Source organism: Cryptosporangium arvum DSM 44712 (assembly GCF_000585375.1).
Taxonomy (GTDB): domain Bacteria; phylum Actinomycetota; class Actinomycetes; order Mycobacteriales; family Cryptosporangiaceae; genus Cryptosporangium; species Cryptosporangium arvum.
Map to the genome: position 1 here is coordinate 7,405,319 of NZ_KK073874.1, position 461,373 is coordinate 7,866,691.

404 protein-coding genes, 2 tRNA genes and 3 pseudogenes (2 of these 409 only partly in view) are annotated in these 461,373 nt (G+C 71.8%); 190 read left to right on the forward strand and 219 right to left on the reverse strand.

Annotated features, from left to right (window positions below):
• Positions 1-1,305: the 3' portion of an aldehyde dehydrogenase family protein gene (locus CRYAR_RS33815; protein ID WP_035857228.1), read on the forward strand. 210 nt of this gene lie to the left of the window's left edge; 1,305 of the gene's 1,515 nt are visible here — the last part of the coding sequence; its start codon lies off the left edge, out of view; it ends in the stop codon at positions 1,303-1,305.
• Here the strand turns inward: CRYAR_RS33815 and CRYAR_RS33820 are convergent.
• Positions 1,295-2,299, reverse strand: a complete 1,005-nt coding sequence (locus tag CRYAR_RS33820) for an LLM class flavin-dependent oxidoreductase (protein WP_211247769.1) — start codon at positions 2,297-2,299, stop codon at positions 1,295-1,297. The two genes, CRYAR_RS33815 and CRYAR_RS33820, sit on opposite strands and share 11 nt — an antisense overlap.
• A gap of 77 nt (positions 2,300-2,376) precedes the next feature.
• Between CRYAR_RS33820 and CRYAR_RS33825 the strand changes: the two genes are divergently transcribed.
• The 3 genes from CRYAR_RS33825 (at position 2,377) to CRYAR_RS33835 (ending at position 6,997) form a co-directional block, all read left to right on the forward strand.
• The gene (locus tag CRYAR_RS33825; RefSeq protein ID WP_035857230.1) at positions 2,377-4,467 is read left to right on the forward strand and encodes a S9 family peptidase; all 2,091 of its coding nucleotides are present in this window, start codon (positions 2,377-2,379) and stop codon (positions 4,465-4,467) included.
• Positions 4,468-4,602: 135 nt separating this feature from the next.
• Positions 4,603-6,201 carry a methyl-accepting chemotaxis protein gene (locus tag CRYAR_RS33830; RefSeq protein WP_211247770.1) on the forward strand — a complete coding sequence of 533 codons (1,599 nt, stop codon included), beginning with the start codon at positions 4,603-4,605 and terminating at the stop codon, positions 6,199-6,201.
• A gap of 79 nt (positions 6,202-6,280) precedes the next feature.
• Positions 6,281-6,997, forward strand: a complete 717-nt coding sequence (locus CRYAR_RS33835; protein ID WP_035857231.1) for an SGNH/GDSL hydrolase family protein — start codon at positions 6,281-6,283, stop codon at positions 6,995-6,997.
• A gap of 286 nt (positions 6,998-7,283) precedes the next feature.
• Here CRYAR_RS33835 and CRYAR_RS33840 read toward each other — a convergent pair whose 3' ends face one another.
• Positions 7,284-8,702: a DUF2252 domain-containing protein gene (locus CRYAR_RS33840; RefSeq protein WP_051571301.1), complete on the reverse strand. Its 1,419-nt coding sequence runs from the start codon at positions 8,700-8,702 to the stop codon at positions 7,284-7,286.
• 88 nt (positions 8,703-8,790) lie between these two features.
• On the opposite strand from CRYAR_RS33840, the gene nucS reads away from it, so the two are divergent.
• The 3 genes from nucS to CRYAR_RS33855 all read left to right on the forward strand — a co-directional run bounded on the left by nucS (position 8,791) and on the right by CRYAR_RS33855 (position 11,177).
• Complete coding sequence (gene nucS / locus CRYAR_RS33845; protein WP_035857232.1) at positions 8,791-9,450, forward strand: endonuclease NucS; 660 nt, start codon at positions 8,791-8,793, stop codon at positions 9,448-9,450.
• 23 nt (positions 9,451-9,473) lie between these two features.
• The gene (locus CRYAR_RS33850; RefSeq protein ID WP_035857233.1) at positions 9,474-10,100 is read left to right on the forward strand and encodes a DUF4126 domain-containing protein; all 627 of its coding nucleotides are present in this window, start codon (positions 9,474-9,476) and stop codon (positions 10,098-10,100) included.
• 93 nt (positions 10,101-10,193) lie between these two features.
• Positions 10,194-11,177 (forward strand): arginase family protein, encoded by a 984-nt coding sequence (locus CRYAR_RS33855; RefSeq protein WP_035857235.1) that lies wholly within the window; start codon positions 10,194-10,196, stop codon positions 11,175-11,177.
• Here CRYAR_RS33855 and CRYAR_RS33860 read toward each other — a convergent pair.
• Positions 11,174-13,186, reverse strand: a complete 2,013-nt coding sequence (locus tag CRYAR_RS33860) for a protein meaA (protein ID WP_035857236.1) — start codon at positions 13,184-13,186, stop codon at positions 11,174-11,176. The genes CRYAR_RS33855 and CRYAR_RS33860 overlap by 4 nt on opposite strands.
• Before the next feature lie 91 nt (positions 13,187-13,277).
• Entirely contained in the window at positions 13,278-13,577 is a 300-nt protein-coding gene (locus CRYAR_RS33865) for an STAS domain-containing protein (protein ID WP_035857238.1), read from the reverse strand.
• 178 nt (positions 13,578-13,755) lie between these two features.
• Between CRYAR_RS33865 and CRYAR_RS33870 the strand changes: the two genes are divergently transcribed.
• A complete protein-coding gene (locus CRYAR_RS33870; protein ID WP_035857240.1) occupies positions 13,756-14,064 on the forward strand; it encodes a hypothetical protein in 309 nt (102 codons plus the stop codon).
• A gap of 4 nt (positions 14,065-14,068) precedes the next feature.
• On the opposite strand, the gene murA is transcribed toward CRYAR_RS33870, so the two are convergent.
• Positions 14,069-15,361 (reverse strand): UDP-N-acetylglucosamine 1-carboxyvinyltransferase, encoded by a 1,293-nt coding sequence (gene murA, locus CRYAR_RS33875; RefSeq protein WP_035857243.1) that lies wholly within the window; start codon positions 15,359-15,361, stop codon positions 14,069-14,071.
• Between the two features lie 72 nt (positions 15,362-15,433).
• Between murA and CRYAR_RS33880 the strand changes: the two genes are divergently transcribed.
• The gene (locus CRYAR_RS33880) at positions 15,434-16,006 is read left to right on the forward strand and encodes a cob(I)yrinic acid a,c-diamide adenosyltransferase (protein WP_035857244.1); all 573 of its coding nucleotides are present in this window, start codon (positions 15,434-15,436) and stop codon (positions 16,004-16,006) included.
• Here the strand turns inward: CRYAR_RS33880 and CRYAR_RS33885 are convergent.
• From CRYAR_RS33885 to argS, 24 genes are all read right to left on the reverse strand, one after another.
• Positions 15,996-16,424: a DUF2550 domain-containing protein gene (locus CRYAR_RS33885; protein ID WP_051571302.1), complete on the reverse strand. Its 429-nt coding sequence runs from the start codon at positions 16,422-16,424 to the stop codon at positions 15,996-15,998. The genes CRYAR_RS33880 and CRYAR_RS33885 overlap by 11 nt on opposite strands.
• Before the next feature lie 28 nt (positions 16,425-16,452).
• Positions 16,453-16,737, reverse strand: a complete 285-nt coding sequence (locus tag CRYAR_RS33890) for a F0F1 ATP synthase subunit epsilon (RefSeq protein ID WP_035857245.1) — start codon at positions 16,735-16,737, stop codon at positions 16,453-16,455.
• A 75-nt stretch (positions 16,738-16,812) separates the two neighbouring features.
• Positions 16,813-18,270: a F0F1 ATP synthase subunit beta gene (atpD, locus tag CRYAR_RS33895; RefSeq protein ID WP_035857246.1), complete on the reverse strand. Its 1,458-nt coding sequence runs from the start codon at positions 18,268-18,270 to the stop codon at positions 16,813-16,815.
• Entirely contained in the window at positions 18,270-19,202 is a 933-nt protein-coding gene (locus CRYAR_RS33900; protein ID WP_035857247.1) for a F0F1 ATP synthase subunit gamma, read from the reverse strand. Before CRYAR_RS33900 ends, atpD begins: the two co-directional genes overlap by 1 nt.
• A gap of 3 nt (positions 19,203-19,205) precedes the next feature.
• On the reverse strand, positions 19,206-20,828 hold the full coding sequence (gene atpA / locus CRYAR_RS33905; protein ID WP_035857248.1) for a F0F1 ATP synthase subunit alpha: 1,623 nt from the start codon (positions 20,826-20,828) through the stop codon (positions 19,206-19,208).
• Between the two features lie 84 nt (positions 20,829-20,912).
• Positions 20,913-21,815 carry a F0F1 ATP synthase subunit delta gene (locus CRYAR_RS33910; RefSeq protein WP_035857249.1) on the reverse strand — a complete coding sequence of 301 codons (903 nt, stop codon included), beginning with the start codon at positions 21,813-21,815 and terminating at the stop codon, positions 20,913-20,915.
• The gene (locus CRYAR_RS33915; RefSeq protein WP_035857250.1) at positions 21,815-22,378 is read right to left on the reverse strand and encodes a F0F1 ATP synthase subunit B; all 564 of its coding nucleotides are present in this window, start codon (positions 22,376-22,378) and stop codon (positions 21,815-21,817) included. The genes CRYAR_RS33910 and CRYAR_RS33915 overlap by 1 nt, the downstream gene beginning before the upstream one ends.
• A gap of 5 nt (positions 22,379-22,383) precedes the next feature.
• Positions 22,384-22,587 (reverse strand): ATP synthase F0 subunit C, encoded by a 204-nt coding sequence (atpE, locus tag CRYAR_RS33920; RefSeq protein ID WP_035857252.1) that lies wholly within the window; start codon positions 22,585-22,587, stop codon positions 22,384-22,386.
• Between the two features lie 72 nt (positions 22,588-22,659).
• Positions 22,660-23,448 (reverse strand): F0F1 ATP synthase subunit A, encoded by a 789-nt coding sequence (atpB, locus tag CRYAR_RS33925; RefSeq protein ID WP_035857253.1) that lies wholly within the window; start codon positions 23,446-23,448, stop codon positions 22,660-22,662.
• The gene (locus tag CRYAR_RS33930; protein ID WP_157018279.1) at positions 23,445-23,876 is read right to left on the reverse strand and encodes an AtpZ/AtpI family protein; all 432 of its coding nucleotides are present in this window, start codon (positions 23,874-23,876) and stop codon (positions 23,445-23,447) included. Before CRYAR_RS33930 ends, atpB begins: the two co-directional genes overlap by 4 nt.
• Positions 23,876-24,355, reverse strand: coding sequence for a hypothetical protein (locus CRYAR_RS47715; protein WP_157018280.1), 480 nt, complete (start codon positions 24,353-24,355; stop codon positions 23,876-23,878). The genes CRYAR_RS33930 and CRYAR_RS47715 overlap by 1 nt, the downstream gene beginning before the upstream one ends.
• A 220-nt stretch (positions 24,356-24,575) precedes the next feature.
• Positions 24,576-25,178 (reverse strand): arsenate reductase/protein-tyrosine-phosphatase family protein, encoded by a 603-nt coding sequence (locus tag CRYAR_RS33940; RefSeq protein ID WP_035857258.1) that lies wholly within the window; start codon positions 25,176-25,178, stop codon positions 24,576-24,578.
• Complete coding sequence (locus CRYAR_RS33945) at positions 25,175-25,870, reverse strand: L-threonylcarbamoyladenylate synthase (protein WP_051571303.1); 696 nt, start codon at positions 25,868-25,870, stop codon at positions 25,175-25,177. The genes CRYAR_RS33940 and CRYAR_RS33945 overlap by 4 nt, the downstream gene beginning before the upstream one ends.
• Entirely contained in the window at positions 25,867-26,730 is an 864-nt protein-coding gene (gene prmC / locus CRYAR_RS33950) for a peptide chain release factor N(5)-glutamine methyltransferase (protein ID WP_211247771.1), read from the reverse strand. Before prmC ends, CRYAR_RS33945 begins: the two co-directional genes overlap by 4 nt.
• Before the next feature lie 9 nt (positions 26,731-26,739).
• The gene (gene mptB / locus CRYAR_RS47720) at positions 26,740-28,164 is read right to left on the reverse strand and encodes a polyprenol phosphomannose-dependent alpha 1,6 mannosyltransferase MptB (RefSeq protein WP_157018281.1); all 1,425 of its coding nucleotides are present in this window, start codon (positions 28,162-28,164) and stop codon (positions 26,740-26,742) included.
• A 74-nt stretch (positions 28,165-28,238) separates the two neighbouring features.
• Positions 28,239-29,315, reverse strand: coding sequence for a peptide chain release factor 1 (prfA, locus tag CRYAR_RS33960; RefSeq protein WP_035857262.1), 1,077 nt, complete (start codon positions 29,313-29,315; stop codon positions 28,239-28,241).
• 90 nt (positions 29,316-29,405) lie between these two features.
• Entirely contained in the window at positions 29,406-29,636 is a 231-nt protein-coding gene (gene rpmE / locus CRYAR_RS33965; RefSeq protein ID WP_035857264.1) for a 50S ribosomal protein L31, read from the reverse strand.
• Between the two features lie 328 nt (positions 29,637-29,964).
• Positions 29,965-30,726 carry a glycoside hydrolase family 16 protein gene (locus CRYAR_RS33970; protein WP_084701308.1) on the reverse strand — a complete coding sequence of 254 codons (762 nt, stop codon included), beginning with the start codon at positions 30,724-30,726 and terminating at the stop codon, positions 29,965-29,967.
• A 79-nt stretch (positions 30,727-30,805) separates the two neighbouring features.
• Positions 30,806-33,130 (reverse strand): transcription termination factor Rho, encoded by a 2,325-nt coding sequence (gene rho / locus CRYAR_RS33975; RefSeq protein WP_035857265.1) that lies wholly within the window; start codon positions 33,128-33,130, stop codon positions 30,806-30,808.
• A gap of 401 nt (positions 33,131-33,531) precedes the next feature.
• Positions 33,532-34,470, reverse strand: a complete 939-nt coding sequence (gene thrB, locus CRYAR_RS33980; RefSeq protein WP_035857267.1) for a homoserine kinase — start codon at positions 34,468-34,470, stop codon at positions 33,532-33,534.
• Positions 34,467-35,552 carry a threonine synthase gene (gene thrC / locus CRYAR_RS33985; protein ID WP_035868833.1) on the reverse strand — a complete coding sequence of 362 codons (1,086 nt, stop codon included), beginning with the start codon at positions 35,550-35,552 and terminating at the stop codon, positions 34,467-34,469. The genes thrB and thrC overlap by 4 nt, the downstream gene beginning before the upstream one ends.
• Complete coding sequence (locus CRYAR_RS33990) at positions 35,552-36,850, reverse strand: homoserine dehydrogenase (RefSeq protein WP_342673884.1); 1,299 nt, start codon at positions 36,848-36,850, stop codon at positions 35,552-35,554. Before CRYAR_RS33990 ends, thrC begins: the two co-directional genes overlap by 1 nt.
• 23 nt (positions 36,851-36,873) lie before the next feature.
• A complete protein-coding gene (lysA, locus tag CRYAR_RS33995; RefSeq protein WP_035857270.1) occupies positions 36,874-38,262 on the reverse strand; it encodes a diaminopimelate decarboxylase in 1,389 nt (462 codons plus the stop codon).
• 173 nt (positions 38,263-38,435) lie between these two features.
• On the reverse strand, positions 38,436-40,091 hold the full coding sequence (gene argS / locus CRYAR_RS34000) for an arginine--tRNA ligase (protein ID WP_035857272.1): 1,656 nt from the start codon (positions 40,089-40,091) through the stop codon (positions 38,436-38,438).
• 191 nt (positions 40,092-40,282) lie between these two features.
• Here argS and CRYAR_RS34005 point away from each other — a divergent pair, with 191 nt between their 5' ends.
• From CRYAR_RS34005 to CRYAR_RS34020, 4 genes are all read left to right on the forward strand, one after another.
• Complete coding sequence (locus CRYAR_RS34005; RefSeq protein WP_084702023.1) at positions 40,283-41,332, forward strand: thioredoxin-like domain-containing protein; 1,050 nt, start codon at positions 40,283-40,285, stop codon at positions 41,330-41,332.
• A gap of 32 nt (positions 41,333-41,364) precedes the next feature.
• Complete coding sequence (locus tag CRYAR_RS34010; protein WP_157018282.1) at positions 41,365-42,132, forward strand: DUF305 domain-containing protein; 768 nt, start codon at positions 41,365-41,367, stop codon at positions 42,130-42,132.
• A gap of 914 nt (positions 42,133-43,046) precedes the next feature.
• Positions 43,047-43,598, forward strand: coding sequence for a thioredoxin-like domain-containing protein (locus tag CRYAR_RS34015; protein ID WP_051571305.1), 552 nt, complete (start codon positions 43,047-43,049; stop codon positions 43,596-43,598).
• 56 nt (positions 43,599-43,654) lie between these two features.
• Positions 43,655-43,726: transfer RNA gene (locus CRYAR_RS34020), tRNA-Arg, on the forward strand.
• Between the two features lie 142 nt (positions 43,727-43,868).
• Here CRYAR_RS34020 and CRYAR_RS34025 read toward each other — a convergent pair.
• On the reverse strand, positions 43,869-44,801 hold the full coding sequence (locus CRYAR_RS34025) for an HNH endonuclease (RefSeq protein WP_051571306.1): 933 nt from the start codon (positions 44,799-44,801) through the stop codon (positions 43,869-43,871).
• A gap of 90 nt (positions 44,802-44,891) precedes the next feature.
• On the opposite strand from CRYAR_RS34025, the gene CRYAR_RS34030 reads away from it, so the two are divergent.
• The 3 genes from CRYAR_RS34030 to CRYAR_RS47725 are packed head-to-tail and all read left to right on the forward strand — an operon-like array spanning position 44,892 to position 48,421.
• Entirely contained in the window at positions 44,892-45,404 is a 513-nt protein-coding gene (locus CRYAR_RS34030) for an SUKH-3 domain-containing protein (protein ID WP_035857274.1), read from the forward strand.
• Between the two features lie 60 nt (positions 45,405-45,464).
• Positions 45,465-46,724, forward strand: a complete 1,260-nt coding sequence (locus CRYAR_RS34035; protein WP_157018283.1) for a type VII secretion protein EccE — start codon at positions 45,465-45,467, stop codon at positions 46,722-46,724.
• Positions 46,721-48,421 (forward strand): hypothetical protein, encoded by a 1,701-nt coding sequence (locus CRYAR_RS47725; RefSeq protein ID WP_157018284.1) that lies wholly within the window; start codon positions 46,721-46,723, stop codon positions 48,419-48,421. The genes CRYAR_RS34035 and CRYAR_RS47725 overlap by 4 nt, the downstream gene beginning before the upstream one ends.
• Positions 48,422-48,469: 48 nt before the next feature.
• Here CRYAR_RS47725 and CRYAR_RS34045 read toward each other — a convergent pair whose 3' ends face one another.
• The 3 genes from CRYAR_RS34045 to CRYAR_RS34055 all read right to left on the reverse strand — a co-directional run bounded on the left by CRYAR_RS34045 (position 48,470) and on the right by CRYAR_RS34055 (position 55,598).
• The gene (locus CRYAR_RS34045; RefSeq protein WP_035857279.1) at positions 48,470-50,536 is read right to left on the reverse strand and encodes a hypothetical protein; all 2,067 of its coding nucleotides are present in this window, start codon (positions 50,534-50,536) and stop codon (positions 48,470-48,472) included.
• Positions 50,537-50,554: 18 nt separating this feature from the next.
• Complete coding sequence (locus tag CRYAR_RS34050) at positions 50,555-51,532, reverse strand: hypothetical protein (RefSeq protein ID WP_035857281.1); 978 nt, start codon at positions 51,530-51,532, stop codon at positions 50,555-50,557.
• A gap of 103 nt (positions 51,533-51,635) precedes the next feature.
• Positions 51,636-55,598, reverse strand: coding sequence for a type VII secretion protein EccC (locus CRYAR_RS34055; RefSeq protein WP_035857282.1), 3,963 nt, complete (start codon positions 55,596-55,598; stop codon positions 51,636-51,638).
• 149 nt (positions 55,599-55,747) lie between these two features.
• Between CRYAR_RS34055 and eccD the strand changes: the two genes are divergently transcribed.
• The 4 genes from eccD to CRYAR_RS34075 all read left to right on the forward strand — a co-directional run bounded on the left by eccD (position 55,748) and on the right by CRYAR_RS34075 (position 59,349).
• Entirely contained in the window at positions 55,748-57,148 is a 1,401-nt protein-coding gene (gene eccD, locus CRYAR_RS34060) for a type VII secretion integral membrane protein EccD (protein ID WP_035857285.1), read from the forward strand.
• 6 nt (positions 57,149-57,154) lie between these two features.
• Complete coding sequence (gene eccB / locus CRYAR_RS34065; protein ID WP_035857286.1) at positions 57,155-58,546, forward strand: type VII secretion protein EccB; 1,392 nt, start codon at positions 57,155-57,157, stop codon at positions 58,544-58,546.
• 134 nt (positions 58,547-58,680) lie between these two features.
• Complete coding sequence (locus CRYAR_RS34070) at positions 58,681-59,025, forward strand: WXG100 family type VII secretion target (RefSeq protein ID WP_169745120.1); 345 nt, start codon at positions 58,681-58,683, stop codon at positions 59,023-59,025.
• A 21-nt stretch (positions 59,026-59,046) separates the two neighbouring features.
• Positions 59,047-59,349, forward strand: coding sequence for a WXG100 family type VII secretion target (locus CRYAR_RS34075; RefSeq protein ID WP_035857290.1), 303 nt, complete (start codon positions 59,047-59,049; stop codon positions 59,347-59,349).
• Between the two features lie 58 nt (positions 59,350-59,407).
• Here the strand turns inward: CRYAR_RS34075 and CRYAR_RS34080 are convergent, their stop codons facing one another.
• Positions 59,408-60,655, reverse strand: a complete 1,248-nt coding sequence (locus tag CRYAR_RS34080) for a S8 family serine peptidase (RefSeq protein ID WP_035857291.1) — start codon at positions 60,653-60,655, stop codon at positions 59,408-59,410.
• Positions 60,652-62,316 (reverse strand): right-handed parallel beta-helix repeat-containing protein, encoded by a 1,665-nt coding sequence (locus CRYAR_RS34085; RefSeq protein ID WP_035857292.1) that lies wholly within the window; start codon positions 62,314-62,316, stop codon positions 60,652-60,654. Before CRYAR_RS34085 ends, CRYAR_RS34080 begins: the two co-directional genes overlap by 4 nt.
• Before the next feature lie 106 nt (positions 62,317-62,422).
• On the opposite strand from CRYAR_RS34085, the gene CRYAR_RS34090 reads away from it, so the two are divergent.
• The 5 genes from CRYAR_RS34090 to CRYAR_RS34110 all read left to right on the forward strand — a co-directional run bounded on the left by CRYAR_RS34090 (position 62,423) and on the right by CRYAR_RS34110 (position 97,655).
• Positions 62,423-63,298, forward strand: coding sequence for an SseB family protein (locus tag CRYAR_RS34090; protein ID WP_035857294.1), 876 nt, complete (start codon positions 62,423-62,425; stop codon positions 63,296-63,298).
• A 16-nt stretch (positions 63,299-63,314) separates the two neighbouring features.
• Positions 63,315-63,884 (forward strand): hypothetical protein, encoded by a 570-nt coding sequence (locus CRYAR_RS34095; RefSeq protein ID WP_035857296.1) that lies wholly within the window; start codon positions 63,315-63,317, stop codon positions 63,882-63,884.
• A 120-nt stretch (positions 63,885-64,004) separates the two neighbouring features.
• The gene (locus tag CRYAR_RS34100) at positions 64,005-64,436 is read left to right on the forward strand and encodes a YbaB/EbfC family nucleoid-associated protein (RefSeq protein WP_035857298.1); all 432 of its coding nucleotides are present in this window, start codon (positions 64,005-64,007) and stop codon (positions 64,434-64,436) included.
• Entirely contained in the window at positions 64,423-64,776 is a 354-nt protein-coding gene (locus tag CRYAR_RS34105) for a hypothetical protein (protein ID WP_035857300.1), read from the forward strand. The genes CRYAR_RS34100 and CRYAR_RS34105 overlap by 14 nt, the downstream gene beginning before the upstream one ends.
• Positions 64,777-64,865: 89 nt before the next feature.
• Positions 64,866-97,655, forward strand: coding sequence for a toxin glutamine deamidase domain-containing protein (locus CRYAR_RS34110; RefSeq protein WP_035857302.1), 32,790 nt, complete (start codon positions 64,866-64,868; stop codon positions 97,653-97,655).
• A gap of 8 nt (positions 97,656-97,663) precedes the next feature.
• Here the strand turns inward: CRYAR_RS34110 and CRYAR_RS34115 are convergent, their stop codons facing one another.
• Positions 97,664-99,022, reverse strand: coding sequence for a PDZ domain-containing protein (locus CRYAR_RS34115; RefSeq protein WP_035857304.1), 1,359 nt, complete (start codon positions 99,020-99,022; stop codon positions 97,664-97,666).
• Positions 99,019-99,636, reverse strand: a complete 618-nt coding sequence (locus CRYAR_RS34120; protein ID WP_035857306.1) for a hypothetical protein — start codon at positions 99,634-99,636, stop codon at positions 99,019-99,021. The genes CRYAR_RS34115 and CRYAR_RS34120 overlap by 4 nt, the downstream gene beginning before the upstream one ends.
• Positions 99,637-99,683: 47 nt before the next feature.
• On the opposite strand from CRYAR_RS34120, the gene CRYAR_RS34125 reads away from it, so the two are divergent.
• Positions 99,684-100,364: a YwqJ-related putative deaminase gene (locus tag CRYAR_RS34125; RefSeq protein WP_035857308.1), complete on the forward strand. Its 681-nt coding sequence runs from the start codon at positions 99,684-99,686 to the stop codon at positions 100,362-100,364.
• Here the strand turns inward: CRYAR_RS34125 and CRYAR_RS34130 are convergent.
• Positions 100,361-100,945: a hypothetical protein gene (locus CRYAR_RS34130; RefSeq protein ID WP_035857310.1), complete on the reverse strand. Its 585-nt coding sequence runs from the start codon at positions 100,943-100,945 to the stop codon at positions 100,361-100,363. The genes CRYAR_RS34125 and CRYAR_RS34130 overlap by 4 nt on opposite strands.
• Before the next feature lie 109 nt (positions 100,946-101,054).
• Between CRYAR_RS34130 and CRYAR_RS34135 the strand changes: the two genes are divergently transcribed.
• The 4 genes from CRYAR_RS34135 to CRYAR_RS34150 all read left to right on the forward strand — a co-directional run bounded on the left by CRYAR_RS34135 (position 101,055) and on the right by CRYAR_RS34150 (position 108,355).
• A complete protein-coding gene (locus CRYAR_RS34135) occupies positions 101,055-105,131 on the forward strand; it encodes a SpoIIE family protein phosphatase (protein WP_035857312.1) in 4,077 nt (1,358 codons plus the stop codon).
• Entirely contained in the window at positions 105,128-105,454 is a 327-nt protein-coding gene (locus CRYAR_RS34140) for an STAS domain-containing protein (protein ID WP_035857315.1), read from the forward strand. The genes CRYAR_RS34135 and CRYAR_RS34140 overlap by 4 nt, the downstream gene beginning before the upstream one ends.
• Before the next feature lie 84 nt (positions 105,455-105,538).
• A complete protein-coding gene (locus CRYAR_RS44025; protein WP_084701318.1) occupies positions 105,539-106,846 on the forward strand; it encodes an N-acetylmuramoyl-L-alanine amidase in 1,308 nt (435 codons plus the stop codon).
• Between the two features lie 141 nt (positions 106,847-106,987).
• Complete coding sequence (locus CRYAR_RS34150; protein ID WP_035857317.1) at positions 106,988-108,355, forward strand: CoA transferase; 1,368 nt, start codon at positions 106,988-106,990, stop codon at positions 108,353-108,355.
• Here CRYAR_RS34150 and CRYAR_RS34155 read toward each other — a convergent pair.
• From CRYAR_RS34155 to CRYAR_RS34165, 3 genes are all read right to left on the reverse strand, one after another.
• Positions 108,352-109,494, reverse strand: coding sequence for a damage-control phosphatase ARMT1 family protein (locus CRYAR_RS34155; RefSeq protein ID WP_035857320.1), 1,143 nt, complete (start codon positions 109,492-109,494; stop codon positions 108,352-108,354). The genes CRYAR_RS34150 and CRYAR_RS34155 overlap by 4 nt on opposite strands.
• A gap of 70 nt (positions 109,495-109,564) precedes the next feature.
• Positions 109,565-110,149, reverse strand: coding sequence for a biotin transporter BioY (locus CRYAR_RS34160; RefSeq protein ID WP_035857322.1), 585 nt, complete (start codon positions 110,147-110,149; stop codon positions 109,565-109,567).
• Between the two features lie 117 nt (positions 110,150-110,266).
• Positions 110,267-112,528 (reverse strand): putative bifunctional diguanylate cyclase/phosphodiesterase, encoded by a 2,262-nt coding sequence (locus CRYAR_RS34165; RefSeq protein WP_051571309.1) that lies wholly within the window; start codon positions 112,526-112,528, stop codon positions 110,267-110,269.
• Positions 112,529-112,751: 223 nt separating this feature from the next.
• Between CRYAR_RS34165 and CRYAR_RS34170 the strand changes: the two genes are divergently transcribed.
• From CRYAR_RS34170 to CRYAR_RS34180, 3 genes are all read left to right on the forward strand, one after another.
• A complete protein-coding gene (locus tag CRYAR_RS34170; protein ID WP_035857323.1) occupies positions 112,752-113,546 on the forward strand; it encodes an FAD binding domain-containing protein in 795 nt (264 codons plus the stop codon).
• Entirely contained in the window at positions 113,543-116,236 is a 2,694-nt protein-coding gene (locus tag CRYAR_RS34175) for a molybdopterin-dependent oxidoreductase (protein ID WP_035857325.1), read from the forward strand. Before CRYAR_RS34170 ends, CRYAR_RS34175 begins: the two co-directional genes overlap by 4 nt.
• Before the next feature lie 68 nt (positions 116,237-116,304).
• Complete coding sequence (locus tag CRYAR_RS34180; RefSeq protein ID WP_035857327.1) at positions 116,305-120,249, forward strand: bifunctional nitrate reductase/sulfite reductase flavoprotein subunit alpha; 3,945 nt, start codon at positions 116,305-116,307, stop codon at positions 120,247-120,249.
• On the opposite strand, the gene CRYAR_RS34185 is transcribed toward CRYAR_RS34180, so the two are convergent.
• Positions 120,203-121,600 carry a DHA2 family efflux MFS transporter permease subunit gene (locus CRYAR_RS34185; protein ID WP_051571310.1) on the reverse strand — a complete coding sequence of 466 codons (1,398 nt, stop codon included), beginning with the start codon at positions 121,598-121,600 and terminating at the stop codon, positions 120,203-120,205. The two genes, CRYAR_RS34180 and CRYAR_RS34185, sit on opposite strands and share 47 nt — an antisense overlap.
• Positions 121,601-121,675: 75 nt before the next feature.
• Between CRYAR_RS34185 and CRYAR_RS34190 the strand changes: the two genes are divergently transcribed.
• The 3 genes from CRYAR_RS34190 to CRYAR_RS34200 are packed head-to-tail and all read left to right on the forward strand — an operon-like array spanning position 121,676 to position 124,573.
• On the forward strand, positions 121,676-122,308 hold the full coding sequence (locus tag CRYAR_RS34190) for a TetR/AcrR family transcriptional regulator (protein WP_035857335.1): 633 nt from the start codon (positions 121,676-121,678) through the stop codon (positions 122,306-122,308).
• Positions 122,309-122,318: 10 nt separating this feature from the next.
• Positions 122,319-123,260, forward strand: coding sequence for an agmatinase (speB, locus tag CRYAR_RS34195; RefSeq protein WP_035857336.1), 942 nt, complete (start codon positions 122,319-122,321; stop codon positions 123,258-123,260).
• A 44-nt stretch (positions 123,261-123,304) separates the two neighbouring features.
• The gene (locus CRYAR_RS34200; protein ID WP_051571311.1) at positions 123,305-124,573 is read left to right on the forward strand and encodes an EAL and HDOD domain-containing protein; all 1,269 of its coding nucleotides are present in this window, start codon (positions 123,305-123,307) and stop codon (positions 124,571-124,573) included.
• A gap of 19 nt (positions 124,574-124,592) precedes the next feature.
• Here the strand turns inward: CRYAR_RS34200 and CRYAR_RS34205 are convergent, their stop codons facing one another.
• From CRYAR_RS34205 to CRYAR_RS34220, 4 genes are all read right to left on the reverse strand, one after another.
• The gene (locus tag CRYAR_RS34205; protein ID WP_035857337.1) at positions 124,593-126,200 is read right to left on the reverse strand and encodes a chemotaxis protein CheW; all 1,608 of its coding nucleotides are present in this window, start codon (positions 126,198-126,200) and stop codon (positions 124,593-124,595) included.
• Positions 126,197-129,232, reverse strand: a complete 3,036-nt coding sequence (locus CRYAR_RS34210) for a PAS domain S-box protein (protein WP_157018287.1) — start codon at positions 129,230-129,232, stop codon at positions 126,197-126,199. Before CRYAR_RS34210 ends, CRYAR_RS34205 begins: the two co-directional genes overlap by 4 nt.
• A 119-nt stretch (positions 129,233-129,351) precedes the next feature.
• Complete coding sequence (locus CRYAR_RS34215; protein WP_035857338.1) at positions 129,352-130,290, reverse strand: cation diffusion facilitator family transporter; 939 nt, start codon at positions 130,288-130,290, stop codon at positions 129,352-129,354.
• 57 nt (positions 130,291-130,347) lie between these two features.
• Positions 130,348-131,268 carry a LysR family transcriptional regulator gene (locus CRYAR_RS34220; RefSeq protein WP_035857339.1) on the reverse strand — a complete coding sequence of 307 codons (921 nt, stop codon included), beginning with the start codon at positions 131,266-131,268 and terminating at the stop codon, positions 130,348-130,350.
• A 71-nt stretch (positions 131,269-131,339) separates the two neighbouring features.
• Here CRYAR_RS34220 and CRYAR_RS34225 point away from each other — a divergent pair, with 71 nt between their 5' ends.
• Positions 131,340-132,281, forward strand: coding sequence for a VOC family protein (locus CRYAR_RS34225; protein ID WP_035857340.1), 942 nt, complete (start codon positions 131,340-131,342; stop codon positions 132,279-132,281).
• Between the two features lie 16 nt (positions 132,282-132,297).
• Here the strand turns inward: CRYAR_RS34225 and CRYAR_RS34230 are convergent, their stop codons facing one another.
• The gene (locus CRYAR_RS34230; RefSeq protein ID WP_035857341.1) at positions 132,298-133,029 is read right to left on the reverse strand and encodes an ABC transporter permease; all 732 of its coding nucleotides are present in this window, start codon (positions 133,027-133,029) and stop codon (positions 132,298-132,300) included.
• Between the two features lie 43 nt (positions 133,030-133,072).
• Positions 133,073-133,768, reverse strand: a pseudogene (locus CRYAR_RS34235) (ABC transporter ATP-binding protein); the annotation flags it as partial.
• Between the two features lie 139 nt (positions 133,769-133,907).
• Here CRYAR_RS34235 and CRYAR_RS34240 point away from each other — a divergent pair.
• Positions 133,908-134,339 (forward strand): MarR family winged helix-turn-helix transcriptional regulator, encoded by a 432-nt coding sequence (locus CRYAR_RS34240; RefSeq protein ID WP_035857343.1) that lies wholly within the window; start codon positions 133,908-133,910, stop codon positions 134,337-134,339.
• Between the two features lie 59 nt (positions 134,340-134,398).
• Positions 134,399-135,526, forward strand: coding sequence for a PucR family transcriptional regulator (locus CRYAR_RS34245; protein WP_035857344.1), 1,128 nt, complete (start codon positions 134,399-134,401; stop codon positions 135,524-135,526).
• Here the strand turns inward: CRYAR_RS34245 and def are convergent.
• Genes def through CRYAR_RS34260 form a run of 3 tightly spaced genes read right to left on the reverse strand, consistent with a single transcriptional unit; the run spans position 135,516 to position 137,187 of the window.
• Positions 135,516-136,073, reverse strand: a complete 558-nt coding sequence (def, locus tag CRYAR_RS34250) for a peptide deformylase (RefSeq protein WP_051571312.1) — start codon at positions 136,071-136,073, stop codon at positions 135,516-135,518. The genes CRYAR_RS34245 and def overlap by 11 nt on opposite strands.
• The gene (locus CRYAR_RS34255; protein WP_051571313.1) at positions 136,070-136,570 is read right to left on the reverse strand and encodes an ArsR/SmtB family transcription factor; all 501 of its coding nucleotides are present in this window, start codon (positions 136,568-136,570) and stop codon (positions 136,070-136,072) included. The genes def and CRYAR_RS34255 overlap by 4 nt, the downstream gene beginning before the upstream one ends.
• Before the next feature lie 26 nt (positions 136,571-136,596).
• A complete protein-coding gene (locus tag CRYAR_RS34260) occupies positions 136,597-137,187 on the reverse strand; it encodes a QsdR family transcriptional regulator (RefSeq protein ID WP_211247772.1) in 591 nt (196 codons plus the stop codon).
• Between the two features lie 148 nt (positions 137,188-137,335).
• On the opposite strand from CRYAR_RS34260, the gene CRYAR_RS48265 reads away from it, so the two are divergent.
• Positions 137,336-138,856: a GGDEF domain-containing protein gene (locus CRYAR_RS48265; protein WP_211247773.1), complete on the forward strand. Its 1,521-nt coding sequence runs from the start codon at positions 137,336-137,338 to the stop codon at positions 138,854-138,856.
• Here CRYAR_RS48265 and CRYAR_RS34270 read toward each other — a convergent pair.
• Positions 138,846-139,949: a lytic polysaccharide monooxygenase gene (locus CRYAR_RS34270; RefSeq protein WP_051571315.1), complete on the reverse strand. Its 1,104-nt coding sequence runs from the start codon at positions 139,947-139,949 to the stop codon at positions 138,846-138,848. The two genes, CRYAR_RS48265 and CRYAR_RS34270, sit on opposite strands and share 11 nt — an antisense overlap.
• A gap of 212 nt (positions 139,950-140,161) precedes the next feature.
• On the opposite strand from CRYAR_RS34270, the gene CRYAR_RS34275 reads away from it, so the two are divergent.
• Positions 140,162-141,682 carry a CYTH and CHAD domain-containing protein gene (locus tag CRYAR_RS34275; protein ID WP_051571316.1) on the forward strand — a complete coding sequence of 507 codons (1,521 nt, stop codon included), beginning with the start codon at positions 140,162-140,164 and terminating at the stop codon, positions 141,680-141,682.
• Between the two features lie 80 nt (positions 141,683-141,762).
• Positions 141,763-143,379 (forward strand): carboxylesterase/lipase family protein, encoded by a 1,617-nt coding sequence (locus CRYAR_RS34280; protein ID WP_035857347.1) that lies wholly within the window; start codon positions 141,763-141,765, stop codon positions 143,377-143,379.
• A gap of 4 nt (positions 143,380-143,383) precedes the next feature.
• Here the strand turns inward: CRYAR_RS34280 and CRYAR_RS34285 are convergent, their stop codons facing one another.
• Positions 143,384-144,310 carry a pirin family protein gene (locus tag CRYAR_RS34285; RefSeq protein ID WP_035857349.1) on the reverse strand — a complete coding sequence of 309 codons (927 nt, stop codon included), beginning with the start codon at positions 144,308-144,310 and terminating at the stop codon, positions 143,384-143,386.
• A 125-nt stretch (positions 144,311-144,435) separates the two neighbouring features.
• On the opposite strand from CRYAR_RS34285, the gene CRYAR_RS34290 reads away from it, so the two are divergent.
• A complete protein-coding gene (locus CRYAR_RS34290; RefSeq protein WP_035857350.1) occupies positions 144,436-145,380 on the forward strand; it encodes an alpha/beta hydrolase in 945 nt (314 codons plus the stop codon).
• Here CRYAR_RS34290 and CRYAR_RS34295 read toward each other — a convergent pair.
• Positions 145,377-145,964, reverse strand: a complete 588-nt coding sequence (locus CRYAR_RS34295; protein WP_035857353.1) for a TMEM165/GDT1 family protein — start codon at positions 145,962-145,964, stop codon at positions 145,377-145,379. The genes CRYAR_RS34290 and CRYAR_RS34295 overlap by 4 nt on opposite strands.
• A 247-nt stretch (positions 145,965-146,211) precedes the next feature.
• Positions 146,212-148,104, reverse strand: a complete 1,893-nt coding sequence (locus CRYAR_RS34300) for an acyltransferase family protein (RefSeq protein WP_035857354.1) — start codon at positions 148,102-148,104, stop codon at positions 146,212-146,214.
• Between the two features lie 456 nt (positions 148,105-148,560).
• On the opposite strand from CRYAR_RS34300, the gene CRYAR_RS34305 reads away from it, so the two are divergent.
• Positions 148,561-149,619 carry an LCP family protein gene (locus CRYAR_RS34305; protein ID WP_051571317.1) on the forward strand — a complete coding sequence of 353 codons (1,059 nt, stop codon included), beginning with the start codon at positions 148,561-148,563 and terminating at the stop codon, positions 149,617-149,619.
• Here the strand turns inward: CRYAR_RS34305 and CRYAR_RS34310 are convergent.
• The 3 genes from CRYAR_RS34310 to CRYAR_RS34320 form a co-directional block, all read right to left on the reverse strand.
• A complete protein-coding gene (locus CRYAR_RS34310) occupies positions 149,612-150,007 on the reverse strand; it encodes an STAS domain-containing protein (protein ID WP_211247774.1) in 396 nt (131 codons plus the stop codon). The two genes, CRYAR_RS34305 and CRYAR_RS34310, sit on opposite strands and share 8 nt — an antisense overlap.
• Positions 150,004-152,826 (reverse strand): SpoIIE family protein phosphatase, encoded by a 2,823-nt coding sequence (locus CRYAR_RS34315; protein WP_169745122.1) that lies wholly within the window; start codon positions 152,824-152,826, stop codon positions 150,004-150,006. Before CRYAR_RS34315 ends, CRYAR_RS34310 begins: the two co-directional genes overlap by 4 nt.
• Before the next feature lie 486 nt (positions 152,827-153,312).
• Positions 153,313-154,110 (reverse strand): alpha/beta fold hydrolase, encoded by a 798-nt coding sequence (locus CRYAR_RS34320; protein WP_035857356.1) that lies wholly within the window; start codon positions 154,108-154,110, stop codon positions 153,313-153,315.
• A 179-nt stretch (positions 154,111-154,289) separates the two neighbouring features.
• On the opposite strand from CRYAR_RS34320, the gene CRYAR_RS34325 reads away from it, so the two are divergent.
• From CRYAR_RS34325 to CRYAR_RS34335, 3 genes are read left to right on the forward strand one after another with little or no spacing between them, the layout of a single operon-like run.
• A complete protein-coding gene (locus CRYAR_RS34325) occupies positions 154,290-155,204 on the forward strand; it encodes an SPFH domain-containing protein (protein ID WP_035857358.1) in 915 nt (304 codons plus the stop codon).
• A 15-nt stretch (positions 155,205-155,219) separates the two neighbouring features.
• Entirely contained in the window at positions 155,220-155,441 is a 222-nt protein-coding gene (locus CRYAR_RS34330; RefSeq protein WP_035857359.1) for a type II toxin-antitoxin system antitoxin, read from the forward strand.
• A 10-nt stretch (positions 155,442-155,451) separates the two neighbouring features.
• Positions 155,452-156,111 carry a GOLPH3/VPS74 family protein gene (locus CRYAR_RS34335; protein WP_035857362.1) on the forward strand — a complete coding sequence of 220 codons (660 nt, stop codon included), beginning with the start codon at positions 155,452-155,454 and terminating at the stop codon, positions 156,109-156,111.
• A gap of 2 nt (positions 156,112-156,113) precedes the next feature.
• Here the strand turns inward: CRYAR_RS34335 and CRYAR_RS34340 are convergent, their stop codons facing one another.
• Both CRYAR_RS34340 and CRYAR_RS34345 read right to left on the reverse strand, forming a co-directional pair.
• Entirely contained in the window at positions 156,114-157,412 is a 1,299-nt protein-coding gene (locus CRYAR_RS34340; RefSeq protein ID WP_084701330.1) for a YibE/F family protein, read from the reverse strand.
• A 1,477-nt stretch (positions 157,413-158,889) separates the two neighbouring features.
• Complete coding sequence (locus CRYAR_RS34345) at positions 158,890-160,254, reverse strand: DUF4331 domain-containing protein (protein ID WP_084701332.1); 1,365 nt, start codon at positions 160,252-160,254, stop codon at positions 158,890-158,892.
• A 182-nt stretch (positions 160,255-160,436) separates the two neighbouring features.
• On the opposite strand from CRYAR_RS34345, the gene CRYAR_RS34350 reads away from it, so the two are divergent.
• The 3 genes from CRYAR_RS34350 (at position 160,437) to meaB (ending at position 165,626) form a co-directional block, all read left to right on the forward strand.
• Positions 160,437-162,260 (forward strand): methylmalonyl-CoA mutase family protein, encoded by a 1,824-nt coding sequence (locus tag CRYAR_RS34350; protein ID WP_035857364.1) that lies wholly within the window; start codon positions 160,437-160,439, stop codon positions 162,258-162,260.
• Positions 162,257-164,449: a methylmalonyl-CoA mutase gene (scpA, locus tag CRYAR_RS34355; RefSeq protein WP_035857366.1), complete on the forward strand. Its 2,193-nt coding sequence runs from the start codon at positions 162,257-162,259 to the stop codon at positions 164,447-164,449. The genes CRYAR_RS34350 and scpA overlap by 4 nt, the downstream gene beginning before the upstream one ends.
• A gap of 163 nt (positions 164,450-164,612) precedes the next feature.
• Complete coding sequence (gene meaB / locus CRYAR_RS34360) at positions 164,613-165,626, forward strand: methylmalonyl Co-A mutase-associated GTPase MeaB (RefSeq protein WP_035857368.1); 1,014 nt, start codon at positions 164,613-164,615, stop codon at positions 165,624-165,626.
• 64 nt (positions 165,627-165,690) lie between these two features.
• Here the strand turns inward: meaB and CRYAR_RS34365 are convergent, their stop codons facing one another.
• The gene (locus tag CRYAR_RS34365) at positions 165,691-166,230 is read right to left on the reverse strand and encodes an SRPBCC family protein (RefSeq protein WP_211247776.1); all 540 of its coding nucleotides are present in this window, start codon (positions 166,228-166,230) and stop codon (positions 165,691-165,693) included.
• Positions 166,231-166,282: 52 nt separating this feature from the next.
• On the opposite strand from CRYAR_RS34365, the gene CRYAR_RS34370 reads away from it, so the two are divergent.
• Positions 166,283-166,864, forward strand: a complete 582-nt coding sequence (locus CRYAR_RS34370) for a TetR/AcrR family transcriptional regulator (protein ID WP_051571320.1) — start codon at positions 166,283-166,285, stop codon at positions 166,862-166,864.
• The gene (locus CRYAR_RS34375; RefSeq protein WP_035857370.1) at positions 166,861-167,256 is read left to right on the forward strand and encodes a PPOX class F420-dependent oxidoreductase; all 396 of its coding nucleotides are present in this window, start codon (positions 166,861-166,863) and stop codon (positions 167,254-167,256) included. Before CRYAR_RS34370 ends, CRYAR_RS34375 begins: the two co-directional genes overlap by 4 nt.
• Here the strand turns inward: CRYAR_RS34375 and CRYAR_RS34380 are convergent.
• The 8 genes from CRYAR_RS34380 to CRYAR_RS34415 form a co-directional block, all read right to left on the reverse strand.
• Positions 167,253-167,783, reverse strand: a complete 531-nt coding sequence (locus tag CRYAR_RS34380) for an excalibur calcium-binding domain-containing protein (RefSeq protein WP_245620559.1) — start codon at positions 167,781-167,783, stop codon at positions 167,253-167,255. The two genes, CRYAR_RS34375 and CRYAR_RS34380, sit on opposite strands and share 4 nt — an antisense overlap.
• A gap of 172 nt (positions 167,784-167,955) precedes the next feature.
• Positions 167,956-168,204 (reverse strand): hypothetical protein, encoded by a 249-nt coding sequence (locus CRYAR_RS34385; protein ID WP_035857371.1) that lies wholly within the window; start codon positions 168,202-168,204, stop codon positions 167,956-167,958.
• A 64-nt stretch (positions 168,205-168,268) separates the two neighbouring features.
• Positions 168,269-169,495 carry a multiple monosaccharide ABC transporter permease gene (gene mmsB, locus CRYAR_RS34390; protein ID WP_084701334.1) on the reverse strand — a complete coding sequence of 409 codons (1,227 nt, stop codon included), beginning with the start codon at positions 169,493-169,495 and terminating at the stop codon, positions 168,269-168,271.
• Positions 169,492-171,030: a multiple monosaccharide ABC transporter ATP-binding protein gene (gene mmsA / locus CRYAR_RS34395; protein WP_035857373.1), complete on the reverse strand. Its 1,539-nt coding sequence runs from the start codon at positions 171,028-171,030 to the stop codon at positions 169,492-169,494. Before mmsA ends, mmsB begins: the two co-directional genes overlap by 4 nt.
• Positions 171,031-171,090: 60 nt before the next feature.
• Positions 171,091-172,218 carry a multiple monosaccharide ABC transporter substrate-binding protein gene (gene chvE, locus CRYAR_RS34400; protein ID WP_035857374.1) on the reverse strand — a complete coding sequence of 376 codons (1,128 nt, stop codon included), beginning with the start codon at positions 172,216-172,218 and terminating at the stop codon, positions 171,091-171,093.
• Between the two features lie 37 nt (positions 172,219-172,255).
• The gene (locus tag CRYAR_RS34405) at positions 172,256-172,909 is read right to left on the reverse strand and encodes an L-ribulose-5-phosphate 4-epimerase (RefSeq protein ID WP_035857375.1); all 654 of its coding nucleotides are present in this window, start codon (positions 172,907-172,909) and stop codon (positions 172,256-172,258) included.
• The gene (araB, locus tag CRYAR_RS34410; RefSeq protein WP_051571323.1) at positions 172,906-174,573 is read right to left on the reverse strand and encodes a ribulokinase; all 1,668 of its coding nucleotides are present in this window, start codon (positions 174,571-174,573) and stop codon (positions 172,906-172,908) included. Before araB ends, CRYAR_RS34405 begins: the two co-directional genes overlap by 4 nt.
• 10 nt (positions 174,574-174,583) lie before the next feature.
• Entirely contained in the window at positions 174,584-175,537 is a 954-nt protein-coding gene (locus tag CRYAR_RS34415) for a LacI family DNA-binding transcriptional regulator (RefSeq protein WP_245620560.1), read from the reverse strand.
• Between the two features lie 394 nt (positions 175,538-175,931).
• Here CRYAR_RS34415 and CRYAR_RS50425 point away from each other — a divergent pair, with 394 nt between their 5' ends.
• From CRYAR_RS50425 to CRYAR_RS34435, 5 genes are all read left to right on the forward strand, one after another.
• The gene (locus CRYAR_RS50425; protein ID WP_281174646.1) at positions 175,932-176,066 is read left to right on the forward strand and encodes a hypothetical protein; all 135 of its coding nucleotides are present in this window, start codon (positions 175,932-175,934) and stop codon (positions 176,064-176,066) included.
• A gap of 248 nt (positions 176,067-176,314) precedes the next feature.
• Complete coding sequence (locus tag CRYAR_RS34420; RefSeq protein ID WP_035857378.1) at positions 176,315-177,325, forward strand: DUF559 domain-containing protein; 1,011 nt, start codon at positions 176,315-176,317, stop codon at positions 177,323-177,325.
• Positions 177,315-177,965, forward strand: a complete 651-nt coding sequence (locus tag CRYAR_RS34425; protein WP_035857379.1) for a hypothetical protein — start codon at positions 177,315-177,317, stop codon at positions 177,963-177,965. The genes CRYAR_RS34420 and CRYAR_RS34425 overlap by 11 nt, the downstream gene beginning before the upstream one ends.
• Positions 177,962-181,072 (forward strand): helicase HerA domain-containing protein, encoded by a 3,111-nt coding sequence (locus tag CRYAR_RS34430; RefSeq protein ID WP_035857380.1) that lies wholly within the window; start codon positions 177,962-177,964, stop codon positions 181,070-181,072. Before CRYAR_RS34425 ends, CRYAR_RS34430 begins: the two co-directional genes overlap by 4 nt.
• Before the next feature lie 182 nt (positions 181,073-181,254).
• On the forward strand, positions 181,255-181,746 hold the full coding sequence (locus CRYAR_RS34435) for a hypothetical protein (protein WP_051571326.1): 492 nt from the start codon (positions 181,255-181,257) through the stop codon (positions 181,744-181,746).
• Between the two features lie 563 nt (positions 181,747-182,309).
• On the opposite strand, the gene CRYAR_RS34440 is transcribed toward CRYAR_RS34435, so the two are convergent.
• Entirely contained in the window at positions 182,310-185,165 is a 2,856-nt protein-coding gene (locus CRYAR_RS34440; RefSeq protein WP_169745123.1) for a YfhO family protein, read from the reverse strand.
• A gap of 151 nt (positions 185,166-185,316) precedes the next feature.
• On the opposite strand from CRYAR_RS34440, the gene CRYAR_RS34445 reads away from it, so the two are divergent.
• The gene (locus tag CRYAR_RS34445) at positions 185,317-186,318 is read left to right on the forward strand and encodes an NAD-dependent epimerase/dehydratase family protein (protein WP_035857382.1); all 1,002 of its coding nucleotides are present in this window, start codon (positions 185,317-185,319) and stop codon (positions 186,316-186,318) included.
• 6 nt (positions 186,319-186,324) lie between these two features.
• On the opposite strand, the gene CRYAR_RS46290 is transcribed toward CRYAR_RS34445, so the two are convergent.
• Positions 186,325-186,552, reverse strand: a complete 228-nt coding sequence (locus CRYAR_RS46290) for a DUF6480 family protein (protein WP_084701340.1) — start codon at positions 186,550-186,552, stop codon at positions 186,325-186,327.
• Positions 186,553-186,664: 112 nt separating this feature from the next.
• Between CRYAR_RS46290 and CRYAR_RS34450 the strand changes: the two genes are divergently transcribed.
• Both CRYAR_RS34450 and CRYAR_RS34455 read left to right on the forward strand, forming a co-directional pair.
• Positions 186,665-187,570, forward strand: a complete 906-nt coding sequence (locus CRYAR_RS34450; RefSeq protein WP_051571327.1) for a Rieske (2Fe-2S) protein — start codon at positions 186,665-186,667, stop codon at positions 187,568-187,570.
• Complete coding sequence (locus CRYAR_RS34455) at positions 187,567-187,755, forward strand: CDGSH iron-sulfur domain-containing protein (protein ID WP_211247777.1); 189 nt, start codon at positions 187,567-187,569, stop codon at positions 187,753-187,755. The genes CRYAR_RS34450 and CRYAR_RS34455 overlap by 4 nt, the downstream gene beginning before the upstream one ends.
• Positions 187,756-187,796: 41 nt before the next feature.
• Here CRYAR_RS34455 and CRYAR_RS34460 read toward each other — a convergent pair whose 3' ends face one another.
• The 3 genes from CRYAR_RS34460 to CRYAR_RS46295 are packed head-to-tail and all read right to left on the reverse strand — an operon-like array spanning position 187,797 to position 190,437.
• Complete coding sequence (locus CRYAR_RS34460; protein WP_035857384.1) at positions 187,797-188,801, reverse strand: iron-containing redox enzyme family protein; 1,005 nt, start codon at positions 188,799-188,801, stop codon at positions 187,797-187,799.
• A gap of 52 nt (positions 188,802-188,853) precedes the next feature.
• A complete protein-coding gene (locus CRYAR_RS34465; RefSeq protein WP_035857385.1) occupies positions 188,854-189,663 on the reverse strand; it encodes an MBL fold metallo-hydrolase in 810 nt (269 codons plus the stop codon).
• Positions 189,664-189,690: 27 nt separating this feature from the next.
• Positions 189,691-190,437, reverse strand: coding sequence for an ATP-binding protein (locus CRYAR_RS46295; RefSeq protein ID WP_084701342.1), 747 nt, complete (start codon positions 190,435-190,437; stop codon positions 189,691-189,693).
• 158 nt (positions 190,438-190,595) lie between these two features.
• On the opposite strand from CRYAR_RS46295, the gene CRYAR_RS34475 reads away from it, so the two are divergent.
• From CRYAR_RS34475 to CRYAR_RS34485, 3 genes are all read left to right on the forward strand, one after another.
• Positions 190,596-191,591, forward strand: a complete 996-nt coding sequence (locus CRYAR_RS34475; protein ID WP_035857386.1) for a chemotaxis protein CheB — start codon at positions 190,596-190,598, stop codon at positions 191,589-191,591.
• 68 nt (positions 191,592-191,659) lie between these two features.
• A complete protein-coding gene (locus CRYAR_RS34480; protein ID WP_035857388.1) occupies positions 191,660-193,528 on the forward strand; it encodes a CheR family methyltransferase in 1,869 nt (622 codons plus the stop codon).
• Positions 193,529-193,581: 53 nt separating this feature from the next.
• The gene (locus CRYAR_RS34485; RefSeq protein WP_051571329.1) at positions 193,582-195,561 is read left to right on the forward strand and encodes an acyltransferase family protein; all 1,980 of its coding nucleotides are present in this window, start codon (positions 193,582-193,584) and stop codon (positions 195,559-195,561) included.
• A gap of 8 nt (positions 195,562-195,569) precedes the next feature.
• Here CRYAR_RS34485 and CRYAR_RS34490 read toward each other — a convergent pair whose 3' ends face one another.
• On the reverse strand, positions 195,570-196,232 hold the full coding sequence (locus CRYAR_RS34490) for a nucleotidyltransferase family protein (RefSeq protein WP_063725807.1): 663 nt from the start codon (positions 196,230-196,232) through the stop codon (positions 195,570-195,572).
• Between the two features lie 179 nt (positions 196,233-196,411).
• On the opposite strand from CRYAR_RS34490, the gene CRYAR_RS34495 reads away from it, so the two are divergent.
• The 5 genes from CRYAR_RS34495 to CRYAR_RS34515 are packed head-to-tail and all read left to right on the forward strand — an operon-like array spanning position 196,412 to position 200,084.
• The gene (locus tag CRYAR_RS34495; RefSeq protein WP_035857389.1) at positions 196,412-197,146 is read left to right on the forward strand and encodes an STAS domain-containing protein; all 735 of its coding nucleotides are present in this window, start codon (positions 196,412-196,414) and stop codon (positions 197,144-197,146) included.
• 46 nt (positions 197,147-197,192) lie between these two features.
• Complete coding sequence (locus tag CRYAR_RS34500; protein WP_035857390.1) at positions 197,193-198,119, forward strand: acyl-CoA/acyl-ACP dehydrogenase; 927 nt, start codon at positions 197,193-197,195, stop codon at positions 198,117-198,119.
• Positions 198,116-198,844: a PIG-L deacetylase family protein gene (locus CRYAR_RS47730; protein ID WP_211247779.1), complete on the forward strand. Its 729-nt coding sequence runs from the start codon at positions 198,116-198,118 to the stop codon at positions 198,842-198,844. The genes CRYAR_RS34500 and CRYAR_RS47730 overlap by 4 nt, the downstream gene beginning before the upstream one ends.
• Positions 198,841-199,443: a class I SAM-dependent methyltransferase gene (locus tag CRYAR_RS47735; protein WP_035857391.1), complete on the forward strand. Its 603-nt coding sequence runs from the start codon at positions 198,841-198,843 to the stop codon at positions 199,441-199,443. Before CRYAR_RS47730 ends, CRYAR_RS47735 begins: the two co-directional genes overlap by 4 nt.
• The gene (locus tag CRYAR_RS34515; protein ID WP_211247780.1) at positions 199,437-200,084 is read left to right on the forward strand and encodes a glycosyltransferase family 2 protein; all 648 of its coding nucleotides are present in this window, start codon (positions 199,437-199,439) and stop codon (positions 200,082-200,084) included. The genes CRYAR_RS47735 and CRYAR_RS34515 overlap by 7 nt, the downstream gene beginning before the upstream one ends.
• Here CRYAR_RS34515 and CRYAR_RS34520 read toward each other — a convergent pair.
• Positions 200,081-200,425 carry a hypothetical protein gene (locus CRYAR_RS34520; RefSeq protein ID WP_157018289.1) on the reverse strand — a complete coding sequence of 115 codons (345 nt, stop codon included), beginning with the start codon at positions 200,423-200,425 and terminating at the stop codon, positions 200,081-200,083. The two genes, CRYAR_RS34515 and CRYAR_RS34520, sit on opposite strands and share 4 nt — an antisense overlap.
• 75 nt (positions 200,426-200,500) lie before the next feature.
• On the opposite strand from CRYAR_RS34520, the gene CRYAR_RS34525 reads away from it, so the two are divergent.
• Positions 200,501-201,502, forward strand: a complete 1,002-nt coding sequence (locus CRYAR_RS34525; protein ID WP_035857393.1) for a Gfo/Idh/MocA family protein — start codon at positions 200,501-200,503, stop codon at positions 201,500-201,502.
• Here CRYAR_RS34525 and CRYAR_RS34530 read toward each other — a convergent pair.
• From CRYAR_RS34530 to CRYAR_RS34550, 5 genes are all read right to left on the reverse strand, one after another.
• Positions 201,499-201,708 carry a hypothetical protein gene (locus CRYAR_RS34530; protein ID WP_035857394.1) on the reverse strand — a complete coding sequence of 70 codons (210 nt, stop codon included), beginning with the start codon at positions 201,706-201,708 and terminating at the stop codon, positions 201,499-201,501. The two genes, CRYAR_RS34525 and CRYAR_RS34530, sit on opposite strands and share 4 nt — an antisense overlap.
• A 160-nt stretch (positions 201,709-201,868) precedes the next feature.
• Positions 201,869-202,141 carry a DUF4235 domain-containing protein gene (locus CRYAR_RS34535; protein WP_035857395.1) on the reverse strand — a complete coding sequence of 91 codons (273 nt, stop codon included), beginning with the start codon at positions 202,139-202,141 and terminating at the stop codon, positions 201,869-201,871.
• Positions 202,138-202,521: a DUF3618 domain-containing protein gene (locus CRYAR_RS34540; RefSeq protein ID WP_035857396.1), complete on the reverse strand. Its 384-nt coding sequence runs from the start codon at positions 202,519-202,521 to the stop codon at positions 202,138-202,140. The genes CRYAR_RS34535 and CRYAR_RS34540 overlap by 4 nt, the downstream gene beginning before the upstream one ends.
• The gene (locus CRYAR_RS34545; RefSeq protein WP_084701344.1) at positions 202,518-202,967 is read right to left on the reverse strand and encodes a phage holin family protein; all 450 of its coding nucleotides are present in this window, start codon (positions 202,965-202,967) and stop codon (positions 202,518-202,520) included. Before CRYAR_RS34545 ends, CRYAR_RS34540 begins: the two co-directional genes overlap by 4 nt.
• 12 nt (positions 202,968-202,979) lie before the next feature.
• Positions 202,980-203,963, reverse strand: a complete 984-nt coding sequence (locus CRYAR_RS34550) for a YihY/virulence factor BrkB family protein (protein ID WP_035857397.1) — start codon at positions 203,961-203,963, stop codon at positions 202,980-202,982.
• Positions 203,964-204,180: 217 nt separating this feature from the next.
• Between CRYAR_RS34550 and CRYAR_RS34555 the strand changes: the two genes are divergently transcribed.
• Positions 204,181-204,600, forward strand: coding sequence for an STAS domain-containing protein (locus CRYAR_RS34555; RefSeq protein ID WP_084701346.1), 420 nt, complete (start codon positions 204,181-204,183; stop codon positions 204,598-204,600).
• Here CRYAR_RS34555 and CRYAR_RS34560 read toward each other — a convergent pair.
• Positions 204,499-205,854 carry a glycosyltransferase gene (locus CRYAR_RS34560; protein ID WP_051571330.1) on the reverse strand — a complete coding sequence of 452 codons (1,356 nt, stop codon included), beginning with the start codon at positions 205,852-205,854 and terminating at the stop codon, positions 204,499-204,501. The two genes, CRYAR_RS34555 and CRYAR_RS34560, sit on opposite strands and share 102 nt — an antisense overlap.
• Before the next feature lie 467 nt (positions 205,855-206,321).
• Here CRYAR_RS34560 and CRYAR_RS34565 point away from each other — a divergent pair, with 467 nt between their 5' ends.
• The 4 genes from CRYAR_RS34565 to CRYAR_RS34580 all read left to right on the forward strand — a co-directional run bounded on the left by CRYAR_RS34565 (position 206,322) and on the right by CRYAR_RS34580 (position 208,930).
• Positions 206,322-206,927: an SRPBCC family protein gene (locus tag CRYAR_RS34565; protein ID WP_084702027.1), complete on the forward strand. Its 606-nt coding sequence runs from the start codon at positions 206,322-206,324 to the stop codon at positions 206,925-206,927.
• A gap of 66 nt (positions 206,928-206,993) precedes the next feature.
• Positions 206,994-207,473 carry an ATP-binding protein gene (locus CRYAR_RS34570; RefSeq protein ID WP_051571331.1) on the forward strand — a complete coding sequence of 160 codons (480 nt, stop codon included), beginning with the start codon at positions 206,994-206,996 and terminating at the stop codon, positions 207,471-207,473.
• Positions 207,470-208,459, forward strand: a complete 990-nt coding sequence (locus tag CRYAR_RS34575) for an RNA polymerase sigma factor SigF (protein WP_245620561.1) — start codon at positions 207,470-207,472, stop codon at positions 208,457-208,459. Before CRYAR_RS34570 ends, CRYAR_RS34575 begins: the two co-directional genes overlap by 4 nt.
• Before the next feature lie 3 nt (positions 208,460-208,462).
• Positions 208,463-208,930 (forward strand): SRPBCC family protein, encoded by a 468-nt coding sequence (locus CRYAR_RS34580; RefSeq protein ID WP_051571332.1) that lies wholly within the window; start codon positions 208,463-208,465, stop codon positions 208,928-208,930.
• Here CRYAR_RS34580 and CRYAR_RS34585 read toward each other — a convergent pair.
• The 4 genes from CRYAR_RS34585 to CRYAR_RS34600 form a co-directional block, all read right to left on the reverse strand.
• On the reverse strand, positions 208,921-210,516 hold the full coding sequence (locus tag CRYAR_RS34585) for a phytoene desaturase family protein (RefSeq protein WP_035857398.1): 1,596 nt from the start codon (positions 210,514-210,516) through the stop codon (positions 208,921-208,923). The genes CRYAR_RS34580 and CRYAR_RS34585 overlap by 10 nt on opposite strands.
• A complete protein-coding gene (locus tag CRYAR_RS34590; protein WP_035857399.1) occupies positions 210,513-211,526 on the reverse strand; it encodes an SDR family oxidoreductase in 1,014 nt (337 codons plus the stop codon). Before CRYAR_RS34590 ends, CRYAR_RS34585 begins: the two co-directional genes overlap by 4 nt.
• 76 nt (positions 211,527-211,602) lie before the next feature.
• A complete protein-coding gene (locus CRYAR_RS34595; RefSeq protein WP_035857401.1) occupies positions 211,603-211,956 on the reverse strand; it encodes a hypothetical protein in 354 nt (117 codons plus the stop codon).
• Between the two features lie 119 nt (positions 211,957-212,075).
• The gene (locus tag CRYAR_RS34600; RefSeq protein ID WP_035857402.1) at positions 212,076-213,620 is read right to left on the reverse strand and encodes a Na+/H+ antiporter; all 1,545 of its coding nucleotides are present in this window, start codon (positions 213,618-213,620) and stop codon (positions 212,076-212,078) included.
• Positions 213,621-213,745: 125 nt separating this feature from the next.
• On the opposite strand from CRYAR_RS34600, the gene glgX reads away from it, so the two are divergent.
• The 3 genes from glgX to treZ are packed head-to-tail and all read left to right on the forward strand — an operon-like array spanning position 213,746 to position 219,853.
• On the forward strand, positions 213,746-215,854 hold the full coding sequence (gene glgX / locus CRYAR_RS34605; protein WP_035857403.1) for a glycogen debranching protein GlgX: 2,109 nt from the start codon (positions 213,746-213,748) through the stop codon (positions 215,852-215,854).
• 1 nt (position 215,855) lies between these two features.
• Positions 215,856-218,120, forward strand: a complete 2,265-nt coding sequence (gene treY / locus CRYAR_RS34610) for a malto-oligosyltrehalose synthase (protein ID WP_211247781.1) — start codon at positions 215,856-215,858, stop codon at positions 218,118-218,120.
• Between the two features lie 11 nt (positions 218,121-218,131).
• Positions 218,132-219,853 (forward strand): malto-oligosyltrehalose trehalohydrolase, encoded by a 1,722-nt coding sequence (gene treZ, locus CRYAR_RS34615; RefSeq protein ID WP_035857405.1) that lies wholly within the window; start codon positions 218,132-218,134, stop codon positions 219,851-219,853.
• A gap of 3 nt (positions 219,854-219,856) precedes the next feature.
• Here the strand turns inward: treZ and CRYAR_RS34620 are convergent, their stop codons facing one another.
• Complete coding sequence (locus CRYAR_RS34620) at positions 219,857-220,939, reverse strand: serine hydrolase domain-containing protein (RefSeq protein ID WP_035857406.1); 1,083 nt, start codon at positions 220,937-220,939, stop codon at positions 219,857-219,859.
• 225 nt (positions 220,940-221,164) lie between these two features.
• On the opposite strand from CRYAR_RS34620, the gene CRYAR_RS34625 reads away from it, so the two are divergent.
• On the forward strand, positions 221,165-221,881 hold the full coding sequence (locus CRYAR_RS34625) for a MarR family transcriptional regulator (RefSeq protein ID WP_035857407.1): 717 nt from the start codon (positions 221,165-221,167) through the stop codon (positions 221,879-221,881).
• A gap of 13 nt (positions 221,882-221,894) precedes the next feature.
• Here the strand turns inward: CRYAR_RS34625 and CRYAR_RS34630 are convergent, their stop codons facing one another.
• Together CRYAR_RS34630 and CRYAR_RS34635 are read right to left on the reverse strand one after the other, a co-directional pair.
• Positions 221,895-222,659, reverse strand: a complete 765-nt coding sequence (locus CRYAR_RS34630) for an ANTAR domain-containing protein (protein WP_035857408.1) — start codon at positions 222,657-222,659, stop codon at positions 221,895-221,897.
• A gap of 28 nt (positions 222,660-222,687) precedes the next feature.
• Positions 222,688-224,193: a potassium/proton antiporter gene (locus CRYAR_RS34635; protein WP_035857409.1), complete on the reverse strand. Its 1,506-nt coding sequence runs from the start codon at positions 224,191-224,193 to the stop codon at positions 222,688-222,690.
• A 115-nt stretch (positions 224,194-224,308) separates the two neighbouring features.
• Between CRYAR_RS34635 and CRYAR_RS34640 the strand changes: the two genes are divergently transcribed.
• Entirely contained in the window at positions 224,309-226,597 is a 2,289-nt protein-coding gene (locus CRYAR_RS34640; RefSeq protein ID WP_084701352.1) for a transglycosylase domain-containing protein, read from the forward strand.
• Here CRYAR_RS34640 and CRYAR_RS34645 read toward each other — a convergent pair.
• The 7 genes from CRYAR_RS34645 to CRYAR_RS34675 all read right to left on the reverse strand — a co-directional run bounded on the left by CRYAR_RS34645 (position 226,583) and on the right by CRYAR_RS34675 (position 233,085).
• Positions 226,583-227,479: a glycoside hydrolase family protein gene (locus CRYAR_RS34645; RefSeq protein WP_211247782.1), complete on the reverse strand. Its 897-nt coding sequence runs from the start codon at positions 227,477-227,479 to the stop codon at positions 226,583-226,585. The two genes, CRYAR_RS34640 and CRYAR_RS34645, sit on opposite strands and share 15 nt — an antisense overlap.
• 1 nt (position 227,480) lies before the next feature.
• Complete coding sequence (locus tag CRYAR_RS34650) at positions 227,481-228,422, reverse strand: sulfotransferase family protein (protein ID WP_035857411.1); 942 nt, start codon at positions 228,420-228,422, stop codon at positions 227,481-227,483.
• Positions 228,419-229,672 carry a sulfate adenylyltransferase subunit 1 gene (locus CRYAR_RS34655; protein WP_035857412.1) on the reverse strand — a complete coding sequence of 418 codons (1,254 nt, stop codon included), beginning with the start codon at positions 229,670-229,672 and terminating at the stop codon, positions 228,419-228,421. Before CRYAR_RS34655 ends, CRYAR_RS34650 begins: the two co-directional genes overlap by 4 nt.
• Positions 229,672-230,655, reverse strand: coding sequence for a sulfate adenylyltransferase subunit CysD (gene cysD / locus CRYAR_RS34660; RefSeq protein ID WP_051571335.1), 984 nt, complete (start codon positions 230,653-230,655; stop codon positions 229,672-229,674). The genes CRYAR_RS34655 and cysD overlap by 1 nt, the downstream gene beginning before the upstream one ends.
• Complete coding sequence (cysC, locus tag CRYAR_RS34665) at positions 230,652-231,197, reverse strand: adenylyl-sulfate kinase (RefSeq protein WP_035857414.1); 546 nt, start codon at positions 231,195-231,197, stop codon at positions 230,652-230,654. Before cysC ends, cysD begins: the two co-directional genes overlap by 4 nt.
• Before the next feature lie 61 nt (positions 231,198-231,258).
• On the reverse strand, positions 231,259-231,591 hold the full coding sequence (locus CRYAR_RS34670; RefSeq protein ID WP_035857415.1) for a hypothetical protein: 333 nt from the start codon (positions 231,589-231,591) through the stop codon (positions 231,259-231,261).
• A gap of 126 nt (positions 231,592-231,717) precedes the next feature.
• The gene (locus tag CRYAR_RS34675) at positions 231,718-233,085 is read right to left on the reverse strand and encodes an FAD-binding oxidoreductase (protein WP_035857416.1); all 1,368 of its coding nucleotides are present in this window, start codon (positions 233,083-233,085) and stop codon (positions 231,718-231,720) included.
• 209 nt (positions 233,086-233,294) lie between these two features.
• Between CRYAR_RS34675 and CRYAR_RS34680 the strand changes: the two genes are divergently transcribed.
• Entirely contained in the window at positions 233,295-233,747 is a 453-nt protein-coding gene (locus CRYAR_RS34680; protein ID WP_169745124.1) for a GNAT family N-acetyltransferase, read from the forward strand.
• A gap of 10 nt (positions 233,748-233,757) precedes the next feature.
• Complete coding sequence (locus CRYAR_RS34685) at positions 233,758-237,201, forward strand: ATP-binding protein (protein WP_035857418.1); 3,444 nt, start codon at positions 233,758-233,760, stop codon at positions 237,199-237,201.
• On the opposite strand, the gene CRYAR_RS34690 is transcribed toward CRYAR_RS34685, so the two are convergent.
• Positions 237,130-238,158: a YihY/virulence factor BrkB family protein gene (locus CRYAR_RS34690; RefSeq protein ID WP_035857419.1), complete on the reverse strand. Its 1,029-nt coding sequence runs from the start codon at positions 238,156-238,158 to the stop codon at positions 237,130-237,132. The genes CRYAR_RS34685 and CRYAR_RS34690 overlap by 72 nt on opposite strands.
• Positions 238,159-238,275: 117 nt before the next feature.
• Here CRYAR_RS34690 and CRYAR_RS34695 point away from each other — a divergent pair, with 117 nt between their 5' ends.
• Positions 238,276-239,271 carry an ABC transporter ATP-binding protein gene (locus CRYAR_RS34695; RefSeq protein WP_084701356.1) on the forward strand — a complete coding sequence of 332 codons (996 nt, stop codon included), beginning with the start codon at positions 238,276-238,278 and terminating at the stop codon, positions 239,269-239,271.
• Positions 239,268-240,050 (forward strand): ABC transporter permease, encoded by a 783-nt coding sequence (locus CRYAR_RS34700; RefSeq protein ID WP_035857420.1) that lies wholly within the window; start codon positions 239,268-239,270, stop codon positions 240,048-240,050. Before CRYAR_RS34695 ends, CRYAR_RS34700 begins: the two co-directional genes overlap by 4 nt.
• Here CRYAR_RS34700 and pdxR read toward each other — a convergent pair.
• Positions 240,032-241,423 (reverse strand): MocR-like pyridoxine biosynthesis transcription factor PdxR, encoded by a 1,392-nt coding sequence (gene pdxR / locus CRYAR_RS34705; RefSeq protein WP_035857421.1) that lies wholly within the window; start codon positions 241,421-241,423, stop codon positions 240,032-240,034. The two genes, CRYAR_RS34700 and pdxR, sit on opposite strands and share 19 nt — an antisense overlap.
• 70 nt (positions 241,424-241,493) lie before the next feature.
• Here pdxR and CRYAR_RS34710 point away from each other — a divergent pair, with 70 nt between their 5' ends.
• A complete protein-coding gene (locus CRYAR_RS34710) occupies positions 241,494-242,474 on the forward strand; it encodes an aldo/keto reductase (protein ID WP_035857422.1) in 981 nt (326 codons plus the stop codon).
• On the opposite strand, the gene CRYAR_RS50430 is transcribed toward CRYAR_RS34710, so the two are convergent.
• Positions 242,467-242,598: a hypothetical protein gene (locus tag CRYAR_RS50430; RefSeq protein WP_281174647.1), complete on the reverse strand. Its 132-nt coding sequence runs from the start codon at positions 242,596-242,598 to the stop codon at positions 242,467-242,469. The genes CRYAR_RS34710 and CRYAR_RS50430 overlap by 8 nt on opposite strands.
• Before the next feature lie 124 nt (positions 242,599-242,722).
• Complete coding sequence (locus CRYAR_RS34715) at positions 242,723-243,730, reverse strand: helix-turn-helix domain-containing protein (RefSeq protein WP_035857423.1); 1,008 nt, start codon at positions 243,728-243,730, stop codon at positions 242,723-242,725.
• Between the two features lie 71 nt (positions 243,731-243,801).
• Here CRYAR_RS34715 and CRYAR_RS34720 point away from each other — a divergent pair, with 71 nt between their 5' ends.
• From CRYAR_RS34720 to CRYAR_RS34745, 6 genes are all read left to right on the forward strand, one after another.
• Positions 243,802-244,818, forward strand: a complete 1,017-nt coding sequence (locus tag CRYAR_RS34720; RefSeq protein ID WP_051572344.1) for a saccharopine dehydrogenase NADP-binding domain-containing protein — start codon at positions 243,802-243,804, stop codon at positions 244,816-244,818.
• The gene (locus CRYAR_RS34725) at positions 244,811-245,014 is read left to right on the forward strand and encodes a DUF3072 domain-containing protein (RefSeq protein WP_035857424.1); all 204 of its coding nucleotides are present in this window, start codon (positions 244,811-244,813) and stop codon (positions 245,012-245,014) included. The genes CRYAR_RS34720 and CRYAR_RS34725 overlap by 8 nt, the downstream gene beginning before the upstream one ends.
• Positions 245,015-245,088: 74 nt before the next feature.
• Positions 245,089-245,817: an ABC transporter ATP-binding protein gene (locus CRYAR_RS34730; RefSeq protein WP_051571336.1), complete on the forward strand. Its 729-nt coding sequence runs from the start codon at positions 245,089-245,091 to the stop codon at positions 245,815-245,817.
• Positions 245,814-247,103, forward strand: coding sequence for an FtsX-like permease family protein (locus tag CRYAR_RS34735; RefSeq protein ID WP_169745125.1), 1,290 nt, complete (start codon positions 245,814-245,816; stop codon positions 247,101-247,103). The genes CRYAR_RS34730 and CRYAR_RS34735 overlap by 4 nt, the downstream gene beginning before the upstream one ends.
• Entirely contained in the window at positions 247,100-248,317 is a 1,218-nt protein-coding gene (locus tag CRYAR_RS34740; RefSeq protein WP_051571339.1) for a sensor histidine kinase, read from the forward strand. Before CRYAR_RS34735 ends, CRYAR_RS34740 begins: the two co-directional genes overlap by 4 nt.
• A 2-nt stretch (positions 248,318-248,319) precedes the next feature.
• Positions 248,320-248,967: a response regulator transcription factor gene (locus CRYAR_RS34745; protein WP_035857426.1), complete on the forward strand. Its 648-nt coding sequence runs from the start codon at positions 248,320-248,322 to the stop codon at positions 248,965-248,967.
• 33 nt (positions 248,968-249,000) lie between these two features.
• Here CRYAR_RS34745 and CRYAR_RS44040 read toward each other — a convergent pair whose 3' ends face one another.
• The 8 genes and pseudogenes from CRYAR_RS44040 to CRYAR_RS44050 all read right to left on the reverse strand — a co-directional run bounded on the left by CRYAR_RS44040 (position 249,001) and on the right by CRYAR_RS44050 (position 259,030).
• Positions 249,001-249,675, reverse strand: a complete 675-nt coding sequence (locus tag CRYAR_RS44040; protein ID WP_051571340.1) for a hypothetical protein — start codon at positions 249,673-249,675, stop codon at positions 249,001-249,003.
• An 84-nt stretch (positions 249,676-249,759) separates the two neighbouring features.
• A complete protein-coding gene (locus tag CRYAR_RS49235; RefSeq protein ID WP_211247783.1) occupies positions 249,760-250,122 on the reverse strand; it encodes a hypothetical protein in 363 nt (120 codons plus the stop codon).
• 5 nt (positions 250,123-250,127) lie between these two features.
• Positions 250,128-253,482: pseudogene (gene cydD / locus CRYAR_RS51030) on the reverse strand (thiol reductant ABC exporter subunit CydD).
• Positions 253,479-254,507, reverse strand: a complete 1,029-nt coding sequence (gene cydB / locus CRYAR_RS34775) for a cytochrome d ubiquinol oxidase subunit II (RefSeq protein WP_035857430.1) — start codon at positions 254,505-254,507, stop codon at positions 253,479-253,481. The pseudogene cydD and the gene cydB overlap by 4 nt, the downstream one beginning before the upstream one ends.
• A gap of 12 nt (positions 254,508-254,519) precedes the next feature.
• Positions 254,520-255,983: a cytochrome ubiquinol oxidase subunit I gene (locus CRYAR_RS34780; RefSeq protein ID WP_035857431.1), complete on the reverse strand. Its 1,464-nt coding sequence runs from the start codon at positions 255,981-255,983 to the stop codon at positions 254,520-254,522.
• A 150-nt stretch (positions 255,984-256,133) separates the two neighbouring features.
• Positions 256,134-256,568 (reverse strand): MarR family winged helix-turn-helix transcriptional regulator, encoded by a 435-nt coding sequence (locus CRYAR_RS34785; RefSeq protein ID WP_035857432.1) that lies wholly within the window; start codon positions 256,566-256,568, stop codon positions 256,134-256,136.
• Positions 256,565-258,277 (reverse strand): MFS transporter, encoded by a 1,713-nt coding sequence (locus tag CRYAR_RS34790; RefSeq protein WP_035857433.1) that lies wholly within the window; start codon positions 258,275-258,277, stop codon positions 256,565-256,567. The genes CRYAR_RS34785 and CRYAR_RS34790 overlap by 4 nt, the downstream gene beginning before the upstream one ends.
• Positions 258,278-258,328: 51 nt before the next feature.
• Positions 258,329-259,030, reverse strand: a complete 702-nt coding sequence (locus CRYAR_RS44050) for a hypothetical protein (protein WP_084701360.1) — start codon at positions 259,028-259,030, stop codon at positions 258,329-258,331.
• Between the two features lie 175 nt (positions 259,031-259,205).
• Between CRYAR_RS44050 and CRYAR_RS34800 the strand changes: the two genes are divergently transcribed.
• From CRYAR_RS34800 to CRYAR_RS34820, 5 genes are all read left to right on the forward strand, one after another.
• On the forward strand, positions 259,206-260,129 hold the full coding sequence (locus CRYAR_RS34800) for an ABC transporter ATP-binding protein (RefSeq protein WP_035857434.1): 924 nt from the start codon (positions 259,206-259,208) through the stop codon (positions 260,127-260,129).
• On the forward strand, positions 260,126-260,917 hold the full coding sequence (locus CRYAR_RS34805; protein WP_035857435.1) for an ABC transporter permease: 792 nt from the start codon (positions 260,126-260,128) through the stop codon (positions 260,915-260,917). Before CRYAR_RS34800 ends, CRYAR_RS34805 begins: the two co-directional genes overlap by 4 nt.
• Before the next feature lie 232 nt (positions 260,918-261,149).
• On the forward strand, positions 261,150-265,019 hold the full coding sequence (locus CRYAR_RS34810) for a multifunctional oxoglutarate decarboxylase/oxoglutarate dehydrogenase thiamine pyrophosphate-binding subunit/dihydrolipoyllysine-residue succinyltransferase subunit (protein ID WP_035857436.1): 3,870 nt from the start codon (positions 261,150-261,152) through the stop codon (positions 265,017-265,019).
• A gap of 2 nt (positions 265,020-265,021) precedes the next feature.
• Entirely contained in the window at positions 265,022-265,201 is a 180-nt protein-coding gene (locus tag CRYAR_RS34815) for a DUF6104 family protein (RefSeq protein ID WP_035857438.1), read from the forward strand.
• A gap of 54 nt (positions 265,202-265,255) precedes the next feature.
• Entirely contained in the window at positions 265,256-265,972 is a 717-nt protein-coding gene (locus CRYAR_RS34820; RefSeq protein ID WP_157018290.1) for a hypothetical protein, read from the forward strand.
• Between the two features lie 42 nt (positions 265,973-266,014).
• On the opposite strand, the gene CRYAR_RS34825 is transcribed toward CRYAR_RS34820, so the two are convergent.
• From CRYAR_RS34825 to CRYAR_RS34835, 3 genes are read right to left on the reverse strand one after another with little or no spacing between them, the layout of a single operon-like run.
• Entirely contained in the window at positions 266,015-266,962 is a 948-nt protein-coding gene (locus tag CRYAR_RS34825; RefSeq protein WP_035857440.1) for a zinc-binding dehydrogenase, read from the reverse strand.
• 28 nt (positions 266,963-266,990) lie between these two features.
• Complete coding sequence (locus tag CRYAR_RS34830; RefSeq protein WP_157018291.1) at positions 266,991-267,593, reverse strand: TetR/AcrR family transcriptional regulator; 603 nt, start codon at positions 267,591-267,593, stop codon at positions 266,991-266,993.
• The gene (locus tag CRYAR_RS34835) at positions 267,583-268,725 is read right to left on the reverse strand and encodes an alkane 1-monooxygenase (protein ID WP_035857441.1); all 1,143 of its coding nucleotides are present in this window, start codon (positions 268,723-268,725) and stop codon (positions 267,583-267,585) included. The genes CRYAR_RS34830 and CRYAR_RS34835 overlap by 11 nt, the downstream gene beginning before the upstream one ends.
• 107 nt (positions 268,726-268,832) lie before the next feature.
• Here CRYAR_RS34835 and CRYAR_RS34840 point away from each other — a divergent pair, with 107 nt between their 5' ends.
• The 3 genes from CRYAR_RS34840 (at position 268,833) to CRYAR_RS51035 (ending at position 271,005) form a co-directional block, all read left to right on the forward strand.
• Entirely contained in the window at positions 268,833-269,105 is a 273-nt protein-coding gene (locus CRYAR_RS34840; RefSeq protein WP_035857442.1) for a hypothetical protein, read from the forward strand.
• Positions 269,106-269,980: 875 nt separating this feature from the next.
• A complete protein-coding gene (locus CRYAR_RS46305; RefSeq protein WP_084701364.1) occupies positions 269,981-270,178 on the forward strand; it encodes a DUF397 domain-containing protein in 198 nt (65 codons plus the stop codon).
• A gap of 626 nt (positions 270,179-270,804) precedes the next feature.
• On the forward strand, positions 270,805-271,005 hold the full coding sequence (locus CRYAR_RS51035) for a DUF397 domain-containing protein (protein WP_084702029.1): 201 nt from the start codon (positions 270,805-270,807) through the stop codon (positions 271,003-271,005).
• A gap of 45 nt (positions 271,006-271,050) precedes the next feature.
• On the opposite strand, the gene CRYAR_RS34845 is transcribed toward CRYAR_RS51035, so the two are convergent.
• Both CRYAR_RS34845 and CRYAR_RS34850 read right to left on the reverse strand, forming a co-directional pair.
• Positions 271,051-272,250: an NAD(P)-dependent malic enzyme gene (locus CRYAR_RS34845; RefSeq protein ID WP_425389404.1), complete on the reverse strand. Its 1,200-nt coding sequence runs from the start codon at positions 272,248-272,250 to the stop codon at positions 271,051-271,053.
• Between the two features lie 199 nt (positions 272,251-272,449).
• Positions 272,450-272,809 (reverse strand): S24 family peptidase, encoded by a 360-nt coding sequence (locus CRYAR_RS34850; RefSeq protein ID WP_035868980.1) that lies wholly within the window; start codon positions 272,807-272,809, stop codon positions 272,450-272,452.
• A 100-nt stretch (positions 272,810-272,909) separates the two neighbouring features.
• On the opposite strand from CRYAR_RS34850, the gene sodN reads away from it, so the two are divergent.
• The 5 genes from sodN to CRYAR_RS34875 all read left to right on the forward strand — a co-directional run bounded on the left by sodN (position 272,910) and on the right by CRYAR_RS34875 (position 276,152).
• Positions 272,910-273,314 carry a superoxide dismutase, Ni gene (sodN, locus tag CRYAR_RS34855; protein WP_035857444.1) on the forward strand — a complete coding sequence of 135 codons (405 nt, stop codon included), beginning with the start codon at positions 272,910-272,912 and terminating at the stop codon, positions 273,312-273,314.
• Positions 273,315-273,394: 80 nt separating this feature from the next.
• Complete coding sequence (locus CRYAR_RS34860) at positions 273,395-273,973, forward strand: histidine phosphatase family protein (RefSeq protein ID WP_035868984.1); 579 nt, start codon at positions 273,395-273,397, stop codon at positions 273,971-273,973.
• The gene (locus tag CRYAR_RS34865) at positions 273,970-274,458 is read left to right on the forward strand and encodes a GNAT family N-acetyltransferase (RefSeq protein ID WP_245620565.1); all 489 of its coding nucleotides are present in this window, start codon (positions 273,970-273,972) and stop codon (positions 274,456-274,458) included. Before CRYAR_RS34860 ends, CRYAR_RS34865 begins: the two co-directional genes overlap by 4 nt.
• Positions 274,459-274,755: 297 nt before the next feature.
• Complete coding sequence (locus CRYAR_RS34870; protein WP_035857447.1) at positions 274,756-275,142, forward strand: ATP-binding protein; 387 nt, start codon at positions 274,756-274,758, stop codon at positions 275,140-275,142.
• Positions 275,139-276,152: a SigB/SigF/SigG family RNA polymerase sigma factor gene (locus CRYAR_RS34875; RefSeq protein ID WP_084701366.1), complete on the forward strand. Its 1,014-nt coding sequence runs from the start codon at positions 275,139-275,141 to the stop codon at positions 276,150-276,152. Before CRYAR_RS34870 ends, CRYAR_RS34875 begins: the two co-directional genes overlap by 4 nt.
• A gap of 55 nt (positions 276,153-276,207) precedes the next feature.
• Here CRYAR_RS34875 and CRYAR_RS34880 read toward each other — a convergent pair whose 3' ends face one another.
• Complete coding sequence (locus CRYAR_RS34880; RefSeq protein ID WP_035857448.1) at positions 276,208-276,633, reverse strand: hypothetical protein; 426 nt, start codon at positions 276,631-276,633, stop codon at positions 276,208-276,210.
• Positions 276,634-276,666: 33 nt separating this feature from the next.
• On the opposite strand from CRYAR_RS34880, the gene CRYAR_RS34885 reads away from it, so the two are divergent.
• Both CRYAR_RS34885 and CRYAR_RS34890 read left to right on the forward strand, forming a co-directional pair.
• Positions 276,667-277,608, forward strand: a complete 942-nt coding sequence (locus tag CRYAR_RS34885; protein ID WP_035857449.1) for a diacylglycerol/lipid kinase family protein — start codon at positions 276,667-276,669, stop codon at positions 277,606-277,608.
• A 544-nt stretch (positions 277,609-278,152) separates the two neighbouring features.
• Positions 278,153-278,401, forward strand: a complete 249-nt coding sequence (locus CRYAR_RS34890) for a WhiB family transcriptional regulator (protein WP_035857451.1) — start codon at positions 278,153-278,155, stop codon at positions 278,399-278,401.
• Between the two features lie 106 nt (positions 278,402-278,507).
• Here the strand turns inward: CRYAR_RS34890 and CRYAR_RS34895 are convergent, their stop codons facing one another.
• Complete coding sequence (locus CRYAR_RS34895) at positions 278,508-279,983, reverse strand: sensor histidine kinase (protein WP_035857452.1); 1,476 nt, start codon at positions 279,981-279,983, stop codon at positions 278,508-278,510.
• Between the two features lie 121 nt (positions 279,984-280,104).
• On the opposite strand from CRYAR_RS34895, the gene CRYAR_RS34900 reads away from it, so the two are divergent.
• The gene (locus tag CRYAR_RS34900; protein ID WP_063725809.1) at positions 280,105-281,286 is read left to right on the forward strand and encodes an aminotransferase class I/II-fold pyridoxal phosphate-dependent enzyme; all 1,182 of its coding nucleotides are present in this window, start codon (positions 280,105-280,107) and stop codon (positions 281,284-281,286) included.
• On the opposite strand, the gene CRYAR_RS34905 is transcribed toward CRYAR_RS34900, so the two are convergent.
• Positions 281,283-281,678, reverse strand: coding sequence for a hypothetical protein (locus CRYAR_RS34905; RefSeq protein ID WP_035857455.1), 396 nt, complete (start codon positions 281,676-281,678; stop codon positions 281,283-281,285). The genes CRYAR_RS34900 and CRYAR_RS34905 overlap by 4 nt on opposite strands.
• A gap of 199 nt (positions 281,679-281,877) precedes the next feature.
• On the reverse strand, positions 281,878-284,283 hold the full coding sequence (locus tag CRYAR_RS34910) for a lysylphosphatidylglycerol synthase transmembrane domain-containing protein (protein ID WP_051571344.1): 2,406 nt from the start codon (positions 284,281-284,283) through the stop codon (positions 281,878-281,880).
• 532 nt (positions 284,284-284,815) lie between these two features.
• Here CRYAR_RS34910 and CRYAR_RS34915 point away from each other — a divergent pair.
• A complete protein-coding gene (locus CRYAR_RS34915) occupies positions 284,816-285,274 on the forward strand; it encodes a hypothetical protein (RefSeq protein WP_035857456.1) in 459 nt (152 codons plus the stop codon).
• A 106-nt stretch (positions 285,275-285,380) separates the two neighbouring features.
• Here the strand turns inward: CRYAR_RS34915 and CRYAR_RS34920 are convergent, their stop codons facing one another.
• The gene (locus CRYAR_RS34920) at positions 285,381-286,244 is read right to left on the reverse strand and encodes a helix-turn-helix domain-containing protein (RefSeq protein WP_035857457.1); all 864 of its coding nucleotides are present in this window, start codon (positions 286,242-286,244) and stop codon (positions 285,381-285,383) included.
• Between the two features lie 108 nt (positions 286,245-286,352).
• Positions 286,353-287,225 (reverse strand): helix-turn-helix domain-containing protein, encoded by an 873-nt coding sequence (locus CRYAR_RS34925; RefSeq protein ID WP_035857458.1) that lies wholly within the window; start codon positions 287,223-287,225, stop codon positions 286,353-286,355.
• A 110-nt stretch (positions 287,226-287,335) separates the two neighbouring features.
• On the opposite strand from CRYAR_RS34925, the gene bioD reads away from it, so the two are divergent.
• From bioD to CRYAR_RS51375, 3 genes are all read left to right on the forward strand, one after another.
• Positions 287,336-288,109, forward strand: a complete 774-nt coding sequence (bioD, locus tag CRYAR_RS34930; protein WP_035868991.1) for an ATP-dependent dethiobiotin synthetase BioD — start codon at positions 287,336-287,338, stop codon at positions 288,107-288,109.
• A gap of 80 nt (positions 288,110-288,189) precedes the next feature.
• Positions 288,190-288,711 (forward strand): GNAT family N-acetyltransferase, encoded by a 522-nt coding sequence (locus CRYAR_RS34935; RefSeq protein ID WP_211247786.1) that lies wholly within the window; start codon positions 288,190-288,192, stop codon positions 288,709-288,711.
• 50 nt (positions 288,712-288,761) lie between these two features.
• Positions 288,762-288,836, forward strand: coding sequence for a 50S ribosomal protein bL37 (locus CRYAR_RS51375; protein WP_376981713.1), 75 nt, complete (start codon positions 288,762-288,764; stop codon positions 288,834-288,836).
• A 71-nt stretch (positions 288,837-288,907) separates the two neighbouring features.
• On the opposite strand, the gene rsrA is transcribed toward CRYAR_RS51375, so the two are convergent.
• Positions 288,908-289,222, reverse strand: coding sequence for a mycothiol system anti-sigma-R factor (gene rsrA, locus CRYAR_RS34940; protein WP_035857460.1), 315 nt, complete (start codon positions 289,220-289,222; stop codon positions 288,908-288,910).
• On the reverse strand, positions 289,219-289,800 hold the full coding sequence (locus CRYAR_RS34945) for a sigma-70 family RNA polymerase sigma factor (RefSeq protein ID WP_035857461.1): 582 nt from the start codon (positions 289,798-289,800) through the stop codon (positions 289,219-289,221). The genes rsrA and CRYAR_RS34945 overlap by 4 nt, the downstream gene beginning before the upstream one ends.
• A gap of 402 nt (positions 289,801-290,202) precedes the next feature.
• On the opposite strand from CRYAR_RS34945, the gene ybaK reads away from it, so the two are divergent.
• Positions 290,203-290,679: a Cys-tRNA(Pro) deacylase gene (gene ybaK / locus CRYAR_RS34950; RefSeq protein WP_035857462.1), complete on the forward strand. Its 477-nt coding sequence runs from the start codon at positions 290,203-290,205 to the stop codon at positions 290,677-290,679.
• On the opposite strand, the gene CRYAR_RS34955 is transcribed toward ybaK, so the two are convergent.
• The 3 genes from CRYAR_RS34955 to CRYAR_RS34965 form a co-directional block, all read right to left on the reverse strand.
• Complete coding sequence (locus CRYAR_RS34955; RefSeq protein ID WP_211248089.1) at positions 290,676-291,413, reverse strand: alpha/beta hydrolase family protein; 738 nt, start codon at positions 291,411-291,413, stop codon at positions 290,676-290,678. The genes ybaK and CRYAR_RS34955 overlap by 4 nt on opposite strands.
• Positions 291,317-291,712 (reverse strand): WhiB family transcriptional regulator, encoded by a 396-nt coding sequence (locus CRYAR_RS46315; RefSeq protein ID WP_084701370.1) that lies wholly within the window; start codon positions 291,710-291,712, stop codon positions 291,317-291,319. Before CRYAR_RS46315 ends, CRYAR_RS34955 begins: the two co-directional genes overlap by 97 nt.
• 172 nt (positions 291,713-291,884) lie before the next feature.
• Complete coding sequence (locus tag CRYAR_RS34965) at positions 291,885-292,601, reverse strand: SOS response-associated peptidase (RefSeq protein ID WP_157018293.1); 717 nt, start codon at positions 292,599-292,601, stop codon at positions 291,885-291,887.
• Between the two features lie 49 nt (positions 292,602-292,650).
• Between CRYAR_RS34965 and aroA the strand changes: the two genes are divergently transcribed.
• The 5 genes from aroA (at position 292,651) to CRYAR_RS34990 (ending at position 297,313) form a co-directional block, all read left to right on the forward strand.
• Positions 292,651-293,922, forward strand: a complete 1,272-nt coding sequence (gene aroA / locus CRYAR_RS34970) for a 3-phosphoshikimate 1-carboxyvinyltransferase (protein ID WP_035857463.1) — start codon at positions 292,651-292,653, stop codon at positions 293,920-293,922.
• A 107-nt stretch (positions 293,923-294,029) separates the two neighbouring features.
• The gene (rsgA, locus tag CRYAR_RS34975) at positions 294,030-294,914 is read left to right on the forward strand and encodes a ribosome small subunit-dependent GTPase A (protein WP_169745128.1); all 885 of its coding nucleotides are present in this window, start codon (positions 294,030-294,032) and stop codon (positions 294,912-294,914) included.
• A 249-nt stretch (positions 294,915-295,163) separates the two neighbouring features.
• On the forward strand, positions 295,164-295,487 hold the full coding sequence (locus CRYAR_RS34980) for a hypothetical protein (protein WP_051571345.1): 324 nt from the start codon (positions 295,164-295,166) through the stop codon (positions 295,485-295,487).
• A 17-nt stretch (positions 295,488-295,504) separates the two neighbouring features.
• The gene (gene hisN / locus CRYAR_RS34985) at positions 295,505-296,305 is read left to right on the forward strand and encodes a histidinol-phosphatase (protein ID WP_035857465.1); all 801 of its coding nucleotides are present in this window, start codon (positions 295,505-295,507) and stop codon (positions 296,303-296,305) included.
• Between the two features lie 96 nt (positions 296,306-296,401).
• Positions 296,402-297,313 carry a hypothetical protein gene (locus CRYAR_RS34990; protein ID WP_211247788.1) on the forward strand — a complete coding sequence of 304 codons (912 nt, stop codon included), beginning with the start codon at positions 296,402-296,404 and terminating at the stop codon, positions 297,311-297,313.
• On the opposite strand, the gene CRYAR_RS46320 is transcribed toward CRYAR_RS34990, so the two are convergent.
• Positions 297,302-298,069 (reverse strand): GntR family transcriptional regulator, encoded by a 768-nt coding sequence (locus CRYAR_RS46320; RefSeq protein ID WP_157018294.1) that lies wholly within the window; start codon positions 298,067-298,069, stop codon positions 297,302-297,304. The two genes, CRYAR_RS34990 and CRYAR_RS46320, sit on opposite strands and share 12 nt — an antisense overlap.
• 155 nt (positions 298,070-298,224) lie before the next feature.
• On the opposite strand from CRYAR_RS46320, the gene CRYAR_RS35000 reads away from it, so the two are divergent.
• Positions 298,225-298,473, forward strand: coding sequence for a hypothetical protein (locus CRYAR_RS35000; protein ID WP_035857467.1), 249 nt, complete (start codon positions 298,225-298,227; stop codon positions 298,471-298,473).
• A gap of 1 nt (position 298,474) precedes the next feature.
• On the opposite strand, the gene CRYAR_RS35005 is transcribed toward CRYAR_RS35000, so the two are convergent.
• Positions 298,475-298,960, reverse strand: coding sequence for a winged helix-turn-helix transcriptional regulator (locus CRYAR_RS35005; protein ID WP_211247789.1), 486 nt, complete (start codon positions 298,958-298,960; stop codon positions 298,475-298,477).
• 157 nt (positions 298,961-299,117) lie between these two features.
• Here CRYAR_RS35005 and CRYAR_RS35010 point away from each other — a divergent pair, with 157 nt between their 5' ends.
• The 4 genes from CRYAR_RS35010 to CRYAR_RS35025 all read left to right on the forward strand — a co-directional run bounded on the left by CRYAR_RS35010 (position 299,118) and on the right by CRYAR_RS35025 (position 301,071).
• Complete coding sequence (locus CRYAR_RS35010; protein ID WP_211247790.1) at positions 299,118-300,014, forward strand: SCO6745 family protein; 897 nt, start codon at positions 299,118-299,120, stop codon at positions 300,012-300,014.
• Positions 300,015-300,027: 13 nt separating this feature from the next.
• Positions 300,028-300,213 (forward strand): antitoxin, encoded by a 186-nt coding sequence (locus CRYAR_RS35015; RefSeq protein ID WP_035857468.1) that lies wholly within the window; start codon positions 300,028-300,030, stop codon positions 300,211-300,213.
• Positions 300,214-300,337: 124 nt separating this feature from the next.
• The gene (locus CRYAR_RS35020; protein WP_035857469.1) at positions 300,338-300,667 is read left to right on the forward strand and encodes a hypothetical protein; all 330 of its coding nucleotides are present in this window, start codon (positions 300,338-300,340) and stop codon (positions 300,665-300,667) included.
• A 200-nt stretch (positions 300,668-300,867) separates the two neighbouring features.
• Complete coding sequence (locus CRYAR_RS35025) at positions 300,868-301,071, forward strand: cold-shock protein (protein ID WP_035857471.1); 204 nt, start codon at positions 300,868-300,870, stop codon at positions 301,069-301,071.
• Between the two features lie 124 nt (positions 301,072-301,195).
• Here the strand turns inward: CRYAR_RS35025 and CRYAR_RS35030 are convergent.
• Positions 301,196-301,272, reverse strand: a tRNA-Met gene (locus CRYAR_RS35030).
• A gap of 105 nt (positions 301,273-301,377) precedes the next feature.
• Between CRYAR_RS35030 and CRYAR_RS35035 the strand changes: the two genes are divergently transcribed.
• Both CRYAR_RS35035 and CRYAR_RS35040 read left to right on the forward strand, forming a co-directional pair.
• Entirely contained in the window at positions 301,378-301,593 is a 216-nt protein-coding gene (locus tag CRYAR_RS35035) for an HVA1 family protein (protein ID WP_035857472.1), read from the forward strand.
• Entirely contained in the window at positions 301,593-302,021 is a 429-nt protein-coding gene (locus tag CRYAR_RS35040) for a hypothetical protein (protein WP_035857473.1), read from the forward strand. Before CRYAR_RS35035 ends, CRYAR_RS35040 begins: the two co-directional genes overlap by 1 nt.
• Before the next feature lie 39 nt (positions 302,022-302,060).
• Here the strand turns inward: CRYAR_RS35040 and CRYAR_RS35045 are convergent, their stop codons facing one another.
• Positions 302,061-305,090 (reverse strand): UPF0182 family membrane protein, encoded by a 3,030-nt coding sequence (locus CRYAR_RS35045; protein ID WP_245620739.1) that lies wholly within the window; start codon positions 305,088-305,090, stop codon positions 302,061-302,063.
• Positions 305,091-305,208: 118 nt separating this feature from the next.
• On the opposite strand from CRYAR_RS35045, the gene CRYAR_RS35050 reads away from it, so the two are divergent.
• Entirely contained in the window at positions 305,209-305,763 is a 555-nt protein-coding gene (locus CRYAR_RS35050; RefSeq protein ID WP_035857474.1) for a PPA1309 family protein, read from the forward strand.
• Here CRYAR_RS35050 and CRYAR_RS35055 read toward each other — a convergent pair.
• Positions 305,760-306,779 carry a PDZ domain-containing protein gene (locus CRYAR_RS35055; RefSeq protein ID WP_169745183.1) on the reverse strand — a complete coding sequence of 340 codons (1,020 nt, stop codon included), beginning with the start codon at positions 306,777-306,779 and terminating at the stop codon, positions 305,760-305,762. The two genes, CRYAR_RS35050 and CRYAR_RS35055, sit on opposite strands and share 4 nt — an antisense overlap.
• 28 nt (positions 306,780-306,807) lie before the next feature.
• Positions 306,808-307,905, reverse strand: a complete 1,098-nt coding sequence (locus CRYAR_RS35060) for an NAD-dependent epimerase/dehydratase family protein (RefSeq protein ID WP_035857475.1) — start codon at positions 307,903-307,905, stop codon at positions 306,808-306,810.
• A gap of 44 nt (positions 307,906-307,949) precedes the next feature.
• On the opposite strand from CRYAR_RS35060, the gene CRYAR_RS35065 reads away from it, so the two are divergent.
• Positions 307,950-309,167 (forward strand): zinc-dependent metalloprotease, encoded by a 1,218-nt coding sequence (locus tag CRYAR_RS35065; protein WP_035869020.1) that lies wholly within the window; start codon positions 307,950-307,952, stop codon positions 309,165-309,167.
• 841 nt (positions 309,168-310,008) lie between these two features.
• Here CRYAR_RS35065 and CRYAR_RS35070 read toward each other — a convergent pair.
• Positions 310,009-310,560, reverse strand: a complete 552-nt coding sequence (locus tag CRYAR_RS35070) for a M48 metallopeptidase family protein (protein ID WP_051571347.1) — start codon at positions 310,558-310,560, stop codon at positions 310,009-310,011.
• 360 nt (positions 310,561-310,920) lie between these two features.
• Here CRYAR_RS35070 and CRYAR_RS48280 point away from each other — a divergent pair, with 360 nt between their 5' ends.
• The 3 genes from CRYAR_RS48280 (at position 310,921) to CRYAR_RS35080 (ending at position 313,584) form a co-directional block, all read left to right on the forward strand.
• Positions 310,921-311,094 (forward strand): DUF5679 domain-containing protein, encoded by a 174-nt coding sequence (locus CRYAR_RS48280; RefSeq protein WP_342673840.1) that lies wholly within the window; start codon positions 310,921-310,923, stop codon positions 311,092-311,094.
• 145 nt (positions 311,095-311,239) lie between these two features.
• Positions 311,240-312,277, forward strand: a complete 1,038-nt coding sequence (locus CRYAR_RS35075) for a hypothetical protein (protein WP_035857476.1) — start codon at positions 311,240-311,242, stop codon at positions 312,275-312,277.
• Positions 312,274-313,584, forward strand: a complete 1,311-nt coding sequence (locus CRYAR_RS35080) for an ABC1 kinase family protein (protein WP_035857478.1) — start codon at positions 312,274-312,276, stop codon at positions 313,582-313,584. Before CRYAR_RS35075 ends, CRYAR_RS35080 begins: the two co-directional genes overlap by 4 nt.
• 300 nt (positions 313,585-313,884) lie before the next feature.
• On the opposite strand, the gene CRYAR_RS35085 is transcribed toward CRYAR_RS35080, so the two are convergent.
• Positions 313,885-314,169: a WhiB family transcriptional regulator gene (locus CRYAR_RS35085; protein WP_051571348.1), complete on the reverse strand. Its 285-nt coding sequence runs from the start codon at positions 314,167-314,169 to the stop codon at positions 313,885-313,887.
• Positions 314,170-314,851: 682 nt separating this feature from the next.
• Positions 314,852-317,014 (reverse strand): ATP-dependent DNA helicase UvrD2, encoded by a 2,163-nt coding sequence (locus CRYAR_RS35095; protein WP_245620569.1) that lies wholly within the window; start codon positions 317,012-317,014, stop codon positions 314,852-314,854.
• 90 nt (positions 317,015-317,104) lie between these two features.
• Between CRYAR_RS35095 and CRYAR_RS35100 the strand changes: the two genes are divergently transcribed.
• On the forward strand, positions 317,105-317,344 hold the full coding sequence (locus tag CRYAR_RS35100; RefSeq protein WP_035857480.1) for a mycoredoxin: 240 nt from the start codon (positions 317,105-317,107) through the stop codon (positions 317,342-317,344).
• On the opposite strand, the gene CRYAR_RS35105 is transcribed toward CRYAR_RS35100, so the two are convergent.
• Positions 317,291-318,667, reverse strand: a complete 1,377-nt coding sequence (locus tag CRYAR_RS35105) for an MFS transporter (RefSeq protein WP_051571349.1) — start codon at positions 318,665-318,667, stop codon at positions 317,291-317,293. The genes CRYAR_RS35100 and CRYAR_RS35105 overlap by 54 nt on opposite strands.
• 116 nt (positions 318,668-318,783) lie before the next feature.
• Here CRYAR_RS35105 and CRYAR_RS35110 point away from each other — a divergent pair, with 116 nt between their 5' ends.
• Positions 318,784-319,416, forward strand: coding sequence for a nucleoside/nucleotide kinase family protein (locus CRYAR_RS35110; RefSeq protein ID WP_211247793.1), 633 nt, complete (start codon positions 318,784-318,786; stop codon positions 319,414-319,416).
• Here the strand turns inward: CRYAR_RS35110 and CRYAR_RS35115 are convergent.
• From CRYAR_RS35115 to CRYAR_RS35130, 4 genes are all read right to left on the reverse strand, one after another.
• Positions 319,413-319,844 carry a hypothetical protein gene (locus CRYAR_RS35115; RefSeq protein ID WP_157018296.1) on the reverse strand — a complete coding sequence of 144 codons (432 nt, stop codon included), beginning with the start codon at positions 319,842-319,844 and terminating at the stop codon, positions 319,413-319,415. The genes CRYAR_RS35110 and CRYAR_RS35115 overlap by 4 nt on opposite strands.
• A gap of 105 nt (positions 319,845-319,949) precedes the next feature.
• Complete coding sequence (gene nudC / locus CRYAR_RS35120; protein ID WP_157018297.1) at positions 319,950-320,990, reverse strand: NAD(+) diphosphatase; 1,041 nt, start codon at positions 320,988-320,990, stop codon at positions 319,950-319,952.
• The gene (locus CRYAR_RS35125; RefSeq protein WP_035857482.1) at positions 320,987-322,330 is read right to left on the reverse strand and encodes a M16 family metallopeptidase; all 1,344 of its coding nucleotides are present in this window, start codon (positions 322,328-322,330) and stop codon (positions 320,987-320,989) included. The genes nudC and CRYAR_RS35125 overlap by 4 nt, the downstream gene beginning before the upstream one ends.
• Positions 322,327-323,652, reverse strand: a complete 1,326-nt coding sequence (locus tag CRYAR_RS35130) for a M16 family metallopeptidase (RefSeq protein ID WP_051571350.1) — start codon at positions 323,650-323,652, stop codon at positions 322,327-322,329. Before CRYAR_RS35130 ends, CRYAR_RS35125 begins: the two co-directional genes overlap by 4 nt.
• Positions 323,653-323,830: 178 nt before the next feature.
• Between CRYAR_RS35130 and CRYAR_RS35135 the strand changes: the two genes are divergently transcribed.
• On the forward strand, positions 323,831-325,672 hold the full coding sequence (locus CRYAR_RS35135; RefSeq protein ID WP_035857483.1) for an AMP-dependent synthetase/ligase: 1,842 nt from the start codon (positions 323,831-323,833) through the stop codon (positions 325,670-325,672).
• On the opposite strand, the gene CRYAR_RS35140 is transcribed toward CRYAR_RS35135, so the two are convergent.
• A complete protein-coding gene (locus CRYAR_RS35140; protein ID WP_051571351.1) occupies positions 325,660-326,589 on the reverse strand; it encodes a hypothetical protein in 930 nt (309 codons plus the stop codon). The two genes, CRYAR_RS35135 and CRYAR_RS35140, sit on opposite strands and share 13 nt — an antisense overlap.
• Before the next feature lie 45 nt (positions 326,590-326,634).
• Complete coding sequence (locus CRYAR_RS35145; protein WP_157018298.1) at positions 326,635-326,883, reverse strand: hypothetical protein; 249 nt, start codon at positions 326,881-326,883, stop codon at positions 326,635-326,637.
• 211 nt (positions 326,884-327,094) lie between these two features.
• Here CRYAR_RS35145 and CRYAR_RS35150 point away from each other — a divergent pair, with 211 nt between their 5' ends.
• A complete protein-coding gene (locus tag CRYAR_RS35150; protein ID WP_035857485.1) occupies positions 327,095-327,811 on the forward strand; it encodes a VOC family protein in 717 nt (238 codons plus the stop codon).
• Positions 327,808-328,653: an alpha/beta fold hydrolase gene (locus CRYAR_RS35155; RefSeq protein WP_035857486.1), complete on the forward strand. Its 846-nt coding sequence runs from the start codon at positions 327,808-327,810 to the stop codon at positions 328,651-328,653. Before CRYAR_RS35150 ends, CRYAR_RS35155 begins: the two co-directional genes overlap by 4 nt.
• On the opposite strand, the gene CRYAR_RS35160 is transcribed toward CRYAR_RS35155, so the two are convergent.
• Positions 328,634-331,831, reverse strand: coding sequence for an ATP-dependent helicase (locus tag CRYAR_RS35160; protein WP_425389405.1), 3,198 nt, complete (start codon positions 331,829-331,831; stop codon positions 328,634-328,636). The two genes, CRYAR_RS35155 and CRYAR_RS35160, sit on opposite strands and share 20 nt — an antisense overlap.
• A gap of 32 nt (positions 331,832-331,863) precedes the next feature.
• Positions 331,864-334,995: an ATP-dependent helicase gene (locus tag CRYAR_RS35165; RefSeq protein WP_211247795.1), complete on the reverse strand. Its 3,132-nt coding sequence runs from the start codon at positions 334,993-334,995 to the stop codon at positions 331,864-331,866.
• 197 nt (positions 334,996-335,192) lie between these two features.
• On the opposite strand from CRYAR_RS35165, the gene CRYAR_RS35170 reads away from it, so the two are divergent.
• From CRYAR_RS35170 to CRYAR_RS35180, 3 genes are read left to right on the forward strand one after another with little or no spacing between them, the layout of a single operon-like run.
• The gene (locus CRYAR_RS35170) at positions 335,193-335,717 is read left to right on the forward strand and encodes a PadR family transcriptional regulator (protein ID WP_035857488.1); all 525 of its coding nucleotides are present in this window, start codon (positions 335,193-335,195) and stop codon (positions 335,715-335,717) included.
• Entirely contained in the window at positions 335,714-336,385 is a 672-nt protein-coding gene (locus CRYAR_RS35175) for an ABC transporter ATP-binding protein (protein ID WP_035857489.1), read from the forward strand. The genes CRYAR_RS35170 and CRYAR_RS35175 overlap by 4 nt, the downstream gene beginning before the upstream one ends.
• The gene (locus CRYAR_RS35180; protein WP_035857490.1) at positions 336,382-338,502 is read left to right on the forward strand and encodes an FtsX-like permease family protein; all 2,121 of its coding nucleotides are present in this window, start codon (positions 336,382-336,384) and stop codon (positions 338,500-338,502) included. Before CRYAR_RS35175 ends, CRYAR_RS35180 begins: the two co-directional genes overlap by 4 nt.
• Here the strand turns inward: CRYAR_RS35180 and CRYAR_RS35185 are convergent.
• The 5 genes from CRYAR_RS35185 to CRYAR_RS35205 form a co-directional block, all read right to left on the reverse strand.
• A complete protein-coding gene (locus tag CRYAR_RS35185; RefSeq protein ID WP_035857491.1) occupies positions 338,471-339,289 on the reverse strand; it encodes an alpha/beta fold hydrolase in 819 nt (272 codons plus the stop codon). The two genes, CRYAR_RS35180 and CRYAR_RS35185, sit on opposite strands and share 32 nt — an antisense overlap.
• The gene (locus CRYAR_RS35190; RefSeq protein WP_035857492.1) at positions 339,286-339,867 is read right to left on the reverse strand and encodes a Clp protease N-terminal domain-containing protein; all 582 of its coding nucleotides are present in this window, start codon (positions 339,865-339,867) and stop codon (positions 339,286-339,288) included. Before CRYAR_RS35190 ends, CRYAR_RS35185 begins: the two co-directional genes overlap by 4 nt.
• 10 nt (positions 339,868-339,877) lie before the next feature.
• Positions 339,878-340,105, reverse strand: a complete 228-nt coding sequence (locus CRYAR_RS35195) for a DNA-directed RNA polymerase sigma-70 factor (RefSeq protein ID WP_035857493.1) — start codon at positions 340,103-340,105, stop codon at positions 339,878-339,880.
• A 61-nt stretch (positions 340,106-340,166) separates the two neighbouring features.
• Positions 340,167-341,609, reverse strand: coding sequence for a pyridoxal phosphate-dependent decarboxylase family protein (locus CRYAR_RS35200; protein WP_035857494.1), 1,443 nt, complete (start codon positions 341,607-341,609; stop codon positions 340,167-340,169).
• Positions 341,606-342,988, reverse strand: coding sequence for an MFS transporter (locus tag CRYAR_RS35205; protein ID WP_211247796.1), 1,383 nt, complete (start codon positions 342,986-342,988; stop codon positions 341,606-341,608). Before CRYAR_RS35205 ends, CRYAR_RS35200 begins: the two co-directional genes overlap by 4 nt.
• A gap of 65 nt (positions 342,989-343,053) precedes the next feature.
• Here CRYAR_RS35205 and CRYAR_RS35210 point away from each other — a divergent pair, with 65 nt between their 5' ends.
• Positions 343,054-343,377 (forward strand): MGMT family protein, encoded by a 324-nt coding sequence (locus CRYAR_RS35210; RefSeq protein WP_211247797.1) that lies wholly within the window; start codon positions 343,054-343,056, stop codon positions 343,375-343,377.
• 51 nt (positions 343,378-343,428) lie between these two features.
• Positions 343,429-344,907, forward strand: a complete 1,479-nt coding sequence (locus CRYAR_RS35215; RefSeq protein WP_035857497.1) for an amino acid permease — start codon at positions 343,429-343,431, stop codon at positions 344,905-344,907.
• A 45-nt stretch (positions 344,908-344,952) separates the two neighbouring features.
• On the opposite strand, the gene moeZ is transcribed toward CRYAR_RS35215, so the two are convergent.
• The 4 genes from moeZ to CRYAR_RS47740 form a co-directional block, all read right to left on the reverse strand.
• The gene (gene moeZ, locus CRYAR_RS35220) at positions 344,953-346,113 is read right to left on the reverse strand and encodes an adenylyltransferase/sulfurtransferase MoeZ (RefSeq protein WP_035857498.1); all 1,161 of its coding nucleotides are present in this window, start codon (positions 346,111-346,113) and stop codon (positions 344,953-344,955) included.
• 69 nt (positions 346,114-346,182) lie between these two features.
• Positions 346,183-347,235: a DUF3152 domain-containing protein gene (locus CRYAR_RS35225; RefSeq protein WP_051571353.1), complete on the reverse strand. Its 1,053-nt coding sequence runs from the start codon at positions 347,233-347,235 to the stop codon at positions 346,183-346,185.
• Positions 347,236-347,262: 27 nt separating this feature from the next.
• Positions 347,263-348,231, reverse strand: a complete 969-nt coding sequence (locus CRYAR_RS35230) for an alpha/beta hydrolase (RefSeq protein ID WP_035857499.1) — start codon at positions 348,229-348,231, stop codon at positions 347,263-347,265.
• Positions 348,232-348,252: 21 nt separating this feature from the next.
• Entirely contained in the window at positions 348,253-351,243 is a 2,991-nt protein-coding gene (locus CRYAR_RS47740) for a hypothetical protein (RefSeq protein ID WP_051571354.1), read from the reverse strand.
• A 213-nt stretch (positions 351,244-351,456) separates the two neighbouring features.
• On the opposite strand from CRYAR_RS47740, the gene CRYAR_RS35240 reads away from it, so the two are divergent.
• Together CRYAR_RS35240 and CRYAR_RS35245 are read left to right on the forward strand one after the other, a co-directional pair.
• Positions 351,457-352,119: a TetR/AcrR family transcriptional regulator gene (locus tag CRYAR_RS35240; protein ID WP_035857500.1), complete on the forward strand. Its 663-nt coding sequence runs from the start codon at positions 351,457-351,459 to the stop codon at positions 352,117-352,119.
• 88 nt (positions 352,120-352,207) lie between these two features.
• A complete protein-coding gene (locus CRYAR_RS35245; RefSeq protein ID WP_035857501.1) occupies positions 352,208-352,435 on the forward strand; it encodes a DUF3107 domain-containing protein in 228 nt (75 codons plus the stop codon).
• Positions 352,436-352,485: 50 nt separating this feature from the next.
• On the opposite strand, the gene CRYAR_RS35250 is transcribed toward CRYAR_RS35245, so the two are convergent.
• On the reverse strand, positions 352,486-353,172 hold the full coding sequence (locus CRYAR_RS35250; RefSeq protein ID WP_211247799.1) for a ferritin-like fold-containing protein: 687 nt from the start codon (positions 353,170-353,172) through the stop codon (positions 352,486-352,488).
• A gap of 394 nt (positions 353,173-353,566) precedes the next feature.
• Here CRYAR_RS35250 and CRYAR_RS35255 point away from each other — a divergent pair, with 394 nt between their 5' ends.
• Complete coding sequence (locus tag CRYAR_RS35255; RefSeq protein ID WP_245620570.1) at positions 353,567-355,345, forward strand: DEAD/DEAH box helicase; 1,779 nt, start codon at positions 353,567-353,569, stop codon at positions 355,343-355,345.
• A 2-nt stretch (positions 355,346-355,347) separates the two neighbouring features.
• Positions 355,348-355,716 carry a hypothetical protein gene (locus CRYAR_RS35260; RefSeq protein WP_157018299.1) on the forward strand — a complete coding sequence of 123 codons (369 nt, stop codon included), beginning with the start codon at positions 355,348-355,350 and terminating at the stop codon, positions 355,714-355,716.
• On the opposite strand, the gene CRYAR_RS35265 is transcribed toward CRYAR_RS35260, so the two are convergent.
• A complete protein-coding gene (locus CRYAR_RS35265) occupies positions 355,713-356,249 on the reverse strand; it encodes a DUF2231 domain-containing protein (RefSeq protein ID WP_035857503.1) in 537 nt (178 codons plus the stop codon). The two genes, CRYAR_RS35260 and CRYAR_RS35265, sit on opposite strands and share 4 nt — an antisense overlap.
• Before the next feature lie 98 nt (positions 356,250-356,347).
• On the opposite strand from CRYAR_RS35265, the gene CRYAR_RS35270 reads away from it, so the two are divergent.
• Positions 356,348-357,214 (forward strand): alpha/beta fold hydrolase, encoded by an 867-nt coding sequence (locus CRYAR_RS35270; protein ID WP_084701378.1) that lies wholly within the window; start codon positions 356,348-356,350, stop codon positions 357,212-357,214.
• Between the two features lie 19 nt (positions 357,215-357,233).
• Complete coding sequence (locus tag CRYAR_RS35275; RefSeq protein ID WP_035857504.1) at positions 357,234-358,085, forward strand: oxygenase MpaB family protein; 852 nt, start codon at positions 357,234-357,236, stop codon at positions 358,083-358,085.
• Here the strand turns inward: CRYAR_RS35275 and CRYAR_RS35280 are convergent.
• The 6 genes from CRYAR_RS35280 to CRYAR_RS35300 form a co-directional block, all read right to left on the reverse strand.
• Entirely contained in the window at positions 358,071-358,913 is an 843-nt protein-coding gene (locus CRYAR_RS35280) for a RecB family exonuclease (RefSeq protein WP_035869076.1), read from the reverse strand. The genes CRYAR_RS35275 and CRYAR_RS35280 overlap by 15 nt on opposite strands.
• A 32-nt stretch (positions 358,914-358,945) precedes the next feature.
• A complete protein-coding gene (locus CRYAR_RS35285) occupies positions 358,946-359,803 on the reverse strand; it encodes a PHP domain-containing protein (protein WP_035857505.1) in 858 nt (285 codons plus the stop codon).
• 32 nt (positions 359,804-359,835) lie between these two features.
• Complete coding sequence (locus CRYAR_RS47745) at positions 359,836-360,336, reverse strand: PH domain-containing protein (protein ID WP_051571356.1); 501 nt, start codon at positions 360,334-360,336, stop codon at positions 359,836-359,838.
• A 312-nt stretch (positions 360,337-360,648) separates the two neighbouring features.
• The gene (locus tag CRYAR_RS48285; protein WP_169745130.1) at positions 360,649-360,801 is read right to left on the reverse strand and encodes a hypothetical protein; all 153 of its coding nucleotides are present in this window, start codon (positions 360,799-360,801) and stop codon (positions 360,649-360,651) included.
• A gap of 86 nt (positions 360,802-360,887) precedes the next feature.
• A complete protein-coding gene (locus tag CRYAR_RS35295; RefSeq protein ID WP_211247800.1) occupies positions 360,888-361,550 on the reverse strand; it encodes a DUF6758 family protein in 663 nt (220 codons plus the stop codon).
• 67 nt (positions 361,551-361,617) lie between these two features.
• Positions 361,618-362,274: a TrmH family RNA methyltransferase gene (locus CRYAR_RS35300; protein ID WP_211247801.1), complete on the reverse strand. Its 657-nt coding sequence runs from the start codon at positions 362,272-362,274 to the stop codon at positions 361,618-361,620.
• Positions 362,275-362,332: 58 nt separating this feature from the next.
• Here CRYAR_RS35300 and CRYAR_RS35305 point away from each other — a divergent pair, with 58 nt between their 5' ends.
• Positions 362,333-363,889, forward strand: coding sequence for a hypothetical protein (locus CRYAR_RS35305; protein ID WP_035857508.1), 1,557 nt, complete (start codon positions 362,333-362,335; stop codon positions 363,887-363,889).
• A gap of 4 nt (positions 363,890-363,893) precedes the next feature.
• Here CRYAR_RS35305 and CRYAR_RS35310 read toward each other — a convergent pair whose 3' ends face one another.
• Positions 363,894-364,397, reverse strand: a complete 504-nt coding sequence (locus CRYAR_RS35310) for a MaoC family dehydratase (protein ID WP_035857509.1) — start codon at positions 364,395-364,397, stop codon at positions 363,894-363,896.
• An 87-nt stretch (positions 364,398-364,484) separates the two neighbouring features.
• Between CRYAR_RS35310 and CRYAR_RS35315 the strand changes: the two genes are divergently transcribed.
• Together CRYAR_RS35315 and CRYAR_RS35320 are read left to right on the forward strand one after the other, a co-directional pair.
• Positions 364,485-364,922: a hypothetical protein gene (locus CRYAR_RS35315; RefSeq protein ID WP_035857511.1), complete on the forward strand. Its 438-nt coding sequence runs from the start codon at positions 364,485-364,487 to the stop codon at positions 364,920-364,922.
• The gene (locus CRYAR_RS35320; RefSeq protein WP_035857512.1) at positions 364,919-365,779 is read left to right on the forward strand and encodes an HTTM domain-containing protein; all 861 of its coding nucleotides are present in this window, start codon (positions 364,919-364,921) and stop codon (positions 365,777-365,779) included. The genes CRYAR_RS35315 and CRYAR_RS35320 overlap by 4 nt, the downstream gene beginning before the upstream one ends.
• Here CRYAR_RS35320 and CRYAR_RS35325 read toward each other — a convergent pair.
• A complete protein-coding gene (locus CRYAR_RS35325; protein WP_035857513.1) occupies positions 365,733-366,116 on the reverse strand; it encodes a thiol-disulfide oxidoreductase DCC family protein in 384 nt (127 codons plus the stop codon). The genes CRYAR_RS35320 and CRYAR_RS35325 overlap by 47 nt on opposite strands.
• A gap of 7 nt (positions 366,117-366,123) precedes the next feature.
• Positions 366,124-367,206 (reverse strand): DUF2332 domain-containing protein, encoded by a 1,083-nt coding sequence (locus CRYAR_RS35330; RefSeq protein ID WP_051571357.1) that lies wholly within the window; start codon positions 367,204-367,206, stop codon positions 366,124-366,126.
• 98 nt (positions 367,207-367,304) lie between these two features.
• On the opposite strand from CRYAR_RS35330, the gene CRYAR_RS35335 reads away from it, so the two are divergent.
• Complete coding sequence (locus CRYAR_RS35335; RefSeq protein ID WP_035869087.1) at positions 367,305-368,345, forward strand: Rv2578c family radical SAM protein; 1,041 nt, start codon at positions 367,305-367,307, stop codon at positions 368,343-368,345.
• A 223-nt stretch (positions 368,346-368,568) separates the two neighbouring features.
• Here the strand turns inward: CRYAR_RS35335 and CRYAR_RS35340 are convergent, their stop codons facing one another.
• On the reverse strand, positions 368,569-369,771 hold the full coding sequence (locus tag CRYAR_RS35340) for an acyl-CoA dehydrogenase family protein (RefSeq protein ID WP_035857514.1): 1,203 nt from the start codon (positions 369,769-369,771) through the stop codon (positions 368,569-368,571).
• Positions 369,772-369,845: 74 nt separating this feature from the next.
• Positions 369,846-370,634: an SDR family NAD(P)-dependent oxidoreductase gene (locus tag CRYAR_RS35345; RefSeq protein WP_035857515.1), complete on the reverse strand. Its 789-nt coding sequence runs from the start codon at positions 370,632-370,634 to the stop codon at positions 369,846-369,848.
• 269 nt (positions 370,635-370,903) lie between these two features.
• Here CRYAR_RS35345 and CRYAR_RS35350 point away from each other — a divergent pair, with 269 nt between their 5' ends.
• Positions 370,904-371,257 carry a DUF4190 domain-containing protein gene (locus CRYAR_RS35350; RefSeq protein ID WP_051571358.1) on the forward strand — a complete coding sequence of 118 codons (354 nt, stop codon included), beginning with the start codon at positions 370,904-370,906 and terminating at the stop codon, positions 371,255-371,257.
• A gap of 33 nt (positions 371,258-371,290) precedes the next feature.
• On the opposite strand, the gene CRYAR_RS35355 is transcribed toward CRYAR_RS35350, so the two are convergent.
• Together CRYAR_RS35355 and CRYAR_RS35360 are read right to left on the reverse strand one after the other, a co-directional pair.
• Entirely contained in the window at positions 371,291-372,253 is a 963-nt protein-coding gene (locus tag CRYAR_RS35355) for an HpcH/HpaI aldolase/citrate lyase family protein (protein WP_035857518.1), read from the reverse strand.
• 26 nt (positions 372,254-372,279) lie between these two features.
• A complete protein-coding gene (locus tag CRYAR_RS35360) occupies positions 372,280-373,218 on the reverse strand; it encodes a DMT family transporter (protein ID WP_211247802.1) in 939 nt (312 codons plus the stop codon).
• Positions 373,219-373,237: 19 nt separating this feature from the next.
• Here CRYAR_RS35360 and CRYAR_RS35365 point away from each other — a divergent pair, with 19 nt between their 5' ends.
• From CRYAR_RS35365 to CRYAR_RS35375, 3 genes are read left to right on the forward strand one after another with little or no spacing between them, the layout of a single operon-like run.
• Positions 373,238-373,708, forward strand: a complete 471-nt coding sequence (locus CRYAR_RS35365; RefSeq protein WP_035857519.1) for a hypothetical protein — start codon at positions 373,238-373,240, stop codon at positions 373,706-373,708.
• 57 nt (positions 373,709-373,765) lie between these two features.
• On the forward strand, positions 373,766-375,016 hold the full coding sequence (locus CRYAR_RS35370; protein WP_035857521.1) for a magnesium transporter MgtE N-terminal domain-containing protein: 1,251 nt from the start codon (positions 373,766-373,768) through the stop codon (positions 375,014-375,016).
• 8 nt (positions 375,017-375,024) lie between these two features.
• Positions 375,025-375,612 (forward strand): DUF1003 domain-containing protein, encoded by a 588-nt coding sequence (locus CRYAR_RS35375; RefSeq protein WP_035857522.1) that lies wholly within the window; start codon positions 375,025-375,027, stop codon positions 375,610-375,612.
• On the opposite strand, the gene CRYAR_RS35380 is transcribed toward CRYAR_RS35375, so the two are convergent.
• Together CRYAR_RS35380 and CRYAR_RS35385 are read right to left on the reverse strand one after the other, a co-directional pair.
• Positions 375,602-375,847 carry an AzlD domain-containing protein gene (locus CRYAR_RS35380; protein WP_425389406.1) on the reverse strand — a complete coding sequence of 82 codons (246 nt, stop codon included), beginning with the start codon at positions 375,845-375,847 and terminating at the stop codon, positions 375,602-375,604. The genes CRYAR_RS35375 and CRYAR_RS35380 overlap by 11 nt on opposite strands.
• A 56-nt stretch (positions 375,848-375,903) precedes the next feature.
• Positions 375,904-376,569 carry an AzlC family ABC transporter permease gene (locus tag CRYAR_RS35385; RefSeq protein WP_035857525.1) on the reverse strand — a complete coding sequence of 222 codons (666 nt, stop codon included), beginning with the start codon at positions 376,567-376,569 and terminating at the stop codon, positions 375,904-375,906.
• A gap of 75 nt (positions 376,570-376,644) precedes the next feature.
• Between CRYAR_RS35385 and CRYAR_RS35390 the strand changes: the two genes are divergently transcribed.
• On the forward strand, positions 376,645-377,793 hold the full coding sequence (locus tag CRYAR_RS35390) for an Mrp/NBP35 family ATP-binding protein (protein WP_035857526.1): 1,149 nt from the start codon (positions 376,645-376,647) through the stop codon (positions 377,791-377,793).
• Positions 377,794-377,844: 51 nt separating this feature from the next.
• On the opposite strand, the gene CRYAR_RS35395 is transcribed toward CRYAR_RS35390, so the two are convergent.
• The 5 genes from CRYAR_RS35395 to sigE form a co-directional block, all read right to left on the reverse strand.
• Positions 377,845-378,255 carry a sec-independent translocase gene (locus tag CRYAR_RS35395; protein WP_035857527.1) on the reverse strand — a complete coding sequence of 137 codons (411 nt, stop codon included), beginning with the start codon at positions 378,253-378,255 and terminating at the stop codon, positions 377,845-377,847.
• 111 nt (positions 378,256-378,366) lie between these two features.
• Entirely contained in the window at positions 378,367-379,710 is a 1,344-nt protein-coding gene (locus CRYAR_RS35400; RefSeq protein WP_035869091.1) for a S1C family serine protease, read from the reverse strand.
• Between the two features lie 254 nt (positions 379,711-379,964).
• Complete coding sequence (locus tag CRYAR_RS35405) at positions 379,965-381,128, reverse strand: sigma-E factor regulatory protein RseB domain-containing protein (protein ID WP_035857528.1); 1,164 nt, start codon at positions 381,126-381,128, stop codon at positions 379,965-379,967.
• Positions 381,125-381,739 (reverse strand): anti-sigma factor family protein, encoded by a 615-nt coding sequence (locus tag CRYAR_RS35410; protein WP_051571360.1) that lies wholly within the window; start codon positions 381,737-381,739, stop codon positions 381,125-381,127. The genes CRYAR_RS35405 and CRYAR_RS35410 overlap by 4 nt, the downstream gene beginning before the upstream one ends.
• The gene (gene sigE / locus CRYAR_RS35415) at positions 381,736-382,311 is read right to left on the reverse strand and encodes an RNA polymerase sigma factor SigE (protein ID WP_035857529.1); all 576 of its coding nucleotides are present in this window, start codon (positions 382,309-382,311) and stop codon (positions 381,736-381,738) included. The genes CRYAR_RS35410 and sigE overlap by 4 nt, the downstream gene beginning before the upstream one ends.
• A gap of 247 nt (positions 382,312-382,558) precedes the next feature.
• On the opposite strand from sigE, the gene CRYAR_RS35420 reads away from it, so the two are divergent.
• The gene (locus CRYAR_RS35420) at positions 382,559-383,203 is read left to right on the forward strand and encodes an O-methyltransferase (RefSeq protein WP_051571361.1); all 645 of its coding nucleotides are present in this window, start codon (positions 382,559-382,561) and stop codon (positions 383,201-383,203) included.
• 11 nt (positions 383,204-383,214) lie between these two features.
• Here CRYAR_RS35420 and glgC read toward each other — a convergent pair whose 3' ends face one another.
• On the reverse strand, positions 383,215-384,429 hold the full coding sequence (gene glgC, locus CRYAR_RS35425) for a glucose-1-phosphate adenylyltransferase (protein ID WP_245620571.1): 1,215 nt from the start codon (positions 384,427-384,429) through the stop codon (positions 383,215-383,217).
• A gap of 125 nt (positions 384,430-384,554) precedes the next feature.
• On the opposite strand from glgC, the gene glgA reads away from it, so the two are divergent.
• Positions 384,555-385,706, forward strand: coding sequence for a glycogen synthase (gene glgA / locus CRYAR_RS35430; protein WP_035857531.1), 1,152 nt, complete (start codon positions 384,555-384,557; stop codon positions 385,704-385,706).
• Here glgA and CRYAR_RS35435 read toward each other — a convergent pair.
• The 5 genes from CRYAR_RS35435 to CRYAR_RS44065 form a co-directional block, all read right to left on the reverse strand.
• Entirely contained in the window at positions 385,703-387,436 is a 1,734-nt protein-coding gene (locus tag CRYAR_RS35435) for a leucyl aminopeptidase (RefSeq protein ID WP_051571362.1), read from the reverse strand. The genes glgA and CRYAR_RS35435 overlap by 4 nt on opposite strands.
• A 162-nt stretch (positions 387,437-387,598) precedes the next feature.
• Positions 387,599-387,766, reverse strand: a complete 168-nt coding sequence (locus CRYAR_RS46335; RefSeq protein WP_157018300.1) for a DUF3117 domain-containing protein — start codon at positions 387,764-387,766, stop codon at positions 387,599-387,601.
• Between the two features lie 254 nt (positions 387,767-388,020).
• On the reverse strand, positions 388,021-388,632 hold the full coding sequence (locus CRYAR_RS35440; RefSeq protein WP_281174648.1) for a DNA-3-methyladenine glycosylase I: 612 nt from the start codon (positions 388,630-388,632) through the stop codon (positions 388,021-388,023).
• Between the two features lie 85 nt (positions 388,633-388,717).
• On the reverse strand, positions 388,718-389,227 hold the full coding sequence (locus CRYAR_RS44060; protein ID WP_051571363.1) for an SRPBCC family protein: 510 nt from the start codon (positions 389,225-389,227) through the stop codon (positions 388,718-388,720).
• Positions 389,224-389,907: a hypothetical protein gene (locus CRYAR_RS44065; RefSeq protein WP_051571364.1), complete on the reverse strand. Its 684-nt coding sequence runs from the start codon at positions 389,905-389,907 to the stop codon at positions 389,224-389,226. The genes CRYAR_RS44060 and CRYAR_RS44065 overlap by 4 nt, the downstream gene beginning before the upstream one ends.
• 68 nt (positions 389,908-389,975) lie before the next feature.
• Here CRYAR_RS44065 and folP point away from each other — a divergent pair, with 68 nt between their 5' ends.
• Positions 389,976-390,839, forward strand: coding sequence for a dihydropteroate synthase (gene folP / locus CRYAR_RS35455; protein ID WP_035857532.1), 864 nt, complete (start codon positions 389,976-389,978; stop codon positions 390,837-390,839).
• On the opposite strand, the gene CRYAR_RS35460 is transcribed toward folP, so the two are convergent.
• Genes CRYAR_RS35460 through dapE form a run of 3 tightly spaced genes read right to left on the reverse strand, consistent with a single transcriptional unit; the run spans position 390,817 to position 393,294 of the window.
• The gene (locus CRYAR_RS35460; RefSeq protein WP_051571365.1) at positions 390,817-391,425 is read right to left on the reverse strand and encodes an LOG family protein; all 609 of its coding nucleotides are present in this window, start codon (positions 391,423-391,425) and stop codon (positions 390,817-390,819) included. The two genes, folP and CRYAR_RS35460, sit on opposite strands and share 23 nt — an antisense overlap.
• Positions 391,425-392,201 (reverse strand): LOG family protein, encoded by a 777-nt coding sequence (locus CRYAR_RS35465; protein WP_035857533.1) that lies wholly within the window; start codon positions 392,199-392,201, stop codon positions 391,425-391,427. The genes CRYAR_RS35460 and CRYAR_RS35465 overlap by 1 nt, the downstream gene beginning before the upstream one ends.
• A 31-nt stretch (positions 392,202-392,232) precedes the next feature.
• Positions 392,233-393,294 (reverse strand): succinyl-diaminopimelate desuccinylase, encoded by a 1,062-nt coding sequence (gene dapE, locus CRYAR_RS35470; RefSeq protein ID WP_035857534.1) that lies wholly within the window; start codon positions 393,292-393,294, stop codon positions 392,233-392,235.
• Positions 393,295-393,327: 33 nt separating this feature from the next.
• Between dapE and dapD the strand changes: the two genes are divergently transcribed.
• The gene (gene dapD / locus CRYAR_RS35475; RefSeq protein WP_245620572.1) at positions 393,328-394,299 is read left to right on the forward strand and encodes a 2,3,4,5-tetrahydropyridine-2,6-dicarboxylate N-succinyltransferase; all 972 of its coding nucleotides are present in this window, start codon (positions 393,328-393,330) and stop codon (positions 394,297-394,299) included.
• 71 nt (positions 394,300-394,370) lie between these two features.
• Here the strand turns inward: dapD and dapC are convergent, their stop codons facing one another.
• Positions 394,371-395,456 carry a succinyldiaminopimelate transaminase gene (dapC, locus tag CRYAR_RS35480; RefSeq protein ID WP_035857535.1) on the reverse strand — a complete coding sequence of 362 codons (1,086 nt, stop codon included), beginning with the start codon at positions 395,454-395,456 and terminating at the stop codon, positions 394,371-394,373.
• Positions 395,453-395,779 carry a ferredoxin gene (gene fdxA, locus CRYAR_RS35485; RefSeq protein WP_035857536.1) on the reverse strand — a complete coding sequence of 109 codons (327 nt, stop codon included), beginning with the start codon at positions 395,777-395,779 and terminating at the stop codon, positions 395,453-395,455. Before fdxA ends, dapC begins: the two co-directional genes overlap by 4 nt.
• 113 nt (positions 395,780-395,892) lie before the next feature.
• Here fdxA and CRYAR_RS35490 point away from each other — a divergent pair, with 113 nt between their 5' ends.
• Positions 395,893-396,837: a GNAT family N-acetyltransferase gene (locus CRYAR_RS35490; protein WP_035857538.1), complete on the forward strand. Its 945-nt coding sequence runs from the start codon at positions 395,893-395,895 to the stop codon at positions 396,835-396,837.
• Here the strand turns inward: CRYAR_RS35490 and CRYAR_RS35495 are convergent.
• From CRYAR_RS35495 to mshB, 3 genes are read right to left on the reverse strand one after another with little or no spacing between them, the layout of a single operon-like run.
• Positions 396,834-397,280 carry a hypothetical protein gene (locus tag CRYAR_RS35495; protein WP_035857539.1) on the reverse strand — a complete coding sequence of 149 codons (447 nt, stop codon included), beginning with the start codon at positions 397,278-397,280 and terminating at the stop codon, positions 396,834-396,836. The two genes, CRYAR_RS35490 and CRYAR_RS35495, sit on opposite strands and share 4 nt — an antisense overlap.
• A 10-nt stretch (positions 397,281-397,290) precedes the next feature.
• Positions 397,291-397,671: a hypothetical protein gene (locus CRYAR_RS35500; RefSeq protein ID WP_035857540.1), complete on the reverse strand. Its 381-nt coding sequence runs from the start codon at positions 397,669-397,671 to the stop codon at positions 397,291-397,293.
• Positions 397,672-398,520, reverse strand: a complete 849-nt coding sequence (gene mshB, locus CRYAR_RS35505; RefSeq protein ID WP_084701390.1) for an N-acetyl-1-D-myo-inositol-2-amino-2-deoxy-alpha-D-glucopyranoside deacetylase — start codon at positions 398,518-398,520, stop codon at positions 397,672-397,674. It abuts the gene before it with no gap.
• Between the two features lie 30 nt (positions 398,521-398,550).
• On the opposite strand from mshB, the gene CRYAR_RS35510 reads away from it, so the two are divergent.
• Positions 398,551-400,635: a S9 family peptidase gene (locus CRYAR_RS35510; protein WP_035869116.1), complete on the forward strand. Its 2,085-nt coding sequence runs from the start codon at positions 398,551-398,553 to the stop codon at positions 400,633-400,635.
• A gap of 51 nt (positions 400,636-400,686) precedes the next feature.
• Here the strand turns inward: CRYAR_RS35510 and CRYAR_RS35515 are convergent, their stop codons facing one another.
• From CRYAR_RS35515 to typA, 6 genes are all read right to left on the reverse strand, one after another.
• Positions 400,687-401,706: an ABC transporter ATP-binding protein gene (locus tag CRYAR_RS35515; protein WP_035857541.1), complete on the reverse strand. Its 1,020-nt coding sequence runs from the start codon at positions 401,704-401,706 to the stop codon at positions 400,687-400,689.
• Positions 401,703-402,776, reverse strand: a complete 1,074-nt coding sequence (locus tag CRYAR_RS35520; protein ID WP_035857542.1) for an ABC transporter ATP-binding protein — start codon at positions 402,774-402,776, stop codon at positions 401,703-401,705. Before CRYAR_RS35520 ends, CRYAR_RS35515 begins: the two co-directional genes overlap by 4 nt.
• Positions 402,773-403,762 (reverse strand): ABC transporter permease, encoded by a 990-nt coding sequence (locus CRYAR_RS35525; protein WP_035857543.1) that lies wholly within the window; start codon positions 403,760-403,762, stop codon positions 402,773-402,775. Before CRYAR_RS35525 ends, CRYAR_RS35520 begins: the two co-directional genes overlap by 4 nt.
• 64 nt (positions 403,763-403,826) lie before the next feature.
• Positions 403,827-405,569 (reverse strand): ABC transporter substrate-binding protein, encoded by a 1,743-nt coding sequence (locus tag CRYAR_RS35530; protein WP_035857544.1) that lies wholly within the window; start codon positions 405,567-405,569, stop codon positions 403,827-403,829.
• Positions 405,570-405,598: 29 nt separating this feature from the next.
• Complete coding sequence (locus tag CRYAR_RS35535) at positions 405,599-406,675, reverse strand: ABC transporter permease (protein ID WP_084701394.1); 1,077 nt, start codon at positions 406,673-406,675, stop codon at positions 405,599-405,601.
• A 313-nt stretch (positions 406,676-406,988) separates the two neighbouring features.
• Complete coding sequence (typA, locus tag CRYAR_RS35540) at positions 406,989-408,881, reverse strand: translational GTPase TypA (RefSeq protein ID WP_245620573.1); 1,893 nt, start codon at positions 408,879-408,881, stop codon at positions 406,989-406,991.
• Between the two features lie 119 nt (positions 408,882-409,000).
• Here typA and CRYAR_RS35545 point away from each other — a divergent pair, with 119 nt between their 5' ends.
• From CRYAR_RS35545 to CRYAR_RS35565, 5 genes are all read left to right on the forward strand, one after another.
• Positions 409,001-409,291, forward strand: coding sequence for a 4a-hydroxytetrahydrobiopterin dehydratase (locus CRYAR_RS35545; protein ID WP_035857546.1), 291 nt, complete (start codon positions 409,001-409,003; stop codon positions 409,289-409,291).
• A gap of 199 nt (positions 409,292-409,490) precedes the next feature.
• Complete coding sequence (locus CRYAR_RS35550) at positions 409,491-409,772, forward strand: hypothetical protein (RefSeq protein WP_035869126.1); 282 nt, start codon at positions 409,491-409,493, stop codon at positions 409,770-409,772.
• Between the two features lie 35 nt (positions 409,773-409,807).
• Positions 409,808-410,629 carry a hypothetical protein gene (locus tag CRYAR_RS35555; protein WP_035857548.1) on the forward strand — a complete coding sequence of 274 codons (822 nt, stop codon included), beginning with the start codon at positions 409,808-409,810 and terminating at the stop codon, positions 410,627-410,629.
• 5 nt (positions 410,630-410,634) lie between these two features.
• Positions 410,635-412,671, forward strand: coding sequence for a fumarate reductase/succinate dehydrogenase flavoprotein subunit (locus CRYAR_RS35560; protein WP_051571368.1), 2,037 nt, complete (start codon positions 410,635-410,637; stop codon positions 412,669-412,671).
• A complete protein-coding gene (locus CRYAR_RS35565) occupies positions 412,671-413,456 on the forward strand; it encodes a succinate dehydrogenase/fumarate reductase iron-sulfur subunit (RefSeq protein WP_035857550.1) in 786 nt (261 codons plus the stop codon). The genes CRYAR_RS35560 and CRYAR_RS35565 overlap by 1 nt, the downstream gene beginning before the upstream one ends.
• On the opposite strand, the gene CRYAR_RS35570 is transcribed toward CRYAR_RS35565, so the two are convergent.
• Positions 413,453-414,016, reverse strand: coding sequence for a riboflavin biosynthesis intermediates N-glycosidase (locus tag CRYAR_RS35570; RefSeq protein ID WP_035857553.1), 564 nt, complete (start codon positions 414,014-414,016; stop codon positions 413,453-413,455). The two genes, CRYAR_RS35565 and CRYAR_RS35570, sit on opposite strands and share 4 nt — an antisense overlap.
• Before the next feature lie 53 nt (positions 414,017-414,069).
• Between CRYAR_RS35570 and CRYAR_RS35575 the strand changes: the two genes are divergently transcribed.
• Positions 414,070-414,816: an endonuclease V gene (locus CRYAR_RS35575; RefSeq protein WP_063725811.1), complete on the forward strand. Its 747-nt coding sequence runs from the start codon at positions 414,070-414,072 to the stop codon at positions 414,814-414,816.
• Between the two features lie 1,160 nt (positions 414,817-415,976).
• Positions 415,977-416,918, forward strand: coding sequence for a CpaE/TadZ family protein (locus tag CRYAR_RS35585; protein ID WP_084701398.1), 942 nt, complete (start codon positions 415,977-415,979; stop codon positions 416,916-416,918).
• Here the strand turns inward: CRYAR_RS35585 and CRYAR_RS35590 are convergent.
• Positions 416,902-417,366: an SRPBCC family protein gene (locus CRYAR_RS35590; RefSeq protein WP_035857557.1), complete on the reverse strand. Its 465-nt coding sequence runs from the start codon at positions 417,364-417,366 to the stop codon at positions 416,902-416,904. The genes CRYAR_RS35585 and CRYAR_RS35590 overlap by 17 nt on opposite strands.
• A 1-nt stretch (position 417,367) precedes the next feature.
• Positions 417,368-417,772: a (deoxy)nucleoside triphosphate pyrophosphohydrolase gene (locus CRYAR_RS35595; RefSeq protein ID WP_035857559.1), complete on the reverse strand. Its 405-nt coding sequence runs from the start codon at positions 417,770-417,772 to the stop codon at positions 417,368-417,370.
• 111 nt (positions 417,773-417,883) lie between these two features.
• On the opposite strand from CRYAR_RS35595, the gene trxA reads away from it, so the two are divergent.
• From trxA to CRYAR_RS35610, 3 genes are all read left to right on the forward strand, one after another.
• Positions 417,884-418,267 (forward strand): thioredoxin, encoded by a 384-nt coding sequence (gene trxA, locus CRYAR_RS35600; protein WP_035857561.1) that lies wholly within the window; start codon positions 417,884-417,886, stop codon positions 418,265-418,267.
• A gap of 175 nt (positions 418,268-418,442) precedes the next feature.
• A complete protein-coding gene (locus CRYAR_RS35605; protein WP_211247804.1) occupies positions 418,443-419,705 on the forward strand; it encodes an EAL domain-containing protein in 1,263 nt (420 codons plus the stop codon).
• An 88-nt stretch (positions 419,706-419,793) separates the two neighbouring features.
• Positions 419,794-419,973 carry a DUF1059 domain-containing protein gene (locus tag CRYAR_RS35610; protein ID WP_035857563.1) on the forward strand — a complete coding sequence of 60 codons (180 nt, stop codon included), beginning with the start codon at positions 419,794-419,796 and terminating at the stop codon, positions 419,971-419,973.
• Here the strand turns inward: CRYAR_RS35610 and CRYAR_RS35615 are convergent.
• The 7 genes from CRYAR_RS35615 to CRYAR_RS35645 all read right to left on the reverse strand — a co-directional run bounded on the left by CRYAR_RS35615 (position 419,957) and on the right by CRYAR_RS35645 (position 425,757).
• Positions 419,957-421,048, reverse strand: a complete 1,092-nt coding sequence (locus CRYAR_RS35615) for a DNA alkylation repair protein (RefSeq protein WP_035857564.1) — start codon at positions 421,046-421,048, stop codon at positions 419,957-419,959. The genes CRYAR_RS35610 and CRYAR_RS35615 overlap by 17 nt on opposite strands.
• Before the next feature lie 76 nt (positions 421,049-421,124).
• Positions 421,125-421,631 carry a GNAT family N-acetyltransferase gene (locus CRYAR_RS35620; RefSeq protein WP_035857566.1) on the reverse strand — a complete coding sequence of 169 codons (507 nt, stop codon included), beginning with the start codon at positions 421,629-421,631 and terminating at the stop codon, positions 421,125-421,127.
• A gap of 4 nt (positions 421,632-421,635) precedes the next feature.
• The gene (locus tag CRYAR_RS35625; RefSeq protein WP_035857568.1) at positions 421,636-422,010 is read right to left on the reverse strand and encodes a VOC family protein; all 375 of its coding nucleotides are present in this window, start codon (positions 422,008-422,010) and stop codon (positions 421,636-421,638) included.
• 49 nt (positions 422,011-422,059) lie between these two features.
• Entirely contained in the window at positions 422,060-422,806 is a 747-nt protein-coding gene (locus CRYAR_RS35630; RefSeq protein ID WP_035857570.1) for a class I SAM-dependent methyltransferase, read from the reverse strand.
• Between the two features lie 46 nt (positions 422,807-422,852).
• Positions 422,853-423,680: a metal-dependent hydrolase gene (locus CRYAR_RS35635; protein ID WP_035857572.1), complete on the reverse strand. Its 828-nt coding sequence runs from the start codon at positions 423,678-423,680 to the stop codon at positions 422,853-422,855.
• A 109-nt stretch (positions 423,681-423,789) separates the two neighbouring features.
• Positions 423,790-424,299, reverse strand: coding sequence for a methylated-DNA--[protein]-cysteine S-methyltransferase (locus tag CRYAR_RS35640; RefSeq protein ID WP_035857574.1), 510 nt, complete (start codon positions 424,297-424,299; stop codon positions 423,790-423,792).
• Between the two features lie 15 nt (positions 424,300-424,314).
• The gene (locus CRYAR_RS35645) at positions 424,315-425,757 is read right to left on the reverse strand and encodes a DNA-3-methyladenine glycosylase 2 family protein (protein ID WP_035857576.1); all 1,443 of its coding nucleotides are present in this window, start codon (positions 425,755-425,757) and stop codon (positions 424,315-424,317) included.
• A 76-nt stretch (positions 425,758-425,833) separates the two neighbouring features.
• On the opposite strand from CRYAR_RS35645, the gene CRYAR_RS35650 reads away from it, so the two are divergent.
• On the forward strand, positions 425,834-426,739 hold the full coding sequence (locus tag CRYAR_RS35650; RefSeq protein WP_035857578.1) for an alpha/beta hydrolase: 906 nt from the start codon (positions 425,834-425,836) through the stop codon (positions 426,737-426,739).
• Positions 426,740-426,863: 124 nt separating this feature from the next.
• Positions 426,864-427,043 (forward strand): hypothetical protein, encoded by a 180-nt coding sequence (locus CRYAR_RS35655; protein ID WP_035857580.1) that lies wholly within the window; start codon positions 426,864-426,866, stop codon positions 427,041-427,043.
• Here CRYAR_RS35655 and CRYAR_RS35660 read toward each other — a convergent pair.
• From CRYAR_RS35660 to CRYAR_RS35675, 4 genes are all read right to left on the reverse strand, one after another.
• Entirely contained in the window at positions 427,019-427,198 is a 180-nt protein-coding gene (locus tag CRYAR_RS35660; RefSeq protein ID WP_035857582.1) for a hypothetical protein, read from the reverse strand. The genes CRYAR_RS35655 and CRYAR_RS35660 overlap by 25 nt on opposite strands.
• 237 nt (positions 427,199-427,435) lie before the next feature.
• A complete protein-coding gene (locus CRYAR_RS35665) occupies positions 427,436-428,263 on the reverse strand; it encodes a 1-aminocyclopropane-1-carboxylate deaminase/D-cysteine desulfhydrase (protein ID WP_035857584.1) in 828 nt (275 codons plus the stop codon).
• Positions 428,263-428,934, reverse strand: a complete 672-nt coding sequence (locus CRYAR_RS35670) for a response regulator (RefSeq protein WP_035857586.1) — start codon at positions 428,932-428,934, stop codon at positions 428,263-428,265. Before CRYAR_RS35670 ends, CRYAR_RS35665 begins: the two co-directional genes overlap by 1 nt.
• Positions 428,931-430,946, reverse strand: coding sequence for a sensor histidine kinase (locus tag CRYAR_RS35675; RefSeq protein WP_169745131.1), 2,016 nt, complete (start codon positions 430,944-430,946; stop codon positions 428,931-428,933). The genes CRYAR_RS35670 and CRYAR_RS35675 overlap by 4 nt, the downstream gene beginning before the upstream one ends.
• A gap of 118 nt (positions 430,947-431,064) precedes the next feature.
• On the opposite strand from CRYAR_RS35675, the gene CRYAR_RS48290 reads away from it, so the two are divergent.
• Positions 431,065-431,973: a type II CAAX endopeptidase family protein gene (locus CRYAR_RS48290; protein ID WP_051571371.1), complete on the forward strand. Its 909-nt coding sequence runs from the start codon at positions 431,065-431,067 to the stop codon at positions 431,971-431,973.
• On the opposite strand, the gene CRYAR_RS44070 is transcribed toward CRYAR_RS48290, so the two are convergent.
• Both CRYAR_RS44070 and CRYAR_RS49915 read right to left on the reverse strand, forming a co-directional pair.
• A complete protein-coding gene (locus CRYAR_RS44070; protein ID WP_245620741.1) occupies positions 431,933-433,402 on the reverse strand; it encodes a sensor histidine kinase in 1,470 nt (489 codons plus the stop codon). The two genes, CRYAR_RS48290 and CRYAR_RS44070, sit on opposite strands and share 41 nt — an antisense overlap.
• The gene (locus CRYAR_RS49915) at positions 433,296-433,802 is read right to left on the reverse strand and encodes a hypothetical protein (RefSeq protein ID WP_245620574.1); all 507 of its coding nucleotides are present in this window, start codon (positions 433,800-433,802) and stop codon (positions 433,296-433,298) included. Before CRYAR_RS49915 ends, CRYAR_RS44070 begins: the two co-directional genes overlap by 107 nt.
• A 459-nt stretch (positions 433,803-434,261) precedes the next feature.
• Between CRYAR_RS49915 and CRYAR_RS51040 the strand changes: the two are divergent.
• A pseudogene (locus CRYAR_RS51040) lies at positions 434,262-434,489 on the forward strand (lysostaphin resistance A-like protein); the annotation flags it as partial.
• A gap of 65 nt (positions 434,490-434,554) precedes the next feature.
• On the opposite strand, the gene CRYAR_RS35700 reads toward CRYAR_RS51040, so the two are convergent.
• A complete protein-coding gene (locus CRYAR_RS35700) occupies positions 434,555-435,433 on the reverse strand; it encodes an MmyB family transcriptional regulator (RefSeq protein ID WP_063725813.1) in 879 nt (292 codons plus the stop codon).
• Between the two features lie 101 nt (positions 435,434-435,534).
• Here CRYAR_RS35700 and CRYAR_RS35705 point away from each other — a divergent pair, with 101 nt between their 5' ends.
• The 4 genes from CRYAR_RS35705 to CRYAR_RS35720 all read left to right on the forward strand — a co-directional run bounded on the left by CRYAR_RS35705 (position 435,535) and on the right by CRYAR_RS35720 (position 441,272).
• Complete coding sequence (locus CRYAR_RS35705; RefSeq protein WP_035857593.1) at positions 435,535-436,122, forward strand: NADPH-dependent FMN reductase; 588 nt, start codon at positions 435,535-435,537, stop codon at positions 436,120-436,122.
• A gap of 11 nt (positions 436,123-436,133) precedes the next feature.
• On the forward strand, positions 436,134-437,207 hold the full coding sequence (ychF, locus tag CRYAR_RS35710; protein WP_035869151.1) for a redox-regulated ATPase YchF: 1,074 nt from the start codon (positions 436,134-436,136) through the stop codon (positions 437,205-437,207).
• 499 nt (positions 437,208-437,706) lie between these two features.
• The gene (locus CRYAR_RS35715) at positions 437,707-439,461 is read left to right on the forward strand and encodes an ABC transporter ATP-binding protein (RefSeq protein WP_035857595.1); all 1,755 of its coding nucleotides are present in this window, start codon (positions 437,707-437,709) and stop codon (positions 439,459-439,461) included.
• Positions 439,458-441,272: an ABC transporter ATP-binding protein gene (locus tag CRYAR_RS35720; RefSeq protein ID WP_035857598.1), complete on the forward strand. Its 1,815-nt coding sequence runs from the start codon at positions 439,458-439,460 to the stop codon at positions 441,270-441,272. The genes CRYAR_RS35715 and CRYAR_RS35720 overlap by 4 nt, the downstream gene beginning before the upstream one ends.
• On the opposite strand, the gene CRYAR_RS35725 is transcribed toward CRYAR_RS35720, so the two are convergent.
• Complete coding sequence (locus CRYAR_RS35725) at positions 441,258-442,064, reverse strand: MurR/RpiR family transcriptional regulator (RefSeq protein ID WP_425389379.1); 807 nt, start codon at positions 442,062-442,064, stop codon at positions 441,258-441,260. The genes CRYAR_RS35720 and CRYAR_RS35725 overlap by 15 nt on opposite strands.
• Positions 442,065-442,255: 191 nt before the next feature.
• Here CRYAR_RS35725 and CRYAR_RS35730 point away from each other — a divergent pair, with 191 nt between their 5' ends.
• A complete protein-coding gene (locus tag CRYAR_RS35730) occupies positions 442,256-443,410 on the forward strand; it encodes a DNA recombination protein RmuC (protein WP_035869154.1) in 1,155 nt (384 codons plus the stop codon).
• Positions 443,411-443,419: 9 nt separating this feature from the next.
• Here CRYAR_RS35730 and CRYAR_RS35735 read toward each other — a convergent pair whose 3' ends face one another.
• From CRYAR_RS35735 to CRYAR_RS35745, 3 genes are all read right to left on the reverse strand, one after another.
• On the reverse strand, positions 443,420-445,003 hold the full coding sequence (locus CRYAR_RS35735; protein ID WP_035857600.1) for a methyl-accepting chemotaxis protein: 1,584 nt from the start codon (positions 445,001-445,003) through the stop codon (positions 443,420-443,422).
• A gap of 67 nt (positions 445,004-445,070) precedes the next feature.
• Positions 445,071-446,042 (reverse strand): 4-hydroxy-3-methylbut-2-enyl diphosphate reductase, encoded by a 972-nt coding sequence (locus CRYAR_RS35740; protein ID WP_035857602.1) that lies wholly within the window; start codon positions 446,040-446,042, stop codon positions 445,071-445,073.
• 112 nt (positions 446,043-446,154) lie between these two features.
• Positions 446,155-446,547: a hypothetical protein gene (locus CRYAR_RS35745; protein WP_157018303.1), complete on the reverse strand. Its 393-nt coding sequence runs from the start codon at positions 446,545-446,547 to the stop codon at positions 446,155-446,157.
• A gap of 194 nt (positions 446,548-446,741) precedes the next feature.
• Here CRYAR_RS35745 and xseA point away from each other — a divergent pair, with 194 nt between their 5' ends.
• The gene (gene xseA / locus CRYAR_RS35750) at positions 446,742-447,986 is read left to right on the forward strand and encodes an exodeoxyribonuclease VII large subunit (RefSeq protein ID WP_051571375.1); all 1,245 of its coding nucleotides are present in this window, start codon (positions 446,742-446,744) and stop codon (positions 447,984-447,986) included.
• A gap of 17 nt (positions 447,987-448,003) precedes the next feature.
• Here the strand turns inward: xseA and CRYAR_RS35755 are convergent, their stop codons facing one another.
• Positions 448,004-448,699 carry a hypothetical protein gene (locus CRYAR_RS35755; protein WP_157018304.1) on the reverse strand — a complete coding sequence of 232 codons (696 nt, stop codon included), beginning with the start codon at positions 448,697-448,699 and terminating at the stop codon, positions 448,004-448,006.
• A 128-nt stretch (positions 448,700-448,827) separates the two neighbouring features.
• Here CRYAR_RS35755 and CRYAR_RS35760 point away from each other — a divergent pair, with 128 nt between their 5' ends.
• The 3 genes from CRYAR_RS35760 (at position 448,828) to CRYAR_RS44075 (ending at position 451,439) form a co-directional block, all read left to right on the forward strand.
• Positions 448,828-449,022: an exodeoxyribonuclease VII small subunit gene (locus CRYAR_RS35760; protein WP_035857609.1), complete on the forward strand. Its 195-nt coding sequence runs from the start codon at positions 448,828-448,830 to the stop codon at positions 449,020-449,022.
• A 106-nt stretch (positions 449,023-449,128) separates the two neighbouring features.
• Positions 449,129-449,836 carry a response regulator transcription factor gene (locus tag CRYAR_RS35765; RefSeq protein WP_035857611.1) on the forward strand — a complete coding sequence of 236 codons (708 nt, stop codon included), beginning with the start codon at positions 449,129-449,131 and terminating at the stop codon, positions 449,834-449,836.
• A gap of 7 nt (positions 449,837-449,843) precedes the next feature.
• The gene (locus tag CRYAR_RS44075) at positions 449,844-451,439 is read left to right on the forward strand and encodes a sensor histidine kinase (protein ID WP_084701402.1); all 1,596 of its coding nucleotides are present in this window, start codon (positions 449,844-449,846) and stop codon (positions 451,437-451,439) included.
• Here the strand turns inward: CRYAR_RS44075 and CRYAR_RS35775 are convergent.
• Positions 451,421-452,059 carry a TetR/AcrR family transcriptional regulator gene (locus CRYAR_RS35775; protein ID WP_035857613.1) on the reverse strand — a complete coding sequence of 213 codons (639 nt, stop codon included), beginning with the start codon at positions 452,057-452,059 and terminating at the stop codon, positions 451,421-451,423. The two genes, CRYAR_RS44075 and CRYAR_RS35775, sit on opposite strands and share 19 nt — an antisense overlap.
• Positions 452,060-452,127: 68 nt before the next feature.
• Here CRYAR_RS35775 and CRYAR_RS35780 point away from each other — a divergent pair, with 68 nt between their 5' ends.
• The 4 genes from CRYAR_RS35780 (at position 452,128) to CRYAR_RS35795 (ending at position 455,322) form a co-directional block, all read left to right on the forward strand.
• Positions 452,128-452,835 (forward strand): ABC transporter ATP-binding protein, encoded by a 708-nt coding sequence (locus tag CRYAR_RS35780; protein ID WP_051571377.1) that lies wholly within the window; start codon positions 452,128-452,130, stop codon positions 452,833-452,835.
• Positions 452,832-453,578, forward strand: a complete 747-nt coding sequence (locus tag CRYAR_RS35785) for an ABC transporter permease (protein ID WP_051571378.1) — start codon at positions 452,832-452,834, stop codon at positions 453,576-453,578. The genes CRYAR_RS35780 and CRYAR_RS35785 overlap by 4 nt, the downstream gene beginning before the upstream one ends.
• Positions 453,579-453,646: 68 nt before the next feature.
• Complete coding sequence (locus tag CRYAR_RS35790; RefSeq protein WP_035857615.1) at positions 453,647-454,534, forward strand: ATP-binding cassette domain-containing protein; 888 nt, start codon at positions 453,647-453,649, stop codon at positions 454,532-454,534.
• On the forward strand, positions 454,531-455,322 hold the full coding sequence (locus tag CRYAR_RS35795) for an ABC transporter permease (protein WP_035857618.1): 792 nt from the start codon (positions 454,531-454,533) through the stop codon (positions 455,320-455,322). Before CRYAR_RS35790 ends, CRYAR_RS35795 begins: the two co-directional genes overlap by 4 nt.
• A gap of 123 nt (positions 455,323-455,445) precedes the next feature.
• Here the strand turns inward: CRYAR_RS35795 and CRYAR_RS35800 are convergent, their stop codons facing one another.
• Together CRYAR_RS35800 and CRYAR_RS35805 are read right to left on the reverse strand one after the other, a co-directional pair.
• Positions 455,446-455,739, reverse strand: coding sequence for a GlsB/YeaQ/YmgE family stress response membrane protein (locus CRYAR_RS35800; RefSeq protein ID WP_035857620.1), 294 nt, complete (start codon positions 455,737-455,739; stop codon positions 455,446-455,448).
• 205 nt (positions 455,740-455,944) lie between these two features.
• On the reverse strand, positions 455,945-456,562 hold the full coding sequence (locus CRYAR_RS35805) for a DUF4245 domain-containing protein (protein ID WP_051571379.1): 618 nt from the start codon (positions 456,560-456,562) through the stop codon (positions 455,945-455,947).
• Between the two features lie 167 nt (positions 456,563-456,729).
• Between CRYAR_RS35805 and glpX the strand changes: the two genes are divergently transcribed.
• Both glpX and CRYAR_RS35815 read left to right on the forward strand, forming a co-directional pair.
• Positions 456,730-457,755: a class II fructose-bisphosphatase gene (glpX, locus tag CRYAR_RS35810; protein ID WP_035857622.1), complete on the forward strand. Its 1,026-nt coding sequence runs from the start codon at positions 456,730-456,732 to the stop codon at positions 457,753-457,755.
• Entirely contained in the window at positions 457,752-458,726 is a 975-nt protein-coding gene (locus CRYAR_RS35815) for a carbohydrate kinase family protein (protein ID WP_035857624.1), read from the forward strand. Before glpX ends, CRYAR_RS35815 begins: the two co-directional genes overlap by 4 nt.
• On the opposite strand, the gene CRYAR_RS35820 is transcribed toward CRYAR_RS35815, so the two are convergent.
• Complete coding sequence (locus CRYAR_RS35820) at positions 458,719-459,417, reverse strand: TetR/AcrR family transcriptional regulator (protein ID WP_035857626.1); 699 nt, start codon at positions 459,415-459,417, stop codon at positions 458,719-458,721. The two genes, CRYAR_RS35815 and CRYAR_RS35820, sit on opposite strands and share 8 nt — an antisense overlap.
• A gap of 65 nt (positions 459,418-459,482) precedes the next feature.
• Here CRYAR_RS35820 and CRYAR_RS35825 point away from each other — a divergent pair, with 65 nt between their 5' ends.
• Both CRYAR_RS35825 and CRYAR_RS35830 read left to right on the forward strand, forming a co-directional pair.
• Entirely contained in the window at positions 459,483-460,937 is a 1,455-nt protein-coding gene (locus tag CRYAR_RS35825) for an MFS transporter (RefSeq protein ID WP_035857628.1), read from the forward strand.
• Positions 460,938-460,946: 9 nt separating this feature from the next.
• Positions 460,947-461,373, forward strand: the 5' end (the start) of a protein-coding gene (locus CRYAR_RS35830; RefSeq protein ID WP_035857630.1) for a serine hydrolase domain-containing protein. 908 nt of this gene lie beyond the right edge of the window; only the first 427 of its 1,335 coding nucleotides appear in the window; the start codon lies at positions 460,947-460,949; its stop codon lies beyond the right edge, outside the window.

A 461,373-nucleotide genomic window follows, 5' to 3' on the forward strand; every position in this document is an offset into this window, starting at 1 on the left:
CTGATCGTCCAGCGCCTCGACGAGATCACCGATCTCATGCACCGCGAGAACGGCAAGCCCACCGACGACGCGATGCTCGAGCTGTTGATCACCGTCCACCACCTGGACTGGGCCGCGAAGAAGGCGGCGAAGGTGCTCGGCCCGCGCCGGGTGCCGTCCGGGATGCTCTCGTCGAACATCGCGGCGTCGCTGGAGTACCAGCCGCTCGGTGTCGTCGGCGTTATCGGGCCGTGGAACTATCCGGTCTTCACGCCGATGGGTTCGATCGCGTACGCGCTGGCCGCGGGCAACGCCGTGGTGTTCAAGCCGAGCGAGTACACCCCTCTGGTCGGCAAGTGGCTGATCGACACGTTCGCCGAGGTCGTGCCCGAGTACCCGGTGTTCACCGGCATCTACGGCGGCGGTGAGACCGGGGCGGCGCTCACCGCGGCCGGCGTCGACAAGATCGCGTTCACCGGCTCCACCGCGACCGGCAAGAAGATCATGGCGGCCGCCGCGAACACGCTGACGCCGGTACTCATCGAGTGCGGCGGCAAGGACCCGCTGCTCGTCGACTCCGACGCCGACCTGGACGCGGCGGCCGAGGCGGCGGTCTGGTCGGGGATGTCCAACGGTGGGCAGACCTGCATCGGCACCGAGCGGGTGTACGTGCACGAGGCCGTGTACGAACCGTTCCTGGCCAAGCTCACGGCCAAGGCGAAGGCCGTCACGCCCGGCGAGGAGGCCGACGCCGCGTACGGCCCGGCGACCATGCCCTCCCAGCTCGACGTCATCCGCCGCCACGTCGACGACGCGCTGGCCCGCGGCGGCACCGCGGTGGTCGGGGGCGCGGAGTCGGTGAGCGGGCCGTTCGTCGGCCCGGTCGTGCTCACCGACGTGCCGGAGGACTCCGCCGCGGTCCAGGAGGAGACGTTCGGCCCGACGCTCACCGTGAGCAAGGTGCGCGACATGGACGAGGCCGTCGAACGGGCGAACGCGACGTCCTACGGGCTCGGGGCCTCGGTGTTCTCCAAGCGCCGCGGCATCGAGCTCGCCCGCCGGATCCGGTCGGGCATGACCGCGGTGAACTCGGTGCTGTCGTTCGCCGGCGTGGCCGCGCTGCCGTTCGGTGGCGTCGGCGACTCCGGGTTCGGCCGCATCCACGGCGAGGACGGGCTGCGCGAGTTCACCCGCCCGAAGTCGATCGCGCGCCAGCGCTACCCGCTGCCGATGTCCATCTACAGTTTCGGCCGCACCGACAAGACGAACGCGCTGCTGATCAAGAGCATGCGCATGCTCTACGGCCGGGGCGCGCCTAAGCGGTGAGGTCGAGCGCCTTCGCCAGGAGTTCGTAGGAGCGGGTGCGGGCCTCGAAGGACGGAGCCGGGGTCGCGACGATCAGCTCGTCGGCCTCGGTCTCCTCGATCAGCGCGCGCAGGTGGTCCGCGACCAGGTCGGGCGTGCCGACGTTCAGGCGGTCGGCCATGCCCTCCCGCGCCGCCGGATAGGACGACGAGGCCGCGAACTCACGCAGCTCGTCGGGCGAGATCGGCCCGGGCCGCCCTGACCGCAGCTTCGCCATGTTCAGCGTCCAGTACGCCGCGAACTCCTCGACCTCGCGCGCGTCCTCGGACGCGAACGCGATCGTCGACACGCTGCTGCGCGGGGCGTCCAGGAACGACGAGGGCCGGAAGTCACGCCGGTAGGCCCGCAGCACCGGACCGGCCAGCTCCGGGTTGATCTGGTGCGCGAAGCTCGCCGCCAGCCCGTTCACGGCCGCGAACCGCGACCCGTAGTCGCTGGAGCCGAGCACCCACAGCTCCGGCTGCCCCGGCACGACCGGCGTCGCCTGCACCCGCCGGAACGGGTGGTCGTCCGGGAACCCGTCGGTGAGGAACGCCAGCAGCTCGCCCATGAGCTGCGGGAAGTCGTTCCCCATCACCTTCTCCTCGGAGCCGCGCAGCGCGAGCGCGGTGAGCCCGTCCGTGCCCGGCGCACGACCCAGCCCCAGGTCGACGCGGCCCGGGAACATCGCCTCGAGCGTCCGGAACGTCTCCGCGACCTTCAGCGGCGCGTGGTTGGGCAGCATGATGCCGCCCGACCCGACCCGCAACGTGCTCGTCGCCGCCCCCACCCGTGCGATCAGCAACTCCGGCGCGGTGCACGCCAGCGTCGGCGAGTTGTGGTGCTCGGAGAACCAGATCCGCTGGTAGCCGAGCCGCTCGACGTCGCGGGCCAGCTGCACGCTCGCGTCGATCGCTTCGGTGGCGGTACCGCCGTAGGGGATTCCGACGAAGTCGAGTACTGAGACAGGCGCCATGCCGGTATCAACCCCACTCATCCGGAGGCATTCCCCGTTTCAGCGAAACGTCGGCCCGACGCAGTACGGTGCTGCGCATGACTACTCCTCCGGTCGCCAAGCGGATCCCGTTCACCCGGAGCTTCCACGGCGACGACGTCGTGGACGACTACGCCTGGCTCGCCGACCGGGAGAACCCGGACACGATCCCGTACCTCACGGCGGAGAACGAGTACACCGAGCAGGCGACGGCCCACCTCGCCGGGCTGCGCGAGACGCTCTTCGACGAGATCAAGCGCCGCACGCAGGAGACGGATCTGTCGGTGCCCAGCCGCAAGGGCGGCTGGTGGCACTACAGCCGCACCGAGGAGGGCAAGCAGTACGGCATCCACTGCCGCCTGCGTGCCGAGCCCGGCCGTTCGGCTCCTCCGGAGACCGTCGAGGGCACCCCGCTGCCCGGCGAGGAGGTCGTGCTCGACGAGAACGCGCTCGCCGGTGACGAGGCGTTCCTCGCGCTGGGCGCGTACGACATCAGCCCCGACGACCGGCTGCTCGCCTACTCCACCGACTTCGCCGGCGACGAGCGCTTCACGCTGCGCATCCGCGATCTGGAGACCGGCAAGGACCTGGCCGACGAGGTGCCGAACACCTCGTACGGCACCGCCTGGTCGGCCGACGCGACCGAGCTGTTCTACCTCACCGTCGACGACGCGTGGCGTCCGCACCGGGTCTGGCGGCACACCGTCGGCACGCCGGCCGAGAACGACACGATGGTGTTCGAGGAGCCCGACGAGCGGTTCTGGGTGGGCGTCGGGCTGGCCCGCAGCGAGGCCTACGTCATCATCCAGGCCAGCAGCAAGACCACGAGCGAGGTGCGCGTCCTCGACGCCACCGCACCCAACGCGGAGCCCCGCCTCATCGCCGCTCGCCGCGACGGGGTCGAGTACTCGGTCGACCACCAGGCCGCCGGGCCGAACCGCCCCGAGCGCTTCCTGGTCCTGCACAACGACGGTGCCGAGAACTTCACGCTCGCGACCGCCCCGATCGACGCTCCGGCCGACTGGGCGCCGCTGATCCCGCACGACCCCGCCGTGCGCCTGGCCGACGTCGACGCGTTCGCCGGCCACGTCGTCGTGCACCTGCGCAAGGACGGCCTCACCGGGCTACGCGTGCTCACCGAGGGCGAGCCCGACCGCGATCTGACGTTCCCGGAAGCCGTCTACACCGTCGAACCGGCCAGCAACCCCGACTACGAGACGACGCTGTTCCGCCTGCACTACACGTCGCTGGTCACGCCCGACTCGGTCTACGACTGCGATCTGGCCACCGGCGAGCTCACCCTGCGCAAGCAGCAGCCGGTGCTCGGCGGGTACGACCCCGAGGACTACGAGCAGTTCCGCGAGTGGGCGACGGCGCCCGACGGAACGAAGGTGCCGATCTCCATCGTCGCCCGGAAAGACACGCCGCGCGACGGGTCGGCGCCCTGCCTGCTCTACGGCTACGGGGCGTACGAGATCAGCATCGACCCCTGGTTCTCGGTCGCGCGGCTCTCGCTGCTGGATCGTGGCTTCGTGTTCGCGGTCGCGCACGTCCGCGGCGGCGGCGAACTCGGCCGGCGCTGGTACGACGACGGCAAGCTGCTGCGCAAGCAGAACACGTTCACCGACTTCATCGCGGCCGCACAGCGGGTCGTCGAGGCCGGGTGGACGTCCACCGAGCGCCTGGTCGCGCGGGGTGGCAGCGCCGGTGGGCTCCTGATGGGCGCGATCGCGAACATGGCACCGGAGGCGTTCCGCGCGATCGTGGCCGACGTGCCGTTCGTCGACGCGTTGACCTCGATCCTCGACCCGTCGTTGCCGCTCACCGTCACCGAGTGGGAGGAGTGGGGCGACCCGCTGCACGACCCGGAGGCCTACGCGTACATCCGCTCGTACGCCCCCTACGACAACGTCGAAGCGCGGCCCTACCCGGCGCTGCTCGTGCTGGCCGGGCTGAACGACACCCGGGTGCTCTACCACGAGCCGGCCAAGTGGGTCGCCAAGCTCCGTGCGGTCGGCGCGAACGACGTGCTGCTGCGCACCGAGATGGGGGCCGGCCACTCGGGGCCGAGCGGCCGGTACGACGCCTGGCGCGAGGCCGCGTTCGCCACCGCGTTCATCATCGACGTCGCCGGAGCCGCCCAGGCGTGACGACCATCGATACCCGGTCCGCCGCTGCTTAACCCCGTTAACGCCGCAAACTCTCAGCTCACTGGTCACCGGGCCGACAGAGAAAAGAGGCGCCCGTCACTCCGGCACGCGCCCTGACCACTCGAGGCGGCGCTCGTGTCTGCGGTGTCCCGGCTGAACCAGGGGTTCCAGAACCTCCGGATGGCAGTGAAGCTGAGTGTGCTCATCGTCGTCGGCGTCGCCTGCGCACTGGCCGTCGGCGCGATCGGGCTACGCTCCCAGGCTCAGCTCTCCGACCAGTCGGAGCGGATCCGCTCGCTGGAAGTGGCCAAGGCCGCGCTCAACCACGTCGACACCCGCAACGCCGAACTGAAGGTCGACGGTTACCGCTCGCTGATCGAGACCGACGACCTGGCGTCGGTGCAGAAGGACACCACTGACGACGCCGCCTCGATCGAGGAGGCGGTCGCCGCCGTCAACGACGCCGGGCTGCCCGCGGACCTGCAGGCCCAGTTCGACGCGATCGGCCCCGACCTGGAGACGTTCACGACCACGGTGAAGACGCTCGTCACGACGGCGGGCACGAACTACGCCGCGGCCCGCGCGAACGAGGGGCAGATCGCCGAGACCAACCACGCCGTCGACGACAAGCTCGAGGTGCTGCACGAGGCCGTCGACAAGGCGATCGTGCAGGAGCGGGCCGACATGGACGCCGCGTCCAGCTCCGCCACCCGCGCGGTGCTGCTCACCGTCCTGGTGGCCCTGGTGCTCCTGCTGCTGTTCGCGGTCCCGATCGTGCGTGGCATCACCCGGCCGGTCGCCCGGATGCGCGCGGTACTCGACGGGCTGGCCAGCGGTGACCTCACCCGCTCGGCCGGCATCACGAGCCGCGACGAGGTCGGGCAGATGGCGGTGTCGCTCGACGCGGCGACCGCGAGCATCCGCGAGGTGCTGGAGGCCGTCGGCGACAACGCGACCGCGCTCACCCGCTCGTCCCAGCAGCTGTCCGAGGCCAGCGCCAGCATCGCCGACGCCGCCGACGACACCAGCGCGCAGACGACGGTGGCCTCGTCGGCCGCCGACGAGGTCGCCCGCAACGTCAACTCGGTGGCCGCCGGCGCGGAGGAGATGGGCGCCGCGATCTCCGAGATCGCCCGCAACACGACCGAGGCCGTCGGCGTGGTCGCCACCGCGGTCAACGAGGCCCGGCAGGCCACCACCACGGTGGAGCGGCTCGGCACGTCGTCGGCGGAGATCGGCGAGGTGCTGGGGCTGATCAGCTCGATCGCCGAGCAGACCAACCTGCTCGCGCTGAACGCGACGATCGAAGCGGCCAGGGCCGGCGAGTCCGGCAAGGGGTTCGCGGTCGTCGCCAACGAGGTCAAGGAACTGGCGCAGGAGACCGCGAAGGCCACCGAGGACATCGGTACCCGGGTCGCGGCGATCCAGGCCGACACGCGCAGCGCGGTCGAGGCGATCAGCCGGGTGGCCGAGGTCATCGAGCGGATCAACGAGTACCAGGAGACGATCGCCAGCGCGGTCGAGGAGCAGAGCGCGACCACTCAGGAGATGACCCGCAGCGTCAGCGAGGCCGCCGGTGGAGCCGACGTGATCGCGACGAACATCGGCTCGATGGCCACCGCGACCGCGGCCACGACCCAGGGCGTGGAACGTGCCCGGGAGGCCGCTTCGGACCTGGCCGCGATGTCCGAGCAACTCCGGTCGATGGTAGGCCGCTTCCGTACTCGTTCCTAGATGGCCCGGTAGGTTCGTTCACCTTCGTCTGGCACACTCCCGTCCGCTGAACGGATGGTGAACGCTAGAGGGAGCACGGATGACGCAACCGGTCGGACGCCTGCACACCGCGATCTCGCGACGGATCCCCCACCTGCCGGATGCGGCCGGACCACTCTCCGGGTCGACCTCGGAGGGCGCCGGGCTCTCCCTTCTGTTCGTCGGCGACTCGTCGGTCGCCGGGGTGGGCGCGGCGCACCACGAGGAGGCGCTCGCGGGGCAGTTCTCGACCGCGCTGGCCGGGCACACCGGGGCACCGGTGGCGTGGCGGGTGCTCGCGCGCAGCGGGGACACCGTGCGGGGCATCACCGAGCTCGTGACGACGCAGGCCGAGACGCTCGACGCCGACCTCGTCGTGCTCTCCGCCGGCACGAACGACGCGCTGCGGCTGCGACGCCCGTCGGCCTGGCGGGCCGACGTCACCGTGCTGGTCGAGGCGCTCCGGGAGCGGTTGGGGCGGCCGGTGCCGGTGCTGCTCGTGGGCCTACCGCCGGTGCACCGGTTCGGGTCGCTGCCGCGGCTGGTGCGCTGGTCGATCGGCGGGTACGCGATGCTGCTCGACCGCCAACTGGCCCGCCTTGGCGCCGAGCACCCCGGCCTGCGCCACCTGTTGCCCGGTCCGTTGCCCACGAACACGGCCCAGTTCTTCGCGGTCGACCGCTTCCACCCGTCGCCCGCCGGCTACCGGGCCTGGGCCCGTCTGCTGGCCGCCTCGGCTGCGCCGCACGTGACCGACCTGGCCCCGGCCCCGGCGTAGCCGCCCTCAGGAGGGCGGCGGTACCGGATCGGGGTTGGGCTGGGGTTCCGGGTCCGGCGGGATCGGGTCCGGGTTCGGCTGGGGCTGCGGGGCCGGGCCCGGCACGGGGCCACCCGGCCCGGGCGGAACCGGCACCGGCGCGGGAGGCGGGGCCGGCACCGGCGGCCCCGGCATGGGCAGCGGCGGCACACGAAGCTGCATTGGTCCGGGCGTTCCGATCACCATGGCCATGTCATGCCCACTCCGCGGAGTCGTCGAACCTGGGCCGCGTCCGAAGGTTCAGGCCTCAGGGCTCTTCGAAGATCGCCGGGAGGCGCCCGGCGCGTACCGCCGCGGCCAGGGCCTCGTGGTCGGCCTCGGTCTGGTCGGCGTACGCGACCGCGAACGCCGCGATCGCCTCGTCGAACCCCATGCCACCCGGCGTCCGGGACGTCGCACCGTCCACGTATCCGGTGAGCAGGCGCGGATCGGCCGACTGGGCGTGCGAACGCGCCAGTACCGCCCCGACGATGCGGGCGTAGTCGTCGAGCTGGTTCGGCTTGAGCAGCGCCGGGTCGATGCTGCCCTTCATGTCCCGGAACTGGCGGACCAGGAACGGCCGCCCGTCGACCGTCGTCCAGCCGAGCAGGATGTCGCTCACCGTCTGCATCCAGCGCTGACCACGCACGATGCGCTCCCCGTTGTGGGCGTACGGCGTCGCGTCGACGTACGGCGCCAGCGCGGACGGGCCGGCCTCCTTCACCTGCAGCACCAGGGCGTCGTCGCCGTTGCCGTGCAGCAGCACGATGTAGCTGCGCCGCCCCACGCTGCCGAGCCCGACGACGCGGTGCGCGATGTCGGTCACCGAGTACCGCGCCAGCAGCGCTTTCAGCTCGTCGTCCAGGCAGCCCTCGGCGTACTCCTCCAGCCCGTCGAGCACCGCCTGCTCGGTGGCCGGGCTGACGTGCGTGAGGATCGGCGGGGCGTCGACGAACCGCCAGTGGTGGGTCTCGGCCCGCTCGGCGAACTTCTCCACGACCCGCTGGCTGGTGTTCTTGCGCGCCTTCTTGCCGATCCGCTTGAACACCTCGCCGAGCTGGTCGACGTCGAAATGATCGATCGTCTTCTCGTCGGTGGTGAGGTAGTAGGCGTCGAGCAGCGGCATCTGCGCGAGCTCGCGCAGGGCCGCCCGGTAGGTGCGGGCGGCGTCGGACGCGGCGACACGCGCCCGGGCCTCGTCCACGCCGGCCTCGCGTCCGGCGACGACCAGGCTGGCCGCCAGGCGCTTGAGGTCCCACTCCCAGGGCCCGACGACGGTCTCGTCGAAGTCGTTCACGTCCATCACCAGGCGACGCTCCGGCGAGGCGTAGAGCCCGAAGTTCGACGCGTGGGCGTCACCGCAGATCCAGGCGTTGATGCCGGAGGTGGGCGTGTTGGCGAGGTCCGCGCCCATCAGCCCGGCGCTCCCCCGCAGGAACGCGAACGGCGAGGCCACCATGCGGCCGACGCGCAGCGCGATCAGGTCGTCCACCCGGCCTTCGTTCGTCGCTTCGACGAACGCGACCGGGTCGGGCCGGTCGGCGCGACGCTCGTACACCGCACACGCGCTGACCGGAGTTTTCTCCCGTAGCGCGACGCCGGCGGCGTGGACTTCGAGCGGATCGGACCAGGTTCCGAAGACGTGACTGAGGAATCTCGGGCCTTCGGCGTCAGGAAGCGCACTCACGAGATCGACGGTAACTCCGATCGCGGTTGGCTCATACACCGATGTCCGGCTTGCGACTCGTTCCCGCTGGGTCCTAGCCTGGTTCGCCGTGCGCCTGGTCATTGCCCGCTGCTCCGTCGACTACATCGGTCGACTCACCGCTCACCTCCCGCCCGCGACACGGCTGCTGCTCGTCAAGTCCGACGGTTCGGTGTCGATCCACGCCGACGACCGGGCCTACAAGCCGCTGAACTGGATGAGCCCGCCGTGCCGGCTGGAGGAACAGCCCGGCGCCTGGACGGTGATCAACAAAGCCGGTGAGCAGCTGCGGATCACGATCGAGGAGGTCCTCCACGACTCCACCCACGATCTCGGCGTCGACCCCGGGCTGGTGAAGGACGGCGTCGAGGCCGATCTGCAGCGACTGCTGGCCGAGCACATCACGACGCTCGGCGAGGGCTACACGCTGATCCGGCGCGAGTACCCGACCGCGATCGGCCCGGTGGACATCCTGTGCCGGGACGCCACCGGGGGCACGGTCGCGGTCGAGATCAAACGGCGGGGCGAGATCGACGGGGTCGAGCAGCTCACCCGCTACCTCGAGCTGCTCAACCGTGATCCGCTGCTCGCACCGGTCGCCGGGGTGTTCGCCGCGCAGCAGATCAAGCCGCAGGCGTCGGTGCTCGCCGCCGACCGCAGCATCCGCTGCGTCACGCTCAACTACGACGCGCTGCGCGGCATCGACGACAGCGACGGCAAGCTGTTCTAGCGCACGAGCCCTACCGTGGACTCGTGTTCGAAATCCTGACCGGCACCGGGCTCGCCGCCTCCTCCGGTCTCAACGCCTACATCCCGCTGCTGACGCTCGGACTGCTCTCGCGGTTCACCGACACCGTGACGCTGCCGGCCGGCTGGCAGTGGCTCGACGGCGGCTGGGCGCTGGTGATCCTCGCCGTCCTGCTGACCGTCGAGATGGTCGCCGACAAGGTGCCGATCGTCGACTCGATGAACGACGTCGTGCAGACCGTCGTGCGTCCCACCGCGGGCGGGCTCGCGTTCGGCGCCACCACCACGTCGGACGCGGTGACGGTGAGCGACCCGGGCAGCTTCTTCTCCGGGGGAGCGTGGGTGCCGGTCGCCGTCGGTGTCGTGCTGGCGCTCGTCGTGCACGCCGGCAAGGCCACCGCGCGACCGGCGGTGAACGCCGCCAGCGGGGGGTTCGGCGCGCCGGTCGTCAGCGTGCTGGAGGACGCCGCCGCCCTGGGCATGTCGCTGCTGGCGCTCCTGGCGCCGATCCTGGTCGTGGTGGCGCTGGCCGCGCTCGTCACGTTCTTCTGGTGGGCGCTCCGGAAGGTCAGGGCACGACGCCGACGGAAGGCCGAGCGTCGCGCTATACATTCTCAGACTTCACTTAGGTAACATTTCGCCCTACCTCATTCCTCCAGGTGTAGCCCGGAGCCGAGGAGACATGTCACGGTCGGACTTCGGGGTACGACCGTCCTGGGGGGCTTGATGGAGATCGACATCATCAGCGTGCCGTTCAGCGCTACCGGCAGAGCCGGCGGCGCGGCGGCCGGACCGGCGGCTGTGCACGCCCAAGGACTCATCGGACGGATCCGGGACGCCCTGCCGGGCGGCTGGACACCGTTCGAGACCACTCCGGTCACGGGCGGCGAGCGGTCGCTGATCCGCAGTTCGGAGACCGGCCTGCTGAACGAGGGCGCGCTGGCCTCGATGATCGACGGGGTCGCCGACGCGGTCTCGGCCAGCCACATCGACGGTCACTTCCCCCTGTTGCTCGGCGGCGACAACCCGATCCTGCTCGGCGGGCTCGTCGCCACCGGCCACCGCGCTGCGGGCGCGGCCGGGCTGCTGGTCCTGTCGGGGCGCGAGTGCGCCTGGCCGCCGGACAAGTCACCGACCGGGCTGGCGTCGGACTGCACGCTCGGGCTGGCGCTGCTCGCGCAGACCAACGCCGTGCTCTCCAACGGCCTCTCCCGGCGGTTGCCGCTGGTGCCGCCGGGCGCGGTCGCCGTGCTCGGCACCCGGGACGCCGCCGAACTGGGCGCGGCCGGCATCCCGTCGCTGTCGGGCAGCATCCTGGTCAAGTCGGACACCGACCTCGACGTCACCGGCGCGTCCGCCCCCGTGCTCGCGCGGCACGTGGCCGAGGCGATCGAGCACATCACCCGCACCACCGACGACTGGTGGCTGCACGTCGACCTCAGCGTGCTCTCCGACCAGGCGCTGCCCGACCCCGCCCGCCCGCTCCCCGGTGGGCTGTCCTGGGAGCAGCTCACCACGATGACCCGCGCCGCGCTGAGCACCCCCGGCCTGGTCGGCTGGAGCGTCACCGGCTACGACGCCGACCACGACCTGGAGCGCGCCAACGCGGCCCACCTCGCCGACCACCTGGTCGGCTCGGTGGGCGCACTGCCGGTGCGGACCGCGCTGCCCGCGGGGTCCGCACTGGACGCGCTCTCCACGCGGCCCTAGACCGTCGTCGAGTGGATCTCTTCGATCACGGTCACGATCTCGGCCATGATCTCGTTGAGGCCGTAGTCCTTGGGGGTGAACACCCGGGCGACGCCGGAGGCCTTCAGCATCTCGGCGTCCTCGGGCGGGATGATGCCGCCGACGATCACCGGCACGTCGTCGAGGCCGGCCGCGCGTAGGCCCTCGATCACCGTCGGCACCGCGAGCGCGTGCGCCCCGGAGAGGATCGACAGGCCGACGACGTGCACGTCCTCGGCGACCGCGGCCGCGACGATCTGCGCCGGCGTCAGCCGGATGCCCTGGTAGATCACCTCGAAGCCGGCGTCGCGGGCCCGCACGGCGATCTGCTCGGCGCCGTTGGAGTGCCCGTCCAGGCCCGGCTTGCCGACGAGCATCCGCAGCGGTCCGCCGAGTCGCTCCCCGGTGGAGCGCACCCGTTCCCGGACCGCGGCGAGCGCGGTGGCGGTCTCGGCGCCCGGGTTCGCGGCGGCCGCGGCCGAGACCCCGGTCGGGGCCCGGTACTCACCGAAGACGTCCCGGAGCACGTTCGCCCACTCCCCGGTCGTGACGCCGGCACGCACGCAGGCGATCGTCGGCTCCATCAGGTTCGTGCCGTTCTTGGCCGCGTCGGCGAGCGCGGCCAGCGTCGCGTCGACCGCGCCCTGGTCACGCGCGGCCTTCCAGGCGGCCAGCTTCTCGCACGCGGCCTGTTCGACCCCGGCGTCGACGGTGAAGATCGCCTTGTCGGTGCCGCCGCCGGCGGTCAGCGGGCTCGGCTCGGTCTCGGTGAATTTGTTGACGCCGATGATCGTGTCCTCGCCGGCTTCGACCCGGGCGCGCCGCTCGGCCAGCGAGCGCACCAGCTCGCCCTTCATGTAGCCGGACTCGATCGCCGCGACCGCACCGCCGATCTCCTGGACACGGGCGATCTCGGCCCGTGCGCCGTCCAGAATCGACGCGACCTTCGCCTCGACGACCGTGGAGCCGTCGAAGATGTCGTCGTACTCGAGCAGGTCGCTCTCGAACGCGAGCACCTGCTGCATCCGCAGCGCCCACTGCTGGTCCCACGGGCGCGGCAGGCCGAGCGCCTCGTTCCAGGCCGGCAGCTGGACGGCCCGGGCCCGCGCGTTGCGCGAGAGCGTCACGCCGAGCATCTCCAGCACGATCCGCTGGACGTTGTTCTCCGGCTGCGCCTCGGTCAGGCCGAGCGAGTTGACCTGGACGCCGTACCGGAACCGGCGGTGCTTCGGGTTCTCCACGCCGTAGCGCTCGCGCGTGATCTCGTCCCAGAGCTGGGCGAACGCGCGGAGCTTGCACGTCTCCTCGACGAACCGCATGCCGGCGTTGACGAAGAACGAGATGCGCGCGACGACGTCGCCCATCCGCTCCGGCGGCACCTGGCCGGCGTCGCGCACCGCGTCGAGCACCGCGATCGCGGTGGACAGGGCGTAGGCGACCTCCTGCACCGGCGTCGCACCGGCCTCCTGCAGGTGGTACGAGCAGATGTTGATCGGGTTCCACTTCGGCAGGTGCACGACCGTGTGGGCGATCATGTCGGTGATCAGCCGCAGGCTGGGCCCGGGCGGGAACACGTACGTGCCCCGGCTCAGGTACTCCTTGATGATGTCGTTCTGGGTGGTGCCGGTGAGGTCCTCGAGCTTCGCGCCCTGCTCCAGAGCGACGGCCTCGTAGAGCGCCAACAGCCACATCGCGGTGGCGTTGATCGTCATCGACGTGTTCATCTTCTCGAGCGGGATGCCGTCGAACAGCGCGTGGGCGTCGCCGAGGTGGGAGATCGGCACGCCGACCTTGCCCACCTCACCCCGGGCCAGCTCGTGGTCGGGGTCGTAGCCGGTCTGCGTCGGCAGGTCGAACGCCACCGAGAGGCCGGTCTGACCCTTGGCCAGGTTGCGTCGGTACAGCGCGTTCGACGCGGCCGCCGAGGAGTGCCCGGCGTAGGTCCGCATCACCCACGGACGGTCGCGATCCGGCGAGGACGGGTACGGCATCGGGCACCTCCGGCGTCGGTGCCGCGAATTCTACTGACGAGTAACCGCGTGTCCGCCATGGCGCGCGCCACAGATTCGCAGGTGAATCGAATCAGGCCCGGATCGGCTCGCGGGCTCCCTCGGCGCGGAGGATGCGGCGCAGACCGAGCGCGCCGAGCAGCCGCGCGACCCGGGGCGGCACGTCACGCAGCAGCAGTTCGCGGCCGGCGCTCGTCGCCCGGCGCTCGACCCCGAGCACCATGGCCAGCCCGATCGCGTCGACGGTCTGGACGCTCGACAGGTCGAGGACCAGCGGGCCGGTACCTGACCGGATCGCCTCGTCCAGCTGCCCCCGCAGCCCGCCGACGGTGGCCGCGTCGAGCCGCGGTCCGGCGACGACCAGCTGGTTCATCCGGCGCCCCCTCTGCCGACCGGCTGCACTAACAGCGCATCACGCTGCATTATCCATTAACGGGCAGCAAATACGGCAAGCGGGGCATAGGACATCAGCTCCACCAAACGGTGAAAGCCCGGTAACTCCGGAAGCATTCCGCGTCGTCAGCGTGGACCGCGGGTGGCACACTGGGGGCGTGACGGGGTTCGTGGCCGTGATGTTCGCGTTCGTAGTGGTGGCGTTCCTGGTCCTGATGCTTCGGTGGACGTACGGAACGGGCAAAGTTTCCGGCCCGGCGCCGGACGGGAAGAGCTCCGACTTCGGCCTGCTCCACGAGGTCGCGGTCGCCGCGTCGGCCGGCGAGGCCAACGCGCTGCGCGCTGTGCTCTCCGACGCCAACATCCGCTCGACCACCAGCGACGCCGGACGCGGGCGCGTCCGGGTGCTGGTGTTCGCCGCGGACCTGCAGAAGGCGCGGGCCCTGGTCGGGCCCGGCACCTACTGACGGCTCAGAACTCCTCGTCCTCCACGGTGACGCGCTCGATCGTCGCGCCGAGACCCCGCATCTGGCTCAGGAAGTCGGGGTAACCGCGGTCGATGTGGAACGCGTCCGCCACCTCGGTGACGCCGTCGGCACGCAGCCCCGCGATGACCAGGCCCACACCCGCGCGGATGTCGGTGGCCCGCACCGGAGCACCCGACAGCCAGTCTTTCCCGCGCACGACCGCGTGGTGGCCGTCGGTGCGCACGTCGGCACCGAGGCGGAGCATCTCGTTGATGAACATGAAGCGCGCGTCGAACACATTCTCGGTGACCATCGACGGACCGTCGGCCACCGCGCCGAGCGTGATCGCCATCGGCAGCATGTCGGTGGCGAAGCCCGGGTAGGGCAGCGTCACGATGTCGACCGCGCGCGGCCGCCGCTCCATCCGGACCCGGAAGCCCTCGGACGGCTCCATCGGGTCGAGGAAGTCGATCTGCGCGCCGGCCTGGTTGAGCTTGTCGAGCGCGATCTCCAGGTGACGCGGCTCGCTCCCCCGCACCGTGACGTCACCTTGGGTGATCGCGGCCGCGAACGCCCAGGTGCCGGACACGATCCGGTCGGGAACCGTGCGGTGGGTGACCGGACGCAGCTCCTCGACGCCCTCGACCTCGAGCGTCGACGTACCGGCGCCGTGGATCTCGGCGCCCATCTCGGTGAGCATCGAGCAGATGTCGACGATGTCGGGCTCACGGGCGGCGTTGTCGATCACCGTCGTGCCCTTGGCCAGCACCGCGGCCATCAGAATGTTCTCGGTGGCACCGACGCTCGGGAAGTCCAGCCAGATGCGCGCGCCGTGCAGCCGGGACGCGCGGGCCACGACGAAGCCGTGCTCGCTGGTGATCTCCGCGCCCATCCGCTCCAGGCCGGCGATGTGGTAATCGAGCCCGCGGGAACCGATCGCGTCACCACCGGGGTGCGGTACCCGCACCTCACCTCGCCGCGCCAGCAGCGGGCCCAGCACGTTTATCGACGCACGCATCCGGCGGACCAGGTTGTAGTCGGCCTCGGTGCCCGGCTGGGCCGGCACGTCGATCGTCAGCGTCTCGTCCTCGAGGGCCGCCTCGCAGCCGAGGCGCCGCAGCACCTCACTCATGATCGTCACGTCGAGGATACGGGGGACGTTCGTGAGCACCGTGCGGCCCTCGACGAGCAATGACGCCGCCATCAGCTTCAGGACGCTGTTCTTGGCACCACTGACCGTGACCTCGCCAACCAGCGGGGTCCCACCTGTCACACGAAATAGCTCCACCGGGCCCATCCTACGGGCCGCGCGGGAGTGCTCCGTGTCATGTCCACAACGGTCTGGCCATCCGGTGGATAACCTCGGGGAATGGCCGTGCACCTCACTCGCATCTATACCAAAACCGGCGATTCCGGGACGACGAACCTCGGCGACATGAGCCGGGTCGCCAAGACGCACCCCCGGATCGGGGCGTACGCCGACGTGAACGAGGCGAACGCGGTCGTCGGGGTGGCGCTCGCGCTCGGTCAACTCGCCGACGAGGTCGCGGAGGTGCTGCGGCCGATCCAGAACGACCTGTTCGACGTCGGCGCCGATCTCGCGACGCCCGTCGCCGAGGCCCCGAAGTACCCCCCGCTGCGGGTGACCGAGGCCCAGGTGGAGCGCCTCGAGGGCTGGTGCGACGAGTTCAACGCCCGGCTGCCCAAACTCGACAGTTTCATCCTGCCCGGCGGCACCCCCGGGGCGGCGCTGCTGCACCAGGCCACGACCGTCGTCCGGCGGGCCGAGCGGTCCACCTGGACGCTGCTCGAGGCCGAGCCGGAGACGACCGGCACGCTGCCGGCGAAGTACCTCAACCGGCTCTCGGACCTGCTGTTCATCCTGTCGCGCATCGCGAACCAGGGAAACGACGTGCTCTGGAGCCCGGGCGCTAGCGCGTAGGGAAGGAACCGGGAGCGGCGGACTCCAACCAGCTCAGGAAGCCGGTGAGCGCGCTGCCGCTCATCGCCAGCTCGACCGGGCCGCTGCGGTCGGTGCACTCGAGCACGACCGAGCCGGTCATCAACGCGAGCGTCTCCTGCTCGCTCGGGTCGCGCCGCCCGATCACCACCAGATCCCGGCGGGTCAGGACGCGGCGCGGCCACGGGGAAACGCTGAACAGCCGGTACCAGCGCAGCTGGTCACCGTTGAACCGGGCGAGCCCGAGGGCCCACCCGCGTCCGAGGCGCGCCCGGTACAGGCGCATCGACAGCTCCACCGCTCCGCTGCGTGCGATCAACACCCGGCGGACGAACAACACGGCCAGCAGGCCGAAGCCCAGCACGAACAGGAGCGCGACGCCTTCGAGCACAGTCGCCATCCGCCGTGCTCCCCCGCGCCCCTGGGCCTCAGTACTGCCCGGCAGGAGCACCCTCGGGGGTGCTCACGGTCTCGGCCAGAACCGACACACCGTCCGAGGTGACCGACAGGAAGCCACCGTGCACCGTCCAGCGGTGCTCACCGTCGGCCGCGCGCACGCGCACCTCGCCCGGGTCGACCAGCTCACCGAGCAGCGGCGTGTGCCCCGGCATGATGGCCAGTTCGCCCTCGGTCGTGCGGGCGATCAGGATCGACGCCTCGCCGGACCAGATCTTCTCTTCGACGGACACGACCTCGACGTGCAGCTCCGCCACGGCAGACTCCTCGTTTGGTTCGGATGCGGGTCCCGGGCCGTTCGGCCCGGGACCCGCGGTAAGACTGGGGACAGCTCACTCCTTGGCGAGCTCGGCCGCCTTCTTCTCCACGTCGTCGATGCCGCCGCACATGAAGAACGCCTGCTCCGGGTACTTGTCCAGGTCACCGGCGGCGATCGCCTTGAACGCCTCGATGGTGTCCTTGATCGGCACCGTCGAGCCGGGGATGCCGGTGAACTGCTCCGCCGCGTAGGTGTTCTGCGACAGGAACCGCTCGATCCGACGGGCCCGGCCGACGAGGAGCTTGTCCTCCTCGGAGAGTTCGTCGATACCGAGGATCGCGATGATGTCCTGGAGCTCCTTGTACCGCTGGAGGATCTCCTTGGTACGGGCCGCCACCCGGTAGTGCTCCTCGCCGACGTAACGCGCGTCGAGGATCCGGGAGGTGGAGTCCAGCGGGTCGATCGCCGGGTAGATGCCCTTGTCGGAGATCGCCCGGGACAGCGTCGTGGTCGCGTCGAGGTGCGCGAACACCGTGTGCGGCGCGGGGTCGGTGATGTCGTCGGCGGGGACGTAGATCGCCTGCATCGAGGTGATCGAGTGACCGCGCGTCGACGTGATGCGCTCCTGCAACTGGCCCATCTCGTCCGCCAGCGTGGGCTGGTAACCCACGGCGGAGGGCATGCGGCCGAGCAGCGTCGAGACCTCGGAACCGGCCTGCGTGAACCGGAAGATGTTGTCGACGAAGAGCAGCACGTCCTGGTTCTGGACGTCGCGGAAGTACTCCGCCATGGTGAGCGCGGCCAGCGCGACGCGGAGACGCGTGCCCGGCGGCTCGTCCATCTGGCCGAAGACCAGCGCGGTCTTCTCCAGAACGCCGCTCTCGTCCATCTCCAGGATCAGGTCGTTGCCCTCGCGGGTGCGCTCACCCACGCCGGCGAAGACCGAGACGCCACCGAAGTTGTTGGCGACACGGATGATCATCTCCTGGATGAGCACCGTCTTGCCCACGCCGGCGCCGCCGAACAGGCCGATCTTTCCACCACGCACGTACGGCGTCAGCAGGTCGATCGCCTTCAGACCGGTCTCGAAGATCTCGGTCTTGCTCTCGAGCTGGTCGAAGGCCGGCGGGTCACGGTGGATCGGCCAGCGCTCGGTGACCTCGAACTGCTCGCCCTCCTTGAGGTTGAGCACCTCGCCGAGCGCGTTGAACACGCGGCCCTTGGTGATGTCGCCGACCGGCACGCTGATCGGAGCACCGGTGTCGATGACCTCGGCTCCCCGGACCAGGCCGTCGGTGGGCTGCATCGAGATCGTCCGGACCACGTTGTCGCCCAGGTGCTGGGCGACCTCGAGGGTCAGGGTCTTCGCGATGCTCTCCACGTCGACCTTCACGTGCAGGGCGTTGTTGAGGTCGGGAATCGAACCCTTGGGGAACTCGACGTCGACAACGGGGCCGCGCACGCTTACGACGCGGCCGCTGGCGGCCTCGGACTGCGTCCCGGCCGTGTTCTCAACAGTGGTGGCAGTCATCAGTCGTCACTTCCTGCAGTGGCGAGAGCGTTGGAGCCACCAACGATCTCACTGATCTCCTGGGTGATCTGGGCCTGGCGTGCCGCGTTGGCTTCGCGGCTGAGGCTCTTGACGAGTTCGCCGGCGTTGTCGCTCGCCGACTTCATCGCCTGCCGGCGCGACGCCGACTCCGAGGCCGCGGACTCCAGCAGAGCCGCGTAGATGCGGGTGTTCAGGTACTTCGGCAGCAGCGCCGAGAGCAGCTGCTCGGGCTCCGGCTCGAACTCGTAGATCGGGCGCGGCCCCTCTGGGTGCGCCTCCTCCGAGACGTCCATCGGCGCGAACCGGTGCGCGACCGGCCGCTGGGTGATCATCGACACCAGGTCGGTGGAGACCAGGTGCAGCTCGTCCACCCCGTGGACGCCGTCCAGGCCGGGCCCGTCCAGCGTGTCGTCGGCGCCGGCCAGGAAGGTCTGCACGAGGAACTCGCCGACCTCCTTGGCGTCGTCGTAGTCCGGCGACTCGGAGAAGCCCGTCCAGGACCGCTCGATGTGCCGGTTCCGGAACCGGAAGTACGCCGCGCCCTTACGGCCGATGACGTACAGAACCGGCTCCTGGCCGTCCGACTGGACCTGAGCGATGAGCTGCTCGGCCCGGCGGATCACGTTGGCGTTGTAGCCACCGGCCAGACCACGGTCACTGGTGATGAGGAGGATCCCCACCCGCTTCACGCGCTCGCGAGCGTTGAGAAGCGGGTGGTCGATCGACGAGGAGTTCGTCGCGAGCGCGGTGAGCACCCGGGTGATCGCCTCGGCGTAGGGGCGCGACGCCTCGACCCGGGCGCGCGCCTTCGCGATCCGCGAAGTAGCGATCAGCTCCTGCGCCTTGGTGATCTTCTTGGTCTGCTGAACCGACTTGATCCGGCGTCGCAGCACCCGAAGCGAGGCGGGCACGGATCAGCCCTCCTGGTCAGTGTGTCGGGTGACGCTTTCGGCCGAGTCCTCGTCCTTCGCCTCGATGACCTGGTCGCTGCTCGCGCCGACCTCGAACTGCTGCTTGAACTCGGTGATCGCGTCGGTCAGCGACTGCGCGGTGTCGTCCTCGAGCTTGCCCGTGGACTCGATCGTGGAGAAGATGTCGGACTTGTTGCGCCGGATGAAGTCGAGGAACTCCGACTCGAACCGGCGGATGTCGGCGACCGGGATGTCGTCGAGCTGACCGGTGGTGCCGGCCCACACCGAGACGACCTGCTCCGGGACCGAGAACGGCGAGTACTGGGGCTGCTTGAGCAGCTCGACCAGACGCGAACCGCGCTCCAGCTGGTTGCGCGACGCCCGGTCCAGGTCGGAACCGAAGGCCGAGAAGGCCTCCAGCTCGCGGTACTGGGCCAGGTCCAGACGCAGACGACCGGCGACCGAACGCATCGCGCGGACCTGCGCCGAACCACCGACCCGCGACACCGAGGTACCGACGTTGATGGCGGGGCGGACACCGGCGTTGAACAGGTCGGTCTCGAGGAAGACCTGGCCGTCGGTGATCGAGATGACGTTGGTCGGGATGAAGGCCGAGATGTCGTTGGCCTTCGTCTCGATGATCGGCAGACCGGTCATCGATCCGCCACCCAGCTCGTCGGAGAGCTTCGCGCAACGCTCGAGCAGCCGCGAGTGCAGGTAGAAGACGTCGCCCGGGTAGGCCTCACGGCCCGGCGGGCGGCGCAGCAGCAGCGACACGGCGCGGTAGGCCTCGGCCTGCTTGGTCAGGTCGTCGAAGATGATCAGGACGTGCTGGCCCTGGTACATCCAGTGCTGGCCGATGGCCGAACCGGTGTAGGGGGCGATGTACTTGAAGCCGGCCGGGTCGGACGCCGGAGCCGCGACGATCGTCGTGTACTCCATCGCGCCGGCCTCTTCGAGCGCGCCGCGCACCGAAGCGATCGTCGAGCCCTTCTGGCCGACCGCGACGTAGATGCACTTGACCTGCTTCTTCGGGTCGCCGCTCTCCCAGTTGGCCTTCTGGTTGATGATCGTGTCGATGGCCACCGCGGTCTTGCCGGTCTGGCGGTCACCGATGATCAGCTGCCGCTGGCCCCGGCCGATCGCGGTCATCGCGTCGATGGCCTTGATGCCGGTCTGCAGCGGCTCCTTCACGGGCTGGCGCTGGACCACCGTGGGGGCCTGCAGCTCCAGGATCCGGCGGCCTTCGGCCTGGATCTCGCCCTTGCCGTCGATCGGGTTGCCCAGCGGGTCGACGACCCGGCCGAGGAAGCCGTCACCGACCGGCGCGGACAGGATCTGCCCGGTGCGACGGACCGTCTGGCCCTCCTCGATACCCGCGAAGTCGCCGAGGATGATGACACCGAGCTCGCGGGGCTCGAGGTTGAGCGCCATCCCGAGGGTGCCGTCCTCGAACTGCAGCAGTTCGTTGGTCATCGTCGAGGGGAGGCCCTCGACGTGGGCGATGCCGTCGCCGGTATCGGCGACCACACCGACCTCCTCGCGGGAGACCTCGGGTGAATAGGAAGAGACGTAACGCTCGATCGCGCCGCGGATCTCCTCGGAGGAGATGGTCAGCTCGGCCATCTGATAGTTCCTCGATCTCGTCTTGTGGTCAGCGACTGAGCTGACCGAGCCTGCACGTCTGGTAGTGGGGGGTGCCGCGGTGCGTCAGTTGGCCAGCGCGCCGCGCGCCTGCTCGAGGCGTCGGGCAACGCTCCCGTCGTACAGGTCGTCACCGACCCGCACCGTCACCCCACCGAGTAGCGAGGGGTCGACCTCGACCTTCAAAGACACCGATCGCCCGTAGATCGCGGCCAGACGCGCAACCAACCGCTCCTCCTGTGCGGGAGTCAACGGCGCGGCTGCTGTCACATACGCTATCTCGCGGTCGCGCCGCGCGGCCGTCAGCTCGACGAGACGCTGCAGCGATGCGTCGAACCCGCGGCCGCCGAGGCCGTGGACGGCGCTCGAGACCAGCCGCACGGTGACCGGGTCGGTGCGGTTCTGCAGCAGCCCCGTCGCCAGCTCCGTGCGCTGCTCGACCGGCGCCGTGGCGTCGGCGAGCAACTGCCCGAGCCGCGGGGTGCCGTCGACGATGCGCGCGAACCGGAACAGCTGGTCCTCGACGTCGGCCAGCGAACCGGTGGCGTCCGCCTCGTCCAGCTCGGCGTCGACCGCCAGCAGCTCGACGGCGTCCACCAGGTCGTGGGCCCTCGACCAGCGGGCCGCGACCGCGGCCCGCAGAATCGTCGCCGCATCCGCGCCGACCCGCTGACCCACGAGCGCGTCGAGCAGACCCGTGCGGGCCTCCTCCGACTTCGTGGAGTCGGCCAGCGCGCGCCGCAGCCCGGGCTCGCGCCCGAGCAGCACGGCGACCGCACGCAGGTCGGCGGCGAGCGCCACCCGGTCGACGCCGGCCGGTGCCGTGGCACCGGCGGCGCTCACCGGACGGGAACCCGCCGGAGAGACACCGCCCGGCGCCGTCTCGGCAGCCGGAGCGGCTCCGCCCCGGGTGATCTCGGCCAGCTGCGACCGGATCCCGGCCAGGGAGTCCCGGCTAGCGCCCTGCATCAGCGCCGCCCTCCCGTGGTGGTGTCCAGGTCGTCCAGGAACCGCTCGACCGTGCCGGTGCGCCGGGCCTCGTCGGCCAGCGACTCACCGACGATGCGGCCGGCCAGGTCGACCGCGATACGGCCGATGTCGGCGCGGATCTCGGTCACCAGACGCTGCCGCTCGGCAGCCAACTGCTCTTCGCCCCGCTCGACGATCCGAGCGGCCTGCTCCTGGGCCTCGGCTCGCATCTCGTCGATGATGCGCGCGCCCTCGGCGCGCGCCTCCTCGCGGATGCGGCCGGCTTCGCCCCGTGCGTCGGCCAGCTGCGCCCGGTACTGCTCGAGCGCGGCCTTGGCCTCGGCCTGGGCTTCTTCGGCCCGCTTGATCCCGCCTTCGATCGCTTCCGATCGCTCCTCGTAGGTCTTCTCGAAGAGGGGGTAGACCTTCTTCGCGAGGAACCAGAAAAGCAGTGCGAAAGCGACGAGTCCGACGATGAGTTCGGACGTGTGCGGGAGGAGCGGATTTACCTCGCCGTCCTCGGACGCGAGGAGAGTCGTCACGATCTCCGTCGTCGCAGACATGGTCGTCAGAGCGCGAACGCGAGACCGATACCGATGATGGCGAGCGCCTCAGCCAGGGCGAAGCCCAGGATCGCGATGCCCTGGAGCGTGCCACGGGCCTCCGGCTGGCGGGCCACACCGGCGATGTAGGCGGCGAAGATCAGGCCGATACCGACGCCCGGGCCGATGGCGGCCAGGCCGTAGCCGACCATGTTCAGGTTGCCTTCCATGCTGCGTTCCCTTTCTCGATGGGTGAATGGCCGCCGCTGCGGGGTGGGTGCGCGGCGAGCGGGAGATTCAGGTCAGTGCTCGGCTTCCATGGCGCCCGCGATGTACAGCGCCGACAGCAGCGCGAACACGTAGGCCTGCAGGATCTGGATGAAGCCTTCGAAGAAGGTCAGGATGATCCCGCCGAGGAAGCCGACCGGGCTCAGGAACGGCAGCGCCCCGGTGCCCTCGGTGAGCATGTACTCGCCACCGAGGATGCAGAGAAGCAGCACCAGGTGGCCGGCGAACATGTTCATCGAAAGACGGAGGGCGAGCGTGAACGGCCGGATGATGAAGGTAGAGAAGAACTCCAGCGGCGCGAGCAGGAAGTAGATCGGCCACGGCACCCCGGGCGGGAAGCACATGTTCTTGAAATAGCCGACGAAGCCCTGCCGACGGATGCCGACGGCGTTGTAGATGATCCAGGAGATCACCGCGAGGAACGCGGGAATCGCGATCTTCGACGAGGCCGGGAACTGCAGCACCGGAATGATGCCGGAGATGTTCAGCACCAGGATGAAGAAGAACACCGTGACGATGTACGGAACGAACTTCTTGCCGTGCTTGGTGCCGATCGAGTCGAGGACGACGCTGTTGCGGATCATCCCGTAGGCCTGCTCACCGGCGAACTGCAGCTTGCCGGGGACGAGCTTCGGGTTGCGTGCGGCGGCGTAGAAGAACGCGGCGACCGCGATCGTGCCGAGCACGATGATCAGCATCGGCTTCGTGAAGAACGTGCCCTCGCCGAAAAGCGGCGGGAACTCGAAGTCACCGGGGCCCGGCGCTTCGAATCCTGGCCCGGCGGCAAGGAGCTGGTTGCTCACGGCTTCTCCTCCTCGGCGGTGGTGTCTGACGGCGGCCCTGACGGTCGCTGAACGCGGTGCGAGCGGGACGGAGCCGAGGCGCGTGGCAGATCAGTTTTGGGCAGATCAGGCTGGGCAGGGGGCATCGGTATCGATGACCCGGATTGCGGCCTACCGTACCGGATGTATGTCAGCCAGATTCCGAGCACCCCCCCGATGATGAATCCGACTCCGATGAGTGCGGGAATGTCCAGCCAACGCGCCGCCGCCCACCCGATGAAGCCCCAAATCGTGACGCCGGAAATGAGGTAGCTCACCACGTGCCACGGGTCGACCGTGGGCACCGCGGAGGCATCCTGCCAGCGCTTACGCTCGCTCTCGGCGGCGTCACTCTCCGGCATGTCAGGGTTGACTTCGGGTGATCGTTTGTCGTGGTCGGCATCGGCCATCATCGGCCACCTCCCACTGTTCGAGTAGCGGACGAATTAGTGACGTCCGAACTCGTCGTTGTTGTTTCTTTAGTGTTCACGTCCGGCGACTCGCCGTCGATTACCTCGGAGGTCGTATTGCGGGCGGCGGCGGCCAGATGACGCCGTAGCGCCAACACATTCCACACCAGTGCACCGGCGATCACGACGAGACCGAGCGCGCGGGCGTCCAACCAGGGTTGGTCTTTGAGTGCGACCAGAGCCACCAGGAGCAGGACGACCCGGAACAAGTAGTTGATGCCGAGTACGAGATAGGCGATACCCGGCGCGAGTTGCGCATCCACCAGGAACGGGAGCCGCCCAGAAGCGAGAAACGCGGCGACCAGACCCAGCCCGACGGCCGCACCGGCCAATGCTTCGGTGCCGCCGAGAAGGAATGCCCCGCCGAGCAGTACGACGACGCCGGCGAGGGCAAGGAATAGCGGCGATGTGCGGGACATGAGGCGGCTCCGGTCGGCGCGGCGCTTCGGTGCGCCGAGTTCGTCGGTCGGGGTCGTCAGGCGGCGTTCAGCGAGCCAAATCGCGTCTCTGACTAGCTCGTGAAACGTATCACGAACGCTCGTACCGTGTTTTCGGGGGGTAGGCCCGGGCACGCCGAAGGACCACCCTCTCGAGTGGCTCGGGCCACCGTACTCCCCCCGCGCCAGCGGCGTGGGGGCACTACGGCCCGGTGAGCCGGTCCGCGATCACGGTGACCGCGTCGTCGATCTGGTCGGCGACGGCCGTGAAGTACTCCGGGGCGCGGCCCCAGGGATCGGGCACCTCGTCGGAGTACCTGGCCCCGTCGCGGAGCCGGTCGGCCGCGGCCACCAGCGCCCGCCCGCGGGTCACCAGGTCACCGGTGGGCAGCTCGCCGTCGGGGACGGCCGCGGCCAGGCGGGCGAACTCGCCCAGGACGAACGTCCGCGCGCTCGCGGCCGGATCCATCTCGGCGACGAACTCCACCTGCTCGATCGTGGCGGTGAGCACGAGATCCGAACCGTGGACCTCGTCGTGGACCTCGGCGTAACCGCCGAGCATCGCCGGGACGAGCATCCGCGCGCGGAACCCCTCCGGGTCTCCCCCGCGGGCCAGCACCTCCGCGGCCGACTGGTGGTGCATCGACTCGCCCTCGTGCCACGCACCGGTGCCGGCGCCGTGCACGACGACGAGGTCGCTGGTGCCCAGCCGCTCCTCGACGCGCAGACGCAGCAGGCGTTCGGCCATCGGCGACCGGCAGATGTTCCCCATGCAGACCATCAGGACGCTGAAGCGGGTGCTCATGCTTCGGTGGCCAGCGCGGCGGCGGGCTCGTCGTCGGGACCGCGGCCGTCCTTGTCCAGCAGGTTCGGCACGACCTCACGCAGCGTCGCCAGGTCGAGCGCGCCCTGGCGCAGCACCCGCGGGACCTCGCCGGTGACGTCGACGATCGTCGACGCGACCGGATCGCCGCATGACCCGGCCTCCAGATAGACCTCGACCAGCCAGCCCAGCTGGTCGCGGGCCTCCTCGGCGGTGGTGGCCGGCGGCTGTCCGGAGACGTTCGCGCTGGACACCGCCATCGGGCCGGTGGCCTCCAGCACCTCGAGCGCGATCGGGTGCAGCGGCATCCGGACTGCGACCGTGCCGTCGGCGTCGCCCAGGTCCCAGGCCAGCGACGACGCCTGCTCAACGATGATCGTCAAACCGCCCGGCCAGAACGCGTCGACCAGCTCGTGCACGGTCGGCGGGACGGCGATCACCAGGCCGTCGAGCGTGCGGCGGTTGCCGACGAGCACCGGCACCGGCATGTCCCGGCCGCGCTGTTTCGCGGTGAGCAGGGAGTCGACCGCGGTCGGCGTGAACGCGTCGGCACCGATGCCGTACACGGTGTCGGTCGGCAGAACGATCAGGTCACCTCGGCGTACGGCGTCGATCGCCGCGGCGATGCCGGCTGTGCGATCGGCCGGGTCGGAGCAGTTGTAGGTCCGGGTCACCCGGCCAGCTTACGGCGGCGCGCGGTGGTGAAGCGGGGACGGTCGGCGAGGTCGGAGTTGTCGGCGACGTCGGTGAACGCCGGGTGGCGCCGGACCAGCGCCGGCAGCGACTCGCCCTGCACGTCGGCGTGCTCGATGCCCAGCACCCCGCCGGGCCGGAGCAGCGCCGCGGCCCGCACCAGCAACCGGCGGACGACGTCCAGACCGTCCGGGCCGCCCCAGAGCGCGGCGGCCGGATCGTGCTCGGCCACCTCCGGGCTGACCGTCGAACCGTCCGGCACGTACGGCGGGTTCGTCACGACGACGTCGACCGTGCCGTCGAGCTCGGCGAGCACGTCGGGCGAGGTGGCGTCGCCGTGGACCAACGTGATCGGCCGGTCGCCGGCGGCGTGGCGGGTCTGGGCGTTGCGCCGGGCCCAGGCCAGTGCCAGCTCCTCGCGCTCCACGCCGTAGACCGTGGCGTCCGGGCACTCGTTCGCCACGGCCAGCGCGATCGCCCCGGAGCCGGTGCACAGGTCGACGACGACCGAGCCCGGCGCGTGGTCGACGGCCCAGCCCGCCAGCAACTCGGTCTCCGGCCGGGGCACGAACACCCCCGGCCCGACCGCCAGCTCCAGGTGGCGGAACCCGGCCAGGCCGGTGAGGTGCTGCAGCGGCACCCGCCGGGCGCGTTCGGCGACGAGTTCGTCGTAGCGGGCGGCCGCGGCCCGGTCGAAGCTCGCCAGCAACAGCCTCCCCCGCGGGACGCCGAGCACGAACGCGGCGAGTTCCTCGGCGTCGAACCGCGGTGACGCCACCCCGGCGTCGGTCAGCCGGCGGACGGCACCGGCCAGCACCGGGCCCAGAGCGAGAGTGTCCACCGCAGAACCCTATGCCGTGTCGGCCGCCACCTCGGCCGGTGCCCACCGGGGTGCGGTCGCCGGGAACACCGTCCGCACCGCGTCGACGACGACCACCGACAGACAGAGCGGGACGGCGAGCACGCTCCACAGCGTGCCGCCGAGCTGGTCGGGCACCGCGCTGAAGCAGAGCGCGGCGCCGAGCACCACCGCCCAGCGGCGGGCGCGGGTTCCGGCGCAGGCCGCGAGCAGTACGCCACCCCAGACCACGTACCAGGCGTGCATCACCGGGCCCGAGCTCGCGAGCACGAGCAGCGCGGCGCCGACGAACGCGCCGGCCCTGCGCCAGTTCGGTTCGGCGCCGGCCCGCCAGAGCAGCGCCGCGATCGCGATCGCCCCGGCCGCCGCGACCACGGACCGGGCCAGCGCCAGCGTGTCGGTGTAGCTCGCGACCCCTCCGGTCACGAGGTACACCACCGATCCGACGAGCGACGCCGGCGCCCAGTAGATACGCACGCGCCCCGGCACGTCCATCGCGCTGAGCCAACCCCAGCCGTGCGGCACCAGGAGCGAGCACCCGAGCACGACGACGCCGATCGTGACCACGGCCGCGACCCGGCGCCGCACCGGGACGGGCTGGCGCACGAGGTGGGCGAGCAGGTAGCCGATCAGCAGGATCCCGGGCAGCTTCACCGAGAACGCGAGCGCGGCGGCCAGCGCGGCCACCACGTACCAGCGCCGCCGCACGGCGTAGATCGTCACCGCGGCCAGCAGGCCGAGCAGGGCGTCGAGGTGCGCACCACCGACCAGGTGCACCACGACCAGCGGGTTCGCCGCGACGAGCGTCAGCGCGAGCGCCCGCTCCTCCGGCGGCGCGAGCCGCGTCACGAGCACCGCGACCGCGACGACCGCGAGCACCACGAGCGCCCGTAAGAGCAGCGCCGCCACCGAGATGTGCCCGGCCGAGAGCGCCGCCGTGCCCTGCAACGCCGCGAGCATGAGCGGCCCGTACGGCGCCGGGGTGTCGCGCCAGACCGGCGAGACCGCGTCCAGCACGTGGCCGGGGCCGAGCAGCGACGGCCCGTACGCGTACGGGTCGAGGCCCTGGCCCACCATCGTGCCCTGGGCGAAGTACGACCAGACGTCCAGGCTGAGCACCGGCGGTGCCACCAGCATCGGCGCGCACCAGCAGGCCGCGATCGTGGCGACCGTCCGGACGTCGACCGCGCGGGCCTCCGCGAGCCGGTAGAGGCGGAGGAAGACGAGCGCGAGCGCCGCGAGGCCGAACAACGCGCACACCGCCCAGCCCACCGGGCTGTGCGTGTCGGGGCGCCAGAGCGCGAGCGGCCCGTCCGGTGGCGTCGCCCCACCGGCGGTGCCCGCCCGCGTGACACCGACCGCGATCGCCACGGACGCTGCCGTTCCACCCCAGGTCAGCCTCGACAGCGTAGTCACGGGTACACCCAGTCAGACCCGTGAGCGTGCGAGGCGGCGTGCGGGTGGCCGCGCGGTGACGCGCGAGAAAAGAGTTACTCGGCTCCGGCCAGGCGGGCCGCGTTGTCGGCCTCGGTGAGCGCGTTGAGCACGCCGTCCAGGTCGCCGTCGAGCACCTGGTCGAGGTTGTAGGCCTTGTAGTTGACCCGGTGGTCGGAGATCCGGTTCTCCGGGAAGTTGTACGTACGCACCCGCTCGGAGCGGTCGACCGTACGCACCTGGGAACGCCGGGCGTCGCTCGCGGCGGCGTCGGCGTCGGCCCGGGCGGCGGCCAGCAGCCGCGCGCGCAGGATCCGCAGCGCCGACTCCTTGTTCTGCAGCTGGGACTTCTCGTTCTGACAGGAGACGACGATGCCGGTCGGGAGGTGCGTGATGCGCACCGCCGAGTCGGTCGTGTTGACGCTCTGCCCGCCCGGACCGGACGACCGGTAGACGTCGATCCGCAGGTCGTTCGGGTCGACCGTGACGTCGACCTCCTCGGCCTCCGGCATGACCAGCACGCCCGCGGCCGACGTGTGGATGCGCCCCGCCGACTCGGTGACCGGCACCCGCTGCACGCGGTGGACGCCGCCCTCGAACTTCAGCCGCGACCAGACACCGCCGTCCGCGCTCGGACGGCTCTTCACCGCGACCGAGACGTCCTTGTATCCGCCCAGGTCGGAGCCGGTGGCGTCGATGATCTCGGTCTTCCAGCCCTCACGCTCGGCGTAGCGGAGGTACATCCGGAGCAGGTCGCCGGCGAAGAGCGCGGACTCCTCGCCGCCCTCCCCTGCCTTGACCTCGAGGATGACGTCCTTGCTGTCGTCGGGGTCGCGCGGCAGCAGCTGCTCACGCAGTTTCGCGTCCAGCGCCGGGAGCCGTTCGGCCAGCTCCTCGGCCTCGGCGGCGAACGCCGGGTCGTCCGCGGCCAGCTCGCGGGCGGTCTCCAGGTCACCCTGCACCGCCTCGATCTCCCGGACGGTGGCCACGACCGGCCCCAGCTCGGCGTACCGGCGTCCGAGCTCGCGCGCGCGGCCCTGGTCGGCGTGGACCGCGGGGTCGGCGAGTTGCTGCTCGAGCGAGGCGTACTCCTCGAGGATCGAGGTCAGCCGGTCGGTGCGGGTGTCGGTCATCAGGTCACTCCGGGCGTCAGGGGCGGACGAGCAATAACGACGACGGCGCCCGCCCACCCCCGGAAGGGGCGGACGGGCGCCGTCGGGACGCTACTTGTCGGACGCGCCGGCAGCCTGGCGCTTGCCGAAGCGGCGCTCGAACCGAGCCACGCGGCCACCGGTGTCGAGGATCTTCTGCTTGCCCGTGTAGAACGGGTGGCACTGCGAGCACACGTCGGCGTTGATCTGGCCGCCGGTAGCGGTGCTGCGCGTGGTGAACGTGCTCCCGCACGAGCAGACGACCTGCGTCTCGACGTACTGCGGGTGGATATCGGGCTTCATGGTTCCTCTTCTCTCGTGGTCGCCGGGTCGCGGCCTCCAGGCGGAGCGCAGCGTGAACCGGAACCGATGAGGTCCAGTGTGTCAGACGTATTGCCGCATCGAAAAACGCGCCCGCACCGGTCCGGCATTCCCGCACAGGTCAGGGACGTGGCCCGCGAGGCCGCAAGCGGCTCCAGAAGCTCCCCCGCCCCCGAAAGCGCCGGCAGCCGCACAACGCGCAGTCGCTGCCCCGCCGGTAGTGGCGATGGGCGTCCTCGTTATGACCGCAGTCACAGATCCGCTCGCGGCTCTCCACCACTCCCCCCTCGCTGGAGGGGAGGTTACCCAGTCAGGGCGCGCGCCGCGCGTACGCCACCACCCAGTCGACCTGGAGATTGACGGTGGCCGGAGTGGTGGAATCCGGGCAACGCTGCCAGGTGTGACCGCAGTACCAGGCCTGGCTCTGCAGCGCGAGCGCCATCGGCTGGTCCGGTACCCGGTCGTCGTGGATAGTGGCCCAGACCTTCCCGTCCAACGTGTACGCGATCCGTCCCGGCGTCCACTCGACGCCGACGACGTGCCACTGGCTGAAGTCGGCCGCGACCGAGTTCTCGATCTGCGAGCCGCCGATCGCGTGCACGGTGCCGTGCAACCGGTCCCGGCCGGCGCCGTTGTCCTCGGCGAAGTCGATCTCCGGCGGCCAACTGTCGTCGACCGGCCAGAGCAGGAACGCGTAGGCGATGCCCCGGCCGCGGTCGGCGCGGAACCGCACCTCGTACTTGCCGTAGGTCTGCTTGAGGCTGCGCTGCGTGGAGATGCCGCCGGTGACCCACCGCTTACGCGCCTTCTGGTACGCGCCGCGGATCGTCAGCACACCGCCGGAGACCGTCACGTGGGCGGGGTCGAACCAGCCGGCCGGGTCGCCCGAGGGCTGGCCGTCGTAGGCGAGCCAGCGGTCGCTCAGCCGGGTGCCGGCGAAGTCGTCGCTCAGGACCCGGCGCCAGCCGGCCAGGTCCCCCGTCGGCATCGCGCTCTCGCGGGCGGGCACCCGACCCGTCCCACACCCCGCGAGCAGGGCACAGACCAGCGCCAGACCCACCCACCGCCCCATGTCGGGAGCCTACCCATAACGGGCAAAAACGCCGCAAGCCGACCCCTTTCGAGGTCGGCTCGCGGCGTTCGGTGATACGTCAGTCGTTCGAGACCGTCGTCTTCTGCACCTGCATCAGGAACTCGATGTTCGTCGAGCTCTTGCGCAGCCGGTCGAGCAGCATCTCGATCGCCTGCTGCGGCTCGAGCGCGTGCAGCACCCGGCGCAGCTTGTGCACGATGACCATCTCCTCCGGCGCCAGCAGGATCTCCTCCTTGCGGGTGCCGGACGCGTCCACGTCGACCGCGGGGAAGACCCGCTTGTCGGCGATCTTGCGGTCGAGCTTGAGCTCGGCGTTACCCGTGCCCTTGAACTCCTCGAAGATGACCGTGTCCATGGTGGAACCGGTCTCCACCAGCGCGGTGGCGAGAATCGTCAGCGAGCCGCCGTTCTCGATGTTGCGCGCCGCGCCGAGGAACCGCTTCGGCGGGTAGAGCGCCGTCGAGTCGACACCACCGGACAGGATCCGGCCCGACGCCGGGGCCGCCAGGTTGTAGGCGCGGCCGAGACGGGTGATCGAGTCGAGCAGCACGACCACGTCGTGACCCAGCTCCACCAGGCGCTTCGCACGCTCGATGGAGAGCTCGGCCACCGTGGTGTGGTCGGACGGCGGGCGGTCGAACGTCGAGGCGATGACCTCGCCCTTCACCGACCGCTGCATGTCGGTGACCTCTTCGGGCCGCTCGTCGACGAGCACGACCATCAGGTAGCACTCGGGGTTGTTCTTCGCGATCGCGTTCGCGATGGCCTGCAGCACCGAGGTCTTGCCGGCCTTCGGCGGGGAGACGATCAGCGCCCGCTGGCCCTTGCCGATCGGCATGACCAGGTCGATGACCCGGGTGGTCATGATGTTCGGCTCGGTCTCCAGGCGGAGCCGCTCCTGCGGGTAGAGCGGCGTCAGCTTGTGGAACTCCGGACGCCGTCGCGCCTCCTCCGGCGGGACACCGTTGACGGTGTCGAGCCGCACCAGCGCGTTGTACTTGTCGCGCCGCTCGCCCTCGCGGGGCTGGCGGACGGCACCGGTGACCGCGTCACCGCGGCGCAGGCCGTTCTTGCGCACCTGCGACATCGAGACGTACACGTCGTTCGGGCCGGTCAGGTACCCCGACGTGCGGACGAACGCGTAGTTGTCGAGGATGTCGACGATGCCGGCGACCGGGATCAGGACGTCGTCGTCGGCGACCTGCGGCTGCTGCTCGTCGCCGCCGAAGCGCTCGGTGCGCTCGGCGCGGCCGCTGCCGCCGCGACGGTTGCGCTCGCGGAAGCGTCCGCGCCGGCGGCGGCCGCCGCCCTCGCCGTCGTCGTCGCCGTCCTGGTCGGCGTTCTGGTTGCGGTCGTTCTGGTTCTGACCGCGGTCGTTCTGGTTCTGGTTACGGTCGTTCTGACCGCGGTCGTTCTGGTTGCGGTCGTTCTGGTTGCGGTCGCGGTTGCGCTGGTTGCGGTCACCGCGGTCGGAACGCTCGCCGCTGTCGTCGCCGCCGCGTCCGCCCTGGCGGTCGCCGTCGGCGGCCGGACGACGGTCGCCGCGGGAGCGCTCGCGACGCTCTCCACCCTGGTTGTCCTCGCGGTCGCCGCGCTGGTTGTCGTCGCGGTCGCCGCGCTGACTGTCCTCGCCGTCGCCGCGCTCGGAACGGTCACCGCGGTCGTTGCGGTCGCCCCGGGCGTTGCGGTCGCCACGGTCGGCACGGTCACCGCGGTCGCGACGGCTGCGCTGGCCGGTGTCCTCGCTGGTCGGGGCCTCGGTGACGTCACCGGTGGGGGCCGGCCGCTCGACGGGGGCCGGCGGCGCGGTCTCGGCCGGCGCGGACGCCTGGGCCGGAGCGGACGCCTGCGGCTCCGCGGTCACGACCGGGGCGGCCGACGCGGCGGGCGCGTCATTGACGGGCGCACCGGCGGCGCGGGTCGCGGCCCGGCGACGGCGGGTGGGAGCGGCGGCAGCCACTGCGGGCTCCGCCTCCACCGGCAGTGCCTGCTGAGATTGGGCGGGCTGCTCGGCGGGCACGTCGGCCGCGGCGGCCCGGGGCGCGGGCACGGTCTTGCGAACGGACGCGGGCTTCTCGGCCTTGGCCTTGGGGGCGGCGGGCGACTCGGCCGGCGTTCCGGTCTGGCGGGCCTCGATCAGGGCCACGAGTTCGCTCTTACGCATGCGGGCGGTGCCCGGAATGCCGAGTTCAGCAGCCATTCGCTGCAGCTCGGGAAGGAGCTTTCCCGACAAACCCCCCGCCCGACGACGAGGCTTGGCCGCCGGGGCGTCGGCCGCGGCGGCACCTGCCCCGTCGGCGGCGGCCGTCGGCGCGGGCGCCAGGGTGCCCGCCGCCGCAGAAGCGTCCTGCGACTGAGGGGCGATATCTGTGGTGTCGCTCAATGGGGGTCCTTCCCTGCGACGGGCGACGGCTGGATTAGCCGTACGGCCGGGTATGGAGCACCGGTCTCACGACCGGTCTTGAGACCACCCGCCAACAGACGGATGGTTCCGGGGACAACCGCGCCTGACCACCTCTGAGGGTGCCGTGGTGGAGCGCTCTCTGGCTCGACCTCAGCGCCGGTTGCGGTCAGGTGCCGCTCCCGCTGCTTCGGTTGGAGTTGCCGGCGGGAGCTCTAAGAAGACACTCGGCCCGGCGTGATCGCGCGCCCGAGGGCGGCTGTGCTGCCTAGCAGCGTAGACGTCCAAGTCCACTCGCAGCAACACATCCCGCCACCGGCGTGTTCCCATCGGCACCTGGGCGGCGTCGAGGAACTTGTGCGGACTAAGTCACACCCGCATCACTACTGGTCACGGCTCCGTTCCCGGATAACCACCGCGCCGGACGTCGAAACGTCCACCGCGGTCACCGCAAAAATAGCCGAACCGGCGACCTTCGTCGCAATCGCCTCCACGTCGTCCGTGGACGGCGTCGGCGCGAACGCCAGCACGGTCGGTCCGGCTCCGCTGACGACGGCCGGAATACCCGCGGCGCGCAGGGCGTCGACGAGCTCGAGGCTCGGGGGCATCGAGGGGCGGCGGTAGTCCTGGTGCAGCCAGTCCCTGGTGGCCGGCAGCAGCAGCTCCGGGGCCGCGGTCAGTGCCCTGACCAGCAGCGCGGCCCGTCCCGCGTTGGCCGCGGCCTCGGCGTGCGGCACTTCGGCCGGCAACAGGCCGCGGCTCGCGGCGGTGTAGCCGCGCGTCGCGGGGACGCAGATCACCGGGTGCACACCGGCCGCCGGTTCCATCCGGGTCGCGTGCGCCCGACCGGTCCCCTCGTCCGTCCACGCGATCGTGACGCCACCCAGCAGACAGGGCGCGACGTTGTCGGGGTGGCCCTCGATCTCGGCGGCCAGCGCGAGCGCGTCCGCGTCGTCCAGGAGCTCGGTGCCGTTCTCGACCAGGCCGCGCGCCGCCACGATGCCGCCGACCACCGCGGCCGACGACGAGCCCAGCCCGCGGGCCTGCGGGATCCGGTTCACGCAGCGCAGACGCAGGCCCGGCGGCTGACCGCCGAGCCGGTCGAACGCGGCCCGGGCCGCACGCACCAGCAGGTGACGCTCGTCGCGCGGCAGGTCCTCGGCGCCCTCACCGGCCAGCTCGACGGTGAGCCCGTGGTCGGCGACCGCCAACTCGATCTCGTCGTAGCGGCTCAGCGCCGCTCCGAGTGCGTCGTAGCCGGGCCCGATGTTCGCCGTCGTCGCCGGTGGCCGCACGACCACCGGCGACGAAACGAAACTCACGCGAGGCCCAGCTCGGCGGCCGCGACGGCGGCGTCGACGGCGACGGTGCGGGGCGCCGGGGCACCCGAGATGGCCCAGTCGGGGTCCTTCAGCCCGTTGCCGGTGACCGTGCAGACGACCCGCTGGCCGCGCTCCAGCGTTCCGGCCTCGGACGCGGCGAGCAGCCCGGCCACCGACGCCGCCGACGCGGGCTCGACGAACACCGCCTCCGAGCGCGCGAGCAGCCGGTACGCCGCCAGGATCTGCCGGTCGGTGACGGCCTCGATGTTGCCGCCCGACTCGTCGCGGGCCGCGACGGCCTTCGTCCAGGACGCCGGGTTGCCGATCCGGATCGCGGTCGCGATCGTCGACGGCTCGCGTACGACCTCACCGGAGACCAGCGGCGCCGCGCCTGCGGCCTGGAAACCACGCATGACCGGCCGCTTCGACGCCCAGCCGTGCCCGTGCGCCTGCACGTAGCCGCGCCAGTACGCGGTGATGTTGCCGGCGTTGCCGACCGGAAGGAAGTGCGCGTCGGGAGCGTCGCCGAGCGCGTCGACGATCTCGAACGACGCGGTCTTCTGCCCCTCGAGCCGGAACTCGTTGGTGGAGTTGACCAGGCTGACCGGGTAGTCCATCGCGAGCTTCGACGCCAGCTGCAGGCAGTCGTCGAAGTTGCCGTCGACCTGCAGCAGCTTCGCGCCGTAGACGAGGGCCTGCGCCATCTTGCCGAGCGCGATCTTGCCCTGCGGCACGAGCACGGCGCAGACCAGGCCGGCGCGCGCCGCGTACGCCGCGGCCGACGCCGAGGTGTTGCCGGTCGACGCGCAGATCACCGCCTTGGCGCCCTCTTCGACGGCCTTGGTGATCGCCAGCGTCATCCCGCGGTCCTTGAACGACCCGGTCGGGTTGGCGCCCTCGATCTTGAGGTAGACCTCGCACCCGGTGCGGTCGGAGAGGATCGGAGCCGGGAAGAGCGGCGTCCCGCCTTCGCGCAGGGTGATCACCGGTGTGTCGTCGGAGACCGGAAGGAACTCCCGGTACTCCTCGATGATGCCGCGCCAGGCCGGTCTCGACCCGCTCCTGGTGGTTCCGGCCGGAATCACTTGACCTCTCCCCCTTCGACCCGCATGACGCTGACGACGTTCCGGACGATCGGCAGCTCGCGCAACGCGTCCACGGTGGCCGCGAGCGCGGCGTCGGTGGCGATGTGCGTCACGATCACGAGCGTCGCGTCGTCGCCACGGCCCTCCTGGCGGACCGTGGAGATGCTCACGTCGTGGCCGGCGAAGGCGGCCGCCACCTCGGAGAGCACACCCGCCTTGTCCGCGACGTCGAGCGAGATGTGGTACCGCGTCCGCGCCTCGGCGACCGTCCGGATACGCAGGTCGGCGTAGGGCGACTCAGCGGTGGTGCGGGCACCGGCCAGCCGGTTGCGCGCCACCGCGACCAGGTCGCCCACCACCGCGCTCGCGGTGGGCGCGCCCCCGGCGCCCCGCCCGTAGAACATGAGCTGACCAGCGGCGTCGGCCTCGACGAACACCGCGTTGAACGCGTCGCCGACCGACGAGAGCGGGTGGGAACGCGGCAGCATCGCCGGGTGCACGCGCACGCTCACCGACTCGCCGCCGCCCTCGTCGAGGTGCCGTTCGGCGATGCAGAGCAGCTTCACCGTCGAGCCCATCGCCTTCGCGCTGGCCACGTCGGCCGCGGTGACCTCGGTGATGCCCTCGCGGTAGACGTCGGCCGCGGTGACCCGGGTGTGGAAGGCCAGCGACGCGAGGATCGCGGCCTTCGCCCCGGCGTCGAACCCTTCCACGTCCGCGGTCGGGTCGGCCTCCGCGTAGCCCAGCTCGGTGGCCTCGTCCAGCGCCTCGTTGAAGCCGGCGCCGGTGGCGTCCATCTGGGAAAGGATGTAGTTGGTCGTGCCGTTGACGATGCCGGTGACCCGGGTGATCCGGTCGCCGTGCAGCGACTCGCGCAGCGGGCGGATGATCGGGATCGCGGCGGCGACCGCGGCCTCGTAGTAGAGGTCGGCTCCGCCGGCCGCGGCGGCGTCCTGGAGCGTCGCGCCGTCCTCGGCCAGCAGCGCCTTGTTCGCGCTCACCACCGACTTGCCGGCCTTCAACGCGGCGACCAGCCAGCTGCGCGCCGGCTCGATGCCCCCGACGACCTCGACGACCAGGTCGACGTCCTCGCGCACCGCCAGCCCGTGCGCGTCCGTGGTGAACAGCGCCGGGTCGATGCCCAGGTCACCGCGGTCGCGACCACTGCGGCGCACGGCGATCCCGGCGATCTCCAGCGGCGCGCCGATGCGCGCGCGCAGGTCGTCGGACTGGGTCAGTAGTAGACGGACGACCTCGCGGCCGACCGTGCCGCAACCGAGGATCGCCACCTTCAGCGGGGTCTTGGCCGGCTCCTTGCTCATCCGACGTCCAGCCGCATGAGGTCGTCCTCCGTCTCCCGGCGGACCAGGACCGTGGCGGCCCCGTCCGCCACCGCGACCACGGGTGGGCGCGGTGTGTGGTTGTAGTTACTCGCCATGCTCCGGCAGTACGCGCCGGTCGCGGCGACGGCCAGCAGATCACCGGGCACCGTGTCGGAGGGTAGCCAGACGTCCTTCACGACGACGTCGCCGCTCTCGCAGTGCCGCCCGACGACACGGGCCAGCATCGGGGGCGCGTCGCTGGCGCGCGAGGCCAGCGCGCACGTGTACTCGGCGTCGTAGAGCGCGGTGCGCAGGTTGTCGCTCATCCCACCGTCGACGCTCACGTAGGTGCGGGTGCCGCTCCCGGTCTCGACCGGCTTGACCGTGCCCACCTCGTAGAGCGTGACGCCGGTCGGGCCGACGATCGCGCGACCGGGCTCGACCGCCAGCCGCGGCACCGGGAGACCGGCGGTCGTGCACTCGGTCTCGACGATGCGACGCAGTTCCTTCGCCACCCCGCCGACGTCCAGCGGGGCGTCCCCGTCGACGTAGGCGATGCCCAGGCCGCCACCGAGGTCCAACTCGGGCAGCTCGACGCCGTGCTCGTCGCGGATCTGCTTGAGCAGCCCGACGAGCCGGTGCGCGGACACCTCGAAGCCGGACGTGTCGAAGATCTGCGAGCCGATGTGGCTGTGCAGGCCGACCAGCTCCAGGCCGGGCTGACGCAGGACGCGCGCCACCGCCTCGGCGGCCTCCCCGCCGGAGAGGGAGAAGCCGAACTTCTGGTCCTCGTGGGCGGTGGCGATGTACTCGTGCGTGTGTGCCTCGACACCGACCGTGACCCGGACCAGCACCTTCACGGTCTTGCCGGCCCGCTGCGCCTCGGCGGCGAGCCGGACGATCTCGACGTAGGAGTCGAGCACGACCCGGCCGACGTTCTCGTCCACCGCGCGCCGGAGCTCGGCGTGCGACTTGTTGTTGCCGTGCAGCGCGATCTTCTCCGGCGGGAAGCCGGCCGACAGGGCGACGGTGAGCTCTCCCCCGGTGCAGACGTCCAGGTGGAGGCCCTCCTCGTTGACCCAGCGGGCCACCCCGCGGCTGAGGAACGCCTTGCCGGCGTAGAACACGTCGCCGCCGGTGAAGGCCTCCGCGTAGCCCCGGGCGCGGGCGCGGAAGTCACCCTCGTCGAGCACGATCGCGGGGGTGCCGTGCTCGGCCGCGAGGTCACGCACGTCGATGCCACCGAGGTGCAGGACGCCGTTCTCGCGGGTGGCCGACCGCGGCCAGATCGCCGGGTCGAGCTCGTTGAGGTCGGTCTTCGGCCCGCCGAGGTGCGCGGCAGGCAGCACCTCGGCGTGCCGGGGCCCGGCGGGGTGCGCTCTCACATCCGCCCCCTCGGGTGCGCGACAGCGGTGACGCTCGGCGTCCGACGACGGCGGTTCACATTCGCCCCCTCGGGTGCGCGGCAGCGGTGACGCTCGGCGTCCGACGACGGCGGTTCACATTCGCCCCCTCGGGTGCGCGGCAGCGGTGACGCTCGGCGTCCGACGACGGCGGTTCACATTCGCTCCGGAGCGGTGACGCCGAGCAGGCCGAGGCCGTTGGCGACGACGGTGCGGGTGGCGACGTTCAGCCAGAGCCGGGTGCGGTTGAGGTCGGTGATCTCCTCGTCTCCCTTCGGGATCACCCGGCACTCGTCGTACCAGCGGTGATAGGTGGCCGCGAGCGACTCCAGGTAGTGGGCGACGCGGTGCGGCTCGCGCAGCTCGGCCGCACCGGCGACGACCCGCGGGAACTCCCCGAGGGCGCCGAGCAACGCGGATTCACGCTCGTGGGTGAGCAGTTCGGGCTTGAACGCATTGTCGTCCAACACGATGCCGACGTCTTTCGCATTTCTGCTGACCGCGGCCGTCCGGGCGGCGACGTACTGCACGTAGAACACCGGGTTGTCGTTCGTGCGCCGGGCCCAGAGGTCCAGGTCGATGTCGATCGTCTGATTGACGCTGGAGCGCGCCAGGGCGTACCGCGACGCGTCGACACCGATCGCGTCGACCAGCTCGGCCATCGTGACGACCGTGCCCGCGCGCTTGGACATCCGGACCGGCTGGCCGTCCTTGACCAGGTTGACCAGCTGCCCGATCAGCACCTGGATGTTGTAGTCCGGGTCGTCGCCCGCGCAGGCCGCGAGGGCCCTGAGCCGCTGGACGTACCCCGCGTGGTCGGCGCCCAGCATGTAGATGCACACCTCGAAGCCCCGGGCGCGCTTGTCGAGGTAGTACGCGGCGTCACCGGCGATGTACGCGGCCTCGCCGTTGCTCTTGATGATCGGACGGTCCTTGTCGTCACCGAAATCGGTGGTGCGCAGCCAGACCGCGCCGTCCTTCTCGTAGATGTGACCATGTTCACGCAGCGTGGCGACCGCGCGCTCGACGGCCCCGGACTCGAACAGCGAGTTCTCGTGGAAATAGACGTCGAAGTCGACGCCGAAGTCGTGCAGGCTGCGCTTCACCTCGTCGAACATGAGGTCGACACCCACGCTCCGGAACACTTCCTGCGGGTCGTCGCTCTCGAGCGCTTGTGGCTCCCGGCTGAGGATCTGGGCCGCGATCTCGGCGATGTAGTCGCCGCCGTAGCCGTCCTCGGGCGTGGGCTCGTTCCTGGCCGCCGCGAGGAGCGACTTGGCGAACCGGTCGATCTGCGCGCCGTGGTCGTTGAAGTAGTACTCGCGGGTGACCTCGGCGCCGGACGCCTCGAGCAGCCGGGCCAGCGAGTCACCGACCGCCGCCCAGCGGACCCCGCCGATGTGTACCGGTCCGGTGGGGTTCGCGGAGACGAATTCGAGGTTGATGCGCGCTTTGTCGAGCGTGTTCGTGCGGCCGTAGCCCTCGCCGGCCCCGATGATCGTGCGGGCCAGCTCGCCCTGCGCCGCGGCGTCGAGCTTGATGTTGAGGAAACCGGGGCCGGCGACGTCGGCAGTGTTGACGCCCGCCGTCGTGGTCAGCGCCTCGGCGAGCCAGCCGGCGAGATCGCGCGGTTTGACCCCGGCCCGCTTGGCTACCTGGAGGGCGACGTTCGTCGCGTAGTCGCCGTGCTCCGGGTTTCGCGGTCGCTCCACCGCCACCGTGTCGGGCAGGACCGCGGAATCGAGTCCGCGGTCGGCGAAGACGGCGCGTACCGCCGCGAGGATCGCGGCTGAAAGGGCATCGGGAGTCACTACGTCATGCTATCGAGCGTCGTAGGACAGCCCCGCCCGCTACCGTGGGGGCGACCGCACGCGTGCCCCAAGGGTCGAGCGCGCGGAACGAGGCGTGACCGATGATCGTTGATCGGTCGAGTTTCGGTGAGCACCCTCCCTGAGGCTTCGTTGGTAGAGCGAGCCCGCGCACGGAAGTCATGAAAGGTCCCATGCCGTCCAACAGCACGCAGCGCAGGTCCGGTTCCGGCAAGCGGCCGCAGCGCGGCAACCCCGGTAAGTCGCCCGCACCGAAGACCGAGCCCACGGCCACCGCTGCCGACGACGACGAGGCGATCACCGATTCTTCGGCCGTCCCCTCGAGCGAGGAATCGAGCGCTTCGGAGGCGACGCCGGCGAAATCGACGCCCGCGAAGGCTGGGGCGGCCAAGGTCGGGGCTTCGAAGGCTGGGGCCGCCAAGGCTGGGACTTCGAAGGCGGCCGGTGCTTCGCGGGCCGGTTCGAAGGCCGCGCCGGGGCGGGGTGGTTCCGGCGGCGGTAAGGGGCCGGGCGGTAAAGGGCCGGGCGGCAAGGGCCCGGCGGGCAAGAGCGGCGGTGGCCGCGGTCGGCAGCCGGTGAAGGTGAAGAGCACCGGGCTGCCCTGGGGCAACATCGTGCTGGGCGGCATCGTCGGCATCGTCGCGCTGAGCATCATCGGCTACGGCGTCTGGTACTCGTGGGACGCCAGCAAGCCGTTCGGTGAGCGCCGGTCGCAGCAGATCGAAGGCCTGCAGAACTACCGGGCCAAGGACGTCAAGTGGCTCACCCAGAACCACGTGACCGGCAAGGTGAAGTACCAGACCAGCCCGCCGGTCGGCGGCAACCACAACGGCTCGTGGGAGAACTGCCAGGGCGACGTCTACGCCAAGCAGATCCCGAGCGAGCACGCGGTGCACAGCCTCGAGCACGGCGCGGTGTGGGTGACGTACAACCCCGACCTGCCGCAGGCGCAGATCGACGAGCTGGCCAAGAAGGTCAAGGGCAAGGACTACATGCTGATGAGTCCGTACCCCGGGCTCGACAAGCCGATCTCCCTGCAGGCCTGGGGCTTCCAGCTCAAGGTCGACAACGCGAGCGACAAGCGGATCGACGAGTTCATCACCCAGTTCCGGCTGAACGCGAGCGTCGAATCCGGCGCCGCCTGCTCCAACGGCCTCACCGTGACCGGTGACACCCCGCAGGAGAACGGCGACGCCGACATGAACCAGAACAGCGGTAGCTGAATCGGAGCGCGGTGGCTCAGGGGAACCGGTTCGTGAGCGCACGTCGTCGGCTCGACGAACTCGAGGCAGACGACCCGTCGGTCGGTGACGAGACCGCCGACGGGTCACCGTCCGTCGGCGATCCCGATTCCGACTCCGACTCCGACGCGGATGCGGCGGACGGGTCGGCGGATTCTGCTGGGGACGGGTCGAGCGGGCGGAAGACGCGGATCTTCCGGGCCGTGATGGTCGGGATCCTGGTGCTGGCCGTCGGGTTCGGCATCGGCGTCTGGGTGGGCTCCCCGCACCGCCCGGCCGACGACTCCGCCGACGCCGGCTTCACCCGCGACATGCTCACCCACCACGCCCAGGCCGTGACGATGGCCTCCCTCGAGTACCGCGTCACCGACGACGCCAACCTGCGGCAGCTCTCGATCGACATCACGCTCACCCAGCAGGCGCAGATCGGCCTGATGATCGGCTGGCTGCGCAACTGGGACCTGAACCCCACCACCACCCAGCCCCAGATGGCCTGGATGCCCGACGGCGGCCGCGCGCTCATCGTCGACGGCCGCATGCCCGGCATGGCCAGCGACACGCAGCTCCAGCAGCTGCGCACGCTCACCGGCACCGAGCGCGATCAGCTGTTCATCAAGCTGATGATCGCCCACCACCTGGGCGGCATCCACATGGCCGATGCCGCTCTGGAGCAGGCGAAGGACGATCAGGTGCTGTACCTGGCGAACCAGATCAAGCGGTCGCAGGAGTCGGAGATCGACGCGCTGCAGCAGGAACAGAAGCGATTGAGCGGCGCGAAATGAGCTGGACCCCGCCGGACGGCTCGACGGTGCCACCCGCGGACGGTTCGCCGCCCGGAGGCCCGGTTTCACGGGTGGAGGGGAAGGGTTCGGTCGAAGGCTCGAACCCGGCCGACAAGGCTGCCTCGCCGGAGAGCGCTGCCTCGCCGGAGAGCGCTACCTCGCCGGAGAGCGCTACCTCGACCGAGGGCGCTACCTCGACCGAGGGCGCTGCCTCGACCGAGAGCGCGGCGTCACCCGACAGCGCGGGCCTGGCCGATAGCGAGGGCCCTGCCGGCAGTGTGGCGCCCGTCGGGGCGGGGTTGGCGGACGGCGCAGGGCCTGGTGACGGTTCTTCCGGCGACCGCGCGGTAGCGGTTTGTGGTGCTCCCGCCGACAGCGCGGCGGCATCCGGCGATGATGCGGCCCGAGGTGGCGCAGGCACGAAGGACGAGGCGTCCGCGGCGGACGGCATGACAGCGTGGTCGGCCCCGGGATCACCGCAGCCCGACTCGCCGCACCCGCCCTCCCCGCAGCCCAGCCCCGGTCAACCGACGCCTGGAGCGCAGCCCGGGTACCCGCCACCGCCAGCGGCCGCAGCGCAGCCCGGGTTCCCAGCCGCGCCCGGCCAGCCGTCGGAGCCCGCACACGGACACGCGCATCCGCCGCCGCCCGCCACTCCGCCGGGTTACGCCCCGGGTCATCCGCCGTCGGGATACCCCTCGGCCGGATACCCATCCGGACCGGGCTACACCGCCGGACCGGGCTACACCGCCGGACTGGGCTACCCGGGCGGACCGGGCTACCCGGGTGGACCGGCCTACACCGCCGGACCGGGATATCCGCCCCAACCGGGATATCCGCAGCCCGGCGGCTACCCCGGCGCCCCGGCTCCGAAGAAGAGCAACGGCAAGCTGATCGCCGGCATCGTCGTCGGTGTGATCGTCGTGCTGGCCCTGTGCGGCGGGGTGGCCGTCACCGGACTCGTCCTCGCACGCAACAGCGTGCAGGACGCTCCCGCCACCACCACCGCGGCGATCGACGGCGTGGTCGACTACCGCGCCAGCGACCCGGGCATGCTCACCCAGCAGCACGTCACGGGCGACGTCACCTACCCGGTCTCCCCACCGGTCGGCGGCGACCACGCCTCCCAGTGGCAGAACTGCCAGGGCGACGTCTACACCGCCCCGATCGGCGATCCCAACGCCGTCCACAGCCTCGAACACGGCGCGGTCTGGATCACCTACCGCCCCGACCTCCCACCCGACCAGGTCGCCACCCTGGCCGCGAAGGTCAAGGGCAACGACTACACGCTGATGAGCCCGTTCCCCGGCCTCGACCAGCCCATCTCCCTGCAGGCCTGGGGCTACCAACTCAAACTCGACAACGCCGACGACGAGCGCATCGACGCCTTCCTCGAGAAGTACCGCATCGAGGCGTCGATCGAGCCCGGAGCCACCTGCGGCAACGGCACCACAGCCACCCGCTGAGCCCGGCCCGATGCACAAGCTCGCCGCGGCGGCTGCTAGGCTTTAGCCGTTCCTGAGCCCCCGTAGCTCAGGGGATAGAGCACCGCCCTCCGGAGGCGGGGGCGCAGGTTCGAATCCTGCCGGGGGCACAGCATTGACCAGACAACACAAGGCCCTGACCAGCGCCGACGCTGACCAGGGCCTTCGTCGTTCGTCCGATTGGCACCGATCGCAGTCCGATAGGCACCGACCGCATCCGGCGCGCGGTGGCTGCCCGACCCGGCGCAGCACTCACCCGGCTGCTGAGCGCTTCGTTCTCGCGTCCACGAGGGTGAGTAGCCAGGGCGGCACCGCGCTCAGGTGGGTTCGGAAGGCGTCCAGGTCGTCGGCGCAGCGGGTCAGTAGGTTTGCGCAGTACGCGGGCGCGTCGTAGGTGTCGTCGTCGCGGGGGTCGTCGGCGTCGGCGAACCAGACCGAGCCGGCGTCCGAGCCGGTCAGCCGGAGTGCCAGCACGCCGCCCTGCACGTAGCCGATCGGCAGGTAGTCGTCGGTGAAACGGTCGGGGAACCAGTGCCGGGCGTAGAGCAGGTCCTGGTGCCGGTCGGTCGTCCCCACGCCGAAGAACGGCTGGTCGACGACGAAACCGTGGTCGGGGTGGACGCCCGGGGTGGTGGGCGAGGAGCCGGTCCGAGCCGAGAGGAGCCGGCGCAGCGCAGGCGGTAACGGGCGCCCGATCCGCCGGACGACGGTCTCCCAGGCGTCGTCGGCCAACGGAGCCGGGACGTCGAACGGGACCGGCACGTGCTGTTCGACCCGGACGCCGCGGTGCGACCGGTCGACCGGCAGGGTCGAGACGCCACCGATCGAGCGGAACGCGCCGTGCGCCGCGGCGGGCACCAGCGCCACCCGGCGGGTGCCGAACTGGTGCGCCCACACCCATCCGGCCGGCGTCAGCGGCGCGTAGCGCGATCGGTCCGGGCCGGAGCGGATCTCGTTCGCGGTGAGCACGTCGGCGATCCGCACCTCGTCGACGGTGAGGCCGGGCTCCGGGGCCGCGAGCTCGACCACCGCGTCCGCCAGCAGGTCCCACTGCGGCAGCCCGGCCAGGTCGTAGACCACGCCGCCGCGATGGCGGATGCGCAGGACCGGCGAATCGAACGGACGGATGCGCGCCGCCCACGCGCTGCCCGGGAGTCGTCGCACCGGAGGCAGATCGGACGACATGACCGGAGAGTAGGACATGGCCACTAGGTTGATTCCAGCGCCGGTTCACCGTCGGCCGGCGCCCGAAGGCCAACGACCGGAAGGACAACGGTGCAGCGGTTCCCCAGCGAGGTCGAGACCGTCCTCCGAGAGGCCGGCTGGAACGACGGCCGCCACGTGCCGGACGTCGCCGCGGAGACCATCCGTGCGGTGATCGGTCGCACCGCCGCGAACGGAGCACGGCACCTCGCGTTCCCGGCCGCGGAACAGGCGCTGCTGGAGTTCGGCGCGCTCTACGTCGACCAGGACGGGCCCGGCGTCGCGCTGCGCCGCCGTCCGTTCGCGATCGACCCGGCGATGGTGCCGCCCTGCGCCGCGACGCTGCAGGCCTTCGGCCGGGCGCTCGGCGTCTCCCTCTTCCCGCTCGGCGTCGAGGGCGACGACGACGCGGTGCTGGCGATCGACGAGTACGGCCGGGTCTTCTCCCTCGACGACGGCGGAGAATGGTTCCTCGGCGAGGACGTGCCCGCGGCACTGACCACTCTGGTCACCGGGGTACAACCGCCGCGCGTGCGCGACGACGGCGCCTGGAACACCGAATCGGACGACGCGGAACCCCGCTAGACACGTCGGGCCGTGCCGTCCGACGGTACGGTGCATCGGGGGACGACAACGGGGAGCAGCATGTCGACTCTGGAAGCGCCGCGCGTCCGGGCGGTCGCTCAGGTGGGTGCGCGGCGGCCGGCGGAACAGAAGCCGGCCGCGTTACGTCGCCGACGTCGGCCGGGCCATCTGGGTCCGGTCCACGTGCTACAGATCGTCGCGCTGGAATCGGCGCTCGTGCTGGCCGTCCTCGGCTGGCGGGCGTCCGGCTGGCCGCGCCCGGTCCTGTACGGGCTCGCGGTCGTCCTGCCGCTGCTGGTCTTCGCCCGCCTCCGCGGTCGATGGCTGGTCGAACTGCTCGTGCTGCGGTCCCGATTCCGTCGACGCCGGGCTACCGCACATCCGTCGGTCAGGGATCGTCGGCTGACCGCCCTGCGTGATCTCGCACCGGACCTCACGGTCGAGACGGTGGAGGGAGCCGGCGGCACCCGGCTCGGGGTCGGGCGCGACGCGGGGGGCTGGTTCGCGGTCGTCGCCCTCACGCCGCCGCGCGGGCTGCGCGGACCGGCCCAGGAGCTGCCGCCGTTCGACCTGCTGGCCCGCTCGCTCGCCGACGCCGAGCAGCCCGGCACCGTCGTGCAGGTGCTCGTGCACACCACGCCCGGCAACTCGGCCGGGGTCGGAGGGCCGTGCGTCGAGTCGTACCAGGAGTTGGTGCGCCCGTTCGGCGGTACCGCCGCCGTGCGTCCGGTGAGCGTCGGGGACCAGTCGTGCTGGGTGGCGGTCCGGATCGACGCCCGCGCCGTCGCTGAAGTGGCGATCGAGAACCCGGAAGCGATCGGCGAGGTGCCCACGGTGCTGGGCGCGCTGGTCCGGCGGGTGGGCAACGTGCTGAAGCGCAACGGGTTCGGCTACCGCGTGCTCGACGGCGACGGGCTGCTCGACGCGCTGGTCCACTCGCTCGCCGTCGAGGTGACACCGGCCGGGACCGACCGCCGGACGGCGCAGGAGACGTGGCGCGGCTGGAGCGCCGCCGGGCTGGAGCACCGCAGTTTCTGGATCCGGTCGTGGCCGAAGCTCGACGCCGCCGCGGGGTTCCTCGCCGAGCTGTACCAGTCGCCGGCGGTGATGACCAGCTTGAGCGTCACGATGGTGCCGGCCCGGAACGGGGCCGAGATCCGGTGTCTGGCCCGGGTCGTGGACCGCCGGGAGGCGATCGGCACGGCCGCTGACGGATTGCGGTCGGCCGCTCGTGCGGTGAGAGCGCGCGTGTTCCCGCTGGACGGCGAGCAGTCGCCGGCGGCGTACGCGACCGCCCCGACGGCGGTGGGGCCGGCATGAGCCAACCCGAGTCCGGCGAGCACCGGTCGTCGGTTCCGCCGGAGAGCCCGGTGACGCCGGCGGCGCCGATGCCGCCCCACCGGCAGCCCTCGCAGCCGGCCGGTCCCGGCACTTCCCCCGGGTGGGGAACCGGTGTACCCGGTGCGGTCGGGCCGGCGTCCGGGCCTCCCGGGCCGGGTGCGCCCCACCTCGCGTCGCGGCCGGTGTCCGCCCCCGGCTATCCGCAGCAGGGTCACGCACCCCGATCCGGCGGAGCCGCTCCGGCCGGGAGTGGGACGCGGCCCGGGCCGGGTGCCCCTCCGGCGCAGGGTGGATACCCGGCCCAGAGCGGATATCCGGCGCAGGGCGGCTACCCCGCGCAGAGCGGCTACCCCGCGCAGAGCGGCTACCCCGCGCCGGGCGGCTACCCGGCGCAGACGCCACCGGCCCGGCCGGGTGCGGTGCGACCTCCGGCCGGATATCCCGGAGTCACGCGGCAGCCCGGGCACCCCGCGGCCACCCAGGCCGCCCCGTCCCCGGTGGCCCCGCCCCAGGCCGTGCAGGCCCGTCCGACCACGGCGCCTCCGTACCCCACGACCGGTCACCCCACTACAAACGCGACACGCTCGGCCACCCCGGGCGGTCCGGCGATCGGCGCGCCCCCACCCGGCCTTTCTGCGCCCGGCACCCCGATGAGCACCGCGCCCGGCGCGCCGAACACAGCCGCCCCGCACGCCGGAACCGCCCCGCACGCCGGAACCGCCCTCCACACCGGAACCGCTCCCCACGCCGGAGCCGCCCCCGCCGGGATCATCGCGCAGCCCGGTGTCCTGGCGCCGTCCGAAGCGGCGGCCCGCTCCGCCGCGGTCGCCGCCGCCGCTGCTGCTGCCGCGCCGCAGCGCCTGGCCGCAGCCGTGCCGAGCGCGCCGCCCGACCCCCCGGACTCCCCCTCCGGCACCGTCTACAGCGCGCCGGTGACCCCCGCGGGCCGGCGCCGTCGCGGGCGCTGGCTGGGGCTCCTGCCCCGGCTCGCGGTCGGGGCGCACGTGGCCAACGCCCCGGCCCTGCGCCGTCTCTCGCCGTCGACGAGCGCGGCCGGGCTCGTCCTCGGCTTCGACGCCGACAACACGGTGGTCACCGCGCGCCTCTTCCAGCCCGAGCCGACCCGGATGGTGCTGGTCGGCGGACTCTGGGCGGCCCGGGTCCTGGTGTTCCGCGCGCTCGCGGTCGGTGCCGCCGTCACGGTGCTCACCGCGCGCCCGGACGCGTGGAACGGCTTCGGGCGATGGGCCGCCGGCTCCGACGACCGGGTGCGCGTCGCGCCGCTCGACACCCCGTTCCACGCGACGTCGTCGGCGTTGGCGCCGGCCCTCGTCGTGCAGGACGGGAACGCGCTCGGGGGCACCGTGCGCGGCACGCTGGGGCCGTGGCAGGCCCAGCTCTCGGTCGTGCCGCAGCTCACCGCGTACGCGTTCCCGGCGATCCGGGAAGCCGGTCTGGTCGCCGTGCAGCGGCTGACCCCGGACGAGGTGACCGCGTCCACGCCGTTGCTCCGGCTGAACCGGGAGTCCGCGGCGCTGGTCAGCGCCTTGCAGGACGACATGCTCGCGCTGTTCGACGACGGCGGGTCGCGGTACGTCTGGACGCAGCCCACCCGCATCGAGCGCGCGCAGTTCGGCAACCCGCAGCGCCAGGACGTCCTCACCACCGTGCGCTGACGATCCCGCCCGCAGGGCCACTGCGGGCGGGATCGCCGGCGGACGGGATCAGCCGGCTCCGGGCAGCGAGGCCCGCTCCTGTGGGCGGTAGCCCTTCTCGTTCGTCCCGGTGGCCAGCACGCCGCCACCCGGCGTTTCCGGCGCGAAGACGTCCTCGTCGCGTACCGGCTGGACATCGACCGGCGTCTCCGCGGCCGGGCCGACCGGGATCGGCTCGACGCCGTGCACGCGGGCCGCGAGGTCGGCCCGCACCAGCGGCCGCTCGTCCTGGTTCGTCGCACCCGGCTCGGGCGCGGTACCCCGGAGCGCGTCCGGGACACCGATCGCGCTGAACGGGGCTTTCCCGGCGTCCGGCTGATTGAGCACCGGGTTCGAGGGCTGCGTCAGCGGCGTGAGACGCAGCGGATCCGACAGACCACCCGGCGTCCGCGACCCCTGCCGGCCGGGCTGGCCCGGCTGACCCGGCGTTCCCGGACGGCCGGGCTGCGGCCGATCGAGCACCGGCCTGGTCGCGCCCGGGGGCAGGTTGCCGGAGCCGGGACGCCCGCCGGGTGCGCCCGGCTGCTGCGTACGCCCGTTGAGCACCGACGGCGTCGCCGGCGTTCGCCGCGCGGCGAACGGTGACGGCGGCAACCCGGACGTACCCGGTCGCTGCACCGGCCCGCCCGGCGCGTTCGGCCGCCGCTGCCCACCGGGCATCGCCGGCAGGTTCGGCTGATTCGACCGGCGACCACCGGACGCGGGAGCGGGCGCACCCGGTTGGTTCGGCCGCCGCTGCCCGCCGGGCATCGCCGGCAGGTTCGGCTGATTCGGCCGGGCGCCGCCGAGCACCGGCTGATTGGGCTGACCGGGCCGGCGCAGTGCTCCGCGCGCCGGCATCGGCGGCAGGCCCGGCTGGTTCGGGACGCCGGGCTTCAGCACGCCGTTCGCCAGCGCCGGAGACAGTGCGGGCGGGGCTACCGGCGGCGTGACCGGAGGGGTGGGCACCCTCACCACCGGCGGTGTCACCACCGGCGGGTTCGGTGGCGTGATGGTCGGCGTCAGCGTCGGGGGAACGATCGGCGCCGGCGGTGCCGGCGCCGGGGGCGGTGTCAGTACCGGCGGTGGCGCGGGTGGCACCGGCGTGACGACGTCGGTCGGTTTCACCGGATCGGCGCCCGGGTCGAACGGCTTGGTCGGTGGCGGCGGCGTGGGCTCGACCGCGCCCGGATTCGGAGCACCGGGAGTACCCGGGGTCATCGGGACGTTGCCGACCGACGGCACACCCGGCTGGTTCCCGATGTCCTTGAACTTGTACGGCGGCGCCACCACCGCGTTGGTCGGCCCCTCGTAGATACCGGGCGTCGTACCGGCGATCCCGTTGTAGGCGTCCCAGTAGGCGTCGGCCATCGCGCGCTCGATGACCTGCGCCTGGTACGTGTACTTCTCGGTCATCGCCGCGACTCTGCGTGTGTAGTCGGCCTGCTGCGGCGTGCCCTCGAGCTCCTCGATGTGCTTGATCTTGTTCCGCGCCATCACGGCGTCCTCGAGGCCTTTGGCTTCGGCGTCGAACTCGTGCCGCAGCGCGGTGATCCGTCCCTGCTCGCGCTGCATGTCGACGGTCAGCTGGGCGAGGATGTTCGCGGTGAGGAACGCCGCCTGGTACCAGTCGCTCAACGACTTCATCGCCGCGCCCGGCCCCATGGCCAGGAACACCTCGGCGCCCGGCGACGTCCAGAAGCCCTGGGCCTGGAGGCCGCGCCGGTTGACCTCCATCATGATCTCGTGCAGCGAGGACGCGACCGCCGACCAGTAGTTGGCCAGGTCGTGAACGGGCCCGGCCTTCTGGGCCATCATCCGTGTGTAGACGGCCTCGACGCTGGACCCGTCGGCGCCGGTGCGACCGAGGTAGTCCTCCTTGTGCTGGTAGTCGTAGGCGCCCTGACCCCGCTGGGTGGGGTTCCCGGTGGGGTTCCACGTCTGGTCGTACTGCTGCAGTTCGGTCAGGCCGGCCGTCGACGTGTCGTACTCGGTGGTGTTCTCGCCCATGTGCCGGCCGACGGTGCGGAGATCGTGGAGACGACTGTTCTCCGCAGAGTCGTAGCCGAACCACGGCTGCTGGTTCTTGTCAGGCATGTTTGGACTCCGCAGTCGTCAGAACGAGGGCGTGCCGCGCTGGTAGCCCTTGGTCCAGTCGACGTCGGTCGTGGCCGGGAACGACTCCACCGCTTCCTGCACCGGACCGCGATCCTCCGGAACCGGCGCGGTGTACGTCGGCTTGTCCAGTTTCACCTCGATCTTGGTGGTCGGGGCGTCCTTGCCCTCGCCGACCCTGATCTCCTTCGTGATGGTCTTCTTGCCGTCGTCCGCGGTGACGGTCCTGGTGGTCGTGGTGACGTCCTGCGCGCGCACCGTGTTGCCCCGCTCGTCGACCGTCTTGCCGCCCGGGCGGACCTCGACCACCAGGCTGGGGGCGACCCGGCCGGTCTTGTCGGCCGTGTAGGTCGTGGTGGTGGTGCTCACGAGCGTGCCGCTCGGCGCGGTGATCGTGGTGACCGAACGCGGAATACCGTCGATCGTCTGCGTACGCACCATCCGGGTGGAGCCGTCCGGGTACATCGTCAGCATGCCCCCGCCGACCGGAATGGACTGACCGCCCGGCGCGTCGGCCTCGGCGTCGATGCCGATGGCGGCCTCGCCCGTGACCCGCTGGTCGAACATCGTCGTGTCACCGACGCCCTCGGGGAGGCCCGGCGGCTCCTTGGCCGTCGGGTCGGCGAACGCGTACCCCATGAGGTTCAGCTTCTCGGCCGACTCCCAGTCGGTCGTGCCGTAGGTGTACGCGCAGACGTTCGCGGCCTGCCCGATCGCGGTGAGCCCCAACCGCACGTCCTCGAGCAGCCGCTCGAAGGCCGCCTGCTGCTTCGCGATGCCGGCCATCATGACCTTGCCCTCGGCGAAGAACCCGGCCGGGCCCGCGTCCTTGAGCCCGGCGAACGCATCGCTCGCGGTCTGGGCCATGGGCGCCAGCTTCATTTTCGCCGGCATGACCGCCGGCCCCGAGTTCGTGATCATCTCGAAAGCCCAGTCGCCGAGCTTGCTCGCATTGACCGATAAATCGTCGCCGGCCATTCCGACCTCCCGCCTGTCCCGCTCCGGCCCCGCGATGTGCGCGACCCCCGTGTGGAGCAACAGATCCAGTGTGAGCCTAGAGGCCCCGGGCTACGCCCGAGAATCATTCCGCCGGAAGATGGGCCAGCTGGACGAGCTGGTTCCCGCCGCGCCTGGTCACCAGCCAGGCCCGTCCCGGCGGCAACGGCTGGGGCCGGAGGGTGCCGAAGAGCGCGCCCTCCTCACGCTGCCCGGACATCATCAGGCCCGGTGACGCCAGCTCCCGGATGCGGCCGACGAACGGGTCGTACATCGCCCGCGACGCGCCGCCGATCCGCCGGGTCACGATCACGTGCAGCCCGATGTCCCGTCCCTGCGCCAGGTACTCCAGCAGCGGCAGCAGCGGGTTGGTCGTCGTCGAGGCGACCAGGTCGTAGTCGTCGATCAGCAGGTAGAGGTCCGGCCCGCTCCACCAGCTCCGGTTACGCAGCTGCTCGGGAGTGACGTCCGGCCCGGGCAACCGGCTCTTCATCACGGTGACGACCTGCTGCACCACGTCGCCGGTGACGGCCGCGGACGTGCCGTACCCGATCAGGTGGTCACCGTCGATCGCACCGAGCAGGCTGCGCCGGTAGTCGAGGACGATGATCCGGGCCTCGGCCGGCGTGTACTTCTCGGTCACCGACCGGGCCAGGCAGCGCAGGAACGTGCTCTTGCCGGACTCGACGTCGCCGAAGAGCAGTAGATGCGGCTCGGCGTCGAAATCCAGCCGGACCGGCTGCAGGTCCGCCTCGGCGATGCCGATCGCCAGCCCGCGCTCGGGATCGGACCCCACCGGCGGCAGGGCGTGGTACGGCAGCAGCGGCGGGAGCAGCCGGACGGCCGGCGCCACGGCTCCCGGCCACTCGTTCCGGATCCGCTGGACGAGTTTGGCCACTCCGTCGCTGACGTTCGACGGGTCGGTCGACCCGTCGATCCGCGGCAGACCGGTGAGGAAGTGCATCGCGTCCGGCGTGAGACCGCGTCCGGTGGCGTCCTTCGGGACGTTGAGCGCGGCGCGCCGGTTGATCTCGGAGTCCGACGGGTCGCCGAGCCGCAGCTCGAGCTTGGCCCCGAACGTGTCGCGCACCGCCGGGCGGAGCTCCATCCACCGGCCGACCGAGGCGAACACGTGGATGCCGTGCCCGAGCCCCCGCTGAGCCAGCTCGGTCACGACCGGCTCCAGGTCCTCGAACTCCGACCGCAGCGTGCCCCACCCGTCCACGACCAGGAACACGTCGCCGAACAGGTCGTCGGCGAAGCGGCCGTCGCGCTTCGCCCGGCGGTAGGTCGCCATCCCGTCGACGCCGTGCGCGGCGAACGTGCGCTCCCGGATGGCCAGCAGCGTGTGCATCTCGGCGATCGTCCGCCGCACCTGATCGACGTCGCGCCGGGACGCGACCCCGCCCACGTGGGGCAGGTCGCGCAGCGCGGTGAGACCGCCGCCACCGAAGTCCAGACCGTAGAACTGCACCTCACGAGGGGTGTGGGTGAGAGCGAGCCCGGCGACGAGCGTCCGGAGCAGGGTGCTCTTCCCCGATCGCGGGGCGCCGGCGACCACGACGTTGCCCGCCGCCCCGCTCAGGTCGATCTCGAGCAGGTCCCGGCGCTGGTCGAACGGGCGGTCGATCAGTCCGGCGACGCCACGCAGCGCCCCGCGCCACTCGCCGGCGGCCACGGTGAGCCCGCGGGCGGAGTCGGAGACCAACGGCGGCAGCAACTGGTCGAGCGTCGGCGGCGCGTCCAGCGGGGGCAGCCACACCTGGTGAGCCGGGGCACCGCGGCCGGCGAGCCGGTCGACGAGCACCCGCAGCAGCGTCTCACCCTGCGGCGCGTCCTCGGCCTCGACCGCCACGTCGGGCTCCGGCTCGATCTGAGCCGGTCCGGCCTGGTAGCGGCTGGTGTAGGCCTGGACGGGATCGGTCATCCGGGCTCGCGCCGAGCGGGTGCGGTTCTCCCCGCGCTGGTACCGGCCGGACACGTAGGCGGCCCGGAACCGGATCAGCCCCTCGGTGCCCGCCTTGATGTATCCGTTGCCGGGCGAGCGGGGCAGCTCGTACGCATCCGGAACGCCGAGCACGGTGCGGCTCTCCATCGACGAGAACGTCCGCAGGCCGATGCGGTACGAGAGGTGCGAGTCCAGGCCGCGCAGCCGGCCTTCCTCCAGCCGCTGCGACGCCAGCAGCAGGTGGACGCCGAGCGACCGCCCGACCCGTCCGATCTGGACGAACATGTCGATGAAGTCGGGCTTGGCGGTGAGCAGCTCGCTGAACTCGTCACAGATGATGAGCAGGCTGGGCAGCGGCACGAGCGGAACGCCGCTCGCTCGGGCCCGCTCGTAGTCGCGCTGCGAGTCGTACTTGCCGGCCGAGCGCAGCAGCTCCTGTCGCCGGATCAGCTCACCCGAGATCGCGTCCTGCATGCGGTCGACGAGCGCGAGTTCGTCGGACAGGTTGGTGATCACCGCGCTGGTGTGCGGCAGCCGGTCCAGCTGGGTGAACGTCGCGCCACCCTTGAAGTCCACGAGGACGAAGTTGAGCGTCTCGGACGAGTGCGTCGCCGCGAGCGCGAGCACCAGCGTCCGCAGGAGTTCGCTCTTGCCCGAGCCGGTCGCGCCCACCAGCAGGCCGTGCGGCCCCATGCCGTCCTGCGCCGACTCCTTGAGGTCCAGCTCGACCGGACGACCGTCGGGGTTGACGCCGATCGTCACCCGCAGCCGGTCCCGGTTCGGCCGGGCCGTCCAGGCCCGTTCGACATCGAAGTCGTAGGGATCGCCGAGCTCGAGCAGCTCGGCCAGGCCGAGCTCGCCGACGAGCGGGGTCTCCGCCACCGACGCCGCGGAGAGCCGCAACGGGGCGAGTTTGCGCACCAGGGCGCCGGTCTCGATCGGGCCGAGCTCGTCGGCCGGGCCGATCGGCGAGGAGCCGTCCATCGTCGTGCTGGAGAGCGTTCCGTCGGCGTCGATGTCCAGCACGATCGTTGACGCGTCGAGGATGCGTGGCGGCAGGTTGCCGATGTCGACGATCGTGACGCCCTCGACGCCGCCCTCGGCCATCAGGTGGTCCGAACCGGCCGTCTCCCCGCCGTCGAGGACGACGACCAGGTGGACGCCGGACGAAGCCGCCACGCTCGGGTTGAACCGGGGCCGATGGGCCAGGACGTCGTCGAGCATGGCTTCCAGCGCGATCACCGAGGGCGTGACCAGCCGGACCGGTCCGACCGCGTCGGTCCGCTTCGGGTGCAGGGCGTGCGGGAGCCACTTGGCCCACTCCCACTGCTCCCGGCGATCCTCGGCGACGCACAGCGCGACCAGCGCCTCGTCGGGGGCGTGGAACGTCGCCACCTGCGCGACGAGCGCGCGCACCATGCCGCGCACGCGCTCCGGCTCGCCGCGGACGTAGACGTGCGAGAAGCCGCGCAGCGCCATCGCGACCGGCAGGTCCGGGACGATCGAGTACGTGGTGACGAAACGACGCAGCGCGCTGGCGCAGAGCGGCTCCAGGTCGTCGACCGGCTGGGTCTCCGGCGGGATGAGCGGCGTGGCGATCTCCTGGGCGCCGCGTCCGATGCGCACCACCCCGAAGTCACCGTCGGAGGAGCGCCGCTCCCAGAGCCGGGCCGACTGCGCCGTGGACCAGAGCGAGTCCGGATCGGGGTGGCGGTAGAACATCGCCTCCTGCTGTTGCCGGATCGTGATCCGGACCGCCGCCCGTAACTGGCTGAGCCGGCGGAGGTACTGCCGGCGAGCGGCGACCATCTCCCGTTTGCTCTGGCCACCGCCCTGGTTGGCGAGCTGCGCGGCGATCATGCCGAGGATCGAGATGCCGTAGAGCCCACCGGCCACATAGGCCAGCGCGCCACCACGTCCGCCGCCGACCATCAGGCCCATCGCCGCCGCACCGGCGCCCATCGGCATGATCATCATGACCCGCTGCCAGCCCTGGTTGTTGGGCTGCGGAGCCTCCGGCGGCGGCTCGAGAACAACCTCGCCGACCGGCAGGTCCGGCGCCGGCTGACGCGGTGGGCGCTTCACGATCACGGTCGCCACGCGATGTCCTCCCTCGCAGCCGATCGGCTCGGCAGCTTCCGCACAGAGTGCACAATAGCCACCACGGTGATCGGCGCGTACCGCATGCAACGGCTGCTACGTTGGCCCCGTTCGCCACGCCATCCGTTCTGCGCCGGAGGTACCACCGCGTGACGGTCCCCCTCGGAACCGCGCTGGCTCGGGTCACGATCAGCACCCCGAAACGCCGGATAGACGTCGCGTTACCCGAAGACCTGGCGGTCGCCGAACTGCTGCCGAGCCTGCTGGCGCACGCCGGCGAGAGCGCGGCCGACGACGGTGAGCGCCACGGCGGCTGGGTGCTGCACACGGCGACCGGTACCCGGTTGGCCGGCGACCGCAACCTGGCCGGCCAGGGCGTGCGCGACGGTGACGTCCTGCACCTGCTGCCCGGGCGCTCCGAGTGGCCGGAACTGGAGTACGACGACGTCGTCGAGGCGATCGCGAGCGGCGCGCGCCGACACGGACGCTCGTGGGGCGCCCCGGCGACGCGCCGGGCCGCGCTCGCCGTCGGAGCGTGCACGCTCTCGCTCGGCGTGCTCGGGATCGCCGCGTCGGGACCACCGTGGCAGCTGCCGGGAGGGCTCGCCCTCGGGGTCGCGCTGCTGCTCGCCATCGTCGGCACCGTGCTGGCCCGGGCCGCGGGCGACGCGCTGGCCGGCGTCGCCGTCGCCGCACCCGGTCTGCTGTACGCGTTCCTCGGTGGGGCGGTGCTGGCCGCGCCCGGCGGTTCGCAGCTGTCCGACCTGGGCGCCCCCGACCTGCTGCTCGGCTCGGTGACGCTCGCCGCCACCGGCCTGATCGGCTATTTCGGCGTCGGCGCCCGGGGACGGGCGCTCGTGGCCGGGATCGCCGCCGGGTTGCTCGGCCTGCTCGGCGGGCTCCTCGGGGTGCTCACCGGGATGTCGACGGGAGGCGTGGCCGCGATCGTGCTGACGACCGGCATCACGCTGCTGCCCGCCTACCCGCTGCTCTCGATGCGGATCGGGAAGCTGCCGATGCCCGCGCTGCCCCAGCGCACCGAGGAACTGCTGCGCGACGACCCGGTGCCCCAGCGGTCCGAGGTGTTCGCGGCCGTCGCCCGGGCCGACGAGGTACTCACCGGCCTGCTGCTCGCGGTCGGGGTGGTGACCGTCGTCTGCGTCGGCGTCCTGCTCGGCTCCGCCGACGGTGGTGCGGCGCTCGTGCTGGTCGTGATCGCGTCGCTGGCGCTGCTGCTCCGGGGACGGCTCTTCCCGACCCCACGGCAGCGCCTCCCCCTGCTCATCGGGGGCTGCATCGGTCTCGCGCTGCTGTTCTCCGCGCTCGCCCTCACCGGCGCGGTGGTGGTGGCGCTGCCGCTCGCCCTGCTGATCGGCGGTGCGGTGCTCGGCGCGGGCCTGCTCTACAGCCGCCGCAACCCCTCGCCCTACGTCGGCCGGTTCGCCGACATCCTCGACGTACTGCTGCTCGTGTCGCTGCTGCCCGTCGCCTGCACGCTCACCGGGTTCTACGGCTACGTGCAGGGGCTGTTCGCCTCGCTGGGGCGGTGAGCCGGCGTGGCCTCCCGCAAGGACCAGCTGCACTCCTACCAGTTCATGCTGCAGCGGGCGATCTCCGCGCTGATCATGCGGGAGACCGACCCGGCACAGTCCCCGCTGCGCCGGGGCGTCGGAGCGGCGTTCATCGGCGTGATGGTGACGGTGATCGTCGCCGCGGCTTTCGGTATCTACGGGCTGCTGACGAAGACCGGCAGCAACCGGTGGCAGTTCGACAACGCGGTCGTGGTCGAGAAGGAGACGGGGGCGACGTTCGTCTACCTGGGCGGTGGCCTGACGCCGACCGTCAACCTGACGAGTGCGCTCCTGATCTCCGGGCAGAGCGCGGCGAAGACGTTCACGGTGCCGCGCAACTCGCTGACCGACGTGCCTCGCGGCCGGCCGGTCGGCATCGTCGGAGCACCGGCCTCGCTCCCGGACACCAAGCACCTGCTCACCGGCGCCTGGGCCGCCTGCCGCCTACCGGCGCAGGACGCCGCCGGGCAGCCGACCGTGGCCACCGCGCTGCTGGTCGGACGGGTGGCCGCCGGTGGGACACCGGTCGGTGACCGCAGCCTCTACGTCCGCGGTCGCACCGCCGACGGCGAGTCCGCCGACTACCTGGTGTGGCACGGGCACCGCTACCGGCTCACCGCGCCGAAAGCGGCGGCGGCGCTGTTCACGAGCGGCACCGCGCCGATCGACGTCGGTGGCGCCTGGCTGAACACGCTTCCGGAGGGTGACCCGATCGGCCGGATCGCGGTCCCGAAGGCCGGGAACTCGTCGACGAAGGTGCCCGGCCGCACGGTCGGTGACGTGGTCGTCGACCGCCGGGATGCGAGCGGGACGTTCTACCTGGTCGTCGACGACGGGCTGGCCCGCCTCACCCCACTGCAGATGGACCTGCTCAAGTCCGAGCGGGCGGTGACGCCGCGCGAGATCCCCCCGGCCGAGATCGCCGCGGTACCCGTCAGCACCCGGCTGGCCTCGTCGTCGCCGACCGCGCAGCGCGCCCCCGAGCGTCGGCCCACCCCGCTCGAGGTGCCGGCCGAGGGCAGCGTCTGCGCCACGTTCGACGCCAGGGGCGGCGCCGCGCCGACGCTCGCGGTGTCCTCGGGCGCGGACGCGGACACCGGAGCGATCGTGACCGCGAAGCAGACCACCGACGGCGCGATGCTGGCCGACCGGGTGAGCGTGCCGCCCGGCCGGGCCGCGATCGTCCGTGACCGGGAGAGCGGGACGTATTCCCTGGTGACCGATCAGGGCAAGCGGTTCCCGGTCGAGTCGGGCGAGGCGTTGGCGGCCCTCGGCTACACCGACGCGGACGCGGTCACGATGCCCCGCGCCCTCCTCGGCCGGCTTCCGACCGGCCCGGCGCTCACCCGCGCGGACGCCGTCACACCGATCGGATGAACGACGAGCAGCGCGAAAGGTGATCCACGAGTTGCCGGAGTTGTCTACGTTAAGTGCGGCGGCGGCCGATGCGGTGGCGGCCGCCTCCCCAATGGAGCGACATTCGCTCGAACATGGAGAGAGGTGATTTCGCAATGGCTCTGCAAGCTCAGTCAAGCACGATGCAGAACGCTGCGAAGAAGGCGGAAAACGTCGGCGAAGGTATCGCGGCCAACCTGGCGAACCTGCTGATGACGATCGAGACGACCGGTGCCGCGTCGATGCGGGGCGACTCGGGCAAGGCGCTGCAAGCGGCGGCTCCGCAGATCGATGCCAACCTGAAGAAGATCCTCAACGCCCTGAACACGATCGCCTCGCACGTCTCGCAAGGCGCGGTGGAGTATTCGGGGCAGGACGGACAGGCTGCGGCCGAGCTCAACAACCTCACGTCGGCCTTCGACATCAACAGCCCCATCATCAGCGCGTTGAACGGCCGCTGAGCCGCCGGAGAGGAGTACGCCATGCCGCTCGAAGCCGATGACATCTTCTACGAGTTCGAAGGTGTTCAGCTGGTCTCCGAGGCCATCGCCTCGTTCTGCAAGCAGATGGACACGAACCTCGCCGAGGTCGACGCCGCGTTCGCGAGCATGACCTGGGAGAGCCCGGACAGCAAGGCCCTGTTCGAGCAGTGCAAGACCCAGTGGCACCAGGGTGCCGACGGGCTGCGCGAGGTCCTGCAGACCCAGCTCGCACCGAAGGTGGGGCAGGCCGGGATCGACATGCACGAGCTCGACAAGAAGGTCGGCGCCCGGTTCCTGGCGTAAGGGCTTTCGAGGAAACGGCCCCGGTGCGGTGCACCGGGGCCGTTTCGCGTGCGTGACGTCAGCGGCGGTCCTCGAACAGCTGACGCGGAGGCTCCGGCACGTCGTCCTCCGGATGTTCCTCCGGGCGCGGAGCGATCCCGGGCCGCCAGCCGCGTCGGCGCCCGAGCGGCAGCGCGATCGCGAACCCGAGGCCGAGCAACGCGACCACACCCAGGCCGGCCGCCGTCGCCGTCTCGATCGCCGTGCTGCGCTGCCGGGCCGCCCGGGCGGCCGCGTCGGGCGGAACCGTGGCCAGGTCGGACGGGGGCGCGACCGGCGTACCGGTCGCCATGATCTCCGAGACCGCCTGCGTCGGGCTCACCACGCCGTGCCCGGCACCCGCGGACATCGGCGTCGCGGTGGCGAGCAGTCGCTTCACGACCTCGGCCGCGCGCATCGACGGCCACCGGCTCCGGACGAGCGCCGCCGTGCCGGCCACGTACGCGGCGGCGTACGCGCTGCCGTCGACCTGGGCGAGGCCACCGCCGGTCTGGGTGGAGAGCATCGCGTCGCCGGGAGCGACCAGATCGATCACGCCGGTGCCACCCAGCAGCTCCGTCACACCGCCGAGCGTTCCGTCGACGTCGATCGGGCCGACGCCGAGCACGTCCTCGTACGCCGCCGGGTACGGGGTGACCGGCCCGTCCGGCGACGGCGGGCCGTCGCCGACGGTGGCGACCACCACGACGTCGGCGGCGACGGCCGCCGCCACCGCGGACTTCACGTCCGGGTCGTCGACGTAGGTGACCACCGGTACGACGAGCACGTCCGGCTTCGCCTCGGTGGCGGCTCGGATCGCGTCGGCGAGCGTCCCCGGGGTGCCGGCCGACCGGTCGGTCTCGTCGTCGGGTGGTGTGATCACCTCGCCGGTGGAGACCCGGTAGGGCACGATCGTCGCCTTCGGCGCCAGGCCGTGGAAGCCGATGTCGGGCACCTGGGCCGCGGCGATCAGACCCGCGACCCGCGTCCCGAAGCCCTCGCAGTCGGTCGACGGCGACGAGTCGTCGGGCAGCAGATCCGCACCGCCGGACACCCGGCCACGCAACTGCGGGTGCTCACCGTCCACCCCGGAGGCGAGCACCGCGACCCGCACCCCGGACCCGGCGGCCACCGGCCAGATGGTCTCCGGCTCGAGCCGCTGCTGCGGCCAGGGCACCCCGGGAAGTGGTTTGCCGGGCTCGGCGCACTGGTCCGCGGCGGCCGCCGGTGAGCCCGGCACCACCAGTGCGGCCAGTACCGCGACCGCCGCCAGGACGCGCGCTCTCATGTGCCGGTGGCGGCGAGCAGATCGTCGATCGTGAGCGTCTGCAGGTCCTGGCGGGTCGGGACGCGGCCCAGTTTGCGGAGCCGGCCGGACTGCGCCTTACGCATGCCCTCGAGCAACTTGCGGGCCTCGCGGGCGTTGCCGAAGTTCGGCCCCCGATCGATGCCGGCGAAGTGCTCGTAGAGCGCGTCCTCGAGGCCCGGCTCCAGCCGGTAGTCGTCGGCGCCGGCGATCCGCTCGCTGATCAGCGTCAACTCGGCCGGGGCGTAGTTGACGAACTCCATCGTCTTCGCGAAACGGGACGCCAGACCGGAGTTCGTGTCGAGGAACGTGGTCATCTCGTTGGTGTAGCCGGCGACGATCACCGCGAGCCGGTCACGGTGGTCCTCCATCAGTTTCACCAACATGTCGATCGCTTCCTGGCCGAAATCGGCGCCGCCGCCGCTCGACCGGGAGAGCGTGTACGCCTCGTCGATGAACAGCACGCCGCCCATCGCCTCGTCGACGACCGCCGCCGTCTTCTCGGCGGTGTGGCCGATGTACTGGCCCACCAGATCGCGGCGGGAGACTTCCTTGAACGTGCCGTCGGGCAGGACGCCGAGGCTCTTGAGCAGCTGCCCGTAGAGCCGGGCCACAGTGGTTTTACCCGTGCCGGGCGCGCCGGTGAAGATCAGGTGGTGGCTGACCGCCCCGACCGACAGCCCGGCCTCGCGCCGCCACGCGTTCACCTGCATCTCGTCGATGAGCGCACGCACCTCGGCCTTGACCCCGTCGAGGCCGACCATCGCGTCGAGCTTCTCGAGCAGCGTGTCGACCTCGGCCTGACGCGCCTCGGCCGCGTCGTCCCGGGCGCCCGCGCCCGGTTCCCGGTTCGCGCTGATCGTGGGGTTCGCGCCCGGCTCGACCTCGATCTCCGGGGTGGCGGTGGCTTCGAACTCGCAGGCCTCGATCGTGCCGCCGCAGCCGGTGCCGATCAGGATGCCGACGCCGCCGGTGTGGTGGATCCGGCAGGAGCGGACCACCGGCTTGCTGTCGTAGACCGCGGCCAGCCCGACGTCGCCGGTCCGGGCGATCTCGCAGCGGTCCAACGTGGGGCGGCCGGCCTGGTAGACGTACACGCCGCGGTAGCCGGTGCCGGTGACCTTGGTGTCGACGATCGTCGGGTCGGCGCCCAACCGGACGATGATGCCGTCGTCGGTGACGTCGGAGACCGTGCACCCGGCGATCCGGCCGGTCGCGTCGGAGAACACGATGCCGTGCTGGCCGGCGGTGATCGTGCAGTTCTCCGCACGCACGTCCGCGCCGTCCTCCGCGGTCAGCGCGGCGCCGTAGCCGGCGGCCAACCGGCAGTCGGAGAGCTCGAGCCGTCCGCCGGTCGCCCGGACCGCCGGCCCGTCGGACGAGCGCAGGATCAGACCCCGCACGGTGACCGTGGCGTTCCGGGCCTCCAGCGCCGGGCGGCCGAGACCGGTCGCGTCGACCGTCACCTCCCCGGCGTCGTCGAGGGCGGTCAGCGTGATCGTCGTGTCCCGCAGGGACACGGCGGCCGCGTACTCACCCGCGTCGAGCGTGATCGTTCCCCCGGGCTCGACGACCTCCAGGGCGTCGGCGAGCGTGGGTAACGCTCCCGGCCGGCGGGAGGAGACGAGAAGTGTGCGCGCCATGGCTCCGTCTGATTCTCGGGTGTCGGCCGCTGAGCACCGTATCCGATGGTGTCGATGCTCTGGCTAGGCTTCCGGCCGGAACTTCCGGCTTTCGAGAGGGCGCGCGGTGACCGAATCGGCGTACGGCGCGGCGGCGTGGCAGCCGGCGAACGAGACCGAACTGCTGATGCACCACGCGCTGCTGCGACAGCACACCCAGCGGTACTTCCAGCTCGCGGCGGGCGCCACGCTCTACCTGCCCGCGACGACCGAACCCGCTCGACGGCTGCACACCCGGGAACGAGACGGGCGTACCCAGCTGCTCGCGTTCACGTCGGCCGAGGGCGTCGCGCGGGTGATCGGCCGGGGCGCCGACACCGTGCTGCGCGTCGGCTACCCGCTGCTGGTGCGGGACTGGCCGGACGAGGCGTGGTGGCTGGCCCTCAACCCGGCCCTGCCGATCGAGGCGGTGCTGCCGGTGACCGCCGTGGGGTCGATCGCGTCCGGCGAGCTCGACGTCGTTCCCCCCACCCCGCCCGAGATGCTCGTGCTGCCCGGCGGCGACCTGGACGACACCCCGGCCGACGAGTTAGAGGAGCAGCTGGCCACGGCGATGGCGACCCGGAACAGCGCGCTCATCCTCGACCTGCTGGTCCTCGCCGACGTGCTGCTGCCCACGCTGCGTCCGGTGTCCGAGCCCGCGTTCGACGACCCGTACTTCCCGTGGGCCGCGATGCCGCTGATCCCGGAACTGCCGGTCGACGGTCCCGCGCTCGGCGTGTTCACCTCGGAGCAGCGGCTGTCCGACGCGACGCTGGGGGCGTCGGTGCCGACCGTGCGCACGTCGCTGCTCGAGCTGGCCGCCGCGTGGCCCGACGCGGAGTACACGATGCTGGTCAACCCGCACACGTCGCTCGAGGTGCGGCTGTCCGGGGAGCAGGTGGCCCTGCTCGCCGAGTGGGTGGAGATCTCCGCGCTCTACTACGAGCGCGTTCCGAGCTGACGGTTAGAGTCGTCCCGTGCCGACCGCGCATCCGCGCCCCCCGCTGGCCCGCACCAGCGACGAGGCCCACGTGTACCTGGACCTGCACCCCTGTGTGTGCGGCGAGCGCGAGTTCCCGCGCTCGACGGCGATCGTCCAACTGGACGACGCCGGTGCACTGGGCAGCCGCTACGACGGCTTGTGCCCGGCCTGCGGCCGCTACCGCGAGTACGTGTTCCGCCTTCCGGCCGACCTTCTGCTGCCGCCACCCGGCGAGGTGCGCTACGGCGACGGCGCACCGTCCGAACTGCTCGATCCGGGCGAGTGGCTCTGGGTCGCCGACCGGCACGCCGGGTCGGTGCCCGCCGACGCATCCGGATTGGACCCGGCTGCGCAGCGTCAGGTGCGGGCCGCGATCTCCGCCGCGGCCGCCGCGATGGACGAGGTGCTCGCGTTCCTCCCCGACGGCGCGGACGCGGTACCCGCCGAGGCGATGCGCACCGATCTGGGCCGCCTGGTCTACGACGACGAGCCCTACCGCTTCGACCGCGACCGGCTCGAGGTGGTGCGTGACACCTACCGCGACCTGCTCGCCGCGGTCTCGTAGTCCACTGTGACGATTTGAACCCCGCGATACGGTCACGTTGTTTACCGTGACAACACGGTCATCACCGTTCCCAGCCGCAGCGCGGTGGCCGGGACGGCAGGAAACACGGGGAGAATTCGGGTGGTAGAGATCCCGCGCGGCGACGAGACGGACTGGTCCGCGATCTCGTCGATGGCCAAGGACCTGCAGGCCGCGATCGGTAACGCCGAACGTGTCCAACGGGAGGCGCTCGCGCTGACCGGCACCGCCTGGTCGCCGGACGGCCTGATCAAGGCCGTGGTGGGCCCCCGTGGCCACCTGCTCGAACTCGACGTCGACGCCCGGGTGTACCGAAACCCGAACTCCAAAGCGTTGTCGGCCGCGATCGTGGCGACGGTCCGCGCGGCCACCGACGACGTCATCTCCAAGAGCGCCGCGATCCTCGAGCGGAGCCTGCCCGCGGACCTGCGGGAGCGGGCGCCGGGCAAGTGGAACGCGTGGAAGCTGGGCCGGATGCACGACGCGGACGTGCGTGAAACGCTGAAGCGGGAGGAAGTCGATGGGTTGGCTTGAGACCGGAGACACCGACGACCTGGCCAGGAAGGGCGGCCGGTTCGACGGCGCGGTCGTCGACAACGGCGCGACGGCGCTGCGCTTGGTGGAGCAGCTCCGGGAGCTGGACGCGCAGCGCATCGCCGGCGGGGAGGTCTTGGACGCACTGCGCGACGGCTATTTCAAGCCGACCAAAGCCGGCGCCGCTTTCAACGTGGCGGTCAACGATCAGGTCGAGAGTCTGACCCGCGACGGCGAGGACATGGGCACGAACGTCATCAGCGCCGCGGTCGACTACAAACTGCAGGACACCGACGCCGCCGCGGACATCCGTCAGGCCGGTGCGAACATCCACACCTGACCGCTAGTCACTGATCACCGACCCCGGGCAGCCGCCACGCGGCTGCCCGATGTCGGTCCGCGCCGCGATCGAACGGGGAGGAACACCCGATGGCGGGGACCTTCCCGGACGCCCTGGACGATCTCCTCAACTGCTTCCGCGAGTTCGAGGAGTGGTTACCGGGCATCCTCGGCGAAGTACTGAAGCTGATCGTCGACATCCCCGACGCCGATCACGACAAGATGTTCGAGATCGCGACGACCCGCGCCCAGCTGACCGAGGTTCTCGCCACTTACCAGGAGCAGGTCGGCACCACCGGCGTCGAGATCCTCAAGCAGTGGAGCGGCGACGACGCCGGCGGCGCCGCGGGCTTCAAGGCCAAGTACGAGCGCCACATGAAGATCTCCGACGCGGCGCTCGCGGGCAACGCCGACCTCGCCGAGCTCATGGCCTCGGCCGCGAGCAACGTCGTCGTCGCGAAGGTCTCGGCGCTGTTCGACCTGTTCGATCTGGCGATGGCGGCGTTCAGCGCGATCATGGCCATGGCCACGGTGGTCGGGGCGCCGGCCCCGGTGAGCCTTCCGGTGGCCTACGCGACGGCGCGGGCCGGCATCACGAAGGCCGCGAAGGAACTCATCGAGAAGATCGCCAAGAAGGGCGCGGAGAAGGAGTTCCGCGACGTCGGCGAGATCCTCGGGGACGCCGCGAAGTCGATGAACCCGTTCGTCCGCCGGCCGGGTAGCCCACCGATCGTCAACTTCACCAAGGACGTCGGGAAGTACCTCGCCGACCGGAACATCCGGAAAGCGGCGAAGGAGGCAGCGGAGAAGGCCGCGAAGGAAGCGGGCGAGAAGCTCGGGAAAGAAGCCGGCCAGAAGGCCGGGAACGAGGCGGGCAAGAAGTCGTTGCTCGACAAGATGGGCGGCCGCCTGGCCGGTGAGAACGCGGCGCGGGCCGCCCGGAAGGCCGCAGGCGGCAAGATCGACCGTTTTGTCGACGCCAACCGCATCGCCCGTAACGCCGCGGACGGAAAAACCGCGCGGATCGCCGCGATCGGCGCAAGGGAAGCGGAGCAGAAGGCGGCCCAGGCGGCCCGAGAAGCGGCCGAGAAGGCGTTCCGGGACCTGAAAACGGGCAAGGGCAAGGCGTTCGCCAGCGAGCTGGGCAAGGCCGGGTTGGAATCGGCCAAGCTCAACGCGCGCGAAGCGCTCAAGGAAGTCGGCACGGGCAAGGTCGTCGCGGCGATCGCGGAACAGAACGCGCGCGCGGACGCCGGGTTGGAGAGCAACTGGGGCCAGGCCCTCAACCCGTTCGGCAGCGAATACGGGCGCATGAACGTGGTCTCCGTGGTGGCCGAGGAGGCCGCGGCCGGATTCATCAAGGAGGCGCTCCCCGGCGCCGGGGACTCCGCACTCGGCGGCAGCCTCAAGGAGGGCATCGCCGCCGGCGCCGCGTCGGTCGGCACGTATCTCCTGGACGACCCGAAGAGCATCACCGACTGGGCTCTCGGTGACGGCAAGGGCCTGGAGAACGCGGCCAGCGAGGCGCTGTCGGAGCTCACGGGCAGGCCGCGGGAGTCGTACGCGAACATCCAGTCCGAGGTGGAGGCGAGCCTCTCGTGGGAGGCCGCCACGGCGGAGGCGAACGCGTCGCCGACGGCCGCCGCGACGACGCTCGATGCGGGTTCGCCGACGTCGGCCGACCCCGCGACGACGACGGCGGGGATGGACGGCGGGTCGCCGACTTCGAACGCGGGGTCATCGAACGCGGGGTCATCGAACGCGGGGACTTCGAACGCGGCGTCTTCGAACGCGGCGGGGACGTCTTCGGGGCAGGGTGGGTCGCAGGGTGGCGGCTCGAGCCGTTCCGGCGGCGGAGGCTCGTCGTCGGGGGCGGGGGGATCGTCGGGTGGGTCATCGTCCGGTGGCTCGTCCTCGTCGGGTGGCTCCTCGGGTGGCTCGTCAGGTGGCTCCTCGGGTGGCTCCGCCGCGAGCTCCTCGGCGGGTGGCTCGTCGGGAGCGGAGGGCTCTTCCTCCGCGGCGAGCCCGACATCGTCCGCGGATTCGTCGGCGGCCGGGACGACGACCGGTGGAGAGGCGGCCCCAGCGGCAGAGGCGGCCCCAGCGGCGGAGGCGGCCCCAGCGGCGGAGGCGGCCCAGTCCACCTCGGACTCGGACTCCCCAGCCCCAGCCGACGTCCGCACCGATGCCGTTGCGGGCGAGGCGAGCGCCCAGCAGTCCACCGCGGATCAGCCGACCACCGACACGGGCGCACCGAGCGACGCCGCCGGCAAGGTCGAGTCGACCACCTCCGACAGCGCTCCCCCCGAAACCGCTCCCCCATCGGACTCGGCGCCTCCGACCGACCCCACGGCCCCAGCCGACCCCATCAGCCCGACCGACACCACACCGTCGAACGACACCGCGCTTCCAACCGAAACCGCGCCCCCAACCGAAACCGCGCCTCCAACCGACGCTGCACCGTCGAACGACACCGCGCCTCCAACCGACGCGGCACCGTCGAACGACACCGCGCCTCCAACGGACACCGCACCGTCGGTCGAGGTGTCGTCGTCGACCGAGATCGCTCCCTCGGCGGAAGCTCAGCCGGCGGCCGAGGGAACGACGTTCGCGGGCGCGGACGCCGCTCCGCCCCCCGACACCGTCACCGCCGACACCATCACCGACTCCGCGCCCGCAGCCGAGGCCGGGTCTAGCGACCAGCGGTCCACGTTCGACTCGGCGCCGGACACCGGGACCGCCGATCAGTCCTCCCCGTTCGACTCCGGACCGGGTGACTCCCGGGACACCACACCGCTCACCGACGCACCGTGGCCGGACGACGCCACCAACAGCACGCCGGACCCCACGACCGGCGACCAACCGGGCGAACCGACCGACGAACGAACCGGCGAACCGACCGGCGAACCGGTCGATCAACCGGTCGACCCCGCCACCGGCCGGACGGACACCACCTCGCCGCCGCGGGACCCGGGGTCGATCCCGCCGCCGGTCGTCGGCGCGGAGACGTCCGACATCTCCATGCTCTCCGCGCAACCACCCACCGCCCCACCGGCCCGGCCGCCCGCGCTCACCCCGCCCGATCTTTCCCACCCGCCCCGCACCCCCGAGGAGCACCGGCACCGCGAGCTGCTCGCCGGGTTCCTGACCCCGGCTTCGCTCCAGGCCCGGGTCGACACCGAACGAGCGGCCGCGGTCGACCTGCTGCTCGCCACGGGCGCCGCCGAACCCGTTCCCGGCGGCCGGTTCGGCCCGACGCGCCGTTCCGACGACCGCTCGGCGGCCACCGTCGAGACGGAGCCCGCTCCCACCGACCCCGACCACACCGACCCGACGCCCCTCGACCCCGAGAACACGCCGCCGGTTGCCCTTACGAACACCACCCACCCGGCCGACGACGCCCCGCTCGAAGTCCGGTCAGAGGACCCGAACGACCCGGTGTCCGAACCGGACCCAACAGCCGAATCAAACCCGGCCACAGAGCCCGACCCGGTCACAGGATCCGACCCGGTCACAGGATCCGACCCAGCCACAGAACCCGACCCGGCCACAGAACCCGACCCGCTCACCCCCGCCGAGCCGGCCGTCCACGACCCCGACACGATTCGCGCCGATCCCTCGGTACTCGCCGGACCGGCCGTCGTCGACGAGTTCGCCGCGGCGGCCGAGGAGCACTTCGCCGAGCTCGCGGGACGCCCGGCTCCGGCCCGCGCTCCGAGGCCCCGCACCGTCGCACGGTGGTCACGCAGCCTCTCCCGGACGCATCCGGAGCTCGCCGCCGCCGTCGCCCGGCAGCAGGAACTGACCGAGGCCATCCAGGCACTCGGCGATCCGAAGCGCCGCCAGCTCGTGACCCGCTGGCGGCGTTACCGCCTGCGCGCGCGGCTCCGCCGGGCGGCCCTGCACCGCTTCGTCCTCGAGGACAGCGTCCGCCGCCTCCACGGGAAGATCGCCGACGCGATCGACACCGGCCGGATCGACCCCGCCACCGCCGAGACACTCCAGACCTTGCTCGACGCCACCGCCCCCACCCCGGCCGACACCACCACACCCGCCCCGGCCGACGCCGACGAACCGACCACCGACACCGACACCGACACCGACACCGACACCGACGAACCACCCACCGACGCCCTCGATCCCCGGCTCGAGCAGCAGATCATCCACGACCTCTACCCCCCGGCATCCGACACCGCCCCCGTCACGCCGGCCCGGACCGGCACGCCGCCGGACCACGATCTCGAGGCCCTGCACGGCACCCCGGACCGGAGCTTCCGCGTCGAGCCGGACCCGGCCGAGGACCCCGCCCGGGCAACGGCCTCCCCGGACGACGCCACCCGCCTCGATCCGGTGGCCCTCCGCGCGGACCCCTCGCTGCTCTCCGATCCGGCCGTCGACGCCGCGATGAAGAGCCGGTCCGCCCGCTACTTCGCCGACCGTGCCGGAGCGCGCGCCCGGGCCCGCAGCGTGTTCGAGGCGCTGGCGCAGCGCAGGCACGAGCTGGAGACGGTTCAGGACGAGGTTCGCGAGCTCGAGGCCGGTCTGCGGGAGCTGCGCGACGTGGAGCTTCCGCGGCTGGAACGGGCCATGGACGACGCCATGGACCGGGCGAACGGGATCCCCGACGGCGACGTGGTGATGGCGCGCTCGCCCGAGCAGTGGGAGGAGGACCGCGACTGGGCTCTCCGCAACGCCGAACGCTGGGCCGGAGCGCTCGTTCACGCGCTGGACCGTGTGAGTCCGCGTCCCTCCGGTGAGGCCAACGCCGGGCAGGCGCGCCGCCTGGCGTGGCGTGCGCGGCAGGAGACGCTCTGGCTGGCCGTCGCCCAGCGCTTCGCGGCCGCCGATCTCCTGGCCGGTGTCTACGAGGCCCGGCACGCGGCCGCCCTGACCCAGCAGGAGTCGGACCGGGCCACCGAGGCCGTCGCCCAGGCGGAGCTGGTCGTCGACGATCTCACCCTCCGGGTCGAGGCCGCGCAGCACCGCGCCGCGCTGGTCAGCGACGCCGTCGGCCTGCTCGAGGCGAGCCTCACGCCACCCCAGGACCCCGCCGCGCCGAGCCGGCCGGACATCGCGTCGATCTGGCGTACGCAGAACGCCGACGCGGCGGACGAACCGATGACCGTCGACGACGTCCTGGCCGCCGACGGCATCGACCCGGCCTTCGCCGCCCAGGTCTACACCGAGCTCCCCCGCAGCGACGACCCGCGCACCGGTCACCTGACCCCCCAGCGGGTCCACCAGTTCCAGCTGATCGCGGCGCTGCTGCACGACGGCCGCATCCCGCTGCGCCCCCGGACCGGGCCGTGGTTCGTCCGCATCAACGCGTTCGGTCAGTCCCTCGACCCGGCCCGGAGGATCAACTGCACGGACGCTCGCCGGGCCGAGTTCTGGACGCACTTCGGCGTTCCGCTGGTGGCCGCACCGACGGTGCGCACCGACTACGTCGACGGCAACCCGGACGACGTCCGTCACCCGGGTGGGCGCCGCTCCACCGACGAGGCGACGACCGGTGCGCGCTACCAGGAGGTCGTCGCGTTCCAGGACGACGACGCTCCCGACTCCCCGGAGTCCGCCCAGGCCCTGCGGGACGCCGAAGCGCGAATCAGGAGCGCTCTCCTCGCCGCCGGTGACGGCGCGTTCGCGATGCTCAGTCCGGCGTGGCGCTCGGGCGGCGGGCATGCCTGGTCGGCCGTGAACGAGGACGGCCGCATCGTCTACCGGGACGCCCAGAACGGCGTTCACGGCGAGACCTTCCCGTTCGAACCGGCCGAGATCCGCTACCTGGACATGCTGCTCGTCGACGCCGAGCGGCGACCCGTGGCGGTCGACGGATTGCCGCTCTCCTACTTCAGCGACGCGTCCCAGCCCCGCCCGCCCGGCTACGAGCAGCTCTCCCCCTCCCACTCCCGGCCGAGCGCGCCCGTGGCCCCGGAGATCGGCTCGCCGCGCGAGGTCGCGGCGAACGGTCCGCTGGACCGGAGCATCCTCGGTCATCCGCTGGTGCGCGCCGATCCGTCGCTGGAGCAGACGCTCCGGCGGGTCGTCGCGCGGCACCTCGACGCCGACCGCGCCGACGCGCAACCGCTCCGCGACCGGCTGACCGCGCAGAAGCGGCAGCTCGACGGCTTGCGAGCGGGTCTTGCCGCCCTGGAAGCCGGCCGTTCCGACGACGAGGCCTCGTTCCGGTCCCAGCTCGACACCGCGCAAACCGCCCACACCGACGCCGTCGCCGCGCTGGACCTCGCCACGCAGAACGTCGCGCGGTACCGCCGGGAATCGACGGAGCTGCGATCGGCGGCCGACCGGATGGCGCCCGACGAAGTGCGCCGGCGGGCCGCGGCGCTCGACGCGTCCCTCGCCGAGTGGGAGCTCGCCGAGCAGCGGTCCGCACAGGCCGTCGACACGGCCACCCGGAGCCTGGACGACGCGCGCTCGGCCTTCCGGCGACACTTCCCCGGCGTCCTCGAGACCACCGAGGCCGTCGCCGCGACCACGGACGCGATCGACGCGACCCGCCGGGCGCTGGCCGAACCCGCGCACCGACTCCTGACCGTGCTCGACCCGGAGACACTCCGCGCCGACCTCTCCGTGCTCACGGAACCGGCCGTCCGCGCCGAGTTGGAGCTGATCTCCGATCGCTACTTCACCACGGCGGCGCAGGCGCACGACCGGCTGCGGGCTCTCGCCGCCGAACTCGCCGCCGACCGGGAGGAACTGGCGGGCCGACGGCACGAACTGATGCAGCACGAGGCCGCGATCCGTTTCTGGACCGACGAGGTGCCCGACATCGAGGCCGCGTTGGACGAGGCGCGTGAGCGTCTCGGCGCGGCGAACACCGCGAAGGATCGGGCGGAGGCCGCGGCCGCCGGCGCGCGCGGCGACGCCCACCGGTTGCGTGAGAACGAGCAGCGCTACCGCCGGCTGGCTCGGTGGTCGCGGCTGGCCAGCGCGTGGATCGTCTCGAGGCTCACCTACCGGGCCCAGACGGCGGAGGCCGCGGCAGCCGACGCCGACCGCGCTGCCCACCGCCACGACCAGGGGGCCGCCGCGGCTCAGGAGGCGGTGGCCGCCGCCCGGAGGAGCCTCGACGAGCTCGTCGACCGGCTCACCGCGGCCGGTCTGTCGGTCGAGCACCACACCGAAGTCCAGCGCGACGTCCTCATCCGCATCAAGCAGCTCGAAGTCGTGATTCCGGCGGCGGAAGCGCGGATCGTCGCCCCGGAGTCCGACGATCGGCGCCACGGTCACTCGCCCGGCGCTCCGATGACCGTCGACGACATCGTCCTCGCCGACGGCGTCGACCCCGCTCTCCGGCAGCGCGCGTACGACACCTTGTACGGCCGGGCGGGGGTGGTTCCGCCGCGGTCGGACCAGCTGCTCCACCTCGGAGCCACGCTCGGCGAGCACGGTCGGCTGCCGGTGCACGCCCGGCCCCGCACGGCGACCGCCGCGCCGGGCCGCGCGCAGGTCGCGGACTGGTGGCAGTGGAACGGCGTCCACGCCGTCGCCGCCCGCACGCCGGCCGAGGACGACACCGGCCGGGCCGCGGTGGAAGAGGCGACCGGAGGCCGGTTCCAGGAGCTCCTTCCGGACCGGGAGCACCCCGAGGATGCTCTGCGGGAGGCCGAGCGGCAGCTCCACGAGACGCTGCGCTCGGCGGGCGCCTCCGCCTACGTCTTCGTCCGCACTCGACCGGGCTCCGGCGACGAGCAGGCGTGGAGCGTGGTCGCCGCCGACGGGGGGATCTGGTACCGCGACCTGCGCAGCGGCGCCGAGACCGACGTCTTCCCGTTCGGACCCGACACCCGGTTCCTCGATCTGCTGGTGACCCGCGGCGCCTCGCCTGTCGTCGTCGACGCGTTGCGCTTCGCCGACGACCGGAGCGCGTCGTCGCACTTCGACGGCCTCGTCCGGGACCGGGAACAGCTGCGTATTCTGCTCGACCTGCTCGGCGACCAGCGCCGTGACCTCGAGTCGATGCGCCGGGACCTGTCGGCGATCACCACCGAGCTGACGACGCGCGAAGCGTCGATGCCCGGCCTCCGCGAACGCCTGGACATCGCGGCCGAGCGCGTCGCCGTCGCCGCGAGGTCCATCGCCGGCCTGGAGCGTCGGATCACCGAGATCACCGTCGCGGACGGGGACCCCGGCGAGCAGATCCGCGCCCTCCGCCGGACCCATCCGCTCGTCGACGCCGCGATGGACGCGGTGGCGGAGCTCGTCCGGGCCGGAGCGGACGTCGAGGAGCTCTCCGACCGGCAGGACCAGGTGCTGGCACGCGCCACGGCCACGAGCCGGGCGATCCGCGAGACCGAACGCCGCCTCCTCACGCTCACCGCCCGCGCACCACGCACCGCGCCAGCCGGAACCGACGTTCCTTTACCGGCTGGAACCGACGTCCGGTCGTGGGCGGACACCCCGGCCGCGCTGCTCCGGCAGCCCGGCGCGCTCACCCACCCGGCGGTCGTCGCCAGGCTCCACGAGGTCAGCGCCCGGTACTTCGCGGACGTGCGGGACCAGCGCCCGCACCGCACCGTGCTCGACGAGCTCGCCGGCCGTGCGGCGGCACTCGCCACGCTCGGCCAGGATCTCCGGCAGCTCGAAGCGTCCACCGACGAGGTCGACGTCCTCCGCGCCGCCGTCCGCGCCGCGGAGGTGGCGGTGCGGGCGGCACACGCCGAGTACCGGAGCGCGACGCGGATCGCGGAGCAGTTCCGCACCACCGCGGGAACGCTCACGCGGGAGGCGGCCGGGCTCCACGTCGCGAACCCGCCCGCTGCTCACGACCTGCGCACGCGGGCGGTCCGGCTCCGCGACCTCGCCGAAGCCTGGGAGCGCAGCGTCACCGCCGACCGTGTCGTCGACCGGGCCGACGACGCCGTGGCCGCGGTCGGGGACCAGCCCGGGCCGCTCGCGGACCGGCTCCGCGTCCTCGTCGAGCGCGCGGACGCCGTGCGCGCCACGGCGACGGCGACCGGAGCGCTGCTCGGCCCGTCACCGACCGACGACGCCGAGGCCGTCAGCCGTGCGCTGCAGACCGTCCTCGCTACGGCCGAGACCGCGATGACCGCCGCGACCGGCCACCTGAACCAGTCGAGAAGTGCGGCCGCGCGGTTCCGGCTCGCCGACGACGCGACGACGGCGACGTCCGAGGAGCGGCTCCGGGCGGCGGTCGAGGCGTGGAACCGGATCAGTGAGGACGCCGCGGCCACCGTCGACCGCGCGGCCCGCCGTCTCGCCGAAGCCCGGGCGGCCGTCCGGGACCACCGGTCGCTGCCCACCGAGCCGGCGGACACCGGCGCGCGCGACGACGACCTCACCGCGTCGGAAACCGAGCCGGGCACGACCCGGTGGGACCTGGCCGGTCGGCCGTTGACCATCGACGACGTGCTCGCCGCGCCCACGGCCGACCTGGACGCGGTCGCGCCGATCCTCGAGCATCTTCTCGGCCCGCAGGATCCGCGCTCCGGGCAGGAGATCGCGCCGCTGGCGCAGTACCTGCTGCTCGTCGGCACGGCGGCCGGGCCCGGCGGCACGATCCCGGTCCACGTGCTCTCGGCGCAGACCCTCGCCCTGATCAATCCCGATCTCGCTCTCGACCCGGCGCGTCGCGTCAACTGCGTGGTCGCCCAGCTGGCGGCGTCGCTCACCTGGAGCGGCGTTCCGATGGTCGCCGGGCCATCGCTGCGCGTCGACACCGGAGACCCGGACGCGCGCCGCACGGTGGAGCGGATCACCGGCGCCCGGCTCCAGGAGCTCGTGCCGTTCGGCTCGCCGTCGGACGACGCACTGCGGGACGGCGAGCGACGCTTCACCGAGGCGCTGCGCTCGACCGGCCCCGGCGCCCAGGGGTTCCTCTACCCCGCATGGCGTGACGGCGGTGGACACGCCTGGAACGTGTTCAACGACGGCGGACGCCTCGTCTACGTCGACGCGCAGACCGGGCAGCGGACCGAGACGTTCCCGTTCCGTGCCGCGCAGCTCGGCTTCCTGGACGGTTTTGTCCTCGACGCCGGCCGCGCTCCCGTGGGGATCGAGGAGGCGCCGCTGTCGTTCTTCGGCGACCGGCACCTGGCCGTACCCGACGCGTACCGCTCCGTCGTCGACGCCGCTCCGGCCGCGTCGACCCCGGTGCCCGGTTCCACCGTCGACGCGCGGGTGGGCTCCGGGCCCGCCGCACCGATCGACGTCGAAGCGCTGCTCGCCGACCCCCGCGCCGCACTGGACGATCCCGAGCTGCCCGAAGCCCTGCACCGGACCGCCGCCGCCCAACTCGCCGGGCTGCCGGTCGACGAACGGGTCGTCGGGGAGACCGCCGGGTATCTGCAGCGCCGGGTGCCGGTTCTGCTCACCGAACTCCAGAAGCAACGGCGGCTCGCGGACGAGGCCGCTGAGCGGGCCGCCCGTCGCGCCGAGCAGAAGCGCGAGCTGACGGCCCGGCTCAGCCCGGACCCGTTGGCCGACGACGACGTTCTCCAGCACACCATCGGCAGCGCGCAACGCGACGAAACCCGGGCGCGCCGGGAAGAGCGCACGGCCGGGGAGCGCGTCGCGGCACTGCGCACCGGGCTCCGCCTGCTGCTCACGGTGCCCGCCGATACGCCGTCGGCCGGCTCCGGATCGACGGATCCGCGAGCCGCGCTCGACCAGCTGCTCGACGCGTTCGCACGGTTCGACACCGAGTCGGGGGTCGCCCCGGGCCACCCCGCGGAGTTCACGTCGGTGGCCGGAAGGATCTCCGAGCTCCGGCCGCTGCTGGAGGAGGCTCGCCGGACCCACGACGAGCAGACCGTCCGGATCGAGCAGCTGACCGCGGAGTACCGAACCGCACGCGACCAGGCGGCCGCGGCGCAGCAGACAGCGGAAGACTCCGGCCGGACGGCCGACGACTACGGCCGGTGGTCCCGGAAGGCTCATTCGGCGGCACTGGGCACCGCGGAGCAGGCGAACAAGATCCGGCTGTTGAACCCGCTGCGAGCCCGCCAACTGGACCTCGAGACCGGTGAGTACAACTGGCTGGTCAGGTTGGACGAGCGGATCTGGGCTTTCTCCCGGGCGGACGAGCTCGAGGCCCGGGTCACCGCGGCCCAGGAGAGCCGGCGGGCCGAGCGGGCCGCGACCGAGCTGGCCGCGGTCGACGCGACGCTCCAGCAGCGTCGAGCCGACCTGACCGGGCACGGTCGGCGGTTGGCGACGGTGCTCGGCGCACTTCACCGGGCTCTCTCGCAGGACGGTCATCCGGCGATCGCCGAACTGGTCGGCGCAGCGCGGGCCGCACTCGACGAGATGGCGACCGCCCTGCTGTCCACGCCGGACACCTCCACCGCCGCTGAGTTCGACGGGATGCTGGCGGAGGCGCGGGCCCGGTCCGCCGCCTCCGCCGAGGCGCTCACGGCAACGGCCAGCGGTTTCGACCTCTCCCGCTGGCAGTCGAACCAGCGGGAGTGGATCCACCGGCGACGTGTGCAGGCGCGTCGTCACCGGCCGCTCGGAGCCGCTGATCCGAAGCCGTCGGAGACCGAGAGCGACGAGCGGGAACTCGACGAGATCACGGCGCTCGTCACCGGCCTGCGCAGCGAGACCCGACCACCGGCGCTCCCGGAGGCCGTCGCCGAGCCTCCGGCCACCGAGGTCGGCCCGGCCGACCTCCAGCGGTCGCTCGACGCCCTACGCGACGCCATGGCTCAGTTCGAGGCCCGACACGACGAGGTCGGTCTGGACAAGTTCGCCGCGTTGACGCCGGCGGTCGCGGCCCTCCGCTCCGCCGTGACGCCCGCGGCGGAGCGAACCGGCAACGAGCGAGTGGTCCAGCTCGTCGCACTGGCGGAGGACTACCGGACCGCGCTGGACCGGGCTCAGCAGGCCCGGCGCACCGCCGACGAACGTCACCGCGAGATCAGCGACGAGCACAACCCCTGGATCGCCCACCTCACCGACGCGGCTGCGGGCCGGCAGGCACGCGTCGACGACGGGTCCGTCAAAGGGCTCGAGGCTCGGCGTCTCCGCTCGGAAGCGCGCGTACTGCAGCGCTTGGTGGACCGGGCCGAGACCGAGCGCAGCCAGGTCATGGAGGACGCGCGGAGCGCCGGGAACACCGCCACCGCCGAGGCCGGCACGGCGGCCGACGCCGCCGCGGTCCTGATCGCACGGCTCACGCCGGACGTGCTCGAGATCATCGGGAACCAGGCCGCGCGACCGGCGACGCCGCGCGACCTCCCTACCCTGCTCGCAGGTCTCGACGCGGCCACGAACGATCCGGCAATCACCGATCCCGAGGTGCGGGAGCTGCTCCGCGACATCCGGAGCACTCAGGACCGGCTGACCGTGCTCGATTCCCGGCCTGCCGACGTCGAGCCGGAGCACCGACGCGACGCCGAGGACGCCCGGCGGCACCTCGCCGCGCTGATCGCCGGTCTCGACCAGCGCGTCCAGCCACCCGCCCGACCGGCCGAGGACCCCGCCGAAGGACTTCCGGAGCTCGACCGGCTCCAGCGGGAACCCACCGCCGCACTGGCCGACGCGACGTTCCTGGCCGCGGTTCACGACGCCGCCCGGCGCTCCCTTCCGGACGCCGAGAGCCGCGGATCCCGGCTGCGTCAGCTGTTCGACGCCGCCGAAGGACTCGACCGGCAGATCGACGCGGCACAGCGGCCGATGTCCGAGGTGCCGGTCGTCCGCGACCGCGCGGAGCAGGTCGTCGCGATGGCCGGGGAAGCCGCCCGCGCCACGGCCGCGGCGAGCGAGACCGCCGCCGCGGTCGAGCGGCTCGACGACACGATCACCGAGCTCCGGTCGGCCGTCGAGCCGGGCCGGACCCCGCCGCGCGAGAAGATCATCGAACTGCGCGGCCAGCTGCTCCGGGCTCGGCAGGCCGCCACCGAGGCCGCCGAGATCCGCGACCGAGCCGTCCGAGAGTGGACGGATGCGCGTGAGCAGCACGACCGTTACCTGCGCACGGCGGAGGAGAGCGCCACCGCCGCGGTCGACGACGCCCGTCAGCGGCTCGACCGGCTCGTGCGCGAGGTCTTCCCCGACTACGTCGGCCCCGCTTCGTCGACGGAGCACGCCGCGACCGAACCCGCCGCCCCCGACGAGCCGGAGCCGCGCCCCCACGAGGACCTGCGCCGGGAAGCGGAGCAGGTCGCCGCTGAGATCAGCCGGCTCGACGCGCTCGCACGCCTCTCCGCACGCGAGGCGATGGAGGCGGCGGCCACGGCCGGCGAACTCCAGGCCACGATCGCGGAGGCCGAGTCCCGGGGTGAGGAGAACGAGGGGGCCGTCCGCGCGCTGGGCCGCGCGACGCGTCGGCAGGCGGAGCAGCAGAAGCGTGAGTCGGCTGCCCGAGCCGGGATCGGGGAACTGCAGCCTCGGCTCGACCGGCTTCGTCGCCTGATGTTCCCCGGCTCGGCCGCCGTCGCCCCGCTCGGCGACGTGCCGGGGGCGGGACCGGACGCGGCCTGGCTGCGTGATCCCGACGTCGTCACGGCGCTGATCACCGCGGCCGAGCGGCACTTCGACGAACTGCGCACCGGACACGAGGGCCTCTCCTCGGTCGTCGACGTGGTCGAACTCCTCCGGCAGTTGCTCGCCGCGCTCCGGGACGAGCTGCGTCCGCTGCACGCCGCGCTGCGCCGGTCGGACGTCACGCTGGCCACGGAATCGACCGCGGTGGCCACCGCGGTCGCGGAGACCGAGCGCGCGCTGCGGACCGCGTCGGAAACCGCCGACCAGCTGGGCGAGGCCGTGGCCGATCGGGACGCGACGAGCGATCTGATGCGCGCCCTCCGCCATCGGGCAACGACCCAGTACGAGGCCGCGGTCGCGGCGAACTACGACCCGACGCTCCTCGACACGGCCTATCGGCTGAATGCCGCCGCGCTCGAGCGGCACCTCGGCGAACGAACGACGATCGACGACCACAGCAGCGAACTCCGGGCGGTGTTGGCCGGCTCCCTCGCCTCGGTGACCGCAGGAAGCGCCGCGGTCCGGGCCCTGCTGACCGCACGGACGACCCACGACGAACTGTCGGGGCGAGTCCGGGCCACCGCGAACGCGATCGCCGCGATCGAGGCGACGTTGAATCGCGTCGGCCGTCTCGTCGGCCGCTCGGCGCTGGCCGACACGACACGCGAGGACACGCTCCCACCGGCGGCTCGGGACGGGCAGCCACTCGGTCGGGCCGCGGCGGAGCGCACCCCCGCTGAGCGTCGGGAACTGGCGGACGACCCGACCGTCGCGCAAGCCCTCGAGAGCGCACGGACCAGCTACCTGAACCAGCGGCTCGTCGTTTCGCGGGCGGCCGAGTACATGCGCGGGCACATGGTCGCGCTCGTCGACGAGCTCCGCGCGCTCGACGCGGACGCCGACCGGGCCGCCGAGGAGCTGGCCCGCGTCGAAGAGCTCGTCGCCGAGTACCGGGGAGCCCACCCGTCCCCCTCCCGCCCGGCCTGGGACGCGCTGATCGCGACGATCGCGCGCGCCGAGGCCGCCCACGACCGGATCCGCCAGGAACGCGAGCTGGTCGAAGACGAACTGAGCATGTTCGGCGAAGCGCTGTCGCCGAGTGCGCACGCCCATCCGGACCTGCGGACCGTACCCGTCAACTGGAGCGAGTTGCACGGGGGCGCGGCGGCGCCGGCGTGGATGCACCTCGGCCTGGAGCTCGCGCTGGCCGACGAGGACGGCACGATTCCCGCGCGCCCGGCGATCGACGAACGATGGTTGTCGTGGATCGACGCCGTCGCCCGGCCGTTCGACCTCACGCGCCAACTCGACGACGGGGCCAGGGCCCGATGGGCGGCCGTGCGGACGCTGTCGGGCGACCCGCAGGTGGCGGCGGGCACGGCACTGGCCCTCGACCGGACCACGCTGCGGTTGCGCCCTCTCGGTGACTCGCGTGCGGCCGACGAGATCCGAACCGGCGGTCGCTACCAGGAGCTCGTGGCGTTCCAGCACCACGGTTCCGCGGGCTCGCCGGAGACCGAGCAGGCGCTGCGGAACGCCGAACAGCGGGTCGCCGAGGCGCTCCTGGCCGCCGGCGACGGCGCGTTCGCGCTGATCGACGCGGTAGGGCGGGACCGCACCGGAACGGCCGCCTGGGCAGCGGTCAACGAGGGCGGCCGAATCCGGTACCTGAACGCCAAGGAGGTCGGATCCGGGAACCCGTGGCTGACCGACGACTTCCCGTTCGACGCCGACCGGACCCTGTTCCTCGACCTGCTCGTCGTCGGTCCCGACGGGGAGCCGGTGCCCGTCGACGGAGCGCCGCTCTCCGCCTTCAGCGACCGGACCCACCCGCTGCCCGACCCCTACGTCGCCGCCACCGCCGCCGCACCGCCGGCGTCCCGGCCGCCCGACTCGCTCGCTCAGCTGGACCCGAGCCGGCTGCTCGCCGATCCGGTCGGTGCTCTCGCCGACCCGGCCCTGATCGCCGTGCTGTCCGAGGCGCTGGGCCGCATCTACCCCGACGAGCGTGACGCGGACCGCGCGCTCCGAGCTCTGCTCGACGAGGCCGGCGCGATCCGGGCCGAGTCGTCCACGACCGCGAGCTCACACGTCGTCACCGACGCCGAACGCCGCCTCATCGACCTGACCGCGCAGCACGCCGACGCCGCGACCATGGTGACCGACGCCGCGGGCGCCATCGCCCGGCTCGAGGAGGCGCCCCGGGGTGCCGGCCACGAGTCCCGGCTGGACGTGCTCCGAGCGGTCGAGAGCCAGCGCGTCGGCGCACGCGATCTGCTCGCCCGGCAACTGGCCGACGCGCGCTCGGCGCTGGAGACGGTCCGCGGCCTCGCTCGCGACGTCGCGACCGGCCGGCTCGAAGCGCTGCGTCACGAGCTCGCCCGGCTGACCGACACGATCGAGGCCGGTGCCGGCCGCCCGGACGCGACCGGGGCCGACCACCGCCGGCCGGCGGCGCCGGTGGACGTGGAACTGCTGCGTACGGACCCCTGGGCTGCCCTGAACGACCAGGCGTTCAGCACGCAGCTGTTCGACCACGCGAGGCGTTTCCTCATCGCACGGTTCGACGAAGACGAAGAGCTGACGCGCTGGCTCGGGCGCGCACGAACCGATCTGGAGCAGATCACCCGTCTCGAGGAGTCCGCCGCCGAGGCGGAAGACCAGGCCGCCACGATCCGGCGCGACGCCGAGTCGGAGGTCGCTTCCGCGGCCAGGCGCAAGGACGACGCCGAGCAGCGCCGGGCGGACCTCGATCGCGGACGCAAGCGGTGGCAACGGCTTCCGGGCTACCGGCGGCGGCGAGCCGCTGCGGCGGCCCGTGACGTCGAGGCGGCCGCAGCGGCCCTCGACCAGAAGGTCGCGAGGCAGCTGGACGAAGAGCAGCACGCTCAAGACGTGCGGCACGGGGCGGTGGAGCAGCGGGCGGAGATCGCACGGTTGCGGGCCGGCGTCGATCAGCTGGTGCGCGCGCTCTCGCCCGGTACCCACGACGATCCCGATCTCGCCGACGCGCCCACGAACTGGCTGCGGATCAACGCGCCCGCCCACGGGGACGACCCGCTCGCCCGTCCGGCGACCGAGTTCCCGATGGACTTCGCGGACGTGCCCGCGCCCGGGGCCGCCGAGCGTCCGCGACCGAGCACGCTGGCCACGAACCATCGGATGCCCACGCTCGGCGAACAGCTCCGGCTGCTCGTCGCCCTCGTCGCGGCCGGCAAGCACCCGCCGGACCTGGGTCGCTGGGTGTCGCTGGGCAACAGCGCCGGCCCGGTGGATCCGGGCCGGCGGGACAACTGCATGGCCGCGTCCCGGACGTTCACCTCGATCTGGTCCGGCGTCTACGAGGTCGCCCCGGCGACCCACGTCTCGGCCACGCTTCACGGGAGCGACCTCGACGTCGGTTCGCCGGGTGAGGCCCGCTCGGTCAACGAGCAGTACTACGGCGGTCGGTACCAGGAGGTCGTGCCGTTCCAGCCCTCGGAAGCCGACGTCCGGGACGGCCTCCAGCGGGTCACCGACACGCTGCTGCGCTCCGGTGACCGCGCGAACGCCAAGCTCGTCGTGCTCTGGCCGGACGGCGGTACCCACGCGTTCGACGCGGTGAACCAGAACGGCCGCGTCTACTGGGTCGACCTGCAGATCGGGACCTTCACCACCGACTTCCCGTACCCCGTCGACCAGGTCAGCTACCTGGACATGCTCCTGCTCGACCCGGAGAGCCGGCCGGCCGCGGTCGACGGGCTACCGCTCTCCCATCTGACGACCAGGTCCCTTCCGGTCCCCGAGGCCTACGCCGACGCGGCCGCGCTGGAGCCGTCCGCTCCCCCGCCCGGCGACGAGGTGCCCACCCTGGTCCGGGGCGAGTCGTCCGGCGACAACGGCCTCTCGGTTCTCCGCGACCGGCGTCTCTCGCCGCAGGACCGGCTGGCTCTGGTCACCGACGCGCTGCTGGCCGACCCCCGGTTCGAGGCCGACGTACGCCGATCGGTCGACGGCTATTACGCCCGGTTGGCCGCGGCCAACCTGGTGGTGCGCGACCACCTGAAGGCGATGAGCTCGCTCTCCGACCGGATCGACCGGCTCGACATCGGTGTCCAGGACGCTCTCACAGCGATCGACTACGGAGTCCGCCGGATCGCCCGCCTGAACACCCAGCAGCAGGAGGCCCTGGACCGGGCGGCCGCCGCCAGGGAGGCCGCCCGGTTCCGGCGCGAACAGGCCCGCGCGCTGGCGGCCACGAGCCGCGACCTCCGTGCCGCGGCCGACGACCTCTCCGCTCAGGCCACCGACACGTGGCAACCCGGCCGGGCGCACCGGCTGGCGGCGCGGAGCCGCCGCTACGCCGACGAGGCCGCGGCGTACGCGAATCGCTCCGCCGAGCTGCGCTTCGCCGCCCTGCGCTCGGAGCACATCGCGCTCGTCCACGGGGAACGAGCGGGCCGGATCGTCACCGCGGCCGACGACGTCCGGGCGGGTCAGCAGGACGACGCCACCCGAGCCGAGGAGCAACGGGCTCGAGCCGAGGAGCTCCGGCAGGACCTCGACCGCTTGGAACGCGTCATGCTCCCGCAGTCGTTCCGGGACGACGATCTGGCCGACATCCGGGCGGACCCGAACCGGACCGACTGGGGCCGGATGAACCTCCCCGGTCTCGACGAGCCGCTCTGGCACCCGGTCGACCACGGCCGCACGGCGCTCACCGAAGCGATCCCGGCGACCCTGGTCGAGGAGATCGCGCTGCGTGTCGAGCTGTTCCGGGCGACCGGCGAACAGGCGCCGGTGAACCCGCCGGTGCTCGAGGGCAACTGGGTGTTCCTCGGGAACGGCCACGGCTACGTCGACAGCGGACGGCGTGAGAACTGCGTCTACACGGTCCTCTCGTTCTGGAACACGCTGCGCGGACGGCCGGAGGTCGCCCCGCGACTGATGCGCGAGGGCTTCACGGAGTTCGACTTCGACGCCCCGATCCAGCCGTACGCGGACCCGACCGTCCAGGACCTCGAGAGCCGGTTCGGCGGCCGGCTGCAGGAGGTGGTGCCGTTCCTGGACGACGTCGACCCCGGCACTCCGGAGGCCGAAGCCGCCCTCGACACCGCGGTGGCGCGGATCACCGCGGCACTACGCGCGGCCGGCGAGAACTCGATCGCGTTCCTCAACCACGCCTACCGGGACAGCAGCCTCGCCCACGCCTGGGTCGCGGTGCACCAGGACGGGAAGATCCTCTTCGTCGACACCCAATCCGGCGTGGTCAGCGAGAAACTCCCGTTCCGGGCGGCCATCGGGTTCCTGGAAATGCTGGTTCTCGACGCCGGCGACCGGCCGTACCCGGTGGACGGACTGCCGCTCTCCCCGTTCAGCATCGGGGACCCTCCTCCGGGCTACGCGCTCGCCACCGCGACCGCGGGACCGCCGTCGGCCGTCCCGGATCGCATGCGGTCCGGCCTCCAGCTCCGCGCGGGCGACCCGCCTGGCGTACCGGACACCGCGGAGGCCACGAAGGCCGAGGTCCGGGCGTACTTCGCGAACAGCGAACGCCTCACCCGGCTTCGCGACGTCCTCGCCGGGCTGCGGGCGGTCCGCGCCCACAGCGCCTACCTGGAGACGAAAGCCGACTCCGGCGCGCTCGACGAGAACCGCCGCGCCTACCGGCGGATAGCCCTCGCCGCCGGGCTCGACCCGGACACCCCCGTCGACGTGAACTCCGACGTCGGCCGGTTGATGCGGCCGGAGGACCCGGCGGCACGCGTGAGCCGGGCGCCGGGCGCGCCCGACCGGGAACCCGTCGAGGCGACCCGCGGGGAGTACTACCGCCCACCGCTTCGGGTGCACCAGTGGGCGGTCGAGGAGGTCGTCCCGAACGAGGGCGGCGAGTTCGAGCGGCACTTCTCGCTCGTCGACCATCCGGACGTGGTCCCGCGGATCAACCCGGGGCACCAGGTCGACGCCACGTTCCGCGCGAACTGCGCCGACGCGGTCATGGCGTTCATCGACACCTGGGTGTACGGCCGGCCCAGGGTCGCCGCGCCCCTCGCCCGGGACGTCTACTCCGACGACACCGGCCACTACGACCTCGACGAGATCAGGGCCCGGGAATCCCGGCGGGTCCAGGACTGGCTGGGGAGCCGGTTCCAGACCGTCGTCGCGAGGGAACCGGGCAACCCCGCCGCCTCCGCCCGTGGCCTCCAGTCCGTCGCCGACGCCGTGCGCCGGGGCGGGCCCGGCACCGCGGCGGTCGTCACGCTCGACTGGAACGCCGGCTCTCATCTGGTCTCGGTGGTGAACGACCACGGCACCGTCCGGTGGATCGATCCGCAGATCGGCGCAGTGGACACCGAACCGATGTACCGGCCGGACCAGGTGGCCGGACTGAGCATGATCCTGATCGCGCCGGACGGGACCGCCGTCGACGTGCCCGGCCTGCCGTTCGCCGAGAACCTGCCGCAGCTGACCGGCGCCCCGGCCACCGGCGGCGCGGAACCCCCCGGCGGCGCGGAAAGCACCGACCCGCCGCAGGCCGCCGCTGATCTGCTCGACACGTTGTCCGATCCGGCGGCCCTCCGCGAATTCGTCGTCGCGAACCGTCGGTACTACGCGCAGCGCGCGAGGCTGCGGCTGAGCGACTGGGACTACTACTCGTTCGCGGCCCGCGTGCAGCCGGAGATCGAACGCCTCTCCACGGCCCTCGCCACCGCACCCACCGGTGACGAGGGCAGCCGCGACGCGGCGCTCGACCGGGCGACCGACGCGGCGCAGGACACCGCGGTCGCCGCTCACGGCGCCGCCACGGCGGACGCACGCGCGCGACGACTGCGGAGCGAGGCGTCCGATCGCGCCGCGACCACCGGCGAACGACCGGGTGACCGAGCGGAGGCCTACCGCGCCGCCGGGGAGGCTCGGCGAGCCGACGATCTCGCGCAGGTGACCGACGTCGCCGCCGCGCGTGCACTGTCCGGGCTGGAGCCGGCGATCCGGGCGGCGGCCGACGCCGCGGTGGACGCGGCGGCCGGCTCCGACCGACCGGTGGAGGCACCGGCGGCGATCCGGGCGCGGATCGACCAGCTGGTCGCTTCGCTGGAGTTCGTGCGCCGGTCGCTCTTTCCGGAGACCGAGGCCGTGCGGCTGCCGGTCCGGCCCGACACCGGTCCGGCCTGGCGCACCGACCCGGAAGCCGTCCGGCAGCGCGAGGCCGAGGCGGTCGCGTACTACCAGGCCGCTGACCGGATCGAGCGCCTGCACGACGTGTTCCGCGAGGCTCACGACCTCAAGCGACGGTGGGTGAACGCCGAACGCCGGCTGGCCCGGCTCACGGCCGAGCGGCAGCCACTCGCCGACCCCGCCGGGGCCGACCCCGCGACCGTGGCCGACCCCGGCCTCGAAGCGGCCCGGGCGGGGGCCGACCAGGCCCGGCGCGCTTATGAGAACGCGACCGAACCCCACGTCGACGCACTGCGCGAGGCCTACTCGGCGCTCTTCCCGGTCGCCGCGCCGCCCACCGACCTGAGCGCCGCCGACCTGCTCGATCGGATCGACCGCGACGCGGACTTCGGTGAGCTGGTGGGGCCCGAGGACCGGTTCGCCCAGTACCTGCGGACGCCGTCGACCGGCGACCGCGTCCCCGCCGGGTTGCTCTCCCTCTTCGGACCGCACAGCTACCGTCCCCCGCTCCGCCAGCAGGACCAGGCGATCAAAGAGGCGCTGCGCACCCCGGACGGCGGGTACCGCAGACACCGCCCGGTCGCCGACGACGGGTCGCCGGACTTCGTGGACTGGGTACCGCTCCTCAACCCGGCCTGGCGGCACGACCCGTACTCCCGGCTGAACTGCGCCGACGCGGTGCGCAAATTCTTCGACGTCTGGGACGGGCGGGAGCCGTCCGTCGCCGCACCCAGCTCGCGCAGCACGATCGTCACCCGGTCCGAGGCCGAGTCGACGCAGGCCTACGGGCGGACCTGGCAGAACGTCGACGAGGCGTGGCTCGGACGCCCGACCCAGCCGGTCGTCACGGTTCCCGGCGGGACCGAAGCCGATCAGCACCGGGCCGCGATCGACGCGGGCGTCCGCACGATCGTGGACGCGGTGGACGCGGAGGGGCCCGGCGCGAGCGCGTACATCGCGCTCTCCTGGACCGAAGGGGGCGCCGGCCACGTCTGGGCCGTGGTCAACCAGGGCGGATCCGTCAAGTGGGTCGATCCGCAGACCGGCCGCGTCGGCGACGGTCCGTTCAACCGGTCGCTGAGCCTCAGCGGGCTCTGGGTGATCCTGCGCGACGCGAACGGCGTGGCGAAGCCCGTACCGGGGTTGCCCGACCCGGGAACCGACCCGGCCGCGCCGTCCCGCGCCGAGGCCCGCGGCGGCCCGACCGGTGGCGCGACCGGTGGCGGGACCGGTGGCGCGGTCCCGGTCGACCGGATTCGCGAGCTGCACCGGGCCACCACCGCACGCAACCCGCGCACCCGGGAGCGGGCCGTCCGGCAACTGGACGAGTTGCTCGGCACCGAGAACCTGGTCGCACCACGCGTCGACCCGGTCACCGGGGCGCCGGTCGGTGGCTCGCCCGGCTTCGCCGACCGGGTGGCGCAGCTGCCGGCCGACGTCCGCACGATCGTCGAGAACCGCCCCCACGACCGGGCGGCGCAGCGCGAGGCGGCTCTGGGCGCCCGGGCGCGCGCGGTCCGGGAGGCGGCGCTCGACCAGGCGCGGACCGGCCGGGACGCGGCGACGCTCGAACGCGAGCGCGCGCAGCTGACCGCCGCACGGCACCGGCTCGACGCGCGGCTGGCCGCCCTCGCGGCCGGGCAGCCGGATCCGGGACCGGCCACGTCGTCGCCGCTCGCGCTCGCGCAGCGCGCCCGGCAGGTCGCGGAGTCGTTCAGCGGACCGGGGACCCCGTTCACCGACGTCCGCGTCGATCCGGCCGGGACGGTGCGGTTGACCGGCGACGACGGCGAGTTCCGGCTGCGGATCGAGACGGGATCCGCGACCGAGCCGGTGCGGATCACCGTGCTGCCCGACGGTCCGACCCGGCCCGTCGACGCGGCCACGGTCACCGACGACGTCCAGCGGGCACTGCGCGACGCGGTGAGCGGGCGGGCGTCGGCGAACGTCCTCGCCGGTGGCGCTGCCGACGGTCCGATCGATCCGGACGCGTTCACGAGCCGTGACCACCAGCGCCTGGCCGCGATCGGTCAGACGCTGGACCGGCTCGACCAGGCGGCCAACCGGCCCGCCGAGGCGGGCCGGTTGCGGGCCCGCGCACGCGCCCAGATCGCCGCGGCCGGGCTGGCTCCGGCACTCGACGAATCACCTCCGCGGCCCGGCGCGGACCTCGATCCGGACGCGGCCGGGTGGCCCCGTCGCCGGGCGGCGATCGATCCCGGCCTGGCTGATCGGATCGCCGCGCTCGACCCGCAGCCGAACGTCGGGCTCGCGGCGCAGACACAGCGGCTCGCGGTGGTGGGTGACGTCGGGCGTCGCCAGCAGCGGAGCGCGGCGGCGCGGGCCGAGGAGTACCTGCGCGAGCTTCGCGACGGCGTCGCACAGGAGCGGGCGGCGGTACGGCAGCGGGAACAGTCGCTGGCCGCGGTGCTCGGTGCGGGCTCGACGCCGACGATCACTCCCCCGACGCTCCGTCCCGCGTCGCCCGGTGCCACCGCCCCGGCGGCGACTCCGACGACCGGTCCGGCCGCGCCGAGCACCACCGTCCCGCCCCTACGGCCCGCCGCCCCCGCCGCAACCGCCACGCCGGGCAGCAGCGCCACGCCGGGCGTCCCCGCCGCACCAGGCGGACCGGGAGGCTCGGGCGGACCGAGTTCGCCCGGCGGACCGAATTCGCCCGGCGGACCGGTTTCGCCCGGCGGACCGGTTTCACCCGGTGGGCCGCCACCGGGTGGGCCGCCGCCCGGCGGATCGGTTCCGCCCGGTGGGCCGCCGCCCGGTGGGCCGCCACCGGGCGGAAACCCGAACAGTGCCTCCCACCCGGACGGCCCGCTGTTCGGCACCGATCCGTCGGACAACCTCCGCAACGCGGCCTGGATCGCGGAGATCGCCGGTGTCGCGGGCATCACCCCCGCCGGCCGGCCCGGCGCCTTCTTCGTGACGACGAACAACGGCCGTCAGCTGCCGCTCGTCCTCTCCGAAGCGGACGATCTCGCGCCCGGTACGGTCCGCGCGGCCTGGGTGCGCCGGGCCGACCCGGCCCAGCCCCCGATCCTCGGCATCGCGCGCCCGGTACGCGGCCGCCGCGTGGAGGTCCAGATCGAGGTCGCCGCCCAGATCGCGGCCTACGTCGCCGTCGCCACCGGAACCGCGGGCCCGACGAACCTTCTCGGCAGCGGCCCGCCCGACGTCCAGCTCCGCGCCGACAACGCCGCTCCTCGGTTCTCGGCGGCCGACCACCAGGCGCTGGCCCGCGTCCGCGGTACGGCCCGCGCCGTCGACGAGGTCCATCCACTGCGTCGCGGCCCGGCCCGGGAACGGTTCCGCCAGACCCTGGTGGACGCCGCGCTCCTCCCCCTCGACCCGGCCACCGGGGCACTCGACCACACCGCGCCCCGCCTGGCCGCCGCGGTCCGGGCCGGTCTGCTCGACCCCGCCCACCTCGACGCCGTCGCCACCGAGGCCGGGACACCACGCACTCCGGTCACCCGGCGGGTGGAGGACGCCGTCGCCCGCGCGGTCACGACGTTCGGCGGCACCGCACAGGCCCGCGGCGGGGCCCTCGTCGACCTCGTGCCCCCGGGCTTCGCCGGGCTCACCGCGCAGGTCGTCGTCGGCGACGCCGGGGACCCACCGGCCACGGTCACGTTCGGCGCCGGAACAGTGCGGGTGACCGTCGCCGCCGACGCCGACCCGACCGCGGCCGCGATCGACGCCGCGACGCAGATCGCCCGGACGATCGGGTCGACCCTGGTCACGACGTCCACCTCGCTCGGAAGGCGACCGGCCACCAGGACACCGGTCTTCGGCAACCACCCCTTGCCCGCCGACGTCGACCGGTCGGACTTCCGGATCGGCGACTACACGGCCCGGGCCCGGTTGACCGAGCTGATCGAGACGGCCAGATCCGGCCACCGCGCACAACGCCGGGAGGCGCTGGCCGAGCTCACCCGGACGGCCGGGCGCCTCGGCCTGCGCCTGGGTGCCCCCGACGCCGCCCGCCGTCGCGCGCTGCTCTCGCGCGGGGCCGCGTCGGCCGCGGCACCCGGCTCGCTCGCGCCGGCCTCCACTCCCGACTCCGGCGGGACCGACGTCGCCGCGGCGCTGGCGGAGCTGATCGACGGCCGCCTGCCCCGTCCCGACCCGGACGCGGTGCTGCGCTCGCTGTTGGCCGGCGCCGAACGCGCGACCGGCGAGTTGCGCGGCCTGGCCGACGCACTCGGCGTGCGGAGCACGCGAATCGACCGGTCGGAGCCGGACATCCTCCTGGTCACGCCGCACGGTGGTGCGCCCGAGCGGGTCCGTCTCGTCTTCGCCGCGGTGCCGAGCGGTGCGGTCGCGGTGGTGGACACCCCGAGCGGCGCCGTGGTGCTCGATCACCGGGCGGCGCCGACCGACGCCGCGATCGGCCTCGCCGGCGCCGTCGCCGAACTGCGCGCGATCCGGGCCGGGGTGGCCGTCGGCCCTCCGGTTCTCCGGACCGGCGTGGAGGCGGCGCGGATCACCGAGGACGACCTGGTCGTCGCCGATCACCGGAGCCGGGCCGAACTGGGCCTGGCGCAGGCCCAGCGGACCGTCCGCGGACGGTCGGTGCCGGCTACCGAAGCACTGCACGCGCTCGCCCGTGAGACCGGCGTGCTGGCCGGGGACGTCCGCCCGCCTGCTCGCTCGGCGGCGGAGATCACCGCGGAGCGCGCCGAGCGCGATCAGATCGCACGTCGCCGCTCGGTCCTGGACGCGGCCACCGAGCGCGCGTTGGCCGTCGTCGGTGGAGCGGAGCCGCCGAACCTCACCCGGGCCCGCCGGCAGATCGAGGACGTCACCCGCCGGCACGCGATCGCCGGTGGTGCGGCGCAGCCCGTCCGGCTCGGCGTCGGCGAGGTGTCGTTGCGGGCCGGTAGCGGGGTGAGCACGCTCACGATCCGAGTCGGCGACCGGGTTCCGGGCGACCCGCGGAACGCGCCGGCCCGGATACGGCCCGCCACCGCCACCTCCGGTCCACTGGTGACCGTTTTCGCGGACGCCGATCCCCTCGCCCTCGATCGGGCGATCGCGCGGGCCACCGCCGTGGAACTCGCCCGGCTCTCGGGACTGCCCACCGACATCACCGTCGACGACGTCGCCGCGGCGGCCGAGCTGGTCGAGCTCGGCCGGCAGGCGTCGGATCCGGGACTCGGACCGCTCCGCCGACGGGCGGCCGCACGCGCGTCGACCCGGCTGCGCACCGAGTCCCGCCTGGACCCGGACCGGCCCGGCGGCGAGCGCCACTACGCGCGGCTCCGCGCCGCGGGCCTGATCCCCGATGCCGACCACCAGCGCCTCGACACGCTCCTCGACCAGGAGGTCGTCCGCCTCCGCCAGGAGACCAGGGAGAGGATGGTGCAGGCGGCCACCGACGCCGGGGCGACCGGGGTGGAACGCATCGGGCACGGCGCCGCCCGCGTCACGCTGCCGGGCGGCGACCAGGTCACGATCGAGGTGGCGATCGACCGGGACCCGGCGGAGGTCCGGGTCCCGGAGCGCGACGTGCTGACCGTGACACGCAGCCGCCCACCGATCTACGTCGGCGAGACGGAGGCGCACACGCTGGCGCTGGCGGCCGAGGTCGCCCGGCATCTCGCCGAGCGACGCGGGCTGCCCGAGGACACCGTGGTTCTGCGTCCCGGCGCGCAGTCCGAACCGGTCCGGCCCGAGGACTACGGCGCTCGCGACGTGATCGCGGTCGCCCGCCTGCGCCGACTGCTCACCGACACCCCGGGGATCGCGCGCCCGCTCGTCGAGGAACTCGGCCTCGGGCACGACACGATCGGCGCCGCCGAGCGTCGGGCATCCCTCCCGGCCGATGTGCGGAGACTCCTCGAGACCCACGACGGCAGGCTCGGCACGCACGAGACGGTCACGACCGGGCTGCTAGCCGCCGAAGCCGCCCTGCTGTTCGCGAATCCCACCATCAAGATTCCGGACGCGCCCGACGAGGCAGCGAAGTACGAGGCAGCCACCATTCAGGTCGAGCGGCTCGCCGACCGGCCGAACGTGCTCCGGGTGATGATCCCCGACGTGCCCCGCCCGGGAGGCCGGACGGAGTCCGTGGTGGCCGAGGTCGCCGTCTACCGCGATCCGAGCGACACCGCCGATCTGGCCGTCTTCCCCCCGGACGCGCGCACGAGAGCCCCGGACGAGCCGCAGAACTTCACCGTCGTCCTCAAGCCGGGAGCGAACGCCACCGACATCACCATGGCGGTGGCCACCGAGGTGACCCGATGGGTACGGGGCCAGGTCACTCCCCCGCGTCCCCGGAACAAGAACTACGACCGGCTGACCCTGCCCCTCGATCCGCGCGCCTGGCGCCCCCGCCACTACGCCGAGATCGCGACCCTCCGGGTGCTGCTGGCGAAGCTCGGGACCGCCCAGCAGCGGACGATCCGCAACGTCCCCCACGAGTCGGTCATCCGCTCTCAGATCCGGGAGGTGTCGCGCGCCCTCGAGCTCGACCGCGGTGTCGCCCGATCGACGTCCCGCCTGACCGTTCTCGTCGCGGAGGGGCAGCTCAGCCCGGAGCAGGCCCGGCTCATGCGCAAAGTCGACCGGCCCAGCTGGCGTCGGGTGGTCCTGCGTTGGGACGACAAACGAACCCAGCGGATGCTCGCGCGCGTCGGCAACTCCCTGGACCAGGTGAGCGACCTTCCCAGCGTCATCGAGGTCGTCTGGAAGCCGGCGCCGTGGGCCGCCGAGAACGACCTCACCGGGACCTACCTCGTCGCCCTCGAGAACGGCCGCACGATCGAGCTGGAGCTCATCGGCGGTGCGCTCGTCGAAACCGAATCGACCGATCAACCCTCCGAGCCGACCGGCCGGCTGGCCACGATCGTCATCAACCAGCGTCGCCCGTCGAACATCCGCCCGGCCGAGTGGATGCGCTGGCTGCTGACGCCACCGGCCGAGCGCGGAGCCTCGCCGCTGCACACCAAGGCCGAGTGGGAACGCGAGACCGAGATCAGCGCCATCCGCCAGCTGGTGGCGCTGGCCGTCCTGCAGCCTCCCGCGGGCCGATCGGCAGCCGAGGCCGCGGCGGACCGCCCCACCGACCGCGTCCTGCACCGAGGTGAGCCGAACCCCGATCCCGACGCGCTGACGCCGGAGGACGAGATCGAGCTCGGGGTGTTCAGCGCCCGGGTCCGGATGCTCGGTGCCGCCTGGACCGAGGCCAGGCAATCGACGTGGAGAGCCGGTGTCACCCCGTTCATCGCCGGCCGGCGGGTCGCCAAGCTGAGCGCCCAGGTGCGGGCCGAGGCCCACCGCCTGGGTCTCGACCCGGGCGCACCCGGTGTCACCGGCCTTCGCGCCCAGCTCACCGAGGACGTCCGCAGGAAACTCGACCAACTCGACGGCGGGCGCGAAACCCGGGCCCCGCAGACCGTCACGTACCGCGCCGTGCGGACGCTGGACACCGTGGCCCGCCTCGGCGGGTTCCGGGTGGAGCGACCGGCGCCCGGCCTGTTCCGCCTCACCGATCCGGGAACCGGGGTCGTGAAGGAGTTCCGGCTCGGCTCCGGCGACCACGCGGGCTTCGGTACCGGAGTCGTCGACCTGGAAATGCCCGGCGACGGGTCCCTCATGCTGGCGTTCTCCCCGTGGCTCGACGACGCCCAGGTCGAGCAGGCCCTGGCCCGCCGGCTCGGCGAACTGATGGCCGACGACCCGGACCGCGCACCGGACGCCGGCCGGACGCTCGAGGTCGCCATGCTGGTCGACCAGCTCCGGCGCACCGACCCGCCGGCCGGCGCGGAGGTCGTCCGGGACCGCCTGGACCGGGTGACCGGCTGGCTCGGACTGGATCGCGACGTGCCCGGCGTCGACGCTCACCGGGAGACGATGTTCCGACGGCATCCGGAGGTGCTCACCGAGTTGGCGGCCGCCGACGGTCTGGGCTCGTACCCGGCCGCGGACTTCGCCGCACTCGCCTCGGAACTGACGGTACTGGCTCCCGCGGCCGGGCTCGTCGTCGCCCGCGACCAGGGCGATCCGCGCCGGGTCGTGGTGCGGCTGCCCGGACGGGCCGACGTGCAGGCGACGCTGCTCCTCGTGGTCGATCAGGCCGGCCCCGGCCGGTTGGCCCGCGGCGATTTCGCGGCCGGGACGTTCCATCTCGACACCCGGGGTGAGGGCGTCGCCCGGCAGGCCGCCGTGGTCCGCGAGCTCGCCCGCATCGCCGCCGAGCTGGAAGGCAGCACCCCGGCCGACGCTCGACCGCGCCTCGTGCCGGGGCCGCTCGACGCCGACGTCCGGCCCGCGGACCTGACTCCGGACGACTGGGCCATCGCGGCCGAGGGCCGGTTCCTCGCCCGCGCATACCGGGCGAGCTCGAAGCGCGCCGATCGGGCCACCCGGCAGTTCATCCGCCGTCGTGTCGACGCGCTGGCTCAGGCCATCGGCGCGCTACCGGACGAGCCGGGAGGCCGGCACCGCATCGCGGCGCTTCCGGCCGAGTTCGGGACGCTGCTGGCGAATCTCCAGTACGGCGAGACCACCGACGAACGGGCCCTGGTCGCCGAGACCGCGCTCACCGGGCTGGCCGAGCGGCTGGGTGTCACGGTCAGCCGGGTCAGCCGCGGCCCGCAGGAAGTCGGCCGCGGCGCCGAGGAGCCCGCACCGCGCTACCTCCTCACGATGCCGGACGGTTCGACGATCCGGCTGCGCATCTTCGTCGACTCGCTCGGCAAGGGTGTCGTGGCCAAGTCGACGCGAGCGGAGGACACCGGGACGGAGACGGTGTGGACGCTGGACGTCTCCGAGAAGCACTCGGCCGCGGAAATCGACGCGGCGGCCACCCGGGCGCTCGCCGACGTGCTCCGCACCCAGATCACCACCGCCGGATCCGACGTGCCCAGCTTCCACCTGGGAACCCCGGATGCGGACGCCCAGAAGCTGGCTCGCGTCCGAAGCGGCGGACGGCCGCAGGCCGGGTTGCTCGCCGCGCTCGAAGAACTACGCGTCCTGGATCGGATCGCGTACCCGTCGGCCGGCGCCGCGGACGACGGACGGACCACTCGTTCCCAGCGACGCGCTCGGCGGGCCGCCCAGGATCTGCTCGTCCGGATCGGTATCGCCGTCGGGGCCGACGATCCGCACGGGCTGCGCGGCCGGATACCCGTCGGCTATCACGAACTCGTCGCACGCCACGACGGCAGTCAGGCCGCGGCCGACCCGGGAGCGGCGCTGGCCGCCGCCCGACGCGCCGTCGAAGACGCCGCGCGCTTCCGCACCCACGACTACGACGCCGGAACCAAGGTGACGCCGGGCGCGGGCAACGACGTCCTGACCGTCCGCTTCGAGACGGGCCAGGAGATCAAGCTGCAGGTCGTCACCGCTCCTCCGCCCGGGGTGGACGCGCTGCGCCCCGGGGAAGCGGCGATCGCGTTCGATCTCCCGGACGGCCCCGGACAGCCGGCCGTCCGGGGCCTGCTGGTGTCGCCGACCGCGCCGCCCGACGCCGTCGCGATGGAGGCGGCCGTGCAGGCCGCGGATCTTCTGCACACGATCGATCCGCCCGTCGATCCACCGCATGCCGACCCGTCGACGGTCGCGCGGTTGCGGGTCCTGCTCGAACGGCAGAGTCATCTGCGTGCCCGGGCCCGGCACCGAGCGACTCCGGACGCGGCCTCGGGCGCGCCGAGGCGGCCGGTGCTGCGTCCGCAGAGCGGTCGTCAGGACGAGTCCCGGCTGCGTTTGCTCCTGGCCCGGGAGGGCTACCTCGCCGACCATCCCGCGGTGACCGCCAATCGTGCCGGGCTTCCCGCGACGCTGCGCGAGGAGCTGGCGGCCCGCGACGGAGCCGCGAGGACGGCGAGCGACCGGCGGGTCCGTGGCACCGTGTCGTCCGGGCTGCGCCGCCTCGCCACGGTGACCGGGGCGCATCGGATCACCGTCGACGACGCGGCGACCGGGCGGCAGCGCGTCACGGTGGTGATCAACGCGGACGACGGGCCCGATGAGCACATCACGTTCGACGTCGCCGCCGCGCCCCTCGACTCCGGAGTGAGCAGCCGCCCGGACCCGAACGACGGGAACGTCCTGCTGTTGTCGGACACCGCGGCGCCTAACCGTCTGCGCGCCGCGCTGGCGCGGGAGGTGGCACGCCGGATCGTCGAAGCGTCCTCCCTGACCCCTGGCGTCCCGGCCGCCGGGGCGACCCCCGTGCTCTGGGAGCCCGGCGCGGACGGGGACCCGGTCATCACGCCCGAGGGGCACGGCGAGATCGCCTACCTGCACACGGTCGCGCTCTCCGCGGGTATGCGCAGCGCGGAGTTCGAGGAGACACTGGCCCGGCTGGGCCTGCACCCGACGCAGCCCGATGCGGTCGATCGCGCACGCGCTCTCGACTCCGGGTTGGTGAAGAAGGCCCGGCGAGGCATCGCGAAGCTGGACGACCCGTGGTCGCGCTCGCGGCGCAACGAGGACGAACTCGGGACACCGCCCGCGGTTCCGGCCGTGGGCTGGTACGTCCTGAAGGCCGCGCTCGGCTCCGCGGGCGTCGGGCTGGCCGGGAGCAGCCTCGCGACGCTCGCCAGTGGCCGTCCGATGGTGGCGGCCCTTACCGGAACGCTCACCGTCGTGACGTCGCTCGGCGGTGGGTGGGGGGAATGGCGGTTGATCCGCAGCACCCAGCGGAACGCGGAGATCAAGGCGATCGCCGGGCGGAAGAAGGCGGCGACGGAGTCCCGCGCGCGGCTCCGGAGCTATCAGGGGCTGCTCGACGACCTCAACGACCGGCTCGGGCCACTGAGTACGGTGAGCGTGCCGGCGGCACCCCGGCCCGGGGAGGTCTACGGGAACCGCCTCCTGGATCCCAACGCGGTACCGCTTCCGCCGCGCCCGGCGCAGAGCGCCCTGTTGACGGCTCGGCTGCTGCTGCGCAAGTTCGCCGTCACACCGCTGGTCTCCGCGGGTATCGGCACCTGGTTGATCGTGGAGGCCGGCGTCGCGCTGTCGCCCTGGGTCATCAGTGCCGGAGTCGTCGCGGGCGTCGGCACCGCGGTGGGCGACTGGCTGCGCCGGCGCAAGGAGGAAGAGGAGGCGAACCGCGACGCCGACCGGCAACGCGACCGGGATTACGAGCACAGCCGCCACGTCGTGGCCGAGGAGCAGCGCGTCCTCGACGAGTTGCAGTTCAAGGCCGCACTCCTTCTCGAGGAGCGGGCGCGGCTCGCTCGACAGGCCGGGGTCCCGGACTCCGACCCACCGCCGAGCCGGCTGCCGGTGGTCGGCGCGACACCGGCGCCGGAGGGGGGCCGGGTGTCCTGGTCCTGGAAGCGGGAGATGCCCGGATTCATCCCGCACCTGATCAAGTCCGCATCGACCGTCGGGCTCGGCGCCGGGGCCGCTGCCGTCGGAACCGTGCTGGCCGGTAAGTACTTCAACATTCCGATCTCGTGGGACGTCGTCGAGGTCGGCCTGTACGGCGGCGCCGCGGGCACGCTCGTCGGCGGTTCCTCCGAGTCGCGCATGATGTACCACGCGGACCAGCGCAAAGCTCGCAAGGAGCGGGACCAGGCGAACCTCAACCTCCGGGTCAAGGTCAAGCGCCTGGAACAGATCGAGGCGATCGTCACCGATCTCCGGCACGCCCAGTGGCTGGGGAAGCAGATCGGCGAAGGCTGGCAGGAGCCGCTGTTCGACCGGGAGATGCTGCCCCGCATCGAGCCGAGCCCGGTTCCCCCCAAGGACGTCCCCGTGCTGACGTTCAAGCAGTTCGTCAATCGGGAGTATTTCGAAGCCTACGGATGGCCGGGGTACGTCTACCTCGGGGCGAGCATGGTCATCGGCGCGGCGAGCAAACTCTTCCTGCCGTCGCTCTACACCGCGAACGCGGCGACGACGGCACCCGGCACCGCGGCACCCGGCACCGCGGCACCCGGGACGGCGACGGGCGCCCAAGCAGCGAGCCAAGGCGCTCTGATGCAGCAGGGCCTCGCCGGCCAATCGGCCCGCGGTGCCGTCACCGCGATCACGGGCAGCTGGAGCGATCGTTATGCCGACACCCACGCCGACTACCGCGCCGCCGCACGCAAAGCCCCCTACGAGAGGCGGGAAGCCGAGGTCGACGCGGCGATCGTCGCGGCCGAGCGCAACATCGCCGCCACGCTCCTGGACCTGGATCTGGAGCAGGAGGCGTTGGAGCGGGTGATGTCACGACGGCGGCCGGGCGGCAACGGCCCGAACCCGCTCGCCGGTCCCACGGCCAACCCCGACCAGCCCTGACCCCTCGCCTACGGCGCGACGTCCAGGTAGGCGACGCCGGCCTCGACGAGGTCACGGATCGCGTGGAAGCCCCGCGCGGTCAGCAACTCGGAGGGGTCGGTGAGCGTCGGGTCGGCCACGCCGAGACGCTGGAAATGATCGGCCTGCGCGACGAGCGTGTCCCAGAGCGTCGGCCACTGCCCGGCCGTGCGCCAGAGCAGTGAACTGTCGATGCCGGACCGCGCCGCCCATCGCCCGGGTACGCCGTAGGTGAAGACGCGGGAGTCGTCTTCGGGGGTGCCGAGACCGTGCAGCAGCGGGAAAACCCGATAGCTCCGCGCGAACTCCTCGGCCTGCGCGGTGCCCGGGTGCACCTCGACCACGACGGCCCGGTCGATCAGGTCGTCGAGCGGGACGGCCGCGTCGGCGACCCCCTGCTCGACCGCCGCCGCGACCACGGCGCCGCGTGTCCACAGCCGCCGGGGATCGGCGCCGCGGACGATCTCCCACAGTCGGGCCCCGGTCGCGTCGAGCCGATGGTCCGTCGCTCCGATCCGGACGACGCGCGTGACGAACACGCCGTCGTCGGGACGGTGGAACGGGCCGCCGTCGTGCCCGACCGCGAACAGCCAGCCCGCGGCCCCCGGATGTCCCGGGTCGGTCTTCCAACGCGGTACCCCGGCCGTCGGCGAGTCCGGCCGCCCCGGAACGTAGGGCAGTTCCAGGACCTCTTCCGGCTCCTGCGCCACGGCCGGGTCGGCCGGCTCCGCCGCGGGCAGTGACCTCGCGGCCGCTCCGACCAGGTTCACGGACGTCGCCGGCTGGAGCGCGGCGGTCCACCCGGACACGGACACGGCCGCCAGCCGAACGGCCTGCTCCACGAGCGCGTCCAGCGGCACCGGGGCGTCTATCGACATCGGGGCGTCCGGCGGCATCGGGGCGTCCGTCGACTCGCACAGCTCGGCCAGGGATCGGGTCGCGCCGGCCCACCGCCACATCCCGTAGACGAGCGGGCCAAGCTCCGCCCACGCCCCGGACAGCCCGGTCCAGCGTCCGATCCGCTCGCCCGGCAGCCCGACGCGAAAGCGGCCCGCCGCGGCGCCCGGCGCGTTGCCGAGCCCGTGGAGCAGCGGCTCCAGGCGGTACCGCGCCACGAATCCGGCGTTCTCGTCCGGCCCGGTCGGCAGCTCCGCCAGCAGGCCGCGCCGGTGGAGCCGCGAGACCACCTCGGACGGTTCCGGCTGGTCGTCGTGGGTGAGCAGCCAGGTCGTGTGCTCGGCGTCGTCGAGCGACACGAGCTGCGTCCCCAGCCGCACGAGATGCGTCACCGGCTCGCCGTGCAGCGTCCCGTGGTAATGGCCGACCGGGATCAGCGGCGGTCCGCTCATCCCCGTGGTCCCGGTGACGCGCGATGGTCGAGGTAGGCGGCGCCGTGGGCGACCAGGTCCTGCAGCGCACCGAGGACGAAGGACAGCACCTGGTCCGGGTCGGTCTCGGACGCATCGAGGGAGCCGGTGTCGCGCGCGGCCTCGGCCAGTGCCTCGCAGGCCGACCAGAGGTCGGGCCACAGGTGGGCCCACTCCCAGACCTCGATCACCCGCGGGCGGGCCCGCAGCGCCACCGACAGCCCGGGAATGCCGAGGCCGTCGAGCTCCTCGCCGTCCGGGCGACCGAGCCCGATCAGCAGCGGCGCCACGCGGTGGTAGCCGGCGAACTCCCGGGCGCCGTCGGTGCCGGGCGTCACCTCCACGACCAGACCCCGGTCGAGCAGGGCGTCGAGGATCGGTTCCGCGTCCTGGACGCCGACGCCGACGGCGGCCGCGATCACCTCGGACCGGTCCCAGGCACCCTCGTGTTCCGGCAGGCCGTGCGCGAAGCCCCAGACGTCGAGCGGGCCGTCGTCGTCGAGCGGAATCGGCTCCCAGCCCATCCGGACGACGTGATGGCCGGATGGGTGGACCACCCCCTGGTAGTGGCCGATCGGAAGCACGATTGCGTTCATCGGCCTCGATCGTAGGGCGGGTGGCCACTCTGGCTACAGTGGGCACCATGGCGGCTTTGGATCGCACGGATGCCGAGGAACGAGCACGGCAGTGGGTCGAGTCGGTGGCGCCGGGCGCCGAAGCCGTCCTCCACGAGTTCGATCTCGGCTGGGTGATCTCCGCCCGCTTCCCCCCAGCGGTCCCGTACCCCCTCGGGCTCCCGAGCATGGTGCTCGACCGGGAGTCCGGCGAGCTGGTCGTCGGTGGCACGATCCCGCCGGAGGACATCGCCGAGGCGTACCGGCGCGGCTTCCGGCCGCCGGAGCCGCCGGACGGGCCAGGGCCCCGGATGTTCCCGTCGACGATGAGCAAGCTGACGATCGCCGAGCGGTCCTGGGTCGCGCGCAGCCGCCGGTCGGACACCGACCGCATCCTGCACCCGATCGTCTCGACGTTCTTCGACGCGATGCCGCCGGAGTACAAGGAACGCGGCGTCGAGCGCTCGGCCGAGGCCGCGGTCTTCTCCGAGATGCTCATCGCCGAGGAGATCGCGCGCGCCGAGGCCGGCCGTCCCCGGCTGACGCTCGAGGACGCGCGCGAGCTGGTGCAGGGCGCCCGGCTGGAGACCTACCGCATCCGCGAGGACGACGACCCGGCCACCGGTACGGTGCACCGCTCCACGCTGCCGATCCTGCTGTTCCTGGACTTCCTGGGGCTGAGCCCGGCGGCCGCCGAGCCGTCCCGCTAGGCCGCCCGGTCCAGGTAGGCGGCGTTCGGGCCGAGCAGCCCGTGCAACGACTCCAGCGTTGCCGCGAGGATCAGCTCCGGCGTCTCCTCCGCCACCCCGCCGGTGGCCTCGCAGGCCACCCAGAGGTTCGCCCGCAGATGTCCCCACAGGTACAAGTGCGCGAGCGTGGCGCCGAGCCGGACGAGCGGCTCCCCGGGCAGCCCCACCTCGTACGTCTCCGGGTCGTCCGGCCGGTTGCCCAGGCCGAGCATCAGCGGCCGGAGCTGGTGGGTGCGCGCGAACGCGAGGGCCTCCGGCGCCCCCGGCACGACCGAGGCCACCAACCCGTCCTCGATCAGCCCGGCCAGCGCGCCACCCGGGTCCGCCACCCCGACCGCGGCGTCGAGCACCTCGTCCGGGCCCCAGAGCTCGCCCTCCACCCGCTCCGGCGCCCCGTGCGTCAACGCCCACACGAAGAACCGGTCGTGCGGGAGCCGGACCACGTCGGGGCCGACACGCACCCGGTGGAACGGCTCACCGGTGGCCGGATCAGCGGAGACACCCAGCGAGTGCCCGATAGGCAGCAGCATCCGGTCGCTCACGTGAGGCACGATAGCCCAACGCCCCACGCGCCCCTGACCGCCGTCGGAAGCAGCGCAAGGTACCGTGAGGCCGGTCGAGTCCCACCCCGGCGAGAGGGTTTCCGGCCCGATGAGTGGTGACAGATCTCCGGCCGGGCTCGACGTCTTCGCCTCCGACCCCGAGGTCGGCGCCGACCTGGCCCGGGTGGACTGGCGCGCGACGCCGCTCGGCCCGCCCGCCGGGTGGTCGCAGAGCCTGCGCACCGCGGTCAACATCCTGCTCCCCTCCCGGTTTCCGATGTGGATGGCCTGGGGCCCGGAGCTCACGTTCTTCTGCAACGCCGCCTATCGACGCGACACGCTGGGGCGCAAGTACCCGTGGGCGCTCGGCCGCAACTCGAGCGAGGTCTGGCGGGAGATCTGGGGTGACATCGGGCCCCGGATCCGCACCGTGCTCGACACCGGCAAAGCCACCTGGGACGAGGGGCTCCTGCTGTTCCTGGAGCGCTCGGGTTTCCCGGAGGAGACCTACCACACGTTCTCCTACAGCCCGCTGCGCGACGACGACCAGGCGCTGGTCGGGATGCTCTGCGTCGTCAGCGAGGACACCGAGCGCGTCATCGGCGCCCGGCGCATGTCGACGTTGCGCGACCTCGGCTCCGACCCGAGCGTCGTGCGCACCGAACGCGAGACGCTCACGTTCGCCGCCGACCAGCTCCGACGCAACCTGCGTGACCTGCCGTTCTCCGCGATCTACCTGTTCGACCAGGACGGAACCGCGGAGCTCGCCGCCACCTCGGGCATCGAGGCCGGGCACCCGGCCGCGCCGCTCGCGCTGACCGACGGCTCGCCCTGGCCGCTCGACCCGACCCGGCAGGAGCCGACGCTCGTCGACGTGGACAGCGCGTTCTCGGCGACGCTGCCCCGCGGCGACTGGCCGTTGCCGCCGACGAAGGTCCTGCTGGTGCCGCTGCTCCGGCCGGGCGGAACGTCCTACGGCGTCCTGGTCGCCGCGCTCAACCGCTACCGCGACCCCGACGACGCGTCCTACCGCTCGTTCGTCGAGCTGACCGCCACCCACGTGGCCAACGGCCTCGCGAGCGCACGCAGCTACCAGGCCCAGGAGCGTCGCGCCGAGGAACTGGCCGAGCTCGACCGCGCGAAGACCGCGTTCTTCTCCAACATCAGCCACGAGTTCCGCACCCCGCTGACGCTGATCAGCGGCCCGGTGCAGGAGCTGCGTGAGCGCCTGGCCGCCGACGACACCCGCTCCCGCGACGACGTCGAGATGATCCACCGCAACAGCTTGCGGCTGGCGAAGCTGGTCAACACGCTGCTCGACTTCTCGCGCATCGAGGCCGGCCGGATGGAGGCCCGGTTCGAACCGATCGACCTGGCGCTGTTCACCGCGGAGCTCGCCAGCGTGTTCCGGGCGGCGGTGGAGCGCGCCGGCCTGACGCTCGACGTCGACTGTCCCCGGCTCGACCAGCCGGTCCACGTCGACCGGGGAATGTGGGAGAAGGTTGTTCTCAACCTGCTCAGCAACGCGCTGAAGTTCACGTTCGACGGCACGATCCGGGTCGCGGTGACCCAGGACGCGGCCGGGCCGGTCGTGCGGGTCGCCGACACCGGGATCGGCGTTCCGCCGGAGGAGATCCCGCGGCTGTTCGAACGGTTCCACCGCATCCCGATGCCGCGCTCGCGCTCGAACGAGGGCAGCGGCATCGGCCTGGCTCTGGTGCGTGAGCTCGTCGAGCTGCACGGCGGCGAGATCACCGCGGAGAGCGAGCGGGACCGCGGCACGACGTTCACGATCCGCCTGCGGTTCGGGTCCGCGCACCTGCCGGCCGACCAGATCACGGCGACGACCGACGTCGAGCTGCCGGCGAGCACCGCCGAACCGTTCGTCCAGGAGGCCCTGCGGTGGCTCCCCGACGACTCCGCCGCCCTCGGCGACGCGTCCGTCGTCCGGCCGCTGACCGCGGGCGACGCTCCCCGGGCCCGGGTGCTGGTCGCCGACGACAACGCGGACATGCGCGACTACCTGCAGCGGCTGCTGCGCGGCCGGTACGACGTCACGACGGTCGTCGACGGCACCGCCGCCCTCGGTTTCGCCCGCGCGCACACTCCCGACCTGATCGTCAGCGACGTCATGATGCCGGGCCTGGACGGCTTGGAGCTGGTCGCCGCCCTCCGGTCCGACACCCGCACCGCCGGCATCCCGGTCCTGCTGCTGTCGGCGCGGGCCGGGCAGGAAGCCGCGGTCGAGGGCCTCTCCGCGGGCGCGGACGACTACCTGGTCAAGCCGTTCGCGGCCCAGGAACTGCTCGCGCGGGTGCGCACGATCGTCGACCTCGCGAGCCTGCGCAACCATCACGCGCAGTGGCGCGCGGCGCTCGTCGACTCGCTGCAGGAAGGGTTCTTCGTCGCCGACGGCGACGGGGCGGTCGTCGAGGTGAACGCGGCCTTCACCGACATCCTCGGCTACCCGGCCGAGGACCTGCCGTACCCGGCGCCCCAGCCCTGGTGGCCGGACGCGCGCGCCGACCCCGCCGCGTACGAACAGGTCGTTGAGGCCTACCGCCGGGTGGTGGAGGGCCCCTACGGGGCTTTCACGATCCCGCTGCAGCACCGCGACGGTCACCGGCTGTGGGCCGCCGTGTCGATCAACTTCGTCGACGACGACCGCAGCGAGAAGATGATCGTCGGCACGATCCGGAACGTCACCGCGGAACACCGGGCCGCGCAGCGTGACGCCGCGCTGAACGCGATGAACGAGCGGCTCGGGGCGGCCAGGACCGTGCCCGAGGTGTTGCAGGCCGGCGTAGACCAGCTCCGCCAGCAGTGGCGGGCGAAAGCGGTGTTCGCCCGCGGTTCCGGGGTGGCCGCCCAGTCCGGCCCCGGTGACGAACCGCCCGGCCACCTCGACACCGGCTCGCCGGGCATCCGCATCGAGGGGGACCGCGGCCGCCCCACCGGGGCCGGGACGACCGTCGACTCCGCGCTCGGCCCGGTCGCGCTCTGGCTGGTGCTCGATCCGGCTCGGGGGTTCGGCCCCGAGGACGACGCCCTGCTGGGGCTGCTGCGCGGGTCACTGGCCCAGGCACTGCAGCGCGCGTACGCGTTCGACCAGCAGCGCGCCGTCGCCGAAGCGCTCCAGCGCTCGATCCTCGGACCCTCGGTGCTGCCCGGCGGTTTCGCGGTGCGCTACCAGCCGGCCGGGCGTCCGCTCGAGGTCGGCGGGGACTGGTACGACGCGGTCGACCTGCCGGACGGGCGGATCGGCATCATGGTCGGCGACTGCGTGGGCCGGGGACTGGTCGCGGCCACGGTGATGGGGCAGCTGCGCAGCGCCGGGCGCGCGTTGCTGCTGCAGGAAACCGGTCCGGCCGCGGTGCTCACCGCGCTCGACAAGTTCGCCCGGCTGCTGCCGGGAGCCGCGTGCACCACCGCGTTCTGCGGCATCCTCGACGCCGACACCGGCCGGCTCGTCTACAGCAGCGCCGGCCACCCGCCGGGCATCGTGACCCACCCCGACGGGAGCACCGAGCTGCTCGAATCCGGGCGCGGGACGCCGCTGGGCCTGCGGCGCGAGAACGGGCGTACCGACGCCACGATCATGCTCCCGGGCCGGTCGGTGCTGCTGCTCTACACCGACGGGCTGGTCGAACGGCGGCGCCTGTCGATCGACGTCGGCATCCAGCAGGCCGCCGGTACGGTGCGGGACCACCGCACGCTTCCGGTGGAGGAACTCGCCGACCAGGTGATGGACGAGTTGGCCGGCCAGGACGGCACCGCCGACGACGTGGCCCTGCTGCTCTATCGCCACCCGGCACCGCTCGACGTCTCATTCGACGCCCGCGAGCGCGAACTCGCCGGGGTCCGCTCCACGTTCCGGGAGTGGCTCGGTCGCGCCGGGCTGCGGCCGCTCGACGCCCAGAACGTCCTGATCGCCACCGGTGAAGCATGCGCCAACGCCGTCGAACACGGATACCGTGGCGCCGACGGGCGCGTCCGGCTGGTCGCCAGCACCCTGGGCGACGATCTGCGCGTGACCGTGTCCGACGAGGGTAGTTGGAAAGACACCACGGGCACGCCGCACCGCGGTCACGGGCTCCCCCTGATCCGCTCACTGATGGCCGATGTCACCCTGCACACCGGTGCGACCGGCACCACCGTAGAAATGGCCACGAGGATCGCTACATGACTGCCCCCCTGCGCATCACCACCGGCGTCACCGAGGACGGCCGCGCCCGGCTCACCGCCACCGGCGAGATCGACCTGAGCAACGCCGCGGACTTCCGGGACCGCCTGGCGGCCGAGGTGACCCCCGACGGCAGCCGGCTCCTCGTCGACCTGACCGGCGTCGACTACCTCGACAGCGCGGCGCTCGCGGCGCTGTTCGTGCACGCGGACCGGATCGAGGTGCACATCGCGCCGCTGAACGAGTACCTGCTGACGGTGTGCGGCCTCACTCAGCTGACCGACGTGCACGTGATCCGGCCGGAGGATTCCGAGTCCCGCTCATGATTCGCGGCCCGCTGCCGACGAGGTAGACGGGCTGTTTTTTTCCGACGCCCCGACTCCTGATCTCGGACGCGAGGGCGTGAGGTCATGCGGAAGCCCAGGAGAACGAGCCGGCCACTGTTCGCCGGCGGGATGGTGGCCACGGCCGCACTGGCCGCGGGCGTGCTGACACCGGGCACCGGAGCCGCCGCCGACACCGAGCCCGTCGTCACGGCAATCGCGGTCCGCGCGGGCGGGTCCGCGTCGACCGGCGCGAGCGCGCGCGGGTCCGCGTCGGCCGGCGCGGGTGCGGACGGGGTGGTGCGGGTGGCGCGGCGGATGGAGCTGGGTAGTGCGGCCGCGCCGTCCGGTGGGGCGCTGGCGTTGGCGGCGCAGCCCGCGGGGGTACCGCTCGCCGGCGACCACGAGTTCACGCCCGACGGCCGGAACCGGGTCCTGCGGGCCTCGGCCGGCGGTCCGCGGTTCGCCGCGGTCGGCGTGAGCTGGCGCCGCGACGTGCGCCTCGGCGACGTGAGCGTGGCGATCCGCACCCGGCCCCGCGGAACCCCGAAGTGGTCCGCGTGGACCGCGAACGCCTACCACGGCGCGAACAACCGGGCCGGGCGAACCGGCCCCGGCCTGACCTGGACCGGCGACGCCGACGCGGTCGAGGTCGTGCTCACCGGCGTGCGCGGCCGCCCACCGAAGGACGTCACGGTCGACCTGCTCGACCCCGGCCCCGAACGGACGACCTTCCAGGGCCTGCCGGCCGCAGCCGCGCAGCCGACGCGCTACGGCAACGGCGTGGTCGCCGTCCACCGCCGCAGCACCTGGGGCGCCAGCGGATCCTACCTGCGCAAACGTCCCCAGTACGCGGCCGCGGTCCGCGCCGTCGTGCTGCACCACACCGCCACCACGAACGACTACCGGGCCGACGACGTGCCCCGCATCATCCGGTCGATCTACTACTACATGTCGGTCACCGAACGGTACGGCGACATCGGCTACAACGTGCTCGTCGACAAGTTCGGACGCCTCTGGGAGGGCCGCGCCGGTGGCCTCGACAAGCCGGTCATCGGCATCCACGCCGGTGGCTTCAACTCCGGCACCTCGGGCATCGCCGTGATCGGCAGCCACGACACCCAGCCGATCAGCCCGGCCGCACGCGAGGCCATCGCCCGCTACGCGGCGTTCAAGCTGGGCCGGTACGGCATCGACCCGCTCTCGACCCAGCGGCTCACCGGCGGCCCGTCGACCCGCTTCACCCGACGCGCGACCGTGAGCATCCCGGCGATCTCCCCGCACCGTGCCACCAGCCGCACGGCCTGCCCCGGCGACGAGGGCCTCGCCGTCCTGCCGGCCGTCCGCGCCCGGGCGAAGACCTTGATCGGCCGGTACGGGCTGAACGCGGCCTGACGGGGGACTCACCGTCCATGGTGAGCTCATTCGCGCAGTGGACGCTGGACGTGCGTGACGTCGGCCGGATGGCGGAGTTCTGGTCGGGGGCGGCGGCCACGGTGGACTGCCGGCCTCGGAAACCGGGCCTAGTGTCGAGTCGTGGAGAATCAGGCGATCGCGGAGTTCCGGGGTGGGGCGCCGACGGCGTCGGCGCGGCTGCGGATCGAGGGGCCTCCGGAGACGTTGCCGTCGTTGCTGCCGGTGACGGATCTGGCCGTCGCGGCCGTCGCGGCGGCCGGTCTCGCGGCCGCTGACCTGCTCGCCGCGCGGGGCGGTGGGGTCGGTGAGTGCGTGGTGGACCGGCGGGCGGTCGCGGTGGCGTTCACCAGCGAACGCCACCTGCGCCTCGACGGGGCCGAGGTCGGCGGCTGGGCCAGGCTGTCCGGTTTCTTCCGGACGCGAGACGGCTGGGTACGCACGCACGCGAACTATCCGCACCACGAGGAGCGGCTGCTCGCCGCGCTCGGACTGCCGTCCGGTTCCGATCGCGCCGCGGTCGCCGCGCACCTGGCCCGGCGGAACGCCGCGGACGTCGAGGACACGGTCACCGCGGCCGGCGGCCTGGCCGTGGCCGTCCGCTCCCCCGACGCGTGGGCCGCGTCCCTCGCCGGCCGGGCCGCGTCCACCGGCCCGGTAGTGGACGTCGAACCCACGCCCGTCGGAGCGCCGGCCGCCGCCGGCCCAGGGTCGACGCCGGTCGCGGACGGTGGTGCGCCGGCGGCGGGAGTGCGGGTGCTGGACCTGACCCGGGTGATCGCCGGGCCGGTGGCCACGCGGACGCTGGCCTACCTGGGCGCGGACGTGCTCCGGGTCGACCCGCCCGGCCTGCCGGAACTGATCCCGCAGCACCTCGACATGGGCCTGGGCAAGCGCTCGACGCTTCTGGACCTCCGCTCGCCCGCCGACCGCCACACGTTCGACGAACTCCTGGCCGGTGCCGACGTCGTGGTGACCGGCTACCGGTCCGACGCGGTGGACGCGCTCGGGCTCGACCCGGCCCGGTTGCGCGCCGCGCGTCCGGAGTTGGTGGTCGCCGGCCTCACCGCCTGGGGCGCGTCCGGGCCCTGGCGGACGCGGCGGGGCTTCGACAGCCTGGTGCAGGCCGCGACCGGTGTCGCCGCGCTCACCGCGGACGCCGAGGGTGCGCCGGGCGTATTGCCCGCGCAGGCCCTCGACCACGCCACCGGTTACCTGCTGGCCGCCGCGATCCTCCGCGCGCTCGCCCGGCCGGCCACCGGCGCCACGATCCGGGCCTCGCTGGCCCGCACCGCCGCCTGGCTGCTGAACGCGCCGCGCCCGCAGCGCACCGGGGGTGAGGCCGAGCGGAGCGACGCCTGGCTGGCCGAGCTGCCAAGCCCTTACGGCGTCGTACGGCACGCGGTGGCGCCGTTCCGCCTCGACGGACGGCCGGGCGACTGGACCACCGGCCCGGTCACCTGGGGCAGCAGCGAACCCGTCTGGCTCTAGGGCCGCACGTGGATCACCGCGTACTCGCCGGTGAGGCGCCACGCCTTGCCGGTCGCGTCCAGCCGGTTGACGGTCTCCTCACGAAGGCCGACGGCGACGTCGCACTTGAGCGTGCGCAGGGCCGCCACCGGGCTCGGGAAGTGTTCGGTGAGCTCGGCGAACGACGCGGTGGTGGCCCAGTGCCGGTCCCCCACCAGGCGGCGGTAGTTCAGGTCGCCCTTGCTGATCGTGAGCGACGCTCCGGCGAACCGTTGCCGCAGGTCGGTCGGGAGCGCCTGGTAGGTCAGCGGGCCGCAGAAGAACTCGTGCGCGTCGAGTTGGAGCCGCCCGTCGCGCAGGAGACCGGTGAGGCGTTCGCCGACGGCGGCGGCCCGGCCCGGCGCGGCACGGAGCCGGGTGAGCGCGGCCAGCACGTCCGCCGCGGTGGCGTCGGAGACGTAGTAGGGGTGCGGTTTGACGTGCAGCACGACGCCGGTCGCGAGCCCCGCGCCGAGCAGATGGTCGATCAGGATCAGGTCGGGCAGCAACTCGCGGCCGGAGTTGTCGGCGATCAGGTGCACCTCGCCGGCCGGGCGGTCGTGCACGAGCGTGTGCAACTGGGCGCTGTCGTCGGCGATCAGGCCGCCGGTCTCGTGGCCGGCGGTGGGGCCGGCCTGGAAGCTCAGGTCGGCGCGGTTGCCCCACAGCGACGAGGAGACCAGCGCGTCCCAGCCCGGCTCCGCGTCGAGCGCGGCGAGTTCGGCGTCGACCGCCGCCCCGGCCAGCTCACGCGACTTCGTGGGCGCGAACGGGTCGATGCCGCGCCACGGGCCGGGCACGAAGTAGCCGACCGCGTCGAGGACACGGCGGTAGAAGTAGCTCTCGGCCCAGAGGAACGGGGTCTCGCCCCAGGGCAGGTCGCGGTACTCCGGGCGCCACCAGGGCCACGGCTCGTGACGCAGCGCGTCGACGTCGGGCGCGGTGATCGTGCCGGTGGTCGTCTCGGCGAGCAACGCGTCGAGCGCGGCGCGCTGCGACGCCGGGCGCGGCACCTCGGTGGCCACCCGCTCGACGAGCACCGGGTGGCGGTCGTGGAACACGCTCCACGGGAACGACGAGGGATCGCTGCTGTCGATCTCCGGGGCGAGCGTCTCAGTCACGCGACAAACGTAAGCCACGTACAGCCCGCCCCGACGCGCGCAGTCGCAGCGCCGGGGCGGGCAGCCTGCGTTACTTCTCGATGCGGCGGACCAGGGCCCAGGCGCTGGGCAGCACGATCGCGGCCAGGGCCACCTTGACCGCGTCACCGATGAGGAACGGCGTCAGGCCGAGTTCGAGCGCCTTCGCGAAGCTGACGTCGATCGACGCCATCAGCCACGGCACGCCGATCGCGTACACGGCCAGGTTGCCGGCGATCATCAGCGGCACCGCGCGCAGCGGGGTGCGGTCGGCGCCCCGCCGGGCCAGCGCACCGACGACGGCGGCGGCCAACACGTATCCGAGGATGTAACCGAACGACGGCATCGACCAGCCGGACGTCTGCTCGGAGAACCACGGAACGCCCGCCATCCCGGCGAGCAGGTAGACGAGCATGCCCAGCACACCGCGCGCCGGGCCGAGGGCCGCGACCGAGAGCAGCACCGCGAACGTGCCGCCGGTGATCGGCACCGGGGTGAAGGGCAGCGGAACGGCGATCTGGGCGGCGAGCCCGACGAAGAGTGCCGAACCGCCGACGAGAGCGGCGTCCCGAACGATGCCACCGGGGATGACGTCGGCGAGGACGCGGGGGGACCGGGTGACGCTGAGCGTGGACATGAGCCTCCTCCTGAGAACTTCTGTCAGGAGGCTATTTACTCAGGTATCTCGGGTTCCAGGGCGTTCCGCGACGAACGTCACGTCCAGCCATTTGGAGGAAACCTCCAACGAGGTTCGTCATCGACTACCGATGGTGAGCAGCTTCGAGGCCACCTCGTCCGCGTCGAGCGGCTTGGAGAACAGGTACCCCTGGCCTTTCCGGTACCCGAGCGCGGCCAGCTCCGCCGCCTGCTCCTCGGTCTCGACACCCTCGGCCACGGTGCCCAGGTGCAGCGTCTGGCTGAGCCGGACGACGGCCTCGGCGATGGCCGCCCGCTGCGGGCTGCCGTCCAGGCGGCTGACGAACGAGCGGTCGAGCTTGAGGATGTCGACCGGCATCTGGGTGAGGTACTGCAACGACGAATATCCGGTACCGAAGTCGTCGATCGCGATCCGGATCCCGGCCTCGCTCAACCGGCTCAGCGCGGGGATCGCCAGGTCCGGATCGACGAGCGCGCTCTCGGTCACCTCCAGCACCAGGTGTTCCGCGTCCAGGCCGGCGGCGGCGATCGTCTCCAGCACGATGTCGACGACGCGGGGCTGGTCGAGGTCGCGCGCCGACAGGTTCACCGACACGGAGAACTGCTGGTCCTCCGGCACCGAGCGCTGCCACTCGGCGACCTGGCGGCAGGCGTGTCCGAGCACCCAGCGCCCGAGCTCGTGGATGACGCCGGTCCGCTCGGCGATCGGGACGAACTCCGCCGGCGACACCGGCCCCCGGGTGGGGTGCGTCCAACGCATCAGCGCCTCGAACCCCCACAGCGAGCGGTCCTCCAGCAGGACGATCGGCTGGTAGACGACCGACAGCCCGCGCCCGGTCGCGAGCGCGACCCGCAGATCGTCCTCCAGCGCGGCCGCGGCGATCTCGGCCTCGTCGCGGCCCGGGCCCCCGGCCGCGTACGACGACCAGCGGTTGCGTCCCTCCCGCTTGGCCCGGTACATCGCGTGGTCGGCCCGCCGGATCAGCTCGACAGCACCGGCCTCGTCGTCCGCGAGCGCGATCCCGATGCTGGCGCCCACCTGCACCTCGGCCTGCGGGAGGCGCAGTGGGGCGCGGAGCGCACGCAGCATCCGCTCGGCGACCGCGACCGCGTCGCTCTCCCGGTTGATCCCGCCGAGCACGGCGACGAACTCGTCACCGCCGATCCGCGCCACCGTGTCGACGCCGAGCACGTTGCGCTCGAGCAGGCGCGCGACGGTCACCAGCAGGGCGTCGCCGCATTCGTGGCCGTAGGTGTCGTTCACCGGCTTGAAGCCGTCCAGATCGACGAGCAGCACCGCGACCGTCGGCGCGCCCTCGTCACCGGCGGCGGCCATCGTCGCGGCACGCAGCAGCAGCGCTTCGTCGAGCGCGCGGTTGAGCTCGACGCGGTTGGCCAGGCCGGTCAGCGCGTCGTGGGAGGCGTCGAACGCCAGCAGGTCGTGGTAGGCCCGGCGCTCGTGCACGTCCCGGCAGTTGAGCACGACGCCGGCGATCTCGGGGTCGTCGAGCAGGTGGTGGGCGGTGAGCTCGTGCCAGCGCCGGGTGCCGTCGGCGTGCCAGAGGCGCAGCTCGGCGCGGTGGTCGGCGGCGGGACGTCGCACCACGTCGTCGAGGAAGGCCGCGAACGGCTCCCGGTCGAGCGGGTCGACGATCGCGTCGGCCGGGCCGCCGAGCAGATCGGCCGGGCGGTGACCGAGCCGCTGCTCCGCGGCTTCGGAGACGTAGGTGTACAGGCCCGCGGAGTCCACGACCGTGATGACGTCGCTGGTGTTCTGCACCAGCGCCCGGAACCACCGCTCGCTTCGCCGGGCGGCGGCCCGCGAGGTGACGAGCGCCCGCTCGGTCTCCTCCCGCTGTTCGAGCAGCGCGCCGTAACCGCGGATCGCCAGGACCACGATCACCAGGATCAGCGCGCAGAGGAAGTAGGACACCGGCCGGCCGAAGTAGTCGTGGACCAGGCCGCGCTGAATGGCCAGCACCCCCGACGCCATGGCGACGCACGAGCACACCACGGCCAACCGCCAGACCCGCGCCCCGCTCCAGCGCATGTGCAGCGTCGCCAGGACGATTTCGGCGATCATGAAGACCGGTCCCCAGCCGGTGACGAACACGGCGACGCCGAAGAACACCACCATGTGCAGGAACATCCGCACGGCGACCCGCCGCCGGAGGTCACCGCCGGAGAGCCACGTCTGCGCCCTGGTCGTGCTGACGATCAGCAGCGGCGCGGTGAGCGCGAGCAGCACCGGGGTCGGATGACCGCCGTACCGGCCGAGCTCGTTGAGGACGGCGACGACCGACGCCGGCACGACGATCTCACCGAATTCACGCACCAACTGCGCGCGGCGGGGCGCCATCGTGCCGACCTCCCTCCCGCGCGGCTCGCACGACCGCCTGACGGATCATCGGCACGGCGTGCGGGAACCTGTGGGATCGGCCAGGCCGGGTGGGGTGCGCGGACGCCACGTTCGGAGAAAACGCCAGTAGCCGACGATCACCGCCAGTGATGTGATGATCAGCGGAAACAGTCCGACACTTCCACCGTCGGAGGTGCCCAAGCGCGAGGCACGAGGACTGCACGTGGACCTGAACACGATCGACGAGGTGGCCGGCGCGCTCGACGCCGGTGCCTGGCGGCCCGGTGACGGCTGGCTCGCCGGGGGCACCTACCTGTTCTCCGAGCCGCAGCCGCACCTGCGCCGGCTCCGCGACCTCACCACGCTCGGCTGGCCGGCGCTCACCGAGACCACTGACGGGCTGGAGATCGCCGCGACCTGCACGATCGCCGAGCTCGACGCCTACGGTCCCCCGCTCTTCGGCCAGTGCTGCGACGCGTTCCTGGCCAGCTTCAAGATCCAGTACGTGGCCACGGTCGGGGGCAACATCTGCGCCGCGCTGCCGGCCGGGCCGATGACGTCGCTCGTCGCCGCGCTCGACGGCTCGTGCACGATCGAGGCGTGGAGCGGCGAGCGCCGCCGGGTCGCGGCCGTCGACTTCGTCACCGGTGACGGCATTACCGTGCTGAGCCCCGGCGAGTTCCTCCGCTCGGTCTTCCTGCCGCGGTCGGCGCTCGCGGCGCGTTCGGCGTTCCGCCGGGGATCGCTGCACACGCTGGGCCGCTCGGCCGCGCTGGTGATCGGCCGGGTCGACGCCGACGGCACGTTCGTCCTCACGATCACCGCGTCCACCCGGCGGCCGGTCCAGCTCCGCTCGGCGACGGTCCCGTCCGCGGCCGCGTTGCGGTCGAGGTTGAGTGACCTTTTCCGGCCCGACGACCTCTGGCTCGACGACGTCCACGGGTTGGCCGCGTGGCGTCGGCACCTGACCCTGCGTTACGCCGGCGAGGTCCGCGACGAGCTGGCGGCGACCCCGTGATCGTCGACGGCGTCCACCACGACCGGCAACCGCGGCCCGGTCAGTGCCTCCGGACGCACCTGCGCGACCTCGGGCACTTCGGCGTCAAGAAGGGTTGCGACGCCGGTGACTGCGGCGCCTGCACGGTCCACGTCGACGGCGCCCCGGTGCACAGCTGTGTGTACCCGGCGGTGCGCGCGTCGGACAAGACGATCACGACGATCGAAGGGCTGGCCGACGGGGACGAGTTGCACGTCGTCCAGCAGCGCTTCCTGGACGCGCAGGGCTTCCAGTGCGGGTTCTGCACGGCCGGGTTCGTGATGACGACCGCCGCGCTCGACGAGCGGCAGCGCGCGGACCTTCCCCGCGCGTTCAAGGGCAACCTCTGCCGCTGCACCGGCTACCGCGCGATCGAGGACGCGGTGCACGGCGTCCGCCATGCCGTCGAGGCGGGGGTCGGCGGCAACGCTCCCGCACCGGCCGGCCCGCTCGTGGTCACCGGAGCGGCCCGCTACACGTTCGACGTCGACGTCCCGGACCTGCTGCACCTCACGGTGCTGCGCTCCCCGCACGCCCACGCCCGGATCGTGCGCATCGACACGTCGGCGGCCCGGGACGTCCCCGGGGTGCACGCCGTGCTCACCCACGCCGACGCTCCGGCGAAGCGGTACTCCACCGGGCGCCACGAACGCGACCAGGACGATCCGCTCGACACCCGGGTGCTCGACGACGTGGTGCGCTTCCGTGGCCAGCGGGTGGCCGCGGTGGTGGCCGAGTCCGAGGGCGCCGCGGAGGAGGCCTGCCGCCGGATCGTCGTCGAGTACGACGTCCTGGACGCGGTTCTCGACGCCGAGGAGGCGCTGCGGCCGGGAGCGCCGGTGCTCCACGCCGACAAAGGCCCCGGCGACGGTATCGCCCGCGCCGAGGCGAACGTCGCCGGCGAGGTGCACGGCGAGATCGGCGACGTCGAGGCCGCGCTGGCCGCCGCCGACGCGACCTGGACCGGCACGTTCCGGACGCAGCGGGTACAGCACGCGAGCCTGGAGACCCACGGTTCGGTGGCCTGGTTCGACCGGGCCGGACGGCTGGTCGTGCGCTCCAGCAGCCAGGTGCCGTTCCTGACCCGGCGAGCACTCTGCGCGCTCTTCGACCTGCCGCTCGACCGGGTGCGGGTGCTCACCGGCCGGGTCGGCGGCGGGTTCGGCGGCAAACAGGAGATGCTCGCCGAGGATCTCGTGGCGCTGGCCGCGCTCACCACGAAACGCCCGGTCAAGTACGAGTACACCCGCTCCGAGCAGTTCGAGGCCGCGACGACCCGGCACCCGTTCACGACCCGGGTCCGGCTGGGCGCCACCCGCGACGGCACGCTCACCGCGATCGACCTGCGGATCGTGTCGAACACCGGCGCGTACGGCAACCACGGCCCGGGCGTGCTGTTCCACGCGTGCGGCGAGTCGATGGCCGTGTACCGGTGCGACAACAAGAAGGTCGAGGGGTACGCGGCCTACACGAACACGGTGCCGTCGGGCGCGTTCCGCGGGTACGGGCTCGGGCAGGTGCTGTTCGCGGTGGAGTCGGCGCTGGACGAGCTGGCGCGTGAACTCGGTCTCGACCCGGTCGAGTTCCGGGCCCGCAACGTGATCCGGGCCGGGGATCCGCTGGTGACCCCGGCCGGGCACGAGGCGGACCTGACCGTGGCGAGCTACGGCCTCGACCAGTGCCTCGACGTCGTCCGCGCGGCGCGGGCGGCGCCCGGCGAACCGGCTCCGGCGGGCTGGCTCGTCGGCGAGGGCAGCGCGGTGGCGATGATCGCCACCACGCCGCCGAACGGCCACTACTCCGACGCGACGCTCACGCTGCTCGCGGACGGGCACTACGACCTCGCGGTGGGCACGGCCGAGTTCGGCAACGGCAGCACGACCGTGTTCCGGCAGATCGCCGCGGACGTGCTGGGCACGAGCACCGACCGGGTGACGGTCCGGCAGTCCGACACCGACGTCGTCGGTCACGACACCGGGGCGTTCGGCTCCACCGGCACCACCGTGACCGGCAACGCCGTCCTCGCCGCGGCCGGGTCCCTCCGTGCCGTCCTGCTCGCCGCCGCGGCCCGAACAGCCGGCGGCGACGCGCGGCTCGAGGCCGACGCGGTCGTCGGGAACGGCGTCCACGTGACGCTGAAGGATCTGTGGGAGGCGGCGGACCGCGCGGGGCGCCGCCTGCGCGCCGACGGGCACTTCGGGGGGACGCCCCGGTCGGTGGCGTTCAACGCGCAGTGGTTCCGGGTCGCGGTGGACCCGGACACCGGCGAGATCCGGATCCTGCGCAGCGTCCACGCCGCCGACGCGGGCACGGTCATGAACCCGATGCAGTGCCGGGGCCAGATCGAGGGCGGGATCGCCCAGGCCCTCGGCGCCGCGCTGTTCGAGGAGGTCCGGATCGACGCCGACGGCGCCGTGACGAACCCGACGTTCCGTACGTACCACCTCCCGACCTTCGCCGACGTCCCCCGTACCGACGTCCACTTCGTGACCGGCGTCCACGACCCGGTCGGTCCGCTGGGCGCCAAGTCGATGAGCGAGAGCCCGTTCAACCCGGTGGCGCCCGCGCTCGCGAACGCGGTCCGGGACGCGACCGGCGTCCGGTTCACCGCACTCCCGCTGGCGCGCGACGTCGTGTGGCGAACCCTCACCGAGGGCACCGGGGCGCGGTGAGAAAGCTGTAACCAGGCCCGCCGCGACCGCGTCACGTCGACGAAACCGCCGCTTCCCAGACTCGGGACGTGTCGGAACGCGTCAGGACCGTGTGCTCGTACTGCGGCGTCGGCTGCGGAATCGTGCTGGAGATCGGGCGGGACGCCGACGGGCGGCGGCGCGCGCTCACGGCGTCCGGGGACAAGGAACACCCGGCGAACCGGGGCCGGCTCTGCACCAAGGGAGCCACCAGCGCGGATCTGCTGTCGGCCGGAGGCCGGCTGACCACGGCTCACACCCGCCCGGAGCGGCAGGCGGCGCTGGTGGCCGCCCCGGTCGACGAGGCGATCCGCGCGACCGGCCAGCGGCTGCGGCGCATCCTCGACGAGCACGGCCCGGACGCGATCGCGCTCTACGTCTCCGGCCAGATGACGCTGGAGGCGCAGTACCTGGCCACCAAGCTGGCCAAGGGCTACCTGCGCACGAACCAGATCGAGTCGAACTCCCGGCTCTGCATGGCCAGCGCGGCGAGCGGCTACAAGCTCTCGCTCGGCGCCGACGGGCCGCCCGGCTCCTACGCCGACTTCGACGAGGCGGACGTGTTCCTGGTGATCGGCTCGAACATGGCCGACTGCCACCCGATCCTGTTCCTGCGGATGCTCGACCGGCTCAAGCAGGGCGCCAAGCTCATCGTCGTCGATCCGCGGCGCACCGCCACGGCCGCGAAAGCCGACCTGTTCCTGCCGATCGAGCCGGGCACCGACCTGGCCCTGCTGAACGGGTTGCTGCACCTGCTGCCGGTGGACGAGCAGTTCGTGGCCGAGCACACCGAGGGCTGGGAGACGATGCCCGCGATGCTGCGCGACTATCCCCCGGCCCGGGTCGCCGAGATCACCGGCGTTCCGGAGGAGTCGCTGCGCGAGGCGGCGCGGCTGATCGCCGGGGCCGGCCGGCGGTGGGTGAGCTGCTGGACGATGGGGCTCAACCAGAGCACGCACGGCACCTGGAACACGAACGCGCTGATCAACCTGCACCTCGCGACCGGCGCGATCGGCCGCCCGGGAGCGGGTCCGTTCTCGCTCACCGGCCAGCCGAACGCGATGGGTGGCCGGGAGATGGGGTACATGGGCCCCGGCCTGCCCGGGCAGCGGTCGGTGGTCTCGGCGGCCGACCGGGCGTTCGTCGAGGACCGCTGGGGGTTGCCTCCGGAGACGATCCCGGCCTCCGGCGGCGCGGGCACGATCGACCTCTTCCGGCGGATGGCCGACGGTGAGGTGAAGGCCGCCTGGATCATCGGCACCAACCCCGTGGCGTCGGTGGCGAACCGCCGCACGGTGATCGAGGGCCTGGAGGCGGCGGAGTTCGTGGTCACCCAGGACGTGTTCGCGGACACCGAGACGAACGCGTACGCCGACGTCGTGCTCCCGGCGGCGATGTGGGCCGAGGCCGACGGCGTGATGGTGAACTCCGAGCGGAACCTGACGCTCGCCCGGCAGGCCGTCGACGCGCCCGGGGAAGCGCTGCCGGACTGGCTGCTGATCGCCCGGATCGCGACCGCGATGGGGTTCGACGGGTTCGCCCACACCTCCGCGGCCGAGGTGTTCGACGAGCTGACCGCCTTCGCGAACCCGGTGACCGGGTACGACGTACGCGGGGTGACGCACGCGCGGCTGCGCGGTGGGCCGGTGCAGTGGCCCGCTCCGGCCGGTGACGCGGCCGACCGGCACCCGCAGCGGTACCTGACCGACGAGGCGCGGCTGGTGTTCCCCACCGCGAGCGGGCGGGCGGCGTTCTACCCCCGGCCGCACGTGCCACCGGCCGAACTGCCCGACGACGACTACCCGTTCGTGCTGAACACCGGGCGGTTGCCGCACCAGTGGCACACGATGACGAAGACCGGGAAGGTCGAGAAGCTACGCAAGCTGAACCCGGAGCCGTTCGTCGAGATCCACCCCTCGGACGCGGCCGCGCTCGGGGTGCGGGACGCCGACCGGATCGAGGTGGCGTCCCGGCGGGGACGCGCGGTGCTGCCCGCCGTGGTCACCGACCGGGTGCGGCCGGGTACGTGCTTCGCGCCGTTCCACTGGAACGACGTCTTCGGCGAGTACCTGAGCGTCAACGCCGTCACCAACGACGCGGTGGACCCGATCTCGTTCCAGCCGGAGTTCAAGGTGTGCGCGGTGTCGCTCACGGTCGTGGCCGGTCCGGACGCTCCGGCGACGAACCTGTTCGACCTGGGTGACGTGCGGCCGCCGGTGCTCTCGGAGTCCGAACGCCGGTACCTGGCCGGGTTCATGGCCGGGCTGCGGATGTCGCCGCCGGTCGACGGCCAGGTGCCGGTGCTGCCGGAGGGTTCGCTCTTCGCGCCGGAGAACGCGCAGTGGATCAACGGGGCGCTGGCCGGTACGTACTCCCGGGCCGGCGTCGTGGTCGCGGAGTCACCGTCGCCGCCGTTGATGGTGCTGTGGGCTTCGCAGACCGGGAACGCGGAGGAGTTCGCGTCGTCGGTGGCCACGCGGTTGTCGGCGGCCGGGCGGGCGGTCACGGTGGTCGAGATGGCGGACTGTTCGCTCGACGTGCTGCGCCGGGCGTCGGACCTGTTGTTCGTGACCAGCACGTACGGCGACGGTGACGCGCCGGACAACGGCGGGGCGTTCTGGGACGCACTGGCGGCGCCGGACGCTCCCCGGCTGGACGGGCTGCGCTACGCGGTGCTGGCCTTCGGCGACTCCAGCTACGACAACTTCTGCGGGCACGGCCGCCGCCTCGACGCCCGCCTGGCCGAGTTGGGCGCCGACCGGCTGGTCGACCGGGTCGACTGCGAACCCGACTACGAAGGAACGGCCACGACCTGGGCCGACGCCGTCCTGGCCGCCCTCTCCGTCGCCACCGGCCACGGCGACGAGAACGAGGCCGGGCACCGGCCGACCAAGGCGGCGCCGGTGGGGGCCCGGCTGGTGGGCAACCGGCTGCTGAGCGAACCCGGCGCGGTCCGGGAGGTGCGCGAGTTCACGTTCGCCGCGGACGGCCTGGAGTACGACGTCGGCGACGCACTCGGGGTCTGGCCGGTGAACTGCCCGAAGCTCGTCGACGAGTGGCTCACCGCGACCGGCCTCCACCCGGCGACCCCGGTGACCGTGGCCGGGAAGGACCTGGACTTCGAGGACGCGCTCCGCCACCACCTGGAGATCGCCGCGATCACCCCGAAGCTGCTGCGCTTCGTCCTCGACCGGACCCAGAACCGGGAGCTCGGCAAGCTGCTCCGCCCGGAGAACAAGGGCGAGCTGGCCCGCTGGACCTGGGGCCGCCAGGCCGTCGACGTCCTCGCCGACCACCCGGTGGACGCGGCCGCCCAGGAGTGGGCCGACGCCCTGCCGGCCCTGCAGCCCCGCCTCTACTCGATCTCGTCGAGCCCGCTCGAGGACCCGAGCGCGATCCGCACGACGGTGTCCGTGGTCCGCTTCGACAACGAGGCCGGCCGGCAACGCAAGGGGGTGTGTTCCACCTTCCTCGCGGACGCTCCGCCGAACATCAGCGTGCCGGTGTTCGTGCAGCGCTCAGCGCACTTCAAGCCGCCGGCCGATCCGGCGGCACCGGCCGTCATGGTCGGGCCCGGCACCGGGGTCTCGCCGTTCGTCGGGTTCCTGCAGGACCGCCGGGCCCGCGGCGCGACCGGCCCCAACTGGCTGTTCTTCGGTGCTCCGCGCGGCGCCACCGATCACTACTACGCCGACGAGCTGGCTCAGCTGCGCGACGACGGCACGCTGACCCGCCTGGACCTGGCGTTCTCCCGCGACCAGCGGGCGAAGATCTACGTCCAGGACCGGATGCGCGAGCACGGCGCCGCGCTCTGGGCGTGGCTGCGCGACGGTGCGCACTTCTACGTCTGCGGTGACGCCCACCGGATGGCCAAGGACGTCGACGCGGCGTTGCGCGACGTGGTCGCCACGCACGGCGGCCTCTCCCCCGACGAGGCCGCCGCGTACGTCAAGCAGCTGGCAGCGGATCGGCGGTACGTGCGCGACGTGTACTGACCTCGGCGGCGGCCAGCCACGCGGCCGCGAGCACGCCGAGCGTTGACGCGCCGATCAGCCACCAGAACGCGCGGTGGAACGCCGGGCCGGCGCCGTCCGGCAACCCGTTGGCGACCACGACGGCGAAGATCGCGCCGCCGAGCGCGCCACCGACCCGGTTCACGATGTTGACCTGGGCCGCCGCGTCGGGCAGCTGCGCGGGGGTGACCGCGGCGAACGCCGCGGTCACCGCCGGGGTCAGCGCACCGGCCAGGCCCGCTCCGCGGACGAACAGCAGCCCCTGCACGAGCCACTCCCCGGCGTCGAGCGGCAGCAGGGCGAACGGAACCGTGGACACGACCGTCACCAGGCTGCCGGCCAGGCTGACCCAGCCACCGCCGATCCGGTCGGAGAGCCGCCCGGCCAGCGGCAGCGCGATCGTGGTGCCCAGGCTCATCGAGAGCAGGAGCACGCCGGTCCCCAGCGGGTCGGCGCCGCGGCCGAGCTGGAACCACAGCGGGTAGAGCAGGCCGGCGCCGAACAGCGCCGCGCCCGCGAACGCTCCGGTGGCGACCGCGGCCCGGTACGACCGGTGACCGAACAGCCGCAGGTCGAGGATCGGCGTGGCGAGCCGCCGGGAGTGCGCGCCGTAGAGCAGGAGCGACGCGGCCCCGGCCGCCAGCACGGCCAGCGAACCGGGCTGGCGCGTCTCACCGAACCGCGTGCACCCGTACACGACGAGCGGCAGCCCGACGCTGAGCAGCGCCAACCCCACGACGTCGAGCCGCCCCGGATCGGTCCGGGCACCCCGAGGGACGTGTCGCAGCCCCAGCCCCACCCCGGCGATCCCGATCGGCACGTTGAGCAGGAACAGCCACGGCCATGACCACAGGTCGATCACCACGCCGCCGACGACCGGCCCGAGCGCGGGCGCCAGCGTCACCGCGACGCCGAGCGCCGCCATCACCCGGCCGAGCCTGCTCGGCCCCACGGCCTGGCCGATCACGGTCTGACCGGCCGGAATGAGCATGCCGGCGGCGAGGCCCTGGAGCACACGCAGACCGATGAGCCAGCCGATCGTCGGCGCGAGCGCGCACGCCGCCGACGTGAGCGTGAACGCGGCCGCGCAGGCCAGCCAGAGCCGGCCGACGCCGACCCGACGCCCCAGCCAGCCGCAGATCGGCAGCGACGCCGCGAACGCGACCAGGTAGCCGGTCGCGATCCACTGCGCGGTGCCGAGCGTGGTGTCGAGGTCACGGGTGATCGTGTCCAGGCCGACGTTGACGACCGATGCGTCGAGACCGGTCAGGAACGCGCAGGACGCGATGATCGCGCAGACCCGCCAGACGGTCCACGGGATGGGGTCGTTCACGGGCACTCCTCAGCGGCCTGGTCGTAAAGTAATCGTTTTACTTTACAAAGGGTGCCGTCGTCTAGGCTCGTCCGCATGACTGCGCCCGGGCGTCTGCAGGCCGAGAAGCGCGACGCGATCACCCGGGCCGCCCGGATCGTGTTCGGGCGCGACGGGTACGCGCGGGCGGCGGTCGACGCGATCGCCACCGAGGCCGGCGTCTCCACCCGGACGCTCTACAAGCACTTCGCGAGCAAGGACGTGCTGTTCACGTCGGTGCTCGAGGCCAGCGCGACGCAGGTCGCGGACGGGTTCCTGGCGCGGCTGCGTGACGTGCCCGGCGCCGAGCGCGCGGACGACGTGCCCCGGGAGCTCCGCGCGGTGGGCCACGCGCTGGTGCGGCAGGCGATCGACCACCCCGAGCACTTCGCGATGGTGCGTCAGATCGTCGCGGAGTCCACCCATTTCCCGGAGCCGGTGATCACCCTCTGGCAGGAGGCCGGGCCGCGCCGGGTCGAGCGCGAGGTGGCCAGGCGGCTCGTCGCGCTGGACGAGCGGGGCCTGCTCGCGGTGCCCTCGGTCGATCGCGCGGTGATGCACTTCATGGCGCTGACGACGATCGAAGCGAGCCCTCGACCGCTCAAACCGGCCGGGTACCTGGGGGCGGAAGGCACCGAGGAGGCGGTCTCCGCCGCCGTCCAGGTCTTCCTGACCGGTTATCAGCAGTAGCGTTTCGCGCATGCCCTCGCCGATCGGACCCGTCGACAACTCGCTGATCCCGCGGTACGCCGGGCCACCCACGTTCGCCCAGCTCCCGCGGGCCGACCAGGTGCCGAGCGCCGACGTCGCGGTACTGGGCGTCCCGTTCGACTCCGGGGTCAGCTACCGGCCGGGCGCGCGGTTCGGGCCCGCGCACATCCGCGCGGCCAGCAAGCTCCTGCGCCCGTACAACCCGGCGCTCGACGTCGCCCCGTTCGCGGCCCAGCAGGTCGTCGACGCTGGTGACCTGGCCGTCAACCCGTTCGACATCGGCGAGGCGGTGGCCACGATCGAGGCCGCCGCCCGCACCTACGGGAACACCAAGCTGCTGACGCTCGGCGGCGACCACACGATCGCGCTCCCGCTGCTGCGCGCCGTCCGCGCGAAGCACGGTCCGATCGGGGTCGTGCACTTCGACGCCCACCTGGACACCTGGGACACGTACTTCGGCGAGCCCACCACCCACGGCACGCCGTTCCGCCGCGCGTCCGAGGAGGGCCTGCTCGACCGGGAGCGGTGTCTGCACGTCGGCATCCGCGGCCCGCTCTACACCCCCGACGACCTCACCGCCGACGGCGTGCTCGGCTTCCAGGTGATCCGGGCCGACGACTACGAGACGAGCAGCGTCACCGACGTCGTCGCCCGGATGCGCCGCCGCCTGGGCGGCGGACCGGTCTACGTCTCCGTCGACATCGACGTCCTCGACCCGGCGCACGCCCCGGGCACCGGCACCCCGGAGGCCGGCGGGCTCACCAGCCGCGAACTGCTCAACACGCTGCGCGGGCTGGTCGGGCTCGACGTGATCGGCGCGGATCTGGTCGAGGTGGCCCCCGCGTACGACCACGCCGAGATCACCGGCGTCGCCGCGGCGCACGTCGCGTTCGAGCTCTTGTCGGTTCTCGCGCGGAACACCATCAGATAGCGTCCGTAATAGGGTTTTTGTCGTTTTTGTTCTAGCCTGAGCCCATGCTCGTGCGCCCACCGACCGATCTCTCGGCTCCGCTCGTCCACGTGGGGCGCCAGGGGATCTACGACCAGACCGGCGACGTGGTGGCCTACGAGCTGTCGTTCCGCGACGCCGCGGACGCGCCGAGGGCCTCCAGCCGCGGTCCGTACGCGACCAGCCGGGTCATCGTCTCGGCGTTCACCGACTTCGGCCTCGAGCAGCTGGTCGGCGCGAAGGCCTGCTTCATCAACGTGACCAGGGAGTTCCTGGTCGGCGAGCTGCCGATCCCGTTCGACACCGGGCACGCCGCGCTGGAGATCGTGCCGTCGGTCGAGGTCGACGACGAGGTCGTCGAGGGCGCCACGCACCTGGTCGAACGGGGCTTCACGATCGCGCTGAGCGCGTTCGAGTGGGGCAGCGGCCACGAGCGGCTCCTGGACATCGCCAGCTACGTGATGATGGACATGCGCGGAGCCGACCCGGCCCAGGTCGACTCGACGATCCAGCGTTGCCGCGACTACCCGCACCTGCGCCTGATCGCCGAGCGGCTGGAGACCGAGGAGCAGCTCCAGGTCGCGTTCCTGCTCGGGTTCGACCTGTTCCGCGGCAACATCCTCGGTCGTCCCCACGTCCTGTCGACGACCGGCCTCTCCCCGGCCCGGGTGAGCCGGTTGCAGCTGCTCGCCGCGCTGAGCGCGGAGGACGTGAACTACGACGACGTGGTCGACCGGGTCGCGATGGACCCGACGCTGGCCTACCGGCTGCTGCGGGCGACGAACTCGGCCGCGTCCGGGCTCACCGTGAAGGTCTCGTCGGTGCACGAGGCCGCGGTGTTCCTCGGGCTCGACAAGGTCCGCCAGTGGGTGACGCTGATGCTGCTCACCGACGTGTCGGAAGCCACCGAGGACCAGCTCGCGTCGACGATGACGCGGGCACGGCTCTGCCAGACCACCGCCGAGTTCCAGCACCTGCCGGGCAGCGTCGCGTTCACGATCGGCCTGCTGTCGGGCATCGCCGAGCTGACCGGACGCTCGGTGCGGGCCCTCGCCGACGAGCTGCCGCTGGCCGACGAGGTCCGCGAAGCGCTCACCGAGGGCTCCGGCGACCTGGGCGAGATCCTCACCGCGGTGCGGCACTACGAGGAGGGCGCGGTGAGCGAGCTCGCCGCGCTGACCGGACCGGTGGAACCCACCGAGGCCTACCTGTCGGCGATCAGCTGGTCGACGAAGATGCTCGACGACGTGGGCGTGGAGGGCGCGCGGCGCCCGATGCCGAACCCCCCGGCCTGAGCCTCCGGCGGGTAGCCGCTCAGGTCGAGGCGGCGAGCCGTTCGAGGTCGATCTCGGGAAGCATCCGGCCGGCGTCGGCCGTGCCGACCTTGATCAGGCGGCGGCTGAGCGGATCGGTGCCCACCCCGCGCTGCTCGTCCTCGACCTCTTCCCAGATCGATTCCTCGATCGCGTTCAACGACGGCACGATGAACCCGACGTACCCGCCCGCGGCGTCCACGAGCAGCACCCGCGCGGTGACCCGGTCGACCTCCTCGTACCGTCCGAGGAGCGTGGTCAGGCAGATCAGCGGCACCGTGGCCCGCCGGTGCGTGAAGACGCCCTGGATCATCGCGCCCACCGCGTCCAGCGGGATGTAGTCGGTCGGGTACGGCAGGATTTCCTTGATCTGGACGAGCGGGCTGGCCACGTCCACGCCGGCGTTGTACGTCAGCATCTTCTTGACGACCGGCACCACCCGACGGCCTTCCGGCGCGTCATCGGTCTTGACCTCGTCCTGGGCGCGCTTGCGGGCTCTCGCGGCCTCCTCGGCCAGGGCCTCCTCCGACCCCTCCACCGGCATGCCCATGTTGGCGAGGTTGTCCAGGTGGGCGTCGCTACGCAGCGCCTCCCCGTCCAGGACCAGGTTCTGGCCCTTCCCCGGGATCAGAAGCGCACCCTGCACGAAGCGGTTCTGCGCCATCCCCGCGGTCGGCAGCGGCAGCACGTCGGTGGCCGGCACCGACTCGATGTTCGTGACGTCCGAGACGCTCAGCACGACGAGGCCGCGTGACATCGTCAACACGATGCCGCGCTCGGTGTCGTTCTTGGGCAGCTGCCCGAACCCCAGCACCTGCAGCGAGTCGACGACCGGCACCGACTTCCCGCCGAGCGTCACCACGCCGAGGCAGGACTCCCCGACCAGCGGCGACGGGCGGATCACCAGCTTCGGGATCACCGAGTGCACGTGGTTGACGTCGATCGACAACCCGATGTTCGCGCAGCGCAGCAGCATGACGACACGCCGGTTGGTGTCGCCGGCCTTGATGAACCCCGCGTCGGTCGTTTCGGGGCTGGTGGCCGCGGCGGCCAGCGCGCTCTGGTTGCGGGTGCCGGACTCCTTGACCACCGGGACGCCGGGCAGCTCGAAGATCGCGGCCGAGTCGAGCACGGTGACGATGCTGCCGTCGTCGGGCTGCTCGAAACTCTGCTGGAACAGCGGCACGCCCGATCCGCCGACCACCATCTCCATCAGCGCGTCGTTCGGGATCCGGACGACGCCCCGGATCTCGTCCGCGAGCAGGCCGAACATCCGGCCCTCCCGGGCGACGATCACGATGACGTCGGTGCCGGAGTTGTCCTCGATGCCGATCAGCTGGCGCAGGTCGAGCACCGGGATGACCAGGTGGCGCAGGTTCACCGCACCCAGCAGACCCGGCGCGCGGGTCGGCAGCTGGCTGAACTCCGACGGGCACGGGATGACCTCGCGCAGCTCGGAGAGCGGCAGGGCCACCAGCGCCGGCCCGATCGTGAACATCCCGTAGACCGTGGTGTCGGTGCCGGTGACGATTTGGACCAGGCTGCGGTTGTCGGGGACGGACCCCGACAGCAGCTCCTCCGCGGCCGGCCGCTCGGCCAGCAGGGTCACACCGAGACCTCTTCCTGCTTGTTGGCCGAGGTCAGCGCTTCGATGATCTCACCGACGCGGTGGGAAGCGGCCTGCTGCTCCTGCGTCGACGCGGCGATCCGCTGGATCGAGTCGCTGGTCTGCCGGACGCTCTTGAGGATCTCGGTGAACGCCTCCTGCGCCCGGCGGGAGACCGACGAGCCCTGACTGACCCGGTTGGCCGACTCGGCGATCAGCTTGCTGATCTCGCGCGCCGCCTCCGACGAGCGCTCGGCCAGCTTGCGCACCTCACCGGCGACGACCGAGAACCCGACGCCGTGCTCACCGGCCCGCGCGGCCTCGATCGAGGCGTTGAACGCGAGCAGGTTGGTCTGACTGGCGATCTCCCCGATCACGTTCACGATCGACGCGATCTCCTCGGAGGACTTCTCGATCAGGTCGATGGCCTCGATCGACTTGCGCAGCTCCTCGAAGCCGGTCTCGGCGTTCTCCTGCGTCGCACCGGCCATGCCGCTCGCGGTCTGCGCGCTCACCACGATCTCGTCGATCGACTTGGCCAGCGCGGTGACGTTCTCGCTCATCTCCAGCGTCTTGCCCGCCAGCAACTGCTCGAGCAGGACCTGCTCGGTGATGTCGGTGGCGTACTTGACCACCTTCACCGGCTCGCCGCCGAGGTTGAAGATCGGGTTGTACGAGGCCTGGATCCAGACGTCGCGGTTGTACTTGCCGACCCGGTGGAACCGCCCGCTGATGAACTCGCCCTTGCGCAGCCGCAGCCAGAAGTCGCGGTACTCCGGCGACGTGATGTAGTCGGGCGCGCAGAACATGCTGTGGTGCTGGCCCTTGATCTCCCGCGCCGAGTAGCCGATCGTCCGCAGGAAGTTGTCGTTCGCCTCGAGAACGTTGCCTTCGAGGTCGAACTCGATGACCGCCTGCGAGCGGTCGATCGCCTTGACCTTGCCTTCGAACTCGGCGTTGCGCAGCTTCTGCGCGGTGACGTCGATCGCGAACTTGACGACCTTCACCGGCCTGCCGTCGAGGTTGAAGATCGGGTTGTAGGTGGCCTGGATCCAGACCTCCTTGCCGTCCTTACCGATCCGCTTGTACTCGCCGGCCTCGTACTCGCCGCGGCTCAGCCGTTCCCAGAAGTTCGTGTAGGCCTCGCTGCCGGCTTCCTGCGGGTCGATGAACATGCGGTGGTGCCGGCCGATGATCTCGTCCCGGTTGTAGCCGGTGACGTTGAGGAAGTTCTCGTTGGCGGTGAGGATGCGGCCTTCGAGGTCGAACTCGATCACGGCCTGCGCCCGGTCGATCGCCTTGACCTTGCCCTCGTACTCGGCGTTCATCTGCTTCTGCTGCGTGATGTCCGACGCGTACTTGACGACCTTGTAGGGCTTGCCATTGAGGTCGAAGATCGGGTTGTAGCTGGCGTAGAGCCAGATCTCCTTGTCGCCCTTGCCGAAGCGCTTGTACTCGCCGGACTCGAACTCACCCTGGTTGAGCCGCTTCCAGAACGACCGGTACGCGTCGGTGTTGGCGTAGTTCGGGTCGACGAACATCCGGTGGTGCTGGCCGATGATCTCGTCGCGCGTGTAACCGGTGACTTCCAGGAACATTTTGTTCGCGTCGAGGACCCTGCCGTCGAGGTCGAACTCGATGGACGCCCGCGACCGGTTGATCGCGTTGACCTTTCCCTCGAATTCGGCGTTACGCATCTTGTCGGCCGTCTCGTCGATCGCGAACTTCACGACCTTCACCGGCCGGCCTTCGAGGTCGAAGATCGGGTTGTAGGACGCCCGCAGCCAGATCTCCTTGCCGTTCTTGCCGTACCGCTTGTACTCGCCGGCCTCCATATCGCCCTGGCCGAGCTTCTGCCAGAACATCCGGTAGGCACTGCTGCGTGCCGTCTCGTCGTCGACGAACATGCGGTGGTGCTGACCGACGATCTCCTCGAGCGTGTAGCCCGTGGTCTTGAGGAAGTTTTCGTTGGCCGTGATGATCGTGCCGTCCATCTCGAACTCGATGATCGCGCGGGCGCGGCTCATCGCGTTGACCTTGCCCTCGTACTCGGCCGCCACCATCTTCGTGTCGGTGACGTCCATCGCGTACTTGACGATCTTGTACGGCTTGCCTTCGAGGTCGAAGATCGGGTTGTAGGTGGCCCGGATCCAGACCTCGCGTCCGCCGCGGCCGAGCCGCTTGTACTCGCCGGATTCGATCTCGCCCTTGCGCAGCCGCTCCCAGAACTTCGTGTAGTCGGCGCTCTCGGCGTACGCGGGCGGCACGAACATCCGGTGGTTCTGCCCGACGACCTCGGAGAGCGAGTAGCCGGTGAGGTTCAGGAAGTTGTCGTTCGCGGTGAGGATCGTGCCCTCGAGGTCGAACTCGATGACGGCCTGCGACCGGTCGATCGCCGCGTAGCGTCCGCGCAGCTCACCGACCTGCTCGCGGTCCTTGGTGATGTCGTAGGCGGTGACCAGCACCTGATCGGGGTCTTTGCCGGCCGTGGCCTTGGTCGCAACCGCCTTGGTCGGTGCGGCCTTCGCGCCGGCCTTCGCCGCCGTGGCGCCCTCGACCGGCTTCTCCGGCACCGCGGCCGTGGCGGGCGCGGGACCGGTCGTGGCCTTGGCCGCCGACGTGCCCGCCGGCTTCTCCGGCTCGCCGGCCGTCTTCGCGGTGTCCACGCTGATCGGCCCGGCGGCCGGCGGCTCGCCGTTGCCGAGCACCGGCGCGCAGTTCAGCCGGAGCCAGCGAGGCCGGCCGGCGCCGTCGCTGATCTGGATGACCTCTTCGACGAACTCACCGCGACGTCCGGTGCTGAGCAGCTTCTCCACCGCCGCGCTGGAGATCGACCAGAGCACGTCGAGCCGCTGGCCGATCAGCGCCTCGATCGGACGGTCAGCCATGTCGACCACACGCTCGTTCACCGACAACACCGCGCCGGTCTTGGCGTTGACCGTGAGCACCAAGCGTTCTTGGACAAGCAGCGCCAAGGACGCCGCTTTGATCGCGGGAGTCGCGTTCGCGTCGATCAAGCTCGCGGGCTGCGTCACCGTTGCTCCTTCGAAACCACGGGAGAGAAACCACTACGAACGTCGGCACGTGTGCGCCCGGCCTGAGACCAACGCACAACCGACCTGCACCGATATTTTTGGGAACTCGGGCCGGGCGGTTAGTGCGGGGTGGCTTCCCTGGCGACGCCGGGGCGGAGGTCGGCCGGGTCGATCAGCCGCTCCTGCGCGTGGTCGACCTGCAGGGTGGTGTGCCGGATGCCGTAGCGCTCGGCCAGGAGCGCGGCGATCTCCTCGCGCCGGGTGTGGCAGTCCTGGTCCTTGGCCAGCAGCAGGTGCGCGGAGAGGTTCGGGAACCCCGACGTCACCTCCCAGACGTGCAGGTCGTGCACGTCGACCACCCCGTCCACCGCGTGCAGGTCGCCGTCGATCCGGGCGACGTCGAGACCGCGGGGGGCGGCCTCGAGGAAGACGCGCCAGGAGTCACGCAGGAGACCCCATCCGGCCCAGGCCATCGAGATCGCGACCAGGAGCGTGGCGATCGCGTCGGCCCTGGCCCAGCCGGTGAACAGCACGATCGCGCCGGCGACGGCGGTGGCGATGAACGCGAACAAGTCGTTGAGCAGGTGCTGGAAGGCACCCTCGACGTTGAGCGAGCGGCGGTCGGCGCGGGAGATCGCCCAGGTGGCGAGCGCGTTCACGCCGATGCCGACGACCGCGGTGGCGAGCACGAGGCCACCGGCGACGTCGGGCGGGTTGCGGAACCGGTCGATGGCCTCGACCACGAACACCGCCGCCAGCACCCACAGCGTGATGCCGTTGACCTGGGCGGACAGGATCTCGACCCGGCGCAGCCCGAAGGTGAAGTTGCCCTTGGGCGGGCGGGCCGCCAGGCGCATCGCGATCAGCGCGAGGACGATCGCGGCCGCGTCGGTGAGCATGTGCGCCGCGTCGGAGAGCAGCGCGAGCGACTCGGCGATCAGGCCGACGATCACCTCGCCCACCATGAACACGACGATCAGGCTCAGCGCCGTGATCAGCCAGCGCCGGTCGGCGTTCGGGCTGATCGAGTGGTCGTGATGGGCGTGGTCGTGGGCCATGCCTTCAACATATGCGGAGTTCGCTATATAACGCAAAGGTGGCGATGACCACGCCACTCAGTGCAGCTGCGCGGCCGCGTCGGCGAAGAGGCGGCGCAGCCACTGGTGCGCCGGATCGGCCGCGTGCAGCGGGTGCCACCAGGCGGCCTCGACCAGATCGGTGACCTCGATCGGGCACGGCAGGACCCGCACCCCGGCCGCGTCGGCGAGCCGTTCGGCCAGCCGACGCTGCAGCAACGCCACTCGTCGCGTCCCCGAAAGCAGGAACGGAAGCGGCAGGAAACTCTCGATCACCAGATCGACGCGGTGCTCGAAACCGAGCAGCGCGAGCTGCCGGTCGGCGGTGGTGGCCGCGGTCGGGCGGTGGTACTGGGTCACCCAGGGCAGCGAGCGCAGTTCCTCGGCGCTGATCGAGTCGCCGACCGTCGGATGGTCGGCGGACAGGACGCAGACCCAGCCGTCGGAGTAGAGGTCCTGCGAGGGGTAGTCGCTGATGAACCCGTGCGGCAGCAGCAGGAGGTCGTTGCCGCGCAGCGTCGTCTCGGCGTCGTCGATGACGCTCGGCCCGTGCGGTTCCAGGCGCAGCCGGACGCCGGGCGCCCGCTCCTCCAGCAGGTTCGCGACGATCGGCCCGAGCACCATCAGCGCGTAGTCGCTGAGCAGCACGGTGAACTCGCGCTCGGCGGTGAGCGGGTCGAAGTCGGGTTGCGCGCCGAACACCCGTTCCACCGCGGCCACCGCCATCTCGGTGCGGTGCCGCAGCGCCACGCCCAGCGGCGTCAGCTCGTAGCGGTTGCCGTGGCGCACCATCAGCTCGTCACCGAAGTGCCGGCGCAGCCGGGCCAGCGCGGCACTCATCGCGGGCTGGGTGAGCCCGACCCGTGCACCCGCGCGCGTGACGTTCTGCTCCTCGATCAGCGCGTTGAGGGCGACCAGCAGGTTCAGGTCGAGGCCCGCCAGATTGACCCGACCGGGCATCGATGTCACCGATGACCTCCATGCCGATTATCGATTTCCTTCATGTGTGATGTGGCTCGCATAGTAGCGTCATGGAGACGCAGCGCCTGATCACCCACCTGCGGCACGTCGACCTGGCGGTGCCCGACTTCGACCGGCAGGTGACGTTCTACCAGGACCTCTGGGGCCTCACCCGGGTCGCCGACGACAGCGGCGTGGTCTTCCTCGCCGCCGAGGGCTCTCCGGAGCAGTACGTCGTCCGGATCCGGGAGGCGGCCGAGAAGCGGCTGGACCTGGTCGCGTTCGGTGCGGCCACCCCCGCGGACGTCGACGCGCTGGCCGCGTCGCTGGCGGCGAAGGGCATCCGGCTCGTCTCCGAGCCCGGCACGGTCGACACCCCCGGCGGCGGCTACGGCTTCCGGTTCTTCGACATCGACGGCCGCACGGTCGAGATCTCGTCCGACGTCTCCCCGCGGGCGCACCGCAAGATCGAGGAACGCGAGTCGATCCCGGTGCGCCTCTCGCACGTCGTCCTGAACTCGCCGAACGCGTCGGCGACCCGCGACTGGTACACCGAGAACCTGTCGTTCGCGCTCTCGGACACGCTTTCGCACCCGTACATCGGCGACGTCATGTACTTCATGCGATGCAACCCGCAGCACCACAGCCTGGCGATCGCGCAGGGCCCGCACACGTCGCTGCACCACGCCTCGTTCGAGCTCCGGGGCATCGACGAGTACATGTTCGGCACCGGCCGGCTGCTGCGCGCCGGGGTCCAGAAGATCTGGGGTCCTGGCCGGCACATGGCCGGCGACAACACGTTCACCTACTTCTTCGACCCGCACGGCAACACGGTCGAGTACACGACCGAGCTCGAGCTGCTCGACGAGGACAGCTGGCACCCGCACGTCTACGACTTCTCGAAGCCCGAGGTCACCGACCAGTGGGGCACCGCGAACCCGATGAACGAGCTGGTCGCGAAGGAGTCCTTCAACGACCCGGACCGCGGGGTCTTCGTGGCGCCCCCGCTGTAGGGGCGCCACGAAGGTTCTACAGCGCGGCGTCGCGCATGGCCCGGGCGCCCGCGGTCAGGCCGACCGCGGCGGTGAGCACCGCGCCGATCACGCCCCAGAGCACCGCGGAGTCGAAGAACTCACCGGCGAACAACGCCCGCTCGGCCTCGACCAGGTACGTCAACGGGTTGAGGCGGGCGGCCGTCGCGAGCCACCCCGGTGCGTCCTCGACCGGAAGCAGCACCCCCGACAGCAGCACCAGCGGGAACAGCAGGAACTGATGCGCACCCCAGAACGTCTCGGGCTGCTTGCGGGTGAGGATCGCGAGCGCGATCGCCAGCGACCCGAGACCGATCCCGAACACGGCCAGCAGCGCCAACCCCGCCAGCACCGGAAGCGGATGGAGCCGGAAGCCCAGCGGCATCGCGACGAGCACGATCAGCACCGCCTGCGCCAGCAGCGAGAAGCTCTCCTTCAGCGTCTTGCCGACCAGGATCGAGGCCCGGCTCACCGGCGCCACCAGGATCCGCTCCATCGATCCGCTCTGCAGCTCGGCCTGGATGCCCCAGCCGGCGCCCGCAGTGGCGAACAGGCCGGTCATCACCAGGATGCCCGGCACGAACCACTGCCACCCGGTTCCCGGGACGTCGCTCAGCAGCGGCCCGAACAGCAGCAGGAAGACCAGCGGCTGGGCGACCGTGAACACCAGCCCGAGCGGATTGCGCAGCACGGGAGCGATCTCCCGCTCGAAGATGACGCTAGTCGTCACGAAGGCTCCGTCCGGTGAGCTCGAGGAACACGTCGTCGAGAGAGTCCTTGGCGGTCTGTTCCTTCAAGCGGGCCGGATGGTCGTCGGCGATCACCCGGCCGTGGTCGATCACGATCACGCGCTCCGCGAGCGCGTCGGCCTCCGGCAGATAGTGCGTGGTCAGGAACACCGTCGTGGCGAAGTCGTCGCGCAGCCGCCGGATGATCTCGGCGAGGTTCGCACGGTTCTGCGGGTCCAGGCCCGTCGACGGCTCGTCCAGGAACAACAGCGGGGGACGATGGACGAGCCCGATCGCGATGTCCAGGCGCCGTCGCTGCCCGCCGGAGAGCGTGGCCGCGGTGCGGTTCGCGAGCGGTTCGAGGTCGAGGACGGTCAACAGCTCGTCCGCTCGCGTCCTGGCCAGTTTGCGGGTCAGCCCGTAGAGCCGCCCCTGGGTGACCAGCTCGTCGCGCACCCGGAAGTAGTCGCCGGCGCCGTGGCCCTGTCCGATGTAGCCGATCGTGCGCCGGGCTCCGGCCGGGTCCTCGCGGACGTCGTGCCCGGCGACGGTGGCCGTGCCTTCGGTCGGTGGGAGCAGGGTGGTGAGCATGCGGAGCGTCGTCGACTTCCCGGCGCCGTTCGGCCCGAGAAACGCCACCAGCTCCCCGGGACTGACGTCGAAATCGATGCCGCGGACGGCCTCGACGATCTCTCCTCGCCGTAGCCGGAATCTTTTCGTGAGATTCCGTGCGGAGATCATTGTGTTCTCCTCCTGGGCATGCCGAACCAGCCGCTTTGAGGCGGCTAGTGAGGGATTGGGAGGCTTTCCGGCGCCGGAAGCCAGAGAAGCGTAGGCCGAAAAATGACGTAACTGTCAGGGGCCCTGACAGAATGGGTTTGTGCGAGCTCCGGTGGCGTATCTGCTGGCGCACGCCGGCGGCTTGGCCACCCGCTGGTCCGACGCCGCGCTGCGGCCGTTCGACCTGACCACGCGTCAGTACTGGCTGCTCGTCCAGCTCGATCTCGAGCCCGAACTGACCACGACCGAACTGGCCCGCCAGCTCGACGTCACCCGCCAGTCGCTGCACGAGTCGGTCTCCGCCCTGGAGCGGGCCGGCTACCTGGTCCGGGCCCCTGGCGCGAGCGGCCGCACCCGCCGCCTGGCCCTGACCCCCCAGGCCGTGCGAAACCTCCCACGGATCGGCGAGGCCCTCCGGGACGCCGAGGAGTCCTTCTTCGACGGGGTCTCCCCCGCCGCCGTCGAGACCCTCCGCCGCCTGCTCCGAGCCACGCTGGCCCACACCACCGACGACGAGTCCTGGCTCAGCTGAGCGCGGCGAAGGGCTCAACGCGGCTTCCTGGTAGCCCGCGGCGTCGTTACCCTCCGGTCATGAAGGGCTTGCTGCTGCGGTTGTCCGCGCTCGACGCCGACGCCGAGGCAGCGGTTCGGGTGATCGCGTACTTCGACGCGCTCGTCGAGCACCGGGCGACCGCGGCGGCGCTGGTGCGGGCCACCGCGGGGCTCGCCGAGTGCCCGTGCGGCCTGGAACGGCCCGACGGCCCGGTCCTGCGCTACGACGCCGACGGCGAACCGGCCGCCGCGGGCGGAGCGGCGTCCGGCGCGATCGACTTCGGCGGCGGGCGGCTGTGGCTGGAACGGCCGGGCGGCCCGGCGCCGCTCGACGAACTCGTGCTGGAGCGCGCCTCGCTCGCCGCCCGGGTGCTGCTGGTGGCGTCGCCACGGGTGGGCGCGCCCCACCTCGCCGACCCGGCGCTGGTGGAGCTCGTGCTCTCCGGCCGCGAGTCCGCCGCCGACCGCACCCGGGCGCTCCGGCTGCTCGGGTTGGAACCGGGCCGGCCGGTGCGGGTGGTGGCGGTCACCGACGACCGCGGCCGGGACTCCGGCGCCGAGGCGGTCGCGCTCGTCGCGCGGGGCCGGCCGGTGCGGTCGGTGCGGGTCGCGGTCATCGGCGGTGTCGCCGCCGTGCTCCTCCAGCGCCGCGACGGCTCCATCTCCCCCGCCGAGGACCTCCGGACCGCCCTGAGCAGCCGGGTCGCCGAATCCCCTGCCGGGAAGGCCACCGGCGGTGGGATCCGGGTCGGGGTGGGCGGGAACGTCGACGGGCTCGCGGCCGAGACGTCGTGGGCGCAGGCGCGGCTCGCGCTGCGGTTCGCCTCGGCGGCCGGCGGCCCCGTGGACGCGGTCGTCGACCACGACGAGCTCGGCCCGCTGGCCCTCCTGGCCGACATCCCGACCGAACGTCTGCGCGAGCAGCCGGACGTACGTGCCCTGGACGCCCACGCACGCACGGACAGCGGCGCTCTCGACGTCGCCGCCCTGGAGGCGTTCTGCCGGACCGGGTCGCTGCGTCAGGCCGCCACCACCCTCTACCTGCACCACAGCTCGGTGGCGGCCCGCCTCGCCCACGTCGAGGACGCCCTCGGCTGGCACCTCGACGACCCCCGCGACCGCTTCCGTGCCCAGCTGGCCCTGTGGGCGCGCCGACTCAGCCGGTGAGACCCGGTTCCAGGGAGGCGCTGCCGTTCCAGGACGCCGCGCGGATGTCCTTCATCGCCTGCTTGCGGACCCGGCCGCCGAGCCGTTCGACGTAGAGCACGCCGTCGAGGTGGTCGACCTCGTGCTGGAAGCAGCGGGCCAGGTACCCCTCGCCGACCACGTCGACGTCGGCGCCGTCCACGTCGACGCCGGTCACCCGCACCCGGGACGCGCGGGGCGTCGGATAGCGCAGGCCGGGGATCGAGAGGCAGCCCTCCCGGTCCTCCTCCAGCTCGGTGGAGAGCCGCTCGAGCACCGGGTTCACGACGTGGCCGCGCCGGCCCGGGCCGCAGTCGTAGGTGAACACGCGCAGGCCGACCCCCACCTGCGGCCCGGCCAGGCCGGCGCCGGGTGCGGCCTTCATCGACGCGGTCATCTGCTCGATCAGCTCGGCCAGGCCCGCGTCGAACACGGTCACCGGCGCGGCCGGGCGGTGGAGCACCGGCTGGCCGGTGATCACGATCGGCAGCAGCCCGCCGGGGCCGCGCTCGGGTAGCACGACGGTCATGACGACTTCTCCGCTGGGTCGGTAGGGGAAAGAAGTGGGAACACCCGGGAGACCAGGGCGACCGGGCGGGCGTCGGCCGGTCGGTCGGCGTTCTCGCGGTGGGCGTACCGGTCGGCGACCGCACGCACCGCGGCCGCGACCTCGGCCATCTCGGCGGGGGTCAGCCAGAGCACGTGGCTGGCGGCGTCGTCGGCGTGCCAGCGCCTGTCGACGGCGTCCCGGCCGGCGATCCACCGGCGGTAACCCTCGTCTTCCAGTTCACGCAGCAGCGGGGTCAACTCGGGTTCGGCCGGGCGCAGCCGCCACGGCCGGCGACGGCCGGAGCCGCTGCCCGGCAGCACCGGCGCCTCCTCGACGAGACCGGCCCGGGCGAGTTGGCGCAGGTGGAACGAGCACGACCCGGAGCTCTCTCCGAGTTCTCTCGCGGCCTGGTTGGCCGTGACCGGTCCGTTCGCGAGCAGCCCCAGCAGGGCATCGCGAATCGGGTGGTCCTCCATACTTTGCAAAGTACCACTTTGCAAAGCTAGCCCGGCGCCCCCACCAGGACGCGGACGATGGCCAGCGCCGTATCCACCTCGGGGGCGCCGCGGCCGAGCAGGTGCGCGTACATGTGGAAGTCGCAGACCCGCACGATCGCGACGGCGAGCGCGGGCACCGGGAGGGCCGGTGTGAGGCGCCCGGTGGCGCACTCCTGGTTCAGGAGTTCCTCGACCAGCGCCGCCGCCCGGTCCTCGATCGCGCCGGGCGTCGTCGCTAGCCGGATGAAGACCATCGGCTCGCGCTGGGTCAGCGCTTTGAGCCCGGGCGCGGCGAGGACGGCACGCATGAACCGCGCGATCACGTCGACGACGTACTCGGGACCGCCGGTGCTGTCGGCCGACCGGGCGGCCCGCTCGGCGACCCGGAACGTCCGCTCGGTGGCCTCGGCCAGCACGACGCCGAGCAACTCCTCGCGGTTGCCGACCCAGCGGTAGAGGGTGGCACGCCCGATACCCAGCTGGTGCGCGAGCGCGGACATGTCCACGGGCTCGCCGTCGAGGTACGCCCGGCCGGCGAGTGCGACGGCGTCCGCGGGCCCCTTGGCCTGGAGCACGGGCGCGGATCGCTCGGCCACTGGTTCTCCCCGGTCGCTCGGCTCTGCCCGGGCCATCGTAGTGGGACCGGTCACACCGCGGATCGGACTTCCGGTTGGCTCAGGCTGCGCTGACCGGCGCCGATGGGCTGAGGTGGACGCGGAACCCCCGACGACCGCGAGGAGCGACGTGAACGTCCGCGAGGTGATCCGAGGCTGGTCGCTCCTCCACCGCGTCCGCGGGGTCTTCCTTCTGTACGCCGTGTTCTGCGCGATCGGACCCCTCGTGCAGGTCGCCGGCTCGAGCCTGCTGGCACCGGCGCAGCGGACGCTGCTCGACGTCACCCTGGTGGCGTTGGTCGCCTGGTGGACGCTGCGGTGGCGGACCGGCGGGTTCCCCCGGGCGGCCGAACCGGCCGAGTGGGTGGTGGTCGGAGCGACGATCGCGTTCGGCACCGACAACGAAACCGCCGTCAACCTCGTCTTCGGCGCGCTCTGTTTCCGCACGTTCTACGGCAACGCGTGGGACCTGGTCCAGCGCATCGTCTGCGTGGAGGCCGCGATCCTGGTCGCCCCGCTGGTCCGCCGCGAGTTCACCCCGGACTTCCAGGGCCCGGCGCCCGCGCTGGGCGGGGCCGTCGCGGTGCTCTCGCTGCTCATGTTCGTCCTGAAGAACGCACTCGAGCAGCACGAACGGATGGTCGCCAGGGAGCGGATCCTGGCCCAGGGCGCCGCGGCGGTCGTGGCGGCGACCGACCGGCCGACGCTCTACCGGATCGCCACCGGTACCGCGCTCGGCCTGGCCGGCGAGGGCGACGGGGTCCGGACCACGCTGTCGCGCGGCGAGGGCCTGACCACCTGTATCCGCGCGGCGGACGGCGACGGCGTCGACGGTCTGGTCGGGCTCGAGGTGCACTACGACCGCATGCCGCCGCCGCTGCTGGAGCTGTTCCGCGAAGGGCGGCCGATCTACCTGGAAGGCGCCGAGTGCGCGCAGCTGACCGGCGTCACCAACACCGACATCCGGCGGGGCGGGCTATTCCTCGTCCCGCTGCGTACGGCGACCAAGTGGCTCGGCGCGATGTCGATCGGCGCCGACGGTCCGCTGCGGGCCGAGATCCGGGCCAGCATGGTCACCTGGGCGACCCAGGTGGCGTCCTCGCTGGAGACGCTGCAGCTCAACGAGGAGCTCACCCGGCAGGCCTTCCACGATTCACTCACCGGGCTGCCGAACCGGGCGCTCGTGCACGACCGGCTGCGGATGGCGCTCAACACCCGGTCGCAGGCCCGTCTGGTCGCGTTCATGTTGCTCGACCTGGACGGGTTCAAACAGGTCAACGACCAGTACGGACACCAGGCCGGGGACGAGTTGCTGTGCGAGGTCGCGAACCGGCTGGTCGGCTGCGTGCGCCAGAGCGACACGGTCGGAAGGCTCGGCGGCGACGAGTTCGCGGTGATCCTGCCCGGCGTGCACGACCAGGCGGAGGGGCTCAGGATCGCCGACCGGCTGGTCGAGTCGATCCGGACGCCGATCACGGCGGACGGCCACCCGGTCGTCGTCGGCGCGAGCATCGGCGTCGCGTTCGCCGAACACGGCACCGGCGGCGACCTCGACGAGCTGATGCGCGCGGCCGACACGGCGATGTACCAGGTGAAGGGCGCCGGCCGCGGCGGTTACTCGGTCGCGGACACGCCCGCGTTCACGGCCTAGCGACTTCCCAGAGCGCCGGAGCGGAGTCCGGCTCCCAGCCGCGGACCGACCGGTGCGGCTGCGAGCACCGGTAGGTGACCTCGTCGTAGACGACCTGGTCGCCGACCTGGTAGTCGACGCCGACGGTCCACTCCTTGGTCGCGGTGGCCGCGGCGGGGGGCGTGTTCGCCGCGTTCGTGGTGGCGCTGCCCGCGGTGCCACCGAACATCACGTCCGAGCACGCGTAGAGCGCCGCGTCGCTGTCGCGGTCTTCCCAGATCGTGTAGACCAGGTGCCGCCCGGAGCGTGCCGGCAGCGTGACCGGCACGCGGTAGTAGTTGTCGGCCCCGGGCTTGCCGGTCACCTCGGCGAGCGGCTTCTTCTCGAGGCTGTTCCAGGTGAGCGGCTTGGTCGGGTCGTAACCGGCCTTGGTCAGGTAGAAGCGCAGGACCCCGTCGTGTTCGCTGTCCATGCGGTAGGTGAACGTGTCCTTGCCGCGGCTCTTCAGGTTGGTCACCGGCCAGTCGTCCCGGGCCAGGTCGAGACCGCGGTACCGCTCGCGCCCCGCGCTGCACAGCCGGGTGTCGGGGATGACCTCGTGGTGCCGGTCGCCGACGTCGGCGACGCCGATGTCGGTCCCGTCGCCGAGACCGACCGCCGGTTCGTCGCCGTTGGCCGGGCGCACCTTGGCCGCCGCCCGGCACGCGGTGAAGGCCTCGGCGAACCGGTTACCGGGCCGACAGGTGTAACCGCGGCTCGACGGGGTGGTCGTCGTGCCCGCCGCGTCCTCACCCGACGGCCAGATCAGCACCAGCGAGCCGGCGACGACGACCGCGGCCGCCGCCACCGCGCCGGCCGCGATCAGGTGCAGCCGGGTAGGGCGGAATCGCGGCGACGGTGGTTCCTCGGGCGGTGGGGGCGCGTCGGCGTGGTGCCGGCCGGGCCCGACGACCGGTGCGGACGCCGGCGGCGGGGCCGGGGTCGCCACCGCGGCCGCACGCGCGATGAGCTTCGTGAGGTCGTTCGTCAGCTCGGTGGGGCCCCTCGCCGCCCTGCGGTGTGAACCGCGGGCCGACGGCTGGATCGAACTCGTCGACCTCGCTCGCCCGTCCATGGACTCCCGTCCCACCCCACCCAACCGTCGCGGCTGATGCTAGTGCACCGGAACGTCCCCGCGTCGTGCGTCTGATCCCTGCTCACCGACGTTGCCAACTACTGCACTTGGGTTGACGTGTGCGGCGGGCCACCAGTTCACCGATGCGCAGGTGGGTTTGCCGGTTCTGCGAAGGGAATGCCTGGGAGAAGCTGCGCGAAGGAGTAGAAGACGTGACGGAAACTGTGGTGCGCGAGATCGAGCGGAAGTACGAACTGCCGGCGGGGGTGGCGCTGCCGCCCCTCGACGACCTGCCCGGCGTCGAGGTGGACGTGGCCGCCGACGTCTTCGAGCTCGAGGCGGTCTACTTCGACACGTCGGACCTGCGGCTGGCGGCCCATCGGATCACGTTGCGCCGTCGGACCGGCGGCGACGACGCGGGCTGGCACCTCAAGCTGCCGGCCGGTCCCGACGGGCGCGACGAGATCCGCTGGCCGCTCGGGCGTGCGAGCCGGACCGTGCCGACCGAGCTGAAATCCCTCGTCACCGCGTACACCCGGGGTGCCGCGCTGACGCCGGTGGCCCGGATCAAGACCACCCGCACCCGGCGCCGGCTGCGTGACCCCGGCGGGGCGGTGCTGGCCGAGGTGGTCGCCGACGAGGTGGCCGGCCAGACGCTCGGCCAGGAGTCGACCGTCTCGTCGTGGTCGGAACTCGAGGTCGAACTGGCCGGCGGTCGCACCAAGCTGCTCGACACCGTCGAGAAGCGGCTGCGTGCGGCCGGAGTGCACCGCTCCGCGAGCGGATCCAAGCTCGCCCGGGTGCTGGCCGACCGGTTGCCCGACCCGGCAGCGCGGCCCTCCGGGCGTCCGAAGAAGAAGTCCGTGGGTGTCGTCGTCGTCGACCACCTGCGCGAGCAGGTCGCGACGATCCTCGAGTACGACCCGCGGGTACGGCGGGACGAGCCGGACTCGGTGCACAAGATGCGGGTGGCCACCCGCCGCCTGCGTTCGGCGCTGCGCACGTTCAAGTCGGTAGTGGACCGGGACGCCACCCGGCCGGTGGGCGACGAGCTGAAGTGGCTGGCCGGTGTGCTCGGCGGCGCGCGTGACCTGGAGGTGCTGCGCGAGAGCCTGGACCGCAAGATCGACGCGACGCCCGACGAGCTGGTCGTGGGCCCGGTGCGGGCGCGGGTCACCGGGCACCTGGCGCACCAGCAGGCGGAGGCGCGCGAGCGCGTGCTCGAGGCGCTGAACAGCAAACGGTACTTCGCGCTCCTCGACGCGCTCGACGAGCTGGCCGGGAACCCGCCGCTGACACCTGCGGCCGACGACCCGGCGGCCCGGGCGCTGCCGACGACGTTGCGGCGCGGCCACCGGCGGGTCGCGCGTGAGATCGGCGCCGCGGCCACGCTGCCGCCCGGCGAGCGGCGCGACCACCTGCTGCACGAGGCGCGGAAGTCGGCGAAGCGGGCGCGGTACGCGGCCGAGGCGTCCCAGCCGGCGCTGGGCAAGGTCGCGAAGAAGTTCGCGGGGGCGATGGAGGGCGTCCAGGAGGACCTCGGCGCGCACCAGGACAGCGTGGTGGCGCGCCAGGTGCTGCGTCAGCTGGGCATGCAAGCGCACCTGGCCGGGGAGAACGGCTTCACGTTCGGGCTGCTGCACCGGGGTGAGCAGGCGCTTGCCGACGCGGTCGAGGAACGCATCCCCGCGGTGCGTCGGGCCGTCCGCGCCGCCGGTCGGCGGTTGCGGTAAAAAGCCACGAGGTGGAACCGGGCGGTACTTAGCGGTACCGTCCGGGTTCCGGTCGTCCGGCGTTCAGAAAGGCCCCAGAGATGCGGTCGCGCTTCTTCGCTGTTCTGCTCGCGCTCGCCCTGGTGGCCGGTTGCACCAGTGAATCGGACGATCCTCCGGCCGCGAAGTCGGTCGACCTGACCACAAAGGTCGTCACGACGGAGAACGGCTCGCTGCGCGGGGCGAACGAGGCGGGCTACCGGTCGTTCCTCGGCGTCCCGTACGCGGCCCCGCCGGTCGGCAAGCTGCGCTGGATGCCCCCGGCCCCGGCCGCGAAGTGGAGCGGCGAGCGTAACGCCACCGAGGCCGGCGCCGCGTGCACCCAGCAGGGCAGCGTCGTCAGCGGCGGTGACTCCGGCAACGGCAGCACCACTGAGGACTGTCTGTACCTGAACGTCTACACCCCGACCGACGGCACGGCCCGCCGGACGCTGCCGGAGCAGGCCCGGAAGGGCGCGCTGCCGGTGATGGTCTGGATCCACGGCGGGAGTTACATCAACGGGGCGGGGTCGGACTACGGACCGGGGCGCCTGGTCACCGAGGGCGGCGTGATCGTCGTGACGATCAACTACCGTCTCGGCGCGCTCGGCTTCCTGGCACTGCCGGAGCTCAGCCGGGAGCAGCCGCTCGGGTCGGGCAACTACGGGCTGCTCGACCAGCAGGCCGCGCTGCGCTGGGTGCAGAAGAACATCGCGAACTTCGGTGGGGACGCGAAGAACGTCACGCTGTTCGGTGAGTCAGCCGGTGGCGGCAGCGTCTGCTCGCAACTGGTCTCGCCCGAGGCCGAAGGGCTGTTCGTCAAGGCGATCGCGGAGAGCGGCTGCGCGCTGCGCGGGCCGACCCAGTCGGTCGCGGAGACGACCGGGACGACGTTCGCGGCCTCGCTCGGCTGCCGCGGCGCGGCGGTGCTGACCTGCCTGCGCGGCAAGTCCGCGACGGAGATCCGGTCGGCGTCGAACGTCAGCGGCACGAGCCTCACCTACGCGCCGGCGACCGGCGGGCCGGTGCTGCCGTCCGACATCGAGACCGCGTTCAGCCGCGGAACGTTCAAGGACGTGCCACTGCTGCAGGGCACCAACCACGACGAAGGCCGGCTGTTCGTGCTCTCGCTGGGGCTGCAGAACGTCGGACCGGAGCTGTACGCCACCGCGGTGCGCCGCGCGGCCGGGACCCTGGCCCCGCAGATCATCGAGCGCTACCCGCTGTCGAAGTACGGCACGCCGGGTGACGCGCTCGGCGCGATCATCACCGACGCCACGTTCTCCTGCCCGGCGATCCGGACGAACACGTCGGCGGCGAAGCGCACCACCGTGTACGCGTACGAGTTCAACGACCCGAACGCGCCGCTGCCGAAGATCGGCAACTTCCCGCTGAAGGCCGCGCACGCCGCCGAGCTGCCGTACCTGTTCGACCTCGAGCGCCTCGGCGCGCTGCCCCCGACGGCACAGAAGCTCAGCAAGGAGATGGTGGCGTACTGGACGAGCTTCGCAATCGACGGCGACCCGAACACGGACGGAGCGCCGAAGTGGGAGAAGTTCGGGCCGGCGATGCAGGCACTCGTGCCGGAGGGCTCGAAGCCACTGCCGTCGACGTCGTTCACGGCCGACCACAACTGCGACTTCTGGGCCCAGCACCCGAAGCTCGCGCTGCGTTCCTAGCGGCCTAGCGGGTGCGCCCGCGCGGCTTCAGCGGGGTGGTGGGCAGCTCGGGGGCGTGCAGGGGCGGACCGTCGAAGCCGGTGACGGTCCCGAACGCCTCGTGCGTCTCCCACGCGGTGCGGGCGGCCACGATCTCGTCGTGGCCGCGGCCCACGAAGTTCCACCACATGACGATCTGCTCCGCGAACGGCTCGCCGCCGAGCAGCAGGGTGCGCCCGGCACCGGCGAACGTGAGCTCGGTGCGGCCGGTCCCGAGGTAGACGAGCGCACCCGCGGGTACCGCTTCGCCGTCGACGACCGGACCGTCCTCGAACGCCAGCACCGCGTACTCGAAGTCGGGACGCAGCTCGAGCGTGCCCGCGCCCAGGACCTCCGCCCCGACCAGCGGGGTGTACGTGCGTGCGGGCGAGGTGGCGCCTTCCAGTGTTCCCATCAGGACGGTGGCGGTTAGCGCGTCCTTGGCGACGACGGGCAGGTCGGCGTGGTGCGCGAACGCGGGCGCCGTCCGCGCGTCGCTCGCCGGGAGCGCGACCCAGAGCTGAGCGCCGTGCAGCACGGTCGCCGGTGACTCCTCGGAGTGCGAGATCCCGGCGCCGGCCGTCATCAGGTTCAGCTGACCCGGCCGGATCAGCTGCTCGGAGCCGATGCTGTCGCGGTGCAGCACCTCACCGCGCACCAGCCAGCTGACCGTCTGCAGCCCGATGTGCGGGTGCGGCGGCACGCGCATGGTGGCTTCCTCGGGCCCGTAATGGTCGACGAAACACCAGGCGCCGACCATCCGGCGGTGCTTGTGGGGCAGCGTGCGCGACACCGCCATGCCGCGCGGCCCGCCGAGCACGACGTCCCGGCCGATCAGCAGTTCGTGGGTCGGGGCGCCGACGGCTTCGCCACCGCACGTCGCCTCGGCGGGAGCCGGATCGAGGTTGCTCACGCCGCCGAGCGTACGTCGCGGCGTCGGGTTCGGCGGCCGCGACGCCCGACGGTCGTCGGATGACCGGTGGCCTGCGTGGATGTCACGATTTCCGGGCCGTTGCGCCTCAGCGAGGAGGACCTGCCGTGACCTACGCTTTCGACCCCGAACTGGCCGCCGTGATCCCGATGCTGCCGAACGTCGACGCGAGCGACCTCGACGCCGTGCGGGCCTCGACCGAGTCGATGCTGGCGCTGATCGCACCAGTGGGTGACCCGCCGGTCGACGTCCGGGACCTCGAGGTGCCGGGCCCCGACGGTGCGCCGGACGTCCGGCTGCGGATCTTCTCGCCCCGCGGGCGCACCGAGGCGCCGGTCCCGGCGATCTACGACATCCACGGCGGCGGGTTCATCCTCGGCTCGGTGGACATCGACGACCAGGCCAACACGCGGTTCTGCGAGGAGCTCGGCGTCGTCGTGGTGAGCGTGGAGTACCGGCTCGCGCCGGAGGACCCGTTCCCGGCCGGGCTGGAGGACTGCTACGCCGGTCTGGTCTGGGTCCGGGCCCACGCCGACGAGCTGGGGATCGACGCCGCCCGCATCGCGGTGCACGGGATCAGCGCCGGTGGCGGGCTGGCCGCCGCGCTCGCGCTGCTGTGCCGGGACCGCGGCGGGCCGGAGCTCGTGTTCCAGTACCTCGGTGTCCCCGAGGTCGACGACCGGCTGGCGACGCAGAGCATGACCGAGTTCGTCGACACCCCGCTCTGGAACCGGCCGAACGCGATCGTGAGCTGGGACTCCTACCTCGGGGCCGGCCGGCGCGGCGGTACCGGCGTGAGCGAGTACGCGGCCCCGGCACGCGCCACCGACCTGCGCGGCCTGCCCCCGGCGTACGTGTCGGCGATGGAGTTCGACCCGCTGCGCGACGAGAGCGTGGCGTACGCGTTGGCGCTGGTGGCGGCGGGCGTGAGCGTCGAGCTGCACCTGTTCCCGGGCACGTTCCACGGCTCGGGGCTGGTGGCCACGGCCGAGGTGTCGAAGCGGGAGTCGGCGGAGGCGGTGGCCGTGCTCCGCAAGGCGCTGCGGCTCTAGGTCAGCTGCGCGATCGCGTCGATCAGGAGCCAGACGCCGAAGAGGAAGAACAACGCGGCCGCGCCGTACTTGATGACCTTCTCCGGGAGGTGCTTACCGAGCTTGCGGCCGACGAGGATCGCCAGCGCGTCGGCGGCCACCATGCCGACGGTGGAGCCGAGCCAGGTGCCGAACCAGCCGTACTGGGTGGCCAGCGTGATCGTGGCGAGCATCGTCTTGTCACCGAGCTCGGCCAGGAAGAAGGCGACCGAGGCGGCGAAGATCGCCGACTTGGTCGTCTTCTCGGCCTTCGAGCGCTCCTCGTCGGTGAGCGTGTCGCCGCGCAGCGTCCACGCGCCGAACACCAGGAACGCGATCGCCGCGACGAGCGCGATCCAGCCGGTCGGCAGCGTCGCGCCGAGCCCGTACCCGACGGCGACCGACACCGCGTGCACGATCGCGGTGGCGATCGTGATGCCGATCAGCACCGGCAGGGCGCGGAACTTCGTGGCGAACGTCAGCGCCATGAGCTGCGACTTGTCGCCGAGTTCGGCGACGAAGATGACGCCGAAGCTCACGGCCGTAGCCACCAGGAATCCAGTCACGAAACACCTTCCGGTCTTCAGCCGGATCCAGGTGCGCGCACGACCTCGACCCGGCGTTCATCACGCCTGAGTCGAAGGTCTCGCTCGCCCGTGCGGGCCGCGCGGCCGGAAGCGCTGGCGCTTCAGTATGTCGACCGCGACATTGGGAGCTACTCCCCTTCGCACCGACGACGTTATCAGGCCGCCCTCGCCCCACCCACCGCACCGGACGCGACTCCGCTCACATCTCCACCCCCCGGCGGAGTCCTCAGCCGAGCGCGCCGGCGTCCACCGCGCGGTGCAGGATCAGCGGTGCGATCCAGGCGGCGCCGGACGGGGAGAAATGGAGGCCGTCGGGGCGCGGGCGGCGGCCCCCGACCTCGTCGGTGCAGACGCCACCGGGACAGACGAGGTCGGCGACCGAGATGACCGTGACCCGGCCGGGGAACGCGGTGGCCATCGAGCGGCGCAGCGCGTTGTACTGCTCGGCCCCGGGATCACGCAGCTGGTCGCGGCAGGTCTCGGGCGAGTTGCCGAGCCGTCGGCACAGCGAATCGGCCGCCGGGATCGGTTCGATGAGCACGACGTGGGCCCGGCCGGCGGTCAGCCGCCCCAGCGCGACGACGAGCCGGCTCCGCACGTACGCGAGGTGGGCCGCCGACCCCGGGCGGACGACGACCCCGTCGGGCCGGCGCACCGGCTGGTTCTCCCACCGGGAGTGCACCAGGATCAGCGTCGGGTCGAAGTTCGCGACGAGCTCGCGCTGCATCGGAGGGACGACCTCGGGACACCGCCGGCCCGCGCGGTAGGTCGATCCGTCGGGCTCCACCATCAGCAGCCCGGCGACCGAACAGGAACTGACCGCGCTGTCGGCGTAACCCCAGCCCTGCGCGTCCGCGACCTGGCGCAGCCCCGGCGCCAGGCTCCTGGCGACCGAGTCCCCGGCCGTCGCCAGCCGGATCGCCGAGGGCGACGAGGCGGCCGCGAGCAGCTGCGGCTTGGCGCCGGGCTCGGCCGGCTCCCCCACCAGCGGCGGCGCCGCACCCGTCGTGGCCACGACGACGACCGCGAGCGCGCTCGCGACCGCACCCGACGCGACCAGGAACGCTCCGGGCCGCGCGAAGCGGTTGCGGCGCACCGGGAGCTCGATCAGGTGATAGGACGCGAGGGCGAGGACGGCGGTGAGCGCGAGCTTCGCGGCGACGCCTCCCGCACCCGGGAGCGGCTCCAGCCAGCAGAACACCGGCCAGTGCCAGAGATAGAGCGAGTACGAGCGCCGCCCCAGCCACGGCAGCGGCGCCACGCGGAAGAGACGGCCGACGAGCCCGTCCGGAGCGACCGCGACCGCGCCCACCAGCACGGTCGCGACCAGCGCCAGGCCGAATCCCGCGCCGCGGTAGTACCCGGGCGCCTCGTCGCTCACCACCGCGAACGCGACCGCCAGCACGACCGGGGCCGGGAGCGCGAGCCACCCCAGCAGCCGCACCCACCGGTCGCGGCCCGGGCCGAGCAGCACGATCGCCAGCCCGGCACCGGCGAGCAACGCGTGCACACGCGTATCGGTGCCGTAGTACGCCCGCGACGGGTCCGGCGCGTACGAGTACCCCATCCACGCGGCCGAGGCGCACGCCACCACCAGGGCGGTGGCGAGCAGCGCGCGGCGCCGACGCACGAACCCCGCGACCACGATCGGCCAGACCAGGTAGAACTGCTCCTCGACCGCCAGCGACCAGGCGTGACGCAACGGCGACGGCGGAGCGAACGCGTCGACGTACGACTGCCCCGACACCACGAACCGCCAGTTCGCCGCCTGCAACACGGTCCACACGCCGTCGAGGCGCAACGGCCCGAGCCGGTCGGGCGTCATCGTGAACGCCCCGACGACCGCCACCACGGCCACCATCACCAACGCCGCCGGCAACAGGCGACGGGCCCGCCGGGTCAGGAAATCCACCAGGTCGACGCGGCCGTCGGCACCGGCCCGGGTGAGCAGCAACGTCGTGATCAGGAACCCCGAGAGCGCGAAGAACACGTCGACGCCGAGGAACCCGCCGGGCAGCCAGGAGGCTCCGAGGTGGTAGACGAGCACGGCGACCACGGCGACTGCGCGGACACCGTCCAGCCCGGGCTGGTACGAGTAGGAACGGGTGATCGATTTCACACCGGTATCCGCGTCGATTACTGAGAATTCACGCTTCGCTGAGTGATTTACGCTGACTCTTGTAACGTTTTGCCACTTATGCATCGAATTTGAGACTAGTGAGATCACCCGATCCGTGACGTCCCTCGGCACTCATCCGTATCGGTGGTGCGCACCTCGTCCGGACCGCTGCACCCACGCGCGCGGCGGGCAATTGGCGCCGATTACGACTAATTGATTCAGCTATTTACCCGGCGCAATTCCACCGCAATTAAGCACGCCATCGACGAACGGTGTCGCACGGCGCGAAGCCGCTGGCAGACGCCGAGCAAACGGTGATTACCGCCTCCATGGCGGGGTAGTCCTAAATTTGTCGTATCGCGCGCCGACAGTTCCATCGGCGGCTGTATCGGGGTGAACGGCAAGGGGCGAAGCCGAGTGGGCGCAGGCCGGAGGAGCAGCACACCGTGGACCACGGTGGGCTTGATCGTTGGCGTCGCCCTCCTCCTGGTCTCGGTCGGCACGATCGGCGCCGGCTGGGCGATCAGCGAGCGCTACGAGAAGAACATCAAGCGCGCCGACCTGCTCGGCGACGTCCCGATGACCGCACGCACCGACGACACCGGCTCGACGTACGACCCGGCGGAGACCGGCATCGTCGGCCCGCTGAACTTCCTCGTGCTCGGCTCCGACACCCGCACCGCCGACCCGACCGTGCAGGCCGACACCGTCGGCGAGCGGTCGGACACGATCATGGTCATCCACGTCACCGCGGACCTGCAGAGCGCGTACGTGATCTCGATCCCGCGGGACAGCTACGTCGACGTGCCCGCCGGCGGCGCCTGGCAGGGCGGCAAGAACAAGATCAACTCCGCGTTCTCGTTCGGCGGCGCCCCGCTCGCGGCCAAGGCCGTCTACAAGCTGACCGGGCTTCCGCTCGACGGCGCGGTCGTCATCGACTTCAACGGCGTCCGCACGATGGTGAACGCCGTCGGCGGTGTCCGGGTGTGCACCACGTACGCCGTGCGTTCGATCCACACCGAGCGGGTGTGGAAAGCCGGTTGCAACCACATGGGCGGCGACTCCGCCCTGGACTTCATGCGTCAGCGGTACAACGTGCCCGGCAGCGACTTCGGCCGGATCCACAACCAGCAACTGGTGCTCCAGTCGCTGCTGAGCCGGGCGGTGAGCCGCGGCACGCTGACCAACCCCCTGCGTTTCGACGCGTTCCTCCGGGCCGCGACGAGCTCGATCACCGTCGACGACAACATGGACGTGCAGGCACTGGCCCTCGCGCTGCGGCACCTGCGGCCGGAGAACATGACGTTCGCGACGCTGCCGCACACCACCGACTCGCTCTGGACGCCGTACGGCACCGCGGTCGGGGTGGACCAGAAGGCCGCGGCCGACCTGTTCGCCGCGGTCAACGAGGACCGGCTCCCCGAGTGGCAGGAAACGCGGAACGCGCAGACCACGAGCCTGGTTCAGGGCGCTCCCACGCCCGGCGGCGCCCCGACGCCGCTACCGGTCAACTGAGCAGCGTGTCGCGGGCCCGGTCGACCGACGTCTCGACCAGGTCGGAGCGGAACGCGCAGAGCGTCAGCGTGAAGCGGGCGACGCCGTGTTCGGGCGCCACCAGCCGGATCGTGCTCCCCCGGCTCTCGTAGGCGCCGACCAGGCTGTCCAGGAGCCGGACGCCCGCGCTGTCGAGGAACGTCACCGCGGACAGGTCGAGCACGACCGCGGGCAGTTCGATGGTGCGGCGCAGGACCGTCTCGCCCAGCGCCGGCGCGGTGCCGAGGTCGATCTCCCCCACGAACGACACCAGCGCCCCGGGAGGTTCGTCCTCGGCCAGCTCCTGGAACGACACGGTCGCCGCGGCCGGCGGTGCGCTCCGGCCCTCCAGTACTTCGTCCCCCGTCACGGCCCCACCCACCTCACCCGGCGTGACATCGTCACAGTGGTTCCGGTCGTCGCCCGGTCGACCGTCACCTCGTCCATCAGACGCTTCATCAGCATGAGCCCCCGCCCGCGATCCGGCGGCGTCTCCCGAGGCTGCCACAGACCGCCGTCACCGATCGTCACGTCGACCCGCTCGTCGACGATCGACGCCGAAATCGTGACCGTTCCGGTCGCCGCCACCTCCGGGTTGCGGTAGCCGTGCTCGATCGCGTTGCCGATCGCCTCCGAGCAAGCCAGCACGATCGCGAACCCGTCGTGCCGGTCGACGTCGTGGTCGGTGAGCCAAGCCCGCAGCCGGTGACGCACGCCGGTGAGCTCGGCCAGGTCCGCCGGGACCTGCTCCTCGAACGGCGTCGACTCGGCGAGCGACACGGCAAGCAGGCAGACGTCGTCGCGCCCGGCCTCGTCACGCAGCATCGCGTCGGCGATGCCGTGCACGATCGTGGTCGCCGCCGCGTTGCGGTGGCGCTGCATCTCCTCGCGAAGCAGTTCCAGACCGCGCCAGATCAGCCGGCCCCGCCGCTCGACCAGCCCGTCGGTGTAGAGCAGCAGACGCGCGCCCGGCATCAACCGGATCTCCGCCTCCGACCGGCCGGGCTGGCCGGAGTACGCGTCCAGTGGCGTCGACCGGCCGTCCCACAGGTACCGCGCTTCCTCGTCGCCCTGGATGATCAACGGCGGGAAGTGCCCGGCACAGGCGTAGCGGACGTGCCCGGTACGCGGGTTCAGCTCGAGGTAGACGAGCGTCGCCATCCGACCGGCGTCGAACTGGCCGACGAACTTGTCGAGCTGGCCGAGCAGCGCGGAGGGCCCCAGACCGGCCCCGGCCAACGCGCGGATCGCGCTGCGGATCTGGCCCATCGCGCTCGCCGCGGTGAGCCCGCGGCCGACGACGTCACCGACCACGATGCCGATCTTGTCGTCACCGAGCTCGAACGCGTCGTACCAGTCGCCGCCGACCTCGAGGTTCTCCATCGCCGGCCGGTAGTGGGTGGCGATGCGCAGCCCCTGCCGCTTGGGCAGCCCGCCGGAGAGCAGGCTGCGCTGCAGCGTGTACGCCACCTCGCGCTCCTGCTCGTACCGCCGGGCGTTGTCGAGCGCGAGCGCCGCGGTGGCCGCCACCTCGGAGCAGAACGCCACTTCGTCGACGCTGAACGCCCGCTCGTAGCGCCCGAGGACCAGCGCGCCGAGCGTCCGCCCCGACGCGCGGAGCGGGAGCGCGAGCCACCAGTTCGCCGGACGCGGGCCGGACGGAGCGATCGGCTGCCGCTCGGCCAGCAGCTTCGGCCGGGTGCCGCTGACGACCTGCGCGATGAGATCGCCGGCCCGGCCGGGCTCGATGCCGATGAGGTTGCCGGTGGTCTCGGACGCCCCGGCCGCGCGCGACTCGGCCAGCCGCCGGTTGCCCTCGGTCTCCACGAACTCGACGCTCGCGACCTCGGCGAGCTCCCGGGTGACGAGGTCCACGAGCCGTTGCGCCCGGTCGACCAGCCGGACCGTCTCCTCGAGCGACCGGCTGGTGGTAGCCAGGAAGTCCGACCGCGCGGCGGATTTGGTGGCCTCCGCGTGCAGCGCGGCCCGCTCCAGGGCCTGCCCGCCCTGGCGCCCGAGCGCGTGCAGCAGTTCCCGGTCGTCGTCCGAGAGTTGACGGGTCTCGACGCACCCCGCGGCCAGGACGCCGACGCGGTGATCGCCGACGTCGAGCGGGATCACCACGAGCGACCCCGTGTTCGTGCGCTCCATCGCGGCCGCGATCAGCGGGTGCCGGAACCGGATCGACTCGGTCGAGTCGAACAGGATCGGCCCGCGACGGCGCATCGAGAACGTCTCCGGGTCGGGCAGCGGGATCCGGGTCAGCTCGTCGAAGTCGCCGATGTTGACGGCCGCGATCTGCAGCAGGCCGTGCGTGGAGAGCGTGGCCGCGGCGGCCAGCCCGTCGTTGCCGAGCGCCTCGTCCACCTCGGTCGCCTGCGCGACTTCGCGCCGGTCCAGCAGCCACAGCCCCGCCCGGTCGCCGTGGAGCGCGTTGATCGCGGCGTCGACCAGGACACGGCCGACCTCGGCGAGATCACCGGCGGCGGCCAGCTCCGCGGCGACGCCCTGGAGGGTGCGGACGCGTTCCTCCGACCGCTCGGCGCGCCGACGCTGGACCAGCAGCTCCTCCTCGTAGCGGCGCCGGTCGGTCGCTCCGAACACGGTGGTGCGGATCCAGCGCGGTTCCCCGACCGCGTCGCGGTCGAGCACGGCGTTGACCAGCACGGGTAGCCGCTGGCCGGACGGGTCGCGGATGTCGACCGCGATCTCGCGCACGGCGCCCTGCATGAGCAGCAGCGGCGAGTAGTGCGTCTCGTAGTAGATCTGGTCGCCGGGTGCGAGCAGGTCCTGGAACCGGATCCGCCCGACGAGGTCTTCGGCGCGGAAGCCGGTGGACGTCAGGAAGTGCTGGTTGACCTGGGCGATGAGGCCGTGGGGGTCGGTGATGACGAAGCCGCAGGGCGCTTGGTCGAGGGGCCCGCCCCCGTCAGCCCCGCCCGAGTCCCCGTTCCCGCCTCCACCCGGACCACCGTGCTGCCGCCCGCCGTGGTGCCGCCCACCGTGCTGCCGCCCGCCGTGTTGCCGCCCGCCGTCGCCCGGGCTGGCGGCGCCCGGGTTGGCGGCACCCGAGCCGGCGGCACCCGAGCCGGTGGCGCTCGAACCGGAGCCGCTGAGACCCGCGCCGCTCGAGCCCGTCCTGGCCGGGCTCGCGCCGCCGGAGCCGGTGCCGCTGCCGTTTGGGCCCACGCCGCCGCTGGAGCCGGAGCCTCTCGGGCCGGAGGCGTTCAGGCCCGTGCCGTTGAAGCCAGCGCCACTCGGGCCGGCATCGATCGGGCCCGCCTCGTTGGAGCCGGTGCCGCTCAGCCCGGTGCCGCTCGGCGCAACGGCATCGCTCGAGCCCGCGCTGTCGGAGCCGGTGCCGTTCGGCCTGGTGCCACTCGGGGCAACATCGCTCGGATCGGTGCCGTTCGGGGCTGCACCGCTCGGATCAGCGTCGCTCGGCCCGGGGTCGCTCGGGGTGAGGTCGCTCGGGGCGCCGGTCGCCGGGGGGTCGTCCGGCGGATCGGGTGGGGTCGGCGGACCGAGGGGGGCCGGGTCGATGGCGGCTGGGCGGCGGCGACCGCGCGCGCCCGACCGGCGCCGGCCGGTACCCGCGTGCGCCGCTGCCAACTCAGCAGCCGAATTGGACCGCTCCGGCGTCTCCACTCGGCAACCCCTCCGAATTCGTCAGAGTCAGCAGAAACCCTGCATGGCGGCGATCGTCTCGGCCGGTGCGCTCAGGTGCGGGCAGTGGCCCGTGGCCGAGAGCAGCACGTACTCGCTCTCCGGCAAGTGCGCGTGAACGTACTGACCGACGACCTCGGGCGCGATGACGTCCGCCGTGCACTGCAACACCAGCGACCGCACCGGCACCTTCGGCAGATCGGCCCGGTTGTCGCTGAAGAACGTGACCCGTGCGAACTGCCGGGCGATCGAGGGATCGGTGCGGCAGAAGCTGTTGGTCAGCTCGTCACCGAGCTCCGGCCGCTCGCCGTTGCCCATGATCACCGGCGCCATCGCGCTCGACCATCCCAGGTAGTTGCTGTCCATCGAGTCGAGTAAACCGTGCAGGTCCTCACTGCGAAAACCGCCGACGTATCCGCTTGAGTCATCGTCGAGGTAGCGCGGCGACGGCCCGATCATCACGAGGCTCTGGAAGCGGTGCGGCTGCTGGATCGCGGCCAACGCGCCGATCATCGAACTCACCGAGTGCCCGACGAACACGACCGATTCGAGCTCCAGCGCCGCCAGGACGTCGAGCAGGTCCTCCGCGTACCCGCCCAGCGAGTCGTACCGCTCCCGGTCGTAGGCGGCGAGCTCCGACTTGCCGTGCCCGACGTAATCGAACAGCACGATGCGGTACCGGTCGGCGAAGGCCGGCGTCAGGTACCGCCACATCGACTGATCGCAGCCGAAGCCGTGCGCGAACACCATCGCGGGGCCGCCTTCGCGGCCGGCCAGTTGGACGTGGTTCCTGCTCAGGATGCTCATCTCGACTCGCAATCGGTCGGAGCGGCGGAGGGGGTTCGGGGCAGTGAGGGAGGTGCTACCCAGCGTCATCCGTGGGTGACCCTACCGCTCGGGCGCCCCCCGCCGGCCGTTGTCCACACCCTCTTGAAAAAAGTGATATCACTTTGCTAGATTGGAGCTATCGACGGGAGGAGCCAGAGATGACAATCGACCAGCCAGTGGTGGAAATGCCGGCCCCGCAGGTCCGCGAGCGGCGCACCGACGGACTGCCCGGCATTCCGATCGCGCTCGTTCTGCTGATCGTGCTGCTGGGGTCGGCGGCGCCGATCATTTACGGCGCTCAGAACGCCCCCGGCGCCGGGCCGGTCACGCTGATCGTCCTCGGCGTGGTGGTGGCCCTGGCCGCACTGCTCGGCCTCTGCGGCCTCACCGCGGTGGCGCCTGGCGAGGCGCGGGTCGTCCAGCTTCTCGGCCGCTACACCGGCACGATCCGGGCCGACGGGCTGCGCTGGGTCAACCCGATCACCAACCGGCAGAAGGTCTCGACGCGGGTCCGCAACCACGAGACCGAGCTGGCCAAGGTGAACGACGCCGACGGCAACCCGATCCAGATCGCCGCCGTGGTGGTGTGGCAGGTCTCGGACACCGCGAAGGCCGCGTTCGAGGTCGACGACTTCGTCGAGTTCGTCGCGATCCAGAGCGAGACCGCGGTGCGTCACATCGCGAACAGCTACCCGTACGACGCCCCCGAGGACCAGCTCTCCCTCCGCGACAACGCCGACGAGATCACCGGCCGGCTCTCGGCCGAGATCGCGGCCCGCGTCACGGCCGCCGGCGTCGAGGTGATCGAGTCACGCATCACCCGTCTGTCGTACGCGCCGGAGATCGCCCAGGTCATGCTGCAGCGTCAGCAGGCCAACGCCGTGGTCGCCGCCCGCACGCGCATCGTCGAAGGCGCGGTGGGCATGGTGGAACTCGCCTTGAGCCGCCTCGCCGAGCACGACGTCGTCGAGCTGGACGAGGAGCGGAAGGCGACGATGGTGAGCAACCTGTTGGTGGTCCTCTGCGGTGATCGCGGCACGCAGCCGATCGTCAACGCCGGCTCCCTCTACTGATCGAGGGGCTACCCGATGGCCAGCGAGCGCAAGAAAATTCTTCTGCGGCTCGACCCGGCCGTGCACGACGCGCTGGCGCGGTGGGCCTCCGACGAACTGCGCAGCACCAACGCGCAGATCGAGTTCCTCCTGCGCCGGGCGCTCGGGGAAGCCGGCCGGCTTCCCCGCGAAGCGCAACGCATGCGCGGCCCCGGCCGCCCCCGCTCGGACGAGAACGACGAGAACGACGAGTCGTAGGAGGACCCCCATGGAAACCGAGACCTTCCTCCCCGCCAGGCTGTTCCTGCTCGCGTACGACCCGAAGAAGCAGCGCGTCGCGGGCGCCTGGCACCTGGGCGCGGTGCTGCGTGCCGCCGCACTGGCCGAACTGCAGTTCGCCGGGCACGTGGCGGACGAGAACGGCCGCGTCGTCGTGACCCACCACCGGCACCCCGCCCACGGCGACCCGGTGCTCGCCGACGAGTTCCTCCGCACCGTGCTGGAGGAGGTCGCGGCGAGCAACCGGCCGCGCAAGTGGCAGCACTGGATCGGGCGCCGCAACAGCGCCGCGGTCAAGCTGGTGCGTGAGCAGCTCGCCGCCGACCACACGATCAAAGCCGAGCGGCGGCGCGCGCTGGGGCTGATCCCGTACTGGACCGTGGCCCTGCGCGACACCCGCGCCCGCACCCGGTTCGCCGAGTCCGCGCGCCGGGCGCTGCGCGGGGGCGAGCCCCTCGAGCGGCTCGACCGGCGCGACGCCGCGGTGGTGGCGCTGGCCGCCAACGGCGACTTGAGGACCGTCGTCAGCGGCGCCGACCGGCGGAAGTACAAGCCGCGGGTCAAGGCGATGAGCGAGCTGGTCGGCCCGGTCGCCAAGGGCCTGAAGTCAGCTGTCCAGGCGGCTCAGGCGGCCGCCGCCGCGGGCTGACGTCACGCGGGTGCCTCGGCCGGCTCCTCGTCCTCGGCGGGGGGCTCGGCCACGAGCGCGGCCAGCGCGGTGGTGATCGGAACCGACGCCACCAGGCCGATCGTCCCGACCAGCGAGCGCACGATCTCCTGCGCCAACGACTGGCCGGTGACGAGCGAACCGAGGCTCTGCCCGCTGACCGAGATCAGCAACAGCAACGGCAACGACGCCCCGGCGTACGCGAGGACGATCGTGTTCACGGCCGAACCCACGTGCGCCCGCCCCACCCGGATCGCCGCCCGGTACAGGTCGAACCGGCTGCGCGGGGTGCGGGCCAGCTCGGACACGACCTCCGCCTGCGTGATCGTCACGTCGTCGAGCACACCGAGCGAACCGATGATGATGCCGGCCAGCAACAAGCCCCGCATGTCGACGCCACCCTCGACCGTGGCGAGGTAGACGCTCTGTTCGTCGCCGAGGCCGGTCAGCTCGGTGAGAGCGGTGAAGCCGGCGCCGAGCAGGCCGGTGAGCACGAGGCTCGCCAGCGTGCCGAGGATCGCCACCGACGTCCGCACCGACACACCGTGCGTCAGGTAGAGCACCGCGAACATGATCGTGCTCGAACCGACCACCGCGACCAGGAGCGGCGGCGAACCGTCGAGGATGCCCGGGAGCACGAACAGCAACAACACCGCGAAGCTGACGACGAGCCCGCCGATCGCCGCCAGCCCGCGCAGCCGCCCGAACCCGATCACGACCGCGGCCGCGAGCGCCACGAGCAGCCAGAGCGAGCCGGACCGCTGCTTGTCGACGATCGTGTAGCGGGCGGTGGAGTCGCCTTCGCCGCCCGACAGCACGACCAGCACCACGTCGTCGTCGGCGTGGACGACCGGAGCGCCGGGGCCCTGCGGCAGTTCGATCGTGACGGTCTGGCCCGAGCCGACCCCGTCGGTGACCTTGACCGTGGCCGTGCCGCAAGGGCCGGTGAGACCGGCGGCCTCGGCTTCGGCGGTGTCCGGGCAGGACTGCTCGACGACGCCGGTGATCGTGCCGGCGGCACGCTGCTGCTGGCCGCTGTCGCCGGTGCTGCTGCCGTAGTTGATCTGTCCGGGCCAGAGCCAGATCAGGCCGACGATCGTCGCGAGGATGGCCGGCACGAGGATCGCGATGACGGCCTTGCGCGTGCGCGCGGAGACCGGCGTGGTGGCGCTGTGGGTGTGGCTGTGGACGAGCTCGTCCTCTCGGAGCTCGGCTCCACGGGCGCCTCCGCTCTCCCGGTGCCCGTGTCCCGGCGCGCCCGACCCGGCACCGGCCGGCCCCATCCCCGCCGGCGCTGCTCCTGGCTGTCCTAGTCCGGCCCGCCCTGGTCCTGTCTGCCCTGGTCCTGTCTGCCCTGGTCCTGTCGGCTCTGGTCCTGCCTGGCCTGCTCCTGGCTGCCCTAGTCCTGACTGACCTGGTCCTGGCAGGCCCGCCGCCGCTGGTCCGCCGGCTGCGTACCGGCCGGCCGTGTGGTCGCCCCCCGCATACCCGCTGGCGCTGCGCTCATCAACCGCGGGCCCGCCCGCGGTGAGCCCGTCCGCGTACCCACCGGCCGCGTGCCGGCTCGCGTGACCGGGCTGCGCGTGACCGGACTGCGCGTGACCGGGCTCGGTGTAACTGGAGTTGCCACGTTCGGAGGCGGGGGGCGCCTGCTCGGGGCGCCTGGGCTCGGCGTAACCGGAACCGGCGTGGGTGGAAGTGGAGTAGCCAGGGTCGGCGTATCCGGAATCCGAGTAACCGGAACCGGAGCCCGAATGGCCGGGGTCGGCGTAGCCGGAGTTCGAGCGCCCCGCGCCGGAGTGACCGGGATCGGCATGACCGGCGCCGGCGCGGTTCGAGTCGGCATAACCGGGATCGGAATAGCCCGGCCCGTGGCGGCCGGTGTTGGGGTCGGCATAGCCGGCGGCCGACCCAGCGTGATTGGGATCGGCGTACCCCGAACCGGAGTGGCTCGACCCGGTGCGGCCAGCCTCGGGATGACCGGACCCTGAATGCGCCGGGCCCCTACGGCCGGACTCGGAGTAACCGGAACCAGAGCGGTCGGAGCCGTCGTGGCCGGAACCGGCGTAACCAGAGCCCGCGTGGCCGGAACCGGAGTAACCGGAGCCCGCGTGCCCGGAACCGGCGTAACCGGAACCCGCGTGGTCGGAACCGGAGTAGCCGGAACCAGAGCGGTCGGAGCCGACCTGGCTCGAGTCGGGGTAACCGGAGCCCTGATGGGTCGATCCGACATGGCCGGGGTCGGGGTAGCCGGGGGCCGCATGGGGGTAGCCCGGACCAGCGTGCGATTGATCCCACGCGCTGGGAGCGGAGGAAGGCTGGTCCCGTTCGGTGGGGTGGACCGGCACGGAGGCTCGGCCGGCGTTCGGATGGTCGGGCGGCGGCTGACCGGGATTCTGGAAGTTCAGCTGGTCATAGGTGCCCTCGGCGTACTGCGGCGCGTTGTACTGCGGCGACCCGTACTCAGACGGCTGGTACTGCACCCCGCCGCTCCCGTACGGATCTTCGCGCGGCGCGCCCTCGCCGTACGGATCCTCGCGGCGCGGCGCGTCGTCAGGGCGTCCGGGGACTCGGTCCTGGGGTGCGTTCCGGTCGGGTTGACCGTCGCGGTCTGTCCACTCCGGGAACTGGTTGGCCATGGCCGCTTCTCTTCCTGGGGACAGAGCGGTCCGACGCTATCAGAGCCCCATGAGCCCCAGGAGAACAACAGTCCCCCCCACCGCGCGACCGCCCCACAACCCCACGACCAGGAACATCCGGTCAAGACATCCGACGACGACGCCAGAACCACGCCGCACCGAACGCCAGAAGCCCCGCCCCACCCACCGCCGACCCCAGCGGAAGGAGATCGCTCATCCCCGCCCCGGACGCGTCACGAGCCTCATCCCCCACCGACACCGGCACCGGCACCGACGGGTCCACTCCCCCACGATCCACCCGCCCCGACGACTCCGGACCCCGGGAACCCACCCCCGACGACTTCGGCAGCGCCAGATAGGGAAACGCCCCCTCGAACGGCACGTCGTTCGCATCCACCCCGTCCCCCGCATCACCCGTCATCCGCCGCGTGATGTCCACGACGTCGTCGGTCAGCCGCCGTCCGTTCGGGAACCCGGCCCGATCTCCCGCCACCACACCGAGCCGTTTCGGCGACGTCGTCGGCAGGATCGACGTGTTCAGCCGCAGCTGCTCACTCGGAGAAACCCGCGCCGGCCGGTTCAGCCCGGCAACCCCGGTGAGAAACTCACGCGGCACCGCGACCGGCGACCGAGCATCCCCTGACGGCGACGAAGCGTTGAACCGGTCCCGGTCCCGAAGCGGGACGAACACCTCGTTCACCAGCGGCATCCCCAATCGCGACACCTGGACGTACTCCCCCGACGCCTCACGACGCGACGCCGTCGACCAGATCCCGATCACCGGGTCGCCGCCCCGGGTGACGCGCGACACCGGCACCTGGAGCGCGACCGAGTTGACGTTGTACGGCGCGAGCGTGTCGTCGCCGCCGGAAGAACCCTGGAAGACGCGCAGGTCGGCGAAGAACGGATCCTCGGCCTGACCGGCGAACATCGTGACGCCGTGCTGGGAGCGGACCACCCGGTCGCGCAGCGTCCGGTAGTCGGGCATCGACGCCTCGCCCACGTTCGACGGGGCGACCGGCAGCGCCTCCGCGAGCACGTCCACCCCGGTCCGCGACCCGTCCGCGGCCCAGCGGATCTCCTCCAGGCGGTAGGTCTGCCAGAAGTTGAGGTCCGGGTCGTCGAGGCCGGTGACCGGGCCGGTGGTGTAGCCGGACGTGTCCTCGTCGGCGTACTTGCTGGTGAACTGCCAGCGGTAGGTGACGTCGCGGTGGGCGTCGCCGTTGTTGTCGATGGTGATCTCGTAGCGGGCGTCGGTGGCGAACGGGTAGAAGGTCGGTCCGCCGGCCGGCTCCTCGAACGGGATCCAGTTGGCGATGAGCGTGACGCGGTCGGGCCGGTCGGGGCTGACGAACGCGTACAGGTCGGTGTTGTCGTACTGGGGCAGACCCGCGATCCCCGGCGCCTCGCGGTGGCTCGACGCCGACGCGGCGCCGGGGGTCAACACGGTCAGGGCCAGGCCGAGCGCGGCGAGTGTCCGGATCATCAGACGTCCTTCCGTGGGCGAGACGACCGCGACGCCCGCGACGTCGCATCACGGGTTCGCGACCGCTCGTCCCCCGGATGGGGGCGTGTCGTGTAGTTGACAAAACCGATCCAGGCGACTCGCCCCGGTTACCCGGGCCACACTTCGGTCAGGGCTGACCGGAACGGCAATACGATCCCGACATGACGGTGCCGTCGGAGAAACTCGCGCTGGCCGCCGGCTTCGAGCCGGCCGATCGGGAGCGTTGGCACGAGCTCGTGCTGGGTGTCCTGCGCAAGTCACGCGTCGCGGACGACGAGACGCCTCCCGGCGCGGTGGAGGAACTCCTCGCGACGACCACGTACGACGGGATTCGCGTGGCGCCGCTCTACACCGCGGCCGACGCACCGGCCGACCTCGGCGTCCCCGGGTTCCCCCCGTTCGTGCGGGGCAACCGGCGGCGTGACCTGACGGCCGAGAACGGCGAGCGCCCCGGCGGCTGGGACGTCCGCCAGCGGCACGCCGACCCGGACGTGGCCACGACGAAGGCCGCGATCGCCGCGGATCTGGAGAACGGGGTCACGTCGCTGTGGCTCGTGCTCGGCGACGAGGGCATCGCGGTCTCCGCGCTTCCCGACGTGCTGGAGAACGTCCTGCTCGACCTCGCGCCGATCTGCGTGGACGCCGGCGCCGCCACCCGTGAGGCGGCCGACGCTTTCCTCGCTCTGAACCCCACGACGACCGGCAACCTGGGCGCCGACCCCATCGGTCTGGCCGCCCGCACCGGAGCACCGGCCGACCTCGCCGTGCTCACCGACCTCGCACGACGCACCCGGGGCACCGCGATCCGCGCCGGGCTCGTCGACGCGACCCCCTACCACGACGCCGGCGGCTCGGACGCCCAGGAACTCGGCGCCTCGATCGCCACCGGCGTCGCCTACCTGCGTGCGCTCACCGACGCGAGCCTGAACGTCGAGGAAGCCCTCGGGCAGCTCGAATTCCGCTACGCCGCCTCCGCGGACCAGTTCCTCACGATCGCCAAGTTCCGGGCCGCGAGAAGGCTCTGGGCCCGGGTCGCCGAAGTCAGCGGCGTCCCGCACGTGCCGCAGCGCCAGCACGCCGTGACCAGCAGCGCGATGATGGCTGGCCGCGACCCGTGGGTGAACATGCTGCGCACGACCCTCGCCTGCTTCGGCGCGGGCATCGGCGGCGCCGACGCCGTCACGGTCGCGCCGTTCGACGCGGTGCTCGGACTTCCGGACGCGTTCTCCCGGCGCATCGCCCGCAACACCCAGTCGCTGCTCCTGGAGGAGTCCAGCCTCGGTCGGGTGATCGACCCGGCCGGCGGCTCCTGGTACGTCGAGAGCCTCACCGACGAGCTGGCCCGCGCCGCCTGGGACGTGTTCACCGGCATCGAGAAGGCCGGGGGCATCACGGCTGCGCCGATCGCCGACGACATCGCGACGACCTGGGCCGAGCGCCGCACGAACATCGCCCACCGCCGCGACCCCCTCACCGGCGTCAGCGAATACCCGAACCTCACCGAGAACCGGCCGACTCGCACACCCGCGCCGACGGCGAAGCGCGACGGTCTGCCGCAGGTCCGGTACGGCCAGGACTTCGAAGCCCTGCGTGACGCCGCCGACAACGCCGGCACCCGGCCGAAGATCTTCCTGGCCACGCTCGGTCCGCTCGCCGCCTACACCGCGCGGGCGACGTTCGCCGCCAACCTCTTCCAGGCCGGTGGCATCGAGACCGTTCTCGCCGGTCCGAACCTCTCCCCCGAGCAGCTGGCCGAGAGCTTCGCGGCCAGCGGGGCACGGGCCGCCGTGCTCTGCTCCACCGACAAGATCTACGCCGCCGACGGGGAAGCCGTGGCCACCGCGCTCACCGGAGCCGGCGCCGCGCGGGTTTGGCTCGCCGGCAAAAAAGGCACGCTGCCGAACGTCGACAATTATCTTTTCAGTGGTTGTGACGCGGTCGACGTGCTGACGACGACGCTCGACGACCTGGGGGTTACGCGATGACGATCCCGGACTTCTCGAACGTCGAGCTGGGCACGCCCGCCCCCGCGCCGGGCGAGCGGGCCGAGGCCCCGGTCTGGGACACCCCCGAGGGCATTCCGGTCAAGGCGCTCTACACCGCCGAGGACCTCGACGGGCTCGACTTCCTCGACACCTATCCCGGGATCGCCCCGTACCTGCGCGGGCCGTACCCGGCGATGTACGTCACCCAGCCGTGGACGATCCGCCAGTACGCCGGCTTCTCCACCGCGGCGGCGTCCAACGCCTTCTACCGGCGCAACCTGGCCGCCGGTCAGAAGGGCCTCTCGATCGCGTTCGACCTGGCCACGCACCGCGGTTACGACTCCGACCACCCGCGAGTCGGCGGCGACGTCGGGATGGCCGGTGTCGCGATCGACTCGATCTACGACATGCGCCAGCTGTTCGACGGCATTCCGCTCGACCAGATGAGCGTCTCGATGACGATGAACGGCGCCGTGCTGCCGGTGCTCGCGCTCTACATCGTCGCCGCGGAGGAACAGGGTGTCGCGCCGGAGCAGCTCGCCGGCACCATTCAGAACGACATCCTCAAAGAATTCATGGTGCGCAACACCTACATCTATCCGCCGCAGCCGTCGATGCGGATCATCTCCGACATCTTCGCGTACACGTCGCAGCGGATGCCCCGCTTCAACTCGATCTCGATCTCCGGTTACCACATCCAGGAGGCCGGAGCCACGGCCGACCTGGAGCTGGCGTACACGCTCGCCGACGGCGTCGAGTACCTGCGCGCCGGCAAGGAAGCCGGGCTCGGGATCGACAAGTTCGCGCCCCGGCTGAGCTTCTTCTGGGCGATCGGCATGAACTTCTTCATGGAGGTCGCGAAGATGCGGGCGGCGCGCCTGCTCTGGGCGCGGCTCACCCGCGACGCGGGCGCCGTGAACGCCAAGTCCCAGAGCCTGCGCACGCACTCCCAGACCTCCGGCTGGTCGCTCACCGCCCAGGACGTGTTCAACAACGTCGTCCGGACGTGCGTCGAGGCGATGGCGTCGACGCAGGGGCACACGCAGTCGCTGCACACGAACGCGCTCGACGAGGCGCTCGCGCTGCCGACCGACTTCTCCGCGCGCATCGCCCGCAACACCCAGCTGCTGCTGCAGCACGAGTCCGGCACCACGCGGGTCATCGACCCCTGGGGTGGTTCGGCCTATGTGGAGCGTCTGACCCACGACCTGGCCCGGCAGGCCTGGGGACACATCCACGAGGTCGAGGCGGCCGGCGGCATGGCGCGCGCGATCAACGAGGGCATCCCGAAGCTGCGGATCGAGGAAGCGGCCGCCCGCACCCAGGCCCGCATCGACTCCGGCCGCCAGCCGGTCATCGGCGTCAACCGCTACCGACCCGACGCCGACGAGCCGATCGAGGTGCTGCGTGTCGACAACGCCTCGGTGCGCCGGGAGCAGATCAGCAAGCTCGAGAAGCTGCGCGCCGAGCGTGATCCGCAGGCGGTCGAGTCCGCGCTGGCCGCCCTGACCAAGGCCGCCGACGCCGCGCTCAACGGCCATCGCGGCCCGGGCCTGGACGAGAACCTGCTCGCGCTGGCCGTGGACGCCGCCAGGCACAAAGCCACGGTCGGCGAGATCTCCGACGCGCTCGAGAAGGTGTACGGGCGCCACGCGGGTCAGATCCGTACGATTTCCGGCGTGTACCGGGATGAGGCGGGGGGTGCGGGGAACGTGTCCGCGGCCCGGGCCGCCACCGCGTCGTTCGAACAGGCCGAAGGACGTCAGCCGCGGATCCTCGTCGCCAAGATGGGGCAGGACGGGCACGACCGGGGTCAGAAGGTGATCGCGTCCGCGTTCGCCGACCTCGGCTTCGACGTCGACGTGGGTCCGCTCTTCCAGACCCCGGCCGAGGTGGCGCGCCAGGCCGTGGAGGCCGACGTCCACATCGTCGGGGTGAGCACGCTGGCGGCCGGGCACATGACCCTGGTGCCGGCGTTGCGTGAAGAACTCGCTGCGCTCGGCCGGGACGACATCATGATCGTCGTCGGCGGCGTCATCCCGCCTGCGGACGTGGAGCCGCTGGCCGCACTCGGTGCCTCCGCGGTGTTCCTGCCCGGCACCGTGATCGCCGACGCCGCCCTCGGCCTGCTGACCGAACTACGCACCCGCCTCGGCCACCCCGACCCGTCCGAAACCGCCCACCCGTGACGGTTGCTGCCTTCACCACCGCATTTACCGACGCCGCCCCCAGCGAGGTGACGGGGTCGGGCGCGGTGGCCCGGACCGCCGCACCGCAGCCAGAAGTCACGCGAACCACGACCGGCGCGGGGCGGGCGACGCCGACCGTGGACGAATACGCCAGGGCCGGGCGATGACCCGGCCGGCACCGGACGTGGACGAATACGCGCGGGGTGTGCTCGCCGGGGAGCGGGCCTGGATCGCGCGGGCGATCACGCTCGTCGAGTCGCGTCGGGCCGACCATCGCGTCGCCGCCCAGGAGCTGCTCACCCGGCTCACCGCGGCCGTGCAGGCACCGGTCGCCGGTCACGGCCCTGCGGTCCGCCGGGTCGGCATCACCGGCGTGCCCGGCGTCGGCAAATCCACGTTCATCGACGCGCTCGGCGTCACGCTCACCGCCGCCGGCCACCGGGTGGCGGTGCTCGCCGTCGACCCGTCGTCCACCCGCACCGGCGGCAGCATCCTCGGCGACAAGACCCGGATGGCCCGCCTGTCCGTCGACGAGAACGCGTTCGTTCGACCGTCCCCCAGCGCCGGCACGCTGGGCGGGGTCGCGAAGGCCACCCGCGAGGCGATGGTGATCGTCGAAGCCGCCGGCTACGACGTCGTCCTGGTCGAAACCGTCGGCGTCGGCCAGTCCGAGACCACGGTCGCCGAGATGGTCGACTCGTTCCTGCTGCTCACGCTCGCCCGCACCGGCGACCAGCTCCAAGGCATCAAAAAGGGCGTACTGGAACTGGCCGACGTGATCGCGGTGAACAAAGCCGACGGCCCGCACGTCCGGGACGCCCAGAAGGCGGCCCGCGAACTGGCCGGCGCGCTGCGCCTCCTGCACGGCGAACGCGACGGCTGGGACACCCCGGTGCTGACGTGCAGCGCGTCGGAGGGCACCGGGCTGACCGAAGTCTGGGACCAGATCGTGCGCCACCAGGACTCCCGGTCGGCGTCGGGCGCGTTGGAGGCCCGCCGGCGCGAACAACAGGTGCGCTGGGTCTGGACGATGGTGCAGGATCGCCTGCTCGCCTCGTTGCGCGACGATCCGCGGGTGGCCGAGCTGGCCCCGAAGGTCGAGCAACAGGTGGCCGAGGGAACGCTGACCCCGGCCTTGGCCGCCGAGGAAATCCTGGCCGCGTTCAACCGGCGGTGACGGACCGCGCTCCGGGCCGGGCGCGGCGCCCGGCCGAACTCGAGGCTCGTGATCGAAGCGGCGGTCACTCCGTGACGGTGGCCGCCGCGCGGCGGGCACTCCGCCGGGCGGCGGCGGTCGGCACGCGGCCGCGGCTCAGGCGGCGGCGGAGAACCCGCACCCACGGCGACCAGTGCCGCGGCCGGCCCACCGCCCCCGTCGAACTCCGTTCCGCGTTGTCCAGCGCGTCCTCGATCAACGCGTCGTGCAGCCAGCGGATCGCCACCGGCCACAGCAGGTGCATGCGGCCGTGGATCGTCGCGTCGCACTCGTGCACCAGGCGCACCCGGTCGTCGGCGAGGGACTCCACCCGGAACTCGTGGTACCCGCGCACGCCGATGGCCGGATCGAACGCGCAGCGCACCCTCCGCCCCGGTTCGTACTCCACCACCGAGTACCGGATCGAGCTGTGGCCACCGGTCGCGCCCACCGCGAGGGGGCGGTCGAACACCAGCGGGGGCCAGCGCTTCGGCCAGAACTCGTCGTCGGGGGAACCCAGGCCGTCGACGAGCGGGGCGACGGCGTCGGGCGGGACGGGCAGTTCGCGGACGTGGACGTTGCGCACGCTGGCCTCCATACGGTGCCGTACGGCTCTCACCGTACGGTAGCGTACGGGGGTGGGTAAGGACACACGCCTGAGCGCCGACGACTGGGCCGCCGAAGCGCTCACAGTCCTGGGCGAGAAGGGGCTGACCGGCGTCGCGGTCGAGCCGATCGCCGCTCGGCTCGGCGCCACCAAAGGCAGCTTCTACTGGCATTTCGCCAACCGGAACGCGCTGGTGGAGGCCGCGCTCGCCCGCTGGGAGCAGGTCACGGAGGGCATCGTCACCGCGATGGACGAGGAGCCCGACCCCAAGCGCCGGCTCCGGCGCCTGTTCCGTCACGTCGTCACCGGGGCGACGAGCAACGGTGTCGAGCTCGCCCTGCTCGGCACCGCGGACGATCCCCGGGTGGCGCCGGTCCTGCGCCGGGTGACGCAGCGCCGGCTGCGGTACGTCGCCGACACGTTCGCCGCGATCGGCTTCGACGAGCGGGCCGCCCGGCAGCGCGCGGTGCTGGCCTACACCGCCTACCTGGGGCACGTGCAGCTCGCGTCCACCGCGCCGGACGAGCTGGCCGAGCCGATGGCCGACCCGGACTACCTCGACCTGGTGGTGGACGGCCTGGTGCACACCGGGCTCGATAGGCTCGGCGAGTGAGCTTCGACCCCGCTGACCTGCCGCCCGCCGCGCTGGAGTTCCTCACCGTGCGGCATCTCGCCACGCTCACGACGCTGCGGCCCGACGGGTCGCCGCACGTCACGCCGGTCGGGTTCACCTGGGACGCCGACGCGGGCCTGGCGCGCGTGATCTGCTCCGGTCCCTCGCGCAAGGCGCGGAACGCCGCCGAGACCAAACAGGCCGCGTTGTGCCAGGTCGACGGTGGTCGGTGGCTCACGCTGGAGGGCGCGGTGGAGGTCGTCTCCGACCCCGCCCGGGTGGCCGACGCCGAGCGCCGCTACGCCGCCCGCTACCGCCAGCCGCGCGAGAACCCCCTCCGCGTGGTCCTGGAGATCACCGTGACCAGGGTTCTCGGCCGCATCCAGACCTAGTTCTCGCAGCCGATACCGTCGCCGTCCCGGTCCAGATGCTTGGCGTAACCCGGTTCGCCGACGTGGATGGGAGCGGCGCCGGCGTCGCGCACCGCGTCGCAATTCTTGTAGTAGGTGGCATCCGCCGTGGTCGGGGGCGGGTCGGCCCGGCGGGTCGACGGCGCCGCCGGCACCGCGCGCCGGGTCGTCCGCGCCGGTTCGGGCTCGACCACGTCGACCTCGGTGCTCGTCTCCGCGACCGGCGCCCGATCGCCGACGAGCGGCGCCCCCGTCGGGGAAGCAACCGTCGGGGAAGCAACCGCCGGGGATGCCTCCGTCGGGGAAACCGCCGTGGGGGAAGCCGCCGTCGCCGGGGTCGCCGCGACCACCGACACCTTCGGCGCCGGGTCGTCCCCGAACGAACCGATCACCCCGACGACGCCACAGAGCCCACAGAACGCGAGGATCGCGCCCCCGACCCCGAGAAGCACCCAGTGCAACGGCTGCATACCGGTGCGACGGTCGGGAACGTGCGGTGAGTAAGACACCGCGTGATGTTACGAACGGGTAGCGCCCGGCGGCGCCCTCCGCCGGTCCCCCGTCGCCCCGGGTGAACGGCCCAGCCGAACGGCTTGCTTCGGACGCCGCCGGGCACGCCCGGCAAAGCCGCTCAGCCGTTCGGCGCCCGATCCCACCCGTGCGTCGGTAACGCGCCCCCGCTTACTCCAGGGGGCTCGGGTTGGCGGTGGGCGAGAGAACTGCACCGGCGTTGCGCCAGCCGGTCCAGTCACTCGCCACCCGCCCCACCCCTGACCGCGTGTCGCCGAACTCGGCGATGGCGGCGGTCAACGCGAGCGTCGCGTGTACCTGTGCGAGCGCTGCGTGCGCCGTCATCCAGTCCGGTTCCTTGTCGGTGGCCGACTCGGTCGCGTACTTCTGCGCGTGCAGGTAGTGCTCAGGTCCGTTCACCAGATCCCCCGATCAGTGCGTAACACCTAGATCGGAAGATAACCGACGAAAGACCTGTTAAAACTCAGAGCCCGCCGCGACGTCGCTTGTTGTAGAAGTCGAACGCCACCGCCGCCAGCAGCACCAGGCCCTTGATGAGCTGCTGCCAGTCGGTGCCGACACCCAGGATCGACATGCCGTTGTTCAGGATGCCGATGATCAGACCACCGATGATCGCGCCGGGGATCGTGCCGATACCGCCGGTCACGGCCGCGCCGCCGATGAACACCGCGGAGATCGCGTCGAGCTCGAACCCGTTACCCGCGCTGGGGTTGGCCAGGTTGAGGCCGGCGGTGTAGACGAGGCCGGCCAGCGCCGAGATCACGCCCATGTTCACGAACAACCAGAACGTCACCGACTTGGCCTTGACGCCGGACAGCTGGGCGGCGGACAGGTTGCCGCCGATCGCGTAGATGTGCCGTCCGAACACCGACCGGCTCATGACCGCGGTGTACCCGACGACGAGCAGGCCGAGGATCACCAGCACGATCGGCGTGCCGTCGTAGCTGGCCAGCTGCACGGTGACGAGCATGATCAGCGCGACCGCGAACGCCTGCTTGGCGACGAACCACCAGAGCGGCTCGCTCTCGAGGTCGTACTTGCGCCGCTCGCGCCGCTGCCGGAACGCCGACGCCACCAGCGCCAGCGACGCCAGCACGCCGAGGATCATCGTCAGTGGTTCGTACCCGGACGACCCGAACGTCGGCAGGAAGCCCGAGCCGAGGTCACGGAACCCGTCGGGGAACGGCGCGATCTGCTTGTTGTCCAGCACGATCTGGGCCGCGCCGCGGAACGCCAGCATGCCGCCGAGCGTCACGATGAACGCCGGGATGCCGAAGTACGCGACCCAGTAGCCCTGCCAGGCGCCGACCAGTCCGCCCACCACCAGGCAGAGCACCACGGCGAGCGGCCAGGGCAGGTCCCACTTCGTGATCATGACGCCGGCCACGGCGCCGATGAACGCCACGATCGACCCGACCGACAGGTCGATGTGCCCGGCGATGATCACCATCACCATGCCGACGGCCAGGATCAGGATGTAGCTGTTCTGGATGATCAGGTTCGAGATGTTGATCGGCTTCAACGTGATGCCGTCGGTCGTGATCTGGAAGAACACGACGATGGCGATCAACGCGATGAACAGGCCGACCTGGCTGAGCTGCCCGGTCAGGTAGCTCAGCACCCCGGTCGTCGGGGGCTTGGCCGGCTTGGTGTCCACCGGCGGCTTGTCGAGTCCCGATGGCGCACTCATGCGTCCACCTCCCGGTATTTGGTCATGTACTGCATGAGGCCCTCGGCGGTTGCTTCGCTCCGGGGTACGTCAGCAGTGATGTGACCCTCGGAAAGTGTGTAGATCCGATCGCAGATGCCGAGCAGTTCCGGCAGTTCGGACGAGATGACGATGATGCCTTTGCCCTCGTCGGCGAGTCGGTTGATGACGGTGTAGATCTCGTACTTCGCGCCGACGTCGATGCCCCGCGTGGGCTCGTCGAGGATCAGCACCTCGGGGTCGGCGAACATCCACTTCGACAGCACGACTTTCTGCTGGTTGCCGCCGGAGAGCTTGCCGGTCTTCGCGGTGACGTTCGGCGCTTTGATGTTCATGCTCTTGCGGAACCGCTCGGCGACCGTCGACTCCTCGGCGTCGTTCACGAAGCCGAACCGCGCGAGCTTTCCGAGCGCGGAGCCCGAGATGTTGCGCTTGATGTCGTCGATCAGGTTCAAGCCGTAGCGCTTGCGGTCCTCGGTGACGTACGCGATGCCGGCCTCGATGGCGCGCGGAACCGTGTTGGTCCGCACCTCGACCCCGCGCTTGTAGACCTTCCCGCTGATCCCGGTTCCGTAGCTGTGCCCGAAGACGCTCATCGCGAGCTCGGTGCGCCCGGCGCCCATCAGCCCGGCGATGCCGACGATCTCGCCCGCACGCACGTTCAGGGTGGCGCCGTCGACGACCTTGCGTGACCGGTCGATCGGGTGGTGGACGGTCCAGTCCTCGATGCGGAGCAGTTCCTCACCCGGGTTCGACTCGTGGTCGGGGAACCGGCTCTCCAGGCTGCGCCCGACCATGCCGCGGATGATCCGCTCCTCGGTGACCTCACCGGAGTGCATTTCGAGCGTCTCGATCGACTTGCCGTCACGGATGATCGTGACGCGGTCGGCGATCGCCTCGATCTCGTTCAGCTTGTGGCTGATGATGATCGACGTGATGCCCTGCTCACGCAGCTGGCTGATCAGACCCAGCAGGTGCGCGGAGTCGTCGTCGTTCAGCGCCGCGGTGGGCTCGTCGAGGATCAGCAGCTTCACCTCTTTGGAGAGCGCCTTGGCGATCTCGACGAGCTGCTGCTTGCCCACCCCGATGTCGGTGACCTTGGTGATCGGGTTGTCGCGCAGCCCGACCCGCTTCAACAGCTTCGCGGCCTCGAGGTTCGTCTTGTTCCAGTCGATCCAGCCGCGCTTGGCCTGCTCGTTGCCGAGGTAGATGTTCTCGGCGATCGACAGGTACGGGCTCAGCGCCAGCTCCTGGTGGATGATGACGATGCCGGAAGCCTCGGAGTCGTTTATCGACTTGAACTCGACCGGCTGGCCGTCGAATTCGATCGAGCCCTCGAACGTGCCGTGCGGGTAGACGCCGGAGAGCACCTTCATCAAAGTGGACTTCCCGGCTCCGTTCTCCCCGCAGATCGCGTGAACGGTGCCGCGCTCGACTTCGATCGAGACGTCTTGCAGGGCTTTGACGCCCGGGAACGTCTTCGTGATGTCGCGCATCGCGAGGATCGTGTCCTGCATAGGTTCTCCCAAGGCAGCGCCGGTGGATGGCGGGATCCCCGCCACCCACCGGTCAGCGGCCTACTTGTCCAGTTCTGCCTGGGTGTGGTAACCGCTCGCGATCACGTCGGTCTGCACGTTGTCCTTGGTGACGACGACCGGCGGGAACAGGTAGCTCGGGACGACCTTGACCTTGTTGTTGTAGGTCTTGGTGTCGTTGACCTCGGGCTCCTTGCCGGTCAGGAGGTCGTTCGTCATGACCGCGGCCTGCTTGCCGAGCAGTCGGGTGTCCTTGAAGATCGTCGAGTACTGCTGACCGTTCAGGATCGACTTGAGGCTCGGCACCTCGGCGTCCTGGCCGGTGACGACCGGGAGCTTCTTGGCGCCCTGGCCGTAGCCGGCACCGGTGAGCGCGGAGATGATGCCGAGCGAGAGGCCGTCGTAGGGCGAGAGCACACCCTGGACGGTCTTGCCGCCGGAGTACGACTTCGCGATCAGGTTCTGCATGCGGGCCTTGGCCGTGGCCGGGTCCCAACGCAGGGTCGTGACCTGGTTGAAGTCGGTCTGGCCGCTCTGCACGACGATCGTCTTCTTGTCGATGTAGGGCTGCAGCACCGACATCGCGCCCTTGAAGAAGAACGCCGCGTTGCTGTCGTCGTTGCTACCGGCGAAGAGCTCGACGTTGAACGGGCCCTTCTGGCCGGTGTCCTTGCCGTCCTTGTCGAGGACGCCGAGGCCCTGCAGCAGGCTCTTGCCCTGCTCCACGCCGACCTTCTCGTTGTCGAACGAGACGTAGTAGTCGACGTTCTCGCTGCCGGTCAGCAGACGGTCGTACGAGATGACCTTGATGCCGGCCTTGTGGGCGTCCTCGAGCTGGTCGCTCAGCGAACCACCGTCGATCGACGCGATGATCAGGACCTTGACGCCCTTGGTGATCATGTTGCCGACCTGCTTGACCTGGGTCGGGATGTCGTTGTTCCCGTACTCCAGGTCGACCTTGTAACCGGCCTTCTCCAGGTCGGCCTTGACGGCGTCGCCGTCGGCGATCCACCGCTCGGAAACCTTCGTCGGCATGGCGACGCCGATCAGCGCGCCCTTGTTGTCGCCCGAGTCGCTCGAGTCCTCCGAGCCACGGCCGCCGCTGCATGCGCTGAGCGCCAGCGCCAGGCTCAGGGCAACTACGCCGCTGAGTGCCTTCTTCGCGTGCATTCCTGTCGTCCTTTTTCTGGGGGGGGTTGAGGTGGATCTAGTTCTGGCCGTAGACGTTCTGGTAGCGGTCGTACAGCCGGTCTATGGACGCCTTGTCGACCGGTTCCACCGGTCCGCCCTGTTGAGCAATGTGGACGGTACGAGCCACGTCCTCGAGCATCACAGCCGCCTTGACCGCAGCCTTGGCGTTCTTGCCGATCGTGAACGGACCGTGACTCCGCATCAGCACGGCCGGGGACCGGTGGTTCTCGAGGGTCTCGACGATGCCGCGCCCGATCGAGTCGTCACCGATCAGCGCGAACGGACCGATCGGGATCTCCCCGCCGAACTCGTCGGCCATCATCGTGAGCGCGCACGGGATCGGTTCGCCCCGGGCGGCCCAGGCGGTGGCGTAGGTGGAGTGGGTGTGCACCACTCCCCCGACGTCGGCCCGGTGCTTGTAGACGTAGGCGTGGGCGGCGGTGTCGCTCGACGGCGACAGGTCGCCCTCGACGAGGTTGCCGTCCAGGTCGCAGACGACCATCGATTCCGGCGTGAGCTCGTCGTAGGAGACGCCGGACGGCTTGATCAGGAACAGGTCCTCACCGGCGACGCGCTGCGAGACGTTCCCGGCGGTCCAGATCACCAGACCCCAGCGGATCAGCTCCCGGTGCAGGTGGACGAGTTCTTCGCGGATCTCCTGGTGATTCATCGCCGGGCCTCGTTCCGGATTCGACGCAGGCGGTGCAGGACGTCGTTGGTGCCGGTGCCGAAGTAGTCGTGCAACGTGCGGTACTCGGCGTAGAGGGCGTCGTAGGCCTTCGCCCGGGACTCATCGGGCCGGTAGACCGCACGCTCGACGCGGCCCATGACGTCGGCTGCGGCCGGGACGTCGGGGTAGGCGCCCGCGGCGACCGCGGCGTGGATCGCCGAGCCGAGCGCGGGGCCCTGCTCGGAGCCGATCACTGAGATCGGGCGGTTCGTGATGTCGGCGTAGACCTGCATCAGGAACGTGTTCTTCAGCAGGCCGCCGGCGGCGACGAGCTCGTCGACCGGCACGCCCGACGTCTCGAACGCGTCGATGATCGTGCGGGTGCCGAACGCGGTCGCCTCGACCAGCGCGCGGTAGATGTCCTCGGGCTCGGTGGCGAGCGTCGCGCCGACCAGGACCCCGGACAGCTCGTGGTCGACCAGGATCGAGCGGTTGCCGTTGTGCCAGTCCAGGGCGAGGAGCCCGTGCGCGCCGACGGCCTGCTTCGAGGCCAGCTCCGAGAGGTACTCGTGCGGGTCCTGCCCGTTTTCGGCAGCCGCTTCGTGGTACGAGGGGGGCAGCTGCGTGTCGACGAACCAGCCGAAGATGTCACCGACGCCGGACTGGCCGGCCTCGTAGCCGTGCAGACCCGCGACGATGCCACCGTCGACGACGCCGCACATGCCCGGCACCTCGGCCAGCACCGCGCCGTTCATCACGTGGCAGGTGCTGGTGCCCATGATCGCCACCATCTGGCCGGGCGCGATGGACTGGGCGGCGGGCGCGGTGACGTGGGCGTCGACGTTGCCGACCGCGACCGCGATCCCGGCCGGGAGGCCGGTCCACTCCGCGGCCTGCGCGGTGAGCGATCCGGCGCGGTCACCGAGCGCCGAGAGCGGGTGCTCGATCTTCGCCACGAAGTGCTTGAACTCCGGGTTCAGCGCCTCGAGGTAGTCCTCGCTCGGCCAGGATCCGTCCTGGTAGATGCCCTTGTAGCCGGCCGTGCACCGGTTGCGGGTCTCGACGCCGGCGAGCTGCCAGACGATCCAGTCGGCGGCCTCGATCCACCGCTCGGTCTCGGCGTAGGTCTCCGGGTCCTCCTCCAGGACCTGCAGGCCCTTGGCGAACTCCCACTCCGAGGAGATCTTGCCCCCGTAGCGGTTGATCCACGGTTCGCCCCGCTCGTGGGCGAGCGCGTTGATGCGGTCGGCCTGGCCCTGCGCGGCGTGGTGCTTCCAGAGCTTCGGCCACGCGTGCGGGCGCTCGGGGTGCAGCTCGCTCAGCGGCGTTCCGTCGGCGGTCGTCGGCAGTACCGTGCAGGCGGTGAAGTCGGTGGCGATACCGATGACGTCGCTCGCGTCGACGCCGGCCGCTTCCACCGCGGCGGGAACCGCGTTCTTGAGGACGTCGATCCAGTCGGCGGGGTGCTGGAGCGCCCAGTCCGGCGGTAGCGGTTTGTCGTCGCCGGGCAGCGTGCGCTCGATCACCGCGTGGCGGTACGGGTGCACGGCGGTACCGACCTCGGCCCCGTCCTGCACGCGCACGACGAGTGCACGACCGGACAGCGTTCCGTAATCCACCCCGATCACGTATTTCGGTGCGCTGTTAGCGCTCACATCGGTCATGGACACCTCCTCAATTCTTGTGCTGCACGGGGCCGGTGCTGTCGCGAAGTACCAGGTCCGGGGGGATGACCACGCGCTCGTCGGAGCGGGGCGCACCCTCCACCTGGGCCACCAGCAGCGCGAGACTCCGGCGGCCGACCTCGCCGAAATCCTGCCGCAGCGTGGTGAGCGGAGGCGCGAAGTAGGCCGCCTCCGGGATGTCGTCGAAGCCGACGACGCTCATGTCACCGGGGACGTCGATCCCCGCTTCGGCGAACGCCCTGAGCACGCCGATCGCCATCTGGTCGTTGGCGACGAAGACCGCGGTGTGGTCACGGCGCGTGGCCAGCGCCAGGCCGGCCTCGTATCCGGCCCGCGGGCTCCAATCACCGCTGAGTACCAACTCGGGCACCTCGCCGGCCTGGGCGAGGGCGTCCCGCCAGCCGCGCTCGCGTTCGTTCGCCTCGTGCCAGTCGTCGGGGCCCGCGATGTGCGCGATCCGGCGGTGGCCGAGCGAGAGCAGGTGACGCGTCGCCCGGACCGCACCGAGGTACTGGTCGACGGCGACCGTCGGCATCGGGCCCTCGCCGCCCTCGACCGCGACCAGCGGAACGCCGTGCGGTGCGTCGCGGAGTGCGGCGGCCGTGGCGGCACGCGGAGTGATCGCGACGATACCTTCGACCGACTGCGCGGTGAGGTGCTCGAAGGCCTCGCTGAGCGAGCGCCGGTCGGGCTCACGCATGCCCGCGATGCTCACCGCGTACCCGGCGTCGCGGGCCGCGCGCTCGATCGCCACCAGCATCGAGGCCGGCCCGAACAGCGTCGTGTTAACGCTCACCACGCCGAGCTGCCGGGTCCGCCCGGTGGCCAACGCGCGGGCCGCCGTGTTCGGGCGGTAGCCCAGCGTCGTCATCGCGGCCCGGACCCGGGCGCGGGTGGTGGGGCTCACGGCCGTGCTGTCGTTGAGCACCCGCGACACGGTCATGTGCGAGACACCCGCTAATCGAGCGACGTCGGCCATGACTACGCGGCGTTCTGCGCCGTTTTCGATGACTTCGTGAATTGCGTCCGATCCATCGGCAGCCATACCTTCACCTCCGTCCGCGTCGGGCGCTGTGGCTCATGTCACCGCGCTAGCCGGAGATGTTAGCGGTAACACAAGGCGGGTCAAGCGAACGTTGCCGTTCGGTTACATACCTGAGAACTGAACCGATTCCGATGGCCACTCGGCGCGCAGGCCCTGCCACTCGGCGCAACCTCGTCCACTGTGCAGCGTCGCTCGCACATTCTTCGCCGGATCAGGTTTCCCACGCCGGTGACGGCGGGTAGCCGAACAACGCAAGGATCACGAGATCGATTCGAGTTCCAGAGGTGGTTCGATGGCGACCGGCGCGGCCCTGAAGAAAGATGTGAAGAAGACGGCGAAGACCGCCAAGAGCGAAGCCAAAGGAACTGGCAAAGCTGTGAAGCGCGACGCGAAGAAGGCGAAGCGCAAGGCGAAGAAGAAGGCCTGACGCCTTCCTGAACCCCGCCCCGCCCATCCCCTCCGGGCGGGGCGGTTTTCTGTCCACAGTCACCCGTACGGCCGTTCTCCCTCCTCCACCTGGTCGGACTCGATCACCGAGTGTCCGGCGTTGCCCACGCCGTGTCTGGTGGTCGTCGCCCAGCGGGCACGCTGCTCGGGGCGGGCAGGGGTCTGGGGCGTGGGGGCGCAGTGCGGTCGAATGATTCGTGGTGGACGTCGTTACCTCGCGGTCGCGTCGTGCATCTCAGCGATGTGGACGCGGAAGCACTGGCCATCGCGCTGGATCCGTTACCGCGCGACGCACCGGTGGTGCTGACCTACCGTCCGCGGGCCACCGCCACCCAACCGGCCATCGTGGCCGAAGTCCTGGGCCTGCTCGAGGCGTCGGCGGTCGCGCTGTTCCCGGCGTGGCTCCCCGAGGCCACCGGCATCACCGAGCCCAGCGACGCGAACGTCGCCGCGGTCCGCGCGCTCGCGTCCCGTCTGGCCGGCCGGAGCCGCCACTTCGGACCGTTCCTCGCCGACCTCGCGGCCCGTGCACTGACCGGCGCCGGCCCCGGCGCGTCCTTCCAACCCGAGGTCCGCGCCGCCGGCCTCACCCGGGTGCTGCTGGCCGCGTACTCACGGGCCGACGTCGTCGTGGTCGTCGACCTCCCGGACGGCTTACCGGCCGCCCACGAGACCCCGCTGATCGCCGCGCTGGAATGGCTCGCCTTCCGGGGCGGGCTCGGCGGGGTGTGGCTGACCGGCGCCCCGCTCTCCGACGTCGACCGGGTGCAGTCCCAGCGTGTGGAGCTTCCCGCCGCGGTACCCACGGAGACCCGCCGCGACCCGGCTCCCACCGCCGACGAGGCCCTGGCGATCCCGTCCCTGGGCGGACGGCCGAACCCGAACAGCGCCGCGGAGCAGCTGCTCGAGAAGGTGCTGAGCAGCCGCGTGTGGGCCCACGGCCGCGCGTGGAACCAGCCGTTCTCGTTCGGCCCGCTGACGAACCAGATCCGGATCGACCTCCTCTGGGAGGCCGAGCACACGGCCGTGGAGGTGGACGGGCCGGAGCACCGGGGGCCCCTCCACTACGCCACGGACCGGACCCGCGACGTCCTCCTGCAGACGGCCGGTTACGCGGTACTGCGCTTCACCAACGACCAGGTACTGGGCGACGTCAACGCGGTCGCCCATCAGCTCGAACTGTTCCTGTCCACACGACGCGTCACGGGACGCTCGGAAGGATCCAGCCATGTCGAATGACGCCCTGAAGCCGGTCGAGCGGGCAGCGCTTCTGCTGCTCGTCGCCGTCGCGGAGCCTTCGGTCACCAACCCTGATCTGACCGCCCGCTTCGGCGTGGCGATCACCGGCGACGGACGGCGTGGGCTCAACGATCGGAAGCTCGTCAAGACGGAGAAAGTCGGACGATCGTTGTCGCACGAGGTGCTCGACGACGGTTGGGCACGTGCGCGTGAGGAACTGCTCGGTGTGCTACCCAAGAGCCTGCTCGGGCAGGCCGCGACGGCGGCGATCAACGCCCAGTTGCATCGTTATCTCGCTCGCAATGACCTCCGCCTGTTCGACATCTTCCAGGCCGGCGACGCGGAGGCCGACGTCGTGGAGGTCGAGCACCCGGCCCCGACCGTCCTGGCGGATCGCATCCGGGCGGCCTACTGGAAGGTCACCAAGAAGCCGAACGGCTGGGTGCTCCTGTCGTCACTCCGCGAACAGCTCGCCGACATTTCCCGGGCCGAACTCGACGCCGCCTTGATCGCGCTGAACTCCGCCCCGGATGTCACCTTCTCCACCGAGGCGAACAAGAAGTCGCTCGTCGACCGGGGTGCGGCCGCAGTCGTCATCGGCAACCAGAAGAAGCACCTGATCGCGATCGAGGGCGCATGAGCGACATCGAACTCAGAGCACTCCGGTCCATTCGGATCAACTTCGTTCCGATGCAGGACGACGTCTGGCATCCGAACCCGTTCCACGTGGACGGCATGCACCAGCGCGCGATCGACACCGTCCTCGACGGCTTGGACGAAGCCTTCGACAGCGAGGCGAGCAGCCCCATCGGCGTCGTCATCCAGGGGCAACGAGGTACCGGCAAAACCCATCTCGTCGGGTGGCTCCGGGACCAGATCCAGGACCGCGACGGCTTCTTCTTCCTGCTCAGTCTCGTCGACCCCGCGGCATTCTGGCCGAGCACGGTGGTGTCGATACTCGACGGGCTCACCCGGAAAGTGAAGCACCGGATGCCCCAGCGGCGGGCGTTGCTGACCCGCCTCGCGAACGACGGCGAGCTGGCTCCCGAACTGCTCCCCCAGGTCGTCGGTGACGAGCCGCTCACCCCGCAGGCACTGACGGCATTCGTTCACGCCCTGCGCAACGTCGACGACCAGATCGCCCGCGAGTGCCAGGACACGGCTCGTGCGCTCGTCCTGTACGGCTCCGCGGACATGGACGTCCAGGACATCGGCCAGAGTTTCCTGCATTCACACGCGGACGAGACCGGACAGGGCGCAGCGTGGGGCCTCGGAAGGCACGTCAAGAGCGCACCGGTCATCGTCCGTGATCTGTTCCGCCTGATCGCGTTGGTGGGTCCGAGCGTGATCGCTGTCGATCAGATCGACTCGATCATCACCGCCGCCACGACTGGTGCGGCGGACAGCGCGGTGAGCGACGAGGCGGTTCGCAACGTCGCGTTGGACCAGATCGCCGACGGGCTGATGACCCTCCGGGAGAACACGCGGCGAACGCTCACCGTGCTGACTTGCCTCCCCCCGACCTGGACGCTCATCACCGAAGAGGCCGTCGACACCGTGCAGGACCGATTCCGGGAAACCTCGCACCTGCAGACGATCCCGACCGAGGACTTCGCCCGGGCTCTGATCGGGAAACGATTCGAGCGGTACTACGGCCGTGTCGGATTCGAACCGCCCTACCCGACGTGGCCGATCGCGCCGTCCGCATTCCGGGGAGTCGGCCAGTTTACGCCACGTGAGCTGCTGAAACGTGTCGACAAGCATGTCCGGGCGTGCGTCGACCGCGGAGAGGCCGTGCTGTTGACCTCGCTCGCTGAGACGATCGGCGGTCCGGGGCACCGACCGCCGCCGGTGGACGTCATGGCCGCGCTGGACACCCGATTCGAGCAACTGATCGCTTCGGCCAACGTGTCGCACGTGCTGGCGCACTCCACCGAGGACGCTGTCCTGCCCCGGCTGCTCAATGCCGGGCTGGAAGCGTGGATCCTGGAGAAGGAAGACACCGAGAAGCTGTTCTCGTACGACCCCCTGCCCGGCCTGAAGCCGCCGCTGCACGCCCGACTGCGGATGACTCTCGACGAGAAGACCGAGGACGAGGCGCACTGGGCTTTCCGCGCGATCGGCGCCGAGCATCCCAACGCGAGCCGGCCGCGGATCCAAATGGCCTGCATGATGTCGGGGCTCTCCCAGAAGATGCCGAAGCGACGCCTCTTCCTGCTCCGGAACGCGGAGTGGAAAGCGAAGCCGGGCACGAAGTTCTGGACGGCGTTGAACGAGTTCGAGAGCGCCGGGGGCCGCACGCTGGGGGTTTCGCAGGCTGATCTCAAGGTGCTCTCCGCCTTGAAGGTGTTGCTGGAGGAGAGCCCGAACCACCTCGAGGCGTGGCTCGAAGATCGCCGCCCGAGTGAACGGGTCGCGTTCCTCCGTGAGGCGCTGTCCGACCTCTCGACGGCCGGCGAACGGACCGTCAGCCCGCCACCGGAGCCCGGCGAAGCGCAGGAGGAGCTTCCGGACGTTCCGACGCTCGTCGTGGGGCGGGCGATCGACGGCGGTGAGGCGGTGACCGTCGAGCTGGAAGCCCTGCGGAAGCACACCGCGATCTTCGCCGGTTCGGGGTCGGGGAAGACCGTGCTGATCCGGCGGCTGGTCGAGGAGTGTGCGCTGCGCGGGGTCTCGTCGATCGTGCTCGACCCCAACAACGACCTCGCGCGGCTCGGTGACGCCTGGCCCGAGCCGCCGGCGGGGTGGGGTGCGCACGATGCGGCCGCGGCCGCCGACTACCTGGGCGGCACCGACGTCGTCGTGTGGACACCGCGCCGGCAGGCCGGGCGGGCGCTGAGCTTCCAGGCCCTGCCGGACTTCGCGAGCGTCCGCGACGACCCCGACGAGTTCGACGCCGCGATCGACGCCGCCGTGGCGACGCTGGCCCCGAGGGCGCGGGCGGACGGCGGTACCGCACGGTCGGTGCGCTCGCGCGCGGTGCTGACCGAGGCCCTTCGGTTCTTCGCGCGCAGCGGGTTCTCGACGCTGCGCGAGTTCATCGCCGTGCTGGCGGCGTTCCCGGAGGACGCGAGCCGGCTGGAGAACGCCGACCGGATCGCCGCCGAACTCGCCCAGGACCTCAACGCCGCCGTCGTCAACGATCCGTTGTTCGGGGGTGCCGGCACTCTGGTCGACCCCGGTGAGCTGCTCACCCCAGCGCCGGGCAAGCGGGCCCGGGTGTCGGTGATCAGCCTGGTCGGGCTGCCCTCCGACGAGCAGCGGCAGAGCTTCGTCAACCAGCTGCAGATGGCGTTGTTCGCCTGGGTGAAGAAGAACCCGGCCGGCGACCGCCCGCTGGGTGGCCTGTTCGTGATGGACGAGGCCCAGACGCTGGCTCCGTCCGGGGCGATGACCGCGTGTACGCAGAGCACGCTGGCGCTGGCGTCGCAGGCGCGCAAGTACGGGCTCGGGCTCGTCTTCGCCACCCAGGCCCCGAAAGGGCTGCACAACCGGATTCCCGGCAACGCGGCGACGCAGTTCTTCGGCCTGCTCAACGCGCCGGTACAGATCAGCGCGGCGCAGGAGATGGCCAAGGCCAAGGGCGGGAACGTCCCGGACGTGGGGCGCATGGGCACCGGCGAGTTCTACGCGGCCCCCGAGGGTTCGCGGTTCATCAAGGTGAAGACGCCGCTGTGTCTGAGCCATCACCCGAAGAGTCCGCTGACCACCGAACAGGTCGTGGAGCGGGCACGCACCGGAGCGTGACCAGGCGCTGCACGGTACGTGTCGGCCCACGGGTGCAATTCGAACCGGCCCCCGGGGTTGGCACGTTTTCGGGAGAACGGGCCCTGCCTCCGCCCGTAGTTTCTAACTCAACAGCTTGGCCGACGACATCCGGTCCGGCGGAAGTACCGCAGTTCCTCCCCGAGACATCAGGAGCACGAACCATGAGCGAGTACGAGACCAACGTCGACGTCGACGGCGACGGCACCTACGACGACGTCACCTTCTCGGAGAACGCCGACGGCAGCGTCACCATCACCGCCGACCAGAACAACGACGGCACCGTGGACTTCGTCGCCCACGACTACAACGCCGACGGCATCGTCGACGACGCCATCTACGACGACGACCACGACGGCGACGCCGACACCTACTGGAAAGACACCACCGGCGACGGCATCCTCGACCGCGCCGCCGGCGACACCAACGACGACGACGTCGTCGACTGGAACGGCGTCGACGCCAACCAGGACGGCCACATCGACCACGCCACCGCCGACACCAACTACGACGGCAAAGCCGACACCTACGTCGCCGACGACAACTACAACGGCAACGCCGAATACGCCGCCGTCGACACCGACGGAGACGGCTACACCGACCGCACCACCGACCCCACCCAGGCCGGCAACCAGACCCAGGTCAACTGGAGCTAACCCGCCGACCCCCTCCCCGGCCCTAGCGCACGCCGCGTAGGGCCGGGGCAGCCGTAGGGCTGGGAACAGGTCGAAACCCCAGGAACTCGCCGGGCCCCGCGCATCGCGCGCCCTGATTCAGGGCAAAGCAGGCATCCAGGCGCCGTCCCCAAGCACACCGAGGCGACCACGGCACGCCCGTAGCGCGGCACAGGACGCGGCAGAGCACACGCCGGCAGGGCACGCGGTACGAGGGCACGCGGTACGAGGGCACGCGGTACGAGGGCACGCGGTACGAGGGCACGCGGTACGAGGGCACGCGGTACGAGGGCACGCGGTACGAGGGCACGCGGTACGAGGGCACGCGGTACGAGGGCACGCGGTACGAGCGCACGAGACGCCGGGCACTGGCGCGGAACCGCGGCACGAGCGTGAATGGGATGCCGGGCACGACCCCCCTGCGCGGCCACCGAGCGCGACCGCACCGAGCACGAAGCTCGGAGCGCGAACGCACTCACGCATTGCGGCAGTGGACGGCGACGACGCCGACGGAGAGCTGCTCGCGCCGAGCGAAAATCCCCCGCTCAGGCCTCTGCCGGCTCCGAACGACGCTTGCGGCGGGAGCGGAACCACGCCCCCACGAAGATCGCCACGATCACCGACGCGGCCGCTGCCGACAGATACGTGCCCAGCGAGTGATACGGCGTCCGGTACGACAGCGACACCGTGTGGACTCCGGCGGGCACTGCCACCGCCACCATGCCGTGATCGGCCGGCACCAGGGTGGCCGGCTTGTCGTCGATCGTCACGGCCCAGTCGTTCTGCAGAGCGTCGGCCACCACCAGGTAACCCTCGCCGGAGGCGTCCACCCGGGCCGAGATCGCGTCGGCGCCGTCTTCGAGCACCGAGACCTTCGCGGTGGAGCCGGCTTTCACCGCCGGACCCGGCGCGTCCAGCACCACCTGGCCGGGCTTCAGCGTGCCGCTGTTCACCAGGGTGATCCGCGCGGCCGCGTCGGGCTCCACGACCGGGGTGTTCGCCCAGCGGATGCGCGGCAGGGCGGTCAGCCGCTCGTAGACGACCGCGTTGCCCGCGTACGCCAGGCGCAACCCGTCGTCGGCCGGGCGGACCACGCTGACCCCACCGGCGAGGGTCAGGGCTTCGGGAGCGTCCTGGGTGAAGGTCGCGTACGCCTTCGTTCCGGGCGGGAGATCCTCGCCGGCCACCGGGATCGTCATGGCGGTGCCGGCCGCGACGCCCTCCCCGCGGTTGTCCCGCCCGATGATCACCCGGGACGCCCGCGCGAGCTCGGCGCCCTTCTCGTCCTGCAGCACCACGGTGATCGTGGCGTCCGAAGCCGGGCGGAACGCCGACGCGAGTTTCACGGTCACGCCGCGCAGCGGACCGGTGCCCGGCACCTCCGACCGGAGCGGCTGATCGCCACGGACCGCGCTGGTGCCGCCGGTGTTCGCGGCCTCGGTGACGGTGCCGAAGACCTCGTCCCACGGTGCCGACACGAAGTACTTCACGCCGAGGCGGTCGAACAGGGGCTGCTGGGCGGTCTGCAGCGTCGACCGGAAGTTGATGTACGTGGGCGGATCACCCAGGCCCCAGCCGGGCATGCCGTCGAGCGCCTCGCCCAGACGCTTGCCGATGAACAGGTGGCCGTTCAGGGCACGCAGCGGGTACGCGGAGTCAGCACCGACGAACATCGCGCCGCCGGCCGCGTACCGGTCGTCACCGAGATGAGACGCCAGGTAACGGTGGACGTCGGTCACCGGGTAATAGGTGTCCTTGTCGGACTTGGGCCAGTACGGGCCCGCGAACGACAGCGCCTGCACGGCGATGAGCACGGGTACGACGAGAGCGGCGACGCCGGCCACCGCCGGGCGCCGGGCGGCCGCCCACCAGGTCAGGACGATCGCCGCGAGGGCCAGGGCGCCGAACAGCGCCGCCCAGAGGATCTGGTCGTCGAACCACGACACCCGGTAACCGCCCTCGGTGCCGCCCTGGGCGATCTGCGCCGCCCGGCGCCCCCGCCACAGCAGGCCCGCGAACACCACGAGGGCACCACCGAACACGGCTGTCGGCCACGCCACCCACGCCCACCGCGGTACGCGCCCGTCGGCGTCGCGCGCGACCGCCACCCGACGCACCAGCAGGTCGAAGCCGACCGCGGCCAGCACGGCGACCAGGAAGCAGAGCACGCTGCGCATCCGCCCGACGAAGTTGTCGGAGAAGAGCACCGGAAGCTTCTGCAACGCCGCCAGCGGCGCACCGCCCCCGTAGATCACGACCAGACCGAGCACGGTCGCGACGAGGAAGTACGAGAACCCGCCGCGCGGCAACCGCCCGGCCGCGACCCGCGGGAACGCGACCGCGATCAACGCGAGCAGCACGGCGGCCGCGCCGACGTACACGCTCGACTCGACCAGGTTCACCGGCAGGTACCAGTACGGCCCGCGGTCGGGGTCGGTGGTGCCGAACGCCCACGGCGCCACCGCGGTCAGCGCGGTCACCGGCAGCAGGTGGTCGCCGGGGGTCTGCTCGCGCCCGGCGATGTAGACGCCCGACATCGCCGAGACGAACGGCATCAGCTGGATCGCGGCGAGCGCCACCGCTCCCACCAGGGCTACGCCCGCACCGCCGACGATCCCGACGATCCGCCGCCACGACCACCCGTACTCGGCCAGGACCCGGACCACGAGGTAGATACCGGCGAACAGGATCGTGTACCCGGTCACGGCCGGGAACCCACCGAGCAACATCGCGGCCACGGCCAGGCACAGCAACGCCCCGTCCCGTGCCCGGCGCGACGAGACCAGCCGCTCCACGCACCAGAACACCGCCGGGATGAACGCCGCGACCCGGCTCTGTGGCCAGTTCGTCCACGCGATCAGGAAGCCGCTGCCGACGAACACCAGGCCGCCGAGGCCGGCGGCCGCACGCCCGAGCGAGAACCGGCGCAGGAACAGGAACGTGGCCCCGGCGGCGACGACGATCTCGAGCAGTTTCACGTACCCGGGCGCCAGCCAGCCGGGCAACAGCAGATACGGCACCGACAGCGGGTTGTACAGCGCGTAGTTGGGCGTCGACCCGAACGCGGAACCGCCGGACTGGTAGGGGTTCCAGAGCGCGACGTCACCCTCGCGGAACAATTCGCCGAACAGCGCGGTGTTCGGGAGCACCGAGTCGACGGTGTCGTTGAGGAACGTGTTCGTGGGCTGCACATCCGAGAGCCCCGACGTCGCGTACGGCGCCTTGTCCGCGAGCATGTCGGTGGCCGCGAAGACCTTGAGGCCGAGCAGCGGCGCCCCGATGCCGGCCAGCGCGTACCCGATGATCGCGAGCATCACAACCGCGGTGAGCGCCCGCTGCCAGCGCGGTTCGCGCACGGGCTCGTCCGCATCGGGTGACGGCTCCGGTGCCGGGGTTGCCACGACGGTGTCGGACCTTTGGCTCACGGGAATCTCGGCTCCGGAACGCGGGGGGTGCAATCGCCCGCCGAGAGTAACAGCCCTGTGGTAACCCTCCGCCGAACGGCAAGAGGCCTGTGGATTGCCTGGGCGCGGGCGGGGAACACGGACAGACATGCGCATCGTCGTGACCGGAGCCAGCGGAAATGTCGGAAGCGCCGTAGTTCGTGCGGCTGTGGGATCAGGGGCGGAAGTGACCGGGGTGGTGAGGCGCACCCCGTCCGAGCGGGCGGCTCCGGCCGGCACCCGGTGGGTCCGCTGCGACATCGGTTCGGTCCACGCCGACGCCGTCCTGCGCGACGCGATGGAGGGCGCCGACGCGGTCGTCCACCTGGCCTGGGCGATCCAGCCGAGCCATGACCGCCGCCTGCTCGCCCGCACGAACGTGCTCGGCACCCGAGCCGTGATCCGGGCCGCCGAACTCGCCGGTGTCCCCCACCTCGTGCACGCGTCGAGCGTCGGCGTCTACTCGACCGGGCCCAAGGACCGCACCGTCGGAGAGGACTGGCCCACCGGCGGGATCGCGACGTCCTCGTACAGCCGGGACAAGGTCGCCGCCGAGCGGCTGCTCGACGCCTGCTCGGTGCCGGTCGTGACCCGGATCCGTCCGGCCCTGGTCGTGCAGCGCCGAGCCGCGAGCGAGCTGCTGCGCTACTTCCTGCCCGCGTTGGCCCGGCCGCTGGTGAAGCTGACACTGCCGGTGCTGCCGCTGCCCGACCGCACGGTCACCCAGGTCGTCCACGCGGACGACGTCGCCGACGCCGTGCTACGTATCCTCGCGGCGCGGGCCGCCGGGCCGTTCAACCTGGCGCCGGAGCCCCCGCTGCGCCCCGACGACCTGGCCAGGGCGTTCGGGGGTCGGCGCGTCCCGCTGCCGGCGGCGGTGCTGCGTGCCGGCGCGGCCGCCAGCTGGTCGGCCCATCTCCAGCCGGTGGACGTCGGCTGGGTCGACCTGCTGCTCGGTACGCCGCTGCTGGACAGCTCGCGGGCCCGCGACGAACTCGGCTGGGTGCCGCGCTACGACACCCACGAAGCGCTCGCGGACGTGGTCGCCGGGCTCCGCGACCACTCCGGCGACCGTTCCCCGCTCCTCCGCCCGCTCCGGCTCTTCGCGTAGTGGCCCTCAGTCGGCGATGAAGAACACACGCAACAGCATGAACAGCGCCACGGCGACGACCATCAAGCCGATCGCCCCGATGACCACCCAGGGCACCCACTTCGGGGCAGGCCCCTTCTCCTGATGAGTGATCGCGGACGTGCCGCCCTCACCCGGCGGTGTCTCGCCCGGCGGTACACCTCCGCCCGGCTCCAGTCCAGGGGTACGGCTCGGGTCCGGACCTTGCCAACTCATCCGTCCTCCTCCGAAATGCAGTCGTCCCGTGCTACCCGTCGTCACCACGAACACACCCCGATCAATCAGACGTTTCCGGTGTGACCGCGCACCCGGGGGGTAACCGATCGCCATGTCGGTGATCCGAGGACTCTTCTCCCGCCTGGAGAACGCGCGGCTCCTGGACCCCGTGGCCGAGGCCGTCGCCGGTGCCGTCCAGACGTCGATTCCGAACACCCGCATTAAGGACCTGTTGCACGGCCGCTGGCTCGGCCACCCCGTGCACCCGGTGCTGGTGCAGGTGCCGGTCGGCGCCTGGGTCTCGGCCAGCGTGCTGGACTTCATGCCCGGTGGCCGCAGGGCCGCGCAACGATTGGTCGGGCTCGGTCTGCTGACCGCGCCGGCCGCGGTGGCCGCCGGTCTGGCGGACTGGTCCGAGCTCGAGCCCGATCAGCGCCGGGTCGGGCTGGTGCACGCGGCCGCGAACACGGTCGGCATCGCGTTCTACACCGCGTCGTGGGGCGCCCGGCGCAACGGCCGCCACCTGGCCGGGGTGGGGTACGCCCTGCTCGGCCTCTCCGCGGTCGGCCTCGGCGGCGCACTCGGCGGCCATCTGGCGTATTCGCAGGCCAGCGGCGTGAACCACGCCGAGGGTACGATGCGCAGGGCCGGCGGGGAGTGGCACGACCTCGGACCGCTGGACGAGATCCCGATCGGGAAGCCGGTCCGTCGGGACGTCGGTGACACGACGGTGGTCGTCTACCGGCGGTCGCTGTCGTCCGGCGGCGGCGTCCACGTGCTCGCGTCGGAGTGCAGTCACGCCGGCGGGCCGCTGCACGAGGGTGAGGTGACCGACGGCCCCGGGGAGCCACGCATTTCCTGCCCGTGGCACGGGTCGGTGTTCCGGTTGGTCGACGGGGAGCCGCTGCGCGGTCCGGCGACGGCCTGTCAGCCGGTGTTCCGGACCGAGATCGCGGCCGGTCGGCTGCGCGCGCGGGCGAACGCGGAAGGAAGCGTGTGGAAGAACGCGGAAGTGTGAGCGTCACCCTCTACGAGGACGGCCCGCTGCTGCTGCGGGGCGACTTCGTGATCCAGGGTCAGGACGGCGAACCGATCGATCCCGGCCGGGCCACAGTGGCGCTGTGCCGCTGCGGCAAGTCCGGCCTCAAGCCCTTCTGCGACGGCACCCACAAGCTCGTGAACTTCTCCGCCCCAGGTCAGTGAGCACGACGAAGGCCCGCCCCGAGGGGCGGGCCTTCGTCAGGTCAGGCCGAGACCGCCAGGTCCGAGGCCGGGGCGTTGCGCAGCGAGGACTCGCCGGACTCCCAGCGGGCCAGGATCCAGCCGGCCGCGACGCCGTCCAGGAACATCCCGCAGGCGGCTCCGAACAGCAGGTCGTCGGCCTGGTCGGGGAACTGCGCCACGTACCCGCCACACAGGTCGTGCGCGGCGATCTGCTCGTGCACCGCGTCGGCCGCGACGTGCTCGTCGTAGAAGCGGGTCGCGGCCGCGTCGCCGCCGAGCCGGCGCAGCCCGTTGCCGTAGCGCCGGTTCGGGATCGACGAGGTCATCTCGAACGCGGCCAGGTGCCCCAGCAGCGCGGGTAGCCAGCGCCGGTGCAGCCCGAACATCGACATCAGGTTGTTGGTGGCCAGCGTCGGCGCGGACGCCTGCTCCAGGTACGCGCCGTACCCCTGGTCGAGGTCCAGCGCGCCCATCGTCGTCCGGAAGAGTTCGGCGTGCATGCGCTCGACCCGGCCGCCGCCGTACTCGTCGGTCTGGATCTCGATCAACGCGGCCTTGGGCCGCCCGCCGAGCCGCGGAATGCCCCAGCTGTGCGGGTCGGCCTCTTTGAGGTGATACACGGAGCGGTGGACGACGAACTCGCGGAACTGCGCGAGCGTCGCCTTGCGCTGCAGGAACCGGCTCATCGACGGGCCGGTGTCGTCGCTCGCGAGCGTGCTCAGCGCCCGCGCCACCGGCGCACCGGCCGGTACCGGCACCGCCGCGCGGAGCCCGCCGACGAAGTGCGCCTCCAACCGCGCCCGCAGCGCGAGCAGCTCGGGATCCCACTCCCAGTCCGGGTCCACCCCGTCGAACCCTCGGTAGTGCAGTTCGTAGAGCACCCACAGCGCCAGCTGGAGGTCCTCGTCGAGCCACGGCTCGTCCCCCGACAAGGACACCGGAATACCAGTGAAGGATCCAGGCATCCCCACGAGAGCCCCGACCACCGCTTCGCTTATGCCACCCCGTGGCTCCGGCAACCGCATGAAGTTCCTCCCGGATCGGCCCGTCTTCGCGCCAGCCGACTCGAACTTCCCGCTAGCGCGCATCCGAAACGGCAGGTGAGAGTGGAACTGTGCGGCCACGCTCGAGCTTCGTCACACCCGCGATTCCCCGTCGCGACGTCTCGTCCAGGAACGCCGACAGTGGCGACTTCATCACCGTGTAGTCGTCGAAATGAATCGGGTGGATCACCGGCGCCCCGATCAGCGTCGCCAGGTCGGCGCCTTGTTTCGCGTCCATCGTCACCAGGACGCCGAGCACGCGGGTGCCGCCCAGGTGCACGAGCATTGCGTCGATGCCGGGGAATCGCTCGGCGATCTCGCCGAGCCAGGGTCGGCACAGCGTGTCTCCGGTGACGTACAGCCGGTACGTGCGCTCGCCGTCGCGCTCCAGGTCGACGACGCTGCCCATCACCGGGGGCAGCAGCCGGTGGAACAGCGCGGGCCCGTGCTGGCCGGGCACCGACGTCACCCGCAGGACCTCGTCGCCCCGGCGCGTCTCCCACTCGGTCCACGGCGACAGTCCGGACGCCTCGCGGAAGCCCTTGCGGCCCAGCCGCCGCGCGGCCGCCGGCGTGGAGACGATCGGCACGTCACGGGAGAGCCCACGCGCCGCCCGCCGGTCGAAGTGGTCGCCGTGCAGGTGCGAGAGCACAACGGCGTCCAGCGGCGGGAGGTCGTCGATCCCGAGCGCGGGTGCGTGCCGCCGCCGGGACACCAGGCCCTTGCCCAGGTAGGCGTACTCCCCGCGGTGCAGGAAGTTCGGGTCGGTGAGAACGGTGAAGCCACCGAGCCGCAACAGCACGGTGGCGTTACCGATGAACAGCAGGCTTCCGACGGGCGTCATACCCGACGGGTAACCCGCTAGCGGGGATTAAACGGACTCGTCCGGCACAACCGACAGGGTCGCCCAGACGGTCTTGCCGTCGGGGTGGTCGAGGATTCCCCAGTGCTGGCTCACCCGGTCGATCAGCGGCAACCCGCGCCCCCGGAAGCTCACCATGTCCAGTGGACGCGGTACCGGCTGCGTGGTGGAGCCGTCGCGGACGCTGATCTTGAGCGTCTCGTCGGTCAGTTCCAGCGCGACCGTCGACGCCGTCCCGGCGTGCTCGACCGCGTTCGACACCAGTTCGCTGACGACCAGCTGTGCGACCTCGGTGAGGTCGGGGGAAAGGTCCCAGTCGGCCGCGGCCTCCTGCAGGAACCGCCTGGCCGTAGCCGAGGCCGACGGGTCCGCCGGGACCGCACAGTCCCGGCGGACCCGTGCCGGCCGGTCATCGACATGGCGCACGCCCGCCTCCGTCGCCGGGTAGAAGGGAAGGAGGTCGGAGCAGTGCACCCGCCGCGCGGCGTCTTCGAAGACAGCCTCGGCGTCCACCACCACCAGCCGCGCGGTGGGCCACCCACCGGCGGTGTTGAGCACGCTGGGCAGCAGCGCGACGCATTCCGGGTTCGCCAGCTGGAGCCGGGACACGTCCACCACCACCCTTCCCACGTCGATCAGCGACTTCAGCATTGCCCGCCGAGCCGCTGGCGCGGTGCGTACTGAGAGCTGCCCGTCCAGATGGAGAACCGCATGGTCGGCCCGGCGATCCAGGTCGACGTGCAAGTTCGTGCCCATCGCTCCGCTCTCCGGTCTCTGTGGCGTCGTGTTACCCACGATCCGTAGTGGGCACACGCGGAATAGCTACCGCTGTCGCGATCCGGAGTAACCTCCGTCACAACCCGCGTTCCGAGGGCGACAGCGAGTGGATTCCGCCACGTCCCGAAGGGGAAAACATGTCACGCCGATCGCTCGTCGTCGTCGGCGCGTCCGCCGGCGGTGTCGAGAGCCTCCGGGCCGTGGTCCGAGGGTTCCCGCCTGACCTGCCCGCGGCCGTGCTCGTCGTACTCCACACCACCCCGGGCGGAAGCAGCGTACTCGGGTCGATCCTGGACCGAGCGGGCCCACTGCCCGCGAGCACCGCGGCCGACGGCGAGCCGCTCGTCCCGGGGCACATCTACGTGGCTCCGCCGGACCGCCACCTCACTGTGCTCGACGGTCACTGCTGCCTCGCGCGTGGCCCGCAGGAGAACGGTCACCGGCCGGCGATCGACCCGCTGTTCCGCTCGGCGGTCCGGGATGCCGGGTCCGCGGTCGTCGGTGTCGTCCTGTCCGGCATGTTGGACGACGGGGCGGCCGGGCTCGCCGCGATCGCGCGGCACGCGGGGGCGACCGTCGTGCAGGACCCCGCGGACGCGCTCTATCCCAGCATGCCCCTGGCCGCTCTCGACGTCGTGCCGGACGCCGCGACCGCTTCCGCCGACAAGCTCGGCTCGCTCATCACCGACCTGGTCCAGCAGGCCCCGGCCGTCGACCCCCGCTCCGACGACCCGCTGCTGAACCAGGAAACCGCCATCGCGGAGTTGGACATGGACGCGCTCAACCATCCCGACCGTCCGGGCACACCGGCCGGGCTGGGCTGCCCCGACTGCAACGGAGCTCTGTTCGCGGTCCCCGAGGGTGCGATCACCCGGTACCGCTGCCGGGTCGGTCACGCCTGGTCTCCGGAGAGCCTGCTGGCCCGGCAGAACGCCGCGCTGGAGGGTGCGCTGTGGATGGCGCTGCGCACGATGGAGGACAAGGCCTCGCTGCACCGCCGCCTGGCCGACTCGGCGAAGGATCGGGGGGCTCCGCACGTCGCGACGCAGAACCTGCGCTCGGCCGCCGAGCTGGGCGAGGCCGCCCGTCTGATCCGGGACCTGCTGGCTCAGGAACCGGCCGGTCAAGCGTGACCCGGGCCGGCCCGGTGCCGGTACGGTGCGAGACGTCAACGAGCGACCCCCTGGAGACAAGGACCGCGGTGAGCGAGGACGACACCCAATTCGAGGCGCTGCTCGAGTTCCTCAAGGAGAGCCGCGGGTTCGACTTCACCGGGTACAAGCGATCCAGCCTGATGCGCCGGGTCTCGCGGCGTACGCAGGCGCTCGGGATCGAGGGGTGGAACGAGTACCTCGACTACATCCAGGTGCACCAGGACGAATACACCACGCTGTTCAACACGGTCCTGATCAACGTCACCGGGTTCTTCCGTGACCAGGATTCCTGGCTGCAGATGCGCGCGGAGATCCTGCCGCAGCTGATCGCGTCGAAGAAGCCTTCGGACGCGATCCGGGTCTGGTGCGCGGGGTGCGCCACCGGGGAAGAGGCGTACAGCATCGCGATGCTGCTGGCCGAGCTGCTCGGGCCGGACGAGTTCCGCGACCGGGTCAAGATCTACGCCACCGACGTCGACGACGAGGCGCTCGCGATCGCCCGCCAGGCCACCTACGGCGAGCGGGAGGCGCGGTCCGTCCCGAGCGACCTGCTCGACCGGTATTTCGAGCGCACCGGCACCCGGTACGTCTTCGCCAAGGATCTGCGCCGGAGCGTCATCTTCGGGCGCAACGACCTCGTGCAGGACGCTCCGATCAGCCGGGTCGATCTTCTGACCTGCCGCAACACGCTGATGTACCTCAACGCCGAGACTCAGGGCCGGGTGCTGGCCCGGTTCAACTTCGCGCTGAACGAGATCGGCGTGCTGTTCCTCGGCAAGGCCGAGATGCTCCTGGGGCACGGCCAGCTGTTCACCCCGATCGACCTGAAACGCCGGTTCTTCCGCAAAGTTCCCCGCGCGGTGCCGGGGCTCGGCACAATCACATCGGGCGGGGGCGGCAAGAACGCCCTACGTGACCTGCTGGGGGCCGACCGGTTGCAGACCGAGGCACTGCTCGCCGCGCCGGTCGCCGCGATCGTCGTCACGGACGACGGCACGGTGGCGGGTGTGAACCAGCGTGCCGAGGCGCTGTTCGGAGTCTCCACCCGCGACCTGGGTCGGCCGCTTCTCGACCTCGACGTCTCCTACCGGCCGATCGAGCTGCGTCCGCACCTGGAAGAGGTACGGCGGGAGCGCCGGCCGATCTGGGTCCGCGATGTCGAGTGGACGCGCTCGCCCGGGGAGAAGCTCCGCGTCGACTACCAGGTCGTGCCGTTGAGCAGCAGCGACGGGCAGCCTGCCGGCGCGGTGGTGTTCGCCTCCGACGTCACCCGCTACCGGAAGCTGCAGGACGAGCTCGAGTTCGCCAACCGGCAGATCGAGACCGCCTACGAGGAACTCCAGTCGACGGTCGAAGAGCTCGAGACCACGAACGAGGAACTCCAGTCCACGGTCGAAGAGCTCGAAACCACGAACGAGGAACTCCAGTCCACGAACGAGGAACTGGAGACGATGAACGAGGAGCTCCAGTCCACGAACGACGAGCTCCAGTCGATAAACGACGAGCTGCGTGAGCGCACCGAACAGCTCAACGACGCGAACGCCTTCCTCGAATCGATCCTCCGTTCCCTGCGCAGCGCGGTCGTGGTCGTCGACGCCGAGCTCGTCGTGCGGGTCTGGAACCGCCAGTCCGAAGACCTCTGGGGGCTCCGGCCGGAGGAGGCCGTCGGGCAGCACCTGCTCAACCTCGACATCGGCATCTCCACCGACCGCCTGCGCCCGCTGGTCCGGCAGGTGCTCACCGGCGGTGAACCCACCGGTCCCACCGAGCTGACCCTCGACGCGATCAACCGCCGTGGACGACCGGTTCAGGTGCGGGTCGGCGCGAGCCCGCTCATCTACCGTGCCGAGCAGATCGCCGGGGCGATCGTCGTCATGGACCAGATGTCGATGCCGTCCGCGAACGACCCCGGATAGCCGCAACGCCGGGCACGGCATTTATAACCGTTTGTGGCCATATTCTCCTCCGCATGCCGGACCGCGTGGCCTCACTCGACACCCCGACCGCCGTACGACAGCGCAAGCAGCGAACCGAGCGGCTCACGCTCACCCACCGTCCGGCGCTCGACGGTGTCCGCGCGGTCGCGGTGCTCGCCGTGCTGCTGTTCCACGGTGGAGTGTCGTGGCTGCCGGGCGGGTGGATCGGCGTCGACGCGTTCTTCGTGCTGTCCGGGTACCTGATCACGACGCTGCTGCTCGCCGAGCACGAGCGCACCGGCCGGATCCGGCTGAGCGCGTTCTGGGCCCGACGCGCCCGGCGGCTGCTCCCCGCCCTGCTCACCGTGGTCGCGGCGGTACTGGCGGGCGCCCGCTGGCTGGTGCCGCCGGAGGAGCGCGGGGCGCTGGGCACCGATGCCCTGGCCACGCTCGGCTACGTCGCCAACTGGCGGATGCTCGACCGCGGCGACGGTTACGCGGCCCTCACCGCCGCGCCCTCGCTGCTGCAGCACACCTGGTCGTTGGCGCTCGAGGAGCAGTTCTACCTGCTCTGGCCGCTGCTCGTCGCCGGAGCGCTCGCCTGGTGGTCGGCGCGAGGTCTGCTCGGCGGGACGCTCGTCGCGGCCGCGGTGTCCGCCGTCGCGATGGCGGTGCTCTACGTGCCGGACGCCGAGCCCGCCCGCGCGTACTACGGCAGCGACACCCGCGCGTTCGGGCTGCTGGTCGGCTGCGTGCTGGCGCTGCTGCTCAGCGCACGGCGCTACGGCCCCGGCCACGCCGCTCCCCGCCGGTGGTCCTGGCCCGTCCCGCTGGCCGTCGCGACGCTCGGCGCCGCGCTGTTCGCCCTCGACGACAGTGGGCCGCTGCTCTACCGCGGCGGCCTGCTCGGCGTCGCGATCGCCGTCGCCGTGGTGATCGCCCGGGCGGAACGCGAGCCCGAGGGCCGGACCGCCCGGGTGCTGTCCGCCTCGCCGCTCCCCCGGCTCGGACGGGTCTCCTACGAGCTGTACCTGTGGCACTGGCCGGTGTTCGTCTGTCTCGACGCCGAGCGCACCGGGTTGACCGGGCTGCTGCTGCTGGTCGCGCGGTGCGCGGTGACGCTGGTGCTGGCCGAGCTGACGTATCACCTGATCAGCCGCCCGGTACGCAGCGGACGATGGCCGCGGCCCGGGCGCGTGCTGCCTCCGCTGACCGCGCTCGCCGCGGTCGGCGCCGTCGCGGTGGCGGCCGTGGTGGTGGCGGCCGTGGTGGTGACCACACCGCCGGCACCGCCGGCGAAGGCCCCCGGTACGACGATCGCCGCGGCGCCGAGCACGTTGCTCACGCGACCGGGGCGCCCGGCGGGACAGCTGCGGATCACGGTGTTCGGCGACTCGGTCGCGAACAGCCTGGCGATCGGGCTGCCGAGGCTGACCGGAGCGACGCTCACCAACCGGTCGCTGATCGGATGCGGCATCGCCCGGTCCGGACCGGTGCGCAACGCGTCGAAGATCCAGGACCCGTACGAGCGGTGCCCGCGCTGGGACGCGTACTGGGCGCAGGGCGTCCGGGCCGATCACCCTGACGTCGCGCTCGTGGTGCTGGCGCGCTGGGAGCTGCTGGATCGCCGGTTCGGCGGCCGGTGGCGGCACATCGGTCAGCCCGTCTACGACGCGTACCTGCGCACCGAGCTCACCCGCATGATCCGGGTCCTCACCACCGGTGGGGCGCGGGTCGTGCTCGCCACCGCGCCGTACAACCGCCGGTACGAGCGGCGCGACGGCAGCCTCTACCCCGAGGACGAGCCCGCGCGGATGGACGCGTGGAACCGGATGCTCCAGGACACCGCGCGCACCGCCCCGGACCGCGTCCGGATCGTGGACCTCGGGGCGCGGCTCTGCCCCGAGGGGCGCTTCACGCGCGAGGTCGGCGGCGTCCCGGTACGCACCGACGGCCTCCACCTCAGCGAGCGCGGCGTCCGGGAGGTCGTGGCCCCCTGGCTCCTGCCGCAGCTCGCCTCGGCGGCGACCTAGCCCTCGGGTTAGACCGCGGCGGGAGCCGGGTCGGACGACGGCTCGGGCTCCGACTCGGAGTGCGCCGCCCCGGTGGAGGCCGGGCCGGCGTCGTGGCCGAGGCCGTCGAGGCGCAGGGTGCCGGGTGGCGCGATGCCGAGCCGCTCGGCCGCGAGCAGGAACGCCTCCGCGTACGGCGAGTGCGCCGTCGCGTCGTGGACGAGGTCCCAGTCGATCTGTTCACGCAGCGCCCGCCCCAGCGGCAACACCGTCGTGAGGTCGCAGTAGTGCTCGGTGAACGCCAGCAGCTTGTTCAGCAGCAGGTCGGTGGCCGAGAGCACCGGCATCCGCACCGCCTCGACCGGCATCTCCTCGGCCCGCTCGAGCATCGCGACCGTGACCTCACGCTCCGACGGCCGGAAGATCAAGTCGACCAGGCACTCCCCGTCGTACACCTTGACCAGCCAGTCCTCCGGCGGCTGCTCGGGCCGGAGGCCGGCATCGACGCAGGCACCCAGCGCCGACTGGACGTCCGACGGCCGGATCAGGAAATCGACGTCGTGCGTGGACGCCGGGCCGCCTCTGGCGTAGACCGCGAAGCCTCCGGCCAGCGCGAACGGGAGTTCGGCCGCTTTCAACGTGCTGGCCACCTTCTTCATCGTGACGATCAGCGCGTCCGGATCTCCACTCATGGTCCCCCCTTACCCCGTTGTCGGGCGGAGATACCCGTCCTGATCTCCAGTGACACGAACAGCCGTCATCGCGACGCCGTAGCATGGAAACCGGACGAATTCTTCGCGTCCTTCGGGGTATCTAACGCCCCGACCGAGATTCGGTCGCGTGTTCCGCGCGGCAAACCTGCGAGGGCTGTGTGCTCAGCTGCCAGATCGACCGTACCCAGCCCATCACGGTGCTGCAGCTGGTCGGTGACCTGCGCCTCGGCACCGTCCATCAGGTTCGCGCCGCGTTGCTGAAGTGCCTGGTGGAATGCCCGGAAGCGGTGATCGTCGACCTGTCCCAGGCGGACGTGTCGTCCGCCACCGCGCTGTCGGTCTTCGGCGCGGTCAGCCGGCGCGCCGCCGAATGGCCGGTGGTCCCGCTGGTGCTCACGGCCGGCCCGCCGGAGGTCCGGGAACGGCTGGAGCCGGTCACCCGGCTCTGGCAGATCCCGGTCTACGCGTCGCTGGTCGAGGCGCTGAGCGAGGCCGTCCGGCTCCCGCCGCCGGTGCGGCGGGAGCGCATGGAGCTGCGCCCCGGCACGATGGCGATGCCCAGGGCCCGCTCGATGGTGGCCGAGGCGTGCCGCGAGTGGGGGCTGAACGACCTGGTCCTCCCGGCCGAGCTCATCATGTCCGAGCTGGTCAGCAACGCCGTTCAGCACGCGGGAACCGATCTGGTCGCGAGCGTGGTGCTCCGCCGCGGCCTGCTCCACCTCACGGTCGGCGACGGCGATCCCACCCCGCCGCGGAAGAGCGCCGGCTATCCGCCGATCGGTGCGCTGAGCGGACGCGGTCTGCTCCTGGTCGACGAGTTCGCCAGCGGGTGGGGCTGCCTGCCGATCGAGGGCGGCAAGGTCGTCTGGGCCGTCGTGCGCCTGCCGGCCTGACCCCCACATCACGTTAGACCGGCTCGGACCGGGGAAATCAGCAGCGGTGCCCACCGCAAGCAAGTTCCTCGCCGCACACGGATCCGGCGCACTCGACCTTCCCCTTCCCGGCCACGGCCGGACCGCGGACCGGTTCGCCGCGCTGGCCGGGCTGGCCCGCACCGACACCGTCCTTGGCAGGCTGGCCGAGGGCCACACCGACGCCGTGGCCATCCTCGCCGAGCTCGACGGCCCCGACCCCGCGGATGCGGTCTGGGGTGTCTGGGCCGCGGTGCCGAACTCGATCGTGGCCGTCCGGGAGGAGGGCACCTGGTGGCTGGCCGGTGACCGGCCCTGGTGCTCCGGCGCCGGGGTCTGCACCCGGGCGCTCGTCACCGCGACCACCGATGACGGGGTGCGGCTGTTCGCGGTCGACGTCACCGAGCCTGCGGTGACCGCGCTGGACGGGACGTGGCCGGCGGTGGGCATGGCGGGCAGCGACAGCCGGACCGTGCGCTTCACGCGGGCGCGCGGGATTCCGGTGGGCGGGGTCGGCGACTACGTGAACCGGCCGGGGTTCTGGGCCGGCGGGGCGGGGGTGGCCGCGTGCTGGTACGGCGCCGCCGTGGGCGTGGCCGAGCGCCTGGTGTCGTCCGCCCCCACCGATCCGCACGCGCTGGCGCACCTGGGGGCGGTGGACACCGCGCTCGGCGGTGCGTCGGCCCTGTTGGACCAGGTCTCCGCGCTCATCGACACCGAGTTCGACGCCGCGGCGCTCCGCCGCCCGGTCCGGCGGGTCCGGGCCGCGGTCGAGGCCGCCGCCACCGCGACGCTCGACCACGTCGGCCGCGCCCTCGGTGCGGGCCCGCTCTGCCAGGACGCCGAGCACGCGCGACGCACCGCCGATCTCACCGTCTACCTGCGTCAGAGCCACGCCGAGCGCGACCTGGCCGACCTCGGCACCGATGTCCTGCTGACCGGAGCGGGCTGGTGAGCCCACTGATCGAGGGCGCGGGGACCGCCGAGGCGTCCTGGCAGGCCTGGTCGCCCACCTGGCCGGTGCTGAGCGTGCCGGCGACCGCGCCGATCGTCGTGGCCCCGCACCCCGACGACGAGGTGCTCGGAGCAGGTGGCCTCCTCGCCCGGCTGGCGGCGGCCGGCGCGCCGGGCGTCGACGTCGTGGCGGTGACGGACGGGGAAGCGTCGCACCCGGGCAGCACGGTCCACTCGCGGGCGGAGCTCGCGGCCCTGCGCCGGGCCGAGACCGACGAGGCGCTCGCCCGCCTGGGCCTGCACGCACCCACCGTGCACCGCCTCGGCCACCCCGACGGGGGCATCGACGAAGCCGCGCTCACCGCCACGCTCGCGGCCCTGCTCACCGCCGGGCGCTGGTGCCTGGCCAGCTGGCGCGGCGACGGTCACCCCGATCACGAGATCGTCGGCCGCGCGGCCGCCGCCGCCTGCGCGCGGACCGGAGCCCAGCTGGTCGAGTACCCGATCTGGACCTGGCACTGGGCCCGGCCCGACGACCCCCGGGTGCCCTGGGACCGGTTCCGGCGCCTCCCGCTCACCGACGCCGAGCGCGCCGCGAAACGGCACGCGCTCGCCGCGTTCGTCACCCAGGTGCAGCCACTCGGCCCGGCCCCGGCCGACGCGCCGATCCTCCCGCCGCACGTGCTCGCCCGCTTCGACCGTCCGGAAGAAGGCTTTTTCCTGTGACCACGCTTCCCACCGAGTACTTCGACCGGATGTATGCCGCCGACGACGACCCGTGGGGCTTCCGTTCCCGCTGGTACGAGGAGCGCAAGTACGCGCTGACGCTGGCCGCGCTCCCCCGCCGCCGGTACCGCGCCGGGTTCGAGCCGGGCTGCTCGATCGGCGTGCTCACGGCCGCGCTCGCCGACCGCTGCGACACGCTGCTCAGCACCGACGTCGCCGAGGCGGCGATCACCCGGGCGCGGGCCAACGCACCCGGCGCCCGGGTGGAGCTGCGCCGCCTCCCCGAGGAGTGGCCCGACGAGACGTTCGATCTGATCGTGCTGTCCGAGGTCGGCTACTACCTCGACCGGCGGGCGCTCGAGCGGCTGGTCGACGCCACGATCGCCGGCCTCGAACCCGGCGGCGACCTGGTGCTCGTGCACTGGCTCCACCCGGTGCCCGACTACCCGATCGACGGCGAAACGGTGCACACCGCGTTCTCCGGCCGGCCGGAGCTGTCCCGGACCGTCCGGCACGAGGAGGAGGACTTCCGGCTCGAGGTCTACGCCCGGGTCCCTCCGGCGGCGCGGTCGGTCGCCGCCCGCGACGGCTTGTGCTGAGACGGATCGCCGTCGTGGTGCCGGCCCACGACGAGGAGGAACTGCTCCCCGCCTGTCTCGACGCGCTGCGCGAGGCCACGCGGCACGCACCGCTCCCGGTCGACGTCCTGGTCGTGCTCGACGCCTGCACCGACGACACCGCCCGGGTCGCGGCCGGGTTCGGGGTGGACACGCTGACCGTGAGCGCCCGCAACGTCGGCCGGGCCCGGGCCGCCGGTGCCGCCGCGGTACTCGCCGACGACACCTGGCTGGCCTGCACGGACGCCGACACCCGGGTGACCCCGGACTGGTTCGCCCAGCAACTGCGGCTGGCCGGGGCCGGCGCCGACGTCGTCACCGGGATCGTCCTGGTCGACGACTGGGGCGACTGGCCGGAGGCGACCGCGGTGGCGTTCCGGGACGCGTACCGCGAGAACCTGCACGCCCATGTGCACGGCGCGAACCTCGGGCTCAGCGGCGTGGCGTACCGGCGGTCCGGTGGCTTCCGGCCGGTGGCGGTCGCCGAGGACCACGCGCTGGTGCGCAGCGCCCTGGAGGCCGGGCTGCGGGTGGCGCGCAGCACCGAGGTGCGCGTGTTCACCAGCGCCCGTCGTCACGCCCGCGCCCCCGAGGGCTTCAGCGGCTTCCTCCGGGCGCTCTAGGCGCCTTCGGTGTCGGTCGTGGTCAACCCGGTTCCGCCGGGGTTCTCGAGGTCGGCCGGCCCCGGTTGCCGCCCCGACACCCCGGCACCCCCGGTCCGGACTCCGTCGTCCGCCGGTGGTGTCTCGGTCGAGCCGGTCGGGAAACCCTCGTCGCCGGTCGAGCGGCCCGGCGCCTGCGGGGTCTCGTCGGTGGAGACGTCGTGCGCGGTGCGTTCGTCGGAGGCGCTGGAGAGCGTGCCCGACTCGGCCGGCGCCTCCTCGGCGATCGCCGTGCCCAGGCCCGGGTCGTTCTCGTGTTCCACGCCGCGGTAAGCGGGCGCCGGCTGCTCTTGATTGCTCACTTCGGTGGCATGTCCGCTGACGCCGGAGGAAAACCTGATCGGACGACGACCCCCAAGTAGTGGACACTGAGTCAGGTGGCGAGCACGCGGTGTCGGGTCGGTCTGGTCGGTGCCGGGCGGGCCGCGGCCCGGCACGCGTCGGTTCTCGCCGGGTTCCACGACGTGTCGATCGTCGGCGTCACCGACCCCGACGTGCGGGCGGCAGCCGAGCTGGCCGCACGCACCGCGAGTACGGTCGCGCCCACCCTGGCCGCGCTGCTGGGTCTCCGGCCGGACGCGGTGTTCGTCTGCGTCCCGCCGCACGCGCACGGCCCGATCGAGGACGAGCTGCTCGACGCGGCCGTGCCGATGTACGTCGAGATGCCGCTGGGCGTCGATCGGGACCGGCCGGACGCGCTGGCCCGGCGGGTGGCCTCGGCCGGGCTGGTCACCGCGGCCGGACATCACTGGCGGTACTCCGCGGCGGTGTCCCGGGCGCGGTCCGCGCTGGCCGGGCGTCCGATCCGGCTGGTCACCGGTACCTGGCTGGACGCCGTCGGCGGCGCGCCGTGGTGGGGGCGCCGCGAGCAGTCCGGCGGGCCGCTGATCGAACAGGTCGGGCCGCTGCTCGACCTGCTGCGCGCGCTCGCCGGCGAGGCCGTCGAGGTGTACGCGCTGGGCGACGAGGCACCCGTTCCGGGGACGGACTTCGACAGCGTGACCGCGGCGACGCTGCGATTCGCGTCGGGAGCGGTGGGAACGCTGGCCACGACGTGCCGGTTCGCACCGCGTGCGACCGACGGGAACGGCACCGGGTCGCGGGTGGCGGAGCTGGAGATCCATGCCGACGGGGCCGGCGCGCGGATCACCGAGGACGGGTGCGAGATCCGGGTGGGCGACCGGTCGGAGTGGCACGCGGTCGACGCCGGCGCCGCGGTCCGCGCGATCGACCGGGCGTTCGTCGACGCGGTCCGCCGGCCCGACGCACGCGGCGGCGTCCTGGTGGACTACGCACAGGCGGTACGGACCCACCGCCTGGCCCACGCGCTCACCCGCTCAGCCGCCGAAGGCCGCCCGTTACGGCTGCGCGCGGATTAGGGGCGTCCCCAGGTGGAGCGCATCTGCGTCAGGTAGCCGCCGGGTGGCGGCTGCTCGCCGTGGAACGCGCCGGCCGTGGGCCGGGACAGGAACGCGTGCCGTTCCGCGCGGGCCCACGCCGCCGAAGCGGCCGCGACCCGGGCGGCCCTGGCCCAGACCCACGTGACGAACGTTCCTCGCCGGGCGACCGCCGCGACCTGCGTCATGGTGCACTCTCCTGATCGAAGCGCCCTCGCGGCACGAGGACGGATGCCAGCTACCCCGGGTCACGGGAGATCAATCCCCGACCGGCGTGCTGTACCGATGGAGAAAGCACAAAGAAGCCGTACGCCCGATCGGGGCGTACGGCTCCATTATGGATCACCGTCAGTCGCCGGGCCATTCGCCGGTGGACCGGGCCCACGCCTGCGCGCCCGCCCGGTCGATCGTCGCCTTGACCACGGCGTAGATCGCTCCCTGAATAGCGGACGCGAGCAACACTTCGCCCCACCCGTATTCACTCTGGGTCGCACCGGGCGCGTCGTCCCGCCCGGACACCTTCTTCCACACCTGCTTGAAGATGATCCCGGCGACGAGACCACCGGCCATACCGGAGGCCAGACCGATCGGTCGGTAGACGACCTTCGAAGCCTTGCTCATCGGCCGAACCTCCGCCGGACCGGCGTGGCCCGCCGGGCCCGCAGCTTGCGGCCGCCGATGACGAGCGCCACCACGGTCGCGGCCGCACCCGCCGCGACCTGCGGCCACGGCGCGTACCGCGCGAGCGCCTCCTTGCCGCGCTCCGCCGACGCCTGCGCCTTCACCTTGCCCACCTCGGTGCGCTCGGCGGCCCGCGTCTTGAGCGAGTCCAGCTGCACCTTCGTGGTCTCCACCGTCTCGCGGACCTTCGCCTGGGCCTGCGCTTTCACGTCGGCCTTAGCGGCGAGGGCCTCGACGGTGTCGCCGAGGTCGGCTCTTATCTCGGCGATCTCAGCGCGGAGCTGATCGGGATCCTTCGCCTCGGTCTTGTCCGCCGTCATCGGTGCGCACGCTCCTTCACGGTCTCGATGTCACGCTTCACGCCGTCGACAGCCTCGGCCGGAACCGGCGGCGTGGCCTGCTGGAACTCTTTCTTACCGGTCAGCGCGAGCACGCCGGCCACGGCGAACAGCACGACGGCGACGATGAGCGCCGACGCCCATACCGGCAGCACGAGCGCGAGCGCCGCGATCGCCGCGGTCACCACCGCGCCCACGCCGTAGAGCGCGACGACCCCGGCCCCGCCGAACATGCCGGCGCCGAGCCCGGCCTTCTTGCCCTTCTGGGTGAGCTCCAACTGGGCGAGCTTCAGCTCGTCGCGCACGAGCGTCGAGACCTGGTCGGCCATCCGGGTCACGAGTTCGGCGGTGGACGCCGAACCGGTGTCGAACCGCCCCGGCGACGGGGCGTCGACAGGTTGAACTCTGGGTTCGGTGTGGGTGGCCATGTGTTGTTCCTCCTAGGTGAGCGAACCGTGGGTGCTGGGCCCCACCTCGTCGGCCTTCCGGGCGCCGCGGTGCCCGAGGGGTTCAGCCGGCCCGGTGGTGCTGTCGCGCTCCGTCTGGGCCTCTAGTTCGGCGTTCAGTTCGGCGCCGAAGAGGATCGCCAGGCACGAGATGTAGAGCCAGAGATTGAGGACGATGACGCCGGCCAGCGCGCCGTACGTCTTGTTGTAGCTACCGAAGTTGTTGACGTAGAACGAGAACCCCGCCGAGGCGATCAGCCAGAGCACGGTGGCGACCACGGCGCCCCAGGAGATCCACCGGAAGCGCGCGTTGCTCCGGTCGGGCGCGAAGCGGTACAGCAGGCTGAGCCCGAACATCATCAGCAGCGCCAGCAGTACCCAGCGGCCGATGCTGACAATCCCGTTGGCGAACGCTCCGAGCTGCAGCGCGTCGAGCACTGGCGGCACCACCGCGACCAGCAGGATCGCAACCACGAACGCGACGATCGCGCCGAGCGTCATCAGGATCGCCAGCCCGCGCTTCTTCAGGAAGTTGCGCTCGTCCACCTCGTCGTACGCGGTGTTGACGGCCTGGATCATGCCGTTCATGCCGCCCGACGCGCTCCACAGCACGGCGCCGAGCGAGATGATCAACCCGATCGACAGGCCTTTGCCGCTGGCGTTGGTGGCGGCCGTGATCGGGTCGGTGATCACCTGCTTGACGTCCGACGACAGGCTCGCGGTCAGCTCGTCGATCTGGCCGGCGATCACGTCGGGGCTGGCGACCAGGCCGTACATCGTGATCGCACCGATCGCGGCCGGGATGAGCGCCAGCCAGGCGTAGAACGCGGCGGCGGCCGCGGCGGTGGAGATCTGGTCGTCCTTGAACTCGCGGACGGTGCGGACGAGAACGTCCTTCCAGCCGCGCAGCGGGATCTGACGGGGCGAGTTCGCTTGCCGACCGCGTGCTGCGCTCGAGCCGGCGGGCACTGCGGTCATCCGGTCACCCCCTGGAGTCGGTACGCCTCCCATACCCCGAGTAACGGTGGTCAATACTCCGGGGCGGGGTGGAACTTCCTTCCTGTCCGGTCCACCCTGTTGTCCCGGCCACGCCACACGTAGTCTGGACGGGATGGGAGCGGTTGAGCAGCCAGCCACTTCGGGTCGCGCGCCGGCGGCGCGCGCCCATGCGCGGCGTTCAGCGAGGGAGTAACCCATGACGCCACCGAAGGCCGAACACCCCGCTGCAGCCAGCGGCGTGGAGGTCCGGACCGTCGCCGAAAGTGCGGGTTCTCCCGTCCAGGAAACCTTGACGGTCGCTACGCAGCGTGAGGCCAGCGGCCTCACCACCGTCCGCGTCGACGGCGAACTCGACATGCTCACCGCACCGACGCTGATCTCCGTGGTCGACGACGAACTCGACCGCGGCTGCAACCGCCTGCTCGTCGATCTGCGGCCGGTGCGGTTCCTCGGTTCCAGCGGGCTCACCGCGCTGATCGCGGTGGCCCGCCGCTGCGAAACCGATCAGGTGCAGCTACGCCTGGTGGCGGACGGACCCAGCGTGCTCCGACCGCTGGAGATCACCGGTCTCTCGGCCGCGTTCGTCACCGTCTCCGACCCGCTCGACGCCTGGTAGCTCGTCCTCGAGCACGGCTTCTTCCTCGACCACCGGCAGCAACCGCCGGTACACCCGTTCGACGCTGGTCGCGACCCGCGACCACTCGTACCGCGACCTCGCCCGGTCGGCGCCCGCGACCCCGAACCCGAGCCGACGCACCGGGTCAGCGAGCAGCGACCGGATCGCCGACGCGAGCTGATCGGGCCGGCGCGGCGCCACCAGCACGCCGGAGACCCCGTCCACGACCACGTCGGAGACCGCTCCGACCGCGGTCACCACGACCGGGACCCCGCAGGCCATCGCCTCGAGTACCCGGCCGGCGCTGACCGGACCGTGCCACGGGACGCAGACCACGGCGTCGGCCGAACGCAGCAGCGCCGGCCGGTAGCCGGGATCGGTCCGGTCGAGGTGCGGGTCGGCGAACGACACCCGCTCCGCCACGCCGAGCTGCGCCGCGCCCTTCCGCAGGCGCGCCAGCTCGTCGGCGCCTCCCTGCTCGTCGACGGTGGCTCCGAAGATCACCAGTTCGACGCCGGGCAGGCCGCGTAGCGCCGCGATCATCGTCTCGAAGCCGCTGACCGGGGTCAGGTCACCGAGCGCGACCACGCGAGGCTCCTCGGCGGCGTCGAGCGCGGGGCCGGGCGCGAACCGGTCGACGTCGATCCCGGCGGGGACCATCGTGATGCGTTCCCGCGGCACCCCCATCCGGGTGAACTCGTCGACCTCGTCGTCGCTTCCGGCGACCACGGCGTCGACCGACCGGGCGAGTGCGACCTCGAGCCGGATGCGGTTGGAGAGCGTGGCGTCGGCCGGGGCGCCGCCCGGCGTACGACGGAGCTCGGCGCCGAAGCCGGCGAGCGTCAGCACGACCGGCACCGGCGCCTGGCTGGCTCCGCCGCCGACGAGCGCGGACTCCCGGAGCTGCCGCTGAGCGGCGGAGACGGCGAGGCCGGACGTCCAGGTGTAGGCGTGGACGACCTCCGGAGGGTCGCTACGCCACTCCTCGGCGAGCGCACGCCCGAAGTCGCTCATCCAGGCGGCCAGCTCCTGCTCGGGAATCGGCTGCGCGGGGCCGGCGTCGACCTGATGGACCGTCACCCCGGTCGTCTCGTGCGCCTCTTTCGGAGCGGCCGCATCGGCGCGCCTGGTGTAGACGTCCACGTCGTGCCCGGCCTCGGCGAGTGCCGCTGCCAGGGCCGTGACCTGGGCGGCCACCTCCCGCCCAGCCGTGACGGGCAGGTCGACCGGCGCCGACACCATCGCGATCCTCATGAAGCACTGCCCTTCCGAAGCGGACGAGACAGGGAAGCCGCTCCTGCTCCTACGCTAAGCCAACCGAAGCGAAAGCGCAGCGCGCGAAACTACGGGCGCACGCGCTGCGCCGTGAAGACGCTCACCACTCACCGTAAACAGCTCCGGTCGTACCGCAACTTCGACGCCCACGCGGAAAGCGCGTCACGAATCGCCCGGAATCAGGTGTGTGAGGGCAGCAGACCCGGGTATGGGTGCTGTGGCCCCACCAGTCGCACGCACGGCGTTATCGCTGGTCGGCAGTGGGGCGGAGACGAGCGGCCGGGCGCGTGGACGCCCGGAGTCCGCGGAGCGGATCCCGAGTGGGTCCGTATCCCCCGGGTCCAGCAGCGGGCCTTTCACGACGGGACACCCGTCGGCAATTCTCACCGACCCGGGTGGCCGGTCCGTTCCATCCGGGCCACCGCCCCCGCGAGGAGGACACAGACGTGAGCACCATCGAGCGGTCGATCGACGTCCACGTGCCGGTTCGCACGGCCTACGACCAGTGGACGCAGTTCGAGACGTTTCCGCAGTTCATGGAGGGCGTCGAGAGCATTCAGCAGACCGACGACCTGCACACCCACTGGCGCACGAACATCGCCGGCGTGAAGCGCGAGTTCGACGCCGAGATCACCGAGCAGCGCCCCGACGAGCGGGTGGCGTGGAAGAGCACCAGCGGTGAGAAGCAGGCCGGTGTGGTCACGTTCCACCGGCTCGACGACGAGAACACACGCATCATGCTGCAGCTGGACTTCCATCCCGAGGGCGCGGTCGAGAAGGCCGGCGACGCGCTCGGCCTGGTCTCGCACCGGGTGAAGGGCGACCTGGAGCGTTTCAAGACGTTCATCGAGGAGCGCGGGGGCCCGACCGGCGCCTGGCGCGGCGAGAAGGACGCGCCGCCGCAGAAGGGCGCACCCGCGCACTACTCGCCGCGTACCGAGGAGGACCCGAGCGCGATCGCGCACGGCGTCCCGCCGACGACCAACCTGACCAGGGAAGAAGCCCAGCGGGCCCACGACGAGGGCCGCCCGGCGACCCCGCCCGTGATCTGACGATCCAACCGTCGGCGTCGGCCGGGTTCCGCACCCCCGGCCGGCGCTGGAATGAGGGGGTATCCGGTGCCAGCGACCCTGCGCCACGCACACTCCGCCCAGATCAACCCGGCACCGACCCTGCTCACCCGCTCCGCGCGTGAGCAGGATGCCGCCGAGAACGCCGTGGAGGTCATCTGCCCGGCGACACCCGAACAACTTCCCGTACTGCGCGCGATCGCGACGTCGATCGCGCTGCGCGCGGACGCCGACCTGGACCTCGTCGCCGACCTGCGGCTCGCCGTCGACGAGGCCTGCACCGCACTGGTGCGTGCCGCCGGGGCCGGTGAGCCGCTGCACTGCCGGTTCATCCAGCACTCCGACGCCGTCGAGGTGGTGGTCGCGGCCTGGGCTCCCCAGCCGGCCCCGGCCGAGGACGAGCTGGGCCTGCTGTTGCTGGGCAGCCTCACCGACCACATCACGACCGAGACCCAGGCCGTCGACGACGGGTTCGAGCTGCGCACCTCCCTGCTGGTGAAGGTGCACCCAGAAGGAGCGCGCCGGTGACCGAGAGCGGAGGGGGCGTCGACGTTCGCGACCCCGGCCTGCGCCCGGCGGACTCCGACGCCGAGTCGGAGCTCCGCCCGGAAGCGGATCTGGGGGTCCAACGCAACCGCGATCTCTGGGGGGAACCCGAGACCGAACGCCCGAAGCCCCGGCGGGACTCCTCCGACGGCTACGGCTCGTCCAAGCTGACCGCCCACCTCACCGACCAGGGCAACGGCAGGCGGCTGGACTACGACAACTACTCCTCGGTCGCGCCGCTGTTCGAGCGGTACGTCGAACTCGACGAGGACGATCCGGAGCGGGTCGCGGTCCGGGAGAAGCTGGTCACCGCACACCTCCCGCTGGCGCGGCACATCGCGCGCCGGTTCGCGAACCGCGGCGAGCGGCTCGAAGACCTCACCCAGGTCGCGATGGTCGGCCTGATCCAGGCGATCGACCGGTTCGACCCGCACCGGGGCGTCGAGTTCCTGTCGTTCGGCATTCCGACGATCATGGGCGAGGTCCGCCGCCACTTCCGGGACCAGGGCTGGTCGGTCCGCGTCCCGCGGCGGCTCAAAGAGCTGCACCTGTCGATCAACGCGGCCGTCGGCGAACTCTCGCAGCACAACGGGCGCGCGCCGACCGCCAGCGAGCTGGCCGCGCACCTCAACCTCTCCCGCGAGGAAGTGCTGGAGGGGCTGGAGGCCGCCAACGCCTATCAATCGACGTCGCTCGACACTCCGGTGGGCGCCGAGCCCGACGCCCCGTCGCTCGGCGACACGCTCGGCGGTGAGGACACCGCGATCGACGCCGTGGAGTACCGGCAGGCGCTGCAGCCGTTGCTGGCCAAGATCCCGCCGCGGGAACGGCGCGTGCTCGCGCTCCGGTTCTTCGGCAACCAGACACAGACGCAGATCGCCCAGGAGATCGGTGTCTCGCAGATGCACGTGTCCCGGCTGCTGGCGTCGACGCTCGCGAAGCTGCGAGCGGGCCTGTTGGAGGAGTGAGCTGTGCAGAGCGTGCAATTGTCGATCCCGACCACCCCCGACCGGATCTTCTCCGTGCTCGCCGACGGCTGGGCCTACGCCAGCTGGGTGGTGGGCGCGAGCCACATCCGGGACGTGGACGAGGGCTTCCCCGCGGTCGGCACGAAGATCCACCACAGCGTCGGCGGGTGGCCGGCGATGGTGAAGGACGACTCCGAGGTGCTGGAGATCGAACCGGACCGGCTGCTCGTCCTGAAAGTGAAGGTCTGGCCGCTGTTCGCAGGCATCGTCCGGGTGGAGCTGGAGCCCGACGGCACCGGCACGGTGGCGACGATGTCGGAGGAGTTCGTCGACGGCCCCGGCAAGCTCCTGCCCGAGCCGCTGATCGCGCCGGTGCTCAACGCCCGCAACCGCGAGTCGCTCAAGCGGCTCGCGGCCCGGGCGCTGAAAGACGACCGCTACGCGGCCGACGGATCCCGCGGTCAGCGGTAGACCGCCCGGTTGGCCGCCCGGATCAGCGACGCATAGGCCGGACCGCCGAGCGAGTCGCGCCTGAGCGCGGCTCGCGCGGCGTTGCTCCCCGGCCCGCCGTGCACCCCGCCCCCGGGGTGAGCGGACGCGCTGGCCAGGTAGAGCCGGTCGATCGGGGTGTCGGCGCGGCCGAGCCCCGGCACCGGCCGGAAGAACAGCTGCTGGTGGATCGCCGCGGTACCGAGGTTCGCGACGCCCTCGGGAAGTGACGGGTTCCCGTGCGCGACCTCGGCCGTGCTGAGTACGCGGCGGGCGACGATGCGGTCGGCGAACCCGGGAGCGTGCTTCTCGAACAAGGCCTGGACCTTGTCGGCGTGGCGCTCGGTCTCCCCCGGCTTCCAGTCCCGGCCGTGCGGCACGTGGGTGTACGCCCAGACCGAGTCGCCGTTGCCCGGCGCGCGCGACGGGTCGGCCACGGCCATCTGACCGGCGAGCACGAACGGGTGCTCCGGGATCCTCCGGCGGGCCAGGTCGGCCCCGTACTGGGTCAGCCCGTCGAGGTCGACGCCCAGGTGCACGGTGCCGGCCCGGCGGGCGGCCTCCGCGGTCCACGGCACCCGGTCGGAGAGCGCCCAGTCGATCTTGATTATCGCGTTGTCCCAGGCGAACCGGTTGAGGTCGTCGACCATGCGCGGCGGCAGGTGCCGATCCCCCACCAGCTGGCGGTACAGGTGGGGGGCCGCGGTGTCGGCCAGCACGGCCTTCCGGGCCTGGATCAACGCGCCCGACGCCGTCCGCACGCCGACGGCCTTACCCCGGGCCACCAGAACCTTCTCGACCGGCTCGGAGCAGCGCAGCTGCCCGCCGGCCGCGGCGAGCCGGGACACCAGCGCACCGGTGAGCGCGCTCGCGCCGCCCTCGGGCACCGGGAAACCCTGGAACTGGCCGAGCATCGCGAGCAGCCAGCCGAACACCGAGCTCGCGGCGCTCTCCGGCTGCAGGTCGGTGTGGAGCGCGTTGCCGGCGAGCAGCACTTTCGCGCCCTCGCCGGAGAACGTCTCGGCGGTGTACTGCTTGACCGGCTGCACGGCGAAGCGCGCGAACCGCAGTGCGTCGGCGACGCCGAGCGAGCGCAGCAGCCCGCTCGCGGCCCGCACCGGCGGGAACGGCTGGAACAGCGCGTCGAGGAGCCGGTCGGCGATCGCGCGGAACCGTTCGGCCTCCCGCCGCCACGCGTCCCCGTCGCCGGGCGCGAACGCGTCGACCGACGCCGCGGTCTCGTCCAGATCGCGGGAGAGCACGGCGACCCGGTCGTCGGGCAACACGTGGGCCAGCACGGACGGCGCGTGCAGCCAGCGCAGGCCGTGCTGGTCGAGGTCGAGGCCGGCCAGCACCGGCGAGGCGCCGCCGAGCGGGTAGAACGCGCTGCACAGATCGGCGACGTAACCGGGGCTGATCTCGTCCGAGCGGACGGCGCCACCGGGTTCGGCCGCCGCCTCCAGCACCAGCACGTGCCAGCCCCGGTCGGCGAGCAGGTTGGCGGCGACCAACCCGTTGTGGCCGCCGCCGACGACGACGGCGTCGACGGTCTCGGTGGGCGCGGTCATCGGCGGCCCTTCATCAGGACCGCGGTGGCGGCGACCACCGCACCACCGGCCGCGAGCACGAGGGGTTTGCGGCCGGCGGCCCAGGCCTGCCAGCTGTGCGACTTGGCCTTCCCGTCGAACACCCCGTGCGCGCCCCGGTCCTGGACGTCGTCGAGCGGGCGGCTCAGGTTGTCCTTCCAGGCCGCGGCGTCGATCGGGTCGGGGGTCTGCTGACTCTCGACCCCGGTGCGGGCCAGGTAGTGGTCGAGCAGGCGCGGGATGAACTTCTGGCCCCAGCGGGTGGCGACGGTGATCAGGCCGACGTCGAGCATGCGCTGACCGGTCTCCGCGGCCCGGACGATCGCCTCGGCACCGACCTCCGGCTGGTAGATCGGGGGGACCGGCTGGGGGTGCCGGGGCAGGCGCGTGCGCACCCACCCGAACTGGGGGGTGTTCATGGCCGGGAGGTTGACCTGGCTGATGCGGACGCCGCTCCTCTCCGCGAGCAGCTCCACCCGCAGCGACTCGGTGAAACCGGCCACCGCGTGCTTGGAGGCGCAGTACGGCGCCTGCAGAGGTATCGAGCGGTAGGCCAGCGAGGACCCCACCTGGACGATCGTGCCACGGTCGCGCGCCCGCATCCGCTTGATCGCGGCCAGCGTGCCGTTGACGAACCCGAGGTAGGTGACCTCGGTGACGCGCTTGAACTCGGCCGGGGTGACGTCCCAGGTGTAGGCGAACACGCTCGCCATCGCGTTGTTCACCCAGACGTCGATCGGGCCGAGTTCGGCCTCGATGCGGGTGGCGGCGGCCTCGACCGCGTCCGCGTCCGAGACGTCGGTCTGGACGGCGAGCGCGTCGGCGGCGCCGTGGTCGAGGGCCTGGCGGCGGGCGGCGTCCAGGCCGGCCTGCCCGCGGGCGAGCAGTCCGACGGCCGCTCCCCGCCGGGCGAAGGCCAACGCGGTGGCGCGGCCGACACCCGCGCTCGCGCCGGTCACCACGACTACAGGGGCACCGGACGCTGTCGGCATGGCCGTCGTCTCCTTCTCCTCGGCGCGATGTGCTCCGACGAGGTGCCCTAGCGACCCCGGGGGCAAACGCTCCGGCTCACCCCTTCAGCGTGAGGGCGTGGAACTCCCGGGAGGTGAGCAGGGCGCCGTCGAGCGTGCCGGTGACGATCGCCTTGGCCCCGGACGGCAGCGTGGAGAGCGCCCGGCGCTGTCCGTCGACGGTAATCGTGGCCCCGGCGACGAGCACGATGGTCAGCTCGGCGTGGCGGCGGCGACCGTCCTGTACGTCGCGGATCGTCACGGTGCTCTCGAGGAGATCGAACCCGCTGATCGTGCCGACCAGTTCGACGTGCTGACCCCGGCGGCGGCGGTCCCGTACCACCGGCGCGTCGGCGACGGCGGCGAGCGAGTGCGTGCCGACGGAGGCGGCGGCGAACAGGTTGTCGGTCATCGGATCTCCCGGTAGGTCTGCGGTTGCCTGCACCGGGTAGTTCGGCCGCCACTGGTGGCGGCCGAAGTGCAGCCCGGGCGCAAGGCGGTTGCCGTGCCCCGGCGGCACCCGGGCCGCCCTCAGTGCGCGGCCCAGGTGTCCCGGACGGTCCGCGCGGCGATGTCGCGGAGGACGCGGTCGGCGGTCTCGGCGCTCACCTCTCCCTCGCTGCGCAGCCTGAGCACCGCGGCCTGTTCGGCGTCCCGGAGGTGCCCCGCGACCTTGGAGGCGTCCAGCATCCGCTGCCGCACCTCGGCCGAGAGCTCATCACGCAGAGCCGGAACGGTACGGGCGTACCGCCGCCGGATCAGCTCCGCCGCGTCCTCGTCGATCCGGCCGGCGGCCAGCAGCTCGTCGAGGCGGGCCATGGCCGCACCGGCCGCCACCGCGCGGGCCCGGCCGACCTCCCCCTGCTCCTCGTCCGACGAGCGCACGCCGAGCCCGCGCACCACCCACGGCAGCGTCAGCCCTTGCCCGACCAGCGTCACGACCACGACCGCGATCGCCGCGAACAGCACGACCGGCCGCCCGGGGAAGTCCATCGGCAGCGCCAGCGCGGTGGCCAGCGTCACCACGCCACGCATACCGGCCCAGGACACGACGACCGACTCCCGCCACCCGTGGCCGTCGGTGGATTTGCGCATCCGACGCCCCGCGACCCATCCGAGCGGCAGCACGAACAGCGCTCTGGTCGCGATCGCCGTCGCGCACACCGCGGCCGCGACCCCGGTGCCGTAGGTCGGCACGCCCGGGTCGAGCACGACCTTGACCAGCTCGTAGCCCACCAGCCCGAACGCGAACCCGCCGATCAGCCAGTCGAGCACCCGCCAGACCGTGCCGCCGGCCAGGAACCCCGCCCCCGTGTACGCGTCGCTGCCGCCCTGGCCGAGCATCAGCCCGGCGACCACGACGGCCAGCACGCCCGAACCGTGCAGCTCCTCGATGCCGAGGTAGGCCGCGTACGGCAGCAGCAGCGACAGGCCCACCTCGGCGCGCGGGTCGGAGAGGCGGCTGATCAGCGTCCGGCCGATCCAGCCGACGGCGATCCCGACCAGCGGCGCGATCAGCACCGACACGGCGAGCGTCCCGGCGGCGTCGGCCGGTGAGAACGAGTCGGTGAGCGCGGCCGACACCGCGGTCGTGTAGATGACGAGCGCCAGCGCGTCGTTGATCAGCCCTTCGCCCTCCAGCACCGCGACCAGCCGCTTCGGCAAACCGAGCCGGCCGGCCAGCGACGTGGCCGCGACCGGGTCGGGCGGCGACACGACCGCGCCGAGCGCGACCGCGGCCCAGAGCGTCAGGCTGGGGTCGACCCACTGGGCGATCAGGGCCACGACCACTGTCGTCACCGCGACCAGGCCCACCGCGAGCGCGAGCAGCACCTTCCAGTTGCGGGTGAAGTCACGCCGGGAACTGCGCTGCGCGGCCGCGAACAGCAGCGGCGGGAGGAACAGCGGCAGCACCAGGTCCGGGTCGATCAGCTCGCGCGGCGCCTCCGGCACCAACGCCAGGACGGCGCCCATCAGCGTGAGCGCGACCGGCGCCGGCACCCCGAACCGGTCGGCGAACGGACTGACGAGAACGACGCCGAGCAGTAGGACCAGGACGACGACCAGAGCATTCACACGCACCTCCTACCCAGTGCACGCCGATCGGCACGCGGGGCGGAGGATTGCACCGGGCCGAACCGGGGCAGGACAAGGTTCGCGGCCTGGGGCGAGCGTCGCTGGATCGATCACGAGGAGGCACGATGCAGGTGTGGGCCGGCACCAGTTATCCACTGGGTGCGACCTACGACGGCGTCGGCACGAATTTCGCGCTGTTCTCCGAAGCCGCGACCAAGGTGGAGATCTGCCTGTTCGACGACAGCGGCGTCGAGGAGCGGTACGCGCTGCCCGAGGTGGACGGCTTCGTCTGGCACGGGTACCTCGCCGGGGTCCAGCCGGGTCAGCGGTACGGCTTCCGGGTGCACGGCCCGCACGACCCCCAGGCGGGCGTGCGGTGCAACCCCAACAAGCTGCTGCTCGACCCGTACGCGAAAGCGATCGACGGTGACGTCGACTGGGACGACTCGCTCTTCGGCTACAAGTTCGACGCCCCGCACGAGCGGTCGGACGGCGACTCCGCGCGGCACCTGCCGAAGTGTGTCGTCGCGAACCCGTACTTCGACTGGGCCGACGACCGCTCCCCGCGGCACCAGTACCACGAGACCGTCATCTACGAGACCCACGTGCGCGGGTTGACGATGAACCACCCCGGCGTGCCCAAGGCGCTGCGGGGCACGTACGCCGGAATCGGGCACGCGTCGGTCGTGGAGCACCTCTCGAAGCTCGGCGTCACCGCGCTCGAGCTGATGCCGGTGCACCACTTCGTGCACGACCACTACCTGGTCGAGAAGGGCCTCCGGAACTACTGGGGCTACAACACGATCGGCTTCCTGGCGCCGTACTCCGGCTACAGCAGCACCGGCACCCGCGGTCAGCAGGTGCAGGAGTTCCGGGCGATGGTCAAGGCGCTGCACGCCGCCGACATCGAGGTGATCCTGGACGTCGTCTACAACCACACCGCGGAAGGCAACCACCTCGGGCCGACGCTGGGCTTCCGCGGCATCGACAACCGCACGTACTACCGGCTGGTCGACGACCAGCCGGAGTACTACATGGACTACACCGGCACCGGGAACAGCCTCAACGTCCGGCAACCCCATTCACTGCAGCTGATCATGGACTCGCTGCGGTACTGGATCACCGAGATGCACGTCGACGGGTTCCGGTTCGACCTCGCCGCGACGCTGGCCCGCGAGTTCTACGACGTCGACCGCCTCTCGACCTTCTTCGAGGTCATCCAGCAGGACCCGATCGTCAGCCAGGTGAAGCTGATCGCCGAACCGTGGGACGTCGGGCCCGGTGGCTACCAGGTCGGCAACTTCCCGCCGCTGTGGACGGAGTGGAACGGCCGGTACCGGGACACCGTCCGCGACTTCTGGCGCGGCGAGCCGGGCACGCTCGGTGAGTTCGCCTCGCGCATCTCCGGCTCGGCCGACCTCTACCAGCACGACGGGCGCCGCCCGGTGGCCAGCATCAACTTCGTGACCTGTCACGACGGCTTCACGCTCAACGACCTCGTCTCCTACAACGAGAAGCACAACGAGGCCAACGGCGAGAACAACAACGACGGCGAGAGCCACAACCGGTCGTGGAACTGCGGGGTCGAGGGGCCCACCGACGACCCGGAGGTGCTGGAGCTGCGTGCGCGTCAGCGGCGCAACTTCCTCGCCACCATGCTGCTCTCGCAGGGCGTGCCGATGATCGGGCACGGCGACGAGCTCGGCCGCACCCAGCAGGGCAACAACAACGCCTACTGCCAGGACAGCGAGTTGTCCTGGGTCGACTGGCGCAACTCCGACGACCAGCTGGTCGACTTCGTCCGACGGGTCTCGCAGCTGCGTGCCGAGCACCCGGTGTTCCGCCGCCGCCGGTTCTTCGACGGCCGCCCGGTCCGTCGCGGCGCCGGTACCCCGCTCAGCGACGTGGAGTGGTTCACGCCGGACGGGCGGGAAATGAGCGAGGACGACTGGGAGAGCGACTTCGGCCGGGCGATCATGCTGTTCCTCAACGGCAACGGCATCCGCGAGCTCGGGCCGCAGGGCGATCTGATCACCGACGACTCGTTCATCCTGGCCTTCAACGCACACTACGAACCGATCGACTTCACGATGCCGCCGAGCGAATACGCCACCAAATGGAGCGTCGCGCTCGACACCGCCAACACCAATGGCGCGGGCACCCGCGTCGCCGAGGCCGGCGGTCAGATTCCGGTCGAGGCGCGCTCGCTCCTCGTGCTGCAGAGGGATGTATGACATGAGCACGGTTCGTGGCACCTACCGCGTGCAGGTGCAGCCGGAGTTCGACCTGCGATCGGCCGCCGGGCTCGCCGACTACCTGCGTGACCTGGGCGTCACCCAGCTGTACTCGGCGCCGCTGCTGCAGTCGACGCCCGGCTCGCAGCACGGTTACGACGTCGCCGACCACTCGCACGTCAACACCGAGTTGGGCGGCGCGGAAGCCTTCGCCGCGCTGAAGGACGCGCTGCGGGCGCACGGGCTCGGGCTCGTCGTCGACATCGTGCCCAACCACGCCGGCGTGGCGGTGCCGCGCGCGAACCCGGCCTGGTGGGACGTGCTCCGCCGCGGACGCGACTCGGAGTACGCGCGCTGGTTCGACATCGACTGGGACCGCGGACCGGTGCTGATCCCGGTGCTGGGCTCGGACTCCGACGTGTCGTCGCTGACCGTCGAGGACGGCGAGCTGCGGTACTACGAGCACGCGTACCCCATCGCCGAGGGCACCGGTGACGGTTCGCCCCAGGAGGTGCACGACCGGCAGCACTACCGGCTGGTCGACTGGCGCCGGGGAGACGGCGAGATCACCTACCGGCGGTTCTTCGCGATCGCCGACCTGGCCGGGCTCCGCGTCGAGGACCCGACCGTGTTCAACGCGACGCACGGCGAGATCCTCCGCTGGTACGCCGAGGGCGGCCTGGACGGCATTCGCGTCGACCACCCGGACGGCCTGCTCGATCCGGGTGAGTACCTCCAGCGGCTGCGTGTCGGCGCACCCGAGGCCTGGCTGGTCGTGGAGAAGATCGCCGAGCCCGGCGAGGAGCTGCCGGAGTGGCCGATCGACGGTCTGACCGGCTACGACGCTCTCGGCGAGGTCGGCGCGCTGTTCGTCGACCCGGCCGGTGAGGACGCGTTCACCGCGCTGGACACCGAGCTCACCGGCGTCACCACCGACTACCCGGAGCTGCTGTACGCCTCCAAGAAGGACGTCGCCACCGGCATGCTGCGGGCCGAGCTGCGGCGGCTGGCCCGGCTCGTACCGGACGAGCCGCAGGCGGAGGCGGCCCTCGCCGAGCTCCTGGCCGCGTTCCCGGTCTACCGGTCCTACCTGCCGTTCGGCCTCGACCACCTGGCGTCGGCGCTGGTCACCGTGCGGGAGCGGCGGCCCGAGCTCGGGCCGGCGCTGGACACGCTGGAGGCCAGGCTCACCGACCCCGACGACGAGCTGGCGATCCGGTTCCAGCAGACGTCCGGCGCGGTGATGGCGAAGGGCGCCGAGGACACCGCGTTCTACCGGTGGACCCGGTTCGTGGCGCTGAACGAGGTCGGCGGCGACCCGCAGCACTTCGGCGGCTCGGCGTCGGCGTTCCACGAGGCGGCGGCCGCGCGTCAGGCGCACTGGCCCCGGGGCATGACCACGCTCTCGACCCACGACACCAAGCGGTCGGAGGACGTCCGGGCCCGGATGGCAGTGCTGGCCGAGATCCCGGACGAGTGGGCGACCGCGGTCCGTCGCTGGCGCGAGGTCGCGCCGGTGCCGGACGGGGCGATCGCGCACCTGCTCTGGCAGACCGTGGTGGCGACGTACCCGATCAGCGCTTCCCGGCTCAAGGGGGCGCTGCAGAAGTCGGCTCGCGAGGCCCGCACGGTGACGTCGTGGAACGACCCGAACGAGGAGTTCGAGGCGGCGCTGGAGGCCGCGATCGACACCGCGCTCGCGTCGCCGGACGTGGCCGCGTTCGCCGAGCTCGTCACGCCGTACGGGTGGGTGAACGCGCTCGGGCAGAAGCTCGTGCAGCTCACGATGCCCGGGATCCCGGACACGTACCAGGGCACCGAGCTGTGGGACAACTCGCTCGTCGACCCCGACAACCGGCGGCCGGTCGACTTCGACGCCCGGCGCAAGCTGCTGGCCCGGCTGGACGACGGCTGGTTGCCGCCGCTCGACGCCGAGGGCGCGGCCAAGCTCCTGGTGACCTCGCGCGCGCTGCGGTTGCGCCGGGACCGGCCGGAGCTGTTCGGGTCGTACACGCCGATCGCGGTGTCGGGGTCGGCGGCGGACCACGCGGCCGCGTTCGACCGGGGCGGGGCGATCACCGTGGTGACCCGGCTGCCGATCGGCCTGGAGCGGCGCGGCGGCTGGGGCGACACCGTGCTGGAACTGCCCGACGGCGAGTGGAAGGACGTCCTGACCGGCGCCGAGTACTCGGCCGGTGCGGACGGGCCGGTCGGTTTGATCGACGTGCTGTCGCGGTATCCGGTAGCGCTTCTGACTCGAGTGTGAGGGACTCCGTCGTGACGACGTTCGAGCTGTGGGCCCCCGTGCCGTCCCGCGTCCGGGTCCGGGCCGGGGGCCGGGACACCGAGATGACCGCCGGTGCGGGCGGCTGGTGGCGGGCCGAGGTGCCCGACGCCGGCCCGGGCACCGCCTACGCCTACCTCCTCGACGACGACGAGCACGCCTACCCCGATCCGCGTGCGGTCTGGCTGCCCGACGGTGTGCACGAGGCCGGCCGGGTGTACGACCACGGCGCGTTCGACTGGACCGACGGGCGCTGGACGGGCCGCCAGCTGGCCGGCAGCGTCCTCTACGAGCTGCACGTCGGGACGTTCACCCCCGACGGCACGTTCGACGCCGCGATCGAACGGCTCGACCACCTGGTCGAGCTCGGCGTCGACATCGTGGAGCTGCTCCCGGTGAACGGCTTCAACGGCACGTACAACTGGGGTTACGACGGCGTCGCCTGGTACGCGGTGCACGAGCAGTACGGCGGTCCCGACGGCTTGAAGCGCTTCGTCGACGCGTGCCACGGCAAGGGCCTCGGCGTCGCGCTCGACGTCGTCTACAACCACCTCGGACCGTCCGGCAACTACCTGTCGAAGTTCGGGCCGTACCTGAAGGCGGGCCAGAACAGCTGGGGTGACCTGGTCAACCTCGACGGGCCGCAGTCCAACGAGGTGCGCCGCTTCATCCTCGACAACGTGCTCGGCTGGCTGCGTGACTTCCACCTCGACGCCCTGCGCCTGGACGCCGTGCACGCGCTCGCCGACACCAGGGCGTCGCACCTGCTGGAGGAGTTCGCCCGCGAGGTCGACGTCCTCTCCACGCACCTCGGCCGCCCGCTCGCGCTGGTGGCCGAGTCCGACCTCAACGACCCGAGGCTGATGGCCCCGGTCGAGGCGGGCGGGTACGGGCTCACCGCGGCCTGGGACGACGACGTCCACCACGCGCTGCACTCGGCGCTGACCGGCGACCGCAGCGGCTACTACGGCGACTTCGGTGCGCTCTCCACGTTGGCCACCGTGCTCACCGAGGCGTACTTCCACGCCGGTACCTACTCGACGTTCCGCCAGCGGATCCACGGCCGCCGGGTGGACCGGCGCAACACGCCCGGCCACCGCTTCGTCGTGAGCCTGCAGAACCACGACCAGATCGGCAACCGCGCCACCGGCGACCGGCTCTCGGCGACGCTCTCCCCCGGCCTCCTGACGGTCGGCGCGGCGCTGATGCTGACGTCACCGTTCACGCCGATGCTGTTCATGGGTGAGGAGTGGGGCGCGGGCACCCCCTGGCAGTTCTTCACCAGCCACCCGGAGCCGGAGCTGGCCCTCGCGGTGGAGCGCGGTCGCAAGGCCGAGTTCGCCCAGCACGGGTGGGGCGAGTCGGAGGTGCCCAACCCCCAGGACCCGGCGACGTTCGAACGCTCGAAGCTGGACTGGAGCGAGCTCGGCACGAAACCGCACGCCGACGTGCTCGACGCCTACCGCCGGCTGATCGCCCTGCGCCACGAGATCTCCGACCTCACCGACCCGCGCCTGGACCGGGTGTCGGTGGAGTACGACGAGGACGCCCGCTGGCTCGTCGTCCACCGGGGGGAGCACGCGGTCGCCGCGAACCTGTCCGCCGAGCCCCGCACGCTGCCCGTCAGCGCCACGACGATCCTCTTCGGCGACGCGAAACCCGGCGAGAGCGGCCTGGAACTCGCCCCCGAGTCGGTAGCCGTCGTGCGCCGCTGAGCGTCAGGCGGGGCAGAACTGCGCCTCGAGAACGTCGTTGAACGTGCTCAGGCCGCTCCAGTCGCCGTTGATCTGGGCGGTGACCAGGTGGCTGCCGTCGCGGGTACCCATCGAGTACACCCAGGAGCCGTAGGTGGCGCCGCCGTTGCCCCACACCGTGGCGCCGCACGGCAGCGTCTGGGCGAACACACCGAGTCCGTAGCGGGTGCCGGGAATCCACCCGGCGCCCTCGGTGGGAACGGTGGTGAGCATCTCCGCCAGCTCGGCGGCCGGCAGTATCCGGCCTCCGAGTAACGCCCCGACGAATCGGTTGAGGTCGCCGGTGGTCGAGATCAGGCCGCCGGCCGACCAGGCATATGTCTGGTTCATCTCGGTCGCGTCGTGAATCGCGGGTTTCGGATCCGGCGAGAACAGCGTGGAGTAATGCACGGGATGCGCACCGCGGATGCCGGGCTCGTTTCCCGGCAGGTAGGTCCCGGTCAGTCCGAGCGGGCGGACGATGCGCCGCTCGAGTTCGTCACCGAAGGCCTGACCGGTGATTCGTTCGACGATCAAGGCCGCGAGGATGTAATTGGTGTTGGAGTACATGAATCGTTCGCCGGGGGCACCCGTAGGCGGGTTCGACAGCGCGATTGTGACGAGGTCTTCCGGCGTGAAACGGTCGTAGCGATGCGCGAACCACGCGTCCCCCACGGCGTTGGCGGCGAGGGCCGGATCCTGGACGTAGTTGAAGAGGCCACTGGTCTGGTTGAGCAGTTGCCGGACGGTGATGGCCCGGCCGTCGTAGTGGTCGGTCCGGACCAGCCCGGGTAGCCATCGCTCGACGCTGTCGTCCAGACTCACGCGACCCTCACCCACCAGGTGCAACACCACGGTCGCGGTGAACGCCTTGGTGGCGCTGCCGATCCGGAATCGCTCGTCTGATTGCCGCGGGCGGCCGGACCGCGTGTCGGCGGCGCCCGCGGAGCCCCACCACTGGGCGTCGCGCCGCTGTATCTCGACGACGACGCCGGGCGCACCGAGTGTTTCCACGGCCCGGTCGAGCACCGGCTGGACGCTGTCCACCCCGGGAATGATGCGATTCATCAGAGGGCTCCTCAATCGCGACGTATGATTTCCTGTGCCTTGAACGCTACGTTGCGTTCAGTAATCGAACAATCGCCACCATTCACGTTGAGGCCGTTTTACCTGCTGAACCGCCTAAGCATTAGTGCGATGGGCCTGGAAGCAAACGCAACGCAATTCCTATTCGTTGCGACGAGGTGACAGTGAACGCAATACCCGGAACGGCGAGCAGGGGAGGTCGGGTCAATGCCGACGGGCAGGCTGACGCCAGCGGACCGCCGATACATCGCGGCCAGGCTCGCCGAAGGGACCGCCTACGCCGAAATCGCTAGGCACCTGGCCAAACCGACCTCCACCATCAGCCGTGAAGTGAACCGCAACGGCGGCCCGCGCCGGTACCGGCCGGAACAGGCGCAGCAGGCGACGACGATCCGGGCTCGTCGCCGTCGCGGCAGCCGGCCCGCCGTACCGCCGCCGGAGACCGGCGCGACGCACGGACGGGACCCGGAGGCCGTCCGCCTGCTCCAGGAACAACTCACCGCGATGATGACGCGGACCGGTCTGAGCTCGATGGCTTCCCGCGTGCTCACACACCTGTTCACCGACGACACCGCGAACCTCACCGCGGCCGACCTCACCAGCCGGCTGCGGGTGAGCCCGGCCTCGGTGTCCAAGGCCGTCGGTGACCTCGAACAGCAGGGGCTCATCCGGCGCGAGCACGACCCGCACCGACGCCGGGACCGCTACATCGTGGACGACGACGTCTGGATCCGCGCCTGGCTGGCCAGCGCACGGATGAACATGCTGCTCGCCGAGACCACCCGGCACGGCGCGCACACCCTCGGCGCCCACACCCCCGCCGGTGCCCGGCTGCGCGACACCAGCGAGTTCCTCGATCGCCTCAACCGCGACATGACGCGGGCGGCCGAGCGCTGGCGTCAATCACTCCAGCCGGACGCGTGACCCGACCGTCACCTCACCGGGCGGCCCGGGTGATGCCGTCCCAGAGTTTGCGGGCCGCCGCGCGTGACTCGTCGGTGGGCTCGAGGATGTGGCCGATGTCCTCCGGGTGCTCGGCCGGAGCGTTGCCGACGTGCTCGGCCAATGCCACCGCCAACTCACGCAGCCGTACGTTGTACCGCTGGCTGGCCTTGTCCAGCACCTGGAAAGCCTGCGGCGCCGAGAGACCCGCGGTCGCCATCACCGCACCCTTGCACTGTTCGATGACCCGGCGATACTGCACCATCTTCGCCATCTGGTCGGCGCGCATCGACTCGCGCTGGCAGAACACGACAGTGGCCAGTGCGTGCGAGACCATCGGCTCGATCCGGTCGAGCACCGCCACCGTCTTCTCGGTCGGGCCGCGGTCGAGGTACAGGGTGAACTGGGAGGGGCCGCCCTCGTCCCAGGAACCGGGCGTGGCCACCGCGCCGAGCGTGCCGGGCAGGCCCACCAGGAACGTGGTGTCCAGCGCGCGGGTCAACGAGGGGTATTCGGGGTCGGTCCGCAGGTTCTGGCTGAGCACGGTGCGCTCGACCGCCCGGGTGGCCACGATCGGGCCCTCGCCCAGCTCCCACTGCAGCCGGTCGAGTTCGGGGGCGAGACCGATCGACGCGAACGCCTCGACCTTGCCGTCGCGCACGAGGGTCACTCCGGCGCCGACGGCTCCGGCCACCTCGTCGACGGCATACGCGAGCAGGCGTTCGACCAGTTCCTTGCCCGAGGTGTTGTCGTCGTCCACCTGAATTTGATTCCCCCCAGATCGTGGGTCAATCGTGGGTGGGAACCTCACCGCCGTGCTCCCCCCACCACCGGGCCAGTTGACCGGCCCGGCTCACCGCACGCAACCTGCGCTCGGTGGTCCGCCGGTCGGCGGTCGTCGTGACGACGAGGAACTGGTCGCCGACCCGGAACCGGGTGTGTTCGTCGGGTACCGAGCTCTTGCCGTCCCGCACCAGCAGCGTCACGACCGCGCCGTCCGGGAGGCGCAGGTCGGTCACCCAGACGCCGGCCAGGCGGGACTGCGGCGGGATCGCGACGGCCAGCAGGTCGGCGCGCAGCTCGTCGAGCGGCGCCGCCTCGACCACGATGTCGCGCGCTTCGTCCGGGGCCGCCACGCCGAGGCGCCGGGCCACCCAGGGCAGCGTCGGCGCCTGCACCACGGTGAACACCAGTACCAGAAGGAACACCACGTCGAACATCCGTGCGCGCCCGGCGAGCGGCGCGACGGCCGGGATCGTCGCCAGCACGATCGGTACCGCTCCGCGCAGCCCCGCCCAGGAGAGGAACGCCTGTTCCCGCCACGGCAACCGGAACGGCGTCACCGAGACGAGAACCGACAGCGGCCTGCCGACCAGGAGCAACGCAGCCCCGACGACGAGCGCCGGCACCAGGGCGTCGTTCAGGCGGCTCGGCGAGGCCAGCAGCCCGAGCAGCACGAACATGCCGATCTGGGCCACCCAGGCGATCGCTTCGGCGAAGCCGAGGGTGGCGTTGCGGTGCGGCAGCGACGCGTTGCCGAGCACCAGCCCCGCGACGTAGACCGCGAGGAAGCCGCTGGCGTGCAGCTGGCCGGCCGCGCCGAACGCCAGCAGCGGGATCGCGATCGCGCTGATCGGGTACAGGCCCGAGGCGGGGAGCGCGACCCGGTTGAGCAGCCACTGACCGACGAACCCGACGAACAGTCCGAACGCGGCCCCGGCGATCAGCTCGTAGACGACGAGCCCGCCGATGCTCCACGCCGACGCCTCGCCCCACGCGTCGGAGGCGACGACGCTGACCAGGATGACGGTCGGTGGGTCGTTGAACCCGGACTCGGCTTCCAGGGTCGCGCTCAACCTCCGGCGCAGCGGCAGCCGGCGGAGGACCGAGAACACCGCGGCGGCGTCGGTCGACGACACCACCGCACCGATCAGGATGCCCATCCGCCAGTCGAAGCCGAGCAGGAAGTGCGCGCAGGCCGCGACCGCCCCGACGCTGACCAGCACGCCGACCGTGGACAGCACCGCGGCCGGCCCGATGACCGGCCGGATGTCCGGCCAGCGGGTGGTCAGGCCCCCTTCGGCCAGGATGATCGCGAGCGCGGCGAAGCCGACGACCTGCGCGATCTCCGCGTCGTCGAACCGGATACCGAGGCCGGCTTCGCCCAGCGCGAGACCGACCAGGAGGAAGGCCAGCAGCCCGGGCATCCCGACCCGGGACGCGACTCGGACGGCGATGACCGCGGCCAGGAGAACCGAGGCCCCACCGAGGAGGAAGAGATTGAGCGCGTGCATCCATGTGGCAGAATATGCGCACGGGTTTCGCGGCCTTCGCGGTATGTCGAGGTGGCGCGCTGCTGTTACGGAGTTTTGTCTTCTCTGATCCTGTTCTCGTAACTAGCCTGTGAACATGGGTGCGCGGGGGAAAGACGGCCGGGCGAAGCTCTTCGCGATAGTCCTGTGTGGACTTTTGACGGGTGTCGTGATCGCCGCCGCGGCCTTCCCGGTCGTCGCGGTCACCGGGCTCACCGCCAAGTCGGCTTCGGACGAGTTCGAGAACCTCCCGAGCGAGCTGTCCACGCCGCCGCTCCCCCAGACGTCGTACCTGCTGGCCGCCGACGGCTCGCCGATCACGTCGTTCTACTCCGAGAACCGCATCCCGGTCCCGATCGCCGACGTCCCGCAGGTCATGCAGGACGCGATGGTCGCCGCCGAGGACGCGCGCTTCTACCAGCACAACGGGGTCGACGCCCAGGGCATCATCCGGGCGTTCGTCCGCAACCAGCAGGCCGGCGACATCCAGCAGGGCGCATCGACGCTCACCCAGCAGTACGTGCGCAACGTGCTCTCGTACGCCGCGAACACCGCGGCGGAGCGGCGGCTGGCGACCGAGGAGACGGTCGGCCGGAAGGTCCGCGAGGCCCGGTACGCGATCGCGGTCGAGAAGCAATTCACCAAGCAGCAGATCCTGGAGCGCTACCTCAACATCGCGTTCTACGGAAACGGTGGTTACGGCATCGGCTCGGCGTCGCTGCGGTACTTCTCCAAACCGGCGAAGGAGCTCACGCTCGCCGAGGCCGCGATGCTCGCGGGCATGGTCCGCAGCCCGACGACTTACGACCCGATCGGCGGGGACGCCGCGGCCGCGAAGACCCGCCGGGACTACGTCCTGACCCGGATGGCCGACCTCGGGTACATCACCCGCGCCCAGGCCACCGAGGCCGCCGCGACCGACCTGACGCTGAAGCCACGCAAGCCGCAGGGCTCCTGCGTGAACGGCAACCCGCTCTACGGCTTCTACTGCGACTGGTTCCTGGACTGGTGGAAGTCGAACCCGGCGTTCGGCCGCAACCGCACCGAGCGCGAGTCGAACCTGAAGACCGGCGGCTACAAGATCGTCACCGCGCTCGACCCGGCCACCCAGCGCGCCGCGCAGAAGGCGGTCGACGACGAGGTCAAACGCGGGAGCAACTTCGCCACCGGCATCGTCATCGTCGAACCCGGCACGGGGCGGGTCAAAGCGATGGCGATCAACCGGACGTACAGCCTGAAGAAGAACCCGGGCGGCAAGTCGGCGCCCAACACCGTGAACCCGCTGCTCACCGGCACCAACGTGTCCCCCGGTTACCAGGCCGGATCGACGTTCAAGCTGTTCACGATGGCGGCGGCGATCGAGAAGGGCCTGCCGCTGGGCACGAAGATCAACTCGCCGAGTCGCATCAAGACCCAGTTCCGCAACGCCAGCGGCCCGGTGGCCTGCGGCGGTGACTTCTGGTGCCCGAAGAACGCGAGCGGCCGGATGGCCGGTACGCACACCATGTGGTCGGGCTTCGGCGAGTCGGTGAACACCTATTTCGTGCAGCTCGAGGAACGGATCGGCGTCAAGGCCGCGGTCAACATGGCCGAGCGGCTCGGCGTCACGTTCCGGTCCAGCGCGGACTACGAGCAGCGCAACGCCGCGCAGTCCAACCCGAACGCGTGGGGCTCGTTCACGCTGGGAACGGCGCTGGTCACGCCGCTGGACATGGCCACGGCGTACGCGACGATCGCGGCCCGCGGCAAACGCTGCGACCCGACGCCGCTCAAGTCGCTCGCCGACCGCAACGAACGCCAGATCGCGTTCGGCAACCCCACCTGTAAACAGGTGATCGCGCCCGACGTCGCGGACGCGGTGGCCGACGCAGCGCGCTGCCCGGTCGGTGACGACGCGGCCAGCGGCTGCTCCCGACGCAACGGCGTCACCGCGTCCCGGGTGGGCGGTGCGTTCGTCCGGCCGATCGCCGGCAAGACCGGTACCACCGACGAGAACAAGGCGGCCTGGTTCGTCGGGTTCACGCCGAACCTGGCGGCCGCGGTGTTCTACTCCGACCCCGACAACCCGTCGAAGCGTCCGGTGCCGAACTACCGGGTGCCGGCATCGGTCTTCATCAAGACGATGCAGACGGCGCTGTCCACGGTGGCGCCGAAGAGCTTCGTCGCGCCGAGTGGCCTGCGCAAGTGGGGGCCGGACGGCTCACCACCGACGCTCAAGAGCGACCCGAGCGTCGGTGGCGGCCCGGAGGACCCGGATCGGGAGCGCGAGCGTCGTCGTGACCGCGAGCGTGACCGCGATCGGGACGGCCGGTCGCCGAGCCCGGGGGCGGACGACGACGAGGACGACGACGGCGGTGGCCGGCGCAGCCCGTCACCGGGCGACTAGCAGCTCCGTCCGCAGCTCGTGCGCGCCGTCGGCCCGCGTCCCCTCGTAGAAGACGCGGGTGCCGACGCCCGGCAGCGGCACCACCGAGACGTAACGCAACCCGCCCGGCGCGAACGGGGACCGCGTAGGCGGGCGCTGATCTGCGGTGAACGGCGTGAACAGCCCGTCGTCGCCGAGCCGGCCGTGCGCGACGCCGGTGACCTCTTCCCAGTTCTCCTCGGCCGTGGCGCGTCCGTCGTAGAGCGCGGTCACCCGGTCGTGGTCGACGAGCACCGAGGAGAACCGGACGCCCCGGGCGTCCCACGTCCCTGGACGCCCGGCGAGCGCGGTGCCGTGCCAGCTCCACTCGACGCCGTCCGGGCTGGTGGCGTACTCGGTCGTCATCCGGTCGGCGTGCTCGTCGGACTCCAGCGGGTGGACCGAGGCCCAGAGGTGCCAGCGGCCGGCCGCGGACACGATCACCGGGTCCTTCACGCCGACCGTCTCGTCACCGGGCAGTACGGTGCGCGGCGCGGCCAGCGGGAGCTTCTCCGGCGTGTCGGCCTCGAGCAGCACCACCCGCCAGTGCTTGGAGTGCGGTGTCGCCACGCTGACGTAGAGCCGCCACCGGCCGTCGGGAGCACGCAGCAGCGCCGGACGCTCGAGGGAGTCGGCGTCGAACTCCTCGCGGCGTACCTCCGCGATCGGTTCGAAGCGCAGCCCGTCGTCGGACCGCGCGATGACGTTCACGTAGCCGCGGCCCTCACCGATCGGCAGCCGTAGCCGGTAGGCCAGGTAGAACGATCCGTCGACCAGGACCGCGCTGGGCGCGCCCGCCCAGGATCCGGTGGTCACGTCCGGCGGTTCGACGACGACCGTCGCTCCGTCCCAGCGAGGCAGCACGCTATCTCCTTTGATGGTGTTCGGGCGGGTTCTCGAGATCCAGCCAATCCTGGAACGACTCGTCGGTCACCTTCTCCAGTAACGCGACGTCCTCGGTGAAGTACGGCAGGATCGCCGCGCGCTCGTCCGCGGTGGGCCGGGGGCGCGGGCCCTTCTGCCGGTGCAGTGCGGTGAGCAGCGGGCCGCGGGCCGCGAGCCGCAGCGGCACCGGGAAGTGCTGCCCGAACGTGCCCCCGACGCGCAGCGCGGTCCGCAGAACGGTGTTCAGTGGAGTGTCCGGCACGTACGGGGTGACGTTCTCCGACGGCACGGCGCCGAGCACCCCGGTGCGGACGCCGAGGAACGCGCAGACCCGGTCGAGCGTCTCGACCGGTGTGTCGCGCACGTCCCGGTAGCGCATCAGCAGCACCTGGTCGCGGTCGAACAGCGAGAAGAGGTGCTGGAGTTGCTCGCCGTAGCGTCCCTGGCCGAGGTAGTGCCAGAAGTGGGCCCAGCCGGCCGCTCTCCGGGCCGGCTCGGCGTCGCAGGCCGCGACGAAGCTCCGCTCGGGCTCCAGGCCCGCCGCCCACAGGTGGTACCAGTTCGAGTGCGCGCGGTCGACCGGGTTACGCAGCACGACGATGAGCTTCGCGTCGGGGATCGTGCGCGCGATGCGGGCCTGGGCGTCGAGGTCGTAGAGGTAGAACGGGGTCGCTTCACCGGTCAGCGTGCCCGGTGGGGCCGGCGCGAACAGCGCCTCGTAGTCCGCGCGCCGCCAGACGTGCTCCTGATAGGTCTGCGCGTCACCGGGGCCTCCCTGCGCGGGCGGTGGCCCGTCGGAGAGGAAGTACTTCGGCTCCTTGACCGCGGACAGGTACAGCTCGGGGTGGCGCACGAGCGCGGCGTGCAGCGCGGTGGTGCCGGCCTTCGGGACGCCGATGACGAGGAAGTCGGGCAGCGTCACGGCGTCTCTCTCCCCAGGCGGCGCACGAGTGCGGCGGCGATCGTGTCGCCGGTGCGCTCGGCGAGCAGCAGCGCGGCACCGGTCGTGCGGTCGACGCCGTACGGATCGACCGCGAGCGGCTCGGCGACGGCGATCGTCACCCGGCCGATGTCGTTGGTCTCCAGCCGGTCGGCCGGGCGTCGGCGGCCGGTGTCGATGTCGACGGTGTCGGTGACGTCGCGGACCTGCCCGCGCACGAGCTTGCCGCCGAGGCGGACCTGGACCCGGTCGCCCGCGGTCACCGGCCGCTCCCCCACCACCGCGAGGTCGGCGACGAACTCGCGGACCACCTCGGCCGGGTCGCCCGCGGCGACGATCAGCTCGCCGCGTCCGACGTGGAGGTCGTCGGCGAGCGCCACGGCCACCGCGGCGCCTTCACCGGCCGCCGCGAGCGGGCCGTCGGCGTCCTCGACGGTACGGATGCGGGTGCGCCGCCCGGCCGGCTGCACGATCACCTCGTCGCCGGGTTTCACGATCCCGGCGGCCACCGTGCCGAGATACTTCCTGGTGTCGCCCCGGGCCACCCACTGGACGGGGAGCCGGAGCGGAGCGTCGGCCCGGACCGGGACCTCGACCGAGGCGAGGAGGTCGAGCAGCGTCGGACCTTCGTACCAGGGCGTGCGGCGGGACTTCCTGGTCACGTTGTCGCCGCTCTTCGCGCTCACCGGTACCGCCGTGACCTGCCCGATGCCGACCTCCTTGGCGTAGGCCTCGGCGTCCTCGACGACCGCGGTGAACGCGCGCTCGTCGTAGCCGACCAGGTCGATCTTGTTCACCGCCAGGATCAGGTGCGGCACCCGGAGCAACGCCGCGACCGCCGCGTGCCGCCGGGTCTGCTCAACGAGCCCGTTACGCACGTCGACGAGCAACAGCGCCACGTCGGCCGACGACATGCCGGTGACCGTGTTCCGGGTGTACTCGACGTGGCCCGGGCAGTCGACCAGGATCACGTCACGCGCGGGTGTGGACAGGTACCGGTGCGCGACGTCGATCGTGATGCCCTGCTCACGCTCGCTGCGCAACCCGTCGACGAGCAGCGAGAGGTCGAGATCGGCGCCGCGGGCCCGGCTGGCCGAGGACACCGCCTGCAGCGTGTCGGCGAGCACGGCCTTGCCGTCGAAGAGCAGCCGCCCGACGAGCGTGCTCTTGCCGTCGTCGACCGAACCCGCGGTGGCGACGCGGAGGAGCCCGGTGGCACCGGCGGATCTCATCAGAAGTACCCCTCCCGCTTACGGTCCTCCATCGCCGCGTCGCTCGTGCGGTCGTCGGCCCTGGTGGCGCCGCGCTCGGACTGCTCGGCCAGCGTCACCTCGGCCAGCACCGCTTCGGCGTCCGTGGCGTCGCTCTCCACCGCGCCGGTGCTGATCGCGTCGCCGACCGTGCGGTAGCGGACGCGCCGCCTGCTCGCAGTGGAACGGTCGGAATCCGACGACCACTCGGTGATCGCGAGCAGCATGCCGTCGCGCTCGACGACGTCACGCTCGTGGGCGTAGTAGAGCGCAGGCAGCTCGATGCGTTCGCGCGCGATGTAGCGCCAGACGTCGAGCTCGGTCCAGTTCGAGAGCGGGAAGACCCGGACGTTCTCCCCCGGCTGGTGGGCGCCGTTGTAGAGGCGCCAGAGCTCGGGGCGCTGGCGGTGGGGATCCCAGCCGCCGAACGCGTCGCGCAGCGAGAAGATGCGCTCCTTGGCCCTGGCCTTCTCCTCGTCGCGGCGGGCGCCGCCGATCAGCGCGTCGAACGTGTGGGTCTCGATCGCGTCGAGCAGCGTGCGGCTCTGGAGCGCGTTGCGCGACCGGCCGGGGGCGACGTCGGTGACGCGGCCGGCCGCGATCGTGTCCTCGACGCGGGCCACCTCGAGGCGGGCGCCGGTCTGCTCGACGCGGCGGTCGCGGAAGTCGAGCACCTCGGCGAAGTTGTGTCCGGTGTCGACGTGGAGCAGCGGGAACGGCAGCGGCGCGCCGCCGAACGCGCGGGTGGCCACGTGCAGCAGCACCGCGGAGTCCTTGCCGCCGCTGAACAGCAGCGCCGGGCGGTCGAACTGCCCCGCCGCCTCCCGGAGCACGTGGATCGCCTCGGCCTCGAGCAGGTCGAGCGCCCCCGGCGCCGAGTGCCCGGTAACCACCCCGGCGACCCGGCTGCTCACACCCGGCGTGCCGACGGCCGCCGCGGTGGCGCCGGACCCGGCGGTGTTCATGCGAGGCCTCGTTCGGTGAGCAGGGCCAGCAGGCGGTCGGCGCTGGCCGCCACCGGCTCCTCGTGGGTGCGCAGCACGAGGTCGGGGGCGGCGGGGGCCTCGTAGGGTGCGTCGACACCGGTGAGGCCGGAGACGGCACCGGCCCGCTGACCGGCATAGAGACCCTTGACGTCGCGATCGGAGCACACCTCGACCGGCGCGGCCGCGTACACCTCGAGGAACGCCAGCTTCTCCGCGTCGGACGCCGCGCGCAACGCGTCCCGGTCGGCGGCGTACGGCGATACCAGCGGCGCGAACGCGAGCACGCCATTGCGGGCCAGCAACCGCGCGATCCATCCCACGCGGGCGACCTGGGTGGCCCGGTCGGCGCGGGAGAAACCGAGGTCGGCGGAGAGGAACGTGCGGATCTCGTCGCCGTCGAGCACCTCGACGCGCCGCCCATCGGCACGGAGGCGCTCGGCGGCGACGAGCGCGACGGTGGTCTTGCCCGCGCTGGGCAGGCCGGTCAACCAGACGGTGGCACCTGGGGATTCGTGTGTCACCTGGCCATTGTTACCCGGCTTGGCCCCTCAGCTACACGTATCCCACCGATGCGATAGGGAATTAGGCGGCGGAGATCTTCACGACCACGTTGTCCGCGGTGATCTCCTGGACGGAGATGTTGAAGCCCTCGGACTGGGCGTCCTGACCGACCGGAACCGTCACCTGCTGCCCGGCGATCTCCAACGTGGCCTGGCTGTTCTGCACGTTCACCAGCTTGGCGTCGACGCCGAGCACCGAGACGCTGGCGTTGACCCCGCGGTCGAAGGTGACCGTGCAGGAGTTGAGGTTGCAGTCCGTCTGAGAGCCCTCGCCGCCACAGCCGGAGAGCAGGGCCAGCCCAAGTGCGGCGGCAGCGAGGAAGCCACCGATTCGACGTGCTTTTATGCTGGTCACACACCCAGTGTAGGAACACCGCGCCACCGGGTGACCGGTCGCGAGGGCCAACCAAACCGGGCCGGAGGGGTGGGGCTCTCCGCGGATGACGGGGGGCAACCGCGGAGAGCCCGCTCAAGGGTGCTCTCAGCTGAGCACCGGGTGGTTGCTGCGAATGACACCCAGGGGGTCACGGCGCTGCTTGACGTCGCGCAGCCGGGCCAGTACGTCGGGCGGGAACGCGGCCACCGGGCTCTCCTCCGACCCGAGGAACGTGAAGAAGATCCGTCCGCTGGCGTGCGGCGCGAACGCCTCGGCCAGCAGGGCCTGGTGCGCCTCGATGTGCTCGGCCATCCCCGGCCCCATCGGCATGCCGATCCCGGTGAGCGCGAACCTCTCCTCGAGGTGTCCGACCGCACCCCCGCCGGCCGTCGGGCGCGCCAGCGCCCCGCCGAGGTGGCGCAGCTGCACCGACGTGAGCGGCGAACCGCTGTGCGGCCCGGCGACGCCGAGCAGCGTGTCGGCGGCGTCGTCGTCCAGTTCGGGCAGCAGCGCCGCGTACTCCATCGCCGGCACCGGGTCGAGCGGCTCGGCGGCGACCGACCCCAGATCGGCGACCTGCAGCGGGCCGACGGTGTCGAGCAGCGTCCCCGGCACCGCGAGCAGGCGGGCGAGCAGTTCCCGGCCGGTAGCCGGCCCACCGAGGTAGGTGGCGTCGACCGCGACCATCGCCCGGCCCCGGAGGAACTCCGGCAGCTCGGGGATCGGCGGGAAGCGCAGCAGCGTGTACCAGAGGCTCAGGTCGTCCGGCGCCGTCGCGACGGTGTCCCGGTAGGCCTCCAGCACCTCGGCGGCGCGCTCGGCCGGCCAGAGCAACCGGCCGCCGTAGAGGAGCGGGGCCGGGTGCAGGTCGAACTCGAGCTCGGTCACCAGCGCGAAGTCGCCACCGCCACCGCGCAGGGCCCAGAACAGCTCGGGGTCGTGCGCGGCGTCCACCCGGTAGCGGTCACCGAACGCGTCGACGACCTCGGCCGACCGGACCGCGTTGGCCGCGAAGCCGTAGCGGCGGCCGAACCAGGACAGCCCGCCGCCCAGCGTGAACCCGACGACGCTGGGGCCGGTGGAGCTGCCGGCCAGACCGGTCAGGCCGTGCGCCCCGGCCCGGGTCAACACGTCCGCCCACCCGGCACCGGCGGCGACGCGGGCGGTCCGGGCGACCGGATCGACGTCGACGCCGCGGAGCGCTCCGGTACGCAGCAGGATCGTGTCACGCAGGGCGGTGGTGGCGCCGTGCCCGACGGGCTGGGCGGCCACGGTGAGACCGTTGCGGTTCGCGTACCGCACGGTGGCGGCGACGTCGTCGGCGTCCTCCGCGATGACCACGGCCCGGACGTCCTGCTTCACCTGGAGGTTCCAGGGTCGGCGGGCCACCTCCCAGCCGGAGTCGCCCGGCGAGAGAACCTGGCCGCGCACCGCGCGGGCCAGGTCCGAGCCGACCGCGTTGGTGGTGATCATCGTCGTGCCCCCACTGCCTGTTCCGTGTCCTGACGACGGAAACAGTGGCGCAAGCGGCTTGGCGCCGACTTGATCCTGACTTGGAGCGCCGGTTGACCGCTTGAATCGGTGACTTGGACGGCTTTTCGACCCGAGTTGCGGCAATCGCGGGATTGGCGCCCTAGCCGGATCCAAGTCGGCCCCTAACCGGCCGGGGAATGCTCACGTCCGTGACTAGTCCCCTGCCTTCAGACGACGTGACGGTCGCGGACATGGTGGTGTTCCGGATCTCCCCGCCCGCGGCGCCGGAACCGGCCATCGACCTGCTGCGCCGGTGCGCGCTGGAGGCGCCCGCGGGCGCGCACTACTACGTGCTGGTGGACGTGGCCGCCGAGGATCCGCACCGCGCGCTGGCGGTCGCCGCCGTGGTGGGCCACCGGATGACCGCGCTCGCGGTCGAGCCCGCGCTCCGGGGCCGGGGGCTGGCCTCGCGGCTCCTGGCCGACGTCCGCCGGACGCTCCACACCCGGGGCGAGGCGCTCGAACTCCGTACCAACGCCGACGCCGCGACGACGAAGATCCTGCGCAGACTCGGCTTCACGGCCGATACCGACGCTGTGAGCAGCAATTACGCTCACCAGTCGGAAGGGCGCCCGACACGTTGGTTGTCCCGGGACATCTGACGGAGGGGCAATGCTCGACTTCCGGTTGCTCGGACCGCTCGTCGTGCTCGACGGGGAGGGCCGGCCGGTCGACATCGGCCCGCGCAAGGAACGCGCGATCCTGGCGATGCTGCTCATCAACCCCGGTGAGGTGCTGCCGCTCGATCGGCTGATCGATCAGCTGTGGGCCGACGAGCCGCCGTCCAGCGCCACCGGCACGCTCCAGGCGTACATCTCGCAGTTACGGCGCGCGCTGGAGCCCGAGCGGGCCCCGCGGACACCACCGAAGACGCTGCTCACCCGGGAACCGGGGTACCTGCTCGACGTCGAGCCGGAGCAGGTCGACCTGGTCCGCTTCACCCGCGACGTCGACGCCGGGCGGCGGGCGTTGCAGGCCGGCGACCCGGCGGCGGCCGACGAGCACTTCCGGGCGTCGGTGGCGCACTGGCGTGGTTCGGCGCTGCAGGACTTCTCCGACCTCGCGTTCGCCCAGCCGACGATCACCCGGATGCACGATCTGCACCTGGTCTCGCACGAGCTGCAGATCGAGGCCTGGCTGGCGCTGGGGCGCCACACCGAGGCGGTGCTGAAGCTCGAGCAGATCGTGGAGCGGCACCGGTTCCGGGAGCGGTTCTGGGCGCTGCTCGCGCTGGGGCTCTACCGCAGCGGACGGCAGGCCGACGCGCTCGGCGCGATCCAGCGGGTGCGCTCGCTGCTCGCCGACGAGCTCGGCCTCGACCCCGGCCCGGAGCTGCGCGAGCTGGAGGCGGCGGTGCTCCGCCAGGACCGGTCGCTCGACCTCGCGCCGGTCGCGGCCCGGCCGGCCGTCGTCGCCGGCCCCACTCCCCCCCACCCGGCCCCGGCGGCGTCACCCATCGACGTGATCACCCCGGCCGCGTCGTCGTCCGAGCCGATGGTGGAGATCCCGCCGCAGCCGCACGGGGCGCACGCGCCGGTCGTGGAGCGACCGCGGCCCGCGCTCTCGGGGGCGGGCACGCAGCCGCTCATCGCGCGGACCTTCCAGCTCGGCTGGATCACCGGCCGGTTGCAGGAGCTGCCCCGCGGGCGCGGCGGCGTCGTGCTGCTCACCGGTGAGGCCGGGATCGGCAAGACCCGGCTCGCCCAGGCCGCGGCCGAGGCCGCCACCGGCCTCGGGTTCCCGGTGGCCTGGGGACGCTGCGTCGAGAGCAGCGCGTCCCCGGCGTTCTGGCCCTGGCTCCAGGTGCTGGAGGCGACCGGCGCGGCCGAGGCGCGCGACCTGCTCACCGGCGTCACGACGAGCGACGAGGCCGACCCGGACGCGGCCCGGTTCCAGCTGCACGCCGGGGTGGCGAGCGCGCTGCTGGCGGGCGAGACGCCCCAGCTGCTGGTCATCGAGGACCTGCACTGGGCCGACGCCTCGTCGCTCGAGCTGCTGGCCTTCGTCGCCGGCGAACTGCACCGCTCCCCGACGCTCGTCCTGGTGACGCTGCGCCAGGAACCCGGCGAGCACGCTGCCGCCCTCCACCACACGCTCGGCGACGTGGCCCGCCAGCCCGGCGTCGAACGCGTCAGCGTGCACCCGTTCACCGCCGACGACGTGGCCGAGTTCCTCGGCGCGCACCGCGTCGAGGCGCCGCCCGAGCTCGTGCGCGTGCTCCACGACCGCACCGGCGGCAACCCCTTCTATCTGGGCGAACTCCTCCGGCTCCTGAGCAGCGAACACCCCGCGGCGCTCACCGGGGCCGACGCGGGCGCGGCCGCCGGGTCGGCGGTTCCGGCCGGTGTCCGCGAGGTCATCGACCGGCGCGTCGCCCGGCTCCCCCAGGACACCCAGGCGCTGTTGCGCGCAGCCGCGGTCGGTGGCCGCGACATCGAGGTCGACGTGCTCGAGACCGTGCTCGAACTCGACACCGAGCGGGTCCTCATGCTGCTCGAGCCGGCGGTCGCCAGCGGCCTGGTCGAGGAACTGCCCGACGGCTGGGACCACCGCTTCTCGCACGCGCTCGTCCGCGACGCGCTCTACGTCGGGCTGAGTCGCCTGCAGCGGGCCCGGCTGCACCGGCGGGTGGGCGAGGCGCTGGAGGCGCAGAGCGCCGACCGCACGGCCGAGCTCGCGCACCACTTCGGGCTGGCCGCGCGGGTCGGCGCCGGCGCGAAGGCCGTGGAGTACGCGGTGAGGGCCGCGCGGCAGGCCGCGAGCCAGCGGGCCCACCCCGAGGCGGTGGAGTTCTGGGAGCTGGCGCTGGCCGCGCTGGACACCAGCTCGGGCGTGCGCCGGCGTGACCTGCTGGTGGAGCTGGGCCGCGCCCGCCGCGCCTGCAGCGACACCGAGGGCGCCCGCGCCGCGCTCGACGAGGCCGTGCAGCTCGCGCTGGCCGACGGCGACGAGCCGACGCTCATCGAGGCCGTCACCGTCTTCGGGGGCGTGGCCGCCTGGAACTGGCGGCCGTACAACGTCGTCGACGAGCAGATGGTGCAGATCCTGCGCGACCGGGTCGACGCTCCCGGCCTCACCGACGCCCAGCGCGCCGCGATGCTCGGCACGCTCGGCGTCGAGCTGTACTACGGACCGCACCGGGCCGAGGGCGAGCGGTACGCGGCCAGGGCGGTCGAGCTGGCCCGGCCGCTCGGCGACCCCGCCCTGCTCGGGCAGACGCTGAACAACTACTACATCGCGGCCTGGGTGCCCGACCGCGAGGCCGAGCGCACCCGGGCCACCACCGAGGCGATCGGGCTACCCGGCCTGCCCCGGCCGCACGAGCTCGTGGCCCGCATCCACCGGATGGGCAACCTGCTGCGCGCCGGTGACCTGCCGGCGTTCGACGCCGACCTCGGGCGCGCCCGCGAGCTGGTCGGGGAGGTCAACCGGCCGGAGCTGGACGGCATCCTCCGCTTCGCCGAAGCCACCCGGGTGATGCTGCACGGGCGCTACGAGGAGGCCGAGCGCCTGTCGGCGGAGGCGCTGGACTTCCACCACCGCACGAGCCTGTGGGGCGGCGAGTTCCCGTATCTGGTGCAGCTGTTCACCAGCCGCCGGGCCCAGGGCCGGCCGGGCGAAGCGCTGGAGAAGCTCCTGGAGTACGCCGGGAAGCCGCTCTTCGAGGTGCTGCGCCCGGCGACGATCCTGGCCGCGGTCGAGGCCGGGGACGAGGGGTACGCGCGGCGGCTGATCGGACGCTGGGGCACGACGATCCGCTCGAACTGGGCGACGGACTTCCTGCTCGTGCAGTGGGCGCTGATCGGCGCGCAGCTCGGCACCCCGGATCCGGAGAAAGTGCTCGCCGACCTGATGCCCTACGCCGACTGGCTGGCCACCCAGGGCACCGCCGGCACCTGCTGGGGTTCGACGCACCACCACGTCGCGGTCGTGCTCGCCGCGCTCGGCCGGCCCGAGGAGGCGCGCGGGCACGCGGCCAAGGCGCTAGCTGTGCACCGGAGCCTGGGTTTCCCCGTCCTCGCCGAGCGCACCGAGGTCCTCCTCGCTCAGCTCTGACCTCATCGGCTTCCAGCGGTCGGGTTCGGCCGGGTCGGGTTGGCCGACGCGGACCGCCTCCAGCTGCGCCGCGAACGCCAGCCCGAGGAACAGCGCGACCGACGTCAGGTTCGCCCACAGCAGCAGCGCGATCACCGCGGTCAGCGGCCCGTAGGTGTCGGGGAACGCCCCGCTGCCCTGGACGTAGAGCGCCAGGCCGAGCGTCGCCACGAGCCACAGCACGGTGGAGACCCCGGCCCCGAAGACCAGCCACGACACCCCCGGCTGGCGCCGGCGGGGCGACTGCTCGAAGAGCAGCGCGATCGACACCACGGTCAGCACCAGCCCGATCGGCCAGCGCACGACGTCCCAGGTGGTGTCGGCCCACCCGGGCCAGCCGTACTCGCGGACGACCGAGTCGCCGAACGACTCACCGGCGATGAGGATCAGGAAGCCACCGAACGCGGGCAGCCCGGCGATGACCGAGAGCACGACCGCGCGGGCGTACTTGCGCAGCGCCGGCCGGTCCCGCTCGACGCCGTACATCCGGTTCGAGCCCCGCTCGATCTGCGCCATCGCGGTCGCGAGCGCGACCATCCCGGTGATCAGACCACTGACCAGCGCGAACTCGCCGGCGTCCTCGGCCTCCTCGCCGCCGCGCAGGGTCTGCTCGACGAGCGCGTCGCTGCTGCGCGGGGTGAGCTCGAGCACCGTGTCGGCGACGATCCGGCCGCCCTCCTCCGCGCCCAGGTCGGCGGCCAGACCGGTGAGCGCGATCAGGAACGGCACCACCGCCAGGCAGAGCTGGAACGCCAGCGCCCGGGAGTGGCTGAACCCGTCGCCGTACCGGAACCGGACGAACGCGTCACGCAGCAGGTGCCAGCGCCCGTACTTGCGCAGGGTCGCCCAGGCGTCGTCGGCCGAGAGCTGGTCGTCGCCCATCAGCCTGGTTTCCGGGACCCGGTTGGTGCTACTCACCCACTCATCTTGGCGGATGTGAACGAGCGCCCACCCGGTGACGTAGGACGAGGTGTGACGACTTACCCGACGGCTCGACGCGCCGGGTCGAGCGCGCAGCGCCTACACTCTGTCGACGTGACCCCCTCCACCCCCGCGCGCACGCTCGCCGCGCCGGAGTGGGGCGGCGGACCCCTCCGGCCCGCCGCCGTCGAGGTGACGGGGTTGGTCAAGCGCTACGGCCCCACGCTCGCCGTCGACGAGCTCAGCTTCACCGTTCCGCGCGGTTCGGTCTACGCCGTGCTCGGGCCGAACGGCGCCGGGAAAACGAGCACGATCGAGACGTGCGAGGGGTTCCGCCGGGCCGACGGCGGTACCGTCCGGGTGCTCGGCCTGGATCCGGTGCGTGACGCCACCGAGCTGCGTCCCCGGGTCGGCGTCATGCTGCAGGCCGGTGGCGGTGCGTATCCGGGCGCCCGGGTCGGCGAGATGCTGCGGCTCACCGCGTCGTACTGCCGGAACCCGATCGATCCCGGTCTGCTGCTCGATCTGCTGGGCCTGAGCGACTCCGTGCGCAAGCCGGTGAAGCGGCTCTCCGGTGGGCAGCAGCAGCGCCTGTCGCTCGCGATGGCCGTCGTCGGGCGTCCGGAGCTGGTGTTCCTGGACGAGCCGACCGCGGGCCTGGACCCGCAGGCGCGTCACGCGGTGTGGGCGATCGTGGAGGCGCTGCGCGCCGACGGCGTCACGGTCGTGCTGAGCACGCACCACCTGGACGAGGCGGAGCGGCTGGCCGACGAGGTGCTGATCGTCGACGCGGGCAAGAAGGTCGCGCACGGGACACCGGCCGCGCTGACCCGGGGTGAGCAGCCGACGCTGCGCTTCCGCACCGACACCACGCTCGACGCCGACGCGCTCCTCGCGTTGACCGCCACGCTCCCGGCCGGTTGCGTGGCCGCGAGTGCCGGCGACGGCGGCTACCAGGTCACCGGTCCACCGGCGGCGATCGGGCCGCACCTGCTGGCCGCGGTGACGGCCTGGTGCGCCGACCGGTCGGTGATGCCGAGCGACCTGCAGGTGGGCCGCCGCACGCTGGAGGACGTCTTCCTCGACCTGACCGGACGGGAGCTGCGGTGACCCTCGCGCCGGGCCTGTTCACGCCCGATCCCGGCCCCGCGCCCTGGCACCAACTGCTGCGGGCGCAGACCTGGATCGAACTGAAGCTGACGCTGCGCCACGGCGAGCAGTTGCTGCTCAACCTCGTCATCCCGGTGCTGCTGACGGTGGCGCTGGTCACCCAGCCGTTCCTCGACCTGGAGACGACGTCGGGCCTGAGCAAGGTCGATTTCCTGGTGCCGGGCATCCTCGCGCTCGCGGTGATGTCGGCGGCGTTCACCGGGCTGGCGATCGCGACCGGGTTCGAGCGGCGCTACGGGGTGCTGAAGCGCCTCGGCGCGACCCCGCTGCCCCGGTGGGGGCTGCTCGGCGGCAAGACACTGGCCGTGGCGGTGCTGGAGATCATCCAGATCGCGGTGATCAGCGGGGTCGGGGTGGCGCTCGGGTGGCGTCCGCACGGCAACCCGTTGTCGTTGTTCGTGCTGGTTCTGTTCGGGACGGCGGCGTTCGCCGGGCTCGGTCTGCTGATGGCCGGAACGCTGCGGGCCGAGGCGACGCTCGCGGCCGCGAACCTCGTGTGGTTCCTGCTGCTGTTCGCGGGTGGCATCGTGTTCCCGCTGTCGTCGCTGCCCGACGGGGTCGCGAGCGTGCTCGGGTACCTGCCGAGCGCTGCGCTCGCCGACGGGCTGCGCACCGTGCTGGGCGAGGGCGGCGGGCTGCCGGTGAACGACGTGCTCACGCTGCTCGCGTGGGCGGTCGTGTCGCTCGGCGCCGCAGCGCGCTACTTCCGCTGGGAGTGACCGAGGCGGGCGATGCCCTCGGTGATGCGCGCGGGCGGCTGCACCGCGAAGTTGAGCCGGACGTGGCCCAGCCCGTCCGCGGGATCCAGGTAGAAGCGCTCGCCCGAGGCCAGGTCGACGCCCCGGTCGCGGGCGGCCACCAGTAGCTCGTCGGAGCGCACGCCCGGCGGAAGCTCCACCCAGGTGAACAGGCCGCCGGCCGGAACCGTGAACGTCGCGCCCGGAAGATGGTCCTCGAGCGCCTGCTTGAGCGTGTCGCGGCGCTCGCGGTAGAGACGGGTCGTGCGGCGCAGGTTGGCCTGGTAGCGGCCGATCGTGACGAACCGGTCGAGGGCGCGCTGCAGGAGCAGCGACGTGCCGAGGTCGGTGACCTGCTTCGCCTCGACGAGTTCCGGGCGCAGGGGCCCGTCGACGACCAGGTAGCCGATGCGCAGGCCGGGCATCAGCAGCTTGGAGAACGTGCCGGCGTAGAGCACGTGACCGCGGTCGTCGAGCGACTTGATCGCCGGGATCGCCCGCCCGGAGTAGCGCAGGTCGCCGGCGAAGTCGTCCTCGAAGACCGGGACGTCGTGGGCCCGGGCGAGGTGCAGCAGTTCGCGGCGGCGGGGGGCGCTGAGCGTCGCTCCGGTGGGGTTCTGGAAGTTCGGCGTGACGTAGAGGAGCTTGCTTCCCGGGAGTACCTCGGCGAGCCGGTCGACCCGGATGCCGTGTTCGTCGACGGGGACGCCGACCAGGTTCGCCCCGACGGTCCGGAGCAGCCGCAGCGCGAGGTCGTAGGTGGGTTCCTCGACCAGGACGGTGTCGCCGGGGCGGACCAGGACCTGGCAGACGAGCGCGAGCGCCTGCTGGGAGCCGGACGTGATCAGCACGGACTCCGGCGGGACGCCGATGCCCTGGCTGGCCAGCAGCTGGGTGACGGTTCGACGCAGGGAGGGGTCGCCGGCCGGGTCGGGCGCGTAACTCAGCGCCGCCGCGCCCTCCCGGGCCAGCACCTGCCGTACGGTCCGCCCGAACTCCGCGACCGGGTAGGCGGCCGGGTCCCCGACCCCGGTGAACGCGATGACGTCCGGCTCCGGCGGCCGGCCGGCCCAGGCGTCGTCCCAGGGTGTCGGTGCCCGCCGGGCCGCGGTCGGGAGCACCGGGGCCACCCGGGTGCCGCTGCCGACCGCGGCCACGACCAGGCCGCTGCCGTGCAGCTCCGCGAACGCCGTGCTCACGGTCACGCGGCTCACGCCGAGGTCGGCGGCCAGGGCGCGGGTGGAGGGCAGCCGGCTGCCCGGCGGCAGGGCGCCGCTCCGGATCGCGTCGGCGAACCACTGCTCCAGCTGCCGGTAGAGCGGTACGCCGCTCTCGGGGTCCACGGGGATACGCACGAAGTGGTCCTATCAGAATGGCCTCGAAGTGGCCGTGGTGACCGATCCATTCGCGCCTTAGCGTCGAGCCATGACCTCACCACGAACCCTCGGCCGCTCCGGCATCGACGTCTCCGCCCTCGGTCTGGGCTGCTGGGCCATCGGCGGTCCCTGGACGTTCCTCGGCACTCCCGGCGGCTGGAGCGCGGTCGACGACGACGAGTCGGTCCGGGCGCTGCGCCGCGCGCACGAACTCGGCGTCACGTTCTACGACACCGCGGCGAACTACGGCGCCGGGCACAGCGAGCGGATCCTGGGCCGGGCGTTCGCCGGGCACCGCGACGAGGTCGTGCTCGCCACCAAGTTCGGCTACCGCGTCGAGGAGGCCCAGCGCGCGGTGTTCGTCTACGACTCGGTGTCCCCGGCCCGGGTCCGGGACGAGCTCACCGCGAGCCTGCGCCGACTGGGCACCGACTACGTCGACCTGTACCAGCTGCACGTGGGCGACCTCGCTCCCGACGAGGCCCTCGGCCTGGCCGACGTCCTGGCCGACCTCGTCCGCGAGGGGAAGATCCGCACCTGGGGCTGGAGCACCGACAACACCGACGGTGTCCGTGCGCTGGCCGGCTCACCCGGCTTCTCGGTCGTGCAGCACGGCCTGAGCGTCCTCGGTTACGAGGACCCGGCGATGCTCGCGCTGCTGGACGAGTTCGACCTGGCCGGCGTGAACCGCAGCCCGCTCGCGATGGGGGCACTGACCGGCAAGTTCACGCACGCGACGACGTTCGCCGACGACGACCAGCGCCGCCGCGCGTCCTGGCACCCGGCGTTCGCATCGGGCCGGCCGAACGCGGAGTGGCTGGCGGCGCTCGACGCGGTCCGCGACGTGCTCACCAGCGACGGCCGCACGCTCGCGCAGGGCGCGCTGGCCTGGATCTGGGGCCGCAGCCTGCGTACCGTGCCGATCCCCGGCTTCAAGACCGTCGCGCAGGTCGAGGAGAACTGCGGCGCGCTGGCCACGGGTCCGCTCGCCCCCCACCAGATGGACGAGATCGCGAAGATCCTCAGCTGACCAGCCGCCCCAGCACGGCGTCGTCGCCGCGGAACGTGACGAGCTTCTGCTCGGGTGCGTCGGCGGGCTGCGGCACCAGGTGCTCCAGCCTGACCTCGCCGATCACCTCGTTGCGCAGGAGCACCGGACGCGGACGTTGGTGCTCGTCGGCGCCGACGACCGGCTCGTGGACGCCGGGCTGATCGAGAAGCGGTTCGCCGAGGCCGCGTCGACCACGAGGTCGTCGTCCACCCGGACACACCGCACGGCTACTTCTGCGACGAGCGGGACACCTGGCGCCCCGGACCGGCCGCCGACACCTGGACGCGGCTGGAGGGACTGCTGGCACGGAACGTGCGGCGGTAGGTGTCGGGCGGCACCCCGACCGTGCGGTTGAAGTGCCGGCGCAGCGTCGTCGCGGTGCCCATGCCGGTGGCCGCCGCGATCGCGTCGACGCTGTCGTCGGTCTTCTCCAGCAGTTCCTGGGCCCGGCGGATGCGCTGGGTCAGCAACCACTGCAGCGGGGTGGTGCCGGTGGCGGCGTGGAAGTGGCGCCCCAGGTTCCGCGAGCTCATCCGCGCGCGCCGAGCCAGGCTCTCCACGGTCAGCGGCTGGTCGAGCCGTTCGAGCACCCAGGGGAACAGCGCGACGAGCGGATGGTCGTCCTGGGCCGGCACCGGCGCGGTGACGAACTGCGACTGGCCGCCGGCCCGGTGCGGCGGCACGACCAGGCGGCGGGCGACGACGTTCGCGATCGCCGACCCGTAGTCCAGCCGGACCAGGTGCAGGCAGAGATCCAGCGCCGCGGCCTTGCCCGCCGAGGTGAGCACGCTCCCGTTGTCCACGTAGAGCACGTCCGCGTCGACCTCCACCCGCGGATGGCGCCGGGCCAGCTCCGCGGTGTGGGCCCAGTGCGTGGTCGCCCGCCGGCCGTCCAGCAGTCCGGCGGCGGCGAGCACGAATACGCCCGTGCAGAGCGACGCCACCCGCGCTCCGGCGTCGTGGGCGGCGCGCACGGCGTCGACGAGGGCCGCCGGTGGGTCCTGATCGACGTCGGCCCACCCGGGGACGATCACCGTGTCGGCGTCGCGGAGCCGGTCGAGGCCGGCGTCGGGCTCGAGCCGGAAGCGCCCGACCCGGACCGCGGCCGGGCCGCAGACCGTGAGGTCGTACCAGGGCACGGTCACCATGTCGGGGGCGGCGGCGAACACCTCGTGGGCCAGTGCGAGCTCGAAGTGGAGCATTCCGTCGGTGGCAGCCAGCGCGACCGATTTCATGTCCGGAAGTGTATGGCGATTGGCGTTCCGGACACTCACCGGACGGGCGCGTGGAGCCCGAGGATCTCGTCATGAGTTCAGTCGTGGTTTTCGGCGCCTACGGGCACACCGGGCAGTTCGTCGTCGCAGAGCTGCAGGGACGCGGGTTCACGCCGGTGGTCTCCGGCCGCGACGAGGGGCGGCTGCGCGCGCTGGGGTTCGACGCCCGGCCCGCGACGGTCGACGATCCGGCCGCGCTCGACCGCGCCCTGGCCGGTGCGGCCGCGGTGATCAATTGCGCGGGGCCGTTCGCGGTCACCGCCCGGCCGGTCGCCGCGGCCGCCGTGCGCGCCGGGATCCCCTACGTCGACGTGGCCGCCGAGATCGAGGCCAACGCCGACACGTTCGCCGCGTTCGACGGCCGTACCGACACGACGATCGTCCCGGCGATGGCGTTCTTCGGCGGCCTCGGCGACCTGCTGGCCACCGCCGCGATGGGCGACTGGACCGCGGCCGACGAGGCGCACGTGGCGTACGGGCTGAGCGGCTGGCACCCGACGAACGGCACCCGCGTGGCCGGCGCGGTCTCCCGCGAGCGGCGCGACGGCCGCCGGGTCCGCTACTCGGGCGGGTGCCTGGAGTACCACGACGACGCCCCGCGGACGCTGACCTGGCCGTTCCCGACGCCGCGTGAGGTCGTCGCCGAGTTCTCGATGGCCGACGTCGTCACGATCCCGAGCCACCTGGCGATCCCCTCGGTGTGCTCGTACCTGACGGTCGACGCGGTCCGGGACCTCGCCGCTCCCGATACCCCGGCGCCGAGCGGGCGGACGGCGCAGACGTTCGTCGTCGACGTCGTCGTCCGCCGCGGCGACGCCGAGCGGCGCGCCACCGCGACCGGCCGGGACATCTACGCGACGAGCGCGCCGCTGGCGGTGGAGGCGGTGGAGCGCATCCTCTCCGGGCGCACCAGGGCGGTCGGCGTCGCGTCGGCCGGAGCGATCTTCGACCCCGTCGATTTCCTCCGGGCTTTGACTGGTGTGACGGTTGAGATCGACGGGTATGACCCCTCCCGTACATACGTGCGAAAGGAGTTAACCCGTGGCTGACACCGATGCCCAGCAGCAACGCAGCTTGGAGAAAGACCCGTCCGACTGGGTGACCGGCGACGAGCCCGCTACCGGGGCGCAGGACTCCTACCTGCACACGCTGGCCCGCCAGGCGGGCGAGGAGGTCCCGGACGACCTCACGAAGGCCGAGGCGTCCGAGAAGATCGACGAGCTCCGGGAGGAGCTCGGCAAGTAGGTGCGGTTATCCGCACCTGCGCCGACCGGCTCACCCGGCTGTGCTCCGGCGTCGCGCTCGCGACGCTGGAGCACATGAACACAGTCGAACTCGAGCACGTCACCCGGCGGTACGGGGACGTCACCGCGCTCGCCGACGTCTCCCTGGGCATTCCGGCCGGCTCGTTCGTGGCCGTCATGGGGGCCACCGGTTCGGGGAAGAGCACGCTGCTGCAGTGCGCCGCCGGGCTCGACCGGCCCACGTCCGGCCGGGTCCGGCTGGCCGAGCGTGACGTGACGCGGATGAGCGAGCGACGGCTGACCCGGCTGCGCCGGGACCGGGTCGGCTTCGTCTTCCAGTCCTACAACCTGCTCAGTGAGCTCACCGTCCGCCAGAACGTCCTGCTGCCGGTGCGGCTCGGAGCCTCCGCCGGTCGGTCGGCCGACGACGCCCTGCGCGCGGTCGGGCTCGACGGGCTGGGTGCGCGGAAGGTCGGCGCGCTCTCCGGCGGGCAGCGGCAGCGGGTCGCGCTGGCGCGGGCGTTGATCACGGCACCGGCGGTGATCTTCGCCGACGAGCCCACCGGGGCGCTGGACCCGACGACCGGCGGGCAGGTGCTCCGGCTGCTGCGCGAGGCGTGCGACCAGGACGGCGTCACGGTCGTGACGGTGACGCACGACCCGGTGGCGGCCGCGTGGAGCGACCGGCTGGTCCTGCTCCGCGCGGGATCGGTGGTCTCCGACTCCGCCACCCCCGACGCGGCCTCGATCGCCTCCCGCCTGGCCGCGGTCTCCACCGCGGTGGCCTCGGTCGGTGCGGCGTGAGGGCCGGGTTGGTACGGCAGGCGTTGCGGGCGCACCCGTGGTCGTTCGCGGGGCCGGCGATCACCCAGTGCCTGGCCGCCGCACTGGTGACCGGCGCGCTCGGAGCCGCCACCTCGCTGCCGTCCGGGAGCGACCTCGCCGAGTTCGCCGGGATCCTGGTCGGGATCGCGGTCTACCTCTCCGCGATCCTCGTCGGCACCACGATGAGCTCGACGATCGCCCGGCAGGCGCGCGACATCGCCCTGGTCCGGGCGGTGGGCGCGGCACCGGGGACGGTCCGGCGCTCCGTCGCCGGCCAAGCCGCGGTCGTCGCGGTACCGGCGACGCTCGTCGGCGTCCCCGTCGGCCTGCTCGGCGGCCACGCCTGGGTGGACAGCCTGGTCACGCACGGCGCCGCCCCCGCCGGCACCGCCTTCGAACCCTACGGCGCCGCACCCGGGATCGCGCTGGGGATCGTGCTCACGACCTCGGTGCTCGGCGCGCTGATCGCCGCGATCCGCCCGTCCCGGGTGCGCCCCGCGGTCGCGCTCGTCGACGCCGCGACGGCCCGCCGCCAGTTCGGCCCGGTCCGCGCCGCGCTGGGGGTCCTGTTCGCCGCCGGTGGCGTCGCCGGGTCCGTGCTGGTCGCGGCGGGCGCTTCGGACGACGCCGAGGACGCGGTGTTCTTCGTCCTGCTGGCGATGTGCGTCGGCGCCGGTCTGCTCGCACCGGCGCTCCTGCGCGTCGCCGCACCGCTGGCCCGGCTGGCCGGGCGCGCCGGCGTCCTCGCCGCCGACAACGTCGCCGCTCGCGCGCGGTCCTACTCGGGCGCGTTCGTGCCGCTCGTGCTGGCCGCGGCCTTCGCGACGATCAAGGTCACCGTTCACACGACCGCCGAGCACGTCACCGGGCGGCCCGAACCCGCCGCCGACCTCTGGCTGGACTACTCCGGTACCGCCGTCTACACCGTGTTCGCCGCCGTCGCGGCCCTCACCACGCTGATCACCGTCGTCCTGGGACGTCGTCGGGAACTCGCGCTGCTGCGCCTGGCCGGCGCCACCCGATCCGGCGCGCTGCGCGTCGTCGTCTGCGAGGCTCTGATCGTGACGGTCACCGGTCTGCTCGTCGCGGCGGGAGCCGCGGCCGCGACGCTGCTGCCGGCGCTCCCGACCCCGCCGTACCTGCCGATCGGTGTCGCGGTGGCCGGTGTCCTCGGGGTCGCCGTGGTGGTGGGGCTCGGGATGGTCGCACCGGCGGTCGGCGTCATGCGCCGCCCGGCGATCGCGTCCCTCGGCGACGGCCCGTGATCCGGGCGGTGGTCCTGGCGGTCCTCCGGGCTCCGGTGGAGGCGAGGACGTGGCGGGACGTCGGCTACGTCCTCGTCGGCCTCGCCTTCGCGCTCCCGGTGTTCCCGATCGCGGTCGCGGGCGCGCTCGGCGTCGTCTACTCCGTCGTCACGGTCGGTCTCCCGGTGCTCGTCACGGCTCTGTGGCTGCTCCGGCGCGCCCCGAACTGGTTCCGGATCCCGGCCCGCCGGTTCTTCTCCGAGGACTGGCCGGACCCACCGGAGAGGCCGCGCCGGCCCGGCCCCGCCGGGTTCGTGCTCGCCACCCTCGGCGACGGCACCGCCTGGCGCGCCCTCGTCTACGGCCTCGCGAAGTTCCCGCTCATGCTGGTCACGACGTACGTCGGCGGGTGCGCGGCGGTGGTCGGCGTCGCCGCGATCACCTTCCCGGCCTGGTGGTTCGCCGTCCCGCTGGACTACTCGTGGCCGACGAGCTGGCTGTTGGCGCTCCAGGGCGCCGGCCTCGCGCTGGTGTTCCCGTGGGTGATCCGGGCCGTGGTGAGCCTCGACCGCCTGTTGATGCGGACGCTGCTGGCCCCCAGCGCCGACCGGGTGCGCATCGCCGAGCTGGAGGCGAGCCAGGCGGCGCTGCGGGCCGACTCGGCCGCGGTGCTGCGCCGGGTCGAACGCAACCTGCACGACGGCACCCAGGCGCGGCTGGTCACGCTCGGCGTCACGCTGTCACGGATCGAGGCCAGAGCCGGCGACGACCTCCGGCCCCTGGTGGACGACGCCCAGCAGGCGGTCGTCGACGCGCTCGCGGAACTGCGTGACATCGTCCGGGGACTGCACCCACCCGCGCTCGACGGCGGCCTGTCGCTGGCGATCGAGACGCTGGCCGGACGGGGCGCGGTGCCCGTCGACGTCCACGTCGACCTGGCCCTGCGACCGCCCGACGTCATCGCGTCCGCGGTCTACTTCACGGTCGGTGAGCTGCTGACGAACGTGTCGCGGCACGCCGGAGCCACCCGCGCACGGGTCGACCTCCGCGCGGTGGACGGCCGGATCCGCCTCGAGGTCACCGACGACGGGCGCGGCGGCGCCCGCCCCGACACCGCGGGCAGCGGCCTGGCCGGCCTCCGCCGACGCGCGCTCGCGCTCGACGGTTCGCTCTCGATCGACAGCCCCGACGGCGGCCCGACCACCGTCACCCTGACGCTCCCCCCGGAGGCGTGAACATGCGCGTGGTCATCGCCGAGGACAACCCTCTGCTCCGCGACGGCATCCGGCTGCTGCTCAGCGACCACGACGTCGCGGTACCGGCCGCGGTCGACAACGCCGACGACCTGCTCGCCACGGTCGCGACCCACCAGCCGGACGCGGCCGTCGTCGACGTCCGGATGCCACCGACGCACACCGACGAGGGCATCCGGGCCGCGCTCGAGATCCGCGCGAGCGGAACGCCGGTGCTGGTGTTCTCCCAGTGGGTCGAGACCGGCTACGCGCGCCAGCTGCTCGCCGACCACCCCTCCGGTGTCGGTTACCTGCTGAAAGATCGGATCGTGCGCACCCGCGACTTCCTCGACGCCCTGCGCAGGGTCACCGAGGGCGGCACCGTGCTCGACCCGGAGGTCGTCCGCCAGCTGATCGCGGTGCGCCCGAAGGACGCCGGCCTCGACCGGCTCTCCGGCCGGGAGGAGGAGATCCTGGGTCTGCTGGCCGAGGGACGCTCGAACGTGGCGATCGCGGATCAACTGCATCTGGCCGCCCGGAGCGTCGAGAAGCACGTGACCGCGATCTTCACCAAGCTCGATCTGCCCCCGGCCCGGACCGACCATCGCCGGGTCCTGGCCGTCCTCCGCTACCTCAACTCCACCCGCGACTGAGCACCGGCTTCCGGCGAGCCGGCCGCAGCGCGGTCAGCCGAAGCGGTCCTGGCCCCGGGTCGTCATCTCCACGCCGGCGGCGAGGAAGTCGAGGATCTGCGCGCTCATGCGTGCGTCCTCCTGGGCGTCGAACTCGACCGCGGCACGTACCCGCGGGTCGACCGGCGAGAGGTGCCGGACCTGGTCCTGCGTGCGCGACGCGAACCCGTACAGCGCCACCAGCCGGTCCGCGGTGAGCTCCCCCGGCGCGAGCACGTGGTAGCGCTCCAACTCGTCCTCGTCGCCCGGAAGCGCCTCACCGCGTGCGCACGAGCTGACCAGGCGGCACTCCCCCTGCGTCGTCACGAACAGACCGGTGGACGACGTCACCCGCTCGCCGTAGGAATCCCCGTCCGGCCGCCCGGCGACGGCCTCGTTGTACCCGCCGGTGCGCAGCTCGTGGGTCTGCGGCTGCGCGGCGAGCACCGACCACCCGCGGAAGATCGGCGCCGGCCACGGCGGCGCCGGTGGCGTCCGCTGGAACAGCCGCCGCCGGGGCCGCTCGGGACGCGGTGGCGGCTCCTCGGCCAGCACACCCTCCGGCGGCAGACCCGCGGCGACGAACCGACGCGCGGCCTCGTGTCCGAACACCACCAGACCCTGTTGGAACGCCGCGTTCCGGCGATCCTCCGCCCAACCCCGCGCGGCGGGGTCGCTGTTGATGCTCACGCTGTCAGGTTTACACGAGCAACCGTACGGACGTATCCGCTGGAGAGCCGGGATGGCCCACCGGTCGGTTGATGCATCAACCGGTCAGCCACGACGGAACCAGCGCAACCAGAGCTCGGCCACGGGCACGCCGAACACGCACCCGAACGCGTCCTTGGACCCGATCGACCCGATCGAGCGCAACGAGCCGATCGAGCCGATCGACGCGATGCTGCCGATCGATCCGATCGACGCGATCGACCCCAGCGAGCCCGCCGACGCGATGCTGCCGGCGGACCCGATGCTCCCGATCGAGCCCGCACTACCGATCGACAGGATGCTGCCGGTCGACCCGATCGACCCGACCGAACCCCCGGACTTGATCGACAGCACCGAACCGTGGGAGTCGGCCGGGCCCTCGGGCTCACCGACCCCGTCGACAACGTGGAATTTGTGTTTTCCGGACACGGTGCTCAGTCTCCCACTCGTTCGGGGGCGTCGGTCGGGAACCGGGCGTCGTCGCGGCGCTCGCGCTCCCAGGCGGTTCGGTACGGACCGTCAACGGCCGACAGGGCATCGTGCGTTCCGCGCTCGACGATCCGGCCGCCGTCCAGCACCAGGATTTCGTCCGCGTGTTCACATCCGGCCAGGCGGTGGGTGATCAGGATCGTGGCCCGGCCCGCGGTCGCGGCCAGCAGATCGAGCGTCAGCGCGTCGGCGGTGGGCGGGTCGAGGTTCGCGGTCGGCTCGTCGAGGACCACGACCGGGAAGCCGGCCAGCACGACCCGGGCCAGCGCGAGGCGCTGCCGCTGGCCTCCGGACACCTGCGTTCCGCGCTCCCCGACCGGGGTGTCGAGGCCCGACGGCAGCGAGCGCACCCAGTCGGCGATCCGGGCGGCGTCCAGCGCCGCGAACAGCTCCGGCTCGGCGGCGTCCGGGCGCGCGACCCGCAGGTTGTCGCGGATCGACGTGTCGAACAGGTGGGCGTCCTGCGCGCACCAGCCGATCAGTTCGCGCACGGCGTCGGGATCGAAGTTCTGCACCGGGCGGCCGGCGAGCGTGAACGTGCCCGCCGACGGGTCGAGGAACCGCACCAGGAGCGCGGCGAGCGTGCTCTTCCCGGCACCGGAGGCGCCGACCACGGCGATCCGGCGACCGGCTTCCAGGCGCAGGTCGACGTCGGTGAGCGCGGCCGTCGACGCACCCGGCCAGCGGGCCCCGACCTCGGAGAGCACCAGCGGGAACACCGCGTCGGGTCGTTCGGTGCCCGCGGCGACCGGAGCCTCGGCGGCGAAGATCTCGGCCAGCCGGGCGTCGGACTCGTGCACCCCGGCCAGCGACCGGGCCGCGACCGGGAGGCCGGTCACCGCTTCGAACGCGGCCAGCGGGAGGAGCACGACGACCGCGAGCAGCACCGGGTCGAGACGGCCGGCCTCGACCGCGGCGGCGCCGGCGGCCAGCGCGGCGAGCACCGCCCCGCCGGTCGCGAGCGCGGTCAGGGCCGCGGCCAGCCCGGTGGCCCAGGCCGACCGGGCGGCCGAGCGCTCCAGCCGGCGGTCGAGTTCGTCGAGCGCGCGGAGGCGGGGCCCGGCCGCACCGTGCGCGATCAGCTCGGGGGCGCCCTGCAGCAGCTCGACGACCGACGTGGTGAGCGCGGCCCGGTCGGCGACCGTTGCGCGCTCGGCGCGCTCGGCGGTGCGCACGGTCAGCACCGGCACGACGACCCCGCCGATCAGCAGCGCGACCGCCAGCGCCGCTCCGGCCACCGGCAGCAGCACGGCCGCGCCGAGCACCGAGAGCACGCCGACGACGACGGCGATCGCGAACGGCAGCCGGACCCGCAGGTAGCGGTCCTGGACCTGATCGACGTCGGCGACGAACCGGGCGAGCAGGTCACCGCGCCGGAACGCGGGCAGTCCGGCGGGGCCGAGCCGTTCGAGCCGGGCGTACACCCGGCCGCGCAGCGCGGCGAGGATGCGGAACGTCGCGTCGTGGCCGACCAGCCGCTCGACGTAACGCAGCAGCCCGCGGCCGATGCCGAAGGCGCGCACCGCGGTCACCGCGACGGCCAGCTCCAGCACCGGCGGCTGCTGCGAGGCCCGGCTGATCAGCCACCCGGACGTCGCCAGCAGCGCCACCGCGCACCCCAGCGCCCCCGCGCCGAACCCGCCGGCCGCGATCAGCCGTCCCCGTGACGTCGGCTCAGCGGGCAACGCGGTCACCTCCCAGCCGCACGACGTGGTCGGCCAGGGCGAGCAGGGCGGGGCGGTGGGCGACGAGCACCGCGGTGCGTCCGGCCACCAGGCGGCGCAGGCCGGTGAGCACCCGTTCCTCGCTGGTCCCGTCGAGGTTCGCGGTGGGTTCGTCGAGCAGGACGATCCGCGGGTCGCGCAGGAACGCGCGGGCCAGCCCGACCCGCTGCCGCTCACCGGCCGACAGCCCCGCACCGTCCTCGCCGAGGACGGTGTCCAACCCGGCCGGGCGGCCCGCGACCACGTCGGCGAGTTCGGCGTCGGCGGCCGCGCGGGCCACCTCGGCGTCGGTCGCGTCCAGGCGCCCGAGCCGGATGTTGTCCGCGATCGTGCCCGCGACGAGCGTCGGGCGCTGCGGCACCCAGGCCAGGTGGCGGCGCCAGGCGTCGGGATCGAGCTCGGCCAGGTCGACGTCGCCGATCCGGACCCGGCCGCTCTCCGGCCGGACGAAGCCCAGCACAACGGCCACCAGCGTCGATTTCCCGGTTCCGCTGGGGCCGGTCAGGGCCGTGACGGTTCCGTCCCGGACGACGAGCGACGCGTCGCGCACCGCGGGCCCGGTCCGCCCCGGGTAGGTGACCGTGACGTTCTCGAACGTGAGCGCACCGGTCGGCACCGTCGTGCGGGTGCCGGCCGGCGGGAGCGGGGTCTCGAGCACCGCGAACACCTTGTTCGCCGCCTCCAGGCCCTCGGTGCTGGCGTGGAACTGCGCCCCGACCAGCCGCAGCGGGAGGTAGACCTCGGGCGCCAGAATCAGCACGAGCAGGCCGGTCTCGAGCGTCAGCTCACCCTCGACCAGCCGTAGCCCGATCGACACCGCCACCAGCGCCACCGAGAGCGTGGCCAGCAGCTCCAGCACCAGCGACGACAGGAACGCCGCCCGGAGCACCCCCATCGTCGTGCGCCGGAACTCGCCGGTGATCCGCCGGACGGTCTCCGCCTGGGCCTTGGCCCGGCCGAACACCATCAGCGTCGGCAGCCCGGCGACGACGTCCAGGAAGTGACCGGACAGCCGCGACAGCGCGTCGTACTGCTGTTTCGTGCGGCCTTCCGTGTACCAGCCGACGAGCGCCATGAAGATCGGGATCAGCGGCACGGTCACCACCAGCACCACCGCGGTGAGCCAGTCGGCGAACAGCAGCCGGGCCCCGATCAGCGCGGGCACGACCGCGGCCAGCACCAGCTGCGGCAGGTAGCGGGCGAAGTAGCCGGTCAGCGCGTCGACGCCGCGGGTGGCGAGGGTGGCCAGCTCACCGGTGGCACCGGGCCCGAGCGCGACCGTGTGGGCGAGCAGCGCCCGGCGCAGCGTCGAGATCACGGTGGCCCCGGTGCGGTGGGCGATCGTGTCCTGCGCCCAGGCGACACCGGCGCGGCCGAGCGTGACCGCCGCGAGCCCGGCGAGCTCGGCGCCGACCTGGAAGTCGCCGTCGGCGACCACCCCGGCGATCGCGCTCGCCAGCAGCGTCGCCTGCGCGATCAGCAGCGCGGCCGACGCCGTGCCGAGCACCACGCTGACGACCAGGAAGACCCGGGTCGCGGTGGCGTAGCGGAGCAGACGGGGGTCGAGCGGCTTCATCGAGCGTGTCGCACCAGCGCGGCCCCGGCCGACGGCGGGAGGTCGCGGACGCCGATGCGCTGCCGGAACACCCAGTAGGTCCAGCCCTGGTACAGCAGCACGAGTGGGGTGAACACCAGGGCCGCCCAGGACATGATCGTCAGCGTATAGGGCGTCGCGGCCGCGTTCGTCGTGGTGAGGTCGTTGGCCGCGGCCAGTCCCGAGGGCGCGACGGCCGGGAAGAGCAGCGTGAACAGCGTCGCGGTGGCGAGCACGATCGCCGCGCCGGTGCCGAGGAACGCCCAGCCTTCGCGGCCACGGGCGTTGGCGGCGGCCGCCCCGAGCAGCGCGGCGAGGGCCAGCGCGCCGGTGGTCCAGGTGACCGGGTCGCCCCGGTCGAGCTGAGCGACGACCAGACCGGCCCCGCTGACCAGGACCGCCCCGAACAGGATCCGGCCGGCCAGCGCCCGGGCCCGGTGCCGGATCTCGCCGTGCGTCTTGAGCGCGACGAACACGGCGCCGTGCAGGACGAACAGCGTCAGCGTCGTGGCGCCGCCGAGGAGGCCGGCGACCGTGAACAGGTCGGTGACGTTCCCGGCGAACTCCTTGTCCGCGTCGATCGGGAGGCCGCCGAGCAGGTTGCCGAACACGAAGCCCCAGGCGAACGCCGGCACGACGGAGCCGAAGACGAGACAGCGGTCCCAGCGCCGCTGCCAGGCCGCCTCGACGCGCTTGCCGCGGTACTCGAACGCGAGGGCGCGCAGGATCAGCGCGACCAGGATCAGCAGCATCGGCAGGTAGAACGCGCTGAGCAGCGTCGCGTACCACTCCGGGAACGCGGCGAACGTGGCCCCGATCGCGGTCACGACCCAGACCTCGTTGCCGTCCCAGACCGGGCCGACGGTGTTGATCAGCACGCGGCGCTCGGTGTCGTCGCGGCCCAGCACCGGCAGCAGCGCGCCGACGCCGAAGTCGAAGCCTTCGAGGAAGAAGTAGCCGGTCCAGAGGAAGGCGAGGACCACGAACCAGACGGTGGTGAGTTCCATGGTTCTTTCCCCTTAGTACGCGAACGCGAGTCGACGTTCTTCTGGCCGGGCCTCTTCGGGTGCCGGCGGCGCCTCGGGGCCGTGCATCGCGTAGGTCCGGATCAGACGGAACTCGATGACGCCGAGGAGCGCGTAGAGGAGCGTGAACACGGTCAGCGAGATCGCGACCGTGCCGGCGGGGACGCTCGGCGAGACGCCGTCGGCGGTGCGGAGCATGCCGTAGACCACCCAGGGCTGGCGGCCCATCTCGGTGAAGATCCACCCGAACGAGTTGGCCAGGATCGGCAGCGGGATCGCCCACACCGCCGCCCGCCACGCCCACCGCGGCACGTGGCTCCCCCAGCCGTCGTCGCCCGCGGCACGGCGGCCCGGAGCACGCCGGCGCAGCGTACGGAGGAGCCAGCGGCCCGGGCGGCCGGTGAGGAAGAGCAGGCCGGCGGCGAGCGCGGCGGCGGCCAGGCCGGTGCCGATCATCAGGCGGAAGGTCCAGTACGTGACCGGGACGACGGGCCGGTAGTCGCCCTCGCCGTAGGTGGCCACCTCGCGGCGCTGGACGTCGTTGATGCCCTCGACCTCGCCGTCCCAGCTCCCCGTGGCCACGAACGACAGCAACCGCGGCACGCGGATGCTGAACACCTCGTCCTTGCCGTCCAGCGAGCCGATCGTGAACACCGAGAACGACGCCGGGGCCACCGTGTCGTACAGCGCCTCGGCCGCGGCCATCTTCATCGGCTGCTGCTCGGTCATGATCTTGGCCTGCATGTCACCGCTGATCACCACGCCGACCGCGGCGGCCACCATCGTCCAGGCCGCGAGTTTCAACGACGGACGCATGACGTCGACGTGCTGTCCGCGCGCCAGGTGCCACGCCGCGATTCCGATCATCAGCGCGGCCGCGGTCATGAAGCACGCGAAGATCACGTGCGGGAACGCGGAGAGCAGCGTGGAGTTCGTGATCACCGCGAGGAAGTCGGTGAGCTCGGCGCGCCCGGTCTCCGTGTTGATCCGGTACCCCACCGGGTGCTGCATCCAGGAGTTCGCGGCCAGGATGAAGTACGCCGAGAGCATCGTCCCGACCGCGACCACCCACATGCACGCGGCGTGTGCCCACCTCGGCAGCTTGTCCCAGCCGAAGATCCACAGACCCAGGAACGTCGACTCGAGGAAGAACGCGAGCAGCGCCTCGATGGCCAGCGGCGCGCCGAAGATGTCACCGACGTAGCGGGAGTAGTCGCTCCAGGCCATCCCGAACTGGAACTCCTGCACCAGCCCGGTGGCGATCCCGATCGCGAAGTTGATCAGCAGGAGCTTGCCCCAGAACTTCGCCGCCCGCTTGTAGTGCTCCTTGCCGGTGCGGACGTACGCGGTCTCGAGGACCGCCACCAGGAACGACAAGCCGATCGAGAGCGGCACGAAGATGTAGTGGTAGACGGTCGTGATGCCGAATTGCCACCGGGCGAGGTCGAGCTGGTCCATGGCGGTCCCCGATCCGCAACCGTCTACGCCACGTAGACGTCCTACAAATGACTACATCACGTAGACGGTTGACCATCAACCTCGGGGTCAGGTGGTGTTGGGCACACGAAGAGGAGCCCCGCCGGCGGCGGGGCTCCTCGGGGCTCGCGGTCAGCCGGCGAGGCGGGTGGCGAGAGCCTCGAGCACGGGCAGCGCCGCCTCGATCGCCGCCCGGTCCCCGGGTGAGAGCTGGTCGAGTTCGGACTGGAGCGCCTTCGAGCGGACACCGGCCAGCCGGGTCAGGAACGCCTCGCCGGCATCGGTGATCCGCACCAGGTACGCCCGCCGGTCGGCCGGGTCGTTCTCCCGCTCGAGGAACTGGTTGCTCTCCAGCAGCGCCACGATCCGGGTCATCGTCGAGGGCGTGACGCCCTCCCGCAGGGCCAGGTCGCCGGGGCGGATCGGCCCCTCGCGCCGGACCGTGCTCAGCGCCGCGATCGAGCCGGGCCCCAGTTCGCTCGGCTCCGTGCGCCGCAGCGCCCGCTGCAGCCGCGCCAGCGCGACCGGAAGCCGCGTGGTCACGCTCTCCTGCGCCGGCGCTGTCACGACGTCACCTGTGCTGGCACTGCGCCCTCCGGGGTGCTCTCGGCCGGCGCCGTGGCGGCGCGGCGGCGGGTGCCGCCGATCAGGGAGGCCACCGCGGCGATCACCATCATGACGGCCGCGGTCACGAAGACCACGACCAGCCCGTTGTGGAAGGGCTCGGAGATCAGCGCCGGGAAGAACTCCTTGCCGGTGAGCGTGGCGGCCTGGGCCGGGGTCACCTGGTCCAGCGCGCCGGTGGGCCCGAGCAGTTCGGCGAGCGGGTTGTAGCCGAGGAACGCCGCGAACAACGTCCCGACCGGCGGAAGCTGCGCGACCTGCTCCGCGACTCCCGACGACACGCCCTGTTCCCGCAGTCCGCCGGAGAGCGTCTGCGGCAGGTGCGCCGAGAGCCCGGCGATCATCAGCGAGAAGAACACGCCGATCGAGAGCGCGGATCCGGCGTTGATGAACATGCCACGCATCCCCGACGCGACGCCCCGCTGGTCGGCCGGGACGGACCCCATAACCGCCGCGGTGTTCGGCGAGCTGAACAGCCCGGAGCCGATGCCGTTGAGCAGCGTCAGCGACGCGAACACCCAGTACGGGAAGTTCACCGGGATGAGCAGCAGCCCGACGAACGAGGCCGCGACGAGCAGCAGCCCGCCCACCGCGAACCGCCTCGTGCCGTACCGGTCGGACAGCCACCCGGACACCGGCCCCGCCACCAGGAAGCCGATCGTCACCGGCAGCAGGTAGATCCCGGCCCAGAGCGGCGTCGACTCGTAGTCGTAGCCGTGCCGCGGCAGCCAGATGCCCTGCAGCCAGATGATCAGCATGAACTGCATGCCGCCGCGGCCGATCGCGGCCAGCAGCCCGGCGAAGTTCCCGGCCGCGAACACCCGGTTGCGGAACAGCCCGACGCGGAACATCGGGAACCTCACCCGGCTCTCGACGACGACGAACGCGACGAGCAGCGCGACACCCCCGGCCAGGCCGCCGACCACCCACGGGTTCGTCCAGCCGGTGGCGTGGTCGCCGTAGGGCTGGATGCCGTACGTGATCGCGGCCAGCAGAACGCCGAGCCCGACGCCGAACGTGATGTTGCCCAGCCAGTCCACCGGGTCGGTCTCGCGCGTGGAGAGCTCACGCAGCGACCGGTACGACCAGATCGTGCCGAGGACGCCCAGCGGGACGCTCACCCAGAAGACCGCCCGCCAGTGCCACTCGGAGAGCAGGCCGCCGAGCACCAGCCCGATGAACGACCCGGCGATCGCCGCGACCTGGTTGATGCCCAGCGCCATCCCCCGCTGATGGCCGGGGAACGCGTCGGTGAGGATCGCGGTCGAGTTCGCCATGATCATCGCGCCACCGACGCCCTGCACCACGCGCCAGCCGATCAGCCAGAGCGCACCGGCGTCGCCCACCGCCGGATCCAGCGAGAGCGCGATCGACGAGACCGTGAAGACGACGAAGCCGAGGTTGTAGAGGCGCACCCGGCCGTACATGTCGCCGAGCCGGCCGAACGTCACGACCAGCACCGCGGACACGAGCAGGAAGCCCATGATCATCCACAGCAGGTAGCTGACGTTGTGCTCGTCCAGCGGGTTGAGGTGGATGCCGCGGAAGATCGCGGGCAGCGAGATCAGCACGATCGACGAGTTAACCGTCGCCAGCAGCATGCCGACCGTGGTGTTCGAGAGCGCGACCCACTTGTAGCCAGGCTGAGCCATGAGCCCCAGATTAGTTGGTTGACGCTAACTAATCATTTCCCGTGACGCAGTTCACCCGGCCAGCACGCCACCGCTCGCTCCGGCCCCGGTGACCACCGAGACCAGCGCTCCCAGCGCCGCCCGCCCGTCCACCGTCAGCAGCTGTCCGCCCGGCCGGCGCACCGCCCGCACCGGCACCCGGAGCAGGTCGGCCGCGCGCATCAACGTGCTCGCCGACCACGGGTCACCGACGCGCACCGCGAGTCCGTCCGGGCCCCCGCGGCCCGGACCGACTGCGAGCAGCGCACCGCGCCACGCCGCCGCCGCGACCACCAGGTCCCGGCGGCGTCGCCCGGGCGCGGTCGGCGCCGCGCCTCCGGTCCGCAGCGCGGCTGCGCCGGCCGACGCGGACCGGGCGAGCATCTCGTGCACCTGCGGACCGAACTCGCGGGGCACGCTCACCCGGTGGATCTCGTAGCGGTGGCGCCCACCCTGGTAGCCGGACTCGACGAGCGCGGACGGCGCCACCCCGGCCAGCGTCGACACCAGCCGGCTCGCGGCCGCGTCGGTGTCGAACTCGGCGAGCAGACCCGGCTCGTCGGCCCAGCGCTCCGAGCGGGGGTGATGCACGGTCGGACGCGTTCCCGGCGATCGGCAGATCCCCGGCCGGGCCGCCGCCCGGACCAGCATCGCGGCTTCGAACGGCGCCCAGGCCGGGTCGAGCGGTGCCCGAACCATGGCCGAGCGAAGCGCCTCGACTTCCGAGCGGATCATGGAGACCTCCCAAAACAGTCGCCAGCCGTTCATCTCGTTGCCGCAGAGCATCCGCGCGCATCGCCCCGGAGGCCGCATATCTGAGCTAGTTCTGAGGAGTCCGCTTCTCAACGCCTATACGAGGAAATCCGCTGGAAACACCAATCACTTCCGTCCCGGCCCAGGCGGCACTACTTTGACCGCCGTGCAACCCACCCCGCATCCAGGACGGATCGTCGTCGACCGCCTCTCGAAGCAGTTCGGCTCGATCCGTGCGGTGGACGACCTGTCGTTCACCGTCGAGCCCGGAACCGTCACCGGATTCCTGGGCCCGAACGGCGCCGGCAAGACGACGACGCTGCGGATGCTGCTCGGCCTGGTCGCGCCGACGTCGGGCGCCGCCACGATCGGCGGCTACCGCTACGCCGAGCTGCCCCGGCCACTGGCGGCGGTCGGGGCCGCGCTGGAGGCGTCCGGCTTCCACAAGCGCCGCACCGGCCGCGCCCACCTGCGCGTGCTCTGCGCCGCGGCGGGGCTCCCGGCCCGCCGCGCCGACGAGGTGCTCGAACTCGTCGGGATGACACCGGCCGCCGGGCGGCGGGTCGGCGGCTACTCGCTCGGCATGCGTCAGCGCCTCGGGCTCGGCCAGGCCCTGCTCGGGGACCCCGGGGTGCTGATACTCGACGAACCGGCGAACGGGCTCGACCCGGCCGGGATCAGCTGGCTGCGCGACCTGCTGCGGTCGCTGGCCGCGTCCGGCAAGACCGTGCTCGTCTCCTCCCACCTGCTCAGCGAGGTCGAACAGACGGTGGACGACGTCGTGATCATCGCGGCCGGGCGGAGCGTGCGGCAGGCCCGGGTCGCCGAGCTGAAGGCCGAGGCGCAGTCCGGGGTACGGGTGCGGACACCGCACCCCGAACGGTTGGCCGAGGCGCTGCGGGGCGCCCCGATCCGCGCCGGCGCCGAGCCCGGCGTCCTGCTGGTGGAGCGGGTACCGGCGGCGGAGATCGGCCGGGTGGCGCTGGCCGCCGGGGTCGAGCTGCACGAGCTGACGCCGCTCCAGTCCGATCTGCAGGAACTGTTCCTCGCGCTCACCGACGGTCAGGCAGGTATCCGGTGAAGGCCTTCCACAGCGAACTGCTGAAGATCCGGTCGCTCGCCGCCGGCTGGTCGACCGCGGTCGGCGTCCTGCTGGTGACGGTCGTCGCGCTGCTGTTCTGGTACCTGGTGCTCCAGTCGCAGATCACGCCCCGGACCGATCTGCGGGAAAGCGCGCCGGACTTCACCGAAACGCTGTTCACGTCCGGCCAGTACTTCGGCCTGCTGCTCACGATGATCTTCGGCGTCACGATCGTCACCAGTGAGTACACCCATCAGACGATCACCGCGACGTTTCTCGCCACACCGAAACGCCGGAGCGTGGTGCTGGCGAAAATCGCCGCCGCGGTTTCCTGCGCGTTCCTGTTCTGGGTGATCAGCACCGTGCTCGCGGTCGGCGGCGGATCCGCGATCCTCGCCGCGCTCGACGTCCCGATCGGCGATGGCCTGTCGACCGGTCTCGGCGCGGTGGCGTTGAACGGGCTGGCGTACCTGGTGTGGGTCGTGTTCGGAGTCGGGCTCGGCACCTTGCTCCGCAACCAGGTGCTCGCCGTCGTCGCCTCGATCCTGCTCTACCTCGGCGAACTCGGCGCGTTCCTGGTGTTCCCGCGCCTGGCGGCGGCCTTCGACCAGAAGTGGATCAGCAGCCTGCAGTACTACCTGCCGGGCGGGGCCTCCCAGGCGATGACGTCGCTGGTGCCCGCGGACGGCGTTCCGACGTGGTGGGTCGCCGCGCTCGTACTGCTCGGTTACGGCGTCCTGACGACCGCGTACGGAACGCTGGTCACGGCCGCGAGAGACGTCAGCTGACGGGCCTCGGCCGCTGAACCGATACGGTTCAGCGATACGCGCGGAAACCGAGTGTCATTTCGCACTCGGCATCCCTTCCGCTCAGCGGGCACGCTCGGCAGGGGCCCGTATGCGGGCGTAGCCTGAACAGTTGCGGCTGCGGGGTTACCGTGCCGTGATGGGGTGCCACGAACTCCATCGAAAAGAACGAACCGTACGCACGAGTAGCTGAGAAGAAGGCGAACACGCGGCCGTGTCGACGCAGAGCAGCACCTCAACGCAGACCGAGGATTCCCTGGCGGCCTTCGGGGCCAACGAATGGGTGGTCGAGGAGATCTACCAGCAGTACCTCTCCGACCCAGCCAGCGTCGATCCGGCCTGGCACGAGTTCTTCGCCGATTACCGGCCCACCGGCGGGGCGAGCGACAACGGTGCCGCGCCCGCCGCCGACCGTGCGGACGGACGAGCCGGCGGCACGACGTCGTCGTCGAACGGCAGCGTGCCGACCCCGGCGACGCTCGCCCAGAAGGTCGGCCCCAAGCCGACGCCCCCCAAGGCGGCCCAGAAGCCCGGCCCGTCGGCGTCCACCGTGACGACCACGGCGTCGAAGCCGGCCGCCCAGGCCGCGCAGGCCGCGAGCACCGCTCCGAAGCCCGCTCCGAAGCCCGCGCCACCGTCCGGCGCGCCGGCGAAGGCAGCCGAACCGGCGAAGGCCGCTCCGGCCAAGCCCGCCGAGGAGAAGGTCGAGCCCTCCACGAAGCCGATCCGCGGTGCCGCGGCGCGGATCGTCCAGAACATGGAGACCTCGCTCGAGGTGCCGACGGCGACGAGCGTGCGCGCCGTCCCGGCCAAGCTGGTCGCCGACAACCGCATCGTCATCAACTCCAACCTGGCCCGCTCGCGGGGCGGGAAGGTCAGCTTCACCCACCTGATCGGGTACGCCCTGATCAAGGCGGTCGCCACCCACCCGGAGATGAACAACTCGTTCACCGAGGTGGACGGCAAGCCCGCGCTGGTCATCCCCGGCCAGGTCAACCTGGGTCTCGCGATCGACCTGCAGCAGAAGGACGGCGGCCGCACGCTCGTCGTGGCCAGCATCAAGGGCTGCGAGTCGATGAACTTCCAGCAGTTCTGGCAGGCCTACGAGGACATCGTCCGCAAGGCCCGGAACGGCAAGCTCACCGCCGACGACTTCTCCGGCACGACGATCAGCCTCACCAACCCCGGTGGCATCGGCACCGTCCACTCGATGCCGCGCCTGACCAAGGGGCAGGGCGCCATCATCGGCGTCGGCGCGATGGAGTACCCGGCCGAGTTCTCCGGCCTGTCCGAGGAGCAGCTGGCCGCGTCCGCGATCAGCAAGGTCATCACGCTGACCAGCACCTACGACCACCGCATCATCCAGGGCGCGCAGTCCGGCGAGTTCCTCAAGCGCATGCACCAGCTGCTGCTCGGCGCCGACGGCTTCTACGACGAGATCTTCGCGTCGCTGCGCATCCCGTACGAGCCGGTCCGCTGGGTCCGCGACGTCACGACCGTGCACGAGGGCGAGATCGACAAGACCTCGCGCATCCTCGAGCTGATCCACTCCTACCGCGTGCGCGGCCACCTGATGGCCGACACCGACCCGCTCGAGTACCGCCAGCGTCGCCACGCCGACCTCGACATCCTCGAGCACGGCCTCACGCTCTGGGACCTCGACCGCCCGTTCCCGGTCGGCGGCTTCTCCGGCCAGAAGACGATGAAGCTGCGCGAGATCCTCGGCGTGCTGCGTGACTCGTACTGCCGGCGGATCGGCGTCGAGTACATGCACATCCAGGACCCCGCCGAGCGGGCCTGGATCGCCAAGCGGGTCGAGGTCAAGCACTCCAAGCCCGACACCGACACGCAGAAGCGCATCCTGTCGAAGCTGAACGAGGCCGAGGCGTTCGAGACGTTCCTGCAGACGAAGTTCGTCGGGCAGAAGCGCTTCTCGCTCGAGGGCGCCGAGGCCGTCATCCCGCTGCTCGACGAGGTGCTCCAGGCCGCCGCCGAGGAGGACCTGGACGAGCTCGTCATCGGCATGGCGCACCGCGGCCGGCTGAACGTGCTGACGAACATCGTCGGCAAGCCGTACGAGAAGGTGTTCAACGAGTTCGAGGGCAACATGGACCCGGAGAGCACCCAGGGCTCCGGTGACGTGAAGTACCACCTCGGCGCGGAGTCGAAGTACACGACGCCCGACGGGCAGCACACGATCAAGGTGTCGCTGACCAGCAACCCCTCGCACCTGGAGGCGGTGAACCCCGTTCTCGAGGGCATCGTGCGGGCCAAGCAGGACGTGCTCGACAAGGGCCTCGAGGGCTACACGGTGCTGCCCGTGCTGCTGCACGGCGACGCCGCGTTCGCCGGCCAGGGTGTGGTCGCCGAGACGCTGAACCTGTCCCAGCTGCGCGGGTACCGCACCGGCGGCACCGTGCACGTGGTCGTCAACAACCAGGTCGGCTTCACCACCGCCCCGGCGTACTCGCGGTCGAGCTTCTACTCCACCGACGTCGCGCGGATGATCCAGGCGCCGATCTTCCACGTGAACGGCGACGACCCCGAGGCGTGCGTCCGGGTGGCCCGGCTGGCGTTCGAGTACCGGGAGGCGTTCCACAAGGACGTCGTCATCGACCTGGTCTGCTACCGGCGCCGGGGGCACAACGAGGGCGACGACCCCTCGATGAGCAACCCCGAGATGTACGCGATCATCGACAACAAGCGCAGCGTCCGGAAGCTCTACACCGAGGCGCTGATCGGCCGCGGCGACATCACGGTCGACGAGGCCGAGGAAGCCCTCAAGGACTTCCAGGGCAAGCTCGAGCAGGTCTTCCGCGCCACCAAGGACTCCACCCAGACCTCGCGCCGGGAGCCGACGCTGCAGTCGAACCCGTCGTCGCAGGTGGTCGAGACCGCGGTGCCGCTGGAGCTGATCCACCGGGTCGGCGACGTGCACGTCGAGTACCCCGACGGCTTCCACCCGCACTCGCGGGTCAAGCCGCTGATGGAGAAGCGCCGGAAGATGACCCGCGAGGGCAACATCGACTGGGCGTTCGGCGAGATCCTCGCACTCGGCACGCTCGTCGCGCAGGGCAAGACCGTGCGGCTGGCCGGGCAGGACTCGCGCCGCGGCACGTTCGTGCAGCGCCACTCCGTGCTGATCGACAAGGAGAACGGCTCGGAGTTCACGCCGCTCGACCTGCTCGGCGCGCGGGCGGGCAACGGCGACGGGCGGTTCTTCGTCCACGACTCGCTGCTGAGCGAGTACGCGGCGATGGGCTTCGAGTACGGCTACTCGCTGGCCCAGCCCGACGCGCTGGTGCTGTGGGAGGCCCAGTTCGGCGACTTCGTCAACGGCGCCCAGACCGTCATCGACGAGTTCGTGTCGTCGGGTGAGGCGAAGTGGGGCCAGCGTTCCGGCGTCGGCCTGCTGCTGCCGCACGGCCAGGAGGGCCAGGGCCCCGACCACTCGTCCGGCCGGATCGAGCGCTTCCTGCAGATGTGCGCGGAAGACAACATGACCGTCGTCGACTGCACCACGCCGGCCAACTGGTTCCACCTGCTGCGTCGGCAGGCGCTGTCCGGCATCCACCGCCCGCTCGTCGCGTTCACGCCGAAGTCGCTGCTGCGGCACCGGGCCGCGGTGTCGTCGCTGGAGGAGTTCACCGAGGGCAGCCGGTTCCAGCCGGTGATCGACGACCCGGGCTTCGACGGTGTGAAGCCCGACCCGGCGAAGGTGAAGCGGGTGCTGCTCTGCTCGGGCAAGGTCTACTACGACCTGGCCGCGGCGCGGGCGCAGCGCAAGCTCGACGACGTCGCGATCATCCGGCTCGAGCAGCTCTACCCGCTGCCGGTGGCCGAGGCGCGGGCCACGCTGGACCGCTACCCGAACGCCGAGGACCACGTGTGGGTCCAGGAGGAGGCGGCGAACCAGGGTGCCTGGAGCTTCGTCGCGCTGAACCTGCTGGAGCAGCTCGAGGGCATCCGCCTGCGCCGGGTGTCGCGCAAGGCCGCGGCGTCGCCGGCGGTCGGGTCGGCGAAGGTGCACGAGCAGGAGCAGAAGGCTCTGATCGAGGCCGCGCTGCCGGGTGGCCAGGGCTAGGCGTGTACTTCACCGACAAGGGCATCGAGGAGCTGGCCGAGCGTCGCGGCGAAGAAACCGTGACGCTCGGCTGGCTCGCCGAGCAGCTGCGTGACTTCGTGGACCTCAATCCGGAGTTCGAGATCCCGATCGAACGCTTCGCGACCTACGTGGCCCGCAGCGACGAGGACGAAGACGAGTAACTTGTTGCACGATGCTGTGAAGCAGCTGTGCACGGCGTCCACTATGGTGCCCCAGTGCTTACACGGGGTCCTTTACTTGCAGTAACCGCTCTCCTGGTCGGCGTCGCCCTCTCCGGGTGCTCCTCCGACGAACCTGAACCCGCCGCTGACGTCAAAGCGGTCGAATCCTCGGCGGCGGAAGCGCCTGCTGAGAAGCCGGAAGGCCGCCTCCTCACCGCCGAGCAGGCGAAGGCGGCCCTCCCGGCGATCACGGCCATGCCCGGATCGGGCTGGACGGCGGCGGAGGGCGACGACGGCACCCAGGCCAAGGTGACGCCGGCGTCCTGCGCCCCGCTGATGAACGAGTTCGACTCCGATTTCCCCGGCTACCAGCCGAAGATGGCCACCCGGCAGACCGTCACGTTCTCGAACGAGGCCACCACCACCGACGTGGAATTCCAGGTCGTCTCGTGGAAAGAGGCGGCCGACAGCGGGCTGCCGCTCGCCGCCGGGAAACTCGTCGACAGCTGCAAGAAGTTCACCGCCAGCGACGGTGAGACGGCGCTCGACATGACCGCGGAGCGCACGGATCCGCTGCCCGTCGGCGACGAGCAGATCGGCGTGCACTTCACGGCGAGCTACCAGGGCGCCAGCGTGTACCTGTCGGTGTTCGAGGCCCGGGTCGGTCACAACCTGCTCTCCGTAGCTGTGACCAGCGGCGATGCCGCCGCCAAGACGGCCGACTACAAGCCCGTCCTGGACTCGATGATCAGCGAGCTCAAGGCGGCCTAGGAACGGCGCGGCCCGCCGAACCGCTCGGCGGGCCGCCGCCCACTACCTGTCGTTCTCGATGACGACCTTGCCGAAGACGTCACCGGACTGCAGGTGCGCGAACGCGTCCTTCGCCCGCGACAACGGGAACGTGGAATCGACGATCGGACGCAGGCCGGTGCGGGCACACAGATCGAGCAGCCCGGCCAGCTCGTCCCGCGAGCCCATCGACGTCCCGAGGATCGAGATGTCGAGGAAGAACACCCGCCGCAGGTCGACGCGCGGCAGGTGACCCGACGTCGCTCCCGAGACCACCAGCCGCCCGCCCGGCTTCAGCGACTTGAGCGAGTGGTCGAAGGTCGCCTCGCCCACGGTCTCGATCACGCAGTCGACGCGCTGCGGCAACCGCGCGCCGCTCTCCAGCGCGACCGCGCCGAGCTTCTCCGCGCGCTCACGCTTCGTCGCGTCCCGGCTCGTCGCGTACACGGTGGCCCCGAGCGCGGTACCGATCGCCACGGCCGCGGTCGCGACCCCACCGCCGGCCCCCTGTACCAGCACCGAAGAGCCCTCGCCGACCTGGCCGCAGGACACCAGCATCCGGTAGGCCGTGAGCCACGCCGTCGGCAGGCACGCCGCCTCGGCGAACGAGAGTTCGGCCGGCTTCGGCACCAGCGACTCGCGCGGCACCGCGACCTTCTCCGCGATCGTCCCGGGGAACTTCTCCGAGAGGATCGAGGTCTTGCCCGACGCGGGGTCGGCCACCACCGAGTAGACGACGACCTCGTTGCCGTCGGGGTCGCGCCCGGCGGCGTCGCAGCCGAGGATCATCGGCAGCGCGTCGGCGCCGAGGCCGACGCCTTTCAGCGACCAGAGGTCGTGATGGTTGAGTGCGCTGGCGACGACGTCGACCACGACCCAGCCGTCGGGCGGCGTCGGATCGGGCACTTCGCCGGTCTCGAGCGCGGACAGCGGATCGGCGTCATCGATACGTGCGGCGTATGCGGCGAACATCTCCCGACGCTACCGCCGGGTACTCGATTCAGCGCTGTGAGGCGGCGAACACTTCGGTGATGAACGGGCGCAGCACTCGGGTGATCTCGCGGACCGCGTCGCCGCTGGCGACCGTGGCGTGGCTGATCGCGAGCCGGGCGACGGTCTCGGCGAACAGGCGCACGTCGCCGGCGTCGAGCAACGGCCAGTGCACGCCGATCACCCCGATCAGCCGCTCGCGCGCGAGCTCGATCACCGGCAGGCCCTGGGTCGTGACCAGCGGCAGCAGGTCGTCGCCGCAGAGGATCGCCTTCACCATCGGGTTGTCGGCGGCGCCGGTGAGGAACGCGTCCAACGCCGCCTCGACGGCCCGGTACGGGTCGGGCGCGTGCGCGCCGACCGCGTCCTCCACCGTGCCGAGGAACCGGTCGGCCTCGCGCAGCACGTACGCCTGGGCGAGCTCTTCGCGGGAGCCGAACAGCTGGTAGACGGTCTGCCTGCTGACGCGGGCGACGTCGGCGACGTCGGCCATCCGGGTCTGCTGCCAGCCCCGGTCACGCACCAGCACCTCGACCGCGTCGAACACGGCCTCGCGCATCCCTTCGCGGACGCGCTCGGCGTGTCGGCGTCGGCCGGTCGACTCAGTGCTCAACGAGCGCACGACCGGCCAGCCGGGCCCGCGCCGGCTCGTGGAGGTTGGCCCGGTCGAGGTCGCCGTCGTAGTGGTCGATCACCCGCTGATCCATGATCCGGTGCCAGAGCGGGGGGAAGAGCGCCACGACGATCATCGTGGCGTAGCCCGCCGGCAGCTGCGGCGACGTGTCGTACGTGCGCAGGATCTGGTAGCGGCGGATCGGGTTCGCATGGTGGTCGCTGTGGCGTTGCAGCTGGTAGAGGAACATGTTCGTGACCAGCCGGTTGGAGTTCCAGCTGTGCTGTTCGTCGACCCGCTCGTACCGGTTGCCGACCCGCTCCCGGCGCAGCCCGTAGTGCTCCAGGTAGTTGACGACCTCGAGGAACGAGAACCCGAGCACGGCCTGCGCGAGCAGGAACGGGAGCACACCGGGGCCGAACGCCACGGTCAGCGCCGCGAACAGCACGAGCGTCATCGCCCACGCGTTGAGTACGTCGTTGCGCCACGTCCACGGGGTACGTCGGCGCAGCGTGAACCGGCTGAACTCGAGGTGCCAGGCCGACCGGAGGCTTCCCCACACCGTCCGCGGCCAGAACCGCCAGAAGCTCTCCCCCAGCCGCGAGCTCGCCGGGTCTTCCGGGGTGGCCACCCGGCTGTGGTGCCCGCGGTTGTGCTCGACGTAGAAGTGGCCGTACGCGGTCGGCGCGAGCGCGACCTTCGACAGCCAGCGCTCCAGACTTTCGCGCTTGTGCCCGAGCTCGTGCGCGGCGTTGATCGCGATGCCGTTCACGGTGCCGACCGACACGAGTACGCCCGCGAGGCCGACCCAGCCCAGGTCGCCGCGCTGCCACTGCCAGGAGCCGAGCACCAACCCGCCGAGTTGCAGCGGCAGGTAGAGGAACGTGAGCCGGCGGTAGTACCGGTCGGCCTGCAGAGCCTTGGCCAGGTCTTCCGGCGGGTTGCCGACGTCGTCGCCGCCGACCAGGTCGACCAGCGGGATCAGCACGAACACCAGCGCCGGGGTGAGCCACCACCAGCCTTGGACCCCGGTCTGCGACACGATGCCGTAGCTCAGGAACGGCAGGATCGGAACCATGACCGCCGACGGCCACAGGTAGCGGCGCCCATCGCGCCACGATGCGCTGCTCATGGAACGGTCCTCTCCTCGCCGAAACCTCGACAACGAACGATGGCATCCGAGATACTCCGCTGACAAGAGCCCGCGAAATGTCAGCGGAACCGTCACGAGGAGGGGCCGTGTCAATTGGCGACGAGGTCACAAAGCCAGGCCCGTACGCGCCGAGTGGGCGCCGACCGTCCGGCCCCTGGCTGGGCGCGCTACTCAGCGGCCTGACGTTCCTCAGCGCGTTCTGGCTGCTCGCGTACACGCTGCTCTCGCTACCGCCCTTGGAGGCGCTCGGGGCGTGGAACTACGTCGGCGTGATCGCGCTGATCCCGGTCGTCACCGTGCTCGGCAAACTCTGGCGGGGTACCGACTACGAACGCCCCACCCGCACCTCACGCGTCTGAACACGCATATGGCAATGACGGTTGCCCTCGAGTCGACTCTCGCCTCCAGGTGTTCGACTTTGTTGGGATTCCACCTCAATGAAAGGAACCATCCACAGGGAGTTACAAATTCGGCCGAATAGCCCCGTCGTGTAGCGCGACCGGACGTCCCTTCGGCGGAACAAGTCGTCCACCGGGAAGCGTCGACGGAAGCATCCGTTAGCAGGGTTTCCTCGTCGCCCGACCCGGTCGGCCACGCCCTCCGGCACGCGATCGATCAGCGCTCGGAAGCCCTAACGGCCCTCCACTGATTGGTGGCGATCCGTGACCGAGTTGGGCTTGCGAATCAACCTAAGTGCAAGATACGGTCTGCAACATGCTCCTGCCGCCGACGCGAGTTAGGCGCCTATACACCGCTAAGTCATCTCAAGTCGCTGGTTCCCGGGACATCATGCGACCTGACGAGAGTGGTGTCGCGCCCGCGACAAGAAACGCGCTCCGAGGCATTGAGTGAACCTCCTAGTACCCCTGCGCCGACTTCCCCACCAGGGAAGTCGGTTCTTCTCGCGCGCCCGCACCAGCGCCGATCCGGGCCCACCGGTCCGAGGCGAGACCGGGGCCGATTCGTTCGTTGAACACCGCGGGCACCCCCGACGAACACACCGGCTCGTGAGATCCCGATGGCGTCGTCACCAGTATCGCGTTTTGACCGGGTTCCCAATGGCACGTATCGCGTCCGGTTTCGTGTTACCGATCCGTCCGATCGGCACCACAACCGGGCGCCGGGACGGCAATAGGCCGTCCCAGCATCATTCGTTCGAACGCTCCTGATGGCACCTCGGTACGACGTGAACATCAGGCACCACTCATGAATTAGCCAAAGGAACCCATTCCCAATGCCTAGCAACAACCCCATCGACAACACCTGGCGGAAGTCCTCGGCGAGCGGCGTGGGCAACTGCGTCGAGATTCGCGCGAATTCTGGCACCATTGACATCCGCGACAGCAAGAACCCCGGCGGCAATTTGCTGCACGTCTCGCCTGCGGTGTTTCAACGGTGGATCGATGGCCTCAAATCGGCCGATCTGCACTGACCATCTAGCGCCTGCCGGCTCTGGGTGGGATTCGCACCCCAAGCCCACTCGAAGCCACGCCCTGGGCCGACAGACCTGGTCTGCTGCAGCACATGCCTGAAGGATCCCTAGGGTCCACCCGACCGTGAACTCACTGCTCCTGGCACCTCTGGTGCCAGGAGCAGTTGTTTTGCCGATCCCTTCCGCCCGGACAGAGCCTTATGTCCGTATCGAGAAGGATGGGACAACCCTCGGCAATTATCCGTTGGGCCACGCTCCGAAGCCGCGCGGCATGCATACTGAAGTGTGATCCGCCGATCGGTGGAAAAGTGCCTGGTTCAGCGATCACCGTCAGGCTAGTTCCATCCTGGCGAAGGAGGGAGCCGCGAATGCGATGCGGGGTGCCGGCACCCATCGAGCAGGTAACTCGATAAGGCGTCGTTGCGCATGACGAGGATGCACAGTGGCGCCCGCGTGAATCGGATACCCCGGCCAGACGTCAGCCCAGCCGTCGAGTGCCGCCGCCCGCCTACCGGCGATTGTCGGCCATCCGGCGGGTCGCGCTGAGCCCCACGGTCCGGTCCGTCCCGAACTCGGACACCAAGATCAAAGTCCAGTTCCGGTTGATTCGAAAGGTGATCCGTCGAGTGGATACGAAAGATTCGTGCTCCAACTGGCGAAAGAGCTCCTACAGCGGAATTGGTAACTGCGTCGAGGTAGCTCCCGACCCGGCGAGTGGCCATGTACTGGTCCGGGACTCCAAGAACCCGAGCACGTCCAGGCTGCGGTTACCCGGCGCCGCCTGGACGTCGTTCATCGCCGGCCTGAAGAGCGGCGAACTGGGCTGAGCACTGCGCGGACGCTTCGCGTGCGGCGAAGCGTCCGCTCACGTGTCAGAGCCGGGCGACGCCCTCCGCGCGGGCGGCGGCCGCGACGGCGGAGGCGACGGCCGGGGCGACCCGGGGGTCGAACGGGCTGGGGATGATGTGGTCGGCGCGCAGCTCGTCGGAGACCACCGCGGCCAGCGCGTCGGCCGCGGCGAGCTTCATGCCCTCGGTGATCGCGGTCGCCCGGACGTCGAGCGCGCCCCGGAAGATGCCCGGGAACGCGAGCACGTTGTTGATCTGGTTCGGATAGTCGCTCCGTCCGGTCGCGACGACCGCGGCGTACTTGTGGGCGACGTCCGGGTGCACCTCGGGGTCGGGGTTGGCCATCGCGAAGATGAAGCAGTCCGGCGCCATCGTGGCCACCGCTTCCTCGGGGACCTGGCCGGCGGACAGCCCGATGAACACGTCGGCGCCCTTGAGCGCGTCCTCCAGCGAGCCGGTGATGCCGGCCTTGTTGGTGATCGCGGCCAGCTCACCCTTGACCGGAGTGAGGTGGTCGCGGCCGACGTGGATGATGCCCTTCGAGTCCGCGACGGCGATGTCGCCGACGCCCGCGGCGAGCAGCATCTTCGTCACCGCGACCCCGGCCGCGCCGGCCCCGGAGACCACCGCGCGCAGGTCACCGAGCGCGCGGCCGGTGAACCGGGCGGCGTTCTCCATCGCGGCGGTGGCCACGACCGCGGTGCCGTGCTGGTCGTCGTGGAAGACCGGGATGTCGAGCCGCTCGGCGAGCATCGCCTCGATGGCGAAGCAACGTGGCGCGCTGATGTCCTCGAGGTTGATGCCGCCGAACGACGGCGCCAGGCGCACCACCGTCTCGACGATCTCCTCCGGGTCGGTGGTGCCGAGGCAGATCGGCACCGCGTCGACGCCGCCGAACTGCTTGAACAGGACGGCCTTGCCTTCCATCACCGGCATCGCGGCCTTCGGGCCGATGTTGCCGAGGCCCAGCACGGCGGTGCCGTCGGTGACGACGGCGATCGTGCGTGACGCCCACGTGTACTCGTCGAACAGCGCGGGCTCCTCCGCGATCGCGGTGCACACCCGGGCGACGCCGGGCGTGTAGGCGATCGAGAGGTCGTCTCGGTTCTCCAGCGGGATCGTGGCCGCGATCTCCATCTTGCCGCCGCGGTGCGCGGCGAAGACGGGATCGGGAACGGCCTCGGTTTCGCGGACGGACGGATTGATCTGCACGGCGCTCACCAGGGGCTCCTCGAATCGACTTTCGGGTGCGGCGACGGCGACGAGCCAGGGTTCATCGAGAGGGCTCGTCGGCGAGGCGGTGCGGCAAGACCCACGGTCTGTGGGTGCGGTCGCGTCACCCGGGGGTCGCCCGGAGATAACTAAGGATTCTCGCACGGTGGATCGATCAGGAGTACCACCGTCGGGGTGCGCGTGGATTATTTCACTCGGCCCCGGAGAGATCCGTCCTGCTCACGATACCGATCCGGCGCGGCGGCCAGCAGCGCACCACGACCCGCCCGTAGACCTTTGCCGGCCCGTACCGGCGCGAGTCGTCGGTGACCGCCTCGTTGTCGGAGACCAGCCACCAGCCGCCGGCCTCACGGCGCACCGCACGCTTGACGACGAGCAGGTCGGGGCGGGCCCGGAACGATCCGACGACCACGTCACCAGGGCGGACGCGCCCGGTGCGGTGCACGAGGACATGGTCGTCGTGCTTGAGCGTCGGCACCATCGACGGCCCGCTGACGAGGATGTGGACGAGCCGGCCGCGCCCGAGAGACCGCTCGGCGGGTGTTTGCACGCGATCCGCCGGGGTCACCCTGATTCACCTGCCAAAGACCGGGAGTAGGGTTCCCAACGTAGTCGTTCGTAGGACGCTTCATCCCACCGGAGGACTGACCATGCGGTTGCCGCGCTTCCTTGCGCCGCGCACTGTCGCACATGCCCACTGCGACCTGCCCTGCGGCGTCTACGACCCGGCCCAGGCCCGGATCGAGGCGCAGTCGGTGAAGGCCATCATCGAGAAGTACCACGGGAACGAGGACCCGGTGTTCCGCACCCGGGCCATCCTCATCAAGGAGCAGCGGTCGGAGCTCGTCAAGCACCACCTGTGGGTGCTGTGGACGGACTACTTCAAGCCGCCGCACTTCGAGAAGTACCCGCAGCTGCACCAGCTGTTCAACGAGGCCACCAAGCTCGCCGGCGCGTCCGGCGGCAAGGGCACCCTCGACGTCGCGGTCGCCGACCAGCTTCTCGGCAAGATCGACGAGATCGCCGAGATCTTCTGGGAGACCAAGAAGGCGTGACGTCTCGCGCGGACGACACAGCGCCGGCCACCCCCGCGAACGTGGGGGCGGCCGGCGCTGTTTCTTCGAGCCACCCCTCGATCTACCTGGTACGCCACGGCGAGACCGAATGGTCGAAGTCGGGGCAGCACACCAGTCGCACGGACCTGCCGCTGACCGGGAACGGGGAAGCGGTCGCGCTGGCGCTCAAGCCGGTGCTCAGCGCGGTGCTCGGGGGTCACCCGGCGGCGCTGGCCCTCTCCAGCCCGCTCGAACGGGCCCGACGCACCGCCGAACTCGCCGACGTCGCGGTCGAGCTCGACGAGGACCTCCGCGAGGTCGACTACGGCGAGTACGAGGGCATCACCACCCCGCAGATCCGCGAGCGCGACCCCGGCTGGTCGGTCTGGACCCACCCGAACCCGGGCGGCGAGACCGTCGAGCAGGCCGGTCAGCGCGTCGACCGGGTGCTCGACCGGGCCCGCGCGGCGCTGCCGGGGGGCAACGTCGTCCTGTTCGCCCACGGGCACATCCTGCGGGTGCTGGCGGCCCGCTGGCTGGGTCTGCCGGCCTCGGAGGGGCGTCTGTTCGCGCTCGACACGGCCACGCTCGGCGTGCTGGGCACTGAACACGACCTGCCGGTGATCCGCCGCTGGAACGCACCGGCGGCCTGGACGTGAGCTGGCACGTCCGCGAGGTGACGCCGGACGACGTCGCCGACGTCGTCGCGATGGTGCACGAGCTGGCGGCCTACGAGAAGGCTCCGGACGAGTGCACGCTCACGGAGGCCCAGCTGCACGAAGCGCTGTTCGGCCCGTCGCCGGCGCTCTTCGGGCACGTGGTGACGCGGGACGGCGAGCCGGCCGTTCTCGGGTTCGCCCTCTGGTTCCTCAACTTCTCCACCTGGCGTGGTGTCCACGGCATCTACCTCGAGGACCTCTACGTCCGCCCGGAGGCGCGCCGCGGTGGTGCGGCGCGCGCTCTGCTCTCCCGGCTGGCCGTGATCTGCCGGGAGCGCGGGTACGCGCGGCTGGAGTGGTGGGTACTGGACTGGAACACGCCGGCGCGCGACGCCTACGCGGCGATGGGCGCCAGCGCGCTCACCGAGTGGATCCCCCACCGCGTCGACGGAGCAGAGCTGGCCCGGCTGGCCGACGGCAGCTGACCCACCGGACACGCCGATCACCCCCGCTACTCGCGTGTGGACTCCCCTCGGACCCCGCCGGGTCGTAAAGTGCGGGCGGGGGAACACCGCATAGCGCGACAAACGGCCAGACGGCGACGGCGCACGGGGAGGGGTGGCGTGGAGGCGAGGGCGGCTCAGCACAGCGGCAGTGTCGGAGGTTCGGGTGTCCTGACACCCACGTCCGGGGCACTCCTGGCCGGCTACGTTCCGGGCACTCGTACGCCGGGCGACCCTACGTCGGGCGACCCCGCGTCGAGCAGTACGAAAGGGGACGGTGTGGATCCGGAAGCGGACATCGTCCTGTTGACCCTGCCGGCGAACAGCGTTTACCTCTCCGTCCTCCGTACCGCCACCGCGGGTCTGGCGGCACGTCTGCACTTCACGCTCGACGAGATCGAAGACCTGCGGATCGCCGTCGACGAAGCCTGCGCGATGCTGCTCAACGGCGAGGAGCTCCCCGACTCGGAGCTCCACTGCCGCTTCACCCTCACCACCGACGAGATAGCCGTCACCGTGACGCTCCCCGGCGTCCGCCGCAGCCTGCCTCCGCAGAACACGTTCGCCTGGCAGGTGCTCACCGCCCTGACCGGCGAAGTGGACGCCGAGGTCAGCGATGATCAGCTCACCATCGGGCTGGTCAAGCGGCGGAGCCGCACCCCGTGAGCGGCACCCGACGTCCCGCCGCCGCCAACCGAAGTGCCTCCGCCGAACCCGGGGTCAGACCGGCCGGTCGCCGTTCCCCCCGGATCGAGCCGGCCGCACATGAATCGTCCCGCGTCCCGGTACCGGCCGGGCCGGCCGACGACTGCGCCACCGACGAGACGCCGACCGACGTCGGGCCGCCGCTGCGCCGGGCCCCGCAGCGACGCCCGGCTCCGCCCGACGGCGCCCCGGGCGAGACGCCCACCGCGGCCGAGCGCGACCGGCACGCCTCCCACGAGCTGTTCCGGCGGCTGCACGCGTGCGCGCCAGGCAGCGCGGAGTGGCGCACCCACCGGGACGAACTGGTCCGCAGGCACCTGCCGCTGGCCCACTACCTGGTGCGGCGGTTCGCCGGTCGCGGCGAGCCGATGGACGACCTCGTCCAGGTGGCCACGATCGGTTTGATCAAGGCGGTGGACCGCTTCGATCTCGAACGTGGGGTCGAATTCTCCACATATGCAACACCTACGGTGGTTGGTGAAGTCAAACGGCACTTCCGCGACCGCGGGTGGGCCATCCGCGTGCCGCGCCGGATGCAGGAGCACACGCTCGCGGTGTCCAGGGCGACCGGCGACCTGTTCGGCCGCCTCTCCCGGTCCCCCACGATCGCCGAGCTGGCCGGGTACACCCACCTGACCGAGGAAGAAGTGCTCGAGGCGATCGGTTCGGCGCACGCTTACACAACCGTGTCATTGGACGTCGAGCTGGCGGACGATTCGCCCGGCGGCGCCGCTCATCCGGCGGCCGGCGACGCCCAGGCGGCCCTTGAGAACGTCGAGCACCGGGCGTCGCTCCGCCCGTTGCTGAGCCGGCTCAGCTCCCGGGAACGCCAGATTCTGGCCCTTCGATTCTTCGCGAACATGACGCAATCGGAGATAGCGGCCGAGATCGGCGTGTCCCAAATGCACGTGTCCCGCTTGCTCAGCCGGACGTTGGCACACTTGCGTGAGGGTCTGGAGCACCGAGAGTAGTCGTCACTTGATGACAGAGGGTGATCGGTCGAACGGTCCATCACCCTCTGGTCGTTCAGGCCACCAGCGCTCGGCGGGACGCCGGAGCAACGACGAGCGCGACGGCGGCCACCACCGACAGGGCGATCAGGGCGCCGACGATCCGCACCCAGGTGTCGTTGTCGCCGGTGATCATGAAGAACGCGACCGGCACCGCGCACAGCTGGATCGTGACGGCGAGCCCGCGCCCGGCGAGCCTGCGGTTGATGAGCAGCCACCCGGCGAAGAACAGCGCCACCGCCGCCACCAGCGGACCAGCGATGATCCACGCCGCCCACTCGAACTGATCGGTGCCGTTGCGGACCAGCTGCACCAGCTCGACGATCGCGAGGAGCGCGACCAGCGCGGCCTGGATCCACAGCACGAGGACGCCGACCCGGAGCGTCAGCGGGCCGTCAGCGGCCTCGTCCTCCGGCGCGGGGGGATTCGGGCGGTCTGTCACAGCCCTAGCCTACCGACAAGTAGAGTCGCCCCCATGCGTGCACTTCTGGTGGTCAACCCTACCGCCACCACTACCGGGCCGCGCACGCGCGAGGTGCTGGTCTCCGCCCTCTCCGCACAGCTGCGCGACCTCGAGGTCGCGGAGACCACCCATCGGGGTCACGCGATCGAGCTGGGCACCAGGGCCACCCGCGAGGAGTTCGACGTCGTGGTGGCCCTCGGCGGCGACGGCACGGTGAACGAGGTCGTCAACGGCATGCTCGCCGACGGCCCCGGCGAGCGCGTCCCGGCCCTCGGCGTGGTTCCGGGCGGCTCGGCGAACGTCTTCATCCGCGCGCTCGGCGCCCCTCGCGACGCCGTGGACGCCACGGGGCTGCTCCTGGAAGCCCTCCGAGAGGGCCGTCGGCGCTCGATCGGGCTCGGTCGGGTCAACGACCGCTGGTTCATCTTCTGTGCGGGCTACGGGCTCGACGCTGCCGTCGTCGGACGGGTGGAGAAAGCGCGTGGCCGTGGCCGCACCGCGACTCCCGGCTTGTACGTCCGTTCGGCGGTCACCCAATACGCCGGCGGCAGCGAACGTCGCGCGTCGAACGTCGAACTGAAAATCGAAGAACCGGACCCGGGCCGGCCGGAGCCCAGCGGCCGTTTCGGCGCGGTCATCGTGCAGAACTGTTCGCCGTGGACCTATTTGGGGCCACGACCGGTGAATCCGTGCCCGGACGCCTCGTTCGACGCGGGGTTGGATTTGTTGGCGTTCCGCGCGCTCGGGGTGACGACGACACTCCGTACGGTCTGGCAGGCCCTTTCGCCGAACCCCGACCCGCACGGCAAGAAGATTCTGCGCCGCCACGACCTGTCCGGGTTCGTCCTGCGTTCGGACCCTCCGCTCGCTGCCCAAGTGGACGGGGACTACCTCGGGGAACTGAGCGAGATGCGGTTCACTTCTGTGCCCGGAGCGTTGCGCGTCGTCGTGTGAGTCGGTCATTTCCCGACGCTTCTACGGATGACCACTGTGCGCTTATTCGGATGACCGCACAGTGTTGTGCACGCACACTGGAGCCTGGACCTTAAAAATTCCTCGTGCCCGAACGTTTTAGGCGTTAAGAAGCGCGGAATCCATCGCCGCATGAGCGTTCATGAACGTGAGGGGCGTTACCGACAGGACAGTTGAGTCGGCTACTCCTCTGCGGATCAAGGTCGGCTGCCGACATCCGCGACACTCGGAACCGCACACGCCTCGTGTCGGTACTGAGCGGAGCGGAGGCGGACGGTGGATGCGGAGCGTAACTCTCTCCGCGGCTTGAGCCTCATATGAGGGTGAAGTACACCGTTACTAGCGTATTGTCCGATCTAACCGCAGGTGAGTCGGCTCACGGCCGGTCTAAATAAGGTTCACAACCCCTTGACATGGCCGCAGTTCGTGAAAGCATTCACAAGCAACACCACACATGAGCTTGAGTACGCCGTCCGGCTCGGTGTGGGCAGGGACGGCGACCCAGATCAATACAAGGAGAATTGGCATGGACTGGCGCCACCGCGCCCTCTGCCGCGACGAGGACCCGGAGCTGTTCTTCCCGATCGGGACGACCGGCCCGGCTCTGCTCCAGGTGGATGAGGCGAAGGCTGTCTGCCGCCGCTGTTCGGTCACGGAGTCTTGTCTCCAGTGGGCGATCGAGTCGGGTCAGGACGCCGGCGTGTGGGGCGGTATGAGCGAGGACGAACGTCGGGCGCTCAAGCGGCGTAACCGGCAGCGGGCCCGCACCGCCTGAAACCTTCGCACGAGCCTGACCGGCCCGGCCCCCTCGTCACGAGGGCGCCGGGCCGTTCACGTTCCGCGTGTCGGAGCGCGAGCGCTCGAACCTGGGGCCCCCGCTCTCACCGCGACGGGATCAGCGGGACGACCAGCACGGCCTCGGTGCCGCCCTCGGAGCGGGGACGCAGCTCGAGGGTGCCGTTGAGCTCACCGGTCGCGAGCGTCCGGACGATCTGCAGGCCGAGCCGCTCGGACCCGTCGAGCCGGAAGTTCGGCGGCAGACCCCGGCCGTCGTCGGTGATGCGTACGTGTAGCCGCCCCCGCCAGCGATGGGCGGCCACGATCACCTCACCGGCCTCGCCCGGCCCGTACGCGTGCTCCACCGCGTTCTGCACGAGTTCGGTCGCCACGGTTACCAAAGGTGTGGCGATCTGCGCCGACAGCACGCCGAACGACCCGACCCGCCGGACGAGCACCTGCGACTCCGGCGCCGCGACCTCGGCCACCATCGAGATCACCCGGTCGACGATCGAGTCGAAGTCCACGGTCTCGTCCAGCGACGAGGCCAGCGTCTCGTGCACCATCGCGATCGACGCGACCCGGCGCACCGACTCCTCCAGCGCCGCCCGCGCGTCCGACGTCGCTACCCGGCGGGCCTGCAGACGCAGCAGCGCGGCCACCGTCTGCAGGTTGTTCTTGACCCGGTGGTGGATCTCGCGGATCGTGGCGTCCTTCGTGACCAGCGCTTTGTCCCGGCGCCGGACGTCGGTGACGTCGCGGACGAGCACCAGCGCACCGATCGGGACGCCGTCCGGCAGCAGCGGGAGCGCCCGGACGAGGGCCGTGGCGCCCCGGGCTTCCACGTCGGTGCGGCCCTTCACCTCGCCCCGCACCGCGGCCTGGATGCGGGAGCAGACCTCTCCCCCGTCGAGCGGGTCGGTCGCCAGGCCCCGGGTGAGCGTCGCCAGGTCCTCGCCGACGAGGTCACCGGCCAGCCCCAGCCGTCGGTACGCCGACTGGGCGTTCGGGCTCGCGTAGGTCACGACGCCCAGCGAGTTCAGGCGCACCAGCCCGTCCCCCACCCGCGGCGCCGACGCGGTCTTCTCCTCCACCGGCGGCGGCGGGAACGTGCCGCCGGCGACCATCAGACAGAGGTCGTCGGCGGCCTGCAGGTAGCTGAGCTCCAGCTGGCTGGGTACCCGCGTGGCGGCCAGGTTCGTCACCCGGCCGACGACACCGATCACCCGATCGCCCCGCCGGACCGGGATCGCCTCCTGCCGGGCCGGGACACCGTCGTGCCAGACCGGGTCGCCCTCACGCCAGATCCGGCGCTCGATCATCGCGGTGGTCAGCTGGTCGACGACCGAACCGGTGGCCATCTTGCCCACCATGTCGTCGTGGTACGCCGTCGGCGCGGTCGTGGGGCGGACCTGTGCGGCGCAGAGAAAGCCGCCTTCCGCGACCGGTAGCCACAGCAGGAGGTCGGCGAAGCTGAGGTCGGCCAGTAGTTGCCAGTCACCGGCCAGGCGGTGCAGATGTTCGAGGTCCTCGCCGGAGAGCGACGTGTGTTCCTCGACGAGATCCCGGAGAGTCGACACCCCCCGATTCTGCACGTCCCGGATCTGATCCTTCGAACGGGTGATTCCGAGTGCTAACTACCTCACGCTGAGTGTCGGCACCCGTACGTTTGTGCCAAGTTTCCGATCGAAGGAGGGTGCGGTGCATGTCCGGAGCACCGTGACGGATCCCCTGCAGCGTCTCCGGGACGCGTATTCGGTACGGACGGTCTCGGGCCACACTCGCCGGCTGCGCCCCCGGTCGGCCTCCGGCGACGGTCTGGTCGACCTCGCCGGCAGCGACTACCTCGGGCTCAGCGCCGACGAGCGGGTGGTGTCGGCCGCCGCGGCGTCGGCGCTCACCTGGGGCGCGGGCTCCACCGGCTCGCGGCTGGTCACCGGCACCACCGTTCTGCACGCGGACCTGGAGGCCGCGCTCGCCCGGTTCTGCGGCGCCCCCGACGCCCTGGTCTTCTCGTCGGACTACCTGGCCGGCCTGGCCGCGGTGGCCACGCTCGGCGGTGCCGACGTCCTGCTGGTGTCCGACGCGGTCAACCACGCCTCATACGTGGACGCCTGCCGGCTGACGCGCTCGCGGGTGACGGTCACCCCGCACCGGGACGTCGCCGCGGTGGAGCGTGCGCTCGCCGGGCGTCCGGAGGAGCACGCGGTCGTGCTCACCGACGCGCTGTTCGGCGTGGAAGGCGATCTGGCTCCGCTGCCGGAGCTGCACGGCGTGTGCCGCCGGCACGGCGCGCTGCTGGTGGTGAACGAGGCCCACGCGCTGGGCGTCGTCGGCGATCGGGGCCGGGGCGCCGCCTACGCGGCCGGCCTGGCCGGCGAGCCGGACGTCGTGCGCACGCTGACGCTGGCGAAGTCCCTCGGGTCGCAGGGCGGGGCGGTGCTCGGGGCGCCCGAGGTGATCCAGGAGCTGATCGACCGGGGCCGGCCGTTCGCGTTCGACACCGGCCTCGCTCCGGCGTCCGCGGCGGCGGCGCTGACCGCGCTCCGGATCCTGTCGTCCACTCCGGAACTCGTCGCGGCCGTGCGGGCCCGCGCGAGCGAACTCGCGTGGGCGGCCCGGTCGGCGGGTCTGCTGGTGACCCGGCCCGACGGAGCCGTGCTCACGGTGCGGGTCGGCGACGCCGGGGACGCGCTGCACGCCCAGCAGATCTTCGCCGAGTTCGGGTTCGACGTGGGCTGCCTGCGCCCGCCGACGATTCCCGACGGCCGCGCCTGCCTGCGTCTCACCGCCAAAGCCACGCTGTCCGACGCCGACGTGGCCCGGGCCGCCCGCGCGTTCACGGCCGTGTCCCGCTCGCTGGGAACACCCAGCCGCCACTAGGCCGCGAAGCCGTACCCGCGCCCCGGCGGGGTCGCGCGCAGACGACGAACCCGGCGCCCGTCGAGCCAACAGAGGTCGATGCCGATACCCGTGACGTGGGGCGCCTCGACGACCGTGAACTCCACTTCGGCGTCGACCGCGACGTGGCGCACCGCTCCCGGCGTCACCAGCCGGACGCGTCCGCCCGTCTCCGGGACGAGTTCCACCCAGAGCCGACGAGTCTGGGTGTCACCGCCGTTGACGGCGGTCAGCACGAGGCCCGCCGGCGTCATCGACCACGTGACCAGGAACGCGGGGGGACCCGTGTTCCTCCGGTGCCACCGGAACTGGGCGACGAGGCCCACGATGGCGATGAGCAGAGCGACGACGGGAACCAACTCTTGCATCGTCATCGCGTCCCTCCTGTCGAGTCAGGACGACACGCCCGGCCGTCCTTCCGTTACCGACATCGCCCGACCCGGCCCCGGACGGCACGCTTTAGCAATACCCAGCCTGCAAGTGACTCAGTGCACATCTACGAAAGCATCTTGCACGACGATTGGGCAAGCCGTCGTTCGGTCGGGGTCGCGGTTGGACGCTGACCCGCGCCGGTCAGACGAGTTGCTTGCGCGAGAGGAACGTGAAGGCGAGCCAGCCCGGGAGCACCGGGAGCCAGAACGTGAGCAGGCGGAACAGGAGGACGGACGAGACCGCGGTCGCTCCGTCGAGGCCGCCGGCGGTCAGGCCGGCCGACAAGACCGCTTCCACCGCGCCGAGACCACCGGGCGTCGGGGCCGCCGAGCCGAGCGCGGTTCCCGCGAGCACCACCACCGCGACGACCGACCAGGACAGGGACCCGCCGAAGCCCTCGATGCACGCGCTCATCACGAGCACCGTGGCCACCGACTGCAGGATCGTGCCGAAGACCCCGGCGCCCAGCCGCGCCGGGCGGGTGAACACGCTGGCCAGCCGGGGCGTGATCTGCGCCAGGTAGGGCCGCAGACGCGCCAGCAGGAAGCGGCGCCCCATCGGCACCATGAACACCGCGGCGACCACGGCCATGATGACGCCGAGCGTGATCAGCGCGCTGTCGGGCACCTCGAGGGAGCGGGCCTGGTCGTTGCCGGCGATCAGACCGACGACGATCAACAGCAGCACGGTGACCGCGACGGTGCCGATCTGCCAGAGTGCGACCGCGGCCACCGCGGCCGCCGCCGGCACCCCGGCCTGCTGCAGATAGCGGACGTTGAGCGCGGCGCCGCCGACACCAGCCGGCGCGACCAGACCGAGGAACGACGACGCGATCTGTACGAGGAACGTCCGGGCGAACCGGAGTTTCTCCGCGACGAAGCCGGTGAGCGCCACCGCCGCCCCGACGAACCGCACGGCACCGAGCAGCACCGCGACCGCCAGCCAGCGCCAGTCCGCGGTCGTGATGACCGCGACCAGGTCCAGGCCGGCGATCTGGTCGAGCAGGACGTACGCCGCGGCGGTCAGGGCGACGACCGAGATGATCGTGCGCGGACGCAGCCGCTCCAGCCGGACCGGCTCCGGCGGCACCGTGCCGATGACGTCGAGCACGCGATCGCGCAGCGTGTCCAGCAGCGTCTTGTCGCGGCGGAGCGCCTGGCGGCTGGTGCGGCCGAGCGCCACCGGCTGCAACGCCGACACCGCCTCGGCCAGACGCCCGGTACCCAACGCGCGCAGCGCGCTGTCGACCGCGCGATCGACGCCGACCTTGAGCGCGAGCGTCACCAGCAGCTGCGCCAGGTCGATGCGGAGCGCGGCGACCGGTGCGGCGATCAGGCCGGCGCCGCTGGAGAACCGGAGCCCGGCGCCGCCGTCGGGAGGGAACACGATGCTCTGCCCGGCCAGACCCCGGTGGGCGATCGCCCGGCGGTGCAGCAGCAGGATCTGCTCCCAGACCGCGTCCAGCCGCTCGTCGTCCAGCTGCTCGAGCGCGATCTCGTCGAGCGTCGGGCCGGGCACGTCCTCGTACGCGAGCACGACCGCGTCCGGCTCGACCGGCACCGCGGCCACCATCGCCTGCGTGCGTGCGCCGGCGGCGGCCATCGCGGCGCTGATCAGCGCTTCGTGTTCGACCGCGCGGCGCAGTGAGACGAGGGCCTTGCGGGCGGCCGGTTCGCGGAAGCGGACCGTGCGCCAGACCGCCTGCAGCACCCCGGCGCCCTCGTGGTCGCGGTCGAGCACGTGGACGACGAGCGCCCGGCCGCCGGTGTCGACCGCGTCGAAGTAGACGGGGTCCTCGGTGTCGAGGTGGCGGGGGCGCAGCGACACCAGCTCCACCCCGGCCCGGCGCAGCTCCGCGACGACCGCACGCGGGCTCGGACGGGACGGGTTGGTGCCGGCCGCCCAGCGCACGAACATACCGACGACGCGGCCGATCAGCAGCGAGACGACGACCGCCACAGCGGTGGCGCCGAGCGTGACCTGAGCCGTGCCGAACAGGATGAAGACGACGCCGGCCAGCACGCGCAGCCGGGGCTGCCGCCCGATCTGGGCCACGGTGGCGATCGCGGCGACGCCGGCGCTGAACCCGGTGATGCCGGGATCGGCGGCCTGGGCCGCGGTGAGCGAGGCGGCCAGCGCGTCGGCGTTGGCGAGCTGGCGGAGCACCGACTGGAGCGCGGCGACCCACGCCAGGCAGGCGAGGAACGCGAGCGTGCCGTCGGCGAGGATGCGCAGCCGCCGCCGGATCAGCAGGTCGACGACGATCACGGCGGGCAGCGCGAGCATGAGCAGGCCGGAACCGGTCGTGATCAGGACGCCGAGCGCGGTGGGAAGCGGTTCGGTGGCGTTCGTGAAGTCCTTGTCGATGCCGGCCACGGTGTTCGTGGTGAACGCGCCGACGAGCATCGCGACCGCGAGGCCGACGACCGAGACCAGCAGACGGACGAGGTCGAGGGGGCGGTGGACACGACGAGGCGGCTCGGGCGCCTCGATGATCGGCGCGGCGGGTTCGGCGACCTCTTCCTCGGTCCGCCCCGACGTCTTCATGGCAAGGATGGTGTCATCTGCCGTCGAGGCTGTGGCTCGGACCCTCAGCCGTCACCACTTTGAACGCCGCAAATCCCGTCTGTCCGGATAGCCTCGCGCGTCCCAGCGATTCGACGGAAAACGCGGTTTGCGACCGTAGATTTGCTATCCCTCCTTTGCCGCAAGCGATTTGCCGCGCCCCGTTTGCTTCCTGCGAATCGCGTCGTGCATCTTGCACGGCGGAAATCTCTGCTCCATAATCGAGTGGAACGGGTGCTGGGCAGCCCGTGGAGGGGTGAGTGCGATGAACACTCTCTGGGTACGACAGGGGCTCCATCGGGCAAAGCGAGTCCTTCGAAAGCGCACCAAACTTCACCCGGCGCTTCGCTTCCGACGCGAAACCGTCTGGGTGGTCAGCGAATTCCCGTCCTGTTCCGCCGCACGACGCGCTCGGCGGCCAGCCGAGCCCGCCACGCTGTCGGCGGGGTGGGGGGACCTGACCGGCAAGACCGCGGCGCCGTCGTCCCTGGACACCGTCGCCCTACTTCGCCGGGTGGATCCACCCCGGGCTCCGCGCCGCCCCGAGTCCTCCTGGTCGGCACTGGAGGCGCGACTCGGCACGGCGCTCCCCGCGGACTACCGCCGCCTCATCGACGACCGCGGACCGGGCGTCGTCGCCGACGTCGTCCTGTACGCCCCTGGCGACGGGGGCACGCTGGATCTCGTCGAATGGCTCGACGGCATCCATCGCCTGGTCGAGTCGCTGCGGAGCATCACCTGCGACCACTTCCCGCCCCCCTTCCACCCGGAAGCAGGCGGAATCCTTCCCTGGGGCTTGCTCCACGGCCGGCAGATCGTCGGCTGGGCGGTGACGTCCGACGACCCCGACACGTGGCCGGTGGTCGTACTGACCAGTGAGCTCGACGGCCTGACGCTCCACCAGGTGACCGCGACGGCCTATCTCCTCGCCCGCTTGCCGGGCCCGGAGGTGCAGGAACTCACGATCGGCTGACCGGGGCAGTCGCCGCCCCGGTCAGCTCCGGCCCAGGGGCCGGGCCGACAACGATTGTTCCCTCTGCGCAACCTCGTCCTGCGCAGAGGGAACAATCGTGTCCGCGCTAATACGAATCACGAATCTGCCGCAGGAAATCCCGGGACTGGTGCAGCCCAAGCGCCTCACGCTGCACTCCGTCGAAGACGCGCCGATGGAATCGCACGCTCTCCGCATCATTGAGGAGAACCGCTTCGGTGACCGCTTCGATGTAGACGACGTTCGGGTCGTCCGGATGAGCCAGTTCGAGGACGGTGAAAGCACCGGTCATGCCGGGGTGGGAGCCGTTCTCAAACGGCACCACCGCGATCGTGATGTTGGAGCGCTCGGACATCTCCAGCAATTTCTCGATCTGTTCCCGCATGACTTTGGACCGTTGGTCACCGCCGATCGGCCGCCGTAGCGCAGCCTCATCGATGATTGCCACATATTCCACCGGGTCCTCGGCGCGGGTGAGCAGATCCTGGCGCGTCTTCCGAAGCTTGAGGGACTCGGCCTCGTCGGCGTCTTTGGTGAAGACGGCTTTGAGAATGGCCCGCGCGTAGTCATCGGTCTGCAGCAGACCCGGGATGATCGAGATCTCGAAATTCAGGATACGACGCGCTTCGGCTTCGAAGCCGACGAAGTCCTTGAAGCTCCGGATCGGAGTGCCGTCCTTGATCCGCATCCACCAGGCAGTTTCCCGTGACTCACGACCCAACTCGACCATATCGTTACGCCGGTCTTTGTCGAGCACCTGATACACGTCGAGCAGGGCACGGAGATCGACCGTGCTCACCTTGATACTGGTGGTCTCGATTCGGCTCACCTTGGAGGGCGACCAATCGAGTTCGTTCGCGACCTGCTCCACCGTCATCCCTTGAGCGTCACGAAGCGCTCGAAGTTCCTGACCCAAGCGTCGGCGACGGACTGTCGGACTAGAACGTGCCATGGCGGGCCTCCCTAGATTCCGACGCTCCCCGCACGACGAATCCTAGCGCCCAACCCACATTTGTAGGTACCAAAGCCCGACGATCGCGCGGACGCTGCGTCGACGTGGTCAACCTTGCTCGACCTCGTCCCGGACATCCACCAGGAAGTCCCTCGATGCCTGACTTCCGAGGGCACATTGCCGCACTTGGTCGAACACCAGGCGGTAGCGCTCCAGGGACTGCTCATCGCCCAGGAGGACCCCCTGGGTAAGCCCCTCCACGTAGACCACACCGTGATCTTCCGGATGCGGAAGTTCCAGGATCGTGAAGCCGCCGCTCATTCCTGGATGCGGGCCACTACCGAACGGAAGGACCAGAATCCGCACATTGGTCTGCTCGGACAACTCAATCAGCCGCTCCACCTGATCGCTCATCACAGACCCGCGACCTTCGCCGCCCATCGGACGCCGGAGTGCCGCTTCATCGATGATCGCCGTCACATCGACCGGGTCGTCGGACAGTGTCGTCGTGCGCTGCCGCTCCAAGCGCAACTCGAGCGCCTTTTCGACGTCCGCCCCGTCCGGCCACGTCGCCACCATGATCGCGCGGGCGTATTCCTTCGTCTGCAGGAGGCCGGGGATATTCAGCGGTTCGTACGTCCGAATTCCGATCGCCTCGGCCTCGAAGCCCACGAAATCCTTGAACCCGGAAATCGGTGTGCGGTCGTCGATCTGGTTCCACCACGGAGTTTCACGCGATTCACGCGCGAGTGTGATCAAGCGCTCGCGGTGCTGCGCATTATCGATCCCGTACACCTCGAGCAACGCCTTCAGATCCACCGACGTCACCGTGATCTTCGTGGTCTCGAAACGAGATATTTTCGACGACGACCACTCGAGTTGCGCTGCAACCGCCTTGACGGTCATGTCTCTCGACTCGCGAAGCGCACGGAGTTCCTGGCCGAGACGACGACGACGGACAGTGGGACTAACTCGAGACATCAAGACCCCTTGCTACGGCCACGCGGAGCTACCCAAGAATAGCGATGATGCTTCTCGGGTGAGTGTCGCGAGCGGCCACCGCGGACTGCGCCGTCGTAGAATGGCGGATCATGGGCATTGTTGCCGTCAGTGGAACGTCGACGGGGGTTGGAAAGACCGTCACCATAGCCGCAATCGCTGCGCTCGCGGAGAAACGCGGGATGGCGGTCGCGGTGGTGAAGGTCGCGCAGACCGGGCTGCGCGCCGGCGAGCCGGGTGACCTGGCCGAGGTCGAGCGGCTCGCGCCCGGGGTCGCCACGTACGAGTACGCCCGGTACGCGGACGCACTCTCGCCCGAGGCAGCCGCGCGTCATGCCGCGGATCGCGCGTTGGGGCTCACCGCGGTCGCCAAGGGTGTCGCGGCGCTGGGTGCCGAGTTCGACCTGGTGCTGGTGGAGGGAACCGGCAGTCTGCTGGAACGCTTCGGCCCCGACGGGTGGACGATCGCCGAGTTGGCCTGGTCGGTCCAGGCGCCGGTTCTCCTCGTGACGGACAGCGGTCGGGACGCTCCGAGCCACATCGCGCTCGCGGTCGAACTGCTCACCATCCGGGGAATCCGGTTCGCCGGCCTCGTGATCGGCTCCTGGCCTCGAAATCCTGATCGGGTGGCTCGCTCCAATGTTGCCGACTTCGAGTGCGTTACCGGCCGCCCGCTCGCCGGTGTCCTTCCGGTCGGCGCTCCCGCGGCATCCCGCTCGCACGACGCCCGGTGCACGTCGGAAGACGACGTGTTTCTTGCTCTCGCCCACGCGGGCTTGGACGCCGCCTGGGGTGGCGGGTTCGACGCGGCGGCGTTCCGGGACCGTGCCGACCCCACTCCCGCTGGGACGTCGATCACCGGTTGAGGGCAGTTCTCCCAACTTTGTGGCGGTCAGTACTGCACTGAGCCAGTCAATGGATGCCGTCGCTCTGGTACACAAGCGTTGTGACAACGTCGTCCCACCCGCCGCCCGTCGGCGTGATCACCATCCGCGCGGCCCTGCCGGCCGAGTACGCGGCGATCGGTGCGCTCACGTACGACGCCTACGCGACCGACGGCCTGCTGGCCAACGATTCCGGTTACGCCGACGAGCTCCGCGACGCCGAGCACCGGGCCACCCACTGCGACCTGCTGGTCGCGATCGACGAGCACGGTCGGCTGCTCGGCACCGTGACCTTCTGTCTTCCCGGTTCGCCGTTCGCCGAACTCTCTCGGGAAGGCCAGGCCGAGTTCCGCATGCTCGCGGTCGCCCCCGCCCACCGAGGCCGCGGAGTCGGCAGCCGCCTCGTCCGGGAGTGCCTGGAACTGGCCACCCGCCACGGCGCGCAGAGCGTCGTCCTCTCCACCAAGCCGCAGATGGTCACCGCGCAGCGGCTCTACGAACGCTTCGGGTTCCGCCGGTTGCCGCAGCTCGACTGGGCGCCGATGCCGGGCATGGAGCTGCTCGCCTACCGCAAGTCGCTGTAGTCACGGACCCCGTGAAATGCTGGGGGTTCGACTACGGAAGGAGACCCGAGATGGCTCGGCGCGCGCGCAAGAAGAAGGCCCGCAAGAACAAGAAGGCGAACCACGGTCGCCGTCCGAACAGCTAGACAAAATGAACGCCCCCGCCGGCTCGGCCCGTGAAGGCTCGAGCAGGCGGGGGCGTTGTCGTGTTCGGGGTTCAGGCCTCGCGCCGGACCTCGATCGTCGTCTCCTCGTAGACGGTGCGGGTGCCGTCCTCGGAGACGACCGCTTCGCGGATCGTCGTGATCAGCCGCTTCCGCAGGCCGTCGGGCGCGACCTCGCCGCCGCAGCAACGCGCGACGAGCGCCTTGACCTCCTGCTCGATCCCGTACTCGCGCAGGCACGGCCCGCACTCGTCCAGGTGCTCGGCGATCTTCTCCCGGCTCTGCGAGCCGTCCTCCGCGTCGAGGTAGAGCCAGACCTCGGCCAGCACCTCGGCGCAGTCGACCTCGTGTGGTCCACCACAGCTCACGACGACACCCCCTCGGGTGCGGCGCGGACGATTCCGCGGTCCAGCGCGTACTGCTCCAGCTGCCGACGCAGGTTGCGACGCCCACGGTGCAGCCGCGACATCACGGTGCCGATCGGCGTCCCCATGATGTCGGCGATCTCCTTGTAGGAGAAGCCCTCGACGTCCGCGAGATAAACCGCGAGCCGGAACTCCTCCGGCAGCGCCTGCAGCGCGTCCTTCACGTCGGAGTCCGGCAGCCGGTCCAGCGCTTCGACCTCGGCCGACCGCAGACCGGACGACGAGTGCGACTCCGCCGCCGCCAACTGCCAGTCTTCGATCTGCTCGGTGGGGCTCTGCTGCGGCTGCCGCTGACGCTTGCGGTAGTTGTTGATGAAGGTGTTCGTGAGGATGCGGTAGAGCCAGGCCTTGAGGTTCGTGCCCTCTTGGAACTGGTGGAATGCCGCGTAGGCCTTCACGAACGCCTCTTGGACGAGATCCTCGGCGTCGGCCGGGTTCCGCGTCATCCGCAGGGCGGCCGCGTACAACTGGTCCAGGAACGGCAGAGCGTCCCGCTCGAACCGGGCATTACGCTCAGCCACCGTCTCTTCGGACCTGGCCGGCGCAGCCTCGACGGCAGCGTCGGTACCAGGCTGAGTGTCGACGCCGGTGGCGTCGTCAGGCTGGGGGGCTGTGGGCAAGTCTTCTCCCGGATGGATGGGCGTCGGGGCCGAACCCGACCGGAGCACCGATACCGGGCTCGCCATCGAGGATAGGCCGATCACGCCCCCCGTGCCGTAACCCGCATCACCGCTGACGGTAACGAGGCCGTCCAAGTTCGGCGACCCGAAATTCACCGCCTTCGGGTCGGAGACGTCTCCCAGCACCCAGGTCGGTGCCGAGCGTTCCATCGATGCCAGCCCTGCTGGTCTACTCAGCTCTTCCCACACGCCCCGCACAACACGACACCCGGGCCGAATGTTCCACCGGTCTACGATCCCGCCATGGCCGGCCGAGGAACACCCGCGACGCAGGCGCTGAGCCGAGCGCGTGCCGACTTCACCGTGCACGAGTACACGCACGATCCCGCGTCCGGCTCGTACGGTCTGGAGGCCGCCCAGGCCCTGGGCGTCGCCCCGGAGCGGGTGTTCAAGACGCTGGTCGCGCAGATCGACGGCGCGCTGCACGTCGCGGTCGTCCCGGTCACCGGGGAGCTGGACCTCAAAGCGCTGGCCGCCGCCGTCGGCAAGAAGAAGGCCGCGATGGCCGACCCGACGCTCGCCGAGCGGACGACCGGCTACGTCCGCGGCGGGATCAGCCCGCTCGGGCAGCGGAAACGACTGCCCACCGTGATCGACCGGAGCGCGGAGACGTTCGACACGGTGTTCGTCTCGGCCGGCCGTCGCGGCCTCGAGGTGGAGGTCTCCCCCGCCGACCTGGTCCGGCTGACCGCGGCAACGCTCGCAGAGATCGGCGCCTAGGTCGCCCCGCCGTTGGCGGCCGCCGCCCAATCGTTGGCGCGTAGCCAGTCGAGCACGTGCGCCGCGGCCGGGCCGATGGCTTTTTTCAAGCTGTGGTCGGCTCCGGCCAGCACGTGCAGCGTCATCCGCCCCACGACCGGCGGTACGCCGAACGGGTCGCGGTCGCCGTTGACCACGAGCGTCGGCCGGTCGAGCGGCAACTCGTCGACCCGGAGGCGTTCGGGCCTGCCCGGTGGATGGGTGGGGAACGCCAGCGCGACCACCCCGGCGGCGCCGAGCTCGGCCGCCGTCCGGCACGCCACCCGCGCACCGCTGGAGCGCCCACCGAGCACGAGCGGCCCGGTCGGCGCCAGCGAGCGGACGACGTCCACCCACGCCTCGTCGAGGTGGGTGGCGGGAGCCGGCGCGCGTCGCCCGGCCACCCGGTAGGGCTGCGTCACCCGGACCACGGTCACACCGAACGGCACGATCGCGGCGGTGACCGCTTCCAGGTCCGGAGCGTCGACGTCGCCGCCGGCGCCGTGGCCCAGCACGAGCAACGACCGGGACTCACCCGCGGGCGAGTCGATGCGCACCCGAGCCGGACCGCGCCGGGTCGGGACGTCCGGCAGGAGCCCCCCGGCGGGCTCCTCGGGCGTCAGTTCTCCCGGTGGAGGGAGTCGGCCCGTTCCGCCCGGGCGCGTGCGCTCGTGAACGACGTCGGTGCGCCGGCCACCCCGGTGCGATTCCGCCATGCCACCAGCATGGCGCGCCGCTCCCGGGGCGTCGTACCGCCCCAGACTCCTTCGCAGTCGCCGGCGTTCAACGCGGCCGCGAGGCAATCCGCCTGCACGTCACAGGAATGGCAGAAGCTGAGCGCCGGATCCGCCGGTTCGGTGGGAAGTGGGAAGAACGTCTCCGGGTCGACGGTGCGACAGCGTCCGCGTGTGCGCCACGTGGGGTCGGCGGGGCGTGCCGCCCTCGCCGCCAGCAACCGGGGATCGCGGCTCGCCGCGAGCACCTCATGTGGCCTCGGCAGCCTGGCCCGAGTCACGTGTCTGCTCTCCTTCCTGCACGGGGTACGTGCCCTGTACCGGTGTCCCCGTGACATGCGCGCCACCCCCGGAGGAAGCGCCGGCCTCTCCGCCGATCTGCCACGGGCCGAACTCGCTACGTCACAGACAACGAGGCGGGCCGAGGGGCGTTACGGGGTTTCGCCGACCGGGTCAGAACAAGGTGTCGAGTGACACCGGAGTGACTGATTCGACCCGTTCCCGAAGCTGCGGGCCGGTGTTCTTCACGTTGCCGACCGCCGGGCCGACCGGCCGCAGCTCCATGCCGGCCAGCAGTTCGGCCGACGGCGGCGCGAGCAGCGCGGCCGGATCGGCCTCCGACTCGCCCAGCCACTGCGCCCAGCGCTCGCGCGGTAGCTGCAGCGGCATCCGGTCGTGCACGGACGCCAGTGGACCGAGCGCATCGGTGGTGACGATCGAGCAGGTGGCCACTTTGTCGTCGCCCTTGCCCCAGACCTCCCAGAGCCCGGCGAAGACGCACAGCCCACCATCGGCACGGGTGAGGTACCAGGCCTGCTTGCCCGGCCCGTCGGGCCGCGGGGACCACTCGTACCAGCCGTCGGCGGGCACCAGGCACCGACGCCGGGCGAACGCGGACCGGAACGCCGGCTTGGTGGCCACCGACTCGGCCCGCGCGTTCATCATCCGGGCGCCGGCCGAGAGATCGGCCGCCCACGACGGCACCAGCCCCCAGCGCAGCGCGTCGACCACCCGGCCGCCCTGCGAGCGCGAGACGCGGACCACCGGCACGGTCGTCGTCGGCGCCACGTTGTAGTCGGGCCGCAACGGCTCGTCGAACGCACTGCCCACCGCGTCGAACTCGGCCACGAGGTCGTCGGCGCTCCGGCTGGAGGCATACCTACCGCACATGGCCGCCACGTTACTGAGCCCCACCGACACTTCCGGCAGACTGACCACCATGCAGATCGATCCCTGGCCGGCCCCTCGCGCGACCGCTCCGGTCGTCGGCACCGTCACGATGCCCGGAAGCAAGTCGGTGACCAACCGCGCGCTGATCCTCGCCGCGCTGGCGTCCGGGCCGTCGACGCTGCGCGCGCCGCTACGCAGCCGCGACTCGGCGCTGATGGCCGACGCGCTGCGGGCGCTCGGCGTCGAGGTGGTGGACGACGGGGCCTGGCACGTCACCCCGCACGCCTTCCGCGGCCCGGCCACCGTCGACTGCGGCCTGGCCGGAACGGTCATGCGTTTCCTCCCCCCGGCCGCGGTGCTCGCCGAGGGACCGGTGGTGCTCGACGGCGACCCGCGGGCGCGGGAACGGCCGATGGGCCGGCTGATCGATGCGCTGCGCGGCCTCGGTGCCGACATCGCCGACGACGGCCGGGCCGCGCTGCCGTTCACGGTGGCCGGCACCGGCGCGCTTCCCGGTGGCAGCGTGACGATCGACGCGTCCGCGTCCTCGCAGTTCGTCTCCGGGCTGCTGCTCTCGGGCGCGCGCTACGACAAGGGCGTGGTCGTCCACCATGACGGCAAACCGGTGCCGAGCCTCCCGCACATCGACATGACGGTCGCGATGCTCCGCGACGCCGGGGTCACGGTCGACGACAGCGAGGCGAACACCTGGCGGGTCGAGCCGGGCCCGATCGCACCGCTCGACCTCGACGTCGAACCCGATCTGTCCAACGCCGCGCCGTTCCTGGCCGCGGCGCTCGCCACCGGCGGCCGGGTGACGGTGACCGGCTGGCCGCGGCGCACCACCCAGCCCGGCGACGCGCTGCGCGACCTCTTCGCCCGGATGGGCGCCCAGGTCACGCTGGACGACGACGGGCTCACGGTCGCCGCCGGTGACCGCCTCACCGGTCTCGACGCCGACCTGCACGACGTCGGTGAGCTGACGCCGGTGCTCGCCGCGCTGGCCGCGCTGGCCGAGACCCCCTCGCGCCTGCGCGGTGTCGCCCACCTGCGCGGGCACGAGACCGACCGGCTCGCCGCGCTGGCCACCGAGCTCAACAACCTCGGCGGCGCGGTCACCGAGACCGAGGACGGTCTGGCGATCGAGCCCCGGCCGCTGCGCGGTGGGGTGTTCGGCAGCTACGAGGACCACCGGATGGCGCAGGCCGGTGTACTGATCGGACTCGCGGTCGACGGGGTGGCGGTGGAGAACGTCGCGACGACCGGCAAGACGATGCCGACGTTCACGACCGTCTGGACCGAGCTGGTGAGTTCCCGCTGAGCCCCCGGCGCGAACTCGACGAGGACGACGTCCGGGTCCGGCCGGGGCGCCGGGGCTCGCGGCCGCGTACCCGCACCCGGCCGAGCCACTCCGACGCGCAGGAGGCCATGGTCATCGGCGTCGACCGCGGCCGGTACACGTGCTGGATCGACGAGCAGGTCGTCGTGGCCATGCGGGCCAGGGAGCTGGGCCGCAAGTCCGTCGTCGTCGGTGACCGCGTCGCGCTCGTCGGAGACCTGTCCGGCGGCCCGGACGCGCTGGCCCGCATCGTCCGGATCGAGGAGCGCCGCAGCGTGCTGCGCCGCACCGCCGACGACGACGACCCGTACGAGCGGGTGATCGTCGCGAACGCCGACCAGCTGGTCATCGTGACCGCGCTGGTGGATCCCCCGCCCCGCACCGGGTTCGTCGACCGCTGCCTGGTCGCGGCGTTCGACGCCGGCGTCGAACCGCTGCTCTGCCTGACCAAAGCGGACCTGGCCGCCGACGGCGCGGCCGAGGAGTTCCGGCAGCACTGGTCGGCGCTCGACCTGCCGGTGGTCACCACCCGCCGGGACGGCGAGCCGGTCGACCTCGAGGAGCGGCTGAACGGTCGCCTGTCGGTGCTGATCGGGCACTCCGGCGTCGGCAAGTCCACGTTGGTCAACCGCCTGGTGCCGGACGCCGCGCGCGCCACCGGTGGGGTCAGCGCGGTCGGCAAGGGACGGCACACCTCCACCTCCGCGGTGGCGCTGGCGCTGCCGGCCGGCGGCTGGGTGATCGACACCCCCGGTGTCCGCTCGTTCGGGCTCGCGCACGTCTCGCCGGCGAGCCTGCTGGCCGGCTTCACGGACCTGGCCGAGGGCGCCGAGGAGTGTCCGTCCGGTTGCGAGCACCGCTCGTCCGAGGAAGGCTGCGCGCTCGACGAGTGGGTGGCCGAGGGACACGCGTCGCCGGAACGCCTCGCGTCGTACCGCCATCTACTCGCGAGTCGTGGAGATTTTGTCTCCTAATAACGTGGCGAAAAGACACTTGTAAGAACCCTGTCGACCACTGTCGGAATCGATTCGCCGCGCTATCCGACGACCGGCCGATCTGTCCCCTCCACCCGGTTCCAATGTCGCCGTGCCCCGTGCAACCGAATTCGTGGCGGCGGTACAGTGCGGGCCGCGGGGGATCGTCGCGGTCGGCCCGTGCGCGCGGAGCCACCCAGAAGTAGGGACACTAAATTGGGATTCTTCTCCCGCAAAAACCCCTTCGCGATGGCGGACGTTTCCGAACACGTCGTGGTCGCACGGTTCCACCTCGCCGCGGGTCCGAGCGGCACGGCGACGAACCTGCACAACGTCTACGCCTTGGAAGAGCAGTTGGCGTCGGCGATCGAATCCGCGGGCGCCGGTGAGTTCGAGCAGCCGCAGTTCAGCGAAGACGAGCTGGTGCTCTCCGCCTACGGCCCCGACGCCAACCGCCTGTTCGCCGCGATGGAGCCGGCCCTGCGCTCGTTCCCGGCCCGGCCGGCGTCGGTGCTGCTGCGCTACGGCGCGTACGACGACCCGAACGCGGCGGAACAGTTGGTCCGGCTCTGAGCGGTAGCCTCCAGTCCATGTCCCGCTACTCCGACGATCTGGCGTTCGCCCACGTCCTGGCCGACACCGCGGACCGGATCACCACCGCCCGCTTCAAGGCGCAGGACCTTCGGGTCTCGTCGAAACCGGACATGACTCCGGTCACCGATGCCGACACTGCCGTCGAGCAGGCGCTGCGCTCGACGCTCAGCCGGGCCCGCCCCCGCGACGGCATCATCGGTGAGGAGTTCGGCGAAGTTCCCGGCCACGGCGTCCGCCGCTGGGTGATCGACCCGATCGACGGCACCAAGAACTTCGTCCGCGGGGTACCGGTCTGGGCGACGCTCATCGCGCTCCTGGAGAACGACGAGCCGGTCGCCGGGATGGTGACGGCCCCCGCGCTGGGCCGCCGCTGGTGGGCCGCGAAGGGCTGTGGGGCCTACGCCGGGCGGCGCCCCACCGCAGGCACCCCGATCCACGTCTCGGCCGTGAGCAACCTCGCCGACGCGTCGCTCTCCTACTCGTCGCTCTCGGGCTGGGAAGAGCAGAGCGCGCTGGGGGACTTCGTCGATCTGACGCGATCGGTTTGGCGCACCCGTGCTTACGGGGACTTCTACAGCTATGTGTTGCTGGCCGAGGGCGCGGTCGACGTGGCGTGCGAACCGGAGGTCTCGCTGTGGGACCTCGCGGCGCTCGCCGCGATCGTCGCCGAGGCCGGGGGCACGTTCACCGATCTCTCCGGAAAGCCCGGACCCGCCGGAGGCAGCGCGGTAGCGACGAACGGACTGCTGCACGAATCCGTGTTGAAGATCATCGGCACCGACACGGGCCGACTTTAGCTATCTGATCAGGGAGTCGACCGCACCCATCGCCCGAAAGGCTGGTGCGGAAGCCTCCGCGAGCGACTCGTGAGGTGGGGGCTTATCCTCGCAGAGGTGTCCTTCGGATGGGTTTTCCTGGGCGCTTCGGTGGCCGCTTACGGCGTGGCGAACTTCTTGCAGTCGGTCGCCGCGGCTCGCGTCAGCGTGCACTCGAAACTCGATCCGGGCCTGCTGCTGAAACTCGCCGGCCACCGGGTCTACCTCGCCGGGCTGCTGTGCCAGCTGCTCGCGTTCGCTTTCGCCTTCTTCGCCCGGCGTGACCTGCCGCTCTTCCTCGTCCAGACCGCGGTGGCCGCCGGCCTCGGCGTCACGGTGCTGCTGGGCGTGGCCTTCCTCAAGTGGCGACATCCGGTCTCCGAGGTCGTGCTGCTCGGCACGCTCGTGTTCGGCCTCGCGGCGCTGATCATCTCGGCCGAGGTCAGCCAGTCCCGTCCGCTCAACGGCGTCGAGGTCTGCGCGCTGGCGCTCAGCGTGCCGATCGTCGGGCTGCTGGGCCGGGCCGCGGTGCCGCTGCACGGCGCCCCGGGTTCGGTCGCGCTCGGCGCCCTGTCCGGGCTGTCGTTCGGCGCGGTGGCCATCGCGTCGCGCCCACTGGCCGGCGCGCATTCGATCGGGGCCTTCGTCACCGACCCGCTGCTCTACATCCTGCTCGCGCACACCGTCGTCGGACAGCTGCTGCTCGGGCTGGCGATGCAGCGCGGCTCCACCACCGCGGCCGTCGCGTCGATGGACGCCGCCGCCGCCATCCCGCCCGCCCTGGTCGGCCTTCTGCTGCTCGGCGACCGCATCGCGCCGGGACGGGAATGGCTCGCCGCGGTCGGCTTCGTCGCCGCGCTGGGATCGGTGCTGCTGCTGACGCGCTACGCCGAGCCGCAGCACCACGTCCGCGAACGGTACGAGGAGAGAAGCCGGAAGCGGTGCGCCAAATCCAAGGCCGCCGCCACGGCGCGCGCGTCAGCCCGGTAGCTCGTACCGGAGCTGGTGGCGGTCGCCGGGCAGTACGGTCCTGGTCAGGCGCACCGGCCTGGCCACGCTCCAGCCGGTGCGGACGTGCTCGATGACCGGCACGCCGACCCCGATCTCGAGCAGCCGCGACTCCTCCGGATCGGGCATCCGGGTGAGGATCTCGTCGGCGTAGCGCACCTGCCGGTGCCCCAGCGCCGCCAGCAACGGCACGACGCTCGGCACGATCTCCCGGGGGTCGAGCACCGGCGTGTCCTCCACCAGCGACAGCGGGTAGTACGACTCGGACAGGTGCGACGGCGCGCCGTCCAGGAAGCGCACCCGGCGACGCACGACCAGCCGCTCGTCGGCCGGCACCTCGAGCCGGGTGGCCCATTCGGGCCCGGCGGCCACGATCGAGACCTCGATCTCCTGCGTCGGCGTCCGGCCGTTGCGGTGCGCCTGGTCGGCGAAGCTGTCGGGGCCGCGGAACCGGGCCGCGCCGAGATCCTCCTCGACCCGGTGCGTCAGCACGAACTGCTCACGCCGCCGGACGGTGCGGCCGGCCCGCGCGCGGCCGGCCGAGATCAGGCCCTCGTTGGCGAGCGCCAGCAACGCCATCCGGACGGTGTTGCGCGAGCAGTCGTAGGCGGCCGCGAGGTCTTTCTCGGTGGGCACCTGGGCGCCCGGCGGCAGCTCCCGCCGCTGGATGCGGGCGCGCAGATCGTTCGCGATGACCTGGTATTGCGGCTGGTCGTATTGGCTCTGGTCGGCTGCCATGGCCGCCTCCACCCTTGACCCCGAGCTCTCAACAAGGCACCATCTTTTGTAGGTACCTTAATTGTCTATCGTCGGATCGATAGTTAACCGTACCGCGACTCGAGGCGCCAGCACCACTGACTGCTCATCTCCGACCGCCCCGAACGGGGGACGCCATGATGCACGGCCGCTTCCACCCCGACCAGATCACCGCCGCCGCCCGGCTGCGGGTCATCCCGGCGAACATGACCGAACCGGTCCCTACGCGGGGGGTCGCGAAACCGCACCCCGCCGACCACCGACCCGCCGCCGAGGACGATCGCGACGCTGGATCGAACCTGTTCGACCGGCTCGAAGCCCGGCTCGCCGCCGGCCTCCGTCGGCGCCGGGGACAGCCTGACGGCTGGTACACCTGGGCGGCCTGACTCAGGCCAGCGGGCCGCTCCGGTCCCAGTCGGGCATCCGCATCTGCAGTTCCAGGTCGAGGTTGCGCACCTCGTCGCCACAGTGGCGGCACACGTAGAGGCCGTCCAACATCTCACCGCAGCTGTGGGCGATCGCCGCCGGCGGAGAGCCGGCCAGCCACCGGTCACCCCAGCTGCGCAGCGAGTCCATCACGGTCGACAGGTCCCGCCCGGCCGGCGTGAGGTGGTATTCGAACCGCGGCGGCCGCTCCGAGTAGCGCTGCCGCTCGACCACCCCGGCCGCTTCGAGACTCCGCAGCCGCGCGGCCAACCGGTCGCGCGGCGCACCGGTGTTGCGGGCGATCTCGTCGAAGCGGTGGTTGCCCCAGAAGATCTCGCGGATCGCCAGCAGGGCCCACTTCTCGCCGACGAGCGACAGAGCGGCCGCCATCGAACAGGGCCGGCCCGGAAGCGTCGTGGCGTCGAACTCCAACACGTCGTCACTCACGTCACCCAAGGTTGCCATGTCAAACCGAGGTCGGCCACCGCCACCAATCCCACCAACCCGGTCCGGACGACGGGAACCACGGTGGAGTCGGGCGATCACACGCTGTCCTGTGGCAGGCTGGCTCTCGCCCATCCACCTCCGCCGCTCGGGAGGATCCGTGCCCGAACTCCGTGACCCGTACCCCGCCCTGGCCCGCCGCGCCTGGCAGGTTCTCGAGGTCGTCCACGTGCTCAGCTATTTCGCCCCGGAGACCCGGCAGGCGACCGACGCGCTGGGACTCAAGGGTTACTGGATGGGCTACTTCGGCTGCCGAGCGGCTCCGCTCGGCGCGGTCTCGGCCGCGGCGGTGACCGCCACGTTCCACAACTTCCACCCCGGCATGGTGGAGCGCGCGGTGCCGGACGTGTGGAAGTACGCCACCCCCGAGCAGCTGATCGAGGCCAGGCTCGCCGGTGTCGACGCGTCGCTGCGCCGCCTCTTCGGCGACGAGATCGCCGCCGACCCGAACGTCGGCCGCGCCACCGACCTGGCCGTGGAGGCCGCCGCCGCGGTCCGGGGGGCCGAGGTCTCCGGTCGGCCGCTGGCCGCCGCCAACGCGGCGCTCACCGTGCCCGACGCGCCCCACCTCGCGCTCTGGCACGCGCTGACCGTGCTGCGCGAGCACCGCGGCGACGGGCACGTCTCGCTGCTGGTCACCGGCGAGATCGGGCCGGTCGAGGCACACATCCTGGCGATCGCCTCCGGCCGGTCGTCGGCCGAGTTGCTGCGCACCGCACGCAAATGGTCGGACGAGGACTGGGACGCCGGGGTGGAGAGCCTGGTCGGGCGCGGCTGGCTGCGCGAGGACTGGACGCTCACGCCGCAAGGTGTCGCGGCCCGCGAGACCCTCGAGGACGACACCGACCAGCTGGCCTCCGGGCCGTACCGCGTGCTCGGCACCGAGGCGACCGCCGAACTCACGGAGTTGCTCACACCGCTCGCCACGACGATCGTGGCAGCAGGGGTGCTTCCGTTCCCCAACCCGGTCGGCCTCCCGGCCCCCGGGACCGACTGACCGAGGAGGGGCCATGGGTCTGTTCGACAAGGCGAAGGCATTCGTCGACAAGCACGACGCGCAGGTCGACAAGGGCCTGGACAAGCTCGGCGACATCGTCGACGAGCGCACCGGCCGTAAGCACAGCGCCAACATCGACAAAGCCGTCGACGCCGCGCAGAAGCACACCGGCGAGGGCGACACCACCAGGAACCGATAGCCGCCTGATCAGCGCTTTCGAGCCGTCGACAACGGCTCGAAACGCGCTCGAGCAGGAGCGTCAGAGGTAACACGGTGCGTTTGTCGGCTTGTGGACCGGCCGATAATGGCGAACACTCGATGAGGTGATCGAGGAGACGATCGAGCTCCGGCTCGACGAGTCCGGCCTGGCAGTCGACCTTCCTGCTCCGGCGCACCCGAACGACCGTGTTGAGGGGGTGCCGTACCGTCCGGTCCAGTTCCGCGACGACGACCTCCCCACCGCGCTCGAGCGCGCAGCCGCCTGGCTCCGGGAGACCGAGACCTGGTTGGCGGAACCGGTGGACGTCATCGCCATCCATTTGGACTACGACGATGCGGAGGGCGCTCCCTACTACGAAGTCAAGTTGCTCTGCAACGAAGAGGACCTGGCCGGAGCCCCATTGGCGGTGCGTAAACGCGCCGACAAACCCTAGCCTGCTTCAGGCGCTAGACGCCGCAGTGCGTGCTACCGTTACCGCCGTTGCAGTCTTTGGTTCGCATGAAAAGAGCGCCTGGGGTTGTAATCCAGGCGCTCTTTTGTTGTTCTGGCCTCCTCTGGAACAGGGCGAGCACGACCGCGACACGGGACCCACGAAGTGTGGGTTCGACAAGGCCCGCCAGAGGGAGAACGTGCATGGCTACCGGCACCGTCAAGTGGTTCAACGCCGAAAAGGGTTACGGCTTCATCGCGCCGGACGGTGGAGGCCCCGACGTCTTCGCCCACTACTCAGCGATCCAGGTGCAGGGTTACAAGGAACTGTCTGACGGCCAGCAGGTCGAGTTCGACGTGACCCAGGGCCAGAAGGGCCCGCAGGCGGCCAACATCCGCCCGATCTGACCCTTCAGCACCCGCTGATCAGGGCGGAGGCCAGCGCTTCGGTGCCGGCCTCCGCTTTCTAGTTTTCGCGCCGTGCCGGAGGCGAAAAAATGGCCCGGACGAATGTCGTCCGGGCCATTTCCCGTGGTAGCGGGGGCAGGATTTGAACCTGCGACCTCTGGGTTATGAGCCCAGCGAGCTACCGAGCTGCTCCACCCCGCGCCGTTGCTGTCGTGCTCCTCAACCATAGCGCGGCGTTCGACGGATCTGCAAAACGGCCCACCACGCTGGCTGTTTGTCCCTGATCGTCACGGGAATCCGCACTCCATGACGAACTCTTTCCGCAAGGGTGATCGGGTGAGCTGGAAGAGCCACGGCGGCGAAGCCGTCGGCACGGTGCAGAAGAAGCTCACGAGCGACACCGAAGAAGCCGGCCGCACCGTGAGAGCCAGCAGCGACGACCCGCAGTACCTCGTCAAGAGCGACCAGAGCGGCGGCACCGCGGTCCACAAGCCCTCCGCGCTCACCCGCGTCGACAGCTGATGGGCGAACGACCCGATCAGGCCCACCAGCGCCCTCCGGGGGCGGACGACGACACCGTCGCCGCCGTCGGCAAGCTCAGCGAGGCCTTGGAGACGATCGAACAGGCACGGGGCCACCTCTACGCCCTGCACCAGTTGACCGGTCACGCCGATCTCATGCTCGACGAGGCCGCGGAGCTATTGCACGAGGGCGGGCACGGAGGACTCGCGGATCGCGTCCGGACGGAATTGATCGGACGCAACGTCATTGAGGGGCGCTGGACGTTCCAGATCGTCGAGGAGTTCGACGACGGCTATTACGCGGCGTTCCGTGGACTTGAAAGAGACGCGCGTAACGAATTGCTCGCCGGACGACGGCACGTCTTCGAATCAGAGATGAAAGAGAAACGCCGGACGCACGGGCGACGGCACCACGAAGCCCGGCCCTGAACGGCGAAGGCCCCGCCCGATGGGCGGGGCCTTCTCGATTCAGCCGGTTGGTCGTGGCGTTGGACTGGCGCTGGCCCTGGCCCTCGCCGCCTGCCAGGAATTGACCGCGTTCTGCAGATCCTGGGTGGCCTTACCGATGGCGGCCAGGTCACCGGTGCGTTGAGCGGCCTTCAGGTCGGCGTTGGCCTTTTCGACCGCGGCCGCGGCCGTGTCGACGCTGCCGCCCGGTGCCGGAGCCGTGCTCGGCGTCGGGCTCGTCGGCGCGCTGGGGCTGGCCGACGTCGACGGTGACGGTGTGGCCCCGGGTGATTGGGTGGCGCCCGGCGACGGGGTGGTACTCGGCCGATCGCCCGGCTGCTGACCCTCGGGCGCGTCCTGGGACGCCCCCTCACCGAACAGGCTGTCCAGCGCACCGCCCAACGTGGACTGGTACGCGACCTTTTCCCCGTAGAGCATCAGCACGTTCTGGAACAGCGGGATCGAATCCTGCCCGCTGGCTCTCTGGTAGATCGGTTCGACGTAGAGCAATCCTCCAGCGACCGGCAACGTCAGCAGGTTGCCGTACACCACTTCGGAGTCGCCCAGATCCAGCACGTTCAGGTTGTTCCGGACCGTGTCCTCGCTACGCATCTTGTTCTGCGCTTGCGTTGGACCGGAGATCTGCGAATCACCCGGTAGCTCCAGCATCTGGATCACCGGTTTGTAGTTGTCGTCGTAGTGCGCGCTGATCAACGCGGTCAGGTTGTTCCGCCGGTTGGCGACCATCGGCGTGGTGATCTGGAACGTGGGCTTCGCCTGATCCGGCCACTGCGCGACGACGTAGAACGGCGGCTGCTTGCCACCGCGGCCCGGCGTCGGGTCGTCCGGCACCTGCCAGAAGTCCTGGCCGTTGAAGTAGTCACCCGCGGTGCTGACGTGGTACTTCGCCAGCAGCGACCGCTGGACCTTGAACTGGTCCTCCGGGTACCGGAAGTGCTCGGCGAGCTCCGGCGGGATGTCCTTCTTCGGCTTCACGATGCCGTCGAAGGCCTTGTTCCAGGCCTTCAGCACCGGGTCGGTGTCGTCGAACTGGTAGAGCGTGACCGTGCCGTCGTACGCGTCGACGGTGGCCTTCACCGAGTTCCGGATGTAGTTGATCTGGTCGTTCTGCTGCGCGACCGTGCCCGCGCCCGTCCGCGAGTCGACGGCGGTGGCGCCGAGCGTCTCGCGCTGCGAGTACGGGTAGAAGTTGCTGGTCGTGTAGCCGTCGATGATCCACTGGATGCGACCGTCGACAACGGCCGGGTACGGGTCGCCGTCCAGCGTCAGGAAGGGGGCGACCTTCTCCACCCGCTCGCGCGGGTTGCGGACGTACATGACCTTCGAGTTGTCGTTGAGCGCGCTGGAGAGCAGGAAGTTGCGCTCGCGGAAGTACAGCGCGAACAGCGCCTTGCGGGTCAACGAGTCGACCGCCACGCCACCCTTGCCGTCGTAGGTGGAGCTGACCTGCTCGCTCTCGTCGCCACCGGACGTGGTGGGACGGTCGAACTCGCGGTCCTCGCCACCGGGTGCCTTGCCCACGACCGCGTAGTCGCTGGCCAGTTCGCCGTAGTAGATCCGCGGCTGGCGCACCGGGTTGTCGCGGTTGAACGCGGTCCGCAGCTTCGCGCCCTGCTGGTCGGACTGCTCCGCGTCGGCGGTGGGCGCCTCGCCGAGCGAACCCGAGACGAAGTACGGCTGCCCGGCGTCGGTGACCTGGTTCGCCGGCGCGGCGACGAAGCCGTTGCCGTGCGTGTAGTTCAGATGCAGGTTGATCCAGTTCTGCTGCTGTTCGTCCAGCCGGCTCGTGTCCATCTCGCGCAGCGCGACGATGTAGTCCTGCAGCTGACCGTCGACGGTGTACTGGTCGATGTCGAGGCTGGAGTTGAACCGGTAGAACGACCGGACCTGCTGGAGCTGCGTGAACGTGTCCGACAGCACGTTCGGGTCGAGCAACCGCGCGTTGGGCACGGTGCCCGATTCCTGGGCGACCTGTTGCGCCGACGCCGTGGTGTTCGGGGTGTAGTTCTGCCGGTCGATGTCGTCGATGTTGTAGGCATCCCGGGTGGCCGCGATGCTGCGCTCGATGTAGTCGGCCTCACGCTCGGCCGCGTTCGGCTTGATCGTGAACTGCTCGGCCAGCGCCGGCACCGCACCACCGATGACGATGGCCGAGATGCCGAGCAGGATCAGCGCCATCGCCGGTGGCAGCACCCGCCGGAAGCCGAGGTTGGCGAAGAACACCAACGCGCACAACGCGGCGATCCACAACAGGATGTTCTTCGCCGGTAGCAAGAACTCGATGTCGGCGGCCGAGGCTCCGTGTGTCTTCGTCGCGTCGTTGTAGCCGAACAGCATCCCGAAGCGGTCGAAGTAGTACGCGACCGCCTTCAGCGCGACGAACAGGCCGAGCAGGACGGACAGGTGCCCGATGACCGCGGTGCCCAGGCGACCGCCCGAGCCGGCCTGCAGGCGGATGCCGCCGAACAGGTAGTGGACGACGAGCGCGCCGATCACCGAGAGCACGATCGCGGTGAACGCGACGCTCAGCACGTACCGCCAGAACGGGTACTCGAACACGTAGAACGAGATGTCCCGGCCGAACTGCTCGTCGTTCTGGCCGAACGGCGTGGAGTTGACGAACAGCAGCCAGGTGTCCCACTGGCCCTGGGCCGACAAGCCGGTGATCACGCCGACGACCGCACCGGCGGCCAGCGTGAGCAGGCCGAAGCGCGGCGCGATGGCCATCCGGTACCGCTCGAGGTTCTGCTGCTCGAGCGACATCGGCGCGAAGATCGGACGCAACCGGTACGCGACGTAGAGGTTGACGGCGACGATCGCGCCGGTGATGACGCCGAACAGGACGAACAACAACAGCTTGGTTTGCAGCTGCGTCGTCAGAACGCGGGTGAGGCCGATCTCGTCGTACCAGAGCCAGTCGGCGTAGAGGCTGCTCCCTGCGGTGAGCACGAACAGCAGCACGACGGCGGATACGAGAACGATGACGACCCGCCGGGCGCGTCGGCTCACCGACGGCAGCGGCGAACGCATGACCACGGGCATCTCCCGGTGTGGATTGCGGCAAAGCGTGGAGGTAAACCTACCTTGCATCTACCAGGCCGCAGGCTGCGCACCACGCCTGTCACAGCTCCGTGCCAGCATTGGGCCCATGACCGACGTCCACTCCGGCGTGAACGGGGTATCACTCCCCGACCCCCTGCACGCCGTCGTCCTCGAGCTCGAACGACACGCTGACGCGGGTGGCTGGGACCAGCCACCCGCGCTCTACGCCCTCGTCGACACCGCCGAGTTGCTCGCCGCCGAACCCGGCCTGGCCGACCAGGTCGGGATCTCCGCGGAGGATCTCGAACCCGGGTCGATCACGCCGGTCGAACAGGAGTCGATCGGCGACGCGCCGCTCGACGAGACGCTGGCCCGGATCGCCTGGCCCGACTCGGTGCTGGGCTGCGCGCTGGTGCAGGAGGTGCTGGTGCTCCCACCGGACGCCGAGGACTCCCGGCCGGACGACGCCGACCCGGTGGAGTGGGCGGCCGGCCACGCCGACCGGCGCGAGGTGCGCATGGTCGCCGGTGTACTGCGCGACGGCACGAGCGCGTGCGCGTTGCGGATGCGCCCGCAGGACGCCACCGAGGCCACCGAGGTCGTCTACGGGGCCGACCTGGCCCCGAACCTGGTGGTTGCGCTCCGAGCGACCCTCGACTAACAGCCGCGCGGCGGGCGGCCGGCGCGGATCTCGGTGAGCGCGGTGAGGGCCTCGTCCAGCGTCTGCACGCGCGCGAGCTCCAGGCCGTCGGGAGTCGCGCCGGCCGCCTCCAGACAGTTGTCCGCAGGCACCAGGAAGGTGGTCGCACCGGCGCGCCGGGCGGCCACCATCTTCTGCGCGATGCCGCCGATCGCGCCGACGTTGCCGTCGTCGTCGATCTCACCGGTGCCGGCGATGAACTTGCCGCCGGTGAGGTCCTCCGGCTTGACCTTGTCGATGACGGCCAGCGCGAACATCAGCCCCGCCGACGGGCCGCCGATCTTGTCGAGGTCGAACGAGACCTGGAACGGGTGCGGCTGCTCGTCCTTGGTCTCGATCTTCAGCAGCGGACGCGCGTCGTCGTCACTGCGCGCCAACGTGACCGACGCCGTGCCGGTGGTCGTCCCCCGCCGGTAGCCGATCTTGACCGTCTGCGCCGGCTGCTTGGTGGCCAGCAGCGCGCGCAGCTTCGCGCCGCTGGTCACCGCGGTGTCGTCGACCGAGGTGAGGACGTCGCCGACCGCCAGCTTGCCGGTGGACGGCGAGCCGGGCGCGACCTTGGAGACCGTGACCTTCACCGGATAGCCGAGCTCACGCAACGCAGCGGTCTCGGCTGAGGTCTGCGAGTCCTTGAACGCCTGGGCGTTCTCCTGGTTGACCTGCTGCCGGGACTCCCCCGGGGGGTACACGACCTCGCGCGGCACCACCGCCACCGTGCCGTCGAGCCAGCCCACCAGCGCGTTACCGAGGTTCAGGTCGGGGCTCACCGACACCGTGGTGAGGTTCAGGTGGCCGGCGGACCTGCTGGTGGGCGTCCCGGTGATCGTCACGATCTCGTGGCCGTCGCGGCTACCGAGCGTGTTGACCGTCGGGCCGGGGCCGAGCGCCACGTAGGGCACCGGCAGCAGCGCCATGCCGAGCGAGAGCAGCAACGCGAGGATGGCGCCAACGAACACCGTCAAGCCGCGCCGCAACATCATGGCCGTCAGCGTATCCGCCAAGGTCTCACCGTCGGGACCGACGGTTACGACGGGCTCTGCGCACCAGAGCGGCGGTGCCGACGAGCGCGACCGAGACGCCGGCCGCGGCGCCACCGGCCACCGCGGCACCCTTCACGCTGATCCGCAGCGGCAGCAGCGGCCGCCCCTGCGCCCAGCTGCTCAGCGCCTCCTCGTTGGTGTACGCCGGCTCCCAGCCGGCGGCGCGCAGCTTCCCGGCGTCGACCGCCCACGGGTGCATCAGGTAGTCCAGCTGCGTCGCCGGGTCGCCGCTGATGCCCTGCGCGTGCAGGCGGGTCGCGGTGCCGACCGCGGCGTCGGCGGGGAGCTCGACCCGGCGGCGGCCGAGGATCCGCTCGACCTCGGACTGCTCGATCCAGCCCTCGGAGCCGACGTTGAGCGGGCCGGTGAGGCGGGCGAGGACGGTGGTGAGCACCGCACCGGCCAGGTCCTCGGTGTGGCAGAACTGCCAGATCGGCTTGGTGCCCCGCACCACCAGCAGACGCGGCCCGTCGAGCGCGCCGCCGGCCGGGCGGTCGATGCCCCGTCCGACGATCACCGCCGGGCGCAGCAACGCGGTCTCCACCTGCGGATACATCCGGGCGGCCCGGGCGGCGAACTCTTCGACCGAGAGCAGGTCGTCGAGCGCGCTGCCGTCCGGGCGGGCCCGCACGGGCGAGGAGTCCGGCAGCGGCACCGGGTTGTCGGCGAACGCGCCGTAGACCCGCGCCGAGGACAGCAGGACGACGTGCCGGACGCCGGTGGCCGCCGCGGCGGTCAGCGCGACCGAGGCGCCGGTGACCGTGCGCCGACGCTGCTCGGCGCGGTCGAGGGCCGGATCGTCGGCGACCGCGAGATGCACGAGCGTGTCGACCCGGTGCAGGGCGGAGGCGAGCGTGGGGTCGGTCGGGTCGGCTTTCCGCCACCGGACGTTGGGCACGCCCGGCTTTTTCGCGTCGAGCGCAATCACCTGACGAATTCCCTCAGCGTTGGCCAAACTACGACAGATTGCCTGGCCGATGGGAGACGCGGCACCCGTGACCGCCACGGTGAGGCCCGCCGAGGGGGCCGCGGCGGCACGCGCGGCACGAAGCGGGCGGGTCATCGCGGGCCTACCAGGGATACGGTTGACAGCATGGTGAGCCAGTCATGACCGACACCCCGTTCGGCTTCTCGCTTCCGGGGGGTCAACCTAACCCCAACGACCCGCAGTGGGCAGCGATGATGGCTCAACTGCAGCAGATCCTCTCGTCGTCGCAGTCTGGCGGAACGGTCAACTGGGACCTCGCCAAACAGGTCGCCACCGGGCTGGCGCGGGAGAGCGACCGCTCGCTCACCGCCACCGAACGCACGGAGGCCGTCGACGCTCTCCGACTCGCCGACGTATGGCTCGACCTCGTCACCAGTCTGCCTTCTGGTGTCTCGCACGCGGTGGGGTGGAGTCAGCTCGAATGGATCGACGCCACGATTCCCGCCTGGAAGCGGCTGTGCGATCCGCTCGCCGAGCGGGTGGTCGGCGCGATGAGCAAGATGTTGCCCGAGCAGGCGGCCGCGCAGCTCGGCCCGATGACCGGGATGCTCGCCGGCATCGGCGGGATGATGTTCGGCGGCCAGGTGGGCCAGGGCATCGGGCAGCTCTCCGGTGAGGTGCTGACGTCGTCCGACATCGGTCTCCCGCTGGGGCCGGCGGGAACGGCGGCGTTGCTGCCGACGAACCTGGCGAAGTTCAGCGAGGGGCTGGAGCAGCCGACCGAGGAGATCCGGCTCTACGTCGCGCTGCGCGAGGCCGCGCACGCCCGGCTGTTCGGGCACGTCAACTGGCTGCGTACGCACGTGCTCGACGCCGTCGACGCGTACGCGCGGGGCATTCACGTCGACCCCGACACGATCGAGCGCGCGATGCACGAGATCGACCCGAACGACCCCGAGTCGATGCAGCAGGCGCTGAGCGGTGGGTTGTTCACCCCCGAGGACACGCCGGCGCAGCAGGCCGCCCTGGCCCGCCTGGAGACCGCGCTCGCGCTGGTCGAGGGTTGGGTGTCGCACATCGTCGACAAGGTGGCGGCCGAGCGTCTGCCGGGGGCCGCGGCGCTCACCGAGACGTTCCGCCGCCGCCGGGCCGAGGGCGGTCCGGCCGAGCAGACGTTCGCGACGCTGGTGGGCCTGGAGTTGCGCCCGCGCCGGCTGCGTGACGCCGCGACGCTCTGGAACGCGCTGCTCGAACACCGCGGGGCCGAAGGACGCGACGCCGTGTGGGGCCACCCCGACCTGGTGCCGACCTCGTCCGACCTCGACGACCCCGAAGCCTTCGCCCGCGCGGACAACGACGGTCCCGACTTCGACATCTCGGACCTCGACAAGATGTGAGCACGGCGCGGCCCGGGAGCTCGGCGCCCGCACAGCGCGGGCGCTCGGGTGAGCGCGGCACGGGTGAGCTCGGCGCCCGCACAGCGCGGGCTCAGGGCGGGCGGGGCGCTCAGGGGCGGGGCGCTCAGGGGCGCTCCGCTCAGGGGCGGGGCGCTCACGATTGGGCGCGGCCGCTCCGCGTGCTCGGCGGCTCCGTTCCGAGCTGGCCGCCTATGCGGGCCGGCTCCTTCCACGACCGCTGAAGGTCCCCGACCGCCGTTCGGCGGGTCGTTGCGCAACTCCCCTCGCGTACTCGGGTGGACGACACCACGCCGACCACCGGCGATCCCGGCCCGCCGATCAGCGGGTCGTAGCGCGACCGCCCTCGCACACTTCGCCGGACAAACACCACGCCACCACCGGTGGTCCCGGCGCGCCGATCAGCGGGTCGTCGCGCGACTGACTTCGGGCACCGAGGTGAGCGACACCACGTCGGCCGCCGGTCGTCCCGGCCCGCCGATCAGCGGGTGGGTGCACGCCCACCCTTCACGCTCCGGGGTGGGCAACACCACGTCGACCGCTGGTGGTCCGAGCCCGCCGGTTCGCGGGTCGCTGCACGACTGCCCTCGTCCACCGCGGCGGACACACCACCTCGACCGTCAAAGGTCCGGCCCGCCGACCGGCCAGTCGGTACACCCCGCACCGGGCTGGGCGACACCACGTCGACCACTGGTGTCCCGGCCCGCCGATGACGGGTAGGTGCATGCCCACCACGGTGGGCACACAACATCGCCCCCGTGCGCCCCACCGGAGCACGGTCGGCCTCGCACGCCGCGGCGGACAACGCCACCTCGGCCGGGTGCTACGCGCCCAGTGCCGGGTCGCTCTCATCGGAGAGGTCGAGGCTGGCGGCGGCGGCCACGCCCTCGAGGTAGCCGCGGGCCCGCTGGGCTCGGGGGTAGCGCTCCACCAGGTCCCAGAAGTCCTGACCGTGCCCTGGGATCTGCAGGTGCACCAACTCGTGCACGAGCACGTAGTCGATCACCCAGTCGGGCATCCCGCGCAGCCGTGAGGAGAGCCGGATCGTGCCCTCGGCCGGCGTGCAGGAGCCCCAGCGGCCGCGCTGGTTGCTGACCCACCGGACGCTGACCGGGCGGACCTCGTCGCTGAGGTAGGTGGCGGCCAACCGGAGCGCCCGCGCCTCCAGCTCGGCGTCGCCGCGCGGCCGGCGGGAGCGACGGTCACGCGCGTCGAGGCGAGCGAGCATCTTCTTCACCCACTCGCGCTCTTCCACAGCGCTGAAGCGCGCGGGGATCAGCACGACGACCGTGTCACCATCGCGGTACGCCGCGACCGTGCGGCGCCGGCGCGCGCTGCGCCGGACCTGCACGGAGATCTGGTGTCCGGGGTCCATGAAGGCACGCTAGCCCTCGATCGGCTACTCCGTCAGCCGTGTCGTCAATCCTGTGGACAAGCCTCCTCCACAGGGTGGATGTCCGTTGCGATCGCTGTCCCGAGCACCGGTTGATCGGTCCCGGCGTTGACGCAGAGGGGCGTTCCGGCCTAGCGTCACAAGAGCCCCTGTGGCGACCGTTCGCCCCGGCACGTGGGGAAGGTGACGGGACGGGCGCCGTCCAGGGGCCCTTTGCTGCCCGGCGAACCTCCGGAGCGGATTGCCACCGGTGTAATTTTCCCGGCGAGCCTCCCATTAGTTATGCCCGTTTTGCCGGATAAGGTCGGTCGACCCGGCGGACCTGTCCTCCGTCGGCCGACCATGTCCAGCCGAGGAGGCACTGTGGCCGACACTTACAACGGCTACTGCGTGAAATGCAAGGAGAAGCGTGACTTCGAAGGTGAGGTCACGACGAGCGAATCCGGGCGCCGGATGGCGAAGGGCTCCTGCCCGGTATGCGGTACCAAGATGAACCGCATCCTCGGCAAGGCCTGACTCCTCCGTACCTCTCGCGGGCGGCCCGCCGGTTCGGCGGGCCGCCGCTAGCACCCCAGCACCAGCGGCCACGGGCCGCGGGCCCCACCCCCAGGCTGTGGACGACCGAAGCGGCCCCACCGCCCGGAGCGGCACCCTCTCAGGCATGCGCCCGCTCCTCCTGCCCGCTCTGTCCCGGCTCTGGCGGGACGCCACGACGCTGCAGCTCGGCGTCGATCCCGAGCGCGCGACCGTGCTCACCGCCGTCGATTCCGGCCTGGCCGGCTTCCTCACCGCGCTCGATGGCCGGCGTTCGCTGCCGGAGGTGCTCGCCACCGCGCCGGCCGGCCTCGCCGGTGAATCCCTGATCCGCCTCCTGGTGGCCCGGGGCGCAGTCGTCGACGCCGATCATCTCGTCCCCCGCGCCGGCGCCCCGCTCCCGCCGCTCCCGGCAGAGCTGGCCTCCGCGCTGCTCACGCACGGTTCGGGCGCCGTCGGCCGGGTCCGGGCCCGGCGCCACGCGCACGTGCTGGTGCGGTGCCGCGGGCGCGTGGGGCCGGTGATCGCCGCGTTGCTCGCGGCCGCCGGTGTCGGGCGGGTCGTGGTCTCCGGCTCCGGCGTGGTCACACCGGACGACGTCACGGTCGGCGGCCTGCGCCCCGACGACGTCGGCCGCCCCTACCTGCTGGCGGCGATCGACGCGGTACGCCGGGCGGCACCCGCGGTCGACACCCGGCCGCTCGACGCGGCGCCGGACTTCGTGGTGCTCGCCGCCGGGCCGGTGCCACCGCCCGCGGATCAGGTGCGCTGGATGTCCGGCCGCGTCCCCCATCTGCCGGTGCTCCTCCGGGACGGGGTGGCGATCGTCGGGCCGCTCGTCCTGCCGGGCCGCACCGCCTGCCTCACGTGTGTCGAGGCTCACCGAACGGATCGTGACCCGGTCTGGCCCGTGCTCGCCGCCCAGCTCGCGACCGACCCCCGCCCGGAACCCGCCGAGACCGTCGTGATCAGCTCGGCCGCCGCGCTCGCATCCACCGAGGTCATCGGCCGGTTGGAGGGTGCCGCCACCGCGGCGCTCGGGGTTTCGCTCGAGGTCGGGCCACCCGGCGTCCCGTTGCGGCACCGCGTCTGGACACCCCACCCGCGATGTGACTGCCTCCGCGACGGGCAGGTCCGCGAAGAGCGCGCGACAATGGTCAGGTGACCGACATCCCCCGGCGGGCGTTCACCCGCACCGCCAAGCTCGCGGCTCTGCCGCTGGGAATGGCGGGCCGCGCCACCCTCGGTATCGGCAAGCGCCTCGGCGGCGCTCCGGCCGAGGCCGTCGCCCGCGAGGTCCAGCAACGCACCGCCGAACAGTTGTTCAGCGTCCTGGGCCAGCTCAAGGGCGGCGCCATGAAGTTCGGCCAGGCGCTGTCGATCTTCGAGGCGGCGTTCCCGGAGGAGGTCGCCAAGCCGTACCGGGCCGCGCTCACCAAGCTCCAGGAAGCGGCGCCGCCGATGCCGGCCGCGACCGTGCACGGTGTGCTAGCCGAGGAACTGGGCCCGGAGTGGCGCACCAAGTTCCGCGAGTTCGACGAGAGCCCCGCCGCCGCGGCGAGCATCGGGCAGGTGCACCGCGCGGTCTGGTCGTCCGGCCGGAACGTCGCGGTGAAGATCCAGTACCCCGGCGCGGGCCCGGCCCTGATCGCCGACCTCAACCAACTCGGACGCCTGGCCCGGCTGTTCACCGTGCTGCAGCCCGGCCTCGACATCAAGCCGCTGGTGGCCGAGCTGAAGGCCCGGGTGGCCGAGGAACTCGACTACCACCTCGAGGCCAAGGCCACCCGCGCGTTCGCGAAGGCCTTCCGGGACGATCCGGAGATCGCGGTGCCCCGGGTGCTGGCGGGCACGTCACGGGTGCTGGTCACCGACTGGATCGACGGCACACCGCTCTCCGAGGTGATCGCGACCGGCTCGCCGGAGCAGCGCAACCTCGCCGGCGAGCGGATGGCCGTTCTCCACTTCTCCGCACCGGCCCGCACGAAGCTGCTGCACGCCGACCCGCACCCGGGCAACTTCCGGTTGCTCCCCGACGGGCGGCTCGGGGTGCTCGACTTCGGCGCGGTGGCCCGGCTCCCGAACGGGCTGCCGGAGCCGGTCGGCCGGCTCGCCCGGCTCGCGCTCGAAGGCGACGCCCAGGGCGTGCTCGAGGGCCTGCGTGACGAGGGCTTCGTGAAACGGGACGCCGACGTCGACGCGAAAGAGCTGCTCGAGTACGTGCGCCCGATGCTCGACCCGATGGCCGAGGACGAATTCCAGTTCTCCCGGGCCTGGCTGCGCAAGGAAGCCGCCCGGCTCGGTGATCCCCGCAGCCCCGCCTACCAGCTGGGGCGCCAGCTCAACCTGCCGCCGAGCTATCTGCTGATCCATCGGGTGACGCTCGGATCGATCGGGGTGCTCTGCCAGCTCGAAGCCAAGGCGCACTACCGGTCGGTCGTCGAGCGATGGCAGCCGGGTTTCGTCGAATAATCGAAGGGCCCGCCCCTGAAAACAGGGGCGGGCCAGGGAAAACGACCGCTCAGAGGCGGTCCCGGAGACGGGCAGCAGCCGCGGCTACGACGCGGGCCGGCCGACGGGCACCCATGCGGGCGCGTCGCGGCGCGGCCTGTTGCATTCGGGATCGGGCCAGGGCTTCGTTCAGAAGTAACATCTCGAAACTCCAGGTCGGTTCGTGGTTCAAGGCGGTGCTCATCTCGGGCGCTGCGGGGTAGGGGGCGAGTCCGCGGCCGATCCGTCCGGACCGGTAGTGCGCGGTGTGGGCGCGGCTCATCAGGCTGCGACCGTGTTCTTGCGGGGACGACCACGGGGCCGCTTCCGTGCGATCACGGCACCGCGCTCGAAGATTTCGCCACCCCAGACACCCCAGGGCTCGCGCCGCTCGAGCGCACCCTGCAGGCACGCCTCACGGAGCGGGCACTCCTGGCAGTGGGCCTTCGCTACTTCGAGGTCAGCGGGGGTCTCCGCGAACCAGAGCTCAGGGTCTTCCCGCCGGCAGGGCAGCGCTTCATCCGGGTCGATCACCCCGAAGTCCGGGGCGAGATCGATTGCCGTCATGACCGGATCTCCTCTTCCGTCGTGCATTCGTTGTCAGTCGGTTGGACGGGGACAAACAAAAAGGCCGTGGATCCCGGTATGGGATCCACGGCCTCGAGGAGTGCCGCCGGTCTTTTAGACCGGTTCACCTCGAGGCGGAGATCCCGCGCGACCATCGACGCGCGTGGCGCCGATGCTCAGCTGGGTCTGGACCTGAGTGCCGAAGGACTCGACCACTGCGCCGGTGAGCGCGGAGGCCGGGGCCGCCAAGGGGGCAGAGTTCTCCCCATTGACCAGGGACATGTGCTGCGCAGCGCAGACGACATGCGCATACGCAGGCGCGCCGGACGGCGCGATCCGCTTCCGCGCTGCCGAGACACCGGTGGTCATCGCTGTGCCTGCGTGCGCAGCCACAGCGGCCAGCGGGCCATCAGCAAGACGCCACGACGACATGGCGGTGCCCCGAAGCTTCGGAGTCATGAAGCTGATCACTGGGACCACCACCCTTCGGTGCGCTAAAAAGCCCTGCCAAAACCAGACTCCTGGAATCGGCGCGCCGGTTCCCCGGCGCACAGGCAGGTTAAGCCCGGGCCGGGTCCCTGGCCAACCTATTTTTCGGCCAGAACTCGGCAGCTGTCTGCCACCCGACAGTCGGCACGGCGCGTTGCGCCCGACACGCCGCTGAATCCGCCGTAAAACGAACTCAATCCGCTTCGGAAATTGTCACGAGCGACGCCGGATCGGCGCCACCGACGATCGCCAGCAACGCCGAGCCGTACAGCGTCAGCTTGCGCGGGCCGACCCCGGCGATCTCGGCCAGCTGCGCCTCGCTCGAGGGCTGCAACTCGGCCACCGCGGTCAGCGTCGCGTCGGTGAACACGACGTAGGGCGGCAGTTTCTGCTCGCGGGCCAGCGCTCCGCGCCACGTCCGCAGCCGCTCGTAGAGCTCTTCGTCGTAGTTGGCCGGGCAGTCACCGCAGCGGCGCAGCTTGCGGTGCGTCGGGTCGAACAGCGCGACCCCGCAGATCCGGCAGGTGGGCAACGACCGCGACGCGGGCCTCGCCGCCGGCTTCACCGACGGAGCGACCGAGGTGCCCGGTACACCGGCCGGGAGCGCTCCGGCGGGCAGGAACCGGCACGGCCGCCGGCTTCCCCGGCCGCCCGGCGAGCGGGCCGCGGCCCACGACAGCCAGAGATGCTCGCGCGCCCGCGTGACGCCGACGTAGAGCAGCCTGCGCTCCTCCTCGAGCTGCGCCGGCGTCTTGGCGTGCGTGATCGGCAGCGTGCCCTCGGCCAGGCCGACCAGGAACACCGCGTCCCACTCCAGGCCCTTCGCCGCGTGCAGCGAGCCGAGCGTCACACCGTCCACGGTGGGGACGTGCTGCGCGGCGGCGCGGGCCGCAAGCTCCTCGACGAACCGCGGAAGCCCCTCGGCGGCGGGAGTGTCGGCGCCGACCGTCTCGTCCGCGAGCCGCAGCAGCGCGGCGAGCGACTCCCAGCGTTCGCGGGCGGCGCCACCGGCCGGGGGCGCGTCCGCACGCCAGTCCAACCCCGACAGCGCGCCCTGCACCGCGTCCACCGTGGAGGACGCCTCGTCGCTCTGCGCCGCCCTGGCCGCACCCCGCAGGAGCAGCATGGCCTCCCGGACCTCGGGCCGTTCGAAGAAGCGCTCGCCGCCCCGCACGACGTAGGGCACCCCGACGTCGGCCAGCGCCTGCTCGTACGTCTCGGACTGCGCGTTGATGCGGAAGAGCACGGCGATCTCCGCCGCCGGAACCCCGGAGCGGAGCAGCTCGCGGCAGCGGGCCGCGACCGCACCGGCCTCGGCCGGCTCGTCGGGGTAGTGCGAGACGCGAGGCTTGGGGCCGGGTGCGCGTTGCCCGATCAGCTGCAGGCGGACGGCGGCCTCGACGCCGCGCCCGGCCGCGATCACCTCGTTGGCGAGGCCGACCACCTGGGGCGTCGAGCGGTAGTCCCGCTCCAGCCGGATCACGACCGCGCCGCGGTGCCGGCGTGGGAAGTCGATCAGGTAGGACGCGTCGGCGCCGGTGAACGAATAGATCGTCTGGCTCGCGTCGCCGACGACGGTCAGGTCGTCGCGCCCGCCGCACCACGCCTCGAGCAGCCGCTGCTGCAGCGGGTTGACGTCCTGGTACTCGTCGACGACGAAGTGCCGGTACTGCGCCCGGATCTGCTCGGCGACGTCGCGGTGCTCCTCGATCGCCCAGATCGTCGCGCGCAGCAGGTCCTCGAAGTCGATGACGCCCATCCGGCGCTTGAGCTGTTCGTAACCGGCGTAGACCGCGGCGACCTGATCGGGCGGCAGCGGTGTCTCCCGCGCCGTGTCGGCCACCGCGGCCACGTAGCCGTCGGGCTCCACCATCGCGGACTTCGCCCACTCGACCTCGGACGTCAGGTCACGGACGCCGGTGCGGTCGAGCTTCACGCGCTGATGCGTCGCCGCCTGGCCGACCACGCGTGCCTTCGTCTCGAGCAGTTCCGGCATCGCCCGGCCGTCGAACACCCGGGGCGCGAAGTACCGCAGCTGACGCAGCGCCGCCGCGTGGAACGTGCGTGCCTGGACGCCGGAGACCCCGAGCGCCCGCAACCGACCCCGCATCTCCCCCGCGGCGCGCGCGGTGAATGTCACGGCGAGTACATGATTGGGCGCAGTTGCCTGGGTCAACACTCCATGGGCAATGCGATGCGTGATCGCCCGGGTCTTACCGGTGCCCGCTCCGGCGAGGATGCAGACCGGCCCACGGGGGGCCAGCACCGCCGCCCGCTGCTCGTCGTCCAGACCGGCCAGTACGGCAGCGGGGTCGACGAGACGGGTGTCCACGGACGCGGCGGGGGTGACGGTCACCCGTCCGATACTGCCACTGCCCACTGAGCGGGAAGGGGCTGTCCCCAGGCGGTGTTACGTGACCGGTGACTTAGCAGAGAGGATGTCCGTATGAGCACCCTGACGATGTACTCGACCACGTGGTGTGGCTACTGCCGGCGGCTGAAGAGCCAGTTCGCCCGCGAAGGCATCGAATACAACGAGGTCGACATCGAGCTGGACCCGAAGGCCGCGGAGTACGTGATGAGCGTCAACGGCGGTAACCAGACGGTGCCGACGGTCCAGTTCCCGGACGGCTCAGCGCTGACGAACCCGAGCATCGCCGACGTCCGGGCCAAGCTCGGCCGCTGACTCTCCCGACGCCTTCCCGGTGGCCGGCGGATCGTCCGCCGGCGCCGGGGCGGGTGGTAACGCCCAGCCCATCGCCCGGCTCGCCGACACCGCGCCGGCCGCGGTCTGCGCGCCTCCCCCGGCGTCCGGCGCCGGAATCGTCATCGTCCGGCCCCGGCCGGCCACCAGCAGGTACGCGGCCGCCAGCGCGGTACCTCCGGCCATCACCGCGAGCAGGTAGCGGTAGTCGATGATCGCCACCAGCAACGCTCCCAACGCGACCGAGACGGTCTGCGGGATGCCGATGATCAGATAGGCGGCGGTGGTGACCCGTCCCATCAGCGGCCCGCTGGCGCTGCGCTGCAAGCTGGTGACGAATCCCACCAGCACGAGCGGTAGCCCGAACCCGGCCAGAACGACGCCCACCGCGAGCAACGGTAACCACGGCGCCACCATCATCACCGCGCCGACCGAGAACGTCACCAGGCCCACCACGACCGTGCGCACCTCGGCGGCGCCCCGGATCAGCCACGTCGCCACGAAGCCGCCGGCCACCGCCCCGATGCCCTGGATCGCGACCACGACGCCGACGAACTCCGGCGGGCGACCCAGCGACTCGACGATCGCGAACACCACCGACTCCGCGATACCGACGACGAGCAGCGCCATCCCGAGCGCGACCGTGACGTGCAGCAGCGGCCCGGCGTTCCAGAGGAAGCGCAGCCCGACCAGGAGTTCCTCGCGCATCGACTCCCGCCGCGCGACCGGCTCGGGCTCGGCGACGGCCAGCGCGCTCAGCGCGATCGCGGCCCCGACGAACGTCACCCCGTCGAGCACCGCCACCCCGCCGCCGCCGACCACCGCGTAGAGCGCGGCCCCGGTGAGCGGCGCGACCAGCCGCAGCGCCTCCTTGACCGTCTGGAGCACCGCGTTGGCCGAGCCGAGGGCGTTCTCCGGCAGCATCGCCTTCAGCAACGCGTTCAACGCCGCGATGTGCAGCACGAGAAGCGTGCCGTAGAGCGTCGCGACGGCGTAGATCAGCCAGACGTGCTCGGCCGAGCGCACCGCCAGCAGCGGCAGCACCGACAGCGCCGAGCAGAGGTTCGTCACGACCAGGAACGGCCGTCGCCGGACCCGGTCGATCAACCAGCCACCGAGCGGCCCGAGCAGCGACGGCAACGCCACGAAGACGAGCGTCAGGCCGGCCATGCCGTTGCTGCCGGTCAGCTCCTTCACCCAGATCGCCAGGACGAGCAGCATCGCCGAGTCGCCGAACATCGACAGCGCCTGCCCGAAGAAGAGCAGCCGGAAGTCCGACCTCCGTAACAACGCGGCGAGCCTCATCGTCACCCCCGGTCGTGACGTAATGCCGGTCAGCCACGACCGTCCACGTGGGGGAACATAGTCGCCCGATATCGCCCGTTCAACGCGATCAGGACTATCGGAGTACGTTTGGGCAGGTGAGCGAGCTGACCGATCAACCGGTTCCGGTGACGCCGGAGGCTCTGGCCGACCTCCTCGCCGAACTCTGCCTGACTGCCGGTAATCACCTGCGCGTCGCGATCGACGGCGCGGACGCGGCGGAACCGGGGCGCCTCGCCGACCGGATGGTCGAGCCGTTACGAGCCGGTGGTGTCGCCGCGGTGCGAGTGCGCGCGCACGACTTCCTGCGGCCGGCGTCGCTGCGGTGGGAGTTCGGCAAGACCGACCCCGACTCGTTCTACGACCGTTGGCTCGACGCCGGGGGCCTGACCCGCGAGGTGCTCACCCCGTGGGCCGCGGGTGAGCGGTACCTGCCCGCGCTCTGGGACGCCGCGGCGGATCGTGCGGCGCGGGCCGGCTACCGGCCGGTGCCACCACGGGCGGTGCTGCTCGTCGACGGGCCGCTGCTGCTCGGCCGGGGCCTCGCCTTCGACCTGGCCGTGCACGTACGGCTCTCGGACGGCGCGCTCCGGCGGCGCACCCCGGCGCCGGAGCACTGGACGCTCCCGGCGTTCGAGCGGTACGCGACCGAGGTCGAGCCGGAGGCGATCGCCGACGTGGTGGTCCGCGCCGACGACCCGCGCCGCCCCGCCGTCGTCGTGCGGGCTTAGCGGCGCCCCAGCATCGAACCGGCGATGAGTCCCGCGGTGGCCACGGTCGCGGCGACCGCCCAGACCACCGCGATCCGGGTCGCGGTTCCGGCCCGGCGCACCACGCCCTGGTCGGGGTCGGTCGTCCGCACCGCGGTGGACTTCGTCGACGACGGCGACGGCGACGGCCAGCTGTAGACCAGCAGCGAGACGTCCTGCACGCGGTCGGGGCTCGCGGACGGCGTGGCCTCGGAAGGCCGCACCACGACCGGCACGGTGTCGGAGTCCTCGATGCTCGCGGCCAGCGTCGCACCGGCCGTGCTGCCGACCACGACCGCGGTCATCAGCACACCCGCCGCGACCCGGCGGACCGCGGGAGCCTTCCGCCGCGCTTCGGGTTCCGGTAACCGCAACGCCCGCGGCTTCGGTGGAACAACAGTTCTCGGCATCGCTGACCTCCCCGGTGTAAGGGGCCGCCCCGTCGAGAGAGGGGGCTCACCGGGGCGGCCACAACTACACAGAGCAGCGGACGCCGGCCGTGATACAGCGAGATCTCAGCGACGTTCGTCCCGCCAGGCGGTCAGCAACTCGTGCGCGATCGAGAGCGGCGGCGGCACGATCGGGGCCGGCCCGGGCCCACGGCCACGCAGCTCACCACGGGTGAACCAGCGCGCGTCGGCCAGCTCGACCTCCTCGACCGTGACCGGCTGGCCGGAGTCGGCGAGCGCGTAGAAGCCCAGCATCAGCGACGCCGGCAACGGCCAGGCCTGGCTCGCCAGGTAGGTGCACTCACGGATCCGCACGCCGGTCTCCTCGGCGACCTCGCGGAACACCGCGGCTTCGGCGGCCTCGCCCGGCTCGACGAAGCCGGCCACGCACGAGTACCGCCCCTCCGGCCAGGTGAGCCCCCGGGTCAGCAGGCACCGCCCCTCGTCGCCGGGGACGCCGTCGTGCACCAGCACGATGATCGCCGGGTTGGTGCGCGGATAGACGACCTCCGAGCCGTCGACCGCCTCGGCCTCCCAGCCACCCGCCCGCCACCCCAGGCGGGTGCCGGTGCGCGGGCCGTAGCGGTAGTCGCGGTGCCAGTTCGCCAGGCCGATCGCCTCGGTGAGCAACGCCGACTCCAGCGGACCGAGCTGCGCGCCGACCTCACGCAGGCTCGCCGGACGCGCTCCGGCCGTCTCCGGCAGCTCGGTGAGCAGCGCGAAGTACGGCACACCTTCGTCCTCGGCCAGGAACAGCCGCTCGGCGTCCGCGGCCGTGGCCGGGTCCTCGGCCGAGGCCCAGACCAGCCGCGGCTCCTGCGTGCCGCCCTCGACGAGCACCCGGCCCTTGTCGTCGAGCAGGAGGATGCGGGCGCGCGCCCAGGCCGCGTCGAGCCAGGGGCCGTCCAGGCGGTGGTGGGCGGCCCGGTCGGGCATCGCCCGCCCCAGCGCGAGCTGCCGCCAGACCGGCAGCTCGGCCGCGGCCGGGTCGGGGGCACCGGGCGCGCTGGTCTCCCAGGCCGCGGTGCGCTCGCGGTCGATCTCCGGAACGCCTTCCGCGCCCTCGGTCTGCTCGGGGCCGCCCTGCCCCGTGCCGATGGTCGTCACGACCGGTCGACGGCGCCGAGCGCGCCCAGCGGACCCGCCACCAGGCCGGCGTCACCCAGCACGACGGTCACCCCGCCGGACGGCGCGAGGTGGCTCGCCGCCGCGGCGGCGACCTCCTCCAGCGTCACCTTGGCCAGCCGGATCGGGTGTTCGGCCAGCCACTCCAGGTCGAGGCCGGTCCCGGCCAGCGCGATGAGCATCCCGGCCAGGCCGGCCTGCGACGAGATCGACAGCGCCAGCGTGCCGATCGCGTACTGGCGGGCCTGTTCCAGCTCCTCGGCGGTCGGCGGCAACGTGGCCATCCGCCCGAGCTCGTACTGGATCTCGAGCAGGGCCGGTGCCGTGACCTCGGTCGCCACGTCGGCGCTGACGAGCGTCATCGAGCCGGCGGCCGAGTGGTCGACGCCGGAGTGCGGAGAGTACGTGTAGCCCTTGTCCTCGCGGATGTTCTCCACCAGCCGGGAGGAGAAGTAGCCGCCGAAGATCAGGTTCGCGAGCTGGAACGCCGCGTAGTCGGCGTGGCCCCTCGGCAGCGCGGGCAACGCCACCCGCAGCGACGACTGCACCGAACCAGGCCGGTCGACGAGCAGCAGCGGCCCGACGGTCAGCGGCGGGGTGGGCGGCGTGCGGTGCGCCGACCCGGTCGGTGACCACCCACTCAGCGCGCTCTCGACCAGATCGAGCGAGGCGGCCGGATCGATGTTGCCGACGAGCACGAGCACGCTGCCGGCCGGGAGGACCCGCTCGGCGTGCAGCGTCCGCAGCGCCGCGGACTCGATCGCGCGCACCTGCTCGGGCTCCGGCGTCTCGACCGCGTACGGGTGGCTGCCGTAGACCCGGCGCAGCAGCGCCCGGCGGACCGCCTGCGCGGGCTGCGAGAACGCGATCTGGATCCGGTCGGCGAGCCGGTCGCGCTCGGTGCGCACCTCCCGCTCGGGATAGGTGGCGGTGGTCAACACCTCGTTGAGGAGCTCGAGCAGGCGGCCCAGCCCGTCCGAGAGCGTGTTGCCGGACACGACCAGCCGATCGGGGTCGACGCCGACCGACAGGCCACCGCCGATCTTCTGCAGGTCGGCGGCCAGCTCGACGTTCGTGTGCGTGTCGGTGCCCGACAGCAGCGCGTTCGCGAGCACCGCCGAGACCGATACCTCGTCACCGGCGGACGCGCCCGCGAACGGGATCCGCAGCCGGAGCTCGACGAGCGGGACGGTGCCGCGGCGCACCGCGACGACACGCAGGCCGCTGGCGAGCGTGCGCTCGGCGATCTCCGGCTCGGGAAGCGCGCGGGGCTCCTCGAGATCCGGGACGCTCCGGCGTGGGGCGGCGTGCGACGGGCTCACTGGGCGCTCCCCGGGACCAATTCGAGTACGGCACGGCGGGACGGACGCAGCGTCTGCGCTGCGGCGACCACCTGTTCGGCGGTGACCTCGGCCAGCAGGTGCGGCAGGTCGTTGATCAGCTCGGCCCGCCCGCGCTGCTGCTCGAGCACGGCGATCGAGAGCGTGCGGCCGAGGACGGCGTCGACCTCGCGGAGCAGGTGGGCGGCCAGCCGCGCCTGCACCCGGGACAGCTCACCCGGGGCCAGCCCGGAGCCGGCCAGTCGCTCGAGTTCCTGGTCGATCGCGGTGATCACGGTGTCGGACGACACCGACGGCGGGAAATGCACCTGCAGCAGCAGCGCGGTGGGGTCGCGCACGTCGAACGGGTCGCCCATGAAACCGAGGTAACCCGAGACGCTCGTCGCGATCGCGTCGGTGAGCACCAGCCGCTCCTGCAGCCGGGAGGCGTCCCCGTCGGTGAGCACCTCGGCCAGCACGACGTAGGGCAGGTACGCCGCGAGGTCGTTGACCGGGTCGGGTACCCGCCAGGCCATCGCGACCGCGGGCAGCGGCGCCATCGCGTCGTGGTGGACGGCGCGGCGCTCGGACGTCAGGTCGGGCTCGGCGAAGTCGGGCCGCGTCGGCACCGGCCGGGCCTCGACGTCGCCGAAGTGCCGTTCGATGAGCGCGGTCGCCCCGGCGACGTCGAGGTCGCCGCCGACCGCGAGCACCGCGTTGCCCGGCGCGTAGTACGTGGAGAAGAAGCTCTGCGCGTCCTCGACCGTGGCTGACTCCAGGTCCTCGAACGACCCGTAGCCGTCGTGGGCGTTGGCGAACGTGTCGAACATGACCGGCGGCAGCAGCAGCCAGGGGAAGCCGCCGTAGGGGCGGTTCTTCACGTTGACCCGGATCTCCTCCTTCACCACCGCGATCTGGTTGGCGAGGTTCTCCGCGGTCAGCTCGGGCCGGCGCATCCGGTCGGCCTCGAGGAAGAGCGCGCGCTCGAGCGCGTTGCTCGGCAGCGTCTCGTAGTAGTCGGTGTAGTCCAGGTGGGTGCTGCCGTTGAACACGCCCCCGGAGGCCTGCACGTACCGGAAGTGGGCGAGCTTCTCCAGGTTCTCCGAGCCCTGGAACATCAGGTGCTCGAAGAGGTGGGCGAACCCGGTGCGGCCCTGCGGCTCGGATCGGATGCCGACGTCGTAGACGACACCGACCGCGATCACCGGGGCGGACCGGTCCGGCGTGAGGACGACCCGGAGGCCGTTGGGCAACGTGAACCGCTCGACCGGGAAGCCGGTGGCGGGAATCGTGACCGGCGCGCCGGCAGAGGTGGGTGCAGACACGCTGTCGACCCTAGCCCGTGAATTCGCCGAACCTCGCCTTAGGCACTCCGCCGAACGTTTGGCCAGGCCAACTAGGTCGTCGTAGGAGTACGACGAGAATCGTCGAACGACGCACAGAGGTGCTTACTCGTCAGTACCGTGTGCCGCATCACATGCCGGGGGCGAAGGAGCGCGCAGCATGACCGTCACCGTGGACACCGGGCACCGCTCGATCGGCCAGCTTTTCCGCGCCCAAGTGGCCAAAAACCCGGAGGGCCGGGCGTTCGCGGGGCCGGCACCGATCAGCACGACGATCGGCGCCGGCGCCATCGGAACCACGAGCCTCACCTGGCAGGAGACCGCCGAGCAGGTCTACGCGCTGGCCGCGGGGCTGGCGGAGCTCGGCGTCGGGCCCGGTGACCGGGTCGCGATCGCGTCCGGCACCCGCATCGAGTGGATCCTCGCCGACCTCGCGGTGATGTGCGCCGGTGGCGCCACCACCACGATCTACCCGACGACGGAGCCCGGCGACGCCGCGTTCATCGTGGCCGACTCCGGCAGCGTGGTCCTGTTCGCCGAGGACGCCGCCCAGCTGACGAAGTTCCAGGGGAAGCTCGACGAGCTGCCGGACCTACGAGCGGTCGTCACGTTCGACGCGCTCGAGTCGGCCGAGGCCACCGAAGGCCTGGAGGTGCTCTCGCTCTACGACCTGCTCGAGCGCGGCGCCGAGCGGCTCGTCGCCGAGCCGGGGCTGATCGAGCAGCGCATCGACGGCATCGGGCCGGACGACCTGGCCACGCTCGTCTACACGTCCGGGACGACCGGCCGGCCCAAGGGCGTCCGCCTGGTGCACGCGAACTGGATCTGGGAGTCCGACGCCCAGGCCGGTCTCGGCATCATCGAAGAGAGCGACCTGCAGTACCTCTGGCTGCCGATGGCGCACGTCTTCGGCAAGGTGCTGCTCTGCGCCCAGCTCACGATCGGCTTCGAGAGCTACGTCGACGGCCGGGTCGACAAGATCGTCGAGAACCTGCCGACGGTGCGTCCGACGGTGATGGCCGGCGTCCCCCGGATCTACGAGAAGGTCTACAACCGGGTCCGCACGATGGCGCAGGACAAGGGCGGCGTCACCTGGAAGATCTTCACCTGGGCGCTCGGCGTCGGGCGCGAGGTCGTGGCGCTGCGCGAGCAGGGCAAGGAGCCGTCCGGCCTGCTCGCGGTCAAGTACGCGATCGCCACGAAGCTGGTGTTCAGCAAGCTGCAGACCCGGTTCGGCGGCCGGATGCGCGGGATGATCTCCGGGGCCGCGCCGCTGTCCCGCGAGGTCGCGGAGTTCTTCCACGCCGCCGGTATCCCGATCTACGAGGGGTACGGCCTCACCGAGACCACCGCGGGCTCGTTCGTCAACCGGCCGGGCAAGTTCCGGCTGGGCACGGTCGGGATCCCGCTCGGCGACCTCGAGGTCAAGATCGCCGAGGACGGCGAGATCCTGCTGCGCGGCGGTGGCGTCATGCGGGGCTACCACCACAAGCCGGAGGAGACCGCCGCCGTCCTCACCGAGGACGGGTGGTTCCACACCGGTGACATCGGCGAGCTCGACGACGGGTTCCTGCGGATCACCGACCGCAAGAAGGACCTGGTCAAGACGTCCGGCGGCAAGTACGTCGCGCCCTCGTACATCGAGGGACTGTTCAAGACGATCGTCCCGCAGGTCAGCCAGGTGATCGTGCACACCAGGAACTTCTGCACCATGCTGATCACGCTCGACCCCGACGAGATCAAGACCTGGGCGCAGGGCGCGGGGCTGGAGTCGCTGTCGGTGGCCGAGCTCTCGGACCACCCGCAGGTGCGCGCCCACGTGCAGAGCGGCGTCGATCAGCTCAACGGACAGCTCAACCGCTGGGAGGCGATCAAGGGCTTCGTGATCCTGCCGCACGACCTCTCGGTCGACAACGGCGAGATCACGCCGTCGCTCAAGGTCCGCCGCAAGTTCGTCGAGGAGAAGTACACGAAGGAACTCGACGGCCTCTACGCGGGCTGAATCGAGGCGATGACGCGATCGATCTCGGGGTTGTACTGCCGGTGGGTGTCCGGGATCGAGATGTAGAGCACCGCGGCGTCAGGTCGGCCGACGTCAACGAGGACGACGGCCACCTGCTCGCCGCGCGCGTCCAGGCCGTTCGCCTCGAACGTCAGGTGGAACGTCGACACCCAGGCCGGCCGACCGCCCACGACGATCTGCTCGTCCCGGGCCTGCTCCTTGACGTTGGGCTGGGGGTAGTAGGCCCGTCGCACGTCCTCGGCCACCTGACGCCCGGCGCAGGGCAGGTTCAGCGAGAGGCTGTCGCCGACCGTCGCCGGCACCTTGCCGGAGAGCACGGACGCGAGGTAGTCGCCGCCCGAGTAAGTCTCGGTGACGAAGTAGTAGCCCGTGTTGAAGTCGACGCCGAGCGTCCCCTGGCCCCACGGGCCCCGGTCCCACAGCTTCCAGGGGTCGCCGAGTCGCAGGTAGGAGATGCCGGCGTCGCGGTCGGGGATGCGCGGCCCGGCCACCGGGGCCGGCTCCTTGCCGCCGGGCGGCGGGTTCTCCGACGCCGGGGGGCAGAGCTGGGCCAGCGGCGGCTTGGATACTTCAGGGTCCTCGCCCGCGAACGGGCCGAACAGGCTCGGGTTGTCGCTGCGGAAGACCCCGGCGGAGGCCAGCACCAGCACGACGACGAGGCCGAGCACGAGCACGGCTCCCCCGCCGATCACCCACTTCGCCACCGACGGCTTGGCCGGGGCGTCCGGCGTCCCGATGACGTCGGGGGCCGGTCGCCGGTGGTACCCCGGGTGGGGCGCGCCCGCGGGCGCGTTCGGCCTGACCCAGGTGACCGGGGGCTCACTGCCGGTAGCCGGGCGCGCCCACGGGCTTCCGGCCCCACCGTTCGCGTTCCCCGACCCATCGCCGGTCGTCATACGCAGCCGCTCCCGTGCACCGTTCCGGCCCGGGGGCGCCGTCCGTCAGCCGACGCGGTACCAATCCGTGCCGGACACGTCCCGGGTCGCGGCGATGAAGCTCCGGACGTTCACGCCGCGCTCGACCGCTCCATCCTCCCTCACGGATTCCACCCGGTCACGTGCCCCCGGACCGCCGAGGTCCGCCACGCGCCACGGTGTCAGCGCGACGAGCGCCGCCATCACCAGGCCCACGACGGCGCTGAGCACTACCGTCGACCACCCGGCAGCCTGGGCTCGCCGGTACATGCGCATCTCCACACCTCCTGTCGGCTCCCGGGTCTCCCGGGGCCGAAGTGAAAACCCCTCACGCGGTAGGACGCTCCGAGACGGTCGTCGGTTGCATCGTGGCGCTAGTCTGCGTCGTTTCCCCGTAGATTTCTGTCAGCGAGCCAACGTACGGATGTAGCGATTCGGTCTCTACCGACGCAGATCGACCGCCCCCGAGTGAATAAGGTCTCCGCCCATGGCGATCGCCCGTTTCAAAGACCTGGTCCTGGACGCTCCGCCGGACGACGCCGCCGGGCTGAGCCGGTTCTGGGCCGCGGTACTGGGGTCCACGACCACGGAGGGTCCGAAGGGATACCGCGTGGACGCGCGGCCGGGTGCGCCGATCGAGACCCAGCTCTGGGTCAACCCCGTCCCCGAACCCCGTACCGGGAAGACCCGCGTGCACCTAGATCTCCGGCTGCCGGAGCCCGACGTGTCGCCGCTGGTGGCGCTGGGGGCCCGCATCGTCTCCGAGCCCGGCGTCGACCCGTGGTGGCAGCTGATCGATCCCGACGGCAACATCTTCTGCGCGTTCCTGCCGTCCGCGACCCCGGTCGCCGGGCCCACCCCGTTCGAACTGAACGTGGACTGCGCGGACGCGCTCGGGCTGGCCACCTGGTGGGCGGACCGGCTCGGCGGCGAGGTCCACCAGGCCGAGCACAAGGACTACACCTGGATCGAGGGCGCGGCGGGCTTCCCCTGGGACATGTGGGTGTTCGGACCGGTTCCCGAGCCCAAGAGCGTCAAGAACCGCTGGCACTGGGACGTCACGCTCGTCGACGCCGACGGCCCGGAACCATTCGTCGAAGCCGGTGCGACGCTGCACCGCAGCCCGGACGACGACATCTCGTGGTGGGTTCTCGGCGACCCCGAGGGCAACGAGTTCTGTCTCTTCCCGAGGGAGAGCCGATGACCGCGGACCGCTGGACCTCGGGTGGCCTGACGTTCGATCTCCGGGTCGGCGGCCCGGCCGACGGCGACCCGGTGGTCCTGCTGCACGGGTTCCCGCAGAACGCCGCGGAGTGGGACGGCGTCACCGCGCGGCTCAACGCGGCCGGCTACCGCACCTACGCCCCCGACCAGCGGGGCTACTCCCCCAGCGCCCGGCCGGACGGCGTCGACGCGTACGCGCTCGACCACCTGGTCGCCGACGTGCTGTCGCTGCTCGACCACCTCGGGCTGGCGTCGGCGCACGTGGTGGGGCACGACTGGGGTGCGATCGTCGCCTGGCACCTCACCGCCCGCCACCCCGACCGCGTCCGCACGCTCACCGCGCTCTCGGTGGGCCACCCGCGGGCGTTCGTCACCGCGCTGCGGTCGGATCCCGACCAGCGGAAGAAGTCGTCGTACATCTACTTCTTCCGGCGCCGCTGGATCGCCGAGCGCGTGCTGCTCGCGTTCAACGCACGGACGCTCCGCGGCGTGTTCGCCGGTTCCGGGCTGTCCCGCGACGACGTCGACCGGTACGTGCGGCCGCTCCGCGCGCGTGGCGCGCTGACCGCGACGCTGAACTGGTACCGGGCCATGCGGGCGCGCGACTCGCTGAACGCCGGACCGGTGCGGGTGCCGACGACGTACGTCTGGAGCGACGGCGACACCGCGCTCGGCCGCGCCGCCGCCGAGGCGACCGGCACCCACGTCGAGAGCGACTACACGTTCGTCGAGCTCGAAGGCCTGACGCACTGGCTGCCCGACCAGGCGCCCGACCGCATCGCCGAGGTCGTGCTGGAGCGGGTCAGCGCCCCAGCGCGGTGACGAGCGCGGCGAGGCCGTCCCCGTCGAGCAGGTCGGCCGGCCGCACGGTACGCACCACGCGGACGTAGTGGAACGCGGCGCTCACCTCGTCGACCGGGCAGCCGGCGAGCGCCGCCCAGGCCAGCCGGTACGCGGCCAACTGCACCTGCGCCGACGCGGCGGCCGGCCCGGACGGCGGGCGGCCGGTCTTCCAGTCGACGACCTCCCAGCCGTGCGTGGTGCGGAACACCGCGTCGATCCGCCCACGAAGGACCGTCGAGCCGAGCAGCGTCGCGAACGGCACCTCGACGTGCTGCGGCACCCGGTCGGCCCACTCGCTGCGCAGGAACGCCTCCTGCAGCGCGGGGAGTTCGTCGTCGGGTGACTCACCGGCGTCGGCGGCGCCCGGGAGCTCGTCGACGTCGAGCAGCCGGTCGGCGCCGAACCGGCGTTCCAGCCAGGCGTGGAACGCGGTACCCCGCCGGGCCAGCGGCGCCGGCGGAACCGGCACCGGACGGCGCAGCTGCCGCGCCAGTTCGGCCGGGTCGCGGCCCAGCAGGACCAGCTGCGACACGGTCAGCTGGGGTGGGAGCGGGACGTCGACGACGTCGCCGTCGGGACGGGCCCCGGCGCGCTCGGCGAGCAGCATCTCGGCCTCCTCCGCCCAGGCCTCGCCGGCTTCCCGCTCGGCCTCGGTCTCCTCGGCCGTGGCCGCCGCGACGACGAGCGCGGCGCCTTCCTCCACCTCGTCCCGGCGCGCGCCGAGCGGGTCGAACGGCCAGAGCACGACCCGCCCGGCCGCGAGCAGCGGGTTCTCGGTCCCGGACTCCGGCTCCTCGAACCAGCCGTCGACGGTGCCGCCGCCGTTCACGCAGTGCTCGTGCACCTCGTGCAGGAACTGGGACGGCCCGCGCGGCTCGACCCCGGCGTCCCACCAGGCGCCCGAACAGAGCAGCACGTGCCGGGCCCGGGTGACCGCCACGTACGCCAGCCGCCGCTCGTCGGCCAGCGCGCGCGACTTCCACGCGTCGCCGAATCGGGCCAGCGCCGCCTTCGCCTCGCTCTGGTCGGTGACGCCGGTCAGCACCAGCGAGGGCAGGTCGGCCGCGTCGCCGCGCAGCTCGAACGGGAGCACCCCGAGGCCGCGGCTCCACGTGTCGGACATCTTGGCCGTGCCGGGGAACACTCCCCGGGAGAGGCCGGGAACCGCGACCACGTCCCACTCCAGGCCCTTCGCGGCGTGCACGGTGAGGACCTGCACGGCGCCCGGCCGGACGTCGACCTGACCCGGTGCGAGCCCGCGCTCCCGCTCGTCGGCCGCGCTCAGGTAGGAGAGGAACGCGGAGAGCGTCGGCTGTTCGGCGGCTTCGGCGAAGTCGGCGGCCACGTCGGCGAACGCGTCCAGGTGGGCCCGGGCCAGCGACGCGGTGCCCGGCGTCGCGCCGTCGAGCGTGCGGCTGCCGACCTCGATGTCCAGGCCGAGCCGGAGCTCCACCTCCGCGACCAGGTCGGGCACCGGCTGGTTGACGCGCAGCCGGAGCCGGCGCAGCTCGTCGGCGAAGCGCGTCAGCCGCTCGTAGCCGACGGCCGAGTACCCCTCGGCGGGGCCCAGGTCGTCGAGCGCCTCGATGATGCTGCGCTCCTCGGCCTTCTCGATCGGGGTGTCGTCGTCCGGCCCGGCGGTGGCCGCCGCCAGCTCCCGGGCGCGCCGCCCGAGCGCGTCCAGATCACGCGGCCCCAGCCGCCAGCGGGCACCGGAGAGCAACCGGAGCAGCGCGGCGCCGGCCGTCGGGTCGATCAGGACGTTCAGCGTCGCCACCAGGTCGCGGACCTCCGGGGTGGCGAGCAGACCGCCGAGGCCGACGACCTCGACCGGCAGACCGGTCGCGCGCAGCGCGTCGGCCAGGCGCTCGAACTGGTTACGGGTACGCGCCAGCACCGCGACCGTCGGCGGCCGGTCACCACCGGCCCGCCAGCGCGACGCGATCTGCGACGCGATCCAGACCGCCTCGTCCTGCACGGTCTCGTGCAGCGAGCAGAGCACCTCGCCCGGGTCGGTGCGATGCGGGGACGCCTGCAGCTCCGGCACCGGCGTGCCGGCGACCGCGTCGCTGACCCAGGTACGCGGACCGCCGGGCGTGCCGCGCAGTGGCGCGGAGAGCGCGTTGGCCAGGTCGAGGATCTGCGGCCCGTTGCGCCAGCTCGTGGTGAGCGGCAGCACCGGGGTGTCACCGGACCTACGCGGGAAATGTTCCGGGAACCGCGTCAGGTTGCCCGCCGACGCACCACGCCAGGCGTAGATCGACTGGCACGGGTCGCCCACCGCCGTCACCGGATGACCCCCGCCGAACAGCGATCGCAGCAGCACCAGCTGCGCGTGGCTGGTGTCCTGGTACTCGTCGAGTAACACGACGCGGTACCGGGCGCGCTCGACCCGGCCGACCTCGGCGTGGTTGCTCGCGACCCGGGCGGCGCGCGACACCTGGTCGGCGAAGTCCATCACCTCGTCCCGGCGTTTACGCCGGTCGTACTCCTCCACCAGCGGCAGCACCTGCAGCCGGGCGCGCTGGACGTCGAGCACCTTCTTCAGCTCGGGCGCGATCGCGTTGCGCTGGCGCGGGCCCTTGGGCAGCCCCGAGACGCGCCGGACGAACGCCTCGGTCCAGTCGACCAGCTCGTCGGTGGTGCGCAGGTGTTCGGCGAGCTGCCCGGCGACGTCGAGCACCGCGGTGGAGACGGTCGGCGGGGTCCAGTCCACGAACGACATGTCGCCGTCGTAGATCTCCACCGAGCCGCTGGCCAGCTGCCAGGTACGGGCGTCGGTGAGCAGCCGGGCCGACGGCTCGAACCCTCCGCGCAGCCCGTGCTCGGCCACCACCCGCGCGGCGTAGGCGTTGTAGGTGGCCACCGTGGGGTCACCGACCTGCACCCCACCGGCCAGGACGGCGCGCAGCTGCGCCAGCCGCTGGCGCACCCGGTTGGCCAGCTCGGCCGCGGCCTTCCGGGTGAACGTGAGCCCGAGCACCTCCTCGGGCCGCACCAGCCCGTTGGCCACCAGCCAGACGACCCGCGCGGACATCGTCTCGGTCTTGCCCGACCCGGCGCCGGCGACGACGAGCACCGGCGCGAGCGGCGCCTCGATCACCGCGATCTGCTCGTCGGTGGGGCGGGGCAGGTCGAGGCGCTCGGCGATGTCCAGGGCCGAGAACGACCCGGCGGGCCAGCCGTCACTCACTCGTCGGTCACCTGGCCCGACACGATCGGGCACGACGACGCGACCGCGCACATCCGGCAGTAGTTGTTCTGGGTGGCCGTGAAGACGCTGCCGGCCATGCCGTCGGCGACGTCGCGGACGAGTTGCTCGGCCCACTGGCGCTGCGGTGGCTCCTGCACCTGCTCGGAGGCCCGCACCGTGGGCATGCCGATGTGGACCAGCGACGCCCCGCCGGTCTCGCTGCCGTGCTCGGGGAACGCGCCGTGCTCGACCGCCAGCTGGTACACGCCCAGCTGCGGGTGGGTGGGGATCTTCTCCGCCGGTGGTTTACTCTGCCCGGTCTTCAGGTCGACGACGACCAACCGGCCGTCCTCGTCGCGCTCCAGCCGGTCGACGCGACCCCGGATCGTCGCGCGCCCCACGTCGACCGAGAACTCGCGCTCGACCGCCACCAGCTGGCGTGGGTTGCGCGCCAGCCACCCGGCCAGCCGATCCACCATCTGGGTGGCGCGTTCGTGCTGCTTGCGGCCGTACCAGCCGGTGAGGTCGACCCGGCGCCAGCGCTCGTTGAGGCGCGCCGAGAGCTCACGCAGGTCGGGCCCGGTGACCTCGGCCGCGACGTCGTGCACGACGGTTCCGATGCCCTGGGCGGTGCTGGTGGTGCCGCCGCCGCTGGTCTCGAGCAGCCAGCGCAACGCACAGGTCTGGAACGCCTCGACGCGCGACGGCGACACCGCGACCATCTCGTCGGGTCCGCGGAGCGCCTCGGCGTCCGAGAGCGGCGCGAAACCCCACCACTCGGCCGGATCGGCGCCGGGCACACCCGCGCCCGCGAGCCGGGCGAGCTGCCGCGCGGCCGACCGGCGGCGGACCGGATCGCCCTCGCGGTCGAGCACGACCCGGCGCAGCTCCGCGACCAGCGCCGGGAGCGTCAGCTGGCGCGGCACGACGACCGCGGCCCGGCCGCCGTCCTCGTCCCGGGCCACCAGCGGCTGCTCCGGCGGGTCGATCTCGTCCAGGAAACGGGAGGCCTGCTGGGCGTCCTCCCCGTCGACCGTGTCGACGGCGGTGACCAGCAGCGCGCGCCGGGCCCGCGTGACCGCGACGTAGAACAGCCGCCGCTCCTCGTCGAGGAGCTGGGCCAGGTGACCGGCGAGCTGCGGCGGACGGCCGGCGACCACGTCGACGAGCTCCTCGGAGCCGAGCACGGTGCCCCGCGGACGCAGATCCGGCCAGAGCCCCTCCTGCACACCGGCGACCGCGACGACGTCCCACTCCAGGCCCTTGGACGCGTGCGCGGTGAGGATGCGGACGACCTCGCTGCGCTGACCGGTGGGCGCGATCGAGTCGGCCGGGATGCGCAGGTGCTCGAGGTAGTCGACGAACATCGTCGGGGTGGCGCCGGGCAGCCCGTCGACGAAGTTGGCCGCCTGGTCGAAGAGCACGACCGCGGCGTCGAGCGCGGAGTCGGCGTCGGCACCCTCGACCCCGCCGCGCAGGCTGTCTTCCTCCCAGCGCGGGCCGAGGCCGGAGGCCTCCCAGGCGGACCAGAGCACGGATTCGGGGGTGGCGCCGGGCTCCTCGGCCGCGGCCCTGATCGCGGTCAGCACCGCGGCCACCCGCCGCGCCGGCCGGCCCCATTCGGAGTCGACCGGGATCAGGTCGCGGGGATCGGCGAGCGCTTCGGGCAGCAGCTCGGCCGAGGACCGGGTGTCACCGCCGGCCGAGGCCACCAGCCGCAGTTGCTGACGCAGCCGGCGCAGGCTCAGCGCGTCGGCGTCACCGAGCGGGGACGTGAGCAGCGCGACCGCGGCGGCGTCGTCGAGGCGCTCGGGGTGCAGCGCGACGCCGAGCGCCCGGACGATCGGGGCCACGCCGCGCTGCTGGGCCAGCGGCAGCTCGTCGGTGTCGATCTCCACCGGGACGCCGGCGTGCACCAGGCCGCGACGCAGAGTGCTCGCCGAGCGCGGGGCCGAGCGCACCAGGACCGCCATCCGCGACCACGGCACCCCGTCGATGAGGTGCGCGCGACGCAGCCGGTGCGCGACGTACGCGGCCTCCTGGGTGGCGCTGCGCACGGTCACGACCTCGACGCCGTCGGCCAGTGCGGCCGGGGTCTCCGGGCCGAGGTGCGGGGTGCGCTGCTTGGCCCCGCCACGCAGCCGGGTGCCGACCCGGTCGGCGGTCTCCTGCAGCGTGGGACCGGCGCGGTGGGCGGTGCCCAGGACGACGGTCTCGGCCGGCTCGCCGTCGGCTGTCGGGAAGTCGTCGGCGAACGAGTAGACGCCGCCGGGGTCGGCACCGCGGAAGCCGAAGATCGACTGGTCGGGGTCGGCCGCCGCGACCAGGAACCGCCCGCCGCCGCAGAGCAGCCGCAGCAGCTCGCGCTGGGCCGGGTCGGTCTCCTGGAACTCGTCGACGTAGACGTGCCGCCGGGCCCGGCGCTCCTGGTCGAGCAGCTCCGGATCGTTGCGGAGCAGGGTGACCGCTTCCTGGATGATCAGCGCGTTGTCGTAGCCGATGCCCTGGTTCGCGCTCTCGGCGTCGCGCAGCTCCAGCACGTCGAAGTACTGCTGGAGGAAGCGGGCCGCCGCACGCCAGTCGGGCCGCTGGTGCAGTTGGCCGAGCTCGTCGAGGCCCACCGGGTCGATGCCGCGCTCCTGGACCCGCAGCATCAGGTCGCGCAGCTCGGCCGCGAAGCCCCGGGGAGCCTCGAGCTGCTCGGCGTCCGGCCAGCGCACGCCGTAGCCCTCGATGTCGCCCTCGAGCAGGTCGCGGATGAGCGCGTCCTGCTCCGGGCCGGTGAGCAGGCGGGGTGCCCGGTCACCGCGGAGCGCCGCGTCCCGGCGGAGCAGGCCCCAGGCGTAGGAGTAGAACGTGCGGGCGAGCGGCTCGGTGGTGGTGCGGCCGAGCCGTTCGGTGATGCGTTCACGCAGCCGTCCGGCCGCTTTGCGTCCGTAGGTGAGGACGAGGACCGACTCCGGGTCTGCGCCGGACTCCACGCGGGCCACCACCGACTCGACGATCGTGGTGGTCTTCCCGGTGCCCGGCCCGGCCAGGACGAGCAGCGGGCCGCTCTCGTGCGCGGTGACCGCGCGCTGGTCGGCGTCCACGGCGAGACGCCGCCCGGGCGCGGGCGTAGCGCGCACCAGTCGATAGCGACTCTTCGCTCGGGGACGCTCACGGACCGCTACCGGCGTCGCACCCCGGGCCGCGACTCTCAGCGGCTCTCCCTCACCCACCTTCGCATGAGACCACGGGTGCCCGACAAGAGTGGCCCCGCCCCACCGAAGCGCCCGAATTCGGCTATATACTCGGCGTATACTCTCAGCGTATAGTGGCGCTTATGAACGTCCCCCTCACCCTGCTCGGCCTGCTGGAGCGGCAGCCCAGCCACGGCTACGACCTCAAGCGTGACTACGACACGTTCTTCGGGCGCGGCAAAGCGCTCTCCTACGGCCAGGTCTACGCGACGCTCGGGCGGCTGGCCCGCGACGGCAAAGTCGTGGTGGGCGAGGTCGCGCCGGGCGAAGGTCCGGAGCGCAAGCAGTACGTGATCACCGACCGCGGCGCCACCGAGGTCGACACCTGGCTCACCGAGCCGGTCGAACCCGAGCCGCACCTGCAGAGCGTCCTGTTCTCGAAGGTCGTGCTCGCGCTCATGCTCGACCGTCCGGCGACCGAGTACCTCGACCAGCAGCGCGCCTCCCACCTGGCCCGGATGCGCACGCTCACCGAGGTCAAGCGGGTCGGCGAGCTGATGGACGCGCTGCTCGCCGACCACGCGCTGTTCCACCTGGAGGCCGACCTCCGGTGGATCGACCTGACCCAGGCCCGGTTGGACAAACTCGCGGAGGCGGTGCGGCGATGATCCTGCAAGCCAAGAACCTGGAGCTCTCGTTCGGTTCGACCCCCGCCCTCCGGGGCGCCGACCTCGAGGTCCGCCCCGGCGAGATGCTCGCGATCATGGGCCCGAGCGGGTCGGGCAAGTCGACGCTGCTGCACTGCCTGGCCGGGATCCTCGTGCCCTCGTCCGGGGAGGTGTGGTTCGACGGGCAACGGATCGACACCGGCTCCGACGAGGCACGCAGCCGGATCCGCCGCGACCGCTTCGGGTTCGTGTTCCAGTTCGGACAGCTGGTGCCCGAGCTCACCGCGCTGGAGAACGTGGCGCTGCCGCTGCTCCTGGCCGGCGTCCGCCGGAAGCAGGCGGTGCGGGAGGCCGCGCCGTGGTTCGACCGGCTCGGCCTCGACGGGCTGGAGAGCCGGCGCTCGGGCGAGCTGTCCGGTGGTCAGGCCCAGCGGGTCGCGCTGGCCCGGGGGCTGGTCGCCGACCCGGCCGTGCTCTTCGCCGACGAGCCGACCGGCGCGCTCGACTCGCTCACCAGCGAGCAGGTGATGGACCTCCTCGTCGACGTCGCGCGCGAGCACGGCACCACCGTCGTCCTGGTCACGCACGAGCCCCGCGTCGCCGCCTACGCCGACCGCGAGGTCGTCGTGCGGGACGGGCGCGTCAACAGCCCGGCGCTGGCCGCATGATCGCCTTCGGGCTCCGGCTCACGCTCGCCGGCGGACGCGAGGCGCTCGCCCGCCTGGTGCTGATCGTCACCGCGGTCGCGCTCGGCGTCGGCATGCTGCTCGCGATCGTCGCCGGCGTCAACGCGGTGACCACGCAGAACGACCGCACCGCCTGGCTCTACCCCGACAGCCGGGCCACCGGCTCCGGTGACCCGCTCTGGTGGGAGACCAGGGCGGACTTCTTCCGGGGCCGGGACCTGGTCCGGGCCGACGTCGCCGCCACCGGGCCGGCTTCCCCGGTACCGCCCGGGGTCGATCGCCTCCCCGCCCCCGGCGAGTACTACGTGTCCCCCGCGCTGCGTGACCTGCTGGCGTCCACGCCGGCCGGTGAGCTCGCCGACCGCTTCCCCGGGCGGCGGGCCGGGCTGCTGGGCAAGGACGCGGTGGCCGCGCCGGACGACCTCGTCGTGCTGGTCGGGCGCACCCCGGCCGAGATGGAGCGGCTGGACGGCGCCGAGCAGGTGACGGCGATCGGCACCTCCACCCCGGAGGCCGGCTCCGCCGCGATCAAGGCGATTCTCGGTATCGTCGCGGTCGGCCTGCTGTTCCCGATCGTGATCTTCGTGAACTCCGCGACCCGGCTGGCCGCGGCCCGACGCGAGCAGCGCTTCGCCGCGATGCGGCTGGTCGGGGCGACGCCCCGGCAGATCTCCCGGATCGCGGCGGCCGAGTCGACGGCGGCGTCGGTGCTCGGCACCGTCCTCGGGTTCGCCCTCTACCTGCCGTTGCGCGGCCCGATCGCCGAGGTGGCGTTCGCCGGGGCACCCTCCTACCCCGGCGACGTGGCCCTCACCGCCCTCGACGCGGTGGCGGTCGCGGTCGGCGTGCCGCTGGTGGCCGCGGTGTCGTCGCTGGTCACGCTGCGCCGGGTGCGGATCTCCCCGCTCGGTGTGGCCCGCCGGGCGACGCCGAAGCCGCCCCGCGCCTGGCGGATCGCCCCAGTGGTGCTGGGGTTGTCGCTGCTGGCCTGGACGGTCGGGCGGCGCCCGGATTCGACGTCCGGGCAGACGCTCGTCTACCTCGGCGGCATCCTGCTGGTCATGGTCGGCCTGCTGGCGAGCGGTCCGTGGCTGACGATGGTCGGCGCCAGGGCGTTGGCCCGCCGATCGAGCCGCCCCTCGACGCTCATCGCCGCACGGCGGCTCGCGGACAGCCCCCGGGCGGCGTTCCGCTCGGTCAGCGGGCTGGTGCTCGCGCTCTTCGTCACCACCGTCGCGATCGGAGTCATCACGTCGATGGTCGCGGAACGCCGGTCGGGTGGCCGCGACCCCGACGCGAGCCGGATGGACCTCTACGTCACCGACGCAACGACCGTGCCACCCGGGATCGCCACGATCCCCGGCGTGCTGGCCACCGCCGAACTCCGCGTCGCCCCCGGGGACGACCATCTGGCGCTGATGTCCTGCGCCGACCTGGCGGCCTCCCCCGAGCTGGGGCGCTGCCCGGCAGGGGCCGCGGTCGTCGAGGTGTTCGCGGCCGTCCTCGAACCCGGCCGGACCTGGCCGGCGTCGGCCGTCACCACGGCCGAGTTCGCCCGGCAGCCGCTCACCAGCCTCCTGGTGCGGACCGACGGATCGCCCGCCGCGCTGGAGCGCGCCCGGACGGCGCTGGAGGTCGGTTTCCCCGGGTTCCACCACCCGCCGTCCACCGAGCGGGATCGATCAGCGACCTTCGACCGGGCCATGGAGGGCTGGTCCCAGGTCGCGAACGTGGTGATCCTGATCAGCCTCCCGGTCGCCGGCTGCAGCCTCGCGGTCGGCGTCGTCGGTGGGTTGATCGAGCGACGGCGCCCGTTCAGCCTGCTCCGGCTGAGCGGAACCCCGCTGGCGGTGTTGCACCGGGTGGTGGCGTTCGAGAGCACGGTGCCGCTGCTGACCGTCGCCACGGTGGCGATCGGGAGCGGTCTGCTGGCCGCGCACCTGTTCCTGCGGTCCCAGCTGTCGATGTCGCTCCGGGCGCCCGGAACGGAGTACTACCTGGTGGTGGGCGTCGGGCTGGTGGTGTCGCTCGGGCTTGTCGCCTCCACCCTGCCGCTGCTGCGGACGCTCACCGGTCCGGCGTCAGCGCGGAACGAATGAGGCCGGCGAACTCCGCCGGATGGGTCAGGTACCCGAGGTGGGCACCGGGGAACTCGGTGATCGTCGTTCCCAGGCGGGCCGCGAGTACCTCGTTCGGCCGGTAGGGCACCAGCCGACCGCCCGCGTCCCGGGAGTCGTGCCCGCCGGCCAGCACGATCCGGTCCTTCGCGCGCTGGAGCGCGCGGAGGTCCGGCACGCGCCGCACGTACTGACGTAGCTCGTGCTCCAGGAAAAAGTCCTGGTTCGACGTCATGCGCGCGAACATCTCGACGAGGTGCGGCGGGGCGTCCGGCGACACCTGCTCGGGCGGGGGTTCCAGGCCGACCGCGGCCGCGAAGACACGCATCGCGGTGGGGGCACCGTCCGAGCGGTAGGTGGCGTGCACGTCGTCCAGGAGCGCGTGCCAGCGGGCCGCATCGGGCAGCAGGGCCAGCAGCGGGGGCTCGTGCACGATCGCCGTGACGACACGCTCGGGGTAGCGGGCCACGAGGTGCAGCGCGACGATCGCGCCGGAGCTGCTCCCGAGCACGTAGCCCGGCGCGTCGCCGAGCAGCGCCGCGGCGTCCTCGACGTCGTCGCTCAGGCGCCGGTCGTCGTCCGGCGGGGCGCCGGTCGCGCTCCGGCCGAACCCCCGGCGGTCGTAGGTGACGACGGTGAAGTCGCGGGCGAGCAGCCGGGGCAGCACGCCGAAGCTCGACGCGTCACCGGTGCCGCCGGGGACGAGCAGCAACGTCGGGCCGCTCCCGACCGTCTCGGTGTGCAGCTCCGCCCGCGCCGGAGCGCTCACACCGCGCTCCGCAGGCGCGTCTCGGTGCTCTTCCGCAGGTCGGCGAGGCTGACCCCGGCGCCGACGATCACCTGGGCGGCGAGCCCTTCGCCCTCGCGGATCAGCCCGAGCAGGATGTGCTCACTGCCGATACGACGCTGGTCGAGCCGGATCGCCTCCCGCAGCGAGAGCTCCAGCGTCTTGCGGGCCCGGGGCCCGAACCGCGTGCCGCGCTGCGGACGGCGGAAGATGCCCTTCTTCTCGTGCTCCGGCGGCGGGGTCGTCCACGAGTCGGGGCCGAGCGACTTCTCGACGTTCGCGAGCACGGCGTCGAGATCGATGCCTATCGCTTTGAGCGCCTCGGCGTCGTCGTCGGTGAGGATGCGTCCGGACCCGCCGACGATCTTCGTGACCTCCGCACGCACCCGGTCGTGTTCCAGGCCGGCCGCGTGCAGCACCGCGTAGGCACCGGAGTGCGGCTTGGTGAGCATGCCGAGCAGCAGGTGCTCGGTGCCGACCCTCGGGTGACGCAACCGCCGCGCCTCCTCCACCGCGCCGAGGACGATCTCGCGCGCGTCCTGCGTGAATCGTTCGAACATCTCCGTCCTCCTAACTCTTGGAGCCGGGTACGCGCCCGGCGTACTTCTTGTGCACGGCCTGCTTGGTGACTTCCAGGACCTCGGCGATCTCCTGCCAGGACCAGCCCGCTCGGCGGGCGTTCTCGACCTGCACTGCCTCCAGCGTTTCGGCCAGTCGGCGGAGCGCACGGACGGCCCGCAGGCCCACTCGTGCGTCTCCGCTGCTGGCCGCCGCGGCCAGCTCGGTTGCCTCGCTCATGTCGTCAACTTTAGTTGACCCGCCGGGCAGCGTCAACCATGGTTGACGGATCCACCGTGGACTACGGGACGTAGAGCAGGCCGAAGAACTCGACCAGCAGGCGCTCGCGCAGGCGCGGCGGGGCGGCGGCGAGCAGCGCGTTGATCTCGGCCATCCGGGCCGGCAGCACGAACGCGCCGTCACCCGGGGCCAGCCCGCCGACCGCGAGCAGGCCCGCGAACTCCTCGGACGTCAACGTCGTGGGATCGAGCGACCGCAGGTATTCAACGATCGCGGGGTCCACCGACACCGCGCCGTGCTCCCGGGCCGCCGCCACCGACTCGCGCAGATCGGCCAGGAACGGCTCGATCCTGGCGGCGCTGGCCGCGGTCACGGTCAGGTGCAGGTTGGCCGGCAACTCCCCCAGCGCGAACTGCGGCTGCACGTACCAGCCCCGCACGGTCAGCTCGTCCGCGAGCACGAACAGGTCCGGGCCGCCCGGGGCCGCCCCGAACGCCACCAGGCTGGCCTGCGGCGGCCCCAACACGTGCAGCCCCTCCACCGCCGACACCCCGTCGATCAACGCCCTCGTCGCGTCGAGCGTCCGCTCGGCCAGGCCGAGATACCCCTCCTCACCGAGGTGGCGGAGGACCGCCCAGGCCGCGGCCAGCGGGGCGGCCGACTTCGTCGACTGCATCGTCGCGTTGATCATCGAGTAGCCCGGCCAGTCCGCGAACGCGAAGAACTGGCTCCGGCGCAGCTCGGCGTCGCGGTGCAGGAGCACCGACGTCCCCTTGGGCGCGTACGCGTACTTGTGCAGGTCCACCGAGATGCTCGTGACGCCAGGCACCCGGAAGTCGAACTCCGGCACCTCGACGCCCAACCGGCGCCAGAACGGCAGCACCCATCCGCCGATGCAGGCGTCCACGTGGCACCGGACGTTCCGCGCGGCCGCCCGCGCGGCGATCTCGGCGACCGGGTCGATCACGCCGTGCGCGTACGAGGGCGCACTCGCCACGACGAGCACGGTGCGGTCGGTGATCGCGGCCGCGACGGCGGACGGATCCGGCCGGAACGTGACCGGGTCGACGTCGACCGGGACGAGCTCGACCTGGAAGTACTCGGCGGCCTTCGCGAACGCCGCGTGGGCGGTCACCGGCGCGACCAGCTGGGGCCGCTCGACTCCGGCGCCGTCGCGGGCCGCTTTCACCGCCAGCAGGATCGACTCGGTGCCACCGGAGGTCACGGTGCCGACCGTGCCCGGTCCGCCGCCGAGCAGCGACGCCGCCGCCCCCACGACCTCGTTCTCCATCGCCAGCAGCGAGGGGAACACCGTCGGGTCGAGCCCGTTGAGCCCGGTCACGGCCTGTGCGGCCCGGTGCGCCAGCTCGTCGAGCCCGGCGAGCCCGGAGTCGTAGACGTACGCCCAGGTGCGGCCGCCGTGCGTCGGGAGGTCACCGGCGCGCAACTCGGCCAGCGCGCTCAGGACGTCGTCGGCCGCGGTGCCACGCTTCGTGAGGCTCATGCTTCTCCGTGGGTGGGTGCCGGGGTCGGGGTGGTGAGCGCGGCCAGGCGCGCCGGGGTGAGGTCGTAGCGCCGGAGCAGGGGCAGCGCGCCGAGCACGATCACGGCCGGGAGCACCGAGAACCCGAGCGCGATCGCGACCCGTGCGCTGTCCGGCTGCGCGGCGGCGTCGACCCCGGAGCGGTACCCGCCGAGCTGGAGCACCAGGCCGAACAGGCCCGGGCCGAGCGCGAGGCCGAGCGTCTCCCCGCCGGTCCAGAGTCCGGTGAACACCCCGGCCTGCCGACGCCCGGTGACCGCCTCGTCGGCCGCGATCGTGTCGGGCAGCATCGCCAGCCCGAACACCTGCTGGCCCGCGTACCCGACCCCCACCAACGCCGTGGCCAGCAGCACCGGCAGCAGCCCCACCAGCAGCCCCAGGCCGACCAGGAGCGCACCGACGCCGAACAGGGCGGAACCGGCCAGGTACCCGGACCGCTTGCCGATCCGCGCGCCCACCCGCTCCCAGAGCGGCATCACGACGAGCGCGGGCCCGACGAAACACACGAACAGCAGCGACGTGGCCCCGGCGTCCCCGAGCGGACCGGCGGCGACGTAATCGGTGCCGGCCAGCATCGCGCCGATGCCGACGGCCTGGACGACGAAGCACGCCAGCAGCAGGGCGAACGGCCGGTTGCCCCGGGCGACGGCCAGCTGGCGGCGCAGGGACGGCTCGCTCTCGTGCACGGTGCCGACCGGCGCCGACCGCGTGCCCCAGAACGACGCCAGCGCCCCGGCCGCGATCAGGACCGCGATCGCCAGACCGGCCACCCGGTACCCGCCGAGGCCGCCACCGGCCGCGTCGCGGATGGCCGGAGCGGCGGCGCCGGACGCCAGGATCGCCAGCGCCAGCACCGCGATGCGCCAGGTCATCAGGCGGGTGCGTTCGCGGTAGGGGTCGGCGGTGCCAGCGGTGATCTCGGCCGGCATGGCGGCGAACGGCACCTGGAAGAACGCGAACGCGGTCGCGGTGGCGAGGAACGCGATCGTCACGTACACCGCGCCGGCGGCCCCGTCGAGCGGTCCGGCGAACAGCGCGGCGAACGTGACCGCGGTGCCGAGCCCACCGATCAGCAGGTAGGGACGCCGCGGACCCCAGCGGCTCGTCGTCCGGTCGGAGATCCGGCCCGCCACCGGGTTGAGCAGGACGTCCCACGCCTTCGGGAGCAGGACGAGCAGGCCGGCCAGCCCGGCCGCGACCGCGAGCGTGTCGGTGAGGTACGGCAGCAACAGCAGGCCGGGGACGGTGCCGAACGCACCCGGCACCAGCGAGCCGGCCGCGTACCCGATGCGCGTTCCCCGGCCGAGACCGGGCCGCGCCAAAACCGGAGTGACTGTCACGTTTGCATCCTGGCGCTTCCGACGGGCCGGCGGAAGGTCATTCTGACCCGGGAAGAATGGGGCGCGTGACCCCAACACCCCCGAGTGAGTACGTGGAGCAGGTCCTCGACGTCGTCGAGGAGATCCCGCCGGGCCGGGTGATGAGTTACGGCATGGTCGCCGAGGTGGTCCGGGAGCGGACCGGCAGCGGTTCCGCCCGCACGGTCGGTGCCGTGATGGCGCGCTACGGCAGCGCGGTCCCCTGGCACCGGGTGGTCGCGTCCGACGGCCGTCTCCCGCCGGGGCACGAGGACGAGGCGACGCAGCGGCTGCGGTCGGAGGGCGTCGCGTTCCGCGGCGTGAAGGTCGCCATGGACGCCGCGCGATGGTGGCCGGGAGAGACGGATTAGTTGAGCGCCCCAAGGGGAAACAGGACCGGCAACCGGACCGGGAGGCACCCCATGAGCGTGATGCGCACCAAAACGGTCGAACAGGCAATTCAAGAGACTGAAGAGCCCGAACATCAACTCAAAAAGGATCTGTCCGGTCTGGACCTGACGGTCTTCGGCGTCGGGGTCATCATCGGCACCGGCATCTTCGTGCTCACCGGAGAGGCCGCGCAGGAATCGGCCGGCCCGGCGGTCGCGATCTCGTTCGTTCTCGCGGCGATCGCGTGCGGCCTCGCCGGCCTCTGCTACGCGGAGTTCGCGTCGACGGTGCCGGTGGCCGGTAGCGCGTACACGTTCTCCTACGTCGGTATCGGCGAGCTCGTCGCGTGGATCATCGGGTGGGACCTGATCCTGGAGTTGCTGATCGGCGCGGCCACGGTCTCGGTCGGCTGGTCGCAATACCTCTCGGTACTGCTGGAGACGATCGGGTGGGAACTCCCCACGTCGATAGCCAGTGCCGAGGACGGTGTCTTCAACCTCCCAGCCGCGATCATCGTGCTGATCCTCACCGCGGTGCTGGTCACCGGCATCCGCGTCTCGTCGCGCCTGAACGCGATAATCGTGACGATCAAGCTCGCGGTCGTGCTGTTCGTGATCGTCGCCGGGCTGTTCTTCGTCAAGGCGTCGAACTACACGCCGTTCATCCCGCCGACGAAGCCCGCCGAAGGCGAGTCGGGGCTCTCCGCGACGCTGATCCAGACGATCTTCGGGTCCGGGCCGGCCAGCTTCGGCATCAGCGGCATCCTCGCCGCGGCCGCGCTGGTGTTCTTCGCGTACATCGGTTTCGACGTCGTCGCGACCGCGGCCGAGGAGACCAAGAAGCCGCAGCGCGACGTGCCCCGGGGCATCCTCGGCTCGCTGCTGCTCTGCACGATCCTGTACGTGGCGGTCTCGCTCGTCGTCGTCGGCATGCAGAAGTACAGCGAGTTGGACCCGAAGGCGCCGCTGGCCACCGCGTTCCGTGACGTCGGGCACCCGCTGTTCGCCGACATCATCACGGTCGGCGCGCTGGCCGGTCTGACCACCGTGATCATGGTGCTGATGCTGGGGCAGAGCCGGGTCGCGTTCGCGATGAGCCGGGACGGGCTGCTGCCGAAGAAGCTCGGCGCCGTGCACCCGAAGTTCGGGACGCCCTACCGCATCACGATCATCGTCGGCGTCATCGTGGCGATCCTGGCCGGGCTGCTCCCGCTCTCGGCGCTGGCCGAGATGGTGAACATCGGCACGCTGTTCGCGTTCGCACTGGTGTCGATCTCGACGTTGGTGCTCCGCCGGACCCGGCCGGACCTGGACCGCGCCTTCCGGGTGAAGGCGCTGCCCGTGGTGGCGGTGCTGGCCGTCGTCTTCTGCGTCGTCCTGATGCTGTTCCTGGAGGTGGCCACCTGGCTGCGGTTCCTGGCCTGGATGGCGCTCGGGTTCGCGATCTACTTCGGCTACGGCAAGCGCCACTCGCGCCTGGCCCGCGAAGGGCGCCAGAAGATCGACGCGTGAGAACGAAAAGGGCCCGCCGCGTCGGCGGGCCCTTTCTCGTGCGGCTCAGTACTCGGGAAGCGACGGGTCGATCTGCTTCACGTAGCCGATCACGCCGCCCTGCACGTGCACGGCGTCCTTGAAGCCGGCCTGCTTCACCGCGGCCAGCGCCTCGGCCGAGCGCACCCCGGTCTTGCAGTACAGGACGATCTGCTTGTCCTGCGGCAGCTGCGACAGCGCCGCGCCCGAGAGGATGTCGCCCTTCGGGATGAGCGTCGCGCCGGGAATCGACACGATCTCGAACTCGGCCGGCTCGCGGACGTCGACCAGGAAGTAGTCCTTCCCGGCTTCCTTCCACTCCTGCAGTTCCGGGTTGGTGATCGTGGACCCGCGAGCGGCGTCCTGCGCCTCCTCGGAGACCGTTCCGCAGAACTCCTCGTAGTCGATGAGCCCGGTGATCGGCTCACCCGCGGGGTCCTTGCGGATCTTGATCGTGCGGTACGACATCTCCAGGGCGTCGTAGACCATCAGGCGGCCGAGCAGCGTCTCACCGATGCCGGTGATCAGCTTGATGGCCTCGGTGGCCTGCACCGAGGCGATCGACGCGCAGAGGATGCCGAGCACGCCACCCTCGGCGCAGCTGGGCACCATGCCGGGCGGCGGCGGCACCGGGTACAGGTCGCGGTAGTTCGGGCCGTGCTCGTCCCAGAAGACGCTGACCTGGCCCTCGAAGCGGTAGATCGAGCCCCAGACGTAGGGCTTGCCGAGCAGCACCGCCGCGTCGTTCACCAGGTAACGCGTGGCGAAATTGTCGGTGCCGTCGACGATGAGGTCGTAGTCGCGGAAGATGTCGAGCACGTTGTCCGACTCGAGCCGGGTCTCGTGCAGGATCACCTCGACGTACGGGTTGATCTCCTTGACCGAGTCACGCGCGGACTCGGCCTTGCTCCGGCCGATGTCGGACTGGCCGTGGATGATCTGGCGCTGCAGATTCGACTCGTCGACGGTGTCGAACTCGACGATGCCGAGCGTCCCGACACCGGCGGCGGCCAGGTACATGAGGGTCGGCGAACCGAGACCGCCCGCGCCTACGCACAGCACCTTGGCGTTCTTCAACCGCTTCTGACCGTCCATCCCCACGTCGGGGATGATCAGGTGACGCGAATAGCGACGCACCTCGTCGACGGACAGGGACGCGGCCGGCTCGACCAGCGGCGGCAGGGCCACGAGCGGCTCCTTCCAAACGGGGACTACTCCATCGGGTGGCAACCGGGGTTGCGCCGCCATTGTTCCCGATCACTGACCGGCGGTCGGCGCACCCGTGAGGTACTTCCCATTCACGAACGGCCAGGCGTTCGGCACACATCCCTGCAGGCCCAGCGTTTGCTGCTGCATCACCGGTGCCGGTCGGCCACTCCCGCCGCAGAGCACGTGCCCGTGGCCGAGCTGGTGTCCCATCTCGTGGTTGACGACGTACTTCCGGTAGGTGTCCAGGTCGCCGCCGAACGCCGGAACCGCCAGCAGCCAGCGCGCGAGGTTGATGACCACCTGGTCGCCGGTGCGGCAGGACGTGTACCCCCCGGGGTCGAGGCCACCGGCACGGCAGATCCGGTTCGTGGTCTCCGGCGTCGCGAGCAGGATCACCGCGTCCACGTCCCCGCCGGCGACGCGCTGGAAGCGCCACTTCTTCGCGGCGGTCCAGCCGCGCGGGTCGGCGAGCGTCGTGTCGACCGCTTCGGCGAACGTGTTGGCGCCCTGCCCGGAGCCCTTCTCGACCCGCACCTGGTAGCGGACGAGAGTCCCGGCGGTGCCGCGCACCTTCGTCGTGCCACCGGCCACCGTGAACGTGCCCGAGCCCCGCTGCGGCACCGAGATCGCGGCCGGCGCGGAGGGCGTCGCCTCCGGCTGAATCGCCTCGGCGCTGGGGTTGGCGACCGCGGGAAGGTCGGGGCCTGCGGTGGTGGCGGCGGCGCTCGGCTGCGCCCGCTCGTCCTGCCGGTGCTCGGTGCGGTCACCGCGGACCAGGTCGACGAGGACCAGGACGCACGTGAGCAACGCCAGCAGCACGAGGAACCGGCGGCGACGACGGGCCGCGCGGCGCCGGGCCGCCTGCCGCTGAGCACGCAGGTACGTCGCGGACACCGAGTAGCGGGGCGGCCCGGCGATCGCGGAACGGTCACCCGGGCGCCGGCCGCGCCGGATCTCGGTGCGCAGCGCACGGCGCGCTTCGGAGGTGGTCTCCGGCCGGTGCGCGCCGCGAGGACGTCGCGCCCGGAAGTCGGTGGTCGCGGTACCCGATGGGGAGTCGTCCTCGCTAACGGTCGGATCCGCGGTCCGCTCGCTCAGCACGCCTCCCTGGTCGCCGTTTCCGCAGCCTTACCCCGTGTACTGCATACGATGCCCTATCAGCGGGAGCACCGCGCGAGCCACGATACGGGGACATTCGAGTTGGGCCGTATGTCCCACACCGCGTAGAACGAGCAATCGACTGTCTGGTATCGCCTTTGCGGTCCGTGTGGCCAGTTTGACACTCACCATCCGATCTTGGTGGCCCCAGATGACGAGCGTCGGCGCCGCGATCCGACCGGCGTAACGCCAGAGCGAGCGCCCCGGCGGCACCAGGTACGAGCCCACCAACCCTCGGACCGTGCGGACGTACGCCTCGGCGCCCCACGGCACGGCGAGCCGCTGCTCGGCCTCGGCCACCGCCTCGTCCCACCGCTGCGGCGAGACCGCGTCGGGGTCGGCGAAGCAGACGTCGACCATGCCCCGCGCCATCTGGTGCGGCGTCGCCCCGCGCAGGATGCGCTCGACGATGCGCTCCACCCGCGGGACGAACAGCACCGGCAGCATGTGCCGGTGCGTCGACTGCGGAAGGTAGACCGGCATCGCGGGCGAGATCAGCGTGAGCGTCCGCACCAGGTCCGGCCGCTGGGCGGCGACCCGGATCACCACCGCGCCGCCGAGCGAGTTGCCGAACAAGTGCACCGGTCCGCGCCCGGACGTCTCGATCCAGCGGATCACCAGCTCGGCGTAGCCCTGCTGGCTGTACCCGCCGGGCAGGGCCGGGCCGCTGCGCCCGAAACCGGGGAGGTCGATCGCCTGCCCGTCCAGCCGATCGGACAGCAGGTCGGCGAGGTCGGTCCAGTTCTGGCCCGACCCGCCGAGACCGTGCACGTAGAGCGCGGGCTCGGCGTCCGGCGCGGTCGCCGGGGTCTCGCGGACGTGGATCGCGACGGTACCGCCCGGCCAGGGGACGTCGACGGTGCGCCCCGGCCACGGAGGCACCTGCGGATCAGCGGTGGGACGGACGGCGGAATCAGCGGCGAGGCGAGCAGGCGTCACTCGATCCAGTGTGCCTGCGGATCAGTAATTGCCGCCGTGCCGGCCGCTGTCCTCCTCCGCGTAGCGCCGCCGCGCGCGCCCGCCCGGCTGCTCCCGGCGATCGCCGGGCTGACCGGGTCCGCCCGGGCCGTTGGGACCGCCGGGGCCGTTGGGACCGCCGGGGCCGGGGCCGGGGCCGTTGGGGCCGGGGCCGCGGTAGCCGCGTTCGGCCGGGCTCGGCTCGCGTTGGCTCGGCGGGCCGATCGGCTGTGGGTCGGCCCAGGATCCGCTCGGGCCGCCAGCGCCGCCGGAGCCACCAGGGCCACCACCGGGGCCGAGCGGGTCGTGCACGAGCGGCCAGGTGCCGGTGGGCTCGGCGGCGTGACGTCGGCGCGGAGGCCCGGACTTCGCCGGGCCGGAGCCCAGCGGACCGGACGACGTCGGCGCCGGGCCGAGACCGCCGTAGCCGCCGGGACCGGACGCCGGGCCCAGCCCGCCGAGGTCGCGGGAGGGACCGAGATCGCGGGAACCACCGAGGTCACGGGACGGACCGAGATCGCGGGAGCCGCCGAGGCCAGAGCCGGGGCCGACCGGGCCGCCGAGACCGGAGCCGGTCGGGCCGCCGAGACCGGAGCCGGTCGGGCCGCCGAGACCGGAGCCGGTCGGGCCGCCGAGACCGCCGGGCCCGGGGTTGCCCAGGCCGGGGTTCCGGCCCGCGCCGGGCCCACCGAGCCCGTAGCCGTTCGGACCGGCGCCGTTCGGACCGGCACCGTTCGGACCGACGCCGTTCGGGCCGGCACCGTTCGCGCCGCCGGCTGACGGACCGCCGTATCCGTTCGGCCCGTACGCGCCGTAGCCGTCCGACCCGGACTGGCCGTAACCGTTCGCGGCCGACTGGCCGTAACCGTTCGCGCCGGGCTGGCCGTAACCGTTCGCGGCGGCCTGCTGGGCGGAACCCGGTTGGCCCGGAACGGACGGCCCGACTCCCGTGGAGTCCGCACGCCCGTGCCGCCCGCGGCCGGTGCCGGCCGCGCCGGTGCCGTTGCCGGACGTGCCCGCGCCGGCCGGGCCGTTGCCTGTGCCGGACGAGCCTGTGCCGGACGAGCCCGGACCGGACGAGCCCGGACCGGACGAGCCGGTGCCGAGGCCGCCGTACTCGCGCTCGAGGTAGCTGCCGCCACCCAGGCCACCGCCCAGGCCACCGAGGCCGCCCGCGCCGTTGGCCGAGCGGCCGTAGGACACGTTGCCGGGTTCGGCGGGCTCGTCCCAGCGCGGGGGGTTCCACTCGGCGGCGGCCGGGGCCGGTTCTCCGCCCGTCGGCCACGACCACACCGGCTCGTCCGGCGGCGTGTAGGCCTCCGGCTCCACCGGCGGGGTGAACACCGCGGAGGACATCGCCGCGCTCAGATCGCCGCTCGAGCGCGAGCCGAGGTCGGGTTCGGGCGGGGTGACGACCGGGAACGACCCGCTGGCCCGCTCCGCGGCGCGGGGCGGCGTCGCGGGGGCCGGCGTCGCGGCCGGCCGCTCCGGACCGTCCTTGGTGACGTCGTTGTCGACCAGGCGGGCCCAGGTCGCGGCCGCCCAGTCACCCAGATCGCCACCGTCGCCGGGCCCCGACGCCAGTTCGAGCTCGCCGGTCGGCGAGGCGACCGGGTCGGTGTACGGGGAGGACGACGGTGACGACGAGGGCACGAACGGCGTGCTCGCGGCGTACTCGGGCGCGGAGGTGCTCGCCGTCGGGCGGGGTTCGCCGTACGGCTGCTCGGCTTCCTCACGCGCGGCCGCGGCGGCGCGACGCGCGGCGCGGCCACCACGCACCGGCTCACGGACGAGCGGCTCGGAGGCGGGCGCACCGAACGGCGAGCTCCCGGACGACGATTTCTCCGCCGCACCGAACGGCGAGGCCCCGGACGACGATTTCTCCGCCGCACCGAACGGCGAGGCCCCGGACGACGATTTCTCCGCCGCACCGAACAGCGAGCTCTCGGACGACTTCTCCGTCGCGCCGAACGGCGAGCCCTCGGACGCGCCGAACGTCGGAATGTCGGACGTGCCGAACGGAGTGCTCTCCGAACGCGTGACGTCCGCGCGCGGCGAGTACAGCGGCTCGGTCTCCGGCTCGGCGTCGTACGCGGGCTCCTCCTGGACACCGGGGCTCTCCGGCCGGCCGGAACCGCCGCCGTAGCTCGGGCTGTCGGGGAAGTCGGTACCGGCCATGATCGTCCGGTAGGTGGCGGTGTTCTCGACCGCCAGCGGAGGCGCGGAGTGCAGGCTGGCCGCCGCCCACGACGATGACGACGCGCCGCTCTCCGGGAGCAACGACTCGAACCGGCGGTTCAGCGCGGAGAGCACCGCGCGCACCATGGCCTGACGTGCGTCGCCGCGCACCAGCGCCGCGCCGGCGAGCCGGTCGACCTGGCCCGGCGTCAGCAGCGTCACGACCGCGACGGCGAGCCGGTCCGACCCGATGTCGGTGAGCTCGGCCTGGTCCAGCCCGCAGCGGGCGCGGCCCTCGAGTAACGCGTCGACCGCGTTCAGCGTCGCGCCGGCGACCGTGCGCAGCACGGTTCGCTCGACGGCCGGACCGCTGGCCGAACCGACGACACGCGCCGAGTGCGTCGCGAGCGCGACGTCCACCCGGACGTCCAAGCCACCGGTGACGACCTGTAAGCGCTCGAGGTGGACACGGCGCTGCGGACCGTCGAGCGGCACGCTCCGACCCTCGTCCACACCATCGTCCACCAGAACCGATCGGGTCTGGTCAACCTCCACGCCGAGCCTTTCGTCCAGGATCCGGGTCACTGACCACGCCACTGCCCTCTCGTCCGCACCGTCGGCGAGATCCACATGCAGAGTACGGTCTCCGCCCGCTGCGGTTCGAAGCTCGACGTCACGGACGCCGACCACCGCGCGCACGGCGTCGAGCAACGCGGTCACCGCGAGCGGCCGGGAGCTTTCCGGACCGGAGGAGCGCACCGAGAACACCGCGTGCGCGCCGACCAGATGTCGGTTGCGATGCGGAGCGGTGGTCACGACGTGCTCCTTCTTCTCCTTCGACCTCGAGTGCAGGCTACCGACGGATGGCCCTTCCGGTCAGGCCTCTGCGGGGGAACGGTCCAGTACCGAAGGGGCAAACGGGCCGAACGTACGGCGGTTCCGGCCGAGCGGGCAGAACGTTCGAGACACCTCGCGTAGTCTTGCTACCCGGCGGTAAGTGCGGAAAGGTCCGCAAGGCTGGAGGAGACCATGGCTACCCCGGTGAGCAGTGATCCGGTCGCCGCGAGCGGCGCCAGGACGGGTCGGCTGCCGCGGTCCGCGCGACGTCGACAGTTGCTCACCGCCGCGCAGGAGGTCTTCGTCGCGAATGGCTACCACGCGGCGGCGATGGACGACATCGCCGATCGGGCCGGTGTCTCCAAGCCCGTGCTCTACCAGCACTTCCCCGGAAAGCTCGACCTGTACCTGGCGCTGATCGACCAGCACACCGAGGCGCTGGTGAACCATGTCACACAGGCCCTCGCCGGGACGACCGACAACAAAATCCGCGTGCACCTGGCGACGAAGGCCTACTTCGACTTCGTCGACGGGGAAGGCGAGGCGTTCCGGCTCGTGTTCGAGTCCGACCTGCGCAACGAGCCCGCGGTGCGCGACCGGGTCGAGCGCGCCTCGCAGCTGTGCATGGAGGCGATCGCGGACACGATCGGGCATGACACCGGTGTCTCACGGGCCCGGGCCGAGCTGCTCGCGGTCGGTTTGACCGGTGCGTCGGAAATCGCCGCGCGCTACTGGTTGAACGCCAACCGGGCCGTTCCGAAGGAAGAAGCCATCGGGCTGCTGAGCACGCTGCTCTGGCGCGGCATCTCGGAGTTCCCGCTGGAGCGCGAGGCGGAAAATTCCGCTCAGCGCTGACACCACCGCCCGAGCCACTCGGTCACGACATCGATCGGATAGCTTTTAGCTCGATTGAAGTGAGCGTGTTCAGCGAGGAGGCACTGCGGTGGAGGTCAAGATCGGCGTGCAGTTCGCTCCGCGCGAGCTCGTGCTGGAAAGCACCCAGAGCCAGGACGAGGTCGAGCAGGCGGTGGCCGAGGCACTCGGCGGGCGGTCGGGGCTGCTGTCCCTCGCCGACGAGAAGGGGCGGCGCGTCGTCGTCCCGGCCGACAAGATCGCTTACGTCGAAATCGCCGAGTCGGAGCTCCGGCGCGTAGGTTTCGGTACGCCTTGATAAACGAATGAACGAGGAACGCCCGGCCGTCGCGGCCGGGCGTTCCTCGTTCAGCTCCGGAGTCCCAGCGCGGACAGCCGGGCCGCGTGCGCGGTGGTCAGGCGGTCGATGAGCGCGGCCAGGCCGGCGAGCCCGCTCGGCTCCACCAGCTCGACCAGGCCCGGACGCGCGGCGACGACGAACTGCGCCTGCGTGATCGCTTCGGCGACCAGCCGCCGGGCCCACAGCCCGAGCCGGTCGGCCAGCACCGGGTCGGCGCTCACCGCGGCCCGCACCTCGGCCACCGCGAACTCGGCGTGCCGGTCGTCGTGCAGCACCTCGAGCACCAGCGAACGGTCGGGCTCGGCGAGGTGCGCCGCCACTTCGCGGTAGAAATCGTCCGCGATGCCGTCCCCGACGTGCGCCTTGACCAGCCCTTCCAGCCAGTCCCGGGGCCGGGTCGACTCATGGTAGGCGTCCAGCGACGGGGTGAACGGCGTCATCGCATCGACCGCGTCGACGCCGAGCTCACCCAGCCGGTCGGCCAGCCGCCGGTAATGCACCAGTTCGGCCGCGGCCATCTCGCTGAGGGCGGCGCGTCGCCGCAGGTCGGGCGCGAGCCGCGCGTCGGCGCCGAGGTTGTCGAACGCGACGAGCGCGCCGTAGCACAGAACACCCAGGAGGTCGGCTACCGCGTCAGTGCCTGAAACGCTCAGCGGAACTCCTCGAACTGACTGTTCTACGGTCGACGTGCACACCGTAGAGCCTGCGAAGCGTGGGGTTCGCATGGCGGTGTTCGTCACAGATCGCCGATCACGTGGCCACGCCACCGCAGGTGCGAAAACCGTCGCGGTAGGCTATGAGTGAGGTGACACCCGTCACCGCACTGACTCGCGCCGTAGTCATCTTCCCCGCGCGGGCGCCAGGTCCCTCGGACCCACAGACGGTAGTACCAGCACCAACAGCAGTTGAACATCGAGCGCGGACCCCACTCCAGGGCGACCGTCCCGTTGAGCCCGCCCGCCGCACCGCGGCAGGCGCGAGCGCCGGACGTGCCCCTGTTGCTACCGGATCCACCAGGGCGTCTGCGCACTCGGAGAGAGGCGAAGACCCCTGAACACGAACGACACGACAGAAGCTGACCCGGTCCTGTTGGAGCACGCCACCACCGGCGCTCCCGAGATCGAGCAGATCGAAGAACTCACCGCGACGAAGCCGGTCAGCGAGCAGAACCCGCTCTTCGCCGAGCTGGGCGTCCGCTCGGAGACCGTCGAGGCGCTGGCCTCGGTGGGCATCACCCGGGCGTTCGCGATCCAGGAGCTGACGCTCCCGATCGCGCTGGCGGGCAGCGACCTGATCGGTCAGGCCCGCACCGGCACCGGCAAGACACTCGGCTTCGGTGTCCCACTGCTCCAGCGTATCGAAGCGCCGGGCGAGGGTGCCCGCGCCTCGAGCGGCGCGCCGCAGGCCCTGGTCGTCGTCCCCACCCGGGAGCTGTGCGTCCAGGTGACGCGCGACCTGTCCGCGGCCGGCAAGACACGTAAGGTCCGGGTCCTCTCGGTCTACGGCGGTCGGGCCTACGAGCCCCAGGTCGCCGCGCTGAAGAACGGCGTCGAGGTCGTCATCGGCACCCCGGGCCGCCTGCTCGACCTGGTCGAGCAGGGCCACCTGCAGCTGGGTGCGGTGTCGATCCTGGTGCTCGACGAAGCCGACGAGATGCTCGACCTGGGCTTCCTGCCCGACATCGAGCGCATCCTCGCCACGATCCCGTCCGAGCGGCAGACGATGCTGTTCAGCGCGACGATGCCGGGCCCGATCGTCGCCCTGGCCCGCCACTTCATGCGCCAGCCGGTGCACATCCGCGCCGAGGAGCCCGACGCCGGCCGCACGGTGCCCACCACCGCGCAGCACGTCTACCGGGCACACGCGCTCGACAAGTCCGAGATGCTCTCGCGCATCCTGCAGGCGCGTGACCGTGGCCTGACGATGGTGTTCTGCCGCACCAAGCGCACCGCCCAGAAAGTCGCCGACGAGCTCATCGACCGCGGGTTCGCGGCCGCCGCCGTCCACGGCGACCTCGGGCAGGGCGCCCGCGAGCAGGCGCTGCGCGCGTTCCGCTCCGGCAAGGTCGACGTGCTCGTCGCCACCGACGTCGCCGCGCGCGGCATCGACGTCACCGGCGTCACGCACGTCATCAACTACCAGTGCCCCGAGGACGAGAAGACCTACCTGCACCGGATCGGCCGCACCGGTCGCGCCGGCGCCGACGGGGTCGCGGTGACGTTCGTCGACTGGGACGAGCTCACCCGCTGGACGATGATCAACACCGCGCTCGACCTGCCGTTCGCCGATCCGCCGGAGACGTACTCGACCTCGGACCACCTGCTGGCCGAGCTCGACATCCCGACCGCGACCACCGGCGTGCTGCCCCGCGCGGAGCGCACCCGGGCCGGCCTGGACGCCGAAGAGGTCGAGGACCTGGGCGAGACCGGTGGCAAGAAGGCCCGCCGCACCCGGGTCCGCGGCCGCAAGGGTGGCGACGACGTCGACCCCCGTGGCCCCGTGGACGAGGCCGCGGAGGTCGAGCTGCCGGCCAGGCAGCGCACCAAGCCCCGCCGCCGGATGCGCGGTGGCCAGGTGCTGAGCACCAGCCCGGTGCCGGAGGACACGGCGGTCGAAACCGCGGAGGAGACGCCGAACGCCACCGTGTCGACGCTCGCGCCCCCGACGCTCGCGCCGCCCGCGTTCGCTCCCCCGGCGTTCCTCCCGGCCTCCGAGGACGGCGAGGTCGTTCCTCCGGCCGAGGCCGAGGGCGAGGACGGCGCGGCTCCGCGTCGGCGTCGTCGTCGGCGCAGCACCGGGGCGAGCCGGGCCCGCCGGGCCACCGGCACCGAGGCCGACGCACCGGCCGACGCCGCCAGCGGCGAGTGACCGTGCCGCCGTCCGTGAACGGTCTGAACGGCTGGGCTTCTCCGGACGGTTCGGCGGGCGACGTCTTCTGGCGTCGCCCGGCCGACTCGACGTCGTCGGACCGGCCCGAGGGTCGGGCTCCGGCGGCGCCGCCGCAGTACGGCGGTCCTCCGCGCATGCAGCGCCCGGCCGAGGCGGTCGGGTGGGGCCCGGTGATCGTCGCCGGCCCCACGGCGCGCTCGCTGCCGGAGCAGGACCACGAGGCCCTCGACCGGGACGACGCGCAGGCGCGCGCCGTCACGGTGGGCGTCGGCGTCCTGACGCTCGTGGTGCTCTTCCTGCTGCTGCTGATGATGGTGATCCGGGCGGGCACCGCCGCCGGCGGCATCTAGCCGACGCTCTCCCACACCATGCGCGCGCCGGTGTCGCCGGCCTGGGCGACCGACACGGCGGCGCCGACCGCGGTGGCCAGCAGCGCGACCATCAGCACCACCGAGACGACGGTCAGCACGGTCGAGCCGCTGCTGTTGGCGGGCGGCGGCTCACCGACCATGCCCCACTGGTCGCGCTCGTAGCCACGCATCGGCTCACGCCGGTTGGCGCGGGTGCGCTCGACGATCAGCAGCACGACGGCCACGACGGCGAGCAGCACGGCCATGTTGCGGGTGTCCAGCCCGAAGCCGCCGTGCTCGTTTATCGCCTCCGACCCGCCCAGGAACTTGGCCAGGCGGTCGCCGGTCTCGGCCGCGACGATCGAGGCGCCGGCGCCGGACAGCGAGCTGAGCGCCAGCACCCATCCGATCTTGGGCCGGAGCCGCGGCACCAGGACGTACGCGAACGCGGACAGCACCGCGATCGGCACCAGCACGACCGCGGCATGGACCACCAACGGGTGGGCCGGCAGGCCGAACACTTTCTCGAACACGGGAACCTCCGCCGACAGGGTTACAGCCGTACCCTAAGGAAACGCTCGGCTAGTCACACGTGGAACTTGCGCAACAGGTTCGCGGGCACACTGGAAGCGTGACCCAGCTCGCCCCTCACCGCGCCGAACCGGTCGTCTTCCCGGCCTGTGCCGAATTCGACGGCAACCGGAGCGACGTCGTCGGCCGGGACGCCGCGCCCGCCGGGCGCCGCCGCGGCACCGCGCTCTTCGTTCCCGGGTACACGGGCAGCAAGGAGGACTTCGCGCCGCTGTTCGACCCGCTGACCGAGGCCGGGTACCGCGTGGTGGCGATCGACCAGCCCGGCCAGTTCGAGTCGCCCGGCCCCGGCTCGGTCCCCGGCTACACCGTGGAGTGGCTCGGCGACGTCGTCCGCGCGGTGGCCGCCGCGCTCGGGGACGACCGCCCGCACCTGGTCGGGCACTCGTTCGGCGGGCTGGTCGCGCGCGCGGCCGTGCTGGCGGCCCCGGCGGAGTTCCGTTCGCTGACGCTGCTGGGCTCCGGCCCGGGCGCGATCGCCGGTGCGCGACGTGACCGCATGGAGAGGCTCGCCTCGCTGCTCCCGCTCGGCATGGACGCGGTGTTCGACGCGATGGACCGCGCGGCCCGCCTCGACCCGGGCTGGCGGGAGCTCGACCCGGAGCTGCAGTCGTTCCTGAAGCAGCGGTTCGTCGCCTCGTCGGCCGCGGGCCTGCAGGGAATGGGCGACGCGCTGCGCACGGAGCCCGACCGCACCGCCGAGCTCCGGGAGACCGGCGTCCCGGTGCTGGTCTGTCACGGCCGGGACGACGACGCCTGGCTGCCACCCGTGCAGGCCGACATGGCCGAGCGGCTCGGCGCCCGCTACGAGGTCGTCCCGGACGCCGCGCACTCGCCCGCGATCGAGAACCCGGCGGCGACCGCGGCGGCGCTCACGGCGTTCTGGGTGCACACTGAAACTCGATGATCCGACTATTGGAGGCCCCATGGTGATCTCCGACCTCGGCCTCTACGGGCCCGAGAGCGTCACCTGGCGCATCCACGCCGACCCGTCGTTCGCGGTCGGCGGCCTGCGGGCGCTGCTGCTGCAGGCGCTGCACCCGGTGGCGATGGCCGGTGTCTCGGCGAACTCCGGGTACCGCGACGACCCGTGGGGACGTCTGCAGCGCACCACCGAGTACGTCGCGGTCACCACGTTCGGCACCGCGGCCGAGGCCGAGGAGGCCGCGAGCAAGGTCCGCCGGGTGCACCGGCGGCTCACCGCGGTCGACCCCGACTCCGGCGAGGTCTACCGGGTGGACGACCCGTCGCTTCTGCTCTGGGTGCACTGCTGCGAGGTCGACTCGTTCCTCCACGCGGCCCGGCGCGGCGGCCTGCGCCTCTCCGACGCGGAGGCCGACCGGTACGTCGCCGAGCAGGTGCGTCAGGCCCGCCTGATCGGCCTCACCGACGAGGTCCCGCGCACCACTGCGGAACTGGCCGCGTACTTCGCGGAGGTCCGGCCGCTGCTGCGGGCCACCGGGCCGGCCTACGAGGGCCTGCGGCTGGTGAGCGTGCCCCCGATGCGCTGGTGGGTGCGGTGGGCGACGCCGGCCGCCCCGAGTTGGGGAGCGCTCGTCGCGATGAGTTTCGGGCTGCTGCCCGGCTGGGCCAAGCAGCTCTACACGCACCTACCGGTGCTGCCGGGCTCCGAGCTGACCGCGACCGCGAGCCTCCGGGCGCTGCGGACCGCCGTGCTGGCGCTCCCGGCGACCGTCCGGGAGGGCCCCCACCTCAAGGCCGCACGCGCCCGCGTGGCCGGCATCCCGGTGCGCCGGCTGGACTCACTCCCCGCTTGAGGGCAGCGCCGCCCACGGCTCCTTCGCGGGCGCGGCCGCCTGCCCTTCCGGGCAGTGGCGCCGGAAGTCGCACCACGAGCAGCGCGGCCCCGGCGCGGGCGGGAACGCCTCATCGGCCGACGCGCCGCCCTCTTTGAAGCGCGTCTCGGCCTCGACCGCATCCGCAGCAGTGGCTTCCGCCCGCCTCAGATGCCGCTCCAGCCGCTCCGGGGTGTGAACGTGGGTGTAGACCTCACCCGCGCTCAGATGATGCAGCTCGACGCGCTGACACGGCCGCCGGAGCGTACGGGCGGCGGCCAGCGCGTAGAGCGCCAGCGCCTGGGAGCCCGCGGCATCCGATTCGGACAGCGCGGAGCGCCCGGTCTTGTAGTCGACGACGACCGGCTCACCGTCGCGGTCGTCGAGCCGGTCGATGCGGCCGGAGACCGCGAGCCGCTCGGTGCGCATCGCCACCGTGCGCTCCAGCCCGAACGGCTCGGCGCCGGGATCGACCTTCTCCAGGTAGCGCTCGAGCCAGCCGAGCGCGAGTTCCTTCGCACCCGCCTGCTGGTCGGCGTCGCGGTACCCGTCGGAGATCCACGCCTCGCGCAGCAGTTTGCGGCTCGCCTCCGGCGTGCGCTGCGGCCGGGGCAGCAACCACCACGAGCGCAGGACGTTGTGCACGGTCGCGCCCAGCGCGTTGTGCGCCCAGGGCGCACCCCGGGGTGGCGTCGGCCGGTCGACATAGGTCATGCGGTACCGGCGTGGGCACTCCGCGAACGAGGCCAGTTTGGACGGAGTGCAGGAGAAGAGCCGGGTCGGCATCCCGGCGAGCCCGAGTTGTTCCATCCCAGCGATCTTCGCACGGAGGTACGACAACCTCAGCCCGTGACCGGAACCGCGCCCGTGGCCTTGGCGACCAGTTCCTCGTACACCTCGGGACGCGTGGTGTTCTCCCCCAGCCGAACGGTCTTGTTCGTGCCGTGGAAGTCGCTCGACCCGGTCGTGAGCAAGCCCAGGTCGGCGGCGATACCGGCCAGCGAGGCCCGCTCGGCCGGCTCGTGGTCGGGGTGGTCGACCTCGACGCCGTTCAACCCGGCCGCCGCGAGCTCGGCGTAGACCGAGTCGTCGATCACCCGGCCGCGCTTGGACGCCTTGGGGTGGGCCAGCACCGTGACCCCGCCCGCGCCGCGTACCAGGCGCAACGCTTCGAGCACCTCGATGTCGCGCTTGGGCACCCGGTATCGCGCGCCCAGCCACTCCGACGCGAACGCCTCCGGGACGTCACGCACGACCCCGGCCGCGACGAGCGCCTGCGCGATGTGCGGACGGCCGACCGGCGCCCCGTCGGCGATGGCCAGCACGCCCTCCCAGGTGATCGGCGCGCCGTCGGCCACCAGCATGCCGACCATCTCCTCGGCCCGGGTGAGCCGGGAGGCCCGCAGCATCGCCCGCTCGGCCGCGAAGGCCGGCTCGGTGGCGTCGAACAGGTACGCGAGCAGGTGCAGGCTGATCGGCCAGCCGCGCTCGGGGTTCCACAGGCAGGAGAGCTCCGCACCGGTCACCAACGTCAGCCCGGGCGGCAGCGCGTCGAGGGCGGGCCGCCACCCGGCCGTCGTGTCGTGGTCGGTCAACCCGATGACGTCCAGGCCGGCGGCTACCGCGTCGACCACCAGCTGCTCGGGCCGAACCGTGCCGTCACTGGCCGTCGAGTGCGTGTGTAGGTCGATCCGCTCCACGCCTCACCGTAGCCACGTGAGGTTCGGCGACGTCAGTCGGCCTCTTCGCCGACCGCCAGCATCTCCTCCGGGTCGTACATGACCTGGCAGAACAGCAGGTAGAGCTCGTTCGGGTACGGCAGCGGCGCGATCTCGCGCAGCGCCTGGTCCTGACCGGCCGACTCGAGCACGAACGTGCCGTAGTTGAGCACCCGGCCGAGCGGGCTCTGCTGGTAGGCCATGTCGGTGACCCGGGCCAGCGGCATCATCGCGACCCGGCGGGTGACGATGCCCTCGATGAGCATCACCCGCTTGTCGGTGAGCACGAACTTGTCGAAGAACCAGTCGCCGATCCGGAACCCGGCGACGAGCAGCAGCACCAGCCAGAGCACCGCCGCGGCACCCACCACGTAGGGCACGCTGCCCATCGCGCCGACGACGTAGCCGAGCAGGAGCGTTCCGCCGGCGAGCGCCAGCAGCCACTGGCTGACCGCGATCCAGTGCCGACGCCATTCGCCGCAGTAGCGCTCGCTGTCGAACAGGTACTGAGCCACGTGCCGCGAGGGCTCGAGGATCGGGCGGAACGGCTTCGGCGGCGGTGGGGGCGCGGGCGCGGCGGTCGGCGGTGCCGGGGGCGGCGGTCGACCGCTCGACGGATCGAGCGGATCCGGCGCGGGCGGTGGCCCCGGACGCGGTGGCCCCGGACGCGGAGGATCGTCGTCGGTGGGGACCGGTGTGATCCCCAGACCCGCTGACGGGGGGTCGTTGAACGTCCGACGCCCGAGCTCTCGCTCCGAATTCGACCCAGTGCCCGGGTCGTCTGCGGCCATCGCACACCTCCACGAGGGGACGGAAGTGGACTGTTACTAGAACACGTTAGACACGAACGTCCCGAAACCGGTCGCGATGTCACGCAAGCCATCACCAAGCGAGCGCAGTAAGTTCGCCGCGTCTCCTGGCTGGGTCACGATGTAGAAGATGAGAAACGCGACCGCGATCCAACCCAGGGCCTTTTTCACTGCAGCCCTACCTCCCGCTCGGCGACGAAGGCCGTTCTACCATCGCGGGCAAGCGGGAGCGAACATGCGCAGGCCGTGTCGGCGGGTCAGCTGACTCCTTCCTCTGGCGCGTCCCATTGAAGGTACGGCGAGAGAGCGCCGAAGGGCAACGGTCCTGGTAGCCCATCGCGACCGTCCAGCAACACAAAGTGCTCAGCAAGCACATAGCCCGCTTCTTCCGGCCAGGCGATCGCCCACAGCCACATGCCCTTGGCTTCGCCCACATAGGCACATCGATCGTGTCCGGCCTGGATGGACCAGAGCGGCGTCGGGTGCCCGGCGGCGACGATCTTCGCGTGCGCGTTCGTGTCCAGCAGCCCGGCACAGAGCGTCTCGCCCGGGTCCGTTCCGGACCGACCGGCCAAGCGGGAACCCAGCCCGACCCCGGGCTCCTCGGCCACCAGCACGACGTCGGCCACCCCGCCGAGCGGCGCCGGCCCGGTGCACGCCACCGCGGTGGCCCCGATCGGGCGGCGGTCGTCGCCGGCCCAGGCGAGCCCGGTGACGGTCCAGTCGGGAAGCATCGGCCAGGGCAGCCAGACCGGCACCCCCGCGTCCACGCGCACCGCGTCGAGCACGTCCGTGCCGAGCTGGCGCGCGACGTGCAGCGGCGGCACGGCGCCGTGCACCGGGCAGCGCCAGTCGCTGTGCATCAGGTCCGGGGCGCGGACCGTGTGCGCGCAGCGCGGACAGCAGGGCGGTGTTGACACAGCGCAACCGTCCGCCCTCAGTGGGTCTCCCGTCAAGACCTGACACGTCCGGACAAATCAGTCAAGCTCAGTTACCGACTGCATACCGTCGGATCCACGCGTGCATCGCGATTCCCGACGCGACCCCGGCATTGATCGAACGGGTCGATCCGAACTGCGCGATCGAGCAGACCAGGTCGAGCCCGGCGCGGGCGTCGTCGGACAGCCCGGGGCCTTCCTGGCCGAACAGCAGGACGCACGCACGCGGCAACTCGACGGTCTCGAGCGGCACCGCGCCGGGCAGGTTGTCGATCCCGATCACCGGCAACCGCTCGCCCGCCGCCCACGACAGCAGCTCGCCGACACCGGCGTGGTGCCGGACGTGTTGGTACCGATCGGTCACCATCGCGCCGCGGCGGTTCCACCGGCGACGCCCGACGATGTGCACCTCGCGGGCCAGGAACGCGTTCGCGGTGCGCACGACCGTGCCGATGTTGAAGTCGTGCTGCCAGTTCTCGATGGCGACGTGGAACGGGTGCCGGATCCGGTCGAGGTCCTCGACGATCGCCTCCCGCTTCCAGTAGCGGTAGCGGTCGACGACGTTGCGCCGGTCGCCACCGGCCAGCAACTCCGGGTCGTAGTGCGCATCGGTGGGCCACTCCCCCACCCACGGACCGACGCCGACCGCGAGCTCGACCTCGTCGGAACTGTCGGGTTCCCGACGGAACTCCACATCACTTGCCACGCTCGCCACCTTAGGAGGCGTCTAAGAGTTGCCATCGACCTATGGGAAGTAGCGCGCCTTGACCATCGCCACCCTGATACCGGAACAACGGACTGAACCGGACACGGAACCGGAGGAAATCCCCCAATCAGCACCGTGGTGGCGGCGCGTCGCACTGATCGCGGCCGAGGGCGCGATCGGGGTCGGCGTCGCACTCCTCTTCGTCGCCTGGTCGCGCCGGGTCGACACCAACCCGCTCAACCAGATCGCTCAGGTGAGCGCGCTGGCGCACTTACAGCTCCAGCTCTGGGTGCTCGGCGCGGCCGCGATCGTGGTCGCGCTGGCCGGCGCCCGCTGGGCCGGGCACCGGTTCGCCGCCCTCGCCGAGCCGGTCGCCTGCGCGGTCGTCTCCGGGCTGGCCACGAGCATCGTCGCGGGGGCGATACTCGTGGGCCTCAACGGCACCCCCTGGGGCGTGGGCGGACGCTCCCACGACTCCAACAACCTCGCGCACTGGGCCACCGCGCTCTCCGACGGGCACTCGATCACCAGCCCGATCTACCCGCCCGCGTACGTCTACGCGCTGTCCTGGCTCTCCGACCTCACCGGGCAGCCCGCCTATTACGCCTTGAAGGACCTCCAGATCCTCGGTACGGCCCTGCTGGGGCCGATCGCCTATCTCGCGTGGCGAATGGTGCTCCGGCCGCTCTGGGCCCTCGGAGCGGGCACGGTGGCGGTCCTGCCGGTGCTCGACGGGTACAAGCCGGCCGGCGCGATCGTCGTCGCGGTGTCGATCCCGCTGTTCGTCGCGGTCACCCAGGCGTTCCGGCGATCGGCGACCCTGCGCGTGCCCGCGCTGATCGGGATCGGCGCCGGCCTCGGCGCGCTGTCCGGCCTGCTGCTCCTGACCCATCCGGTGTACGTGCTCTGGCCCGCACCCGGCGTCGCCGCGGCCGTTCTGCTGTTGACGCCGTGGCGGCGGGCCGGGTGGCGGGCGGGGGTGCTGGCGCTCTCGGGTCTCGCGGCGCTCGGCGTGGTCAGCGGCCCGTACCTCGTGCGGTTCCTCACCGGCGTTTCCGACACCCACGAGAACTACTTCTATTTCGACGCCCTGCAGGAGCCGGCGTACTTCCTGATGTGGCGGGGCAGCTCACGTCCGGCCGGCGACTGGCCGGTCCCCGGCGAGGTCGGGGGCGTCGGCGTGTTCGGCCTGCTGGTCGCGGTCGCGATCGGGGTGGCGCTGGCGCTGGCCTACCGGCGCAGCCTCGTCGCGACGGTCGCGCTGTGTTTCGCGAGCGTCTGGGTGTTCCGCTTCTACACCGCGGCGCGGATGTCCGGGTTGCACGAGGTGCGGCTGTGGCCCCGCACCAGCGTGATCCTGGTGTACTGCGCGCTGCTGCTGATCGGGGCGGCGGCGTTCGCGCTCTGGCGCCGGCTCGGCCGGGCGCGCCCGCCGGCGGCGGCGCTCGGCGTCGTCGTCGCCGCGCTGCTGGTGTTCGGGATGGCCGGATCGGCGACCGCGTCGCGCTACCTCCCCGACGGGCCGGGCAAGCCGGGCTCGCTGACGTGGGCGGCCCAGCACGCCCGGCTCCTCGACGGCTCCTGCCCCCGCTGGGTCGGGAAGTCGTGCTGGTGAGGCCCTAGGCCTTCGGCTCGGGGCGGCCCGGCTGTTCGCCGCCCCGGGCGTCGCCGTAGGAGCGCTTGGGCACCATCACCTTGCGGCGGAAGACGCAGACGACCGTGCCGTCCTGCTTGTAACCCTTGGTCTCGACGTGGACGACACCGCGGTCGTCCTTGGACTTCGACGGCGTCGTGTCGAGCACGGTCGTCTCGCCGTAGATCGTGTCGCCGTGGAACGTCGGCGCGACGTGGCGCAGCGACTCGACCTCGAGGTTCGCGATCGCCTTGCCCGAGACGTCGGCCACCGACATGCCCAGCAGCAGCGAGTAGACGTAGTTGCCGACGACGACGTTGCGCTTGAAGTCGGTCGTCTCCTCGGCGTAGTTGGCGTCCAGGTGCAGCGGGTGGTGGTTCATCGTGATCAGGCAGAACAGGTGGTCGTCGTACTCGGTGACCGTTTTTCCGGGCCAGTGCTTGTAGACCGCGCCGACCTCGAACTCTTCGAAATACCGCCCGAACCGCATGCGAACGCTCCTTTGCTACCCGCTGGTAACCGAGGATCTTGCCGGTGCTTTTCGGCGCATGCAGCGATCAGTGTCACACTGCCCGTCGTGACTACGCTTACGCCGGTCGGGAAGCGGATCAGGATCGGTGCGACGCTGCTCGGGCTGCTTCTGCTGATCGTCACGACGCTGTTCGGAACCGACGACGACTTCCCCGCCGCGCCGTTCCGGATGTACTCGACGACCGACAAATTGGACGCTCCGGTGCGCTCGCTGCGCCTGGAGGGCGTGACCGTCGAGGGCGAGCGGATCGTGCTGAGGGACTCCGACACCGGCCTGCGCCGGGCCGAGATCGAAGGCCAGCAGGCCCGGATCAAGGCCGACCCGGCGCTCCTGGACGCGGTCGCCGAGGCCTACCACGCCCGCAACCCGTCGGAGCCCCGGCTGCGTGAGGTCGACGTCGTCGTGCGCCTGATCCAGCTGCGCGACGGACGTCCGACCGGAGAGCAGCAGGACACCACCACGGTGCGGCGGGAGATCCCGTGACCGGGTGGTTCTTCGCGCCGGTCGCGCTCGGCCGGATCGCGATCGTGCGCACGATCGCGTACCTGTTCGTTCCGGTCGACGTCTTCCTGATCACGCCGTGGGCGCTGGCGCACCGCAACGTGCCGGTCGAGCTGTACCAGCCGCTGCGGATCGCCCGTCTGCTGGCGCTGCCGGCACCGACGCACACGATCGTCGTCGGGCTGTGCGCGGCGCTCGTGGTGTGCGCGGTCGCGGCGGCGACCGGCCGGGCCCCGCGGGTGCTCGGAACGCTCGTCGCGGTGCTTTACCTGGCCTGGATGATCGTCGCGATGTCCTACGGGAAGGTCGACCACGACCGGGTGGGCTACCTGGTGCTGCTGGCCGTGCTGCCGACGGTCGGACCGGCGCGGTGGGGGGACCGGACGCTCTCCGAGCGCGCCGGCTGGGCGATCAAGGCGACCGCGATCGCAGTCGTGTGCACGTACTTCCTGGCGGCCTGGGCGAAGTTCCGGTTCGGCGGCATCGACTGGCTCACCGGGGCGACGTACACGAAGGCGGTGCTGCGCCGCGGGACGATCTTCTCCGACTGGACCGTGCACGTGCCGTACCTGCTGGTGCTGGCGCAGTTCGGCACGATCGCGTTCGAGCTGGCGAGCCCGGTGCTGCTGTTCCTGCGCGGCCGCTGGCAGACCTACGCCGTGCTGTTCCTGTTCGGGTTCCACGCGATGGTGTACGCGGGGCTGACGATCGCGTTCTGGCCGCACCTCGTCGCGCTCGCGGCGCTGCTGCCCCTCGAGCGCACCCGATCGTGGCTGGCCGACCGGCGGTCGCTCAGCCGGCGAGGCGATCCCGTTCCGCCTGGGGCAGCGCGCACGTAGCCGTGCCGCCCGGCAGCTTGTCGCGGTTGCGGGCGACCCAGCGGTAGACCGGCCAGGCCGCCGCACGCACCGGCCGGAACCGCAGCACGTGCCCGGCCGGACGCCAGAACGAGCCCGCGTCGATCAGGAGCTCCGCGATGGCCTCCGGGCCGGCGGCGCGGCGCTCGGCCGAGACCCACTGCACCGCGGTCTCCGCGTCGTCGACGCTGAGCCCCAGCGCGTCCAGGTCGGTGCGCTGCCAGGCCACCACGTCCGCGGAGGTGGGGATGCGCCGCTCGATGAACCGGGCACAGGTGGAGCAGAACGCGCAGTCGCCGTCGTACACAAAGGTCGCCACGGATCCATTATCCCGCCCACGCGAACGGGATGCCGTGGCCGTTCGTGGTTCCGAGCAAGTGGCTCGTGCCGTCCGGCCAGAGCGTCAGCCGGGCGGCGAAACGGCCGCGGCCGTCCTCGTCGGTCTCCGGCTCGAACGCGAGCCGCGCCAGCGGTGCGTCGCCGCCGGTGTGCTCGCCCACCTCGTCCAGGAGCGCCTCGATCGCGCGCCAGGCGTCGTGGTCGACGTAGCTCTGGACGACCGAGTGCCAGACCAGCGTGACCGTTCCCGGGCTCGCTTCGGCGAGCCGGTCGGCGAGCCAGCCCGCGGTGTCGGCGGTCCGGTCCACCTCGGCCGGGACCCGGCCGGCGACCGCGATCGCCGCGCGCAACCGCTCGAGGCGGTTCACCTGCTCGGCCCAGACCAGCGACTCCAGGCGCCTGCGGTGTTCGGCGTCGGCCGGGTCCAGCGGGTGCGGATCGCAGCCGCGCCGCTCGACGACCGAGACCCGGGTCCCGAGCGGCACCGGCGGTATCCCACGGAACGGCTCGTCCAGGATCAGCGGGCTGTCCTGCCCGCCGTACACGGTGCCGTCGACGCGGTAGCCGAACCGGTCGGCTCGGAGGTTCAGCCCGGCCGACGCGCCGATCTCCAGCAGCCGGATCGGCAGGCCGGTGTGGTGCGTCAGCACGGCCAGCCCGCCGTAGAGCGCCGCCGCCCGCCCGGTCTCGTTCGTCTGCACGGGTGCGGTGAGGCGCGCCGCGAACTCGTCCGGACGCTCGATCAGGGCTTTGTGCAGCGGTTCCCACGCCCCGTCGAACGGCTCCGTGCCACCCGCGCTCGGGTAGAACCGCGCCAGCTCCGGCAGCGAGCCGTTCAGCACCAGGTAGTGCGCGGCGGCCAGGAAGCGCAGGCCGGGCGCGTCGGCGGCGGGGCGGTCGACGTACGGCGCCAGGAGGGCCGCGGTGGGTCCGCCGCTCTCGGCATCGTCGGCGGCGGCACGCAGCAGCGCCCGGCTCAGCGGGGCGCGGTCGCCGCACCCCGCCGCCTGCCAGCGCAGATGCCCCGGGAGGTCACCGGGGGCCGGGAACGGCGGCAGGTCGAAGGACATAACGATCTCCCAAAACGGACTTTTGACACGGGCGTATCTACTGGCGCTCGAACGCATGTTCGAATACGGTGGACTCGAACGCGACGACGGGAGAGGCGATGCGCTGGGACCACATGCGGTTGCGGTCGGCCGAGGCCGACACCGAGGGGGCCGCACCGGCCCCGCTCCCGCTGCCGTTCGAGGGCGCCGGGGTCCGGGTCCGCACGATCGACACCCCCGAGTTCCGCGGGGTGACGTTCTACGAGATCCGGGCGAAGTCGATCCTCAACCGGGTGCCGGCGTCGTCGCCGGTGCCGTTCGGATGGACGGTGAACCCGTACCGCGGCTGCACCCACGCCTGCACGTACTGTTTCGCCCGCAACACGCACACCTACCTCGATCTCGACGCCGGGCACGACTTCGACTCGCGCATCGTCGTGAAGATCAACGCCGGTGAGGTGCTGCGTCGCGAGCTCGGCGCGCGCTCCTGGGCCGGCGAGCACGTGGCGATGGGCACCAACACCGACCCCTACCAGCGCGCCGAGGGCCGGTACGGCCTGATGCGTGAGGTGCTCACGGCGCTGCGCGACCACGCCAACCCGTTCTCGATCCTCACCAAGGGCACTCTCGTGCTGCGCGATCTCGATCTGCTCACCGAAGCGGCACAGGTCACCGACGTGCGGGTGAACGTCTCGGTGGGATTCGTGGACGCGGCGCTCTGGCGTCAGGTGGAGCCGGGGACGCCCAACCCGCGGGCCCGGCTCGGGGTCTGCCGGGCGTTGACCGACGCCGGTATCGGGTGCGGCGTCCTGATGGCGCCGGTGCTGCCCTATCTCACCGACACCGACGAGCACCTCGAAGCCACCGTCGCGGCCATCGCGGAAGCCGGGGCGGTCGCGGTGACGCCGCTGCCGCTGCACCTGCGCCCGGGCGCCCGGGAATGGTTCTTCGGCTGGCTGCGCGGCGCCCGGCCCGACCTGGTCGGCGCGTACCGCCGGCTGTACCGCGAGGGGTCGTACGCACCGGCCGAGTACACCCAGGCGGTCGTGGCCCGGGTGCGTGAGATCGCGAAGTCCTACGGCATCGGAGGCCGCACCCCCAGCGAGGCCCGCGCCATCGAGCCGGAGGTGCCGGCGTCCCAGCAGCTGACGCTGCTCTGAAGCTCGATCGCTCCAAATACCTGCTGTCGTGTCCGGGCCCGGCCTGGGGACCGGTCCGGTCGGCAGCAGCACTGGGCCCTGCCCGGCGGTGACGAGTCGCCGCGCGCCGCGGTGGTGGGGTCTCGTGCACCTCGTCCGGCCCGTGTACGGGGTCCGGGTCTGCGCGGGCGGACGGGGTGTACGAACGGCCCGGGCGCAGCACCCCTGCGCCCGGGCCTCTTCCTCAGCCCTTGAGGCCGTATTCGCGGAGGAGGCCACGGCTGATGATCGTCTTCTGGATCTCCGAGGTGCCCTCGCCGATGAGCAGGAATGGCGCCTCACGCATGAGCCGCTCGATCTCGTACTCCTTGGAGTAGCCGTAGCCGCCGTGGATGCGGAACGACTCCTGGGTGACCTCGGCGCAGTACTCGCTGGCCAGCAGCTTCGCCATCCCGGCCTCGACGTCGTTGCGCTCGCCGGCGTCCTTGAGCCGGGCGGCGTTGACGGTGAGCGCGTGCGCCGCCTCGATCTTCGTCGCCATCTCGGCGAGCTTGAACGCGATGGCCTGGTGATCGACGATCGCCTTGCCGAACGTCTTGCGCTGCTGGGCGTAGGAGACGCCCAGCTCGAACGCCCGGATCGCGATGCCGCACGCGCGGGCGGCGACGTTCACGCGGCCGACCTCGATGCCGTCCATCATCTGGTAGAAACCGCGGCCGGCCTTCTCGGGGCCGCCGAGGATCGCGGTAGCTGGTAGCCGGGCCTCGTCGAAGATGAGCTCGGTCGTCTCGACGCCCTTGTAGCCCATCTTCTCGATCTTCTTCGGCACGGTGACGCCCGGCGCGGTCTCGCCGTAGCCGGGCTCCTTCTCGACCAGGAACGTCGTCATGTTCCGGTAGACCGACTCCGCGCCCTCGTCGGTCTTCACCAGCGTGGCCACGACCGACGACCGTGCGCCGTTGGTCAGCCACATCTTCTGGCCGGTGATGAGGTAGTCGTCGCCGTCCTTCTTCGCCCGGGTGGAGATCGCCGAGACGTCCGAGCCGAGCGCGGGCTCGGACATCGAGAACGCCCCCCGGACGTCCCCGGCCGCCATCTTCGGCAGGAGCCGCTGCTTCTGCTCGTCGGTGCCGTGCTGGCGCAGCAGGTACGCGACGATGAAGTGGGTGTTGATGATGCCCGACACGCTCATCCAGCCCCGGGCGATCTCCTCGACGACCAGCGCGTACGTGAGCAGCGACTCGCCGAGACCCCCGTACTCCTCCGGGATCATGAGCCCGAACAGGCCCATCTCCTTCATCCCGTCGACGATGTCCGAGGGGTACTCGTCAGCGTGCTCGAGTGCCTGCGCGTGCGGGATGATCTCCTTGTCGACGAAGGTCCGGACCGTGGCCAGGATGTCGGTCTGGATCTCGGTCAACCCGTGGGTCTGCGCGAGACGGGCCATCGGGCGATCTCCCTCGGTCGGCGATTTGTTACCGCCGAGTATCGCCGACCGAACCGATCAAGGCGGCTGTGAACCTAACCACGGGATTCCAGCACCGAGTTGCCGCCGTCCACCACGAGCATCTGCCCGGTGACGTAGGACGCGGCCGGCGTCGTGAGGAACGCGACGAGCGCGGCGACCTCGTCCGGCGAGCCCGGCCGGCCCAGCGGCGTCAGGCGCCCGTAGTGCAGTTCGCTCACCGTGGACGAGCCGGTGTGGATCCAGCCCGGGGCGACGGCGTTCACGGTCACGCCGTCGGCCACCACCTCCATCGCGAGCGCGCGGGTGAGCCCGACCATGCCGGCCTTGCCCGCGGCGTAACCCGCCTCGGCCGGCATCGCGTTGACCGGCCCGGTCGTCGACGCGATGTTGACGATCCGGCCCCAGCCCCGCTCGGTCATACCGCCGACGAACGCCCGGCTGGTCAGGAACGCGGTGGTCAGGTTCCGGTCGATCTCCGCGCGCCAGTCGTCGTCGGTCAACTGGCTCACCGGCCGCAGCACCTCGGGGCTGGCCACGCTCGCCATCCCGGCGTTGTTGACGAGCACTTCGACGTCGCCGAGCGAGTCGCGCACGGCGTCCGCGAACGCTTCGACCTCGGCCGGGTCGACCAGGTCGACGACGAAGCCGGACGCGCCCAGTTCGGCGGCGCGCTCGTGGATGCGCCGGGTGGTCGAGACGATGCCGACTCTGGCGCCGAGGCCCACGAGCCGCCGGGCGATCGCGTAGCCGATGCCGTCCGGGCTACCCGCGCCGGTGACGAGGGCGACCCTCCCGTCGAGGCGGTCGGTGGGGTTAACCGTCGGGGCGGGGTGCTCACTCATGGGGTGATTGTGTCGTACGTGCCGCACGCAGCGGTGTCCGAACCCGGCCCGGACGATGCTATGGCCGGGAGGAGTGTGATAGACCCGCGCCCATGACGAATCCTCCGCCGGGCGAGGCCAACCCGTGGGCTAAGCCGACGTCGGGGTTCCCCGACCCTACCTCGGGATATCCGAACCCTACGTCCGGTTATCCGGATCCTACGTCGGGTTACGGCGCCACCCCCGGATACGACCCGAACGCCTACCCGGCGTACTCCGCGGCCGGCCCGGTGCCCAACGCGTACCCGCCGGCCGGTGCCTGGGGCGCGCCCGCGCCGTACGCGCCGGCCTACCCGCCGCCGCGCAAGCAGAACGGCCTCGCGCTCGCGTCGCTGATCGTGTCGATCGTGTCGCTGATGATGTGCCTCGGCCTGCCCGGCATCGTCGGCGCGCTGCTCGGCCACTCCGCGAAGAAGCAGATCCGCGAGACCGGTGAGGACGGCGAGGGCCTGGCCACGGCCGGCATCATCGTCGGCTGGATCGGCTTCGGCCTCTCGATCGCGTTCATCCTGTTCTACGTCGTGCTGATCATCGGCTTCGGCATCTTCGCCAGCTCGTCGTCCTCGTCGGGCACCACGTACTGAGGGTTCGGGGGCCCGCTCGGGCCCCCGAACGGCTCAGCTCTCCGGCGGCGTGAACGAGGACGTGCGCGCCATCCCCGCCGCGCGTCCCTTGGCCGCGATGACCAGCGCCATCTTCCGGCTGGCCTCGTCGATCATCTCGTCGCCGAGCATCGCCGAGCCCTTCTTGCCGCCTGCCTCCGACGTGCACCAGTCGTAAGCGTCGAGGATCAGCTCGGCGTGGTCGTAGTCCTCCTGGCTCGGCGCGAAGATCTCGTTGGCCGCGTCGATCTGCCCCGGGTGCAGCACCCACTTGCCGTCGAAGCCGAGCATCGCCGCCCGCTTGGCCACGTCGCGGAACGCGTCGACGTCGCGGATCTGCAGGAACGGGCCGTCGATGGCCTGCTTGTCGTAGGCCCTGGCCGCCATCAGGATCTTCATCAGGATGTAGTGGAACGGGTCCGCCGGGTAGTCGGGGTGCAGCGCGCCCACCACGAGCGACTTCATGTTGATGCTGGCCATGAAGTCGGCCGGTCCGAAAATGATCGTCTCGACGCGCGGCGAGGCCTGCGCGATCGCGTCGACCTCGATCAGGCCCTTGGCGTTCTCGATCTGCGCCTCGATGCCGATCCTGCCGACCTCGAAGCCCATCGTCTTCTCGATCTGGGTCAACGTGAAGTCCAGCCACTGCACCTGGGCGGCGCTCTGCACCTTCGGCAGCATGATGCAGTCCAGGTTCGGCCCGGCCCCCTCGACCACCTCGACGACGTCGCGGTAGGTCCAGTGCGTGGTGAGGTCGTTGACCCGCACGACGCGGATCTTGTCGCCCCAGCCGCCCTCGTTCAGCGCGGCGACGATGTTCTTGCGCGCCTCCGGCTTGGCCAGCGGCGCGCACGCGTCCTCGAGGTCCAGGAACACCTGGTCGGCCGGGAGTCCCTTGGCCTTCTCCAGGAAGCGCGGGTTCGATCCGGGCACCGCCAGGCACGAGCGGCGAGGCCGCAGGGTCCGAGGCTCAGACATTGATGCACTCCTCACGGTGGGCCAACTCACGAGTAACTTACCGAGGGTTGATCTCCGCTCCCGGCCTGCGGAACCGGTTCAGACTGTGACCTTCTGCTCCCCACGACCACGAGCGCCAGGCCGCCGAGCAGCACGACCATGCCCGGCCAGGCCAGCACCGGCGGCGTCTGGGCCAGGAAGATCCAGGCGAGCAACGCCGCTCCCGGCACCTCGAACAGGATCGCGACGCTCACCGCGGTGGCCGACAGCGACGCCAGCACCCGGTTGATCAGCGAGTGCCCGAGGAACTGCGGACCGAGCGTCAGCGCGACCAGCAGCACCCAGGAGTGGGCCGGGTATCCGCCCAGGTCGGCCCGGGCGACCAGGCAGACGACCAGGAGCAGCAGCGCGCACACCCCGTAACAGATCGTCGTGTACGTGGTGGTGCTCGTCGTGATCCGCACCCGGGAGCCGACGGTCACGTACGCGGCCATCAGCACCGCGCCGACGATCGCCAGCGCGTCGCCCACCAGCGCTTCGGCCGAGACGGTGACGTCCGCACCGGTCATCGCCGTCGCGCCGAGGACCGCGAGCACGACGCCCACCCAGAACCGCCGGGAGAACCGCTCACCGCCCGCGGCCGCGAACAGCGCCGCCCAGATCGGCTGCGTGCAGACCAGCGCGGTCGACGTCGCGACGCTCGTCATCGTCACGCTGGGGATCCAGGTGCCGAAGTGCCCGGCCAGCAGGGCGCCGGCCAGCAGGGACCGGCCGACCGTACGGCGATCGGGCCGCTCGGCCGGCAGGCGCGCGAGCCGCACCGCGGTGATCGGCGTCAGGACGAGCGCGGCCAGGCCGAGGCGCCAGAACGCGATCGCGAGGGCCGGTGCGGCGATCGCCGCGATCAGCGGGCCGGAGGTCGCCACCGCGGCCACCGCGAGGCCGAGCGTCGCCCAGGTGGCCGGAGTGGGGTCGGGACGCGTCACGGCTGCCAGAATTCCAGGCATGGTGCATGCGCTGATCGGCGAGGCGATGAAGAAGGCCGCGGTCGGCTGGCTCACGGTCGGCGACCAGCCGGCGACCGTGGCCTGGCTGACCTGGATCGACGGCGCGGCCTACGTCGTGCACGGAGGCCCCGAGCAGCCGCTGCCCGGCCTCGCCGACGCGACGCGGGTCACCGTGAGCGTGCGCGGTGAGCACGGCGGGCGCATCGTCTCCTGGCCGGCCGCGGTCTCCCGGGTGGAGCCCGGCACGGCGACCTGGGACGAGGTCGCGCCGCAGCTGGCGCAGAAGCGTCTCAACGCGACCGACCCGGTCGGGGCGCCGGCGCGGTGGGCCACCACCGCGACGATCAGCCGTCTGGCGCCCGACGGCGACCCGGAACCGCTCCCCGACGGTGCGCTGTCCGCGCCGCCCCGCCCCACCCCGGCCACCACCCCGACACCGATCCCCCGCACGCTGCACCGTCGACGCTGAGCGCCCGGGCCTCCGCCACCCGGGGCGCGGAGCGTGAGCGGCGGCTAGGCTGCGCAGGTGACCACCGGCACGCGGATCTACCTGGCACGACTGGCCGGCGTCGCGGTTTTCGATCCGAGCGGCGACCAACTCGGCCGGGTTCGGGACGCGGTGGTCCGCCCCCGCGCCGAGATCAGCCGCCCTCCGCGCGTCACCGGGTTGGTGGTGGAGATCGTCCACCGGCGCCGCATCTTCGTCCCGCTGGGCCGGGTCACGGCCTTCGACCCGGACGCGGTCATGCTCAACACCGGCACGATCAGCCTGCGCCGCTTCGAGCAGCGCACCGGCGAGCTGATGGCGCTCGGCGACATGCTCGACCGCCAGGTGACGCTCGGCGGCGACCCACCGGCGCGCGCGATCGTCGTCGACGTGGCGATGGAGCGGTCGCGCAGCGGCGAGTGGGAGCTGGTCAAGGTCGCGGCGCGGGAGCATTCGTCGGGCGTGCTGGGGCGGCGGCGCGGGCACCTGAAGCAGGTCGACTGGGCCGAGGTCGACGGCGTGATCAGCAGCGAGGACCGCCAGGGCGCGGCGAACCTGCTCGCGGTGTTCGACCAGTTGCGCGCCGCCGACCTGGCCAACGTGCTGCAGGGCCTCTCCGACAAGCGCCGGGTGGAGGTCGCGGCCGCCCTGGGCGACGACCGGCTCGCCGACGTCATGGAGGAGCTCCCCGAGGACGACCAGATCGAGATCCTCAGCTCGCTGGACAGCGAGCGGGCCGCGCACGTGCTCGAGGAGATGAACCCGGACGACGCCGCCGACCTGCTCGGTGAGCTGCCCGAACCCGAGCAGGAGCGGCTGCTGGCGATGATGTCGCCGTCCGAGGCGGCACCGGTCCGGCGGCTGCTCGATTACACCGAGGACACCGCCGGTGGAATGATGACGTCCGAGCCGGTGATCATGCCGCCGGACGCCACCGTGGCCCATGCGCTCGCCCGCGTGCGTGACCCCGATCTGACGCCGGCGCTGGCGTCCCAGGTGTACGTCTGTCGTCCGCCCTCGTCGACGCCGACCGGCCGGTTCCTCGGGATCGCGCACATCCAGCGGCTGTTGCGTGAGGAGCCCAGCACCCTGGTCAGCGCCGTCGTGGACGCCGACCTCGACCCCTTGGACCCGGACGCGACGCTGGCCCAGGTCTCGCACTACCTGGCCACGTACAACCTGGTCGCGGTACCGATCGTGGACGTGAACGACCGGCTGCTCGGCGCGGTGACCGTGGACGACGTGCTGGACCACCTGTTGCCGGAGGACTGGCGCGACCGGGACGGATAGGACCTGTCATGACGGATATCTCACGGTCGCGTAGTCGGCTCGACCAGCCGCGCGAGCGGCGGCGGCGGCTGCCGCGGTTCGACGCGGACGCATTCGGGCGCGGCTCCGAGCACGTCGCGCAGTTCCTCGGTACCGGCACGTTCATCCTGATGCAGACGGTGATCGTGATCGTCTGGGTGATCCTCAACGTGTTCGCGGTGCAGCTGCGGTGGGACCCCTACCCGTTCATCCTGCTGAACCTGGCGTTCTCCACGCAGGCCGCGTACGCCGCGCCGCTGATCCTGCTGGCGCAGAACCGGCAGGCCGACCGGGACCGGATCTCGCTCGAGGAGGACCGGCAGCGGGCGCAGGCGGCCAAGGCCGACACCGAGTACCTCGCCCGGGAGCTGGCCGCGCTGCGGCTGGCGCTCAACGACGTCGCGACCCGCGAGTACCTCCGGTCGGAGCTCAGGAACATCGTCGACGAGCTGCGCGAGCCCGCCGACACCGAGCCCGAGCCGTCACGCAAGGCCGGGGAGTCCCGGCGGGCCGACCGGCGGCCGGCCGTCGAGAGCCGCCGGGACGCCGACGGGCGCCGGGCCAAACTCACCCGCTGACCGCGCGGACGAGCGCCGCGGTGGCCGCCGCCAGGACGACCACCAGCAGGAACGGGGCCCGCAGCAGCACCGCGACGGCGGCAACCGCGACGCCGGCCGCGCGGGCGTCGAGTACCAGCGACCGGCCGTCCCCGAACGTCTGCGCCGCGACCAGGGCCGCCAGCAGCGCCACCGGCAGCAGCGTCGCGATCCGCAGCACCCGGGGGTCGTCCAGCCAGGCCGGGGGCAGCGACATCCCGACGACCTTGAACAGGTAACACCCCGCCGCGGCCAGTCCGAGCGCGACCCAGATCACTGCGCTGCGCCCCGGATGAAGAAGGCGGCCAGGACGCCGAAGGAGGCGAGGAGAACCGGGACCCCGGGAGGCAGCCAGGGCGTGGCCAGCAGCGCGATCACGGCGCCGGCGGCGGCCACACGCCAGACCCCGCCGCCCTCACGCAGGCGCGGCGCGAGCAGCGCGAGGAACCCCGCCGGAGCGGCGGCGTCCAACCCGAGCACCGCCGGGTCGCCCACCGCCGTCGCACCGACCGCGCCGACGAGCGTCGCGAGGTTCCACAGCACGAACACGCTCGTCGCCGTCGAGACGAACGCCAGCCGTGCGGCCCGCGGCTCGGGACGCGCCAACGCCATCGCCGCCGATTCGTCGATCATCCCCTGCGCGGCGACCAGCCGACGCCAGCCCGTCCACCCCAGCACCCCCGAGAGCCGGACGCCGTAGAGCGCGTTGCGCGCACCGAGCAGCAACGCCGAACCGACGGCGGCCGCCACCCCGCCGCCCGCGCCGATCACCCCGATCAGCGCGAACTGACTCGCCCCGGTGAAGACGAGCAGGCTGCTCAGACACGTCTGCAGGACGCTGAACCCACTCGCGACCCCGGCCGCACCGAACGCGATCCCGTACGCCCCGGTGGCCAGCCCCACCGCGACCGCGTCGCGCACGATTCCGTTCCGATCCATGCCCGTACGGTAGATCTGTGCTCCCGGGCACAAGCCGGGGTGGTCGTACCCCTACCCGCACGTAGAGTAGGGCTCATGGCGCTCTCCTCCACTCTCCCCGACGAAGCCGAGATCCGGACCGCGCTCGCGGGTGTCAACGACCCCGAGATCAAACGGCCGATCACGGACCTGGGCATGGTGGAGTCCGTGGCCATCCACTCCGACGGGGTCGTCGAAGTCGCGGTGCTGCTCACCGTGGCCGGCTGCCCGATGCGTGACACGCTCACCAACGACGTCACGGCCGCGGTGGCCAAGGTCTCCGGGGTCTCGACCGTCCGGGTGAACTTCGGCGTCATGAGCGACACCCAGCGCAAGGAGCTGCAGTCGTCGCTGCGCGGCGGCAAGGGCGAGCCGGTGATCCCGTTCGCCCAGCCCGGATCGCTGACCCGGGTCTACGCGGTGGCGTCCGGGAAGGGCGGCGTCGGCAAGTCGTCGGTGACCGTGAACCTGGCCGCCGCGCTCGCCGCGCGCGGATTGTCGGTCGGCGTGGTCGACGCGGACATCTACGGGTTCTCGGTGCCGCGCATGCTCGGCGTCGAGGGGCGCCCGACGCAGGTCGAGCAGATGATCATGCCGCCGCAGGCGCACGGCGTGAAGGTGATCTCGATCGGCATGTTCACGCCGGGCAACACCGCCGTGGTGTGGCGCGGGCCGATGCTGCACCGGGCGCTGCAGCAGTTCCTCGCCGACGTGTTCTGGGGCGACCTGGACGTGCTGCTGATGGACCTGCCGCCGGGCACCGGCGACATCGCGATCTCGGTGGCGCAGCTGGTGCCGAACGCGGAGATCCTCGTCGTGACGACGCCGCAGCAGGCCGCGGCCGAGGTCGCGGAGCGCGCCGGTTCGATCGCGCTGCAGACGCACCAGCGACTCGTGGGCGTGGTCGAGAACATGTCGTGGCTCGAGCTGCCGAACGGCGAGCGGATGGACGTGTTCGGGTCGGGCGGGGGCGAGGCGGTGTCCGCGGCGCTCTCGCGCACGCTCGGGGCGCAGGTGCCGCTGCTGGGGCAGATTCCGCTGGACCCGCGGGTCCGCGAGGGCGGCGACTCCGGCATCCCGCTCGTGCTCGCCGACCCCGACGCCCCCGCCGCCAAGGCCCTGAACGGTGTGGCCGAGAAACTGGCCGTCCGCCAGCGCGGCCTCGCCGGCATGAGCCTGGGCCTCTCCCCGGCGGCCCGCCGCTGACCGCGCGAACGAAGAACGAGCCCCCGCCTGATTCGGCGGGGGCTCGTTTCGTCAGGTGGCGTCCGAGTCGTACCGGGCGGCCCGGCTCTCGGGCGTCGACGGCGGGTGGACCTTGCCGTTCTTGGAGGCGCCGTCGTCGCGGTAGGCCTCGGTCACCTCGTCGACGTGCTGCAGTTCCTCGAAGTCACGCATCGCGTCCTTCAGCGGTTTGCGCAACGCCGCCTCGTCCTCCTCGCTGAGGAGGTGCTTGCGGACGAACCGCTTCGGGTGCAGATCTTCGATCTCGAAGTCGGTCCCCAGTTCGTCACGCAGCTCCGCGCTGGCTCCGCGAGCCATCTGTCGAAGCGTGCGGAGCATGCGCCCCGCCTCGCCGATCACCTTCGGCAGCCGATCGGGCCCGAACACGAACAACCCGATCAGCGCCAGAACGATGATCTCCCACCAACCGAGATTCTCGAACACCGCTGCTCCTCACCGCGGTCACCGCCGTGTCGACAGCTCGGTACCTGGCCGCTGAACCGCAGCCTAATCCGTGCCTCGAACGACCGGCAGACCACCCGGCTGTGGATCCTCCTACTTCTGCCCCAACGTCACCGTCGACGTGATGGTCTGCCCACCGCGGCGATACGTGACGCCGACTTTTGTCCCCGGCGCCTGCTTGCGGACGAGGGCGATGAGCGCCACGCCGTCCTCGATCGGCCGGTCGGCGAACTTCGTCACGATGTCCCCGGCTTTCAACCCGGCCTTCTGCGCCGGGCCGCCCGCGACCACCGTGCTGAGCGGCGCGCCGCCCTCGGTCTGGTCGCCGCTGAGTGCGATCTCGGCGCCGATGATCGTCGTCCGGGCCTCCCCGGTGCCGATGATCTGCTCGGCGATGCGCTTGGCCTGGTTGATCGGGATCGCGAAGCCGATGCCGATGTTGCCGCTCGTGCTCGACCCGCCCTGGCTGGGCAGCGCGGCGATCGCGGAGTTGACGCCGATGACCCGGCCGGCGCCGTCGACGAGCGGCCCCCCGGAGTTACCGGGGTTGATCGCCGCGTCGGTCTGGATCGCGGCGAGGTACGCCGCGTCGTCGCCACCGGCCTGGTTGCCGCCGCTCTCGCCGGCGGTACGCACCGGGCGGTCGATCGCGCTGACGATGCCGCTGGTGACGGTGTCGGCCAACCCCAGCGGCGAACCGAACGCCACGGTCGGGTCGCCGATCGCGATCTTGTCCGAGTCACCGAAGCGGACCGGCTTCAGGTCGTCCTTGTCGATCTTCAGCACCGCGATGTCGGACCCGACGTCACGGCCGACGATCGTCGCGGCCGACGAGGAGCCGTCGGAGAACACGACCCGCAGGTTGCCGCCGGACGCGGCCGGAGCCGCGACGTGGTTGTTGGTGAGGATGTGGCCCTCGGCGTCGATGACGAACCCGGACCCGTTGCCGTTCCCGCTGGCCGACCGGATCACCACGGTGACGACGCTGGGCTGCACGGTCTTCGCGATGCCGGCCAGCGACGTCGGCGGGCGCTCGGCCAGCTCCGGCGTGGAGCCCGAGCTGCTGCCGAGCGAGAACGAGCTACCGGCCGTCCGCGCCGCGACCACATAGCCGAGCGCGCCGCCGAGCAGACCGGCGACGACGGCCACCACGATCGAGACCAGCATCATCGAGCCCAGGCCACCCCGGCGCGACGGTCCGTCGGACCCCATCGGCGGGGGCGGCGGCGGCACCGAGCCGGGCGGCGTCGGCGCCAGCCAGGACGGCGACGCGGACGGGTCCCGCCAGGGGTCCCTGGCGCCGGCCTGCGACCAGAACGGCGAGCCGGGCGGCGGCGAGCCCGCACCGGGCACGCCCGGCGGCTGCTGCTGCCCGTAGGACGGCTGCCCGGGGTGCCCCGACGCCGGGTAACCACCCGAACGGGGCTGCGTGGGCACGCTGCCGGTGCGGTAGGCCTCGGACGGGGGTGCGTACCCCGGATCGGGCTGCGGATTGATCCACGGCGAGCCGCCTGCGCCGCGGCTCGGCGTGCCCTCTGCTGACGGCACGCCGGACGCCTGCGGTTCGGCCGGTCGTCCGTCGACCCGGCTCGCGTCGGTCAAGGGGATACCTCCGCCTCGGAACGTCAGGCTCGGTCGCCCGGCGTTTCCTCCAGTGTTCCTTGCTCGGTCCACGAATGCACACGGGCGGATCAGTGGAAAGGATCGACCCAGGATCCCACTCGGCGGATTCCCTTGCTCATTCGGGCGAGTACGCCGGTGTCCTCCGATACCGTCGGCAGCGACCCGACCACGGTCGTGACGGTGGCGTCCGAAGCATCCGTGACCAGCGTATACACCATGCCCGATCCGGCCCAGCTGAGCTCGCGGTAGAGGCCGCAGCGCAGGTACACCTCGGTGTCGCCGACCCGCTCCCGGCTGAAGCCGCCCGGCACCGCGGAGTCCAGCCGGCCGCGCTGGGCGAAGAGCGACAGCGCGAACAGTCCGTCGGAGTAGCTCAGCTGGATCGATCGGCTCGCCCCGGTGCCCATCGTCCGCGCGCAGACCTGCGTCAACCCGGCGAGCTGGGTGCCGGGAAGGTCCCAGCCCCTGGCGTCGAGCTCGGCCAGCTCCGCGGCCGACAACCCACCGGCGCAGTCGTCGGGCCGGGCGGACGCCGACGGGGACGGCGTCGACGTGGTGGGCAGCACGCTCAGGCCGGTGAACGTCGTGCGGCGGATCACCCGACCGGCGGTGTCGAGAAGTTCACGCTGGACGGCGAGCCCGGTGGCGTCGTCGAGCCAGATCCGGCCGACGATCGTGCCGCTCAGCCGCAGGACGTCGACGCGGGTGACCGGCCGCTCGAGCATCCGCTCGGACGCCGCGACCTGGATCTGATAGGCCGAGGTGAGTGTGTCGAGCGTCTCGTCGGAGAGGTCGAAGCTGTTCTCGGCGGTGTCGATCTGGACGCCGCGCTGACCGTTCGCGCTGCGTGCCGACCCCTCGTCGGAGGCCACCGTGACGCCATGGCCCGGCACGTTGCGGACGAACGCCGTCGCGGTCAGCTCACCCCACCGCGACCAGCTACGGAAGAGTTTCGTGCCCTGGTAGCCGGTGTCGGCCTGCGCGCGGCCGGCCCGGCGCAGCAGCCGGAGCGCCTCCTGCTCGGCGGGACCGAGCGGCCGGCCGGCGGTGAACGGCGCGGCGCGCGGGGCGGAGCCGCCCGATTGACCGGCGCCGAGCGTCTCGGTGGGGGCGGGGACGAACAGGTAGACGCCGGTGGAGCACACCACGGCGCCGAGCGCACCCGCGCCCACCACCAGAACCAGGCGCCGGGCCGCACGGAGCAGCCCGGCACGAGGGTCGACCAGTTTCACTCGTCGGTGTCCGCGACGTCGACGACCGAGGCCTCCCGATCGCCGCCCGGCACGCCGCTGGTGACCGCGCCGTGCTCCTTGATGTACGTCAGGACCGGCGGGTTGACGGTGCTCGTGGGCTGATCGCCGCCGAGGACGACCACGGTGCCCAGGCTCAGCGCGAACGCGGCGACGCCGCCCACCGCGGTGGCCACGACGCTGCGGCGCAGGCGGCGGCCCGTCGGGCGCGCGCCACCCGGACGGCGACCGGCCGGACGACGCCGGCCCGGAGCCACCGCGATCGGGCGGCGGCCGGACACCGGACGACCGGCGGGCGCGACCGACCGGAAGCTGGCCTCCAGCCGCACCGGCGGCAGTTCGGGCGTGGCCCGCTCGGTGGGTGTGCACTCTGGCAACGCCCGGAGCCGCTCGAGCAGCGAGTCGGGGCACGGCGGTGGCGCGAGCTTGGCCAGCCGGGCCTTGATCTGGCGGTGCCCGTCGACCTCGATCCGGCACTCGACGCAGTGGGCCAGGTGGACGAGGGCCCGGTCGCGGGTCGTCGGGTCGAGCGCGTCGTCGGCGAACGCGGACGCGAGCTCTCCGAGGTGCGGGTCCCGGCGCGGCGAGGTCATGAGACGCCGTCCACGGGGTTGGAGCTGCTGCGCGGCGCACGGTGGGCCAGCGCCTCGCGGAGCTGGCTGCGGCCGCGGTGGATACGGCTGCGCACGGTGCCGAGCTTCACGCCGAGCGTCGCCGCGATCTCCTCGTAGGAGAGGCCCTCGATGTCGCAGAGCACGACCGGGGCACGGAAGTCCGGCGGCAGGTCGGCCAGCGCGCGCTGCACGTCGTCGTCGAGGTTCTCGTCGATGTAGACCTGCTCGGGGCTGCGCTCGCGGCCGGGCACGCGCTCGGCGTCGTCGGGCAGCGCCTCGAAGCGGATCCGGGCGCGACGGCGGGCCAGGTCGAGGAAGAGGTTCGTGGTGATGCGGTGCAACCAGCCCTCGAACGTGCCGGGGCGGTAGCGGTCGAGCGCGCGGAACACCCGGACGAAGACCTCCTGCGTGAGGTCCTCGGCGTCGGGCCGGTTGCCGGTGAGGCGGTAGGCCAGCCGGTACACCCGCGCGGAGTGCTCGCGGACCACCTCGTCCCACGCGGGCGGGTCCCAGCTCACAGGCTCGGTGAAGTTGGCCTGGGTGGGAACCATCTCTTCAGCGGAGTCCCCGGAGGCTTGCACCAAGGCGACCTCCTTCTCAGGCGCTACAGGTGTGATCACCATTGTGCCCGGGCCCTCCCAATACTCGCTGAGACGCGGCTGAGGAAACTCACGCCGCACCAGTGCCTTCCTGCCTGCCAACGGATCGCAGGCTCAGCGCGTTCCCCTACCCTGTCCGAGGCGACGCTGGGACGGGAGGACTGTGATGGATGCCTCAGCGCGCCCCGGTACGCCTCCTATGCCCGATAGATCCGGCAATTCCGGGCTCGGGCTGGGGCGGCTGGACGTCGCGGCCGAAGACTCGATCCTGACCGCCGCGCGTGCCCGGGCCGAGGAACTCGGCTGTCTGGCGATCTCCCCCGACTGCGGCGCCGCACTCCGCCTGCTGGCCGCCGCGATGCGCGCCAGGGCGGTCGTCGAGGTCGGCACCGGCACCGGCGTGAGCGGACTGTGGGTGCTGCGTGGCATGCGCGCCGACGGCATCCTCACGAGCATCGACGCCGAAGCGGAGCTGCAGAGCGCGGCCCGGTTGGCGTTCCGCGAGGCCGGCGTCCCGGCCAGCCGCGCCCGGCTGATCAACGGCCGGGCGCTCGACGTGCTCCCCCGGCTCGCCGACGGCTACTACGACATGGTGCTGATCAGCGACGCACCGGTCGCCGAGTACCCGGAGTACCTGGTGGAGTCGCTGCGGCTCCTGCGCCCGGGCGGCGCGGTGGCGTTCGGCGGCGTCCTGCTCGACGGCCGGGTCGCGGACTCGACGGTCCGCGACCCCATCACCGTGCTGCTGCGCGATCTGCTCCGCACGATCCGCGACCACCCGCGGCTGACGCCGGCGATCCTCCCGGTCGACGACGGCCTGCTGGTCGCGGTACTGAGCCAGTAGGGGCGCAGAGCCTAGAGTTCGACGGGCTGGCCCTTACCGAGCACGACGATGCCGCCCTCGCTGACCCGGTAGTGGTGCCGGTCGAAGTCCGCGTCGACGCCGATGCGCGCGCCGGGCGGAACGACCACGTTCTTGTCCAGGATCGCGTTGCGCACGATCGCGCCCTCACCGATGACGACGCCGTTGAGCAGCACGGACTCCGTCACCTCGGCCTTGGCGCCGACGAGCACGCCGGGCGAGAGCACCGAGTCGCGCACCTCACCGGTGACGATGCAGCCGGCCGAGACGATCGACTCGGTGGCCCGCCCGGTCAACGCGAACTTCGCCGGCGGCAGCTGCGGCATCGACGTGAGGATCGGCCAGGACCGGTTGTAGAGGTTGAACACCGGGTGGACCGAAGCCAGGTCGCGGTGCGCCTCGTAGTACGAGTCGATCGTCCCGACGTCACGCCAGTAACCGCGGTCGCGATCGGTCTGACCGGGCACCTCGTTGTGGGAGAAGTCGTAGACCGCGGCCTCGCCCTTGCCCACCAGCATCGGGATGATGTTGCCGCCCATGTCGTGCGCGGACGAGGGGTCCTCGGCGTCCAGGCGCAGCGCTTCCAGCAGCGTCTTCGTCGTGAAGACGTAGTTGCCCATCGACGCGTAGGCCACGTTCGGGTCGTCGGGGACGCCCGGCGGGTCCTTCGGCTTCTCCAGGAACTCGGCGATCGTCCGGCCGTCGTCGGCGGTCTTGATCACGCCGAACGCGGTGGCCTCGTGGCGCGGCACCCGGATGCCCGCGACCGTCACGCCGGCGCCGGAGAACACGTGCTGCTCGATCATCTGGGCCGGATCCATCCGGTACACGTGATCGGCGCCGAAAACCGCGATGTACTCCGGGTCCTCGTCGTAGACGAGGTTCAGCGACTGGTAGATCGCGTCGGCCGAACCGGTGTACCACCGCGGGCCGAGCCGCTGCTGGGCCGGCACCGGCGTCACGTAGTTGCCGAGCAGCGTGCTCATGCGCCACGTCGTGGTGATGTGCCGGTCGAGCGAGTGCGATTTGTACTGGGTCAGCACGCAGATCTTCCGGATCTCCGCGTTCGCCAGGTTCGAGAGAACGAAGTCGATCAGCCGATAGGGACCGCCGAAGGGGACCGCGGGCTTGGCCCGGTCCGCTGTCAGCGGCATCAGCCGCTTGCCCTCGCCACCGGCGAGGACGATGCCGAGAACTGAACGTGTCACCGAGCCACCCACCATAGTGCGACCCTAGTTCCCCGCGAACCGTGGACCTAGTCGCGTTGATGGCTTTGGGTTTAACACCGTTGACACAGTCGGGTAAGTCACGGTCGGCACCGTAGGGTGTGCGCATGCGCGTCGCGGTCCTGACGAACGAGTACCCGCCCGAGGTGTACGGGGGTGCCGGCGTTCACGTCGACTTCCTCGTCCGAGAGCTTCGTCGCCTGGTCGAGGTCGAAGTGCACTGCTTCGGCAAGCCCCGCAAGGACGCCCGCGCCTACCAGGCTCCGAGCGAGCTGGCCGACGCCAACGGCGCGCTCCGTGCGCTCGCCATCGACCTGGAGATGGCCGACGGCGTCGGCGACGTCAGCGTCATCCACTCCCACACCTGGTACGCGAACCTGGGCGGCCACCTGGCCAAGCTGCTGCACGACAAGCCGCACGTGGTCACCGCGCACTCGCTCGAGCCGCTGCGGCCGTGGAAGGCCGAGCAGCTCGGTGGCGGGTACCGCATCTCGTCCTGGGCGGAGCGCACCGCGTACGAGGCCGCCGACGCCGTGATCGCGGTCAGCAACGGCATGCGCGACGACGTCCTCACCGCCTACCCCGCCCTCGACGCCGCCCGCGTCCACGTCGTCCACAACGGCGTCGACACCGAGCTGTACTCGCCGACCACCGACGACGCCGCGCTGCACAAGGTGGGCATCGACCCCGACCGGCCCTACGTCCTGTACGTCGGGCGCATCACCAAGCAGAAGGGCATCACGCACCTGCTGGCGGCGGCCGAGCGGCTGGACAAGGACGTGCAGCTGGTGCTGTGCGCCTCGGCGCCGGACACCCCGGAGATCGCGGCCGAGGTCACCGAGCGCATCGAGCGCCTGCGCGCCGCCGGGCACACCGTGCTCCACCAGGCCGAGATGCTGCCGCGCGAGGAGGTCATCTCGCTGCTCAGCCACGCGGCGGTGTTCGCCTGCCCCTCGGTGTACGAGCCGCTCGGCATCGTCAACCTGGAGGCGATGGCGTGCCGGGCACCGGTGGTGGCCAGCGCGGTCGGCGGCATCCCCGAGGTGGTGCAGGACGGCGTCACCGGGCTGCTCGTGCCCTACACGCCCGATGACCTGCCCACGTTCGAGGCCGGCCTGGCCGACGCACTGGCGTCCGTCGTGAGCGACCCGATCCGCGGCAGCGAACTGGGCCGCGCCGGACGCCGGCGCGCCGTCGACCTGTTCAGCTGGGAAGCGATCGCCGAACAGACGAGCACGGTCTACATGTCGCTGGGTTAGAGCGACTCGAGATACCGCGCCAGGGTGCGGGCACCCCAGCCGGTGGCGCCCTTGGTCAGCTCGTCGTTGGGCCCGTCGGACCAGGCCGGGCCGGACATGTCGATGTGGACCCACCGGTCACGGGCCGCCCCGGTGAACGGCCGCAGGAACAGCGCTGCGGTGGCGGTCTGTGCACCGCGTCCGCCGGAATTGTTGGCGTCTGCGACGTCCGAGTCGATCTGCTCCAGATAGTCCTCCGGCAGCGGCATCTGCCAGACCCGCTCGCCGGCCTGCTCGGCCGCGTCGGACAACGCCTTCGCCAGATCGTCGTCCTCCGAGAACAACGCCGCGGTGCGCTTCCCGAGCGCGACCGACTGGCCGCCGGTCAGCGTGGCCAGATCGATCAGCACGTCGGGCTGCAGGGTGGCGACCGCGTACGCCAGCGCGTCGCCGAGCACCATCCGGCCCTCGGCGTCGGTGCTGAAGATCTCCGACGTGCGCCCGCCGTAGTGACGCACGACGTCGCCGGGGCGGTACGCCGTGCCGCTCGGCATGTTCTCGGCCAGCGGCACCAGCACCGTGACCCGCAGCGCGAGCTCCTGTGCCGCCGCGGCGAGCACCGCGCCGACCACGGCCGCCCCGCCACCCATGTCCTTCTTCATCATCTGCATGCCCTGCGCGGGCTTGATCGAGATGCCGCCGGTGTCGAACGTGATGCCCTTGCCGACCAGGACGACGTGGCGCAGCGTGTGCAGCTCGACCCCCGGCGGAGCCCAGCGCAGCTCCAGCAGGCGCGGACCGCGGGTGGAGCCGCCGCCGACGGCGAGGACACCGCCGAACTTGTTGGCTTCGAGCCACTCGGGGTCGCGGACCTGCACGTCGATGCCGAGCACCGCGGCGCTCTCGGTCGCCTGGTCGGCGAACCACTCCGGGCTCTTGATGTTGCTCGGCGTGTTCACCAGGTCCCGGGCGAACACGGTGCCGTTCGCGACCGCGCGGGCGCGGGTCACGGCGTCGGCGAAGCGGCCCGGGTCCTCGGTGACGACCCGGATGCTGCGTAGCGTCGGCGGCTTCGGGTCGGACGCGAGCGTGAAGCGGTACGAGGCGAGCAGCGCACCCTCGAAGAGGCCGCGGACGGCGTCGGGCGTGACGTCGGTGGGGAGCGCGAGCACGACCTCGGGGTCACCGGAGGCCGCACGGACCAACGCCGCACCGGCCTTGCGCCAGTCCTTCTCCGCACCCTCGCCGGTACCGACCAGCAGCACCACCGCGGGTGAACCGCCGGGCAGCGGCAGCGTGGCGACCTCGCCGGCCTTGCCCTTCGCCGGTGGTTCGGGCCGCCGCTCGTCACCGAGCCAGGCGTCCAGCGTCGCCGCGAGGCCGTCCGGGAGCGCGTACGGCGTGTCCAGCAGCACGGCCGGCGCCGACCGCTCGTCCTCGTCGGCGTCCGCAGCGAGGGCGCCGTCCACCGCCGCGCCTTCGGCGCCGGGCGCGCCGGCGCCCGGCTGAACGTCCGCGACGTCGTGCGCGCCGGCGGACTGCGGGGCACCTTCGACGTCCGCGACGGCTCCGGGTGCGTCGGCGGGGGCGGCACCCTCGACGATCTCCGCGTCGGTCAGGGCGCCGGACGCGCCGGCCCGCGTGGTCTCCGCCGCCTCCGCGGTGGGCTCGTCCGGCGCCGTCGGCAGTGCGAGCACCACCGGCGTGTCGGCGGAGTGATCGGCGACAGCCACCAGTCGGACGTCGAGCACGCGGGCTCCTCTACGGAAGTGAGTACGTCGGGATCATTCTGCCCACGTGGCCCGGAGCGGCGGGGAGCGGCCACCCGCAACACGCAGACAACAGACAGCCGACCCGGCCTACACGGTGCGGCTCCGTGTGCGGCTGGGCCGGCTGACCGGCTGAGCGCGTGATTAACCTGTGACGTTCTTCAGAGCGTCCCCGAGCGCGCTGGCCTCGTCGGGGTTCATCTCGACGACGAGCCGTCCACCGCCTTCGAGCGGTACGCGCATCACGATGCCGCGGCCCTCCTTGGTGACTTCGAGCGGACCGTCACCTGTCCGCGGCTTCATGGCCGCCATCTCGTGCTCCCCTCGACCGGTAACCGTCCGTACTAGTACGGTCACTCTTTGCAGGCTCGCTGGATCTCACGCGCCCGGGACATCTCACTACTGTCTTATTCTCGCCCATACCCGCTGGCGTCCCAAACTCGACCCGGCTAAACACAGTGGACTAGCACCCGCCGGACCTGCGCAAAAGGCCTCCGGCGGGGCCTGCGGGGTCTCCGCGGCGCGCCGGACGCCCGCACGGGCGGCGGGGAGATCGAGGTGAGTCGTCAGGCCGTACCCACGTGACAGCCCACGATGTGGTCATCGACCATACCGGTTGCCTGCATCAACGCGTACGCGGTCGTCGGGCCGACGAAGCGGAAACCACGCTTGCGGAGGCTCTTGGCGAGCGTCGTCGACTCGGGCGTGGTGGCCGGCACGTCGGCCCGCGTGCGAGGCCGGGGGCGCGCGGGCGGCGCGAACGACCAGAGGAGCGCGGAGAGGCCCTCCGGTAGCTGCGCGGCCAGTTTCGCGTTGGCGATCGCGGCGTCGATCTTGGCCCGGTTGCGAATGATCCCGGTGTCGGCCAGCAGGCGCTCGACGTCCGCGTCGTCGAACGCGGCGACGGCCTCGATCGAGAAGCCGGCGAACGCCCGGCGGAAGCCTTCGCGGCGACGCAGGATCGTCAGCCAGGAGAGGCCGGACTGGAACGCTTCGAGGCACACCCGTTCGAACAGCGCGTCGTCGCCGGTGAGGCGGCGCCCCCACTCCCGGTCGTGATAGGCGACGTAGTCCTCCGCGGCGCCCGCCCAGGAGCAGCGCACCAGCCCGTCCGCGCCCCGGACGAGCCCGGCCCGCGCCAACTCGGAATCTTCCGGCGAAAGCTCCTCCGCCGTCACCGGCGCGCGACCCGATGGGGAGATGTCCCGGCGCGGGATGTCCCGGCGCGGGACGTCCCGGCGCGGGAGGTGCGGGTGGGACGGGTCATCGAGGGATGGTGGCCGCGGCGGCGCGGGTGTTCACGTACCGGCGGAAACGGCGGAGGCCGAGCGCGAGCGCGGCTCCGGCCAGCGGGCCGGCGACCGGCCAGATGCGGTTGGCGATCGCGGGGAACGGGAGGTGGAGGTCCTCGCTCCAGGCCATCACCGTGCGTTCCGGGCCGCGCTCGGACAGCCGGAACGCACCGGGGCCCCGCACCAGACGCCCGACGTGCACGACGTCGACCCGGTGCGGTGGCTCCCAGCCGACGACGTGGAAGACGTCGAGGAAGCCCACCCGGCCGACGCCGGTGAACGCGTGCACGACGGTTCCGACGCCGCGCCCGTCACCGGCGACGACCTCGACCCGCGTGAACGGGATCCAGCGGGCCTGCGCGGGCCAGTCGGTGGCGGCCGCGAACACCGTGTCGATGTCGGCGTCCACGGTCACCTCGGCTTCGACCCGCCCGGGCCCGGCCACGGCGAGCTCAGCCGGGATCCCGGCGACCCCGGTCATCGCCCGCGCCCGGACCGCGGCCCGGCGATCTCAGCTTCCTCGGCCGTATCCGAGCGCTCCTCGACCGGGCCCGCCTCGCCGGAGGCCACCCCGTCGGAGGCAACCTCGGCCGATCGCGCCCCGGCGGACTCGGCCCGGGCGGAGTCGGGCCGATCGGAGTCGGCTCGGGCGGAGTCGGGCCGATCGGAGTCGGCTCGGGCGGAGTCGGCTCGGAGGGAGTCGGCATCGGCCGGGTCGGCGTCTTCCGGGGCCGTGTCCGCGTCGGTCTTCCGTTCGTCCAGGTCCGCGGCCGACCCGGGCTCCAGGGCGGATTCCTCGGACTTCTCGGCGTCCCACGGGAACTCGAACGGCGGTTCCTCGTCCTCGTCACCCTCCGGCCGGCGGCCGTGCAGCTGGTCCTCGAGATCGATGATCCGCGCGTGCAGGAAGTCGAAATCGTCGGCGACCCGCTGGAAGATCTCGTCGACCTGATCCATCCGGTAGCCGCGGATCGCGGTGTCGACCCGGAGCCCCTCCACGTCGACCCGCTCCAGCGGCCGGTCAGCGGGCAGGTCGAACGGCACGCCGTCCGGCCGGGGCGGCGTCAGCCCGCGATCACGACCGAGCGTGAACGCGGCCGCACCGAACACGATGCCGGACAGGACGAGCGCGGCCACGACGACGAGGAGGAAGCTTCCCACCCCCGCATGGTGACACGTGCGCCACAGCGGCATGCGGCCGGACGCGAATCAGCGGGTAGGTTGAACCAATGCCACTCAGGCTGGGCCGCCGGGTATTCGCCGACACCGACCTGCTGGTGATGGCCATCGTCAACCGCACGCCCGACTCGTTCTACGACCGCGGTGCGACGTTCAGCGACGAGGCCGCGCTCGCCGCCGTCGAGGTGGCGGTGCGTGACGGGGCGGACATCGTCGACATCGGCGGGGTGAAGGCCGGTCCCGGCGAAGCCGTGGACGCGGCCGAGGAGGCGCGCCGCACGGTGCCGCTGATCCGGGAGGTGCGCGCACGCCACCCGGAGCTGGTGATCAGCATCGACACCTGGCGCGCCGAGGTGGGCGCGGCGGCCGCGGAGGCCGGCGCCGACCTGCTCAACGACACCTGGTCGGGCGCCGACCCCGACCTCGCGGTCGTCGCGGCACGCACCGGGACCGGGCTGATCTGCACGCACGCCGGTGGCCTCGCGCCCCGTTCACGCCCGCACCGCCCGAGCTTCCCCGACGTCGTCGGGGACGTGGTGAGCACGGTGACCCGCCTGGCCGAGCGGGCGGTCGAGGTGGGCGTGCGCACGGACGGCATCCTGATCGACCCGGCGCACGACTTCGGCAAGAACACCTGGCACTCGCTGACGTTGACCCGGGAGCTCGAGAAGCTCGTCGCGACCGGGTGGCCGGTACTGGTGGCGCTCTCCCGGAAGGATTTCGTCGGCGAGACGCTCGATCTCGGCGTGGACGAGCGGCTCGAGGGCACGCTGGCGGCCACCTCGATCAGTGCCTGGCTCGGCGCGCGGGTGTTCCGCGCTCACGACGTCCGGGCGACCCGCCGCACGCTCGACATGGTCGCCTCGATCCGCGGCACCCGGGCGCCGGCCTTCACGCGTCGGGGCCTGGCGTGATCCGCACGGGGGCGGACGGCCCGGCCTCCACCCGGGTGGAGTGCTCGAGACCGGCCTCGAGGGCGTCGAACGCGTCCGGGACCGAGTCGGCCACGGTGAGCAGGGCGAGCGCCTCGGTGCGGACGAACCCGCGCGCCGCCAGGTCGCGGAGCCACTCCAGGAGCCCGTCGTAGAAGCCGCCGGTGTTGAGCAGGACGACCGGCTTGGCGTGCATGCCGAGCGAGCGCGACGTCCAGACCTCGAACACCTCTTCGAGCGTGCCGATGCCCCCGGGAAGGCCCAGGAACGCGTCCGCGCGGTCGTCCATCGCGGCTTTGCGCTCACGCATGCCGGTGGTCTTGATCAGCTCGTCGGAGTCGAAGTCGGCGATCTCGCGGCTGCTCAGCGCCTCGGGGATGACACCGACCGTGCGCGCTCCCCCGGCCCGGGCGGCGGCCGCCACCGCGCCCATCATCGAGACCCGGCCGCCGCCGGACACCAGCGAGTGGCCGCGGCGGGCGAGCTCGGCCCCGACCTCGGCGGCCAGCCCGACGAGCGTGGGGTCGATCGACGTCGAGGACGCGCAGTACACGCAGACGTTCGCCATCAGGCTTCCACCGGCGCGTCGTCGATGCCGGTCGCCTGGTGGGCCGAGAGCGCCTCGGCCGAGGTCACGGCGGCGACGGCCTCGTCGATGTCGTCGGTGAGCTGGATCAGCTCCAGGTCCTGCTCGGAGATCTTGCCGTCGGCGAGCATGGTCCGGCGCAGCCAGTCGACCAGGCCGCCCCAGTACTCGGTACCGATCAGGACGACCGGGAAGCGCGTCACCTTGCGGGTCTGCACGAGCGTGAGCGCCTCGAACAGCTCGTCGAGCGTGCCGAACCCGCCGGGGAGCACGCAGAACGCCGCGGCGTACTTCACGAACATGGTCTTGCGGGCGAAGAAGTAGCGGAAGTCGACGCCGACGTCGACCCACCGGTTGAGCCCCTGCTCGAACGGGAGCTCGATGCCCAGCCCCACGCTGACGCCGCCGGCCTCGCTCGCGCCCTTGTTCGCGGCCTCCATCGTGCCGGGGCCGCCGCCGGTGATCACCGCGAACCCGGCCTCGACGAGGGCCCGGCCGAGCCGCTCGGCGCGCTGGTACTCGGGGTGGTCGACCGGCGTGCGGGCGGAACCGAACACGCTGACCGCCGGACCGAGCTCGGCGAGCGCGCCGAAGCCCTCGACGAACTCGCTCTGGATCCGCAGGACACGCCAGGTGTCGGTATGGATGAAATCCGCGCGTCCACTTTTGTTGTCGAGCAGCCGCTGATCAGTGGTACTAGTCGGTACCTGCGATCGGCGAAGCGTGACGGGACCCCGCTGTTGCTCGGGACTACTCATGGTGGCCACGGTATCCCGACGACGGCAAACGCTAGTCAGCGACGAGGTAGCGGCGAAGTGCCTCCACGGCTTCGGTGATCTTTCGGGTGTCGACGTACTCACCGGCCTGATGGGCCAGGTTCGGGTCACCCGGCCCGAAATTCACCGCGGGGATGCCGAGCGACGCGAACCGGGCGACGTCGGTCCAGCCCAGCTTCGCCTGCACCGGCGCGTCCAGCTTGCTGACGAAGTTCGCCGCGGCCGGCGCGCTCAGCCCGGGGAGGGCACCCGGCGCGGAGTCGGTGACCTCCACGTCGTAACCGGCGAACACCTCGCGGACGTGCGCCTCGGCCTGGGCCTCGCTGCGGTCGGGGGCGAACCGGAAGTTGACCGTGACGTCGCAGCGATCGGGGATGACGTTGCCCGCCACCCCGCCGCTGACCGCCACCGCGTTCAGCCCCTCGCGGTAGACGCAGCCGTCGATGTCGACCTCACGCGCCTCGTACGCGGTGAGCGTGTCGAGGATCGCCGCGGCGGCGTGGATCGCGTTCACGCCGTGCCAGCTGCGGGCGGAGTGCGCGCGCTTGCCGTGGGTGGTGACCTTCGCCCGCAGCGTGCCCTGGCAGCCGCCCTCGACCGTGCCGCCGGTGGGCTCGAGCAGCACCGCGAAGTCGGCGGCCAGCCAGTCGGGGTGGTTGCGGCTGACCCGCAGCAACCCGTTCTTCGCCGCCTCGACCTCCTCGTTGTCGTAGAGGACGAGCGTGAGGTCGTGCGCGGGCCGCTCGATCGTGGCCGCCAGGTGGAGCAGGACCGCGTCACCGCTCTTCATGTCCGAGGTGCCGCAGCCGTAGAGCAGGTCACCGTCGCGCCGCGAGGGCACGTTGTCGACGATCGGCACCGTGTCGAGGTGACCGGCGAGCACGACCCGGTGCGGCCGGCCGAGGTTCGTCCGGGCGACGACCGTGTCGCCGTCGCGGGTGACCTCGTACTGCTTCAGGCCCTCCAGGGCGCGGAACACCTCGTCGGCCAGCGGCGCCTCGGTTCCGGAGACCGAGGGGAAATCGACCAGGGCAGCGGTGAGAGCGACCGGGTCGCCCGCGAGGTCCAACGTCACGGCCCGACAGTAACGCTCGCTAGGCTGGACGCCGTGAGCATCTGGGGAGTGGGCCTGGCGACCGAGTACGCCGGACAGATTCTGGACGTGTGGTTCCCCACCGGGAAGTTGGGTGTGGGCGAAGCCGGGGTACCAGGACTTTCGCCCGGCGTCGCGCGGCTGGACAAGGCTCAGGGAGAGACCGCGCTCGGTTCGGAACTGGCGAGCGCGGTTGGGCCGGACCCGCTGCGCGGCGTCGAGGTCTCCGCGGTCTCGGTCGTCACCGACCTGGACGCCGCTCCGGCCGGAGCCGCCGACGTCTACCTGCGCCTGCACCTGCTCTCGCACCGGCTGGTCAAGCCGCACGGGGTGAACCTGGACGGCATCTTCGGGCACCTGGCCAACGTGGCCTGGACGAACCACGGCCCGGTGCTGGCGACCGAGGTGGAGTCCGTGCGGGCCCGGGCCAGGGCGTCGCGCAGCCACTTCGAGGTGTACGGCGTCGACAAGTTCCCGCGGATGACCGACTACGTCGTGCCGTCCGGCGTCCGCATCGCCGACGCCGACCGGGTGCGTCTCGGCGCGCACCTCGCGTCCGGCACCACGGTGATGCACGAGGGCTTCGTGAACTTCAACGCCGGCACGCTCGGCAACTCGATGGTCGAGGGCCGGATCTCGGCGGGTGTCGTCGTGGGCGACGGCTCCGACGTCGGTGGGGGCGCGTCGATCATGGGCACGCTCTCCGGCGGCGGCACGACCGTGATCTCGATCGGCGAGCGGTGCCTGCTCGGCGCCAACTCCGGGCTGGGCATCCCGCTGGGCGACGACTCGGTCGTGGAGGCGGGCACGTACGTCACGGCGGGTTCCAAGATCGCGCTGCCCGACGGGTCGGTCGTGAAGGCGGCCGAGCTCGCCGGGGCGGACGGGGTGCTGTTCCGCCGTAACTCGGTGACCGGGGCCCTGGAGGCCGTGCCGCGCGCGGGCCGCTCCTGGGGCGGGCTCAACGAGGCCCTGCACGCCAACTAGTTCCCCGGGGTCACGACGGTTTGCGGGCCCACCCCGGCCGGGGTGGGCCCGCAAACCCGTCGTAGCTTCGGTTACTCGCTCAGCCGCTTCACGGCGGCGGACACCCGCTCGTCCGTGGCGGTGAGCGCCACCCGCACGTGCTTCGCACCCTCCGGTCCGTAGAAGGCCCCGGGCGCGACCAGGATCCCCCGGTCCGCGAGCCATCCCACGGTGTCCCAGCAGGGCTCGTCCCGGGTGGCCCACAGGTACAGCCCGGCCTCGGAATGCTCGATGCGGAACCCGGCGCCCACCAGCGCCTCGCGCAACACCACTCGCCGCCGCTCGTACCGTTCACGCTGTTCACGCACGTGCGACGTGTCCCCCAGTGCCGCCGCCATCGCGGCCTGCACCGGCTCCGGGACGATCATCCCGGCGTGCTTGCGCACCGCGAGGAGCTCACCGACGATCGCCGGGTCACCGGCGACGAAGCCGGCCCGGTACCCGGCGAGGTTCGAGCGCTTCGACAGCGAGTGCACCGCGAGCAGACCGGTGACGTTCCCGTCCGACACCTCGTCGGACAGGATCGAGACCGGCTCGACGTCCCAGCCGAGCTCCAGGTAGCACTCGTCGGAGATCACGACCGTGCCGCGTTCCCGGGCCCAGGCCACCACCTTGCGCAGGTGCGGCACGCCGAGCACGCGCCCGGTCGGGTTCGACGGGGAGTTCACCCAGATCGCGGCGGTCTTCGCCGGCCCGGACGCGACCGTGGCGTCCGACCGCACCCCGGTGGCCCCGGCGAGCCGGATGCCGACGTCGTAGGTCGGGTAGGCCAGGGACGGGAACTGCACGGTGTCGGACGCGCCCAGACCGAGCAGCGTCGGCAACCAGGCGACGAGCTCCTTGGAGCCGATCGTGGGCAGCACACCCACCGGCGCCGACGCACCGAGCCGCTCGCGGACCCAGGTGGTGATCGCGTCACGCAGGATCGGGGTGCCCGCCGTCAGCGGGTACCCCGGCGCGTCCGCGGCGGCGATCAGCGCGTCCCGCACCACAGCGGGCGTCGGGTCGACCGGCGTGCCGACGGACAGGTCGACGATGCCGTCGGCGTGCTCCCGTGCCCGCTTCCCGTAGGGCGCGAGCGTGTCCCACGGGAAGTCGGGCAACGACGCCGAGATCAGTGCTCACCTTCCTGCGGCGGGAGCGCGGCCACCAGCGGAGCGTCGTGCTTGATCAGCCCGAGCTTGGACGCACCACCCGGCGAACCGATCTCGTCGAAGAAGACGACGTTGGCGTTGTAGTACTCGCGCCATTCTTCCTTCACGTCGTCCTCGTAGAAGATCGCCTCGACCGGGCACACCGGTTCGCAGGCGCCACAGTCGACGCACTCGTCGGGGTGGATGTACAGCATCCGCTCCCCCTCGTAGATGCAGTCGACGGGGCACTCCTCGATGCACGCCTTGTCCTTGACATCGACACAGGGCTCGGCGATGACGTACGTCACGTAGATAGTCCTTCCAGGCGCGGTAGCGGCTTCGCCTTCGGATGGTGGGAAACGGGCCGCCTTAGCGGTATCTAGTATCGCTGGCTGCAGATCTCGATGCAGAGGCGGGTCAGATGTCACTCCACCCGACGGACGTCGGTCACCGGGTCGTGGTACGGAGGGTTCTCACCGGCCCTGACGCCGAACGACCGCAGTTCAGCGACGTTCTCGGCGAGCTTATCGAGTTGAGCGCGGAACGCCAGCGAGTGGTGGTGAGAACGCCCACCGGAGAGGTAGTGATTTCCGTCGCTGAGATCGTGGCGGCCAAACGCATCCCGCCCCGGCGGGTCAAGGATCTGGAGCTCGAGCGCATCGCCGCGCTGGGCTGGCGCGGGCTGGACACCGATCAGATCGGCGGCTGGCACCTGCGCGCGGCCGGCGGCTGGACCGGCCGGGCGAACTCGGTGCTCCCGCTCGGCGACCCCGGGGTGTCGCTCGACGACGCGCTCGCGCAGGTGAAGGCCTGGTACGCCGAACGCGGCCTGCCGCCGCTGTTCCAGCTCCCGCTGCCGGCCGGTAGCCGGCTCAAGCAGGCGCTGGAGGACCGCGGCTGGCGCGACCAACGCGGTGCGCTCGTGCTCACCGCGGAGATCGCGGCCCTCCGGCTCCCGGCGAGAGACCTGCCCCCGGTGACGATCACCGGCGAGCCCGACCCCGACTGGCTCGCCACGTACCACTACCGCGGCAGCGCGCTGCCCGACGTCGCCCTCGCGGTTCTGACGAACGCCGACGCTCCCGGCTTCGCGGCCGTCCGGTCGGACGGCAGACCGATCGCGATCTGCCGCCTCACCGTCGACGAGGGGTGGGTCGGCGTCACGGCGGTCGAGGTCGACCCCGCCCACCGGCGGCGCGGCCTGGCGACGCACCTGCTCGCGGGCGCCGTCGACTGGGCCGCCGGGAAGGGCGCGCGCCACGTCTACCTGCAAACCGAGCCGGAGAACACGGTCGCCCGCGCGATGTACGAGAAGCTCGGCTTCGAGCTGCACCACGTGTACCGGTACTACGGCCTAGCGGCCTAGCGGCGCCGGGGCTTCTGGGCCGCGTACGCGCCCCACGCGCGGCTCTTCGGGTCGAGCCCGAACGCCACCGCGAGCAGCGTGCCGATCGCCGCCCCGATCAGCAGCACGCCGAGGCAGACCAGCAGCTGGAGCAGCCACTGGGTGGCCCCGGAGCCGAACGGCGTCGCGCCGGAGACGAACGGGCCGACCAGCGTCACCAGCAGCGCCGAGATCACCAGGTCGAAGAACAGGTCACCGGCGGTGACGCCCCACAGGAAGCGGCGCGCGGTGAGGAAGCCCGCGACCGCGATCACGACGCCCATCGCGGCCAGCGACACCAACGCGGTCGTGAGTTCGACGTCCTCGCTGGTGCCGTTCGCGAGGCGCAGCACGAGCCGCGCGCCGAAGTTCACCACGACCAGCACCGCGACGACGACGCCGACCCGGGCCCACCTGTTCTGCATTCGCGACACGTTAGGGCACCGCGTTCCCCGGTGACCTGGGAATTACCACGGTCACAGCCAACGTGAGGACGATCGTCAGCATCCCGATGAGCAGGACGCCGTAGCCGACCCAGTCGCCCTGGACGATCAGGTCGCCCTCGGACGTGCGGGTGGAGAGCGGGAAGATCGTCAGGAACCAGGCCACGGCCGGGATGATCGTGGCGCCGCCGTGCCCGGAGCCGTACCGGGTGACCGACAGCCCGAGCACGATGCCGACGACGACGATCACCCAGCTGATCGGGATCGGGGTCGACCCGATCCGGAACGGGGTGAGGAACGCGGCGATCAGCTCGGTCGTCACGACCAGGAGCGTGCCCACCAGCACCGAGGCGATACGCAGCGGCCACTCCATCTACAGCCCCGCGAACAGGTCGTCTTCGAGCCCCGCGCCGCCGCTCTCGCCGACCGCGCGGATGTAGTACTCGACGCCCACCGGCTCCACCCCGAGGTTCTCGGCGAGCGCGTGCAGCCACGTCCCCGGGTCGACCTGGGTGGCGTGCGCGCGCATCGCGGCCTGCTTGGCCAGGGCGAACGCCGACCCGTCGATCCGCGCGCCGAGCTTCTCGTCGGGGGTGACGAACGGCAGCGCGTCGACGTCGCGTTCGCCGGCGAACGGGTTCTCGGCCGACGTGGCGAACGTCTCGATGCCGCGGGCGAGCAACGACCGGGGCTCGCTGGGGTAGTAGACCTTGGCCACCCGCCAGGAGTCGGCCGCCAGCTCGATCGCGCGCATCGTCACCCGGTGGGCCTGGATGTGGTCCGGGTGCCCGTAGAGCCCTTCCGGGTCGTAGGTGACGACGACCTGCGGCTGGACCTCCCGGATGACGTCGGCCAGCCATGCGGCGGCGTCCTCGACCGGGGCCCGCCAGAACGCCCGCGGGTGGTCGTTCTGCGGCGTGGCGATCATCCCGCTGTCGCGGTACCGGCCGGTGCCGCCGAGGAACCGCTGGTCGGTGACGCCGAGCGCCTTGAGAGCGACGTCCAGCTCGCCGATCCGGTACCCGCCGAGCTGGTCGGCCTGGTCGGCGGCGAGCCCCGCCAGCGCGGGCACCAGTATCTCGCCCTCCTCGCCGAGCGTGCAGGTGACGAGCGTGACGTGCGCACCTTCGGCCGCGTACCGGGCCATCGTGGCGCCGGTGGTGATCGTCTCGTCGTCGGGATGCGCGTGCACGAGGAGAAGTCGTCGGGCGGGCAGGCTCATGGCCCCAAGCCTAGGTGGCAGGATGGCGTGGTGAGTTCGCAGACGTCGTTCCCCCGGTTGGCCGCCCGGACCCGCAACTTCACGCTGGGAGCACCCCGGACGGTGGCCGTCTCCCGGGACGGCGAGCGGGTCGCGTTCCTCCGCTCGGCCGGCCCCACCGACCCGGTGCACGCGCTCTGGGTGCTCGACGTGGGTACCGGCACGGAGCGCATCGTGGCCGACCCCCGCGCGTTCCGCGACACCGACGACGAGGACCTCCCACCGGAGGAGAAGGCGATGCGCGAGCGTCGCCGGGAGTCCGGCGGCGGCATCGTCTCGTACGCCACCGACGAGCACATGCGTAGCGCGGTGTTCACGCTCGGCGGGAAGCTGTTCCGGATCGGCCTGCTCCCCGGCGACGATCCGACGCCGCTCGAGCTCCCGGTCGCCGGGCCGGTGCTGGACCCGCGGCCCTCGCCGCGCGGCGACCGCGTCGCCTACGTCACCGGCGGCGCGCTCCACCTGCTGGAGCAGGTCGAGGAGAGCTGGACCGACCGCACGCTGATCGCCGAGGACGGCGTCACCTGGGGCGTCGCCGAGTTCGCGGCCGCCGAGGAGATGAACCGCTTCCGCGGCTACTGGTGGTCGCCGGACGGCGAGCGCGTCCTCGCCGCACGGGTCGACGAGTCCCCGGTGCGGACCTGGTACATCGCCGACCCCGCCCAGCCGGGCCGCGCGCCGAACTCGATCCGCTACCCGCAGGCGGGCAGCCCGAACGCGCTGGTCAGCCTCCACATCGTTCCGCTGGCCGGCGAACGGATCCCGCTCGAATGGGGCGCCGAGGAGTACCCGTACCTGGTGACCGCCGGCTGGGACGACAGCGGCTGCCCGCTCTTCACGGTGATGGACCGCCGCCAGTCCAAGGCCCTGGTGCTCGGCGCCGATCCCGACACCGGCGAGCTCACCACGCACCTGCGGGCCACCGGCACGCCGTGGCTGGAGGTCCTGCCGGGCACCCCGGCGCTGCTGGGTGACGGCCGTCTGGTGTGGAGCACCGACCAGGGCGACGCCAGGCGCCTGCTCGTCGGCGGGGTGCCGGTCACGCCGCCGGGGCTCCACGTGCGGCGCTACGTCGGGCCGGACGGCACCGACGTGCTGGTCGAGGGCACCGAGGAGGCACCCGAGCAGAACCACGTGTACCGGGTGGCGCCCGACGGCACCGCGCGTCGCGTCACCGAGGGTGTCGGCTGGTTCAGCGGCGTCTCCGGCGGGGGCACGCAGGTCGAGGTGCGGCGCACGCTCGACCGGGTCGGCGTCACGTACGTCGTCGCGCCGGACCGGGTGCTGGAGTCGTTCGCGGCCACGCCGCCGTTCACCGCGAACCCGGTGCTGAGCCGGGTCACCGACCGGCGGCTGCCGGCCGCGGTGCTCTACCCGCGCGACCACGTGCCGGGCACGCGGCTGCCGGTGCTGATGGACCCGTACGGCGGCCCGCACCACCAGGAGGTGATGGCGGCCGGGACGATGTGGCTGGAGCCGCAGTGGTGGGCCGACCAGGGCTTCGCGGTGGTGGTCGTCGACGGGCGGGGTACACCCGGGATCTCACCGTCGTTCGAGTCCGCGATCCGGCTCGACCTGGCCGGGCCGGTGCTCGACGACCAGGCCGACGGGCTGCTGGCGCTGGCCAAGGAGCACCCCGACCTCGACCTCGGACGGGTAGGGATCCGCGGTTGGTCGTTCGGGGGGTACCTGGCGGCGCTGGCCGTGCTGCGCCGTCCGGACGTGTTCCACGCCGGGATCGCGGGTGCGCCGGTGACCGATTGGATCCTGTACGACACGTTCTACACCGAGCGCTACCTCGGGCTGCCGGACGAGGAGCCGGAGGCGTACCGCCGTTCGTCGCTGATCGAGGACGCCGGGAAGCTCTCCCGTCCGCTGATGATCGTCCACGGCCTGGCCGACGACAACGTGGTCGCGGCGCACACGCTGCACCTCTCGTCGGCGCTGCTGGCCGCGGGCCGCCCGCACGAGGTACTCCCGCTCACGGGCATCACGCACATGGCCACCGACGAGACCGTGAAAGAGAACCTGCTGCTCCTCCAGCTCGACTTCCTGCGACGCTCGCTGGCCACCTGAGAGGTACCGACCGGGAGCCCGCCCAGGACGTCGTTCCGGGCGGGCCGCCGTCTACGTCTCCGGGAAGTGGCAGGCGGCGAGTGACCCGCCGCGCTTGGGGGTGAGTGCCGGTTCCTCGGTGGCGCACCGCTCCTGGGCTTTCCAGCAGCGGGTACGGAACCGGCACCCCGACGGAGGGTCGAGCGGCGTCGGCACGTCCCCGGTCAACCGGATCCGCTTCGAGTCCGCGGTGCCGAGCTGCGTCACGTCCGGCACCGCGGAGAGCAGTGCCCGGGTGTACGGGTGCGACGGGCGCTCGTAGATCGCCTCGCGGTCACCGACCTCGACGATCTTGCCCAGGTACATCACCGCGATGCGCTGGGAGAAGTGCCGGACGACGGCCAGGTCGTGGGCGATGAACAGGAACGCCAGGTCCAGCTCGCTCTGCAGCTTGCGCAGCAGGTTGATGATCTGCGCCTGGATCGACACGTCGAGCGCCGACACCGGCTCGTCCGCGACGATGAACCGCGGCTGCACGACGAGCGCCCTGGCGATGCCGATGCGCTGGCGCTGCCCGCCGGAGAACTCGTGCGGGTACCGGTTGTAGTGCTCGGGGTTGAGCCCGACCAGCTCCAGCATCTCCTGGACGCGCTTCTTGCGGCCGCCCGGCGGGTCGATCCCGTTGACGTTCAACGGCATCTCGACGATCCGGCCGACCGTGTGCCGCGGGTTCAGCGACGAGTACGGGTCCTGGAAGATGATCTGCATGTCCTGGCGCAGCTGCGTCAGCGACCGGCCCTTGGCCTTCGTCACGTCCTTGCCCTCGAACGCGATCGACCCGGCCGAGGCCTCGAGCAGGCGGATCACCATCCGGCCGGTCGTGGTCTTCCCGCAGCCGGACTCCCCGACCAGCCCCAGCGTCTCGCCGGGTGCGACGTCGAAGTCGACGCCGTCGACCGCGCGCACCACGGCCTTCTCGCCGAACAGCCCGCCGCTCACCGGGTAGTGCTTCGCCAGCCCGCGGACGGACAGCAGCGCTTCCCGCGAGGGCTTCCTCTCCTGGACCGACGTCTCGGTCGCCTCGACGCTCACAGCGCCACCCCTGCCTCTGCGATGTCCCGCTGGTAGATCTCACGCCGGCGGTCGGCCGGCAGGTGGCACGCCACCGAGTGCCCGGCGTCGTCCAGCACCGGCAGCAGCTCCGGCACGTCGGTGAACGAGCGGTCGCCGTTCTGGCCGGCGTACGGGCAGCGCGGGTGGAACGCGCAGCCGGACGGACGGTTGAGCAGGCTGGGCGGGCTTCCCTTGATCGGGACGAGGTCGGCCTCGGCGTCGCCGTGCAGCGAGGGCACCGAGTTGAGCAGGCCCCACGTGTACGGGTGCTGCGGGCGGCGCAGCACCTGCTCGACGGTGCCCTTCTCGACCGCGCGCCCGGCGTACATCACCAGGACGTCGTCGGCGATCTGGCTGATCACGCCCAGGTCGTGGGTGATGATGATGACCGCCGAGTGGAACTCGGACTGCAGGTCCTCGAGCAGGTCGAGGATCTGGGCCTGGACGGTCACGTCCAGCGCGGTGGTCGGCTCGTCGGCGATCAGCAGGTCGGGGTCGTTGACCAGCGACATCGCGATCATCGCGCGCTGGCGCATACCGCCGGAGAATTCGTGCGGGTAGCTGTCGACGCGCTTGTCCGGGCGCGGGATGCCGACCCGGTCGAGCATCTCGATCGCCCGCGTGCGCGCGACCTTCTTGGACGCGTCCGGGTGGTGGATGCGGTACGCCTCCACGATCTGCCGGCCCACCGTGTAGTACGGGTGCAGCGCCGAGAGCGGGTCCTGGAAGATCATGGCCATCGTCTGGCCACGCAGCTTCCGGACCTCTTCCTCCGGACAGCCGATGATCTGACGGCCGCCGACCGTGATGCTGCCCGTGATCTCCGCGCGCTTCAGGTCGTGCAGCCCCATGATGGCCATGCTGCTCACGGACTTGCCGGAGCCGGACTCGCCCACGATGCCGAGCGTCTGTCCACGGCGGACGCCGTAACTCACACCGTCGACGGCTTGCACGGTGCCGTCCATGGTCGCGAACGAGACCTTGAGGTCATCGACGCGGAGGAAGTCCTCTTCCCCATCAGGGGCAACAGCCTCAGCAGATTCAGTCATCCGAGCCTCACCCGCGGATCGATGTACGCATAGAGCCAGTCGACGACCACGTTCGTCAACACGATGAAGAACGCGGCCAGCAGCACCGTGGCCATGACGACCGGCAGGTTCAGCTGCCGCGCGGCCTCCGCCGCGACGAACCCGACGCCCGGCATGCCGAACACGTTCTCGGTGATCACCGCACCACCGAGCGAGACGCCCAGGTCCAGGCCGAAGATCGTGACGATCGGCGTGATGCCGGCGCGCAGCGCGTGACGCAGGTAGACCTGCCGGGGTGGCAGCCCCTTGGCCCTGGCCGTGCGGACGAAGTCCTCGGACAGGGTTTCGAGCATCTGGGCGCGGGTGAGCCGGGCGTAGATCGCCGAGTTGAGGAACGCGAGCGTCGTCCAGGGCAGGATCATGCCGGTCAGCCAGTCCCCGACGCTCTCGAACGGACTGGTGTAGGACGGCGTCGGCAGCCATTTCAAGGTGTAGACGAAGAGCACCTGCAGCAGCAGGCCGACGAAGTAGATCTGCAGCGAGGCACCGGCGAGCGAGAAACCGATCGCTGACCGGTCGATCCAGGTACCGCGGCGCAAGGCGGAGATGAAGCCGAGCGAGACACCCAGCAACGCCCACATCGCGGCTCCACCGAGGACGATCGAGATCGTCACCGGGAGCGCGCGCCCGACGATGCTGGACACCGCCTCGCTGCTCCGGAACGACCAGCCCAGGCACGGCGCGTCGCACTTGATCGCGGTGTCGCCCTCGCCGATCGTGCGACCGACCACGATGCCTTTCATGTACTGGCCGTACTGCGTCCAGAGCGGCTGGTCCAGGCCGAGTTGCTTCTCGATGTTCTGAACCTGGGAGGGGCGGCAGTCGCGACCGCACTGCAGTTCGGCCGGGCTGGTCGGAACCGCGAAGAACATAAAAAAGGTGAGGACGCTCACGCCGAACAATGTCAGCAGCGCGAGTGAGCCTCGCCGCAGGATGAACCGGGCCACGGACCTCTCCCAGCCGAGTGCTCCGGTCGGCCGCCGAACCGACGGCCGACCGGAGCAGCAGTGACTACTTGACGTACAGGTTGTTCAGACCCGAGTTGCCGTACGGCTTGCTCAGGTAGATGCCGCCGATCTTCGAGCCGTACAGGGTCGTCTGCTTGTCGTAGATGACCGGGATGGTCGGCGCGAGGCGGGTCATGATGTCCTTGTCCAGCGCGCCCCAGGCCTTGTCGGCCTCGGTCAGGTCGGACAGCCCGAGGATCCGGACGATCTCCTCGTTGGTCTTCGGGTCGTTCAGGTACGCCGTGTTGTTGTTGCCTTCCGGCGTGATCCGCTTGCCGTCCCACAGCGGCGGGATGACCGTTCCGGCTCCCGGCCAGTCCGAACCCCAGCCGTACATGTACATGTCGAACTGGTTGTTCTTCTTTCCGATGACCGTGTAGTACTGGTCCTCGTCGACCGGCTGGATCGTGAGGTCGACACCGGCCGGCTTCAGGCTGCTCCGCAGGAACGCGGCGATCGCCTGGTTGCGCTCGGTGTTGCGGTAGGCGTAGGTCAGCTTGACGGTCTTGCCGCCGAGCAGCTCCTTGGCCTTCTCGATGTTGCCGGTGGCGCCGCCGTCGTAGGCGTTGTACTTGTCGTAGCCCGACGTCGTCGGCGAGAGCAGCGTGGTGCCCGCCTCACCGGCGTAGGAGCCCCAGACCTTCAGCAGGCCCTGGCGGTCGATCGCGTAGTTCAGCGCCTGGCGCAGCTTGAGGTCGGTGACCCGCTGGGTGTTGAAGTTGATCTGCCAGACGTACTGCGTCGGGCCGGTCAGGATCCGGTCCTTGGCCTGCGCAACGGCCTTCGGGTAGACGCTCGCCGGGATCGTCATGTCCTGGAAGGTCAGCGCGGTCTGGGCCGCACCGGCGTCGGAGATCAGCAGCTCGCTGGCCTGCTCGGCGGTCCGGGTGAAGTCGACGACGTACTGGTCCGGGAAGTCGTGCCGGATCGGGTCGGTCTTCGGGTCCCAGTTCTCGTTACGCACCAGCACCATCTTCTGGGTGCGGTTGTACGTCTGGATCTTGTACGGGCCGGACGAGAACGGCCGGTTGTCGTACTGGATCTTCGTGTCACGCGCCGGCGGCACCGGCGACGAGGTCGGCAGCGCCATCGCGAACGGGGTGTCCGCGTGCGCCTCCGGGAACGTGAAGATGATCGTCTTCGCGTCCGGGACCTGGACACCCGGCGGGGTCTTCGCGCCGCCGTTGTACGGGCCCTTGTACTTCGCGTTGTAGTCCGCGCTACCGGCCAGCCACTGCTGGATGTAGTGCGGGCCGTTCGGCAGGTCCGGGCTGAACGAGCGGGCGATGCCGTACGCGACGTCCTGGGCGGTGATCGCCGAGCCGTCCTCGTACTTCAGGCCGTCCTTCAGCGTGTACTTCCAGGTCTTGCCGCCGTTGGACTCCTCGCCGGTGTTCGTGGCGAGGTCACCCACGACCTCGAGCTTGCCGTCGCCGTTCTCCCGGTACTGGGTCAGCGTCCGGTACAGCAGGTTCGAGCCGGTCGTCTGCGACGGCACGACGTAGTTCTGCTGCGGGTCGAGGTGCTCGAAGTCGCCGCTGGTGTACAGCGTGACGGTGCCGCCCTTCTTGGCACCGGAAACCTCGGGAGCGGGTCCGTCCGAGTTCTCCGCGAGCGTGGCGGTCTGCGTCTCCGCCTTCGTCGATTCGCCGGTGGTGTCGTTGTCGCCGGTGTTCTTGCTGCAGCCGGCAGCGGCGAGCGCCACCGCAAGGACGCCGACGCTCAGCATCCGTACTGGTCGTCGCACGGTTACCTCTCTTCTTCCCAAGGAACCGGTCATCGCGCTGACCGGGGATCAAGTGCGTCGCGCAGCGAGTCACCGAACAGGTTGAACGCAAGCACGAGCAAGAACAGGGCGATGCCGGGGAAGAACGCGTACGCCGGGTCGGCGGACACGTAGCTGGTGGACCGGAAGATCATCCGACCCCAGTCCGGCACCGGTTCGGTGACACCGATACCGAGGAACGACAACGCCGCCTCGGTCGTGACGTACTGCGGCACCGCCAGCGAGAACGTCACCAGGATCGGCGCCCACAGGTTCGGCAGCAGCTGCCGGAAGATGATGTGCCGGGTGCCCGCGCCGGCCGCGCGGGCGGCGTCGACGAACTCGCGTTCGCGGAGCGAGAGAACTTGGCCTCGGACGAGCCGGCACGTGCTCATCCAGCCGAACGTCACGAGCACGCCGACGACGACGTAGATGCGTGATTCGACACTCGGTTGTTTCTGCACGGAACCCGTGATCAAGGTGTTGATGATCGGAATTGCCGCGAGCGAGAAGATGATGAAGGGAAACGCCAGTAGCAGGTCGGTGATCCAGCTGATCACCGAGTCGACCCAGCCGCCCAGGAAACCCGAGACCAGGCCCATGACCACGCCGATCACCGTGCTGAAGACCGCGGCCGCGAATGCGATCCCGAGTGACGTCCGGGCGCCGTAGACCAACTGCACGAAGATGTCGCGGCCGAGCTGCGGCTCCAGGCCGAACCAGTGCTCGCCGCTGACTCCGCCCAGGTAACCGAGCGGATAGCCGATCGAGTCGAGCTCGTCCCCGAAGAGCTGGTCCTTGTTAATTCCGTAGGCGGACACGATCAGGTCTGCGAAGATCGCGACCAGAAGGAAGAACACCAGCACGACGACGCTGGTCACCGCGACTTTGTCGCGGCGCAGGCGCAGCCAGGCGAGTTGTCCGGGTGAGCGGCCCTGAACCTTGGGCTGCTTGTCACCGCGGTCGCCGGGCTCGTCTCCGGCGGCCGGCGCGAGCACCGCCTCCGTGTCGAGCGGCAGGACGGGGCCGGGACCGCTGAGGCCGCCGGCCGCTTCCGTCGCGGGTCGATCGCCGCCGACATGGCTCATCGCTGGCGTTCTCCTTCCTTGTATTACGGAGCGTCAGCACAAAGTTGCAGCATGCAACACATACGGGTCGTCCCGTTGTGACGTGCAGATGCCGGTCTGCGTCGCCCCGCCGAAAAGCTACGCGAATGTTCATTACGGCGAGGCGTCCCCAGCCCACAATCGTGTAACAGCTCAATCACGGACGTCGAGCCGACGCGACAGCGCGTAGCAGTGTCGTCTACGGATTTAACTTCGGTATCAATTCGCTAACGGCACCGGGCCGGTAAAACAAAACCGCCCCGGGCGAGTGGCCCGGGGCGGTATGAGCGCCGAATTACGCCGGCGGGTTGGCCCACTTGCGGCGGCCGCGCGTCTTCTCCCGCTCGTGGCCGGAGAGCACGACCTTCCGGATCCGCACGGTGGCCGGGGTGACCTCGATGCACTCGTCCTCACGGCAGAACTCGAGCGCCTGCTCCATCGACATCTGCCGGTAGGGGATCAGCGGCACCAGCACGTCGCCGGACGACTGGCGCATGTTCGTGAGCTTCTTCTCCTTGGTCGGGTTGACGTCCATGTCGTCGGACCGGGAGTTCTCGCCGACGATCATGCCCTCGTAGACCTCGGTGCCCGGCCCGACGAACATCACGCCCCGCTCTTGGAGGTTCGCCAGCGCGAACCCGGTGGTGGGGCCCCGCCGGTCGGCGACGAGCGAACCGGTCGGACGCGTACGCAGCTCGCCGTGCCACGGCTCGTACTTCTCGAAGACGTGGTGCAGCAGGCCGGTGCCGCGGGTGTCGGTGAGGAACTCGGTGCGGAAGCCGATCAGGCCACGCGCAGGAACCAGGTACTCCATCCGCACCCAGCCGGTGCCGTGGTTGACCATCTGCTCCATCCGGCCCTTGCGCAGGGCCATCAGCTGCGTGACGACCCCGAGGTAGTCCTCCGGGATGTCGATGGTCAGCCGCTCCATCGGCTCGTGCACCTTGCCGTCGATCTCCCGGGTGACGACCTGGGGCTTGCCGACGGTGAGCTCGAAGCCCTCGCGGCGCATGATCTCGACCAGGACGGCGAGCTGCAGCTCACCGCGGCCCTGGACCTCCCAGGTGTCGGGCCGCTCGGTGGGGAGCACGCGGATGCTCACGTTGCCGACGAGCTCGGCGTCGAGCCGGCTCTTGACCAGGCGGGCGGTGAGCTTCTTGCCGCTCTCGCCGGCCAGCGGCGAGGTGTTGATGCCGATCGTCATCGAGATGCTGGGCTCGTCGACCGTGATGACCGGCAGCGGACGCGGGTCCTCGGGGTCGGCGAGCGTCTCACCGATCGTGATCTCGGGGATACCGGCGATCGCGATGATGTCGCCGGGGCCCGCCGACTCGACCGGCTTGCGCTCCAGCGCGTCGGTCATCAGCAGCTCGGTGATCTTGACCCGCTCGATCGAGCCGTCGGCCCGGCACCAGGCGGCCTGCTGGCCCTTCTTGATCGTCCCGTTGTGCACCCGGCAGAGCGCCAGGCGGCCCAGGTAGGGCGACGAGTCGAGGTTCGTGACGTGCGCCTGCAGCGGGACGCTGGGGTTGAACTTCGGCGCCGGGATCGTCTCCAGGATGGCGTCGAACAGCGGCTTGAGGTTCTCGCTGTCGGGCAGGCTCGCGTTCGCCGGCCGCTCGAGCGAGGCCCGGCCGGCCTTCGCGCTGGCGTAGACGATCGGGAACTCGATCTGGTGCTCGTCGGCGTCCAGGTCGAGGAACAGCTCGTACGCCTCGTCGACGACCTCGGCGATGCGGGAGTCGGGCCGGTCGACCTTGTTGACGACGAGGATCACCGGCAGCTTCGCCTCGAGCGCCTTGCGCAGCACGAAGCGGGTCTGCGGGAGCGGGCCCTCGCTGGCGTCGACGAGCAGCAGGACGCCGTCGACCATCGAGAGGCCGCGCTCGACCTCACCGCCGAAGTCGGCGTGGCCGGGGGTGTCGATGATGTTGATCGTGGTGTCGCCGTACCGGACCGCGGTGTTCTTCGCGAGAATGGTGATGCCCTTCTCGCGCTCGAGGTCCATCGAGTCCATGACCCGGTCGTCGACGTCCCCCTGCTCCCGCTGGTGCTCGCTGAACGCACCGGACTGCCAGAGCATGGCGTCGACAAGCGTGGTCTTACCGTGGTCGACGTGCGCGACGATCGCGACGTTGCGCAGATCCTCGCGGCGGGACAGCACCGTGTCTACGGACTGGGCGGGCATGACGAGGTCGCTCCTGGAGTTGTTCGGGGTTCGCCCGCGACGCAGATGACACCGGGCCAAACGCCATTCTACGGGGCTCCGCACTTGCTGGTTCCGCGCGGAAGGTCCACGGTCGGACCATGGCTGACATCACGCTCGGTGCGGACGAGATCACGGCGGCACTCGCGACCCGGCCGGAGTGGTCCGGGGACCCGACGGGGATCCGTCGAACGGTGGAAGCCGAGTCCTTCCCGGCCGCGATCGCGCTCGTCGACCGGGTCGCGGTCGTCGCCGAGCAGCGCGACCACCATCCCGACATCGACATCCGGTGGCGGACGGTCACGTTCGCGCTCGTCACCCACTCGGCCGGCGGGGTCACGGCGAAAGATCTCGACCTGGCGTCCGAGATCGATGCACTCGTCACCGGCTGAACTGATTCCGTGACGTCTCGATTCAGACTTTGCACGATAAAGACCCAATCGCGGCGCGCCGGTTAGCCGTAAACGCTTCCCGTGTGGGATGGATCACGGCAGACTGCCGGTACGTAGGGTCGACGCGCACAGGGGCGCCGGCGGGCTGACGATGCCCGGCGTCCCCGAACCGCGTCGAGGCGCCACGGAGGTGGTCACGATGTCGGTGCGTGCGAACGAAACCACGGAGCTCGCCCAGGTCAGGCGCGCGCTTCTCGAACTCGACCGGGCGGTCGGTCAGCTGCAGGCCCAGCACACCGAGACGCTCGGCGTGCGGCGGCTCGTGAGTGACGTCCGCCGGCTCATCGAGGACCTGGACGAGATCGGTGAACTTCCGCCCGCGCGGGCCGAAGAACCTCGCCTCCACTACGTGTCCGACACGCCCTATCCACCGGACCTCTGGCGTGATTGTGACGACGAAGGCCTCGGCGGCCGCAGGTAGGCCACGCACATAACTTCACAGGAGCCACCCCAGGCATGAGTGCACCCCCTATCCCCCCAGCTGTCTCCCCCGCTAGCGAGCCCCGCGCACGCGCGAAGATCCGCGTCCGGACGCTACGCACGGATCGCTGGTGGCTGACCCCGCTGCTGACCGTCCTGGGCCTGGTGGCCTGGATCGCCTACGCGACCGTGCGGGCGTTCATGCAGAAGTACTACTGGGTCGACGACTACCACTACCTGACGCCGTTCTACTCGCCCTGCGTCTCCACCGGCTGCGTGCCGGAGGCCGCGCACTTCGGGCGGGTGCTGCCGGACGTCTGGTTCATCCCGTACGCCGCGCTCAGCCTGCCGTTCCTGCTGCTGTTCCGGCTGACCTGCTACTACTACCGGAAGGCGTACTACCGGTCGTTCTGGCTCTCGCCGCCGGCCTGCGCCGTGGCCGAGCCGCACGCGAAGTACACCGGTGAGACCCGCTTCCCGCTGATCGGGCAGAACGCCCACCGCTACGCGTTCTACGCCGCGTTCCTGATCTCGATCATCAACACGTTCGACGCGTTCGCGGCGTTCCGGTCGGGTGACGGCTTCGGCTTCGGGCTGGGCAACGTGATCCTGCTCGCCAACGTCGTCGCGCTCTGGGCGTACACGTTGTCGTGCCACTCCTGCCGGCACATCGTCGGCGGGCGGCTCAAGCACTTCTCCAAGCACCCGGTCCGGTACCGGGCCTGGACATTCGTGTCGCGGCTCAACGGCAAGCACCAGGAACTGGCGTGGCTCACGCTCGGCACGCTCGCCTTCACGGACTTCTACGTGATGGCGCTGGCGGCCGGCTGGTTCTCCGATCTGCGATTCGTCGGGTGAGTTCAATGACCAACATCGAGAAGCATTCCTACGACGTCATCGTGATCGGCGCCGGAGGCGCCGGTCTGCGCGCGGCGATCGAGGCCCGCCAGCAGGGCATGCGGACGGCGATCATCTGCAAGTCGCTGTTCGGCAAGGCCCACACGGTGATGGCCGAGGGCGGCGCGGCGGCCGCCATGGGCAACGTCAACAGCAAAGACAGCTGGCAGGTGCACTTCCGCGACACGATGCGCGGAGGCAAGTTCCTCAACCACTGGCGCATGGCCGAGCTGCACGCCCGCGAGGCGCCGGAGCGGATCTGGGAGCTGGAGACCTACGGTGCGCTCTTCGACCGCACCAAGGACGGCAAGATCAGCCAGCGCAACTTCGGTGGCCACGAGTACCCACGTCTCGCGCACGTCGGCGACCGCACCGGCCTCGAGCTGATCCGGACGCTGCAGCAGAAGATCGTCAGCCTCCAGCAGGACGACAAACGCGAGCACGGCGATTTCGAGAAGTACCTGCGGGTCTTCCACGAGGTGACGATCAGCGAGCTGCTCAAGGACGGCGACCGGATCTCCGGGGCGTTCGGCTACGCCCGCGACGACGGCCGGTTCCTGCTGTTCGAGGCACCCGCGGTCGTGCTGGCCACCGGTGGCATCGGCAAGTCCTTCCAGGTGACGTCGAACTCGTGGGAGTACACCGGCGACGGGCACGCGCTGGCACTGCGGGCCGGCGGCACCCTCGTCAACATGGAGTTCGTGCAGTTCCACCCCACCGGGATGGTCTGGCCGCCCTCGGTCAAGGGCATCCTGGTGACGGAGTCGGTGCGCGGTGACGGCGGCGTGCTGACGAACTCCGAGGGCAAGCGGTTCATGTTCGAGTACATCCCGGACGTGTTCAAGGACAAGTACGCGACCACCGAGGAAGAAGCCGACCGCTGGTACACCGACGCCGACAACAACCGGCGTCCCCCGGAGCTGCTCCCCCGCGACGAGGTCGCGCGCGCGATCAACTCCGAGGTGAAGGCCGGGCGCGGCTCCCCGCACGGCGGCGTCTACCTGGACGTGTCGAAGCGGCTGCCCGCCGACGAGATCCGGCGCCGCCTGCCGTCGATGTACCACCAGTTCAAGGAGCTGGCCGACGTCGACATCACGGCCGAGCCGATGGAGGTCGGGCCGACCTGCCACTACGTGATGGGCGGGGTCGAGGTCGACCCGGACTCCCAGGCCGCGGTCGGCGTCGCCGGTCTCTTCGCGGCCGGCGAGGTGTCCGGCGGCATGCACGGCTCCAACCGCCTGGGCGGTAACTCCCTCTCCGACCTGCTGGTCTTCGGGCGCCGGGCGGGTTCGTACGCCGCGGAGTACGTCTCCGGTCTGGAAGGCCGCCCGTCCGTGCTCGACGCCGACGTCGACGACGCGGTGTCGTTCGCGCTGACGCCGTTGGAGCGCTCCGACGGCGAGAACCCCTATCAGGTGCAGCTCGACCTGCAGAAGGCCATGCACGAACTGGTCGGCATCATCCGGAAGGCGCCGGAGATCGAGAACGCCCTGTCCACGCTGGTTTCGCTGCGGGAGCGCGCGTCCACGGTCTCGGCCGCCGGCGGGCGGACCTACAACCCGGGCTGGCACGTCGCGCTGGACCTGCGCAACCTGCTCGTCGTCGCGGAGTGCGTGGCCAGGGCCGCGCTGATCCGTGAGGAGAGCCGCGGTGGTCACACCCGGGACGACTTCCCGGAGATGTCCGCGCAATGGCGGCAGCGCAACCTGATCTGCTCGCTGCGCAAGGACGAACCCGGCGTAGCCGTCCGCGAACAGCCGCTGCCGACGATGCCGGTCGAGCTGCTCTCGTTGTTCGACCGATCGGAGCTGTCGAAGTACCTCACGTCCGACGAGCTTTCCGTGTTGGCTTCCGAACCGGACGCACCGCCCGCGGTGGTGGCCGCCGCCCGGCAACCGGCGGACGACGAGTCACGCGACTCGTCGCCCGAGACGGTCGCGGACGAGCGCAGTACCACCGGCGACGCGGTGGGTAGGAGCCATTCCGAGGGAAGCAGGGGCTGATGGGCTACCAGGCGAAGTTCCGGGTCTGGCGCGGCGCCGGCCGTCCCGACGAGACGATCACGGCCGCCGAGGCCGACGGAGCGCTGCACGACTACGAGGTCGAGGTCAACGAGGGCGAGGTCGTTCTCGACGTCATCCACCGGCTGCAGCAGACCCAGACGCCCGACCTGGCCGTGCGGTGGAACTGCAAGGCCGGCAAGTGCGGGTCGTGCTCGGCGGAGATCAACGGCCGGCCGCGGCTGATGTGCATGACCCGGATGACGACGTTCGCCGAGGAAGAGACCGTCACGGTCACTCCGATCCGGACGTTCCCGCTCATCCGCGACCTGGTCACCGACGTCTCGTACAACTACGAGAAGGCGCGGGAGATGCCCGCGTTCTCGCCGCCGCCGGGGGTGGAGCCGGGCGAGTACCGGATGCAGCAGGTCGACGTCGAGCGTTCGCAGGAGTTCCGGAAGTGCATCGAGTGCTTCCTCTGCCAAAACACCTGCCACGTGGTGCGTGACCACGACGAGAACAAGCCGGAGTTCGCCGGCCCGCGGCTGTTCATCCGGGCGGCCGAACTCGACATGCACCCGCTGGACTCCCGCGCGGACCGTAAAGAGTTCGCGCAGGCCACCCAGGGCATCGGCTACTGCAACATCACGAAGTGCTGCAGCGAGGTGTGCCCCGAGCACATCCACATCACCGACAACGCGATCATTCCGATGAAAGAACGCGTCGTCGACCGCAAGTACGACCCGATCACCTGGCTCGGCAACAAGATCGGCCGCCGCAAGAGCTAGGGGCGCGCCGGGCTTGGGAGCACGGCCCCGCCGAGATGGGCCCTGACTTCGGTCAGGGCCCATCCGAGCAGGTTGAGGCCGCGCCATTTCGACGGCGTGCGGGCGTGGGGGGCGTCGTCGGCCAGGCCGATGCCCCAGATGCGGTCGAGCGGGCTCGCCTCGACCAGGACCCGGTCACCGGTGCCGCGCAGATACCCGGCGAGCTCCGGATCGCGGAACTTGGCCCGGTTTCCCTCGACCACGATGTCGAAGCGGTGGGCCTTCCAGGCCTTCTCGTCGAAGTTACGCACGGTCTGGCCGAGCTTCTTCACGAGCATCGGGTGCTCGGCGGCCAAAATCTTCGCGAGCGCTTCGTCGTCGCCGAACAGCCGGGCCTTGCCGGCCATCATCCAGTGCTCGGCGCTTCGGTACTCCACGCCTTCGACCGTGAACGGCTGCTGCCACCACTGGCTCAAACGGCCCGGGCCGGGCAGCGCTTTCCAGAAGAACAGGAAGTCGATGGTCTCGCCCGCGGCCTCACGCCGGGCGAGGGAATCGAGGTACTGCGCGGGCGTCGGCATTCCCGCACAGTGGCAGAGGGGTACGACAGAAGGCACCCGAATAACCTGGGGGCATGACCGACTGGCCGACCACCGAGGCCGAAGCGGTCGCCGTGCAGGATGCGCTGCGCGGCACGGTGCTTCGCTCCGGCCCCCCGCTCGAGATGCTGCGCCTCGCGGCCGGCGTCGACGTGGCCTACGACACCGCGTCGGATCTGATCGCCGGGGCCGTGGTCGTGCTCGACGTGGCCACCCGGCAGCCCGTGGCGCAGGCCACCGTCGTCGGCCGGGCCGCTTTCCCCTACGTGCCCGGCCTGCTCGCGTTCCGTGAGATCCCGATCCTCACCGAGGCGCTGCGGCGGCTGCCGGTCCGGCCCGACGTGCTGGTCTGCGACGGCTACGGCCTGGCCCACCCACGCCGGTTCGGTCTCGCCTGCCACCTGGGCGTGCGCACCGACCTACCGTCGGTCGGCGTCGCAAAAACGCCATTTGTCGGACGCGCCGAGGGTGGCCCCGGTGATCGCCGGGGCGCCACCGCCGACCTTCTCGACGGCACCGAGGTCATCGGACGCGCGCTGCGTACCCGGGACGGCGTCAAGCCGGTGTACGTCTCGATCGGTCACCGCGTCGACCTCGACACCGCGTGTGCGCTGACGCTCGCGCTGAGCGCCGGATATCGGCTCCCGGAGACCACCCGGCAGGCCGACTCCGCGTGCCGAGCCGCCCTTCGGGGTGCACTTTCCCGCCGGAATGGGACTTCCGAAGATCCGTTCGTTAGCCTGACTGCGGTAATCGGAGAGGACGGGAAGGCCGCACCGTGACGAGTTCCGAGCCTGGTCGACAGGGTTGGCAAGGGTCGGTCCTGCGAGACCTCGCGCCTGAGCCCACCAGCACCAACGGCCATCAGGTCAGCGTCGGACCGGACCTGGATCCGGACGATTCGACGGCGACGCAGCGGGTCGATCCGGCCGCGTTAGGCGTCACCGCGCCGATTCCGACCGCGTTCCCACCGAACGCGGACGAGGCCGGCGCGGAGGCCACCACGATGCTTCCGCACGGTGAGTTGCCATCGTTGATCCCGACGCAGAGTTCCGCGGCGAGCTCCCCCGAGGCCATCACACCGGCCACGTCCTTCCCGCCGTTGCCGCCGCTGTCGTCGGCGCCGTCGCCGTCGCCGTCGCCGTCGCCCGATCCGAACGGGTTTCCGCCGCCGCCGGGCGCGCCGTACGCACCGGTGTCGGGCCAGCCGTTCCCGAACGGCGCCGCGGGTTTTCCGCCGGTCTATTCGGCTTCGGACGCGGGGTTTCCGCCGCCGAACGGGTACGGGGGCTCGCCGTTCAACGGTGTGCCGACCTCGGGGGTGCCGGGGGGTGGGGGCGGTACGTCTGGTTTTCCGGCGTCAGGTTTTCCGGCGTCAGGGTCAGGTGCGCCGGGGGTGCCTGGGTCCGGGGTGCCGGGACCGCAGCCGGACGGGACGGTTCCGGGAGCACCGGTGCCGGGGAGTCAGGTTCCCGGGGGGCAGGTTCCCGGCGTGCAGGTTTCCTGGGCGCAGGCTTCCGATGGCCAAGGTCCGGGGGCTGGAGTTTCCGGGGGGCAGGTTCCTGGGGTGCAGGTTTCCTGGGCACAGACTCCCGAGGGCAATACGCCGGGAGCTGGGGTTCCTGGAGCAGGGATCCCTGGGGCGCCGGTGCCCGGCGCGGGGGTGCCCGGCGCGGGGGTGCCCGGCGCGGGGGTGCCCGGCGCGGGGGTGCCCGGGGACCAGATTCCGGGAGGCCCGATTCCTGGGGGTCTGGCCCCAGGGGGTCTGGCTCCTGGTGGCCCGGTTGCTGGGGGGCCGGTTGCTGGGGGGCCGGTTCCGGGGGCGCACGTTCCCGGCGGTCATGTTCCCGGCGGGTACATGCCCGGGGCTCAGGGCGCGTCGCAGCCCGGTGGCGGCTTTCCGGGCGGGGCGCCGCAGGGGTTACCGCCGGGGCAACCTCCGATGCCCCAGGGCCCCTCCAAGGTCTTCGGCCCCGACGCGACGCCCGTCCAGCAGCAATGGACCCCCTCGGGCCTGCTCCCGATGCCCGAACACGCCGACAACCGGTTGCAGCGCCTGCGCAGCAGCGTCCGCGGCGCCGGCCGCAGCACCCGCGGAGCCGACGACGTCGCCGGCGAACTCGGCGCACCGGTCACCACCGGCCGCCGCATCGCCGTCCTCGGCATCCGCGGCGGATCCGGCAAGAGCACCGTCGCCGCGCTGCTGGTCAGCGCCTACGCCACCCACCGCGGGGACCGCGTGCTCGCCGTCGACGCCGACCCCGACCTGGGCTCGCTCGGCCTGCGCCTGGGCGCGAGCTCCCCCACCTCGCTGGCCAACCTCGGCAAGGTGCCGCGGGTGTGGTCGACGCTCGACGAGGCCGAACGGTGCCTCGGCCGCAGCCAGTCCGGCGCCTGGATCCTCTCCGGCGAGCGAGGTTCGGCCGCTCCGGAGACCGTGGCCCCCAACGCCTACTTCGGCGTCCTGCACGGCATCAGCCGGTACTTCGCGGTCACGGTCGTCGACGCCGGCGCCGGCATGGTGACGCCGCTCAACCAGGCCGTGCTCTCCGACGCGCACGCGATCGTCCTCGCCACCCCGGCGAGCATCGACGGCGTGGTCAGCGCCCGCCGGGCGCTGGAGTGGATCCGCGAGTGGAACCCGCAGCGCCTTCAGCAAGCCATGATCGCGCTGACCGCCATGTCACCTCAGGCCGTGGGCATCGACCTGAACCGCACCGCTGAGGCGTTCGCCCCGTTCGGCGTGGTCCCGGCCCTGTTGCCCTACGACCGGCACCTGGCGACCGGTTCGACGATCGAGCCCTGGCGTCTCGGCGAGCGCACGCGCAACTCGGCCGTGCAACTCGCCGCCGCCACGCTGGCGAAAGCTAGGGCGCTGCCCTGACTTCGGCCCGCCGCTTGAGGTGGGCGTTGCGCGCGGTCAGGATCCCGAGCAGCTGACGCCGCACCGCCACCTCGTCGGCGAGACGGCCGAGCAGACCGAGCGGTGACTCCCACTCGATCCGGTCGGTCACCAGCGTCCCGGCGCCGGTCTCGACGAACACGTGGTCGTGACGCAACGCGCGGAACGGACCTCGCACCTGCTCGTCGCTGAACCCGTGCGGCGCGTCGACGTCCACCACCCGCGCGTCCAGTGCGAACGGGAGCCCGAAGTGCCGGGCGCGGAAACACACCAGGTCACCGGCCTCCAGCAACCCGTTCACCCGACCCGGCGCGACCGTGCGCTCGGCGGTGTGCACGAGTGCGGCGGTGTGTTCGCGGACGTCCCGCGCGAGGTCGAACACCAGCGCCGCCGGGGCGTGGATCAACGTCGTCGTGATGAGAACCGGCACGTCACACCGTCGCCAGCCGGACCCGGAGCTCGTCGATCAGCGGCGCGTCGGCGGGCAGCCAGGCGACGTCGTCGAGCTCGGTGGCGTCGAGCCAGCGCAGCGCCGCGTGTTCGAGGGCGGTGGGCTCCCCCGCGACGAGGCGCGCGATCCACACCCGCAGCACCCAATGGTCGCGCTCCAGGGGCAGGTCACCGCCGAGCCGCTCGACGAGCTCGATCTCCACGCCGAGCTCTTCCCGACATTCCCGGACGATCGCGACCTCCTCGGGCTCCCCCGGCTCGACCTTGCCGCCGGGGAACTCCCAGCCCCCGGCCAGTGCGGGAGGCTCGGCGCGCTGAGCGGCCAGCACCTGACCACGGTCGTTGACGATCGCTGCTCCGACGACGACCAGCAGAGGGGTGACCACCGCCCCAGCCTGCCAGAGGTTCTCTTATCGGTCGGACGGGGCACTCAAGGAAGGATCTGACCGACTGCCGCGTTGTTCTGACACGACAAGCGACAACCGAGGGAGACACCGATGGCCACGGTGGAACTGACCACCGAGAACTTCAACGAGACGCTGGCGCGCGATGGAATTACGCTGGTGGACTTCTGGGCTAGCTGGTGCGGTCCGTGTCGCCAGTTCGCGCCGGTGTTCGAGAAGGCCTCCGAGGCTAACGACGACATCGTGTTCGGCAAGGTCGACACCGAGGCTCAGCAGCAGCTGGCCGCCGCCTTCGACATCCAGTCGATCCCGACGCTGATGGTGATCCGCGACCGCGTCGTGCTCTACGCCCGCCCGGGTGCGCTTCCCGGTGACGTACTCGATGACCTGATCGGCCAGGCGCGTGCCCTCGACATGGACGAGGTGCGCAAGCAGGCCGAGGACACCGAGGCCGCAGATGCCGGGACGCAGGCCTAGGCCATGTCCTGCGAATCTCGCTCGCAGGACACGGCCTAAGCACCACTGACCTGGGAGATCGGGGCGTTGCCCCGCATCTCTCAGGTTTTGTGTTTTCGGCCCGATGGGCTACCCGACGTGTCACCACGGAAGACCAGGGCGAGGGCATGCGCGACGCGGGTGAAGAGTCGGCCGGATGAGCAGCCCACTGGTGACAGGGCTCACCGAGCCGGGCTACGACCCGCTCGACGACTCCTCCTCGTGGTGGGGTGGCCAGAAGATCCGCTCTCGCCCGACGATGCCGCCCGACCCGGCCGCGCTCCGGCGCCAGTCGGCCTGGCGCACCGCGATCACCGAGGTGCTGGCCGCGCCCGAGCAGATCCGCGTCGTGTTCCAGCCGATCGCCGACCTCGCCCGGGGCACCGTCGCCGGCTACGAGACGCTGGCACGCATCGACGCGCCGGTTCCGGGCGTCGGCGACCGCCTCGCTCCCGACCAGTGGTTCGGCGCCGCCGAGGAGAACGGGCTCGGCCCCGCCCTGGAGAGCGTGGTGATCACCCGGGCCCTGGCCCGGCTCGGCGAGCTGCCACCGAACGCGTTCCTCACGGTGAACGTCAGCCCGCACCTGCTCGGCTCGCCGGAGCTCGACGCGGCGTTCGGCAGCGTCTCCGAGCTCTCCCGCGTCGTCGTCGAGCTGACCGAACACGTGGCCTTCGGCGACCTGGCGTCGATCACCGCCGAAACCCACCGGCTGCGTGCGGCCGGTGCGCTGATCGCGGTCGACGACGCCGGCAGCGGTTACGCCGGCCTCCAGCAGATCCTCGAGCTCCGTCCGCAGCTGGTGAAGCTCGACCGGGCGCTCGTCGCGGGCGCCGACCGAGACCCGGCCCGAGCGGCGCTGGCCGAGTTGCTCGGCCAGTTCGCCGGCCAGCTGGACGCGTGGCTGTTGGCCGAGGGCATCGAGACCGTCGGAGAACTGGCGACGTTCTGCCGGATGGGCGTACCGCTCGGCCAGGGATGGCTGCTCGGCCGCCCGGCCGACCAGATGGTGCCGCTGGCCGAGGAGGTGCGATCGCGGATCCTGGCCGAGACCTCCCGGGTGGCAGCGACCGAAGCGATCGCCAGCGTGATGCTCAGCAAGGTGGCCGTCACGACCGCGGACCGCGTGGAGGCCACGACTTCGACCGACCCCACGGTCGTGGTGGACGCCGGCGGCTCGCCGGTCGCGATCTTCGCACCGGACCCTCGGGACGGCGAGGTCCGGCAGCTGCCGGTGAGCCTGCGGGTGCTCGCCTCGGACGCCGCCGAGGACGTGCTGATGCGTGCCCTGACCCGGCCCTCGGCGCACCGTTTCGACCCGGTGGTGTGCACCGACGGCTGGGGTCAGGTGATCGGGCTCGTGCTGATGGACGAGCTGACCCGGCACGTCGTCGGGGCGCGAGACACCGCTCACAGCTGAACGCCTCAGGCGCGCCCACAACGAGCCGATCCTGCGAAAGCCGCCCCTCATCCGGCTCGGGCGGTTTCCCTGCGAACGGAGACCGGTCATGAAGCACTTCGCCTGTGGTGACGTCGTCCGCGGTTGTACGGCGGTGTTCGTCGGCGACACCGACGACGAGATCCTGGCCCTGGTGGGCCGGCACGCCCGCACCGACCACGGGCTGGTCGACCTGCCGGGAGAACTCGTCGCCGCAGTGCGGAGCGCCATCACTACTCAGGCCGCTTGAGTAGGGAGAACTCGGTACGACCGGCGGCGACGCCGTTGAGCTGCAGCTCGAGGGCGTGCAGCCCCGGGTGGTAGCGGCGGGTGGTGATCTCGCGGAACGAATGGCTCCGCGAGATCTCCCGCCGCTCGCCCGGGGCCAGCGTCGCGGTGGTGAGCTTGAACGTCTTCCCGGTGAGCCGCCCGTCGGCTTTCCGGTGGTGGACGACGTAGTCCACGGCGACGACGGCCGACTCGTCGGTGAGGTTGGTGACCGCCGCGGTGAAGTGCAGTGCGCCCCCGTACGGGACCTCCACGGCCGCCAGCGTCGGCCCGACCACGTCGAGCGTGGCGCCCGTGGTGAAGCCCAGCAGTGCCAGCGCCGCGGGATCACCCTTCTTGACCAGCGTGCGCAGGGCGTGCCGGACCAGCCGCTCGGTGTTCTCGTCGGGTGCCGCCAGCCAGCCCGCCGCGGTCGACACGACCAGCTCCGGATGATTCCGGCTCAGGTCGTTGAGGTGGTTGGCCACCGACCGGCGTACGTACTCGCTCTCGTCGCGGTAGAGCGCGGTGAGGATCGGGATCGTCGCGCGCGGCCGGGCCAGGATCGCCGGTACACGTTTCGCCCAGGGAAGGAACGGGCGCGTGCCCTCCGACGCCAGCCGACGGACGTGCTCGTCGGGTGATTCCGCCCAGTCCAGGACGATCGGGAGCGCCCGGTCCAGGTCGTGGGCGAGCAGCGCCCGGATCGCGAACTCACCGCTCAGCCGCGGGGTGAGCTCCGCGAGCAGGGCGAAAACGTCGACGAACGCCGCATCGCCGCCGCTTTCCAGTGCGCGGGTGGCAGCCGCGGTGGTGACCGGCCAGATGCCCCAGCCGCCGAGCGCCGCCGCCCGGATCGTCGCCGCGAACGAGTCGTAGCCGCCGGGCAGGTCGGCGAGGAGTGCGTCGCGGATCAGGTCGCTGCGCTCACGGAGCGGAAGATCGCCGAGCTCGACCCGGCGCAGCGCGGTGAACGGGTTCTCCGGAGCCGCCGCGGTGAGCGCGCGGGTCAACGCGGCCAGCGCGGGTGCGCCAAGCAGTTCGTCGGCGAAAGGCATGACCGCATCCTGCGCCGGGGGTACGACAGTTCCGCACCGCGTTCCGGCGCTGACCCGCGGAGGTCAGCTCCGGCTTCTACTTCCGTTCGATCGCGAACATCAGCGAGTCGCGCCAGACCCCGCGCACGAGCACGTGGTCGACCAGGTGGTCGACCTGCTCGAGCCCGGTCTTGGTCAGCACCCGGGCCGACGCGAGGTTCTCCGGCGAGCAGGTCGCCTCGATCCGCTTCAGCCCCAGGGGCCCGAACCCGTGGTCGACGAGGAGCCGGGCGGCCTCGGTGGCGTAACCGCGGCCCCAGTACGCGCGTGCCAGCGTGTACCCGAAAACGCCGAGGTCGTCGCGCACCTGCATCTCGACGCCGCCGATCACGTCGCCGGAGTCACGCAGCTCCACCGCGAACGGATGCACCGACGACGGCGGGGCGACGACCGCGCGGATGAACTCGGCGGTGTCGGCGGGGGTGTTGGGGCCCCAGTCGGTGAACCGGGTCACCTCGGGGTCCGAGGCGTACCGGTGAACGGCCGCCTCGTCCGTGGACCGGAACGGGCGCAGCCGCAACCGTGCCCCGAGGAGTTCGCTCACGGCCTCACCCCAGCGGTCCCGCGACGCCGACGAGGTTGCCCTCGGGGTCGACGAACTGCCCGACCTGGAAGTCGCCCGACGCCGGTTCCGGCCCCAGCACCCGGATGCCACCCAGCCGCTCGGCGTCGCACAGGGCGGCCTCCACGTCCGGCACCGCGACGTAGAACAGCACCCGGGGCCGGTGGCCCTCGCCCCCGCCGACCCCACCGTTGATGCCGGCGGTGCTCGCCTCGATGAAGCCGTACTCGCCCGGCTGGGAGACCGTGTCGGTCGTGGCGTCACCGACGCCGTACTCCCAGTCGAACAGCGCGCCGTAGTAGTCGCGGAGCTTCGCCGGCTCCGCGCCGATGATCTCGAAGTGCACAACCGGTCGTCCCATGGCCTTCTCCTCACTCGTTTTCAGAATGACGAAGGACACCAACGGTTTTCTACTTCACCGCGACGATCCGGAGCCGGCGGTAATCGGCCCACCAGGCCCCGTTGCGCCAGAGCACCTCGTGCACGCGCTCCTCCAACGTCCGGAAGAACACCGCCTCGTCCACGCCGTCGAGCAGGAACGCGGCGAACATACGCACCCAGTTCTCCAGACCGGCGGTGCCGTCGAGCACGGTGGGGCGATCGAACAACCACGCCGAACGGACCTCGAGCCCGGCCCGCTCCACCACCCTCGCGTACTGCGCCACCGACGGGTAGTACCAGGGCGTCCGCGCCGCCGGCAGGCCCGCTTCCGCCCGGACCTCCTGCGCGGCGCCGACGATCGTGCCGACGTTGCCGGAGCCGCCGAACTCGGCGACGAACCGGCCGCCGGGCCGCAGTGCCTTGGCCACCGACGAGGCGACCCGCCACGGCTGTGGCACCCAGTGCAGCACCGCGTTGGAGAACACCGCGTCGTACCGGTTCTCGACGCCCAGCTTCCGGGCGTCCGCGACCGAGAAGTACGGGAAGTCGGGGTACTTCTCCTCGGCGCGGGCGATCATCTCGGCGCTGGCGTCGACGCCGTCGGCGACCACCCGGCGCGAGCGCAGCAACGCCACGTGGTCACCCGTGCCGCAGCCCAGGTCGAGCACGCGCTCACCGGGGAGCGCGGCCAGCAGTTCGAGCAGATCCTGCCCGTACGAGGCGACGAAACCGTGGTGACGGTCGTACAGCGCGGCATCCCAGGTCTGCGTGCTCATGCCTCCGACCTTATCGGTGTTCTCACGATTCAGGAATACCGTCTCATTATGTGGAGGAGAGTTGACCCAGCAGCCGGCTGAGCAGCGCTGCGACACCAGGCACGCTGACGATCACTCCCAGCACGGCCAAAACGGTGAACGCCGGCACCAGCACCGTGCGCTCCACCGTGCCACCGGCGCGCACCGCGATCTTGTCGGGCATACCGATCTCGTACCACCGTTCCCCACGGATCGGCAGCGGCCACAGCACCGGACAGCCCGCCTTCGTGATCATGTCGCCGAACGTGTGCACCACGCAGCCGATGCCGACCGAGAGACCGAGCAACGGATAGCCCCGGTCGGCGGGCAACGTGTCGATCGCGACGTACGCGGCGGCCGCGGACAGCGCGGTGACGATGATCCATCCGGACGCCTTCACCGCATCCGCCATCAGGCCGCGGATGCCGAGTCCGAAGAGGAAGAACAACGCGATGGCCACGGCCGTCTTGCCGTACTGCTCAGCCAGGTAGCCTGTGCCGGCACCGAGCCCGGCAGCGAACAGCCAGGTGTGCGTGAACGTGCGGTGGCCGTTGCGTCGCTTGCCGTCGCGCTTCGAGCGAGTGAGCTTGTAGACGCCGAGCGAGAACTTCTCCACGCATTCGGCGAGGAACAACGAGACGACGCCGAACGTGCGGGCCACCGTGGCGCCGCCCTGGTTCTTGGTCACCTTGCCCGAGGTGTCCAGGTCAGGCAGTAACGCGGCCCCAGCGCACGCGACCGTGTAGGTCGTCAGCTCGATCGGCGACTGCATGTAATGACCGAGTTGGGCCGCCACCGCGGAGCCGACCAACCAGGCGGCCGCTCCGGAGATGGCATGGGTAGGCCCCATGACCATGCGCGCTCACTTTCCACTGTGTACGTCGGAGATCCACGGTAGAACCTCGGCGAAACCCGCACAGTGAAGCACGCAGCGTTCGACCAACCGGACAGCGACACGCGTGAAATCAAACGTCTGTGCGAGCCTCGTGATCGAGGAGCCGACGCTTGACCTGGACGCCCCAGCGGAATCCGCCGAGCGTGCCGTCCTGCCGTAGCACGCGGTGACACGGCACGAACAACGCGGCCGCGTTGCGGGCACAGGCCGACGCCGCGGCCCGGATCGCGGCCGGGTTGCCGGCCAGCCGGGCGTACTCCGTGTAGGTGATCGCCGAGCCCGGCGGCACGGTACGCAGGACCTCCCAGGCCTGCTGCAGGAACTCTCCGGACCGCTGGCGAACGGGGATCGCGTCGATGGCCGTGAGGTCGCCCTCGTGGTACTGCACGATCGCCTTGGTGACGTCACCCAGCTCGGCCCGGGCCGAGAACTCGGCCGGACGCAGCGACGGATGGATGATCCCGATCAGATCCTCGATCGTGCTCGTCCAGCCGCTGGCCAGCACGGTGCCGTCGGTCTCGATCGCGGTGAACGGGCCGATCCGGGTGTCGACCGTGGCGTAGTAGGTCGGGGAGGACATGACGTCCGTCCTTTCTCACTGGTGTTCGGATTGCCACAGGTGGAGCACGGCGTACGACCGCCACGGGCGCCAGCGGCTCGCGTAGTCGTCAAGCGCGTGCGGTGTCCCGGGCAGCCCGAGGCGCGCGGCCGCGCGTCGGACCCCGAGATCACCGGGGAGGAACACATCGGGAGCTCCGGTGGCGCGGAGCGCGATGTAACCGGCGGTCCAGGGCCCGATGCCGGGGATCTCCTGGAGAACCGCCAACGCGTCGGCGGGGTCGGTGCCGGAATCGAGGACGAGGTCACCGCTGGCGAGCGTGGCGCACAGCGCGAGCAACGATCGCGCCCGGCTGGCCGGCATCGGCAGGTCGGCCGGGGTGAGTTCGGCCAGCACACCGGCCGACGGGAAGACGCGTGCGCCTTCGGGCTCGACCGGGTCGCCGTAGGCCTCGGCCAACCGGCCGGCGACCGTGCGGGCGGCCGCCACCGACACCTGCTGGCCGAGCACCGCGCGGACCGCGAGTTCCGTACCGTCGACCGCGCCCGGAACACGCAGGCCCGGGTGCGCGGCGACGAGCCCTTCGAGCACCGGGTCGGTGGCCAGCGCGCTGTCGACCGCGACCGGGTCGGCGTCCAGATCGAGCAGGCGCCGGCAGCGGTGCACGGCGGTGCCGAGATCGCGCAGGTCCGCGAGCGTCAGCTCGGCGCGGACGTACCCGGCGGCCGGAGTGAGCGCGACCGCGCCGACCCCGTGCGGGAGCCGGAGCGTTCGCTGATAGGTGTCCCCGTCGATCCGCTCGACCCCCGGCACCGCTCTGGCTCCGAGGAAGCCCCAGAGCGCCGCGGCGTCGAACGGCTCCCGGTACGCGAGCCGAAGACTGATCACGCCGGGGCCGCCGACCGCCTTCGAGCCGCGCTTGACCCGCAGCTCGCTCGGCGTCGACGCGAACACCTCACGCACGGTGTCGTTGAACTGCCGGATGCTGCTGAACCCGGCCGCGAACGCGACCTCGGCGAACGGCAACGCGGTGGTTTCGATCAGCGTGCGCGCGATCTGCGCCCGCCGGGCCCGCGCCAGTGCGAGCGGCCCCACGCCGAGCTCGGCGATGAGTTGCCGGTTGAGATGGCGGGCCGAGTAGCCGAGCCGCTGGGCCAGGCCACTGACGCCGTCGCGCTCGACGACACCATCGCTGACCAGCCGCATCGCCCGCCCGACCAGGTCGGCACGCAGATCCCAGTCGGGCGAGCCGGGCGCCGCGTCGGGCAGGCAGCGCAGGCAGGCCCGGAAGCCCTCGGCCTGCGCTGTCGCCGGGGTGCGGTAGAAGCGGACATTGCTGCGCTTCGGCGTCATCGCCGGGCAGCTCGGGCGGCAATAGATGCCGGTGGACGTCACCGCGAGCACGAACTGCCCATCGAACCGCGAGTCGCGGCTGCGAGCGACGCGGTAGCAGAAATCGGGGTCGAGTAGAGCGGTCACGACAACGATCCTGCCCTGCGGACCCCCTCGGAGGCTGGCGGGAATCGGACCTGTGCATAACGTGCGATCCTGTGGCGTGACCGAAACGGATTTCGAGTTCCACAGCGACGGGCTGGCCCTTGCCGGCGTCCTGCGTGTCCCGTCCGGCCAGGCCCCGGACGGCGGTTGGCCGGCGCTCGTGTTCACCGGTCCGCTCTCCGGCGTCAAGGAGCAGGTCGTCGGTGGATACGCCGAGCGCCTGACCGCGGCCGGGTACGTCACGCTGGCGTTCGACCACCGGAACTTCGGCGCGAGCGACGGGGAGCCCCGTCAGCACGAGGACGCCGCGGGCAAGCTCGCCGACCTCCGCGACGCGGTCAGCGCGCTGGGGATCCACCCGGCCGTCGACGCCGCCCGCATCGGTGCGGTCGGGGTCTGCCTCGGCGGCGGGTACGCGCTGCGGTTCGCCGCGTTCGACCCGCGGATCAAGGCGGTGGCGTGCATCGCCGGTGGGTACAACGACCCCGCCGCGATGCGCTCGGCGATGGGTGCCGACGGCTACCGGGCGCAGCTCGCGCACTTCGCCGAATCCGCCGCCGAGCAGTACCGCACCGGGCAGGTCGACTACCTCGCCGCGGTGTCCGGCGACGAGGACGAACCGGCGGTGATGGCCGGCGCCGAGCCGTTCGCGTACTACGGCACCGAGCGCTCGGCGAGCCCCGGCTGGGTCAACCGGCTCACCCGGCAGACCGTCCGCGAGCTGATCACGGTGGACCTGGCCATCGGCGCCGACTTCCTCGGGCCGACGCCGCTGCTCGTCGTCCACGGCACCACCGACGCGTTCTGCTCGCCCGACGGCGCACGAGCGGTGTTCGAACGGGCGACCGGTCCGAGCGAGATCCTCTGGCTCGAGACCACGAACCACATCGATCTGTACGACCGCCCCGAGTACGTCGACCCGGCCACGGAGCGCATGGCCGAGTTCTTTACCGGACATTTGTGACAAGTTCCGGATTCGGCTGTGATGATTGTCCGCCGGATAGCTGACAGCATTCACTTGTCAGGCACGACACAATAAGTGGAGCCGAAACACTAACTCGCGCGATGCTCCGGGGGGTGATCGACCCATGACGCTGGCGAACGCATCGAGCCACCCCCTCGGTGCCCACCGGGTCACCGCCGCCCCGGCCGCGGAGGCCGGCCTCTGGACCCGCGCCGTCGACAAGGTCAAGGAACGCCGCCGCCGACGCTACGTGGCCGCCGTCAAGCGCCGCCTACGCCGCTACGACCCGCCATCGGGCAAGTAGGACACCTCCTCCTCGAGCCGCTCGAGCTTGGCCTGGTTCCGGGCCCGCACACCGTGGCGCCGACGCAACGCGTGGAACGCCCGCTCGGCGGCCTTGCGTTCGACCCTGGTCGCCCGCTCGGCCGCGAGCTGATCGACCCACGACTCCGGCTGCACGCGAACGACCGTAGCCAGCGCCCGGCCCCTCGGCCGACGGCGAACAGCGCCCGGTGGGCATCCAGCCGGTATGTGGACAGCAGCACACCGCCCCACCCAGGTGCTAGGAGGTGCGCGCTCCGCGGCCGCGGAGTCCGCGTGGAGGCGTCACGCTCCCGAGGTGCTCCTGCGGCACAGTCCCCGGTTCCCGACGATCGGTGGAGTGAGGGCGCCGCACCGAAGGGCGGCTGGCCGGCGTCAGCCCGTGACGACCGCCACGGCCGTGGTTCCGGTGGGTAGCTCGCCCCTCTCGGCCAAGGCGGACACGCCGAACAGCATCTTGCCGACGTAGATCGGGTCGGGGCGCCAACCGAGCTCACCCTCGAAGTCGTCGAGGAACGCCTCCAGCGCCGGCGTCGACTTGGCGAAGCCGCGGTGGTGGTAGCGCGTCTCGATCGACCAGTCTCCGACCCGGCGGCCGAACGTGCGTCGCTGCAGCGCCTCGACCTCGGCGTCGAGGAACTCGCCGCCCTTCAGCGCCGAGAAGCCGATCGCTCGTTGGCCGGGACGCAGACCGCCGGCTATCCCCGCCAGCGTGCCGCCGGTGCCGACCGGGCAGCAGATCACGTCGAACGGCACGTCGATCTCGGTGACGATGTCGAGGCAACCGCGCACCGCGAGCTCGTTGGAGCCGCCCTCCGGCACCAGGTAGAAGTCCCCGAATTCGCGCCGTAGCGCCGCGACGACGTCCGGATCTCCGCTCCGGCGATAGGTGCCCCGGTCGAGGTACGTGAGCCGCATCCCGCGCGCGACCGCTTCGGCCAGGCTCGGGTTGAGCGGGCGGTGCTCCTCCCCGCGGATCACGCCGATCGTCTCGAAGCCGAAGAGCGTCCCGGCCGCCGCCACCGCGCGGATCAGGTTCGAGTACGCGCCGCCGAACGCCAGCAGGCGGCGATGCCCCTGCGCCCGGGCCGCGTCGAGGTTCAGCCGCAGCTTGCGGTACTTGTTGCCGGGCAGCTCCGGGTGGATCAGGTCGTCGCGTTTGAGCAGCACGGTGACGCCCCCGGCCACGGCCCACTCGACCATCAAGCCGGGCGGCCGCCCTTCGCGCGGACGATGCCCAGGTCGTAGGCGAGGATCGTCGCGCGTACCCGGTCCCGGACGCCCAGCTTCGTCAGCAACGCGTTCACGTGGGTCTTCACGGTGCCGACCCCGACGCCCAGCTCCTCGGCCAGCTCCGCGTTGGAGAGACCGGACGCCAGGAGCACGAACACCTCGCGTTCGCGGGCGGTCAGCCCGGCGAGCATGGACTCGGCCTCCGGGTCGGGCGGTGGGCCGCCCTCGGCGAAGGTGGCGATCAGCCGGCGGGTGACGGTGGGCGCGAGCATGCCCTCGCCGGCGGCCACCACCCGCACCGCGTTCAGGAGCTCCTCGGGCTCGGCGTCCTTGAGCAGGTAACCGGCCGCTCCGGCCCGGAGCGCCTCGTAGACGTAGGAGTCGAGATCGAACGTGGTCAGCACGACGACCCGGGGCGCGCCGGGCTGATCGGTGAGCAACCGGGTGGCGGTGAGGCCGTCCATGCCCGGCATCCGGATGTCCATCACGATGACGTCGGGCTGGAGCGACCTCGCCAGCTCGACGCCCGCGGCACCGTCGCCGGCTTCACCGACCACCGCGATGTCGGGCTCCGAGTCCAGGATCGCGGCGAACCCGGCCCGCAGCACCGGCTGGTCCTCGACCACCAGCACCCGGATCATGCCGACGCCGCCAGCGCACCGGGACGCTCGGTGCCCGCCGGCTCGGCCGCTCCCAGCGGCTCGGCGGTGGCAGCGGTGGTGGCGGGATCGAGCGCGGTGAGCAGCTCACGCATCGCCGCCAGTGCGGCTCGGGCCGCGGCCACCACGTCGTCGGGGTTGCCCGCGTCGGCGGCGGCCACGACCCGCTCGGTGTGCTGGAGCACCTGCTCACGCAACCCGCCGACCAGCCGGGCCCGCTCGGCCCTGGCCTCGCTCTCGGCGGCGGCGACCGCCGCGGTGACCGCGCTGTGCTCGCGACGCACGACACCGTCGCGCCGCAGACGAACCACGAACCCGCCGGCCCACGCGAGAACGAGCAGAGCCGTCACCGCCGCCCCCGTCAGCAGGCCGAGGAACACCGTGGGCGCCGGGTCGATCGCTCGGCCGGCGTCGGCGGCGTCCTTCACCCGCACGGCGATGGACATCGCCCCGAGCACGGCGGCCGAGGCCGGCAGCACGGCCAGGCTCAGCCCCTGGTGGCGAGCGTGGGCACCGACCGTGTAGACGGCCACCGCCTCGGCGCCGATCGCGAAGATCAGCGCGGACGCGAGGTCGTCGGTCATCCCGTCGGGGGTGAGCCAGAGCGGCCACAGCCCGGCGGTGGCGAACACGCCGGCCCAGGCCACCCAGGGCGCGCGGCTCCGGACCAGCAGCGGTGCGCCGTGCGCGATCAGCAGGAACAGCGGCCAGATGCCGAGCGGGACCGGATGGACCGTCCAGTTGTCCTCGTCGGGGATGTAGAGACCGGCGATCGAGAACGCGAGCAGCACCGCGACGATGCCGACGTCGATGAGCGGTGTGCGGTGCGCGGCCCACCAACGCTCGGAGCGGTTCCTCGCCGGTGCGGTGGCCGGGACGGTGGCGCTCACCTGCCAGCCGTCGTCGCCGGCCGGGCCCGCGGTGAGGGTGCCGCCGAGCGCGGTGACCCGCCGCCGCAGGCCGGCGAGGCCGCGCCCCGAGCCGAGGCGCACCACGTTGCCGCCGGCGACGAGGTCGTTGTCGACGACGACGGCCAGCTGCCCGACGTCGGACGCGGGGTTGGTGGTGAGGGCGAGCCGGACGCGGACCGTGCCACCGGGTGCGTAGCGCAGGGTGTTCGTGAGCGCCTCGCGGACGACCGCGTGGGCGGCCTCGGTGACCGGCAGCGGGAGCGGCCCCGGGTCGGGTGCCTCGAGCGTGACGTGCTGCCCGAGGCGGGTGAACGCGTCGCTCAGCTCGGCCAGGCGATCGGAGAGGTGCGGGCCGGTGGGGGCGGGGCCGGAGCCGCCGAGCAGCGCGCGCAGCTCGGCGAGGGCCTTCCGGCCGGTGGTGGCGGCCGCGGTGAGGCTCTCGGCGAGCAGCTCCGGACGGCTGCGGCGCAACCGGACGGCCGCGTTCACCGAGACGACGATCGATGTCAGATGGTGCGCGCTGACGTCGTGCAGCTCGGCCGAGAGGCGCTGACGTTCGCCCGAGCCGGCCTCGCGGTGGGCGGTGCGGGCCTGGCGCAGTGCGTCGGCGGCGGCCTGCCGACCGGCCCTCCACTGCTGGCGCGCGACCCCGCCGCCCGCGACGACCACGTACGCGACCACCATGAACCCGTACTCGGCGATGCCCTCGCTGGTGACGCCGAACTCGAGTGCGCCGACGGCGGCCTGCCACACCACCAGCGACACCAGCGCGATCACCCAGGTGTGCCGCGGCCGCCAGGCAGCCACCGAGTACAGCGCGACGAGATCGGCCAGCGCCAACGTCAGCACACCGTCGTACGGGCTGGCCAGGACCGCGACCGTGATCGCGGCGGCCGCCCCCACCAGCGAGGCCACCGGCCGGGTGCGCCGCAGGCACAGGGCGGCCGCGCCGAGGAGCGTCGCGAGCACGGTGATGCCGGCCGACAGCGGATCGCCGTGCTCGGGCGCACCGGGCACCCAGCCGCCCGGCCACCACACCAGCTGGGTGGCGGCGAGCACCAGGGGCAGGATCACCGTCTTCATCGGCATCGACCTTAGGGGGTCGGTCCGACAAGATCTGTCAGGTCTCTATCGCTCGGTAGAGACGGGGATCCTGCGCACAGCCGATGCGCCCGGCTCCCGCCGTGCCGACCCTGGAACCATGACCCCCTACCACCGGCTCGCCCGGACACCGACGAACCGCTGGTGGAAGACCCTGCTCGGCTTCGTGCTGGCGCCGATCGCCTACCTGGTGGTCGTCGCCGCCGGAGCGTTGGTGCTCCTGATCCCCGGCGTCGGCTCCGACGTCGGGCCGCTGGCCGAGTTCGCGCTGGGCATCGGTGCGGTGGCCGTGATGCTGCCGATCGTCCTGCTCGTCGCCCGGGTGACCCAGGGGCGCCGCCCCGGCACGCTCTCGTCGGTGCTGGGGCGGTTGCGCTGGCGGTGGATGCTGCTCTGCGGCCTGCTCGCCATCGGGACGTCGGTGCTGTCGCTGGCGCTGCTGGCGGTGGTCGGCCCGGACGGTGGCGAGGAGTACCGGTTCGCCGGCTGGGCCACGTTCGCCCCGGCGCTGCTCGTCGTGCTCGCGCTGGTGCCGGTGCAGGCGGCCGCCGAGGAGTACCTGTGCCGCGGCTGGATCCTGCAGTCGGTCGCCGCGTTCGTCGGGCTGCGCTGGATCGCGATCGGCGTCCAGGCGCTCGTGTTCACGCTGCTGCACGGCATCGGAACGGGCTGGGGCTTCGTCGATCTGATGGTGTTCGGCGGGGTCGCGGGGTGGCTGGCGATCCGGACCGGCGGGCTGGAGGCCGGCATCGCGGCCCACGCCGTGAACAACGTCCTGGCGTTCGGGATCGCGGTCAGCGCGGTCGGCGGGCTGACGATCGACGAGACCGCGGCGGACTCCGGCTGGCAGCTGGCCGTAGTCGACAGCGTGGTGTTCGTCGGTTACGCGGTCGCGGTGCACTGGCTGGCGAAGCGGATGCGGGTCGAGTCGACGCGTCCCGAGTCGACGCCTCCCGAGCCCGCGCGGATCACACCAGAACCCGCGCTGGTGCCGGATCGAGCGCGGTGAGCAGCTCGCGCATGGCCGCCAGCGCGGCCCGCGCAGCGGCCAGCACCTCGTCCGGATCACCCCGGTCGGCTGCGAGAACGACCCGGTCGGTCTGCCGCAGCACCTGCTCGCGCAGGCCGCCGACGAGCCGGGAGCGCTCCGCCCGCGCTTCCCGCTCGGCCGCCGACACCGCGGCCGTGACGGCGCCGTCCTCCCGGCCGACGATCCGGTCACGCCGCAATCGCACCGCGAACCCGACGGCCCAGGGCACCGCGGCGACGGCGGTGATCGCGGCCGCGATGGACACGAAGATCACGAGGTATCCGAGCGCGGACTTCAGCTCTTCGCTCTCGTACACCGCCACGCCGATCGTGGCCAGCAGCCCGGTGATCGCGCCGGTGGCCGGCGCCACCAGAAGGCTCGCCCACTTGTGCCGGGCGTGCGCACCCACCGCGTAGACCGCGACGAACTCCGTGCCGACGGCGAACATGATCAGGTCGAGCCGTCCCTGGGCGGCGGCCCCGCCGGCGTTGAACATCCAGATCGGCCACAGCGCGACCGTCGCGAACACCGCCGCCCACGCGGCCCACGGGGTCCGGCGCCGGTACAGCAGCGGCAGCGTGTGCAGGGGCGTCACGGCCGCCAGCAACAGCCAGGTACGGCCGTCCAGCGGCGCCGACTCGTCCGGGATGAGCGCCAGGCCCAGCGGCATCGCGAGCAGCAGCGCCGTCGTGGTGACGTCGATCAGTTCGGGCACCCAGCGACTCCGGACCTTGGCCGTGGTCGACACGGTTGCCACCACGCGCCAGCCGCCCCCTTCGATCGGGCCGGCGGTCAGGACTCCGCCGAGCAGGTGCGCCCGTCGTCGCAGGCCACCGAGGCCGCGTCCGGAGCCGAGCCGCTCGCCGGGGCCCGCGCCGGCGTCGTTCTCGACCACGACGTGCAGCCGCCCGACGTCGAGCAGGAGACGGACGCGGACCGTGGCGCCGGGTGCGTACCGCACGGTGTTCGTCAGCGCTTCCCGCACGATCGCGTGCACGAGCTCGGCGACCGGCGCGGTCAGGGAGTCCAGCGCCGACAGTTCGACCGTGACGTGCTGGCCGAGCCGGGTGAACGCGTCGGCGAGTTCGGCCAGCCGCTCGCGCAGCGGCGCCTCGGCCGGAGCGTCGCCGTCGGCCAGGAGGCGGCGCAGTTCCTCCTGGGCGGCGCGACCGGTCTCGCCGGCCATCCGGAGGCTCTCGGCCTCCAGCGCTTTCACCCGGCTCGCGGCGTTCATCGTGACGACGATCGAGGTGAGGTGGTGGGCGCTGACGTCGTGCAGCTCCTCGGAGAGCCGACGCCGCTCACCCGCACCCGCCTCCAGGTGCGCGACCTGCGCCTGCTGCAACGCGTCGGCCGCCGCCCGCCGCCCGGCCAGCCACTGGTGGCGCGCCACGCCGCCGCCCGCCACCAGCAGGTAGCTCAGCACCATCAACCCGGTCTCGGCCACGTACCGGGCGGGCGCTGTCCCAGACCGCTGTCGCGATCGCCGCCTGCCAGACGCAGAGGAGGCCGAGCGTGATCACCCAGACGCGCCTGGCCTCGCGGACGACCACCGAGTACAGCGCGATCATGTCGAAGATCTGCACCACGGGGAGCGACTCCGCCGGTGTGGTCAGCTGCCCGGCGGTGAGTCCGGCGATCACCCCGGCGAACGCGATCAGCGGGCGCCGCCGACGCCAGCCCAGCGCCACCGTGACGACGACGACCGCCAGCACGCCGACGTACTCGTCGGGGTGTGGGATCAGGTGGCGCGGCCAATAGAACAACTGCAGCACGCCCAGCGCGACCGGCAGCGTCCAGTTTCTCATCGACTCGAACCCTAAGGGCTCTATCTCTCGGTAGAGGCCGTTTTCCTGCTCGCAGCCGACGAGATGGACCAGAGCCGGCCCGACGCTGAAGTCATGCTGATCTATGCCACGCCCTTGATCCCCTACCACCGCCTCGCCGCGGCGACCGCTAACCGCCTGCGGCCGACGCTCGTCGCGTTCGCGCTGGTAGCAGCCGTCTATACGCTCGTGGTGCTCGGCCTGAGAACCCCGGACGTGAACCCGGCCGCTCGCTACGCGCTCGATCTCGCCCCCGCCGCCCTGCTGCTCCCGCTCACGTTCCTCGCGGTTCGGTGGGCGCAGGAGCGGAGACCGGGGACGCTCTCGTCGGTCCAGGGGCAGCTGCGGATGCGCTGGCTCGGCATCTGCGCGCTGGTGGCCGTGCCGGCGGCCGTGTACTCGTTCACGTGGCCGGGATGGACCACGTTCGTGCCGATGGTGATGGTCGCCGTCGCGCTGGTGCCGGTGCAGGCCGCGGCCGAGGAGTACCTGTTCCGCGGCTGGCTCCTGCAGTCGATCGGGGCGCACCTGACGTCGCCGTGGCCCGCGGTGGGCCTGCAGGCGGTGCTGTTCGCGCTGGTCCACGGCTCGTGGACGTACGCGGTGATCGGCGTCGTGGCCGGGTGGCTGACGGTGCGGACCGGTGGCCTCGAGGCCGCGATCGCGTTCCACGTCGTCAGCACCGTGGTGACTTTCGGTCAGGAGACCGCGGCGAACGTCGTCTTCGTGGTGGCTTACGGCCTGGTCGTGCGCTGGCTGGCGATCCGGCTGCGGGTCGGGACGAGGGCGCGCGGCGCGGCGTCGCTGACCCCGCTCGCCGAGGTGTCCAGGCGCACCGTTCCCACCACCCGCGGACCGGTCCTGACCAGGCGGTCCAATCGTTCGGAGGTGTCGTCGTCGTGTGGCAGGTAGAGCACCAGGCGCAGGTCGCCGGCGTCCGGGAAGACCATCGTCTCGGGGCGCAGCCGCAGCTCGCCGACGTCCGGGTGGCGCAGGACCTCCCGCCGCTCGCCGGTCGGCGGCGCGGCGGAGCTCCGGGCGAGATCGTCGGTCACGTATGGGTCTGAGGCGTGCGGCAGGTCGGCGCCGCGCAGGTCCGCGACCGCGTCCCACTCCGGGTAGACGTCGCGCGCCCGCGGATCGGTGAAGACGTAGCGGGCCAGGTTGCCGGTCTCCAGCAGGCCGATCGGCTCGGCGAGCAACCGGAACCCCTCGGTGAACGCGAGGACGTCGCTGATCCGGTTGAGCACCACCGCAGGCGAGGGCTCGAGCCGGTCGAGCACCATCCTTACCGCCCGGCTGACCTCGGTGGCCGGTGGTTCGACGATCAGGCACGCCACGCCGTCCTGGGCCTTCGCGATGCTGCGCAGGTGCAGCCGGTCGGCGTCCGAGAGCTGTAGCGCGTCCGCGAGCGCACCGATGACCTGCGCCGACGGGTGACGGTCCCGGCCCTGTTCGAGGCGGGCGAGGTACTCGACGCTCACCCCGGCGAGCGTGGCGAGTTCACCGCGACGGAGCCCGGGAGTGCGCCGGCGGGATCCCCGCGGAAGTCCGGCCTTCTCGGGCGGCAACCCCTCGCGCCGGGATCGCAGGAAATCGCCGAGCTCGCTCATGGTTCGAGGCTAGTAGCGGTACCCGTCCTTATCGTCGCCCTGCGAGGGCTAGCCTTCGCGCGGTGTTTCTGCGGCCCGCGACTTCGCCCAGGGTGAGGGCCATGAAACTCGTCATCATCGTGGGAAGCGTGCGGGAAGGCCGTTTCGGCCTGCGGGTCGCCGAGTGGTTCCGCGCGCGAGCACAGGAACACGGCCACTTCGACGTCGACGTGCTGGACGTGGCGGACGTCGAGCTACCCCGGGCGTTGCCGCCGGACATCACCGTGTTGACCGACGTGTCGACCCGGCCGGCCTCGTTGCAGGCGCTGGCGGCGCGGCTCGCGGCGGCGGACGCGTTCGTCGTCGTCACGCCGGAGTACAACCACAGCTTCCCGGCGTCGCTGAAGCATCTGATCGACTGGCACTTCACCGAGTGGCAGGCCAAACCGATCGGGTTCGTCTCCTACGGCGGGCACGGCGGTGGTCTGCGCGCGATCGAGCAGCTGCGGCTCGTGTTCGCCGAGTTGCACGCGGCCACGGTGCGCGAGTCGGTCAGTTTCGACCGGCACTGGGAGCGTTTCGGGGCGGACGGTGTGCTGGTGGACGCCGACGTTCCGTCCGCCGCCGCGAAGGCTCTGCTGGACCAGTTGGTGTGGTGGGGTCAGGCGCTGCACGACGCCCGGGAGGTCCGGCCGTACGCCGACGCGTAACCTTGGTCGGCGTGAGCCTTACGCTGGGTATCGTCGGTCTGCCGAACGTCGGCAAGTCGACCCTCTTCAACGCCCTGACCAAGAACGACGTTCTCGCCGCGAACTACCCGTTCGCGACGATCGAACCCAACGTCGGGGTGGTGGGCGTGCCCGACGAGCGGTTGAACGCGCTCGCCACGATCTTCGACTCGCAGAAGATCGTCCCGGCCGCGGTGAGCTTCGTCGACATCGCGGGCCTGGTGCGGGGCGCGTCCACCGGCCAGGGCCGCGGTAACGCCTTCCTCGCGAACATCCGCGAGGCCAGCGCGATCTGCCAGGTCATCCGCGCGTTCAGCGACCCGAACGTCGTCCACGTGGACGGCAAGGTCAGCCCGGCCGACGACATGGAGACGATCAACACCGAGTTGATCCTCGCCGACCTGCAGACGCTGGAGAAGGCGATTCCGCGGCTGGAGAAGGAAGCCCGGATGAAGAAGGACCGGGTTCCGGTCCTGGAGGCCGCGCGGGCGGCGTCCGCCGTGCTGGACGGTGGCACCACCCTGTACGCGGCGGGGGTCGACATCGAACCCCTCCGCGAACTCAGCCTGCTGACCGTCAAGCCGTTCCTCTACGTCTTCAACGTCGACGAGGACGAGCTGGGCAACGCGGCGTTCCTGGACGAGCTGCGGGCTCTCGTGGCGCCGGCCGAGGCCGTGTTCCTGGACGCGAAGATCGAGTCCGAGCTCATCGACCTGCCCGAGGACGAGGCGCGCGAGCTGCTGGAGTCCGTCGGCCAGGACGAGCCGGGCCTGAACCAGCTGATCCGGGTCGGTTTCCGCACGCTCGGCCTGCAGACCTACCTCACGGCCGGTCCGAAGGAAGCCCGCGCCTGGACGATCCCGACCGGCGCGACCGCTCCCGAGGCGGCCGGGGTGATCCACTCGGACTTCCAGCGGGGCTTCATCAAGGCCGAGGTCGTCTCGTTCGAGGACCTGACGGCGGCCGGCTCGATGCAGGAGGCCCGGAGCCGCGGGCGGGTACGCATGGAGGGCAAGGACTACGTGATGCAGGACGGCGACGTGGTGGAGTTCAGGTTCAACGTCTGAGGTCTTGCTGGTCAGGCTGGCTCGCGTTTGCACTAGGGCGCTACCCCACGCTTCGTCGGCCGCGCGGCGGGTCCGATCCTCGGGGCTGAGGTGGCCGTACGTCGACAGCGAGAGGTTCGCGTTCTCGTGCCTGCGGCGTTCGGTCACCGCTACGACGGGCGCTCTCTTCGCCAGCAGAACGCCGACGTAGAGGTGGCGCAGGTAGTACTCGTCGAGTTTTCGGCAAAAGCTTTTACCTGACGAATCCAGACGTGCCGCGAGCAGTGCGTTCACTTGATCGCGCGATCTCGGCATCCCGCTGCGTTGCGCCGCCAAAGACGCCACTTGTTCAGGACTAGTAACTTCGGCGCGGTCAAGGCGCACCGGAAGCGGGCATTCTGTTCCCCTACCACAAAGCCACTGCCTTCAAGATGTAGGCACGCTCTGCGCGGCGGGCTGCCGACGAGACGACGAAAAATCATGCGGGCTGCGACCGCAGGGCGACTTATCGTCGTTGACCATGGGGGAACAGGCCGCGCCGGGGCCGCTGCGGACGTTGCTGCGTCTGCGTACCTACGCGCGTCCGCACGCGCCTCGGCTCCTCGTCCTGCTCTTCTCCTCCGCCGCCGCTCAGGCCCTGCAGATCGTCGGTCCGCTGCTCACCCAGCGGCTGATCGACGGTCCGGTCCGGCACCGCACCACCGACGGGCTTCTGGTGCTCGCCGGGCTGGCGATCGTCGCCGCGCTGCTCGTCCAGGTGTGTGACTACATCGGACGGCGGGCGCACGCGACCGGCTCGGTGGGGATCGAGACCGCGTTGCGTACCGATCTCTACGCGCGCCTCCAGCGGCTCCCGCTGAGTTTCCACGAGCGGTGGCAGAGCGGGCAGTTGCTCTCCCGGGCCACGTCCGACCTGCGGGCCGTCGGGAGTTTCCTGGCGTTCGGGTCGGTCTTCATCGTGCTGCAGACCGTCACCTACCTCGGTGTCTCGATCGTGCTGGTCTCGATCTACTGGCCGCTGGGGCTGCTGGTCACCGCCGGTGTGCTTCCGGTGATGGTGCTGACGTACGGGCTGAGCCGGAGCTACATCCCGCTGTCCCGGCGGCTGCAGGACCAGGTGGGCGACCTGACCAGCCTGGTGGAGGAGTCGGTGCTCGGGTTCCGCACGATCCGCGCGTTCGGCCGGCACCGGTACCTGAACGGGAAGTTCGCCGAGGCCGCCGAGCAGGTGAAACGCACCGGGCTCGCGCAGGGCATGGTGATCGCCCGCTACTGGCCGGCGATCGAGGCCGTGCCCGGGGTCCTGCTCGGCGTGACGCTGCTCGGCGGTGCCTACGCGGTGGCGAACGGAGCCATGACCGTCGGGGAGCTGGTGGCGTTCGTCGGCCTGCTGACGTTCGCGATCTGGCCGCTGGACTCGCTCGGCTGGCTGCTCGGCGAGGCCCAGCAGGCGGCGACCGCGGCGCAGCGCGTCTACGAGATCCTGGACGCGGAGCCCGAGATCGTCGACCGGGCCCAGACACGGAGCATCGAAGCACGGGGCCACCTCCGGTTCGAGGACGTCACGTTCCGGTACCCGACCGAGAAGGACCCCGTCCTCCGGCACGTCGACCTGGAGATACTCCCTGGCGAGACGCTCGCGCTGGCCGGCGTGTCCGGGTCCGGGAAGACGACGTTGACGCTGCTCGTCGACCGGCTCCACGACGTGTCCGGCGGCCGCATCACGCTCGACGGCGTCGACATCCGCGACCTGCCGCTGGAGACGCTGCGCACGCACGTCAGCGCCGCGTTCGAGGACCCGACGCTGTTCTCGGCGAGCGTGCGCGAGAACATCACGCTCGGCCGCCCGGACGCGACCGACGAGGAAGTGGCGGCCGCGCTGCGCATCGCGCAGGCCGAGTTCGCCTACGACCTGCCGTGGGGCCTCGACACCCGGATCGGCGAGAAAGGACTCTCGCTCTCCGGTGGGCAGCGGCAGCGGCTGGCGCTCGCCCGGGCGGTCGTGGGCCGGCCCCGCGTGCTCGTGCTCGACGACCCGCTCTCGGCCCTCGACGTCGAGACCGAAGCGCTCGTGGAGAGGGCGTTGCGCACGGTCCTGAAAGGCACCACCGCGCTCCTGGTCGTGCACCGCCCGTCCACCGTCGTGCTCGCCGACCGGGTCGCGCTGCTGGCCGGCGGCACGATCGCGGCCGTCGGCACCCACGAGGAACTGCTGGCCACCGTCCCCGCCTACCGGGACGTGCTCGACGCGACCCCACAGGAAGTACCGCGATGACCACCGACTGGCACGGCGTAGCCGCCGAGCAGGTCGACGACGTCCCGGACGACGCCGGCCTCCGGCTGCGCCGCCGGAGCCGGGCCCTGCTGAGAAGCCTGATCCGCCCGTACCGCAAGCCGATCGGCGTCGCGTCGCTGCTGCTGGTCGTCCAGAACGTCAGCGGCCTGGCCGGCCCGTACCTGATCAGCGTCGGCATCGACGCGGGTCTCCCGCCGCTGATCGACCACGGCGAGAGCAGCGTCGTCCTCACGGTGGCGGCCGCGCTCGTCGCCGCCACCGTCGTCGAGTCGGTGACCCGGCACGTGTATCTCCGCTACAGCGCCCGCATCACCAACGGCATCCTCTTCGACCTGCGGCGACGCGCGTTCGCGCACCTCCAGCGCCTCTCCCCCGCCTTCCACGAGCGCTACACCTCCGGCCGGGTGATCTCCCGCCTGACCTCGGACGTGGACTCGCTCGCCGACATGCTCGACGGCAGCCTCGACGACCTGGTCATCCAGACCCTGAACGTGCTGGTGATCGGCGTCATCCTGCTCGTGCTGGACTGGCGGATGGGGCTGCTGGCGCTGCTCGCGTTCCCGTTCCTGTGGTTGATCATCCGGTGGTTCCGCGCGGAGTCGGGGCCCGCGTACCGGCGGACCCGCGAGGCCGTCGCGTCGGTGATCGTCCACATCGTCGAGACGCTCGGCGGCATCCGCGCGGTGCAGGCGTTCCGCCGCGAGCCGCGGAACAACGTGCTGTTCGGCCGGCTCGCCGGCGACCTGGCCGCGGCCGACGCGAAGGTGCTCCGGCTGATGGCGGTGTTCGCGCCGGGCGTGTTCGGGGTGTCGACCGGCGCGACCGCGGTGATCCTGGCCGCCGGGGGCTGGCTGGCCGTGCACGGGCAGCTCCAGGTGGGGGTGCTCACGGCGATCCTGCTGTACGTCCGCCGGTTCTTCGACCCGATGATGCAGCTGTCGATGTTCTACAACAGCCTGCAGGCGGCGACCGCGGCGCTGGAGAAGATCTCCGGCGTGCTGGAGGAGGAGCCCGACGTCGCGCCTCCGGCCGAGCCGGTGCCGCTGCCGGTCCGGGCCGGGCGGGGTCGCTCGATCGCGCTCGAGCACGTCACGTTCGGCTACCGCGAGGGACGCACGATCCTGCCCGAGCTCGACCTGACGATCCCGGCGGGGCAGACCGTGGCCCTGCTCGGCGCGACCGGGGCGGGCAAGACGACGATCGCCCGCCTGATCGGCCGGTTCTACGACCCGCCGATCGGAAGCGTGCGCCTGGACGGCGTCGACTTGACCGACGTGGACGAGGACGCGCTGCGCGCGGCCATCGTGACCGTGACCCAGGAGAATTTCCTGTTCGGCGGAACGGTCGCGGACAACATCCGGTTCGGACGCCCCGACGCGAGCCCGGAGCAGATCGAGGCCGCGAGCGAACAGGTCGGGGCGGACCGGATGATCCGCGAGCTGCCGCTCGGGTTCGCGACCCCCGTCGGGCAGCGGGGATCGCGGCTCTCCGCCGGGCAGCGGCAGCTGATCGCGTTCTCCCGCGCGGTGCTGGCCGACCCGGACGTCCTGATCCTGGACGAGGCGACCTCGTCGCTGGACATCCCGAGCGAGCGGGCCGTGCAGCGCGCGCTCCGGACGCTGCTCGCCGACCGCACGGCGGTGATCATCGCCCACCGCCTCTCGACGGTGGAGATCGCCGACCGGGTGCTCGTGCTGGACGCCGGCCGGATCGTCGAGGACGGACCGCCGGCCGAGCTGCTGGCGGCCGGCGGCCGGTACGCGGCGCTTCGTGAGCTATCCGGTCGTTAAGTCACCGGCCAGGGCCTCGGCCTGCTCCATCCGGTGGGCGCCCTCCAGACCCAGCCGTTCCAGCACGCGTCCGGCGATCGCCTCGACCAGCGCGACCGCCGGGGTCAGCGCCCGGGGCGAAGCCTCGCTGGGCAGCACCACCTCGGCGTGCGCCGCGGCCGGCGACAACCCGGCCGCGGTGAACAGCACGACCTTCGCGTGCTGTTTCGCGGCGTACCGGGCCAGCGCGGTCACCACCGGTTCGTACGGTGGCAGGTCGAACACCACGAGCACGTCGCGCGACGTGAGGTCGGCGATCGTCGCCACCGGCGGTGCGCCGACCACGTGCACGCCGGGGCGCACGGTGGCCAGCAGCTGGTGCAGGTACCCGGCGAGCAACGACCCGCCGACGACGTAGATCTGCCGCCTGCGGTCGGCGAGCAGCTCGACCGCCTCCCGCACGTCGTAGGGCGGAAGCCCGGCCACCGTGCGGACCATCGCCTGAGTCGCGTCGTCCACCGACGCGAGCAGCGCCGCGTCCCGGGCGGTCGGCGACTGACCGACCGCGGTGGTCTCGGTACGCAGGCCGCGCTGGAAGTCCGGGAACCCCTGGAACCCCAGCCGGGTCGCGAACCGGACCACGGTCGGACCACTGACCCCGGCCCGCAGCGCCAGCCGCGCGACGGTCTCGAACCCCGCGGCCGGATAGTCGGCCAGCAGCACCCGGGCGACCTTCCGTTCCGCCGGGCTGCATTCACCTAGTCGTTGTCGGATCACGTCCGCCAACGTTTCGTCAAGAACTCGCTCGATCACGACGCCTCCCCCGCGCCCGATGTCCGACCCGCCGTTGGGTGTCCCCCGACACGCCTGCGGCGTGGTGCCCCCGTCAAGCTCTGACGGACGAAGACTTCTTAACGGCATTTATCGGACGTTTGACCGAGAAACTGTGCGCGGCGAGGGCGTGCCGACGTGGCACCGCCGAGCCGATGGGTCACGATTCGCTCATGTCCACCTCCACCCTCATCGGACTGATCGTCGTCGCGCTGGTCTGTCTTTCCGCCGGGGTCGCCGCGGGCTGGTTCGCCGCCCTGGCCCGGAACGCGGCCGACACCGCCGGGCTCCGCGCGACGATCGAGGCGTCGAAGGCCAACGAGGACCGGCTGGAGCACGCGCTGCGGTCGGTGACCACGGAGGCGATCGAGCGCAACAACACCGCGTTCTCCCAGCTCGTCGGTCCGATCCGGGAGAGCATCGCGAACGTCGAGCACACCGTCGTCGAGCTGGAGAAGGACCGGGCCGTCGCGCACGCGGCGCTGCGTGAGCAGGTCAACGCGATGCAGCAGACCGGCGAGAAGCTCCGGGTCGAGACCGGGCAGCTGGTGTCGGCGCTGAAGGCGCCCCAGGTCCGCGGACGCTGGGGCGAGCACCAGCTGCGCCGGATCGTCGAGGTGGCCGGCATGGTCGAGCACTGCGACTTCGTCGAGCAGGCGGTCTCCAACACCGAGGACGGCATCCTGCGGCCCGACCTCGTGGTGACGCTCGCCGGCGGGAAGAACGTCGTCGTGGACGCGAAAGTGCCGTTCGCCGCCTACCTGGAGGCGATGGAGGCTCGCGACGAGCAGGCGCGCAACTCCCGGATGGAGGCGCACGCCCGGCACCTGCGCATGCACGTCGAGCAGCTCTCGGCGAAGTCCTACTGGCAGCGGTTCGAGCCGACGCCCGAGTTCGTCGTGCTGTTCGTACCGGCCGACACGTTCCTGGACGCCGCGCTGCAGCGGGAGCCGAACCTGCTCGAGCACGCGTTCAGCCGCAACATCGTCGTCGCGACGCCGTCGACGCTCGTCGCGCTGCTGCGCACGATCGCGTACACGTGGCGGCAGGAGGCGCTGGCCGAGAACGCGGCGGCGGTGCACGCGCTGGGGCGCGATCTCTACCAGCGGCTGTCCACGATGGGGGGTCACGTCGACAAGCTCGGTACCGCGCTGGGCGCGGCGGTCGCGCGCTACAACGACGCGGTCGGTTCGCTGGAGGCGCGCGTGCTGGTGACCGCCCGGCGGTTCACCGACCTGCAGGTGGCGACGAGCGACATCGCGCCGCCACGACAGGTGGACGCCGTGCCGCGGGCGCTGCAGGCCCCGGAGCTGGTGCCGCCGGGGTGACCTTCCCGGCTACCGCCGGAACCCGGAGATCAGCCCCTGCAGATCGGCCGCCATGCCGGCCAGCTCTCCGGCCGACGAGCGGGAACCCGCCGCCTGGTTGCTTATCGACTCGGCCGTGTCGGCGACGCCGCGGATCGTCGAGGCGATGCTCATCGTCCCGCTCGCGGCCTCGGTGACGCTGCGGTTCATCTCGGTCACGGTCGCGCTCTGCTCCTCGACCGCGGCCGCGATCGTCGTCTGGAACTCGTTGATCTGATGGATGACGTCGGCGATCGCGGCGATCGCGGCGACGGCCCCCTCGGTGTCGGCCTGGATCGCCGCGACGCGTTGTGCGATGTCGTCGGTGGCCCGCGCGGTCTCCTGAGCCAGGTCCTTGACCTCACCGGCCACGACCGCGAAGCCCTTGCCGAGGTCACCGGCCCTGGCGGCCTCGATCGTGGCGTTCAGCGCCAGCAGGTTGGTCTGCTCGGCGATCGAGGTGATCACCCGGACGACCTCGCCGACCTGGGCGGACGACGTGCCGAGGCGCTCGACCGTGTCGCGGGCGTCGGACGCGTTGCGCACCGCCGAGGACGCCACGTCGGCGGCCCTGGCCGCGTTCTGGGCGATCTCCGAGATCGAGGCACCCATCTGCTCCGAGCCGGCCGACACCGCCTGGACGTGCGTGGACACCTCTTCGGCCCGGTGCGCGACCGAACCGGCGGTCGACGCGGCCCCGGACGCGCTCCCGCTGATCTGCTCACCGACGGTGGCCAGGTCGGAGGAGGACGCCGACAGCCGCTGGGCCGAGGCGCCGATCGCGGCGACCATGCCGTTCAGGCTGTCCATCGCCCGGTCGAACTCGGTGCCGAGCCGGCCGAGTTCGTCACGTCCGGTCAGGCCCGACCGCCGGGACAGGTCGCCGCCGGCCATCCCGACGACGACGTGCTCGAGCGAGCCGAGCCGCGTGACCATCGACCGGATCAGGGCAGCCGCCACCGCCAGCACCACGAACCCGAGCAGCACGTTCGTCAGCACGATCGCGAGCAGCGCGTCGCTGCGGGCGGCGTCCACCTGGGCGGCGTCCCGGTCGGCCTGCGCTTCGACGCCGTCGGCGACGACCGGCAGGGCCTCCTCGACCGCGGTGAACGCCTGGTTGAACGTCGGCAGCTGGGTCCGGGCCGCCACCGGGTCGGTCGCCGCGGCGTCGATCAGGGCACGGGCCCGGGCGACGTAGGTGTCGATGGCCGCGAGCGAGCTCTCGGCCGCTGCCGTGACCGCGGGCGAGACCCCGGCGTCGCGGACCTGCTCGACCAGCTTTTTCAGCTCGGCCGAGTGGTCGGCGAACTCGCCCCGGACCTCGGAGAGGTTCGCCTGGGGGTCGACGAGCGCGAGCAGCACGTCGCCGCGGATCGCGTCGTGGTCCATGTCCGCCTGGAGCGTGGCCCTGGTCAGCACGTTCGCCGCCAGCACCCGCTCGGCCGAGTCGTGCGCCTCGGACAGGCCGTGCACACCGGCCACCCCGACGCCGACCGCACCGACGACCGCGAGCAGACCCAACGCGGAGAGCTTCTGGCCCACCGAGCGGTCAGCAAGGAACGAACTTAGCGACATGCGGACAGGATCCGCGCAAAACGGAATTATTCGAGACTAGGCGCGCCGATAGGTTCCCGACAGACCCTCACGACGTCGGCAGCCCGGCGGCTTTCAGATCGCGGCGGAGTTCCTGCGGGAGGGAGAACGCCAGCCGCTCCTGCGCCGACAGCACCTCGTCGACCTCGCCGTAGCCGCGCTCGGCCAGCCAGGCCAGCACCTGCTCGACGAGCTCCTCCGGTACCGAGGCGCCGGACGTGAGGCCGACCGTCGTGACACCGTCGAGCCAGGCCTCGTCGATCTGGTGGGCGAAGTCGACGAGCCGGGCGTCGTTCGCGCCGGCCTGCTTGGCCACCTCGACCAGCCGCACCGAGTTCGACGAGTTCGTCGACCCGACCACCAGGACGAGCTCGCACTGCGCGGCGATGTCCTTCACGGCCTGCTGCCGGTTGGACGTCGCGTAGCAGATGTCGTCGCTCGGCGGCGACTCCAGCCCGGGGAACCGCATCTTCAGGCTGTCGACGGTCGCCATCGTCTCGTCGACGCTCAGCGTCGTCTGCGACAGCCAGACCACCTTCGACTCGTCACGCACAGTGACATTGGCCACGTCGTCCGGCCCGTCGACCAGGTGGACGTGGTCGGGGGCCTCGCCGCTGGTTCCGATGACCTCCTCGTGACCCTCGTGGCCGATCAGCAGGATGTCGTAGTCGGCGGCGGCGAACCGACGCGCCTCGTGGTGGACCTTGGTCACCAGCGGGCAGGTGGCGTCGATCGACTTCAAGCCGCGGGCCGCCGCTTCCTGGTGCACGACCGGCGCCACCCCGTGCGCCGAGAAGATCACCGTCGCGCCTTCCGGCACCTCTTCGGTTTCTTCGACAAAAATCGCGCCGCGCTTCTCCAGCTCGGCGACGACGTGCCGGTTGTGCACGATCTGCTTACGGACGTAAACGGGCGCACCGTAGAGGTCGAGCGCCTTTTCCACCGTGACGACCGCCCGGTCGACGCCGGCGCAGTAGCCCCGGGGTTTGGCGAGCAGGACGCGCTTGACGGTCGAAGTCATGACCCCATGGTAGGCAGGCCGGGACAGGTGAAGCCCCGGTCACCCTCGTGGGGTGACCGGGGCTCGCCGATCCGAGCCGATCGGGCCGCCACCCGACCGGGCTCAGATCAGATCAGTCCTCGACGTAGAGCGCCCAGACGCCGTACCGGTGACCCCAGCGGTCCCAGTCGTTGCCCCAGTTGCCCCAGCGGTTGCTGCGGTCCCAGCCCCGACGCCACTGGTTGCTGCGCACGCAGATGTAGTCGTCGTCCCGGTCCCAGCGGGTCTGCCAGCGACCGGCGCGCTCGCACGACCAGCGGCTGTTGTAGACGCCGCGGAAGTCCCAGTCGTCGTCGTCCCAGCCGCCCCAACCGTGGCCGCGAGCGCCCTGCTGGTGCTGCGCCTGGTTCGACGGAGCGGCCTTGCTGGCTTCCGCCGCCGCCGGGTTCGCGGCGCCGAGAACGGCGCCCGTGGCGAGGGTCAAACCGGCCAGCATGACCGCAGTGCGACGAATAGTGGTTGTCATGATCAGTGCCTCCCTGTGATGTTGCGGCAGAACGGAGCTAATCAGACAAAAAGTGCTTTTGGGGAGCTTGAGTCGCTTTTATGTCAATCGCGGACGCTAAATGGCGATCTTTTACCTTTCCGGGCTAATCGCACTTAACCGAACGGATGATGTCCTCCCGGCCAGGTGGCCCAGGGGGCACGTAGGCTCGGGGGGTGACCGACATCGCTCCTGCGCCGTCGAAGTCCGAGAAGAGCTCGGCCGAGGCACCGTGGCCGGTGCGCGTGGTGAGCATGAAGATCGGGCAGTGGGTCGCCCGGCTCGGCGACGTCTGGGTCGAAGGCCAGGTGGCCCAGGTCTCCCGGCGACCAGGAGCACCCACGGTCTTCCTCACCCTGCGTGACCCCGCAGCCGACATCAGCATCCCGGTGACGTGTCCCCGGACGGTCTTCGAGGCCGTGCGCCCGCCGCTGTCGGAGGGGGCGCGGGTGCTCGTGCACGCCAAGCCCGACTACTACCTCCAGCGAGGGTCGCTGTCCCTGCGGGCGACCGAACTGCGTGCCGTCGGTATCGGTGAACTGCTCGCGCGGCTGGCCCGGCTCAAGGAGCTGCTCGCGGCGGAGGGGCTATTCGCCGCGGAGCGCAAACGGCGGCTGCCGTTCCTGCCCGGGACGGTCGGCCTGATCACCGGGCGGGCCAGCGCGGCCGAGCGTGACGTCCTGGAGAACGCGCGGCGCCGCTGGCCGGCCGTGCGCTTCGCGGTGCGTCCGGTCGCGGTGCAGGGAACGTCGGCGGTGACGCAGATCCTCGAAGCGCTGCGCGAACTCGACGCCGACCCCGAGGTGGACGTCATCGTGCTCGCCCGCGGCGGCGGGTCGGTGGAGGACCTGTTGCCGTTCAGCGACGAGACGCTGTGCCGGGCGGTGTTCGGCTGCCGTACCCCGGTCGTGAGCGCGATCGGGCACGAGACCGACACGCCGCTCGTCGACTACGTCGCCGACGTCCGAGCGTCCACGCCGACGGACGCGGCGAAACGTGTGGTTCCCGACCTCTCCGAGGAACGGCAGCGCATCGACGTCGCCCGGCAGCGCCTGCGCCGCGGCGTGCTCTCCCGGCTGGAGGCCGGCCAGCAGTGGCTCGACGGGGTGCGGTCCCGGCCGGCCTTCGCCCGGCCGACCGTGCTCGTCGAACAGCGCGAGGCCGAGGTGGACGGGCTCCGGGACCGGGCCCGGCGGACGCTCGGTCACCGGCTGGACGCCGCCGGCGGGGAGTTGGCGCAGGTTCGCGCCCGGGTACGGGCACTCTCCCCGCAGGCGACGCTCGACCGGGGCTACGCCGTGGTGCAGCGCGCGGACGGCGCGGTACTCCGCGACGCGGCCGACGCCGCGCCCGGCGACGCGCTCCGGGTGCGGTTGGCGGCCGGCGAGCTACCGGCCGTGGTGAGCGGCCCCGACGCCTAGCCGGGGCCGCTCCCGGCTCAGCGGTCTTCGAACTCCGCGGTGGCGATGACCTGGCCGGTCCGGAACCAGTCGGTGCCGAGGGCGCGGTCGAGCAGGCGCTCGCCGTCTCGGGTGAGGCGCAGCGCGACCTCGTCCCGATCGGCACCGCCCCCGCCGGCGGCGGGCCGCTGCTGCTGACCACCCTGCGGGCGGTCACCGTCGCGGTTCCCCTCCCGGTTCCCGTCGCGATCGCCGCCCCGGTCACGGTCGCCGCCCCGGTCACGGTCGCCGCCCCGGTCACGGTCGCCGCCCCGGTCACGGTCGCCGTCGCGGCCCCGGTTGCGGTCGTCGACGCTGAGCAGCGTCACCCGGTCACGGCCGATCGCGAAGCTCACGGTCTCCCGGCGCAGATCCACGGTCGGGCGTGAGATCTCCACGTCCGGCCGCCAGCGACGGTCGAACCGCACCCCACCCCGGTGTTCGAGCAACCCCGGACGCGAGTTCCGATCCACCCGGAACGTGATCCGCAGATCGTCACCGCGGCCGCGCTGCTCGGCGTCCACCGCCCGGACCCGGACGCCCAGCCGGTCCAACTGCCGCACCACCGCCCGGTCGAACGTCACCTCGGTCCGGTCGACCCGGCCCGGGCTCACCTCCGCGGCCTCGGCGGGGACGGCTCCGAAGACCGCGACCGCGGCCAGCCCGCTCGCGAGGACTCGTGTACGCGTACGCATGAAAGACTCCTTCTCGTCTGCGGCACAGACCTTCGCGGAAGTGATGACCGGCATCGGGACTGGCATTCGGGCTTAATGGGCATAATTCGGAAAACCGTCCCTCCGATCGAGGCGCTACGCTGTCGGCCATGGCGGAACGGCTGAGCTACGAGGACGCCCGCGCACAGCTCGTCGAGGTCGTGCAGCGGCTCGAAGCCGGTGGCACCACGCTCGAGGAGGCGCTGGCGCTCTGGGAGCGCGGCGAGCAGCTCGCGACCGTCTGCCAGGAGTGGCTCGACGGCGCCCGCGCCCGGCTGGAAACCGCCCGCTCCAGCGCCGAGTAGCGCTCACAGCTCAAGCACAGGACCGGCACAGGAGCTCCTCAGCCGGCCTGATCATCGTGGGTGCCATGACGACGAACAACTCCCCTCGCGTGTCAGGCTGGACAGCATGAGCGACCGTTCGGGACAGCGTCGGGTCCTCGTCGTCGACGACGAGGAGAACGTCTCCCATCTGGTGTCGACCGCGCTGCGGCTGGACGGCTTCACCACGGTGGTGGCCGACACCGCTCCCGGCGCTCTCGCCGCGGTGGCCGAACACGAGCCGGATCTGGTCGTCCTCGACATCATGTTGGGCGACGCCGGCGGCATGGACGGCGTCGGAGTGCTGCGGCGTCTGCGCGAGGCCGGCGCCGAGGTGCCGGTGATCTTCCTGACCGCGCGGGACGCCAGCGGCGACGTCGTCGCGGGCCTGCGCGCGGGTGCGGACGACTACGTGGTGAAGCCGTTCCGGGTGGAGGAGCTGCTCGCCCGGGTGCACGCGGTGATGCGGCGGGCGGTGCCCGACCCGACCCGCTCGGCCACGCTCCAGGTCGCCGACCTAGAACTGGACGAGGAGAGCCGCGAGGTGCACCGGGCCGGCCAGGAGGTGCACCTGACCGCGACCGAGTTCGAGCTGCTGCGGTACCTGATGCGTAACGAGCGGGTCGTGGTGAGCAAGGCGCAGATCCTGGAGCGGGTGTGGCGCTACGACTTCGGCGGTCAGTCGAACATCGTCGAGCTCTACATCGGGTACCTGCGCAAGAAGATCGACACCATCGAGCCACGGCTGATCCACACCGTGCGCGGCGCGGGCTACGTGCTGAAAGCGCCGCGATGAGCCGACGATGATGACGCGGCTCTCGCTCCGCACCCGCCTGGTGGCGGTCGTCGTCGCGGTCACGATCTTCGCTCTCACCGCGGGCGGCGCCGCCACCTGGCTGTCGCTGCGCGCGTATCTCTACCACCGGGTCGACGGCAATCTCCAGGACATGGCGAACGGCCGCGAGCAGGACTTCAACCGGTGGACCGACTCCGACGGTGACATCTCGATCCCCCCGAACAAGGAGTACCTGCTGTACGGGGGGCCGGGTCCGGGCGGGCCGGGTGGCCAGCAGACCATCCTGCGTCCCGACGGCTCGGTCGTGAAGGTGGGGCTCGCGTCCGACACCAGCATCGTCCTGGACGACATCTTCTTCGCTCTCAGCAAGAGCGACGCCAACACGCTCATCGGGCACACCAGCACGCCGTACAACGTGACCGAGGCCGGCGGGACGGACCTGCGGGCGGAGTCCCGGACGCTCGCGAACGGCCTGACGCTCGTCGTCGCGCTGCCCCTCGGCGACGTCAACAACACGCTGGCCCGGCTTCTGCTCGTGGAACTCGCGGTGAGCGGGGCGGCCGTGCTCGCCGTGGTGGGACTCGGCGCGTACGGCGTCCGGATCGGGCTGCACCCGTTGACGCACGTGAGCAACACCGCCCACGAGATCGCGGAGAACCTCAAGCGGGACGGCAGCGGGCTGGAGCGGCGGGTGCCGCCGGGCGACCCGCGCACCGAGGTCGGCCAGCTCACCGAAGCGGTGAACACGATGCTCAGCGAGGCCCAGGTCGCCTACGCGCAACGCGTCGAGAACGAGGACCGCATGCGTCGTTTCCTCGCCGACGCCTCGCACGAACTCCGGACACCGCTCACCTCGCTGCGCGGGTACGCCGAGCTGGAACGGCTGCGTGCGGGCACCGTCGGCGCCGAGGACCCGGCCGCCACCCAGGACGCGCTGCGGCGGATCGAGACCGAGGGCGACCGGATGGCGCGTCTCGTCGACGACCTGCTGTTGCTCGCCCGCACCGACCAGGGCTCCTCGGCCCCGGAGCTGGGGCCGGTCCCGGTCGACGAACTCCTGGACGAGGCCGCCGACCGTGCGGGCGCCGCCCACCCCAGCCGCCCGTTCGTCATCGACACCCCGAACACCGGGCTGATGCTGGTCGGCGACCGCGAGGCCCTGCTGCAGGTGCTGGGCAACCTGATCCGTAACGCGGCGATCCACACGCCCGGCCCGCGTCCGATCCGGCTCGGCGCCCGCCCCGACGGCAGCACCGTGCTGCTCCTGGTGGCCGACGAAGGGCCCGGCATGTCCCCGGAGCAGGCCGACCACGCGTTCGAGCGGTTCTGGCGCGCGGATTCCGGGCGCACCAGGGCCACCGGCGGCAGCGGCCTCGGCCTGGCGATCGTGCACGCGCTCGTCGCCGCGCAGCACGGCACCGTCGGCCTGACCAGCGACGTGGCGACCGGCACGACCGCGCTGGTCCGGATGCCCGGCCTGCTCGACGACACCGGCCGGCTCGTCCACCGGCCCACGCCGGACTACTACCCGCAGCAGTACACCGACCCGGACACCGGCGCGTACCGCTCGGTGGGTACCCCCGACTACCGCCGACTGCCGTAGCCGGCCGGCACCCCGTTCTCCAGCAGCTCGAACGCGCGCCGGTAGGCACCGGCCGCCCAGCTCTTGACCTGGTCGAACGGCTCGTCGTCGAGGAGGAGGCGACGCGCCTCGGACAGCACGGCGTTCCGGGCGCCGGCGATCAGCCCGGCGACGACGAGCGGGGTCGGGTCGTCGTCGGTGGCCCCGGCCCCGGCCGCGATCGCCCGGGCCAGCGCGGCCTCGGTGCGCCCGGCCAGCTCCCGCTCACGCGCGCGGAGCGACGGGCTGCTCTCGACCAGCCGGAAGAAGTCCGTCGCGCCGTCCCACAGGCCGGTCGACCAGTCGTCGGTGGCGAGCCCGTCGAGGGTGTGCCGTCGGATCGCCTCCAGAACGCCCTCGCCCGGCCTGCGGTCGCGGACGATCGCGGCCAGCATGTCTTCCACCACGGCCTGCCGGTCGAAGAACAGGTCTTCTTTGGTCGGGAAGTAGTTGAAGACCGTGTTGACCGAGACGTCGGCAGCCCGTGCCACCTCGGCGACGGTGACGCCGTCGAAACCGCGCTCGGCGAAAAGGCCCATCGCGATGTCGGCGATCAACAACCGGGTCTGCGCTTTCTTGCGCTCACGCAGCGACGTCCCCATCCCGCGATCGTATCAACGTCAATTTTGGTGTCATTGCAAATTTGGTGTGACTCTGTTTTCATGACCGCATGATGATCTCCGTACAGGGTTTGCGGAAGGACTATCCGGGGCCCGTCACCGCAGTTCACGGGCTCGACCTCGAGGTCGGCGCCGGTGAGGTCGTCGGCCTACTGGGCCCGAACGGCGCCGGGAAAACCACCACACTGCGCATGCTGACGACGCTGCTGCGCCCCACCGCGGGCACGGCGACGATCGCCGGGGCCGACCTGATCCGCGACCCGGCCGCGGTACGGCGCCGGATCGGCACCGTCGCCCAGGGCGGCAGCACCGATCCGACCTGCACGGTGCGCGAGGAACTCGTGCTCCAGGCCCGCCTGCACGGCCTGTCCGGCGCGGCCGCCGGCACCCGCGCCGATGAGTTGCTCGCGCAGTTCGACCTCGGCGACGACCGGCCCACCGGCCGGCTCTCCGGCGGCCAGCGCCGACGCCTGGACGTCGCGCTCGGCCTCGTGCACCGCCCGTCGGTGCTCTTCCTCGACGAACCGAGCACCGGCCTCGACCCACGCAGCCGGGCGACGCTGTGGACCCATCTCCGCCACGCCGACGCGACGATCGTCCTCAGTACCCACTACCTGGACGAGGCCGACGCCCTGTGCGACCGGGTGGTCGTCATCGACGCGGGGCGGGTCGTTGCCGACGGCACCCCCGAGGCGCTCAAACGGGAGGTCGGCGAGAACTCGACGCTCGACGACGTGTTCCTGGCGCTGACGGCATGAGCGGGCGCGGGCGCGAGGTCCGGCTGGCGCAGTCGACCTGGGTGATCTTCGAGCGGTATCTGCGCCAGACCTTGCGTACGAAGATCGGGGTGGCGCTCGGCGTGCTGCAGCCGATGCTCTACCTGCTGTTCTTCGCCCCGCTGCTGGACTCGTGGCCGGTGTCGGTGCCCGGTCTGCTCGTCCAGCTGGTTCTGCTGTCGGCCGGGCTGGCCGGTTTCGGGATCATCTTCGACAAGCGGTTCGGCGTCCTCGACCGGATGCGGGCGACCCCGGCTCCCCGGCTCGCGCTGCTGCTGGGCCGCGTCCTGCGCGACGTCGTGGTCCTGCTCGTCCAGGCCGGGCTGATCGTCCTGGTCGGGTTCGCACTCGGGCTCCGGGTGCCGGTGGCCGGCGTCGCGCTGACGTTGTTGTTGCTGGTGCCGCTGGCCGGCGGGGTGGCCGCGGCGTCGTACGCCGTGGCGCTGCGGCCGGGGGCGGACGAGCTGTTCGCTCCGCTGATGAGCACGGTCGTGGTGCCGCTGACCCTGCTCTCGGGCGCGTTCCTCCCGATGACGCTCGGCCCGCGCTGGCTCGACGTGCTCTCCCGCCTCGACCCGTTCCGGTACCCGGTCGACGCACTGCGCGAGCTCTTCGCCGGGCGCTACACCAGCGGCCCCGTGCTGCTCGGCACCGCGCTGACCCTGGCGATCGCGGTGGGGGCGACCACCCTCGGGGTGCGCGCGTTCCGCTCCGACCCATCCTGAAAACTCCCTCGAATTCTGTCGGAGGGCAGATCTACCGTGTAGCGGTGCCTGTGGTGAATGCAATCGAAATGTCCGGCGTCGTCAAACGATTCGGGGCGGTGACCGCGGTCAACGGGCTCGATCTCACCGTGCCCGCCGGCATCTGCCTCGGGCTGCTCGGCCCCAACGGAGCCGGCAAATCCACCACGATGCGAATGCTCACCGGTCAGGCCCGTCTCGACGAGGGTGACATCCGGGTCCTCGGCTACCGGATCCCGTCCGAGTCCAAACACGCTCGAGCGCAGATGGGCCTCGTCCCGCAGCTCGACAACCTCGACACCGAGCTCACCGCGCGGGAGAACCTGTCGGTGTTCGCCCGGCTCTACCGTGTTCCGCGGGCGGAGCGCCGGGCCGCCGTCGATGCGGCGCTCGCGATCGGGCAGCTCGCCGACCGCGCCGACACGAAGGTCGGCGAGCTCTCCGGCGGCATGCGGCGCCGTCTGCTGATCGCGCGCGGGCTGGTCCACCGCCCGCGGCTGGTCCTGCTCGACGAGCCGACGGTGGGGCTCGACCCCCAGGTGCGTCAGGAACTCTGGGGCCTCATCGACCGGCTGCGACGCGACGGCACCACGGTGCTGATGTCCACGCACTACATCGAGGAGGCCGAGCGTCTGGCCGATGCGGTGGCGGTGGTCAGCAAAGGGCGGGTGATCGCCAGGGGCACCCCGGCGGAGTTGCTCGCCGGTCACGCGGGGCAGTCTGCCGTCGAGTACGCCGGCCCTCCCGACCGGCTCAGCGAGGTCGAACGCATCGCCGCTGCCGCCGGGATGTCCACCCGGCGCACCGGGCCCAGCGTCTCGATCCTGCGCGCGGAGGACATGCCGCCGTCGGTGGCCGCCGCGCTCGGGCCCGGCACCGCGCGTCCGGCCAATCTCGAAGACGTCTTCGTCACGCTCACCGGGGAGTACGTCGCATGAGCTCGCCCGAAAACCAGCGGCTCCGGTTCATCGAGCCGGCCGCACTGGCCGGTGTGGTCGTGCACGACCTCGCGGTGTTCCGCCGCTACTGGCTCAACGCCACGTTCTCCGCCGTGGTGGAGCCGACGATCTACCTGCTGGCTTTCGGCTTCGGCTTCGGCTCGCTGGTGTCGGTCGTCGCCGGGTACCGCTACCTCGACTTCCTCGGGACGGGAGTGGTGGGCACCTCGGTGCTCTTCACCTCGGCGTTCGCCGGCATGTTCCAGACCTTCGTCCGGCGGACGTTCCAGCACACCTACGACGCGATGCTCGCCGCCCCGGTCGACGTGCACGAGCTGGTGACCGGCGAGGCCCTCTGGATCGCGACGCGGGCCGGCGTGTACGGCTGCGCGCCGCTCGGCGTCGCGGTGCTGTTCGGGCTGCGCCCGTCGCCGGCGGTCGTGCTCGTACCGCTCGTCGGGTTCGTCACCGGCCTGGGGTTCTCGCTGTTCGGGATGTGGATGTCGGCCCTGGTTCCCAACATCGACAGCTTCAACTACATCATCTCCGGCGTACTGACCCCGCTCTTCCTCGTCGCCGGCACATTCTTTCCGTTGGACACGCTGCCGTCCTGGGCGCACACCGTGGCTCAACTCAACCCGCTCTACCACTGCGTCGAACTCGTCCGGCACTCGGTCTTCAACCGGCTGGGAGTTAACGATCTAGGGCACCTCGTGGCACTTATGTTTTTCGCTTGCGCCATGTGGGTAGGTGCCGTCTTTTTCCTTCGCCGGAGGTTGATTGATTGAAAACGGATCGGGAGGAATAGCCCGCGCACGGGCTCGCTAAACCAGCCGATTCGACGACGCAAAAGCGGCCGGGCCCGCTTCCCCGAAGGGAAGCGGGCCCGGCCGCGTGAGTGGTGCTGTGCGTCAGCGGGTCAGCGGACGACGACGGCCACCGCTACGGCCGTAGAGCCCGGCGACCAGGGCGACGCCCACGGCGGCGAGCACGACCTGGACGGCCAGCTCACGCCAGTCGATGCCCGAGGTGGCGGTCGGGATGCCGATCGCCCGAGCGAGCGCGGTGCCGAGGAAGGCAGCGATGATTCCGACGACGATCGTCAGCCAGATCGGCAGGTGCTGCTTGCCCGGAACGACAAGCCGACCCAGCGCGCCGACGATAGCACCGATGATCAGCGCCATAATGATACCGGTGATGGTCATGGCTTCTCCCTTAATAATCCCTGGAGGTTTACTCGCACCCTGTCGGGTTGGCGTTGACCATCTAATGCCCGGGGTTGCGCGCTCTCACACACCGGCCGAAAGAATTTTTTCGCCGGAAGCCTTTCTGCACGTAAAAGGCTCGGGTCGATTTGGGGAGCAGCGAAAGGAGGTCGGTAAAGTAACCGACATTCAGGACATTAACGACTTATTGCAAAGACTTGATCATCGTGCGTGCCGTATCGACCGACGAGTCACCGACCACGACCACCGTCACGTCCGGCTCGATCAACACGAAGGCGTTCTCTTTGCCCTCGCGTGCGGTGTACCGGGTCCAGCTCTCGCCCTCGATCTGCTCGACGCCGACCGGCGCACCGCGGTCGATGATGCTGGTGATCAACGAGTCGGCTGCGGCGTTGCTCTGCACGAGCTGCAGGTAACCGTCGTCGGGGATCGCGTAGCTCACCCGGATCGTGAACCGGCCGCCGGCGGCCGGGTTGTACACGGCCGTGGTCGGCCGCCAGTCGGCGACGCCCTGGGGCTCACGCACCCGGAACGCCTTCTCCGCCCGCGCGGTGTCGTAGACCCGCGCCGGGTCGACGGCCGGCGCGTCGGACTCCCGGGGCTGGAACAGCGCCACGATCGCGACCAGCGGGACGACCAGGATCCCCAGCGCGATGGCCAGGTTCCGGACGGTGGCGTCGGCCCGGGTCGGCTTCGACGGCGGCACGCTCGTACCGGCGTCCGTGCTCATCCCGACCGTGACGTGCGTGGGCTCCGGGGCGGTATCCACGATGTCGACGATCGGACGCTCTTCGCTGGCCATACCCCTATCGTCGTACACCCGGGCCGTACCGCCCACCCGGGGCACGCTGAATCGAAACACCCCGGCCCCTCCCGGTGGCATACGCCACGTACGGCCTCATAGCCCCGGGCACGCGTAGTCCGTTCTGCGAGGATGAGGCCCCCGCCGTCCGTTGATGGGAGACATTCATGTCGCTCGACACCCAGCCCCAAGCTCCGGACCGGAACCTCGCGCTCGAGTTGGTCCGAGTCACCGAAGCCGCCGCGATGGCCGCCGGACGCTGGGTCGGCCGAGGCGACAAGAACGGCGGAGACGGCGCTGCCGTCGACGCGATGCGCCAGCTGATCAACAGCGTCTCGATGCGTGGCGTCGTCGTCATCGGCGAAGGCGAGAAGGACAACGCGCCGATGCTCTACAACGGCGAGGAGGTCGGTGACGGCACCGGCCCCGAGGTCGACGTCGCCGTGGACCCGATCGACGGCACCACGCTGATGGCCAAGGGCATGCCGAACTCGGTCGCCGTGCTGGCCGTCGCCGAGCGTGGTGCGATGTTCGACCCGTCCGCCGTCTTCTACATGGAGAAGCTCGCGGTCGGCCCGGACGCCGTCGGGGTCATCGACATCAACGCGCCGATCAGCGAGAACATCAAGCGGGTCGCGAAGGCCAAGCGCACCGGCGTCCGCGACGTGACGGTCTGCATCCTCGACCGTCCGCGCCACGAGAAGCTCGTGCACGAGATCCGCCAGACCGGCGCCCGTATCCAGTTCATCTCCGACGGCGACGTGGCTGGTGCGATCTCCGCGGCCCGCGAACAGACCGGCGTCGACCTGCTGGTGGGAATCGGTGGCACGCCGGAGGGCATCATCGCCGCGTGTGCGATGAAGTGCCTGGGCGGCGAGATCCAGGGCAAGCTCTGGCCGCGTGACGACGAGGAGCGCCAGAAGGCCCTCGACGCCGGTCACGACCTGGACCGCGTCCTCACCACCGACGATCTCGTCCGCGGCGACAACGTGTTCTTCTGCGCCACCGGCGTCACCGACGGTGAACTCCTGCGCGGCGTCCACTACCGGCGCGGCGGCGCGACCACCGAGTCGTTGGTCATGAGGTCCCGCAGTGGCACGATCCGGACCGTGGGAAGCTGGCACTCGCTGGAGAAACTGCGGGCATACTCGCTGATCGACTTCGGACACCGCGGCGACGACGAGGACGAGTGACCACAAACCTGATTACGGTCGTTGGCGAGAACATCATCGACCTGGTTCCAGACCAGGGCGACGATGCTCCTTACCACGCGCGCGCCGGTGGCAGCCCGGCCAACATCGCGGTCTCGCTGGCCAAGCTCGGTTCCCGGGCCGCACTCGCGGCCCGGGTGAGCCGGGACGTCTTCGGTGGGCGCATCCGCACCCGCCTGAGCGAGGCCGGCGTGGACAACCGCTACCTGGTCGACGCGGCCGAGCCGTCGTCGCTGGCGGTCGTGACGTTCGACGAGGAACGCCGGGCGAGTTACGACTTCTGGCTCAACGGCACGGCCGACTGGCAATGGCGCGACCGCGACCTGCCGAACCCGCTCGACGAGGACGTCGTCGCGCTGCACATCGGCTCCCTCGCGGCGTACCTCTCGCCGGGCGCCGAGGCGATCGAGCAGATGATCGCCCGCGAGGGCTACCGCGGCCGGGTGACGCTCAGCTACGACCCGAACATCCGCCCGACGATCATCGCCGCGCCCGACGGCTCGCTGGACGCCGCCCGGGTGCGCACCGAGCGCCTGGTGCGCCTGGTCGACGTCGTGAAGGTCAGCGACGAGGACCTGGGCTGGCTCTACCCCGACGCCCCGCCCGAGGACGCGGCCGCCGAGTGGGCCGAGAAGGGCCCGGCGCTGGTGGTCGTGACCCGCGGCGGGCAGGGCGCGCTCGCGATCGGGCGCTCCGCCACCGTCACCGTGTCCGCGCCGAAGGTGGACGTCGCCGACACGATCGGGGCCGGTGACTCGTTCGCGGGCGCGCTGCTGCACGCGCTCGGCGTCCGCGGGCTGCTCGGACCGGGAGGAGCCGATCGGATCGCCGGACTCGACCCGGAGACGCTGACGGCGATCATCCGCACCGCGACCACGGCAGCCGCGCTGACGTGCACTCGAATCGGCGCGGTTCCGCCCACCGCCGAGGAACTCGAGGTCGCGCTCAAGTGAGCTTGGCGGCCAGACCGTCGAGCATCGTCTCGAGTCCGTAGTCGAACGCGTTCTGATCCGCGCCATCGTCCACGGCGCTGAACGCCGCCACCAGGCGGGGATACGGCGCCGCGGCAGCGAGGGTGATCGGCTTTAGGCGCTCGTTCCACTCCTCTTCCGTGAGGCCGCTGCGCGTCAGCGAGGTCAGCCAGGCGGCCTCGCTGACTCCGGCACCGATGATGTAGGCGAGGAGCGCGGACAGCGCCTTCTCGGCTTCGCCGAGTGAGAAGCCGGCCTTTTCGAAGAGGCCGAGCATGTGGTTGCTCAACCGCATGACGTTGGGGCCCAGATAGGAGAGGCCTACCTGCCCGAGCACCGCGGCGATCCACGGATGCCGGGTGACCATCGCCCGCACCGAATGGGCGCAGGCGGTGAGGCCGGCTCGCCACTCCACCTCGAACGAGAACGCGTCGACTTCGCCGTAGACCTCATCGATGACGAACTCGATCAGCTCGTCTTTGCTCGCCACGTGCCGGTAGAGCGATGTTGCTCCCGCACCGAGCTGTTTGCCCAGGTTACGCATGCTGAGCGCATCGAGGCCTTCGCTGTCCAGCAGCTTCACCGCTTCGGCGACGATCTGCTGCCGGCTGAGCGTCGGCTGCTCCCGCCCTCGCTTCGGCCGGGCCCAGACCGACGGAATCTCGCTCGTCATTCCCCCAATCTAGCGCACGCCGTTCGCTATTGATTCGCCGTTCGCACTGTGCGTACAGTGTGCGCATGACGGAGACAGTGTTCGCACGGCCAACATCGGACCGACGCCGTTGGTGGATTCTGGTAGTGCTGGCTCTCAGCACGCTGGTGCTGATCATCGACAACATGGCGCTCACGGTGGCGGTGCCGCCGCTGGCCGCGGACCTCGGCGCGAGCGCACCGGACATCCAGTGGGTACTGGACTCCTACCTCCTGGTGTTCGCCGGTCTACTGCTCACCTCGGGCAGTCTCGGCGACCGATTCGGCCGCCGACGGGTGATGGTCATCGGTTTGACACTCTTCGGTGCGTCGTCGCTGCTCGCGGCCTTCGCGGCTGATCCGACCCAGCTGATAACCGCCCGGGCGGTGATGGGCGTCGGCGGCGCGCTGATCATGCCGAGCACGCTCTCGATCCTCATCACGGTGTTCGACGACACCGAGCGCCCGAAGGCGATGGCTGTCTGGAGCACGGCCGCAACCGTCGGCTTCGTCGGCGGCCCAGTGGTGGGCGGCGCGTTGATCGCGTGGTTCTGGTGGGGCGCGGTGTTCCTGATAAACGTGCCGATCACCCTGATCGCGATCGTCGCCGCTCTCGTGCTCATGCCGGAGTCCAAGGGGCCGTGGCGCAAGGCCGACCCGCTGGGTGCGGCGCTGTCCTCGATCGGGATGACCGCCGTCGTCTGGACGATCATCGAGCTGCCGCACGACACCAACGTGCTCGTACCGCTGACGATCGGCGTCACGAGCCTGGGCGCCTTTGTGTTCTGGGAGCTGCGCACCCCGTCGCCGATGGTTCCGCTCGGGCTGTTCAAGGCACGCAACTTCAGCGGCGGCAGCCTCGCGCTGACCCTGTCGCAGGTCGCCAACGGCGGCTTGAGGATCGTCGTCACGCAGTATCTGCAGTTCGTGCTCGGCTACTCGCCGACCCGAGCGGGCCTGACGTTCCTCCCCATGGCGATCGGTTCGCTGACCTGCAACTGGCTCGGCGCCACGCTCGGTCAGACGGTGAGCAACCGGTCGCGGGTGGCCATCGGCCTGACGCTGTACGCGGCCGCGTTCGGCTGGATGTCGACCTTCTCGCCGGACGCCGGTGTCCTGACCGTGAGCGCGGCGCTGTTGGTGCTGGGCTGCGGTGGCGGGCTGGCCGTGCCCGCCGCGATCGCGGCCCTGATGGGCACTGTCCCACCGGAGCAGGCCGGTGTCGGGTCCGCGCTGAACGACACCGTCCAGCAGTTGGGGGCGGCCCTGGGCGTCGCCGCGCTCGGCAGCCTCGTGAGTGGTGCGTTCGTCGCGGCCATGCCCGACGGTTCGCCCACCTCGATCGGTGACGCCGTCCGAGTGCCCGCCCTCGTCGGTGCGGCTGGAACCGCCTTCACCGACGCGATGTCCACGACCTTCGCCATCAGCGCTGCGGCCGTGCTCGCCGCAGCCGTCCTCGCACTCGTCGTGATGCGCGACCAGAAGACCCTCGTCGCACTCTGAGAGGAAAACATGAACAACTGGCAGAACCGGCTCGACGCTCTGCGCGCCGCGAATCACGTCCCGGGCGCCTCGCTCGCCGTGCTGGCCGACGGCGAGATCCACGAATGGGCCAGCGGCGTGCTGCACCGGGGAACCGGCGTCGAGGCCACCACCGACTCGGTGTACCAACTCGGTTCGGTGGCCAAGGTCTACACCGCCACCCTCGTGATGACGCTGGTCGAGGAGGGGAAACTCGACCTGGACCGGCCGGTCGTCGACGTCCTGCCGGAGTTCGCCACCGCGGATCCGGGCGCCACAAAAGCCATCACGCCGCGGCAGTTACTCAGCCATACCAGCGGATTGACGTGCGACTTCATGTACGACGGCGGACGCGGCGACGATTGCCTGGCCAACTACGTCCGCGCCGCGCAGGGCGTGGCGATGGACTGTCCGCCCG

What these genes read in the sequence shown, in the direction of transcription:
- CRYAR_RS35520 (WP_035857542.1), bottom strand. Translation starts at nt 402,776, where the DNA reads ATGACTGAATCTGCTGAGGCTGTTGCCCCTGATGGGGAAGAGGACTTC.
- chvE (WP_035857374.1), bottom strand. Translation starts at nt 172,218, where the DNA reads ATGCACGCGAAGAAGGCACTCAGCGGCGTAGTTGCCCTGAGCCTGGCG.
- CRYAR_RS35790 (WP_035857615.1), top strand. Translation starts at nt 453,647, where the DNA reads ATGTCCGGCGTCGTCAAACGATTCGGGGCGGTGACCGCGGTCAACGGG.
- CRYAR_RS35825 (WP_035857628.1), top strand. Translation starts at nt 459,483, where the DNA reads ATGACGGAGACAGTGTTCGCACGGCCAACATCGGACCGACGCCGTTGG.
- speB (WP_035857336.1), top strand. Translation starts at nt 122,319, where the DNA reads ATGCCCTCGCCGATCGGACCCGTCGACAACTCGCTGATCCCGCGGTAC.
- CRYAR_RS35535 (WP_084701394.1), bottom strand. Translation starts at nt 406,675, where the DNA reads ATGAGCCATGTCGGCGGCGATCGACCCGCGACGGAAGCGGCCGGCGGC.
- CRYAR_RS34825 (WP_035857440.1), bottom strand. Translation starts at nt 266,962, where the DNA reads ATGTTCGCCGCATACGCCGCACGTATCGATGACGCCGATCCGCTGTCC.
- CRYAR_RS34445 (WP_035857382.1), top strand. Translation starts at nt 185,317, where the DNA reads ATGCGCATCGTCGTGACCGGAGCCAGCGGAAATGTCGGAAGCGCCGTA.
- CRYAR_RS35615 (WP_035857564.1), bottom strand. Translation starts at nt 421,048, where the DNA reads ATGCCTTTCGCCGACGAACTGCTTGGCGCACCCGCGCTGGCCGCGTTG.
- CRYAR_RS35065 (WP_035869020.1), top strand. Translation starts at nt 307,950, where the DNA reads ATGACCGACACCCCGTTCGGCTTCTCGCTTCCGGGGGGTCAACCTAAC.
- CRYAR_RS34135 (WP_035857312.1), top strand. Translation starts at nt 101,055, where the DNA reads ATGAGTGGTGACAGATCTCCGGCCGGGCTCGACGTCTTCGCCTCCGAC.
- CRYAR_RS35715 (WP_035857595.1), top strand. Translation starts at nt 437,707, where the DNA reads ATGGGGGAACAGGCCGCGCCGGGGCCGCTGCGGACGTTGCTGCGTCTG.
- CRYAR_RS33970 (WP_084701308.1), bottom strand. Translation starts at nt 30,726, where the DNA reads ATGGGGCGGTGGGTGGGTCTGGCGCTGGTCTGTGCCCTGCTCGCGGGG.
- CRYAR_RS34450 (WP_051571327.1), top strand. Translation starts at nt 186,665, where the DNA reads ATGTCGGTGATCCGAGGACTCTTCTCCCGCCTGGAGAACGCGCGGCTC.
- CRYAR_RS46305 (WP_084701364.1), top strand. Translation starts at nt 269,981, where the DNA reads ATGCCTAGCAACAACCCCATCGACAACACCTGGCGGAAGTCCTCGGCG.
- CRYAR_RS44050 (WP_084701360.1), bottom strand. Translation starts at nt 259,030, where the DNA reads ATGATCCGCTCGGAAGTCGAGGCGCTTCGCTCGGCCATGGTTCGGGCA.
- CRYAR_RS35060 (WP_035857475.1), bottom strand. Translation starts at nt 307,905, where the DNA reads ATGACCCGCCCGCTTCGTGCCGCGCGTGCCGCCGCGGCCCCCTCGGCG.
- CRYAR_RS34585 (WP_035857398.1), bottom strand. Translation starts at nt 210,516, where the DNA reads ATGACCGCGCCCACCGAGACCGTCGACGCCGTCGTCGTCGGCGGCGGC.
- CRYAR_RS47725 (WP_157018284.1), top strand. Translation starts at nt 46,721, where the DNA reads ATGAGCCAACCCGAGTCCGGCGAGCACCGGTCGTCGGTTCCGCCGGAG.
- CRYAR_RS35465 (WP_035857533.1), bottom strand. Translation starts at nt 392,201, where the DNA reads ATGAGTAGTCCCGAGCAACAGCGGGGTCCCGTCACGCTTCGCCGATCG.
- CRYAR_RS35345 (WP_035857515.1), bottom strand. Translation starts at nt 370,634, where the DNA reads ATGAGTGAGCACCCCGCCCCGACGGTTAACCCCACCGACCGCCTCGAC.
- CRYAR_RS34160 (WP_035857322.1), bottom strand. Translation starts at nt 110,149, where the DNA reads ATGTCCACGCTCAGCGTCACCCGGTCCCCCCGCGTCCTCGCCGACGTC.
- CRYAR_RS35215 (WP_035857497.1), top strand. Translation starts at nt 343,429, where the DNA reads ATGAGCGTGATGCGCACCAAAACGGTCGAACAGGCAATTCAAGAGACT.
- rpmE (WP_035857264.1), bottom strand. Translation starts at nt 29,636, where the DNA reads ATGAAGCCCGATATCCACCCGCAGTACGTCGAGACGCAGGTCGTCTGC.
- CRYAR_RS34720 (WP_051572344.1), top strand. Translation starts at nt 243,802, where the DNA reads ATGAGTTCAGTCGTGGTTTTCGGCGCCTACGGGCACACCGGGCAGTTC.
- CRYAR_RS35240 (WP_035857500.1), top strand. Translation starts at nt 351,457, where the DNA reads ATGGCTACCCCGGTGAGCAGTGATCCGGTCGCCGCGAGCGGCGCCAGG.
- CRYAR_RS35000 (WP_035857467.1), top strand. Translation starts at nt 298,225, where the DNA reads ATGATGCACGGCCGCTTCCACCCCGACCAGATCACCGCCGCCGCCCGG.
- atpA (WP_035857248.1), bottom strand. Translation starts at nt 20,828, where the DNA reads ATGGCCGAGCTGACCATCTCCTCCGAGGAGATCCGCGGCGCGATCGAG.
- CRYAR_RS34320 (WP_035857356.1), bottom strand. Translation starts at nt 154,110, where the DNA reads ATGAGCATCCTGAGCAGGAACCACGTCCAACTGGCCGGCCGCGAAGGC.
- CRYAR_RS34335 (WP_035857362.1), top strand. Translation starts at nt 155,452, where the DNA reads ATGGAAACCGAGACCTTCCTCCCCGCCAGGCTGTTCCTGCTCGCGTAC.
- CRYAR_RS35655 (WP_035857580.1), top strand. Translation starts at nt 426,864, where the DNA reads ATGACGCTGGCGAACGCATCGAGCCACCCCCTCGGTGCCCACCGGGTC.
- CRYAR_RS35630 (WP_035857570.1), bottom strand. Translation starts at nt 422,806, where the DNA reads ATGAGCACGCAGACCTGGGATGCCGCGCTGTACGACCGTCACCACGGT.
- CRYAR_RS34905 (WP_035857455.1), bottom strand. Translation starts at nt 281,678, where the DNA reads ATGACGATGCAAGAGTTGGTTCCCGTCGTCGCTCTGCTCATCGCCATC.
- CRYAR_RS35335 (WP_035869087.1), top strand. Translation starts at nt 367,305, where the DNA reads ATGCGCTGGGACCACATGCGGTTGCGGTCGGCCGAGGCCGACACCGAG.
- CRYAR_RS35570 (WP_035857553.1), bottom strand. Translation starts at nt 414,016, where the DNA reads ATGCCGACGCCCGCGCAGTACCTCGATTCCCTCGCCCGGCGTGAGGCC.
- folP (WP_035857532.1), top strand. Translation starts at nt 389,976, where the DNA reads ATGCCACTCAGGCTGGGCCGCCGGGTATTCGCCGACACCGACCTGCTG.
- CRYAR_RS35545 (WP_035857546.1), top strand. Translation starts at nt 409,001, where the DNA reads ATGGCTGACATCACGCTCGGTGCGGACGAGATCACGGCGGCACTCGCG.
- CRYAR_RS34190 (WP_035857335.1), top strand. Translation starts at nt 121,676, where the DNA reads ATGACTGCGCCCGGGCGTCTGCAGGCCGAGAAGCGCGACGCGATCACC.
- CRYAR_RS34405 (WP_035857375.1), bottom strand. Translation starts at nt 172,909, where the DNA reads ATGAATCACCAGGAGATCCGCGAAGAACTCGTCCACCTGCACCGGGAG.
- CRYAR_RS35385 (WP_035857525.1), bottom strand. Translation starts at nt 376,569, where the DNA reads ATGGATCGGAACGGAATCGTGCGCGACGCGGTCGCGGTGGGGCTGGCC.
- CRYAR_RS34745 (WP_035857426.1), top strand. Translation starts at nt 248,320, where the DNA reads ATGCGCGTGGTCATCGCCGAGGACAACCCTCTGCTCCGCGACGGCATC.
- CRYAR_RS34025 (WP_051571306.1), bottom strand. Translation starts at nt 44,801, where the DNA reads ATGTCGTCCGATCTGCCTCCGGTGCGACGACTCCCGGGCAGCGCGTGG.
- CRYAR_RS35665 (WP_035857584.1), bottom strand. Translation starts at nt 428,263, where the DNA reads ATGGTCGAGTGGGCCGTGGCCGGGGGCGTCACCGTGCTGCTCAAACGC.
- CRYAR_RS35075 (WP_035857476.1), top strand. Translation starts at nt 311,240, where the DNA reads ATGCGCCCGCTCCTCCTGCCCGCTCTGTCCCGGCTCTGGCGGGACGCC.
- CRYAR_RS35640 (WP_035857574.1), bottom strand. Translation starts at nt 424,299, where the DNA reads ATGTCCTCCCCGACCTACTACGCCACGGTCGACACCCGGATCGGCCCG.
- CRYAR_RS34790 (WP_035857433.1), bottom strand. Translation starts at nt 258,277, where the DNA reads ATGGCTCAGCCTGGCTACAAGTGGGTCGCGCTCTCGAACACCACGGTC.
- CRYAR_RS34710 (WP_035857422.1), top strand. Translation starts at nt 241,494, where the DNA reads ATGACCTCACCACGAACCCTCGGCCGCTCCGGCATCGACGTCTCCGCC.
- CRYAR_RS46290 (WP_084701340.1), bottom strand. Translation starts at nt 186,552, where the DNA reads ATGAGTTGGCAAGGTCCGGACCCGAGCCGTACCCCTGGACTGGAGCCG.
- CRYAR_RS35610 (WP_035857563.1), top strand. Translation starts at nt 419,794, where the DNA reads ATGAAGCACTTCGCCTGTGGTGACGTCGTCCGCGGTTGTACGGCGGTG.
- CRYAR_RS34245 (WP_035857344.1), top strand. Translation starts at nt 134,399, where the DNA reads ATGAAGGGCTTGCTGCTGCGGTTGTCCGCGCTCGACGCCGACGCCGAG.
- CRYAR_RS35180 (WP_035857490.1), top strand. Translation starts at nt 336,382, where the DNA reads ATGATCGCCTTCGGGCTCCGGCTCACGCTCGCCGGCGGACGCGAGGCG.
- CRYAR_RS33940 (WP_035857258.1), bottom strand. Translation starts at nt 25,178, where the DNA reads ATGAGCACCCGCTTCAGCGTCCTGATGGTCTGCATGGGGAACATCTGC.
- aroA (WP_035857463.1), top strand. Translation starts at nt 292,651, where the DNA reads ATGCAGATCGATCCCTGGCCGGCCCCTCGCGCGACCGCTCCGGTCGTC.
- CRYAR_RS34555 (WP_084701346.1), top strand. Translation starts at nt 204,181, where the DNA reads ATGACGCCACCGAAGGCCGAACACCCCGCTGCAGCCAGCGGCGTGGAG.
- CRYAR_RS33885 (WP_051571302.1), bottom strand. Translation starts at nt 16,424, where the DNA reads ATGGCGACTGTGCTCGAAGGCGTCGCGCTCCTGTTCGTGCTGGGCTTC.
- CRYAR_RS35785 (WP_051571378.1), top strand. Translation starts at nt 452,832, where the DNA reads ATGAGCGGGCGCGGGCGCGAGGTCCGGCTGGCGCAGTCGACCTGGGTG.
- CRYAR_RS35745 (WP_157018303.1), bottom strand. Translation starts at nt 446,547, where the DNA reads ATGACAACCACTATTCGTCGCACTGCGGTCATGCTGGCCGGTTTGACC.
- CRYAR_RS46335 (WP_157018300.1), bottom strand. Translation starts at nt 387,766, where the DNA reads ATGGCGGCCATGAAGCCGCGGACAGGTGACGGTCCGCTCGAAGTCACC.
- CRYAR_RS35135 (WP_035857483.1), top strand. Translation starts at nt 323,831, where the DNA reads ATGACCGTCACCGTGGACACCGGGCACCGCTCGATCGGCCAGCTTTTC.
- CRYAR_RS34780 (WP_035857431.1), bottom strand. Translation starts at nt 255,983, where the DNA reads ATGGACCAGCTCGACCTCGCCCGGTGGCAATTCGGCATCACGACCGTC.
- CRYAR_RS34270 (WP_051571315.1), bottom strand. Translation starts at nt 139,949, where the DNA reads ATGGACGGGCGAGCGAGGTCGACGAGTTCGATCCAGCCGTCGGCCCGC.
- CRYAR_RS34730 (WP_051571336.1), top strand. Translation starts at nt 245,089, where the DNA reads ATGAACACAGTCGAACTCGAGCACGTCACCCGGCGGTACGGGGACGTC.
- CRYAR_RS34675 (WP_035857416.1), bottom strand. Translation starts at nt 233,085, where the DNA reads ATGATCACCACCAACGCGGTCGGCTCGGACCTGGCCCGCGCGGTGCGC.
- CRYAR_RS33820 (WP_211247769.1), bottom strand. Translation starts at nt 2,299, where the DNA reads ATGGCGCCTGTCTCAGTACTCGACTTCGTCGGAATCCCCTACGGCGGT.
- typA (WP_245620573.1), bottom strand. Translation starts at nt 408,881, where the DNA reads ATGCCCGCCCAGTCCGTAGACACGGTGCTGTCCCGCCGCGAGGATCTG.
- CRYAR_RS35055 (WP_169745183.1), bottom strand. Translation starts at nt 306,779, where the DNA reads ATGTTGCGGCGCGGCTTGACGGTGTTCGTTGGCGCCATCCTCGCGTTG.
- CRYAR_RS35575 (WP_063725811.1), top strand. Translation starts at nt 414,070, where the DNA reads ATGACCGACTGGCCGACCACCGAGGCCGAAGCGGTCGCCGTGCAGGAT.
- mmsB (WP_084701334.1), bottom strand. Translation starts at nt 169,495, where the DNA reads ATGAGTGCGCCATCGGGACTCGACAAGCCGCCGGTGGACACCAAGCCG.
- murA (WP_035857243.1), bottom strand. Translation starts at nt 15,361, where the DNA reads ATGGGCCCGGTGGAGCTATTTCGTGTGACAGGTGGGACCCCGCTGGTT.
- CRYAR_RS44060 (WP_051571363.1), bottom strand. Translation starts at nt 389,227, where the DNA reads ATGACCGGGGTCGCCGGGATCCCGGCTGAGCTCGCCGTGGCCGGGCCC.
- CRYAR_RS34080 (WP_035857291.1), bottom strand. Translation starts at nt 60,655, where the DNA reads ATGAGAGCGCGCGTCCTGGCGGCGGTCGCGGTACTGGCCGCACTGGTG.
- CRYAR_RS33880 (WP_035857244.1), top strand. Translation starts at nt 15,434, where the DNA reads ATGGCCGTGCACCTCACTCGCATCTATACCAAAACCGGCGATTCCGGG.
- CRYAR_RS35390 (WP_035857526.1), top strand. Translation starts at nt 376,645, where the DNA reads ATGGCGCTCTCCTCCACTCTCCCCGACGAAGCCGAGATCCGGACCGCG.
- CRYAR_RS46295 (WP_084701342.1), bottom strand. Translation starts at nt 190,437, where the DNA reads ATGGGCACGAACTTGCACGTCGACCTGGATCGCCGGGCCGACCATGCG.
- CRYAR_RS34920 (WP_035857457.1), bottom strand. Translation starts at nt 286,244, where the DNA reads ATGGCACGTTCTAGTCCGACAGTCCGTCGCCGACGCTTGGGTCAGGAA.
- CRYAR_RS35355 (WP_035857518.1), bottom strand. Translation starts at nt 372,253, where the DNA reads ATGTCTGAGCCTCGGACCCTGCGGCCTCGCCGCTCGTGCCTGGCGGTG.
- sigE (WP_035857529.1), bottom strand. Translation starts at nt 382,311, where the DNA reads ATGGTTCCCACCCAGGCCAACTTCACCGAGCCTGTGAGCTGGGACCCG.
- CRYAR_RS35495 (WP_035857539.1), bottom strand. Translation starts at nt 397,280, where the DNA reads ATGCAGAACAGGTGGGCCCGGGTCGGCGTCGTCGTCGCGGTGCTGGTC.
- CRYAR_RS35555 (WP_035857548.1), top strand. Translation starts at nt 409,808, where the DNA reads ATGAGTGCACCCCCTATCCCCCCAGCTGTCTCCCCCGCTAGCGAGCCC.
- CRYAR_RS34545 (WP_084701344.1), bottom strand. Translation starts at nt 202,967, where the DNA reads ATGGCCACCCACACCGAACCCAGAGTTCAACCTGTCGACGCCCCGTCG.
- CRYAR_RS35105 (WP_051571349.1), bottom strand. Translation starts at nt 318,667, where the DNA reads ATGAGGCTCGCCGCGTTGTTACGGAGGTCGGACTTCCGGCTGCTCTTC.
- CRYAR_RS35670 (WP_035857586.1), bottom strand. Translation starts at nt 428,934, where the DNA reads ATGATCCGGGTGCTGGTGGTCGAGGACCAGCCGGTGCTGCGGGCCGGG.
- CRYAR_RS35050 (WP_035857474.1), top strand. Translation starts at nt 305,209, where the DNA reads ATGACCGACGTCCACTCCGGCGTGAACGGGGTATCACTCCCCGACCCC.
- CRYAR_RS35100 (WP_035857480.1), top strand. Translation starts at nt 317,105, where the DNA reads ATGAGCACCCTGACGATGTACTCGACCACGTGGTGTGGCTACTGCCGG.
- CRYAR_RS35410 (WP_051571360.1), bottom strand. Translation starts at nt 381,739, where the DNA reads ATGACCTCGCCGCGCCGGGACCCGCACCTCGGAGAGCTCGCGTCCGCG.
- CRYAR_RS34590 (WP_035857399.1), bottom strand. Translation starts at nt 211,526, where the DNA reads ATGCCGACAGCGTCCGGTGCCCCTGTAGTCGTGGTGACCGGCGCGAGC.
- CRYAR_RS35765 (WP_035857611.1), top strand. Translation starts at nt 449,129, where the DNA reads ATGAGCGACCGTTCGGGACAGCGTCGGGTCCTCGTCGTCGACGACGAG.
- meaB (WP_035857368.1), top strand. Translation starts at nt 164,613, where the DNA reads ATGACCCGGCCGGCACCGGACGTGGACGAATACGCGCGGGGTGTGCTC.
- mmsA (WP_035857373.1), bottom strand. Translation starts at nt 171,030, where the DNA reads ATGCAGGACACGATCCTCGCGATGCGCGACATCACGAAGACGTTCCCG.
- CRYAR_RS34110 (WP_035857302.1), top strand. Translation starts at nt 64,866, where the DNA reads ATGGCGGGGACCTTCCCGGACGCCCTGGACGATCTCCTCAACTGCTTC.
- CRYAR_RS34640 (WP_084701352.1), top strand. Translation starts at nt 224,309, where the DNA reads ATGGGTGCGCGGGGGAAAGACGGCCGGGCGAAGCTCTTCGCGATAGTC.
- CRYAR_RS35200 (WP_035857494.1), bottom strand. Translation starts at nt 341,609, where the DNA reads ATGAGCCTCACGAAGCGTGGCACCGCGGCCGACGACGTCCTGAGCGCG.
- CRYAR_RS35330 (WP_051571357.1), bottom strand. Translation starts at nt 367,206, where the DNA reads ATGTCCTTCGACCTGCCGCCGTTCCCGGCCCCCGGTGACCTCCCGGGG.
- CRYAR_RS35675 (WP_169745131.1), bottom strand. Translation starts at nt 430,946, where the DNA reads ATGAAGACGGTGATCCTGCCCCTGGTGCTCGCCGCCACCCAGCTGGTG.
- CRYAR_RS35340 (WP_035857514.1), bottom strand. Translation starts at nt 369,771, where the DNA reads ATGGCCCGTCTCGCGCAGACCCACGGGTTGACCGAGATCCAGACCGAC.
- CRYAR_RS34425 (WP_035857379.1), top strand. Translation starts at nt 177,315, where the DNA reads ATGTCGAATGACGCCCTGAAGCCGGTCGAGCGGGCAGCGCTTCTGCTG.
- CRYAR_RS35085 (WP_051571348.1), bottom strand. Translation starts at nt 314,169, where the DNA reads ATGACGGCAATCGATCTCGCCCCGGACTTCGGGGTGATCGACCCGGAT.
- CRYAR_RS34965 (WP_157018293.1), bottom strand. Translation starts at nt 292,601, where the DNA reads ATGTGCGGTAGGTATGCCTCCAGCCGGAGCGCCGACGACCTCGTGGCC.
- CRYAR_RS34835 (WP_035857441.1), bottom strand. Translation starts at nt 268,725, where the DNA reads ATGAGCAGCGCATCGTGGCGCGATGGGCGCCGCTACCTGTGGCCGTCG.
- CRYAR_RS35035 (WP_035857472.1), top strand. Translation starts at nt 301,378, where the DNA reads ATGACGAACTCTTTCCGCAAGGGTGATCGGGTGAGCTGGAAGAGCCAC.
- CRYAR_RS35755 (WP_157018304.1), bottom strand. Translation starts at nt 448,699, where the DNA reads ATGCGTACGCGTACACGAGTCCTCGCGAGCGGGCTGGCCGCGGTCGCG.
- CRYAR_RS34035 (WP_157018283.1), top strand. Translation starts at nt 45,465, where the DNA reads ATGTCGACTCTGGAAGCGCCGCGCGTCCGGGCGGTCGCTCAGGTGGGT.
- CRYAR_RS35705 (WP_035857593.1), top strand. Translation starts at nt 435,535, where the DNA reads ATGAAACTCGTCATCATCGTGGGAAGCGTGCGGGAAGGCCGTTTCGGC.
- CRYAR_RS34280 (WP_035857347.1), top strand. Translation starts at nt 141,763, where the DNA reads ATGCGGTCGCGCTTCTTCGCTGTTCTGCTCGCGCTCGCCCTGGTGGCC.
- CRYAR_RS35175 (WP_035857489.1), top strand. Translation starts at nt 335,714, where the DNA reads ATGATCCTGCAAGCCAAGAACCTGGAGCTCTCGTTCGGTTCGACCCCC.
- CRYAR_RS35780 (WP_051571377.1), top strand. Translation starts at nt 452,128, where the DNA reads ATGATGATCTCCGTACAGGGTTTGCGGAAGGACTATCCGGGGCCCGTC.
- CRYAR_RS34045 (WP_035857279.1), bottom strand. Translation starts at nt 50,536, where the DNA reads ATGCCTGACAAGAACCAGCAGCCGTGGTTCGGCTACGACTCTGCGGAG.
- CRYAR_RS35145 (WP_157018298.1), bottom strand. Translation starts at nt 326,883, where the DNA reads ATGCGCATGTACCGGCGAGCCCAGGCTGCCGGGTGGTCGACGGTAGTG.
- CRYAR_RS35605 (WP_211247804.1), top strand. Translation starts at nt 418,443, where the DNA reads ATGAGCAGCCCACTGGTGACAGGGCTCACCGAGCCGGGCTACGACCCG.
- CRYAR_RS49915 (WP_245620574.1), bottom strand. Translation starts at nt 433,802, where the DNA reads ATGAGAAACTGGACGCTGCCGGTCGCGCTGGGCGTGCTGCAGTTGTTC.
- CRYAR_RS34980 (WP_051571345.1), top strand. Translation starts at nt 295,164, where the DNA reads ATGGCGGACGTTTCCGAACACGTCGTGGTCGCACGGTTCCACCTCGCC.
- rsgA (WP_169745128.1), top strand. Translation starts at nt 294,030, where the DNA reads ATGGTCATCGGCGTCGACCGCGGCCGGTACACGTGCTGGATCGACGAG.
- treY (WP_211247781.1), top strand. Translation starts at nt 215,856, where the DNA reads ATGAGCACGGTTCGTGGCACCTACCGCGTGCAGGTGCAGCCGGAGTTC.
- CRYAR_RS35560 (WP_051571368.1), top strand. Translation starts at nt 410,635, where the DNA reads ATGACCAACATCGAGAAGCATTCCTACGACGTCATCGTGATCGGCGCC.
- CRYAR_RS35490 (WP_035857538.1), top strand. Translation starts at nt 395,893, where the DNA reads ATGTCACTCCACCCGACGGACGTCGGTCACCGGGTCGTGGTACGGAGG.
- CRYAR_RS34115 (WP_035857304.1), bottom strand. Translation starts at nt 99,022, where the DNA reads ATGAGCGGACCGCCGCTGATCCCGGTCGGCCATTACCACGGGACGCTG.
- CRYAR_RS47715 (WP_157018280.1), bottom strand. Translation starts at nt 24,355, where the DNA reads ATGTCCCGCACATCGCCGCTATTCCTTGCCCTCGCCGGCGTCGTCGTA.
- atpE (WP_035857252.1), bottom strand. Translation starts at nt 22,587, where the DNA reads ATGGAAGGCAACCTGAACATGGTCGGCTACGGCCTGGCCGCCATCGGC.
- CRYAR_RS44025 (WP_084701318.1), top strand. Translation starts at nt 105,539, where the DNA reads ATGCGGAAGCCCAGGAGAACGAGCCGGCCACTGTTCGCCGGCGGGATG.
- CRYAR_RS35375 (WP_035857522.1), top strand. Translation starts at nt 375,025, where the DNA reads ATGACGGATATCTCACGGTCGCGTAGTCGGCTCGACCAGCCGCGCGAG.
- CRYAR_RS34125 (WP_035857308.1), top strand. Translation starts at nt 99,684, where the DNA reads ATGGCGGCTTTGGATCGCACGGATGCCGAGGAACGAGCACGGCAGTGG.
- CRYAR_RS35735 (WP_035857600.1), bottom strand. Translation starts at nt 445,003, where the DNA reads ATGTCGCTAAGTTCGTTCCTTGCTGACCGCTCGGTGGGCCAGAAGCTC.
- CRYAR_RS34910 (WP_051571344.1), bottom strand. Translation starts at nt 284,283, where the DNA reads ATGAAGACGTCGGGGCGGACCGAGGAAGAGGTCGCCGAACCCGCCGCG.
- CRYAR_RS35500 (WP_035857540.1), bottom strand. Translation starts at nt 397,671, where the DNA reads ATGGAGTGGCCGCTGCGTATCGCCTCGGTGCTGGTGGGCACGCTCCTG.
- CRYAR_RS34885 (WP_035857449.1), top strand. Translation starts at nt 276,667, where the DNA reads ATGCGTGCACTTCTGGTGGTCAACCCTACCGCCACCACTACCGGGCCG.
- CRYAR_RS34530 (WP_035857394.1), bottom strand. Translation starts at nt 201,708, where the DNA reads ATGACGCAGGTCGCGGCGGTCGCCCGGCGAGGAACGTTCGTCACGTGG.
- CRYAR_RS34225 (WP_035857340.1), top strand. Translation starts at nt 131,340, where the DNA reads ATGGAGACGCAGCGCCTGATCACCCACCTGCGGCACGTCGACCTGGCG.
- CRYAR_RS33825 (WP_035857230.1), top strand. Translation starts at nt 2,377, where the DNA reads ATGACTACTCCTCCGGTCGCCAAGCGGATCCCGTTCACCCGGAGCTTC.
- CRYAR_RS35775 (WP_035857613.1), bottom strand. Translation starts at nt 452,059, where the DNA reads ATGGGGACGTCGCTGCGTGAGCGCAAGAAAGCGCAGACCCGGTTGTTG.
- CRYAR_RS34255 (WP_051571313.1), bottom strand. Translation starts at nt 136,570, where the DNA reads ATGGAGGACCACCCGATTCGCGATGCCCTGCTGGGGCTGCTCGCGAAC.
- CRYAR_RS34685 (WP_035857418.1), top strand. Translation starts at nt 233,758, where the DNA reads ATGCTCGACTTCCGGTTGCTCGGACCGCTCGTCGTGCTCGACGGGGAG.
- CRYAR_RS35795 (WP_035857618.1), top strand. Translation starts at nt 454,531, where the DNA reads ATGAGCTCGCCCGAAAACCAGCGGCTCCGGTTCATCGAGCCGGCCGCA.
- CRYAR_RS35140 (WP_051571351.1), bottom strand. Translation starts at nt 326,589, where the DNA reads ATGACGACCGGCGATGGGTCGGGGAACGCGAACGGTGGGGCCGGAAGC.
- CRYAR_RS33835 (WP_035857231.1), top strand. Translation starts at nt 6,281, where the DNA reads ATGACGCAACCGGTCGGACGCCTGCACACCGCGATCTCGCGACGGATC.
- CRYAR_RS34560 (WP_051571330.1), bottom strand. Translation starts at nt 205,854, where the DNA reads ATGAGGATCGCGATGGTGTCGGCGCCGGTCGACCTGCCCGTCACGGCT.
- CRYAR_RS35150 (WP_035857485.1), top strand. Translation starts at nt 327,095, where the DNA reads ATGGCGATCGCCCGTTTCAAAGACCTGGTCCTGGACGCTCCGCCGGAC.
- CRYAR_RS34220 (WP_035857339.1), bottom strand. Translation starts at nt 131,268, where the DNA reads ATGCCCGGTCGGGTCAATCTGGCGGGCCTCGACCTGAACCTGCTGGTC.
- CRYAR_RS35720 (WP_035857598.1), top strand. Translation starts at nt 439,458, where the DNA reads ATGACCACCGACTGGCACGGCGTAGCCGCCGAGCAGGTCGACGACGTC.
- CRYAR_RS35190 (WP_035857492.1), bottom strand. Translation starts at nt 339,867, where the DNA reads ATGTTCGAACGATTCACGCAGGACGCGCGCGAGATCGTCCTCGGCGCG.
- CRYAR_RS50425 (WP_281174646.1), top strand. Translation starts at nt 175,932, where the DNA reads ATGGCGACCGGCGCGGCCCTGAAGAAAGATGTGAAGAAGACGGCGAAG.
- CRYAR_RS35115 (WP_157018296.1), bottom strand. Translation starts at nt 319,844, where the DNA reads ATGCCGAGAACTGTTGTTCCACCGAAGCCGCGGGCGTTGCGGTTACCG.
- CRYAR_RS34200 (WP_051571311.1), top strand. Translation starts at nt 123,305, where the DNA reads ATGCTCGTGCGCCCACCGACCGATCTCTCGGCTCCGCTCGTCCACGTG.
- CRYAR_RS34430 (WP_035857380.1), top strand. Translation starts at nt 177,962, where the DNA reads ATGAGCGACATCGAACTCAGAGCACTCCGGTCCATTCGGATCAACTTC.
- def (WP_051571312.1), bottom strand. Translation starts at nt 136,073, where the DNA reads ATGACCGTCGTGCTACCCGAGCGCGGCCCCGGCGGGCTGCTGCCGATC.
- CRYAR_RS34340 (WP_084701330.1), bottom strand. Translation starts at nt 157,412, where the DNA reads ATGGGGCCGGCCGGTGCCGGGTCGGGCGCGCCGGGACACGGGCACCGG.
- CRYAR_RS34925 (WP_035857458.1), bottom strand. Translation starts at nt 287,225, where the DNA reads ATGTCTCGAGTTAGTCCCACTGTCCGTCGTCGTCGTCTCGGCCAGGAA.
- CRYAR_RS33860 (WP_035857236.1), bottom strand. Translation starts at nt 13,186, where the DNA reads ATGCCGTACCCGTCCTCGCCGGATCGCGACCGTCCGTGGGTGATGCGG.
- CRYAR_RS35310 (WP_035857509.1), bottom strand. Translation starts at nt 364,397, where the DNA reads ATGCGGTTCGGGCGGTATTTCGAAGAGTTCGAGGTCGGCGCGGTCTAC.
- CRYAR_RS35760 (WP_035857609.1), top strand. Translation starts at nt 448,828, where the DNA reads ATGGCGGAACGGCTGAGCTACGAGGACGCCCGCGCACAGCTCGTCGAG.
- CRYAR_RS34550 (WP_035857397.1), bottom strand. Translation starts at nt 203,963, where the DNA reads ATGACCGCAGTGCCCGCCGGCTCGAGCGCAGCACGCGGTCGGCAAGCG.
- CRYAR_RS33915 (WP_035857250.1), bottom strand. Translation starts at nt 22,378, where the DNA reads ATGTCTGCGACGACGGAGATCGTGACGACTCTCCTCGCGTCCGAGGAC.
- CRYAR_RS35460 (WP_051571365.1), bottom strand. Translation starts at nt 391,425, where the DNA reads ATGGCGAACGTCTGCGTGTACTGCGCGTCCTCGACGTCGATCGACCCC.
- CRYAR_RS34465 (WP_035857385.1), bottom strand. Translation starts at nt 189,663, where the DNA reads ATGACGCCCGTCGGAAGCCTGCTGTTCATCGGTAACGCCACCGTGCTG.
- CRYAR_RS34105 (WP_035857300.1), top strand. Translation starts at nt 64,423, where the DNA reads ATGGGTTGGCTTGAGACCGGAGACACCGACGACCTGGCCAGGAAGGGC.
- CRYAR_RS34165 (WP_051571309.1), bottom strand. Translation starts at nt 112,528, where the DNA reads ATGGCGCCCCGCCGCGCGCAGTTGGTGCGTGAATTCGGTGAGATCGTC.
- CRYAR_RS35155 (WP_035857486.1), top strand. Translation starts at nt 327,808, where the DNA reads ATGACCGCGGACCGCTGGACCTCGGGTGGCCTGACGTTCGATCTCCGG.
- CRYAR_RS35070 (WP_051571347.1), bottom strand. Translation starts at nt 310,560, where the DNA reads ATGGACCCCGGACACCAGATCTCCGTGCAGGTCCGGCGCAGCGCGCGC.
- CRYAR_RS34655 (WP_035857412.1), bottom strand. Translation starts at nt 229,672, where the DNA reads ATGAGATCCGCCGGTGCCACCGGGCTCCTCCGCGTCGCCACCGCGGGT.
- CRYAR_RS34085 (WP_035857292.1), bottom strand. Translation starts at nt 62,316, where the DNA reads ATGGCGCGCACACTTCTCGTCTCCTCCCGCCGGCCGGGAGCGTTACCC.
- glpX (WP_035857622.1), top strand. Translation starts at nt 456,730, where the DNA reads ATGTCGCTCGACACCCAGCCCCAAGCTCCGGACCGGAACCTCGCGCTC.
- cydB (WP_035857430.1), bottom strand. Translation starts at nt 254,507, where the DNA reads ATGGAACTCACCACCGTCTGGTTCGTGGTCCTCGCCTTCCTCTGGACC.
- CRYAR_RS35700 (WP_063725813.1), bottom strand. Translation starts at nt 435,433, where the DNA reads ATGAGCGAGCTCGGCGATTTCCTGCGATCCCGGCGCGAGGGGTTGCCG.
- CRYAR_RS35045 (WP_245620739.1), bottom strand. Translation starts at nt 305,090, where the DNA reads ATGCGTTCGCCGCTGCCGTCGGTGAGCCGACGCGCCCGGCGGGTCGTC.
- araB (WP_051571323.1), bottom strand. Translation starts at nt 174,573, where the DNA reads ATGACCGATGTGAGCGCTAACAGCGCACCGAAATACGTGATCGGGGTG.
- CRYAR_RS35565 (WP_035857550.1), top strand. Translation starts at nt 412,671, where the DNA reads ATGGGCTACCAGGCGAAGTTCCGGGTCTGGCGCGGCGCCGGCCGTCCC.
- CRYAR_RS33865 (WP_035857238.1), bottom strand. Translation starts at nt 13,577, where the DNA reads ATGAACCAGCTGGTCGTCGCCGGACCGCGGCTCGACGCGGCCACCGTC.
- CRYAR_RS34435 (WP_051571326.1), top strand. Translation starts at nt 181,255, where the DNA reads ATGAGCGAGTACGAGACCAACGTCGACGTCGACGGCGACGGCACCTAC.
- CRYAR_RS34345 (WP_084701332.1), bottom strand. Translation starts at nt 160,254, where the DNA reads ATGATCCGGACACTCGCCGCGCTCGGCCTGGCCCTGACCGTGTTGACC.
- CRYAR_RS35280 (WP_035869076.1), bottom strand. Translation starts at nt 358,913, where the DNA reads ATGGAACAACTCGGGCTCGCCGGGATGCCGACCCGGCTCTTCTCCTGC.
- CRYAR_RS34490 (WP_063725807.1), bottom strand. Translation starts at nt 196,232, where the DNA reads ATGAGTGGAGATCCGGACGCGCTGATCGTCACGATGAAGAAGGTGGCC.
- CRYAR_RS34140 (WP_035857315.1), top strand. Translation starts at nt 105,128, where the DNA reads ATGACTGCCCCCCTGCGCATCACCACCGGCGTCACCGAGGACGGCCGC.
- CRYAR_RS34350 (WP_035857364.1), top strand. Translation starts at nt 160,437, where the DNA reads ATGACGGTGCCGTCGGAGAAACTCGCGCTGGCCGCCGGCTTCGAGCCG.
- CRYAR_RS34625 (WP_035857407.1), top strand. Translation starts at nt 221,165, where the DNA reads ATGCCGACGGGCAGGCTGACGCCAGCGGACCGCCGATACATCGCGGCC.
- CRYAR_RS35800 (WP_035857620.1), bottom strand. Translation starts at nt 455,739, where the DNA reads ATGACCATCACCGGTATCATTATGGCGCTGATCATCGGTGCTATCGTC.
- CRYAR_RS35730 (WP_035869154.1), top strand. Translation starts at nt 442,256, where the DNA reads ATGTCCACCTCCACCCTCATCGGACTGATCGTCGTCGCGCTGGTCTGT.
- ybaK (WP_035857462.1), top strand. Translation starts at nt 290,203, where the DNA reads ATGGCCGGCCGAGGAACACCCGCGACGCAGGCGCTGAGCCGAGCGCGT.
- cysD (WP_051571335.1), bottom strand. Translation starts at nt 230,655, where the DNA reads ATGAACACCGCCGGGTCCGGCGCCACCGCGGCGGCCGTCGGCACGCCG.
- CRYAR_RS35380 (WP_425389406.1), bottom strand. Translation starts at nt 375,847, where the DNA reads ATGTCGCTGCCCCCGGCCTGGCTGGACGACCCCCGGGTGCTGCGGATC.
- CRYAR_RS48280 (WP_342673840.1), top strand. Translation starts at nt 310,921, where the DNA reads ATGTCCAGCCGAGGAGGCACTGTGGCCGACACTTACAACGGCTACTGC.
- CRYAR_RS48290 (WP_051571371.1), top strand. Translation starts at nt 431,065, where the DNA reads ATGACCCCCTACCACCGGCTCGCCCGGACACCGACGAACCGCTGGTGG.
- bioD (WP_035868991.1), top strand. Translation starts at nt 287,336, where the DNA reads ATGGGCATTGTTGCCGTCAGTGGAACGTCGACGGGGGTTGGAAAGACC.
- CRYAR_RS35625 (WP_035857568.1), bottom strand. Translation starts at nt 422,010, where the DNA reads ATGGGACGACCGGTTGTGCACTTCGAGATCATCGGCGCGGAGCCGGCG.
- CRYAR_RS34955 (WP_211248089.1), bottom strand. Translation starts at nt 291,413, where the DNA reads ATGGCGGAATCGCACCGGGGTGGCCGGCGCACCGACGTCGTTCACGAG.
- CRYAR_RS35275 (WP_035857504.1), top strand. Translation starts at nt 357,234, where the DNA reads ATGGTGATCTCCGACCTCGGCCTCTACGGGCCCGAGAGCGTCACCTGG.
- CRYAR_RS33910 (WP_035857249.1), bottom strand. Translation starts at nt 21,815, where the DNA reads ATGCAGGGCGCTAGCCGGGACTCCCTGGCCGGGATCCGGTCGCAGCTG.
- CRYAR_RS34120 (WP_035857306.1), bottom strand. Translation starts at nt 99,636, where the DNA reads ATGAACGCAATCGTGCTTCCGATCGGCCACTACCAGGGGGTGGTCCAC.
- CRYAR_RS34540 (WP_035857396.1), bottom strand. Translation starts at nt 202,521, where the DNA reads ATGACGGCGGACAAGACCGAGGCGAAGGATCCCGATCAGCTCCGCGCT.
- CRYAR_RS35040 (WP_035857473.1), top strand. Translation starts at nt 301,593, where the DNA reads ATGGGCGAACGACCCGATCAGGCCCACCAGCGCCCTCCGGGGGCGGAC.
- CRYAR_RS34485 (WP_051571329.1), top strand. Translation starts at nt 193,582, where the DNA reads ATGCCGGACCGCGTGGCCTCACTCGACACCCCGACCGCCGTACGACAG.
- CRYAR_RS34070 (WP_169745120.1), top strand. Translation starts at nt 58,681, where the DNA reads ATGGCTCTGCAAGCTCAGTCAAGCACGATGCAGAACGCTGCGAAGAAG.
- CRYAR_RS34050 (WP_035857281.1), bottom strand. Translation starts at nt 51,532, where the DNA reads ATGGCCGGCGACGATTTATCGGTCAATGCGAGCAAGCTCGGCGACTGG.
- CRYAR_RS35805 (WP_051571379.1), bottom strand. Translation starts at nt 456,562, where the DNA reads ATGGCCAGCGAAGAGCGTCCGATCGTCGACATCGTGGATACCGCCCCG.
- CRYAR_RS34415 (WP_245620560.1), bottom strand. Translation starts at nt 175,537, where the DNA reads ATGACCGTGTCGCGGGTGCTCAACGACAGCACGGCCGTGAGCCCCACC.
- CRYAR_RS34460 (WP_035857384.1), bottom strand. Translation starts at nt 188,801, where the DNA reads ATGCGGTTGCCGGAGCCACGGGGTGGCATAAGCGAAGCGGTGGTCGGG.
- CRYAR_RS34005 (WP_084702023.1), top strand. Translation starts at nt 40,283, where the DNA reads ATGCCGTCCAACAGCACGCAGCGCAGGTCCGGTTCCGGCAAGCGGCCG.
- CRYAR_RS34635 (WP_035857409.1), bottom strand. Translation starts at nt 224,193, where the DNA reads ATGCACGCGCTCAATCTCTTCCTCCTCGGTGGGGCCTCGGTTCTCCTG.
- CRYAR_RS34890 (WP_035857451.1), top strand. Translation starts at nt 278,153, where the DNA reads ATGGACTGGCGCCACCGCGCCCTCTGCCGCGACGAGGACCCGGAGCTG.
- hisN (WP_035857465.1), top strand. Translation starts at nt 295,505, where the DNA reads ATGTCCCGCTACTCCGACGATCTGGCGTTCGCCCACGTCCTGGCCGAC.
- trxA (WP_035857561.1), top strand. Translation starts at nt 417,884, where the DNA reads ATGGCCACGGTGGAACTGACCACCGAGAACTTCAACGAGACGCTGGCG.
- sodN (WP_035857444.1), top strand. Translation starts at nt 272,910, where the DNA reads ATGCGGTTGCCGCGCTTCCTTGCGCCGCGCACTGTCGCACATGCCCAC.
- CRYAR_RS35820 (WP_035857626.1), bottom strand. Translation starts at nt 459,417, where the DNA reads ATGACGAGCGAGATTCCGTCGGTCTGGGCCCGGCCGAAGCGAGGGCGG.
- CRYAR_RS35170 (WP_035857488.1), top strand. Translation starts at nt 335,193, where the DNA reads ATGAACGTCCCCCTCACCCTGCTCGGCCTGCTGGAGCGGCAGCCCAGC.
- CRYAR_RS33930 (WP_157018279.1), bottom strand. Translation starts at nt 23,876, where the DNA reads ATGGCCGATGCCGACCACGACAAACGATCACCCGAAGTCAACCCTGAC.
- CRYAR_RS34620 (WP_035857406.1), bottom strand. Translation starts at nt 220,939, where the DNA reads ATGAATCGCATCATTCCCGGGGTGGACAGCGTCCAGCCGGTGCTCGAC.
- CRYAR_RS34535 (WP_035857395.1), bottom strand. Translation starts at nt 202,141, where the DNA reads ATGAGCAAGGCTTCGAAGGTCGTCTACCGACCGATCGGTCTGGCCTCC.
- CRYAR_RS33855 (WP_035857235.1), top strand. Translation starts at nt 10,194, where the DNA reads ATGGAGATCGACATCATCAGCGTGCCGTTCAGCGCTACCGGCAGAGCC.
- CRYAR_RS34075 (WP_035857290.1), top strand. Translation starts at nt 59,047, where the DNA reads ATGCCGCTCGAAGCCGATGACATCTTCTACGAGTTCGAAGGTGTTCAG.
- CRYAR_RS35195 (WP_035857493.1), bottom strand. Translation starts at nt 340,105, where the DNA reads ATGAGCGAGGCAACCGAGCTGGCCGCGGCGGCCAGCAGCGGAGACGCA.
- CRYAR_RS46320 (WP_157018294.1), bottom strand. Translation starts at nt 298,069, where the DNA reads ATGGCAGCCGACCAGAGCCAATACGACCAGCCGCAATACCAGGTCATC.
- CRYAR_RS35365 (WP_035857519.1), top strand. Translation starts at nt 373,238, where the DNA reads ATGGTGCATGCGCTGATCGGCGAGGCGATGAAGAAGGCCGCGGTCGGC.
- CRYAR_RS34715 (WP_035857423.1), bottom strand. Translation starts at nt 243,730, where the DNA reads ATGAAATCGGTCGCGCTGGCTGCCACCGACGGAATGCTCCACTTCGAG.
- CRYAR_RS34330 (WP_035857359.1), top strand. Translation starts at nt 155,220, where the DNA reads ATGGCCAGCGAGCGCAAGAAAATTCTTCTGCGGCTCGACCCGGCCGTG.
- scpA (WP_035857366.1), top strand. Translation starts at nt 162,257, where the DNA reads ATGACGATCCCGGACTTCTCGAACGTCGAGCTGGGCACGCCCGCCCCC.
- CRYAR_RS35025 (WP_035857471.1), top strand. Translation starts at nt 300,868, where the DNA reads ATGGCTACCGGCACCGTCAAGTGGTTCAACGCCGAAAAGGGTTACGGC.
- CRYAR_RS44075 (WP_084701402.1), top strand. Translation starts at nt 449,844, where the DNA reads ATGATGACGCGGCTCTCGCTCCGCACCCGCCTGGTGGCGGTCGTCGTC.
- CRYAR_RS34595 (WP_035857401.1), bottom strand. Translation starts at nt 211,956, where the DNA reads ATGACCGACAACCTGTTCGCCGCCGCCTCCGTCGGCACGCACTCGCTC.
- CRYAR_RS34475 (WP_035857386.1), top strand. Translation starts at nt 190,596, where the DNA reads ATGTCACGCCGATCGCTCGTCGTCGTCGGCGCGTCCGCCGGCGGTGTC.
- CRYAR_RS35740 (WP_035857602.1), bottom strand. Translation starts at nt 446,042, where the DNA reads ATGACTTCGACCGTCAAGCGCGTCCTGCTCGCCAAACCCCGGGGCTAC.
- CRYAR_RS35585 (WP_084701398.1), top strand. Translation starts at nt 415,977, where the DNA reads ATGCCCCAGGGCCCCTCCAAGGTCTTCGGCCCCGACGCGACGCCCGTC.
- CRYAR_RS35420 (WP_051571361.1), top strand. Translation starts at nt 382,559, where the DNA reads ATGCCCGATAGATCCGGCAATTCCGGGCTCGGGCTGGGGCGGCTGGAC.
- CRYAR_RS34215 (WP_035857338.1), bottom strand. Translation starts at nt 130,290, where the DNA reads ATGGCCCACGACCACGCCCATCACGACCACTCGATCAGCCCGAACGCC.
- CRYAR_RS35015 (WP_035857468.1), top strand. Translation starts at nt 300,028, where the DNA reads ATGGGTCTGTTCGACAAGGCGAAGGCATTCGTCGACAAGCACGACGCG.
- prfA (WP_035857262.1), bottom strand. Translation starts at nt 29,315, where the DNA reads ATGACCGACACCCGCACCGACCGGCTGACCTCGATCCTCGAGGAGTAC.
- glgX (WP_035857403.1), top strand. Translation starts at nt 213,746, where the DNA reads ATGCAGGTGTGGGCCGGCACCAGTTATCCACTGGGTGCGACCTACGAC.
- CRYAR_RS35635 (WP_035857572.1), bottom strand. Translation starts at nt 423,680, where the DNA reads ATGGTCATGGGGCCTACCCATGCCATCTCCGGAGCGGCCGCCTGGTTG.
- CRYAR_RS34325 (WP_035857358.1), top strand. Translation starts at nt 154,290, where the DNA reads ATGACAATCGACCAGCCAGTGGTGGAAATGCCGGCCCCGCAGGTCCGC.
- atpD (WP_035857246.1), bottom strand. Translation starts at nt 18,270, where the DNA reads ATGACTGCCACCACTGTTGAGAACACGGCCGGGACGCAGTCCGAGGCC.
- CRYAR_RS35550 (WP_035869126.1), top strand. Translation starts at nt 409,491, where the DNA reads ATGTCGGTGCGTGCGAACGAAACCACGGAGCTCGCCCAGGTCAGGCGC.
- mshB (WP_084701390.1), bottom strand. Translation starts at nt 398,520, where the DNA reads ATGAGCCTGCCCGCCCGACGACTTCTCCTCGTGCACGCGCATCCCGAC.
- glgA (WP_035857531.1), top strand. Translation starts at nt 384,555, where the DNA reads ATGCGCGTCGCGGTCCTGACGAACGAGTACCCGCCCGAGGTGTACGGG.